General features: G+C 72.5%; 416 protein-coding genes, 6 tRNA genes, 7 pseudogenes and 1 riboswitch (1 of these 430 running past the window's edge). Of the genes and pseudogenes, 162 read left to right on the forward strand and 267 right to left on the reverse strand.

Annotated elements, in window-relative coordinates:
* Positions 1–142 precede the first annotated feature (142 nt).
* The 7 genes from ACIP9D_RS15040 to ACIP9D_RS15070 all read right to left on the reverse strand — a co-directional run bounded on the left by ACIP9D_RS15040 (position 143) and on the right by ACIP9D_RS15070 (position 7,556).
* Complete coding sequence (locus ACIP9D_RS15040; RefSeq protein WP_350871695.1) at positions 143–1,795, reverse strand: trypsin-like peptidase domain-containing protein; 1,653 nt, start codon at positions 1,793–1,795, stop codon at positions 143–145.
* Positions 1,796–1,857: 62 nt separating this feature from the next.
* Positions 1,858–3,414 carry a HAMP domain-containing sensor histidine kinase gene (locus ACIP9D_RS15045; protein WP_350871693.1) on the reverse strand — a complete coding sequence of 519 codons (1,557 nt, stop codon included), beginning with the start codon at positions 3,412–3,414 and terminating at the stop codon, positions 1,858–1,860.
* A complete protein-coding gene (locus tag ACIP9D_RS15050) occupies positions 3,411–4,112 on the reverse strand; it encodes a response regulator transcription factor (protein WP_350871692.1) in 702 nt (233 codons plus the stop codon). Before ACIP9D_RS15050 ends, ACIP9D_RS15045 begins: the two co-directional genes overlap by 4 nt.
* 144 nt (positions 4,113–4,256) lie before the next feature.
* The gene (locus ACIP9D_RS15055; protein WP_350871691.1) at positions 4,257–4,925 is read right to left on the reverse strand and encodes a PadR family transcriptional regulator; all 669 of its coding nucleotides are present in this window, start codon (positions 4,923–4,925) and stop codon (positions 4,257–4,259) included.
* Complete coding sequence (locus tag ACIP9D_RS15060; protein ID WP_350871689.1) at positions 4,922–5,755, reverse strand: DUF4097 family beta strand repeat-containing protein; 834 nt, start codon at positions 5,753–5,755, stop codon at positions 4,922–4,924. The genes ACIP9D_RS15055 and ACIP9D_RS15060 overlap by 4 nt, the downstream gene beginning before the upstream one ends.
* Before the next feature lie 92 nt (positions 5,756–5,847).
* On the reverse strand, positions 5,848–6,780 hold the full coding sequence (locus ACIP9D_RS15065) for a lysophospholipid acyltransferase family protein (protein WP_350871687.1): 933 nt from the start codon (positions 6,778–6,780) through the stop codon (positions 5,848–5,850).
* Positions 6,777–7,556 carry a GNAT family N-acyltransferase gene (locus tag ACIP9D_RS15070; protein WP_350871685.1) on the reverse strand — a complete coding sequence of 260 codons (780 nt, stop codon included), beginning with the start codon at positions 7,554–7,556 and terminating at the stop codon, positions 6,777–6,779. Before ACIP9D_RS15070 ends, ACIP9D_RS15065 begins: the two co-directional genes overlap by 4 nt.
* A 161-nt stretch (positions 7,557–7,717) precedes the next feature.
* Between ACIP9D_RS15070 and ACIP9D_RS15075 the strand changes: the two genes are divergently transcribed.
* From ACIP9D_RS15075 to ACIP9D_RS15105, 7 genes are all read left to right on the forward strand, one after another.
* On the forward strand, positions 7,718–8,380 hold the full coding sequence (locus tag ACIP9D_RS15075) for a hypothetical protein (RefSeq protein WP_350871683.1): 663 nt from the start codon (positions 7,718–7,720) through the stop codon (positions 8,378–8,380).
* Between the two features lie 149 nt (positions 8,381–8,529).
* On the forward strand, positions 8,530–9,465 hold the full coding sequence (locus ACIP9D_RS15080; RefSeq protein WP_350871682.1) for an ABC transporter ATP-binding protein: 936 nt from the start codon (positions 8,530–8,532) through the stop codon (positions 9,463–9,465).
* Complete coding sequence (locus ACIP9D_RS15085) at positions 9,462–10,286, forward strand: ABC transporter permease (protein ID WP_350871680.1); 825 nt, start codon at positions 9,462–9,464, stop codon at positions 10,284–10,286. Before ACIP9D_RS15080 ends, ACIP9D_RS15085 begins: the two co-directional genes overlap by 4 nt.
* Before the next feature lie 269 nt (positions 10,287–10,555).
* The gene (locus tag ACIP9D_RS15090) at positions 10,556–14,335 is read left to right on the forward strand and encodes a multifunctional oxoglutarate decarboxylase/oxoglutarate dehydrogenase thiamine pyrophosphate-binding subunit/dihydrolipoyllysine-residue succinyltransferase subunit (protein WP_350871679.1); all 3,780 of its coding nucleotides are present in this window, start codon (positions 10,556–10,558) and stop codon (positions 14,333–14,335) included.
* A 106-nt stretch (positions 14,336–14,441) separates the two neighbouring features.
* Positions 14,442–14,621 carry a DUF6104 family protein gene (locus ACIP9D_RS15095; RefSeq protein WP_350871677.1) on the forward strand — a complete coding sequence of 60 codons (180 nt, stop codon included), beginning with the start codon at positions 14,442–14,444 and terminating at the stop codon, positions 14,619–14,621.
* 156 nt (positions 14,622–14,777) lie between these two features.
* Complete coding sequence (gene pta, locus ACIP9D_RS15100) at positions 14,778–16,853, forward strand: phosphate acetyltransferase (RefSeq protein ID WP_350871675.1); 2,076 nt, start codon at positions 14,778–14,780, stop codon at positions 16,851–16,853.
* Positions 16,850–17,968 carry an acetate kinase gene (locus ACIP9D_RS15105; protein WP_350871674.1) on the forward strand — a complete coding sequence of 373 codons (1,119 nt, stop codon included), beginning with the start codon at positions 16,850–16,852 and terminating at the stop codon, positions 17,966–17,968. The genes pta and ACIP9D_RS15105 overlap by 4 nt, the downstream gene beginning before the upstream one ends.
* A 77-nt stretch (positions 17,969–18,045) precedes the next feature.
* On the opposite strand, the gene ACIP9D_RS15110 is transcribed toward ACIP9D_RS15105, so the two are convergent.
* The gene (locus ACIP9D_RS15110) at positions 18,046–18,219 is read right to left on the reverse strand and encodes a hypothetical protein (protein WP_350871672.1); all 174 of its coding nucleotides are present in this window, start codon (positions 18,217–18,219) and stop codon (positions 18,046–18,048) included.
* A 157-nt stretch (positions 18,220–18,376) separates the two neighbouring features.
* Here ACIP9D_RS15110 and ACIP9D_RS15115 point away from each other — a divergent pair, with 157 nt between their 5' ends.
* Together ACIP9D_RS15115 and ACIP9D_RS15120 are read left to right on the forward strand one after the other, a co-directional pair.
* Positions 18,377–19,270, forward strand: coding sequence for an alpha/beta hydrolase (locus ACIP9D_RS15115; RefSeq protein ID WP_350871670.1), 894 nt, complete (start codon positions 18,377–18,379; stop codon positions 19,268–19,270).
* A 224-nt stretch (positions 19,271–19,494) separates the two neighbouring features.
* Positions 19,495–20,457 (forward strand): chlorophyllase/cutinase-like alpha/beta fold protein, encoded by a 963-nt coding sequence (locus tag ACIP9D_RS15120; RefSeq protein ID WP_350871668.1) that lies wholly within the window; start codon positions 19,495–19,497, stop codon positions 20,455–20,457.
* Positions 20,458–20,658: 201 nt separating this feature from the next.
* Here ACIP9D_RS15120 and ACIP9D_RS15125 read toward each other — a convergent pair whose 3' ends face one another.
* The 3 genes from ACIP9D_RS15125 to ACIP9D_RS15135 form a co-directional block, all read right to left on the reverse strand.
* Positions 20,659–21,624, reverse strand: a complete 966-nt coding sequence (locus tag ACIP9D_RS15125) for a zinc-binding dehydrogenase (RefSeq protein ID WP_350871667.1) — start codon at positions 21,622–21,624, stop codon at positions 20,659–20,661.
* A gap of 131 nt (positions 21,625–21,755) precedes the next feature.
* Positions 21,756–22,934 carry an NADP-dependent malic enzyme gene (locus ACIP9D_RS15130; RefSeq protein ID WP_350871665.1) on the reverse strand — a complete coding sequence of 393 codons (1,179 nt, stop codon included), beginning with the start codon at positions 22,932–22,934 and terminating at the stop codon, positions 21,756–21,758.
* 141 nt (positions 22,935–23,075) lie between these two features.
* Positions 23,076–23,426 (reverse strand): S24 family peptidase, encoded by a 351-nt coding sequence (locus ACIP9D_RS15135; protein ID WP_350871664.1) that lies wholly within the window; start codon positions 23,424–23,426, stop codon positions 23,076–23,078.
* A gap of 82 nt (positions 23,427–23,508) precedes the next feature.
* Between ACIP9D_RS15135 and sodN the strand changes: the two genes are divergently transcribed.
* From sodN to ACIP9D_RS15150, 3 genes are all read left to right on the forward strand, one after another.
* Positions 23,509–23,913, forward strand: coding sequence for a superoxide dismutase, Ni (gene sodN / locus ACIP9D_RS15140; RefSeq protein WP_350871663.1), 405 nt, complete (start codon positions 23,509–23,511; stop codon positions 23,911–23,913).
* A 65-nt stretch (positions 23,914–23,978) separates the two neighbouring features.
* The gene (locus ACIP9D_RS15145) at positions 23,979–24,431 is read left to right on the forward strand and encodes a GNAT family N-acetyltransferase (protein ID WP_350872138.1); all 453 of its coding nucleotides are present in this window, start codon (positions 23,979–23,981) and stop codon (positions 24,429–24,431) included.
* Positions 24,432–24,463: 32 nt separating this feature from the next.
* A complete protein-coding gene (locus ACIP9D_RS15150; protein WP_350871661.1) occupies positions 24,464–24,868 on the forward strand; it encodes an ATP-binding protein in 405 nt (134 codons plus the stop codon).
* A 15-nt stretch (positions 24,869–24,883) separates the two neighbouring features.
* Here ACIP9D_RS15150 and ACIP9D_RS15155 read toward each other — a convergent pair whose 3' ends face one another.
* On the reverse strand, positions 24,884–25,303 hold the full coding sequence (locus ACIP9D_RS15155; protein ID WP_350871659.1) for a hypothetical protein: 420 nt from the start codon (positions 25,301–25,303) through the stop codon (positions 24,884–24,886).
* Positions 25,304–25,346: 43 nt separating this feature from the next.
* Between ACIP9D_RS15155 and ACIP9D_RS15160 the strand changes: the two genes are divergently transcribed.
* Positions 25,347–26,297, forward strand: coding sequence for a diacylglycerol kinase family protein (locus ACIP9D_RS15160; RefSeq protein WP_350871657.1), 951 nt, complete (start codon positions 25,347–25,349; stop codon positions 26,295–26,297).
* Between the two features lie 444 nt (positions 26,298–26,741).
* Entirely contained in the window at positions 26,742–26,999 is a 258-nt protein-coding gene (locus ACIP9D_RS15165) for a WhiB family transcriptional regulator (RefSeq protein WP_007072794.1), read from the forward strand.
* 134 nt (positions 27,000–27,133) lie between these two features.
* Here ACIP9D_RS15165 and ACIP9D_RS15170 read toward each other — a convergent pair whose 3' ends face one another.
* Genes ACIP9D_RS15170 through ACIP9D_RS15185 form a run of 4 tightly spaced genes read right to left on the reverse strand, consistent with a single transcriptional unit; the run spans position 27,134 to position 30,592 of the window.
* The gene (locus ACIP9D_RS15170; RefSeq protein WP_350872136.1) at positions 27,134–27,931 is read right to left on the reverse strand and encodes a CbiX/SirB N-terminal domain-containing protein; all 798 of its coding nucleotides are present in this window, start codon (positions 27,929–27,931) and stop codon (positions 27,134–27,136) included.
* Positions 27,932–27,963: 32 nt separating this feature from the next.
* A complete protein-coding gene (locus ACIP9D_RS15175) occupies positions 27,964–28,725 on the reverse strand; it encodes a phosphoadenylyl-sulfate reductase (RefSeq protein ID WP_350871656.1) in 762 nt (253 codons plus the stop codon).
* A complete protein-coding gene (locus tag ACIP9D_RS15180; RefSeq protein WP_350871654.1) occupies positions 28,722–28,883 on the reverse strand; it encodes a hypothetical protein in 162 nt (53 codons plus the stop codon). The genes ACIP9D_RS15175 and ACIP9D_RS15180 overlap by 4 nt, the downstream gene beginning before the upstream one ends.
* A complete protein-coding gene (locus ACIP9D_RS15185) occupies positions 28,880–30,592 on the reverse strand; it encodes a nitrite/sulfite reductase (protein ID WP_350871652.1) in 1,713 nt (570 codons plus the stop codon). The genes ACIP9D_RS15180 and ACIP9D_RS15185 overlap by 4 nt, the downstream gene beginning before the upstream one ends.
* A gap of 416 nt (positions 30,593–31,008) precedes the next feature.
* Between ACIP9D_RS15185 and ACIP9D_RS15190 the strand changes: the two genes are divergently transcribed.
* Positions 31,009–32,472, forward strand: a complete 1,464-nt coding sequence (locus ACIP9D_RS15190; protein ID WP_350872134.1) for a glycosyltransferase family 39 protein — start codon at positions 31,009–31,011, stop codon at positions 32,470–32,472.
* A 219-nt stretch (positions 32,473–32,691) separates the two neighbouring features.
* On the opposite strand, the gene ACIP9D_RS15195 is transcribed toward ACIP9D_RS15190, so the two are convergent.
* Positions 32,692–34,308, reverse strand: coding sequence for a histidine kinase N-terminal domain-containing protein (locus ACIP9D_RS15195; RefSeq protein WP_350871650.1), 1,617 nt, complete (start codon positions 34,306–34,308; stop codon positions 32,692–32,694).
* A gap of 25 nt (positions 34,309–34,333) precedes the next feature.
* Positions 34,334–35,365, reverse strand: coding sequence for an SIS domain-containing protein (locus tag ACIP9D_RS15200; protein WP_350872132.1), 1,032 nt, complete (start codon positions 35,363–35,365; stop codon positions 34,334–34,336).
* A 192-nt stretch (positions 35,366–35,557) separates the two neighbouring features.
* On the opposite strand from ACIP9D_RS15200, the gene ACIP9D_RS15205 reads away from it, so the two are divergent.
* Positions 35,558–37,408, forward strand: coding sequence for a tetratricopeptide repeat protein (locus ACIP9D_RS15205; RefSeq protein ID WP_350871648.1), 1,851 nt, complete (start codon positions 35,558–35,560; stop codon positions 37,406–37,408).
* Positions 37,409–37,497: 89 nt separating this feature from the next.
* On the opposite strand, the gene ACIP9D_RS15210 is transcribed toward ACIP9D_RS15205, so the two are convergent.
* A complete protein-coding gene (locus tag ACIP9D_RS15210; RefSeq protein WP_350871646.1) occupies positions 37,498–39,081 on the reverse strand; it encodes an MDR family MFS transporter in 1,584 nt (527 codons plus the stop codon).
* Between the two features lie 112 nt (positions 39,082–39,193).
* Here ACIP9D_RS15210 and ACIP9D_RS15215 point away from each other — a divergent pair, with 112 nt between their 5' ends.
* Positions 39,194–39,778: a helix-turn-helix domain-containing protein gene (locus tag ACIP9D_RS15215; protein ID WP_350871644.1), complete on the forward strand. Its 585-nt coding sequence runs from the start codon at positions 39,194–39,196 to the stop codon at positions 39,776–39,778.
* Between the two features lie 69 nt (positions 39,779–39,847).
* On the opposite strand, the gene ACIP9D_RS15220 is transcribed toward ACIP9D_RS15215, so the two are convergent.
* Both ACIP9D_RS15220 and ACIP9D_RS15225 read right to left on the reverse strand, forming a co-directional pair.
* Positions 39,848–40,354, reverse strand: coding sequence for a GNAT family N-acetyltransferase (locus ACIP9D_RS15220; protein WP_350871642.1), 507 nt, complete (start codon positions 40,352–40,354; stop codon positions 39,848–39,850).
* Complete coding sequence (locus ACIP9D_RS15225; RefSeq protein WP_350871641.1) at positions 40,351–40,572, reverse strand: biotin/lipoyl-binding carrier protein; 222 nt, start codon at positions 40,570–40,572, stop codon at positions 40,351–40,353. Before ACIP9D_RS15225 ends, ACIP9D_RS15220 begins: the two co-directional genes overlap by 4 nt.
* Before the next feature lie 220 nt (positions 40,573–40,792).
* On the opposite strand from ACIP9D_RS15225, the gene ACIP9D_RS15230 reads away from it, so the two are divergent.
* Complete coding sequence (locus ACIP9D_RS15230; protein ID WP_369700219.1) at positions 40,793–40,867, forward strand: 50S ribosomal protein bL37; 75 nt, start codon at positions 40,793–40,795, stop codon at positions 40,865–40,867.
* 120 nt (positions 40,868–40,987) lie between these two features.
* Here ACIP9D_RS15230 and rsrA read toward each other — a convergent pair whose 3' ends face one another.
* The 5 genes from rsrA to ACIP9D_RS15255 all read right to left on the reverse strand — a co-directional run bounded on the left by rsrA (position 40,988) and on the right by ACIP9D_RS15255 (position 44,502).
* Positions 40,988–41,275 (reverse strand): mycothiol system anti-sigma-R factor, encoded by a 288-nt coding sequence (rsrA, locus tag ACIP9D_RS15235; protein ID WP_350871639.1) that lies wholly within the window; start codon positions 41,273–41,275, stop codon positions 40,988–40,990.
* A gap of 1 nt (position 41,276) precedes the next feature.
* Positions 41,277–42,095 (reverse strand): sigma-70 family RNA polymerase sigma factor, encoded by an 819-nt coding sequence (locus ACIP9D_RS15240; protein ID WP_350871638.1) that lies wholly within the window; start codon positions 42,093–42,095, stop codon positions 41,277–41,279.
* Between the two features lie 348 nt (positions 42,096–42,443).
* On the reverse strand, positions 42,444–43,061 hold the full coding sequence (locus ACIP9D_RS15245) for an alpha/beta family hydrolase (protein WP_350871636.1): 618 nt from the start codon (positions 43,059–43,061) through the stop codon (positions 42,444–42,446).
* A gap of 142 nt (positions 43,062–43,203) precedes the next feature.
* Positions 43,204–43,596 (reverse strand): WhiB family transcriptional regulator, encoded by a 393-nt coding sequence (locus tag ACIP9D_RS15250; protein ID WP_350871635.1) that lies wholly within the window; start codon positions 43,594–43,596, stop codon positions 43,204–43,206.
* Positions 43,597–43,794: 198 nt separating this feature from the next.
* On the reverse strand, positions 43,795–44,502 hold the full coding sequence (locus tag ACIP9D_RS15255) for an SOS response-associated peptidase (RefSeq protein WP_350871633.1): 708 nt from the start codon (positions 44,500–44,502) through the stop codon (positions 43,795–43,797).
* 103 nt (positions 44,503–44,605) lie between these two features.
* Here ACIP9D_RS15255 and aroA point away from each other — a divergent pair, with 103 nt between their 5' ends.
* The 4 genes and pseudogenes from aroA (at position 44,606) to ACIP9D_RS15275 (ending at position 48,823) form a co-directional block, all read left to right on the forward strand.
* The gene (gene aroA, locus ACIP9D_RS15260; protein ID WP_350871631.1) at positions 44,606–45,907 is read left to right on the forward strand and encodes a 3-phosphoshikimate 1-carboxyvinyltransferase; all 1,302 of its coding nucleotides are present in this window, start codon (positions 44,606–44,608) and stop codon (positions 45,905–45,907) included.
* Positions 45,877–47,016, forward strand: a complete 1,140-nt coding sequence (gene rsgA, locus ACIP9D_RS15265) for a ribosome small subunit-dependent GTPase A (RefSeq protein ID WP_350871629.1) — start codon at positions 45,877–45,879, stop codon at positions 47,014–47,016. Before aroA ends, rsgA begins: the two co-directional genes overlap by 31 nt.
* A 28-nt stretch (positions 47,017–47,044) precedes the next feature.
* Positions 47,045–47,863: a histidinol-phosphatase gene (hisN, locus tag ACIP9D_RS15270; RefSeq protein ID WP_350871627.1), complete on the forward strand. Its 819-nt coding sequence runs from the start codon at positions 47,045–47,047 to the stop codon at positions 47,861–47,863.
* A 59-nt stretch (positions 47,864–47,922) separates the two neighbouring features.
* Positions 47,923–48,823, forward strand: a pseudogene (locus ACIP9D_RS15275) (hypothetical protein).
* On the opposite strand, the gene ACIP9D_RS15280 reads toward ACIP9D_RS15275, so the two are convergent.
* Positions 48,781–49,980: a glycosyltransferase gene (locus ACIP9D_RS15280; protein ID WP_350871626.1), complete on the reverse strand. Its 1,200-nt coding sequence runs from the start codon at positions 49,978–49,980 to the stop codon at positions 48,781–48,783. The pseudogene ACIP9D_RS15275 and the gene ACIP9D_RS15280 overlap by 43 nt on opposite strands.
* 233 nt (positions 49,981–50,213) lie before the next feature.
* Here ACIP9D_RS15280 and ACIP9D_RS15285 point away from each other — a divergent pair, with 233 nt between their 5' ends.
* The 3 genes from ACIP9D_RS15285 (at position 50,214) to ACIP9D_RS15295 (ending at position 52,681) form a co-directional block, all read left to right on the forward strand.
* Positions 50,214–51,212 carry an SDR family oxidoreductase gene (locus ACIP9D_RS15285; RefSeq protein ID WP_350871624.1) on the forward strand — a complete coding sequence of 333 codons (999 nt, stop codon included), beginning with the start codon at positions 50,214–50,216 and terminating at the stop codon, positions 51,210–51,212.
* The gene (locus ACIP9D_RS15290) at positions 51,212–52,003 is read left to right on the forward strand and encodes an ATP-binding protein (RefSeq protein WP_400450030.1); all 792 of its coding nucleotides are present in this window, start codon (positions 51,212–51,214) and stop codon (positions 52,001–52,003) included. The genes ACIP9D_RS15285 and ACIP9D_RS15290 overlap by 1 nt, the downstream gene beginning before the upstream one ends.
* A 105-nt stretch (positions 52,004–52,108) precedes the next feature.
* Positions 52,109–52,681 (forward strand): DUF5709 domain-containing protein, encoded by a 573-nt coding sequence (locus tag ACIP9D_RS15295; protein ID WP_350871620.1) that lies wholly within the window; start codon positions 52,109–52,111, stop codon positions 52,679–52,681.
* A gap of 6 nt (positions 52,682–52,687) precedes the next feature.
* Here ACIP9D_RS15295 and ACIP9D_RS15300 read toward each other — a convergent pair whose 3' ends face one another.
* Together ACIP9D_RS15300 and macS are read right to left on the reverse strand one after the other, a co-directional pair.
* A complete protein-coding gene (locus tag ACIP9D_RS15300) occupies positions 52,688–53,347 on the reverse strand; it encodes a response regulator transcription factor (RefSeq protein WP_350872131.1) in 660 nt (219 codons plus the stop codon).
* Positions 53,348–53,427: 80 nt separating this feature from the next.
* Positions 53,428–54,552: a MacS family sensor histidine kinase gene (gene macS, locus ACIP9D_RS15305; RefSeq protein ID WP_350871618.1), complete on the reverse strand. Its 1,125-nt coding sequence runs from the start codon at positions 54,550–54,552 to the stop codon at positions 53,428–53,430.
* Positions 54,553–54,672: 120 nt separating this feature from the next.
* Between macS and ACIP9D_RS15310 the strand changes: the two genes are divergently transcribed.
* On the forward strand, positions 54,673–55,125 hold the full coding sequence (locus tag ACIP9D_RS15310) for an ATP-binding protein (protein ID WP_350871617.1): 453 nt from the start codon (positions 54,673–54,675) through the stop codon (positions 55,123–55,125).
* A 72-nt stretch (positions 55,126–55,197) separates the two neighbouring features.
* Here the strand turns inward: ACIP9D_RS15310 and ACIP9D_RS15315 are convergent, their stop codons facing one another.
* Positions 55,198–56,136 (reverse strand): ribose-phosphate pyrophosphokinase, encoded by a 939-nt coding sequence (locus tag ACIP9D_RS15315; protein ID WP_350871615.1) that lies wholly within the window; start codon positions 56,134–56,136, stop codon positions 55,198–55,200.
* Positions 56,137–56,235: 99 nt separating this feature from the next.
* On the opposite strand from ACIP9D_RS15315, the gene glpK reads away from it, so the two are divergent.
* The 3 genes from glpK to ACIP9D_RS15330 all read left to right on the forward strand — a co-directional run bounded on the left by glpK (position 56,236) and on the right by ACIP9D_RS15330 (position 59,137).
* Complete coding sequence (gene glpK / locus ACIP9D_RS15320; protein ID WP_350871613.1) at positions 56,236–57,720, forward strand: glycerol kinase GlpK; 1,485 nt, start codon at positions 56,236–56,238, stop codon at positions 57,718–57,720.
* 3 nt (positions 57,721–57,723) lie between these two features.
* Positions 57,724–58,245: a pyridoxamine 5'-phosphate oxidase family protein gene (locus ACIP9D_RS15325; protein WP_350871612.1), complete on the forward strand. Its 522-nt coding sequence runs from the start codon at positions 57,724–57,726 to the stop codon at positions 58,243–58,245.
* Between the two features lie 169 nt (positions 58,246–58,414).
* Positions 58,415–59,137 (forward strand): GPR1/FUN34/YaaH family transporter, encoded by a 723-nt coding sequence (locus ACIP9D_RS15330; RefSeq protein WP_350871610.1) that lies wholly within the window; start codon positions 58,415–58,417, stop codon positions 59,135–59,137.
* A gap of 42 nt (positions 59,138–59,179) precedes the next feature.
* Here the strand turns inward: ACIP9D_RS15330 and ACIP9D_RS15335 are convergent, their stop codons facing one another.
* The gene (locus ACIP9D_RS15335; RefSeq protein WP_350871609.1) at positions 59,180–60,013 is read right to left on the reverse strand and encodes a phosphoribosylaminoimidazolesuccinocarboxamide synthase; all 834 of its coding nucleotides are present in this window, start codon (positions 60,011–60,013) and stop codon (positions 59,180–59,182) included.
* A gap of 168 nt (positions 60,014–60,181) precedes the next feature.
* Between ACIP9D_RS15335 and ACIP9D_RS15340 the strand changes: the two genes are divergently transcribed.
* Positions 60,182–61,519: an ABC transporter substrate-binding protein gene (locus tag ACIP9D_RS15340; protein ID WP_350871607.1), complete on the forward strand. Its 1,338-nt coding sequence runs from the start codon at positions 60,182–60,184 to the stop codon at positions 61,517–61,519.
* A gap of 40 nt (positions 61,520–61,559) precedes the next feature.
* Here ACIP9D_RS15340 and ACIP9D_RS15345 read toward each other — a convergent pair whose 3' ends face one another.
* The 8 genes from ACIP9D_RS15345 to ACIP9D_RS15380 form a co-directional block, all read right to left on the reverse strand.
* Entirely contained in the window at positions 61,560–61,808 is a 249-nt protein-coding gene (locus ACIP9D_RS15345; RefSeq protein ID WP_350871605.1) for a hypothetical protein, read from the reverse strand.
* Positions 61,809–61,963: 155 nt separating this feature from the next.
* On the reverse strand, positions 61,964–62,527 hold the full coding sequence (locus ACIP9D_RS15350) for a hypothetical protein (RefSeq protein ID WP_350871604.1): 564 nt from the start codon (positions 62,525–62,527) through the stop codon (positions 61,964–61,966).
* Positions 62,528–62,643: 116 nt separating this feature from the next.
* Positions 62,644–62,717 (reverse strand) — tRNA-Met (locus ACIP9D_RS15355).
* A gap of 465 nt (positions 62,718–63,182) precedes the next feature.
* A tRNA-Met gene (locus ACIP9D_RS15360) sits at positions 63,183–63,256 on the reverse strand.
* Between the two features lie 89 nt (positions 63,257–63,345).
* Entirely contained in the window at positions 63,346–64,263 is a 918-nt protein-coding gene (locus ACIP9D_RS15365; protein ID WP_350871603.1) for a hypothetical protein, read from the reverse strand.
* The gene (locus tag ACIP9D_RS15370) at positions 64,253–64,762 is read right to left on the reverse strand and encodes a SigE family RNA polymerase sigma factor (RefSeq protein WP_350871601.1); all 510 of its coding nucleotides are present in this window, start codon (positions 64,760–64,762) and stop codon (positions 64,253–64,255) included. Before ACIP9D_RS15370 ends, ACIP9D_RS15365 begins: the two co-directional genes overlap by 11 nt.
* A 191-nt stretch (positions 64,763–64,953) precedes the next feature.
* Positions 64,954–67,959 carry a UPF0182 family protein gene (locus ACIP9D_RS15375; protein WP_350871600.1) on the reverse strand — a complete coding sequence of 1,002 codons (3,006 nt, stop codon included), beginning with the start codon at positions 67,957–67,959 and terminating at the stop codon, positions 64,954–64,956.
* Positions 67,960–68,086: 127 nt separating this feature from the next.
* The gene (locus tag ACIP9D_RS15380) at positions 68,087–69,100 is read right to left on the reverse strand and encodes a PDZ domain-containing protein (RefSeq protein ID WP_350871598.1); all 1,014 of its coding nucleotides are present in this window, start codon (positions 69,098–69,100) and stop codon (positions 68,087–68,089) included.
* Between the two features lie 114 nt (positions 69,101–69,214).
* Between ACIP9D_RS15380 and ACIP9D_RS15385 the strand changes: the two genes are divergently transcribed.
* Positions 69,215–70,507, forward strand: a complete 1,293-nt coding sequence (locus ACIP9D_RS15385; protein WP_350871597.1) for a zinc-dependent metalloprotease — start codon at positions 69,215–69,217, stop codon at positions 70,505–70,507.
* Between the two features lie 203 nt (positions 70,508–70,710).
* Here the strand turns inward: ACIP9D_RS15385 and ACIP9D_RS15390 are convergent, their stop codons facing one another.
* Both ACIP9D_RS15390 and ACIP9D_RS15395 read right to left on the reverse strand, forming a co-directional pair.
* The gene (locus ACIP9D_RS15390) at positions 70,711–71,319 is read right to left on the reverse strand and encodes a hypothetical protein (protein ID WP_350871596.1); all 609 of its coding nucleotides are present in this window, start codon (positions 71,317–71,319) and stop codon (positions 70,711–70,713) included.
* A gap of 101 nt (positions 71,320–71,420) precedes the next feature.
* On the reverse strand, positions 71,421–71,954 hold the full coding sequence (locus tag ACIP9D_RS15395; RefSeq protein ID WP_350871595.1) for a M48 family metallopeptidase: 534 nt from the start codon (positions 71,952–71,954) through the stop codon (positions 71,421–71,423).
* A 523-nt stretch (positions 71,955–72,477) separates the two neighbouring features.
* Between ACIP9D_RS15395 and ACIP9D_RS15400 the strand changes: the two genes are divergently transcribed.
* From ACIP9D_RS15400 to ACIP9D_RS15410, 3 genes are all read left to right on the forward strand, one after another.
* Complete coding sequence (locus ACIP9D_RS15400; protein ID WP_012014940.1) at positions 72,478–72,645, forward strand: DUF5679 domain-containing protein; 168 nt, start codon at positions 72,478–72,480, stop codon at positions 72,643–72,645.
* Between the two features lie 204 nt (positions 72,646–72,849).
* Positions 72,850–73,902 (forward strand): TOMM precursor leader peptide-binding protein, encoded by a 1,053-nt coding sequence (locus ACIP9D_RS15405; RefSeq protein ID WP_350871594.1) that lies wholly within the window; start codon positions 72,850–72,852, stop codon positions 73,900–73,902.
* 146 nt (positions 73,903–74,048) lie between these two features.
* On the forward strand, positions 74,049–75,395 hold the full coding sequence (locus ACIP9D_RS15410) for an AarF/ABC1/UbiB kinase family protein (RefSeq protein WP_350871593.1): 1,347 nt from the start codon (positions 74,049–74,051) through the stop codon (positions 75,393–75,395).
* An 85-nt stretch (positions 75,396–75,480) separates the two neighbouring features.
* On the opposite strand, the gene ACIP9D_RS15415 is transcribed toward ACIP9D_RS15410, so the two are convergent.
* The 4 genes from ACIP9D_RS15415 to ACIP9D_RS15430 form a co-directional block, all read right to left on the reverse strand.
* Positions 75,481–75,717, reverse strand: a complete 237-nt coding sequence (locus ACIP9D_RS15415) for a hypothetical protein (RefSeq protein ID WP_350871591.1) — start codon at positions 75,715–75,717, stop codon at positions 75,481–75,483.
* 1 nt (position 75,718) lies between these two features.
* Entirely contained in the window at positions 75,719–76,084 is a 366-nt protein-coding gene (locus ACIP9D_RS15420) for a WhiB family transcriptional regulator (RefSeq protein ID WP_350871589.1), read from the reverse strand.
* Positions 76,085–76,212: 128 nt separating this feature from the next.
* Positions 76,213–76,467 (reverse strand): hypothetical protein, encoded by a 255-nt coding sequence (locus tag ACIP9D_RS15425; protein ID WP_350871588.1) that lies wholly within the window; start codon positions 76,465–76,467, stop codon positions 76,213–76,215.
* Positions 76,468–76,591: 124 nt separating this feature from the next.
* Complete coding sequence (locus ACIP9D_RS15430; RefSeq protein ID WP_350871586.1) at positions 76,592–78,754, reverse strand: ATP-dependent DNA helicase UvrD2; 2,163 nt, start codon at positions 78,752–78,754, stop codon at positions 76,592–76,594.
* Between the two features lie 93 nt (positions 78,755–78,847).
* Here ACIP9D_RS15430 and ACIP9D_RS15435 point away from each other — a divergent pair, with 93 nt between their 5' ends.
* Complete coding sequence (locus ACIP9D_RS15435; RefSeq protein ID WP_350871584.1) at positions 78,848–79,090, forward strand: mycoredoxin; 243 nt, start codon at positions 78,848–78,850, stop codon at positions 79,088–79,090.
* Positions 79,091–79,178: 88 nt separating this feature from the next.
* Here ACIP9D_RS15435 and ACIP9D_RS15440 read toward each other — a convergent pair whose 3' ends face one another.
* Positions 79,179–80,459, reverse strand: coding sequence for an MFS transporter (locus ACIP9D_RS15440; RefSeq protein WP_350871582.1), 1,281 nt, complete (start codon positions 80,457–80,459; stop codon positions 79,179–79,181).
* 225 nt (positions 80,460–80,684) lie between these two features.
* On the opposite strand from ACIP9D_RS15440, the gene ACIP9D_RS15445 reads away from it, so the two are divergent.
* From ACIP9D_RS15445 to ACIP9D_RS15455, 3 genes are all read left to right on the forward strand, one after another.
* Positions 80,685–81,665 (forward strand): helix-turn-helix transcriptional regulator, encoded by a 981-nt coding sequence (locus ACIP9D_RS15445; protein WP_350871581.1) that lies wholly within the window; start codon positions 80,685–80,687, stop codon positions 81,663–81,665.
* A 71-nt stretch (positions 81,666–81,736) separates the two neighbouring features.
* Positions 81,737–81,976, forward strand: a complete 240-nt coding sequence (locus tag ACIP9D_RS15450) for a DUF397 domain-containing protein (protein ID WP_350871579.1) — start codon at positions 81,737–81,739, stop codon at positions 81,974–81,976.
* Positions 81,977–82,190: 214 nt separating this feature from the next.
* On the forward strand, positions 82,191–82,466 hold the full coding sequence (locus ACIP9D_RS15455) for a hypothetical protein (protein WP_350871577.1): 276 nt from the start codon (positions 82,191–82,193) through the stop codon (positions 82,464–82,466).
* 100 nt (positions 82,467–82,566) lie between these two features.
* Here the strand turns inward: ACIP9D_RS15455 and nudC are convergent, their stop codons facing one another.
* The 11 genes and pseudogenes from nudC to ACIP9D_RS15510 form a co-directional block, all read right to left on the reverse strand.
* A complete protein-coding gene (gene nudC, locus ACIP9D_RS15460) occupies positions 82,567–83,550 on the reverse strand; it encodes an NAD(+) diphosphatase (protein ID WP_350871576.1) in 984 nt (327 codons plus the stop codon).
* 52 nt (positions 83,551–83,602) lie between these two features.
* Positions 83,603–84,958, reverse strand: coding sequence for a pitrilysin family protein (locus tag ACIP9D_RS15465; protein WP_350871575.1), 1,356 nt, complete (start codon positions 84,956–84,958; stop codon positions 83,603–83,605).
* A gap of 115 nt (positions 84,959–85,073) precedes the next feature.
* Positions 85,074–86,384, reverse strand: a complete 1,311-nt coding sequence (locus ACIP9D_RS15470; protein ID WP_350871573.1) for a pitrilysin family protein — start codon at positions 86,382–86,384, stop codon at positions 85,074–85,076.
* A 10-nt stretch (positions 86,385–86,394) separates the two neighbouring features.
* Positions 86,395–87,510 carry an LLM class flavin-dependent oxidoreductase gene (locus ACIP9D_RS15475; RefSeq protein ID WP_350871571.1) on the reverse strand — a complete coding sequence of 372 codons (1,116 nt, stop codon included), beginning with the start codon at positions 87,508–87,510 and terminating at the stop codon, positions 86,395–86,397.
* Positions 87,511–87,750: 240 nt separating this feature from the next.
* A complete protein-coding gene (locus ACIP9D_RS15480; RefSeq protein WP_350871570.1) occupies positions 87,751–87,954 on the reverse strand; it encodes a hypothetical protein in 204 nt (67 codons plus the stop codon).
* Between the two features lie 133 nt (positions 87,955–88,087).
* A pseudogene (locus ACIP9D_RS15485) lies at positions 88,088–89,435 on the reverse strand (DEAD/DEAH box helicase); the annotation flags it as partial.
* A gap of 205 nt (positions 89,436–89,640) precedes the next feature.
* Positions 89,641–89,844 (reverse strand): cold-shock protein, encoded by a 204-nt coding sequence (locus ACIP9D_RS15490; RefSeq protein ID WP_007464836.1) that lies wholly within the window; start codon positions 89,842–89,844, stop codon positions 89,641–89,643.
* 203 nt (positions 89,845–90,047) lie between these two features.
* Positions 90,048–93,632: a UvrD-helicase domain-containing protein gene (locus ACIP9D_RS15495; RefSeq protein WP_350871567.1), complete on the reverse strand. Its 3,585-nt coding sequence runs from the start codon at positions 93,630–93,632 to the stop codon at positions 90,048–90,050.
* 162 nt (positions 93,633–93,794) lie between these two features.
* Entirely contained in the window at positions 93,795–97,403 is a 3,609-nt protein-coding gene (locus ACIP9D_RS15500; protein ID WP_350871565.1) for an ATP-dependent DNA helicase, read from the reverse strand.
* A 93-nt stretch (positions 97,404–97,496) separates the two neighbouring features.
* The gene (locus ACIP9D_RS15505; protein WP_350871563.1) at positions 97,497–98,042 is read right to left on the reverse strand and encodes a TIGR00730 family Rossman fold protein; all 546 of its coding nucleotides are present in this window, start codon (positions 98,040–98,042) and stop codon (positions 97,497–97,499) included.
* A gap of 200 nt (positions 98,043–98,242) precedes the next feature.
* Positions 98,243–99,073, reverse strand: a pseudogene (locus ACIP9D_RS15510) (TIGR00730 family Rossman fold protein); the annotation flags it as partial.
* Between the two features lie 155 nt (positions 99,074–99,228).
* Between ACIP9D_RS15510 and ACIP9D_RS15515 the strand changes: the two are divergent.
* Entirely contained in the window at positions 99,229–99,402 is a 174-nt protein-coding gene (locus tag ACIP9D_RS15515; protein WP_350871561.1) for a hypothetical protein, read from the forward strand.
* 102 nt (positions 99,403–99,504) lie between these two features.
* Here ACIP9D_RS15515 and dapE read toward each other — a convergent pair whose 3' ends face one another.
* Positions 99,505–100,578, reverse strand: a complete 1,074-nt coding sequence (gene dapE / locus ACIP9D_RS15520) for a succinyl-diaminopimelate desuccinylase (RefSeq protein ID WP_350871560.1) — start codon at positions 100,576–100,578, stop codon at positions 99,505–99,507.
* 79 nt (positions 100,579–100,657) lie between these two features.
* On the opposite strand from dapE, the gene dapD reads away from it, so the two are divergent.
* Positions 100,658–101,617, forward strand: a complete 960-nt coding sequence (gene dapD, locus ACIP9D_RS15525) for a 2,3,4,5-tetrahydropyridine-2,6-dicarboxylate N-succinyltransferase (RefSeq protein WP_350871558.1) — start codon at positions 100,658–100,660, stop codon at positions 101,615–101,617.
* 54 nt (positions 101,618–101,671) lie between these two features.
* Here dapD and ACIP9D_RS15530 read toward each other — a convergent pair whose 3' ends face one another.
* Positions 101,672–105,007: a S8 family serine peptidase gene (locus ACIP9D_RS15530; protein WP_350871556.1), complete on the reverse strand. Its 3,336-nt coding sequence runs from the start codon at positions 105,005–105,007 to the stop codon at positions 101,672–101,674.
* Between the two features lie 140 nt (positions 105,008–105,147).
* On the opposite strand from ACIP9D_RS15530, the gene ACIP9D_RS15535 reads away from it, so the two are divergent.
* Together ACIP9D_RS15535 and ACIP9D_RS15540 are read left to right on the forward strand one after the other, a co-directional pair.
* Complete coding sequence (locus tag ACIP9D_RS15535; RefSeq protein ID WP_350871554.1) at positions 105,148–105,705, forward strand: sugar O-acetyltransferase; 558 nt, start codon at positions 105,148–105,150, stop codon at positions 105,703–105,705.
* A 261-nt stretch (positions 105,706–105,966) separates the two neighbouring features.
* Positions 105,967–108,606, forward strand: a complete 2,640-nt coding sequence (locus ACIP9D_RS15540; protein WP_350871553.1) for a hypothetical protein — start codon at positions 105,967–105,969, stop codon at positions 108,604–108,606.
* Here ACIP9D_RS15540 and ACIP9D_RS15545 read toward each other — a convergent pair.
* Genes ACIP9D_RS15545 through fdxA form a run of 5 tightly spaced genes read right to left on the reverse strand, consistent with a single transcriptional unit; the run spans position 108,583 to position 112,393 of the window.
* Entirely contained in the window at positions 108,583–109,230 is a 648-nt protein-coding gene (locus tag ACIP9D_RS15545) for a nucleoside/nucleotide kinase family protein (protein WP_350871551.1), read from the reverse strand. The two genes, ACIP9D_RS15540 and ACIP9D_RS15545, sit on opposite strands and share 24 nt — an antisense overlap.
* Positions 109,230–109,874 carry an SIMPL domain-containing protein gene (locus ACIP9D_RS15550; protein WP_350871550.1) on the reverse strand — a complete coding sequence of 215 codons (645 nt, stop codon included), beginning with the start codon at positions 109,872–109,874 and terminating at the stop codon, positions 109,230–109,232. Before ACIP9D_RS15550 ends, ACIP9D_RS15545 begins: the two co-directional genes overlap by 1 nt.
* Before the next feature lie 54 nt (positions 109,875–109,928).
* Positions 109,929–110,954, reverse strand: a complete 1,026-nt coding sequence (locus tag ACIP9D_RS15555) for a prephenate dehydrogenase/arogenate dehydrogenase family protein (protein ID WP_350871548.1) — start codon at positions 110,952–110,954, stop codon at positions 109,929–109,931.
* 9 nt (positions 110,955–110,963) lie between these two features.
* A complete protein-coding gene (gene dapC / locus ACIP9D_RS15560; RefSeq protein ID WP_350872129.1) occupies positions 110,964–112,070 on the reverse strand; it encodes a succinyldiaminopimelate transaminase in 1,107 nt (368 codons plus the stop codon).
* The gene (gene fdxA, locus ACIP9D_RS15565; protein WP_204941938.1) at positions 112,067–112,393 is read right to left on the reverse strand and encodes a ferredoxin; all 327 of its coding nucleotides are present in this window, start codon (positions 112,391–112,393) and stop codon (positions 112,067–112,069) included. Before fdxA ends, dapC begins: the two co-directional genes overlap by 4 nt.
* Before the next feature lie 80 nt (positions 112,394–112,473).
* Here fdxA and ACIP9D_RS15570 point away from each other — a divergent pair, with 80 nt between their 5' ends.
* A complete protein-coding gene (locus ACIP9D_RS15570) occupies positions 112,474–113,499 on the forward strand; it encodes a GNAT family N-acetyltransferase (protein ID WP_350871546.1) in 1,026 nt (341 codons plus the stop codon).
* A gap of 677 nt (positions 113,500–114,176) precedes the next feature.
* On the opposite strand, the gene ACIP9D_RS15575 is transcribed toward ACIP9D_RS15570, so the two are convergent.
* The 3 genes from ACIP9D_RS15575 to mshB all read right to left on the reverse strand — a co-directional run bounded on the left by ACIP9D_RS15575 (position 114,177) and on the right by mshB (position 116,119).
* Positions 114,177–114,641, reverse strand: a complete 465-nt coding sequence (locus ACIP9D_RS15575; RefSeq protein ID WP_350871545.1) for a hypothetical protein — start codon at positions 114,639–114,641, stop codon at positions 114,177–114,179.
* Positions 114,642–114,722: 81 nt separating this feature from the next.
* Complete coding sequence (locus ACIP9D_RS15580; protein WP_350871543.1) at positions 114,723–115,199, reverse strand: hypothetical protein; 477 nt, start codon at positions 115,197–115,199, stop codon at positions 114,723–114,725.
* On the reverse strand, positions 115,196–116,119 hold the full coding sequence (gene mshB, locus ACIP9D_RS15585; protein ID WP_350871541.1) for an N-acetyl-1-D-myo-inositol-2-amino-2-deoxy-alpha-D-glucopyranoside deacetylase: 924 nt from the start codon (positions 116,117–116,119) through the stop codon (positions 115,196–115,198). Before mshB ends, ACIP9D_RS15580 begins: the two co-directional genes overlap by 4 nt.
* Before the next feature lie 86 nt (positions 116,120–116,205).
* Between mshB and ACIP9D_RS15590 the strand changes: the two genes are divergently transcribed.
* A complete protein-coding gene (locus ACIP9D_RS15590) occupies positions 116,206–118,347 on the forward strand; it encodes a prolyl oligopeptidase family serine peptidase (protein ID WP_350871540.1) in 2,142 nt (713 codons plus the stop codon).
* A gap of 67 nt (positions 118,348–118,414) precedes the next feature.
* Here the strand turns inward: ACIP9D_RS15590 and ACIP9D_RS15595 are convergent, their stop codons facing one another.
* The 5 genes from ACIP9D_RS15595 to ACIP9D_RS15615 all read right to left on the reverse strand — a co-directional run bounded on the left by ACIP9D_RS15595 (position 118,415) and on the right by ACIP9D_RS15615 (position 124,444).
* Positions 118,415–120,157: an ABC transporter substrate-binding protein gene (locus ACIP9D_RS15595; RefSeq protein WP_350871538.1), complete on the reverse strand. Its 1,743-nt coding sequence runs from the start codon at positions 120,155–120,157 to the stop codon at positions 118,415–118,417.
* A gap of 154 nt (positions 120,158–120,311) precedes the next feature.
* Positions 120,312–121,298 carry an ABC transporter permease gene (locus ACIP9D_RS15600; protein WP_350871537.1) on the reverse strand — a complete coding sequence of 329 codons (987 nt, stop codon included), beginning with the start codon at positions 121,296–121,298 and terminating at the stop codon, positions 120,312–120,314.
* A 10-nt stretch (positions 121,299–121,308) separates the two neighbouring features.
* A complete protein-coding gene (locus tag ACIP9D_RS15605) occupies positions 121,309–122,316 on the reverse strand; it encodes an ABC transporter permease (RefSeq protein WP_350871535.1) in 1,008 nt (335 codons plus the stop codon).
* On the reverse strand, positions 122,313–123,389 hold the full coding sequence (locus tag ACIP9D_RS15610) for a dipeptide ABC transporter ATP-binding protein (RefSeq protein WP_350871533.1): 1,077 nt from the start codon (positions 123,387–123,389) through the stop codon (positions 122,313–122,315). Before ACIP9D_RS15610 ends, ACIP9D_RS15605 begins: the two co-directional genes overlap by 4 nt.
* Positions 123,386–124,444: an ABC transporter ATP-binding protein gene (locus ACIP9D_RS15615; protein WP_350872127.1), complete on the reverse strand. Its 1,059-nt coding sequence runs from the start codon at positions 124,442–124,444 to the stop codon at positions 123,386–123,388. Before ACIP9D_RS15615 ends, ACIP9D_RS15610 begins: the two co-directional genes overlap by 4 nt.
* 288 nt (positions 124,445–124,732) lie before the next feature.
* On the opposite strand from ACIP9D_RS15615, the gene ACIP9D_RS15620 reads away from it, so the two are divergent.
* The 6 genes from ACIP9D_RS15620 (at position 124,733) to ACIP9D_RS15645 (ending at position 132,278) form a co-directional block, all read left to right on the forward strand.
* Positions 124,733–125,281: a Uma2 family endonuclease gene (locus ACIP9D_RS15620; protein WP_350871532.1), complete on the forward strand. Its 549-nt coding sequence runs from the start codon at positions 124,733–124,735 to the stop codon at positions 125,279–125,281.
* 33 nt (positions 125,282–125,314) lie between these two features.
* On the forward strand, positions 125,315–126,751 hold the full coding sequence (locus ACIP9D_RS15625) for a TldD/PmbA family protein (protein ID WP_350871531.1): 1,437 nt from the start codon (positions 125,315–125,317) through the stop codon (positions 126,749–126,751).
* Positions 126,748–128,169: a metallopeptidase TldD-related protein gene (locus ACIP9D_RS15630; protein ID WP_350871529.1), complete on the forward strand. Its 1,422-nt coding sequence runs from the start codon at positions 126,748–126,750 to the stop codon at positions 128,167–128,169. The genes ACIP9D_RS15625 and ACIP9D_RS15630 overlap by 4 nt, the downstream gene beginning before the upstream one ends.
* Before the next feature lie 286 nt (positions 128,170–128,455).
* Positions 128,456–129,262: a hypothetical protein gene (locus ACIP9D_RS15635; protein ID WP_350871527.1), complete on the forward strand. Its 807-nt coding sequence runs from the start codon at positions 128,456–128,458 to the stop codon at positions 129,260–129,262.
* Between the two features lie 11 nt (positions 129,263–129,273).
* Positions 129,274–131,190 (forward strand): fumarate reductase/succinate dehydrogenase flavoprotein subunit, encoded by a 1,917-nt coding sequence (locus ACIP9D_RS15640; protein ID WP_350871524.1) that lies wholly within the window; start codon positions 129,274–129,276, stop codon positions 131,188–131,190.
* The gene (locus tag ACIP9D_RS15645) at positions 131,190–132,278 is read left to right on the forward strand and encodes a succinate dehydrogenase/fumarate reductase iron-sulfur subunit (RefSeq protein WP_350871522.1); all 1,089 of its coding nucleotides are present in this window, start codon (positions 131,190–131,192) and stop codon (positions 132,276–132,278) included. The genes ACIP9D_RS15640 and ACIP9D_RS15645 overlap by 1 nt, the downstream gene beginning before the upstream one ends.
* A 137-nt stretch (positions 132,279–132,415) precedes the next feature.
* On the opposite strand, the gene ACIP9D_RS15650 is transcribed toward ACIP9D_RS15645, so the two are convergent.
* Positions 132,416–132,856, reverse strand: a complete 441-nt coding sequence (locus ACIP9D_RS15650) for a (deoxy)nucleoside triphosphate pyrophosphohydrolase (protein WP_350871519.1) — start codon at positions 132,854–132,856, stop codon at positions 132,416–132,418.
* A 185-nt stretch (positions 132,857–133,041) separates the two neighbouring features.
* On the opposite strand from ACIP9D_RS15650, the gene ACIP9D_RS15655 reads away from it, so the two are divergent.
* On the forward strand, positions 133,042–133,347 hold the full coding sequence (locus tag ACIP9D_RS15655) for a 4a-hydroxytetrahydrobiopterin dehydratase (RefSeq protein WP_350871516.1): 306 nt from the start codon (positions 133,042–133,044) through the stop codon (positions 133,345–133,347).
* A 13-nt stretch (positions 133,348–133,360) separates the two neighbouring features.
* Here the strand turns inward: ACIP9D_RS15655 and ACIP9D_RS15660 are convergent, their stop codons facing one another.
* Entirely contained in the window at positions 133,361–133,780 is a 420-nt protein-coding gene (locus tag ACIP9D_RS15660; protein ID WP_350871513.1) for a VOC family protein, read from the reverse strand.
* 117 nt (positions 133,781–133,897) lie between these two features.
* Here ACIP9D_RS15660 and ACIP9D_RS15665 point away from each other — a divergent pair, with 117 nt between their 5' ends.
* From ACIP9D_RS15665 to ACIP9D_RS15680, 4 genes are all read left to right on the forward strand, one after another.
* Positions 133,898–134,782 carry a LysR family transcriptional regulator gene (locus ACIP9D_RS15665; protein ID WP_350871510.1) on the forward strand — a complete coding sequence of 295 codons (885 nt, stop codon included), beginning with the start codon at positions 133,898–133,900 and terminating at the stop codon, positions 134,780–134,782.
* A gap of 44 nt (positions 134,783–134,826) precedes the next feature.
* Positions 134,827–135,189, forward strand: a complete 363-nt coding sequence (locus ACIP9D_RS15670; protein WP_350871508.1) for a PH domain-containing protein — start codon at positions 134,827–134,829, stop codon at positions 135,187–135,189.
* Positions 135,190–135,270: 81 nt separating this feature from the next.
* Positions 135,271–135,420, forward strand: a complete 150-nt coding sequence (locus ACIP9D_RS15675) for a hypothetical protein (RefSeq protein WP_350871506.1) — start codon at positions 135,271–135,273, stop codon at positions 135,418–135,420.
* The gene (locus tag ACIP9D_RS15680) at positions 135,387–136,010 is read left to right on the forward strand and encodes a class I SAM-dependent methyltransferase (protein WP_350871503.1); all 624 of its coding nucleotides are present in this window, start codon (positions 135,387–135,389) and stop codon (positions 136,008–136,010) included. Before ACIP9D_RS15675 ends, ACIP9D_RS15680 begins: the two co-directional genes overlap by 34 nt.
* Before the next feature lie 312 nt (positions 136,011–136,322).
* Here ACIP9D_RS15680 and ACIP9D_RS15685 read toward each other — a convergent pair whose 3' ends face one another.
* The 5 genes from ACIP9D_RS15685 to ACIP9D_RS15705 all read right to left on the reverse strand — a co-directional run bounded on the left by ACIP9D_RS15685 (position 136,323) and on the right by ACIP9D_RS15705 (position 140,113).
* The gene (locus ACIP9D_RS15685) at positions 136,323–136,853 is read right to left on the reverse strand and encodes a GNAT family N-acetyltransferase (RefSeq protein WP_350871500.1); all 531 of its coding nucleotides are present in this window, start codon (positions 136,851–136,853) and stop codon (positions 136,323–136,325) included.
* A 65-nt stretch (positions 136,854–136,918) separates the two neighbouring features.
* Entirely contained in the window at positions 136,919–138,004 is a 1,086-nt protein-coding gene (gene ychF / locus ACIP9D_RS15690; RefSeq protein WP_350871498.1) for a redox-regulated ATPase YchF, read from the reverse strand.
* Between the two features lie 112 nt (positions 138,005–138,116).
* Complete coding sequence (locus ACIP9D_RS15695; RefSeq protein WP_350871495.1) at positions 138,117–138,851, reverse strand: peptidase E; 735 nt, start codon at positions 138,849–138,851, stop codon at positions 138,117–138,119.
* A gap of 108 nt (positions 138,852–138,959) precedes the next feature.
* Positions 138,960–139,478, reverse strand: coding sequence for a hypothetical protein (locus ACIP9D_RS15700; RefSeq protein ID WP_350871494.1), 519 nt, complete (start codon positions 139,476–139,478; stop codon positions 138,960–138,962).
* Between the two features lie 257 nt (positions 139,479–139,735).
* On the reverse strand, positions 139,736–140,113 hold the full coding sequence (locus ACIP9D_RS15705; RefSeq protein ID WP_350871491.1) for a helix-turn-helix domain-containing protein: 378 nt from the start codon (positions 140,111–140,113) through the stop codon (positions 139,736–139,738).
* 67 nt (positions 140,114–140,180) lie between these two features.
* Between ACIP9D_RS15705 and ACIP9D_RS15710 the strand changes: the two genes are divergently transcribed.
* From ACIP9D_RS15710 to valS, 8 genes are all read left to right on the forward strand, one after another.
* Positions 140,181–141,080 carry an LLM class flavin-dependent oxidoreductase gene (locus ACIP9D_RS15710; protein ID WP_350871489.1) on the forward strand — a complete coding sequence of 300 codons (900 nt, stop codon included), beginning with the start codon at positions 140,181–140,183 and terminating at the stop codon, positions 141,078–141,080.
* Positions 141,077–142,546: an FAD-binding oxidoreductase gene (locus ACIP9D_RS15715; protein WP_350871487.1), complete on the forward strand. Its 1,470-nt coding sequence runs from the start codon at positions 141,077–141,079 to the stop codon at positions 142,544–142,546. Before ACIP9D_RS15710 ends, ACIP9D_RS15715 begins: the two co-directional genes overlap by 4 nt.
* 64 nt (positions 142,547–142,610) lie before the next feature.
* Entirely contained in the window at positions 142,611–144,101 is a 1,491-nt protein-coding gene (locus ACIP9D_RS15720; protein ID WP_350871484.1) for an AlkA N-terminal domain-containing protein, read from the forward strand.
* Positions 144,098–144,610 carry a methylated-DNA--[protein]-cysteine S-methyltransferase gene (locus tag ACIP9D_RS15725; RefSeq protein WP_350871482.1) on the forward strand — a complete coding sequence of 171 codons (513 nt, stop codon included), beginning with the start codon at positions 144,098–144,100 and terminating at the stop codon, positions 144,608–144,610. Before ACIP9D_RS15720 ends, ACIP9D_RS15725 begins: the two co-directional genes overlap by 4 nt.
* A 37-nt stretch (positions 144,611–144,647) precedes the next feature.
* Positions 144,648–146,498 (forward strand): ABC transporter ATP-binding protein, encoded by a 1,851-nt coding sequence (locus ACIP9D_RS15730; RefSeq protein ID WP_350871480.1) that lies wholly within the window; start codon positions 144,648–144,650, stop codon positions 146,496–146,498.
* 119 nt (positions 146,499–146,617) lie between these two features.
* Complete coding sequence (locus ACIP9D_RS15735; protein ID WP_350872125.1) at positions 146,618–148,444, forward strand: ABC transporter ATP-binding protein; 1,827 nt, start codon at positions 146,618–146,620, stop codon at positions 148,442–148,444.
* Positions 148,445–148,564: 120 nt separating this feature from the next.
* Complete coding sequence (locus ACIP9D_RS15740) at positions 148,565–150,124, forward strand: trypsin-like serine protease (RefSeq protein ID WP_350871478.1); 1,560 nt, start codon at positions 148,565–148,567, stop codon at positions 150,122–150,124.
* Between the two features lie 76 nt (positions 150,125–150,200).
* Positions 150,201–152,765: a valine--tRNA ligase gene (valS, locus tag ACIP9D_RS15745; protein ID WP_350871476.1), complete on the forward strand. Its 2,565-nt coding sequence runs from the start codon at positions 150,201–150,203 to the stop codon at positions 152,763–152,765.
* Between the two features lie 15 nt (positions 152,766–152,780).
* Here the strand turns inward: valS and ACIP9D_RS15750 are convergent, their stop codons facing one another.
* The 6 genes from ACIP9D_RS15750 to ACIP9D_RS15775 form a co-directional block, all read right to left on the reverse strand.
* Complete coding sequence (locus tag ACIP9D_RS15750; RefSeq protein WP_350871473.1) at positions 152,781–153,428, reverse strand: hypothetical protein; 648 nt, start codon at positions 153,426–153,428, stop codon at positions 152,781–152,783.
* 56 nt (positions 153,429–153,484) lie between these two features.
* Positions 153,485–154,078, reverse strand: coding sequence for a hypothetical protein (locus ACIP9D_RS15755; protein WP_350871470.1), 594 nt, complete (start codon positions 154,076–154,078; stop codon positions 153,485–153,487).
* A gap of 321 nt (positions 154,079–154,399) precedes the next feature.
* Entirely contained in the window at positions 154,400–155,110 is a 711-nt protein-coding gene (locus tag ACIP9D_RS15760) for an ABC transporter permease (protein WP_350871468.1), read from the reverse strand.
* 3 nt (positions 155,111–155,113) lie between these two features.
* On the reverse strand, positions 155,114–156,088 hold the full coding sequence (locus ACIP9D_RS15765) for an ABC transporter ATP-binding protein (RefSeq protein ID WP_350871465.1): 975 nt from the start codon (positions 156,086–156,088) through the stop codon (positions 155,114–155,116).
* A complete protein-coding gene (locus ACIP9D_RS15770; RefSeq protein ID WP_350871463.1) occupies positions 156,085–156,975 on the reverse strand; it encodes an ABC transporter permease in 891 nt (296 codons plus the stop codon). The genes ACIP9D_RS15765 and ACIP9D_RS15770 overlap by 4 nt, the downstream gene beginning before the upstream one ends.
* Complete coding sequence (locus ACIP9D_RS15775; protein ID WP_350871461.1) at positions 156,968–157,882, reverse strand: ABC transporter ATP-binding protein; 915 nt, start codon at positions 157,880–157,882, stop codon at positions 156,968–156,970. The genes ACIP9D_RS15770 and ACIP9D_RS15775 overlap by 8 nt, the downstream gene beginning before the upstream one ends.
* A gap of 179 nt (positions 157,883–158,061) precedes the next feature.
* Here ACIP9D_RS15775 and ACIP9D_RS15780 point away from each other — a divergent pair, with 179 nt between their 5' ends.
* From ACIP9D_RS15780 to galT, 4 genes are all read left to right on the forward strand, one after another.
* On the forward strand, positions 158,062–158,631 hold the full coding sequence (locus ACIP9D_RS15780; protein WP_350871459.1) for a DM13 domain-containing protein: 570 nt from the start codon (positions 158,062–158,064) through the stop codon (positions 158,629–158,631).
* Positions 158,632–158,740: 109 nt separating this feature from the next.
* Positions 158,741–160,270 carry an adenylyl-sulfate kinase gene (gene cysC / locus ACIP9D_RS15785; RefSeq protein ID WP_350871457.1) on the forward strand — a complete coding sequence of 510 codons (1,530 nt, stop codon included), beginning with the start codon at positions 158,741–158,743 and terminating at the stop codon, positions 160,268–160,270.
* A 114-nt stretch (positions 160,271–160,384) separates the two neighbouring features.
* On the forward strand, positions 160,385–161,203 hold the full coding sequence (locus ACIP9D_RS15790; RefSeq protein WP_350871455.1) for a DeoR/GlpR family DNA-binding transcription regulator: 819 nt from the start codon (positions 160,385–160,387) through the stop codon (positions 161,201–161,203).
* Complete coding sequence (gene galT / locus ACIP9D_RS15795) at positions 161,200–162,276, forward strand: galactose-1-phosphate uridylyltransferase (RefSeq protein WP_350871452.1); 1,077 nt, start codon at positions 161,200–161,202, stop codon at positions 162,274–162,276. The genes ACIP9D_RS15790 and galT overlap by 4 nt, the downstream gene beginning before the upstream one ends.
* A gap of 276 nt (positions 162,277–162,552) precedes the next feature.
* Here galT and ACIP9D_RS15800 read toward each other — a convergent pair whose 3' ends face one another.
* A complete protein-coding gene (locus tag ACIP9D_RS15800) occupies positions 162,553–163,770 on the reverse strand; it encodes an NADP-dependent isocitrate dehydrogenase (RefSeq protein WP_350871451.1) in 1,218 nt (405 codons plus the stop codon).
* Between the two features lie 136 nt (positions 163,771–163,906).
* Between ACIP9D_RS15800 and ACIP9D_RS15805 the strand changes: the two genes are divergently transcribed.
* On the forward strand, positions 163,907–164,728 hold the full coding sequence (locus tag ACIP9D_RS15805; protein ID WP_350871448.1) for an MBL fold metallo-hydrolase: 822 nt from the start codon (positions 163,907–163,909) through the stop codon (positions 164,726–164,728).
* 147 nt (positions 164,729–164,875) lie between these two features.
* Here ACIP9D_RS15805 and mdh read toward each other — a convergent pair whose 3' ends face one another.
* Positions 164,876–165,826, reverse strand: coding sequence for a malate dehydrogenase (gene mdh / locus ACIP9D_RS15810; protein WP_350871446.1), 951 nt, complete (start codon positions 165,824–165,826; stop codon positions 164,876–164,878).
* 111 nt (positions 165,827–165,937) lie between these two features.
* Positions 165,938–166,798: a bifunctional methylenetetrahydrofolate dehydrogenase/methenyltetrahydrofolate cyclohydrolase gene (locus ACIP9D_RS15815; protein ID WP_350871444.1), complete on the reverse strand. Its 861-nt coding sequence runs from the start codon at positions 166,796–166,798 to the stop codon at positions 165,938–165,940.
* Between the two features lie 446 nt (positions 166,799–167,244).
* Here ACIP9D_RS15815 and ACIP9D_RS15820 point away from each other — a divergent pair, with 446 nt between their 5' ends.
* The 5 genes from ACIP9D_RS15820 (at position 167,245) to ACIP9D_RS15840 (ending at position 173,133) form a co-directional block, all read left to right on the forward strand.
* Entirely contained in the window at positions 167,245–168,849 is a 1,605-nt protein-coding gene (locus ACIP9D_RS15820) for an ABC transporter substrate-binding protein (RefSeq protein ID WP_350871442.1), read from the forward strand.
* Between the two features lie 195 nt (positions 168,850–169,044).
* Positions 169,045–169,983, forward strand: a complete 939-nt coding sequence (locus ACIP9D_RS15825) for an ABC transporter permease (protein ID WP_350871440.1) — start codon at positions 169,045–169,047, stop codon at positions 169,981–169,983.
* Between the two features lie 72 nt (positions 169,984–170,055).
* A complete protein-coding gene (locus ACIP9D_RS15830) occupies positions 170,056–171,012 on the forward strand; it encodes an ABC transporter permease (protein ID WP_350871438.1) in 957 nt (318 codons plus the stop codon).
* A gap of 65 nt (positions 171,013–171,077) precedes the next feature.
* Positions 171,078–172,115, forward strand: a complete 1,038-nt coding sequence (locus tag ACIP9D_RS15835; protein ID WP_350871436.1) for an ABC transporter ATP-binding protein — start codon at positions 171,078–171,080, stop codon at positions 172,113–172,115.
* On the forward strand, positions 172,099–173,133 hold the full coding sequence (locus ACIP9D_RS15840; RefSeq protein ID WP_350871433.1) for a dipeptide ABC transporter ATP-binding protein: 1,035 nt from the start codon (positions 172,099–172,101) through the stop codon (positions 173,131–173,133). Before ACIP9D_RS15835 ends, ACIP9D_RS15840 begins: the two co-directional genes overlap by 17 nt.
* A 117-nt stretch (positions 173,134–173,250) precedes the next feature.
* On the opposite strand, the gene purH is transcribed toward ACIP9D_RS15840, so the two are convergent.
* Positions 173,251–174,819 carry a bifunctional phosphoribosylaminoimidazolecarboxamide formyltransferase/IMP cyclohydrolase gene (gene purH, locus ACIP9D_RS15845; RefSeq protein WP_350871430.1) on the reverse strand — a complete coding sequence of 523 codons (1,569 nt, stop codon included), beginning with the start codon at positions 174,817–174,819 and terminating at the stop codon, positions 173,251–173,253.
* Positions 174,816–175,436 (reverse strand): phosphoribosylglycinamide formyltransferase, encoded by a 621-nt coding sequence (gene purN, locus ACIP9D_RS15850; RefSeq protein WP_350871427.1) that lies wholly within the window; start codon positions 175,434–175,436, stop codon positions 174,816–174,818. Before purN ends, purH begins: the two co-directional genes overlap by 4 nt.
* A gap of 196 nt (positions 175,437–175,632) precedes the next feature.
* Between purN and ACIP9D_RS15855 the strand changes: the two genes are divergently transcribed.
* Together ACIP9D_RS15855 and ACIP9D_RS15860 are read left to right on the forward strand one after the other, a co-directional pair.
* Positions 175,633–175,926: a CD225/dispanin family protein gene (locus ACIP9D_RS15855; RefSeq protein ID WP_350871424.1), complete on the forward strand. Its 294-nt coding sequence runs from the start codon at positions 175,633–175,635 to the stop codon at positions 175,924–175,926.
* 40 nt (positions 175,927–175,966) lie between these two features.
* Positions 175,967–176,578 (forward strand): hypothetical protein, encoded by a 612-nt coding sequence (locus ACIP9D_RS15860; RefSeq protein ID WP_350871421.1) that lies wholly within the window; start codon positions 175,967–175,969, stop codon positions 176,576–176,578.
* Positions 176,579–176,664: 86 nt separating this feature from the next.
* On the opposite strand, the gene ACIP9D_RS15865 is transcribed toward ACIP9D_RS15860, so the two are convergent.
* From ACIP9D_RS15865 to ACIP9D_RS15880, 4 genes are all read right to left on the reverse strand, one after another.
* Positions 176,665–177,954 carry a DUF6350 family protein gene (locus tag ACIP9D_RS15865; RefSeq protein WP_350871418.1) on the reverse strand — a complete coding sequence of 430 codons (1,290 nt, stop codon included), beginning with the start codon at positions 177,952–177,954 and terminating at the stop codon, positions 176,665–176,667.
* 374 nt (positions 177,955–178,328) lie between these two features.
* The gene (gene sucD / locus ACIP9D_RS15870; protein WP_350871415.1) at positions 178,329–179,216 is read right to left on the reverse strand and encodes a succinate--CoA ligase subunit alpha; all 888 of its coding nucleotides are present in this window, start codon (positions 179,214–179,216) and stop codon (positions 178,329–178,331) included.
* Between the two features lie 2 nt (positions 179,217–179,218).
* Positions 179,219–180,397 (reverse strand): ADP-forming succinate--CoA ligase subunit beta, encoded by a 1,179-nt coding sequence (gene sucC, locus ACIP9D_RS15875; RefSeq protein ID WP_350871412.1) that lies wholly within the window; start codon positions 180,395–180,397, stop codon positions 179,219–179,221.
* A gap of 532 nt (positions 180,398–180,929) precedes the next feature.
* Positions 180,930–181,334, reverse strand: a complete 405-nt coding sequence (locus ACIP9D_RS15880) for a cobalamin B12-binding domain-containing protein (protein ID WP_350871411.1) — start codon at positions 181,332–181,334, stop codon at positions 180,930–180,932.
* A gap of 539 nt (positions 181,335–181,873) precedes the next feature.
* Here ACIP9D_RS15880 and ACIP9D_RS15885 point away from each other — a divergent pair.
* Both ACIP9D_RS15885 and ACIP9D_RS15890 read left to right on the forward strand, forming a co-directional pair.
* The gene (locus ACIP9D_RS15885) at positions 181,874–182,584 is read left to right on the forward strand and encodes a M23 family metallopeptidase (RefSeq protein WP_350871410.1); all 711 of its coding nucleotides are present in this window, start codon (positions 181,874–181,876) and stop codon (positions 182,582–182,584) included.
* 274 nt (positions 182,585–182,858) lie between these two features.
* Positions 182,859–183,632 (forward strand): M23 family metallopeptidase, encoded by a 774-nt coding sequence (locus ACIP9D_RS15890; RefSeq protein WP_400450083.1) that lies wholly within the window; start codon positions 182,859–182,861, stop codon positions 183,630–183,632.
* A gap of 54 nt (positions 183,633–183,686) precedes the next feature.
* On the opposite strand, the gene pcrA is transcribed toward ACIP9D_RS15890, so the two are convergent.
* Positions 183,687–186,092, reverse strand: coding sequence for a DNA helicase PcrA (gene pcrA / locus ACIP9D_RS15895; RefSeq protein ID WP_350871408.1), 2,406 nt, complete (start codon positions 186,090–186,092; stop codon positions 183,687–183,689).
* A gap of 546 nt (positions 186,093–186,638) precedes the next feature.
* On the opposite strand from pcrA, the gene ACIP9D_RS15900 reads away from it, so the two are divergent.
* Positions 186,639–186,908 carry a chorismate mutase gene (locus ACIP9D_RS15900; protein WP_400450284.1) on the forward strand — a complete coding sequence of 90 codons (270 nt, stop codon included), beginning with the start codon at positions 186,639–186,641 and terminating at the stop codon, positions 186,906–186,908.
* 93 nt (positions 186,909–187,001) lie between these two features.
* On the opposite strand, the gene ACIP9D_RS15905 is transcribed toward ACIP9D_RS15900, so the two are convergent.
* The 5 genes from ACIP9D_RS15905 to ACIP9D_RS15925 form a co-directional block, all read right to left on the reverse strand.
* Positions 187,002–188,012, reverse strand: a complete 1,011-nt coding sequence (locus ACIP9D_RS15905; protein WP_350871406.1) for a dipeptide ABC transporter ATP-binding protein — start codon at positions 188,010–188,012, stop codon at positions 187,002–187,004.
* The gene (locus ACIP9D_RS15910) at positions 188,005–189,027 is read right to left on the reverse strand and encodes an ABC transporter ATP-binding protein (protein ID WP_350872120.1); all 1,023 of its coding nucleotides are present in this window, start codon (positions 189,025–189,027) and stop codon (positions 188,005–188,007) included. Before ACIP9D_RS15910 ends, ACIP9D_RS15905 begins: the two co-directional genes overlap by 8 nt.
* A 26-nt stretch (positions 189,028–189,053) precedes the next feature.
* On the reverse strand, positions 189,054–190,028 hold the full coding sequence (locus tag ACIP9D_RS15915) for an ABC transporter permease (RefSeq protein ID WP_350871404.1): 975 nt from the start codon (positions 190,026–190,028) through the stop codon (positions 189,054–189,056).
* A 72-nt stretch (positions 190,029–190,100) separates the two neighbouring features.
* Complete coding sequence (locus ACIP9D_RS15920; protein WP_350871403.1) at positions 190,101–191,027, reverse strand: ABC transporter permease; 927 nt, start codon at positions 191,025–191,027, stop codon at positions 190,101–190,103.
* 141 nt (positions 191,028–191,168) lie between these two features.
* Positions 191,169–192,806 carry an ABC transporter substrate-binding protein gene (locus ACIP9D_RS15925; protein WP_350871401.1) on the reverse strand — a complete coding sequence of 546 codons (1,638 nt, stop codon included), beginning with the start codon at positions 192,804–192,806 and terminating at the stop codon, positions 191,169–191,171.
* A 455-nt stretch (positions 192,807–193,261) separates the two neighbouring features.
* On the opposite strand from ACIP9D_RS15925, the gene ACIP9D_RS15930 reads away from it, so the two are divergent.
* Positions 193,262–193,972: a PIG-L deacetylase family protein gene (locus ACIP9D_RS15930; protein WP_400450287.1), complete on the forward strand. Its 711-nt coding sequence runs from the start codon at positions 193,262–193,264 to the stop codon at positions 193,970–193,972.
* A gap of 51 nt (positions 193,973–194,023) precedes the next feature.
* On the opposite strand, the gene ACIP9D_RS15935 is transcribed toward ACIP9D_RS15930, so the two are convergent.
* Both ACIP9D_RS15935 and ACIP9D_RS15940 read right to left on the reverse strand, forming a co-directional pair.
* Positions 194,024–194,710: a response regulator transcription factor gene (locus ACIP9D_RS15935; protein ID WP_350872119.1), complete on the reverse strand. Its 687-nt coding sequence runs from the start codon at positions 194,708–194,710 to the stop codon at positions 194,024–194,026.
* A 2-nt stretch (positions 194,711–194,712) separates the two neighbouring features.
* Positions 194,713–195,954: a PspC domain-containing protein gene (locus ACIP9D_RS15940; RefSeq protein ID WP_350872117.1), complete on the reverse strand. Its 1,242-nt coding sequence runs from the start codon at positions 195,952–195,954 to the stop codon at positions 194,713–194,715.
* Between the two features lie 220 nt (positions 195,955–196,174).
* Between ACIP9D_RS15940 and ACIP9D_RS15945 the strand changes: the two genes are divergently transcribed.
* The 3 genes and pseudogenes from ACIP9D_RS15945 to ACIP9D_RS15955 all read left to right on the forward strand — a co-directional run bounded on the left by ACIP9D_RS15945 (position 196,175) and on the right by ACIP9D_RS15955 (position 200,520).
* Positions 196,175–198,067 carry a PspC domain-containing protein gene (locus ACIP9D_RS15945; protein WP_350871397.1) on the forward strand — a complete coding sequence of 631 codons (1,893 nt, stop codon included), beginning with the start codon at positions 196,175–196,177 and terminating at the stop codon, positions 198,065–198,067.
* Positions 198,064–198,294 (forward strand): annotated as a pseudogene (locus ACIP9D_RS15950) (hypothetical protein); the annotation flags it as partial. The gene ACIP9D_RS15945 and the pseudogene ACIP9D_RS15950, both read left to right, overlap by 4 nt.
* Before the next feature lie 972 nt (positions 198,295–199,266).
* Positions 199,267–200,520 (forward strand): phosphatidylserine decarboxylase, encoded by a 1,254-nt coding sequence (locus tag ACIP9D_RS15955; RefSeq protein ID WP_350871395.1) that lies wholly within the window; start codon positions 199,267–199,269, stop codon positions 200,518–200,520.
* 63 nt (positions 200,521–200,583) lie between these two features.
* On the opposite strand, the gene ACIP9D_RS15960 is transcribed toward ACIP9D_RS15955, so the two are convergent.
* The 3 genes from ACIP9D_RS15960 to ACIP9D_RS15970 all read right to left on the reverse strand — a co-directional run bounded on the left by ACIP9D_RS15960 (position 200,584) and on the right by ACIP9D_RS15970 (position 203,856).
* The gene (locus ACIP9D_RS15960) at positions 200,584–201,507 is read right to left on the reverse strand and encodes a CDP-alcohol phosphatidyltransferase family protein (RefSeq protein WP_350871394.1); all 924 of its coding nucleotides are present in this window, start codon (positions 201,505–201,507) and stop codon (positions 200,584–200,586) included.
* Between the two features lie 344 nt (positions 201,508–201,851).
* Positions 201,852–202,754 (reverse strand): NUDIX domain-containing protein, encoded by a 903-nt coding sequence (locus tag ACIP9D_RS15965; protein WP_350871393.1) that lies wholly within the window; start codon positions 202,752–202,754, stop codon positions 201,852–201,854.
* A 151-nt stretch (positions 202,755–202,905) separates the two neighbouring features.
* Positions 202,906–203,856, reverse strand: a complete 951-nt coding sequence (locus ACIP9D_RS15970) for an NUDIX hydrolase (RefSeq protein ID WP_350871390.1) — start codon at positions 203,854–203,856, stop codon at positions 202,906–202,908.
* Positions 203,857–204,000: 144 nt separating this feature from the next.
* Between ACIP9D_RS15970 and ACIP9D_RS15975 the strand changes: the two are divergent.
* Positions 204,001–204,279, forward strand: a pseudogene (locus ACIP9D_RS15975) (PspC domain-containing protein); the annotation flags it as partial.
* A gap of 100 nt (positions 204,280–204,379) precedes the next feature.
* Here the strand turns inward: ACIP9D_RS15975 and guaA are convergent.
* Positions 204,380–205,936 carry a glutamine-hydrolyzing GMP synthase gene (gene guaA, locus ACIP9D_RS15980; protein ID WP_350871385.1) on the reverse strand — a complete coding sequence of 519 codons (1,557 nt, stop codon included), beginning with the start codon at positions 205,934–205,936 and terminating at the stop codon, positions 204,380–204,382.
* Positions 205,937–206,018: 82 nt separating this feature from the next.
* A complete protein-coding gene (locus ACIP9D_RS15985) occupies positions 206,019–207,716 on the reverse strand; it encodes a GMC family oxidoreductase (protein WP_350871383.1) in 1,698 nt (565 codons plus the stop codon).
* A gap of 145 nt (positions 207,717–207,861) precedes the next feature.
* Between ACIP9D_RS15985 and ACIP9D_RS15990 the strand changes: the two genes are divergently transcribed.
* Positions 207,862–208,986, forward strand: a complete 1,125-nt coding sequence (locus tag ACIP9D_RS15990) for an LCP family protein (RefSeq protein WP_350871381.1) — start codon at positions 207,862–207,864, stop codon at positions 208,984–208,986.
* Here the strand turns inward: ACIP9D_RS15990 and ACIP9D_RS15995 are convergent.
* From ACIP9D_RS15995 to guaB, 4 genes are all read right to left on the reverse strand, one after another.
* Positions 208,983–210,440 carry a M1 family metallopeptidase gene (locus ACIP9D_RS15995; RefSeq protein ID WP_350871379.1) on the reverse strand — a complete coding sequence of 486 codons (1,458 nt, stop codon included), beginning with the start codon at positions 210,438–210,440 and terminating at the stop codon, positions 208,983–208,985. The two genes, ACIP9D_RS15990 and ACIP9D_RS15995, sit on opposite strands and share 4 nt — an antisense overlap.
* Positions 210,441–210,590: 150 nt before the next feature.
* On the reverse strand, positions 210,591–212,015 hold the full coding sequence (locus ACIP9D_RS16000; RefSeq protein ID WP_350871377.1) for a M1 family metallopeptidase: 1,425 nt from the start codon (positions 212,013–212,015) through the stop codon (positions 210,591–210,593).
* Between the two features lie 156 nt (positions 212,016–212,171).
* Positions 212,172–213,290, reverse strand: coding sequence for a GuaB3 family IMP dehydrogenase-related protein (locus ACIP9D_RS16005; protein ID WP_350871375.1), 1,119 nt, complete (start codon positions 213,288–213,290; stop codon positions 212,172–212,174).
* 37 nt (positions 213,291–213,327) lie between these two features.
* Positions 213,328–214,890 (reverse strand): IMP dehydrogenase, encoded by a 1,563-nt coding sequence (gene guaB, locus ACIP9D_RS16010; protein ID WP_350871372.1) that lies wholly within the window; start codon positions 214,888–214,890, stop codon positions 213,328–213,330.
* A 183-nt stretch (positions 214,891–215,073) separates the two neighbouring features.
* On the opposite strand from guaB, the gene ACIP9D_RS16015 reads away from it, so the two are divergent.
* Positions 215,074–215,484 carry a DUF5319 domain-containing protein gene (locus ACIP9D_RS16015; RefSeq protein WP_350871370.1) on the forward strand — a complete coding sequence of 137 codons (411 nt, stop codon included), beginning with the start codon at positions 215,074–215,076 and terminating at the stop codon, positions 215,482–215,484.
* Between the two features lie 119 nt (positions 215,485–215,603).
* Here ACIP9D_RS16015 and ACIP9D_RS16020 read toward each other — a convergent pair whose 3' ends face one another.
* Positions 215,604–216,428, reverse strand: a complete 825-nt coding sequence (locus ACIP9D_RS16020; RefSeq protein WP_350871368.1) for a helix-turn-helix transcriptional regulator — start codon at positions 216,426–216,428, stop codon at positions 215,604–215,606.
* A gap of 250 nt (positions 216,429–216,678) precedes the next feature.
* Between ACIP9D_RS16020 and ACIP9D_RS16025 the strand changes: the two genes are divergently transcribed.
* A complete protein-coding gene (locus ACIP9D_RS16025) occupies positions 216,679–217,062 on the forward strand; it encodes a WhiB family transcriptional regulator (protein WP_350871366.1) in 384 nt (127 codons plus the stop codon).
* A gap of 72 nt (positions 217,063–217,134) precedes the next feature.
* Here the strand turns inward: ACIP9D_RS16025 and ACIP9D_RS16030 are convergent, their stop codons facing one another.
* The 3 genes from ACIP9D_RS16030 to groES all read right to left on the reverse strand — a co-directional run bounded on the left by ACIP9D_RS16030 (position 217,135) and on the right by groES (position 220,908).
* Complete coding sequence (locus tag ACIP9D_RS16030; protein WP_350871363.1) at positions 217,135–218,751, reverse strand: molybdopterin-dependent oxidoreductase; 1,617 nt, start codon at positions 218,749–218,751, stop codon at positions 217,135–217,137.
* Between the two features lie 125 nt (positions 218,752–218,876).
* Positions 218,877–220,523, reverse strand: a complete 1,647-nt coding sequence (groL, locus tag ACIP9D_RS16035) for a chaperonin GroEL (protein ID WP_350871361.1) — start codon at positions 220,521–220,523, stop codon at positions 218,877–218,879.
* 70 nt (positions 220,524–220,593) lie between these two features.
* Positions 220,594–220,908, reverse strand: coding sequence for a co-chaperone GroES (groES, locus tag ACIP9D_RS16040; protein ID WP_030330046.1), 315 nt, complete (start codon positions 220,906–220,908; stop codon positions 220,594–220,596).
* A gap of 337 nt (positions 220,909–221,245) precedes the next feature.
* Here groES and ACIP9D_RS16045 point away from each other — a divergent pair, with 337 nt between their 5' ends.
* From ACIP9D_RS16045 to ACIP9D_RS16080, 8 genes are all read left to right on the forward strand, one after another.
* On the forward strand, positions 221,246–221,503 hold the full coding sequence (locus ACIP9D_RS16045) for a helix-turn-helix domain-containing protein (protein WP_400450097.1): 258 nt from the start codon (positions 221,246–221,248) through the stop codon (positions 221,501–221,503).
* Between the two features lie 43 nt (positions 221,504–221,546).
* Positions 221,547–222,743 (forward strand): THUMP-like domain-containing protein, encoded by a 1,197-nt coding sequence (locus ACIP9D_RS16050; protein WP_350871355.1) that lies wholly within the window; start codon positions 221,547–221,549, stop codon positions 222,741–222,743.
* A 10-nt stretch (positions 222,744–222,753) separates the two neighbouring features.
* A complete protein-coding gene (gene ybaK / locus ACIP9D_RS16055) occupies positions 222,754–223,233 on the forward strand; it encodes a Cys-tRNA(Pro) deacylase (RefSeq protein ID WP_350871353.1) in 480 nt (159 codons plus the stop codon).
* 304 nt (positions 223,234–223,537) lie between these two features.
* Complete coding sequence (locus ACIP9D_RS16060; protein WP_350871350.1) at positions 223,538–224,635, forward strand: sugar ABC transporter substrate-binding protein; 1,098 nt, start codon at positions 223,538–223,540, stop codon at positions 224,633–224,635.
* 118 nt (positions 224,636–224,753) lie between these two features.
* Positions 224,754–225,581, forward strand: coding sequence for an ATP-binding cassette domain-containing protein (locus ACIP9D_RS16065; protein ID WP_350871348.1), 828 nt, complete (start codon positions 224,754–224,756; stop codon positions 225,579–225,581).
* A complete protein-coding gene (locus ACIP9D_RS16070) occupies positions 225,578–226,837 on the forward strand; it encodes an ABC transporter permease subunit (protein ID WP_350871345.1) in 1,260 nt (419 codons plus the stop codon). The genes ACIP9D_RS16065 and ACIP9D_RS16070 overlap by 4 nt, the downstream gene beginning before the upstream one ends.
* Positions 226,838–226,861: 24 nt before the next feature.
* Entirely contained in the window at positions 226,862–228,043 is a 1,182-nt protein-coding gene (locus tag ACIP9D_RS16075) for an ROK family protein (RefSeq protein WP_350871342.1), read from the forward strand.
* A gap of 131 nt (positions 228,044–228,174) precedes the next feature.
* Positions 228,175–228,471 carry a DUF1707 domain-containing protein gene (locus ACIP9D_RS16080; protein ID WP_350871339.1) on the forward strand — a complete coding sequence of 99 codons (297 nt, stop codon included), beginning with the start codon at positions 228,175–228,177 and terminating at the stop codon, positions 228,469–228,471.
* 48 nt (positions 228,472–228,519) lie between these two features.
* On the opposite strand, the pseudogene ACIP9D_RS16085 reads toward ACIP9D_RS16080, so the two are convergent.
* Positions 228,520–229,734 (reverse strand): annotated as a pseudogene (locus ACIP9D_RS16085) (MFS transporter); the annotation flags it as partial.
* Positions 229,731–230,393, reverse strand: coding sequence for a winged helix-turn-helix domain-containing protein (locus ACIP9D_RS16090; RefSeq protein ID WP_350871338.1), 663 nt, complete (start codon positions 230,391–230,393; stop codon positions 229,731–229,733). The pseudogene ACIP9D_RS16085 and the gene ACIP9D_RS16090, both read right to left, overlap by 4 nt.
* A gap of 173 nt (positions 230,394–230,566) precedes the next feature.
* Between ACIP9D_RS16090 and ACIP9D_RS16095 the strand changes: the two genes are divergently transcribed.
* Positions 230,567–231,307, forward strand: coding sequence for a DUF4142 domain-containing protein (locus ACIP9D_RS16095; protein ID WP_350871336.1), 741 nt, complete (start codon positions 230,567–230,569; stop codon positions 231,305–231,307).
* Positions 231,308–231,383: 76 nt separating this feature from the next.
* Here ACIP9D_RS16095 and ACIP9D_RS16100 read toward each other — a convergent pair whose 3' ends face one another.
* The 6 genes from ACIP9D_RS16100 to tsaB are packed head-to-tail and all read right to left on the reverse strand — an operon-like array spanning position 231,384 to position 237,403.
* Positions 231,384–233,198, reverse strand: coding sequence for an ABC transporter ATP-binding protein (locus tag ACIP9D_RS16100; protein WP_350871334.1), 1,815 nt, complete (start codon positions 233,196–233,198; stop codon positions 231,384–231,386).
* Positions 233,198–234,898 (reverse strand): ABC transporter ATP-binding protein, encoded by a 1,701-nt coding sequence (locus ACIP9D_RS16105; protein ID WP_350871332.1) that lies wholly within the window; start codon positions 234,896–234,898, stop codon positions 233,198–233,200. Before ACIP9D_RS16105 ends, ACIP9D_RS16100 begins: the two co-directional genes overlap by 1 nt.
* Positions 234,899–234,956: 58 nt before the next feature.
* Positions 234,957–235,211: a hypothetical protein gene (locus ACIP9D_RS16110; protein WP_350871330.1), complete on the reverse strand. Its 255-nt coding sequence runs from the start codon at positions 235,209–235,211 to the stop codon at positions 234,957–234,959.
* Between the two features lie 14 nt (positions 235,212–235,225).
* Positions 235,226–236,272, reverse strand: coding sequence for a tRNA (adenosine(37)-N6)-threonylcarbamoyltransferase complex transferase subunit TsaD (gene tsaD, locus ACIP9D_RS16115; RefSeq protein ID WP_350871328.1), 1,047 nt, complete (start codon positions 236,270–236,272; stop codon positions 235,226–235,228).
* Between the two features lie 4 nt (positions 236,273–236,276).
* Positions 236,277–236,729: a ribosomal protein S18-alanine N-acetyltransferase gene (rimI, locus tag ACIP9D_RS16120; protein ID WP_350871326.1), complete on the reverse strand. Its 453-nt coding sequence runs from the start codon at positions 236,727–236,729 to the stop codon at positions 236,277–236,279.
* A complete protein-coding gene (gene tsaB, locus ACIP9D_RS16125; RefSeq protein WP_350871325.1) occupies positions 236,726–237,403 on the reverse strand; it encodes a tRNA (adenosine(37)-N6)-threonylcarbamoyltransferase complex dimerization subunit type 1 TsaB in 678 nt (225 codons plus the stop codon). The genes rimI and tsaB overlap by 4 nt, the downstream gene beginning before the upstream one ends.
* Before the next feature lie 279 nt (positions 237,404–237,682).
* On the opposite strand from tsaB, the gene ACIP9D_RS16130 reads away from it, so the two are divergent.
* Positions 237,683–238,384, forward strand: a complete 702-nt coding sequence (locus tag ACIP9D_RS16130) for a helix-turn-helix transcriptional regulator (RefSeq protein ID WP_350871323.1) — start codon at positions 237,683–237,685, stop codon at positions 238,382–238,384.
* Here ACIP9D_RS16130 and ung read toward each other — a convergent pair.
* The 6 genes from ung to ACIP9D_RS16160 form a co-directional block, all read right to left on the reverse strand.
* The gene (ung, locus tag ACIP9D_RS16135) at positions 238,373–239,071 is read right to left on the reverse strand and encodes a uracil-DNA glycosylase (protein WP_350871321.1); all 699 of its coding nucleotides are present in this window, start codon (positions 239,069–239,071) and stop codon (positions 238,373–238,375) included. The genes ACIP9D_RS16130 and ung overlap by 12 nt on opposite strands.
* A 72-nt stretch (positions 239,072–239,143) precedes the next feature.
* Complete coding sequence (gene tsaE, locus ACIP9D_RS16140; protein ID WP_350871320.1) at positions 239,144–239,626, reverse strand: tRNA (adenosine(37)-N6)-threonylcarbamoyltransferase complex ATPase subunit type 1 TsaE; 483 nt, start codon at positions 239,624–239,626, stop codon at positions 239,144–239,146.
* A complete protein-coding gene (locus ACIP9D_RS16145; RefSeq protein WP_350871318.1) occupies positions 239,623–240,711 on the reverse strand; it encodes an alpha/beta hydrolase in 1,089 nt (362 codons plus the stop codon). The genes tsaE and ACIP9D_RS16145 overlap by 4 nt, the downstream gene beginning before the upstream one ends.
* A 55-nt stretch (positions 240,712–240,766) precedes the next feature.
* The gene (gene alr / locus ACIP9D_RS16150) at positions 240,767–241,885 is read right to left on the reverse strand and encodes an alanine racemase (protein WP_350871316.1); all 1,119 of its coding nucleotides are present in this window, start codon (positions 241,883–241,885) and stop codon (positions 240,767–240,769) included.
* Positions 241,886–241,974: 89 nt separating this feature from the next.
* Complete coding sequence (locus tag ACIP9D_RS16155; protein WP_350871315.1) at positions 241,975–243,444, reverse strand: NAD(P)H-hydrate dehydratase; 1,470 nt, start codon at positions 243,442–243,444, stop codon at positions 241,975–241,977.
* Positions 243,445–243,498: 54 nt separating this feature from the next.
* On the reverse strand, positions 243,499–243,867 hold the full coding sequence (locus ACIP9D_RS16160) for a holo-ACP synthase (RefSeq protein WP_350871314.1): 369 nt from the start codon (positions 243,865–243,867) through the stop codon (positions 243,499–243,501).
* Between the two features lie 174 nt (positions 243,868–244,041).
* Here ACIP9D_RS16160 and ACIP9D_RS16165 point away from each other — a divergent pair, with 174 nt between their 5' ends.
* Both ACIP9D_RS16165 and ACIP9D_RS16170 read left to right on the forward strand, forming a co-directional pair.
* Positions 244,042–244,338, forward strand: a complete 297-nt coding sequence (locus ACIP9D_RS16165; RefSeq protein WP_350871313.1) for a hypothetical protein — start codon at positions 244,042–244,044, stop codon at positions 244,336–244,338.
* Entirely contained in the window at positions 244,335–246,140 is a 1,806-nt protein-coding gene (locus tag ACIP9D_RS16170) for an alpha/beta hydrolase (protein WP_350871311.1), read from the forward strand. The genes ACIP9D_RS16165 and ACIP9D_RS16170 overlap by 4 nt, the downstream gene beginning before the upstream one ends.
* Positions 246,141–246,239: 99 nt before the next feature.
* On the opposite strand, the gene glmS is transcribed toward ACIP9D_RS16170, so the two are convergent.
* Entirely contained in the window at positions 246,240–248,153 is a 1,914-nt protein-coding gene (gene glmS, locus ACIP9D_RS16175) for a glutamine--fructose-6-phosphate transaminase (isomerizing) (RefSeq protein WP_350871308.1), read from the reverse strand.
* 255 nt (positions 248,154–248,408) lie between these two features.
* On the opposite strand from glmS, the gene ACIP9D_RS16180 reads away from it, so the two are divergent.
* The 3 genes from ACIP9D_RS16180 to ACIP9D_RS16190 all read left to right on the forward strand — a co-directional run bounded on the left by ACIP9D_RS16180 (position 248,409) and on the right by ACIP9D_RS16190 (position 251,217).
* A complete protein-coding gene (locus ACIP9D_RS16180; protein ID WP_350871306.1) occupies positions 248,409–249,167 on the forward strand; it encodes an MmpS family transport accessory protein in 759 nt (252 codons plus the stop codon).
* A 116-nt stretch (positions 249,168–249,283) separates the two neighbouring features.
* On the forward strand, positions 249,284–249,979 hold the full coding sequence (locus ACIP9D_RS16185) for an MmpS family transport accessory protein (protein ID WP_350871304.1): 696 nt from the start codon (positions 249,284–249,286) through the stop codon (positions 249,977–249,979).
* Positions 249,980–249,987: 8 nt separating this feature from the next.
* Complete coding sequence (locus ACIP9D_RS16190; protein WP_350871302.1) at positions 249,988–251,217, forward strand: pyridoxal phosphate-dependent aminotransferase; 1,230 nt, start codon at positions 249,988–249,990, stop codon at positions 251,215–251,217.
* A gap of 69 nt (positions 251,218–251,286) precedes the next feature.
* Here the strand turns inward: ACIP9D_RS16190 and ACIP9D_RS16195 are convergent, their stop codons facing one another.
* Positions 251,287–251,919, reverse strand: coding sequence for a PadR family transcriptional regulator (locus tag ACIP9D_RS16195; protein ID WP_350871300.1), 633 nt, complete (start codon positions 251,917–251,919; stop codon positions 251,287–251,289).
* Positions 251,920–252,012: 93 nt separating this feature from the next.
* On the opposite strand from ACIP9D_RS16195, the gene ACIP9D_RS16200 reads away from it, so the two are divergent.
* Together ACIP9D_RS16200 and ACIP9D_RS16205 are read left to right on the forward strand one after the other, a co-directional pair.
* A complete protein-coding gene (locus ACIP9D_RS16200) occupies positions 252,013–254,841 on the forward strand; it encodes an FtsX-like permease family protein (protein ID WP_350871299.1) in 2,829 nt (942 codons plus the stop codon).
* Between the two features lie 2 nt (positions 254,842–254,843).
* Positions 254,844–255,590, forward strand: a complete 747-nt coding sequence (locus ACIP9D_RS16205) for an ABC transporter ATP-binding protein (RefSeq protein WP_350871298.1) — start codon at positions 254,844–254,846, stop codon at positions 255,588–255,590.
* A gap of 39 nt (positions 255,591–255,629) precedes the next feature.
* On the opposite strand, the gene glmM is transcribed toward ACIP9D_RS16205, so the two are convergent.
* From glmM to ACIP9D_RS16235, 6 genes are all read right to left on the reverse strand, one after another.
* Complete coding sequence (gene glmM / locus ACIP9D_RS16210; protein ID WP_350871295.1) at positions 255,630–256,988, reverse strand: phosphoglucosamine mutase; 1,359 nt, start codon at positions 256,986–256,988, stop codon at positions 255,630–255,632.
* Between the two features lie 116 nt (positions 256,989–257,104).
* The gene (gene rpsI, locus ACIP9D_RS16215; RefSeq protein ID WP_350871293.1) at positions 257,105–257,569 is read right to left on the reverse strand and encodes a 30S ribosomal protein S9; all 465 of its coding nucleotides are present in this window, start codon (positions 257,567–257,569) and stop codon (positions 257,105–257,107) included.
* A 20-nt stretch (positions 257,570–257,589) separates the two neighbouring features.
* Entirely contained in the window at positions 257,590–258,033 is a 444-nt protein-coding gene (gene rplM, locus ACIP9D_RS16220; protein WP_350871291.1) for a 50S ribosomal protein L13, read from the reverse strand.
* Positions 258,034–258,245: 212 nt separating this feature from the next.
* Positions 258,246–258,539 (reverse strand): type II toxin-antitoxin system PemK/MazF family toxin, encoded by a 294-nt coding sequence (locus ACIP9D_RS16225; RefSeq protein WP_350871288.1) that lies wholly within the window; start codon positions 258,537–258,539, stop codon positions 258,246–258,248.
* Entirely contained in the window at positions 258,529–258,786 is a 258-nt protein-coding gene (locus ACIP9D_RS16230) for a DUF6364 family protein (protein ID WP_350871286.1), read from the reverse strand. Before ACIP9D_RS16230 ends, ACIP9D_RS16225 begins: the two co-directional genes overlap by 11 nt.
* A gap of 165 nt (positions 258,787–258,951) precedes the next feature.
* Positions 258,952–259,647: a methyltransferase domain-containing protein gene (locus tag ACIP9D_RS16235; protein WP_350871283.1), complete on the reverse strand. Its 696-nt coding sequence runs from the start codon at positions 259,645–259,647 to the stop codon at positions 258,952–258,954.
* A 147-nt stretch (positions 259,648–259,794) separates the two neighbouring features.
* On the opposite strand from ACIP9D_RS16235, the gene ACIP9D_RS16240 reads away from it, so the two are divergent.
* Complete coding sequence (locus ACIP9D_RS16240) at positions 259,795–260,049, forward strand: hypothetical protein (protein ID WP_350871282.1); 255 nt, start codon at positions 259,795–259,797, stop codon at positions 260,047–260,049.
* Complete coding sequence (locus ACIP9D_RS16245) at positions 260,049–261,137, forward strand: uroporphyrinogen-III synthase (protein ID WP_350871280.1); 1,089 nt, start codon at positions 260,049–260,051, stop codon at positions 261,135–261,137. Before ACIP9D_RS16240 ends, ACIP9D_RS16245 begins: the two co-directional genes overlap by 1 nt.
* Before the next feature lie 77 nt (positions 261,138–261,214).
* Here ACIP9D_RS16245 and ACIP9D_RS16250 read toward each other — a convergent pair whose 3' ends face one another.
* The 4 genes from ACIP9D_RS16250 to ACIP9D_RS16265 all read right to left on the reverse strand — a co-directional run bounded on the left by ACIP9D_RS16250 (position 261,215) and on the right by ACIP9D_RS16265 (position 265,797).
* Complete coding sequence (locus ACIP9D_RS16250; protein ID WP_350871277.1) at positions 261,215–261,838, reverse strand: ATP/GTP-binding protein; 624 nt, start codon at positions 261,836–261,838, stop codon at positions 261,215–261,217.
* Positions 261,819–262,181 (reverse strand): DUF742 domain-containing protein, encoded by a 363-nt coding sequence (locus tag ACIP9D_RS16255; protein ID WP_350871274.1) that lies wholly within the window; start codon positions 262,179–262,181, stop codon positions 261,819–261,821. The genes ACIP9D_RS16250 and ACIP9D_RS16255 overlap by 20 nt, the downstream gene beginning before the upstream one ends.
* An 86-nt stretch (positions 262,182–262,267) precedes the next feature.
* Positions 262,268–262,675, reverse strand: coding sequence for a roadblock/LC7 domain-containing protein (locus ACIP9D_RS16260; protein ID WP_007465177.1), 408 nt, complete (start codon positions 262,673–262,675; stop codon positions 262,268–262,270).
* A complete protein-coding gene (locus ACIP9D_RS16265) occupies positions 262,672–265,797 on the reverse strand; it encodes a sensor histidine kinase (RefSeq protein WP_350871271.1) in 3,126 nt (1,041 codons plus the stop codon). Before ACIP9D_RS16265 ends, ACIP9D_RS16260 begins: the two co-directional genes overlap by 4 nt.
* Before the next feature lie 446 nt (positions 265,798–266,243).
* On the opposite strand from ACIP9D_RS16265, the gene ACIP9D_RS16270 reads away from it, so the two are divergent.
* Positions 266,244–267,422, forward strand: coding sequence for an ABC transporter substrate-binding protein (locus tag ACIP9D_RS16270; RefSeq protein ID WP_350872115.1), 1,179 nt, complete (start codon positions 266,244–266,246; stop codon positions 267,420–267,422).
* A gap of 57 nt (positions 267,423–267,479) precedes the next feature.
* Here ACIP9D_RS16270 and ACIP9D_RS16275 read toward each other — a convergent pair whose 3' ends face one another.
* Positions 267,480–268,331: an ABC transporter permease gene (locus tag ACIP9D_RS16275; RefSeq protein WP_350871268.1), complete on the reverse strand. Its 852-nt coding sequence runs from the start codon at positions 268,329–268,331 to the stop codon at positions 267,480–267,482.
* Positions 268,332–268,428: 97 nt separating this feature from the next.
* Positions 268,429–269,463: an ABC transporter substrate-binding protein gene (locus ACIP9D_RS16280; RefSeq protein ID WP_350871267.1), complete on the reverse strand. Its 1,035-nt coding sequence runs from the start codon at positions 269,461–269,463 to the stop codon at positions 268,429–268,431.
* Positions 269,464–269,730: 267 nt separating this feature from the next.
* Here ACIP9D_RS16280 and ACIP9D_RS16285 point away from each other — a divergent pair, with 267 nt between their 5' ends.
* The 4 genes from ACIP9D_RS16285 (at position 269,731) to ACIP9D_RS16300 (ending at position 274,631) form a co-directional block, all read left to right on the forward strand.
* Positions 269,731–270,516 (forward strand): ABC transporter ATP-binding protein, encoded by a 786-nt coding sequence (locus ACIP9D_RS16285; RefSeq protein WP_350871264.1) that lies wholly within the window; start codon positions 269,731–269,733, stop codon positions 270,514–270,516.
* Between the two features lie 2 nt (positions 270,517–270,518).
* A complete protein-coding gene (locus ACIP9D_RS16290) occupies positions 270,519–271,469 on the forward strand; it encodes an LLM class F420-dependent oxidoreductase (protein ID WP_350872114.1) in 951 nt (316 codons plus the stop codon).
* On the forward strand, positions 271,466–271,783 hold the full coding sequence (locus tag ACIP9D_RS16295) for a cupin (RefSeq protein WP_350871262.1): 318 nt from the start codon (positions 271,466–271,468) through the stop codon (positions 271,781–271,783). The genes ACIP9D_RS16290 and ACIP9D_RS16295 overlap by 4 nt, the downstream gene beginning before the upstream one ends.
* A gap of 76 nt (positions 271,784–271,859) precedes the next feature.
* Positions 271,860–274,631, forward strand: coding sequence for a hypothetical protein (locus ACIP9D_RS16300; protein WP_350871260.1), 2,772 nt, complete (start codon positions 271,860–271,862; stop codon positions 274,629–274,631).
* 151 nt (positions 274,632–274,782) lie between these two features.
* Here ACIP9D_RS16300 and ACIP9D_RS16305 read toward each other — a convergent pair whose 3' ends face one another.
* The 10 genes from ACIP9D_RS16305 to thiE form a co-directional block, all read right to left on the reverse strand.
* Entirely contained in the window at positions 274,783–275,760 is a 978-nt protein-coding gene (locus tag ACIP9D_RS16305) for an ABC transporter permease subunit (RefSeq protein WP_350871257.1), read from the reverse strand.
* Complete coding sequence (locus ACIP9D_RS16310; protein WP_350871256.1) at positions 275,757–276,656, reverse strand: ABC transporter ATP-binding protein; 900 nt, start codon at positions 276,654–276,656, stop codon at positions 275,757–275,759. The genes ACIP9D_RS16305 and ACIP9D_RS16310 overlap by 4 nt, the downstream gene beginning before the upstream one ends.
* Positions 276,653–277,048, reverse strand: coding sequence for a GntR family transcriptional regulator (locus tag ACIP9D_RS16315; RefSeq protein WP_350871254.1), 396 nt, complete (start codon positions 277,046–277,048; stop codon positions 276,653–276,655). The genes ACIP9D_RS16310 and ACIP9D_RS16315 overlap by 4 nt, the downstream gene beginning before the upstream one ends.
* Before the next feature lie 337 nt (positions 277,049–277,385).
* Positions 277,386–278,978 (reverse strand): phosphomethylpyrimidine synthase ThiC, encoded by a 1,593-nt coding sequence (gene thiC, locus ACIP9D_RS16320; protein ID WP_350871253.1) that lies wholly within the window; start codon positions 278,976–278,978, stop codon positions 277,386–277,388.
* A 17-nt stretch (positions 278,979–278,995) separates the two neighbouring features.
* The gene (thiD, locus tag ACIP9D_RS16325; RefSeq protein ID WP_350871251.1) at positions 278,996–279,781 is read right to left on the reverse strand and encodes a bifunctional hydroxymethylpyrimidine kinase/phosphomethylpyrimidine kinase; all 786 of its coding nucleotides are present in this window, start codon (positions 279,779–279,781) and stop codon (positions 278,996–278,998) included.
* Positions 279,778–280,449 (reverse strand): thiamine phosphate synthase, encoded by a 672-nt coding sequence (locus tag ACIP9D_RS16330; RefSeq protein ID WP_350871249.1) that lies wholly within the window; start codon positions 280,447–280,449, stop codon positions 279,778–279,780. The genes thiD and ACIP9D_RS16330 overlap by 4 nt, the downstream gene beginning before the upstream one ends.
* A gap of 62 nt (positions 280,450–280,511) precedes the next feature.
* Positions 280,512–281,291 (reverse strand): thiazole synthase, encoded by a 780-nt coding sequence (locus ACIP9D_RS16335; protein ID WP_350871248.1) that lies wholly within the window; start codon positions 281,289–281,291, stop codon positions 280,512–280,514.
* Positions 281,288–281,488, reverse strand: a complete 201-nt coding sequence (gene thiS / locus ACIP9D_RS16340) for a sulfur carrier protein ThiS (protein ID WP_350871246.1) — start codon at positions 281,486–281,488, stop codon at positions 281,288–281,290. Before thiS ends, ACIP9D_RS16335 begins: the two co-directional genes overlap by 4 nt.
* Positions 281,479–282,645, reverse strand: a complete 1,167-nt coding sequence (gene thiO / locus ACIP9D_RS16345; protein ID WP_350871243.1) for a glycine oxidase ThiO — start codon at positions 282,643–282,645, stop codon at positions 281,479–281,481. The genes thiS and thiO overlap by 10 nt, the downstream gene beginning before the upstream one ends.
* Positions 282,639–283,265 (reverse strand): thiamine phosphate synthase, encoded by a 627-nt coding sequence (gene thiE, locus ACIP9D_RS16350; protein WP_350871241.1) that lies wholly within the window; start codon positions 283,263–283,265, stop codon positions 282,639–282,641. Before thiE ends, thiO begins: the two co-directional genes overlap by 7 nt.
* Positions 283,260–283,369: riboswitch (TPP riboswitch) on the reverse strand. (Overlaps the previous gene by 6 nt.)
* A 281-nt stretch (positions 283,370–283,650) precedes the next feature.
* Here thiE and ACIP9D_RS16355 point away from each other — a divergent pair.
* Both ACIP9D_RS16355 and ACIP9D_RS16360 read left to right on the forward strand, forming a co-directional pair.
* A complete protein-coding gene (locus ACIP9D_RS16355) occupies positions 283,651–289,488 on the forward strand; it encodes a ThuA domain-containing protein (RefSeq protein WP_350871238.1) in 5,838 nt (1,945 codons plus the stop codon).
* 71 nt (positions 289,489–289,559) lie between these two features.
* Positions 289,560–290,108: a hypothetical protein gene (locus ACIP9D_RS16360; RefSeq protein WP_350871236.1), complete on the forward strand. Its 549-nt coding sequence runs from the start codon at positions 289,560–289,562 to the stop codon at positions 290,106–290,108.
* Between the two features lie 158 nt (positions 290,109–290,266).
* On the opposite strand, the gene ACIP9D_RS16365 is transcribed toward ACIP9D_RS16360, so the two are convergent.
* The 3 genes from ACIP9D_RS16365 to ACIP9D_RS16375 are packed head-to-tail and all read right to left on the reverse strand — an operon-like array spanning position 290,267 to position 293,594.
* Complete coding sequence (locus tag ACIP9D_RS16365; RefSeq protein ID WP_350872112.1) at positions 290,267–291,211, reverse strand: aldo/keto reductase; 945 nt, start codon at positions 291,209–291,211, stop codon at positions 290,267–290,269.
* A 56-nt stretch (positions 291,212–291,267) separates the two neighbouring features.
* Positions 291,268–292,947: an ATP-binding cassette domain-containing protein gene (locus ACIP9D_RS16370; protein WP_350871234.1), complete on the reverse strand. Its 1,680-nt coding sequence runs from the start codon at positions 292,945–292,947 to the stop codon at positions 291,268–291,270.
* A 41-nt stretch (positions 292,948–292,988) separates the two neighbouring features.
* The gene (locus ACIP9D_RS16375; RefSeq protein ID WP_350871232.1) at positions 292,989–293,594 is read right to left on the reverse strand and encodes a methyltransferase; all 606 of its coding nucleotides are present in this window, start codon (positions 293,592–293,594) and stop codon (positions 292,989–292,991) included.
* Positions 293,595–293,744: 150 nt separating this feature from the next.
* On the opposite strand from ACIP9D_RS16375, the gene ACIP9D_RS16380 reads away from it, so the two are divergent.
* Positions 293,745–294,851, forward strand: coding sequence for a hypothetical protein (locus tag ACIP9D_RS16380; RefSeq protein ID WP_350871231.1), 1,107 nt, complete (start codon positions 293,745–293,747; stop codon positions 294,849–294,851).
* A gap of 78 nt (positions 294,852–294,929) precedes the next feature.
* Here the strand turns inward: ACIP9D_RS16380 and truA are convergent, their stop codons facing one another.
* The 57 genes from truA to ACIP9D_RS16665 form a co-directional block, all read right to left on the reverse strand.
* Positions 294,930–295,760, reverse strand: coding sequence for a tRNA pseudouridine(38-40) synthase TruA (gene truA / locus ACIP9D_RS16385; protein ID WP_350871229.1), 831 nt, complete (start codon positions 295,758–295,760; stop codon positions 294,930–294,932).
* Between the two features lie 74 nt (positions 295,761–295,834).
* Positions 295,835–296,401, reverse strand: coding sequence for a 50S ribosomal protein L17 (gene rplQ / locus ACIP9D_RS16390; protein WP_350871228.1), 567 nt, complete (start codon positions 296,399–296,401; stop codon positions 295,835–295,837).
* A 34-nt stretch (positions 296,402–296,435) separates the two neighbouring features.
* The gene (locus tag ACIP9D_RS16395) at positions 296,436–297,458 is read right to left on the reverse strand and encodes a DNA-directed RNA polymerase subunit alpha (RefSeq protein WP_120684293.1); all 1,023 of its coding nucleotides are present in this window, start codon (positions 297,456–297,458) and stop codon (positions 296,436–296,438) included.
* 98 nt (positions 297,459–297,556) lie between these two features.
* Entirely contained in the window at positions 297,557–298,183 is a 627-nt protein-coding gene (gene rpsD / locus ACIP9D_RS16400; protein ID WP_089018952.1) for a 30S ribosomal protein S4, read from the reverse strand.
* Positions 298,184–298,196: 13 nt separating this feature from the next.
* The gene (rpsK, locus tag ACIP9D_RS16405; RefSeq protein WP_030329919.1) at positions 298,197–298,604 is read right to left on the reverse strand and encodes a 30S ribosomal protein S11; all 408 of its coding nucleotides are present in this window, start codon (positions 298,602–298,604) and stop codon (positions 298,197–298,199) included.
* 18 nt (positions 298,605–298,622) lie between these two features.
* Positions 298,623–299,003 (reverse strand): 30S ribosomal protein S13, encoded by a 381-nt coding sequence (gene rpsM / locus ACIP9D_RS16410; protein ID WP_130340099.1) that lies wholly within the window; start codon positions 299,001–299,003, stop codon positions 298,623–298,625.
* Between the two features lie 260 nt (positions 299,004–299,263).
* Positions 299,264–299,377: a 50S ribosomal protein L36 gene (gene rpmJ / locus ACIP9D_RS16415; RefSeq protein WP_043965539.1), complete on the reverse strand. Its 114-nt coding sequence runs from the start codon at positions 299,375–299,377 to the stop codon at positions 299,264–299,266.
* Between the two features lie 91 nt (positions 299,378–299,468).
* On the reverse strand, positions 299,469–299,690 hold the full coding sequence (infA, locus tag ACIP9D_RS16420; RefSeq protein WP_007073013.1) for a translation initiation factor IF-1: 222 nt from the start codon (positions 299,688–299,690) through the stop codon (positions 299,469–299,471).
* Between the two features lie 230 nt (positions 299,691–299,920).
* Positions 299,921–300,523 carry a DUF1707 domain-containing protein gene (locus ACIP9D_RS16425; protein WP_350871225.1) on the reverse strand — a complete coding sequence of 201 codons (603 nt, stop codon included), beginning with the start codon at positions 300,521–300,523 and terminating at the stop codon, positions 299,921–299,923.
* A gap of 207 nt (positions 300,524–300,730) precedes the next feature.
* Entirely contained in the window at positions 300,731–301,582 is an 852-nt protein-coding gene (map, locus tag ACIP9D_RS16430) for a type I methionyl aminopeptidase (protein WP_350871224.1), read from the reverse strand.
* Between the two features lie 88 nt (positions 301,583–301,670).
* Positions 301,671–302,324, reverse strand: a complete 654-nt coding sequence (locus ACIP9D_RS16435; RefSeq protein ID WP_350871223.1) for an adenylate kinase — start codon at positions 302,322–302,324, stop codon at positions 301,671–301,673.
* Positions 302,325–303,653 (reverse strand): preprotein translocase subunit SecY, encoded by a 1,329-nt coding sequence (gene secY, locus ACIP9D_RS16440; protein WP_350871221.1) that lies wholly within the window; start codon positions 303,651–303,653, stop codon positions 302,325–302,327.
* 233 nt (positions 303,654–303,886) lie between these two features.
* Positions 303,887–304,330 (reverse strand): 50S ribosomal protein L15, encoded by a 444-nt coding sequence (rplO, locus tag ACIP9D_RS16445; RefSeq protein ID WP_350871219.1) that lies wholly within the window; start codon positions 304,328–304,330, stop codon positions 303,887–303,889.
* A complete protein-coding gene (gene rpmD, locus ACIP9D_RS16450) occupies positions 304,330–304,512 on the reverse strand; it encodes a 50S ribosomal protein L30 (RefSeq protein WP_350871217.1) in 183 nt (60 codons plus the stop codon). Before rpmD ends, rplO begins: the two co-directional genes overlap by 1 nt.
* Positions 304,512–305,126, reverse strand: coding sequence for a 30S ribosomal protein S5 (rpsE, locus tag ACIP9D_RS16455; protein WP_091102580.1), 615 nt, complete (start codon positions 305,124–305,126; stop codon positions 304,512–304,514). The genes rpmD and rpsE overlap by 1 nt, the downstream gene beginning before the upstream one ends.
* Before the next feature lie 33 nt (positions 305,127–305,159).
* The gene (gene rplR / locus ACIP9D_RS16460) at positions 305,160–305,537 is read right to left on the reverse strand and encodes a 50S ribosomal protein L18 (protein ID WP_231393072.1); all 378 of its coding nucleotides are present in this window, start codon (positions 305,535–305,537) and stop codon (positions 305,160–305,162) included.
* Positions 305,538–305,545: 8 nt separating this feature from the next.
* Entirely contained in the window at positions 305,546–306,088 is a 543-nt protein-coding gene (gene rplF / locus ACIP9D_RS16465; RefSeq protein WP_350871215.1) for a 50S ribosomal protein L6, read from the reverse strand.
* Between the two features lie 16 nt (positions 306,089–306,104).
* On the reverse strand, positions 306,105–306,512 hold the full coding sequence (rpsH, locus tag ACIP9D_RS16470) for a 30S ribosomal protein S8 (protein ID WP_067301438.1): 408 nt from the start codon (positions 306,510–306,512) through the stop codon (positions 306,105–306,107).
* Between the two features lie 95 nt (positions 306,513–306,607).
* Positions 306,608–306,793, reverse strand: coding sequence for a type Z 30S ribosomal protein S14 (locus tag ACIP9D_RS16475; RefSeq protein ID WP_007465272.1), 186 nt, complete (start codon positions 306,791–306,793; stop codon positions 306,608–306,610).
* Between the two features lies 1 nt (position 306,794).
* Positions 306,795–307,364, reverse strand: coding sequence for a 50S ribosomal protein L5 (gene rplE, locus ACIP9D_RS16480; RefSeq protein ID WP_350871213.1), 570 nt, complete (start codon positions 307,362–307,364; stop codon positions 306,795–306,797).
* Positions 307,364–307,684, reverse strand: coding sequence for a 50S ribosomal protein L24 (rplX, locus tag ACIP9D_RS16485; RefSeq protein ID WP_350871211.1), 321 nt, complete (start codon positions 307,682–307,684; stop codon positions 307,364–307,366). Before rplX ends, rplE begins: the two co-directional genes overlap by 1 nt.
* A complete protein-coding gene (rplN, locus tag ACIP9D_RS16490; protein ID WP_007073026.1) occupies positions 307,681–308,049 on the reverse strand; it encodes a 50S ribosomal protein L14 in 369 nt (122 codons plus the stop codon). Before rplN ends, rplX begins: the two co-directional genes overlap by 4 nt.
* 97 nt (positions 308,050–308,146) lie before the next feature.
* Positions 308,147–308,422 carry a 30S ribosomal protein S17 gene (rpsQ, locus tag ACIP9D_RS16495; protein WP_350871209.1) on the reverse strand — a complete coding sequence of 92 codons (276 nt, stop codon included), beginning with the start codon at positions 308,420–308,422 and terminating at the stop codon, positions 308,147–308,149.
* Positions 308,419–308,655, reverse strand: coding sequence for a 50S ribosomal protein L29 (gene rpmC, locus ACIP9D_RS16500; protein ID WP_007465283.1), 237 nt, complete (start codon positions 308,653–308,655; stop codon positions 308,419–308,421). Before rpmC ends, rpsQ begins: the two co-directional genes overlap by 4 nt.
* The gene (gene rplP / locus ACIP9D_RS16505) at positions 308,655–309,080 is read right to left on the reverse strand and encodes a 50S ribosomal protein L16 (protein WP_073834927.1); all 426 of its coding nucleotides are present in this window, start codon (positions 309,078–309,080) and stop codon (positions 308,655–308,657) included. Before rplP ends, rpmC begins: the two co-directional genes overlap by 1 nt.
* A gap of 3 nt (positions 309,081–309,083) precedes the next feature.
* Positions 309,084–309,956: a 30S ribosomal protein S3 gene (rpsC, locus tag ACIP9D_RS16510; RefSeq protein WP_350871207.1), complete on the reverse strand. Its 873-nt coding sequence runs from the start codon at positions 309,954–309,956 to the stop codon at positions 309,084–309,086.
* Positions 309,956–310,414 (reverse strand): 50S ribosomal protein L22, encoded by a 459-nt coding sequence (rplV, locus tag ACIP9D_RS16515; protein WP_350871204.1) that lies wholly within the window; start codon positions 310,412–310,414, stop codon positions 309,956–309,958. Before rplV ends, rpsC begins: the two co-directional genes overlap by 1 nt.
* 40 nt (positions 310,415–310,454) lie before the next feature.
* A complete protein-coding gene (rpsS, locus tag ACIP9D_RS16520) occupies positions 310,455–310,736 on the reverse strand; it encodes a 30S ribosomal protein S19 (protein WP_091125151.1) in 282 nt (93 codons plus the stop codon).
* Between the two features lie 12 nt (positions 310,737–310,748).
* A complete protein-coding gene (gene rplB, locus ACIP9D_RS16525) occupies positions 310,749–311,588 on the reverse strand; it encodes a 50S ribosomal protein L2 (RefSeq protein ID WP_148793471.1) in 840 nt (279 codons plus the stop codon).
* Between the two features lie 12 nt (positions 311,589–311,600).
* Positions 311,601–311,903 (reverse strand): 50S ribosomal protein L23, encoded by a 303-nt coding sequence (gene rplW, locus ACIP9D_RS16530; RefSeq protein ID WP_007465304.1) that lies wholly within the window; start codon positions 311,901–311,903, stop codon positions 311,601–311,603.
* On the reverse strand, positions 311,900–312,550 hold the full coding sequence (gene rplD, locus ACIP9D_RS16535) for a 50S ribosomal protein L4 (protein ID WP_350871200.1): 651 nt from the start codon (positions 312,548–312,550) through the stop codon (positions 311,900–311,902). The genes rplW and rplD overlap by 4 nt, the downstream gene beginning before the upstream one ends.
* Entirely contained in the window at positions 312,547–313,212 is a 666-nt protein-coding gene (gene rplC, locus ACIP9D_RS16540; protein ID WP_350871197.1) for a 50S ribosomal protein L3, read from the reverse strand. The genes rplD and rplC overlap by 4 nt, the downstream gene beginning before the upstream one ends.
* An 11-nt stretch (positions 313,213–313,223) precedes the next feature.
* Entirely contained in the window at positions 313,224–313,532 is a 309-nt protein-coding gene (gene rpsJ, locus ACIP9D_RS16545) for a 30S ribosomal protein S10 (protein WP_007073037.1), read from the reverse strand.
* A 347-nt stretch (positions 313,533–313,879) separates the two neighbouring features.
* Positions 313,880–315,073, reverse strand: coding sequence for an elongation factor Tu (gene tuf, locus ACIP9D_RS16550; protein ID WP_121653128.1), 1,194 nt, complete (start codon positions 315,071–315,073; stop codon positions 313,880–313,882).
* Positions 315,074–315,284: 211 nt separating this feature from the next.
* Positions 315,285–317,381: an elongation factor G gene (gene fusA / locus ACIP9D_RS16555; protein WP_350871194.1), complete on the reverse strand. Its 2,097-nt coding sequence runs from the start codon at positions 317,379–317,381 to the stop codon at positions 315,285–315,287.
* Positions 317,382–317,456: 75 nt separating this feature from the next.
* The gene (gene rpsG / locus ACIP9D_RS16560) at positions 317,457–317,927 is read right to left on the reverse strand and encodes a 30S ribosomal protein S7 (protein WP_091242043.1); all 471 of its coding nucleotides are present in this window, start codon (positions 317,925–317,927) and stop codon (positions 317,457–317,459) included.
* Between the two features lies 1 nt (position 317,928).
* Positions 317,929–318,303, reverse strand: coding sequence for a 30S ribosomal protein S12 (gene rpsL, locus ACIP9D_RS16565; RefSeq protein WP_007465318.1), 375 nt, complete (start codon positions 318,301–318,303; stop codon positions 317,929–317,931).
* Between the two features lie 710 nt (positions 318,304–319,013).
* Positions 319,014–319,394 (reverse strand): hypothetical protein, encoded by a 381-nt coding sequence (locus ACIP9D_RS16570; RefSeq protein WP_350872110.1) that lies wholly within the window; start codon positions 319,392–319,394, stop codon positions 319,014–319,016.
* Positions 319,395–320,084: 690 nt separating this feature from the next.
* Complete coding sequence (locus ACIP9D_RS16575; protein WP_350871191.1) at positions 320,085–320,453, reverse strand: hypothetical protein; 369 nt, start codon at positions 320,451–320,453, stop codon at positions 320,085–320,087.
* Positions 320,454–320,546: 93 nt separating this feature from the next.
* On the reverse strand, positions 320,547–324,434 hold the full coding sequence (locus tag ACIP9D_RS16580) for a DNA-directed RNA polymerase subunit beta' (RefSeq protein WP_350871188.1): 3,888 nt from the start codon (positions 324,432–324,434) through the stop codon (positions 320,547–320,549).
* Positions 324,435–324,523: 89 nt separating this feature from the next.
* Positions 324,524–327,955, reverse strand: a complete 3,432-nt coding sequence (locus tag ACIP9D_RS16585) for a DNA-directed RNA polymerase subunit beta (RefSeq protein WP_350871185.1) — start codon at positions 327,953–327,955, stop codon at positions 324,524–324,526.
* A gap of 571 nt (positions 327,956–328,526) precedes the next feature.
* Positions 328,527–328,910 carry a 50S ribosomal protein L7/L12 gene (rplL, locus tag ACIP9D_RS16590; protein ID WP_350871182.1) on the reverse strand — a complete coding sequence of 128 codons (384 nt, stop codon included), beginning with the start codon at positions 328,908–328,910 and terminating at the stop codon, positions 328,527–328,529.
* Positions 328,911–328,966: 56 nt separating this feature from the next.
* Positions 328,967–329,512 (reverse strand): 50S ribosomal protein L10, encoded by a 546-nt coding sequence (gene rplJ, locus ACIP9D_RS16595; protein WP_350871180.1) that lies wholly within the window; start codon positions 329,510–329,512, stop codon positions 328,967–328,969.
* A gap of 359 nt (positions 329,513–329,871) precedes the next feature.
* Positions 329,872–330,561 carry a hypothetical protein gene (locus tag ACIP9D_RS16600; RefSeq protein ID WP_350871177.1) on the reverse strand — a complete coding sequence of 230 codons (690 nt, stop codon included), beginning with the start codon at positions 330,559–330,561 and terminating at the stop codon, positions 329,872–329,874.
* Positions 330,558–331,373 carry an ATP-binding cassette domain-containing protein gene (locus ACIP9D_RS16605; protein ID WP_350871174.1) on the reverse strand — a complete coding sequence of 272 codons (816 nt, stop codon included), beginning with the start codon at positions 331,371–331,373 and terminating at the stop codon, positions 330,558–330,560. The genes ACIP9D_RS16600 and ACIP9D_RS16605 overlap by 4 nt, the downstream gene beginning before the upstream one ends.
* A 275-nt stretch (positions 331,374–331,648) precedes the next feature.
* Positions 331,649–332,365, reverse strand: a complete 717-nt coding sequence (gene rplA, locus ACIP9D_RS16610) for a 50S ribosomal protein L1 (protein WP_350875472.1) — start codon at positions 332,363–332,365, stop codon at positions 331,649–331,651.
* A gap of 83 nt (positions 332,366–332,448) precedes the next feature.
* A complete protein-coding gene (gene rplK, locus ACIP9D_RS16615; protein ID WP_350875474.1) occupies positions 332,449–332,880 on the reverse strand; it encodes a 50S ribosomal protein L11 in 432 nt (143 codons plus the stop codon).
* A 188-nt stretch (positions 332,881–333,068) separates the two neighbouring features.
* Entirely contained in the window at positions 333,069–333,791 is a 723-nt protein-coding gene (gene nusG / locus ACIP9D_RS16620) for a transcription termination/antitermination protein NusG (protein WP_350875476.1), read from the reverse strand.
* A gap of 39 nt (positions 333,792–333,830) precedes the next feature.
* Positions 333,831–334,223 (reverse strand): preprotein translocase subunit SecE, encoded by a 393-nt coding sequence (gene secE, locus ACIP9D_RS16625; RefSeq protein ID WP_350875478.1) that lies wholly within the window; start codon positions 334,221–334,223, stop codon positions 333,831–333,833.
* Positions 334,224–334,436: 213 nt separating this feature from the next.
* A tRNA-Trp gene (locus ACIP9D_RS16630) sits at positions 334,437–334,509 on the reverse strand.
* A 217-nt stretch (positions 334,510–334,726) separates the two neighbouring features.
* The gene (locus tag ACIP9D_RS16635; RefSeq protein WP_350875480.1) at positions 334,727–335,119 is read right to left on the reverse strand and encodes a MaoC family dehydratase; all 393 of its coding nucleotides are present in this window, start codon (positions 335,117–335,119) and stop codon (positions 334,727–334,729) included.
* 1 nt (position 335,120) lies between these two features.
* Complete coding sequence (locus ACIP9D_RS16640; RefSeq protein WP_350875482.1) at positions 335,121–335,567, reverse strand: MaoC family dehydratase N-terminal domain-containing protein; 447 nt, start codon at positions 335,565–335,567, stop codon at positions 335,121–335,123.
* 123 nt (positions 335,568–335,690) lie between these two features.
* Positions 335,691–335,858 (reverse strand): 50S ribosomal protein L33, encoded by a 168-nt coding sequence (gene rpmG / locus ACIP9D_RS16645; RefSeq protein ID WP_007073056.1) that lies wholly within the window; start codon positions 335,856–335,858, stop codon positions 335,691–335,693.
* A gap of 132 nt (positions 335,859–335,990) precedes the next feature.
* Positions 335,991–336,063 (reverse strand) — tRNA-Met (locus ACIP9D_RS16650).
* A gap of 24 nt (positions 336,064–336,087) precedes the next feature.
* Positions 336,088–336,160: transfer RNA gene (locus ACIP9D_RS16655), tRNA-Thr, on the reverse strand.
* A gap of 93 nt (positions 336,161–336,253) precedes the next feature.
* Positions 336,254–338,782, reverse strand: coding sequence for a bifunctional diguanylate cyclase/phosphodiesterase (locus tag ACIP9D_RS16660; RefSeq protein ID WP_350875483.1), 2,529 nt, complete (start codon positions 338,780–338,782; stop codon positions 336,254–336,256).
* Between the two features lie 53 nt (positions 338,783–338,835).
* A complete protein-coding gene (locus ACIP9D_RS16665) occupies positions 338,836–338,997 on the reverse strand; it encodes a hypothetical protein (protein WP_350875485.1) in 162 nt (53 codons plus the stop codon).
* A 900-nt stretch (positions 338,998–339,897) separates the two neighbouring features.
* Between ACIP9D_RS16665 and ACIP9D_RS16670 the strand changes: the two genes are divergently transcribed.
* Positions 339,898–340,824 carry a hypothetical protein gene (locus ACIP9D_RS16670; protein ID WP_350875487.1) on the forward strand — a complete coding sequence of 309 codons (927 nt, stop codon included), beginning with the start codon at positions 339,898–339,900 and terminating at the stop codon, positions 340,822–340,824.
* A gap of 250 nt (positions 340,825–341,074) precedes the next feature.
* On the opposite strand, the gene ACIP9D_RS16675 is transcribed toward ACIP9D_RS16670, so the two are convergent.
* Positions 341,075–341,158 (reverse strand) — tRNA-Tyr (locus tag ACIP9D_RS16675).
* Between the two features lie 149 nt (positions 341,159–341,307).
* On the opposite strand from ACIP9D_RS16675, the gene ACIP9D_RS16680 reads away from it, so the two are divergent.
* Together ACIP9D_RS16680 and ACIP9D_RS16685 are read left to right on the forward strand one after the other, a co-directional pair.
* A complete protein-coding gene (locus tag ACIP9D_RS16680) occupies positions 341,308–341,802 on the forward strand; it encodes a YajQ family cyclic di-GMP-binding protein (RefSeq protein WP_350875490.1) in 495 nt (164 codons plus the stop codon).
* A 268-nt stretch (positions 341,803–342,070) separates the two neighbouring features.
* Entirely contained in the window at positions 342,071–342,679 is a 609-nt protein-coding gene (locus ACIP9D_RS16685) for a class I SAM-dependent methyltransferase (protein WP_350875493.1), read from the forward strand.
* A gap of 40 nt (positions 342,680–342,719) precedes the next feature.
* Here ACIP9D_RS16685 and ACIP9D_RS16690 read toward each other — a convergent pair whose 3' ends face one another.
* The 8 genes from ACIP9D_RS16690 to ACIP9D_RS16725 form a co-directional block, all read right to left on the reverse strand.
* On the reverse strand, positions 342,720–343,979 hold the full coding sequence (locus ACIP9D_RS16690; protein WP_350875494.1) for an MFS transporter: 1,260 nt from the start codon (positions 343,977–343,979) through the stop codon (positions 342,720–342,722).
* Between the two features lie 144 nt (positions 343,980–344,123).
* The gene (htpX, locus tag ACIP9D_RS16695; protein ID WP_350875496.1) at positions 344,124–344,999 is read right to left on the reverse strand and encodes a zinc metalloprotease HtpX; all 876 of its coding nucleotides are present in this window, start codon (positions 344,997–344,999) and stop codon (positions 344,124–344,126) included.
* A gap of 116 nt (positions 345,000–345,115) precedes the next feature.
* Positions 345,116–346,600: a proton-conducting transporter membrane subunit gene (locus ACIP9D_RS16700; protein ID WP_350875498.1), complete on the reverse strand. Its 1,485-nt coding sequence runs from the start codon at positions 346,598–346,600 to the stop codon at positions 345,116–345,118.
* On the reverse strand, positions 346,597–348,105 hold the full coding sequence (locus ACIP9D_RS16705; protein WP_350875500.1) for an NADH-quinone oxidoreductase subunit M: 1,509 nt from the start codon (positions 348,103–348,105) through the stop codon (positions 346,597–346,599). Before ACIP9D_RS16705 ends, ACIP9D_RS16700 begins: the two co-directional genes overlap by 4 nt.
* Positions 348,102–350,078, reverse strand: a complete 1,977-nt coding sequence (locus tag ACIP9D_RS16710; protein WP_350875502.1) for an NADH-quinone oxidoreductase subunit L — start codon at positions 350,076–350,078, stop codon at positions 348,102–348,104. Before ACIP9D_RS16710 ends, ACIP9D_RS16705 begins: the two co-directional genes overlap by 4 nt.
* Positions 350,075–350,485, reverse strand: coding sequence for an NADH-quinone oxidoreductase subunit NuoK (gene nuoK / locus ACIP9D_RS16715; protein ID WP_350875504.1), 411 nt, complete (start codon positions 350,483–350,485; stop codon positions 350,075–350,077). Before nuoK ends, ACIP9D_RS16710 begins: the two co-directional genes overlap by 4 nt.
* Positions 350,482–350,985 (reverse strand): NADH-quinone oxidoreductase subunit J, encoded by a 504-nt coding sequence (locus tag ACIP9D_RS16720; RefSeq protein WP_350875506.1) that lies wholly within the window; start codon positions 350,983–350,985, stop codon positions 350,482–350,484. The genes nuoK and ACIP9D_RS16720 overlap by 4 nt, the downstream gene beginning before the upstream one ends.
* Complete coding sequence (locus ACIP9D_RS16725) at positions 350,982–351,611, reverse strand: NADH-quinone oxidoreductase subunit I (protein WP_350875813.1); 630 nt, start codon at positions 351,609–351,611, stop codon at positions 350,982–350,984. Before ACIP9D_RS16725 ends, ACIP9D_RS16720 begins: the two co-directional genes overlap by 4 nt.
* A 95-nt stretch (positions 351,612–351,706) precedes the next feature.
* Between ACIP9D_RS16725 and ACIP9D_RS16730 the strand changes: the two genes are divergently transcribed.
* A complete protein-coding gene (locus ACIP9D_RS16730) occupies positions 351,707–352,282 on the forward strand; it encodes a Uma2 family endonuclease (protein ID WP_350875507.1) in 576 nt (191 codons plus the stop codon).
* Here ACIP9D_RS16730 and ACIP9D_RS16735 read toward each other — a convergent pair.
* A complete protein-coding gene (locus ACIP9D_RS16735; RefSeq protein WP_350875509.1) occupies positions 352,263–352,694 on the reverse strand; it encodes an ester cyclase in 432 nt (143 codons plus the stop codon). The genes ACIP9D_RS16730 and ACIP9D_RS16735 overlap by 20 nt on opposite strands.
* A gap of 86 nt (positions 352,695–352,780) precedes the next feature.
* On the opposite strand from ACIP9D_RS16735, the gene ACIP9D_RS16740 reads away from it, so the two are divergent.
* Positions 352,781–353,806: a glutathione S-transferase C-terminal domain-containing protein gene (locus tag ACIP9D_RS16740; protein WP_350875511.1), complete on the forward strand. Its 1,026-nt coding sequence runs from the start codon at positions 352,781–352,783 to the stop codon at positions 353,804–353,806.
* Positions 353,807–353,836: 30 nt separating this feature from the next.
* Here ACIP9D_RS16740 and ACIP9D_RS16745 read toward each other — a convergent pair whose 3' ends face one another.
* A complete protein-coding gene (locus ACIP9D_RS16745) occupies positions 353,837–354,799 on the reverse strand; it encodes a complex I subunit 1 family protein (protein WP_350875513.1) in 963 nt (320 codons plus the stop codon).
* Positions 354,799–355,542: an NADH-quinone oxidoreductase subunit C gene (locus tag ACIP9D_RS16750; protein ID WP_350875515.1), complete on the reverse strand. Its 744-nt coding sequence runs from the start codon at positions 355,540–355,542 to the stop codon at positions 354,799–354,801. The genes ACIP9D_RS16745 and ACIP9D_RS16750 overlap by 1 nt, the downstream gene beginning before the upstream one ends.
* A 139-nt stretch (positions 355,543–355,681) precedes the next feature.
* Here ACIP9D_RS16750 and ACIP9D_RS16755 point away from each other — a divergent pair, with 139 nt between their 5' ends.
* A complete protein-coding gene (locus ACIP9D_RS16755) occupies positions 355,682–356,728 on the forward strand; it encodes a glucose 1-dehydrogenase (RefSeq protein WP_350875516.1) in 1,047 nt (348 codons plus the stop codon).
* 31 nt (positions 356,729–356,759) lie between these two features.
* Here the strand turns inward: ACIP9D_RS16755 and ACIP9D_RS16760 are convergent, their stop codons facing one another.
* The 3 genes from ACIP9D_RS16760 to ACIP9D_RS16770 all read right to left on the reverse strand — a co-directional run bounded on the left by ACIP9D_RS16760 (position 356,760) and on the right by ACIP9D_RS16770 (position 360,785).
* Complete coding sequence (locus ACIP9D_RS16760) at positions 356,760–358,076, reverse strand: DUF2252 domain-containing protein (protein WP_350875518.1); 1,317 nt, start codon at positions 358,074–358,076, stop codon at positions 356,760–356,762.
* A 120-nt stretch (positions 358,077–358,196) separates the two neighbouring features.
* Positions 358,197–360,128, reverse strand: coding sequence for a carboxypeptidase-like regulatory domain-containing protein (locus ACIP9D_RS16765; protein WP_350875519.1), 1,932 nt, complete (start codon positions 360,126–360,128; stop codon positions 358,197–358,199).
* A 78-nt stretch (positions 360,129–360,206) separates the two neighbouring features.
* On the reverse strand, positions 360,207–360,785 hold the full coding sequence (locus ACIP9D_RS16770; RefSeq protein ID WP_350875520.1) for an NADH-quinone oxidoreductase subunit B family protein: 579 nt from the start codon (positions 360,783–360,785) through the stop codon (positions 360,207–360,209).
* 145 nt (positions 360,786–360,930) lie between these two features.
* Here ACIP9D_RS16770 and ACIP9D_RS16775 point away from each other — a divergent pair, with 145 nt between their 5' ends.
* The gene (locus ACIP9D_RS16775; protein ID WP_350875521.1) at positions 360,931–361,491 is read left to right on the forward strand and encodes a SigE family RNA polymerase sigma factor; all 561 of its coding nucleotides are present in this window, start codon (positions 360,931–360,933) and stop codon (positions 361,489–361,491) included.
* Positions 361,484–362,689, forward strand: a complete 1,206-nt coding sequence (locus ACIP9D_RS16780; protein WP_350875522.1) for a hypothetical protein — start codon at positions 361,484–361,486, stop codon at positions 362,687–362,689. Before ACIP9D_RS16775 ends, ACIP9D_RS16780 begins: the two co-directional genes overlap by 8 nt.
* Here ACIP9D_RS16780 and ACIP9D_RS16785 read toward each other — a convergent pair.
* The 3 genes from ACIP9D_RS16785 to ACIP9D_RS16795 are packed head-to-tail and all read right to left on the reverse strand — an operon-like array spanning position 362,680 to position 365,990.
* Positions 362,680–364,206: an aminotransferase class V-fold PLP-dependent enzyme gene (locus ACIP9D_RS16785; protein WP_350875523.1), complete on the reverse strand. Its 1,527-nt coding sequence runs from the start codon at positions 364,204–364,206 to the stop codon at positions 362,680–362,682. The genes ACIP9D_RS16780 and ACIP9D_RS16785 overlap by 10 nt on opposite strands.
* Before the next feature lie 27 nt (positions 364,207–364,233).
* A complete protein-coding gene (locus ACIP9D_RS16790; RefSeq protein ID WP_350875524.1) occupies positions 364,234–365,643 on the reverse strand; it encodes an MFS transporter in 1,410 nt (469 codons plus the stop codon).
* Positions 365,644–365,675: 32 nt separating this feature from the next.
* Entirely contained in the window at positions 365,676–365,990 is a 315-nt protein-coding gene (locus ACIP9D_RS16795; RefSeq protein ID WP_350875525.1) for an MGMT family protein, read from the reverse strand.
* 13 nt (positions 365,991–366,003) lie between these two features.
* Between ACIP9D_RS16795 and proB the strand changes: the two genes are divergently transcribed.
* Both proB and ACIP9D_RS16805 read left to right on the forward strand, forming a co-directional pair.
* Complete coding sequence (proB, locus tag ACIP9D_RS16800; protein WP_350875526.1) at positions 366,004–367,161, forward strand: glutamate 5-kinase; 1,158 nt, start codon at positions 366,004–366,006, stop codon at positions 367,159–367,161.
* 43 nt (positions 367,162–367,204) lie between these two features.
* A complete protein-coding gene (locus ACIP9D_RS16805) occupies positions 367,205–368,446 on the forward strand; it encodes a glutamate-5-semialdehyde dehydrogenase (RefSeq protein WP_350875527.1) in 1,242 nt (413 codons plus the stop codon).
* A 25-nt stretch (positions 368,447–368,471) separates the two neighbouring features.
* On the opposite strand, the gene ACIP9D_RS16810 is transcribed toward ACIP9D_RS16805, so the two are convergent.
* The 6 genes from ACIP9D_RS16810 to ACIP9D_RS16835 form a co-directional block, all read right to left on the reverse strand.
* Complete coding sequence (locus ACIP9D_RS16810) at positions 368,472–369,350, reverse strand: prenyltransferase/squalene oxidase repeat-containing protein (protein WP_400450168.1); 879 nt, start codon at positions 369,348–369,350, stop codon at positions 368,472–368,474.
* 64 nt (positions 369,351–369,414) lie between these two features.
* Positions 369,415–370,596: an adenylyltransferase/sulfurtransferase MoeZ gene (gene moeZ / locus ACIP9D_RS16815; protein ID WP_350875530.1), complete on the reverse strand. Its 1,182-nt coding sequence runs from the start codon at positions 370,594–370,596 to the stop codon at positions 369,415–369,417.
* Between the two features lie 152 nt (positions 370,597–370,748).
* The gene (locus ACIP9D_RS16820) at positions 370,749–371,558 is read right to left on the reverse strand and encodes a DUF3152 domain-containing protein (RefSeq protein ID WP_350875532.1); all 810 of its coding nucleotides are present in this window, start codon (positions 371,556–371,558) and stop codon (positions 370,749–370,751) included.
* 132 nt (positions 371,559–371,690) lie between these two features.
* Positions 371,691–372,632, reverse strand: coding sequence for a DUF3152 domain-containing protein (locus ACIP9D_RS16825; protein WP_350875534.1), 942 nt, complete (start codon positions 372,630–372,632; stop codon positions 371,691–371,693).
* A 5-nt stretch (positions 372,633–372,637) separates the two neighbouring features.
* A complete protein-coding gene (locus tag ACIP9D_RS16830; RefSeq protein ID WP_350875536.1) occupies positions 372,638–373,612 on the reverse strand; it encodes an alpha/beta hydrolase in 975 nt (324 codons plus the stop codon).
* A 23-nt stretch (positions 373,613–373,635) separates the two neighbouring features.
* Complete coding sequence (locus ACIP9D_RS16835; protein ID WP_350875538.1) at positions 373,636–376,740, reverse strand: hypothetical protein; 3,105 nt, start codon at positions 376,738–376,740, stop codon at positions 373,636–373,638.
* Between the two features lie 148 nt (positions 376,741–376,888).
* Here ACIP9D_RS16835 and ACIP9D_RS16840 point away from each other — a divergent pair, with 148 nt between their 5' ends.
* Together ACIP9D_RS16840 and ACIP9D_RS16845 are read left to right on the forward strand one after the other, a co-directional pair.
* Positions 376,889–377,527, forward strand: coding sequence for a TetR/AcrR family transcriptional regulator (locus tag ACIP9D_RS16840; RefSeq protein WP_350875540.1), 639 nt, complete (start codon positions 376,889–376,891; stop codon positions 377,525–377,527).
* A 64-nt stretch (positions 377,528–377,591) separates the two neighbouring features.
* Positions 377,592–377,819 (forward strand): DUF3107 domain-containing protein, encoded by a 228-nt coding sequence (locus ACIP9D_RS16845; RefSeq protein WP_350875542.1) that lies wholly within the window; start codon positions 377,592–377,594, stop codon positions 377,817–377,819.
* 110 nt (positions 377,820–377,929) lie between these two features.
* Here the strand turns inward: ACIP9D_RS16845 and ACIP9D_RS16850 are convergent, their stop codons facing one another.
* The gene (locus tag ACIP9D_RS16850; RefSeq protein WP_350875544.1) at positions 377,930–378,583 is read right to left on the reverse strand and encodes a ferritin-like fold-containing protein; all 654 of its coding nucleotides are present in this window, start codon (positions 378,581–378,583) and stop codon (positions 377,930–377,932) included.
* 340 nt (positions 378,584–378,923) lie between these two features.
* On the opposite strand from ACIP9D_RS16850, the gene ACIP9D_RS16855 reads away from it, so the two are divergent.
* Together ACIP9D_RS16855 and ACIP9D_RS16860 are read left to right on the forward strand one after the other, a co-directional pair.
* Complete coding sequence (locus tag ACIP9D_RS16855) at positions 378,924–380,615, forward strand: DEAD/DEAH box helicase (protein ID WP_350875546.1); 1,692 nt, start codon at positions 378,924–378,926, stop codon at positions 380,613–380,615.
* Positions 380,616–380,748: 133 nt separating this feature from the next.
* The gene (locus tag ACIP9D_RS16860) at positions 380,749–381,912 is read left to right on the forward strand and encodes an SAM-dependent methyltransferase (protein WP_350875548.1); all 1,164 of its coding nucleotides are present in this window, start codon (positions 380,749–380,751) and stop codon (positions 381,910–381,912) included.
* Here the strand turns inward: ACIP9D_RS16860 and ACIP9D_RS16865 are convergent.
* Positions 381,909–382,358 (reverse strand): hypothetical protein, encoded by a 450-nt coding sequence (locus tag ACIP9D_RS16865; protein ID WP_350875550.1) that lies wholly within the window; start codon positions 382,356–382,358, stop codon positions 381,909–381,911. The two genes, ACIP9D_RS16860 and ACIP9D_RS16865, sit on opposite strands and share 4 nt — an antisense overlap.
* Positions 382,359–382,593: 235 nt before the next feature.
* Here ACIP9D_RS16865 and ACIP9D_RS16870 point away from each other — a divergent pair, with 235 nt between their 5' ends.
* Positions 382,594–383,010, forward strand: a complete 417-nt coding sequence (locus ACIP9D_RS16870; protein ID WP_350875552.1) for a helix-turn-helix domain-containing protein — start codon at positions 382,594–382,596, stop codon at positions 383,008–383,010.
* A 19-nt stretch (positions 383,011–383,029) separates the two neighbouring features.
* Here the strand turns inward: ACIP9D_RS16870 and ACIP9D_RS16875 are convergent, their stop codons facing one another.
* From ACIP9D_RS16875 to ACIP9D_RS16885, 3 genes are all read right to left on the reverse strand, one after another.
* Positions 383,030–383,950: a hypothetical protein gene (locus ACIP9D_RS16875; RefSeq protein ID WP_350875554.1), complete on the reverse strand. Its 921-nt coding sequence runs from the start codon at positions 383,948–383,950 to the stop codon at positions 383,030–383,032.
* 148 nt (positions 383,951–384,098) lie between these two features.
* A complete protein-coding gene (locus ACIP9D_RS16880) occupies positions 384,099–386,288 on the reverse strand; it encodes a DEAD/DEAH box helicase (RefSeq protein WP_350875556.1) in 2,190 nt (729 codons plus the stop codon).
* 57 nt (positions 386,289–386,345) lie between these two features.
* Positions 386,346–388,202 (reverse strand): BTAD domain-containing putative transcriptional regulator, encoded by a 1,857-nt coding sequence (locus ACIP9D_RS16885; protein WP_350875558.1) that lies wholly within the window; start codon positions 388,200–388,202, stop codon positions 386,346–386,348.
* Between the two features lie 164 nt (positions 388,203–388,366).
* On the opposite strand from ACIP9D_RS16885, the gene ACIP9D_RS16890 reads away from it, so the two are divergent.
* Positions 388,367–389,194 (forward strand): hypothetical protein, encoded by an 828-nt coding sequence (locus ACIP9D_RS16890; RefSeq protein ID WP_350875560.1) that lies wholly within the window; start codon positions 388,367–388,369, stop codon positions 389,192–389,194.
* A gap of 63 nt (positions 389,195–389,257) precedes the next feature.
* Here ACIP9D_RS16890 and ACIP9D_RS16895 read toward each other — a convergent pair whose 3' ends face one another.
* The 7 genes from ACIP9D_RS16895 to ACIP9D_RS16925 all read right to left on the reverse strand — a co-directional run bounded on the left by ACIP9D_RS16895 (position 389,258) and on the right by ACIP9D_RS16925 (position 396,255).
* Entirely contained in the window at positions 389,258–390,004 is a 747-nt protein-coding gene (locus ACIP9D_RS16895; protein ID WP_350875815.1) for an SDR family NAD(P)-dependent oxidoreductase, read from the reverse strand.
* Between the two features lie 118 nt (positions 390,005–390,122).
* Positions 390,123–391,247 carry a branched-chain amino acid ABC transporter permease gene (locus ACIP9D_RS16900; protein ID WP_350875562.1) on the reverse strand — a complete coding sequence of 375 codons (1,125 nt, stop codon included), beginning with the start codon at positions 391,245–391,247 and terminating at the stop codon, positions 390,123–390,125.
* Positions 391,244–392,134, reverse strand: a complete 891-nt coding sequence (locus tag ACIP9D_RS16905) for a branched-chain amino acid ABC transporter permease (protein ID WP_350875564.1) — start codon at positions 392,132–392,134, stop codon at positions 391,244–391,246. The genes ACIP9D_RS16900 and ACIP9D_RS16905 overlap by 4 nt, the downstream gene beginning before the upstream one ends.
* The gene (locus ACIP9D_RS16910; protein ID WP_350875566.1) at positions 392,134–392,904 is read right to left on the reverse strand and encodes an ABC transporter ATP-binding protein; all 771 of its coding nucleotides are present in this window, start codon (positions 392,902–392,904) and stop codon (positions 392,134–392,136) included. The genes ACIP9D_RS16905 and ACIP9D_RS16910 overlap by 1 nt, the downstream gene beginning before the upstream one ends.
* Entirely contained in the window at positions 392,904–393,647 is a 744-nt protein-coding gene (locus ACIP9D_RS16915; RefSeq protein ID WP_350875568.1) for an ABC transporter ATP-binding protein, read from the reverse strand. Before ACIP9D_RS16915 ends, ACIP9D_RS16910 begins: the two co-directional genes overlap by 1 nt.
* 4 nt (positions 393,648–393,651) lie before the next feature.
* On the reverse strand, positions 393,652–394,851 hold the full coding sequence (locus tag ACIP9D_RS16920; protein WP_350875570.1) for a substrate-binding domain-containing protein: 1,200 nt from the start codon (positions 394,849–394,851) through the stop codon (positions 393,652–393,654).
* 285 nt (positions 394,852–395,136) lie between these two features.
* Positions 395,137–396,255 carry a glycerophosphodiester phosphodiesterase gene (locus tag ACIP9D_RS16925; RefSeq protein ID WP_350875572.1) on the reverse strand — a complete coding sequence of 373 codons (1,119 nt, stop codon included), beginning with the start codon at positions 396,253–396,255 and terminating at the stop codon, positions 395,137–395,139.
* 143 nt (positions 396,256–396,398) lie between these two features.
* On the opposite strand from ACIP9D_RS16925, the gene ACIP9D_RS16930 reads away from it, so the two are divergent.
* Positions 396,399–397,733, forward strand: coding sequence for a potassium transporter TrkG (locus ACIP9D_RS16930; RefSeq protein ID WP_350875574.1), 1,335 nt, complete (start codon positions 396,399–396,401; stop codon positions 397,731–397,733).
* Positions 397,723–398,391 carry a potassium channel family protein gene (locus tag ACIP9D_RS16935; RefSeq protein WP_400450181.1) on the forward strand — a complete coding sequence of 223 codons (669 nt, stop codon included), beginning with the start codon at positions 397,723–397,725 and terminating at the stop codon, positions 398,389–398,391. The genes ACIP9D_RS16930 and ACIP9D_RS16935 overlap by 11 nt, the downstream gene beginning before the upstream one ends.
* Positions 398,392–398,419: 28 nt before the next feature.
* Here ACIP9D_RS16935 and ACIP9D_RS16940 read toward each other — a convergent pair whose 3' ends face one another.
* The 7 genes from ACIP9D_RS16940 to ACIP9D_RS16970 form a co-directional block, all read right to left on the reverse strand.
* Entirely contained in the window at positions 398,420–400,039 is a 1,620-nt protein-coding gene (locus tag ACIP9D_RS16940; RefSeq protein WP_350875576.1) for a serine/threonine-protein kinase, read from the reverse strand.
* Between the two features lie 71 nt (positions 400,040–400,110).
* Positions 400,111–401,667: a fused MFS/spermidine synthase gene (locus ACIP9D_RS16945; protein ID WP_350875578.1), complete on the reverse strand. Its 1,557-nt coding sequence runs from the start codon at positions 401,665–401,667 to the stop codon at positions 400,111–400,113.
* A gap of 36 nt (positions 401,668–401,703) precedes the next feature.
* Positions 401,704–402,720 (reverse strand): coiled-coil domain-containing protein, encoded by a 1,017-nt coding sequence (locus tag ACIP9D_RS16950; RefSeq protein WP_400450184.1) that lies wholly within the window; start codon positions 402,718–402,720, stop codon positions 401,704–401,706.
* Positions 402,721–402,913: 193 nt separating this feature from the next.
* The gene (locus ACIP9D_RS16955; protein ID WP_350875580.1) at positions 402,914–403,723 is read right to left on the reverse strand and encodes an inositol monophosphatase; all 810 of its coding nucleotides are present in this window, start codon (positions 403,721–403,723) and stop codon (positions 402,914–402,916) included.
* Positions 403,716–404,168, reverse strand: coding sequence for a response regulator (locus ACIP9D_RS16960; protein WP_350875582.1), 453 nt, complete (start codon positions 404,166–404,168; stop codon positions 403,716–403,718). Before ACIP9D_RS16960 ends, ACIP9D_RS16955 begins: the two co-directional genes overlap by 8 nt.
* Positions 404,165–405,931, reverse strand: a complete 1,767-nt coding sequence (locus ACIP9D_RS16965) for an ATP-binding protein (protein ID WP_350875584.1) — start codon at positions 405,929–405,931, stop codon at positions 404,165–404,167. The genes ACIP9D_RS16960 and ACIP9D_RS16965 overlap by 4 nt, the downstream gene beginning before the upstream one ends.
* Complete coding sequence (locus tag ACIP9D_RS16970; protein WP_350875586.1) at positions 405,928–407,124, reverse strand: fused response regulator/phosphatase; 1,197 nt, start codon at positions 407,122–407,124, stop codon at positions 405,928–405,930. The genes ACIP9D_RS16965 and ACIP9D_RS16970 overlap by 4 nt, the downstream gene beginning before the upstream one ends.
* Positions 407,125–407,430: 306 nt before the next feature.
* On the opposite strand from ACIP9D_RS16970, the gene ACIP9D_RS16975 reads away from it, so the two are divergent.
* Both ACIP9D_RS16975 and ACIP9D_RS16980 read left to right on the forward strand, forming a co-directional pair.
* Positions 407,431–409,851 carry a M28 family peptidase gene (locus tag ACIP9D_RS16975; protein WP_400450186.1) on the forward strand — a complete coding sequence of 807 codons (2,421 nt, stop codon included), beginning with the start codon at positions 407,431–407,433 and terminating at the stop codon, positions 409,849–409,851.
* Positions 409,852–409,963: 112 nt separating this feature from the next.
* Positions 409,964–410,905 carry a threonine/serine dehydratase gene (locus ACIP9D_RS16980; protein WP_350875588.1) on the forward strand — a complete coding sequence of 314 codons (942 nt, stop codon included), beginning with the start codon at positions 409,964–409,966 and terminating at the stop codon, positions 410,903–410,905.
* 6 nt (positions 410,906–410,911) lie between these two features.
* Here the strand turns inward: ACIP9D_RS16980 and ACIP9D_RS16985 are convergent, their stop codons facing one another.
* Positions 410,912–411,526 carry a TetR/AcrR family transcriptional regulator gene (locus ACIP9D_RS16985; RefSeq protein WP_350875591.1) on the reverse strand — a complete coding sequence of 205 codons (615 nt, stop codon included), beginning with the start codon at positions 411,524–411,526 and terminating at the stop codon, positions 410,912–410,914.
* 117 nt (positions 411,527–411,643) lie between these two features.
* On the opposite strand from ACIP9D_RS16985, the gene ACIP9D_RS16990 reads away from it, so the two are divergent.
* The 4 genes from ACIP9D_RS16990 to ACIP9D_RS17005 all read left to right on the forward strand — a co-directional run bounded on the left by ACIP9D_RS16990 (position 411,644) and on the right by ACIP9D_RS17005 (position 418,318).
* On the forward strand, positions 411,644–412,531 hold the full coding sequence (locus ACIP9D_RS16990) for an alpha/beta fold hydrolase (RefSeq protein ID WP_350875593.1): 888 nt from the start codon (positions 411,644–411,646) through the stop codon (positions 412,529–412,531).
* Positions 412,532–413,566: 1,035 nt separating this feature from the next.
* Complete coding sequence (gene hsdR / locus ACIP9D_RS16995) at positions 413,567–415,999, forward strand: EcoAI/FtnUII family type I restriction enzme subunit R (protein WP_350875595.1); 2,433 nt, start codon at positions 413,567–413,569, stop codon at positions 415,997–415,999.
* 1 nt (position 416,000) lies between these two features.
* Positions 416,001–417,458, forward strand: a complete 1,458-nt coding sequence (locus tag ACIP9D_RS17000; protein WP_350875597.1) for a class I SAM-dependent DNA methyltransferase — start codon at positions 416,001–416,003, stop codon at positions 417,456–417,458.
* Positions 417,455–418,318: a restriction endonuclease subunit S gene (locus tag ACIP9D_RS17005; protein ID WP_350875599.1), complete on the forward strand. Its 864-nt coding sequence runs from the start codon at positions 417,455–417,457 to the stop codon at positions 418,316–418,318. Before ACIP9D_RS17000 ends, ACIP9D_RS17005 begins: the two co-directional genes overlap by 4 nt.
* Before the next feature lie 702 nt (positions 418,319–419,020).
* Here ACIP9D_RS17005 and ACIP9D_RS17010 read toward each other — a convergent pair.
* Complete coding sequence (locus tag ACIP9D_RS17010) at positions 419,021–419,566, reverse strand: hypothetical protein (protein ID WP_350875601.1); 546 nt, start codon at positions 419,564–419,566, stop codon at positions 419,021–419,023.
* Positions 419,563–421,137: an RNA-directed DNA polymerase gene (locus ACIP9D_RS17015; protein ID WP_350875604.1), complete on the reverse strand. Its 1,575-nt coding sequence runs from the start codon at positions 421,135–421,137 to the stop codon at positions 419,563–419,565. The genes ACIP9D_RS17010 and ACIP9D_RS17015 overlap by 4 nt, the downstream gene beginning before the upstream one ends.
* Before the next feature lie 166 nt (positions 421,138–421,303).
* Here ACIP9D_RS17015 and ACIP9D_RS17020 point away from each other — a divergent pair, with 166 nt between their 5' ends.
* Entirely contained in the window at positions 421,304–421,867 is a 564-nt protein-coding gene (locus ACIP9D_RS17020) for an HD domain-containing protein (protein WP_350875606.1), read from the forward strand.
* Here ACIP9D_RS17020 and ACIP9D_RS17025 read toward each other — a convergent pair.
* Positions 421,855–422,325 carry an NUDIX domain-containing protein gene (locus ACIP9D_RS17025; protein WP_350875608.1) on the reverse strand — a complete coding sequence of 157 codons (471 nt, stop codon included), beginning with the start codon at positions 422,323–422,325 and terminating at the stop codon, positions 421,855–421,857. The genes ACIP9D_RS17020 and ACIP9D_RS17025 overlap by 13 nt on opposite strands.
* Positions 422,326–422,330: 5 nt before the next feature.
* The gene (locus ACIP9D_RS17030; protein WP_350875610.1) at positions 422,331–423,089 is read right to left on the reverse strand and encodes an XRE family transcriptional regulator; all 759 of its coding nucleotides are present in this window, start codon (positions 423,087–423,089) and stop codon (positions 422,331–422,333) included.
* A gap of 171 nt (positions 423,090–423,260) precedes the next feature.
* Here ACIP9D_RS17030 and ACIP9D_RS17035 point away from each other — a divergent pair, with 171 nt between their 5' ends.
* The 14 genes from ACIP9D_RS17035 (at position 423,261) to ACIP9D_RS17100 (ending at position 431,905) form a co-directional block, all read left to right on the forward strand.
* The gene (locus ACIP9D_RS17035) at positions 423,261–423,578 is read left to right on the forward strand and encodes a hypothetical protein (RefSeq protein ID WP_350875612.1); all 318 of its coding nucleotides are present in this window, start codon (positions 423,261–423,263) and stop codon (positions 423,576–423,578) included.
* A gap of 291 nt (positions 423,579–423,869) precedes the next feature.
* Positions 423,870–424,754 (forward strand): hypothetical protein, encoded by an 885-nt coding sequence (locus ACIP9D_RS17040; RefSeq protein WP_350875823.1) that lies wholly within the window; start codon positions 423,870–423,872, stop codon positions 424,752–424,754.
* A gap of 1 nt (position 424,755) precedes the next feature.
* Complete coding sequence (locus ACIP9D_RS17045; protein WP_350875613.1) at positions 424,756–424,905, forward strand: hypothetical protein; 150 nt, start codon at positions 424,756–424,758, stop codon at positions 424,903–424,905.
* An 86-nt stretch (positions 424,906–424,991) separates the two neighbouring features.
* Positions 424,992–425,858, forward strand: coding sequence for an FtsK/SpoIIIE domain-containing protein (locus ACIP9D_RS17050; protein WP_350875615.1), 867 nt, complete (start codon positions 424,992–424,994; stop codon positions 425,856–425,858).
* A complete protein-coding gene (locus ACIP9D_RS17055) occupies positions 425,855–426,064 on the forward strand; it encodes a hypothetical protein (protein WP_350875617.1) in 210 nt (69 codons plus the stop codon). The genes ACIP9D_RS17050 and ACIP9D_RS17055 overlap by 4 nt, the downstream gene beginning before the upstream one ends.
* 85 nt (positions 426,065–426,149) lie before the next feature.
* A complete protein-coding gene (locus tag ACIP9D_RS17060; protein WP_350875619.1) occupies positions 426,150–426,590 on the forward strand; it encodes a hypothetical protein in 441 nt (146 codons plus the stop codon).
* Positions 426,590–426,892, forward strand: coding sequence for a hypothetical protein (locus ACIP9D_RS17065; RefSeq protein WP_350875621.1), 303 nt, complete (start codon positions 426,590–426,592; stop codon positions 426,890–426,892). Before ACIP9D_RS17060 ends, ACIP9D_RS17065 begins: the two co-directional genes overlap by 1 nt.
* A gap of 5 nt (positions 426,893–426,897) precedes the next feature.
* On the forward strand, positions 426,898–427,299 hold the full coding sequence (locus ACIP9D_RS17070) for an RRQRL motif-containing zinc-binding protein (protein ID WP_350875825.1): 402 nt from the start codon (positions 426,898–426,900) through the stop codon (positions 427,297–427,299).
* Positions 427,296–427,586: a hypothetical protein gene (locus ACIP9D_RS17075; RefSeq protein ID WP_350875623.1), complete on the forward strand. Its 291-nt coding sequence runs from the start codon at positions 427,296–427,298 to the stop codon at positions 427,584–427,586. Before ACIP9D_RS17070 ends, ACIP9D_RS17075 begins: the two co-directional genes overlap by 4 nt.
* Positions 427,573–428,397, forward strand: coding sequence for a DUF2637 domain-containing protein (locus ACIP9D_RS17080; RefSeq protein WP_350875625.1), 825 nt, complete (start codon positions 427,573–427,575; stop codon positions 428,395–428,397). Before ACIP9D_RS17075 ends, ACIP9D_RS17080 begins: the two co-directional genes overlap by 14 nt.
* Entirely contained in the window at positions 428,394–428,657 is a 264-nt protein-coding gene (locus tag ACIP9D_RS17085) for a hypothetical protein (protein ID WP_350875626.1), read from the forward strand. The genes ACIP9D_RS17080 and ACIP9D_RS17085 overlap by 4 nt, the downstream gene beginning before the upstream one ends.
* A complete protein-coding gene (locus tag ACIP9D_RS17090; protein WP_350875628.1) occupies positions 428,657–430,447 on the forward strand; it encodes a replication initiator in 1,791 nt (596 codons plus the stop codon). Before ACIP9D_RS17085 ends, ACIP9D_RS17090 begins: the two co-directional genes overlap by 1 nt.
* Before the next feature lie 23 nt (positions 430,448–430,470).
* Positions 430,471–430,662: a helix-turn-helix domain-containing protein gene (locus ACIP9D_RS17095; protein ID WP_350875629.1), complete on the forward strand. Its 192-nt coding sequence runs from the start codon at positions 430,471–430,473 to the stop codon at positions 430,660–430,662.
* A gap of 1 nt (position 430,663) precedes the next feature.
* Entirely contained in the window at positions 430,664–431,905 is a 1,242-nt protein-coding gene (locus ACIP9D_RS17100; RefSeq protein ID WP_350875631.1) for a site-specific integrase, read from the forward strand.
* A 57-nt stretch (positions 431,906–431,962) separates the two neighbouring features.
* On the opposite strand, the gene ACIP9D_RS17105 is transcribed toward ACIP9D_RS17100, so the two are convergent.
* The 3 genes from ACIP9D_RS17105 to ACIP9D_RS17115 all read right to left on the reverse strand — a co-directional run bounded on the left by ACIP9D_RS17105 (position 431,963) and on the right by ACIP9D_RS17115 (position 433,578).
* Positions 431,963–432,217 carry a Smr/MutS family protein gene (locus ACIP9D_RS17105; RefSeq protein ID WP_007465523.1) on the reverse strand — a complete coding sequence of 85 codons (255 nt, stop codon included), beginning with the start codon at positions 432,215–432,217 and terminating at the stop codon, positions 431,963–431,965.
* A 130-nt stretch (positions 432,218–432,347) separates the two neighbouring features.
* On the reverse strand, positions 432,348–432,713 hold the full coding sequence (locus ACIP9D_RS17110; protein WP_350875633.1) for a tetratricopeptide repeat protein: 366 nt from the start codon (positions 432,711–432,713) through the stop codon (positions 432,348–432,350).
* Positions 432,714–432,816: 103 nt separating this feature from the next.
* Entirely contained in the window at positions 432,817–433,578 is a 762-nt protein-coding gene (locus ACIP9D_RS17115) for an ROK family protein (protein ID WP_350875635.1), read from the reverse strand.
* A 62-nt stretch (positions 433,579–433,640) separates the two neighbouring features.
* Here ACIP9D_RS17115 and ACIP9D_RS17120 point away from each other — a divergent pair, with 62 nt between their 5' ends.
* From ACIP9D_RS17120 to ACIP9D_RS17130, 3 genes and pseudogenes are all read left to right on the forward strand, one after another.
* Positions 433,641–435,278, forward strand: coding sequence for an ABC-F family ATP-binding cassette domain-containing protein (locus ACIP9D_RS17120; RefSeq protein ID WP_350875637.1), 1,638 nt, complete (start codon positions 433,641–433,643; stop codon positions 435,276–435,278).
* A 38-nt stretch (positions 435,279–435,316) separates the two neighbouring features.
* A pseudogene (locus tag ACIP9D_RS17125) lies at positions 435,317–435,562 on the forward strand (hypothetical protein); the annotation flags it as partial.
* Positions 435,563–435,905: 343 nt separating this feature from the next.
* Positions 435,906–436,631 (forward strand): methyltransferase domain-containing protein, encoded by a 726-nt coding sequence (locus ACIP9D_RS17130; protein ID WP_350875639.1) that lies wholly within the window; start codon positions 435,906–435,908, stop codon positions 436,629–436,631.
* A gap of 26 nt (positions 436,632–436,657) precedes the next feature.
* On the opposite strand, the gene ACIP9D_RS17135 is transcribed toward ACIP9D_RS17130, so the two are convergent.
* The gene (locus ACIP9D_RS17135) at positions 436,658–437,665 is read right to left on the reverse strand and encodes a LacI family DNA-binding transcriptional regulator (RefSeq protein ID WP_350875641.1); all 1,008 of its coding nucleotides are present in this window, start codon (positions 437,663–437,665) and stop codon (positions 436,658–436,660) included.
* Between the two features lie 146 nt (positions 437,666–437,811).
* On the opposite strand from ACIP9D_RS17135, the gene ACIP9D_RS17140 reads away from it, so the two are divergent.
* From ACIP9D_RS17140 to ACIP9D_RS17160, 5 genes are all read left to right on the forward strand, one after another.
* Positions 437,812–439,323 (forward strand): alpha-N-arabinofuranosidase, encoded by a 1,512-nt coding sequence (locus tag ACIP9D_RS17140; protein ID WP_350875643.1) that lies wholly within the window; start codon positions 437,812–437,814, stop codon positions 439,321–439,323.
* 40 nt (positions 439,324–439,363) lie between these two features.
* Positions 439,364–440,695, forward strand: a complete 1,332-nt coding sequence (locus ACIP9D_RS17145; protein WP_350875645.1) for an ABC transporter substrate-binding protein — start codon at positions 439,364–439,366, stop codon at positions 440,693–440,695.
* A gap of 6 nt (positions 440,696–440,701) precedes the next feature.
* Complete coding sequence (locus ACIP9D_RS17150; RefSeq protein WP_350875647.1) at positions 440,702–441,670, forward strand: sugar ABC transporter permease; 969 nt, start codon at positions 440,702–440,704, stop codon at positions 441,668–441,670.
* Positions 441,671–441,680: 10 nt separating this feature from the next.
* The gene (locus tag ACIP9D_RS17155; protein ID WP_350875649.1) at positions 441,681–442,538 is read left to right on the forward strand and encodes a carbohydrate ABC transporter permease; all 858 of its coding nucleotides are present in this window, start codon (positions 441,681–441,683) and stop codon (positions 442,536–442,538) included.
* 116 nt (positions 442,539–442,654) lie between these two features.
* Positions 442,655–443,557, forward strand: a complete 903-nt coding sequence (locus ACIP9D_RS17160; RefSeq protein WP_350875651.1) for a glycoside hydrolase family 43 protein — start codon at positions 442,655–442,657, stop codon at positions 443,555–443,557.
* Between the two features lie 88 nt (positions 443,558–443,645).
* Here the strand turns inward: ACIP9D_RS17160 and ACIP9D_RS17165 are convergent, their stop codons facing one another.
* Positions 443,646–445,142 carry an amino acid permease gene (locus ACIP9D_RS17165; protein ID WP_400450214.1) on the reverse strand — a complete coding sequence of 499 codons (1,497 nt, stop codon included), beginning with the start codon at positions 445,140–445,142 and terminating at the stop codon, positions 443,646–443,648.
* Between the two features lie 217 nt (positions 445,143–445,359).
* On the opposite strand from ACIP9D_RS17165, the gene ACIP9D_RS17170 reads away from it, so the two are divergent.
* Together ACIP9D_RS17170 and ACIP9D_RS17175 are read left to right on the forward strand one after the other, a co-directional pair.
* On the forward strand, positions 445,360–447,012 hold the full coding sequence (locus ACIP9D_RS17170) for a family 10 glycosylhydrolase (RefSeq protein WP_350875653.1): 1,653 nt from the start codon (positions 445,360–445,362) through the stop codon (positions 447,010–447,012).
* 187 nt (positions 447,013–447,199) lie between these two features.
* The gene (locus ACIP9D_RS17175; protein ID WP_350875655.1) at positions 447,200–447,739 is read left to right on the forward strand and encodes a phospholipase; all 540 of its coding nucleotides are present in this window, start codon (positions 447,200–447,202) and stop codon (positions 447,737–447,739) included.
* Between the two features lie 137 nt (positions 447,740–447,876).
* Here the strand turns inward: ACIP9D_RS17175 and ACIP9D_RS17180 are convergent, their stop codons facing one another.
* A protein-coding gene (locus ACIP9D_RS17180) for an ATP-binding protein (RefSeq protein ID WP_400450217.1) crosses the window boundary here: on the reverse strand, positions 447,877–450,673 show its 3' portion. It continues 47 nt past the right edge of the window; only the last 2,797 of its 2,844 coding nucleotides appear in the window; its start codon lies off the right edge, out of view — the gene reads right to left on this strand; it ends in the stop codon at positions 447,877–447,879.

Genomic DNA, 450,673 nt, shown 5'->3' on the forward strand with positions numbered 1-450,673 from the left:
GCTGCGTGGGCGGGTGACCGGCGATCTGCTCTCAGCCGCTGGCCGACGGCGGTGGGGGGGGGGGGGGGGGGGGGCCCCCCCCCCCCCCCCCCCCCCCCCCCCCCCCCCCCCCCGCCGGAGGGAGGAGGCAGGTTCGTGTCGGTTACGACGTCTCGGCGAGCGTCACGGTTGCCGTCGACTCGGCGCCGTTGCGCTTGTACTGCACCTCGACCCGGTCGCCCACCTTGCCGGCCTGCACGGCGCCGACCAGGTCGTCCGAGTCGTTGATCACCTTGTCGCCGAACCGGGTGATGACGTCACCCCGCTGCAGGCCGGCCTTCTCGGCCGGGCTGCCCTGGGTGACCGCGGCGACCAGCGCGCCGCCACCCTCGGCCATGTTCACGCTGACCCCGAGCGACGGGTGGCTGACCTTCTCGCCCCGCTGGAGCTTCCCCGCGACGTCCTTGGCCTTGTTGCTCGGGATGGCGAAACCGACGCCGATGTTGCCGGTGCTCTGCCCGGAGGTGGCGATCGCGGTGTTGATGCCGATCACCTCGCCCCGGGTGTTGACCAGCGCGCCGCCGGAGTTGCCCGGGTTGATCGGGGCGTCGGTCTGCAGCAGCCCGGCGATGGAGGACGCGGCCTGACGCGGGTCCTGCTGCTGGCCGCCCTCGCCGGCCTGGATGGTGCGCTCCCGGGCGCTGAGGATGCCGGCGGTGACCGAGCCCTGCAGGCCCAGCGGGCTGCCCAGCGCGAGTACCTGGTCGCCGACCTGCATCGCGTCGCTGTCGCCGAAGGTGGCCGGCTTCAGGCCGCTCACCCCGTTGGCCTTCACCACGGCGAGGTCGGTCTTCGGGTCGGTGCCCTTGATCTGCGCCTCGGCGGTCTTGCCGTCGGCGAAGACCACCCGGACGGTGTCACCGCTGGCCGAGGCGACCACGTGGTTGTTGGTGAGCACGTAGCCGTCGGCGCTGAGGATCACGCCGGAGCCCTCGCCGTTGTCGGTGGCGATGGAGACGACGCTGTCCTGTACCGAGGCGGCGATCCGCGGCAGGTCGGCACCGTTGATCACCGGGGCGGCGGAGTAGGTGCGGGTGATGCCGCCGCCGTCGCCATCGATGGCGAGCGCGAGCGCTCCACCGGCGACACCGGAGCCGAGCATCAGGGCGAACACCGCGACACCGGCGCCGGCGAACTTCGCCACCCGGCTCGGCCGCGGCCCGGCGGGGTTGGCGTGGGCGGCCGGCGCCCAGGGCGGAACGGGCTGACCGGGGTGCGGCGCGTGCGGCTGCCCGTACGCACCCGGCTGCCCCCCGCTGGCCCAGCCGGACTGCTGAGTCGGGTACCAGTGGCCGCCCGCCGGCTGCGGGTACCCGTGCGCGCCGGAAACCGGCTGACCGTGCGGGCCAGACACCGGCTGGCCGTGCGGGCCGGAAACCGGCTGGCCGGAGACCGGGTGGCCGGAGTGCGTCGGCGTGGTCGCCGGCGGCTGCCAACCACCGGCGGGGGCGGCCGGGTAGCCGGCGGGGGTCGTGGCGACCGGCACGGTCGGGTCGGCGCCCCGGTCGGTGTCGGGCGTGGCGGGGGCGTCCGCGCGGGTGGGCTCCGGGGTGGCGGAGGCGCCGGCGTCGGTCGCCGGGGTCTGGTCGGCGTTCCCGGCGACCGGGCCGGCGGAGGCCAGCTCGGTGGTCGGGTCGCTGCTCGCGGAGTCGGACTGCGCGCGCTCGACGCGTGGCAGCTCGGCGGTGGGGTGCGCCGGCTCGGCGTCGGTGGGGGCCGGCCGGTGCTGCTGCGGGTCAGACTCGTACTCGGTCATGGATCCACCTTCTCCCCTGGCACTGCGACCAGCCTGGAACGGGGCTGGAAGTTGGCTGAAAGTCACTCGCCACTCTCGTCGGCGTCCGGCAGCAGCGGCAGCCGGACCCGGAAGGTGGCCCCGCCGCCCGGGGTCTCCACCACCTCGACCGTGCCGTGGTGCGCGCCCACCAGGGCGGCCACGATGGCCAGGCCGAGGCCGGTGCCGGTGTTGCCGTCGGCCCGGCGGGTACGGGCCGCGTCGGCCCGATAGAACCGCTCGAAGACCCGCTCGGCCTGCTCCGGGGAGAGCCCGGGGCCGGTATCGGCCACCTCCAGCACGGCCAGGTTGCCGGGTTCGGCCCGCAGCCGCAGGGTGACCGAGGCATCCGGCGGGGTGTGGGTGAGGGCGTTGGTCATCAGGTTGCCGATCACCTGCCGCAGCCGGGCGTCGTCCCCGTAGACCACCAGCGGGCCGGAGCCGCGGGCCGTCTCCAGCTCGATCCGCCGCTCCGGCGCGACCACCCGGGCGGCCTGCACGGCTTCGCTGGCGAGCACCGGCAGCTCGACCGGGGCCAGGGTGATGGGCCGCTCCCGGTCCAGCCGGGCGAGCAGCAGCAGGTCCTCCACCAGGAGTCCCATCCGCGCCGCCTCGTCCTCGATCCGGCGCAGCAGCCCGGCGGTCTGCTCCGGCGCGCGGGCCGCTCCCTGCCGGTACAGCTCGGCGAAGCCGCGGATGGTGGTCAGCGGCGTACGCAGCTCGTGCGAGGCGTCCGCGACGAACTGCCGCATCCGCTCCTCCGACCGCCGGGCGCGCGCCTCGGAGGCCTGCGCGGAGACGGCCGCGTCCCGGGCGGCGACCTCGGCCGAGCGGGCGGCGGTCTCCGAGGCGGCCCGGGCGGTGAAGGCCGCCTCGATCTGGGTCAGCATCGCGTTCAGCGCACGGGACAGCCGACCCAGCTCCGAGGTGGGGCACTCCTGCCCCTCCTCCGGGTCGGGCACCCGCCGGCTCAGGTCTCCGCCGGCGATGGCGGCGGCGGTCCGTTCGATCTCCACCAGCGGTTTCAGGCTGGTACGCACGATCGCGGCGCCGATCGAGGCGAGCAGGATCAGCACCGACCCGCCGACCAGCAGGTCGATCCAGACCAGTCGCTGCACCGCCAGATCGACGTCGGTGAGGTTCTGGCCGATGGCAGCCCACTGCCCGTTGGGCAGCTCCGTGTAGAGGATCCGCCAGCGGATCGGACCGGACTTCGCCTGGACCGTGAACGGCTCACCGGCCAGTCTCTCGAACCCGGCGGCGTCGGAGGGCCAGCGCGGAAGGTCGTCCGAGTCAAACCGCTGGCTGTCGAAACGCGCGCCGACCACCCGGCCGGTGTCCCGGTCCGTCACCACCACCAGGTAGTCGGTGGGAATACCTATCTTCGCCGGCTGCTCGGAGACCAACGCGCTCTCGATGTTGCGGACCGAGCCCTTGATTTCGGCGTCCACCTGACCGACGAGGTAGCTGCGGAGGAAGAAGGTGGTGAGCGAGCTGATCACCAGCAGCGCCATGGCGACCAGGGCCAGCACCGCGGTGACCAGCTTCACCCGCAGCGGTACGCTCCGCAGTCGCCCCTTCGCCTGTGCGACCGCGTTCACGCCGCCGGCTTGCGCAGTACGTACCCGACTCCGCGCAGGGTGTGGATCAGCCGGGGCTGGGTGGTGTCCACCTTGCGCCGCAGGTAGGAGATGTACGACTCGACGATGTTGTCGTCGCCGCGGAAGTCGTAGTTCCAGACGTGGTCGAGGATCTGCGCCTTGGAGAGCACCCGGTTGGCGTTGAGCATCAGGTAGCGCAGCAGCTTGAACTCGGTCGGCGACAGCTGCACCCGCTGGCCGGCCCGGTAGACCTCGTGGGTCTCCTCGTCCAGCTCCAGGTCGGCGAAGGTGAGCCGGGAGGGCGCCGGTTCACCGCTGCTGGTGCGGCGCAGCACCGCCCGGATCCGGGCGGTCAGCTCCTCCAGGCTGAACGGCTTGGTGACGTAGTCGTCGCCACCCAGGGTCAGACCGCGGATCTTGTCGTCGGTGGCGTCCCGGGCGGTCAGGAAGACGACCGGGGTGCGGGTGCCACCCTCGCGGAGCATCCGGATGACCTCGAACCCGTCCAGGTCGGGCAGCATCACGTCGAGCACCACCAGGTCGGGCCGATGGTCCTTGGCGGCGTTGAGCGCCGCGCTGCCGCTGGTCGCGGTGGCCACGTCGAAGCCCGCGAACCGCAGGCTCGCGGAGAGCAGTTCGAGGATGTTGGGGTCGTCCTCGACGACGAGCAGTCGCGCCTCGGTCTGGGTAGCCGGCATGGCCCCCATCTTCCGCGCTCCGGCTGCGCCCGCGCTGGACGCTCCCTGGAAAAAGGCTGTGAGCCGCCGGGGTGCCCGATCCGGCCCGGTCACGCTCGTCGAGATCCTGCCGGATCACGCCGGCTGGGGCAACGGCCGGGCCGGTCAGCGCAGCAGCCGGCGGAGCCCCTCCAGCGCGCCGTCGATCAACCGGATCGCGGTACGCAGCTGCGAGTCGCTGAACCGGCGGGCCCGGACGAGCCGACCCACCTCGCTGGTGAAGGCGGCCAACCGCTGGTCGAACTCGGCGAGCAGGCCCGCCTCGGTGCTCATCCCCGGCCGGGGTTCCGGCCCGAACTGACCGGATCCGGGTTCCGCCGGGCCGAACGGCGGCCCGGCCGGGAAGGGCGGGATGTCCCACCGGTTCCGCCGAGTTTGCCGTGTCTGCCGGGCGGCCTCCCGCAGCTCGCGCTTGAGGTCGCGGACCGAACCGCGTACCTCGGTCTGGATCTCCCCCGCCAGGGTGGAGAGGTCCTGCACCGAGGCGGCGATGTCGGACTCCAGGGTGGCCAACTCGTCCGCCCGCTGGCGCAGCTCGCCCCGACCCGCGTCGGTGATCTCGTACGTCTTGCGGCCGCCGGCGGCGGTGTGGCTGACCAGCCCCTCCGCCTCCATCCGCTGCAACCGGGGATAGATCGTGCCGGCGCTGGGCGCGTAGAGGCCGAGGAAGCGGTCCTCCAGCAGCCGGATCAGCTCGTAGCCGTGCTTCGGCCCGTCGTCGAGGAGCTTGAGCAGGTAGAGCCGGAGCCGCCCGTGGCTGAAGACGGCCGTCATCGCAGCTCATCCTCCTCGTCGTCGCCCACCGGACGGGCGAGCAACGCGATGCTGCCGGACGTGGCGGATGCCCAGAGCTTACCTTCGCCGGCCCCGATGACCCCCTCGCTGCTGGTCACCGAGCCGATCGCCGACTCCGTACGCACCTGGGGGAAGCCGCTGGTGATCCGGCCGGCGGTGGTGTGCAGCCGGACGGCGAGGTCGCTGTCCTCGCGGACCCGGACGGTGATGCTGCCCGAGATGGTGTGCAGCCGGATCTCGCTGCGCCGGGGGTTGTCCAGGTCGCAGGTGATCGAGCCGGAAACGGTCTGGGCGCGGACCTGCCCGGCCGCGCTGTCGGCCAGGATCACCTCGCCCGAAACCGTCTGCATGCTGAGCTCGCCGGCCACACCGAGCGCCTCCACCGGCCCGGAGACGATCTTCGCCGAGGTTTCGCCGCGCAGCGCCATCAGGGTGATCTGGCCGGAGGTGACGTCGACGCGGGTCTGCCGGCGCAGACCCGAGACGACAAGCGAGCCGTCCATCAGGCGCAGGTCGGCCGCCACCTCGGCGGGGACCGCGATCGAGACGTCCACCCGGGGCCACCGGGCGAACGGCCCGATCCACCAGAGCAGGTCCGACCAGCGCCGGGCGCGCTCCTGCCGGACGGAGAGCCACCCGCCCTGGTGCTCGACCAGGACCGGCCGGCGCCCCACCCGGGTGATGTCGACCCGGGCCGGCCCGTCGGTGGCGACCACGTTCAGCCGCCCGCTGAACAGCCGCACGTCCAGCCGGCTGACCGGGCCGTCGAGTGTGAGCCGCTGCGGGCTGTCGACCGTCCAACCGGTCATGGCGTCCTCCCCTCGGGACACGCCGACGACGCGTCCGACGGGACGAACAGTAACGCGATACATCGCGACAGCACAAGACTGTCGCGATGTCGTCAGGCCGCCAGGTCGAGCTCCTGAGCCGGGCCTTCCGGCACGAGCACGCTCGGCAGCGGGACCGGCTCGCCGGTCAAGGGCGGCGGGGCCACAGGCATGGCGGGCACCAGGTGCACGGCCGACTCGGCAGCCCGGGCGAGCCGCCGACGGTCCGCGCCCCGGGCCGGGTGCAGCGCGGCGGCGACGGTCACGGTCACCTCCAGGTCCCGGGCCGCGACCACCCGGCGCACCGAGCGCAGCAGGGTCTCCTCGCCGAGGAACGCGGCGGCCGTGGTGTCGGCCCCGGTCGCCGCGCTGCGGTAGCCGATGCGCAACGGCACGACCGGCGCGCCGGCGTCGACCGCCGCCTGGAACATCGCCGGCCGGAAGCCGCCGCCGGGGCGGCAGTCGCGCGGGCCGTCTCCGGCGCACCAGGTCGTACCCTCCGGAAAGACCGCGACCGCCCGGCCGGCGCGCAGCGCGTCGGCGACCCGGCGCACGGTGACCGGCAGCTGCCGCGGCCGGGACTTGTCCACGAAGACCGTGCCCGCCGCCGCGGCCAACTGCCCGACCAGCGGCCAGGCGCGGACCTCCCGCTTCGCCACCATCCGGGCCGGCGCGACCGCCAGCACCGCGAGGATGTCCAGCCAGGACACGTGGTTGGCGACCAGCAGCGCCCGCCGCCGGGGCAACCGGCCGCGGACGACCAGGCGTACCCCGAAGGCTCGGGCGGTTCCCCGGGCCCAGGCCCGCACCGCGGCCTGGCCGTCCGAGGTGGGCAGCACCGGCAGCAGCGCGGCCAGCAGTGCCCCGAGCAGCAGCATCCCCGCCCCGGCGAACAGCCGGCCCAGCCGTACGGCCAGCGGGACCGACGGCACTTCGCCGGCCGCCGGCAGGCACTGCTCGTCACAGCCGGACGAGGGACGCCAGAGGTCGTACGGGACGGCGCTCATGCCTGCTCCCCCAGGAAGTGCCGCAGGTATCGCGGGTTCATCCGGTCCAGCGAGAAGAGCACATAGAAGTCCGCGCAGTCGAAGTCCGGGTCGTACGCCGGCTCGCCGCAGATCCACGCGCCGAGCCGCAGGTAGCCGCGGAGCAGCGGCGGCACCGCGGCCCGGCCGGCCGGCTCGGCGTCACCGGCCGTCGGGTCGACGGCGGCGGCCGGCTCGGCGAACCAGGGCCGCAGCGGGCGGACCCGCAGCGGCGGCGGCGCCAGGTGGCGGGCCTGTGCCTGGGCCCACACCTCGGCCACCGCCCGGCCGCCGTCGGTCACCGGCACCGAGGCGCAGCCGCCGAGCCAGCGCGAGCCGCGCAGGTGCAGGTAGCGGGTGATGCCGGCCCACATCAGGTTGATCACCGCACCGGTGCGGTGATCCGGGTGGACGCAGGAGCGGCCCGCCTCGACGAGGTCGTCGCGGAGCGGGTCGAGCGCCGCGAGGTCGAACTCGGCCTCGGCGTACCGGCGATCGGTGCGGCCCGGCGGCAGCAGCCGGTACGTGCCGACGACGTCGCCGGTGCTCTCCTGGCGGACGATGAGGTGGTCGCAGTACGGGTCGAACGGGTCCACGTCCAGCCCGTCGACGCCCGGGTGCAGGGTGGCGCCGAGCTCGGTGGCGAACACCTCGTGGCGCAGGCGTTGCGCTGCCGCGACCGTGGTCGGGTCGTCGGCGATCAGCAGGGTGTAGCCGCTGGTCGTCAGGGGTGCCCCAGCGGCGTGCAGAACGGCCATGGGATCTGTGTAGGGCCCCCGGGTTGCCAACCACACGGCGAGGAGTGTCGATCCGGTGAACGCCGGTCGGCGGCCCGTGTACGCAGGCCGGATCGGGTCGTGCGAGGCTGCCGGACGGGCCTCGGCGACGACGCCGGCCCCCGCTGACCCGGAGGTCGCCGATGCGCATCGAATCCCGCTACAACGGGCCGCCCGGCTCCGGCAACGGCGGCTGGAGCGCCGGTGTCTTCGCCGCCGCCGCGGGCGGCGCGGGGCCGGTCGAGGTGACGCTGCGCCGGCCGCCGCCGCTGGACACCCCGCTGGTCCTGGCCGACGGCGAGGTCCGCGACCCGGCCGGGTCGGTGGTCGCCGAGGTGCGCCCGACGGACCGGTTCGACGCGGTGGTGCCGCCGGTGGACCGCCGCACCGCGACCGACGCGTCGGCGGCCTACCCCGGGCTGGTCGACCACCCCTTCCCCGGCTGCTTCGTCTGCGGCCCCCGCCGGCCGGACGGGCTGCGGATCTTCCCCGGCCGGCTGCCGGACGGCCGGACCGCCGCGCCGTTGCGGGCACCCGAGCAGGTCAGCCTGGCCACGGTCTGGGCGGCGCTGGACTGCCCGGGCGGCTGGGCCGTGATCGCTCCCGGCCGGCCGTACGTGCTGGGCCGGATCGCCGCGCTGGTCGACGCACTGCCCGAGCCGGGCGACGAGTGCGTGGTGACCGGCGTGGCCGTCGAGGTCGAGGGCCGCAAGGCCCGGGTGCACACCAGCCTGTACGGCCCGGACGGCTCGCTGCTGGCCAGCGCCCGGGCGACCTGGGTGGCGTTGCCGCCCGGCGCGGCCTGACCGGCGGCGCGCCTGTCGTCCCTGAGGATGAGTGGGGTCCTGCCTGAGGCGGAGGCGAAAGTACCGACCGCGCCTGATTGACCTTGTTGCGCGCGCCCGCCACGCTGTGCAACGGCGTACCTCGACGCCACCCGCACGGGAGGAGAACGATGTCTGACGGGCAGCGAAGCCCCACCAGCGACGGTCAGATCGTGGTGTCCGGCCTGACGAAGCAGTACAAGAACGTCAGGGCGGTCAACAACCTGTCCTTCACTGTCGAGCCGGGTCGGGTGACCGGCTTCCTCGGCCCGAACGGCGCCGGCAAGACGACCACCCTGCGCATGCTGCTGAACCTGGTCACGCCGACCAGCGGCACGGCCACCATCAGCGGCGCCCGGTACGCCGACCTGGTCGAGCCGTTGCGGCACGTCGGCGCGGTGCTGGAGGCGTCCAGCGCGCACAAGGGCCGCACCGGCATCAACCACCTGCGGGTAATCTGCGCGGCGGCCGGGCTGCCGAAGCAGCGGGCCGACGAGGCGCTCGCCCTGGTCGGGCTGACCCCGGCCGCGAAGCGCAAGTTCAAGGGCTACTCGCTGGGCATGAAGCAGCGGCTCGGCATCGCCGCCGCGATGCTCGGCGACCCCCGGGTGCTGATCCTCGACGAGCCGGCCAATGGCCTGGACCCGGAGGGGATCCGGTGGATGCGCGGGTTCCTGAAGAACCTGGCCCACGAGGGGCGGACGGTGCTGGTCTCCAGCCACCTGCTGTCCGAGATGCAGCTGCTCGCCGACGACGTGGTGATCATCGCGGCCGGGCAGCTGGTCCGGCAGGGCCCCGTCGACCAGGTGATCGGTTCGATGGCGCAGGGTGGCCGGGTCCGGGTCCGCACCCCGCAGGCCGAGGCGCTCACCACCGCGCTCAAGGGCCAGTCGGCCATCGTCGACACCGACGAGCAGGGCACCCTGCTGGTCTCCGGGGTGGACGCTCCGGCGATCGGCCGGGCGGCTCTGGCCGCCGGGGTCGAGCTGCACGAACTCACCACGGAACGCCCCGACCTGGAAGGCGTCTTCCTGGAGCTGACGGCCGGAAAGGCGGGCATCCGATGAACCTGATCCGAGCCGAACTGACCAAGATCCGTACCACCAGCACCTGGTGGATCTTCGCGCTGATCTCGCTGCCGCTCTGGGCGCTCACCCTGCTGATCAACTGGCTCCAGGCCGACACGCTGACCAACGGGGATCTCGGCGAGGTGCCGCCCGACCAGGTCGACACCCTGGCGGCGGCGGCCCACCCGGACGCGCTGTCGGCGAACCTCTTCACCACCGGGCAGTTCTTCGGCCTGCTCATCGTGATGCTGCTCGGCATCATCGTGGTGACCAGCGAGTTCTTCCACCAGACGGTGACCACCACGTTCCTCACCTCGCCGCACCGCAGCGCGGTGATGGCCGCCAAGCTGGCCGCCGCGGCCCTGCTGGCGCTGCTCTTCTGGGTGGTCACCACCGGGCTCAACCTGATCGCCGGGGCGGCCGTCCTCAACGCCGTCGGCGTCGGCTCGCAGCTCGACAACGCCGCGGCCTGGGAGGCGATCGGCCTCAACGGCCTGGCGTACCTGCTCTGGGGGATCCTGGGCGTCGGCCTCGGCGTGCTGATCCGCAGCCAGATCGGCGCCACGGTCACCGGCATCCTGCTCTACCTCGGCGGCACGATCGGCGCGGCGATCGCCATCAGCATCCTGGCCACCCGGTTCGGCGACTGGATCAACGATCTTCAGCTGCTGGTGCCGTCGCTGGCGTCGTCGCTGATGGTCACCGGCGCCGAGATCCCGGGCAACCCGCCACGCTGGGCGGGCGCCGTCGTGCTGATCGGGTACGCGGTGGTCGCCGGGGTGGTCGGCAGCCTGACCCTGCGCCGGCGCGACATCTCCTGACCGGCGCGTTCCCGCTGGTCACGACGGCCCCGGGGTGGTGGTGGCACGCCACCGCCCCGGGGCCGCCGCCCATAGCAGGAGTCAATGGGACGCGCAGCGCTTACTGAACTTCTGGCATCTTCTGTGAAACGGACCACCCGACGGAGGCGGAAATGCCTGCGGGATCTGTACGGCGTAGCCTTGGAGCCGTCTCGTGCGGGCCCGGGAACCGGGGCCGCCGGGGATCCGCGTGACACCCAGAACCCGCGTGAAAGAGGCGATTAGCGGCCGTGTCGACCCAGCAGACATCGCAGGAGAACCCACTGGCGGGTTTCGGCCCGAACGAGTGGATCGTCGAGGACATGTACCAGCGCTACCTCGCCGACCCCAAGAGCGTCGACTCGGCCTGGCACGACTTCTTCGCCGACTACCGGCCGGCACCCGGCGCCGGCACTCCGCGACCGGACGGCCAGCCGGACACCGCCGCCGCGCCGGAGCCCGCGGAGCAGCAGGAGGCGGTGGCCACGGTCGCCCAGCCCGAGGCGCCGGCACCGGCCCGGCCCGAGCCCGCCAAGGCCGCCAAGGCCGCGCCGCCCGCCAAGGCCGCCGCGCCGGCCGCGCCGGCCAAGGCCGCTCCCGCCAAGCCGGCGGCACCGGCCAAGGCAGCGGCACCGGCCAAGGCGGCGGCCAAGCCGGCCACCGCACCGACCGCCACCGGCCCGCAGACCACCCCGCTGCGCGGCGTCGCCGCGAAGATCGTCCAGAACATGGACGCCTCGCTGAGCGTGCCCACCGCGACCAGCGTGCGCGCGGTCCCGGCCAAGCTGCTGGTCGACAACCGCATCGTGATCAACAACCACCTCGCCCGCGGGCGCGGTGGCAAGGTCAGCTTCACCCACCTCATCGGCTACGCGATGGTCCGGGCGCTGGTCCAGCACCCGGAGATGAACAACTCCTACGCGCAGGTCGACGGCAAGCCGGCGGTGGTCCGCCCGGAGCACGTCAACCTCGGCATCGCCATCGACCTGGTCAAGCCGGACGGCACCCGCAACCTGGTGGTCCCCTCCATCAAGGCCTGCGAGCAGATGGACTTCCGGCAGTTCTGGCAGGCGTACGAGGACGTGGTCCGCCGGGCCCGGCGCAACGAGCTGACCATGGAGGACTACGGCGGCACCACCATCTCGCTGACCAACCCCGGCGGTATCGGCACGGTGCACTCGATGCCGCGGCTCATGCAGGGGCAGAGCGCGATCATCGGCGTCGGCGCGATGGAGTACCCGGCGCCCTACCAGGGCATGTCCGAGGCCACCCTGGCCGAGCTGGCGGTCAGCAAGGTCATCACGCTGACCAGCACCTACGACCACCGGATCATCCAGGGCGCGCAGTCCGGCGAGTTCCTCAAGGTCATGCACGAGCTGATCCTGGGTGAGCACGGCTTCTACGACGAGATCTTCACCTCGCTGCGGATCCCGTACGAGCCGGTGCGCTGGGTGCGTGACGTCGCGGTCAACTCCGAGGGTCAGATCAACAAGACCGCCCGGGTGCACGAGCTGATCCACGCCTACCGGGTGCGCGGTCACCTGATGGCCGACACCGACCCGCTCGAGTTCACCATCCGCAAGCACCCCGACCTGGACGTGCTCCAGCACGGGCTGACCCTGTGGGACCTCGACCGCGAGTTCCCGGTCAACGGCTTCGCCGGCAAGCGGCGGATGAAGCTGCGCGAGATCCTCGGCGTGCTGCGCGACTCGTACTGCCGGCGGGTGGGCATCGAGTACATGCACATCCAGGACCCGGAGGAGCGGCGCTGGATCCAGGAGCGGATCGAGCGCAAGTACACCAAGCCCGCTCCGGACGAGCAGAAGCACGTGCTCAACCGGCTCAACGCCGCCGAGGCGTTCGAGACCTTCCTGCAGACCAAGTACGTCGGCCAGAAGCGCTTCTCGCTGGAGGGCGGCGAGTCGCTGATCCCGCTGCTCGGCGAGGTGCTGGAGTGCTCCGCCGAGGGCGGGCTCGACGAGGTCGTCATCGGGATGGCGCACCGGGGCCGGCTCAACGTGCTCGCGAACATCGTCGGCAAGCCGTACGAGAAGATCTTCTCTGAGTTCGAGGGGCACCTGGACCCGCGGTCGACGCAGGGCTCCGGCGACGTGAAGTACCACCTGGGCCAGAACGGCAAGTTCACCACCCCGGACGGCGGGCACTCGGTCAAGGTCTCCGTGGTGGCCAACCCGTCGCACCTGGAGGCGGTCGACCCGGTGCTGGAGGGCATCGTCCGGGCCAAGCAGGACCGCATCGACCTCAAGCTGGAGGGCTACACCGTGCTGCCGCTGGCGGTGCACGGTGACGCCGCCTTCGCCGGGCAGGGCGTGGTCGCCGAGACGCTCAACCTGTCGCAGCTGCGTGGCTACCGCACCGGCGGCACCGTGCACGTGGTGGTCAACAACCAGGTCGGCTTCACCACCGCCCCGGAATACTCGCGCTCCAGCCTCTACAGCACCGACGTGGCCCGGATGATCCAGGCGCCGATCTTCCACGTCAACGGCGACGACCCGGAGGCCGTGGTCCGGGTGGCCCGGCTGGCCTTCGAGTACCGGCAGGCGTTCAACAAGGACGTCGTGATCGACCTGGTCTGCTACCGCCGGCGCGGGCACAACGAGGGCGACGACCCGTCGATGTCCAACCCGCAGATGTACAAGATCATCGACTCGAAGCGCTCGGTGCGGAAGCTCTACACCGAGGAGCTGATCGGTCGCGGCGACATCACCGTGGAGGACGCGGAGGAGCTGCTGCGCGACTACCAGGCACAGCTGGAGCGGGTCTTCAAGGCCACCCGCGACGCCGCCTCCACGCCCCGGCAGCTCAGCCGGCCCCGCCGCGAGGAGGAGCCGGAGCCGCAGGTCGACACCGCCACCGACCCCGCGGTCGTCCGGGCCATCGGCGAGGCGCACGTCAACCTGCCGGAGGGCTTCACCCCGCACAAGCGGATCCAGCAGCTGCTGGACCGGCGGGCCAAGATGTCCGTCGAGGGCAACATCGACTGGGGCTACGGCGAGATCATCGCGTTCGGCTCGCTGCTGCACGACGGGGTCACCGTCCGCCTCGCCGGTCAGGACTCCCGGCGCGGCACCTTCGTGCAGCGGCACGCCTCGATCGTCGACGCCCGCACCGGCGACGACTACCTCCCGCTGAAGTCGCTCACCGCCGACGGCGAGCGGTCCCGATTCTTCGTCCACGACTCGCTGCTCAGCGAGTACGCGGCGATGGGCTTCGAGTACGGCTACTCGGTGGAGAACATCAACGCGCTGGTCGCCTGGGAGGCCCAGTTCGGTGACTTCGTCAACGGCTCCCAGTCGGTGATCGACGAGTTCATCTCCTCCGGCGAGGTCAAGTGGGGCCAGCGCTCCGCGGTGACCCTGCTGCTGCCGCACGGGCACGAGGGCCAGGGCCCGGACCACACCTCCGGCCGCCCGGAGCGGTTCCTCCAGCTCTGCGCCGAGGACAACATGCGGGTCTCCATCCCGACCACTCCGGCGAACTACTTCCACCTGCTGCGCCGCCAGGCCCTGTCGCCGAAGCGCAAGCCGCTGGTGGTGTTCACGCCGAAGTCGCTGCTGCGGCACAAGCTCTGCGTCTCCTCGGTCGAGGACTTCACCACCGGCACCTTCCAGCCGGTGCTGGCCGACACCGCGGCCCCGGCGCCGGAGCAGGTGAAGCGGGTGCTGCTCTGCTCGGGCAAGGTCTACTACGACCTGTTCCAGGCCCGGCAGGAGCGGGGGGTCACCGACACCGCGATCCTGCGGATCGAGCAGCTCTACCCGATGCCGGTGGAGGAGATCCGGGCCGCGCTGGCGCAGTACCCGAACGCCGAGGACTTCGCCTGGGTGCAGGAGGAGCCGGCCAACCAGGGCGCCTGGTCGTTCGTCGCGCTCAACCTGCTGGAGCACCTGGCGGACGTGCGGCTGCGCCGGATCTCCCGGCCGGCGGCGGCCGCCCCGGCGGTCGGCTCGGCCAAGATGCACGAGGTCGAGCAGAACGCGCTGATCGAGGCGGCCCTCCCCCGCCCGTGACCTGACCGCACCGCCGAGAGCCGGGGCAGGGCCGTCACCACGGTCCTGCCCCGGCTCCGTCGGTCCACCCGCCCGGCGGAGCCGGGCCGAACCCGAGGACGTACCGATGTACTTCACCGACCGTGGCATCGAGGAGCTGGTCGAGCGCCGGGGCGACGAGCAGGTCACCGTCGAGTGGCTCGCCGAGCGCCTGCGCGACTTCGTCGACCTCAACCCCGAGTTCGAGACCCCCATCGAACGCCTGGCCACCTACCTGGCCCGCCTGGACGACCCCGACGACGACTAACCCCTCCGGAGCCCACCCCGCCCCCGGGTCTTCCCCGTTGATCAAGAGGTCTGCGTCATCTTTGATCTCCAATCCGACGCGGATCTCTTGATCAACGGGGACGGGGTGGGGCGAAGGACCCGGGTGGTGGAGGGCGCGATCTTCTAGGGTGGGTGCGTGGCGCGCAGCGTGTATCTGACCAGCGTTGGGTCGGGCGGGGGGAAGTCGACCATCGCCCTCGGCCTGGCCGAGCTGCTCTCCCGCCAGGTCGGACGGATCGGGGTGTTCCGACCGCTGATCTCCGGCGCCGGCCCGGACCCGATCCTCGCCCTGCTCAGCGAGCGCTACCGGATCGACCTGCCGCCGGCCGACCTGGCCGGGGCGACCTACGCCGAGGCCACCACGCTGGTCGCCGACGGCCGCCGGGAAGAGCTGATCTCCCGCATCGTCGAGCGCTACCGGGCAATCGAGCGGCGCTGCCCCGCGGTGGTCGTGGTGGGCAGCGACTTCGACGACACCGGCGACCCGGCGCGCCCCCGAGAGCTGGCGTTCAACGCCCGGCTGGCCACCGAGTTCGGCAGCGTCGTGGTGCCCGTGGTGGACGGCTTCGGCCAGGATCCCGCGGCCGTCGCGGCGGCGGCCCGCGGCGCGTACCACGACCTGGCCGACCTGGGCGCGACAGTGCTCGCCGTGATGGCCAACCGGGTTTCCGGCCCGATGACGCTGCCGGACCTGCCCGTCCCGGCGTACGCCATCCCGGAGGTGCCGAGCGTGTCGGCGCCCACGGTGGCCGAGGTGGCGACGGCGCTGGACGCGACCCTGCTGGCCGGCGACGAGAGCGCCCTCGGCCGGGACGTGCTCGACTACGTGGTCGGCGCGGCCCACGTGCCGATCCTGCTCGACCACCTGACCCCGGGCGCGCTGATGATCACCCCGGGAGACCGGGCCGACCTGCTGGTCGCGGCGAGTGCCGCGCACGTGGCCGGGCAGGTCTCCCTGGCCGGGCTGGTGCTCACCCTCGGCGAACAACCGGACCCGCGGGTGATGCGGCTGGTGGAGGAGCTGAACACCGGCCTCGCGGTGCTCTCCGTGCGCACCGACAGCTACGACACGGTGGCCGCGTCCAGCCGGATCGAGGGTCGGCCCAGCGCGGCCAACCCACGGAAGGTCGAGGCCGCGCTCGGCGCCTTCGAACGCTGCGTGGACACCGACGACCTGGCCCGGCGGCTGAGCGTCAGCCGCTCGAACCGGGTGACCCCGTTGATGTTCGAGAACGAGCTGATCGACCGGGCCCGGGCCCGGCCCCGCCGCCTGGTGCTGCCCGAGGGGGCCGAGGAGCGCATCCTGCGCGCGGCGGAGATCCTGCTGCGCCGGGGTGTCGCCGAGCTGACCCTGCTCGGCCGGCCGGACGACATCGCCCGGCGGGCCCGGGAGCTCGGCGTCGACGTCGGCGACGCGCAGGTGGTGGACCCGGTCACCAGCGAGTGGCGGGACGGGTTCGCCGCCGAGTACGCCGGGTTGCGCGCGCACCGGGGAGTCACCGCTGAGCTGGCGCACGACATCGTGGCCCAGCCCAACTACTTTGGCACCATGATGGTGCACGCCGGGCACGCCGACGGCATGGTCTCCGGGGCGACGCACACCACGGCCGCCACCATCCGCCCGGCGTTCGAGATCATCCGTACGCTTCCCGACGTCTCGGTCGCCTCCAGCGTCTTCTTCATGCTGCTCGCCGACCGGGTGCTGGTCTACGGCGACTGCGCGGTCAACCGCGACCCGGACGCCGCCCAGCTCGCCGACATCGCGATCTCGTCGGCGGACACCGCGGCCCGGTTCGGCATCGAGCCGCGGGTGGCGATGCTCTCCTACTCGACGGGCAGCTCCGGTGCGGGCGCCGACGTGGAGAAGGTCGCGGCGGCCACCGCGCTGGTCCGGGAGCGCCGGCCCGAGCTGCTGGTGGAGGGGCCGATCCAGTACGACGCGGCGATCGATCCCGCGGTCGCCGCCACCAAGCTGCCGGGCAGCCCGGTCGCCGGTCGGGCGACGGTGTTCATCTTCCCCGACCTGAACACCGGCAACAACACGTACAAGGCGGTGCAGCGCTCCGCCGGGGCGGTCGCCGTCGGGCCGGTGATGCAGGGCCTGCGCCGACCGGTCAACGACCTGTCCCGGGGCGCCACCGTGCCGGACATCGTCAACACGGTGGCGATCACCGCGATCCAGGCCGCCGCCACGGACGGGGAGACCGGATGAGCCGGGTGCTGGTGCTCAACTGCGGGTCGTCATCGGTGAAGTACCGGCTCTACGACGGCGACGAGGTGCGGGACCGGGGCACCGTGGAGCGGATCGGCGAGCCCGGGGGCGGGCCGGTCGACCACGAGACCGCCGTCCGGCAGATCCTCGCCGGGCTCGACCTCACCGACCTGGCCGCGGTGGGCCACCGGGTGGTGCACGGCGGCAAGCGGTTCGGCGAGCCGGTGCTGATCGACGACGAGGTGCTGGCCGCGATCCACGACCTGGTCCCGCTGGCCCCGCTGCACAACCCGCCCAACCTGGCCGGCATCGAGGTGGCCCGGCAGGCGCTGCCCGGCGTGGGCCAGGTCGCGGTCTTCGACACCGCGTTCCATCGCACCCTGCCGGAGGCCGCCGCCACGTACGCGATCGAGCGCGACGTCGCCGAGCGGTACGGCATCCGCCGCTACGGCTTCCACGGCACCTCGCACGCGTTCGTCTCCCGCCGCACCGCGGAGCTGCTCGGCCGGCCGTACGGGGAGTTGAACACCATCACCCTGCACCTGGGCAACGGAGCCAGCGCCTGCGCGGTCTCCGGCGGTCGCAGCGTGGCCACCTCGATGGGCATGTCCCCGCTGGAGGGCCTGGTGATGGGCACCCGCAGCGGCGACCTGGACCCGACCGTCATCTTCCACCTGCGCCGCGAGGGCGGGTTCTCGGTGGACGACATCGACGACCTGCTCAACCACCGCAGCGGGCTGCTCGGGCTGGCCGGGGCGAACGACATGCGCGAGGTGCTGAAGCGCCGCTCGGCCGGCGACCCGGCGGCGGCGCTCGCCTTCGACGTCTACTGCCGGCGGATCACCGGCTATGTGGGGGCGTACTACGCGCTGCTCGGCCGGGTCGACGCGGTCACCTTCACCGCCGGCGTCGGCGAGCACGCCGCCCCGGTGCGCGCCGCCGCCCTGGCCGGCCTGGACCGGCTCGGCATCGTGGTGGACCCGGCGCGCAACGCCGGCGAGGGCGACCGGTTGATCTCACCTGCGGGCGCCGAGGTCGCGGTCTGCGTGATCGGGACCGACGAGGAGGCTGAGATCGCCCGCGCGGCCCGCGAGGTGACCGCCCGGGCGAGCTGACGAGGTCCGGTCGAACCCGGCCGCCGCGGCGGCCGGGCGTAGCCGGACCGCCGCAGCGGCTCCCGAGCCGGTCGGGTTCAGCCGACCGCGAGCCAGACGGCCAGGGCGAGCAGCACTACCGCGACCACGGCGGCGCCGATCACCATCGGCATCCGGTTGGCGGTGGCGGCGGGCGCGTCGGCCTCCGCGGGGTTGACGAACGCCCGGAACGCCTCGGTGTTGCCGCTCGGGTCGCTGTAGTTCTCAGACATGCAGGTGACCCTAGCGAAGCCTGTCGAGCCCGGCCGTCCCGCGTGGCCGTGGTCCACGGGTCGGACCGGGAGGTGGAGCGGTTCCGGCCGAGAAGGTGGGCGTACCGGAGCCGGACGGTGGGGACGCGACGGGCTACCGGCCACCTACCGTGGACGCATGGGGGCGAGGCGGCTGGCGGCCGTGCTGGTGACGGCGCTGCTCACCGGCTGCGCGCCGGCCACCGCCGCGACCGGCGGCACGGCCCCGGCGCGCCGGGCACCCGAGGGCACGTACGCCGTCGGCGTGCGCACGTTCACCCTCGATCCGCGCTCGGCGCGCCCCCTGCCGGTCACGGTCTGGTATCCGGCGGCGGGCGGCGCGGTGGCCGCCGGACAGTTCCCGGTGGTGGTCTACAGCCACGGGCTGGACAGCCTGCCGGAGCTGCACGCCGGGCTGACCAGCCGGTGGGCCGCCGCGGGCTTTGTGGTGGCCGCGCCGGCCTACCCGCACACCCGGCGGGGTGCGGCTTACTTCACCCGGGCCGACGTCCGCCACCAGCCGGCCGACGGCTGGCGGGTGATCCGGCACCTGGTCCGGCTCGCCGAGCACCCGGGCGACCCGCTCGCCGGGCACCTCGACGTGACCCGCTTCGCCGCGGCCGGCCACTCGGCCGGCGGCTTCACCACCGCCGGGATGTTCGCCGCCGGGCACTCCACCCGGCTGCGCGCTGGCGTGGTCATCGCGGGCGGCGGTCTCGCCGGCAGCTTCGCCGGACCGGCCGCGCCGCTGCTCTTCGTGCACGGCACCGCCGACCCGGTGGTGCCGATGGCGGTGGGCCGGGCCGCGTACGACCGCGCCTCCGGGCCGGCCGCGTTCCTCAGCCTGCTCGGGCAGGGCCACGGTGAGTACCTCACCCCCGGCCGCCCGGGCTTCGCCCAGGTCCTCGCCACCACCACCGACTTCCTGCGCTGGACCCTCTACGACGACCCGGCCGCCGCCCACCGCCTCCCCGCCGACGCCCACGCCCCCACCCTCACCACCTACACCTCCCGCCCACCCCCCAACCCCTAACCCACCCCCCAACCCCCAACCACCCCACCCCGCCCACCCCGCCCCGCCCACCCGCCCACCCCGCAGCGTGGATCATGCAGTTGTGGTGCCTCGCAAAGCGGGCTAGCCATACCTTTTCCGGCACCACAACTGCATGATCGACGGGGGTGGGCGGCGGTGCGGGGGCGGCGCCAGGGGGTGGGTTAGCTTCCCGGCGGTCGGGCGGGGCGGGCACAATCGGATTCATGTCTCGCCGCCACGCTCCCGCCCTGCTCGCCGCCACCCTGTTCACGGCCGGCCTGGTGGGTTGCTCCGGGGACGCCCCGGCCACCGAGAACCGCGTCCCGGCCGACCCGCCGCGCAGCGCCACGCCGGCTCCCCGGGTACCCGCCGGCACCGCACCGGCGAAGAGCTTCGCGGTCGGCGTACGACAGCTGAAGCTGGACCGCGACGGCCGGGCGCTGCCGGTGACCGTCTGGTATCCGGCGACCGGGCGCGCCGGTGGTACGCCGGAGCGCTCCGCGACCGCGGCCGACGGGAAGTTCCCGGTGGTGATGTTCAGCCACGGCCTGGGCGGCCGGCCGGCCGACTACGCCACGCTGCTCACCCGCTGGGCGGCGGCCGGGTTCGTGGTGGCCGCGCCGACCTTTCCGCACACCGCGCGGGGCGCCGACGGCAACGTGCTCGACGTGCTGAACCAGCCGGCCGACGTGTCGTACGTCCTGACCCAGGTGCTGGCGCTGGACGGCAAGGCGGGTGACCCGCTGCGGGGTCGGCTCGCCGGCGACCGGGTGGCGGCGGCCGGGCACTCGGCCGGCGGGGTGACCACCGTCGGCCTCTTCACCGGCGGGCGGGACGAGCGGCTGGACGCCGGCGTGGTGTTCGCCGGTACGTCCCTGGGCGTGGGCACCGCGTTCGCCGGGGCCGCCGCTCCGCAGCTCTTCGTGCACGGCGAGCGGGACGAGGTCGTCGAGTACGCGGCGGGCAAGGCGGTGTACGACGCGGTGCCGTGGCCGAAGGCGATGCTCAGCCTGACCAAGGGCGACCACGGGCGGGCGCTGCTGGCCGACGGCGCGTCGCTGCGCCTGGTCTCGGACACCACGGTCGAGTTCCTGCGCTGGTCGCTCTACGGCGACGCGGCGGCCAAGGGCCGGATCTCTTCCGACGCGGCCCGCGAAGGGCTGGCCACCTTCGACGACCACCTCTGACGACCGCCGCCCCGGCTCAAGATCCGCGCTCGTTCCCGGAAAGAGTGGCATCCCGACGCCGGGAGGCCACTTTTTCCCTGAAGTTGCGCGGATCTTGCGACGCGCGGCGCGCGGCGCGGCGCGGCGCGTGGCGCGGCGCGTGGCGCGGCGCGGCGCGTGGCGCGGCGCGGCGCGTGGCGCGGCGCGGCGCGTGGAGCGGCGTCAGGCGGTGTGGTCCAGGACGACCTTGCCGAAGGCCTCGCCGCTGTGCAGGCGGGCGAACGCCTCCTCGACCCCGCTGAACGGGATCACGCTGTCCACCACGGGACGCACCTGCCGGTCCGCGCAGAACGCGAGCAGGTCGTACAGCTCACCGGGGGTGCCCATCGAGGTGCCGAGGATCTCCAACTGCATGGCGAAGACCCGGCGCAGGTTGACCTTCGGCTCGTGCCCGGCGGTCGCCCCGGAGACCACGATCCGGGCCATCGGCGCGGCGGACTTCAGCGAGTGGTCGAAGGTGGCAGCCCCGACGGTCTCGATCACCACATCCACGCGCTCCGGCAGCCGGGCTCCCGGCTCGACCGCCGTCGCGCCCAGGGCGGCGGCGATCCGGTCCCGCTTTCCCGCGTCCCGGCTGGTCGCGTAGACCCGCTTGCCCATCGCCACGGCGAGCGCGACGGCCGCCGTGGCCACGCCCCCGCCGGCGCCCTGCACCAGCACGGCGTCGCCGTCCTCCACCCGCCCCTTCGTGGTGAGCATCCGCCAGGCGGTCAGCCAGGCGGTGGGCAGGCAGGCGGCGTCGGTCAGCGACAACCCGTCGGGCAGCGGTACCAGGTTGGGCCGCGGTACGGCCACCCGCTCGGCGAAGGTGCCGGGGAAGTGCTCGGAGAGGATGGAGACCCCGCGCGGGTCACCCGGGGTCGGCACCACCGGGTAGACGACCACCTCGTTGCCCTCCGGGTCCACCCCGACGGCGTCGCAGCCGAGGATCATCGGCAGCTGCGCCTCGGCGAGACCGACCCCGCGCAGCGACCAGAGGTCGTGGTGGTTGAGCGAGCTGGCCCGCACCTGCACGGTCACCCAGTCCTCGCCGGGATGGACCGGCTCGGGGCGCTCGCCCACGGCGAGCGCGGCGAGCGGGTTGGCGTCGTCGAAGCGGGAGACGAAGGCGGCACGCATGATCGGCACGGTAACAAGCCGATCGGCCGCACAGAAGGGCCCCGGTCACCGCGCGGCGCGGCGGCCGGGGCCGATCGGTCGGATCAGCGGCGGGCCGGGCAGGCCCCGGCACCGCCGGGTCAGGCGCGGGCGACGCCGGGTCAGGCGCGGGCTACGCCGTCGCGGCGGGCCGCCTCGGCCACCGCCTCGGCAACCGCCGGGGCGACCCGCGGGTCCAACGGCGACGGGACGATCGCCTCGGCGGTCAGCGCCTCGGCGACCACGCCGGCGATGGCGTCCGCGGCGGCCACCTTCATCGCGTCGGTGATCCGGGTGGCCCGGGCGTCCAGCGCCCCCCGGAAGACACCCGGGAAGGCCAGCACGTTGTTGATCTGATTCGGATAGTCGCTGCGCCCGGTGGCCACCACCGCGACGTGCCGGGCGGCCACCTCGGGGTGCACCTCGGGCGTGGGGTTGGCCAGCGCGAAGACGATGCCACCCGGGGCCATCCCGGCCACCGCCGCCTCCGGGATCTGCCCGCCCGAGACGCCGATCAGCACGTCCGCGCCGCGCAGCGCCTCGGTGATGTCGCCCGCGCGGTTGTCGGCGTTGGTCGTCGCGGCCAGCTCAGCCTTCGTACCGGTCAGGCCGGTGCGCTCCCGGCTCAGGATCCCCTTCGAGTCGCAGACCACCACCTGATCGGGGTTCACCCCGCCGGCGACCAGCATCTTGGTCACCGCGACACCGGCCGCGCCCGCCCCGCTGACCGCCACCCGCAGGTCGCCGAGCTTGCGGTTGAGCAGCGCCGCGGCGTTGCGCAGCGCGGCCAGCACCACGATCGCGGTGCCGTGCTGGTCGTCGTGGAAGACCGGGATGTCCAACGCCTCGTCGAGCCGGCGCTCCACCTCGAAGCAGCGCGGCGCGCTGATGTCCTCCAGGTTGATCCCGCCGAACGAGGGCGCCAGCGCCCGCACCGTCGCCACGATCTCGTCCACGTCCTGGGTGTCCAGGCAGACCGGCACCGCATCGACGCCGGCGAACTGCTTGAACAGCACCGCCTTGCCCTCCATCACGGGCAGCGCGGCGCGCGGCCCGATGTTGCCCAACCCGAGTACCGCCGAGCCGTCGGTGACCACCGCGACAGCGTGCGCGGCCCAGGTGTAGTCGGCGGCCAGGGCCGGATCGGCGGCGATCGCCTCACACACCCGGGCCACCCCGGGGGTGTACGCGAGCGAGAGGTCCTCCCGGTTGGTGAGCGGCACCGTCGAGGTGACGGCCATCTTGCCGCCCCGGTGCAGCCGGAACACGGGATCGGCGGGGTCCACGGTGGACGAAGACATTTGGTGACTCCAGGATCTGTCGAGCAGATGGGGCGGCCGACTCGGGCGCGAGGTGGGCGGCGAGCGGTGGCACGCGGTGCGGGGGGTCACCCGGGCACTTCCGAGCATAGTGTCGGCACTGCCCCTCGGATGTGAGCAGGGTCATAACGGCCGGGGCCGTACCCGTCCGGGGCGCGGCCAGTAGCGGGCCACCACCCGGCCGTGAACGTCGGCCACGCCGTACGCCCTGGAGTCGTCGGTGACCAGGTCGTTGTCGCCGCGCAGCCACCAGCCACCGTCCTGTTTACGCACGGCGCGCTTGACGACCAGCAACTCGGGGCGGCTGCGGAAGACCGCCACCACGACGTCGCCGGGGCGGACCCGACGGCCGCCCGGCCGCACCAGGACGGCGTCGCCGTGCCGCAGCGTGGGGGCCATGGACGGGCCGGTCACCAGCACGGCACTCAGCGGCCTGCGCAGCCGGGGCACCCGGGCGGTGTGATCTTCACGCATGGTTTCACCTCCACCCGGTCGGGGAGCCCGTCCAGGAGTAATGTCGGCTTGGATCATCGCAAACTTCCCATGGAGGATCCCGATGCGACTTCCACGCATCCTTACGCCCCGCGTAACCGCGAGCGCTCACTGCGATCTGCCCTGCGGCGTCTACGACCCGGCCCAGGCCCGGATCGAGGCCGAGTCGGTCAAAATGATCTGCGAGAAGTACCAGGCGAACACCGACCCGGAGTTCCGCACTCGCGCGGTCATCATCAAGGAGCAGCGCGCCGAGCTGGTCAAGCACCACCTCTGGGTGCTCTGGACCGACTACTTCAAGGCCACCCACTTCGAGAAGTACCCGCAGCTGCACCAGCTCTTCAACGAGGCCACGAAGCTCGCCGGTTCCGGCGGCGTCAAGGGCAGCCTCGACCCGGCCACCGCCGACCAGCTGCTGCAGAAGATCGACGACATCTCCAAGATCTTCTGGGAGACCAAGAAGGCGTGACCCTCGGTACCGAGGCACCGACGATCCGGCCGGCACGTCCCACGGACGTGCCGGCCGTCGTCGCGATGGTGCACGAGTTGGCGGCGTACGAGCGGGCGCCCGAGCAGTGTCACCTGACCGCCGAGCAGTTGGACGCCGCCCTGTTCGGCCCGGCGCCGGCGCTCTTCGGGCACGTGGCCGTCGACGCCGACGACCAGCCGGTCGGGTTCGCGCTCTGGTTCCTCAACTTCTCCACCTGGGCCGGCGTGCACGGCATCTACCTGGAGGACCTCTACGTCCGCCCGACGGCCCGGGGCACCGGCGCCGGCCGACTGCTGCTGGCCACCCTCGCCGCGATCTGCGTCGAGCGCGGTTACCGCCGGCTCGAGTGGTGGATGATCGACTGGAATCCGGCGGCGGGCTTCTACGCCGCGATCGGCGCCGACAAGATGGACGAGTGGGTCCCCTACCGGCTCAGCGGGGACGCGCTGCACGGGTTGGCCCGCCAGGCGGCGGCCCCCACCCACCCGTCCGCCTGACCGGGTAGAGTCCCCGACCGGGGGGATGAGTGGTGACTCAACTGACCGGCCAGTCGGCCACCGACGACGACATCGTGCACCTCACCGTGCCCGCCGACGGCGGCTACCTGGGGGTGCTCCGCACCGCCACCGCCGGTCTCGCGGCCCGGCTGCAGTTCGCCCTCGACGAGATCGAGGATCTGCGCATCGCCGTCGACGAGGCGTGCGCGATGCTGCTCGCCATCGCCACCCGGGACGCCGAGTTGGAGTGCCGCTTCTCGGTGACCGAGGACGCGCTGACCGTCGAGGTGACCGTGCCGACCGTCCGCGGCGCCACGCTCCCCGCCGAGTCGTCGTTCGCCTGGAAGGTGCTCACCGCGCTGACCACGGCGGCGTCCGCCACCGCCAGCGACGGGCGGGCGACCATCTCGCTGCTCACCCGCCGCTCCGGCTACTGACCGCCGCCCGGCCGGTTACCGGCCGGCGCTCGGCTCTCCGGGCGCGGCGAAGCCCAGCGCGCGGTTGGTGGGCGGGCTCAACAGCAGCGCGCTGACACCGAGGCCGAGCGCCATCAGCGGTACACCCAGCCAGCCCAGGCCGCCCTGGATCATGTACCAGCCGATCGGCAGCAGCATCAGCTGCAGCACGATCGCCGGGGCGCGCGCCCCGGCGCGGCACCGGGCCAGCGCCCCGCCGAGCGCCCAGAGCGCCGCCGCCGCGCCGACGGTGAAGACGGTCACCAGCAACGCCGAGGTGAGGCCGGCGGTGGTGTCGGCGGTCAGGTCGGCCCAGAGCAGCCAGACGGCGATCAGCCCGACGGCCACCGCCTCGGCGCGCAGCAGCCGCACCGCCCAGCGGAGCGTGACGGGAATCGGGTCCGAGTCGATGGTCACGCGCGCCACGATACCCGGGCTACCGGGGGGTACAGTGCCGCCCATGCGGGCCGTCCTGGTGGTCAATCCGAAGGCCACCACCACCAGCGAACGCAGCCGGGACGTGCTGGTCCGGGCGCTGCGCAGCGAAGTCGACCTCTCGGTGCGGTACACCCGCCGACGCGGGCACGCCACCGCGCTGGCCCGGGAGGCCGCCGAGGAGGGGGTGGACGTCGTCGTCACCCTCGGTGGCGACGGCACGGTGAACGAGGTGGTCAACGGGCTGATGGCCGCGGAGCCCGCGACCGTGCCCGGCGCCCTCACACCGGCCGAGCGGCTGCCGGCTCTCGCGACCGTGCCGGGCGGTTCGACAAACGTCTTCGCACGGGCGTTGGGCCTGCCCCGGGAGTGGCCGGAGGGCACCAGCATGATCCTGGAGGCGCTTCGGCTGGGCCGTTACCGGACGATCGGGCTGGGTCGCGCCGACGACCGCTACTTCACCTTCTGCGCCGGGTTCGGGGTGGACGCCGCGGTGATCCACCGGGTCGAGCAGGCCCGCCGCCGGGGCCGGGTGTCCAGCCCGAGCCTCTACCTGCGCGCCATCCTCAGCCAGTACTTCTTCGCCTCTGACCGCCGGCATCCGGCGGTCAGCCTGGAGCGGCCCGGTGAGCCGGCGGAGGACGAGCTCGCGACGGTCATCATCCAGAACACGGCACCGTGGACGTACCTGGGCGATCGGGAGATCAACCCGAACCCGGAGGCGTCCTTCGACCTCGGCCTGGACGTGCTGGCGTTGCGTCAGCTTCGGGTGCCGAGTACGACACGGACGGTGACCCAATTCCTGTCCACGCGCCCCGACCCGCGCGGCAAGCAGGTGCTGCGACTGCACGACGTAGCGGAGTTCACGCTGGTCTCCAGCCGTCCGCAGGCGTTCCAGCTAGACGGGGACTACCTGGGCGAGCGGGAGAAAGTTAGATTCGCATCCATTCCCGCCGCACTGAGAGTAATCTGCTAGGTCTCGGGTACCGCCGTTGGTTGACGCGGCCGCGATCCCGTCGACGCGACGGCCGCCACACCGAGAGGCAGGTGCCGGAAATGTCAGCAATGTCACGCGGACTGTACTATATTGATCCTCGACTGTGGTACGCCGGGTAACCAGAGCGCTCTGGAACCGGGACAAATGGGTTGTGGGCTTGCTCACCGCGCGGAGTTTTTCTGAGCGTCACCCTTGACATCGTGTGAGTTCGTGAAAGTATTCACAAGCGAACTTGAGTTACCGGGACATTGCCTGGATATGCTCGTCAGGTTGAGCAGTTCCAGCAGGTCCCCGGGGCCAACAGCCTGCTCACGCAATGCCGAATAGTCGGACGCGAACCGTAACGACCGGCATTGCGGATGCATATAGGAAAAGCACCGAAGCACGATTTGCCACCCATCCAGAATGAGGAGTGTTGCCGCCATGGACTGGCGTCACCATGCTGTCTGCCGCGACGAGGACCCGGAGCTGTTCTTCCCGATCGGGACGTCCGGTCCGGCTCTGCTGCAGGTCGAGCAGGCCAAGGCCGTCTGCCGGCGCTGCTCCGTGACCGACCAGTGCCTGCAGTGGGCGCTCGAGTCGGGTCAGGACGCCGGCGTCTGGGGCGGGATGAGCGAGGAGGAGCGGCGCGCTGTGAAGCGTCGCGGTGGCCTCCGGGTGCTGCGCGCTCACTCCGCCTGACCACCGACACAGCTGCACGCCCCGCCGGGTCCGACCCGGCGGGGCGTTCTGCTGTCCCGGCCCGGCCCGGCGCACTCCGTCAAGCCGGCGCGCCCGGCCCGGGCCAGCGCACCCGGCTAGGCCAGCACGCCTGGCTAAGCCAGCACGCCCGGCCGGGCCAGCCCGCTCGGCTGAAGCGGCCCGTTCGGCTGGGCCAGCGCGGCGTCGACCCGGCGCAGCACCAGGTCCGCCAACTCCGGAGCGTCGGTGAGCGGGGCGGCGACGGCGACCGCGCCGGCCGCGCCCGCCGACATCGTCACCGCGTCGTGGAAGAGGCCGGGGGCCAGGAAGTACGCCGACACGGCCACCCGGCGGGCACCGTCCGCGCGCAGCCGGGTGACCGCCGCACCGACCGCCGGCGGCGCCGCCGAGGCGTACGACACCCGGGTCGGCACGCCGTAGGCGAGGCCGAGGGCGGCGGCGACCCGTCCCACCGAGCCCCGCGCCCGGGGATCCCGGGTGCCCGCCGCGGCCAGCACCAGCGCGTCGAACCGACCCGGCTCCGCCTGCGCCAACCGCCGCCGCAGGCCGGACAGCAGGCCCGGGTCCACCGCCCCGTCGGCCGGTCCCAGCACATCGGTCACCCGTACCGCCAGGCCCGGTGCCGCCGCCCGGGCCTCGGCGACCGCCGCCGGAATGTCCACCCGACGGTGGTAGGCGGCGGTCAGCAGCAACGGGACCAGCACCACCCTCGGGTGCCCGGCGGCGGCCAGCGCCCGCAGCGCCTCGGCCGGGCCGGGGCCGGTGTGATCGAGCCAACTCGCCGAGACCGGGGTGCCCGGGCGGGCCGCCGACACCGCCCGGGCCAACGCCCTGGTCGCCGCGGCAGCCCGCGGATCACGGCTGCCGTGCGCGACCAGGACGACGGGGTCGGCGCACGGCCGCGCCGCCACCGCCCCGGTCGGTACCCGCCGGATCGGCCGGGTCAGACGTGCAGTCCGCACTCGGTCTTCTCGAACATCGCCCACCGGCCGGCCCGCGGGTCCTCCCCCGCCTTGGTCCGACGGGTGCACGGCCAGCAGCCGATCGAACCGTAGCCCTGCTTGAACAGCTCGTTGACCGGCACGTTCCACCGGGCGATGTAGCCGTCCACGTCGGCCTGTGACCAGGCCGCGATCGGGTTCACCTTGACCCTTCCGCGTCGCGCGTCGAACGTCACCACGGGCGTGTTCGCCCGGGTCGGCGACTCGTCCCGGCGCAGCCCGGCGGCCCACGCGTCGTAACCGGTCAGGGCCCGCTCCAGTGGCTCCACCTTGCGCAGCTGGCAGCAGTCGTCCGGGGACTTGTTGAACAACCGCGGCCCGTACTGGCCGTCCTGCTGGCCCACGGTGAGCCGGGGCCGGATCGACCGGACGTTCACCGGCAGCGTCCGGGCCACCTCGTCGCGTACCCGAAGCGTCTCGGGGAAGTGCAGGCCGGTGTCGAGGAAGACGACGTCCACCCCGGGCGCCACCCGGGAGACCAGGTGGGCCAGCACCGCGTCCGCCATCGAGCTGGTCACGCAGAACCGGTCGCCGAAGGTCTCGGCGGCCCAGCGGGCGATCTCCAGGGCCGGCGCGCCCTCCAGCTCCCGGCCGGCCCGCTCGGCCAACGCGCGCAGCTCCTCCGGAGACCGCCGGGCCGGGTCGGCGGGTGCCGTACCCACCGTCCCCACCAGACCGAGGTTCGCCGCCGACACGAGGCTCATCGGTTCCTCCCCCGGCTCAGCAGACCGGTGAACTTCACCGTGAAGACCCGCACGCAGGCGTGGCACTCCCAGGCGCCGTGGCCCGCCTCGCTCGGCCGCAGATCCTCCTCGCCGCAGTACGGGCAGTACAGGGGTGCCGCACGGTTCTCGCTGCTCATCGCAGTTCCTCCTCGTCGACTCTGATCACCCACTGGGCGAACGGCTCGCCCGCGTGCCGGCCGGCCAGATAGCGGCGGGCCAGCCGTTCCACGTACTCCGGAAGCTCCTCGGCGGTGGTCTTCAGGCCGCGCAGCTTGCGGCCGAAGCCCGAGGTCTGCCCGGCGGCCATGCCGAGGCCGCCGCCGAGGTGCACCTGGAAGCCCTCCACCTGGCGACCGTCCGGGCCGAGCACCAGCTGACCCTTGAGGCCGATGTCGGCCACCTGGGTGCGGGCGCAGGCGTTCGGGCAGCCGTTGAGGTGGATGGAGATGTCCGCGTCGAAGTCGCGCAACCGCTGCTCCAGGCGGGCCACCAGCTCCTCGCCGCGCGCCTTGGTCTCGACGATCGCGAGCTTGCAGAACTCGATGCCGGTGCAGGCCATGGTGCCGCGCCGCCAGGCCGACGGGCGGGCCTCCAGGCCGATCTCGCGCAGCGCGCCGACCAGCGACTCGGTCCGCTCCGGCGCGACGTCCAGCACCAGCAGCTTCTGGTACGGAGTCAGCCGGATCCGGTCGCTGCCGTGCGCCTGCACCACGTCGGCCAGCTTCGCGAGCTGCCCGCCGGAGACCCGGCCGACCACCGGGGCGGCGCCGACGTAGTTGCGCCCGTCCCGCTGCCGGTGCACGCCGATGTGGTCGATCGGCCGCTCGGGCAACTCCGGGGCGGGACCGTCGAGCAGCGTCCGGCCCAGGTACTCCTTCTCCAGCACCTCCCGGAACTTCTCCACGCCCCAGTCCGCGACCAGGAACTTCAGTCGGGCCCGGTTGCGCAGCCGGCGGTAGCCGTAGTCGCGGAAGATGCCGACCACACCGACCCAGACGTCCGGCACCTCGGCCAGCGGCACCCAGACACCCAGCCGCTGGGCAAGCATCGGGTTGGTGGAGAGACCGCCGCCGACCCAGAGGTCGAAGCCGGGGCCGTGCTCGGGGTGGTCCACACCGAGGAACGCGATGTCGTTCGCCTGGTAGGGGGTGTCCGCCTGCCAGGAGATGGTCGACTTGAACTTGCGCGGCAGGTTCGAGTACTCCGGGTCGCCCACGTAGCGGCGGACGATCTCGTCGATCGCCGGCGTCGGGTCGATCAGCTCCGTCTCGGCCACCCCGGCGACCGGGCTGCCCAGCACGATCCGGGGGCAGTCGCCGCAGGCCTCGGTGGTCTCCAGGCCGACCGCCTCCAGCCGGCGCCAGATCTCCGGTACGTCCTCGACCCGGATCCAGTGCAGCTGGATGTTCTGCCGGTCGGTGATGTCAGCGGTGTCCCGGGCGAACTCCCGCGAGATGTCGGCGATGGTCCGCAGCTGGGCCAGGGAGAGCTGGCCACCGTCCACCCGGACCCGGAGCATGAAGTACTCGTCCTCCAGCTCGTGCGGCTCGAGCACGGCGGTGCGCCCGCCGTCGATGCCCGCCTTGCGCTGGGTGTAGAGACCCCACCAGCGGAACCGGCCGCGCAGGTCCTGCGGATCGATGGAGGCGAAGCCCCGGTGGGCGTAGATGTTCTCGATCCGGGCCCGGACGTTGAGCGGGTTGTCGTCCTTCTTGATCCGCTCGTTGGGGTTGAGCGGCTCGCGGTGGCCGAGCGCCCACTGCCCCTCGCCCCGGGCGCGACGCGGTGCCCGGGTGGGACGCGTCGTCGGGTCGTCGGACCGGGCCGGAATGCTGCTGACCGCCATCGCGGCGTCCTCCGTTGTCTGCTGAGCCTCGGTGGGTACGCGGGCGCGGCGGCCGGCCCGTCAGAGCGGGCTCGGGACAACGGTGTCGAGAGGGCCGGCGCGGAGCGCGCCCGAGACAGATTTGTCGGGCGTCGTCAGTTGGCCGGACAGATGGCGCTGCGCACGCGGCCGTAGTCGACGTGGCGACGGGCCACGAAGCGACGTACGACGGCGGCGGTCATGCTCGCCATGCTGCCACACCCCATGGGTGCCGGCCAATGAGTGGGTGCCGGATCCCACATCACGGGCCGACGCCGGTACGCCTGCTCCCGCCCCGCCGCGCCGGAGCGTGTGCGAGGCTCGGCCCTGTGGGTGGATTGTCCGATAGGTCGCATCGGGCAACCCCGGCCGGAGGCGCAGCGGGCCGGTCCTCGGGGCTGCGGGGCGCGACGGTCTGGTTGGCGCCGGCGCTGCTGACCCTGCTGGTGACCGGGGTGGAGCTGGGTCGTGCCCAGCTATGGCGGGACGAGCTGGCCACCTGGAGCGCGGCCACCCGGTCGGTCGGCGACCTGGTCCGGCTGGCCGGCACCATCGACGCGGCGACCGGGCCGTACTACCTGCTCATGCACGGCTGGGTGGCGCTGGCCGGGGACTCGGTGGTCGCGCTGCGGGTGCCGTCGGTGCTGGCCATGACGGGAGCGGCGGCGTTCACCGCGCTGCTCGGCCAACGGCTCGCCGGGCCCCGGGCCGGCCTGCTCGCCGGCCTGCTCTTCGCGGTGCTGCCCGGCACCTCCCGGTACGCCCAGGAGGCCCGGCCGTACGCGCTGGCCACCCTCTTCGCCGTACTCGCCACCCTGCTGCTGGTCGACGCGCTGCGGCGCCCGGGCTGGGCCCGCTGGGTCGGGTACGCCGCCGCCCTCGCCGCGCTCGGGCTGACCCACCTGATCGCCCTCACCCTGCTCGCCGCGCACGTCGTCGCGGTGCTCGCCGCCCGCCGCGCCGGCCTCGCCCCCGCCGCCCCCGCCGGCCCGGCCGCCAGGCAGGGCGGGCCGGGCAGCGGGCGGGACGGGCGGTGGTGGTGGCTGGCGGCCGTGCTGCCGGCGCTGCTGCTGACCGCCCCGCTCGCGTTGGCTGCCCGCAGCCAACGGGGCAGGCAGCTGAACTGGGTGGACCTCGTCCGGCCGGCCGATCTGACCGGGCTACCGGGCGGGGTCGCGCAGAGCAGCGTGGTGGGCGGCCTGCTGGTCGGGCTCGCCGCGCTCGGCGCCGCCCGGCTCGGCTGGCGCGCCCTGCTACCCGGGTGCGCGGTGCTGCTACCGGTCCTGCTGCTCTTCGCCGCCGGGCTGGGCGTACCGATCTGGGTGCCCCGCTACCTGGTGTTCGTCGTACCGTTCGGCTGCGTGCTGGCCGCCGCGGCGCTGGCGGCGGTGCCGCTGCCCGGCGGGCTCGCCGTGCTGACCCTGGCCGGGCTGCTCGGCCTGCCGGACCAGGCCGCGCTGCGGCACACTCACGAATGGCCGCGCAGCGCCCCGGTCGACTACCGGGGGGTGGCCCGGGTCGTCGCCGCCGGGCAGCGCCCCGGCGACGCGGTCGTCTACTCACCCCGGGACAGCTGGCTCTTCCTCGACCTCGGGCTGGACTACCAGCTGCCCGACCGGCGTCCCCGGGACGCGCTGCTGGTCGAGGGGCAGGCCCGTCGGGGCAGCCTCTGGGCGACCGAGTGCGACCGGCCCGCCGAGTGCCTGGCCGGCGTGCCCCGGGTCTGGTTGGTGGTCGCCGGCCGGCACCCCGACCCGGTCGCCGCGGTGCCCGGCGCGAAGGGGGCCGCGCTGCGGGACGGCTTCGCCGTCGAGCAGGTCTGGCAACGCCCCGGTCTGACCGTCGCCCTGCTCACCCGCTGACCGGTCGGCGTCTTCGCCACCTCGGAGCACCTACGGACGCTGCGGCGTGTCGCGCTCCTTGGGCGCCCAGCTCGTTCAGCGAGATACCTCTGAGGCATCAATATGCCGCAGAGGTATCTCGCTCATGGGAAGACCCGCGGGCGCGGAGGCTGGCCACGCCGTCACACGACCAGGGGCACGCGCGGCTTCGAGGGCGACCGGCGGACTCAGCGGGTCCGGTCAGCTGCCGGCGCGGCCGTCCGGGGCGGCCCGCGCCAGCGGTACGACGATCATCGCCTCGGTGCCGCCGGAGCTGCCGTCGCGCAGCTCGATGGTGCCGCGCAGCTCCCCGGTGACCAGCGCCCGGACGATCTGCAGCCCGAGGTTTCCGCCCCGTTCGGCGTCGAAGCCGGCGGGCAGGCCGCGACCGTTGTCGGTCACCGAGACGTGCAGTTGCTTGCGGAAGCGGTGCGCCGCGACCACCACCTCCGGCCGCGCCGCAGGCGGCCCGTCGGAGGCCGGCCCGCCGAGCGCCGGCCCGCCGAGCGCCGGCTCGGTCGCCAGCGGCCCGCCCGCCGCCGGCACGTCGTCCGCGTCCGAGGGTGGGAAGCCGTGCTCGACGGCGTTGAGCAGCAGCTCGTTGAGGACCATCACCAGCGAGGTGGCGATCTCCGCGGGCAGCACCCCGAAGCTCCCCTTGCGGCGCATGCCGACGGAGACCTCGGTCGCGGCCACCTCGGTCGCCGCGCTGGCCACCCGGTCGACGATGCCGTCGAACTCGACCGCCTCGTCGCTCGACATGGAGAGCGTCTCGTGCACCAGCGCGATCGAGGCGACCCGGCGTACCGACTCCTCCAGCGCGACCCGGGCCTCCGGCATGGAGACCCGGCGGGCCTGCAGGCGCAGCAGCGCGGCGACCGTCTGGAGGTTGTTCTTCACCCGGTGGTGGATCTCCCGGATGGTGGCGTCCTTGGTGATCAGGGCGCGGTCGCGACGGCGTACCTCGGTGATGTCCCGGACCAGCACCAGCGCGCCGATCGGCACGCCGGCCGGCATCAGCGGCAGGGCCCGGGTGAGCATGGTGGCGCCGCGGGCGTCGATCTCCCGCCGGGGCGGGGCGTCACCGTGCAGCGCGGCCAGGATCGCGTTCGCCGCGTCGGTCCCCTCGAGCGGATCCCCGGCGAGCCGGCGGTGCAGCGCGGCCAGATCCTCGCCCACCAGGTGGGCGGCGTAGCCCAGCCGCCGGTACGCGGACTGGGCGTTCGGGCTGGCGTAGGTGACCTTGCCGTTCGCGTCCAGCCGGACCAGGCCGTCGCCGACCCGGGGGGCGGAGGTGGTCTCCCCCGGGTGCCGCGGCGGCGGGAAGGTGCCGTCGGCGATCATCTGGGCCAGGTCGTCGGCCGTGGTCAGGTAGTTCAGCTCCAGCTGGCTGGGGGTACGCGCGGTGGAGAGGTTGGTGTCCCGGCCGACCACCGCGATCACCTCGCTGGCCTCCCCGTCGGCCGCGCGCAGCCGGACCGGGATCGCCTCGTGCCGGGCCGGCACGTCGCCGTACCAGACCGGGTCGCCCTCCCGCCAGATCCGGCCCTGCCGGTACGCCACCTCCAGGTGCGCGACCTCCGGCCCGCCGACGATCCGGCCCACCTGGTCGTCCTGGTAGGCGGTCGGCGCGGTCGTCGGGCGGACCTGGGCGACGCAGAGGAACGTGCCGTCGGCGTCCACCGGCACCCAGAGCAACAGGTCGGCGAAGGACAGGTCGGAGAGGAGCTGCCAGTCTCCGGCTATCCGGTGCAGGTGGTCGATGTCCGCCGGACGGAGGTGGGTGTGCTCCTCGGCGAGGTCGCGCAGCGTGGACACGCTGACCAGCGTGCCACGCCGCGCCTCACATCGTCGCGGTGACCTTCTTGAGCCCGCGGGGCGCGTCCGGATCCTCGCCCCGGGTCAGCGCCAACGCCATCGCCAGCCGCTGCAACGGCAGGATGTCCAGCAGCGGGGCGTAGCGCTCGTCGACCTCGGGGACGGCGATCCGGGTGGCCCCCTCGACATCGGCCGAGCCGACCACCACCACGTCGGCACGGCGCTCGCCGAGCCGGGGCAGCACCTCGCCCATCGACCGACCGCCGGGCCCGGAGCCGACCACCGCGAGCACCGGCACGTCCGGGTCCGTCATGGCGAGCGGGCCGTGCAGCAGGTCGGCGCCGGAGAAGGCGAGCGCCGGCAGGTAGGAGGTCTCCATCAGCTTGAGCGCCGCCTCCCGGGCGGTCGGGTAGGCGTAGCCGCGGCCGGTGGTGACCAGTTGGGCCGCGAACCGGTAGCGGGGCGCCAGCTGCGCCGGGGTGGGGTCGGCCAGGGTACGGGCGGCCAACTCGGGCAGCGCGGCGAGCGCCTCGCGCTCGTCGACCGGCAACGCCCCGTCGCCGGCCCGGATCCCCTCGACGAGCATGAGCAGGGCGAGCAGTTCGGCCGTGTAGGTCTTGGTGGCCGCCACCGCCCGCTCGTGGCCGGCGGCGATGTCCACGCTCAGCTCGGCGGCGGCCGCCAGCGGCGACTCCGGCGCGTTGGTGACCGCGAGGGTGAGCGCGCCCGAGGCCCGGGCCACCCGCAGCACCTCGGTCAGGTCCGGTGAGCCCCCGCTCTGGCTGACCCCGACGACCAGCGCGTCGGAGAGGTCGGGCCGGGCGCCGTAGACGGTGACCGCGCTCGGCGAGGCGAGCCCGGCGGGCAGGCCGAGCCGGATCTCGGTGAGGTAGGCGGCGTAGAGCGCCGCGTGGTCGGAGGTGCCCCGGGCGGTGAAGACCACGTGCCGCGGCCGACGCTCGGCGATGACCGCCGCCACCCGGGCGATCTCTGCGGCGTGCTCGGTGGAGAGCAGCCGCTCGTATCCGGCCGGCTGCTCGTCGATGTCGGCGGCCATTCCGGCCCCTGCACGCGTCACGGAAGCTCCTCCCTGTGCGCGGTTGCCGCGCGTTTCCTGCTCAGTCTTGCACCTTTGGCTCGATCTCAGCAATCGAACGAACAGTAGTGCGCATTTGATCACCGAATCGGCCCGCCATCACCTAGGCTGGCTCGACTCGACCCCGCCCACCGCACCCGACGAGAGGACGACGTGCCCGAGGACGACCGCGCGCTCTCCGCGGCGGAGGAGCTCGCCCTGGCCCGGCTGGCGATCGACGAGGGCGATCTGGACCACGCCGCCGGGCACGTGGCCGGCGCGCTGGCGCAGGCGCCGACCCTGCCGGAGGTGCACGAGACGCTGGCCCGGCTCGCCACGGCCGCCGGCGGGGGCGTCGACCTCTTCCCACTGTCCCACCACACCTTCGTCGGCGCCGTGGTCGCCCGCGCCCACCTGCTCGCCGCCGCGGGGCACCCGGGCGAGGGGCTCGAGCTGCTCGTCGCGGCGACCGGCTACGCGCCGCAGACCGACTGGGCCGGAGTGCCCTGGGTGACCGCACCCGAACTGGCCGAACGGCTCGCGCCGGAGCACGCCGCGCAGTTGCTCATGCAGGTCTGCGCCGCGGTGCCCGATCCGGTGCCCCGTGCCGGCCGGCCGGCGGTGGCCGCCTACCTCACGTTGGCCCGCAACGCGGTCACCGTCCATCCCGAGCACGGTCTGCTGCTGGGCGCGGCGTCCGCGCTGGCCCGGCGGCTCGGTGAGGTCGCGCTGGCGATCCGCTGGGCCAGTCGGGGCGTACGCGCGCAGCCGTCCAAGATCGGCGAGGTCTGGCTCGGGTACGCGTACCGCAGCGCCGGGCGGACCCGGGAGGCGCTCGCAGCGCTCGGCCGGGCCGTCGGGCACGACCCCGACGACCTCGCCGTCTACGCCGACATCGCCGGCACCCTGGCCGACATCGGCAAGCTCGACGAGGCACTGGACTGGATCGAGCGGGCGCTGGCTCGCGACCCGTCCTTCGACTGCGCCGTGCACACCGCGCACCGGCTGCGCTACCAGCGCGACGGCGACGTGGCGCACCTGATCGCGCTCGCCGACTTCGTCCGGGACCACCCGGACGACACGCACGAGCACGGCGATCTGGCCGAGTCCTGCCGGAGCCGGCCCTGGCTCGGGCAGGTCACCCCGGCCGCCGGGCCGGTGGTCGACGCGTTGCGGCTGGCCGTCGCCGACGACCACGGGGGCGTCGGCGCGGCCGTACGCCTGCTGACCCTGGCCCCGCCGAGCGCGATGCGGACGGCCGAGGCGGCCGTGCCCGGGATGCGGATCGAGGTGGCCGGAGTGGTCGAGCCGGACGCCCGCGAGCCGCGGCGGGCCGGCACCCGGCAGCTCTGGCACTACCAGGGCACGGTGGCCGCTCCCGCGATTCCCGCCCCCTCCGCGGCGGCCGCCGACCGGGTCCGGCAGCTCGTGCACCCGGCCTGGCCGCATCCACCCGCCGCCTACGACGCCGCGGTCGGCCTGGCCACCCTCGATCTGACGGATCTGCTCGGGCTGCTCGTGCATCCGCCCGAGCCGCCGGCCACCGCGGTCGGCCGGGTGCTCGGCGGGCAGGACCCGACGCTCTGGGTCCGCTGCGTACAGGTGTGGGCCTGCCTCGGCCTGCTGCACCACCGCACCGACGAGCCGTGGGACGACTCCACCCGGCGCCGGGTGCTGCTGGACCTGGTCTGGGGTGTCGAGGACTGGATCACCGAGGCCGCGCTCTTCGCCCTGGTCACCGCCGCCTGGGTCGACCCGGCGGTACGCCCCGACGTGGCCAAGGTGGTGGCCGACCGGCTGGCCGACGCGGCGGCGGTGGCCCGGGTCCGCCCGATGCCCCTCGCCACCTCGCTGGCTCACCTGGCCCTGGCCACTCCGACGTTGGACGGCGCGACCGCCGCCCTCGCCACCGAACTGCTCGGCGCGCGGCCGACCCTCCCCCGCCCCCGCACTCCCCTGGCCCGCCTGTGGCACCGCCTCCTCACCCCCCTCCGCCGCCCCCGCACGCCCCCCACGCCCCAGTGATCAAGAGGTTCGCGTCACCGGAGGCCGGATTCCTGACGCGAACCTCTTGATCACCGAGGGCAGGCGGGGGCAGGCGGGGGTGGGGTGGGTTAGGCGAGGGGGGCCTTGGCTAGGGCGGTTTCGGCCTGCTCTTCGGGGGTGGTCTGTGGGGTTGGCTCGTTGCCGGTGCGCAGCGGGATCTCCTTGATGAACCAGGCGAGCACCGGCAGCGCGACGGTGAAGAGCACCGCCCAGAGGAAGACGTGCGAGATCGCGTCGGCGAGGCCGCCGAGCACCAGCTCGCGGGCCTGCGCGGGCAGCCGCTTGAGCTGCGCCAGGTCCAGCGCGCCGCCCTCCCCGCCGCCACTGAACGCGCCGCCCGCGGCCGAGCCGGCCAGCCGGTTGGCGAAGATCGCGCCGAAGAGCGAGATGCCGAACGAGCCGCCGATCGAGCGGAAGAAGGTGGCCGCGCCGCTCGCCGCGCCCAGGTCCTTCTGCTCCACGCTGTTCTGCGCGATCAGCATCGTGGTCTGCATGAGGAAGCCCATGCCGACGCCGAGGACGAACATGAAGACCGACGACTCGACCTTGCTGGTGTTCACGTCGAGCATGGTCAGCAGCCCCATGCCGGCGGCCATCACCACGCCGCCGATGATCGGGTACGCCCGGTAGCGACCGGTCCTGGTGATCGCCCGGCCGATCACCAGCGAGACCACCAGCATGCCGAACATCAACGGAAGCAGCAGCAGGCCGCTGTTGGTGGCGGAGGCGCCCTGCACCGTCTGCTGGTAGAGCGGCAGGAAGTTCATCGCGCCGAACATCGCGAAGCCGAGCAGGAAGCCGATCACCGAGATCAACGCGAAGTTCCGGTTGGCGAAGAGGCCCAGTGGCAGGATCGGCTCGGGTGCCCGCCGCTCGACGAGGCCGAAGGCGATCAGGGTGACCAGGGCGAGTGCGGCCAGGCCGATGATCTGACCGGAGGCCCAGTCGTACTCGTTGCCGCCCCAGGTGGTGATCAGCACGATCGCGGTGATGCCGACCGAGAGCAGCGCGGCGCCCAGCCAGTCGATCCGGTGCTCGGTGCGGTACTTCGGCAGGTGCATCGTCGTGATCAGCAGCACCAGCGCGACGCCGCCGAGGGGCAGGTTCACGTAGAACGCCCAGCGCCAGGAGAGGTGATCGGTGATGAACCCACCGACCAGCGGGCCGGCCACCATGGCGATGGCCATGATGCCGGCGATCATGCCCTGGTAGCGGCCCCGCTCACGGGGCGGGACCAGATCCCCGATGATCGCCATCACGCCGACCATCAGACCGCCGGCGCCGAGGCCCTGCACCGCCCGGAAGGCGATCAGCTGGACCATGCCGTCGGACGGACCGCCGAGGAACCCGGAGCCGGCCATGCCGCAGAGCGCGGAGCCGAGCAGGAAGAGACCGACCGAGGTGAGGAAGACCGACTTGCGACCGTAGAGGTCGCCGAGCTTGCCCCAGATCGGGGTGGAGACCGTGGTGCCGAGCACGTACGCGGTGACCACCCAGGTGAAGTGGCTCAGGCCGCCGAACTCGTTGACGATCCGTGGCAGCGCGGTGCTGACGATCATGTTGTCGAGCATCGCGAGCATCATCGCGATCATCAGGCCGAAGAGCACCACCCGGACGTTGGGTCGCGCGACAGCCTGGGTTGCCTGAGTCATGGGTAAGCTCCCCCCGAGGAGCGGCTTGCTTACTTGCCGCCCGGCTAGTTTCCTTACTAGCCGCACGGTAAGTTGGTGAGGCAACTATGGTCAAGCGAATTGGGTGGTACGGGTGAGGGAGAGCACAGGCGGCACGCGCGAGCGCATCAAGGCCGTCGCGCTTGAGCTCTTCACCGAGCAGGGGTACGAGAAGACCTCGCTGCGGGAGATCGCCGAGCGGCTGAACGTGACGAAGGCCGCGCTCTACTACCACTTCAAGAGCAAGGACGAAATCGTCACCAGCTTCGTCGACGACCGGCTGGAGCGGATCGAGGAGCTGGTCGCCTGGGCCGAGTCCCAGCCGGCCACCCGGGAGACCCGACGGACCCTGATCGCCCGCTACGCCGACGAGATGTTCGCCGGCGACCAGCCCTCCGTGATGCGCTTCTTCGAGCAGAACCAGACCGTGCTCAAGAGCCTCACCGCCGGGCAACAGATGCGCGGCCGGATGATGAAGCTGGCCAACCAGCTCTGCCGGGGCGACGACTCCCCCGGCGCACAGCTGCGTGCCACGCTCTCGCTCTTCGCCGTGCACAGCAGCTGGTTCGCCGTCCGGACGCCGCACATCACCGACGCCGAGCGGCGCAAGATCGCCCTGGAGGTGGCCGACGAGTTGCTCGCCTCGATCGGCACGCCGGCCGACGCCGAGCAGGGCTGAGCCAGCCGACCGACGACCACGACCGGGCCGACCCGACCGAACCCGGTTCAGATTCGGCCAGCGTCGGGATCAGGCGGCGGTCAGCTCCAGCCGCAGGCCGAGCAGCTCCACCCCGGGCACCGGCGCCCAGTCCTTCTCCGGAGCGCGCACGAAGCCGAGCCGCGCGTAGAGCTGGTGGGCCGTCTGGGCCATCCCGCTACGCACGCAGATCACCACGGCCGAGCAGCCCAGCTCGGTCGCCCGCGCGACGCAGGCCCGGGCCAGCGCCGCGCCGACACCCCGCCCCTGGGCGGCCGGGTCGACGGCGAGCATGCGGAACTCCGCCTCACCGGGGCGGGACAGCTCGGCGAACCGGCTGCCCGGCAGCACGAAGGTGACCGAGCCGAGCACCGCCCCGGTCTCGTCCACGGCGACCAGCACCTCGCCGTGCTCCGCCCGGGTCGCCACGTCGGCGAGCACCGTGCCGTAGCCGTGCTCGCCCTTGAGCTGCCCGTCCGCCTCGTACGCGGCCACGGTCAGCCGGGCGATCGCCGGGAAGTCGGCCGGGACCGCCGGGCGGACCAGCGGGCCGGTCAACCGATCACCGCGATCAGGTCGCCGTCCTGCACCACGTCGCCCTCGTTGACCGCGAGCTGCTGCACGACGCCTTCGGACTCGGCGACGACAGGGATCTCCATCTTCATCGACTCCAGGATCACCAGGGTGTCCCCCTCGGACACGGTGTCCCCGGCCGACGCGACGACCTTCCAGACGTTCGCCACCATCTCGGCGCGGATCTCCTCGGCCATCTGCACGGCCCTCCCTCTCGCGGTTACCTGCCGACGTATCCAATCATGCGACGACGGCCCGCGGGCGCGGAGCGACCGGCCGCATCCCGACGACGCCCCGGCGCGGTACGGCCGGCGGCGACCCAACTAGCATCAACGGGTCGGACCCCGGTGCCGGGCGGGCCGGTGCGTGCGCCGGCGCCGAGGTCGTGCGCAGCCGGATCCGACATTTCACGAGGAGGTCACCATGGCGAAGAAGGCCCGGAAGAAGAAGGCCCGCAAGAAGAGCGGCGCGAACCACGGCAAGCGCCCCAACTCCTGACCTCGCGCGGGCCACGCCCGTCGACGACAGTCAGCCCATCCGGCCGTGGCCGGATACGCCGGTGGCCCGGGTCGGATCGACCCGGGCCACCGGCGTGTGTCGGTCGTACGGCGACCGGCCTCAGTCGGCCAGTTCGCGCGACTCGCTGCTCTCGAAGACCACCAGCTCGGTCAGCCGCACGCGGAGCCGCTCGCGCAGCTCGTCGGGCGCGGTCTCGTTGCCGCAGCACCGCGCCACCAGCGCCTTGACCTCCTGCTCGAGGCCGTACTCGCGCAGGCAGTGCCCGCACTCGTCGAGGTGGTGGCGGATCAGCGTGCGCCGCTCGTCGGCGCACTCCAGGTCGAGATAGAGGTAGACCTCCGCGAGCACCTCGCGGCAGTCGGTCTCGTGCGGCTCTCCACAGCTCACGTCACACCTCCCGGCCGGCGGGAGCGGTCGAGCCCTTGGTGGAGGCGGAGAAACCGCGCTCCCTGGCGTACTGCTCCAACAGCTTGCGCAGATTACGCCGTCCGCGGTGCAGCCGCGACATCACCGTGCCGATCGGCGTGCCCATGATGTCGGCGACCTCCTTGTAGGAGAAGCCCTCGACGTCGGTCAGGTAGACGGCCATCCGGAACTCCTCCGGCAGCTGCTGGAGGGCCTCCTTGACGTCGCTGTCCGGCAGCCGGTCCAGCGCCTCGGTCTCGGCCGAGCGCAGCCCGCTGGAGGTGTGCGACTCGGCCTCGGCGAGCTGCCAGTCGGTGATCTCGTCGGTCGGCGCCTGCACCGGCTGCCGCTGCCGGCGCCGGTAGGAGTTGATGTAGGTGTTGGTCAGGATCCGGTAGAGCCAGGCCTTCAGGTTGGTGCCCTGCTCGAACTGGTGGAAGGCGGCGTACGCCTTCAGGTAGGTCTCCTGAACCAGATCCTCGGCATCCGCCGGGTTGCGTGTCATCCGCAGCCCGGCAGCGTAGAGCTGATCGACGAATGGCATCGCGTCCCGCTCGAAGCGGGCCCTGCGCTCGTCGGTCTTTTCGGTGGTCAACCGCACATCCCCTCGCGTCGGATGCTTTCCCGCCGAGGATACGCGTACGGACCTGCCCACAGATTCAGTTCCGGCCGGTGTGCTGGTGCTCACCGCACCGGTAGCACCCGGCTTCGCCGTGGCGGGCCACTCCGGGGCGGTGAGCAACTGGCGCAGTTGCCGCGCGTCCCGATCGTCCCGTTCCCGGCTCCGTGTCTCGGTCGGCACCCGGTCCCCCCTCCGCCAGAAAAGTCGTCCGGGGGTAGTAACGCCCGACGCCGGGCGGAGCATTCCGGACCGCCGTCCTTTTCCGCCGGCCACCCCTTTCCTGGCCCCGGCGTCGGCGGTGCCGGCGCTGGGACCAGGAAGGGCCTGGGAGGATGGTTCCGCCGCTCGAACCGGGCGCCGGCACCATCCGATGCAACGACCTTGCGCGGCCGCCGGAAACGGGCCGCCCGGCGCGGCGGGCCCCGCTGGTCCGCTTCGGCGAAGTCGCCACGCCAGCGCCGGCCGAACGGTGGGCCGCCCGGTCCGGCCCGGGTCGGGTCCCGGCACCCCGGGCCCCCGGCCGAGCGGTCAGGCCGCCGCCCAGCCCTGCCCGCGCAGCCAGTCCCGCACCACCGCCGCCGTGCCGATCGGGTCCTTCCGCAGGTCGTGCCCCTCACCGGGGCGGGTGACCACGGTCACCCCCGGGCCCGGGTCGGGCACCCCGAACGGATCCCGGTCACCGTTGACCACCAGGGTCGGCAGACCGGTCGACAACTCCGCCGCCCGGGAGCGCTCCGGGCGGCCCGGCGGGTGCAGCGGGAACGCCAGCGCGACGATCCCCGCCGCGCCGGTCGCAGCGGCCGTGCGGCAGGCAACCCGGGCCCCACTGGAACGCCCGCCGACGAGCAGCGTGGGTACATCGGCGTGCCGGTTCCGCAGCGCGGCCAGCACCGCCGTCCACGCCTCGTCCAGGTGCCCGGCGGGCGCGGGCGCGCGCCGACCGGCGACCCGGTACGGCTGGGTCACCCGCACCACCGCGACGCCGACGGCCACCGCCGCGTCCCGGACCGCGAGCAGGTCCGGCGCGTCCACCCCACCGCCCGCGCCGTGCCCGAGCACCAGCAGCGCGGTCACCGGCCCGGCCGGCAGATCGGTCTCGGTGCGGGCCGGCCCGCGCGGGGTGCCGATCTCATCGCTGCTGTGCACCGGCTCATTCTGCGCCCCGCCCGCCGGCGCACGGCCGGAACGCCGCCGAATGCGCATCGTCGCCAGATCAACAACCACCCGTGACCCGTCGGTCGCGACGCACCCGGCCGCGGCCCGGCCGGGCGGATCGTGAAGCCCTCGGTCAGCTCAGCGGGACGAGGGTGAGCAGCTGATCTCGCACCGGCGGGCCGGGCTCGTCGATGGCGTCCGGATCCGGCTGGACCTCGCCGCGCCAGGCGACCAGCATGGCCCGACGTTCGCGCGGCGTGGTGCCGCCCCACACGCCGTGGCAGTCACCGACCTCCAGCGCCCAGGCCAGACAGGAGCCCTGCACCTCGCAGCTGCGGCAGAGTGCGACCGCCGCGTCGGCGGGCTCGTTCGGCGCCGGAAAGAACGTCTCCGGATCGACCGACTGACAGGTTCCTCTGGTCCGCCACGCGTCGTCCTCGCGCCGCTCGCGCAGTGCGCGGAGCAGTCGCGGATCTCGTCGTGCGGCGGCCACCTCATGCGGGCGGGGCATACGCGCCCGTGTCATCCACCCACCTCCCCCGTGGGACCGGCAAGATCGATGGGCGTCGTCCGCCCCCTGCGAATCGACACTCACCACCGGCGCTGTGTTCTATCGCACTTATGCGCACGGTCACAAGGGGCTACCGCGAAGATGGCTGAACGGTCAGGCGACGTTTCACCCGGAACTCTGGCAAATCGGCACGCGTATATGCGCGCAACGTGATCAGAAGAGCGTCAGATCCTTCGCGGCGACGGCCGGCGTCACCGGCACCCGCTCGACCAGTTGCGGGCCGTCGTTGCGGACGTCGCCGACCGCCGGGCCGACCGGACGGACCTCCAGCCCGGCGAGCCAGTCGGGCGCCGGCGGTGCGAGCAGCGACTCCGCATCGTCGGTCGGCGCCAGCCACGGGGCCCAGCGGTCGTGCGGGAGCAGCACCGGCATCCGGTCGTGCACCTCGGCCAACTCGCCGACCGCGGCGGTGGTCAGCACGCTGACGGTGAGCAACGCCTGGTCGCCGGTGCCCCAGAGCGACCAGATGCCGGCGAAGGCGAGCACCGAGGAGTCCAGCGGCGTCATGTAGTAGGCCTGCCGGCCGCCCGCCGAGCGGACCCACTCGTACCAGCCGTCGGCCGGCACCAGGCAGCGGCGGCGGGCGAAGGCACCCGCGTACGCCCGGCTGGTGGCCACCGTCTCGGCACGCGCGTTGATCATGCGGGCGGCGCCGGCGGCGCTGCGCGCCCAGTGCGGCAGGAAGCCCCAGCGGCCGACGGAGAGGGCGCGGTGCCCCTCGCTCGACACCCGGACCAGCGGAACAGGGTCGGTGGGTGCGACGTTGTGGTCCGGCCCGAGCCGGCCCCCGGTCTCGTCGTACGCCTCGAAGAGCGCGCTCAGCTCACCCGCGCTCCGGGTCGTCGCGTACCTGCCGCACATGTCCCACACGCTAACCCGCCGGACGGGGTGTCCGGTGTCCCGCCAACCGGGAGTCGGGTCACCGGCCGGCGCCACCCCCGGCCCGACACGGCAGAATGTAACCGTGGGGAATCTGACCGCGACGCGGCCGCTTCAGCCGTGGACCGCACCGACCGCCTCCGACCCGGTCGCGGTCACGCTGCGCCTGCCCGGCTCCAAGTCGATGACCGCCCGCGCGCTGGTGCTCAGCGCGCTGGCCAGCGGCCCGTCGACGCTCGCCGGGCCGCTGCGCGCGCGGGACACCGAACTGATGGCCGCCGGCCTGCGCGCGATGGGCGCGCACATGTCGATCAGCGACGACGACCGTTGGCTGGTCCGGCCGCACCGGCTGGTCGGTCCGGCGCACGTCGACGTCGGCCTGGCCGGCACGGTGATGCGCTTCGTCCCGCCGGTGGCCGGCCTGGCCGACGGGCAGATCACCTTCGACGGCGACCCGCAGGCCCGGACCAGGCCGCTCGGGCCGCTGATCGGCGCGCTGCGCTCGCTCGGGGTCCGCATCGATGTCGCCGGCGCCGACAGCCTCCCGCTGACCGTGCTCGGCGCCGGTCGGGTCGTCGGCGGCGAGGTGGTGATCGACGCCTCCGCCTCCAGCCAGCTCGTCTCCGGCCTGCTGCTGGCCGCGCCCCGCTTCGACCGCGGGGTGGTGGTCCGGCACGTCGGCCCGCCGGTCCCGTCCGCACCGCACCTGCGGATGACCGTGCAGATGCTGCGGGCCGCCGGCGCGGCGGTCGACGACACCACGCCCGACGTCTGGGCCGTCGAGCCCGGTCCGCTCACCGGGCGCGGCTGGGAGATCGAACCGGACCTCTCCGGCGCGGTGCCCTTCTTCGCCGCCGCCCTGGTGACCGGTGGCGAGGTGACGCTCCAGGGTTGGCCGCACAGCAGCGCCCAGCCACTCGAGCGGCTCCGCACGCTGCTGCAGCAGATGGGCGGCGAGGTGACCCTCACCACCACCGGACTGACCGTACGGGGCACCGGCGCGGTGCACGGCATCGAGGCCGATCTCGCCGACGTCAGCGAGCTGACCCCGGCGCTGACCGCGCTGGCGATGCTGGCCGACTCGCCGTCCCGGTTCTCCGGGGTGGCGCACATCCGCGGCCACGAGACCGACCGCATCGCCGCGCTGGCGCGGGAGTTCGCCGCGCTCGGCGCCGACCTCACCGAGTCCCGTGACGGGTTGGAGATCCGGCCGCGCCCGCTGCGCGGCGGGACGTTCCGCACCTACGCCGACCACCGGATGGCGCACGCCGCCGCGGTGGCCGGGCTGGCCGTGCCCGGCATCGAGCTGGACGACGTGGCGTGTACCTCGAAGACGATGCCCGAGTTCCCGGCACTATGGTCAGCGATGGTGACCGGCAAGAGCTGACGCGACGGAGGGTGGTCCTGGCGACCAAACGGCGGGAGTACGACGAGGACGACGTGCGGGTCCGGCCCGGCAAGTCGTCGCGCCCGCGCACCCGGACCCGCCCGTTGCACGCCGACGCGGTGGACGGCTTCGTCATCGCCGTCGACCGCGGGCGCTACACCTGCGTGCTCGGCGACGCGCCCACCCCGACGGTGACCGCGATGCGCGCCCGCGAGCTGGGCCGCAAGTCGGTGGTGGTCGGCGACCGGGTGGGGCTGGTCGGGGACACCTCGGGAGCGGCCGGTGCGCTGGCCCGGATCGTCCGGATCGCGGAGCGACGCTCCGTGCTGCGCCGCACCGCGGAGGACGACGCGACGACCGCCGAGGGCCGGCTGGAGCGGGTGGTGGTGGCCAACGCCGACCAGTTGGTGATCGTCAGCGCGCTGGCCGACCCGCCGCCGCGCACCGGTTTCATCGACCGCTGCCTGGTGGCCGCGTACGACGCGGACGTCGAGCCGCTGCTCTGCCTCACCAAGGCCGACCTGGCCGGGCCGGAGGCGGTGCTCGACTACTACACCGAGCTGGAGCTGCCGTACGTGCTGATCCGCCCGGATTCGGACCTGGCCGCCCTGCGGGCGCTGCTCGCGGGGCGGATCTCGGTGCTGGTCGGGCACTCCGGGGTGGGCAAGTCGACGCTGGTCAACCGACTCGTTCCGGACGCGGCCCGGGCGGTCGGCACGGTCAGCGCGATCGGCCGGGGACGGCACACCTCGACCAGCGCGGTCGCGCTCTGGCTGCCGGCGACACCCGGCGGCGGCGACGACCCCGGCTGGATCATCGACACCCCGGGGGTCCGCAGCTTCGGGCTGGCCCACGTCTCCGCGGACAGCCTCCTGCACGGCTTCCCCGACCTGGTCGAGGGGACGGTGGACTGTCCGGCCAACTGTCCGCACACCACCGACGCGCCGGACTGCGGGCTGGACGCCTGGGTGGCGGCCGGCAAGGCCGACCCGCGCCGGCTGGCCTCGTACCGCCGGCTGCTCGCCTCCCGGGCCGGCGAGAGCGACCCGCGCGGCGACGCCGACCAGCGCGGACCCGGCGAGGGCGACCGCCGCGGGCCGGACGAGTGATCCGGCGGGCGTCGGCTAGGTTGCCAGCATGACCGGGTACGCCGCCGACCTCGACCTCGCCCATCGGCTCGCCGACGCCGCCGACGCGGTCTCGACGGCCCGCTTCCGCGCCCTGGACCTACGGGTGGAGTCGAAGCCGGACCTCACCCCGGTCTCCGACGCGGACACCGCGGTGGAGCGGGAGATCCGCGCGCTGCTGGCCGAGCACCGACCGGCCGACGGGCTGCTCGGCGAGGAGTACGGCGCGCAGCCGGCGACCGGGCCGGACGGCCGGCGCTGGGTGGTCGACCCGATCGACGGCACCAAGAACTTCGTCCGGGGGGTGCCGGTCTGGGCCACCCTGATCGCGCTGTTGGAGGGGGATCGCCCGGTACTCGGGCTGGTCTCCGCGCCGGCGCTGGGCCGCCGCTGGTGGGCCGCGAGCGGGTCGGGGGCGTGGGCCGGGCCGGACCAGGCCGGCGGCGAGCCGATCCGGGTCTCCGCGGTGCGGCGACTCGCCGACGCCAGCTTCTGCTACTCGTCCCTGACCGGATGGGAGGCGGCCGGGCGGCTGGACGCGATGCTCGGCCTGATGCGGGAGTGCTGGCGCAGCCGGGCGTACGGCGACTTCTACGGTTACATGCTGCTGGCCGAGGGAGCACTCGACGTGATGGTGGAGCCGGAGCTGTCGCTCTGGGACATCGCCGCGCTGGTGCCGATCGTGACCGAGGCGGGCGGCGTCGTCACCGACCTGACCGGCGCGTCCGCCCCGGTCGCGGGCCCGGACACCGAGCACAGCGCGCTGGCCAGCAACGGTGCGCTGCACGCCGACATCCTGGCTCGGCTGGCTCGACCAGCCGAGCGCTGACCCTCAGCAACCTCTATCCTCGCCAGGTGGTCTCCTCCGGCTGGTGCTTCCTTGCGGCGATGATCGTCGCTTACGGCGTCGCCAACCTGCTCCAGTCGGTCGCCGCCGCCCGCACCACGGTGCACCACACCTTCGATCCCGGCCTGCTGCTGCGCCTGGCCGGGCACCGGACGTACCTGGTCGGGCTGGGCTGTCAGGTCGGCGGCTTCGTGCTTGCCTTCCTGGCCCGCCGCGACCTGCCGCTCTTCCTGGTGCAGGCGAGTGTGGCGGCCGGTCTCGGGGTCACCGCCATCCTCGGCGTGCTGGTGCTGAAGTGGCGGCTACCGGCCGCCGAGGTGGTGCTGTTGGCGCTGCTCTTCGCCGGGATCAGCGCGCTGGTGCTGGCCGCCCGGCCGGCGCCGTCGAAGCAGCTCGGCCCGGCCGGGCTGATCGCCCTGCTGGCGGTGCTCGGCGTGATCGCGGTGCTCGGCTTCTTCGCGGTCCGGCTGCACGGGGCGCCCGGCTCGGTGGCGCTCGGTTCGCTGGCCGGGTTGGCGTTCTCCGCCGCCGCGGTGGCCGCGCGCCCGCTGGCCTCGGTGCCGTCGGCCGAGGCGTTCGCCCGCAACCCGCTGCTCTATCTGCTGATCGCGCACTCGATTGTCGGGCAGCTGCTGCTCGGCCTGGCGATGCAGCGCGGCTCCACCACCGCGGCGGTGGCGGCGATGGACGCGGCCGGCGCGGTGCCCGCGGCGATCGTCGGCCTGCTGCTGCTCAACGACAAGATCTGGCCCGGCCGGGAGTGGCTGGCCGGCGTCGGTTTCCTGGTCACCCTGGCCGCGGTGATCGGCCTGACCCGGTACGCCGAACCGCAGCACCACCACGCGGTGGCCCGCCGGCGCGACCAGGCCATGGTCGGCGCCGGTCGCCCCGGCTGACGCTCAGGCCTCGACGGGCTTGCGCCGGCCCACCACCCGTTCGTAGAGGCGCTCCAGCGCGCCTGCGGTCCGTTCCCAGCTGTAGCTGCACCGCACCCGGTCCACCGCGGCGTGCCCGTACGCGAACCGCCCGGCGTTGTCGGAGAGCAGCCGGCGCAGTGTGACGCCGAGGGCGCGTACGTCGCCCGGCGGGACCAGTCGCCCGGTCACCTCGTCCACCACCGCGTCGGCGATCCCGCCCATCGCGTAGCCCACCACCGGCACGCCACAGGCCATCGCCTCGAGCGACACCCGCCCGGCGGAGGAGTAGTGCGGGGTGCAGGCGACCACGTCGGCCGACCGGTACCAGGTGGCCATCTGGTCGTGCGGCACCGCACCGACCAGCTTCACCTGGTCGGCCACGCCGGCCTGATCGGCCAGCTCACGAAGCCGGCGGGCCTCGGCGTGGCCGGCCAACTGCTCGGCGGGCGGGCCGCCGGCGATCACCAGCTCCGCGTCGCCGACCAGCCGCATCGCCTGGATCAGGTCCTCCTGGCCGTGCCCCGCCGAGAGGCCGCCCACGGAGAGGATCCGGGCCCGCCGGTCGCGCGGGGCCGCCTCACCGTCGGGGTGGAACAGCTCGGTGTCCACCCCGGTGGGCACCATCGCCACCGCGGTGCGTTGCAGGCCCATCCGGGTGAGCTCGTCGACCTCGTCGTTGCACTGGGCCACTGCGATGTCCACCGCCCGGGTCAGGGCCCGCTCCAGCGGGATCCGCTCCCCCGGGCCGCCGTACTGCCGGCCGAGGTGGCGCAGCTGCTCGACGCCGAGCGAGTGGAAGGTCTGCACGACCGGGATGTCGGTCTCCCGGACGGCGTGCGCCGCGGCCAGCCCACCCACCCAGTAGTGCCCGTGCACCACGTCCGGACTCCAGTCACCGGCCCAGCGGTCGGTCAGCCAGCCGCCGAAGCCGGTCACGTACGGGATCAGCTCGGCGGTGGACAGCGGCGCGGCGGGGCCGACCGGAACCCGCTCCACCCGGTAGCCGTCGATCTCCAGGGTCTCCGACAGCCCCGGATCATCCCGGCGTTCGTAGAGCCGCACCTCGTGGCCTCGTCCGGCCAGTTCGGCAGCGACCCGTGCGATGTGCTGGTGCGTACCGACGGCAGGGCCTTCGGTCGTCCTGGTCGGGCCGGCGTGCGCGCAGACGAGACCGACGCGCATGGGTCACCTCCATGCGATCTTCTAGCAGTGGTCCTCCCGGTCAGAGGGTCCCATTAACCAGGGGCCCGTAAGCCGAAACCTGGCAGATCGGGAACAGCCCGGGCAGGTGCCCCGGACGCTTGCGCCACGACAAGCACTTCAGCCTCCCGGATCGCCGTCCGGTGATCACGGTTTGTGCTGATCCGACCTGCATCGGCGGCATGACCCGCCCCGGGCGGGGGTACCGGCGAAGAATGCCTCTCAGCCGCAGCCTCGACGAGGCCACCGTGGTGGTCACCGGCGCCTCCAGCGGGATCGGTACCGCCACCGCGTACGCCCTGGCCCGCCGGGGCGCGGCCGTCGTCCTGGCCGCCCGCAGCGAGTCGGCCCTGACCCGGGTCGCCCAGCGCTGCCGGGAACTGGGGGGCAGGGCGCTGGTCGTGCCGACCGACGTCACCGACGCGGCCTCGGTGGAGCAGCTGGCCGACCGCGCGGCGACCGAGTTCGGCCGGATCGACGGTTGGATCAACAACGCCGCGGTGGGCGTGGTCGGGCTCTTCGACGAGATCCCGGTCGCCGAGTTCCGTCGGGTGCTGGAGGTGAACCTGCTCGGCACCGTGCACGGTCTGCGGGCCGCGTTGCCGTACCTCGGCGCCGCCGGGGGCGGGGTGGTGGTCAACAACGCCTCGGTGCTGGCGGAGGTGGCGATGCCGTACCAGTCGGCGTACAACGCCACGAAGCACGCCATCCGCGGCCTGGCCGACACCGTCCGCCAGGAGCTGCGGGTCACCGGCCGGGGCAACATCTCGATCTGCACGGTGCTGCCGGCCACCATCGACACCCCGTTCTTCCGGCACACCGCGAACCACACCGGCCGAGAGCTGGTGCCGCCGCCGCCGATCTACCCGCCGGAGACGGTTGCCGCGACCATCGTCCGGCTGCTGCGCCGGCCGCGCCGGGAGGCGTACGCCGGTGGCGCGGCACGGCTGATCGGCCTCCAGTGGCGGCTCGCGCCGGCGCTCGCCGAACGCACCCTCGGCTGGTACGCGCACCGTACCCAGTTCGGGCCGGGCTCCCGCGCGGACAGCACCGGCAACGTGTTCCGGGCCGACGCGGAGGGTCGACGGGAGGGGGGCTGGTACGGCCGGCGACGGCAACTGGTCCGGATGACCGCCGCCTTCGGACTCGCCGCCGCCGGCACGGCGGTCGGCACGATGGCCGCACGTACCCGCCGCGCCCGGACGGACCGCTGATGAGCCGGGCCGAGCGGTCGAATGCGCGGGCGGTGGCGGACGTGCACAATGGGTCGATCATGCCGACGGACGTGCAGTTCCTTGTCGAGACGGACGAGTCCAGCGCGGTGCTCCGGCTGACCGGGGTGCTCGACCCGTCCGGCACCGGGCGTGTCCGCGACGCGCTGCTCACCCGGCTCTGTGAGCGTCCCGGCCCGGTGGTGGCCGACCTGACCGATCTGCGGTTCACCGACCCGGCCGCCCGGGCCGTCTTCGCGGACGTGCAGCGGGAGGTCGCCGACTGGCCCGCGGCGGGTCTGCTGGTCTGCGACCCCGCGGCGGCCGGCCATCCGGCGCTGGCCGGGGTGCCGGTCTGGTCGACCCTCGACGGGGCGATGGCGGCGCTGGCCGAGTCGCCGAAGGCCGCGGTGCTCAACACCGACCTCGCCCCGGTGCTCGGCGCCGCCCGGCAGGCCCGGGAGCTGGTCACCGACGGCTGTCGGCGGTGGGGCATGCCGGCCCTCGCCGAGCCGGGCAGCATCGCCATCACCGAGATGGTCAACAACGTGGTCGCGCACGCGCGCACCCCGATGACCGTGCGGCTCGCCCCCGACGGCCCCCTGCTGCACCTGGCCGTCCGCGATCACTCGTCGCGCCAGCCCACCTTCGCCGGGCTGGCTCCGTTGACCTCGACCGGCGGTCGCGGCCTGCTGCTGATCGACACGGTGGCGCGACGCTGGGGCAGCAGCCCGGTCCCGGACGGCAAGGTCGTCTGGTGCGTCCTGAACCCCGCCGACCAGCCTCCGCTCTGATCGGCGCCGCGCCCCCACCGCAGCGCGGGCGGTTTCTTACCCTTCGCGGCTTTCGCGGGACAACAGCACGGCATGAGCGGCGGGTCGAGCGGGTAGAGATCCGTCATGCGCGACGACGAGTACCCGACCCCCGTGTCCGACCCGGAGGCCAACGGCCTGCCGGGCACCGCCGATGACGACTCGACCGCCAACGACGACGTGCTGACCGGTCGTGAGGCGGACGGTCCGGACCCGGCCCAGCTCCCCGGCGACCGCACCCCGGTCGCGGTGGACCGGTTCGGGACCACCGCCGACGAGCAGCTCGACGGCGAGTCGCTGGACTACAAGCTCCAGCGGGAGAGCTACGAGCGTCCCGTCGACGACCCGCTGGCCGGAACGGTCGACCCGGACATCGCGGCCGAGGCGACCAGCGACGAGGCCGCGGCGCAGGCCCAGCTCGACGCGGACGTGATCGACCCGGGCCCCACCTCGGACCCGAACTCCCCGGTCTCGGTCTACGACCACGGCCAGCTCGGCACGGTCGCCGACGCGACGGTGGGCCGACTCGTGGAACCGGACGAGGGCGCGCACACGGACCAGGAGACCGACAACGTGGCGTACGACGCCGGGGCGGCCGGTGGCGGCGCGAGCGCCGAGGAGCTGGCCATCCACGAGACCCGACCGCCGCACTCGGTCTGACCGGGGTCAGCTGTCCAGGCCCCGCTCGATCGCGTAGCGGGTCAGCTCGACCCGGTTGTGCAGCTGCAGCTTGCCCAGTGTGTTCTGGACATGGTTCTGCACCGTACGGTGTGCGAGCCCGAGCCGCTGCGCGATCTGCTTGTAGGACATCCCCTTGGCGACCAGCCGGAGCACCTCGGTCTCCCGGTCGGTCAGCCGCGGCGCCAGGTCGCTCCCGGGCCCGGCGTCGGGACCACCCGACGCCGGGTTGGCCGCCAACCGCCGGTACTCGCCGAGGACCAGGCCGGCCAGGCCGGGGGTGAAGACCGGCTCGCCGGCCGCGGTGCGGCGCACCGCCTCCAGGAACTCCGCCGGCGCCGCGGACTTGACCAGGTAGCCGGTCGCCCCCGCCTTGACCGCGTCCAGCACACCCTGCTGCTCGCCGCTCGCTGACAGCATCAGCACCCGCACCCGCACCTGCGGCAACGCGGCCCGCAGCCCGTGGATCACCTCTACTCCGGAGATGTCCGGCAGTTGCAGGTCCAGCACCACCACGTCGGGCCGGGCGGCGGCCGCCACCCTGATCGCCTGCCGGCCCTCGCCGCTGGTGGCGACCACCAGGTGACCGGCCTCGGTCAGGTCGCGGGCCACCCCCTCCCGCCACATCGGGTGATCGTCGACCACCATCACCCGCACCGGGCCACCCGCATGGGCGTGCCCCGCCGGCCCGGGCGCTCCGCCGGCAGCTGCGGTGGCGTCCGGCCCGGTCACCGGTCGACCCTCGGCACCGTCAACTCCACCTCGGTGCCCGCGCCGGGCGTCGAGACGATGCGCGCCGTACCGCCCAGCTCGGCGATCCGGCCCCGGATGGACTGCGCCACCCCGAGTCGGCCCTGCGTCACGGCCTCGGCCAGCCGGCCGTCCGGGATGCCCGGCCCTTCGTCGCGAACCGACACGGTCACCGTCGTCCCCTCGTCCTCGATCAGCACCCAGGCCCGCCCGCCGGCGTGCCGTCGCACGTTCTCCAGCGCCGCCGCGGTCGCGGCCGCCAACTCGCGCGCCACCGGCCCGGGCAGCGGCACCGGGGTGGCCGGCGCGGAGACCGACACCGTCGCGGCGGCGTACCGCCCGAGCAGGGCGCGCAGGTCGACCGGACCGTCGTCGGTCACCCCGGCCGGGACGGCGCCGGCGATCAGCGCCCGCAACGCGGCCTCCTGCTCGCCGGCGAGCCGGGCCAGCTCCCCGGCCTCCCCCGGCAGGTGCGCACCGCGCCGCTGCACCAGGGCGAGCACCTGGAGCACCGAGTCGTGGATGTCCCGGGCCAGCCGCTCCCGCTCCCGGGTGGCCGCCTCCAGCTCCACGGCCCGGTGCAGCCGCTCCTCCGCGGTGACCGCCAGCCGCGCGACGTGCCCCACCACCACCCCCGCGAGCAGGATCAGGATGACACCGGTGAGCGAGGACTGGCTGACCCGCTCCCGGGTGGCCAGGTCCGCGCCGCCGATCACCAGGGCCGCGACGGTGCCCCGCCGCCGGCCGCCGGAGACGGCCCAGGCGAGCACCGGGCCGGCCAGCCAGGCCACCGCCAGGGTGGGCACCCCGGCGTGCAGCGCCGACCGGCCGATCACCCACGGGGTGGCCAGCATGATCGCCAGCACCACTCCGAGGTCGGCCAGGAGCAGCGGCCAGCCGCGCCAGGCCGGTCGGGCGTAGCCGAGCGCGGTCACCCCGGTCCAGACGATCATCGCCAGCACCAGGCCGGCGGCGGCGAGCGGGTGGGCGTACCGGTCGGCGTCGCGCACCGCCAGCAGGCAGACGTACGCGAGCGAGGCCACCCGGAACACCGCGATGGCACGCCAGAGCGGTACCTCGAACCCACCCGGCGACGACGGCATGGGCGCCACCATGCCACAGTGCGTCCGCCGGACGGGGGGCCGCCTGATGCAGATCAGGAAACCCTGACGTACGGTGGAAATGCCGCGAATAACTCCTAGATCCGCTGTCGGGACGGGGCCATGACGAACGCCGAGCCCAGCGCACCGCGTACGGTTGTGCCCATCGAACCTTCCCTCCTCATCGCCGACGCCTTCGAGCAGGCTCAGGTGACCGAGCTGCGTCACTCGGTCAGCTCCTGCGCGCAGGCTGCGGGGCTGCGCGGGCAGCGCCTCGACGACTTCGTGCTCGCGGTCAACGAGCTGATCACCAACGCGGTGCGGCACGGTGGCGGGAGCGGGTCGCTGCGGCTGTGGCAGCGTGGCGAGCGGCTGGTCTGCGAGGTCGCCGACCACGGGCACGGCATCAGCGCCCGGCGGCTGGGCGACCGGAGCCGCCCGGAGCCGGAGATCGCCGGGGGCTGGGGGCTCTGGCTGGCCCGGCAGCTCAGCGACACCATGGAGGTCGAGAGCGGCGAGACCGGCACCATCGTCCGGATCAGCGCCGCCGTCACCGCCCCGACCTCCTCCGCCTGACCCGACTGGTCGCCGCGCCGTCGGCGACAGCCGACCGCCGGCGCCGGACGGCCACCGCAGCAGCCGGGCCGCTCAGGCGAAGAGCGCGCTCACCGACTCACCGTTGTGGATCCGCCGCATCGCCTCGGCCAACGCCGGCGCCACCGAGAGCACCTGCAGCTTCGGCACCCGCTTCGCCACCGGAATCGGCACGGTGTTGGTGCAGACGATCTCCAACACGCCCTCCTGGTCGCTGAGCCGGCCGAGCGCGTCGCTGGAGAAGAGGCCGTGGGTACAGGCCAGCCGGATCGAGCGCACCTTCAGCTCGCGCAGATGCTCCATCAGCTCGACCACCGTGCTGCCCTTGGCGATCTCGTCGTCGAGCACGATGACGTCCCGGTCGGCCACGTCGCCGATCACCGCGCTGATCGTGACCTTGTCGTCGCTGAACCGCTGCTTCGCGCCGGCGGCCACCGGGGTGCCGAGCATCCGGGCGAAGGCCGCCGCCTCCTTCGCGTTTCCCAGGTCGGGCGAGACGACCACCGAATTGCTCAGGTCGTAGCGCCGGAAGTGCCGGGCCAGCTCGCGCAGCGCGTGCAGGTGGTCGACCGGCACGCTGAAGAAGCCGTGCACCTGCGGCGAGTGCAGCGTCATGGCCAGCACGCGGTCCGCCCCGGCCGAGGTGAGCAGGTCGGCGACGAGCCGGGCCCCGATCGAGATCCGCGGCGCGTCCTTCTTGTCCGACCGGGCGTACGCGTAGTGCGGCAGCACCACGGTGATCCGGCCGGCCGAGGCTCCCCGGGCCGCGTCGATCATGAGCAGCAGCTCGACCAGGTGCTCCTGCACCGGCGGCACCAGCGGTTGGATCAGGAAGACGTCCCGTTCCCGGCAGTTGGCCTGCAACTGCACTTCCAGGCAGTCGTTGGCGAAGCGGGACACCCGCACGGGGTGCAGGGGCACGCCCAGGTTGGTGCAGATCTCGGCGGCGAGGTCAGGGTGGGCGGTTCCGCTGAAGACGGCGATGTCACGCACGTCTGCAGATCGTACGGGCCGCCGCTCGGCCGTCTTGCCGACCCACGAGGAGAGTTCCGGCGGTCGCCGCGCCGCCGTCGGGGCGGGTACGGTGCTGCCGTGACCGGAGAGTACGTCGCCGCCATCGACCAGGGCACCACCTCCTCGCGGTGCATCGTCTTCGACCGGGCCGGGGCGATCGTCTCGGTGGCGCAGCGCGAACACCGGCAGATCTTCCCCCGCCCCGGGTGGGTCGAGCACGACGCCGAGGAGATCTGGGCGAACGTCGAGCAGGTGGTCCGTGCGGCGTTGCAGACCGCCGGCACCGACCCGGCCGGGCTGGCCGCGGTCGGCATCACCAACCAGCGGGAGACCACCGTGGTCTGGGACCGGGCCACTGGCCGCCCGGTGGCCAACGCGATCGTCTGGCAGGACACCCGGACCGGGCCGCAGCTGCGCGAGCTCGACCAGGCGTACGGCGAGGAGCTGTTCCGATCCCGCACCGGCCTGCCGCTGGCCACCTACTTCGCCGGCCCCAAGCTGCGCTGGCTGCTGGAGCACGTCGACGGGCTACGGGCCCGGGCCGAGGCCGGCGAAGTGCTCTTCGGCACGATGGACAGCTGGCTGATCTGGAAGCTGACCGGCCGGCACGTCACCGACGTGACCAACGCCAGCCGGACCATGCTGATGGACCTGACCACTCTGGACTGGGACGCCGAACTGCTCGACGCGATGGGCGTGCCGGCCGCGATGTTGCCGCGGATCTGCGGCTCCGCCGAGGTCTACGGCACGGCCACCGGGGTGCTCGCCGGGGTGCCGGTGGCCAGTGCGCTCGGCGACCAGCAGGCCGCGCTGTTCGGGCAGACCTGCTTCCAGCCCGGCGAGGCCAAGTGCACCTACGGCACCGGCAGCTTCCTGCTGCTGAACACCGGGGCGAGCCCGGTCGCCTCGTCGCACGGCCTGCTCACCACGGTCGCCTACCGCATCGCGGGACAGCCCGCCACGTACGCCCTGGAGGGGGCGATCGCGGTGACCGGGTCCCTGGTGCAGTGGCTGCGGGACAACCTCGGTCTGATCTCCACCGCGCCCGAGGTGGAGGAGTTGGCCCGCACCGTCGAGGACAACGGCGGCTGCTACGTGGTGCCCGCGTTCTCCGGGCTCTTCGCGCCGCACTGGCGCAGCGACGCGCGTGGCGTGATCGCCGGGCTCACCGGCTACATCACCAAGGGACACCTGGCCCGGGCGGCACTGGAGGCCACGGCCTGGCAGACCCGGGAAGTGGTCGACGCGATGAACGCCGACTCCGACGTGGCGCTGCGCCGGCTGCGGGTGGACGGTGGGATGACCGGCAACGAGCTGCTGATGCAGTTCCTCGCCGACGTGCTCGACGTGCCGGTGGTCCGCCCCCGGATCACCGAGACCACCTGCCTGGGCGCCGCGTACGCCGCCGGCCTGGCCGTCGGCTTCTGGCCCGACCTGGCCACCCTGCGCGCGCACTGGCGCTCCGACGCCGAGTGGGCCCCCGCGATGGATCCGGCGCTGCGCGATGCGGAGCTGCGCAACTGGCGCAAGGCCGTACAGCGCACCCTCGACTGGGCGGAGTGAGCCGTGCCGGTGACGAATCCCTGGTTGGCGGGTCCGAGCCCGACCGGACGGCTCGATCCGGAGCGGCTCGGTGAGCGCATCCTCAACCTGCTGTCGTCGCAGAACATGTGCGTGCTGGCCACCGCGGGCCCGGGCGGCCCGCTGGCCACGCCGGTGCGCTACTTCCACCTCGACTTCGCGCTGCTGTTCACCGCCGCGGCGGGCACGCCGAAGATGCGCAACATCGCCGCCGACCCCCGGGTGTCGATCGGGGTGTTCGCGCCGCTCGTCGGGCAGGCCAGCAGTCGGGGCGCGCAGGTGTTCGGGCGGGCCCGGGTGCTCGCCCCGGACGACGAGCTTTTCGCCCACTACTGGCCGGCCGTGCGCTGGCAGTCGGACCACGTCGAGCGCTCCCGCGACCTGGACGAGCCGCCCGACGGGCCGCTGGTGGTGGTCGAGGCCGACCGAATCGTCTACACCGAGCACTGGCTGCGGCGCGAGGGCTACGCGCCCCGGCAGTTCTGGCGGCGCCCGCCGGCGTCCTGACCGGCGGGCAGCGGCTCGGTCGGCAGGCCGCTGGCGCGGCCCGCTCACTCACACCCGGCGGTGACCGGTGAGCCCCCGGCACCGTACGGGTGTGGGACCGCGCGCACCGGGTAGCCGTTCGCCTACCGCTCGGCCGTCCGGGCGGCGCCGCCGGGAAGAGGAGGCTCAGATGGCACGCATGGCCAACACGCCGTCCCAGGACGGCGAGTTTGAATTCTGGCGAAACCACGCACAGATCTCGTTGCAGCCGGTTGCCCCGCCGTCGATCCTGGGCCTCTTCGGCTTCGCCGCCGCCACCTTCGTCGTGGCCACGAACCTGGCGGGCTGGTACGGCGACACGAACACACCGAGCTTCCTGTTTCCGTTCGCCGCGTTCACGGGTGGTCTCGCGCAGTTCCTGGCCGGGATGTGGGCCTACCGGGCCCGCGACGGCCTGGCCACCGCGATGCACGGGATGTGGGGCGCCTTCTGGCTCGCCTACGGGGTGCTCTTCCTGCTGGTGGCGCTCGGGGCGCTGACCCCGCCGACCCCCTTCGTGGCGCTCGGCTACTGGTTCATCGCCCTCGCGGCGATCACCTGGTCCGGCGCGGTGGCCGCGCTCGCGAAGAACCTCAGCCTCGCCCTGACCCTGATCGCGCTCGCCGCCGGTGCCACCGCTCAGGCGATCGGCCAGCTCGCCGACATCTCGGGCTGGCGCACACTCGGCGCCTACTTCTTCATCGCCTCGGCCGTGGTGGCCTGGTACACCGCGACGGCGATGATGCTGGAGGCCACCTATGGTCGGGCCGTTCTGCCGCTCGGCATGCTCCGCGCCCCGAGCCGGCCGGGAGCGCAGCCGCCGCAGGCCATCCAGTTCGTGTCGGGCGAGCCGGGCATCAAGATCGGGCAGTGACCGTCCGGGCGGGCGACGCCGCGGCGCGGCCCGCCCGCACGCTCACTCCCAGCGGTTGCCGGTGAGCGTCTCGTAGACGTCGACGTAGCGGGCCCGGGTCGCCTCGACCACCTCGGCCGGCATGTCCGGGGCCGGGGCCTGCTTGTTCCAGCCGCTGTCGGTGGCCCAGTTCCGCACGTACTGCTTGTCGTAGGAGAACTGCGTGCGGCCCGGCTGGTACGACCGGGCCGGCCAGAACCGCGACGAGTCCGAGGTGAGCAGCTCGTCGGCGAGGACCAGGGTGCCGTCCGGCGCCCAGCCCAGCTCGATCTTCGTGTCGGCGACCAGAATGCCCCGCTCGGCGGCCAGCTCGGCGCCGCGCCGGTAGATGTCGATGGTGATCTGCCGCAGCCGCTCGGCGGTGGCCTGGCCCACCTTGTCCACCACGTCGGTGAAGGTGATCGGCTCGTCGTGCTCGCCGGCGGGTGCCTTGCTCGACGGGGTGAAGATCGGCTCGGGCAGGATCGACGCCTCACCGAGCCCCCGCGGCAGCGGTACGCCGGAGACCGCCCCGGTGCGCTCGTACTCGCGCAGGCCGCCGCCGGTGAGGTAGCCGCGGGCGACGCACTCGACCGGGACCATCTCCAGCCGGCGGCAGCGGATCGCCCGGCCGGCGAACTCGGCCGGCACGTCGGTGGCCGAGATGACGTGGTTCGGCACCACGTCGGAGAGCTGCTCGAACCACCAGAGCGAGAGCGCGGTGAGCAGGCGCCCCTTGTCCGGGATCGGCGTCGGCAGCGCCACGTCGTAGATCGAGATCCGGTCCGAGGCGACCAGGATCAGGTCGTCGCCGTCGGCGTAGACGTCCCGGACCTTGCCCGAGTGCAGAAGTTCCACGCGGCCAAGTACACCATGTCGCCTGCGTACGCCCGGCAGGGGTGGCCGAGGCCATCGATGCGTACGTCTGTGCGACCCGGCCTGTGGCCGGACGGACGTTGACACCCTCGGGCGGTGCCTGCGTGAATGAGCCGACCGTCCGCCTTCGGCAGGTGACAGGAGTTGCGCGTGCCCGCTGCCCGACCGTCGCTTTCCGGCCCCGGCCCCGATCCGGGCCGGCGGCGGATGCTCGCCGCGCTGCTCGGGGCGCCGGTCCTCGCCACCGCCGGCGGACTCAGCGGGTGCAGCACCGGACCGGTCGCCACCGAGGCCCGCGACGAGCCGGTGGTGCTGTCGGTCTTCTGGTGGGGCAGCGCCAAGCGGGCAGAGCTGACCGAACGGGCGCTGCGCCTCTACAGCGAGCGCAACCCACGGGTCAGCTTCCGGGTCACCTGGCAGGGCGTCGACGGCTACTACGACCGGCTGGCCACCCAGGCCGTCGGCGGCAACCCGCCCGACCTCATCCAGCTGGACGACGGCGTGCTGAGCGAGTACACCCAGCGCGAGATCCTCCTCGACCTCAGCGACCACGTCGCCCAGAGCCGGCTCGACCTGACCGGCCTGCCCGACGGGCTGGTCCGCTACGGCCAGGTCGACGGCCGGACGATGGCCGTGGCCGCCGGGCAGACGGCCGCGGCGGTGGTCTTCAACCGGGACCTGCTGCGCGAACTACGGCTGCCCGAGCCCCGCACCGGGATGTCCTGGGCCCAGTACATCGGCTGGTCCGAGCAGGTCACCCGAGCCAGCCAGGGGCGCGTCGCCGGCACCATGGATCCGTCCGGCGACTACCGGGCGCTCTGGCTCTGGCTACGCGGGCAGAGCGCGGAGCTCTACCGCGGCCGGCAGCTGGGCTTCGGCGCCGGCGAGCTGGTCAGCTGGTTCGACCTGTGGCGGCGGGCGCGCGCCGGACGGGCCACCCCGGCCGCCGCGCTTGTCGAGCAGGCCGACAGCGGCGAGCCGGCCCGGCAGTTGGTGGTCTCCGGGCTCACCGCGGCGTCCTTCGCCTGGTCACACCAGCTGCCCGAGCTGCAACGCCTGACCAAGGCGGAGCTGGGGCTGGCCGGTTTCCCCGGCTCCCCCGCCGCCCAGTGGGCCCGGGCGTCGATGTACTGGGCGGTCTTCCGCGGCAGCCGGCACCCCGACGTGGCGGTCGATGTGATCAACTTTCTGACCAACAACGGCGAGGCGGGCGCCCTCCTCGGCCACGAGCGGGGGCTCAGCCCGAGCCAGGCCGTCCGACGCGCCGTCGAGGGCAGCCTCACCGACCGGGCCCAGCAGCGGGCGGCCGCCCTCGGCACCAGCCTCGGCACGGGCATCGGACCGGCCCCCGTCCCGCCGCCCAAGGGGCACGCCCGGGTCCGCACCCTGCTCGTCGCCGCCGCCGAGAGCGTCCGATCGGGTGGGGTCGGCGCCCGCGCGGCGGCGACCCGGTTCCTCGCCGAGGCCGACGCCGCGCTGACAGGATGACCGACGCCCGCCGCGGGTCAGCGCGGCGGACCGCCGAGGGTCAGCGCGGTGGACCGCCGCGGCGGTTGCGCATCATGCTCAGGAGCAGCAGCACGACCACCACGACCACCACGGCGCAGCAGAGCAGACCGATGAAGCCGAAGCCACCGCGCGACCGGCGCCGGGCCGCCTCCACCACCAGCTCACCGGTGCCGCTCGACGCCCACGCCGCCGCCGGTACGAACACCGCGAGCACCACCGTACTGAGGACCGCGCCGAGCCGGCCCCACCACTTACCGAAAGAAGACATGCCCACATCCTCGCCGAGAAACGCAAGCACGGCAGCACGGTGGACCGTAACGCGCGGGACGGCGGGCGGGTGACAACCCCGAAGCCCAGCGCCGAGGGATGACCGGCGCGAAACGGCCGAGGCCGGACCCTCCTGACGCCGCCCGGCCGGGCGCGTCAGCGGCACGCAGGGTCGTCGAAGTCGGCCTCGTCAGCACGGGTCATCTCGAACGAAGCCGTCGGTGAACCGGATCCGGCGAGCACGCCGTCGGCGGCGAACGTGGTGAAGGACGTCCGGATCCTGAGCAGGTCGGCGTCCCAGTCGCCGTCGAACTCGTTCAGTCGCGGCCCGGACCGCTGAACGTCCGGACGGGTGTGCAGCGAGAAGCGGGTCCCGAGATAGTTGCTCGGGTCCCCCCAGACCTCATACCTCTCGACCTCCGGCCCGTGGCAGACCTTGAAGGCGCCCCGAAGGTCCGGGCAGTCGCCGCAGCGGTCGGTCGCGCTGGGTTGGTCGTCGGCCAGGTGCAGGACGATCCGCCGGTCGTCGCCGGGTCCGTACGGCACGACGCCCTGCCAGTAGCCCGTCAGCGCCGGCTTGCCCGGCAGGGCCAGGGCCCACGGGTTCGCCGCCCAGTGGATCCCGTAGACGGCGCCGACGCCGACGACGATCAGCCCGCTGAACAGGGCGAAGAATCGCACGTGGTTGGGCTTGCGCCGCGATGATCGTCGGACGGCCATCCGAATCTCCTTCGGGTCGGCCCACACCGTACGCGCCACGATCGTCCGCCCGCCGTCCCACCATCGCCGGGAACGGAAGAACCCGGGCCCCATATCGGGACCCGGGTTCTCTTTCGTAGCGGGGACAGGATTTGAACCTGCGACCTCTGGGTTATGAGCCCAGCGAGCTACCGAGCTGCTCCACCCCGCGTCGGTAGCTCTACTCTACCCCACGCCGTTGACCGAGATCCGCAGGCCCACTGATTCGGCCGGATCGGGGTCCGGACGACCGCGATGCCGGACCGGCGGGTGCCCGGCGCCGCAGCGAGACGGCGCCACGGCCGACCGGGATGCCGGCCCCGAAGTCGGGCCTCCGGGCAGCGGGGCCCGGTCGACCGACCGTCGCCCGGAGTGCAGGTCCCGCGCCGTCCCGGTACGGGGGCGCTCCCCGCTGGAGCGCGTGGTGCTCAACACCAGCCGATACCGTGCGTCGACGCCGGTGTTAGGACCCGGTTGCGGTCCACTCTCGACGGCCGGAGGTCGGGTGGTCGACTGGAGTGCTGACGAACCCGCGACCGGTAGCCGCGGCTATTCAAGCGGGGGACCCGGTTCGGGACCAACAGCAACAGCCCGTCCCCGGTAACCGGGAACGGGCTGTTGAACGGTGTTTCTCTCGTAGCGGGGACAGGATTTGAACCTGCGACCTCTGGGTTATGAGCCCAGCGAGCTACCGAGCTGCTCCACCCCGCGTCGGCTGAGTAACCGTAGCGCACCGACCCGGGGCACCGCAAAACGACCTTCCGTCCCACCACCGCCGACCCGGTTGACCTGGGCCGCAGTCAGTCAAGCCATTCCTCGATCGCCCGCACCGCCCGGCGACTGTCGGCGTCGACCTGGGCGCGCTCGGCGGAGGTGTTCTCCCAGCCCTGCTCCCAGAGCACCGTCACCACGTCATCGATGCGCACCGCCCGGACCAACCGGACCTGGTCGTCGCCCGGTTCGCCCATGCCCTCCGGGTACGGCGCCCGCATCTCGAACAGCACCGACTCGTCCCCGTACTCCCCCGGGTCCAGCAGCCGCTGCCGCCAGGTCACCCCGGTCTCGTCGGGCCCCTGCCGGGGGCAGTCGCGGACGGCCTGCCGCAGCTCCCGCAGCACGTCGTCGGCGCGGCCCGGCCGGTAGATGGTGATGCTGTGCATGTAGCTGCCGTCCGCCACGTTCCCCTGTGGCGTGCTCGCCAGCTTGTAGGCCAGGTTGCGGGCGCGGCGCTGCACCACGGCGGACTCGCTGGGATAGCGGGCCGCGCAGAGCGTCGGCAGCAGCGGCGTCGCGAGCGCCGTCTCCAGGCCCGTCCGGTTCGCCGGCGCAAGGACGAAGAAGGCCCGGTCCGGGATCGAGGTGGGCTGGCGGCGGGTCGGCGCGACGCTGGTCGGTGCCGTCGACGGCGCACCACTCGGCGTGCTCGGCACCGGCGTCGAGGCCGACGGCGACGCGGACGGGCGGGGCGCCGGGCTGGTCGGCACCGGGCCGGGGGTGTCGGCGGGCGGCGGCAGCGGCGTGGGACCGTCCGCCGAGAACACCAGCCGACCGCCGGCGGCCACCCCGCCGAGCAGCAGCGCCACCGCGAGTGCGGTCCCGGCGACCCGTACGCGGGCCCGACGGTCGGCGCGCCGCCGGACCAGCTCGGGGTGGGTCAACTCCTGGCGGTCGGCGGTGGCGGTGAGCGACCGGTAGAGGTCGGAGAGTTCAGGTGACATCGTTCGCCTCCAGCTCCACGGTGGAGAGGTCGGGCAGTAGCGCGGCGAGCCGGGCGCGGCCCCGGGACAGCCAGGACTTCACGGTGCCGACGGCGACCCCGGTCTCCCGGGCGATCTCCTCCACCGGCATGTCGAATAGGTAGTGCAGGGCCAGCGCCTGCCGCTGGGCGGTCGGCAGCTGCCGCAGCGCGCGGACGAGCAGCACCCCGTCCTCGCTCGGCGGTGGCGCGGTAGCCGGCGGTCCGGTCCGGCTCAGCACCCCCCGCCAGCGGTGCAGGTGCCGCCACCGGTCGGTCGCCAGCCGGGCGACCACCAGTCGCAGCCACGCCTCCGGCGCCGGGTGGGCCGAAAGCGTCCCCCACTGCCGCCAGGCTCGGGCGTACGCCTCCTGCACGAGATCCTGCGCCTCGGTGTGGTCGCCGGTGACCGCGTAGCCGTAACGCAGCATCCGCCGGGCGGTGCTGCGGTAGAACTCGTCGAAGCTCTGCGCGTCCCTCACGACTGTTCCCCCTCGTCCGCACCCCGTTGCAGTGAGGACGGCGCACCGGTGCCCGAGGTTGCGGGCCGCTCGGCCCCGGTCGGAAGGGCGACAGACGGCCGTGCGGGCCCGGACATGGCGAAGCCCCCGCCGTCGGGACCGGGTGCGGTCCGACGGCGGGGGCTCCGAGAGCTACCCGGGGGCGCGGCGGGTCAGCCGCCCGACCCGGCGGGCGGGCTGCCGCTCGGCGACGCCGGCGGGCTGCCGCTGGGGGCCGGGCTGGTGCTCGCCGCTGGCGTGGCCCGACCCTGAGCCTGCTGGAAGGCGGTGAGCGCCTCGTCCAGCGCCTTGAGCGCCCGCCCGTACCGCTCGAAGTCACCGGACGCCTGGGCGGCCCGGACCTCGCTGATCGCCGCCTGCACCCGGTCCGCCGCGGCGGCCAGTTCGCCGGTCAGCGGCGGCGGGTTGTTGTCGCCTCCGGTGGGGGGCGACGGCGGAGTACCGCCGGTGGTCGGCGGCGGCGCGGTGCCCGGTGTGGCCTTCTTGCCCTGCTCGACGAGCTGCTTGATGCCGTCGGTGATGTTGTCGGCCAGCGCCACGAAGGAGCCGCCGTCACCGTAGGAGAGCAGCACCTTCTGCAGCAGCGGATACGCGTCCTGCTGGTTGCTCTTCACATAGACCGGCTCGACGTAGAGCATCCCGTCGCCGAACGGCAGCGAGAGCAGGTTGCCGTACTGCACCTGGGCCTGGTTCGAGGAGAGCAGGTTCAGTTGCTGCCGGATGTTGGCGTTGTTGGTCATCTGCTGGTGCACCTGCACCGGCCCGGAGATCCGGGTCTGGTCGGGCAGTTCCAGCACCTCCAGCTGTGGCTGCCCGTCGACGTACGAGCCGGTGATCAGCGCGGCCAGGTTCTGCCGGCCGTTCGGGGTGACCGCCGAGGTGAGCTGGAAGCGCGGCCCGTCCTGGCCCGGGAACTCGGTGAAGAGGTAGTACGGCGGCTGCGTCTGCCCACTGTCCGGCGCGTCCGGCACATTGGGGACCTGCCAGAAGTCCTGCGCCGAGTAGAAGTCACCCGGGTTGGTCACGTGGAACTTGGTGAGCAGGTTGCGCTGCACCTTGAACAGGTCGGCCGGGTAGCGGAAGTGCGCGGCCAGGTCGGCCGGGATGTCCTTCTTCGGCAGCACCAGGTCGCCGCCGAACGCCTTGTTCCAGGCCTTCAGCACCGGGTCGGTCTCGTCGAACTCGTAGAGCCGGACGGTGCCGTCGTAGGCGTCGACGGTGGCCTTGACCGAGTTGCGGATGTAGTTGACGTTCTCCCGGGCCAGTTGGAAGGTGCCCCGCCCGGTCAGCTCGTCGGTGGTCTCCTCGCGCAGGTTGACCCGCTCGGCGTACGGGTAGGTCGCCGCGGTGGTGTAGCCGTCGACGATCCACTGCACCCGACCGCCCACCACCGCCGGGTACGGGTCGCCGTCCAGCGTCAGGAACGGCGCGACCTTCTCCACCCGGTCCCGCGGGTTGCGTACGTAGAGCAGCTTCGAGTCCTCGTTGACCGCCCCGGAGAGCAGGAAGTTCGACTCCTGCTCCTTGATCGCGTAGAGCAGCCGGCGGGTGAACGAGCCGATCTCGACGCCACCGGTGCCGGTGTAGGTGTAGGACTCGCCGCCGCCCTCACCGACCGGACGGTCGAACTCGGCCTTCTTCTCCGGGTCCTGCTGGCCGACGATCGCGTAGTCGCCGTCCTCCATCCGCTCGCCGTAGTAGATCCGCGGCTGGGTGGCCGGGATCTGCTCGGTCTGCGAAGAGCACGCCTCCTGGGTCTTCTCGCCGAGGAAGCCGGAGACGAAGAACGGCTGGCCACCGCAGACCACCTGGTTGGCCGGAGCGGCCACCAGACCGTAACCGTGGGTGTACACCGTGTGCCGGTTGATCCAGGTGTTCTGCTGGTCGGTCAGCTCGCCGTAGTTGATCTCGCGGACACCGACCACGTAGTCGGAGGTCTTGCCGTTCACCCCGTACCGGTCGATGTCCAGCTTCGGACCGAAGTCGTAGAACCCACGCACCTGCTGGAGCTGGGTGTACGTCTCGCTGACCAGCTGCGGGTCGAGCAGCCGGACGTTCGGCACCACCGAGGTGTCGGTGGCCAGGCTGGCCGGCGGGGTGAGGTTGCTCGCCGCGTACGGCGTGGTCTTCGTGGCCTGCAGGCTGAACGCCGTCCGGGTCGCGTCGATGCTGCGCTGGATGAAGGGCGCCTCCTTCTCCTTGGCGCTCGGCTTCACCTCGAAGGTCTGCACGGCCCACGGGTAGATGCCGCCGATCGCGACCGCGGAGACGCCGAGCAGGGCGAGCGAGATGCCCGGCCAGACCAGGTTGCGCATCCAGGCGTTGGAGAAGACGAGGATCGCGATCGCCACCACGATGGAGATGTAGGCGAGGATCTCCTTCGCCGGCAGCAGCGCGTTGACGTCGGCGTAGCCGGCGCCGTAGAGCTTGGCGCCCTCGTTGTACTCGAGCAGCATGGCCCGCCGGTCCAGCACGTACGCGACCGCCTTGAGCAGGACGAAGACCGCGACCAGCGTGCTCAGGTGGGCCCGTGCGGCATTGGTCATCCGGTCGCCGACGCCCTGCAGCCGGACCCCGCCGAAGATGTAGTGCACGGCGAGCGCGCCGACCACGGCCAGCACCACCGCGGTGAAGGCGACGCCGAGCAGATAGCGCCAGAACGGCAGCTGGAAGACGTAGAAGCCGACGTCCACCCCGAACTCCGGGTCCTTCACCCCGAAGTCGCCGCCGTTGCGGAAGAGCAGCCACTGGTTCCACCGGCTCTGTGCGGAGAGACCGGCGAAGAGGCCGACGACGCCGGCGACGAGCGTGATCCAGAGGCCGAGTCGCGGGCCGAGCGCCATCCGGTAACGCTCCAGGGTGGCCTGCTCGACCGAGTGCGGACGCAGCCGCGGGCGCATCCGGTGGGCCAGCCAGAGGTTGCCGCCGACGACCACCGCCATGGCGAGGCCGACCGTGAGGAAGAGCAGCAACCGGGTGACGAGCACCCCGGTGAAGACCTCGGTGAAGTTGACCTCGTCGAACCAGAGCCAGTCCGTCCAGGCCTGCACACCCCAGCCGAGCAGGGTGAACAGCACGAACACCCCGACCAGGACGGCGATCGTGACGCGACCGCGCCTACTCATCCTCGGCAGGGGGCTGCCGCTACGCATGACCACTGTTGGCTCCGCACGCTCGATGTGATCGGCTCCGACCAGGCACCCAGAGTACGGGGTGTTCCTGAATGCGGCGGCCCACGGTCACACCGCATCGCCACCCATCGTGTCCGACCCCCTGCCGCAGGTCTCAGCAGCGGGTCGGCTGACCGCCGGCGCGCAGCGTCTCGAGGGCGGTGAGCGCCTCGTCCAGCGAGCCGACCCTGAGCAGGGGCAGGTCCGGCTGCGGGTTGCGAACGGCCTCGGCGCAGTTGTCCGCCGGCACCAGGAAGACCTTCGCCCCGGCGTGCTTCGCGCCGACCAGCTTCTGCGCGATCCCGCCGATCGGGCCGACCTTCCCCTCGTCGTCGATGGTGCCGGTGCCGGCGATCACTGCGCCGCCGGTCAGGTCCGCCGGGGTCAGCTTGTCCACGATGCCGAGCGCGAACATCAGGCCGGCGCTCGGCCCGCCGATGTCCTCCAGGGCGATGCTGAGGTTGAACGGGTGCGGCTGCTGTTGCTCGATCTCGACGCCGATCCGTGGCCGGCCGTCCTGTTCCCGGCTGGTGACCTGGGCGGTCGCCGGCGCACCGACGCGGGTGTAGCCGATGGTCAGCGCGCTGCCGGCCGGCTTGGCCCGGATCAGTTCGGTGAGCCGGGCGGCGACCGGCACCGGCTGGCCGTCGACCGACGTGAGCACGTCGCCGGGCTTGAGCACCCCTGCCGCCGGGCCGTCCGCGGCCACCGTCTTCACCACGACCTGCACCGGGAAGCCCAACTCCCGCAGCGCGGCGGTCTCCGCGCTGGTCTGCGAGGCGGCGAAGTCCTCGGCGTTGCGCTGCTCGACCTGCTCCTGCGACTCACCCGGCGGGTAGATCAGTTCCCGGGGCACCACCGCCTCGTCCTTGGAGAACCAGCCGGCGATGGCCGAGCGGAGCTTGACCGAGGGCTGCACGCCGACCGTGGTGAGCCGCAACTGCCCGGCCGAGGTGGAGGTCGCCCGGCCGCTGACCTGGATGACCTCCTTACCCTTCTCGGTGCCGAGAGTGTTCACCGTCGGCCCGGGGCCGAGCACCACGTACGGGATCGGCGCACCGAGCACACCGATGCTGAGCAGGGCGGTGAACAGGGCACCGAGCAGGACGGTCAGGCCGCGACGTCTCATGCGGCAGAGCGTACCGACCGGGCGGCGCCGCTCCGGCAACCCGCGGGAACGACTTCGCCCTCAGCGCAACGCCAGCGACACGACCTGGGGCGTGGCGCGCGTACCGTAGAGCTCGTGCCTGATATTCCGTTCGGTTTCGCGCTCCCGGGTGGGCAGCCACCAGACCCCAACGACCCGGCGCAGATGCAGCAGTTCATGTCGCAGTTGCAGCACCTGCTCTCCTCGCCGGGCAGCGGGCCGGTCAACTGGGACCTGGCCCGGCAGGTAGCGGCGAGCCAGCTCGCCGCCGCGGGCGACCCGGCGGTCTCGCCCTACGAGCGCAACGCGGTGGAAGAGGCGCTGCGCCTCGCCGACCTGTGGCTCGAACCGGCGTCCGCCCTGCCGTCCGGGATCCAGACCTCGGTGGCCTGGAACCGGAACGAGTGGATCTACAAGACGCTCGACGTCTGGCGGAAGCTCTGCGACCCGGTGGCCAGCCGGATGGTGGGCGCGATGGGCGACCTGGTACCGCCGGAGGCCCGGGCCCAGCTCGGCCCGATGCAGTCGATGGTGGCCACCCTCGGTGGCGCCCTCTTCGGCGGTCAGCTCGGCCAGGCCCTCGGCTCGCTCGCCGCCGAGGTGCTCTCCGCCGGCGACATCGGGCTGCCGCTCGGTCCGGCCGGCACCGCCGCGCTCATTCCGGCCAACATCCGGGCGTACGGCGAGGGCCTGGAGCTGCCGGAGGACGAGGTCCGCCTCTACGTCTCCCTGCGCGAGGCCGCCCACCAGCGGCTGTTCCAGCACGTGCCGTGGCTGCGCGGGCACGTGCTCAGCGCGGTGGAGATGTACGCCTCGGGCATCCGGGTCAACCGGGAGGCGATCGAGGAGGCGATGGGCCGGGTCGACCCGACCGATCCGGAGTCGATGCAGGCGATCGCCCTGGAGGGCATCTTCACCCCGGAGGACACTCCGGCCCAGAAGGCGTCGCTGGCCCGGCTGGAGACCGCGTTGGCGCTGGTCGAGGGGTGGGTCTGCCACGTGGTGGACAGCGCTGCCAGCGACCGGCTGCCCAACGTGGTGCGCCTGGCCGAGGCGTTCCGGCGTCGCCGCGCCGCGGGCGGTCCCGCCGAGCAGACGTTCGCCGCGCTGGTCGGCCTGGAACTGCGTCCGCGCCGGCTGCGCGAGGCGGCGGCGCTCTGGGCCGCGCTCACCGAGCACCGCGGCATCGCCGGCCGGGACGCGCTCTGGGGCCACCCGGATCTGCTCCCCTCCGAGGACGACTTCGCCGATCCGGTGGCCTTCGCGATGGCCCAGCTCGACCTCGGTGAGCTGGAGACCTTCGACTTCACCGCGCCCGGCGGCCCGGAGGAGCAGGCGCCGGGCGAGCCGGAGCGACCGGACGACACCGACGGCGACAGCCGCTCCTGACCCTCCCCCGACCGGCCGGCACCGCTTCCAGGCGGTGCCGGCCGGTTCGCTGTCCCACCGATCAGCCGGCTCCGCGGCTGATCCGCCAGCCAGTCGCCGTCGCGGCTGACCCGCCAGCCAGTCGCCGTCCGGGCAGACCCGCCGACCAGCCGCGAACCGGCGAGATCGGTCCGCCGACCGGCACCGGCTTGTTGTTCGGCGGGTCAGCCCGGTCGGCCGGCGCCGGAGAGCAGGGCGCGGGTGGTCTCCCAGCCCTCCACGGCCGGGTCGAGTGCGGCCAGGTCGACCGGGCCGCGCAGCCGGCGCCACGCCGGGGTGACCGCGAGGTCGCCGGGGCGCGGGGCGGCGGCGCGGACCGTCGCGGGCAGCGACCGGTCCAGGTCGATCACGGGCAACCAGTCGGGTACGGGCAGCCGCGCGGCGACGCCGAGCAGCCCGGGGCCGACTCCCTCGGCCGGCGCGACCGCGACCGGGCGGCTGGTCAGCGGGCGGAGCAGCTTGCCGATGGTGAGCCCGGGCAGGTCAGGCGCGTCGGCGGCGATCACGGCCGCCTGGTCGTACCCGGTCAGCGCCGCGAAGACGGCGTTCGGCGTGGGCTCCGGCACCTCGTAGACGGCCATGTCCGGCCAGGTCACCGCGTCGGCTAGCGACCGGTCGGCCGGGGTGACGGCGACCGCGGTGTCCACCTCGTTCAGCATGGCGAGCAGGTCGACGGTGTCCTCGGCGAGCGCGTGACGCCAACGCCCGGGCTCGATGCCGGGCGGCGCCCACGTCACCGGCCCGAGCAACGCCACCACCACCCGCCGCACCATCCCCCGACCCTAACCCTCTCCGTCGGACCACTGCCGCGCTCACCCTCCCGCGCTCGGCAACCCGGTCACCCCCACGATCAACCTGGGCCAGGCGCTGTGCGTCACTCGGCCAGGGCGGGGACGCAGGCCGCCGCGGCGACGCCCTCCAGGTAGCCGCGGGCCCGCTCCGCGCGGGGGTACTGGCCGACCAGGGCCCAGAACGCGGCGTTGTGACTGGGCACGATGAGATGGGCCAGCTCGTGCAGCAGCACGTAGTCGATCACCCAGTCGGGCATGTCCTGTACCCGGTGCGAGATCCGGATGCTCCGGTCCGCCGGGGTGCAGGAGCCCCAGCGGCCGTTCTGGTTGGTCACCCAGCGGACGCTCGCCGGCACGGCCTGCCGGCCGTATTCGGCGAGGTAGGCGTTGATCAGTCGGTTGGCCCGGCCGAGCAGCTCGGCATCGGAGCGGGCCAGCCGCCCTTCCCGGGCGGCGAGCCGGGCCAGCATCCGGTCGACCCACTCGCTCTCCTCGGCCCGGGAGAACTGGTCGGGAATCAGGACGACGACCCGCTCACCGTCCCGGTAGGCGGACACCGTACGTCGCCGGCGCTGGCTGCGCCGCACCTCGACGACCGGCTTGCGCGCCCCTGCCATCACAGACCCGCGCAGCCTCGATTTGCTGCCACGAGGGAAAGCTACTGCGTAGTGACCAGGGGTCGGAAGGGTCAACCCCGCGACACGCGCCCGGAAGATGGTGATTGGTCGCCAGGAGTCCCGAAAAAATTCTTGGCAGACCAACGCGAAGCGTCACCGTCACCCTTCGTGGCGGTCCAGTCGGCCGTCACCTGGGAGATCTTCGCTTCCTCCCCACGGTAGGTGATCACCCTGCCCGGGTGGCGCCCGGGGCCCCCGGAGGGGGCATCTGGGCCAGTTCGGTCGGCGTGTCCCCGCCAAACTGACTTATCCGACGTTATTCGCCGTGCACACTCTCGTCGTCGGCTTCCTCACAGTGTCGATGCACAGCTGACATGGAACTGCCCAGACCTGGGTAGGGTCCGCGGACCAGCGGTCACGTGCGTGACCGCGGAGATAGACCCAGCGCCGGCGCCCCGTGTGGCCCGCCGCCGGGTAACCCGCCGGGACGGCATCGGCCGGCGGACGAGACGAGGAGGGCACCGTGGCCGACCAGGCCCAGACCTACAACGGTTACTGCGTCAAGTGCAAGGAGAAGCGGGACTTCGAGGGGCGCGTCGAGGTCTCGAAGACCGGAATGAACATGGCCAAGGGCAAGTGTCCGGTGTGCGGCACAACAGTGAACCGCATCCTGGGCAAGGCCAAGGTCTGACCCGGAGCGCGGGTACGGGGGAGGGGTGGCCGTCGGCCACCCCTCCCCCGTAGTCGTCACGGTGGGCCTACTGTCGCCTCCCGGACAGCACACCCAGCGGGCTGTGGATAACCCGCGATGTCCTGTGGACAGCCCTGGACAGAGCCCTCCGCACCTGTGGACAACGATCGACCGAGCGCATTGACTCGGTCACGATTCGTTGTCATGACCCGTGTCGCGCTCCCCCGCCCCACCTTGCTGCCCGGCCTGACCCGGCTCTGGCGGGACCGGCACACGCTCCAGCTCGGCGTCGGTCCGGAGCGGGCCGTCCTGCTCGAGATCGCCAACCCGCGTGCCGCCCGGCTGCTGGACCTGCTCGACGGCACCCGCAGCGAACGCGGCGTGCTGGCGCACCCGGTCGCCACCGACGTGGGCATCGACGAGGTCCGTACCCTGCTCGACACCCTGCGCGCGGCGGGCCTGCTCGTGCCGCGGGACACCCTGCTGCCGCGCGACCTGGCCGGGCCGACCCGGGCCCGGCTCGGCGCCGAGGCCGGCGCGCTCGCCCTCGCCGCCGCGCGGCTGCCCGCCACCCCGGCCCAGGTGCTGCGCCGCCGGCAGGCCGCCCGGGTGCTGGTGACCGGCGCCGGTCGGCCCGGCGCGGCACTGGCGGTGGCGCTCGCCCAGGCCGGTGTGGGCCAGGTCACGCCGGAGCTCGCCGGCCCGGTCCAGCCGGCCGACCTGGTCGGCACCGGCATCCCCGCCGCCGATCTCGGGCGCCCGCTCGCCACCGCGGTACGGGAGGCGATCGACCGGGCCGCCCCCGGCACCGGCGGGCACCGGGGTCACCGCGGCCGGGCCGACCTGGCGGTGCAGCTCGGCACCGACCGGCCGGCGGCCCTGCTTGCCGCCGGGTACGCCCAGCGCCGCCTGGCACACCTGCTGGTCACGCTGCGGGAGGACGTGCCGGTGATCGGCCCCCTGGTCCGCCCTCCGGTCGGGCCCTGCCTGAACTGCGTCGACCTGCACCGCGCCGACCGTGACCCGGACTGGCCCCGGCTCGCCGCCCAGCTCACCGGCGACGGCCCGGCCCCGGCGTGCGCCACCGCCACCCTGCTCGCGGCCGTCGGATTCGCGGTCGCGGAGGCGCTGGCGCACCTCGACGGCGGGGTCCCGGAGACGACCGGTGGAGCCGTGGAGGTCGTCGGCGCCGGCCGGTTTCGCCGCCGGAGCTGGCCGCCGCACCCCGGCTGCGAATGCTCCCGCCGACGGCGCTGAAACCGGTCGCCGTGCTCCGGCCAAACCCGGGTACCGGCCGTCGCGGTGTCCGCCGACGCCCGGTGTCTGCCCGAGCGTCCGGACCAAACGGCAGTCGCCCGGCCGCTCAGCAGCCGCGGGCCGGCCAAGTCGGTAACAATGACCGGGTGACCGACATCCCACGCCGGGCCGTGTCCCGGACCGCCAAGCTCGCCGCACTGCCGCTCGGCTTCGCCGGCCGGACCGTCCTCGGCATGGGAAAGCGCGTCACCGGGCTCGCCTCCGACGTGATCTCCGCGGAGATCCAGCAGCGCACCGCGGAACAGCTCTTCAGCGTCCTCGGCCAGCTCAAGGGCGGCGCGATGAAGTTCGGTCAGGCGCTGTCGGTGTTCGAGGCGGCGCTGCCGGAAGAGATCGCCGCCCCCTACCGGCAGGCCCTGACCAAGCTCCAGGAGGCCGCCCCGCCGCTGCCGGTCGCCAGCGTGCACAAGGTGCTGACCGAGCAGCTCGGCCCCGACTGGCGGGACCGGTTCGTCGAGTTCAACGACACCCCGGCCGCGGCGGCGAGCATCGGGCAGGTGCACCGCGCGGTCTGGCGTGATCCGGGGTACGGCCCGGGGGGCGCGCCGCACCATCGGGACGTGGCAGTCAAGATCCAGTATCCGGGCGCCGGTGAAGCCCTGCTCGCCGACCTGAAGCAGCTCTCCCGGCTGGGCGGGATGTTCCGGGCGATCCAGCCCGGGCTGGACGTCAAGCCGCTCCTGGTGGAGCTGCGGGAGCGGATCACCGAGGAACTCGACTACGAGCTGGAGGCGGAGTCCCAGCGCGCGTTCGCGGCCGCGTACGCCGACGACCCGGAGATCTACATTCCGGCCGTGGTCTCCGCCGCGCCCCGGGTGCTGGTGACCGAGTGGGTGGAGGGGACGCCGCTCGCCGACATCATCCGGGAGGGCACCGAGGCCCAGCGGGACGAGGCGGGCCGGCTGATGGCCATCCTGCACCTCTCCGCGCCGCAGCGGGCCGGCCTGCTGCACGCCGACCCGCACCCGGGCAACTTCCGGCTGCTGCCGGACGGCCGGCTCGGGGTGATCGACTTCGGCGCGGTCGCCCGGATGCCGGAGGGCACGCCGGAGCCGATCGGTCGGATCGCCGCGCTGGCCCTGCGTAACGACGCCGAAGAGGTGGTCGCGGGCCTACGGGCGGAGGGCTTCATCGGCTCCACGGAAGAGATCGACGCCGAGGGGGTGCTCGACTTCATCCGTCCGATGCTGGAGCCCATCTCGGCCGAGGAGTTCCGGTTCACCCGCGCCTGGCTGCGGGGCGAGGCCGCCCGACTGGCCAGCCCCCGCTCCCCCACCTACCAGCTGAGCCGGCAGCTCAACCTGCCCCCGTCGTACCTGCTCATCCACCGGGTGACGCTGGGGTCGATCGGGGTGCTCTGCCAGCTGGAGGCGAAGGCGCCGTACCGGGGCATCCTGGAGCGCTGGCTGCCGGGCTTCGCGCCGGTCGGCTGAGCGCCGGCGCGCGATCGTGAGCTGGGACGCGCGAGGGGCGGGCGGCCGGAGAACCGGCCACCCGCCCCTCGCGGTTCGGTGGGTGTCAGAGAAGGCCCAGGTCGCGCGCCGCCTGCTTGCGGCTGTTCAGCGCGATGGTACGGGCGGATCGGGTTGCCTCAGTGCTCGTGGTGATACGACCGGCCTGAGGCCGGCGCATTCGAGCCCGGGACAACGCTTCGTGGAGTAGTTGCATCTCGATGGCTCCGTTCGGGACGTGCAGCATGGTGTTCTCGCTCGCTACCGGCGTGACGCCGGCGTAGTTGGGACGGATCGGGTTCATGTCAGGCCGCCAACCGGACCGCGTTACGCCCCTGGGACAGCCCACTGGCCGCCAGGCGCGCCTCGGCCTCGACCCGCAGCGCGGCGTCGCGGGCGACGTCCTCCTTGCGCGGACGGCCACGGGGCCGCTTGCGCGGAACGACCGCGCCACGCTCGAAGATCTCGCCGCCCCAGACGCCCCAGGGCTCGGCCCGCTCCACCGCACCGGCGAGGCACTCGACGCGCAGCGGGCAGTCCCCGCAGAGCGACTTGGCCAGCTCGAGCTCGGCAGGCGAGTCGGAGAACCACAGGTCGGGGTCGAACTTCCGGCAGGGCAGGTTCGCCTCCAGCTCGACGCTCACCTCGAGTGGGGCCAACGCCAGACTCATCGCCCGGTCACCTCTCTCTCACTTCGATCTTGTGGATCGCTACTTCCGACTACTTCGGGGCAAAAAACTGAGGCCGCGGATCCCGGTAAGCGGGTTCCGCGGCCTCGAGGTGAGCCGGTGGTCTGTGATCAGACCGGTCTACCTCGAGGTGGAACGCCGCGGACATCCATGCGCTTCTTGGCGACATTGATGCCCATGCCCGTGGAGCCACTGGTGCCCTCGACTCCGACCGGTGCGACGGTCAGGTTCAGCTCGGCCTGAACCTGGACCTGGTGCACCTGCGGAACCGACGGTCGTGCGGCGGCAAGGGCCACCCGGACAGCCGACAGCGGAGCGCAGGCAGCTGGCATCGCCGCCGGACGCTCATAGGTGAAGATCTCCACGGGTGCCACCTCCCTCACGTTCCTCGTATCGACTGGGTCTCGCCCCCCGTGAGCAGCCGGAATGGCGCTGCTCGCGAGGTGTGTCCTGAGGCTATTCCTCGCCACGGGGCGAGGGCAAACGAATTTACGACGAGATTTCGAAAGTTTTCTCCGGGCAGACGTCGTCGACCGTCGCGCCGCCCACGAGGGCCAACACCGACTCGCCGTAGAGCCCGAGTTTGCGGGGCCCGATTCCGGCGATGGCGATCAGTTCCTCCGCGCGCCGGGGCCGCCGCTCGGCGAGCGCGGTGAGCGTGGCGTCGGTGAAGACCACGTAGGCGGGGACCTTCTGCGCGCCGGCCACCCGCTGCCGCCAGTCGCACAGCCGCGCGTGCAACTCCTCGTCCAGGTCGGACGGGCAGGTCGCGCAGCGGCCGAGCTTGCGATCCGGGCCGGCGAGCAGGGTCGCGCCGCAGATCCGGCAGGAGACGATCTGGGTACGGCGGCGCTCCGGCCGGCCGGCGGGGCCCGTGCCGCGGGCCCGCTCGACGCCGCCGGAGCGGTCCAGCTGGGGCAGGAAGCGCGACGGCCGTCGGGCCCGCCCGCCCGGTGAACGCGCCGCGGCGTACGACATCCAGAGCCACTCCCGGGCTCTGGTGATGCCGACGTAGAGCAGGCGGCGCTCCTCCTCGACCTGCTCGACGGTCTTCGCGTAGGTGGTGGGCAGGGTGCCCTCGGAGAGCCCGACCAGGAAGACCGCGTCCCACTCCAACCCCTTGGCCGAGTGCAGCGAAGCGAGCGTCACCCCCTCCACCGTCGGTACGTGCTGCTGGCTGGCCCGGTGGTGCAGTTCGTCGGTGAAGCCGGCCAGGGTCACCGGGCGCTCCACCGACGCCGCCTCGCCGATCGGGAGCACCTCGGGCGTGGCCGCGTACTCCTCGGCGAGCTGCACCAGCGCGGCGAGCGCCTCCCAGCGTTCCCGGGCGGCGCCACCGGCCGGGGGCGTGTCCGGCGCCCAACCGACCGCGGCGAGGGCCTCAACCACGGCGGTCGGCAGCGGGGTCTCGCCCGGGATCGAGCGGGTGGCGGCGCGCAGCGCGATCATCGCCTGGCGCACCTCGGCGCGCTCGAAGAACCGCTCCGCCCCCTGCACCACGTACGGCACCTCGGCCTCGGTGAGCGCCTTTTCGTACGCCTCGGACTGGGCGTTGGTGCGGAACAGCACGGCGATCTCCCGGGCCGGGGTGCCGGCCTCGACGAGCGACCGGGCGCGCGCGGCCACCGCGCTCGCCTCGGCCGGCTCGTCGGTGAAGATGCGCAGCTCGGGCTCGGGGCCGGGCGGGCGCTGCCCGCTCAGCTCCAGCCGCAGTCGGGCCTCCGCGCCCCGGGCCTGGGAGATCACCGCGTTGGCCAGCCCGACCACCTGCGGGGTGGACCGGTAGTCGCGGACCAGCCGGACCACCACCGCGTTGCGGTGCCGGCGCGGGAAGTCGACCAGGTAGGACGAGGTGGCCCCGGTGAAGGAGTAGATGGTCTGGCTGGCGTCGCCGACCACGGTCAGGTCGTCCCGGCCACCGAGCCAGGCGTCCAACAGCCGCTGCTGCAGCGGGTTGACGTCTTGGTACTCGTCGACCACGAAGTGCCGGTACTGCGCGCGCACCTGCTCGGCGACGTCGGCGTGCTCCTCGATCCCCCAGACCGCGGCGCGCAGCATGTCCTCGAAGTCGATCACCCCGTTGCCGCGCTTGATCTTCTCGTACGCGGCGAACACCTCGGCGACCTTTGCCGGCTCGTGCGGGGTGTCGCGCAGCCCTTTCGCCGCCGCGACCACGTACTCCCCCGGCTCGACCAGGGACGACTTGGCCCACTCGATCTCGCCGGCCAGGTCGCGCGCGGCGGCCCGGTCGGTGCGCAGGCCGACCCGGGCGGCGGCGAGCGTCACCAGCCGGACCTTGCTGTCCAGCAGCTCGGGCATGGCCCGGCCGTCGAGCAGCCGGGGCGCGAAGTAGCGCACCTGCCGCAGCGCCGCCGCATGGAAGGTGCGTGCCTGGACGCCGGCAGCCCCGAGCTGGGTGAGCCGGTGCCGCATTTCGGCGGCGGCCCGGGCGGTGAAGGTGACCGCGAGCACATGCCGGGCGGAGATCTCCCCGCTGAGGGCCCGGTAGGCGATCCGGGAGGTGATGGCCCGGGTCTTACCGGTGCCGGCGCCGGCCAGGACGCAGACCGGGCCGGCGGGCGCGGTCACCGCGCTGCGCTGCTCGGGATCCAGCCCGGCGAGCACCCGCTCGGACGCTGAGTGAACCACCACAGCCAGGAATTCTCGCAGCCGCCCCGGACGTTGCAGCGATTAGCCTCGGCTTGATCGGCAAGCCACCGGGCGGAGCAGTTGGAGGATCTGACCATGCTGACGATGTATTCGACCTCGTGGTGCGGCTACTGCCACCGGCTGAAGTCGCAGCTCGACCGGGAGGGCATCGGGTACGAGGTGGTCGACATCGAGCAGAACCCGGAGGCCGCGGACTTCGTGATGGGCGTCAACGGCGGCAACCAGACCGTGCCGACCCTGCGCTTCGCCGACGGCAGCTCGCTCACCAACCCGTCGATCACGCAGGTCAAGCAGCACCTCGCCAGCATCGCCGCCTGACCCGCACCCCAACGCGAGGGTGGTCGTCCCCCCGGACGGCCACCCTTTCCGTGTCTGCCGGGCCCCGCCCGGAGCGTTGATCATGAAGTTATCGCCCGCGGCGCCGGCGTGTCGCGGCGAGAACCTCATGATCGACGGGCGTGGGAGGGCGGCGGGGGGCCGGGATGTGGGGAGTGGGTGGGGGTGGGGGTGGGGCGCTCAGGTGGCGGCCGCGCCAGAGGTAGCCCCCGGCGAGCAGGGTGGCCAGGCCGATCAGCAGGAAGAGCAGTCGGTAGTCGAGCACGCCGACCAGCAGCGCGCCGGCGCCGATCGAGACCGCCTGCGGTCCGCTGATCACCGCCTCCGCGGCGGCCGTGACCCGGCCGAGCAGGCGGGGCGGGGTCCGGCGCTGGACGAGCGTGTTCAGCCCGACCATGGTGAGCGGCAGCGAGACGCCGGCCAGCAGCACGGCCACTATCCCCAGCCGCAGATCGGGGTACGCCAGCATCGACGCGGCCGGCGCGAAGAAGGCGACGCCGACGGCGAGCGTGCCCACCTCGCCGAGGCGGCGGACCGCCCCGGCCGAGCAGAGCCCGCCGACCAGCCCGCCGATCCCCTGCACGGTGACCAGCACGCCGACGAACGCGGCGTCGCGGCGCAGCCCGTGGTCGACGTACGCGAAGATCAGCGACTCGGTGAAGCCCATCACCAGCGAGCCGAAGCCGTAGCCGAGCAGCGCTCGGCGCAACGCCGGCTCGCCGGCGAGGTGCCGCAGGCCGGCGCCGAGCTCGGCGGTCCAGCGCGGCCCGGCCCGGGGCGGCGCCGGCTGCGTCGTGCGCAGCGCGGCCACCACGACGGCGGCTGACAGGAATCCGACCATGCCGATCGCGGCCAACATCCCGCCGCCGACCGCCGCGTAGAGCCCGGCGCCGGCCAGCGGACCGATCAACCGCAGCCCCTGGCGCACGGTCTGCAGCACGCCGTTCGCCTCGGCGAGCAGCTCGACCGGCACCAGCTCACGGATCAGCCCGTTGAGTGCGGCGCTGAGGGTCAGGTAGGAGAGCCCGTAGAGGGCGGCCACCGCGTAGATGATCCACACGTCGGTCCGGTCCCGCACCAGGAACAGCGGCATCAACAGGACCGCGGTCACCAGGTTGGCCACCACGAAGAACGGCCGGCGCGGGTAGCGGTCGACGAACCAGCCGATCAGCGGCGCCAGGGTCATCGGCGCGATGATCGCGAAGATGGTGCCGCCGGCCATGCCGTTCGACCCGGTCAGGTCCTTCACCCAGATGGCGAGCGCGAGCAGGAGGATCGACTCCGCGGTCATGCTGGCCAGCAGCCCGCCGAAGAGCAGGCGGAACTCGGGTCGGCGCAGGACGGTGCGCATGGATCCTCCGGCTTGCGGTGGTGCGCCCGGGGGCGGGCGCGGTCGGGGTGGCGCGTGCCTCGCGGCCCGGTTCGTGCGAGGCCACAGAGTCCACGGTCCTCTTTTCTGCAAGACACGCCCTCGCCGGAACGTCCGACGCCGGTCGCGCCGTCCATACTGACGGTGGGGGGCGAATTTCATACAGTTACCGTCGCGTCTGCGGCGGCCGACGGGAAAGAGGTCGTCGTGCCTCCTGCCTCACCCAGCCCGATCCTGCGCCGTCGCAGGTTGGGCACCGAGCTGCGCCGGCTGCGCGAAGCCGCGGGCCTCACCGGGGACCAGGTCATCGAGCGGATCGGCTGGGCATCCGCGTCCAAATTGTCCCGGTTGGAGAACGGCCGCAGCCGGCCCGACCCGGAGGACGTGCGGGACCTGCTCGACCTCTACGGCGCCGACGAGGCGCTCCGCGGCGAACTGCTCGGCATCACCCAGGAGGCCGGCGACATCCGTGGCTGGCTGAAGAACTTTCCGGTGATGACCCAGCAGCAACGCAGCTGGGCCGAGCTCGAGGCGGGCTGTGCCGAGATCTCCGAGTACAACCCGGTGCTGGTGCCCGGGCTGTTGCAGACCCCCGGCTACGCCCGGGTGCGGATCGTCTCGGCCCGCCAGGTCGGGGCGGGCGCCGGCGACCCGGAGCCCACCGACGAGCCGGAGACCGAGGTGCAGGCCCGGCTGGCACGGCAGTCGTTGCTGACCCGGGCCCCCGACGCGCCGCGCTACACGGCGGTGCTGGAAGAGGCGGCGCTGGGCCACCGCGCCGGCCCGCCCGACGTGCTCCACGAGCAGTTGGTCCAGCTCTGCGAGCTGGCGCTGCTGCCCAACGTCACCCTGCACGTGCTGCTCCGCGACGCGCCGATCGGCGATTTCTACCTCCCACCGACCGCGTTCTCGCTCTATCGGTTCGCCGATCCCCTCGATCCGGAGACGGTCGCCATCGAAGGGGGGTTCACCGACGTCATGTCGACCGAGGCAAACGCCCTAAATCGCTATAAAGTGGTGTTCGAGTGGCTATGCACGGCGGCACTTCCCGCCTCGGACACCCTCTCCTGGCTGATCGAGGCGACGGGACGGCTGACCGAGGCGGGAGGCCCGTCCACAGTGGCGTACGGGCCGGCAACGGCGCCAGCCCAGCGCCGCCGCTATTCGGGGCGGCTGACGGAACGGTGATCCACGGGGGACCCTCCGTTTCGCGTGCGACACCACTCGTCCCATCGGAGCGGTTCGAATGGAGCAGAACCATGAACGAGATCCGCAACACGCCGTCCGTCACCGGCCAGACCCTGGCGGACGCCCCGTGGCGTAAGAGCACCCGCAGTCAGACCTCCAACTGCGTGGAGGTCGCGCCGCTCGGCAGCGGGCCGTCGGCTGTCGCGCTGCGGGACAGCAAGGACCAGGGCGGCCCGGTGCTGCTGTTCAACCGGGCCGGGTGGCTGGGCTTCATCACCGGTGCGAAGAAGGGACAGTTCGATCTGGACTGACCCACCGAGAGGCACGGGGCCGTCGGCACGATGCCGGCGGCCCCGTCGCATGTGGGCCCCGGTACCCCCGCTGATCAGGCATCCGCTGATCGGACGAGGCTCCACACCGATAGTCGTGTTTCAGTTGCCGAGATGAACACGCGGCGTAACATGGCCACAGAGTGACGTGGAACTTCCACACCGGCTCATCAGTCGCGGTTCATCGGAGACCCTCATGCGGTTCCTGATCGTTCGCACCGACATCCGCTCCGTCGCCGACGGAGACATCGCCGCCGCCTGGGCCGGCGGTCATCGGCTGCGGGACGAGACCACCGCGCCGGAGCCGCGCCGGCAGATCGTGCACGCCGAGGACCGGGACGCCGCGCTGATCCTGGCCCGGGCCCTCGCCACGGTGGGCGCGGTCCGCGCCGGACGGCAGCGGGTCAAGGTACTGCCACTGAACGAGCCCGGGTCCGGCCGCTGGCACCGACCGGATCGCACCGCCACCTGAGAGACGTCCGTCGTGGCCGGACCGGCTCCCCCGCCGTGTTCCTCGCCCACCGACCACGACGGCCCGTGTTCCCGGCCTGTGACCGCCGCGGCAACGACGGTCACAGGCCGGGACCGTGTCCAGCTCCGTCCGGCGGCTCCAGCCAGCCGTCCAACCAGCGGTGGATCAGGAACAACGCGATCGAGGACGGTGGCGGGAGCAGCAGCCGGGCACCGCCGCCGACGTCCACCGTCCGCCCGGCCAGCGCCGCGCCGATCTCCTGGCGGGAGAACCACCGGGCGTACGCGATCTCGGTGGGGTCGATCTGCACCGGATGCTCCGGATCGGCCGTGGCGAGAAAGCCCAGCATCAGCGAGCCCGGGAACGGCCACGCCTGGCTCCCCACGTACGTGATCCGCTCGACCCCGACGCCGACCTCCTCGCAGACCTCGCGCAGCACCGCGGCCTCGGCCGACTCGCCCGGCTCGACGTAACCGGCCAGGCAGGAGAAGCGGCGCTCGCCGGCGGTGCCCGGCCAGGCGGCGTTGTTGCCCAGCAGGCACCGCCCGTCCGGGCCGGGCATCCCGTCGTGCACCAGCACGATCATCGCCGGATCGGTACGCGGCCAGATCCGCACGCCGTTGCGGTCGATCCGTGACCAGCCGGCCTCGTCCATCTCGGTCGGCGCGCCGCTCGCCGACGAGTAGCCGTGCCGCAGGTGCCAGTTGAGCAGCGCCAGCGCGGTGGTGAAGAGGCCGGCGTCCCGGTCGCTGAGCAGGTGGCCCACGTCGCGCAGGCCGACGGCACGAGTGCCGGGCAGCGCCGGCAGCGGGACGTCCACGGCGAAGACCGGGACCCCGTCCGGCTCGATCCCGAGGAACATCGCGCTGGCCTCGCTGCCCGGTGGCAGCTCCCCCGCGCCCAGCAGCACCACCGGGGGCGGAGTTCCCTCGGTGCGGATCAGGGTGCGGCCCTCCGCGGTGGAGTCCAGCACCAGCACCCGACCCCGCAACCACGCCTCGGCCAACCAGGCCGGGTCGGTCCGGCGGTGCGCGGCCCGGTCCAGCGTGGAGCGGGCCAGCGGCGGCGCGATCTCCCCGCTCATGCCGACCCGTCCCTTCGACCGGCGCCGTCACGAGGCCCCGCCGCGCTACGCGTCATGACTCGGTCGCTGCACTCACTGAGGTCGTTTCGACCGCGGTCAGCGCGGCCAACGACGGAGCGATCCGCTCGGCGTCGCCGAGCACCACGGTGACCGCCCGCGCCGGGGCGAGGTAGCGGGCCGCCGCCTCGGCGACGTCGGTGACGGTGGCCTTCGCCAGCCGGGCCGCGTGCTCGGCCAGGAAGTCGAGCCGCAGCCCGTTGCCGGCGTACGCGCTGGTCAACGCGGCCAGGCCGGCCTGGGTGGACATGCCGAGCTGAAGCGTGCCGAGCGCGTACTGCCGGGCCTGCTCCAGCTCCTCCTCCTTCGGCGGCACCGAGGCCAGGCGGCCCAGCTCGTACGTCGTCTCCAGCAGCGCCGGTCCGGTCACCTCGGTCGCCACCTCGGCGGCGGCGACCAGCACCGACCCGGCCACCGAGTGCTCGACCAGCGAGTGCGGGCCGTACGTGTAGCCCTTGTCCTCGCGGATGTTCTCCACCCACCGGGAGGAGAAGTAGCCGCCGAAGATCAGGTTGGCCAGTTGCAGCGCCGCGTGGTCCGGGTGGGTGCGGGGCACCGCCGGCAGCGCCACCCGCAGCGACGACTGCACCGACCCCGGCCGGTCGACCAGCAGCAGCGGTCCCGGCTCCAGCGGCGGGGCGGGCGGCAGGTCGACCTCCCGGCCACCGCCGGTCCAGTCGCCCAGCGCCTTCTCGGCCGCGTCCAGCGCCCGCTCCGGCTGCACGTCGCCGACCAGCACCAGCACCGCCCCGGCCGGGTGCACCCGCTCGCCGTGCAGGCTGCGCAGCGCGGCCGGACGGACCGCCCGGACCTGCTCCGGCTCGGGCGTCTGGATCGCGTACGGATGCCGGCCGTAGACCCGCTTGAGCAGGGCCTCCCGGGCCAGGTGCGCGGGTTGGCTCTGGGCGACCTGGATCCGGTCGACCAGCCGGTCACGCTCGGTGCCCACCTCGTCCTTCGGATAGCTCGCCGAGGTCAGCACGGCGGCGAGGATCTCCAGCATCCGGTCCAGCCCGGTGACCAGGCTGGTGCCGGAGAGCATCAGCCGGTCCGGGTCGATGCCGGCGGCCAGCCCGCCGCCGACCTTTTGCAGCTCGGCGGCGATCTGCACGCTGGTCATCGCAGGCGTACCGGAGAGCAGGGTCTGCGCGAGCATCACGCCGCGGGCCAGATGGGCCCGCCCGAACGGCACCCACAACCGCAGTTCGACCAGCGGCACGGCCGGGCGGCGCACCGCGATCACGGTGAGGCCGTTGGCCAGCGTGCGCTCGGCCTGCTTCGGCAGCTTGAGCTTGCGGTTCGGGCCCAGCGGCGGCAGAGTCCGCGGCTTCGGCTCAACCGTTGCCGTCATCTGACCCTTCTTCGTTCGCGACTGCGGGGCTGGCAAACCCGGCTCACTCCTCGCGCTCACCGGGCCTCCTTCGTTCGCGACTGCGGGGCTCGCAAACCCGGCTCACTCCTCGCGCTCACCGGGCACCTCCCGGGATGACCTCGATGGACGCGCGCCGCTCCGGCCGCAGGGTGGCGGCCGCGGCGCGTACCTGTTCCTCGGTGACCTCGCCGACCAGCCGAGGCAGCTCGTTGAGCAGCCCGGGCTCGCCGCGTTGCTGTTCCAGCACCGCCATCCGCAACGCCCGGCCGAGCACCGCGTCGGTGTCGCGCAGCAGGTGGGTGCCCATCCGGGCCTGGGTGCGGGCCAGCTCGCCCTCGGCCAGCCCGTCGCTGGCCAGCCGGTCCAACTCCTCGTCGACGGTGCGCAGCACCTTGTCCACGTCGCCGCCGGGTGGCAGGTGCGCCTGGAGCAGCAGCGCCGTCGGGTCACGGACGTCGAACGGGTCGCCCATGAAACCCAGGTAGCCGCCGACGCTGGTGACCGCCCGGTCCCGCAGCACCAGCCGCTCCACCAGCCGGGACGCGTCGCCGTCGGTGAGCACCTCGGCCAGCACCACGTAGGGCAGGTAGCCGGCGAAGTCGGTGATCGGGTCCGGCACCCGCCAGGCGCCGGCCACCGCCGGCAGCGGCGCCAGCCGGTCGGTGTACGAGGTGCGCCGCTCAGCGGCGAGGTCGGGTTCGGTGAAGTCGGGGCGCTGCGGCGCGGGCCGGGCCGGCACGTCCCCGAAATGCCGCTCGATCAGCTCGGTCGCCTCGGCCACGTCGATGTCGCCGCTCACCGCCAGCACCGCGTTGCCGCTGGCGTAGTAGCGCCGGAAGAAGTCCGCCGCGTCGGCGACGGTGGCCGACTCCAGGTCGTCGAAGGAGCCGTAACCGTCGTGCGCGTTGGCGAAGGTGTCGAACATGACCGGAGGCAGGGTCAGCCAGGGGAAGCCGCCGTACGGCCGGTTGAGCACGTTGACCCGGATCTCCTCCTTGACCACGTCGACCTGGTTGCGCAGGTTCTCCTCGGTCAGCCGGGGGCCGCGCATCCGGTCGGCCTCCAGGAAGAGCGCCCGTTCCAGCGCGTTGCTCGGCAAGGTCTCGAAGTAGTCGGTGTAGTCGAGGTGGGTGGAGCCGTTGAAGGTGCCGCCGGCGCCCTGCACGTGCCGGAAGTGGGCCAGCTTCTCCAGGTTCTCCGAACCCTGGAACATCAGGTGCTCGAAGAGGTGGGCGAAGCCGGTGCGCCCCTCCGGTTCGGAGCGGATGCCGACGTCGTAGACCACGGCGACCCCGATGACCGGGGCGCTGCGGTCCGGGGTGAGGACCACCCGCAGGCCGTTGTCGAGGGTGAACCGCTCGACCGGGTACTTCGTCGCTGGAATTCTCGATCTCCGCGCCGCCACGGGATCGACCCTAGCGCGTCGGCACCGCCGCCACCGGCGACCTCCGGTGAGCAGCCGCGACCGGGGCCGTCACCAGGGGCAGCACCTCGGCGCCGACCCGCTCCGCCTCCTCCCGGTGCGGCCAACCGGAGAGCACGAACTCGTCGACGCCGAGCCCGGCGTACTCGTCGATCCGGGCGGCGACCTCGGCGTAGGTGCCGACCAGCGCGGTGCCGGCGCCCTCGCGGACCAGACCGACCCCGGCCCAGAGGTTCGGCGCGACGGTGAGCCCGTCGGCGCTCCCGCCGTTCAGCGCGGCCATCCGGGCCTGCCCGACCGAGTCCATCCGGCGGAACCGCGCCTGGGCGGCGGCGATCCGTTCCGGACTCATCCCGGCCAGCAGCCGGTCGGCCTCGGCCCACGCCTCGGCGGCGGTGGCCCGGGCGATGACGTGCAGCCGGATCCCGGTCCGCAACTGCCGGCCGTGCTCGGCGGCGAGCGCGCGGATCCGCGCCACCCGGGCGGCGATCGCGGTCGGCGGCTCGCCCCACATGAGGTACACCTCGGCGTGCCGGGCGGCCACCGCCTCGGCCGCCGGGGAGGCACCGCCGAAGTAGACCGGCGGCGGATCGGTCAGCGGGTTGGCCAGGCCGCCGCCGGCGATCTGGTAGTGCGCGCCGGCGAAGTCGAACGGCTCGCCGCGCCAGCAGCGGCGGAGCACGTCGAGGAACTCGCCGGTACGCGCGTAGCGGGCGTCGTGCGGAAGGAAGTCGCCGTACGCCCGCTGCTCGGCCGGGTCGCCGCCGGTGACCACGTTGATCGACAGTCGGCCGCCGGAGACCGCCTGGAACGCTTCGGCCTGCTGGGCGATCAGGGTGGGCAGCGCGAAGCCGGCCCGGACCGCGACGAGCATGCCGAGCCGCTCGGTGTGCTGGGCGACGGCGGCGCAGACGATCCACGGATCGGGGCAGCCCGCGCCCACCGGGGTGAGCACGGCCGCGAAGCCGCCCCGCTCGGCGGCCCGGGCGACCTCGGCCAGGTAGGCGACGGTCGCGGCGCGGTCGTGCCTGGCGGCGCCGGCCGTGACGGTCGCCGCGCCCACCTGGTCGCTGTCGCCGGAGGTGGGAAGGAACCAGTGGAAGATCATGCGCGTCGCCTCTCTCCAGCCGGCGCGATAGGAATGGTAATCCTATCGAGTCGGTAGGAAAGACCGACATAGCCGAGATCGAATCGTCCCGGCATCTGGATGACGGAGAAGAGACCTGGACCGACGGCCGGACAGCAGGGCGTGGTCGGACCGGTGCCCCGCCGGCCCGACCACACCACGCACGACCCGACCCGGCGTACCCCTGGGGGACGCGACGGCTCGACGGGCCTCGACGGCCGGTCAGCCGGCTCGCGTACCTGCCGGGGCGGTGCCCGGATCACCCGGGCCGTGCAGCTCCACCAGGCCGGCGGGAGCAGACCCGGCCGGGGTGGCGTGCCAGGGCGTGAAGGCCGCGACCATGGCGAGCAGCAGCCCGGCGACGGCGACCGCGAGCACCATGAGCAGCTCGCGCAGTGTCGCGCCGGAGTCCACGTCGCCCACCATGGTCACCCCTCCCGCGCCGGGCCCCCCGCCCGACGACGTCCCCAGGGCAGCTTCGACCAGGCCGGTACGACCGCGCAGTCGCCCACCCGACGCACCGGATGCTGATTACCGACTCAGCCAACCGGTGCGGCGGCGCGGGACGAGGTCGGCCGCGGGCGTCAGGCGATACGCGGGCGGCGCGGCCGACGGGACCGGCCCGAGGCTCGGTGTGCCGGCCGACCGACGTTCGAGGTGCCGTCTGTGCTCGTCGCGGTCGCGCCACGACCGCCCGAGGCGCGCTTGGCCGCGGGCGCCGGAGGCGCGGCGATGGTCACCGGCACGCCGGAGGGCTCCCGGGCACCGGTCACCCGCACCAGCGCGGCCTCGTCGGAGCGCACCTGGACCGACTCCGGGCGGATGCCGGCAGTGGCCATCAACCGGGACACGTCGCGGCGCTGCTCCGGCAGGACCAGGGTCACCACCGTGCCGGACTCCCCCGCCCGGGCGGTGCGGCCACCCCGGTGCAGGTAGTCCTTCGCCTCGGTCGGTGGGTCCACGTTGACCACCAGGTCCAGCCCGTCGACGTGAATGCCCCGGGCCGCCACGTCCGTGGCGACCAGAACGCTCACCTGCCCGTTGCGGAACTGCTCCAGGATCCGGGTGCGCTGCGGCTGCGACTTGCCGCCGTGCAGGGCCGCGGCGCGTACCCCCTTGGAGAGCAGCTGGCGGGCGAGCCGGTCGGCGCGGTGCTTGGTACCCATGAACAGGATGGTGCGGCCCTCACGGGCGGCGATGCGGGTCAGCGCGGCGGGCTTGTCCACCGCGTCGACGTGCAGCACGTGGTGGGTCATCGCGCTGACGGTGGCCGTGCCCGGGTCGACCGAGTGGGTCACCGGGTTGCTCAGGAAGCGACGGACCAGCCGGTCGACGCCGCCGTCCAGGGTGGCCGAGAAGAGCATCCGCTGCCCCTGCGGGGCAACCTGCTCCAGCAGCTTGGTGACCTGCGGCAGGAAGCCCATGTCGGCCATCTGGTCGGCCTCGTCGAGCACGGTGATCTCGACCTGGTCGAGACGGGCGTCGCCGCGGTTGATCAGGTCGTGCAGCCGACCGGGGGTGGCCACCACGACCTCGGCGCCGGCGCGCAGCGCGTCCGCCTGGCGCTGGAGCGAGAGGCCGCCCACCACGGTCGCGCAGCGCAGCCCGACGGCGCGGGCGTACGGGGCGAGCGCGGTGGTGACCTGCTGGGCCAGCTCACGTGTCGGCACCAGCACCAGCGCCAGTGGACGGCCCGGGCGGGCCCGGTGACCGGCGGTGCGGTGCAGCAGTGCGAGCCCGAAGGCGAGAGTCTTGCCGGAGCCGGTGCGGCCCCGGCCCAGCACGTCCCGGCCGGCGAGCGAGTCGGGCAGGGTGGCGGACTGGATCGGGAACGGCGCGGCGATGCCCTGGGCCGACAGTGCGGCGAGCAGGTTCGGCGCCAGGCCGGTATCAGCGAATGACGGCATGACGGTAGTCACAAGGGAGCCTTCCTCGAGGCGGCACGTGTCGAGGAAGGCGCCGAGCGGCGCTGCCACCGGCGCAGCCAAGCCGCGGGTGGTCACAAGCACGAACCGAAGGGGGTACGGGGGCCGGCCCGCCGCGTACAGCGACGGGCCGACCACCGTCACCAGGCCCGGACGGGCGCGGTGGATGGTGCAGTGGTGCCGACGATCAGAGCGGGCGGATGTTCTCCGCCTGCGGGCCCTTCTGGCCCTGGGTCACCTCGAACTCGACCCGCTGGTTCTCGTCCAGGCTCCGGTAGCCGGAGGACTGGATCGCCGAGAAGTGGGCGAAGACGTCGGCGCCGCCGCCGTCCGGGGTGATGAAGCCGAAGCCCTTGTCAGCGTTGAACCACTTGACGGTGCCAATTGCCATGTGTTTCGTCTCCTTGACGGAACGTCGAACCCGCACCTGTTGCGGGCCCGAGAGGAGCGCTCCACGCGGAACTGCGTGGACCGCCTGTCGCTTCTGGTCGCCCCGCCCGGAGAACTCCGGACACAACAAAGAGCGCCTGGGGCCACAATCCGCCAGGCGCACACAGAGTCTCTGGTAACCAAAACTGCAACCCGGACAACCTATCACGGCTGGACGCGATCGGCATCCTTTTCCCCAACTTCCGGCACGGCGGCGATCATCGCGGTGAGCCCGGCCACGTCGAGCAGGTCCGCCGGACGGACGGTGACCCCGTCCCGGACGTAGTGGAAGGCCGCACCTACCCGATCGACCGGCACCCCGGCCAGCTCCGCCCAGGCCAGCCGGTAGACCGCCAACTGCACCGCCGCCACCTCGGCCGCCGTGCCGGTGGGCTGGCCGCCGGTCTTCCAGTCCACCACGTCGAACCGTCCACCCGGGCGGGCGAAGACGGCGTCCATCCGGCCCCGGACCACCACTCCCGCGATGACCGTGGCGAACGGCACCTCCACCTCCACCGGCACCCGCTCGGCCCACTCGCTGGCCAGGAAGCGCTCCTGGAGCTCCGCGAGCGCCTCGTCCGGGGCGGCGTCCGCGTCCGCCGCGCCGGGCAACTCGTCCAGGTCGAGCAGCCGGTCGGCACCGAACCGCTGCTCCAGCCAGGTGTGGAAGGCGGTGCCCCGCCGGGCGTACGGGTTGGGTTCGCTGGGCACCGGGCGGCGCAGCGTTCGCGCCAGCGCGGCCGGGTCGCGTCGCAGCGCCACCAGTTGGGTGACGGTCAGGTGCCCGGGGAGCGCCACCTCGACCGCGCCGGAGGCCCGGGTCAGCTCGGCTCGCTCGGCCAGCAGCAGATCCGCCTCCTGCCGCCAACGCGCCACGTCCGGATCGTCCGCCACCGGATCCGACCCGACCTGGTCCGGCCCGGCCTGCTCCGGCCCGGCCTGCTCCGGCCCGGCCTGCTCCGGCCCGGCCTGCTCCGTCCCGGCCTGCTCCGGCCCGGCCTGCTCCGTCCCGGCCTGCTCCGACCTGACCTGCTCTGCGCCGGCCTGGTCCCGCCGGGCTGCCGTCGATCCGATCTCCGTCGGCCCGTCCGCCGGCTGCGGACCGGCCCTGCCCGAGTCGGTCCCGTCGGCCAGGAACCGGCGGACCAGCGCGGCGGCCTCGGTCAGCGCCGGGCGGCGCACGCCGAGCGGATCGGCCGGCCACTCCGCCCGGAGCACCACCTCGGTGGTCGGGTTGACGGCGTCCGGCGCCGGCTCCGGCGCCCAGGCGTCGACCAGGTGCCCCGGCCCGCCGTCCAGGCAGGCGTCGTACACCTCACGCAGGAAGACCGACGGGCCGCGCGGGCGCTTGGTCCCCTCCCCCCACCAGTACCCGGAGCAGAGCAGCAGCCGGCGCGGCCGGGTCACCGCGACGTACGCCAGCCGGCGCTCCTCCCGCTCGTCGTGCGCCCGCCAGTCGTCGGTGAAGTCGGCCAGCGCCCGGGCCACCCCGCGCTGGTCCTCCGCCTCGGCCAGCTCCAGCCGGGGCAGCCCGTCGGCGTCCCCGCGCAGCGGGAACGGCAGCACCCCCAGCCCGCCCAGCCAGTGGTCGGAGTTGCGTACCGGGCCGGGCCAGACGCCGCGGCTCTGCCCGGCGACCGCCACCACGTCCCACTCCAGCCCCTTGGCCGCGTGGGCGGTGAGCACCTGCACCGCGCCCTCGACCACCTCGACCTCGCCCGGGGTGAGGCCGCGCTCCTCGTCCTCGGCGGCGGCGAGGAAGGCCAGGAACGCCGAGAGCGTGGCCCCCGGCGTCTCGCCGGTGAACCGGGCGGCCACGTCGCCCAGCGCGTCGAGGTGGCCGCGGGCCAGGCCGGCGTCACCGGCGCCGTCCCGTCCGGCCCGGACCGCCACCTCCACGTCCAGCCCGATGGTCCGCTCGATGTCCGCGATCAGATCCGGCAGCGCCTGGTCCAGCCGGTAGCGCAGCAGGGCCAGCTCCCGGCCGTACGCGCGCAGCCTGAGGTAACCCTCCGCCGAGTACGCCTGCGCCGGGCCGAGGTCGGCCAGCGCCTCCACCAGCGTCGCCTCGTCCAGCAGATCCGGGGTGATCTCCGGCGTGCCGTCGCCGGCGAGCTGCCGACGCCCGACGGCGATCGCCCGGGCCCGGCGGTGCAGCGCCACCAGGTCACGCGGCCCGATCCGCCAGCGGGCACCGGTGAGCAGCCGCAGCAGCGCCGCGCCGTCGGTCGGATCGGCCAGCACGCGCAGCGTGCAGACCACGTCACGCACCTCCGGGGTGTCCAGCAGGCCACCCAGACCGACCACCTCGACGGGCAGGCCACGTTCGCGCAGCGCCGACTCGATCGCCGGGATCTGGCTGCGTACCCGGACCAGCACCGCGGTCGTCGGCCGCTGCGCCACCGGAATGTGCTCCGGCAGCGCGCCGGGCAGCCGGGCTGCGCCCCGCCAGGCGGCCAGCACGCTCTCCGCGATCCAGGCCGCCTCGTCCGCGTACGTCTCCAGCAGCGCGCAGTGCACGGTGCCGGCGGCGGCGCCGCGGGCGCTGCGGTGCGGGATCGGCTCCCGGACGCTCAGCGCGGCGCGCAGCTCGGGCACCCGCGCCCCGGCGGAGCGCAGCGGGGTGGCCAGCGCGTTCGCCACCCGGAGGATCTCCGGCCGGTTGCGCCAACTGGTGGTGAGGCCGAGCGCGGGAGCCGGCGTCCCGCCGGGGCCGGTGAACTCGGTGGGGAACCGCTCCAGGGTGCCGGCCGACGCGCCCCGCCAGCCGTAGATGGACTGACACGGGTCGCCGACCGCGGTCACCGGATGCCCGTTGCCGAAGAGCGCGGTGAGCAGCACCACCTGGGCGTGGCTGGTGTCCTGGTACTCGTCGAGCAGCACCACCCGGTAGCGGTCCCGCTCGACCGCGCCGACCCCCGGGTGGTCCCGGGCGACCCGAGCGGCCCGGGCCAGCTGGTCGGCGAAGTCCATCGCCTCGAAGTCCTCCTTGCGCCGGGCGTACGCCCGCACCAGCGGCAACAGGCGCAGCCGGGTCTGCTGGAGCGCGAGCGCCTTGCGCACGTCGGCGTAGATCCGCCCCGGGTGGGCCTGCACCTCGGCGAAGAACCGGCCGGTCCAGGCGGCCAGCTCGTCCGGGGCGACCAGGTGTTCGTCCAGCTCACCGGCGAGCGCCAGCACCGCGTCGGTGATCGTGCTCGGCATCCGGTCCACCTCGGACATGTCACCGTCGTAGTTGCGGACCAGCAGGTCGACCAGCTGCCAGCGGGACGCCTCGGTGAGCAGCCGGGTGGAGGGCTCGTAACCGGCGCGCAGGCCGTGCTCGGTGACGATCCGGCCGGCGTAGGAGTGGTAGGTGGCGATGGTCGGCTCACCCGCGAGCGGGTCGTCCAGCGGGTCCCGCCCGCGCCGCCCCAGCCGGCGGATCAGCTGGTCCAGCCGGGTGCGCACCCGGTGCGCCAGCTCGCCGGCCGCCTTGCGGGTGAAGGTGAGGCCGAGCACCTGCTCGGGCCGGACGTAGGAGTTGGCCACCAGCCAGACCACCCGGGCAGCCATCGTCTCGGTCTTGCCCGAGCCGGCGCCCGCGACCACCAGCAGCGGCTCCACGGGCGCGGCGATGATCGCGGCCTGCTCCCGGGTGGGCGCCGGCAGCCGCAGCAACCGGGCCAGCTCGACCGGGGTGTAGCGGGGACCGGCATCGGCCAGCCGGGGCGCGGGTGCCGCGGCGCCGAACAGGGCGGGCTGGGTCACGACGACACCTCAGTTCGCGACTGCGGGGCTCGCAAGCTCACTCCTCGCGCTCACGGGACTGGCCTTGGTTCGCGACTGCGGGGCTCGCAAGCTCACTCCTCGCGCTCACGGGACTGGCCTTGGTTCGCGACTGCGGGGCTCGCAGGGCGATCACGGGTCCGCCTACGGGTGTTCTGGGCGGCGCACGGTCGGCGGCTCGACGACCTGGCGTCCCTGCCCGGAGACCGGGCAGCTGGTCCGCACCGGGCAGACCCGGCACTTCGAGTTGGCGACCGCGGCGAAGGTCGAGGCGGCCATCGTATCGGCGGTACGCCGGACCAGCGCGGTCGCCCAGCCGGCCTCCGGTCCCTCGCCGGCCGGCGGCTGGCTCTGCTCCTTCGCGTCCTTCGCCGTCGTGCCGAGCTGCACCAGCGCGGCGCCGCCGGACTCGTCGCCGAACTCCTCGAACGCACCCGCCTCGACCGCCGCCTGGTAGGCGCCCAGCTGCGGATGCTCGGCCAGGTCGCTGCCGGTGACCGCGGTGGACTTGCCGGTCTTCAGGTCGATCACCACCAGCCGGCCGTCGGCGTCGACCTCCAGCCGGTCCACCCGGCCGGTCAGCTCGACCGGGCGGTGCGGATCGTCGAGCCGCACCGCGAACTCGTGCTCGATGGCGAGCAGCCGCCGCGGGTTGCTGGCCAGCCAGCGCAGCAGCTTGTCGACCATCGCCTCGGCGCGGGACCGCTCCGGGCCGGCCATCCAGCGGGCGGCCAGCTCGATCGCGTCGAACCGGGCGGCCACGTAGTCGAGCAGTGCCCCCCGGTCGGCGCTGGCGTCCTCGGCGAGCATCGCGGCGGCGTGCACGAGATTGCCCACCCCCTGGGCGGTGCTGGCCGGGGCGCTGCCGCCGTGCCGTTCCAGCAGCCAGCGCAGGCTGCACCGCAGCGCGCTCTCCATCGCCGACGGGGTCACCCGGACCGGCTCCCCCTCGTCGACCAGCGGGCGGTCGTCGGAGAGCCCGCGCAGCCCCCACCAGTCGTCCGGATGCGCGCCCGGCACCCCGGCGGCGGCCAGCCGGGCCAGTTCGGCCGCCGCGGCGCGCCGCCGGGCGTACGGGGCGGTGGGCTCGACCACGGCGGTACGCAGCTCCGCCACCAACGCCGGCAGGGTGAGCGCCCGGGGCGCCCGGGTGAGCGGCAGCCCGCCGGGCCGCGCCGGGCCGTCCTCGTCCGGGCCGCCGTCCTCCGGCCCGCCGTCGTCCGGACCGGTGGCCCGCGGTCGATCGCTCGGGCCATTCGCCAGGCGCCGGTCGCCCGGAGCGTCGCCCGGGGCCAGGATGCCCGGGCTGTCCGCGCGGCCCCGGTCGCCCGGACCGCCGCCCGGCGGCTGGTCGTCCGGGTCGTCCGTCGGACCGTCGTCGGGGCCGGAGCGCGGGCCCGGCGGAGTCGGGTCGTCGCCACCGGGCGGAGTCGGATCATCGCCGTCGGGCGGCGGGGCGGGCGGCTCGGTGGGGCCGAGCTCGTGCAGGAACCGGCTCGGCTGCTCCTCGTGGTCGTCACCGCCGACCGCGGCCGAGGCGACCGCGCTGACCAGCAGCCGCCGCCGGGCCCGGCTCACCGCGACGTGGAACAACCGCCGCTCCTCGTCGAGCAGCGCCGAGGTCTGGCCGACCACGGTGGCCGCCGCGCCGGCGCCGACGGCCCGGCCGGCGAGCACGTCGACCAGCCGTTCCGAGCCGAGCAGGCTGCCGCGCAGCCGCAGGTCGGGCCAGATCCCCTCCTGCACCCCGGCCACCGCGACCAGCTCCCACTCCAGGCCCTTCGCCGCGTGCGCGGTGAGCAGCCGGACCGCGTCGCCCCGGTCGGCGGTCGGCGCGAGGGTGTCGGCCGGCAGGTCCTGCCCGAGCACGTGGTCGAGGAAGACCTCGGTGCGCGCGCCGGGCAGCCGGTCTGTGAACCGGGCCGCCGCGTCGAAGAGCACCATCACGGCGTCGAGGTCCCGGTCGGCCGCCTCGGCCCGGCGCCGCCGGGCGACGTCTCCCTCGCCGGCCGCCGGCCGGCCTCGGCTGATCGCGCCGGCCCACCGCTCGGCGAGCCCGCTGGCCCGCCAGACCGCCCAGAGCACGTCCTCGGCGGTGGCGCCGGGCCGGGCCGCCGCCTCCCGGGCGGTGGCCAGCAGCCCGGCGACGGCCTGCGCCGGCTCGGCCCATCGCCGGTCGATGCCGGCCAGCTCGGCCGGGTCCTGCAACGCCTCGACGATCAGCTCGCCGGAGGGTCGCCGGTCGCCGCCGGCCAGCGCGAGGGCGCGCAGGCCCTGACGCAGCCGGCGCTCGGCCAGCGGGTCGGCGCCGCCCAACGGCGAGTGCAGCAGCGCGACGGCGGCCTCCTCGTCGAGCCGCTCGGGCTCCAGCGCGCAACGCAGCAGGAGCAGCAGCGGCGCGACCGCTGGCTGCAGGTGCAGCGGCAGGTCCTCGCCGTGCACCACCGTCGGCACCCCGGCCGCGTGCAGCGCCCGTCGTAGCGTGGGCAACTGGAGCGCGGTCGACCGGAGCAGCACCGCCATCTGCGCCCAGGGAACGCCGTCGAGCAGGTGCGCCGAGCGCAGCGTGTGGGCCAGCCAGGCGGCCTCGCTGGTCGCCGAGCGGAAGGTGTGCACCTCCACCGTGCCGGCCGGCGCGTCGGGCAGGGGCCGCAGCCGGCGGTGCGCGGCCGGGCCGCGCAACCGACGGGCGAGCCGCCCGGTCGCGGCCAGCAGGCCCGGGCCGGCCCGGTAGGAGGTGGTCAGCAGCACCCGCGCCGCCGGCGCGCCGGAGGCCGTCCGGAACCGGTGCGGGAAGGTGGTCACCCCGGCCGGGTCGGCGCCACGGAAGGCGTACGTGGAGGAATCCGGGTCGGCGAAGGCGACCAGCGACTTGCCCCCGCCGGCCACCACCGCCAGCAGCTCGAGCTGGGCCGGGTCGGTGTCGGCCAGTTCGTCGACGTAGACGTGGGCCAGCCGGCGCCGCTCGGCCGTCAGCAGCTCCTCGTCGTCGCGGAGCAGCCCGGTGGCGGCCCGCACCAGCTCGGCCGGGTCGTAGGCGATCGAGCCCCGGTTGCTGACATCGCGCAGGGCGAGCACCGCGACGTATTCCCGCAGGAAGCGCGCGGCGGCCGGCCAGTCGGCCCGACCGAGCTTCTCGCCGAGCCGGGCCAGCTCGACCGGGCCCACACCCCGCTCGGCGGCGCGCATCAGCAGGTCCCGCAGCTGGGCGGCGAAGGCCCGGGTGCGCAGCGCCGGCCGCAGGTCTTCCGGCCAGCCGACCGGGTCGTCCTCGGGCTCCTCGCCCACCACGTCGAGCAGCTCGCGGATGATCAGATCCTGTTCGGGGCCGGTGAGCAACCGGGGCGAGGGCTCACCCCGCTCGGCCGCCGCCCGGCGGAGCAACCCGAAGGCGTACGCCGGGAAGGTGCGCACCAGCGGCTCGCGGAGCACCCGGTGGCCGTCGCGGGCCACCCGGGCCTCGATCCGGTGGCGGAGCGCCGTGGCGCTCCGGCGGCCGAAGGTGAGCACCAGGATCGACTCGGGGTCGACCCCCTCGGCCACCCGAGCCGCCACCGCCTCGACGAGCGTGCTGGTCTTGCCGGTGCCCGGACCGCCCACGACGAGCATCGGCCCGTCGGTGTGCCCGACCACCTCGGCCTGCACCGCGTCGACCCGCACCCGGGCCGGACGAGCCTCCTCGGTCGACCTGGCGGGCCGACCGAGGCCCTCGGTCGACTCTCCAGGTCGACGCACCAACCGGTACGCCTGCATCAGCTCATCCCACCACGCCGGTACGACACCGCCCGACCGCCACCCCGCCAGGTGCCCCCGCCCCGTCCGGTACGGCTCCGTCGGCGGATCGGGTCAGGTCAGCTGGGCTTCGAGGACGTCGAGGGCGGCGGGTACGGAGTCCACGACGGTGAGCAGGTCCAACCCGGCCGGCTTGAGGAAGTGCTGGTCGGCGAGCGCGGCCAGCCAGTCGAGCAGCGGCTGGTAGAACCCGTCCGCGTCCACCAGCACCATCGGCTTGGCGTGCAGGGCCAGTGTGGCGGTTGTCCAGACCTCGAAGATCTCGTCGAGCGTGCCGAGCCCGCCGGGCAGCGTGAGGAACGCGTCCGACTTCTCGATCATCAGGGTCTTCCGGCTGGCCATCGAGTCGGTGATCACCAACTCGTCCGACTTCAGGTCGGCGACCTCCAGGTCGACCAGCGCCTGTGGGATCACGCCGACCGTGGGCCCGCCGGCCGCCCGGGCCCCGTCGACCAGGGCACCCATCATCCCGACACAGCCGCCGCCGCTGACCACGGTGTGCCCGCGACGGGCGATCTCCGCGCCGGTGTCGGCGGCCAGCTCCAGCCAGCGCCGGTCGAGGGTGCGCGAGGAGGCGCAGAAGACGCAGATCGCCGCCATCAGCCCGCCCCCGCCTCGTCGGCGTCGATCCGCTCGGCGACGCCGGCCGGACCGGTTCCGTTCGGCGCGGTGCCGGCCGATCCGACCGGACCCGGCGCCGACCCGGCATCGCCCCGGTCCGCGGCGACGTCCGGCCGGTCCGCCCCGGCCTCGCCCCGGTCCACGGCGGCGGCCCGCTGGTCGGCTGCGGCGTGCTGCGCGGCGGCCGCCCGCTGGTCGGCGCCGGTCCGGGCCACCGCCTCCTCGCGGACCGCCTCCTGCTCGGCGGAGAGCGCGGCCTCGGCCTCCACGATGTGCCGGACGGCGGCGTTGACGTCGTCGGTGAGGCAGATCAGCTCAAGATCGACGGGCCCGATCTTGCCGCCGACGGCCATGGTGTCGCGGAGCCAGTCGAGCAGCCCGCGCCAGTAGTCCACCCCCATCAGCACCACCGGGAACCGGGTGACCTTGCCGGTCTGCACCAGGGTGAGCGCCTCGAACAACTCGTCCATGGTGCCGAACCCACCGGGCAGCACGACGAAGGCCTGGGCGTACTTGACGAACATGGTCTTGCGGGCGAAGAAGTAGCGGAAGTCGATGGCGAGATCGACCCACTCGTTGATGCCCTGCTCGAAGGGGAGTTCGATGCCCAGCCCGACGGAGAGCCCGCCGGCCTCGCTGGCGCCCCGGTTGGCCGCCTCCATCACGCCCGGGCCGCCGCCGGTGATCACGGCGTAGCCGGCCCGGGCCAGGGCGCCGCCCAGCTCCTCGGCCAGCCGGCACTCGGCGCTCTCCGGCCCGCTGCGGGCCGAGCCGAAGACGCTGACGGCCGGGGGCAGGTCGGCGAGGGTGTCGAAGCCCTCGACGAACTCGGAGAGGATGCGCAGCGCGCGCCAGGCGTCCTTGGTCTTCCAGTCGCCTCGCCCCCGCGAGTCGAGCAGCCGCTGATCGGCGGTACTGCCCGGGATCGCCTGGCGACGCAGGGTGACCGCGCCCCGGTGTCGTTCCCGTTCCGGGGCCCGGCCCGCCTCCGGCCCGTTGCTCTGACTCATGCAAGCCACCGTAGTGGAGCGGCACCGGCCGGGTGCGCGGGGCGAGAACGCGGAGAAATAGTTCGCGATCTTGGGCAACTAATTGGCTCGCCCGTACGTCTTACTATTCACATACCGGGTATGCCCCGGCGCGCGCCTTCGGGGGAGGAGCCAGCGTGATCAGCAACAGCGAGATGATCCGGATCCGGCGGCAGATGCAGCGGCGGATCCGCGACGTGGTGGCCGAGCGCCGCCGCGCCCGCCAGATCGAGCCGGCCGGCGCCGAGCCGTCCGGCGACCCCACCGACGCCCGACCGTCCGCCGACGCGTCCTTCACCGCCTCGGTCTGACCACCCCGCCGGCGCTCCGCCGGCAGCAGCTTCGACCACGAGGTCTGCGTCACCGGATACCTCCCGGTGACGCAGGCCTCTCGGTCGTCGTACGGGGGCGGGTCAGGCGGGTGCGAGCCAGCGGTGCAGGGTGGCGGCCCCGTCGCGGATCTTGCTGATCTCGACGTGCTCGTCGGGGTGGTGCGCCAGGTTCGGGTCGCCCGGGCCGAAGTTCAGCGCCGGAATCCCCATCGCCGCGAACCGGGCCACGTCCGTCCAGCCCAGCTTGCCGATCGGCGCGGCGCCCACCGCCGCCAGGAACTCCTTCGCCGGGGCCGCCTCCAGGCCGGGCGGGGCACCGGCGGCGGCGTCGGTCACGGTCAGCTCGAAGCCCGCGAACACCTCCCGCAGGTGGGCCTCCGCGTCGGCCGGGGTGCGGTCCGGGGCGAACCGGTAGTTGACCTCGATCTCGCACCGGTCCGGGACCACGTTGCCGGCGACCCCGCCGTGGATCCGTACCGCGTTCATGCCTTCGCGGTAGTCGCAGCCGTCGATCTTCACCCGCCGCGCCTCGTACGTCTGGAGCCGGCGCAGCACCTCGCCGGCGGCGTGGATCGCGTTCACCCCGTGCCAGGAGCGCGCCGAGTGGGCCCGTACGCCGCTGGTGGACACGATCGCCCGCATGGTGCCCTGGCAACCGGCCTCGACGATGCCGTACGTCGGCTCCAGCAGCACCGCGAAGTCCGCCTCGAGCCACTGCGGGTGCGCCTGGGCGACCAGGTGCAGCCCGTTGTACTTCGACTCGATCTCTTCCGCCTCGTAGAAGAAGTACGTGACGTCGTAGCGCGGGTCGGGCAGCGTCACTGCGAGGTGCAGGGCGTACGCGACGCCCGACTTCATGTCCGAGGTGCCGCAGCCGTACATCAGGTCGCCGCGCATCGTGGACGGGAAGTTGTTGTTCAGCGGCACCGTGTCCAGGTGCCCGGCCAGCACCACCCGCTGTGTTCGGCCCAGGTCGGTACGCGCCATCACCGTGTTGCCATGCCGGTAGGTGCTCAGGTGCGGCACGCCCCGCAGCACCTCCTCCACGCAGTCGGCGATCGCCTTCTCGTTGAGAGACACGGACTCGATGTCGACGAGCACACGGGTGAGCGCCACCGGATCGGCGAGGACCTCGGGGGTAAGCGGGTTCTCCATGGTTCGCACGGTACCGTCAGACCCGGTGGGGGCGAGGAGCGAGCGTCCGCCGTCACAGCCGCGAACGAGAGGTGGAGCAGTGACGTCCGCACAATCGGCCTGGGGCATCGGCCTGGCCACCGTCACCGCCGACGATCAGGTGCTCGACACCTGGTACCCGACCGGAAAGCTGGGGCTCGGCGAGCTGCCGCTGGTCTCCGGCGAGGAGAAGGCGGACGTGCTCGACCTGCCGCCGGGGGCGATCGGCGAGCGAGGGTTGCCCGGCCTGCGCGCCGTCGAGGTGGTCACCGTGATCGGCTCGCTGGACGACCCGATCAAGGACGCCCCGGACGCGTACCTCCGGCTGCACCTGCTCTCCCACCGCCTGGTCCGGCCCAACGAGCTGAACCTGGACGGCATCTTCGGCAAGCTGGCGAACGTGGCCTGGACCTCCGCCGGGCCGTGCCCGCCGGAGCGGGTCGACGAGCTGCGGGTGATCGAGCGCACCGCGGGCCGCCACCTCGCCGTCTACGGGGTGGACAAGTTCCCCCGGATGACCGACTACGTGGTCCCCGCCGGCGTGCGGATCGCCGACGCGGACCGGGTCCGCCTCGGCGCCCACCTGGCCGCCGGCACCACCGTCATGCACGAGGGTTTCGTGAACTTCAACGCCGGCACGGTCGGCACCTCCATGGTCGAGGGTCGGATCGTGCAGGGCGTCCTGGTCGGTGACGGCTCCGACATCGGCGGCGGCGCCTCGATCATGGGCACGCTCTCCGGCGGCGGCACCGAGAAGGTGAGCATCGGCGAGCGGAGCCTGGTCGGTGCGAACGCGGGGGTCGGCATCTCGCTCGGTGACGACTGCGTGGTCGAGGCCGGTTGCTACATCACCGCCGCCTCGAAGATCACCCTGCCGGACGGCCGGGTGGTCAAGGGCCGCGAGCTCTCCGGGGTGGACGGCCTGCTCTTCTGGCGCAACTCGGTCACCGGCGCGCTGGAGGCGAAGCCGCGGACCGGCCGGGGCATCGAGCTGAACGCCGCGCTGCACGCCAACGACTGACGGCCGCCCGCCTCCGGGTCCGCGGGAACCCCGCGGACCCGGAGGGGGTATGCCCTAGCGCAACCGGTACGCCTGGAGCACGTGCTGGCTCACCGTGTTGCCCGCGGTGTCCCGGGCGGTCGCCCGCAGGGACGCGTACCCGGGGCCGGCCGGGTGCCGCACGGTGGCCGTCCAGCCGTCCCGACCTGGGTGCAGCCGAGCCCGCTGCCAGGTCGTCCCGCCGTCGTAGGAGACCTCGACGGTGAGCGCGGCGACCCGGGCCGACGGCGCTCCCGGCTGCCGCTCCACCTTGACCGGGATGGCGAAGCTCCGACCGGCCGGCGCGGTGTTCGCCACGTCGAGCGGAGGCGCGAAGCGGACCGCCATCGCGGGCAGCCGAGCGAAGTCCTCGCCGGGCACGTGCCGGGACCGGAACGTCCACGCGGCGCCGACCTCGGTGCTCAGGTCGGTGAAGCTGCGCTTGGCCACCGTCTCCAACCGGTAGTTGGCGGCACCCGCCGGCACCTCGAACTCCCCGTAGCCCGGGTCGGTGTTCTCGCCGACCAGCGCCCCGTTGCGGTAGAGGGCGGTCCGGGCGCTGTCCGCGATCGACCCACCGGCGTGACCCTCGGCGTCGCTGTGCAACGGCACGTCCAGCAGGATCAGGTCGCCCTGCCGGGTGATGCCCTGCCCGGGCCAGCGCGGCGCCGGGAAGGACGGCCCGTACGGCGCGCTGTTCCAGCTCTGCCGCAGGTGCCGGCCGGCCCGGTACTCCCGGGCGTCGTCGACCAGCACCGCCCGGGGCTCGAGCCAACCCTCCTCGGTCGGTACGCCGAAGGTCAGCTCCGAGTTCCAGCGGACTCCGCGGGTGTTGTAGTGCTCGACCCGCTGCCCGGGCACCGCCGTGGGCAGGACCGCCGCCCAGCCACCCACGTCCGGTTCGAGCTGCGGGAAGACCACCCGCTCGGCGTCCAGACCGGGGTAGCCGCCACGGAACTGTTGGGTGACCGTGGCGAGGTCACGGCTGCGGTAGTGCCGGTCGAAGCCGGTCGGCAGCCGCCCGGGGAAGCCCTCGCTGAGCGCGTAGAGATACGGGCTGCTCGCCACCGTCCGGTCGGCCCACTGGCTGCTCACCGTGCCCAGGAACCGCTCCGGCGATCCGGCCGGGCCGTGCTGTCCGCTGAAGAGCCCGGTGAAGTCCAGGCCCACCAGGCTGAAGCCGTACGAGCCGCCATCGGCGGCGAGGACGTTCGCCCCGACCTCGACCAGGACCGGCGTGGCCGACCGGTCCGGCACCGTGCTCCGGACCGGCTTCGCCTGGCGGGCGTCGATGGTGATCGACGTGTCCCGGTCGAGCACCAGCTCGGGGCGGGCCATCAGCGCCGTCCGCGGATTCTCCTCGTTCCCACCGGAGATGAAGGACAACGCCCCGTAGCGACCCTTCGGCACCCGCAGCTCGGCGGTGCCGTCCGGGTCGGACACGTCGTAGCTGACGTAGCTCTCCAGCCCGGCGAGGACGGTGAACGCGTCGCCGGTGGGGGCGCCGGCGTCGTCCAGGTGCCGGACGGTCAGCGTGTAGCTCTCCACCTCCCGGTGCACGGCGAGCGGAGTGACCGCCACCGTCGCCCCGGAGCGGGCGACGATCCGGCCGGTGTAGTAGCCGTCCGCGCCCGGGGTCCGGGTGTCCGCGGTGACCGTGGCGGTCGCCGTTCCACCGGCCGGCACGGTGACCCGGGTCGCGCTCAGGGCGAACATCCCGGTCGGGGCGGGCGAGCCGGTCGGCCCGCTGGCCTCGATGGTCAGGTCGAGGTCGAGTGGCGCCGATCCGTCGTTGCGCCAGGTCACCCCCCGGGTGATCGGGGTGTCGTCACCGTGCGGCCAGAGCGCCCGCCCGAACGAGACGCTCACCGGGTCGCTGGTGACGGTCTGGGTGATCGCCCGGGCCACGTCGACCCGACCGGCTCCCTGCTCGTACGTGCTCTGCTCCGGGTGCGGCTTCGCGGACGCCATCAGGGTGGCCTTGAGCTGCCCGGCCGCCCAGTCGGTGTGCTGCTGGGCGAGCAGCGCCACCGCACCGGCGACGTGCGGGGCGGCCATCGACGTGCCGGAGAGCGAAACGTAACCCTCGCCCACCGGGTCACCGATGAAGCCGTCCGCGGCCCGGGCCGCGACGATCTCGACCCCCGGGGCGGTGAGGTCGGGCTTGATTCCTTCGTCGCCGACCCGTGGGCCCCGGCTGGAGAAGTCGGCGAGGGCGTCGGCGCGGTCGACCGCGCCGACCGAGAGCGCGGCGTCGGCGGTGCTCGGCGAGCTGACCGGGGCGAAACCGCCGTCGTTGCCGGCGGAGACCACGAAGAGCGTGCCGGTCTGTGCGGTGAGCCGGTTGATCGCCTCCTCGAGCGGGTCGATCTCCGTGGTGTCCGACCCGCCGAGGCTCATGTTGATCACGTCAGCGCGCTGGTCCACGGCGGCCCACTGCATGCCGGCCAGGATCGCCGAGTCGGGGCAGCCCTGCGTCTCGCAGACCTTGCCGGAGAGCAGGGTCGCGTCCGGCGCGACCCCTCGGTAACGGCCGCCCGAGGCGGCGCCGCTGCCGGCGATGATCGAGGCGACGTGGGTGCCGTGTCCGACGAGGTCGCCCGGCGCGGACTCCTCGGTGAAGTTGTGCGCCTCGGCCACCCGACCGGCCAGGTCGGGGTGGCCGGTGTCGATCCCGGTGTCCAGCACCGCGACCCGGACGCCCTGGCCGGTGTACCCGGCCTGGTGGGCGGCGGGCGCGCCGATCTGCGGCACGCTGTGATCGAGGCTGATCCGCCGCCGGCCGTCGAGCCAGATCCGGTCGACACCCCCCGCCGCGTCGACCCGGCCGCCGGCCCGGCCGGTGACCGCCGCCCAGATTTCGCCGGCCCGGTCCTTGGCCGCGGTACCGGCGAGGCCACCGATCGCGGGCAGCTCGCGGGTGATCGTCACGCCGGCCGGCGCGGCGGCCCGCCGCTCGGCCCCGGACGATCGGGCGAGCAGCACCGGCAGGTTGTCACGCCGGGCGTCGTCGTAGCCGGCCGCGATCAGCCCGGTGACGTCGAAGAGCCGTCGGTCGACCCGGCCGGCGCGGATCAGCGGCAGGGCGTCCTGCGGTACGACGGAGAGTTGACCCCGCTCCCGCCCGGTCACGAAGCGGATGTGCGCACGCCCCTCGGCCGGGCGCACGCTGGCCGCCCCGGACGCGGTGACGGTCACCCGATCCCCGGTGAGCAGGGTGACTGTGGTCGGACGGCCGGTCGTCGGTGCCGCCGGCGGGGCGGCGTTCGTGGCGCCCGGCCCGGCCGGGGGCGCGGCCGTGGCGGCCACCGGTGTGCCGAGCACCAGCGTCAGCACCAGACCGATCCCGATGATTCTTCTGTTTCCTTGCAACGGATCCTCCTCGGTGGAGCGTCGTTACCAACGGGAGACACATTGACAACCGTCAGGATTGCATACCGGGTATGTGTTGAAAAGTCGGAAAGATGACTGAGTTGCCGGCGGATCGCCGGCCCGGCCGGCATGATCGGCCGGTGACGTCGATGAAGGAACGCATGCTCGCCGGCGAGCTGTACCTGGCCGACGATCCCGCGATCACCGCCGATCTGGACCGCGCCGCCCGGCTGATGGAACGCTTCAACACCAGCCCCGCCGGCGACCCGCAGGCCCGCCTCGCGGCGCTGCGCGACCTGCTCGGCGAGGTCGGCGAGGAGACCTGGGTACGTCCCCCGTTCTACTGCGACTACGGCGACCGGATCCGGATCGGACCGCGCTGCTTCGTCAACTTCAACGCGGTTTTCCTCGACGTCGCGCCGATCACGCTGGGCGCCGACGTCCAGGTCGGGCCGAACGTCCAACTGCTCACCCCGACCCACCCGGTCGAACCGGAGCCGCGACGGGCGAAGTGGGAGGCGGCCAAGCCGATCACCATCGGCGACAACGTGTGGCTCGGCGGCGGCGCGATCGTGCTCGCCGGCGTCACCGTCGGCGCGAACACCGTCGTCGGCGCGGGCGCGGTCGTGACCCGGGATCTACCACCGAACGTCGTCGCACTCGGCAACCCGGCCCGCCCGGCACGGTCGGTCGAATAACCCGATCAAGGTTTTCACCTGCGTAAACGGCTCCTTCGACCGATGGCGGGTCGACTCACCATCCAGCACACTGGGTAGTGACGTCGCCACCGGGAGGCGCCATGAGCGAGCGGCAGCGAGCGAATCATCGACTCAGCGCGCTGGTGCCTCATGCCGGCACGCAGCGCAGCGGAGTGCCGGCATGAGCGAGCGGCAGCGAGCGAATCATCGACTCAGCGCGCTGGTGCCTCATGCCGACACGCAGCGCAGCGGAGTGCCAGCATGAGCGGCCGGGTGCTGGAACTACGGGTGCACGGGGTGTCCAACACGCCCCCGGGCCAGACCCTCGGCCTGCCCCCGGAACCGGGCGGGGACCCGCCCTCACCGCGGCTGGTCGCCGGTGGCGCGGTGACCGGTTTCTACCGGGCCCCCGGCGGCGGATCGGACGACCCACTCGTGGTCGAGGCGTACAGCTGGGGGCAGTTGACCTCCGGCGGACGCACCGCGCGCGACGTGGAACGCGCACTGTGGACGCTGCTGCTGCCGTTCACCCTGGCCAACGTGGCGCTGCACGCCCGGCCTGGGATACCGGCGGACCCGGACCAGGAGCGCTGGGCCAGCCGCTCCGGCATCACCGCCTGGCTGATCCGGGTATTCTGCCTGACCCTGACCAGCACCGTGGTCGTCGCGGTGACCGGGATCGGCGTGGACCTGATCGGCTGGCAGTGCGTGGACGACGCCTGCCTGGGCCGGATCCCCGGACCGTGGGAGTTCCTCGCCCACGGCTGGTGGAGTGAGGGCGCGCACGCGCTCGCGGTGGGGCTGCTGGTCCCGCTCGGCCTGCTCGCGGTGCTCGGGATGGTCGCCTGGCGCACCTACCAGTACGAGGCGGAGATGCCGGCCGACCCGGCCGCCAACGCCTACCTGCGACCGCCGGTCGAGGCGCCCACCGACGCGTCGCCCCCGGTCGCCCAGCCGCCGCAGGAGCCGCCACCGGCGCCCGAACCGGCGCCCGAGGACCCGACGAACCCGTTGCAGGACCCGACCTTCTGGCTCGGGGAGGGGCAGTTGCGCCGGGGCGCCGTGCTGCACCTCTGCACCGGCACGGTGGTCGCGGTGGCGGTGCCGCTCGGCACCGTACTGGCGATGGACCCGCCGCGGGGCGTCCGTGCCGTCGTAGCCTGGCCCACCGTCGCAGTCTGCGCGGCGGTGCTGGTGATCGCCGTCGTGGGGCTCGGCCGGCCGTACCTGACCCGGCGGGCCGGCGACACCCCCCTCGGGCCGTGGAGCCTCGCGGTCGCCGTGCTCGCCGTCCTCGCCGTGGCCGGCACCGCCACGCTCCTGCTGCTGCCCGACGGGCCGGCCGGCACCCCGCTGCGCGAGCTGCGCCCGCCGCCCGGCTGCGCCCGGGACTCCGCCCTGCCGGGGTGCGACGCCGACCGCTCGCTGCCCGGGTACGACTGGATCATCGCGTGGCTGGCCACCGGGCAGCTGCTGCTGCTGATCGCCATCGGTGCGCTCGCCCGGTCCGGCCGTCGCGCGCTGGCCGCGCCCGGCGCGGCCGCGCTGCTGCTCACCGCCGGGGTGATCTGGATGGAGGGCTGGCTGCCCGGAGCGCCTCCGGTGCCCGGGGCGCCGCCGGTCTGGGTGCTCGCCCTGCCGGCCATCGCGCTCGCCGCGGTCGGTCTGGTGCTCCCCCGGACCCGCGCGGCGGTGGATGTCCAACCGCTGGCGCCCCACACCGACCTGGCCTGGGGTGGCCGGGGGCCCGCCGTGATCGCGGGCTTCGGGTGGTTGCTCTGCATCGCCAACTGCGCCGGGCTGATCTACTGGGTGACCGACCGGCTCGACGGCGCCGCGACCCCGACCGGACGGTCGGCCATCGTCCCGCCCACCCCGGTGCTGTGGGCGGGGCTCGCGTTCGCTGCCGCGCTCCTGGCGCTCGTGATCACCCTGCTCCGGGCCGGCATGCTCTTTCACCGGCTGCGCCGCCGGGAGTACGCCGAACTGGTGCCGCCCGGGCACTCCCTTTCCCTGCACGAGCTGCGCCGCTGCCGCGACGTCAGCGCCTACCGGGCACTGCACCGGCTGGTCGGGGAGCACGCCATCCGGCTGACCGGCTGCTACGCCGTCGCCGCCGCCGCGCTGATCACCCTGGGCTGCGCGGCGGCTCTCTCACACGCCCGGCCGCACCCCGCCGCGGCCACCGACGGCTCGGCCGTGCTGAAGGCGGTCTCCGACGCGGGCGACTCGATGCTCAGCTGGCTGCCGGTGCTGGTCGCCACGATCGGCGCGCTCGTCTACCGCAACGACACCGTGCGTCGCACCGTCGGAGTGGTCTGGGACGTCGGCACCTTCTGGCCGCGCACCGCCCACCCGCTCGCCCCGCCCAGCTACTCCGAGCGGGCGGTGCCCGAGTTGCAGACCCGGATCGCCGGGCTGCTCGCCCTGAACCGGCACGACCCGCGCCGGATGGACGGCATCATCCTCTCCGGGCACAGCCAGGGGACGGTGATCTGCGCCGCGGTGATCCTCCAGTTGCCGGCGAGGTGGCGCCGGCGGATCTGGTACTTCTCCTACGGCTGCCAGCTCACCCGGCTGTACGGGCGGGTCTTTCCCGCGTACTTCGGGCCGGACCGGCTGCCCACGGTGACGGAGGCGCTGACCAACCCGCCCGGCCGGACCGGCTGGACCAACTTCTGGCGCGACACCGACCCGCTCGGCTGGCCGGTCAACGCGGGCGAACGCGACTTCGCCGTCCGGGACCCGGAGGCGCTGCATCCCAGCGGCGGCGAGGTGGCCGACCCGCCGATCCGCAGCCACAGCGGCTACCCGGACGCGACCGAGTTCCAGTACGAACGGGCCCGGGTTGCCCGGCTGCTCAGACGGGCGGTGCCGTCACAGCGGCGGGGGGTCGGCTAGCCGCACCACCAGGTCCGCGCGGTCTGCGGTGTCGGAGACCAGCGCGGCGTTGGTCTCGTCGCTGCCCAGCGCCCAGGCCCGGGCCTGCTCGGCCGTCCGGCCGTACGCCTCGTGCCGGGCGGTCAGCCGGCGCAGCCGCAGCTCCGCGTCGAGATCGAGGAACCAGGCCTCGTGCAGCAGCGACCGCACCTCGTCCCAGGGGGTCTCCGGCACCAGCAGGTAGTTGCCCTCGGTCACCACCAGCCGCACCTCCGGCGGGACCTCAATCGCCCCGGCGATGGGCTCCTCCAGGTCGCGCCGGAACACCGGTGCGTAGACCGAGGTGGGTTCGAGCCGGTGCAGGCGACGCAGCAGCGAGACGAAGCCGTTGGCGTCGAAGGTGTCGGCTGCGCCCTTGCGATCGGCGCGGCCGAGCCGGTGCAGCTCGGACTGCGCGAGGTGGAAGCCGTCCATCGGCACCAGCCGGGCGACCGGGCCCAGCTCGCCGACGATCCGCTCGGCCAGCGTGGACTTGCCGGCGCCCGGGGCTCCGGCGATGCCGAGCAGCTGGCGCGGCCCGGCCTCGGCCAGGGTGCGCGCCCGGGCCACCAGCTCGTCGACGGGGAAGACCCGTGGCTCCGGCATCAGCCCAGGGCCGGCTCGGTGATCGAGAAGCGGGCCTGCACGGCCGCCTGCACCGGCTGCGGCTGCGGGTCCAGCTCCAGCTCCGGCCGGCCGCCGCCCTCCGCGCCGCCGGCAAACGCCATCCGGGCCATCATCGGCCGGTCGGCGGGACCGGTGTCCGCGAGCTCGATCAAGCCGGTGACCCGGGCGCCGAGCGCCTCGGCGTACTCCCGGGCCCGGGACAACGCGTCGGAGATCGCGGCGTGCCGGGCCTCCCGGTGCGCCGGACTGTCGGGGCGCAGGGACCACCAGGGGCCGGCCACCTCGACCTGCTCCTGGTCGGCCAGGCGCAGCATCAGCTCGCCGAGGGCGGTGAAGTCGGTGACGGTGACGGTGGTGGTGACGCCGCCGTGCCAGGCGACCACCCGCTCGGTGGCGCGCCGGGTCTCCGGCCACACCCGCAGGTCACCGGTCTCCCGGCGGGCGATCGCCGGACCAGCGCCGTCGAGCAGCACGCGGACGGCCGCAGCCCGTTCGGCCAGCCGGGTGAGGGTGGTCTCCCGGTCCCTGTCCCGCGCGGTCGCCGTCACCGAGAAGCGGGCCACCTCGGGCGCCACCTCCCGGTAGGCCTCACCGCGCACCGTCACCACCGGCCCGTCCGCCATGCCCTCACCCTAGTCGCGGCTGGACCGGCGCGCCGGCTCGCACGAGAGCCGCCGTCACGCCGTCCCGGTGGTCACCGGCCGGTGCCCGAGGTACGTCACGACATCGGCGCCGGGGCGGCACCCGGTCAGGTATCCCCCGGCCGACCCCAGCTCCAGCAGGTACGCCAGCTCGGCGGCGTGATCCCCGCCGGCCGGGAACTCCTCCCTGCCCGCCGGCAGGTCCCGATCGAGCAGGGCGGTGCGCAGGTCCTGCGCCCGCCGGTACTGCCCGACCAGCGCGTCCAGGTCGTCCCGGCGCAGCGCGTCGGCCAGTTCGTCGAGGAGGGCACTGACCCTGCCGAGCTGCCCGAGCAGCTGTTCCCGGTTGTTGAAGAGCATGTCGGCGGTCCGCCTGGCGGGGGTGCCGGCCACCCGGGTGCCGTCCCGGAAGCTCCCCGCGGCCAGCCCGAGCACCGCGTCGCGCAGCTCCGAGCCGGCCACCGCGCCGGCCAGGCTCCCAGCCAGCAGATGCGGGACGTGGGACGAGAGGGCGACCACCGAGTCGTGCACCGCCGGGGACATCGGCACCACGCGGGCCGCGAACACGTCCACGATGAGGCCGACCAACCTCCGGAACGGCTCGATGCCCTCGGCGGCGGGACAGAGGACCCAGGCGGCACCGTCGAAGAGCGCCGGCACCGCGGCGGTCAGCCCGGAGCGCTCGGTGCCCGCCATCGGGTGACCGGGGACGAACCGGTCGGTCAACCCGTGCTCCACGGCGAAGGCGGCGACCGAGCCCTTCGTGCTGCCGACGTCGGTGATCACGCAGTGGTCGTCGGTCTGCTTGGCCACCGCGAGCAGCGTCTCCGGCAGGCTCGGCAGCGGACCGCAGAGGAACACGACGTCCCGGTCCCGGACCGCCTCGCCCAGATCGTCGGGGAAGCGCACCCCCCGCTCGCGTCCCTCGGCCCGGGTGCGGGGATCGGGATCCCAACCGACGACGTCCGCGTAGACGCCGTGCAGGCGCAGCAGGATCGAGCCGCCGATGAGGCCGGTGCCCACCACGGCGACTCTCGGCTGCCGGCCCGACCCGTCCATCATGACGCCGCGCTAGTCGCGCAGCCGGCCGGCGACGGCCGCGACGTGCTCGTCGGACTCGGTCAGCGCGACCCGGACGTGCTGCCCGCCGGCCGGGCCGTAGAAGACGCCGGCGGCGACCAGGATGCCCCGGCGGGCCAGCCAGTCGACCGTCTGCCAGCAGTCCTCGCCCCGGGTCATCCACAGGTAGAGGCCCGCCTGCGAGTGCTCGACCGTGAAGCCGGCCCCGGTGAACGCGCGGTGCAGCGCCTCACGCCGGGCGCGGTAGCGCTCCCGCTGCTCGTCGGCGTGCCGCTCGTCCTGCAACGCGGCCACCATCGCCGCCTGCACCGGGGCGGGCACGATCATCCCGGCGTGCTTGCGCACCTTGAGCAACTCGGCGACGAGCGCCGGGTCACCCGCGACGAAGCCGGCCCGGTAGCCGGCCAGGTTGGAGCGCTTGGAGAGCGAGTGCAGCGCCAGCACGCCCTCGTACGACCCGCCGCAGACCTCGGGCGAGAGCACCGAGACCGGTTCGGCGGACCAGCCGAGGGGGAGGTAGCACTCGTCGCTGGCGACCACCGCGCCGCGCTCCCGGGCCCAGTCGACCACCTTGCGGAGGTGGGCGGCGGGCAATACCTGACCGGTCGGGTTGCCGGGCGAGTTGACCCAGACCAGCCGGACCCGCGACGTCGGGCCGACCGAGGTCAGCGAGTCGGTACGGACCGTGGTGGCACCGGCCAGCCGGGCCCCGTCCTCGTAGGTCGGGTAGCAGATCGACGGCACCACCACCACGTCACCGGGGCCGATGCCGAGCAGGGTGGGCAGCCAGGCGACCAGCTCCTTGGAGCCGATGCTCGGCAGCACACCGAGGCCGTCGATCCCGGCGCCGCAGGCCCGGGCCACCCAGGCGGCGATGGCCGAGCGCAGCGCCGGGGTGCCGGCGGTCAGCGGGTAGCCGGGTGCGTCGGACGCGTCAGCGAGCGCCTGCCGGATCACCTCGGGCACCGGATCGACCGGCGTACCCATGGAGAGGTTGATCAGGCCCGCCGGATGCGCCGCGGCCAGGGCGGCCGCGGCGTCCAGGGTGTCCCAGGTGAACTCGGGCAGCCGTGCCGAGACCGGCGCGGGCCGGTTCAGTGGCCCTCGCCGCGCGGTGCCTGCGCGGCGACGAAGGTCGCGTCCTTCTCCACCTTGCCGATCTTCGAGGCGCCCCCGGGCGAGCCCAGGTCCTCGAAGAACTCGTAGTTGGCGCCGGTGTAGTCCTTCCACTGCTCCGGGACGTCGTCCTCGTAGAAGATCGCCTCGACGGGGCAGACGGGCTCACAGGCACCACAGTCGACGCACTCGTCGGGGTGGATGTAGAGCATCCGGTTGCCCTCGTAAATGCAGTCGACCGGGCACTCCTCGATGCATGCCTTGTCGAGCACATCCACGCACGGCTCGGCGATGATGTAGGTCACCGGTCTTCTCCTCCGCAAGACGCGCCGCGATCTCCCGCGACGGTAAGAGCCTAGTATCTCGCCGGGGAGGGGGTCGATCGATGCTGGGTCAGCAGGATGTGGGACACCGGATCGTGGTCCGCCGGATTGTGGGGATTCGCGAGGGCCGGCCGCTCTTCTCGGACGCCCTCGGCGAGCTGGTCGAGCTGAACGAGACCCATCTCACCCTGGCGACCGCGCAGGGCCCGCTGCGGGTGGCGCGGGACGAGGTGCACCGGGCCAAGCGGGTGCCGCCGACCCGCCGTCCGACCGCAGCCGCCGTGGTCGAGCTGGAGCTGGCCGCCGACGAGGCGTGGCCGGCGCCGACCCGTGACCGGCTGGGCGGTTGGCTGCTGCGCGCCGCCGACGGCTGGACCGGCCGGGCCAACTCCGCGCTGCCGGTCGGCGACCCGGACCGCCCGCTGCCGGCTGCGGTGGACGCCGTCGAGCGCTGGTACACCGAGCGCGACCTGACCCCCATGATCAACACCCCGTTGCCGCTCGCCGCGCCGGTCGGGGCCGAACTGGACCGCCGAGGCTGGTCCAGCCGCCCGCCGGTGCTGGTGCAGACCGCTCCGCTCCCCCTCCCGGCCACCCCCGGCGCCCCGCCGGCCGCCCCGCCTGGGCCGGCCACGCCGGCGTCGTCGCAGGTGGGGGCGGTGGTGGAGTTGGCGGTGGTGGAGTTCGCGGTGGTGGAGTTGGCGGCAGCGCCGACGGAGGAGTGGCTGGCCGTCGCGGCCGGGCGCAAGGGCGGCCTCCCGGACGCCGCCCGGCACGTGCTCACCGCCGTGGACCAGATCCGCTTCGCCCACGCGTACGCCGACGGCGCGCTGGTCGGCATCGGCCGGGGCACCGTGACCGGGCCGGGGCGGTGGCTGGGGCTGAGCCTCATCGAGGTGCTGCCGCAGGCCCGCCGGCAGGGGCTCGCCGGCCGGGTGATCCGGGCGCTCGCCGACTGGGGCGCGGCGGCCGGAGCGACCCGCGCATTCCTCCAGGTCGAGCAGAGCAACACCGGGGCGGTCGCCCTCTACCAGGGGCTCGGCTTCACCACCCACCACACGTACCTGACCCGCGTCGCCCCACACTGACCCTGCCCTGCTGCGGCGAGCCAGCCCCCGGTCCCTGCCGGGCCGAAAGGGCCGAACCGGGCCGAGATCAACTCGGGATCACTGAACCCGGGCGGTCCCGCTCGCCGGATAGCCCGCCTCCAGAGAAGGCGAGTGGATCACCCCGCGCCGCCCGACGTCCCACCCACCGTGCGGCCGCCGCGTGCCGCGTGGCTACCGCCCGCCGCGCGGCTGACGCGTGCCGCGCGGCTGACGCGGCACGAGGTCGCCGTGGCGTTCACCAACGCCGATCCTCGGGCGAAAGATCCACTCCATGTCCCCGACATGGCGGTATCCGCACGCCCCCGTCACCGCCACATCGGCGAAACGGAGTCGATCACCCCGCCAAGCCCGCCCCGCGCGGGGCTGTCGGCCGGCGCGCGGCTGCCGCTGCCCGAGGTCGCCGTGGCGCACCCCAACGTCGGCCCTCCCGGCGAAAGATCCACTCCATGTCCCCGACATGGCGGTATCCCCACGCCCCCGTCACCGCCACATCGGCGAAACGGAGTCGATCACCCCGCCAAGCCCGCCCCGCGCGGGGCTGGACCGCCGCGCGGGGCCGAATTGCCGCGCGAGGCTGGAACCGCCGGGGGCGGGGACCGCCGCGCCGGGGCCGGGCCGGTGCGCGAGGCTGGGACCGGTGCGGGGAGGGCGCCGGGTCAGCGGCGGACGACCCGGCGGGGCTTGGCGGTCTTGACCTCGGCGTACCGCTTGAGGGTCTGCGAGCGGTGGTCGCGGCCGAGCGCGGTCAGCACCAGGTAGCCGATGAGCGTCCCGGCGATCGTGGCCGCCAGGTAGAGCCAGATCTGGGCGAAGAACGTGCCCGCGCCGCCCGAGAACGGATTGTTGCCGACCAGCAGCGGGCCGACCAGCACGGTCAGCAGCATCGCCACCAGCACGGCGGCCGCCACGTCGGCGACCCACGCGCCGAGCGGCCGGCGCCGGCCCCAGGCGAACGCGACCGCGGCCAGGATCAGCCCGATCACCACGAACATGCCCAGCGACACCCGGTCGGCAGCGGTGTCGTCACCGTCGAAGCCGAAGTGGATGATCAGCCGGGCGACCACGTTGACCGCGAAGAGTGCCGCCGCGAGCACTCCGACATCGCGCCACCGCTTGTCCATCGCACGACCTCCCGCCGTACCGCCCACCCCCGGGGCGGTTTCCTGGCAGGAATATCTACCACCTGTACCTGACTGTCGTCATCACCCGTGCGGTGCGGGTGGCGCGGACGCCCCGTGCGGCGGCGCCAGGATCTGCCGGAAGCCCATCACCGCGAAGGTCATCGCACCGGCCACGATCATGGCCAGGCCGACCCAGTTGTCGCCCGCGAGCAGCAGGTCACCCTCGGAGGTCCGCACCGCGGAGACCGCCATCAGCAGGAACCAGGGCACCGCGGGCAGCGCCACGGCCCACCGGCGGCCGACCGCCTCGTGGGCGAACCAGCTCAGCACGATGTTCGCGGCGATCGCCACGAGCACCGACACCCCGATCAGCTGCCCGGCGATCCGGGCGGTGGCGAGCAGCAACTCCACCACCCCGGTCAGCACGCCCGCCGCGACGGCGACCAGGCCGCCGGCCACCCGCAGACCGACGTCGACCACTCGTGCCGGCGGGCCCGCCGGCGGCGGGCTGGGCTCGTCCGGAACGACCGACATCGGGGCGGCGGCTGGCAGCGTCATCGCAGGCCGGCCGCCGCGACCGGGGCCCGGTCGGCGCCGACGTCGGTGAGCCCGGCGAAGAGGTCGTCCTCCCAGCCGTACCGCCCGCGGCCGGGCCCCTTCTCCCCCACCGCGAGCGTGTAGTACTCCACGCCCATGAACTCGCTGCCGAAGTTGCCGGCGATCGAGTAGAGCCAGGAGGTGTCCGGGATCTGGGTGGCGTGCGCGCGCATCGCCGCCTCCTTGGCGGCGTGCTGGTCGGTGGCGTCGATCCGGGCGGCGATCTGCTCGTCCGGGGTGCCGAAGGGCAGCTCGGTGAGGTCCTCGATGCCGGCGAACGGATTGTCGGACGACTCGGCGAAGTGGCTGATCCCGGCCTCCAGCACGCTGAGCGGCATCGCCGTCCAGTAGATCTTGGCCGGCGCGAAGCCCTCGACGGCGGCCACCTCGGCGGCCCGCATCGCCACCCGGTGCGCCTGGATGTGGTCCGGGTGCCCGTAGAAGCCGTTGTCGTCGTACGTGATCATGACCTGCGGGCGGAGCTCGCGCATGATCTCGACCAGGTGCCCGGCGGCCTCGTCGAGGTCGGCCTGCCAGAAGGCCCGCGGGTGCTCGTTGGTCGACAGCCCCATCATGCCCGAGTCGCGGTAGCGGCCGGCTCCGCCGAGGAAGCGGTGGTCGGTGACCCCGAGGGCGGCGCAGGCGCGGGCCAGCTCGGCGATCCGGTAGCCGCCGAGCTGGTCGGCCTCGGCGGCGGCGAGCTGCGCCAGCGCCGGGACGTGGATCTCGCCCTCCTCGCCGAGCGTGCAGGTCACCAGCGTCACGTGGGCACCGGTCGCGGCGTAGTGCGCCATGGTCGAACCGGTCCCGATGGACTCGTCGTCGGGGTGCGCGTGGACCAGCAGCAGCCGGCGGTCGGGCAGCGTCGTCACGCCCGTCACTCTAACCGGCGGTTCCGCCCGGCCGGCCTCGACGCGTCCACGCAGGTCGGCCACATCACCTCGGCGCCCGTCCTACGATCGGGCCTGTGGACTTTCCGGAGCTGGCCGCCCGCACCCGCCGGTTCAGCCACGGCGCGCCGCGCGCCATCTCCGTGGCGGACGACGGCTCCCGGGTGATCTTCCTGCGCTCGGCCGGACCCGAGGACCCGGCCGACGCGCTCTGGCTCCTGGACGTCGCCACCGGCGAGGAGCGGCTGGTCGCCGACCCGGCGACGCTGCTCGGCGCGGACGGCGACCCGGCCGCGCTCTCCCCGGGCGAGCGTGCGCTGCGGGAGCGGCTGCGGCTCAGCGCCGCCGGAATCGGCTCGTACGCGCTGGACGCCGCCGGCCGGGTGGCGGTCTTCGCGCTCGCCGGCCGGCTGTTCCGGGCCGACCTGGTGCACTGCGACGTGGTGGAGGTGACCGCGGTCGGTCCGGTCATCGACCCCCGGCCCGACCCGACGGGCGAGCGGCTGGCGTACGTCACCGACGCCGCCGACGGGGTCCGCCGAGGCGAGCTGCGGGTGGTCGACGCCGACGGCACCGACAGCCTGCTCGCCGGCGAGGACGCCGGGGTGACGTGGGGGCTGGCCGAGCACATCGCGGCGGAGGAGTTCGACCGGTTCCGCGGCTACTGGTGGGCGCCGGACGGCCGCTCGGTGCTCGCCGCCCGGGTGGACGAGTCCCGCCTGGACCGCTGGCACCTGCACGACCCCGCCGACCCGGCCAGCCCGCCGACCACCGTCGCGTACCCCCGCGCGGGCGGGCCGAACGCGGAGGTCAGCCTGCACCTGCTCGACCTCGACGACGGCTGGGTCGACGTGCACTGGGACCGGGAGACCTACCCGTACCTGACCGGGGTGAGCTGGGCCGAGGGCGGACCTCTGATCACCGTGCTGCGCCGCTCCCAGCAGCACGGCCTGGTGCTGGCGGTGGACCCCCGCACCGGCGAGACCCAGGTGCACGCCGAACTGGCCGACCCGAGGTGGGTCGAGCCGATCGCCGGCACCCCGGCGCACCTGCCGGACGGCCGGGTGCTGGTCGGGGGCGAGCTGGCCCACGACGGCTACGACGCGCGGTGCCTCTTCGCCGACGGCACGCTGCTCACCCCGCCCTCGCTCTACGTACGCCGGGTGGTGGGCCGCCTGCCCGCCGCCGCCGGCCCGGCCGACCTGCTGGTCGAGGCGAGCGACGGCGAGCCGAGCGAGCGGCACCTGTTCCGGGTGCGTACCTCGATCGGGGGCGGGGTGGACGCTCGCCGGTTGACCACCGATTCCGGCTGGCACAGCGCCGCGGTGGGCGGGAACGTGCTGGTGGTGGGGGTCGCCTCGCTGGACCACCCCGGGACGCGCTGGACGGTGTACCGGGGCGACGAGGAGGTCGCCGTGCTCACCTCGCACGCCGCCACCCCGCCGTACTCGCCGCTGCCGCTGCTGGAGCGGGTGACCGACCGGCGGCTGCCCAGCGCGGTGCTCTATCCGAACAACTACGTGACCGGCCGCCGGCTGCCGGTGCTGCTGGACGTCTACGGCGGCCCGGGCCACCAGGAGGTGCTCGCCGCCCGGGCGGCCTGGCTGGAGCGGCAGTGGTGGGCCGACGCCGGCTTCGCGGTGGTGGTCGTGGACAACCGGGGCACTCCCGGCGTCGCGCCGTCCTTCGAGAAGGCGATCCACCGGCGGATGGCCGACGTGGTCCTGACCGACCAGGTGGACGCGTTGACCGCGCTGGCCGGCAAGCACCCGGATCTCGACCTGGGCCGGGTGGCGGTGCGCGGCTGGTCGTTCGGGGGTTGGCTGGCCGGGCTGGCGCTGCTGCGTCACCCGGACCTGTTCCGTTGCGCCATCGCCGGCGCGCCGGTCACCGACTGGGCCCTCTACGACACCGCCTACACCGAGCGCTACCTGGGGATGCCCGAGGACGGCATGGACGTCTACGCCCACCACTCACTGGTCGAGCTGGCCGCCGAGCCGGTGACCGGCCCGGACCAGGCCCGGCCGCTGCTGCTGGTGCACGGCCTGGCCGACGACAACGTGGTGGCCGCGCACACGCTGCGGCTCTCGGCGGCGCTCCTCGCCTCCGGCCGGCCGCACTCGGTGCTGCCGCTGACCGGCGCGACGCACATGGCCGCCGGCGGCACCGCCGAGCGACTGCTCCGGCTGGAGCTGGACTTCCTCCGCGCCAACCTGTGAGGCCGGCGGAGACACGGCGGCCCCCGGTCGACGGCGCTGTCGACCGGGGGCCCGTCCGTGCCGTGCGTTACGGCTTGACGTGCGCGTTCACGAACGACGGGTAGCCGAAGACGCTGGAGATGAAGACCCCGCCGACCTTCGATCCGTGCACCGCGTAGGCCACGTCCACGAAGAGCGGCACCACCGGGGCGTGCTCCTTCATGATCCGCTCGTCGAGCTTGCCCCACTCCGGGCCCTGCTCGGCCGGGGGCATCGCCAGGATGCGGTCCATCTCGGCGTTGATCGCCGGGTCGTTGAAGAAGGCCGAGTTGCTGTTGCCCTCGGGCTTGATGGTGCGGCCGTCGTAGAGCACCGGCAGGATCGAGGCGCCGCTCGGCCAGTCCGCGGCCCAGTTACCGATGTAGAGATCCCAGGGGTTGTCCTTCTTCTTGACCTCGTCGAGCTTCGCGTCGTCCGGGATGTTCCGCAGCGTGATCTTGAAACCGGCCCGCTCCAGGTTGGCCTTGAGCTGGGTGCCCTCCTGCTGCTCGGTCGAGCTGTCGGCGACGCCGAGGACCAGCTCCGGGGTCTGACCGCCGAGCAGCTCCTTGGCCTTGTCGATGTCGCCGGTCGCGCCGGCCGGGTACGCCTCGTACGCCTTGTAGCCGATCGTCGACGGTGGCATCAGCGTGGTCAGCGGCGCGGCGACGGTCTGCCCGCCGAGCGCCTTGACCAGGCCCTCCCGGTCGATGGCGTAGTTGAGCGCCTGGCGGATCTTCAGGTCGGTGACCCGCTGGTTGTTGATCACGAGCTGGTTCGCGCTCGGGGTCGGCGAGAGGATGGTGCGGGACTTCAGCGCGGCGTCCCCGGCCACCCGGGCGACCAGCGAGGCGGGCACGTAGTTCCAGGAGAGCGCGCTCTGGTCGGCGCCGTTGTCGGCGATCACCCGGTTGGCGGCGGCGTCGGCGGTCGGGCCGAAGGTCCAGACGAACTGGTCCGGGTACTGGTGCCGGACCGGGTCGGTGTTCGGGTCCCAGTTCGGGTTCCGGTCCAGGGTGATCTGCACGCCGACCTGGTTCTTGGCGATCTTGTACGGCCCGGAGGAGAACGGCTGGGTGTCCAGGTTGACGCCGGTGTCCTTGTCCGCGGGCAGCGGCGCGGTGGTCGGCAGCGAGACCGCGAACGGCAGGTCACAGCGGGGCTTGGCGAACTCGAAGCGCAGCGTCTTGGCGTCCGGGGTGGTCAGTCCGGGCGGCAGCGACGTCTTGTTCTTCTTGAAGTCCCACTTGGTGTCGAACTGCGCGGTGTCGGCGAGCCACTCCTGGATGTAGGTCGGGCCGCCGGAGAGGTCCGGGTCGAACGAGCGGGCGATGCCGTACGCGATCTCCTTGGAGGTGATCGGCCGCCCGTCCTCGAACTTGACGCCGTCCTTGATCTTGAATTCCCAGACCTTGCAGTCGTTGTTGACGTTGGTGCCGGGCGTCTCGGCCAGGTCGCCGACGAGGACCAGGCCGCCCTTGCCGTCGTCCTTCCAGGTGGTCAGGTAGCGGGCGAAGAGCGGGTTCGCCATCAGGCCGGCGAACGAGTACGTCCGCTGCGGGTCCAGGTGGGAGATCGGCGTCTCCCGGATGATGGTGAAGGTGCCGCCCTTCTGCGCCCCGGCAACCTCGGCGGCCGGGCCCTGGGACTCCTTCGGGTCGGTCGCGATGACCCCGGTCTGCGTGCGGTTGGTGTCGACGCTGGTGCCCTCGCCCGTGTTCTTCGAGCACGCACCCAATGCCAGAACCAGTGCGATCGCGCCGCCTGTGGCGGCCGCTACGCGTGGTCGCATCTCGTACCTCCTCCACCTGTGTCGTGCGGTCCGCCGGAGGTGGAACCGCCGACGTCCCGAGGATCGTAAAGAAGAAAACCTTCGAGTTGTGTAACAGTTGTCGATAAATTTCACCGCTGGCGGGCCGGCCGACACGTCGCCGGCGGCGGCCCGGTCAGCGCAGCCGCACCCGGGGGTCGATGGCCGCGTAGAGCAGGTCGACCAGGACGTTCGCCAGCACGACGAAGACCGCCGCGATCAGCACGGTGGCCATGATGGTGGGCAGGTCGCCGGAGCGCACCGCGTCGACCGCCGTCCGGCCCAGCCCCTGGATGCCGAACGTGGTCTCGGTGATCACCGTCCCGCCGAGCGCTCCGCCGACGTCGAGGCCGGCGATGGTGACGACCGGGGTGATCGCCGCGCGCAGCGCGTGCCGCCCGTAGACCTTGGGTTTGGCCAGGCCCTTGGCCCGCGCGGTTCGGACGAAGTCCTCCGACAGGGTCTCCAGCATCTGGGCCCGGGAGAGCCGGGCGTAGATGGCGGAGAAGAGGAAGGCCAACGAGACCCAGGCGAGCACCAGCCCGCTGGCCCACTTCAGTGGATTCTCGAAGAGCGGGGTGTAGCTGGGCACCGGCAGCAACCGCAGGTTGTAGACGAAGACCAGCAGCAGCACCGCGCCGACGAAGTAGAGCTGCAACGAGGCGCCGGTGAGCGAGAAGCCGATGGCCAGCCGGTCCAGCCAGGTGCCCCGGCGCAGCGCGGAGATCATGCCCAGCCCGACGCCGAGCAGCAGCCAGAGGACGGCCGCCGGGATCACGATGCTCAGCGTCACCGGCAGCACCCGGCCGATCGTGTCCGAGACCGCCTCGTTGGTGACGTACGACCAGCCCAGGCAGGGCGCGTCGCAGCGGCCGCCCTGGGCGCTGCCCAGGTCCCGCCCGGTGACGATGCCCTTCATGTAGCCGGCGTACTGGCTGATCAGCGGGTCGCGCAGCCCCAGTTCCTCGCGGACCCGCTCCAGCCGCTCCGGGTTGCAGTTCTTCGGGCACATGCCGGTGACCGGGTCGCGCGGCAGAGCGAAGAACATCAGGAAGGTCAGCACGCTCACCGCGAAGAGGGTCAGCGTGGCGGAGAAGATCCGCTTGATCAGAAATCGCGCCATGGGGACACCCCTACCGGGACGACTTCGGGTCGAGCGCGTCGCGCAGCGCGTCGCCGAAGAGGTTGAAGGCGAACACGAGGGCGAAGATCGTGATGCCGGGGAAGAACACGTACGCCGGGTCGGTCTGCAGGTAGTCCAGGCTGTCGTAGATCATCCGACCGAAGCTCGGCGTCTCGTCGCTCAACCCGACGCCGATGAACGACAACGCGGCCTCGCTGGTGATGAACTGCGGCACGGCCAGGGAGAACGAGACCAGGATCGGCGCCCAGATGTTCGGCAGCAGCTGTCGGAAGAGCATGTGCCCGAGCCCGGCCCCGCTGGCCCGGGCGGCCTCGACGAACTCCCGCTCACGCAGCGCGATCACCTGGCCGCGGACCAGCCGGGCGGTGCTCGTCCAACCGAAGATCGCGAAGACGCCGATCAGCACCCCCACCCCGAACGCCGAGGAGACCTGCTCCCGCTCGCCGTAGAAACGCAGCACCAGGGTCGGCGTCAGGGCCAGCGCGATGACCAGGAACGGCATCGCCAGGGTCAGGTCGGTGATCCAGTTGATCACGGCGTCCAGCCAGCCACCGAGGTAGCCGGCGAGGGTGCCGAGCACGATGCCGATCGTCGCGGTGATCAACGCGGCGGCGAACGCGATGAAGAGCGAGGTACGCAGGCCGTAGATCAGTCGGATGAAGATGTCCCGCCCGAGTCCCGGCTCCAGACCGAACCAGTGCTCGCCGGTGACCCCGCCGGCGTAGCCCAGCGGCATGCCGAAGCCGTCCAGCAGATGCTGGAACTGCTGCCGCGGCCCGATGCCGTAGGCCATCTCGACCAGCGGCGCGGCGAGCGCCAGCAGCAGGAAGAAGATCAGCATTGCGCCGCTGACCATGGCGGTACGGTCCCGGCGCAGCCGGATCCAGGCGAGCTGGCCGGGGGAACGGCCGACGACGCCCGCGCGCTCGGGCGCCGCCGGGTCACCGCTCGACTCGATCTCGGCCAGCGCCACACCCTCCACCGGGGACAGGCTCACCTCGCCACCTCCTCGACACTCGCGCCCACCGACCCGTCGCCTCGCGGGCCGCCCGTGGCGTCCGGCCCGACCGGGCCCGACTCCGGGAAGTGACAGGCGGTGGCCTGGTTGCCACCGGAGCGAGGCACCAGCGCCGGCTCCTCGGTGGCGCAGATGTCCTGTGCCTTCCAGCACCGGGTGCGGAATCGGCAGCCCGACGGCGGATCGAGCGGCGTGGGCACGTCGCCGGCGAGCCGGATCCGGCCGGCCGGGCCGAGCTTCGTCACGTCCGGGATCGCCGAGAGCAATGCCCGGGTGTACGGATGTTGCGGGCGCTCGTAGATGTCGGTGCGGTCGCCGATCTCCACGATCCGGCCGAGGTACATCACCGCGACCCGCTGGGAGAAGTGCCGCACCACGGCCAGGTCGTGGGCGATGAAGACGAACGCCAACCCGAGGTCGCGTTGCAGCTCGCGGAGCAGGTTGATGACCTGGGCCTGGATCGAGACGTCCAGCGCGGAGACCGGCTCGTCGGCAACGATCAGCTTCGGCCGCAGCGCCAGCGCCCGGGCGATGCCTATCCGCTGCCGCTGCCCGCCGGAGAATTCGTGCGGATACCGGTTGTAGTGCTCCGGGTTGAGCCCGACGATCTCCAGCAGCTCGCGAACCCGGGCCTTCGTCCCGCCCGCCGGCTCGATGCCGTTGACCTGCAAGGGCATCGCGATGATCCGGCCGACCGTGTGCCGCGGGTTCAACGAGGCGTACGGGTCCTGGAAGATGATCTGAAGGTTCTGGCGCAGCGGACGCAGCTCGCGGCGGCCGGCGTGGGTGATGTCGCGCCCGTCGAACTCGATCGTCCCCGAGGTCGGCTCCAAAAGCCGGACCAGCATCCGCCCGGTGGTGGTCTTGCCACAGCCGGACTCGCCGACCAGGCCGAGCGTCTCGCCCGGTCGCACGTCGAAGTCCAGCCCGTCCACCGCGCGCACCAGGCTCCGGTTACGGAAGCCGCTGCGCACCGGGAAGTGCTTGCTCAGCCCGCGCACCCGCAGCAGCGGCTCCACCTCGGCCGCCGGCTGGTCGTCCGTCCCGTTCATCGGGCCACCCCCACGTCTGCGATGTCCGCGCGGTAGAGCCGGGTCCGCTCGTCGACACTGAGGTGGCAGGCGGCCAGATGGCCCTCCTCGCCGGTCGGACGCAGCTCGGGCACCTCGGTGCGGGACCGGTCGCCGTTGCGGTCGGCGTAGCGGCAGCGCGGGTGGAAGGCGCACCCGGAGGGGAGGTTGATCAGGCTCGGCGGGTTGCCCCGGATCGGCACCAGGTCCGCGTCCGCGTCGCCGTGCAGGGAGGGCACGCTGGAGAGCAACCCCCAGGTGTACGGATGCTGCGGCCGGCGCAGCACCTGCTCGACGCCGCCCTGCTCGACGGCCCGACCGCCGTACATCACCAGCACGTCGTCGGCGACCTGGCTGACCACGCCCAGGTCGTGCGTGATCAGGATGATCGCGGAGTGGAACTCGGCCTGCAGGTCGGCCAGCAGGTCCAGGATCTGCGCCTGCACGGTGACGTCCAGCGCGGTGGTCGGCTCGTCGGCGATGAGCAGGTCCGGGTCGTTGACCAGGGCCATCGCGATCATCGCGCGCTGACGCATGCCGCCGGAGAACTCGTGCGGGTACTGGTCGAAGCGGCGGGCCGGCTGCGGGATGCCGACCCGGCCGAGCATGTCCACCGCCCGCTGCTTGGCCTCCCGCTTGCCGGCCCGCGGGTGGTGCACCCGGTACGCCTCGGCGATCTGCCGCCCCACCGTGTAGTACGGGTGCAGCGCCGACAGCGGGTCCTGGAAGATCATCGCCATGTCCCGGCCGCGCAGCCGGCGTACCTCTTCCTCCGGCAGGCCGACCAGTTGCCGACCGCCGACGGAGATCTCGCCGCTGATGGCGGTCCGCTTGGCGTTGTGCAGGCCCAGGATGGCCAGCGACGTGACGCTCTTGCCCGAGCCGGACTCACCGACGATGCCGAGCGTCCGGCCGCGCTCCACCGCGAAGGACACCCCGTCCACCGCGCGAACCACGCCGTCCTCGGTGTCGAAGCGGACCCGCAGGTCGCTCACCCGCAGGTAGGGCCCGTCGGTGCCGCGCTGCTGCTCCGGCACGCTGGGGCGGCGCTCCGGTTGCCCGGACGACGCCGACTCCGGCCTGTCCACGACCGCCTCCCTCAGTGACGAAGAGAACTTACAGGAAAGCCCTGAGGGTGAAAATAAGCTACAAAGCCGGGAACTGTCAGCGGGCGTCAGCGTAACGAGTCGGCAACGGGCGTGAACAGCCCTCACCAGCACATCCACGTACGCAACTTGGTGTCCGACTCCCCGACCGCACGACAGGTGCGACCATGGATGCGGCGATCACGCGATGATTCCCGCCGGCTTGAGGTGGAGGTGACCATGACCGCGGCGGTGTTCGGCCATGACGGTCCGTGGACGGAAGAGGAGTACCTCGCCCTCGGCGAGACGCAGCAACGCGTCGAACTCTTCGACGGGAGCCTCCACGCGACCCCAGCCCCCACCCCACGTCACCAGAACATCTCCGGCGAACTACGTGCGGCGCTACGAACGCCGGTTCGCGAAGCCGGGCTGCACGTGCTGGAAGCGGTGAACGTCCGGCTCAGACCCGGCCGGATCCCGATTCCCGACCTCGTGATCACCGGACCGATCGACTTCGACGAACTCAACGTCGAGGCGGCCGACGTTCGGCTGGTGTGCGAGATCATTTCGCCGAGCAACGCGGCCACCGACAAGGTGCTCAAGATGCACTACTACGCGGCGGCGGGCATCGCGTGGTACCTGCTGGTCGAGCAGGAGAGCGGGACGCTGCACCTCTATCGCCGGCGGGGCAGCCACTACACCGAGCAGTCGGTGACCAGGCCGGGTGACGTGCTCGTGCTCACCGAGCCGGTGAAGGCCGCCATCCGCCCGGAGGAACTACTGCCCTGACGGATGTCGGGCGGCTCGCCTAGGGTCGGTCGCATGACCGAGTTCGACGCGGCGACCGCCGCGGTGCAGGCGGCCCTGGACGCCGGAGCCCGCTATGCCGACGCCCGGGTGATGCACCGGCGCTACGAGTCGATGTCGGCGCGCAACGGCGAGATCGAGGAGCTGACCCAGGACGAGAGCGTCGGCCTGGGCGTACGCGCGCTGGTCGGGTCGAGCTGGGGCTTCCACGCCGTACCCGAACTCTCCGACGCGGCGGCCCGCGACGCCGGACGGCGCGCGGCGCGGATCGCCGCCGCGAGCGCGCGGGTGCCCGGCCCGCCGATCGACCTGGTGCCGGCCGACCCGGCCACCGCGACCTGGGCCTCCGAGTGCGCGATCGACCCGCTCGACGTGCCCCTCTCGACCAAGGGTGACCTGCTGGTCGACGCGACCGCGGCGATGGCCGCGCACGGCGCCGACATCGCCGAGGGGCTCTACCAGATCTGGGACACCGCGAAGTGGTTCGTCTCCAGCGAGGGACACCGCGTCGACCAGCGGATCCGGGAGTGCGGCGGCGGCATCTCGGCGACCTCGATCGGCGACGGCGAGACCCAGCGTCGCTCCTACCCCAGCTACCGCGGCCAGTACGGCACCACCGGTTGGGAGCTGGTCGACTCGCTCGACCTGCCCGCGCACGCGGCGCGGATCGCCGAGGAGTCGCGCGCCCTGCTCACCGCCCCGCTCTGCCCGGCCGGCGAGACCGACCTGATCCTCGGCGGCGAGCAGCTCGCCCTGCAGATCCACGAGTCGGTCGGGCACGCCATCGAGCTGGACCGGATCCTCGGCTGGGAGGCCGCCTTCGCCGGCACGTCCTGGTTGGATCTGGCCCAACTCGGCACGCTGCGCTACGGCTCCGAGCTGATGAACGTCACCATCGACCCGACCATCCCCGGCGCGCTCGGCAGCTTCGGCTTCGACGACGAGGGCTCTCCCGCGGTGAAACGCGACGCGGTCCGCGACGGACGCTGGGTGGGCGTGCTCGCCGGCCGCGACTCGGCCGCCGTCGCCGGTCTGGACTACGGCGGCAGCGTACGGGCCGACGGCTGGGCCCGGCTGCCGATGGTGCGGATGACCAACGTCGGACTGGAGCCCGGCCCGCACACCCTGGAGGAGATCATCGCGGCCACCGACGACGGGGTGCTGATGGACATCAACCGCTCCTGGTCGATCGACGACAAGCGGCTCAACTTCCAGTTCGGCTGCGAGGTCGGCTGGGAGGTACGCAACGGCCGGCGCGGGCGGATGCTGCGCAACCCCACCTACACCGGCATCGGCCCGCTCTTCTGGCGGTCGATGGACATGCTCTCCGGCGAGACCGTCGCCTGGGGCACGCCCAACTGCGGCAAGGGCCAGCCCGGCCAGACCGGGCACACCGGCCACCCCGCCGCGCCGGCCCGCTTCCGCAACGTCCGGGTGGGGGTGCGGGCATGAGCGGCGGCGCGTCCGAGCTGGACCTCGCCGGGCAGGTCGTTGAGCTGGTCCGCCGCCTGGGCCGCCCGACTGCCCAGGCCGAGGCGGTGGCGACCCGGGCCGACCTGGCACTGACCCGCTTCGCCAACTCCTTCATCCACCAGAACGTCGCCGACTCGACCGTCGGCGTCCGGCTGCGGGTGCACCTCGACGGCCGGACCGCCGCCGGCAGCGGCAGCGTGGTGAGTCCGCAGGGGCTGCAAGCGCTGGTCGAACGGACGCTGGCCGCGGCCCGACTCTGCCCGCCCGACCCGGCCTGGCCGGGGCTCACCCCACCGTCGCCGGTGTCGGCCGGTGTCGCCGCCGACGAGGCGACCGTCCACGCCGAGCCGGACGAGCGGGCGGCCCGGGTCCGCGCCTTCGTGGACGCGGTGGGCGGCCTCGAAGCCGCCGGCTACTGCCGCACGTCGTACCGCTCCGGGGCCTTCGCCAACTCCGCCGGCCACTCGGCCCAGGGGCGCACCGCGGAGGCCGCGATGGACGGGATCGCGCGCACCGGCGGCTCGGACGGGGTGGCGCGCCGCTGCGCCGACCGGCTCGCCGACCTCGACGGGACCGCGCTCGGCGCCCGGGCCGCTGCCAAGGCGCGCGCCGCGGTCGATCCGGTCGAGCTGCCGCCGGGTCGCTACGAGGTGGTGCTCGAACCGGCCGCCGTCGCCGACCTGTTGCAGAACCTCGCCTGGTTCGGCTTCAACGGCAAGCGCCACGCCGAGCGGCAGTCCTTCGCCGAGCCGGGCGCGACCCAGTTCGACCCGTCGGTGACCCTGGTGGACGATCCGCTGCACGGCTCCAACCTGCCCTACGACCTGGAGGGCACGGCGCGGCGGGAGTTGCGCCTGGTCGACGCCGGGGTCACCCGGGCGGTGGCGCACGACCGGCGCAGCGGTGTCGAGGCCGGCGTCGCCTCCACCGGTCACGGCATGCTCGGCGCCACCACCTTCGGCCCGATCCCCCGCAACCTCCGGCTGCTCGCCCCGTCCGTGGCCGACGCAGGGCCATCGGCCGGTCCGCTCGGCCGAGCGGCGGAGTCCGAGGTCGCCGGCGCGGTGGCCGACGACGACACGGCCGCGCTGGTCGCCGGGGTCCGGCGCGGGCTGCTGGTCAGCGACTTCTGGTACACCCGGGTACTCGACCCGAAGAGCCTGGTGATCACCGGCCTGACCCGCAACGGGGTCTGGTTGATCGAGGACGGTGTGGTGACCCGGGCGGTCCGGGATCTGCGCTTCACCGAGTCCTACCCGCGAGCGCTCGGGCCGGGCGCGGTGCTCGGGCTCGGCCGGCACGCGATCCGCCAGCCCGACCGGATCGACGGCAACTGGTGGGAGGCACCCCCGGTGCGCCTCGCCGCGTGGAACTTCACCGGCGGCGCGTCCGGCTGACCGGGCTGCTGTCCGTGCCGTCCGCACCGACCGTCGACGATCTTTCTGGGCGCCCGGGCATCGATTGTGACGAGGGGCTTTCCAAGCGCCCGGACACACGGGACACTGCCTTGCGCGGACGGCCCGCGAAGATCGGCGTAACGTGTGTCACTTAGCTGCGCCGATACGTCCGGTGCGGTCGTTGGTGTGCGCATGACGTGGCAAGCGGGTGCGGGTTCGCCGGTCCGCGTGCCGACCGGAGGAAGATCCGCCCGCGCGTGCGGGCCCCGTCGAGGAGACGACTCGAATGACATCAACGGCAACGAAGCCGCGGGGAGCGCGGGCGCGCGCCGCCATCGCGGCGAAGACGTTGCGTACCGACCGCTGGTGGTTCGCTCCCCTGATCACCGTGGTCGGGCTCAGCGCCTGGGTCGCGTACGCGACCGTCCGGGTCTTCATGCACAAGTGGTACTGGGTCGAGGACTTCCACTACCTGACCCCGTTCTACTCCCCCTGCGTGACCGACCGCTGCGTGGAGGGAGCCGCGCACTTCGGACGGTTCCTGCCCGGCTGGTGGATCATCCCGGACGCGGCGTTGACCCTGCCGTTCCTGCTGCTGTTCCGGCTCACCTGCTACTACTACCGCAAGGCGTACTACCGGTCGTTCTGGCTCTCGCCGCCGGCCTGCGCGGTGCCGGACGGGCACGCGTCCTACAGCGGTGAGACCCGGGTCCCGCTGCTCGGCCAGAACCTGCACCGCTACTTCTTCTACGCCGCCGCGATCATCTCGCTGATCAACACCTGGGACGCGATCCTGGCCTTCCACTCGCCGAAGGGCTTCGGCTTCGGGCTGGGCAACCTCGTCCTGATCGCCAACGTGGTGATGCTCTGGGCGTACACCATCTCCTGCCACTCCTGTCGGCACATCATCGGCGGCCGGCTCAAGCACTTCTCCAAGCACCCCGTGCGCTACCGGGCCTGGACGAGCGTGTCCTGGCTGAACGTCCGGCACATGCAGCTCGCCTGGATCACGCTCGGCACCCTGGCGCTGACCGACTTCTACGTCATGGCGGTCGCGGCCGGCTGGTTCAACGACCTGCGGTTCATCAACTAGAGGGCCTGGACATGACCACTACCACTCGAATCGAACGACACCACTACGACGTCGTCGTGATCGGCGCCGGCGGCGCCGGCCTGCGCGCGGCGATCGAGGCCCGGCTCGCCGGCAAGAAGACCGCGATCATCTCGAAGTCGCTCTTCGGCAAGGCGCACACGGTGATGGCCGAGGGCGGCGCCGCCGCCGCGATGGGGAACGTGAACAGCCGGGACAACTGGCAGGTCCACTTCCGGGACACGATGCGCGGCGGCAAGTTCCTGAACAACTTCCGGATGGCCGAGCTGCACGCGAAGGAGTCACCGCAGCGGATCTGGGAGCTGGAGACGTACGGGGCGCTCTTCGACCGGACCAAGGACGGGAAGATCTCCCAGCGGAACTTCGGCGGTCACGAGTATCCGCGGCTGGCGCACGTCGGCGACCGGACCGGCCTGGAGCTGATCCGCACCCTCCAGCAGAAGATCGTCTCGCTTCAGCAGGAGGACAAGCGCGAGCTCGGCTCGTACGACGCCCGGATCCGGGTCTTCTCCGAGACCACCATCACCGAGCTGCTGCTCGACGGTGACCGCGTCGCCGGCGCGTTCGGTTACTACCGGGAGTCCGGCGAGTTCATCCTCTTCGAGGCGCCCTCGGTGGTGCTGGCCACCGGCGGCGTCGGGCGCTCCTACAAGGTCACTTCGAACTCCTGGGAGTACACCGGCGACGGTCACGCGCTCGCGCTGCGCGCCGGGGCGACGCTGATCAACATGGAGTTCCTCCAGTTCCACCCCACCGGCATGGTCTGGCCGCCCTCGGTCAAGGGCATCCTGGTCACCGAGTCGGTGCGCGGCGACGGCGGGGTGCTGAAGAACTCCGACGGCAAGCGGTTCATGTTCGATTACGTCCCCGACGTCTTCCGCAAGCAGTACGCGGAGACCGAGGAGGAGGCGGACCGCTGGTACACCGACCCGGACAACAACCGGCGCCCGCCGGAGCTGCTGCCCCGCGACGAGGTGGCCCGGGCGATCAACAGCGAGGTCAAGGCGGGTCGTGGCACGCCGGCCGGCGGCGTCTTCCTGGACATCGCCAGCCGCAAGTCGGCCGAGGAGATCCGCCGCCGGCTGCCCTCGATGTACCACCAGTTCAAGGAGCTGGCCGACGTCGACATCACCGCCGAGCCGATGGAGGTCGGCCCCACCTGCCACTACGTGATGGGTGGCGTCGAGGTGGACCCGGACAGCGGGGCGGCCTTCGGCCACGTGCAGGGGCTGTTCGCCGCCGGCGAGGTCTCCGGCGGCATGCACGGCTCCAACCGGCTGGGTGGAAACTCCCTGTCCGACCTGCTGGTCTTCGGCAAGCGCGCCGGCGGGCACGCGGCCTCGTACGCCGACGGCCTCGCCGCCCGACCCAAGGTGCCCGTGCAGGCGGTCGAGGCCGCGGTGGAGACCGCGCTGGCGCCGTTGCAGCGGGACACCGGGGAGAGCCCCTACACCCTCCAGCAGGACCTCCAGGCGGTGATGGGAGACCTGGTCGGAATCATCCGGCGCGAGGGTGAGCTGGCGGACGCCCTGGTCCGGCTGGCCGAACTTCGTGAGCGGGTGGCCAAGGTCAGCGCGGCCGGCGGGCGGCGCTACAACCCGGGCTGGCACCTCGCGCTGGATCTGCGCAACATGCTGGTGGTCTCCGAGTGCACCGCCAAGGCGGCGCTGGAGCGGCGGGAGTCGCGCGGCGGGCACACCCGGGAGGACTTCCCGGCGATGGACCCGCAGTGGCGCCAGGTGAACCTGGTCTGCTCGCTCGAGGGCGACACCGTCCGGCTGACCCGCAAGCCGCTGCCGACGATGCGCGGGGAGCTGATCAGCCTGTTCGACCGGGCCGAGCTGGCCAAGTACCTGACCGACGAGGAGCTCGCGGAGTTCGACGCCCTCGCTGAGGAGGCGGGCAACTGATGGGGACCAAGCGCCAATTCCGGATCTGGCGGGGCGACGAGAGCGGCGGCGACCTGCAGGACTACATGGTCGAGGTGAACGAGGGTGAGGTCGTCCTCGACGTCATCCACCGGCTCCAGGCCACCGACGCGCCCGACCTGGCGTGCCGGTGGAACTGCAAGGCGGGCAAGTGCGGCTCCTGCTCGATGGAGATCAACGGCAAGCCGCGGCTGAGCTGCATGACCCGGATGTCCACCTTCGAGGAGGACGAGACAGTCAGCGTCACCCCGTTGCGCACCTTCCCGGTCATCCGGGACCTGGTCACCGACGTCTCGTTCAACTACGAGAAGGCGCGGGAGACCCCGGCCTTCGCGCCGCCGCCGGACGTCGCCCCGGGCGACTACCGGATGCAGCAGGTCGACGTCGAGCGCTCGCAGGAGTTCCGCAAGTGCATCGAGTGCTTCCTCTGCCAGAACGTGTGCCACGTGATCCGGGACCACGAGGAGAACAAGCCAGCCTTCTCCGGACCGCGGTTCTTCATCCGGGCCTCCGAGCTGGACATGCACCCGCTGGACACCCGGACGGACCGCAAGGAGTACGCGCAGTCGGAAATGGGCCTCGGGTACTGCAACATCACCAAGTGCTGCACCGAGGTCTGCCCCGAGCACATCAAGATCACTGACAACGGGATCATCCCCATGAAGGAGCGGGTCGTCGACCGCAGGTACGATCCCCTTGTGTGGCTTGGTAGCAAGATCTTCCGACGGGGCGAGACGCCTCAGACCAGCGCGACCAGCGTGGGCACGGGCGTCTCGGCGACGTCCGCCAGCGCCTCGCCGACGTCCGCCGGCACCCACCTGCCCGGGGTGCACTCGCACGCGGGGGGCTCGCACGACCCGCAGGCCGAGGTGCAGGCGCAGAGCGGCGTGAACTGGCACCGCGAGGTGCCCCACCCGACTGCGCCGGCGGTGGACGACCGGGGCAAGCTGCCCCTCACGGAGCTCACCTTCGACCGGGCGGCCGCGCCGTCGCCGTTCGGCGACGACATCAGCTTCCCGCTGCCCCCGGAGCACCTGAACTTCGCCCACCCCGAGCAGGACAAGCACTAGACACCTCGACGATGACGGGGGCCGCGGCGCAAGCCGCCGGCCCCCGTCCCGTTTTCACCCGGTTGTCCGCGTCCGTCGCCTCGTGTCCGCTTCAATCGGTCCGGAGGCCCGCTTCGGCTTCGGTCGGCGGGGCCCGATCAGCGGGCGGCGAGCAGTGGCCGAAGCGCGGCGACGATCGGGGCGTCGGCCGGCAGCCAGGTCACCGAGTCCAGCTCGGCGGCCGAGAGCCAGCGCAGCGCCGAATGCTCCAGCGCCTGGGGCTGGTCGTCGTGGAGCAGCCGGGCGGCGTACACCTTGAGCACCGAGCGGCCGTGGGCCATCTTGACGTTGCGGCCCACCCGGTTGCCGATCTCCACGCGTACGGCCAGTTCCTCGGCGCACTCGCGGACCAGCGCGTCGGTCTCGGACTCCCCCGGCTCGACCTTGCCACCGGGGAACTCCCACATCCCAGCCACCTCGGGCGGCGCGGAGCGCGCGCACGCGAGCACGCGCCCGTCCTCGATGATCGCCGCGCCGACGATCACTTTGAGATCCCGTCGCGCGGCCTGTCCGCCGCCGTTAGCCCGTTCGGTCTGCACGGCCGTCCAGCGTGCCAGATCAATCGGCGGTTTGGGTACCGTAACCGGCCGCTTAAGCCAGGAGAACCCGGAAGTGTGGGCGTGGACACGCGCACCGGAGGGCGACAAGACTAGAGGCCACCGACAAGACACGGGATGGCGACGATTTGGCCACGAGCCGGCAACGGCGCCTGGGAGGTGCGGTGATGCGTGCGCTGTTCACTGGCCGAGCGAAGAAGGACTACCTCTCCGACGCGCTCACGCTGCTCTCCGGGTGGACCCGGGAGGGCGAGCAGATCCGACGGACCCTCGTGATCGACGACAGCCAACACGCCGCCCTGACCGAGCGGGTCAAGGTGGTGGCGGATGCCCTGCACCTGCGCCCGGACATCAGCCGCCGGGCTGACCATACCCAGATCCGGGTGGGGCACGGCAGCACCCCGCTCAGCGAGGGCGAGGTCCTGCTGGCCGCCCGCATCGAGGATGCCTACCGGGCGGTCACCGAGTCCTGAGGTGCCGGCCGGCTCAGCCGTCGGCGTCCTGCGGGTACCAGCGCAGCTCGACCGAGTTGCCGTCCGGGTCGCGGACGTAGATCGACGTGGCGGAGCCCCGGGCGCCGAACCGGCCGACCGGCCCCTCCAGCACGGTGAAGATCCCGGAGTCGATCACCTCGGCCCAGTCGAGCGGCGACACCACCAGGCAGAAGTGGTCGACGTTCGACTGACCTCGCTCCCGGTGGACCAGATCGATGATGGTGTCCGGGCTGATTCGCACCGAGGGGAACGGCACCCTGCCGTCCCGCCACTCGTCGACGCGGACCGGTGCCAGGCCGAGCAGGCCGCAGTAGAAGTCCAAGGCGCGCTCGACGTCGGCGACGTTGAGCACCAGATGGTCGAAGCCGGTCACCCGTACGCTGGTCGCCCCGTGGATGGTCGTGCTGCTCATGGTTCACCTCTCGGTTCGGGTCTGGCGGACGACTCAACGATCCGGCCTCGGGCGACGGAGACCAAGACGCGATCCGGCTACGATCGTTGCCCCTGGCTCAACGATGGGATGCACCCGATGCTGGAGCGGTACGAGGTCGAGGCTTTCCTGACCCTCGCCGAGGAGCTGCACTTCGGCCGGACCGCCACCCGGCTTCGGGTGACCACCGGGCGGGTCAGCCATGTGATCAAGCGGTTGGAGCGGCGGATCGGGGCACCGCTCTTCGCGCGGACCAGCCGGGTCGTCCAGCTCACCTCGATCGGCCGGCAACTCGCCGAGGATCTCCGGCCGCTGGTTGCCGGGATCGACGAGGCGCTCGCCCGGGCGGTGGACGCCGGCCGCGGGGTGACCGGCACGCTGCGGGTCGCGTTCCTCGGCGAATGGACGGCGCCGGTGCTGCTCAAGGCCGTCGCCCTGTTCAGCGAGCGCCATCCGGAGTGCGTCGTCGAGGTACGCGAGGTCCAGCTCTTCAACTCCCGGCCGAGCCTGCTGGACGGTTCGGTCGACGTGCTCATCGCCGCGTACCCCTTCGACGGCATGGCGACCGGGCCGGCGCTGATCAGCGAGGGCCGGGCCCTTGCCGTGCCGGCCGGGCACCCGCTGGCCGGCGCGGAGTCCGTCTCGCTGGAGGTGCTGGCCGAGCACCCGGTGGTGCAGTACCCGGCGGTGACCTCGGCGGAGTTCAAGCGGGACCGCACACCCGAGCACACCCCGGCCGGCCGGCCGGTGCCGAAGGGGCCGGCCGGCAACACCTTCTCCGAGATGTTGTCGCTGGTGGCACTGGGCCGGGGCGTGCTCCCGGTCGGCGAGCACACCCGGCGCTACTACCCGCGCCCCGACGTGGCGTACGTGCCGATCCACGACGCCCCGCCCATCCGGCGCGGCCCGGTGTGGCTGGAGACAAACACCACCGCGCGGGTCCGCGCGTTCGTCCGGGCCGCGGCCGACTCGGTCGTACGCTGACTCGCGCCGGCCCGCAGTGGCGTGCCCTGCCTACCGTGAGGCGCATGGCCAACGCGACCTATGACCGCAAGGAACAGTTCCAGCAGATCCAGAGCGGGCTGCTCGACTCGGAGCAGATCATCGCCGTCTACGACGCGGTCGGCGCCGGCACCGGCTTCATCGGCCTCACCGATCGCCGCGTGATCATCCAGGACCGCTCGTTCGTCGGCAAGCGGTACGCCATCACCAGCATTCCGTACTCGAAGATCACCAGCGTGAGCGTGGTCAGCAACAAGTCGTGGGGTGGTTCGTTCTTCTCCACCGGGTCGATCGCCATCCACGTCGGCACGCACACCTACGAGGTCGAATTCCGTGGTGCGCAGAAGAGCCACCACGTCCACAATGTGATCCTGCATCACATTTCCTGACCGCGGACGGGACCGGGCGCGGCGAACGAGAGGCGGCGACGTGGCGTTCGCTCACCGGCGGCGGGTCGCCGCCCGCCGCCGATGAGGCACGGCGAGTTCGAGGATCCGCGGCTGGTCACGGTCTACGACGCCGAGTGCCCGTGGGGCCGGGACGACGACTTCTTCCTCGCCGCGGTCGACGAGACACCCGCCGCCGGGTGCTCGACCTCGGCTGCGGGACGGGCCGGTTGACCGTCGCCATGGCGGCGGCCGGCCACTCCGTCACCGGCGTCGACCCGGCCCGCGCCTCGCTCGCCGCAGCCCGCGCCAAACCCGGTGCCGACCGGGTGACCTGGATCGAGGGCACCTCGCGCGCGCTGCCGAGCGGGGCCTTCGGCGTGGCCGTCCTGACCAGCCACGTGGCGCAGGTCTTCGTCGACCATGCCGAGTGGACGGCCACCCTCGCCGACCTGCGCCGCGCGTTGCTACCCGGCGGCCGGCTGATCTTCGACGCGCGCGACCCGGCCGAGCGGCGCTGGGAGCGCTGGAACCCGGTCGACTCCGCACGCCTGATCACCCTGCCGGACGGGCGCCAGGTCCGGGCCTGGACCGAGGTGACGGGCGTGGTGGAGAGCGCGGTCAGCTTCGTCCACCACTACGTCTTTCCGGACGGCGACGAACTGCTCAGCTCGGCCACCCTGCGCTTTCGCACCGAGCGGGAGCTGCGCGACTCGCTGCGGGCGGCCGGTTTCACCGTGGATCACGTCTACGGCGGCTGGGGCCGCGAGCCGGTCGGCGCGGGCGACGGCGAACTCGTGGTCCTGGCCCGCCTCTCCGCCTGAGGGCCAGGCCCTCCCGCGGCACTTCACGGACCGCTCGTCGGCCCCGACTGGAAGCCGCCCGCGCCGGACGCGGTTGGCAGCCGGGTGACCGTGACCTTCACCCCGACCGACACCGGCACGCAGGTCGACCTGGTGCACGACCAACTCGATGCGCACGGACCCGGCTGGGAAGGGTACGCGACGCCGTCGGGAGTGAGGGTGGCTGGCCGGGCGGCCTGCGCGAGTTCGCAGCGGTGCTCTGACCGACCAAACCGCGTCGGGCCGGCCCGGGCTACCTACCGGGCACGGCCCCTCGCCACGCCGGCGCGCTGTTCAGCCGGGTTTCCAGGACGGGTTAATCACCTGGTACATGACGTGGTCCTGCCACCGGCCCGCGATGTGGAGATACTCCGGCGCCATGCCGAACCGCACGAACCCGTTGCGTTCCAGCACCCGCTGCGATCTGACGTTGTGCAGCAGGGTCTCCGCCTGCACCCGGTGCAGCCCCAACTCCTCGAAGGCCACCCGCACGGTCTCGCGCACCGCCTTCGTCGCGACCCCTCGGCCATTGTGGCTGGCGCTCACCCAGTAGCCCATGACGCATGACTGGAAGGGGCCGCGCACGATGCCGCTGAGCGTGATGCGGCCGATCACGCGACCGGCGTCGTCGAGGATGACGTGGGGCAGCTTCGATCCCTGTTCGTGCTGCCGGAGGTCGGCTTCGATGACGGCGTGCTGGCCGTCCGCCGTGAAGTAGTCCTCACTCCGGATCGGATCCCACGGCGCGAGGAACTCACGGTTGACGCGGAGCACCTCGGCCACCGCCGGCGCATCATCCGAGGCGATCAGTCGAGTGATCTTCACCCGACCATCGTCCCAGGGGGCATGTCCCTTTCCTCGCCCGGCTGGACCGGAAGCAGGGGCCGGAGTCAGACGTTGAAGCGGAACTCCACCACGTCGCCGTCCTGCATGACGTACTCCTTGCCCTCGATCCGGACCTTGCCGGCGGCCTTGGCGGCGGCCATGCTGCCGGTCTCGACCAGGTCGGCGTAGGAGACCACCTCGGCCTTGATGAAGCCGCGCTGGAAGTCGGAGTGAATGACCCCCGCGGCCTCCGGCGCGGTGGCGCCGATCGGGACCGTCCAGGCCCGCGCCTCCTTGGGCCCGGCCGTGAGGTACGTCTGGAGCCCGAGCGTACGGAAGCCGACCCGGACGAGCTGGTTCAGGCCGGGCTCGTTCTGCCCGATCGACTCCAGCAGCTCCCGGGCCTCCTCCTCGGGCAGGTCCACCAGCTCCGACTCGATCTTCGCGTCCATGAAGATGGCCTCGGCCGGGGCGACCAGGGCCCGCAGCTCGTCGAGGAACTCGGCGTTGCCCAGCTCGGCCTCGTCGACGTTGAAGACGTAGAGGAACGGCTTGGTGGTGAGCAGGTGCAGCTCGCGCAGGTGCTCCAGCTCGATGCCCGCCTTGGCGGCGCCGGCGTAGAGGGTGACGCCGGTGTCGAGCAGCTCGACGGCCTTCTTCGCGGCGGTCACGGCGGCGGCCCGGTCCTTGCGGAGCTTGGCCTCCTTCTCCAGCCGTGGGACCGCCTTCTCCAGGGTCTGGATGTCGGCCAGGATCAGCTCGGTGTTGATCGTCTCGATGTCGTCGGCCGGGGAGACCTTGCCGTCGACGTGCACCACGTTCGGGTCGGAGAACGCCCGGACCACCTGGCAGATCGCCGAGGCGTCCCGGATGTTCGCCAGGAAGGCGTTGCCCCGGCCCTGCCCCTTGGAGGCGCCGCGCACCAGGCCGGCGATGTCGACGAACGACACCGGCGCGGGCAGCACCTTCTGCGAGCTGAAGATCTCGGCGAGCTTGCCCAGCCGGTCGTCGGGCAGCCCGACGACGCCGACGTTGGGCTCGATGGTGGCGAACGGGTAGTTCGCCGCGAGCACGTCGTTCTTGGTCAGCGCGTTGAACAGGGTGCTCTTGCCCACGTTGGGCAGGCCGACGATGCCGATGGTGAGACTCACGACGAGCCAGCTTACGCCGGTGCCGTCCGGGGCCGGGCAGGCGGTGCGGTGTCGCGTACCGGAATCGGCCGGCCGCCCGCGCCCGCCAGGCCCGCCCCGACCCGGGCGGTGTTCAGCCGAGCAGGCGCGGGGCGATGATCGCCTCCCGGACGGTGCCGTCCGTGCCGCGGCTGATTTCGTACGCCGAGACGCCCTCCCGGTCGGCGACGGCCTCGACGAGCTTGTCGCCCCGGTAGACCAGGCCGACGCCGTCGTCGGTGCAGTGCGCGAGCGGCAGCGTGCCCTCGCCGACGAGGCGGTGCATCAGCGGTCGCCGCTGTTCCTCGCTGTCGTAGTGCACCCCGTTGCCGTAGGGCAGCCAACCCAGCCCGTCGGTGAACCCGCGCAGGTCGGGGCCGAAGCTGTCGGTGGCCCCGCCGACGTGCCAGCAGATCGAGCCGGCGGAGACGCCGCCCAGCACCACCCCGGCCTGCCAGCACTCGTGCAGGATCTCGTCGAGGCCGTGCACCCGCCAGACGGCGACCAGGTTCGCCACGCTGCCGCCGCCGACCCAGATCACGTCCTGGGCGAGCAGGTGGGCGCGGATGTCCTCGACGTTCGGCATCGGGAAGAGAGCCAGGTGGGACAGCCGGAACCGGGTGCCGGCGAAGGCGCCGTAGACGGCGGTCAGGTTGGTGGGCTGGTCACCGACGGCCTGCCCCAGGTAGCAGATGCGCGGCTCCGGGCCGGCCTGTGCCAACTCGGCCCCGAGGTCGAAGATCGGGCCGGGCCGCAGGACCTGCGGGCCGCGGCCCCGGGCGAAGAAACCCATGCTGGTGGCGAGGATGGTCGGTTCGCTGGCGGGCATGGTCGTCCTTCCGTCGGGAGCACCGCCCATCCTGCCGGAGCCGGCGTCGCGGCGTCGGCCGGGCCCGGGGTGGCCCGACGCCGCGACGGCGAGCGCCCCGACCGCCGATCAGCTGCGGCGGAGCTGGCGGGGCACGACCGACCCGGCGGGCCGAGCGCTCGCCGTGGGCTCGTCGGCGGGCAGCTCGGCGGGTGGCAGGGCGCCCGGGGGCAGCTCGCGGGCGGCGGCGACCGGAAGCGTGAAACGGGCCTCGGCCTTGTCGCCGGCGGCACGCGACTCGCGGAGCATCCAGCGCACCTCGTCGGCCGTCCAGCCGAGCCCGCGCCGGCCCGCGATCTCCCGGACCACCCGCAGACCGGGCCGGGTGTCGTCGTCGTAGAAGCGCATGCACCAGTGATGTGCCCACATGCCGAGCGCCCGCAGCCCGTCGTTGTCGAGGGAACGGACCAGGCGGCCGCACGCGGTGTCGGGGAAGGGCCGGGCCGGGTCGGCGGCGCGATCGCGCTCGATCGCCCCGACGGCGGCCGGCGCCACCGCGCGCATCCGGCGGTAGAAGGTCTGGAGCACGGCCCGGTCGAGCGGTGGGTGCCCGCTCCGCGTCGCTTCGCGACCCGCCACGCTCGCCATCGCCGCACCCCTTCTTGAGTTGGTGGCCGGACGCTACCCGCCGGCACCGACACTTTCGGCACCGCCGGGCGCTCTCCGCCACGGTGACCCGTTGCGGCCCCTTTGCTCTGCCTCACTCCCGGAAACAGCGAGCGCCACGATCTGTTGCCTCGGCTGAAGCAGAGCAAAGGACGCGCCGAGGGATGGCCGCTCCCCCGCCGCACCGTCCTGACCTGCGATGTCGGCCGGAGGCCGGGCGGGTCAAGCGTGCCGTCCGGTCAGCCCTCGGCGGGATCGGGCAGCGCGGGCCCGGGCCGGCGGCGGTGGCTCCAGTCGATCAGCGGCTGGAGCAGCACCATCAGCTCCCGGCCGTCCGGGGAGGGCGCGTAGCGGATCTGGACCGGCGAGGTGGGGATCACCGTCCGCTCGATCAGCCCGTCGCCCTCCAGCTCCTTGAGCCGCTGGGCGAGCAGCCGGTCGGAGATCCCGCTCACCGCGGCCCGGTACTCGCCGAACCGGCGCGCCCCGCGAACGCCGGCCAGCAGGATGGCGCCGGTCCACCGCCGGCCGACCAGCTCCAGCGAGTCCTGGAAGACCCGGCAGCCGGTGTCGTCGATGTCCTGGTAACGCCGCAGGTCGAAAGGCTGAGGAGTCATCACTTACCAAAGATTAGTAGCTAACCTGCGGTTTGCCCAGTCGCCGGACCCACCGCACGCTTGACCCATGACCGATTACGGACACCCGATCAGCTTCGGCCTGAGCCTGGATCCGTCCGCCGACAAACTGGGCGAAACGCGATATCTGGCTCGAGCCGCCGCCGACGGCGGGTTGACCTACCTCGCCGTCCAGGACCATCCCTACCAACCCGGCTACCTCGACACCTGGACGATGATCAGCCATCTGGCGGCCGAGACGAGCCGGATCTCCTTCCTCACCGACGTCGCCGACCTGCAACTGCGCCCCCCGACCATGCTCGCCAAGGCCGGCGCGTCGCTCAGCGTCCTCACCGGCGGCCGGGTCGTCCTCGGCGTCGGCGGTGGCGCGAGCGCGGACGGCGTCGCCGCCATGGGTGGCGCCCGGCGCAGCGGCGCCGAGACCATCGCGTACACCGAGGAAGCGCTGCAGATCATGCGCACGGCGCTCGCCGGCGGCGCGGTCCGGTTCGACGGCGAGCAGCACACCGTCGAGGGGTACGCTGGCGGGCCGGTGCCGCCGTCCCCGGTCCCGCTCTGGCTCGGCGGTCAGCGGCCCCGCATGCTCGGCGTGGCCGGTCGGCAGGCCGACGGGTGGATCTCGCCACTCAACATCTACGTTCCGCCGGCCGAGGTGCCGAGCAAGCAGCAGGTCATCGACGACGCGGCGCGCACGGCCGGGCGCGACCCGGCGGCGGTACGCCGGATCTACAACGTCATCGGCGCGATCGGGCCGCAGAGTGGCGGCACCGGGCTCGTCGGCAGTGCCCAGCTCTGGGTCGACACCCTGACCCACTGGGCGGTCGACCTCGGCTTCGACACGTTCATCTTCTGGCCGATCATGTCGCACCGCGCACAACTGCGGGCGTTCACCGACCGGGTGGTTCCGGCCGTCCGCGAGCAGGTGCTCGAGATTCGAGGGCAACAGTGACCAGCAGGCTTTCCCGGCTTCCCGAGCCGCTGACCGGCAAGCTCGTGACCCCCGGGGACCGTCGGTACGCGTTGCTGCGCTCGACGTACACCACGCAGCACAGCCCGGCCGGCGTGCTGCTGCCGGAGACCACCGCCCAGGTGGCCGACGCGGTCCGCTACGCCCGCGAGCAGGGGCTGCCGGTCGCCGTCCGCAGCGGCGGGCACGGCCTGGCCGGCACCTCCTCCAACGACGGCGGCCTGGTCATCGACCTGTCCGCGATGAACCGGGTCGACGTGCTCGACGAACGGTCCCGGCTGGTCCGGGTCGAGGCGGGCGCCCGCTGGGCGACGGTGGCGAAGGCGCTGGCCCCGTACGGGTTGGTGATCAGCTCGGGCGACCACGGCAACGTGGGCGTCGGCGGCCTGGCCACCGGCGGTGGCGTCGGCTGGCTGGCCCGCCGGCACGGGCTGACCATTGACAACGTCCGGGCGGTGGAGGTGGTGCTCGCCGACGGGACGGTGGTCCGGGCGGACGCGGAGCACGAACCCGAGCTGTTCTGGGTGGTCCGCGGCGCGGGGGCCGGGGCCGGCATCGTGGTCGCGTTCGAGATCGAGGCGGCCGAGGTCAGCAACGTCGGGCTCGCCCAGATCGCCGTCGAGGCCACCGCCGACGGGGGCACCCTGCGGCGGTGGGCCGAGTACCTGTCGCAGGCGCCCCGGGAACTCACCACCGCCGCGGTGCTCTTCGCGAACGGGCGGTCGGCAGTCCTGTCGATCACGGCCGTGGTCGCCGCGGAGAGCCTGCGCCGGGCCCGGCCGCTGGTCGAACCGCTGCTCGAGATCGGCCGGCTGCTCGACCACCGGACCGACCTGGTGCCGTACCCGGCCCTGGTGCCGCTGGCCCACCTGCACCCGAACGTCGGCCAGCAGGCCAGCGACACCACCAACAGCCTGCTCACGATGGACGACGGCAGCGCCCGGGCGATCATGCGGGCCACGACCGGACCGCATCGGGCCCTGGTCCAGCTGCGGTCGATGGGCGGGGCGATCAACGATGTCGACCCCGACGCGACCGCGTACCCGCACCGGCACCAGGACACGCTCGCCGTCGGCTCGGTCTTCCCGCCGCAGGGTCGCGCGGCGCTGGACGCCGCCTGGCGGCGCGTCGCCGAGCGGGCCGACGGCGCGTACGTCAACTTCGAGGGCCGGCCGGACCGGGCGGCGTTCGACCGGATCTACCCGGGCGAGACCGGTCGCCGGGTGACCCAACTGTGGCGCCGGTACGACCCGGACGGCGTGTTCCGGCCGGCCCTGCTCAGCACGCGGGCCGGCGGCGCGGAACCGAGGATCCGGCCGAGCACCCGGGTAACCCAGCCGAGCGAGCGGGAAGCCGGGGCCCGGCCGAGCGTGCGGGACGCGGGCGGCGCCGACCGCCGGAAGCCGGCGGCCCGGCGCGGCGGGGGCAACCGGGGGCGGCGGCGCTGACCGGTAACGCCCGCGTCCGATTCCCGCCAGCGGGAGCCGGCGGAACCGGAGCATCATCGGTGACGTGGAGTTGGACTTCGAGCGGTGCTACCGGGCGGTCGACAGCCGTGACCAGCGATTCGACGGCTGGTTCTACACCGGCGTGACGTCGACCGGGATCTACTGCCGGCCGTCCTGCCCGGCGACCACGCCGAAGCGGCAGAACGTCCGGTTCTTTCCGTCCGCCGCGGCGGCGCAGGGGGCCGGGCTGCGGGCCTGCCGGCGCTGCCGCCCGGACGCGGCGCCCGGCTCGCCGCAGTGGGACGTCCGCGCCGACGTGGTCGGCCGGGCCATGCGGCTGATCGCCGACGGGGTGGTGGACCGCGACGGCATCCCCGGCCTGGCGTCCCGGCTCGGCTACACCGAGCGGCACCTGCACCGGATGCTGCGGGCCGAGATGGGTGCCGGGCCGCTCGCGTTGGCCCGGGCCCAGCGGGCGCAGACCGCCCGCATCCTGATCGAGACGACCGGCCTCGGCATGGCGGAGATCGCGTTCGCGGCCGGCTTCGGCAGCGTGCGGCAGTTCAACGACACCGTCCGCGAGGTGTACGGGGTCGCGCCGACCGAGCTGCGTCAGGCCCGTGGGCAGCGCTCCGCCCCCGTCGGCGCCGGCACCATCACGCTCCGGCTCGCGTACCGCCCGCCACTGCACGCCGGGGCGCTGCTCGACTTCCTCGCCCTGCGGGCGCTGCCCGGGGTGGAGGAGGTTCGCGACGGCACGTACCGCCGTGGGCTGCGGTTGCCGCGCGGCGCGGGCGAGGTGGCGCTGACCCCGGCGGACGGACACGTGTCCGCCACCCTGCGCCTCGCCGACCTGCGCGACCTGGCACCGGCGGTGGCCCGCTGCCGGCACCTGCTCGACCTGGACGCGGACCCCGTGGCGATCGACGCCACCCTCGCCGCGGACCCGGCGCTGGCCGCCGCGGTCGTGGCGGAGCCCGGCATCCGCGTTCCCCGCGCGGTGGACGGCTTCGAGATGGCGGTCCGGGCCGTCGTCGGCCAGCAGGTCTCGGTGACCTCCGCCCGCACCACCCTCACCCGCCTCCTCGCCCACCTGCCTGTTGATCATGAGGTGAACGGCGATGCGGATCTCCCTGGCCGCCGTGAACCTCATGATCGACAGGTGGTGGGGGGCGGCCTGCGGGGGTTTCCCGATGCGGAGGAGGTGCTGCGGGTCTCGGATGAGGGGTTCGGGATGCCGGCGGCCCGGCGGGAGACCATCCGGGGGCTGGCGCGGGCCGTCGCCGACGGGGAACTCGACCTCGCCCCGGGCGGCGACCGCGAGGAGACCGTGCGCCGACTGGCCGCACTGCCCGGCATCGGCCCCTGGACCGCGGGCTACGTCGCGATGCGCGCGCTCGGCGACCCGGACGTCCTGCTCCACACCGACCTGGCGGTCCGGCGCGGCGCGGCCGCGCTCCGCCTGCCCGACCAACCGACGACCCTCGACGCGTACGCCGACCGCTGGCGACCCTGGCGGTCCTACGCGCTGATCCGACTCTGGAGAGCGGCATGACCACTATCGACAGTGCGGTGCTGGCCACCCCGGCCGGCCCGCTCAGCATCCTGACCGGCCCGGACGGCGCGGTCCGGGCCGCCGGCTTCACCCCCGACCCGCTGGCGCTGCTGCCCCTGGTACACCCCACCCTGCGGGCGCCGCTACGGCAGCTGGCCGACCTCGGCCCGGTCAGCGCGGCAGTCCGGTCCTACCTGGACGGCGACCTCACGGCCATCGACGCGGTGCCGGTCGAGCAGCGCACCGGCGGCGATTTCATGGCGCACGCCTGGCGGGTGCTGCGCGAGGTGAAGCCCGGCGAGCCGGTCACCTACACCGGGTTCGCCGGGCTGGCCGGCCGGCCACCGGCGGTACGCGCCGCCGCGGCGGCCTGCGCCCGCAACGCGGTGGCCCTCTTCGTGCCGTGCCACCGGGTGCTGCGCACCGACGGGACGCTGGGCGGCTACCGCTGGGGTCTGGACGTGAAGAAGTGGCTTCTCGGTCATGAGCGGCCGTTGACGGCAAGCTGACACCAGATCGGTTCACATTTCCCGCTACCGTCGGGTAGTGCCTGCGGAGAGCGACGGCGTCCCGGCCGCCCGGGTCGCCGCGGGCCCCCACCCGGTGCACAACCTCTGGCGGCTGCGCCGCTACCTGCGCCCATATCGGGTCGAGTTCGGCTGGCTGCTGGCCGCCGGGCTGGCCGCCACCGCCGCGAGCATCGCCGTGCCGCTGGTGGTGCAGCGGGTCGTGGACGGCCCGGTGGCCCGGCACGACCCGCCCGGACTGCTCCGCCTCGGCTGCCTGGCCCTGATCCTCGGGCTGGCCGAGGCGGTGCTGATCTTCATCCGCCGCTGGGTGCAGTCCTCCTCGGCGGTCGGCATGGAGGCGGCGTTGCGCGCCGACGTCTACGCCCACCTGCAACGGCTGCCGGCCAGCTTCCACGACCGGTGGCAGTCCGGCCAGTTGCTCTCCCGGATCACCAGCGACCTGTCGGTGATCCGCCGCTTCCTCTCCTTCGGCCTCTTCTTCCTGGTGCTCAACCTGGTCACCTACGCGGTCGTGGTGGTGCTGCTGATCCGGCTGCATCCGGCGCTGGGCCTGCTGGTGGCCGTCAGCGCGGTGCCGCTGTTCCTGATCAGCCGCCGCTTCGCCCGGCACTACCACGCCGCGTCCCGGCGGATGCAGGACCAGCAGGGCGACGTGGCCACGCTGGTCGAGGAGACCGCGCAAGGGTTGCGCACCATGAAGGCGTACGGCCGGGGGCCGGAGCTGGCGGCCCGCTTCGGTGTCGCCGCCCGCGCGCTGCACGACACCGGGGTCGGCAAGGGCCGACTGCTGGCCCGTACCTCGGCGCTGCTCGACCTGGTGCCGAACCTGACCCTGGGGGTGGTGCTGGCCGCCGGGGCGTCCGCCGCCGCCCAGGGCGTGCTCACCATCGGCGAGCTGGTCGCCTTCGTCACCCTCCAGCTGATGCTGATCTGGCCGGTGCAGTCACTCGGCTGGATCATCGCCAACGGGCAGGAGGCGGTGACCGCCGCCGACCGGATCCAGGAGGTGCTGGACACCCCGCCGCAGATCGTGGACGCCCCCGGCGCGGTCGCGCTGGCCCGCCCGGCGGTACGCGGACAGCTCCGCTTCGAGCAGGTCTCGTTCCGTTACCCGGGCACCGCGGGGCCGGTGCTGCGCGACGTCGAGCTGACCGTCGAGCCGGGCGAGACACTGGCCGTGGTCGGCGCGACCGGCTGCGGCAAGAGCACTCTGCTCTCGCTGGTGGCCCGGTTGCACGACGTGACCGGCGGCCGGATCACCCTGGACGGGCACGACCTGCGCGAGCTGCGGCTGGACTCGCTGCGCCGGCTGGTCGGGGTGGCGTTCGAGGAGCCCACCCTCTTCTCCATGTCGGTCCGGGAGAACCTCACCCTCGGCCGCCCCGAGGCCGGCGAGGAGGAGGTCCGGGCCGCGCTCGCGCTCGCCCAGGCCGACTTCGCGTACGACCTGCCGTGGGGGTTGGGCACCCGGGTGGGCGAGCAGGGGCTCTCCCTCTCCGGCGGGCAGCGCCAGCGGTTGGCGCTGGCCCGGGCGGTGCTCGGCCGGCCGGCGCTGCTCGTCCTCGACGATCCGCTCTCCGCCCTCGACGTGCAGACCGAGGCGCTGGTCGAGGCGGCGCTGAAGCGGGTGCTGCGGGAGAGCACCGCGCTGCTGGTCGTGCACCGGCCGTCGACCATCGCGCTGGCCGACCGGGTGGCGCTGCTCGACGGGGGACGGATCACCGCGGTGGGCAGTCACTCCGAACTGCTCGCCACCGTCCCGGCGTACCGCGCGCTGCTCTCCGCCGAGCCGGCGCGAGGCGGGCCGACGACCTCCGGCCGGGGCGCCGGGGTCCCGTCGGACGGGCGCGGGCTGGTGCGGTCGTGACGACCAGGGCGTCCGGCCGGCGGCGACCGGCCCGGGACTCCGGCCGCCCACGGTGGCGGGGCGGCCGTCGCCCGCCGCCCGAGCCGGAGGTCGCCCCGGCCGGCGGCGAGCATCCGGAGCTGACCCGCTGGCGCGGGCAGGCCACCGACCCGGACGCGGATCGCAGCCGGGCCGAGGACGCCAGCCCGGAGGCGGTCGCCCGGTTGCGGGTCCGCAGCCGGGCGCTCCTGGCCGACCTGCTGCGCCCGCACCGTGGCCGGCTGACCTCGGCGGTGGCGTTGCTGCTGGCCCAGAACGGCGCCGCGATGGCCGGGCCGTACCTGGTCATGCTCGGCATCGACCGGGGCATCGGGCCGCTGCGGTCCGGTGACTACCGGCCGCTGGCCGCCGTCGCCGGGGCGTTCGCCGCGGCCGCGCTTGTGGAGTACGTGGCCCGCCGCGGCTTCCTCACCCTCTCCGCGCGGATCGGCCAGGCCGTCCTGCTGGATCTCCGCCGCCGGGTGTACGGGCACTTCCTGCGCCTGCCGGTGGCCTTCCACGAGCGGTACACCTCCGGCCGGATGGTCTCCCGGCTGACCAGCGACCTCGACTCGATCGCCGAACTGGTCGACGGCGGTATCGACAGCCTGGTGCTGGCCGCGCTCTCGATCCTGTCGGTGGCCGGCATCCTGCTCTGGCTGGACCTGCCGCTGGCCGCGGTGACCCTGCTCGCCTTCCCGTTCCTCTACCTGCTGTCCCGCTGGTTCGCCCGGGCCTCGGCCAGCGCCTACCGCCGCACCCGGGACTCGGTGGCCCTGGTCATCGTCCACTTCGTCGAGTCGATGCGGGGCATCCGCGCGGTGCAGGCGTACCGCCGCGAGCCCCGCAATCAGCGGATCTTCGTGGCACTCAGCGACGACTACCGACGGGCCAGCCTGCACGCGTTCCGGCTGATCGCCACCTACTCGCCCGGGATCAAGGTGATCGGCAACGTGACGGTGGCGGTGGTGCTCTGCTACGGCGGTTGGCGGGTGCTCGGCGGGCGGACCGAGATCGGCGTGCTCGCGGCATTCCTGCTCTACCTTCGGCGCTTCTTCGAGCCGATGCAGGAGCTGAGCCAGTTCTACAACTCGTTGCAGTCCGCCACGGCCGCCCTGGAGAAGCTGGCCGGGGTGCTCGACGAGCGGCCCGCGGTGGCCGAGCCGGCTCGGCCGACGCCGCTGTCCGCCGCCCGCGGCGAGCTGGCGTTCCGCGCGGTCTCCTTCGGCTACCGGCCGGACGCGCCGATCCTCGCCGACCTGGACCTGACCATCCCGGCCGGGCAGACCGTCGCGTTGATCGGACCGACCGGCGCCGGCAAGTCCACCATCGCCAAGCTGGTCGCCCGGTTCCACGACCCGGTCGCCGGCACGGTCAGCCTGGACGGCGTCGACCTGCGCGCGGTGGCCGACGCCGACCTGCGCCGGGCGGTGGTCCTGGTGACGCAGGAGACCCACCTGTTCAACGGCACCGTCGAGGAGAACATCCGGTTCGGCCGTCCGGACGCCGACGACGCGGCGGTGCGGGAGGCCGCCCGGGCGATCGGCGCGCACGACTTCATCGCCGCGCTCCCCGACGGGTACGCCACCCAGGTGCACCGCCGCGGCGGGCGGCTCTCCGCCGGGCAGCGGCAGCTGGTCGCGTTCGCCCGGGCGTTCCTGGCAGACCCGACCGTGCTCATCCTCGACGAGGCGACCTCGTCGCTCGACGTGCCCACCGAACGGCTGGTGCAGCAGGCGCTCGGCACCATCCTGCGGGACCGGACCGCCGTGGTGATCGCGCACCGGCTCTCCACGGTGGAGATCGCCGATCGGGTGCTGGTCCTCGACGGCGGGCGGATCGTCGAGGACGGCCCGCCGGAGCAGCTCGCGACGGCCGACGGCAGGTACGCCGCGCTGCACCGGCAGTGGCGACAATCGCTGCGCTGACTACAATCAGCCGGCACCGTACAGCCGCTCACGTCCCGGAGGCTCCGGGCCGGACCACAGCCTGGTCGACGCGGCGTCGGACTCACGGGGGAGGGTACGGGCGTGCACGCACGACGACGCATGACCATCGCAGGACTGGCCACCGCCGCCTGCCTGCTGGGCGCGACCGCGGTGGTGCTGGCGCCGCGGCTGGGCACGGACGGCACGCCGGTCGGCACCACGCCGGTCGCCGGGACCGCGCCGGCCGGCACGGACGCGACGCCGGCCGAACCGGGCTCGACCACCGGCCTCGGTGCGCGGGCCTCCCGGTCGGCGGGCCCGACCGGCGCGGCGGTCACCGCCCGACCGGCGGGGGCGGTCGCGAAGGACACCCCGGCCTCGATGTCGTACCTGCGGGACCGTTACCGGGTCAGCCCGGACGACGCGGCCCGCCGGCTGGCCCTCCAGGAGCAGTCCGCGCCGCTCGCCGCCCGGCTCGCCGAGGAGTTCCCTGACACGTACGCCGGGATGTGGCTGGACCAGGCTGACGGTGGCGTGCTCACCATCGCGGCGACCCGGACCGACCTGCTGCGCACCGCGGTCGCCGGGGTGCCGGACGCCACCCACGTCCGGGTGGTGCCGGTGCGTCACTCGCTGCGGCAGCTCACCGAGGCCGCGGCCCGGCTGGCCGGCACGCTCGACGCGACCGCCGGCACCGACGTGATCGTCGACGAGCAGGCCAACGGGGTCGTGGTGCTCACCGGCGACGTGGTCGACGCCGCCGACGCCCGGTTGACCGCGGCGCTCGGCGGGGCCGGGGTGCCGGCCAAGGCGCGGGCCCGACTCTCCGGCGCCGCGGTGCCGAAGGCCTGCGACCCGCGGTACTGCGCGAAGGCGCCGATGCGCGGCGGGATCCGCCTCGACGTGCCCCGTGACGACGGCACCGTCGGCGGCTGCACCAGCGGCTTCAACGTCCGGTCCCGCTCCGGCGAGTCGTTCGTGCTGACCGCCGGGCACTGCGTGGTCGGCGGCCGGCATCAGCAGGTGGACCGGACCTGGCACCAGTTCCTCGGCCCGAAGGTGCCGGTGGGCGTGGAGTCGACCAGCCCGGTGCTGGCCGAGAACGCCTTCCCCTACGACTACGCGGTGATCCCCTACCAGCCCGGTGCGCTGGACCGCTGGGCCTACCCCCGGCGGCCCGGCACCAACCCGGTCAGCCTGGTCAACTACTGGTGCGTGCCGGACAACCCGCGCTGCACCGACGAGCAGGGCAGCCGGGACGTGGCGGTCACCGGTTACGTCGCGGCGAACGCCATCCAGGTCGGCTGGATCGTCTGCGCGACCGGGTCGGCCTACACGCCGAAGGCGGGCGAGACGTACGTCGACTCGGGGGCCGGCGCGGGCTACATCCCGGGCACCCGGTGCGGGGAGATCACCGGCCGCGGCAGCGGCGGCATCGACGTACGGATCTGCGCCCGCCCCGGGGACAGCGGGGGGCCGCTCTTCACCGAGTCGGACGGCAAGGCGCTGGGCATCCTCTCCAACGGCGACCCGGGTCAGGGCCCCTGCACCAACCCGAACGAGCACAACTCGTACGCGCCGGTCTCCACCGTGCTCGACCGGGTGAACTCGCGCACCGGCGGGACGCTCGGCTTCCAGCTCTCCACCCTGGGCCCGCTGCTCAGCCCGATCGCGCCGTAGCACCCTCGGCGCGATTTCGTCGTGGCGCGCGGGTTAACCCGTGGTCCGGCCGTTGCGGGCTGCCTACGATCGCAGGATGACTGATACGGCGAGGACGGCCCGCGCCGGTGTCCCCGAGCGTCCGACCCTGGACGGGCTCGAGGAGAACTGGGCGCGCCGCTGGCAGGAGGAGGGCACGTACGCGTTCGACCGCTCGAAGCAGCGCTCGGACGTGTACGCGATCGACACCCCGCCGCCGACCGTATCGGGCGAGCTGCACATGGGGCACGTCTTCTCGTACACGCACACCGACACCGTCGCCCGCTTCCAGCGGATGCGCGGCAAGGCGGTGTTCTACCCGATGGGCTGGGACGACAACGGCCTGCCGACCGAGCGTCGGGTGCAGAACGTCTACGGGGTGCGCTGCGACCCGGCGCTGCCCTACGACCCGGTCTGGCGCCCGCCGGCCACCCCGGTCTCCGACGACGCCCGGAAGAACCCGACGCCGATCTCCCGGCGCAACTTCATCGAGCTCTGCGAGCGCCTCACGGTCGCCGACGAGCAGGTCTTCGAGGCGCTCTGGCGGCGGCTCGGGCTGTCGGTGGACTGGTCGCTGACGTACACCACGATCGGCCGGGCGGCCCGGGCCACCAGCCAGCGGGCGTTCCTGCGCAACCTTCTCCGCGGCGAGGCCTATCAGGCGGAGGCGCCGACGCTCTGGGACGTCGGCTTCGGCACCGCGGTGGCCCAGGCCGAGTTGGAGGACCGGGAACGGCCGGGCGCCTACCACCGGCTGCGGTTCACCGGCCCGGGCGGGCGCGAGGTGCTGATCGACACCACCCGCCCGGAGCTGCTGCCGGCGTGCGTGGCGCTGGTCTGCCATCCGGACGACGAGCGCTACGCCGACCTGGTCGGCGCGACCGTGCGCAGCCCGCTCTTCGGGGTCGAGGTGCCGGTGCGCGCGCATCCGCTCGCCGATCCGGCCAAGGGCACCGGCATCGCGATGGTCTGCACCTTCGGCGACCTGAACGACGTGACCTGGTGGCGGGAGCTGCGGCTGGACACCCGGGTGGTGATCGGGCGGGACGGCCGGCTGCTGCCGGAGCCGCCGGCCGGGGTGCCGGCGCAGCCGTACGCGGCGCTGGCCGGGCAGACCGTCAACGGCGCCCGCCGGGAGATCGTCGGCAGGTTGGCCGACGCGGGCGACCTGATCGGCGAGCCGCGGCCGATCACGCATCCGGTGAAGTTCTACGAGCGGGGCGACCGGCCACTGGAGATCGTCTCCACCCGGCAGTGGTATCTGCGCAACGGCGGGCGCGATCCGCAGCTGTGTGCGGAGCTGCTGGCCCGGGGGCGCGAGCTGCACTGGGTGCCGGAGCACATGCGGCACCGCTACGACCACTGGGTGAGCGGCCTGACCGGCGACTGGCTGGTCAGTCGGCAGCGCTTCTTCGGGGTGCCGGTGCCGGTGTGGTACCGGCTCGACGACGCTGGCGAGCCGGACCGGTCCCAGCCTCTCACGCCCGACGAGTCGGCGCTGCCGGTTGACCCGTCCACCGACCCGCCTTCCGGTTACGACGAGTCCCAGCGGGGGCAGCCCGGTGGCTTCGTCGGCGACCCGGACGTGCTCGACACCTGGGCCACGTCGTCGCTGACCCCGCAGATCGTGGGCGGCTGGGAGACCGACCCGGACCTCTTCGCCCGGGTCTTCCCGATGGACCTGCGTCCGCAGGGGCACGACATCATCCGGACCTGGCTCTTCGCCACCGTGGTCCGCTCCCACCTGGAGCACGGCGTGCTGCCCTGGCGGGACACCGAACTCTCCGGCTGGATCCTCGACCCGGACCGCAAGAAGATGTCGAAGTCCAAGGGGAACGTGGTCACCCCGCTGGCGCTGCTGGAGCAGCACAGCTCGGACGCGGTGCGGTACTGGGCGGCGAGCGGCAAGCCGGGGATGGACCTGGCCTTCGACCCGGCCCAGATCAAGATCGGTCGGCGGCTCGCCACCAAGCTGCTCAACGCGTCGAAGTTCGCGCTCGGGCTGGGCGCCGCCGACGCGTTGCGGGCCGTCGCGACGGAGCCGCTGGACCGGGCCATGCTCGCCGAACTCTCCGCGGTGGCCGCCACCGCGACGGCCGCCTTCGAGGGGTACGACCACACCGCCGCCCTGCTGGCCACCGAGTCGTTCTTCTGGCGGTTCTGTGACGACTACATCGAGCTGGTGAAGGAACGGGCGTACGGCACCGGGCCCGGGGCGCAGTCGGCCCGGGCGGCGCTGGCCACCGCCCTCTCGGTGCAGCTGCGCCTCTTCGCCCCGGTGCTGCCGTACATCACCGAGGAGGTCTGGTCCTGGTGGCGCTACGGCTCGGTGCACCGCGCGACGTGGCCGACCACCCACGAGGTGGACCGGGCAATCGAGGGAACGGGTGATCCGGAGCTGCTCCGGCTCGCCGGGGACGCGCTCAGCCAGGTGCGGCGGGCCAAGTCGGAGCGGAAGCTCTCGATGCGGGCGGAGGTGCCGCTGGCCGAGGCGCTCGGCCCGGCGGCGCTGCTGGAGAAGCTGATGTTGATCTCGGACGACCTGCGGGCCGCCGGGCGGATCGGCAAGCTCGACCTGCTGCCGGACCGCACCACCGAACTCGTCATCGCCTCGGCCTTCTGACCGCCGGGGCCGCCGTCACCAGCCCCGCAGGAAGCGGAGACCGAGCAGGAAGGCGACCACGGCGGGGCCGACCAGCAGGGTGATTGCCTGGAGCCGGTACGGCATCCGGTGCCGCGTCAGCTCGACCGCGTTGCCGAGCACGATCACCCCGGCGAGCATCAGGAAGGCACCCCACCAGCCGGTGGCGCCGAAGTCGACCAGGCCAGCCTGGATCAACTGGAAGGTGGCGCCGAGCAGTGCTCCGGCCAGCGCCAGCAGCGCCACCGCCCGGTGCAGCCCGCGCGCCAACGGGTGCGCCGGCCGCCAGTAGTAGGTGCCCGCGATGGCCAGGCAGGGCACCATGATCATTACCGGCCAGCCGCGGTTCATCACGCCGAACATCAGCAGCGCGCCGGTGGCGAAGACCAGGGCGCCGACGCAGGCGACGACGTAGCCCGCGAACGCCCGGCCCCCGCCCCGGGCGAGCAGCGGCCCGCCGCACGCGGCGATCAGGGCGCCGGGGATCAGCACGAACCCCGCCCACCAGTGGAAGTCACCGCTGCCCTGCGCGACCGTCGTGGTCGCCGCGGCGGCCAGCCCGGCCAGCGCCAGACTCACCAACCAGTGCCTCGTGCTGCCCGGGTAGGGCTCACGCGGCAGCACCCGCCCCGCTTCTGCACTCACCGCTCCAGCCTCTCCGACCGCGCCGGAGCGGTCCATCCGGCCAGCCCTACCATCCGTCACCCGGCAAGCACCATGCCGCCCGCTCGGCTCTGCTCAGCGCCATGGACGGCATATCCGCCAACGAGAACCGGGTAGCGGGGTCGCTGGGGGGATCCCGGAGGAAGGTCCGTCTCGGGGTCGAGGCAGTGGGTGGGCGGCCGCTCCGTCCCGTTCTGCGCCTGAGCGTCGACGATCTGATCCGGTCCGCTTCCACCGTCGATGATCTTCACGTAGTAGCCATGGTTCTTCACAGTGCCTTGGCCCTCAGGAACGATCGCGGTGAACACCGCGACGTTTCCGGTGACCTTCAGGCATGTCACGTCGGCTCGTCCCTGCCCGGCCAGCGTGCCGTCCGGCAGTTCGTGCCGGTACAGGAACTGGCCGTGCGTCGATCCGTCGGCGGCCGTCACCGCCTGAACGCCGAACCAGATCCGATGCCCAACCGTGCCGGGCTCGTCGTACACGAAATGACCGAGACCGGCGACGACCGACCACCCGGCTGCAACCCTGATCGACTCGGACCGCTGGGCCTGCGCGACGGAGGGCGACGCCGCCACCCCCGCTGCCGCAACCGCCGCCAACGCCATCGCGCGCAAACCAGACCTGAACATGTCGCTCCTTATGACCATCCCGTCGGCTGACGTGGTCCAGCATCACCGCACGACGATGCGAGCGAATCCCTCCACCGAGCCACCCGCGTCCCTCGCGGAGGGGAAGTGGTGCCGGATGCCCGGGTAGGGATGCGGGGGTGGCGCCAGGCGCCGCTCATGCGACTCCGCCAAAAACGGACGCCGGCAGGCATCACAGACAGTCATGCCTCAGCGTCATCACTATGACGCTGAGGCATGACGCTCATCGGGGTGTCGCCGCCGAGCGGCCGGTCGGGCTGGGCGCGCTGCGCCCGGCCGCCACCGGGTCCGGTCCCGGCCGGTTCAGCTCGTCTCGCCGGCCACGCTGAACGACCGCAGCCGGTCGATCGCGAGCACGGTGAAACCGACGCTCACCAGCCCGGTCATCACCGCCGCCACCGGCACCGAGACGTTGGTCTCCAGCAGCCCGGTCGGGGCCAGCCGGTCGGCGAGCGCGATCACGTACTGCTGGATGGAGAGCACCTTGGTGCCGCTGACGAAGTTGCCGAGCAGACCCTCCCAGATCAGCACGTAGACCAGGCCGAGCAGCACCGGCCGCCGGGTGAGCAGGCTGAGGGCCAGGAAGAGCGCCGAATAGGCCAGCGCGCCGAGGCACCCGGCGGCGGCGAGCGCCAGGCCGAGGCCCACCGAATGGGCCAGCACACCCGCGACGTAGAGCGGCACGGCGACGGTGGCCGCGGTGACGCCGGTCGCCACCGCCAGCTTGGGCAGCACGATCTGCCAGCGCGGCAGCGGCTTGGTGAGGATGTGCACCACCGTGCCGTCGTCGATCTCGGCCCCGAGCACGCCGGTGCCGACGATCAGCGCGACCACCGGCAGCACCACGGCCAGCCCGAGGCCGACCAGCACCGGAGGGCCCCACTCACCCGGGTCCACGCCCAGCGAACGGGAGAGCACGGCGAGCAGCACCAGCACCACCGGCAGCGGGAAGAGCAGCAGGAACCGGCGACGACCGAAGAGGCCTCGCGCGGTGATCCAGGAAACGGTCGACATGTCTCAGGCCTCCACCAGGTAGGAGAAGACGCTCTCCAGGGACTCGTCCTCGGGCAGCAGCTGCCGGACCCGGATGCCCTTCGCCAGAGCGATCTTCGGCAGCGCCCGGGTGAAGGCGCCGTAGTCGCCGGCCCGCACGGTCAGCCCCGTGCGCCCCAGCTCCACCCCGGTCACCGACGGCTCGGCCATCAGCGCGACGGCCAGCGCCCGGTCGTCGGTGGAGTGCACCGCGAAGACGTGCGGTCGGTTGGTCATCAGCCGGCGGATGGTCCGGAAGTCACCGGACGCGGCGAGCCGGCCGGCGACCATCACCTGGACGGTGCCGGAGACCTGCTCGACCTCCTCGAGGATGTGCGAGCTGAACAGGATCGTCCGGCCGGCGTCACCGAGGCGGTGCAGCAGCTCCATCATGTGCAGCCGCTGGCGCGGGTCCATTCCGTTGAACGGCTCGTCGAGCAGCAGCACCTGCGGGTCGTGCACCAGCGCCGCGGCCACCCGGGTGCGCTGCCGCATGCCCTTCGAGTAGGTGCCGATCCGCCGGTCCTGCGCGTCCTCCAGCTCGACCAGCGCGATCGCCCGGCGGGCCGCCTCCTGGGGATCCGGCAGCCGGTGCAGCTTGGCGCTGGCCAGCACGAACTCGTACGCGCTGAGGAAGGTGTGCACCGCCTCGCGCTCGCTGACCAGCCCCAGCCGGCGGTAGACGCCCGGGTTGCGCCAGGTCGGTTCGCCGTCCAGGGTGACCGCCCCGCGGGACGGGGTGAGGAAGCCGGCCATCATGTGCAGCAGGGTGGTCTTGCCCGCGCCGTTGGGCCCGAGCAGGCCGGTGACCCCGGGGCCGAGGCGCATGCTGACGTCGTTGACCGCGACCACGTTGCCGTACCAGCGGGAGACCCCCGTCAGCTCCAAGGTGCTCGTGGTCGGTGCGGGCGGTTCGCCGACCGCCGTGGGCCGGGCAGTGCCGGCGCTGATCGCGCTCATCGGGAGGCCACCTTCCGGTACCGGGCCAGCAGCAGGGTGACGCAGAGGGCGATGAGCAGCACGGCGACGATCGCGTAGACCGGGCCGAAACCGCCGATCATGGAGCTGGTGTCCGGGGCGTTCTCCCCGGTGATCAGCAGATCACCGAGGGACCAGATGCCGACCCCCTGCACCAGCGTGGACGGCGAGGCGAGACCGGCCAGCTCGTTGAGCGTCCGGGACGGCATGATCGACAGAGTGCCGACGATCGGTGTGGTCATCAGGAAGACCGCGACGATCCCACCGGCGGCGAACGCCCGCTTGCCGGTGAGCGAGGCGACCAGCAGCCCGACCGAGGCGAAGACCGCCGCCCAGAGGCCGGCGTAGAGCAGGCCCGGCAGCAGGTCGAGCAGCTCGTTCCAGACCCCGCTCATGCCGTCGTCGGTGGTGAACGCGGCCCCGAGGAACATCACCAGCTGCGGCCCGCCGAGCAGCAGCCAGAGCGCGGTCACCAGGGCCAGCAGCTTGGCCAGCGGATAGTCGGTGCGCGGCAGCGGTCGGGAGAAGTAGAGCGGCAGCACCCCGCTGCGCAGGTCCCGGGAGACCAGCTCGGGGGCGACCACCGCGACGAAGAAGATGACCAGCCAGCTCATCGCGTCGGCGAACTGGGCGTAGGTCATCACCACCTCGCCGATCTGGCTGCGGACCGCGGTGACACCGGCGGCGACCAGGGTGACGATGCCGACCACCAGCCACGGGAAGATCTTGGCCTTGGCGCTGCGGCCGAGGCCGAACGCCGTCCGCAGGCCGTGCAGGTAGAGCGCGCCGAAGACGTGCCGGCGGCCCAGCCGCGGGCCGGTGTAGCGCTGGTAGCCGATGTCGTGGATGACGCCGGTCGGCTCAGACATTGCTGGGCTCCCTCGTGGCGAAGAGCTCGGCCACCCGGTGCCGGCGCTGGTCCAGCCGGTGCAGCGGCAGGTCCAGCTCGGCGACCGCGCCGAGGATCAGGTCGTAGGTGCCCTCGTCGGCGAGCTCGACGAGCAGCAGCCGCCCGTCCCGGCGCACCGGCAGGTGCAGCGCGGAGAGCCGGCCGGCCAGCTCCTCGGTGCCCTCGCTGACCTCGACGGCGAGCACGTCGGTGGCCGAGGTCATCGCGGAGATGTGGTCGGCCCGCAGCAGCCGCCCGCCGTCGATGGCGACGAGCGTGTCGCAGATCCGCTCCACCTCGCCGAGCAGGTGCGAGCAGACCAGCACCGAGATGCCGAACTCCGTGCCGATCCGGTGCACCAGGGCCAGCATGGCGTCCCGGCCGGCCGGGTCGAGGCCGTTGGTCGGCTCGTCGAGCAGCAACAGGTCGGGGTCGTGCACCAGTGCCTGGGCCAGCTTCACCCGCTGCTTCATGCCGGTGGAGTAGCCGCCGACCGGGCGGTAGCGCTCCTCGTAGAGCCCGACGTGCCGCAGCGCCTCGGAGGCCCGCTCGCGGGCGACCGTGCGCGGCAGCCCGCTGATCCGCCCGAGGTGGGTGACCAGCTCGGAGGCGGTGAGGTCGGGCGGGAGCGCGTCGTGCTCGGGCATGTAGCCGACCCGGGCGCGGACCGCGGCCGAGTCTGCGGTCGGGTCCAGGCCCAGCACCTGCACTCGGCCGCTGGTCGGAGCGAGCAGGCCGAGCAGGATCTTGATCAACGTCGACTTGCCGGCGCCGTTCGCGCCGACCAGCCCGATGATCCCCGGCTCGACCGCGACGGTGAGGTCGGCCAGCGCGGTGACCCCTCCCCCGTACGTCTTGGTCAGCGACTCGGTCGCGATGAGTGTCACGCCGCCAGCCTAGGCAGCCGCCGCCCGTCCCGGTGCCCGGCGCGCCCCTGGTCCTCCCCCGATCCTGGGGGCGGTCGACCCCTAATGCGTCCCCCCTCGCCGGGCCCTTCAGGGCCGACGCCACCACCGGTAAGGCTTTCGTAACGCCGTGTCCGGGCCGGTGGCGACAGACTGTGCCCATGTCCGCTCGCCTGCTGCGCGCCCCCCTGACCTGGGTCACGCTCGCCGTGCTCCTCGTCGGGGCCACCCTCGGTCTCTGGTGGTTCCAGCCATGGAAGCTGGTCACCGACGCCGAGGTCGACGAGGCGCTGACCGTGGTCTCCACCGACGCGCCGACCACGCCGGCCGCCACTACCACCGGCACCCCGAGCACGCCCGCCGCGCCCGCCGCGTCGACGGTCGTGCGCGCCGGCACGTTCGTCACCCACGAGCACGACACCGCCGGCACCGCCCGGATCGTCCGGGACGCGGCCGGCCGGCACCGGTTGGAGCTCGTCGGTCTGTCCACCTCGAACGGCCCGGACCTCCGGGTCTGGCTCACCGACCAGCCGGTACGCGGCGGCACGGCGGGTTGGCGGGTCTTCGACGACGGCCGCTGGGTCGAGCTGGGCCGGCTCAAGGGCAACCGGGGCAATCAGGGTTACGAGATCCCCGCCGGCGTGGACCTGACCGGGTTGACCAGCGTCTCCATCTGGTGCAAGCGGTTCGCCGTCTCGTTCGGCGCGGCCGCGCTGGACCCGCCGGCCTGAGCCGACGGCGGTCGCCCCACTCCGCCCGCGCTCCGATCGTGGAGTGGCGCCCTCGACCGATCGCCGGTCGGCTGCGAAACTGTGTGCCGGCCGGCGAGTAGGGGGTGCGATGAGCAACGGGTGGGTGCTGCCCGACGAGGTGCTCCGGGACGCGCCGGCGTACACGCCGCGCCCCGGGGAGCTGGCCGACCTGGAGCTGCTGCTGACCGGGGCGTACACCCCGCTGGCCGGTTTCATGACCCGGGCCGACCTGGTCTCGGTCAGCCGCCGCGGCCGGCTCGCCGACGGCAACCCGTGGCAGGTGCCGGTGACCCTCCAGGTGCCGGCCGCGCTCGCCCAGTCGTTCGATCCGCGCGACCCGGAGCGCCGCGCGCTGGTGCTCACCGACGGCGAGGGCGCTCCGATGGCCGCGCTGGACGTGGCCGACACCTGGCTGGTCCGGGACGGGGTGGCCGGCGTCGGCGGGGTGGTACGCCGGCTCGGCGACGGCGCGCACGGGCCGTTCCAGCGGCTGCGCCGCAGCCCGGAGGAGGTGCGCGCGCTGCTGCCCCCGGGCCGGGTGCTCGGGGTGATCGCCGACCGGCCGCTGCACCGCCCGCAGCTCGCCCAGATCGCGCACGCCGTCCGTACCCTCGGCGCGCACCTGCTGATCCTGATTCCGATCGGCGAGGAGGGCTCCGCCGGGCTACCGCCCGAGGCGCTGGTACGCGCCGTCTTCGCCGCCCGGGACCGGATGCCACCGGCCACCCTGGTCGCCGTGCCGCTCTCCCGCCGCCCCGACGAGATCAGCGACGCGCTGCTGCGGGCCCGGGTGTCGGCCGCGTACGGCGTCACCCACCTGCTGTCGACCGGCGAGATGCTCTCCGGCGCCGGGCTGCGGGTGCTGGTGCCGCGTGAGCTGGCGTACGACAACCGGGACGGGCAGTGGCGCTGGCGGGAGGACATCCCGCCGCGTAACCGACGACTGGCGCTGACCCAGGCCGAGATCAACGATCTGCTGGACCGGGGTTTTCCGCTGCCCGAATGGCACACCCCGCCGGCGGTGGCCAAGGAGCTGGCCCGGGCCCGGCCGCCGCGCCGGCACCGCGGGCTGGTGGTCTTCATGACCGGGCTCTCCGGCTCGGGCAAGTCGACCATCGCCCGGGGGCTGTCCGACGCGCTACGTGAGAGCGGCGATCGGACGATCACCCTGCTCGACGGGGACGTGGTCCGCCGGGAGCTCTCCGCCGGGCTCGGGTTCGGCAAGGCCGACCGGGATCTGAACGTGCGCCGGATCGGTTGGGTGGCGGCCGAGATCGCCCGGCACCGCGGGGTGGCGATCTGCTGCCCGATCGCCCCGTACGCGGCGGCCCGGACGGCCGCCCGGGAGATGGCGCTCGCCGCCGGGGCGGGCTTCCAGCTGATACACGTCGCCACCCCGCTGGAGGTCTGTGAGCGGCGTGACCGCAAGGGGCTCTACGCGCGGGCGCGCGCCGGCCTGATCACCGGGATGACCGGCGTCGACGACCCCTACGAGGAGCCGACCGACGCCGACCTGGTGCTGGACACCAGCGAGCTGAGCATCGACCAAGCGGTCCAGGCGGTGCTGCACCACCTCACCGAGACCGGCTGGGTCGAGCCCAAGCTCCAGTCCGCCTGATCCCTGCGACCACCCCCGTTCCTTTCGCCGCTTCCGGGCACGCGCTAGTGTTCATTCTTGTTGGAACACGTTTGACCGCGTGAGAGTGCGTGGACGGTCCCGGAGGTGTGGCGGATGCTGGCGCAACAGCGACAGGCGGCCATCCTGGAACGGGTCCGGACGACCGGCGGGGTACGGGTCACCGAGCTGGCCGCCGAGTTCGGCGTCTCGGACATGACCATCCGGCGCGACCTGGAGACGCTGCACGAGCGCGGCCTGCTCGCCAAGGTGCACGGTGGGGCGACCGTCGCCGGCCCCGGCTCGACCGACGAGCCGGGATTCTCGGCGAAGTCGGTCCAGCAACCGGCCGAGAAGGCGGCGATCGCCCACCGGGCGGCGCAGCTGGTCCGGCCGGGTGCGGCCATCGCGCTCTCGGCCGGCACCACCACCGCCGAGCTGGCTCGCCGCCTGGTGGACGTGCCCGGGCTCACCGTGGTGACCAACTCGCTTCCGGTGGCGGAGATCCTGCACGCCGCGGGCCGGCCGGACCAGACGGTGGTGCTCACCGGCGGGGTGCGGACGCCGTCCGACGCGCTGGTCGGGCCGCTGGCCGTCGGGGCGATCCGGTCGCTGCACCTGGACCTGCTCTTCCTCGGCGTGCACGGGATCACCGAGCGGGCGGGGTTCACCACCCCGAACCTGATGGAGGCGGAGACCGACCGGGCGCTGGTGGCGGCGGCGGACCGACTCGTGGTGCTCGCCGACCACACCAAGTGGGGCACGGTGGGCATCTCCTCGATCGTCGAACTCTCCGCCGCGCACGTGCTGGTCACCGACGACCAGTTGGCGCCGGATGCGCGGCGGGTACTGGGCGACCGGGTGGGCGAACTGGTGATGGTGACGGGGGCGGGCCGGTCGACGGACGCGCCGACGAGTGGAGGGGCGGCGGAGTGAAGCGCACCGCGATCGAGCTGGCCGACGGCCGGGAACTGATCTACTTCGACGAGCGGGACGACGCCGTCCGCGACCAGCCGGACCGGCGTGACCTGCCACCCCCGCCACCCGCGTCGCAGCTGCGCTACGACCCGCTGACCGACGAGTGGGTGGCGGTCGCCGTGCACCGGCAGACCCGCATCTTCCTGCCCCCCGCCGACCAGTGCCCGCTCGACCCGTCGGAGGGCGACCGGCTCACCGAGATCCCGGCGCCCGACTACGACGTGGTGGTCTTCGAGAACCGCTTCCCGTCGCTGAGCGGCCGGGTGGCCGACGAGCCCGGGCAGGTCACCCCGTTCACCCCGCTGCGCCCGGGGCTCGGCCGCTGCGAGGTGGTCTGCTTCACCTCCGATCACAACGCCTCGTTCGCCAGCCTCTCCCCGCGCCGGGTGCGCACCGTGCTCGACGCGCTCGCCGACCGGACCGTGGCGCTGGGTGAGCTGCCCGGCGTGGAGCAGGTGTTCTGCTTCGAGAACCGCGGGGTCGAGATCGGGGTGACCCTGCACCACCCGCACGGCCAGATCTACGCGTACCCCTTCGTCACGCCCCGGACCCGGGCGCTGCTCGCCGCCGCGCGCCGGCACGCCGAGCGCACCGGCGGCGGGAACCTCTACGCCGACGTGCTCGCCGCCGAGCGGGCCGCCGGCGACCGGGTGGTGGCGAGCAACGAGCACTGGACGGCGTACGTGCCCGCGGCGGCCCGCTGGCCGTTCGAGGTGCACGTCGCCCCGCACCGGCCGGTGCCGGACATCCCGGCTCTGGACGACGCCGAGCGGGACGCCTTCGGGCCGCTCTACCTGGACCTGCTGCGCCGCTTCGACGGCCTCTTCGACATGCCCATGCCGTACATCGCGGCCTGGCACCAGGCGCCGGTGCGGATCGACCGCGAGCTGGGCCACCTGCACCTGCAGCTGTTCAGCATCCGGCGGGCGAAGGACAAGCTGAAGTACCTGGCCGGCTCGGAGTCGGGGATGGGCGTCTTCATCAACGACATCGCCCCGGAGCGCGCCGCCGAACTGCTCCGCGCCGCCTGATCCGTCCCGGCCCGGCCGGGAGGGTGGCGAACAGGGCGCGGGGGGCCCGGGACAGGGCCCCCCGCAGGGAAGGGACGGCTGGCTGTGCTCGACAGCCGGGAAGGCTGGCTGATCGGCACTCGTGCCGCGAGGCGACCGCGGTCAACCTTCCTGGACGCGACTGGCATCTCGTCCACCCTGGTCAACGAGGCGCGCCGGTTGAGGTGACGAAAGTTTCCGCAGACGACGGAGCCCGCCGGCGGGTGCCGGCGGGCTCCGTGCGGTTGCTGGCGAGGATCAGGCGGCGAGCTTGCGCGCCAGGTTCTCGTCGAGCGCGTTCATGAACTCGTCGGTGGTCAGCCACGGGGCGTCCCGCGAGATGAGCAGCGCGAGGTCCTTGGTCATCTGGCCGCCCTCGACGGTGTCGACGATGACCTGCTCCAGGGTGTTGGCGAACTCGGTGACCGCCGGGGTGCCGTCCAGCTTGCCCCGGTGGGCCAGGCCCCGGGTCCAGGCGTAGATCGACGCGATCGGGTTGGTCGAGGTCTTCTCGCCCTTCTGCCACTGCCGGTAGTGCCGGGTGACCGTGCCGTGCGCGGCCTCGGCCTCGACGGTACGGCCGTCCGGGGAGAGCAGGACGGAGGTCATCAGACCCAGCGAGCCGAAGCCCTGCGCGACGGTGTCGGACTGGACGTCACCGTCGTAGTTCTTGCAGGCCCAGACGTAGCCACCCTCCCACTTGAGCGCGGCGGCGACCATGTCGTCGATCAGCCGGTGCTCGTAGGTGATGCCGGCGGCGTCGAACTCGGCCTTGAACTCGTTCTCGAACACCTCGGCGAAGATGTCCTTGAACCGGCCGTCGTAGGCCTTGAGGATGGTGTTCTTGGTGGACAGGTAGACCGGGTAGTTGCGGTCCAGGCCGTACCGGAACGAGGCCCGGGCGAAGTCCCGGATCGACTCGTCGAAGTTGTACATGCCCATGGCGATGCCGCCGCCGGAGAAGTTGGCGACCTCCATCTCCATCGGCGCGGAGCCGTCGGCCGGGGTGTAGGTGACGGTCACCTTGCCGGGGCCGGGCACGACGAAGTCGGTGGCCTTGTACTGGTCACCGTGGGCGTGCCGGCCGATGATGATCGGCTTGGTCCAGCCGGGGACCAGCCGCGGCACGTTGGACATGATGATCGGCTCACGGAAGACGACGCCGCCGAGGATGTTGCGGATGGTGCCGTTCGGCGACCGCCACATCTTCTTCAGGCCGAACTCCTCGACCCGGGCCTCGTCCGGGGTGATGGTGGCGCACTTCACGCCGACGCCGTGCTCCTTGATGGCGTTGGCGGCGTCAATGGTGACCTGGTCGTCGGTCTCGTCGCGGTGCTGGATCGACAGGTCGTAGTAGTGCAGGTCGACGTCGAGGTAGGGCAGGATCAGCTGCTCCCGGATCTGCTTCCAGATGATCCGGGTCATCTCGTCGCCGTCGAGCTCCACGACCGGGTTGTTTACCTTGATCTTCGCCATCGGCCGGCGCTCCTCTCGGGGGACACGTGCTCAAGCAGTACGAGCGTACTGGAAACTCGCCGGCAGCCCCCAGCCGGCCTCGGTCGGCCGCGAAACGGGGCTGCACGGCGCAGTAGTTCCCTGGCATCCTCGCCCGATGCCACTGAGCCGCACCCTCGGGTCTATCACGGTGACCGCGCTGACCGACGGGGAGGGTCCCTTCTTCCAGCCCCGGGCGGCGGCGTTTCCGCACGCCACCGCGGCGCACTGGCGGGAGGCCGACCGGCGCGACCCCGGCTCGGTGACCGACGACGGGCAGTGGTGGCTGAAGTTCCGCAGCTTCGCGATCCGCGCCGGCGATGGGCCGGTCACCCTCATCGACGCCGGCATCGGCCCGGCGGACGCGCCCGCCGCGAGCTGGGCGCCGGTGCCCGGCCGGCTGCCCGCCGAGCTGGCCGCCGCCGGCATCGACCCGGCCGACGTCGACACGGTCGTGCTGACCCACCTGCACAGCGACCACATCGGCTGGGCGGTGACCGGCGCGCCCGGGCGGCCGTACTTCCCGAACGCGAGCTACCTGCTGCAGCGCGCCGAGCTGGACGCGGCGGAGAGCCTCAACCCGGGGCTGCCGGCCGGCCTGGTCGCGCCGTTGCGCGCCGCCGGCCAGCTCCGGGTGGTCGACGGCGAGACCGCCCTCACCCCGGCGGTACGACTGCTGCCCACTCCGGGGCACACGCCCGGCCACCAGTCCGTGCTGCTGGACGCGGCCGACGAGCGCCTGCTGTTCACCGGCGACCTGCTGGTGCACGCCGTGCAACTGGTCGACCCCGACCTGGCGTACGCCCACGAGGCGGACCCCACGACGGCCCGGAAGTCCCGGACAACCCTCATGGCCACCCTGACCCCCACCCCCACCCTCCTGGCCACCCCCCACCTGGCCACCCCCTTCACCCCCCTCACCCCCCTCAGCCCCCGTTGATCAAGAGCTTTGCGTCAGGAATTGCGTTCCCGGTGACGCAAACCTCTTGATCAACGGGGCGGGCGGGGGCTGTCGGGGGTGGGAGGGAGGGGAAAGGGAAAGGGCGCGCCGGCTTTGCCGGCGCGCCCTTTCCGTGGGTCGGGTGGATCACATGGTGGCTACGTCGGCCTGCTTGGCGCGGACGGCCTCGGCGGCCTCCTTGAGGCTCGCCAGCTCGTCGGCGTCCAGGTCGGTCTCGACGACCCGCTTCACGCCCTCGGCGCCGATCTGCGCCTCCACGCCCAGGTAGACCCCGGAGATGCCGTACTGGCCGTCGACCCAGGCGCAGACCGGCATGACCTCGCCGGAGTCCTCCGCGACCGCCTTCGCCATCTTGGCGGCGGCGGCCGACGGGGCGTAGTACGCCGAGCCGGTCTTGAGCAGCGCGACCACCTCGGCGCCACCGTTGCGGGTCTTGACGACCAGCTCCTCGATCTGCGCGTCGGGCATGGCCTCACGCAGCGGCTTGCCGTTGACCGTGCTCTTCGACGGCACCGGCACCATGGTGTCGCCGTGCGAGCCGAGGGTGAGGGTCTTCACCGACTTCACCGGTACGTTCAGCGCCTCGGCCACGAAGTTGGTGAACCGGGCGGTGTCGAGCATGCCGGCCTGGCCGAGCACCCGGTTCTTCGGGAACTGGGTCGCGAGCTGGGCCAGCGCGGTCATCTCGTCCAGCGGGTTGGAGACCACGATGACCACGGCGTTCGGGGCGTACTTGGCGACGTTCTCGGAGACCTGGCGGACGATCTTGGCGTTCGTCTCCAGCAGGTCCATCCGGCTCATGCCCGGCTTGCGCGGCAGACCGGCCGTGATCACGACGACGTCCGAACCCTCGATCGCCTCGTAGCCCTCGCCGTTCGGGCCGGTGGTGACGCCGACGACCTTCGTCTCGAAGCCCTCGATCGGGCGCGACTGGTTGAGGTCCAGCGCGAGACCCGCCGGCTTGCCCTCCACGATGTCGGTGATCACGACGGTGTCGAAGACGTCGTACTCGGCCAGGCGCTGTGCGGTGGTGGAGCCGTAGAAGCCGGCCCCGACGACAGTGACCTTCTTACCCATGGTCGTCCCACTCCCTGCTACCAGTCGGTTTTCCGGACCGTATCAGTCATCCTGGCACCGAACCGGCCAGGGGCGGACAGTTATGACCCTGACGGGCGTCGCGTCCGGACCTCAGCCCTGCTCGGCGCGCTCGACCACGTTGGTCAGCAGCATGGCCCGGGTCATCGGGCCGACGCCGCCCGGCATCGGAACGAGGCCGCCGGCCACCTCGGCCACCCCCGGGTCCACGTCTCCGGTGTAACGACCCTTGCCGTCCGGCCCGACCACCCGGGTGATGCCGACGTCGACCACCACGGCGCCCGGGGTGATCATGTCGGCGGTGAGCAGGCCGGGTACGCCGGCCGCCACGATCACGATCTCGGCGTCCCTGGTCTGTGCGGCGAGGTCGAGGGTGCCGGTGTGGCAGAGCGTCACCGTGGCGTTCTCGGTGCGCCGGGTGAGCAGCAGGCCGAGCGGGCGGCCGACGGTGTTGCCGCGGCCGACGACCGCCACCTTGGCGCCGCGCAGCGGCACGTCGTAGCGGCGCAGCAGCTCGACGATGCCGCGCGGGGTGCAGGGCAGCGGGCCCGGGTAGCCGAGCACCAGCCGGCCGAGGTTCACCGGGTGCAGGCCGTCGGCGTCCTTGGCCGGGTCGATCAGCTCCAGCACCCGCTGGGTGTCGAGGTGCGCCGGGAGCGGCAGCTGGACGATGTAGCCGTGGCAGGCCGGGTCGGCGTTCAACTCGGCGAGCACGTCCTCGACCTGCTGCTGGGTGGCGTCGGCCGGCAGCTCGCGGCGGATCGAGGCGATGCCCACCTCGGCGCAGTCCCGGTGCTTGCCGTTGACGTACGCCTGCGAGCCGGGGTCGGAACCGACCAGGACCGTGCCCAGTCCGGGGGTGATGCCGCGTTCGGCCAGGGCCTTCACCCGCGCTCGCAGCTCGTCCTTGATCTCCGCCGCGGTCGCCTTGCCGTCCAGAAGCGTCGCCGTCACGAACTGATCGTCTCACGTTGGACGTCGGTCTTTCGGATGACCCGGTTCCACGACGCGGCGGCAGCTCGGGCAGCCGTCGTCAGTAACGAAGCGTGACGTGTCGTTCATCACCCTCGGTGACGGTTTGTGGATCAAGCCACAGCCGTTACCGGACCGGTCGGCACGGAAGGCGACAACCGGGACGGGCGACCGGATACCGCCGATCAGCGCCCGGTCCGGCCCGAAGCACGCCGCCTCTCCCGCAGTAATCGCACTTCGGGTGCGTAAACGCCACCTCGCCCTAGCAGTCTCGCCGCCCGTCGGCAACGGGCCGCCACCTACACCGTTACCGAGTCGCAACCGGCTCGTTGCCGGAAGCACCCACCCCGACCTACCGTTGCCGATTGTTGCGCAGCGTCACCCAGCGTCGGGCCTGACTGCGCAGCGTGAGGAGATGAGGAGGCTCAATGCGAGTTCGTAGGCTCGCCGCCTGGACCGCCCTCCCGCTCGCGGTGACCCTGGGCCTCGCGGCCTGCGGCAGCGGCGGCGACGGTGGGTCCGGTAGCGGCGGTTCCGGTTCCGCGGTCAGTATCCAGATCGGGGAGCCCCAGCACCTGGTTCCGACCAACACCACCGAGACGTCCGGGTCCCAGGTGCTCGCCGGCCTGTTCAGCCCGCTCGTCGACTACGACGCCCAGAACAAGCCGTACGAGGTCGCGGCCGAGTCCGTGACGTCGACCGACAACAAGGTCTGGACGATCAAGCTCAAGGACGGCTTCACCTTCCACAACGGTGAGAAGGTCACGTCCGAGGACTACATCAACGCCTGGAACTACGGCGCGTACGCGCCCAACGGCCAGGGCGGCAGCTACTTCTTCGAGAAGATCGACGGCTACCAGGACCTGCAGGGCGACAAGCCGAAGGCCAAGGAGATGTCCGGCCTGAAGAAGGTCGACGACCTGACCTTCCAGGTGACGCTCTCCGCCCCGTACATCGACTTCAAGACGATGCTGGGCTACAACGCCTTCTACCCGCTGCCGGACGCCGCGTTCTCGGCCCCGGGCGTGCTCAAGGACTCCTACGAGCAGGCGCCGATCGGTCAGGGCCCGTTCAAGATGAAGGGCACCTGGCAGCACGACAGCAAGATCGACGTCGAGCGGTACGACGCCTACCCGGGTGAGAAGCCCAAGGTGAACGCCGTCGAGTTCCGGGTCTACCAGCAGCTCACCGCCGCGTACGCGGACGTGCTGGCGGACAACCTCGACGTGCTGCCGACGATCCCGACCGAGAGCCTGAGCACCGCGCCGACCGACCTGGGCGACCGTTACCAGACCAGCCCGATGTCGTCGTTCCAGTTCCTGGCGTTCCCGACGTTCGACAAGAACTTCAGCAACCCGGACGTGCGCAAGGCGATCTCGATGGCGATCGACCGGGACGAGATCACCAAGTCGATCTTCAAGAACTCGCAGCAGCCGGCTCGCTCGTTCGTCTCGCCGGTGCTGCCGGGCTACCGGGAGAACACCGCGGGCGCGGCGGGCGAGTTCAACCCGACCGAGGCCAAGAAGCTCTACCAGGCCGCCGGCGGCCCGTCGAAGATCGTCATCTCCTACAACGGGGACGGCGGCCACAAGGACTGGGTCGACGCGACCGCCAACCAGCTGAAGGCCAACCTGGGCGTGGACGTCGTCGGCTCGGCCGAGCCGAAGTTCGCCGACCTGCTCACCAAGGTCGAGAAGAAGCAGCCGGTCGGCATGTTCCGGCTGGGCTGGGTCATGGACTACCCGTCCATGGAGGACTACCTGGGCCCGCTGTACAGCACCAACGGCTCGTCGAACTACTACGGCTACAGCAACCCGGAGTTCGACCGCCTGGTGAAGGAGGGCTCCGCCGCTCCCACCCAGGAAGAGGCGATCAAGAAGTACCAGCAGGCCGAGGACATCCTGGCCAAGGACATGCCGGTCATCCCGCTCCGCTTCGGCGAGAACGTGTTCGGGCATTCGACCAAGGTCAGCCACGTCGAGATGGACCTGTTCCAGCGCGTCAACCTGGTCAAGATCGAAGCGACCAGCTGAGCTAGCTGACCGCGTCCGGGCCACTCGGGGAAACCCGGGTGGCCCGGGCACGCGCGGACCGGGAATCGCCGACCAACCGTCCGGCCGCTCTCCGCACGGCCCACCGGCCGGAGGGGCACCGGCGGCACGATTTCCGGTACGACCAGAGACGTCGTACTGCGAACCTTTCGCACTTTTCCAGAGAGACTGTCAAGTATGTTCCGCTACATCCTGCGGCGCCTCCTGCAGATGGTCCTCGCGTTCCTCGGGACCACCCTGATCGTCTATGCGCTGATGTTCGCCGGGCAAGGCGACCCGATCCAGGCTCTCGCCGGTGAGCGGCCGGTGACGGCGGCTCAGCGGGCATATCTGACGGAGAAGTACCACCTGGACGCGACCGGCGTGGGCGGCTTCTTCTACCGCTACTTCGACTACGTGCGCAGCCTGCTCCAGGGCGACCTGGGCCAGTCGCTCACCGGCCGGCAGATCGGCGACATCCTCCAGCAGGCCTGGCCGGTCACCGTGAAGCTTGCCCTCATCGCGCTCGCCGTGGCCGTCATCTTCGGCGTCACCTCCGGCGTGATCGCCGGAATCCGCCGGGCCAGCATCTTCGACAACTCGACGCTGGTGCTGACCCTGCTGGTGCTGGGCATCCCGACCATCGTGCTGGCGCCGCTCGCACAGTTCTTCCTCGGCGTGAAGTGGCAGCTCTTCCCGCCCACCGCCGGCTCGGAGCCGAGCTTCTACGCGCTGCTGCTGCCCGGCATCGTGCTCGGCTCGCTCTCGCTCGCCACCGCGCTGCGGCTGACCCGCACCTCGGTGGCCGAGAACCTGCGCGCCGACTACGTGCGGACCGCCCGGTCGAAGGGCCTGCTCAAGCGGCGCATCGTCAGCGTCCACGTACTGCGCAACTCGCTCATCCCGGTGGTGACCTTCCTCGGCGTCGAGCTGGGCAACCTGATGAGCGGCGCGATCATCACCGAGGGCGTCTTCAACATCCCCGGCGTGGGCTTCAACCTCTTCCGGGGCATCCGCACCGAGGACGGGCCGCTGGTGGTGGGCATCGTCAGCGTGCTCGTCGTGGTCTACCTGGTCTCGAACCTGGTGGTGGACGTCCTGTACGCCGTACTCGACCCGAGGATCCGCTATGAGTGAGCGCAGCGAACGAATCATCAGCGCAGCGTGCTTGGGCGCTCATGCCGGCACCGAGCGCAGCGAGGTGCAGGCATGAGTGATTTTGAAACTGTGGCGGCCACCGAGAACCAGGCCGCACGGCGTGGCCCCTCGGGTGAGCCCGGCACGCCCAACCAGGTCGGCGCGGCGCAGAAGCCGCGCAGCCTGGCCGGGGACGCCTGGCGCGACCTGCGCCGCAACCCGATCTTCTGGATCTCGCTGGTACTGGTGCTGCTCGTCACCCTGATGGCGCTCCTGCCCGGCGTGTTCACCGCGAACGACCCGCGCGACTGCCTGCTCTCCCGGCAGCACGCCGGGCCGTCCGGCGGGGCCATCTTCGGGTACGACTTCCAGGGCTGCGACACGTACTCCCGAGCGGTCTACGGCACCCGGGCGTCGCTGCTGGTCGGCGCGCTCTCGGCGCTGGGCACCGGCGTGATCGCGCTGGTCATCGGGATGCTGGCCGGTTACTTCGGCCGCTGGGTGGACGCGGTGCTCTCCCGGGTCATCGACGTCGTGCTCGGCATCCCGCTGCTGCTGGCCGCGATCGTGCTGCTCAAGCGGGTCGGCAGCGACAGCCCCACCGCCCGGATCACCGCGGTCATCTTCGTGCTGGCCGTCCTCGGCTGGACGACCGCCGCCCGGGTGGTGCGCTCCTCGGTGATCACCGCCAAGGAGCAGGACTACGTCGCCGCGGCCCGGATGCTCGGCGCCAACCACGGCCGGATCATGTGGCGGCACATCCTGCCGAACTCGCTGGCCCCGGCCATCGTGGTGCTGACCATCGCGCTCGGCTCGTTCATCGCCGCCGAGGCCACGCTCTCCTTCCTGGGCATCGGCCTCAAGGCGCCGACCATCTCGTGGGGCCAGGACATCGACACCGGCCGGATCCACATGCGGGAAGCGGCGACGCCGTTGATCGTCCCGTCGGCCTTCCTCGCACTGACCGTGCTCGCGTTCATCATGCTCGGCGACGCGATCCGTGACGCCTTCGACCCGAAGCTGCGGTGACCCGTGCGAGCGCGAGGAGTGAGCGAAGCGAGCCCCGCAGTTCGCGAGCGAAAGGCAGGCACAGCATGACCGACTCCATCGTCCAACCCACGCCCGCCTCCGCCACCCCGGAGGGCGGCCACCTGCTCGAGGTACGGGACCTGCACGTCGAGTTCCGCACCGGCGAGGGCGTGGCCAAGGTGATCAACGGCGTCTCGTACCACCTGGACGCCGGTGAGACGCTCGCCGTGCTCGGCGAGTCCGGCTCCGGCAAGTCGGTGACCGCTCAGGCGATCATGGGCATCCTGGACACCCCGCCGGCGCACATCCGCTCCGGGCAGATCCTCTACCAGGGCCGTGACCTGCTCACCCAGTCGGAGGAGCAGCGCCGGCAGGTACGCGGCAAAGAGATCGCGATCATCTTCCAGGACGCGCTCTCGGCGCTGAACCCGGTCTTCCCGGTCGGCTGGCAGATCGGCGAGACGCTGCGCCAGCGGGAGGGGATGTCCCGCGGCGACGCCCGCCGGCGGGCCATCGAGCTGATGGACCTGGTGAAGATCCCGGCTGCCGCCCGGCGGATCGGCGACTACCCGCACCAGTTCTCCGGCGGCATGCGGCAGCGCGTCATGATCGCGATGGCGCTGGCGCTCAACCCGAAGGTGCTGATCGCCGACGAGCCGACCACCGCGCTGGACGTCACCGTGCAGGCCCAGATCATGGACCTCCTGGCCGACCTGCGCCGGGACCTCGGCATGGCGATGATCCTGATCACCCACGACCTCGGCGTGGTGGCCGGCGTGGCGGACCGGATCGCGGTGATGTACGCCGGCCGGATCGTCGAGCACGCCGACGTCCGCTCGCTCTACCGCGCGCCGGCGCACCCGTACACCAAGGGGCTGCTGGAGTCGATCCCGCGCCTGGACGTCCGCGGCCAGGAGCTGTCGACGATCAAGGGGCTGCCGCCGAACCTGATGCGGATCCCCTCCGGCTGCCCGTTCCACCCCCGCTGCCCGTACGTCCAGCAGGTCTGCGTGGACGCGGTGCCGCACGACCTGGTCCTCGGCGACGGCCGGACCAGCGCATGCCACTTCGCGCAGGAGGTCCGTGATGACAGCGCCCGCTAGCTCCACCAAGGTCCGGGGCGAGACCATCCTCTCCGTCGACAACCTGGTCAAGCACTTCCCGATCTCGCAGGGCGTGCTGTTCAAGCGCCAGATCGGCGCGGTCAAGGCGGTGGACGGGGTGAGCTTCGAGCTGCGCCGGGGCGAGACCCTCGGCGTGGTGGGCGAATCGGGCTGCGGCAAGTCGACGCTGGCCCGACTGCTCATGCGGCTCGAGACGCCGACCTCGGGCGGGGCCACCCTGGAGGGCAAGGACCTGTTCAAGTCCTCCGGCGGCGAGCTGCGCCGGCTGCGGCGCAACATGCAGATGGTCATGCAGGATCCGTACACCTCGCTGAACCCGCGGATGACGGTCGGCGACATCATCGGCGAGCCGTTCGAGATCCACCCGGACGCGGCTCCGAAGGGCAGCAAGCGCAAGCGTGTGCAGGAGCTGCTGGACGTGGTCGGGCTGAACCCGGAGCACATCAACCGGTACCCGCACCAGTTCTCCGGCGGGCAGCGGCAGCGCATCGGCATCGCCCGGGCGCTCGCCCTGCGTCCGGAGGTGATCGTCTGCGACGAGCCGGTGTCGGCGCTGGACGTCTCCATCCAGGCGCAGGTGATCAACCTGCTGGAACAGCTCCAGGACGAGTTCGGCCTCTCCTACATCTTCATCGCGCACGACCTGTCGGTGGTCCGGCACATCGCGGACCGGGTCGCGGTGATGTACCTCGGTCGGATCGTGGAGATCGGCACCGAGGACGAGATCTACGAGCGGGCCACCCACCCGTACACCCAGGCGCTGCTCTCCGCCGTGCCGGTGCCGGACCCGGAGGCGCGTACCGACCGGAACATCATTCGGCTCACCGGTGACGTGCCGTCGCCGGCCGACCCGCCGAGCGGCTGCCGGTTCCGCACCCGCTGCTGGAAGGCGCAGGAGATCTGCGCCGTCGAGGACCCGCAGACCGTCCCGCGCGCCGCCGACCCGCACCCCTCGGCCTGCCACTTCGCCGAACTGCGCCCCACCGCGGCGGCCTGACCCCGCCCCCAGGCCCCCCAGCCTGGTCGATCATGCAGTTGTGGTGGGCGAAAGGCGCCGATCCGCGCCCTTCGTGAGGCACCACAACTGCATGATCGCCGGGGTCTGGCGCGCCGGTCAGTGGAAGAAGTGGCGGGTGCCGGTCAGGTACATCGTCACGCCGGCCTGCTTGGCGGCGGCGATGACCTCCTCGTCGCGGATCGAGCCGCCCGGCTGGACGATCGCCCGGACCCCTGCGTCGATGAGGATCTGCGGGCCGTCGGCGAACGGGAAGAACGCGTCCGAGGCGCAGACCGAGCCCCGGGCCCGCTCCGCCCCGGCCCGGCTGACCGCCAGCCGCGCCGAGTCGACCCGGTTGACCTGACCCATGCCGACCCCGACGGTCGCGCCATCGCTGGCCAGCAGGATCGCGTTGCTCTTCACCGCGCGGACCGCCCGCCAGGCGAAGGCCAGATCGTGCAGGGTCTGCTCGTCGGCCGGGTCGCCGGCGGCGAGCTGCCAGTTCGCCGGGTCGTCGCCGGGGGCGTCCACCCGGTCGGCCAGCTGCACCAGCACGCCACCGCTGATCTGCCGCCACTCCGCCGGCGGCGGGTTCCACGCCGGGGCGCGCAGCAGCCGGAGGTTCTTCTTGGCCTGGAGGATCTCGACCGCGCCGGCCTCGAACTCCGGCGCCACCACCACCTCGGTGAAGATCTCCGCCACCTGCCGGGCCAGCTCGGCCGAGACCGGCCGGTTGACCGCGATCACGCCGCCGTACGCGGAGACCGGGTCACAGGCGTGCGCCTTGCGGTGCGCCTCGGCGACGTCCGCGCCCACCGCGATGCCACACGGGTTCGCGTGCTTGATGATCGCGACGGCCGGCTGGTCGGCGAAGTCGTTCGCGGCCCGCCAGGCGGCGTCCGCGTCGACGTAGTTGTTGTAGGACATCTCCTTGCCGTGCAACTGCTCGGCCTGGGCCAGCCCGGCCGGCGCGTCCGGGTCGGTGTAGAGCGCCGCCGCCTGGTGCGGGTTCTCGCCGTAGCGCAGCGCCTGCTCCGCCCGCAGCGCCAGCCCGGCGAAGCCCGGCCACTCCGGCTCGGCCCCGAGCTGCACCGCGCACCAGTTCGCCACCGCCACGTCGTACTCGGCGATGTCGGCGAAGGCCCGCGCGGCCAGGGCGCGGCGCTGGGCCAGGGTGAAGCCGCCCGCGTCGAGGGCGGCCAGCAGCGCCGGGTACGCGGACGGGTCGGTCAGCACGGCGACCGACGCGTGGTTCTTGGCCGCGGCCCGGACCATCGCCGGCCCACCGATGTCGATCTGCTCCACGCACTCGTCGAGGCTGGCGCCGGAGGCGACCGTGGCCTGGAACGGGTAGAGGTTGCTGACCAGCAGGTCGAACGGGGCGACCCCCAGCTCGTCGAGCTGGTCGACGTGCGACTGCTTGCGCAGGTCGGCCAGGAGCCCCGCGTGCACCTTCGGGTGCAGGGTCTTGACCCGGCCGTCGAGGACCTCGGGGAAGCCGGTGACCGTCTCCACCGCGGTGACCGGCACACCGGCGCCGGCGATCGTCGCGGCGGTGCTCCCGGTCGACACGATCTCCACGCCGGCCGCGTGCAGGGCCTGGGCCAGCTCGACCAGGCCGCTCTTGTCGTAGACGCTGACCAGCGCCCGCCGGATCGGGCGGCGCTCGTCCTGAGTGGAGCTCACGGGGTCGTGACCTTTCTTCCGGTGATCGTCCAACCAGCGCGGACCAGGCGGCCGACCTGCTCGACGAGCTGGCGCCGCTCGGCCGACTTGATGCGCTCGGTGAGGGTCTCCTCGTCGTCGTCGTCGAGCACCGGCACGGCGACCTGCGCGACGATCGGGCCGGTGTCCATTCCGGCGTCGACGAAGAAGAGGGTGGCGCCGGTGACCTTCACGCCGTAGGCGAGGGCGTCGCGCGGGCCGTGGATGCCGGGAAACGCCGGCAGCAGGGTGTTGTGCGTGTTCAGGTAGCGGTCGCCGAAGGCGGCCAGGAAGTGCGGCCCGACCAGCTTGAGGAACCCGGCGGAGATGACCAGGTCGGGCGAGTGCGCGGCGACCTGCGCGGTGAGCGCGAGGTCCCACTCCTCCCGGGTCTCGTACGCCTTCAGCGGCACCACGAAGCTCGGCACCCCGGCCGCGGCGGCCCGGTCCAGCCCGGCGATGCCGTCCCGGTCGGCGCCCACCCCGACCACCCGGGCGCCGTACGCCGGGTCGGCGGTGGCGTCGAGCAGCGCCTGCAGGTTGCTCCCGGATCCGGAGATGAGGACGACGATGCGGGCGGCGGACGCGGGCTCGGTCACCGGATCACCCTATCGGGCAGGTCGGGACGGCCCACGTCCGGGCAGGTCGGGACGGGTTGCCGTCGATCGGTGCTCGCAGGTGACAGCCGGACTGGCGCGAAACCGGTACGCTGCCGGTCGCTCGGGACCGGCGCGCCCGGCCCGCACCCCGTCGATGATCCGACACGCGAGCTGTGTCGATGAATGAGGAGCCCCCATGCAGCCCGGATACCCTGCCCCCCAGCAGCCGATCAACAACAACATGACGATGTCGATCGTCGCCATCTTCCTCTTCTGGCCGCTGGCCATTCCGGCCATCATCAACGCGTCCAAGGTGAACCCGCTGCTCCAGCAGGGTGACTACGCCGGGGCGCAGGCCGCCGCGGCAGAGTCGAAGAAGTGGTCCAAGTGGGCCCTGATCATCGGCATCGCGTGGTATGTGATCGTGCTGGTGTGCTGCGCGCTGGGCGGTCTCGGCGCGATCATGAGTGGCGACAGCACCACATACTGACGGACCACGTACTGACGACACAGCCAAGGAGCCTCGTCGAATGCAGCCCGGTTACCCCGGTCAGGATCCCTACAACCAGCAGCCCAACCAGGATCCGACCGCGCCGCAGCAGCCCCACGACCCGTACGCCCCGCCGCCGGCGGCGCCGTACGGGCAGCAGCCTCCCGCCGGGCAGCCCTACGGCCAGCCGCAGGACCCGTACGCCGCGCCGCAGAACCCCTACGGTCAGCAGCCGCCGCACGGGCAGCAGCCGACCTCGGGTCAGCCGTACGGGCAGCCGCCCACCTCGGGACAGCCCTACGGCCAGCCGTACCAGGACCCGTACGCGCAGCAGCAGCCGTACGGCGGTGCGCCGACCTACCCGAACGCCGGCTACCCGCAGGCGCAGGGGCAGAACAACACCCTCGGCCTCGTGTCGATGATCCTCGGCATCGCGTCGATCCCGCTGGCCTGCTGCCTGTTCCTGGGCATCCCGGCCGGCATCGCCGCCGTGGTCACCGGCTACCTGGGTAAGCAGAAGGCGGACCAGGGCCTGGCCAACAACGCGGGCCAGGCCAAGGCCGGCCTGATCTGCGGTGCGGTCGGCGCCGGCCTGGGCATCCTGGTGCTGATCCTCAACCTCATCGGTATGAGCCTGCCCAACCAGCCCTGACCGTCCGAACCACGAAAGGGGCGTCCCGCGAGTCGCGGGGCGCCCCTTCGGTCTGTCTGCGCTTGTGCGGGCCGACCGGCCGCGGCTCAGCCGGCCGCGGGGCGGGCGAAGGCCCGGGCGGCGGCCGCGCCGAGCAGCGCGCCCGCCCCGACCACGGCGGTGGTCACCGCGGCGACCTGCCAGGCGACCGGACCCACCTCGGCCAACCGGCCACCCCCCAACGGGCCGGCCGAGGCCGCCGCGGCCACGCCCAGCAGCACCCCGGCCACCGGTCCGGCGATCGCCGCCGGGCCGAGCAGCGCCGCCCAGCCCACCGGCGCCCGCTCGTCCAGGGCCAGCCGCAGCAGCCGCCGGGCGAGCAGCCAACCGGCGGTCATCGCGGCCAGCACGGGCACCGCGAGCATGGCGGCGCCCAGCCCGTCCACCGGGCCACGGGGCAGGCCGGCCAGCAGCGGTACGGCCGGTAGGGCGCCCACCGAGACCTCGCTTGTCCGCACCGCGGTGTCGGTGCCGACGGCGAAGCCCGGGCCGAGCAGGTAGCTGGTGGACCAGACGGTGGCGTTGGGCGCGTAGGCGAGGCTGACCAGGGTGATCCCGGCCTGCCCGGCCACCCCCGTCCGGTAGGCCTCGATCATGTCGGCCGCGTCGCCCCCGCCGGTGGCCACGGCGAGTCCGGCCGCTCCGGCGCCCGCGCCGAGCAGCAGCAGACCGGCGACCAGGCCGGTGCGGATCCCCTCGCGCAGCGCCACCGGGGCGCGCTCGTCGAACAGCCTGGCCACGCCGCAGGTGCGCACCGCGCCGACCAGCGCGGCCAGCGTGCCGAGCAGGGCGAAGGTCAGCCCGGCGCGGAGCAGGGATACCGCCGGTCCGCCCGCCCCGACCAGCACCGCGGCGAGGACGCCGAGCAGCGCGTAGCCGATGCCGACGGCGCCGGCGGCGACGAGCGCCTGCCGCGGCGACCGACCGCCGCGCGCACCGATGGCCCGGCTGACGTGCACCCCGGCCCGGGTCAGCCGCCAGACCACCAACCCGGTCAGCGCCAGCGGGACGAGCCCGAGGGGACCGGCCTCGGTGTGCAGCGGGACGCCGTGCCCGAGCAGCCAGCCGGCCAGCCCGGCGCGCAGGGCGCCGGCGACCGAGCCGGCGTCCTCGCTGAGCTGCGCCAGGCCGAGCACGATCGCGACGGGAAGGTAGGAGGTGAGCGCGGCCCCGATGGCCGCCACCGCTGCGGCCACGGCGAGCGGCGCCCGACCGCGCGGCGCTCCGCCCGACCGTGGCGCCGGCACCCGCCGGCCCGGCGCGGCGCGACCACCCGACCGGTCGTCGGCGGTTGCCGTACCGGAGCGGCGGGGTTGATCAGGGGTGACGGAGGACATCGGGATCTACTCTGGCATGCCGCGCGCGCGGGAGCAGTCCGATAACCCCCCGGCACGGCGGCGAGTTCCGCTGTCCGCGCGCCGCCGGACCTCCGTGGGCCCTGCTGCCGGCCGGGCCCGCGCCGCCGTTCCGGGCGTGCTCGGCATCATGCTCGGTCCCGTCCGCCGCGGAGTCCTCGGCATCGTTCTCGGCCACCTGTCCATTCGGGACACCCACCCGCCCGGCCACTCGGGCACGTCGCCCTCGCGCTGGGCGCCGTGGGAGTTCGTCGTTCGAGAGCGCGCTCCCCGCCCGGGCCGGCAACGACCCGGGCGAGGGAACGACCGAGGGGGCCGACCGCGCCGGTCGACCCCCTCGGTACGCGACAGCCGGGTCAGCCGGCGGACATGATCTCCCGCATCAGGCGCGCGGTCTCGGTCGGCGTCTTGCCGACCTTCACACCGACCGCCTCCAGCGCCGCCTTCTTCGCCTCGGCGGTACCGGCCGAGCCGGAGATGATCGCGCCGGCGTGCCCCATGGTCTTGCCGGGCGGGGCGGTGAAGCCGGCGATGTAGCCGACGACCGGCTTGGTGACGTTCGCCTTGATGAACTCGGCGGCCCGCTCCTCGGCGTCGCCGCCGATCTCACCGATCATCACGATGGCGTCGGTCTCCGGGTCGGCCTCGAACGCGGCGAGCGCGTCGATGTGGGTGGTGCCGATGATCGGGTCACCGCCGATGCCGACGCAGGTCGAGAAGCCGATGTCCCGAAGCTCGTACATCATCTGGTAGGTCAGCGTGCCGCTCTTGCTGACCAGGCCGATCCGGCCGGTGCCGGTGATGTCGGCCGGGATGATGCCGGCGTTCGAGGCGCCCGGCGAGGCGATGCCGGGGCAGTTGGGCCCGACGATCCGGGTCCGCTCCCCCTTCGACACGTTGTACGCCCAGAACGCGGCGGTGTCGTGCACCGGCACGCCCTCGGTGATCACCACGGCGAGGTCGATGCCGGCGTCGATCGCCTCGACGACGGCGGCCTTGGTGAACTGCGGCGGAACGAAGATCACCGTGACGTCGGCCCCGGTCTCCTTCATCGCGTCCGCGACCGAGGCGAAGACCGGCAGCTCGGTGCCGTCGAAGTCGACGGTGGTGCCGGCCTTGCGCGGGTTCACGCCGCCGACCACGTTGGTGCCGGCGGCGAGCATCCGCCGGGTGTGCTTGGAACCCTCGGAACCGGTCATCCCCTGGACGATGACCTTAGAGTCCTTGGTCAGCCAGATAGCCATCTTCAGACCCCCGCAGCTGCCAGCTCGGCGGCCCGCTCGGCCGCGCCGTCCATGGTGTCGACCCGCTGCACCAGCGGGTTGTTCGCGCCGTCGAGAATCGCCCGACCGGCCTCGGCGTTGTTGCCGTCGAGCCGGACGACGAGCGGCTTGGTGACCTGCTCGCCGCGCTGCTCCAGCAGGGCGAGCGCCTGGATGATGCCGTTGGCGACCTCGTCGCAGGCGGTGATGCCACCGAAGACGTTGACGAAGACGCTGCGCACCGACGGGTCGGACAGGACGATCTCCAGCCCGTTCGCCATCACGGCCGCGCTGGCGCCGCCGCCGATGTCGAGGAAGTTGGCCGGCTTGACGCCGCCGTGCCGCTCACCGGCGTACGCGACCACGTCGAGGGTCGACATGACCAGACCCGCGCCGTTGCCGATGATGCCGACCTCGCCGTCGAGCTTGACGTAGTTGAGGTCCTTCTCCTTGGCGGCCTGCTCCAGCGGGTCCACCGCGGCCTGGTCGACCAGCGCCTCGTGGTCCGGGTGCCGGAACCCGGCGTTCTCGTCCAGGCTGATCTTGGCGTCGAGCAGCAGCAGCTTGCCCTCGCCCGTCTTGGCCAGCGGGTTGACCTCGACCAGGGTGGCGTCCTCGGCGACGAAGGCCTGCCACAGGCCCACCGCGATGTCGACGACCTGGTCGGCGACCTCGGCCGGGAAGCCGGCCGCGCTGACGATCTCGCGGGCCTTCGCCTCGTCGACGCCCTTGACGGCGTCGATCGGGGCCTTGACCACCTTGTCCGGGGTCTCGGCGGCGACCTGCTCGATGTCCATGCCGCCGGCCACGCTGGCGATGCAGAGGAAGGTGCGGTTCGCCCGGTCGAGCAGGTACGAGAAGTAGTACTCGTCGGCCACGTCCGCGGTCACCGTGATCATGACCTTGTGGACGGTGTGGCCCTTGATGTCCATGCCGAGGATGTCGGTGGCCCGGGCCACCGCCTCATCCGGGCCCTCGGCCAGCTTGACGCCGCCGGCCTTGCCCCGGCCGCCGACCTTTACCTGCGCCTTGACGACCACCCGACCGCCGAGGCGTTCGGCGATCGCGCGGGCCTCCTCCGGGGTAGTGGCGACGCCGCCGGCCAGCACGGGCAAGCCGTGCCGCTCGAACAGGTCCCGCCCCTGGTACTCGTACAGGTCCACGATTGCGCGTCCCGTCCCGTCTCCGCGGCGCGCCGTCGCGCCGCCACCAGCGTTCAGAAAACAGTTTGACGCCTGTCATCAGTTGAAACAGGCCATTGGCCGCAGCCTAGCGAGGTGGCCACCGGCGGCAACCGAGCGGGTGCGCGGTGTGCGGTAATGCACAGCCACCGTCGGACCCGGGCCGCCGCCGCCCGGCGCAGCCGCCTCGGACGCGCCTGCGCCGGGTTGTCCCCGGGCGGTGACGGCCCGGTCGCGTCAGCCGTCCGGGCGATGTTGGCGGGGGCGCGTAACCCCTCCGGCGGGGCCTCGTTGAGTCAGATGTCGGAGCGCTGGAAAGCGCGATGACGGGAGACGGCCGATGCCCTGTCGGTCGAGGGGTGGCGGCGGGGCATCGTGCATAGAGGGGCCGGACGTGTGAGGGGTGCGTCCGGCCCCTCCCCCGTCTCTCGATCCGACCGCGGCTCTCTCTCCGCCGCTGTCAGCCAGGAGAGCACCGCCGCTGTCAGCCAGGAAGGCCGGCGCGACGCCCGCCTCAGCTGACCGGCTGCGCCACGTTCTGCCGCACCCACTCCACGATCGACTGGGTGGTCGCCCCCGGCGTGAAGATCTTGGCGACCCCGAGCTTCTCGAGCTCGGGCAGGTCGGCGTCCGGGATGATGCCGCCGCCGAACACCACGATGTCCCGCGCGTCGCGCTCGGCGAGCAGCTCGAGGACCCGCCGGAACAGCGTCATGTGCGCACCGGAGAGCACGGAGAGGCCGACCGCGTCGGCGTCCTCCTGGATGGCGGTCTCGACGATCTGCTCCGGCGTCTGGTGCAGGCCGGTGTAGATGACTTCCATGCCGGCGTCGCGCAGGGCGCGCGCGACCACCTTCGCGCCCCGGTCGTGGCCGTCCAGGCCGGGCTTGGCGACGACGACCCGAATTCGAGAGCTCATCAGCGCACACCTTTCACCGGACTTCGCGGCAGTCACCTGAACGAACGGTAACCCGGCCGACCGGGGCCGGGAAATCCGGGCCGGGAACCCGGCCGGCGAGTCGGACCGGCGAGTCGGGCGGATCGTCGGCCTGGCGGCCGGGGCAGCCCCGCCGGCGGGTCGGGCCGGACATCCGGGGTCCGGGCTTCCCCGGTGACCTGCGGCTGAGCCGGGGCGGTGCGGCAACCACCCGGTCGGGAACGGGCGGCGCGGCCTTCGCCGTCAAGCGGGACGAGTCCGCCGTACCGGTCACGCTCGGCGACGAACGGACAGTAACCTGGGCACCGATCGGCGGCGCGAGGCGTGACAATCACGGACGCAAACGGACAGATCGACACGCCAATTCGGCGCTCCGGCTTGTGAGTCGCCTGGTGGTTGGCTAACGTGTCCACGGTTGTCATCAGGTCCATGGACGGGTGACGACGCGGTCAGCAGACGTTCACCCGAGCTTCTTCGGGTGTCCGCGGGCCGCATCGGAACCCCGACAACGGAGGGTGTGCGTGCGCCAGCGCCTGTCGTCTGAGCCCGATAGATATCGCGGTCGTCGCCGCGTACCCACGCCCCCGCGTAGCCGCTACGCGGCCGTCGTCACCACCGCCTTCGTCGGCGCCGGCGTCGTCGCGCTCGGCGCGGGCGCCCTGCCGGACGCCAAGAGCGTCAACCCGTCGGTCCTCGACGACCTGCGGCAGGCCTCGATCACCAGCCAGGACGCCGCGGCCCGTGCCGACGCCGCCGACCGCGCCTCTCGTGACAGCGGACGGTCCGACGAGGCCGGCGAGCCGGACGTCTGGCTGCTGCCCTTGCAGGGCTACGACTTCAACTCGCCCTACGGAATGCGCTGGGGCAAGCTGCACACCGGCGTCGACCTGGTCGCCCCCGAGGGCACCCCGTACGTCGCGATCCACGCCGGCACCGTCACCAAGGCCGGCTGGTTCGGCGGCTACGGCCACGCGGTGATCGTCCAGCACCCGGACGGCAGCGAGGCGATCTACGGCCACTCCTCCGCGGTCAGCGTCCAGGAGGGTCAGCAGGTCAAGGCCGGCGACCAGCTCGGCCTGGTGGGCAACACCGGCCACTCCTACGGCAGCCACCTGCACCTCGAGGTGCATGTCAAGGGCGAGCCGGTGGACCCGGTGCCGTGGCTCCAGGAGCGCGGAGTGGACATCAAGCTACAAGTCGAGGCAATCTACGGCGAGGTAGCCGCCTCCTGACGCTGCGTATCGACGGATAACCGCCCGGATCGATCGATCCGGGCGGTTTTTTCATGCCCGGGGCGGACCGATGTCGCCTGCGCCACAGCAGGAAGTGTGAGCGGCGCCACCACCGAACATGATCACTTAACGGGTCAGAACCCCCATAGTCGCCCAGAACAGGTCAGCGGCTGGTGTCGTGCCACCGGCCCGACCCGTCCCCCTTACCCGCCGGTACCCGGGCCCGCACCAGGATCTTCTCCGTCCGATCCCCTCGACACGTGAAGGTCCCCCCGTGCAGGAAGAAGACAGCACCACCCGGAACGAGCAGCCCGCCGGCGCCGACGTGACCCGGCACCGGATGCGCGTCGGGCGTCGTGCCCGGCTCCTCGTGGTCGGGGCGGTCGCCGCGCTCGGCATCGGCGTCGCCGGCGTCGCGGTCGCCACGACCGGCGACGACCACACCCCGGCGCCGGTCTCGCTCGACGCGCAGGCCCGTGCCGAGGCCGCCGCCCGCGCCGACCGCTCCGTCCGCGAGTCGAGCGCGGCGGCCACCCCGTCGGTCACGCCGAGCAGCCCGACGCCGAGCCCGTCCGCCGCCAGCCCCTCGGCCAAGCCGGCCACCGCCAAGCCCAAGCCGAAGCCGAAGAAGACCGCGAAGCCGAAGCCGGCCTGGGTCATCCCGATGAAGGGCGCCGAGATCACGTCCTGCTTCGGCCCCCGGTGGGGCACCCAGCACGCGGGCATCGACTTCGCCATGCCGGCCGGCACCCCGATCCACGCCGCCGCCGCGGGCACCGTGGTCAAGGCCGGCGACGCCGGCGACGGGTACGGCAACTCGGTCTTCATCGACCACGGCAACGGCTACCTGACCCACTACGCCCACCAGAGCCGGCTCGTGGTGAGCGTCGGCGACAAGGTCGGCGTCGGCGAGGTCATCGGCTACGAGGGCTCCACCGGCGACTCCACCGGCCCGCACCTGCACTTCGAGGTGCACCAGGGCCAGATGTGGAGCCAGATCGACCCGGCGCCGTTCCTGCGCGCCCGGGGCATCGACGTGCCCTGCTGACGTCACCACGGCACGCGGCCCGGCCCGGCATCCGCCGGGCCGGGCCGCGCCGGCTCAGAGCTTGTCGATGGGGGCGTGCCGGAGAACCAGCCACATGGTCTGGTCGCCGAAGTCGATCTGCGCGCGAGCGCCGGGGCCATGCCCCTCCACGGCGAGCACCCGGCCCAGCCCGTAGCGCTGGTGGTTGACCCGGTCGCCGGCGGCCACCTTCGGCCCCTGCGGCAACTCACTGGCGGTGGTCAACCGGCTGCCGTCGACACCGAGCCGCTTCGCCAACTGGGCCGCCTTCGGCGTACCCCCGTTGAAGGTCCCGCGCCCGCCGGACGTGCGGTCCGCGCGGCCACCGACGCCGCCGCCCCCGCCGGCCCACGAGGTGTACGACCCCTCGGTGCGCTCCCAGCGCACCAGCTCCGGCGGCAGCTCCTCGAGGAAGCGGGACGGCGGGTTGTAGGACGGCTGTCCCCACGCCGAGCGGGTCACCGCCCGGGAGAGGTAGAGGCGCTGCCGGGCCCGGGTGATCCCGACGTAGGCCAGCCGCCGCTCCTCCTCCAGCTCGCGGGTGTCGCCGAGCGAGCGCAGGTGCGGGAAGACGCCGTCCTCCAGACCGGTCAGGAAGACCACCGGGAACTCCAGCCCCTTGGCGGTGTGCAGCGTCATCAGCGTGACGACGCCCTGGTGGTCCGGGTCGTCGGCGGGGATCTGGTCGGCGTCGGCGACCAGGGCGACCTGCTCCAGGAAGCCGGCCAGGGTGGCCCGCTCTCCCTCGTCGCCGGTCGCCTCGATCCGCTCGGTGTACTCCCGAGCCACGCTGACCAGTTCCTGGAGGTTGTCGACCCGGCCGGCGTCCTGCGGGTCGAGGCTCTCTTCCAGCTCGGTCAGGTAGCCGGAGCGGGTGAGCAGCGCCTCCAGCACCTCCTCCGGGGTGCCGGTCTCGGCCAGCTCGCGGGCGCCGTCGAGCAGGGCGACGAACTCGGCGATGCCGTTCGCCGCCCGGGTCGAGATGCCCGGCGCCTCCTTGGCCCGGTGCAGCGCCGCGCCGAAGGAGATGCGGTCCCGACTGGCGAGCGCCTCGACGCACGCCTCGGCCCGCTCGCCGATCCCCCGGCGCGGGGTGTTCAGGATCCGGCGCAGGCTCACCGTGTCGTCGTCGTTGACCACCGCGCGCAGGTAGGCCAGCGCGTCGCGGACCTCCTTGCGCTCGTAGAAGCGCACCCCGCCGACCACCTTGTAGGGCAGGCCGATCCGGATGAACACCTCCTCGAAGACCCGGGACTGGGCGTTGGTGCGGTAGAAGACCGCCACGTCACCCGGGCGGGCCTCGTCGGCGTCGACCAGCCGGTCGATCTCGCGGGCCACCCAGTCCGCCTCGGCGTGCTCGGTGTCGGCCACGTAGCCGACGATCTGCTCGCCGGCGCCCGCGTCGCTCCAGAGCCGCTTGGGCTTGCGGGAGGTGTTGCGGTCGATCACCGCGTTGGCGGCGTTGAGGATGGTCTGGGTGGAGCGGTAGTTCTGCTCCAGCAGGATCGTCCGCGCGTCGGTGAAGTCCCGCTCGAACTCCAGGATGTTGCGGATGGTCGCGCCGCGGAACGCGTAGATCGACTGGTCCGCGTCGCCGACCACGCAGAGCTCGGCCGGTGCCAGCCCCTCGGTGCCGGAGACCAGCTCCTTGATCAGGGTGTACTGGGCGTGGTTGGTGTCCTGGTATTCGTCCACCAGCACGTGCCGGAAGCGCCGGCGGTAGGTCTCCGCGACGTGCGGGTGCGACTGGAGCAGGTGCACCGTGGTCATGATCAGATCGTCGAAGTCCAGCGCGTGCGCCTCCCGCAGTCGGCGCTGGTAGAGCGTGTAGGCCTCGGCGAGGGCCCGCTCGTTGGGGCCCTTGGCCCGGGCGGTGAACTCCTCGGGGTCGACCAGCTCGTTCTTCAGGTTGGAGACCTGGGCGGCCAGGCCGCGCGCCGGGTAGCGCTTCGGGTCGAGATCGAGCTCGCGGGTGACCAGCTGCATCAGCCGGCGGGAGTCGTCGGCGTCGTAGATGGAGAAGGTCGACTTCAGCCCGGCGTGCTCGTGCTCGGCGCGCAGGATCCGGACACAGGCCGAGTGGAAGGTCGACACCCACATCAGCCGGGCCCGCGGCCCGACCAGCGCGGCGACCCGCTCCTTCATCTCGCCGGCGGCCTTGTTGGTGAAGGTGATCGCGATGATCTCGCCGGGGTGCACGTCCCGCGCGGCGAGCAGGTAGGCGATCCGGTGGGTGAGCACCCGGGTCTTGCCGGAGCCCGCGCCCGCCACGATCAGCAGTGGTGTGCCGGCGTGGGTGACCGCATCGCCCTGCGGCCCGTTCAACCCGGTGAGCAGGGCCTGTGGATCGAGGCGGCTGGGCGTCGGCCCGGGCCGGTGCGGACGGGCCGACGCGCGCTCGGGCGCGGGCGGGGACGCGGGGATGTCGAAGAGAGGATGCATCGCACGGCGAGTCTATGCCGCCGGGCGGACACTTCCCGACCGCGCACGCCCGGGTGCGACCCAGCCGGCGCCGCCCGCCGGGCGGCGACCCGCTCGGGGTGACCTGGGGCCCGCTTCCCCGGGAATCCTTGCGCGCCGGCGCCCGGGATGGGCATACTCGACGGCGTGTTCGGTCAGCGCTACTACTTTTACTACGGCACCGGGAGTCCGGCAGCCGTAGGTCGCGCCTGATCACAGACCTGCGAAAAGCCCCGGGCTCCTGGAGCCCGGGGCTTTTTCGTCCCGGGATCCGGGCACCGGGCCCGACGTCCGAGGGGTACGGCGATGATGACAGACGTGGTGGAGCAGAACGGCGGCCCGGGCAAACCCGATGCGTCCGGCGACGCCGACGGGGGGCGATCCGCCGCGGTGACGCCCGGCGACGTGCCGGCCCGGTCGGCCGACGCGCCCGCCGAGGCTACGAACGGCACACCCGCCCAGGCGGCCGACCTGGCGGCGAACCTGGCCACCGGCGACACCGAGAACGGCCGACCCGACCCGCGGCCGGTGGACGCCGGCACGAAGGAGCCGGTCGCGGCGGCTCAGATCGTGGCCATCCGCGAGCGGATCGACCAGATCGACCAGGCGCTGATCGACCTGTGGCAGGAGCGGGCGAGCCTGTCCCAGCAGGTCGGCGCGACCCGGATGGCGTCCGGCGGTACCCGGCTGGTGCTCTCCCGCGAGCGGGAGATCCTGGAGCGGTTCCGGCAGGCGCTCGGCTCCGACGGCACCCAGCTCGCGCTGCTGCTGCTCCGCGCCGGTCGCGGCCCGCTCTGAGACGCCGGCGACGGCGCCCGGCGTCGACCGGGCCCGGATACGCGGAACCGCCTGCCGGCGTCGCGACGACGTCGGCAGGCGGTTCAGGGTGGCTCAGGCCTCGTGGGTGGCCACGATCTCCCGCTTCTCCGCGAAGTGGCAGGCGCTCGGGTGGTCCGAGCCCTGCCGGATCTGCAGCAGCGGCACCTGCTGGGCGCAGATGTCCTGCGCCTTCCAGCAACGCGTACGGAACCGGCAGCCCGAGGGCGGGCTGACCGGGGACGGCACGTCGCCGGTCAGGCGGATGATCGCCTTGTGCTCCCGGACGGTCGGGTCCGGCACCGGCACGGCCGAGAGCAGCGCCTGGGTGTACGGGTGGGTCGGCCGCTCGTAGATCTCGTCCTCGGTGCCGATCTCCACGATCTTGCCGAGGTACATGACCGCGACCCGCTCGGAGAGGTGGCGCACCACCGACAGGTCGTGGGCAATGAAGACGTACGACAGGCCGAACTCGCCCTGCAGCTTCTCCAGCAGGTTCATCACCTGCGCCTGGATGGAGACGTCCAGCGCCGACACCGGCTCGTCGCAGACGATGATCTCCGGACGCAGGGCGAGCGCCCGGGCGATGCCGATGCGCTGCCGCTGCCCGCCGGAGAACTGGTGCGGGTACCGGTTGATGTGCTCCGGGTTGAGGCCCACCAGGTCGAGCAGTTCCTTGACCTTGCCCCGTCGGCTGCCCCGCGGGGCCACCTCGGGGTGGATCTCGAACGGCTCGCCGACCAGGTCGCCGACCGTCATCCGCGGGTTCAGCGAGGTGTACGGGTCCTGCATGACCAGCTGGATCTGCCGGCGCAGTCGGCGCAGCGCCCCGCCGGAGAGCTTGGCGGTGTCCTGCCCCTTGTAGAGCACGCTGCCGCCGGTCGGCTTCTCCAGGTTCATCAGCACCCGGGCCAGCGTCGACTTGCCGCAGCCGGACTCGCCGACCACGCCGAGGGTCTCGCCCTGGCGCAGCTCGAAGGAGACGCCGTCGACGGCCTTGACCTGACCGATGGTCTTCTTGAACACCACACCGCGGGTGACCGGGTAGTGCTTGACCAGGTCACGGACCTCGAGAATGTTAGTCACGGTTCACCAGCTCCTCGGCGAAGTGGCAGGCGCTGGCCCGGCCGGCGCCGATCTGCAGCAGCGGCGGCACCTTCTCCCGGCAGACCGGCTGCGCCATGGGGCAGCGCGGGTTGAACGGGCAGCCCGGCGGGATGCTCATCAGGTTCGGCGGAAGGCCCTTGATCGTCCGGAGCTGCTGCCCCTTCTCGTCCAGCCGCGGGATCGAGTTGAGCAGGCCGAGGGTGTACGGGTGCGCCGGCTTGGCGTACAGGTCGTACACGTCGGCTTCCTCGACGATCCGGCCGGCGTACATGACCGCGATCCGGTCCGCGACGTCGGCGACCACGCCGAGGTCGTGGGTGATCAGGATCATGCCCATCTGCCGCTCACGCTGCAGTTCGGCGAGGAGGTCCATGATCTGGGCCTGCACGGTCACGTCGAGCGCGGTGGTCGGCTCGTCCGCGATCAGCACCTCCGGGTCGAGCGCCAGCGACATGGCGATCATCGCCCGCTGCCGCATACCGCCGGAGAACTGGTGCGGGTAGTTGCTGAACCGGCCCTTGGCGTTCGGGATCTTGACCTGGTCGAGCATCTCGATCGCGCGCTTCTTGGCCTCGGAACGGCCCATGCCGCGCCGGACCCGGAACTGCTCGGCGATCTGGAACCCGACGGTGAAGACCGGGTTCAGCGCGGAGAGCGCGTCCTGGAAGATCATCGCGATGCCCTCGCCGCGGATGCGGCGGCGCTCCTCGAAGGACATCTTGAGCATGTCCTTGCCGTGGAAGCGCACCTGACCGCCGGTGACGTGACCGGGCGGCGTGTCGAGGATGCCCATGATGGTCTGCGCGGTGACGCTCTTACCGGAGCCGGACTCGCCGAGCACGGCGAGGGTCTCCCCCGCGTCGACGTGGTACGTGACCCCGTTGATGACCTTGGCGACGCCGTCGCGGGTACGGAACTCCACCCGGAGGTCGTCGACCTCGAGCAGACGGCCGGCCGGGCGCCCGGCGGCACCCGCGGCGGACTGCTCGGACACGAGAATGTCGGACAACTGAATCTCCCCTAGCGGAGTTTCGGATCGAGTGCCTCGCGGACCGCCTCACCGAGCATCACGAAGCTCAGGACGGCGGCGACGAGGAACGCGGCGGGGAAGAAGAGCAGGTAGGGAGCCACCCGGATCAGGTCCTGCGCCTCGTTGATGATGATGCCCCACGAGACCACCGGCGACTTCAGCCCGACGCCCAGGAAGGAGAGCGTCGCCTCGGCGCCGATGAACGAGCCGACCATGATCGTGCCGTAGACCAGCAGCGGCGCCAGGCAGTTCGGCAGCAGGTGCTTGAGGATGATCCGGCCGGTGCCGGCGCCCAGTGCCCGGGCCGCGACGATGTAGTCGGCCTCCTTGGTGGCCAGCACCGAGGAGCGCATCAGTCGCATCACGACCGGCCAGCTCAGCACGACCAGCGACGCGATGACCAGGAACTTGATCTTCCACTCGCCGTTGCTGGTCCCCGACCCGTTGAACGTGGTCAGGATGACGATCGCGCCGAGCACGAACGGCAGGCCGAAGAAGACGTCGGCGATCCGGGACAGCAGGGCGTCCACCCAGCCGCCGCGGTAGCCGGCGATCATGCCCATGGTGCCGCCGATCAGCAGCGTCCCGAGCACCGAGAGCAGCGCCACCACGATGGAGGCGTTGGCGCCGTAGATGGTCCGGGCGAAGACGTCCTGGCCCTGGAGGTCGTAGCCGAACCAGGCGTGCCCGGAGGGCTTCTCCAGGCTCCGGCTCAGGTTTCCTGCGGTCGGGTCGGCCGAGGTGAAGAGCGACGGGAAGGTCGCCATCGCGATGAAGAGCAGGATGAACGCCGCCGAGATCCAGAAGAGCGGCTTGCGGCGGAGGTCCTGCCAGGCGTCGCCGAGCAGGCCGCGGGGCTTCTCCCGAGCACTGGCGGGCAGGCCGGCGTTGGTCGGGCCGCCGATCTCGGTGGGCTGGTGCGCCGGCGGGGTGGAGACGATCGAGGCGGTGCTCGGGTCGCTCATGCCGTCACCTCACTCTTCTCGGCGCCGGCCTGGGTCATCAGGCACGCCGCGTTGATGATTCGTTCGCTGCGCTCACTCATAGCGGATCCTCGGGTCAAGGGCGGCGTAGAGCAGGTCCACCAACAGGTTCATCAGGAGGTAGACGATCACCAGGATCACCACGATGGAGACCACGGTGGCGCTCTCCTTCGTGACGATCGACCGGTAGACGACCCGACCGATGCCGTTGATCTGGAAGATGCCCTCGGTGACGATGGCGCCGCCCATCAGGGCGCCGAGGTCGGTGCCGAGCAGGGTGACCACCGGGATCAGCGAGTTGCGCAGCAGGTGCACACCGACCACCCGGCGCATCGGCAGGCCCTTGGCGATGGCCGTGCGCACGTAGTCGGAGCGGCGGTTCTCGGAGATGCTGGTCCGGGCCACCCGGGCGATGTACGCCATCGAGGCGCTACCCAGCACGAAGCCGGGTACGAGCAACTCGGAGATCCGCATTTCGCTCGACACGGTGGGCTCGACGATGTTCCACTGCACACCCAGCACCCACTGGAGCACGAAGCCGATGACGAAGATCGGCAGCGCGATCAGGAAGAGGGTGGAGACCAGGACCAGGTTGTCCAGGAAGCCGTTACGCCGAAGGCCGGTCAGCACGCCGGCGGTGAGGCCGATGATCGCCTCGATCGCCAGGGCCACCACGGCCAGCTTCAGGGTGTTCGGATAGGCCGTGGCGATGATGTCGTTGATCGAACGACCGCCGAAGGTGGTACCGAAGTCACCCTGGAAGAGGTTCTTCATGTAGGTGGCGTACTGCACGTAGAGCGGCTGGTCCAGCTGGAACTTCTCGGTCATCACCGCGACGAATCCGGGCGGGCACGGGCGCTCGCCGCACTTGCCGGCGAACGGATCGCCGGGCACCGACCAGACGAGCCAGTAGATCAGGAAGGTCGTGCCGATGAAGACCGGGACGAGTTGGAGCAGCCGTCTCAACAGATAACGGCCCATGGGGTGGTCCTCCAGACAGGGGGCGCGTCGGCGAGGCGACACGCGTGACGACGTGTCGAGGGGTATTTTGCACCCCTCGCGGAACGGCCCCAGGTCGGGCTCACCTGGTAGGTGAGCCCGACCTGGGTCAGACCGTACGGATCAGAGCTCGACGGAGGTGATGTCGATCTCGCCGACGTTGGTCAGCTCCACCTTCTTGATCTTCTCCGAGTGGCCGGACTGCTGACCCTGGAAGTAGACCGGGATGGACGGAACGTCCTGGTCGATGATCGCGACCGCCTCGGCGAACTTGGCGTGCGACGCGTCCAGGCTCGGCGCGCCACTGGCCTCCTTGGCCAGCGCGTCAACCTGCGTGTTGCTGTACAGGCCGTCGTTCGAGGAGCCACCAGTCACGTAGAGCGGGTTGACCCAGTTCTCCACGTCCGGGTAGTCCTGCTGCCAGCCGGCACGGTACGGGCCCTTCATCTTGTGGGCGTTGATCTGCTCACGGAAGACGGCGAAGGTCGGGATGCCCTCGGCCCGGGCGTTGATGCCCAGGGTGTTCTTCACGCTCTGCGCGACGGCGTCCATCCACGGCTTGTGGCTGGCGTCCGCGTTGTAGTAGAAGACCATCTCGCCCGTGAAGCCACCGGCCTCGGCCAGCAGCGCCTTGGCCTGCGCCGCGTCGTAGACGCACGAGGTGCAGTTCTTCTCCTTGGCGCCCGGGGTCAGCGGGTTGGCCCAGCTGTCGGCCGGAACGCGGTTACCGAAGAAGATCTTCTCGGTGATCTCCTGCCGGTTGATCGACAGCGAGACCGCCTTGCGCAGCTTCGGGTTCTTGAAGCGCGGGTCGTACGTCGGGAAGGCGATGATGCCCGTGGACGGGGTGACGGACTGGATGGCCCGCTCGCCCAGGTCGGTCTTCCACTTGTCACCGGCGAGCGACGACTGCGGCACCTGCTGCTGGAAGTCCAGGTTGTTGGCCAGCAGGTCGTTGTAGGCCGCCGTGTCCTCCTGGTACAGCTTGACGTCGACGTCCTTGATCTTCATCTTGTCGCGCAGCGTGTAGTCGTCGAAGCGCGTCAGCTTGATCATGACGTCGTCTTCCCACGACACGAACTTCACCGGGCCGTTACCGATCGGCTTCTTGCCGAAGTCTTCCGGCTTCTGGGTGAAGAACACGTCCGGCAGCGGCACGAAGGCGCTGTAGCCGAGCTTGGTCGGGAAGACCGCGGTCGGCGCGGCGAGGGTGACCTCGAAGGTGTAGTCGTCGACGACCTTGAGGCCGGTCATCTCCTTGGCCTTCGGCTCCGGAGCCGTCTTCGGGCCGTCCTCGTCCGGGTCCGTGGACTGGACGTCGGCGAAGCCCGCGATGTCGGCGAAGAAGCTGGAGTTCTGCGCGCCGTTCGGCGAGTACGCAGCCCAGTTCCAGGCCTTGGTGAAGTTGGCGGCCTTCACCTCGGACCCGTCGTGGAACTTCAGGCCCTTCTTGATCTTGATGGTGTAGACCTTGGAGTCCGTGGTTTCGATCGACTCCGCGACGGCGTTCTGCGGAGCACCACCGTTGTTCGGGTACTCGACCAGACCGGTCCACAGGTAGTCGATGATCGCGCCACCACCGGTCTCGGTGGTGTTCGCCGGGACCAGGGGAACCTCCGGCTGGGTGCCGTCGATGACGATGGCGCCGTCCGCGCTGTTGCCGGCGTCGCCGCCGTTGTCGCTGCCCGAGCAGCCGGACGCGATGAGCGCGACAGCCGCGCCCAGCGCAACCGCGCTACTCGCCCGCTTCGAGACTCTCATTCCGAGGGGCCTCCTCTTTCTAACCTGGTTCCGTCGTGGGTTTCACGCACGTCTGGGGGGTGACGCCAACGGCGACCCGTTGGCCGGGTCGCCGAACACCACTGGGAAATCGGGACACCCCCGATGTACCGATCCGCCGGGCCACCCCGCCCGATCGGGATCGGCACTGCGCAGGCGTTTCTTCCACGAACCGCAGTCGACAGGCGGCGGGCGTGGTCGTCGGGCCGTACGGAGTGCCTCACACCGGGGGCGAGGTGCTGCCACTGTGACACTCACCGGCCACTTCCGTGAAGGTGCCGTTATCAAGACGTTAGTTGCCCGCCACGTTGCCGATACTTGAGAAAAGATCATGAAGTGGGCGTCTCGTGCCGCTCTGAGCAGGAAAGACATGGTCCTGCCGGAGTGCGGGCCGGCGCGTACGCTCAGGCCCTGTGAGCTTTCCCGCCTCCGCTCCCGTGCTCTCCGACGTCCGTCGAGCACTGGCTGTTTTTGCCCATCCGGACGATGTCGACTTCGGCTGTGCGGGCACAATCGCCGGCTGGGTGGATGAGGGTATCGAGGTCGCGTACCTCGTCGCCACCCGGGGGGATGCCGGCGGCTTCGACGACACCGAGCGGGCCCGGATGCCCCGGCTGCGGGAGACCGAACAGCGGGCCGCCGCCGCAGCCGTCGGCGTCCGGCAGGTCGAGTTCCTCGACGGCTATCCCGACGGGACGCTCGGCCCGACCCTGGACCTGCGTCGCGACATCACCGCGATGATCCGCCGGTTCCGCCCGGACCGGGTGCTGACCAGCTCGCCGCTACGCCGCTGGGAACAGCTCACCGGCCCCAGCCACCCGGACCACCTGGCCGTCGGCGAGGCCACCACCTGCGCGATCTATCCCGACGCGCGCAACCCGTTCGCCCACCCCGACCTGCTCGCCGAGGGACTGGAGCCCTGGGTGGTCCGGGAGGTCTGGTACGCCGGCGGCCCCGGGCCGGACCACGCCGTCGACGTGACCGACCGGTTCGACCGGAAGATCGCGGCGATGCGGGCGCACCGCTCGCAGACCGGGCACTTCGACGTGGCGACCTGGATCCGGGACCGGCTCACCACAGTGGCCGACAACGCCGGGCTGCCGCCCGGCCGGCTGGCCGAGGCCTTCACGGTGCTGCGCACCGAGTGACCTCGACCGGGACCGGGGACAGCGACGCAGGCGCCCCCGGCGTGGAGCCGATCAGACCAGTCGGCGGTCGGCCGCCCAACGGGAGAGCTCGTACCGGTTGGACATCTGGAGTTTGCGCAGCACGTTGGAGACGTGCGTCTCGACCGTCTTGATCGAGATGAACAGCTCCTTGGCGATCTCCTTGTAGGCGTACCCCCGGGCCAGCAGCCGGAGCACCTCGCGCTCACGGTTGGTGAGCTGGTCGAGCTCCGGATCGGCGACCGGAGTGTCCGGCCGGGACGCGAACGCGTCCAGCACGAAGCCGGCCAGCCGCGGGCTGAACACCGCGTCGCCGTCGGCCACCCGGCGGATCGCCGCGGTCAGCTCGTCCGGCGAGATCGTCTTGGTGACGTAACCGCGGGCCCCGGCCCGGATCAGCCCGATCACGTCCTCGGCCGCGTCCGAGACGCTCAGCGCCAGGAACTTGACCTGCGGGTGGGTACGCCGCATCGCGTCCAGCACCGCCCGCCCGCCCCCGTCGGGCATGTGCACGTCGAGCAGGACCACGTCCGGCAGGGTGGCCGCGATCCGGTTGACCGCCTCGGCGACCGTGCTCGCCTCGCCCACCACCTCGACGTGCGCCCCGAGTTCGGCGCGTACGCCGGCGCGGAACATGGCGTGGTCGTCCACGAGGAAGACCCGCAGCCGCTCGGCGCGGGCTTCCGCCCCCTCGACCGGTTCCATCGACTGCTCGGCCATCGTCATCTGTCCCTTTCCGCTGTGGACGAGTCCCGGGAGATCGGCAGCATCAACCGGACCTCCGTCCCGTCACCCGGCCCGGACCGGATCTCGGCCCGACCGCCGTGCCGCTTCATCCGCCCGATGATCGAGCCACGGACGCCGTGCCGGTGATCCTCCACCGTATCCGGATCGAAGCCCTTGCCCCGGTCCCGGACGAAGACGCTGACCTGATCGGGCTCCACCTCGGCGTAGAGCGAGACGGTCTGCACTCCGGCGTGCCGGGCGGCGTTCACCAGCGCCTCCCGGGCGGCGGCGACCAGCGCGCCGACCCGTTCGTCGGTCTCCCGGTCGCCGACCACCACCGCCTCCACCGTGATCGCGAAGGTGTCCTCGACCTCGGCCGCGGCCTGCTCCAGCGCGGCGGCGAACCGCTCGCTCGGCGACCCGGTGGGCTTGTAGAGCCAGTTGCGCAGCGAGCGCTCCTGCCCGCGGGCCAACCGCTGGACGGTCTTGACGTCGCTGGCGTTGCGCTGGATCAGGGCGAGGGTGTGCAGCACCTGGTCGTGCACCATGGCGGCCAACTCGGCCCGCTCCTGCTCACGGATCCGTCCCTCGCGCTCCGAGCGGAGCTGGTTGTACGTCCGCCAGAGCACCGGTGCCGCGACCACGCACACCCCGGCGAGGCCCACCAGCGCGAAGATCACGCCGTTGATCACCGCGTCGAAGTTCTGCGCCGGGGAGTAGACCGCGGCGACGCCGATGATGCCGACCGCGACCAGCACCCCGCCGCCGATGAAGCGCAGCACGAACGCGCGCCGGTCACTCTCCTCCACCACCGCGCCGAGCCAGGGCACCGGCATCGAATCGCCCCACTGGCGACGCCGCTCCGGCGCGGACTGGTGCCAGATCACGCCGGCGCCGACCGCGATGATCGCCACCAGCCAGCCGGCGGTGCCCGCCGCGCCGATCGAGTCGAAGACCATCACCTGCACCAGCAGGACGCCGAGCCCGATCGCCACGAACGGCAGCAGCTGGGCGACGTCACGCCGGGGCGGCACTCCCGAGTTGCCGGGCCGCAACGGCACCACGGCCCAGAACGCCGCGTAGAGCAGCAGGCCGAGCCCGCTCAGCCCGAGCAGGACCATGAAGGCGACCCGTACCCGCAGCACCGAGATGCCGAGATGATCGGCGATGCCGGCGGCCACCCCGGCGGCCATCCGGTGCTCCGGGGCGCGGTAGAGGCGCGGTGGCGGGCTCGCGATGCTGATCGGAAACTCCCTGGTCGCGGTGAGGTGACGCCGGTCGAGAGCGGCGGAGACGGTGCAGTGGCACCGGCCGTTTCCGGCGCCGGTTCGATGGTCACACGCTGCGCCCCGTGCCGACCACGGGGACGCCCCCGACATTCCGGCGCTCGGGATCTCAGGGTGGGGTCAGGGTCGGGTCCTGAGGTCGCTCGGGCGGGTGGGGCAGCAGGATCGAGGCATGACCGAGGAAGCTGCCCAGTCGCCCCGTCCCGGGGCGGCCTCGCCGGGCGGACCGCCACCACCTGCCCCGTCCACCGGCGGCGCGGGCCCCACCACGTTCGGCCCGCCGCCACCGACCGGCCCGCAGGAGCCCGCCGCCGCGACGTCGGCCGGGTCCGACCCGACCGCCGCCGGCTGGGGGGCCGGCCCGGGTCCGGGATCGGGACCGGCCTGGTACGGGCCGGAACCGACCGCGGCCGGCTTCGGGCCGGGCGGATCCGGTGGTACACCACCGCCCCCGCCCGGAGGCCCGGGTGGCGCCGCCGCCGGCCCACCGCCCGGCGGCGCCGGCTTCACCTCGCGCTACGGGCTGGTCCGGCCCCGGGACGGGCGTTACCTGGCCGGTGTCTGCGCGGCCATCGGCCGGGCCACCAACACCGACCCGGTGCTGTGGCGGGTGCTGCTCGCGGTGCTCGGCTTCTTCGGCGGGATCGGCATCCTGGTGTACGTCACGGCGTGGCTGATCATCCCAGGCGAGGGCGACACCGCCTCGCCGGTGGAGTCGATGCTCGGCCGGGGCCGGTCCAGCATGTCCCCGGTCACCGTGATCGTGCTCAGCATCCTGGTCGCGGTCAGCTTCGGCTACATCGTCACCGACGCCTTCCGGGCGGTCCTGCTCGGCGCGGCCATCCTGATCGGTGGCGCGCTGCTGCTCAACCGGGACAGCCGCGGCACACCGCCCGCCGCCGTGCCCGGCCCGCCGCCGCCCGCCGCGCCGCCCGGCCCGGTGCCACCGGTCAGCTACCCGGTGCCGGACCGGCCGGTCGCGCCGCCCACCGCCGACCTGGCCACCGCGACCGGCGCCCCGGCGCCCGGAGTCGGCCCGGCGACCGGTCACCAGCCGGCCGCCGCCGGCGGGACCGACCGCCCGTGGAGCGCTCCGCACGGGGGGAGCGCTCTGCCCGGTGCCACCTCGGTCTCCGGCGGAGCCCCGGTCGCCGCCGTCCCGCCGGTCTCCGGTCAGCCGGCCGACCGCACCGCCGAACTGCCCACCTGGCCGTCGGTGTCCGCCCCGGCGCCGCAGTGGCCGAGCAGTGCCGCCGCCACCTCGGGCCTGCCTCCGGCGACGCCCGCCGAGGCGGCGCCGATTGCGCCGGCAGGCCCCGGCTACCCGCCGACCGCGCCCCTGCCGCCGGCCGGCTACCGACCGCCGTTCGCCCCGCACGGCCCGTACGCCTCGCAGTCGGCCGGGTACAAGCCACCGAAGCCGCCCAAGCCACCGAAGCCGCCGAAGCGCCCGAAGGAGCGGTCCCCGCTCGGCGCGGTGACCTTCTCGCTGATCTTCCTCGCCCTGGGCATGGTCGTCGTCCTCGACCTGGTCAACGCCTTCGACGTGGGCGCGTCGGCGTACTTCGCCGCGGCGCTGGCCACCATCGGTCTCGGGCTGCTGGTGGGCACCTGGTTCGGCCGGGCCCGCTGGCTGATCGCGCTCGGCCTGGTGACCGCCGCCGCGCTCGGCGTGGGTACGGTCGCCGAGTCCTACGACCGGGTCCGCGGCGTGGACGGGGCGGTGACCTGGGCGCCGACCAGCTACCAGGACCTCGCCACCCGCTACGAGAACAGCTTCGGCGACGCGGTGCTCGACCTGCGCGCGGTCGACTTCGCCACGCGGACCACCGAGATCAGCGTGTCGATCAACTTCGGCAAGGCCACCGTCGTGGTGCCGCCGAACGTCGACGTGACGACGGTGGCCGACGTCAACGCCGGTGACGCGTCCGTCTTCGGCCGGCGTCACGCCGGACCGGCCGGGCGGTCCCGGGAGATCACCGACCTCGGCCCGGACGGGGCCGGCGGCGGCACGCTCCGCCTCTTCATCCACGTGAACGCCGGTAACCTGGAGGTGACCCGATGAAGGCCCACCGCACCGATCTGGTCTCGTTCGCCTTCGGGCTGGTCTTCCTGGCCCTCGCCGCCTGGTGGCTGCTCGCCCAGTTGCTCGGGCTGGCACTGCCACCGGTCGGCTGGTTCCTGGCCGGCGCGCTGATCCTGATCGGGGTGCTCGGCCTGGTCGGCGCGCTCCGCTCGGGCCGGTCCGGGGACCGGGATGCGGCAACCGCCACCACGCCGGCCCCGGCCGAACCCGTCACCGGTGCGGCCGGGCCCGCCCTCGGCGAGCCGGCCGCCGCCTTCGGTGAACCGGCGCCGACCTCGGGTGCGGCGGTGCCCGGCTCCGGCGCGGGGCTGCCGGCCTGGGACGCCCCGCCACCGGCCTGGGACACCGCGCCACCGGCCCGGACCGCCGAGCATCCGGCCCTGAACACGGGTTGGGCGGAGCCCGGCCTGAGCGGCGCCGGGCCCGGCCTGGGCGGCGCCGGGCGCGAGCCTGGTGACCAGGCGGTCGGCGGGATCCACCCGGCGTGGCTGCCCGACCAGCCGACCGGCAGCGGCAGCCCGGTCTCGGCGGTCGGCGAACCGACCGCCGGCGACAACCCGGTCCGACCGGCGGACGAGCCGACCGTCGGCGGAAGCCGGACGCCGGATCAGGCCGACGAACGGCCGACCGAGGCGGTCACCAGCACGCCGGGCGAGGTGGTCGAGGACCGGCCGGGCGGCGGGGCCGAGCCCCGGTCGGCGACCCCCGACGAGGACGGTCCCCGGCGCTGACGCCGGCGCCGCCCGTCCATCGGACGGCCGAGTCGACGGACTTCTGGCCGGGCACGCCCCAGGCGTGCCCGGCCAGCCACGATCGGCCCGAGGCGCCACGACCGCCCCGGCGGGCCGCGACCGCCCAGCCGGCCGGGCCGAGCCGGGCCGACAAACCGAGCCGGGCCGACAGACCAGGCCGGGCCGACAGAACCGGGCCGAGCCGACAGAACCGGGCCGAGCCGACAGACCAGGCCGAGCCGGCAGACCAGGCCGAGCCGGCAGCCCGGGCCGAGCCGACAGACCAGGCCGAGCCGAGCTGGCAGACCGGGCGGACGACGGCGGTGCGGCCGTCGCGCGTGGACGCCTATGCTGGCCGATGGAGAATCCGCCGTCGTCGGCCGGCCCGCGTCGCCGTGGCGGCCCCGTCGCGCTTCCCGTGTCTACCCCGTCAGGAGCCCGTCCGACATGACCCAGTCCCCCGCCGTGCGTCCCCCCGGCCGGCCCGGTCCGGTCCGCATCGGCGAGCGAGCCGCCCGTACCCTCGTCACCGAGCTCGCCCGGCTCAACCACCCGAAGGCCGCCCTGCTGGTCGGCGCGGGCCCGCAGTCCGCCGTGCTCGCCGCGGCGATCGAGGCGCTGCTGCCCGGTGACCGGCTCACCGTGGTGCCCGCCGAGGGGGCGTCCGCAGCCGCGCTGCGCGATCACGTCACCGCCCAGGGTCGGTGGGTCGCCGACCGGGTCCGGGTCGTCGATTCGCTCGCCGAGACCGACGCCGCCGAGGTGGTCATCGCCGCCGAGCCGTTGCTCGGCACGGTCGAGGAGACCCGTACCACGATCGAGGCCCTGACGAAGTACCTCAGCGACGGCGCGGTGCTCAGCGTGGCGACGGCCGCCGCCCCCGGTCGGACGGCCGGTGCGGCGGCCGAGCTGGAGCGGCAGGGCGCCCTCTACGGCGTCGGCACCGACCTGGTGCTGCGCAACTCCCCACCGGTGCGACTGTTCCGGCTCCGGCTCACCCCGGCCGGCCCCTCGGCGGCCGACCAGCTCGCGCCGGCGCACCGGCCGTCCAGCGTGCCGCTGACCCGGGCGATGCACATCGACTCCAACGGGGTGGCCGCGGCCGGCATCACCCTCGGCCTGGCCGCGCTGGCCCGGCTGACCCGGCCGAAGTCCAAGCTCTGGTTGCTGCCCGCGCTCGCCGCGGCCCCGGTCGCCGCGTTCTTCCGCGACCCGGAGCGCGACGTCCCCGAGGATCCGACGGCCGTGGTGGCCGCGGCGGACGGGCAGGTCCTGTCGGTGCAGCGGCTGCACGACGAGCGTTTCGGCGACGGCGAGTGGCTGCGCGTCGCGGTCTTCCTGTCGGTGCTGGACGTGCACGTCAACCGCGCGCCCGTCGCCGGCAAGGTGGTCGACTACTTCGTGGCCGACGGCGGGTTCGTCAACGCCATGAAGCCGGACGCCGAGCACAACGTGGCCGCGTACACGGTGCTGGACACCACGCACGGCACGGTGGTGGTGGCGCAGCGGACGGGGCTGATCGCCCGGCGGATCGTGCAGCGGGCGCCGATCGGCGCGCTGCTGGCCAAGGGCGAGCGCTTCGGGCTGATCCGGTTCGGTTCGCGTACCGACGTCTACCTGCCCGCCGAGGCGGCGGATCCGCTGGTCGGCCCGGGCGACAAGGTGGTCGGCGGGTCGAGCGTGATCGCCCGCTGGCGCTGAACCGCAGCGACGACGAAGGGGGCGCCGCGGCTGCGGCGCCCCCTTCTTCTCGAGGTACGGGGATCAGGCGGTGCGGCGCTGGCGCAACCAGAGCACCGGCCCGCTGACCAGGTAGCCCACCACGATCAGCGCGAAGGTGAGCCGGATGTCGACCAGGGCACCGATCACCGGCGCCAGCCAGAGCCACGCCGGCAGCTTCACCAGCCGGGCGAGCTTCGCGTACGGGAAGCTGGACACCATCGCGAAGGCGAGCAGCGCCACGCCGGCGACGAGCACCGGACCGGGCACCGGCAGGCCGATGGCGACGGTCACCGCGAGCACGGCGGCGGCCATCGTGGTGGGCACCCCGCAGAAGAACCGGCCGTCCTTCGGCGAGACGTTGAATCGGGCGAGCCGGATCGCGGCGCAGGCCCCGACGAGGGCGCAGGCGACGGCCGCGGCCGCCGTGGAGACGGAGCCGGCGAGCGAGGCGTAGACCACCACCGGCGCGGCGAGACCGAACGAGCACATGTCGGCCAACGAGTCCATCTGCGCACCGAACGGGCTGGCCACGCCGAACTTGCGGGCCAGCGCCCCGTCCAGGCCGTCGAACGCGACGCAGGCGATCAGGCAGATCGCGGCGACGCGCACGTCGCCCTGCATGGCCAGGAAGATGGCGAACATGCCCAGCGTCAGGCTGCTCAGCGTGCACGCGTTGACCAGGGCGAACTTCACCCGGCGGCTGGTGGTGCGCTCGCCGGGGAGCAGCGGGATGGGGCGCCCGTTGCTCTGGTCGTCGGGCTCGGCGACGGGCGCCAGGGCCGGGCTGACCGGGATGACCGACTCGACGCTCGGCCGGTTGAACCGGTTGAGACCGTAGCGTCGGCGGCGCCGGTCGGCGTAGCGGGGCTCGGTCAGCACACCCTCGGTGCCGCCGTGCAGGTCGCCGTCGCGGCGGCCCACCCGGACCAGCAGCACCTGCCGGGCAAAGGTGCTGCTGCGGCGCAACCGGCCCGCCCAGCGGGGCCCTGCGGGGCGCGGACTGTCAGTCGTACGACGCCGGCGCCATGGGGCTCTCGGCACGTTTCCTCCATCACCGGATCGGCTGTCCGCCGTTGGGGCGGGCGTCCGGCTGTCTCGTGCCGGACCTTCACTGGCCCGGCAGCCGTTGTGCGGAGTACACCATCGCATAAGGGAACGGAGCTTGGCGATAGCTGCCGGCGGTACTTATATCTGGCTTAAACCGCGCGAACCGCTGTCATATTCCCATCCCGGGCCTCATCGCCCGTTTCTCCATCATTCCCCGCTTCGACTGTACCGGAGTTGGCCAATGTCGGCTCGGCTGGCGGGTGCTATCGGCGCGGACGTCCCATTGACCAGGCAGCGATCTCGGTGAGTGGCAGCCCGGCCAGCTCCGCGGGGTCGAACCAGGCGGCCCGGGCGGTCGAGCCACCGGCCAGCTCGGTGACCCTCGGCTCGGTCGGCGCCTCCACCACCACCCGGTAGACCACCCGTACGCCGTGCCAGTCCAGCGGGCGGCCCTCCGGGCCGAGCGCTGCGGGGTTGTGCAGGTTGTCCACCGCGACCAGCTCGGTCACCCGGCCGAGCTGGCCGGACTCCTCGACCAGCTCACGCAGGAGCGCGGGCACCGGCTGCTCGCCGTGGTCCGTCCCGCCGCCGGGCAGGTGCCAACGGCCGGCCCCGGGGTAGCCGTCCGCGATCATCGTGAGCAGTACCCGCCCGGCCGGGTCGGTGACCAGCCCGTACGCCCCGAACCGGAGCCGGCGGTCGGCCGGCGGCGGCGGAAACGACGCCCGCCTCGCCCGCCCGGCCGGCAGCGGGGTGACCGGCAGGCCGAGCAGCTCGGCGGTGAACGGCATCAGCGGCACCTCGGCCGCCTCGTCCGGGGTCAGCCAGCGGGCCAGGTCGGTCGTGCCGCTGTGCTCGTCGCGCAGCGCTCCGTCGACCACCGTCAGGTCGAAGACGAGCCGGTCGGTGTGCATCGCCACGCCGGCCTCGGGGAAGGGGATCACGTCGGCGACCACCGCGCGCAGCCCGGCCACCTCGACGGTCAGCCCGGTCTCCTCGGTGACCTCACGGACCACCGCGTGCGCGGGATGTTCGGCGTGCTCCACGCCGCCGCCGGGCACCTGCCAGACGCCCGGGAAGTCGGCGCTGGCGGACCCCCGCACCAGCAGCACCCGCCCGTCGTCCCGGCAGACCCCGTACGCACCCACCCGCCGCCGCTGCTGCATCCCCGTGGCCCCCGCGTCCCCGTCCGGATCGTCCCGTCGATCATGAAGTTATCGCCGTCCATGTCGGCGTGTCCTGACAATAACTTCATGATCACCGCCGGGCCGGCGGGAGGGGGGTCAGGGGGCAGGGGGGTGGGGGTGGGGGTGGGGGTTAGGGGGTTAGGCGGGCGGCTTGGACGGCTTCGGCGGTTACCTCGGTGAGGCGGTCCGCCGGCAGCGCGCCCAGCTCGGCGGGAGCGAACCACCGGGCCTCGCTGGTGGAGCCGCCGACGTCGGCGACCCGAGGCGGGGCGGGCTGGTCGACCACCACCCGGTAGAAGGCCCGCACCCCGTGCCAGTCGATCGGGTAACCCTCCGGGCCGAGTGAGGCGGCGTCGCGGTGGCTGGCCACCCCGAGCAGCTCGACCAGCCGGCCGGCCTGCCCGGTCTCCTCGACCAGCTCCCGGATCAGCGCGGCGCCGGGCTGCTCGCCGTAGTCGGTGCCGCCGCCGGGCAGGTGCCAGCAGCCGGCGCCCGGGTAGCCGTCGGCGACCCGGGTGAGCAGCACCCGGCCCGCCGGGTCGGTGCAGACCGCGTACGCGGCGAAGCGCTGCGCCCGGTGCAGCCCGTCCGGGCCGGGCACCGCGTAGAAGGAGGGGAACTCCGGCGGCTCGTCGGGGACCACGTCGGCGGAGGAGGCGGGCAGCTCCAGGGCGCGCGCGGTGAACGAGCGCAGCGGCAGCGCGGCGGCCTCCTCGCGGGTGAACCACCGCACCAGGTCGGTCGGCCGGCCCACCCGGTCGAGCAGGGTGCCGCCCCGGACCGAGACCCGGTAGACGAGCCGGTCGGTGTGGATCGTGATGCCCCGCTCGGGCAGCGCCCGCATGTCGGCCAGCACGTCGTGCAGACCGGTGACGGCGACCGAGAGGCCGGTCTCCGCCGCGGTCTCGCGGACGACTGTGTGGTTCGGGTCCTCGCCGTGGTCGACCGCCCCGCCGGGCAGCGACCACGTGCCAGGAGTGCCGGAGCGCTCCGACGCGCGGACCAGTAGAACCCGGCCCTGGGGATCGGCACAGACTGCGTATGCCGCGATCCTGCGCAGCGGCGTGAGCGTGGTGGTCACGGGAGGAAATTCTCCCCGGGCCCGGTTACCGGGATCGAAAAGAGTCAGATTCCTGACTCAATGCTCCCGAGTCAGGGGCCGGTCAGGGTAGGGATCCGGGCGGTCACCGAGGACGCCCCGCCGCCCGGCGCGGAGGGTGGAGACATGACAGCCACCAGCCCTCCCCACGCTCCGTACAAGCAGCTCCGCCGACCGACCACCGACCGCATGGTGGCCGGCGTCGCGAGCGGTGTCGGCCGATACTTCGGCATCGACCCCACCCTGGTCCGGGTGATCTTCGCGGTCACCGGGCTGCTCACCGGCGGGCTCGCCCTGATCGCGTACCCGATCATGTGGTTCCTGATGCCCGAGGAGCCGGCCGGCGCGCCCGCCTGGCCGCACCCGACGGCCGCCGCGCCGCAGGGCCCGCCGCCCGCCGCCGGGCCCGCGTCCGAGCCCACCCGATTCGGGTACGCCCCGACGCCGACCTACCCGAACGTGCCGCCGACCGGACCCACGCCGCCGACCGCGGCCTGAGCCGGGGTCACTCCCACTCGATGGTGCCCGGCGGCTTGCTGGTCACGTCCAGCACCACCCGGTTGACCTCGGCCACCTCGTTGGTGATCCGGGTGGAGATCTTCGCGATCACGTCGTAGGGCAGCCGGGACCAGTCGGCGGTCATCGCGTCCTCGCTGGAGACCGGGCGCAGCACCACGGGATGTCCGTAGCTGCGCCCGTCCCCCTGCACCCCGACGCTGCGCACGTCGGCGAGGAGGACCACCGGGAACTGCCAGACGCCCCGGTCCAGGCCGGCGGCGGTCAGCTCCTCGCGGGCGATCAGGTCGGCGCGGCGGAGCAGGTCAAGGCGCTCCCGGTCGACCGCGCCGATGATCCGGATGGCCAGGCCGGGGCCCGGGAACGGGTGCCGCCAGACCATCGCCTCGGGCAGCCCCAACTCCAGGCCGAGCGCCCGGACCTCGTCCTTGAAGAGCGTGCGCAGCGGCTCGACCAGGGCGAACTTCAGGTCCTCCGGCAGGCCGCCGACGTTGTGGTGGCTCTTGATGTTGGCGGTGCCGGTGCCGCCGCCGGACTCGACGACGTCCGGGTAGAGGGTGCCCTGCACCAGGAACTCGACGTCGCCGTGCGAGGCGATCTCCCGGGCGGCGGCCTCGAAGACCCGGATGAACTCGCGTCCGATGATCTTCCGCTTCTGCTCCGGGTCCGTGACCCCGGCCAGCGCGCCGAGGAACCGGTCCGCGGCGTCGACCACCTTCAGCTTGATGCCGGTGGCCGCGACGTAGTCCTTCTCCACCTGCTCGGCCTCACCCGCGCGCAGCAGGCCGTGGTCGACGAAGACGCAGGTCAACTGGTCGCCGACGGCCTTGTGCACCAGCGCGGCGGCGACCGCGGAGTCGACCCCGCCGCTCAGGCCGCAGATGACCTCCTTGTCACCCACCTGCGCCCGGATCCGGGCCACCTGCTCGTCGATGATGTTCGCCGGCGTCCAGGTGGGCTCGATGCCGGCGATGTCGTAGAGGAACCGGGTGAGCATCTCCTGGCCGTGCGCGGTGTGCCCGACCTCCGGGTGGAACTGCACGCCGGCCCGGCGGCCGGTCAGGTCCTCGAACGCGGCGACCGGCGCGCCGGCGGACTCGGCGGTGACCGTGAAGCCGGCGGGGGCCTCGGTGACGCAGTCACCGTGGCTCATCCAGACCGGCAGGTCGGCCGGCAGATCGCGCAGCAGCACGCCGGGGTCGAGGAGGCGGGGGCGCAGCGGGGTGCCGCCGTACTCGCGGTTGCCGGTGCGGGCCACCGTGCCGCCGAGCGCCTGGGCCATCGCCTGGAAGCCGTAGCAGATGCCGAAGACCGGCACCCCGGCGTTGAACATGCCGGCGTCGATCTGCGGGGCGTCCGGCGCGTAGACGCTGGCCGGGCCGCCGGAGAGGATGATCGCGGCCGGGTCCTTGGCCAGCATCTCGGCGACCGGCATGGAGTGCGGCACGATCTCCGAATAGACCCTCGCCTCACGCACCCGGCGCGCGATGAGCTGGGCGTACTGGGCTCCGAAGTCCACCACGAGGACGGGGCGAGGCGTGCTCATGTGGGCAAAGCCTACCGACAGTCACCGGCGGGCCCGCTGCGCCCCGCCCGGCGGCGGGACAGATCACTCTTCCGCCGCCGGATCAGGGGCGCAGGGCGGCGGGAGCGTGGGCCGGCACGGCGGGGTGTCGCGGCGCGACCGGGTCCAGCCGGCGGTACGGGGCGCCGAGCGGAGGCCTCGGGTCCGCCTCGCCCTTGTTGGGCCAGAGCGACATCGCCCGCTCCGCCTGGGCGGTGATGGTCAGCGACGGGTTCACCCCGAGGTTGGCCGAGACCGCCGCCCCGTCCACCACGTGCAGCCCCGGATGCCCGTACACCCGGTGGTAGGGGTCGATCACCCCCTCGGCCGGGGTGGCCCCGATCACCGCCCCGCCGAGGATGTGCGCGGTCATCGGGATGTTGAAGGGCTCGGTCAGCGCGCCACCCGGCGTACCGCCGATCTCCTCGGCGAGCAGCCGGACCGCGTCGTTGCCGGCCGGAATCCAGGTCGGGTTCGGCGCGCCGTGCCCGGGGCCGCTGACCAGCCGCCGACCGAGCGGCCCACGCCGCCACCGGGTGGTCAGCGAGTTGTCGACCGACTGCATGACCAGGGCGATCACCGTCCGCTCCGACCAGCGGCGGACGGAGAGCAGCCGGGCCGCGGTGCCCGGCTGCCGCAGCAGTGTGCCGACCCAGCGCCGGACGCGGTGCGGGCCGCCGTCGACCAGCAGCGACTGGAGCAGTCCCATCGCGTTGGAGCCCCGCCCGTAGCGGACCGGCTCCACGTGGGTCTGCGGGTCGGGGTGGAACGAGCTGGTGATGGCCACCCCCTCGGTGAAGTCGAGCCGCTGTGTCCGGGCCCGCCGGCGGGGCACCGAGGCGCCGAGGATCGCCTCCGAGTTGGTCCGGGTCAGCTCGCCCAGCCGGGGCGAGAGCGCGGGAAGCGCGCCGGTCGCCTTCATCTGGTGCAGCAGCCGCTGGGTGCCGAGCGCGCCGGCGGCGAAGACCACCTGATCGGCCCGGAAAATTTGGCGGCGCCGGCGCAACCAGGCGCCGGTGCGAACGGTGTGCACCTCGTGACCGCCGTCCGGCGCGGGGCGGACGGCGGTCACCGTGGTCAGCGGGTGCACCCGCGCGCCGAGCCGCTCGGCCAACCAGAGGTAGTTCTTGACCAGGGTGTTCTTCGCCCCGTGCCGGCAACCGGTCATGCAGGATCCGCAGTGCGTGCAGCCGGTGCGCTCCGGGCCGGCCCCGCCGAAGTACGGGTCGGCGACCCGCTCGCCGGGCCGGCCGATGTGCACGCCGACCGGGGTGGCATGGAAGGTGTGGCCCACCCCCATCCGCTCGGCCACCGCCCGCATCGCCCGGTCCGCCCCGGTGTCGCGCGGATAGGTGGTGACGCCGAGCATCCGCTTGGCCTGGTCGTAGTGGCGGGCCAACTCGTCGCGCCAGTCGGTGATGTCCCGCCACTGCGGGTCGGTGTAGAACGCGGGCAGCGGCTCGTAGAGGGTGTTGGCGTAGACCAGCGACCCGCCGCCCACCCCGGTGCCGGAGAGCACCAGCACCCCACCGCCGGCCCGGCGGTCGGCCGCCCGGAGCAGGGTGATCCGCTGGATCCCGTAGCAGCCGAGCCGCGGCGCCCAGAGGAAGCGCCGGGCCCGCCACGAGGTCTGCGGGAACTCGTCGTCGGCGAAGCGCCGGCCGGCCTCCAGGACGCCGACCGAGTAGCCCTTCTCGGCCAGCCGCAGCGCGGTGACGCTGCCGCCGAACCCGGACCCGATGACCAGCACGTCGTACCGCATGCACGCATCATTACCGGTCAGTAGCTGTCGCGCCAGGGGCGGGATTCGCGCGATCATGCACAGCGGTCGACCGACCCGGTGCCCCGGGCCGCAACCGAACGGACCCGTCGGAGCGTTGTTCCAGTGCGGGCGGAAGGGGTCGGAGATGGTCCTCGGGTCAGGCGCACCACGGCGGCGCTGGCTGCTGGGGCTGGCGCTGCTCGTCGCCGTGGCGCTGGTCGCCGTCGGCGGGGTGGTGGTCACCCGACTGGTCGCCGACCGGAGCCCCGAGCGCGGTGCCGCGCCGGCCGGTTCGGCCAGCCCCACGACGGCCGCGCCGCCCACCGCGAGCCCGTCACCACCGCCGGGCGCCGACATCACCGGCCCGCTCAACCTGCTGCTGGTCGGGGTGGACACCCGGGTCAGCGTCCCCGGCTGGGAGCCGCACGCGGACGCCGTGCTGGTCCTGCACGTGCCGCGCGGACTCGACCGGGCGTACCTCTTCTCGCTCCCCCGCGACCTGGTGGTCGACATCCCGGCCTTCCCGAGGGCCGACTACCGCGGTGGGCGCACCAAGCTGACCCACGCGATGAGCTACGGCAGCCGGGTGCCGGGCCGCCCCAAGCGACCGGACCCGGCCCAGGGGTACGACCTGCTGCGCTCCACCGTGAGCGGCTACACCGGCCTGCGCATCGACGCCGGCGCGGTGGTCACCTTCAGCGGCTTCGACCGGCTGGTCGACAGCCTCGGTGGAGTGGACGTCTACGTCGACCAGCGGGTCGTCTCGCGGCACCGGCAACCCGACGGACAGCACCGCAAGGGCGCGCCGGGCGGCTACACCGGCCCGCAGATGGTCTACGAGAAGGGCACCCGGCACCTGACCGGCTGGCAGGCCCTGGACTACTCCCGGCAGCGCTACATTCCCGGCGGCGACTACAGCCGGCAGCGGCACCAGCAGCAGCTGATCCGGGCCCTGGCCCGGAAGATCCTGGACCAGGGGCTGGCCCGGGACCCGGACCGGGTGCAGCAGGTCGCCGACGCGCTCGGCGACACGTTGATCTTCGCCGGCGGCGGGCGGCGGCTGGTCGACCTCGCGTACGCCCTCGGCGGGCTGCCCGCGGACCGGTTCGTGCTGGTCGGTCTCCCCGGCGCGTCCGTCGGCTCCGGCGGCGGCTACCGGGGCGAGCAGCTCACCTCCGTGGGTCGGCGCTTCCTCACCGAGCTACGCGCCGGCCGCGCCGACGCCTACCTCGCCGAGCACCCGTCGCTGCGGGTCAAGACCCAGCCCTAGAGCGCCTTCGGCTCCTCGGGACGGGAGGTGCCGTAGAGCCAGGCCTCGAAGAGCGCGTCGAGCTTCTTGCCGGAGATGCGCTCGGCGAGCGTGATGAACTCGGCGGTGGTGCCGTTGGCGTTGCGCTTCTCGGCCGCCCAGGTCTTCAGGATCTGGAAGAAGGCCTTGTCCCCCACGGCCACCCGCAGCGCGTGCACGGTCATCCCGCCGCGCTGGTAGACCGACTGGCTGAACAGGTTCTCCACGCCCGGCTTGCCGGGCGGGGTCCGCCAGAGCGAGGCCGGTGAGCCGGAGTAGCGGGTGGCGAAGGCCGCCGCTGCCCGGCGGCCCTCGCTGTGCTCGGCCCAGAGCCACTCGGCGTACGTGGCCAGCCCCTCGTTGAGCCAGATGTCCTGCCACTTCGTCAGCGCCACGCTGTCGCCGAACCACTGGTGCGCCAGCTCGTGCGCCACCACCTCGGTGTTGCGACCCTGCCGGAAGAACCCCGCCGAGTAGACCGGCCGGGACTGCGTCTCCAGCGCGTACCGGATCCGGGCGTCGGAGATCACCACCCCGCCGTACGCGTCGAACGGGTACGGGCCGAAGACGGTCTCCAGGTAGTCCGCGACCTTGACGGTGTCGGCGATCGACTCGTCCGCCGCGCCCTCGGCCACGTCGACGTCGACGGCGCTGAACACCGGCCGTCCCTTGTGCTCACCCGTGGTCACCCGCAGCTTGCCGATCACCACGAAGCTCAGGTAGCTCGCCATCGGCGCCCGCTCGGACCACTTCCACGTGGTCCAACCGTCGTCGCGCGACTTCCCGGCCGGCACGCCGTTGCTGACCGCGGTCAGGCCGTCCGGGACGGTGATCTCGAAGTCGTAGCTGGCCTTGTCGGACGGGTGGTCGTTGACCGGGAACCAGGTGCTCGCCGACTCCGGCTGGCCGAGCGCGATCGCGCCGTCGCCGGTGTGCAGGAAGCCGCCCTCGCCGAGGACCTCGTTCGCCAGCGGCTCCGGCTTGCCCTCGTACGCGATCTCGGCGACGAAGCCGTTGCCCGCGATCAGGCCGTTCGCCGGGGTCACCACCAGCTCGTCGCCCTTGCGGGTGTGCTTGGCCGGCGCGCCGTCCACCTTCACCGAACGCACGGAGAGCCCGGCCAGGTCCAGGTTGAACGCGGAGAGGTCACTGGTCGCGGCGGCCTGCACGGTGGCGGTGCCGGTGAGCCGGTCCTTCGCCGGGTCGTACCGGACCTTCACCGTGTAGCGGCCGACGTCGTAGCCGCCGTTGCCGTAGCTCGGGAAGTACGGGTCGCCGGCGCCCGCCGCGCCCGGCTTGAACTGCCGGGGGGCGCCCGAGGAGGGGGCGGCCGCCGAGGGGCCCGACTCCGCCGGCGCCGAGTCGCACCCGGCCAGCAGTGCCCCGGTCAGCAGCAGACCGACGCCCGTTCGCAGCGCCCGCCGTCGCAGCCTCATCGCTCAGCCCTTTCGTGTGCCGACGGGAACCACGCCCGTCCGCCCTGTCGGCGCGCCCGTCGACCCGGCCCGCCGCGCGCCGACCGGGCGCGGCCCGGCGCGTCGCCCGTCCGTTCCGCGGCAGCCTACCGAGCGACCATCACAAGGTCATCACGGCAGGGCGGGTGCGGAGCCACCGACCAGCCATGCGTCGAAGAGGGACCGCAACTGCCGGCCGGAGACCCGTTCGGCGAGGACGATCAGGTCCTCGGTGGTGGCGTTGCCGTCGCGCCGCTCGGCCGTCCACGTCCGCAGGATGCGGAAGAACGCGTCGTCGCCGACCGTGCGGCGCAGCGCGTGCACGGCCAGCGCGCCACGCTTGTAGACGGCGTTGCCGAACATCGCCGCCCGGCCCGGGTCCACCGAGGGCTGCGACCATTCGGTGGTCGCGTACTGGGCCTCGAAGGCACGCTGGGCGGTCCGGCCGCCGTCGTGCTCCTCCCAGAGCCACTCGGCGTAGCTGGCGAAGCCCTCGTTGAGCCAGATGTCGCGCCAGTGGCTCAGCGACACGCTGTCGCCGAACCACTGGTGGGCCAGCTCGTGCGCCACCACCGCCGGATTGGGCCGGTCGTCGAGGAAGAACCCCGGGCCGTACACCGGCCGGGACTGCGTCTCCAGCGCGTAGCCGATCCGCGGGTCGGCGACCACGATCCCGCCGTACGACTCGAACGGGTACGGCCCGAACCGGCTGGCGAGGAAGTCGACGATCGCCCCGGTGCGGGCCAGCGACGCGGCGGCGGCACCGCCCGCCGGCTCACTCGACGGGACGGCGGTCACCATCGGGCGCCCGGCGTGCGTGCCCGTGGTGACCCGGTAGTCGCCGATCACCAGTGTGGTCAGGTAGCTGGCCATCGGCTTGCGCTCCGCCCACCGCCAGGTGGTCCAGCCGTCCGCGCTGCGCTTCGGCCCGGGCACCCCGTTGCTCAGTGCGGCGAGCCCGTCCGGGACGGTCACGGTGACGTCGTAGCTGGCCTTGTCTGACGGGTGGTCGTTGACCGGGAACCAGGTGGCCGCCGAGTCCGGCTGGCCGAGCGCGATCGCGCCGTCGTCGGTGTGCAGGAAGCCACCGGCGCCCAGCGCGCCGTCGGCGACCGGGGCGGGCACGCCGGCGTACTCGACCGCCACGGTGAACGGCTGGCCGCGCGGCAGCCCGTCGGGCGGGGTCACCACGAGCTCGCCGTCGTCGCGGCGGTGCTCGGCCCGGGCGCCGCCGACGGTGACCGCGCCGACGTCGAGCCCGGCCAGGTCCAGGTTGAACCGGGACAGGTCCTGGGTGGCCGTCGCCGAGATGGTGGCCCGGCCGGTCAGCCGGTCGGTCGCCGGGTCGTAGCGGACGTCGAGGCCGTAGTGGGTGACGTCGTAGCCGCCGTTGCCGCGCCCCGGCACGTACGGGTCGCCGGCGTCGGCGGCGCCGGGCCGGAACCCGCCCTCGTCGTCGCCCGTGCAACCAACCGTGACCAGCGCGATCGTGCAGGTCAGCGCGGCGACGACGGCGGCCGGCCCGCGACGGGCCGGGATCCGTCCGGTCAGGACCATGCACACTCCTCCTGCGACGATCGCCGATCAGGACGAGCCTAGCCAGGGCGACCGGGCGCGAGGCTCGGATCGCCGGATGCCGGGGTTTCCCCGGATAGGACGAAAGGCCGGACCCGCACCGTGGCGGGGCCGACCTTCCGTCGTATGAAGTACGTTTCAGCGGTCCAGGACCAGCCCGACCTTCTGGAACTCCTTGAGGTCGCGGTAGCCGCACTTGGCCATCGCCCGGCGCAGCCCACCGAAGAGGTTGAGCTGGCCGTCCGGCTCGTCGGCCGGGCCGAAGAGGAGCTGCTCCATGGAGCCGAGCGGCTCGCTGGCGGACTCGAACGCGCCGCGCGGCAGCGACGGGTGGCTGGCCGCCGAGTGCCACCAGGTGCCACCGGCGGGCGCCTCCTGGCAGAGCGAGAGCGGCTCGCCGAGCATCACCGCGTCCGCGCCGCAGCCGAGCGCCTTGGCGATGTCGCCGGAGGTCTGCATGTCGCCGTCGGCGATCAGGTGCACGTACCGTCCGCCGGTCTCGTCGAGGTAGTCACGGCGGGCAGCCGCCGCGTCGGCGATCGCGGTCGCCATCGGCACCCGGATGCCGAGCACCGACTCGGTGGTCGACCAGTCGTCCCCGCCGATGCCCACGATCACGCCGGCCGCGCCGGTACGCATCAGGTGCAGCGCGGTCTTGTAGTCGGTGCACCCGCCGACGATGACCGGCAGGTCGAGGTCGGCGATGAACTCCTTGAGGTTCAGCGGCTCGTCGGTGGTCGAGACGTGCTCGGCGGAGACGATGGTGCCCTGGATGACCAGGATGTCCACCCCGGCGTCCAGGATCACCGGGGCGAGCGCCAGGGTGTGCTGCGGGGAGACCCGCACCGCCACCGTGCCGCCACCGGCGCGCAGCTCGCGGACCCGCTCCGCGATCAGGTCGGGGCGGATCGGCTCGGCGTAGACCTCCTGCAGGCGCTTGGTGGCCCGGTCGTCCTCGTCGAGACCGGCCAGCTCTTCCAGCACCTTGGCCGGGTTCTCGTAGCGGGTCCAGAGCCCCTCGACGTTGAGCACGCCGAGACCACCGAGCTGGCCGAGCTGGACGGCGGAGGCGGGGCTCATGGTGGCGTCGGAGGGATGCCCGACGCACGGGATGCCGAACTGGTAGGCGTCGAGCTGCCAGGCGGTGGAGACGTCGTCGACGTCCCGGGTCCGGCGGCTCGGCACGATCGCGATGTCGTCCAGGTGGTAACCGCGCTGCGCGGTCTTGCCCAACCCGATCTCGACCACGTCACGCATGGGTCACTCCAGTTGTCTTCGGGGGTGGTGGGGGAAGTCAGCGGGTGTGGTAGTTGGGCGCCTCGGTGGTCATCTGGATGTCGTGCGGGTGGCTCTCCTTGAGCCCGGCCGCGGTGATCCGGATCAGCTGGCCGCGCGCGTGGAGCTGGGGGATGTTCTCCGCGCCCGCGTAGCCCATCGCCAGCCGCAGCCCGCCAACCAGCTGGTGGGCGACCCGGGAGAGCGGTCCGCGGTAGGGCACCTGACCCTCGACGCCCTCCGGGACGAGCTTCTCGTCGCTGAGCACGTCCTGCTGGAAGTAGCGGTCCTTGGAGTAGGACTTGGCCTGCCCGCGGGACTGCATCGCGCCGAGCGAGCCCATCCCCCGGTACGCCTTGAACTGCTTGCCGTTGACGAAGATCAGCTCGCCGGGGCTCTCCTCGCAGCCGGCCAGCAGGCTGCCGAGCATCACCGTGTCGGCGCCGGCGACCAGCGCCTTGGCGATGTCGCCCGAATACTGGATGCCGCCGTCGCCGATCACCGGCACGCCGGCCGGGCGGGCGGCCCGGGCCGCTTCCATGATCGCGGTGATCTGCGGTACGCCGACCCCGGCGACGATCCGGGTGGTGCAGATGGCACCCGGGCCGACCCCGACCTTCACACCGTCGGCGCCCGCCTCGACCAGCGCCCTGGCCCCGGCGTACGTGGCGATGTTGCCGCCGACGATGTCGACGCTGACGTCCTTCTTGAGCCGGCGGACCATGTCCAGCACGGCCCGCTGGTGGCCGTGCGCGGTGTCCACGATCAGCACGTCCACGCCCGCGTCGACCAGCGCCCGGGCCCGCTTGTACGAGTCCTCGCCGACACCGATCGCGGCGGCGACCCGGAGCCGGCCGGCGTCGTCCTTGGTGGCGTCCGGGTACTGCTCGCTCTTGGTGAAGTCCTTGACGGTGATCAGCCCGCGCAGCCGGCCGGAGCCGTCCACGATCGGCAGCTTCTCCACCTTGTGCTGGCGCAGCAGGGCCAGCGCCTCGTCCTTGCTGACCCCGACCGGCGCGGTGATCAGCGGGGCCTTGGTCATGATCTCGCGGACCGGGGTGGCCGGGTCGGAGACGAACCGCATGTCACGGTTGGTCACGATGCCCACCAGCTCGCCGTCCCGGTCGACCACCGGCACGCCGGAGATCCGGTAGCGGCCACAGAGCGCGTCGACGTCGCGCAGCGTGTCGTCGGGGCTGGCGGTCACCGGGTTGGTGATCATGCCGGACTCGGAGCGCTTGACCAGGTCGACCTGGAGCGCCTGGTCGTCCACGGAGAGGTTGCGGTGCAGCACGCCGATGCCACCCTGGCGGGCCATCGCGATCGCCATCCGCGCCTCGGTCACCGTGTCCATCGCGCTGGAGAGCAGCGGCACGGAGAGGGTGACGTTGCGGGTCAGCCGGGTGACCGTGTTGACCCGGCTGGGCACCACGTCCGACTCGCCGGGCTGGAGCAGCACGTCGTCGAAGGTGAGGCCGAGCGGCACCACCCGGGCCGAGCCGGCGGGCAGCTCCGGCAGGTGACCGCCCAGCTCGCCGTGGTCGGCGCCGGTCGGAAGATCGGTGCTGGGCGAAATTTCCACGATTGCTCTCCTGAGCTGCTCGGATCGGCTTCAGCGAGGTGGCGCGGGTAGGCACCGGAACGCGCCACGCGCGACGCGTCGTCTCATCGTACCCAGTGAGCTGGGCAAGGCCTCGTCGCGGCGGGCCGGCCGGCGCGCGCCCGGGGGCGGGCGTCGCGGCGGCGTTGGGTCTACGGTGAGGGGGTGCACGACGAGCCCATCGACCCGTTCAACGGCGACCCGGCCGATCCGGCCGCGGGCCTGCACGACCCCGGCGACGACGCACCGCTGGACCCGCTGACCGAGATCGAGCGGCAGGACGTGCTGGAGGACCTCGCCGACCTGGAGATCTACCAGGCGTTGTTGGCGCCGATCGGGGTCCGTGGGCTGGTCATCGAGTGCGAGGACTGCCGGGAGCCGCACTACTTCGACTGGGATCTGCTCCGGGGCAACCTGCGCCACCTGCTCAGCTCCGGTCGGCCGCGGGTGCACGAGCCGGCCTACGACCCCGACCCGGATCACTACGTCACCTGGGAGTACGCCCGGGGCTACGCCGACGGCGTGCACGACACCCTCACCGAGGGCGCCGACGAGGAGCCCAGCGCCGACGCCTGAGACCCGAGGCGGCACGGCGCACACGGTGGGCGGGATCACGCCACGGCACGACGTCGACCGGTGCGGCAGATCACTCCGCGATCCGGCCGACGGCACCCGCCGCCCCGGTGTGGGCCCCTTCAGGCCACCAGCCCGGCGCGGAAGCCGGCGGCCACCGCGTGCGCCCGGTCCCGCGCGCCCAGCTTGCGGAACAGTCGGCGGGCGTGCGTCTTGACGGTGTCCTCCGAGACGAACAGCTCGCGCCCGATCTCGGCGTTGCTCTTGCCCTCGGCCATGCCGAGCAGCACCTGGAGCTCACGCTCGGTCAGCCCGATGGCGGCCCGGGCGGCCCGGACGTTCGGCGCCGGCCGCTGGCCGTCCGGCGGTGTGCCCTCCGCCTCGCCGCCCGTCTCGGCTCCGTCGTCGCCGCGCTGCACCGGCACCACCGCCGGTGCGCCGTTGGGTCCCTCCGCCGGCCCGGCCGTCCAGCCGGGGCCGGACTCGCCCGGGGGCCGGCCGGGGGGCACGGAGCGGCCCGGGCCGCCGACCGAGGCGGTGTCCCGGGCCGGGTCGTTGACCCGGTGCCGGGCGGCCCGCCCGGGCGCGGAGAGCAGCAGCAGCGCCTTGGCGACCGCGCTGGTCAGGTCGTGGTCGGTGCCCTGGATCAGACCGCGGGCGCCGGCGTTGATGGTGGCCGCTGCCGCCTCGGACTCCTCCGCGCCGAAGAGCAGCACCGCGGCCTGCGGCGCGCGGGCCAGCACCCGGCGTACGAAGCCGGCGCTGTCGGGGCGGGTGAGCGCCGTGTCGGCGAGAACCACGTCGGGTTGCCGCTCGGCGAGGCGCAACATCACCTCGGGATCGGAGACCGCGGTACGGACGACCGCGGACAGTCCCAGCCGGGCCGCCGCAGAGGTCAGGTGCTGCGCCGCGAGCGGTGTCCGGACGCACACAAGAACGTTACGCACTGTGCTCTCCTCTCCGCCAACGAGCAGACCATGACGGGGTCGGCTGGGGAGGAGGTTCCCGGCAATCCTCCGAACTTTTACGACAGATGGCGCATTTGACGCAAGTCGTCGGAGGTTTTCGATCACAGAAGTGTGAGTCACGAAGCGGCCGGGTACCGGAGATCCAGGCCGGAAACGGTGCGCCTGCGCGGCCCGCCGCCCGAAACCGGCCAACAGAACCTCGCGGTGCCGCGCGGGAGGAGGGGTGCTGATGTCGAACGTACGTAGACTGCCCGGACCCATCGTCGATCTCTGGGACTGGCAGCGACTCGGCGCCTGCCGGGGGCGCGACAGTGCCCAGTTCTTCCACCCCGACGGCGAGCGGGGCTCCTCGCGGCTGCGCCGCGAGTCCGGCGCCAAGGCCGTCTGCCGTACCTGCCCGGTCCGGGCCGAGTGTGCCGCGCACGCGCTGTCGGTGCGCGAGCCGTACGGCGTCTGGGGTGGCTTCAGCGAGGCCGAGCGACTGCGCCTGCTCGCCGTCGGCTGGGAGGACCTGGCCGACCGCCGGCAGAGTCGGGTCGACGTCGCCCGGTTGGAGGCCCGGCTGGGCCGGCCGCACAAGTCGACCCTGCCGGCCCAGCGCAACGTCGCCTGAGCCCACCGCACACCGCCGATTCCGCGAACCGCGCCCCGGCCAGGGGCGCGGTTCGACGTGTGACCAGGCTGGTCAGCGGACGGTCACGGTGACCGTGTGCCAGCCGGTGGCGCCGTCCGGCGCGACGTCCTGCTCGCGCGCGGTCTGCGTCTCGCCCGTGGCGTCGGTGGCCCGGACCTGGAGCCGGTGCTCGCCGGGCGTGGCGTCCCAGCCCCACGACCACTGCACCCAGGTGTCCACCGAGACCGTGGGGGCCAGCGCCGCGTCCTGCCAGGGCCCGTCGTCGACGCGGACCTCGACCCGCCGGATCCCCCGCTGCTGCGCCCAGGCCACCCCGGCCACCACCACGCGGCCGGCGGTCAGCCGGTTGCGCGCCCGGGGCGCGTCGATCCGCGACTGGGTCTTGATCGGCCCCTGCGCCGACCACCCCCGCGGCACCCAGTACGCGTCGAAGTCGGCGAAGCTGGTCAGCTCCAGCTCGGTCACCCACTTGCAGGCCGACACGTAGCCGTAGAGGCCGGGCACCACCATCCGGACCGGGAAGCCGTGCTCGATCGGCAACGGCTCGCCGTTCATCCCCACCGCCAGCAGCGCGTCCCGCCCGTCGCGCAGCGCCGCCGTCGGGGTGCCGCAGGTCCAGCCGTCGACCGAGCGGCCGACCACCTGGTCCGCGCCCTCCTCCGGCTCGACCTCGTCGAGCAGGTCCCGGATCGGTACGCCCAACCAGCGGGCGTTGCCGATCAGGTCTCCGCCGACCTCGTTGGAGACGCAGGCGAGCGTCACGTACCGCTCCACCATCGGGCGGGCCAGCAGCTCGGCGAAGCTGATCGTGAGCGGGCGGCGGACCCGGCCGTGGATGCGCAGCTGCCAGGTCTCCGGGTCGACCTGCGGCACCACCAGGGCGGTGTCGATCCGGTAGAAGCCGGCGTTCGAGGTGACGTAGGGCGCGAGCTGGGTCAGCGAGAGATCCGCCCCGGCGGGTAGCGCGGGGGCGGGCGACGCCGGGGCGGGCAGCACCACCGCCTGCCGGGCGGCCGACACGCCGCGCCGGCCGGCCAGCCAGTGCCCGCCGAGGCCGGTCACGGCCGCCGCGCCGAGCAGCGCCCCGGTCCCGGTCAGGAACCGCCGCCGGGATCCCGGATCGGTGACCTCCAGCGGCGCCCCTGCGGCCGGCGGCGGCGCGGCGCCCACGGCCGCCGTCGCCGGCGCGGGGACCGCCGGGGCGGGCGTGGGCGGGGTCCAGGGCCACGGGTCCAGCTCCAGCGGGCCGGCGATGAAGGCCCACAGCACGACCGCCCCGAGCGCGGCGCCGAGCAGCGAGGGCAGCGCGTCGGCGGCGTCCGCGTCGACCCGGGTGAGGGCGGCGGCGACGCCGAGGGCGGCGAAGCCGGCGATCCCGGCGAGACCGACGGCGAGCCGGCGTACCGAGAGCACGCCGAGCAGCGTGGCGAAGGCGGCGAGCAGCAGCGCCGTCCCGGTCAGCAGGGCGAGCTTGTCGTACCGGCCGAAGAGGTCGATCGCGAACTGCTTGAGTGGCTCCGGCACGGTGTCCACCACCACGCCTCCGACCGCGACCAGCGGCGCCGATCGGGGGCCGGTGAGGACGGCGACGAGTTCGGCGACGCCGATCGCCACGGCGGCGGAGGTGATCCCGGCCAGGGCGGCGAACCGAGGGGTGGTGGTGCTCATCGGCCCAGTGTTTCCGATCGAGCGGGCCGGCCGGTAGGGACGTCAGCGTTCGGTAACCATCGGCACGAACGCGTCGGGGCACACCGCCGAGTGACGGTGTGCCCCGACCGGGCGTACGACGTGGGTCAGAAGCCCGGGCCGTGCTGGTGACCGTGGCCGTGCGAGTGGCCGTGGCCACCGGCGGCGGCCGGCTCCGGCTCGGCCGGCTTCTCCACCACGAGGCTCTCGGTGGTGAGCAGCAGGCCGGCGATGGAGGCGGCGTTGGTGACCGCGTTGCGGGTCACCTTCACCGGGTCCAGGATGCCGGACTTGACCAGGTCGACGTACTCGCCGGCGGCGGCGTCGAGGCCGTTGCCCCACTCCTTGCCGGCGACCTTCTGCACCACCACGTAGCCGTCGTGGCCGGCGTTCTGGGCGATCCAGCGCAGCGGCTCGACCAGCGCCTTGCGCACGATCGAGACGCCGACCTTCTCGTCACCGGTGAAGCCGAGGTCGTCGTCGAGCACCGGGAGGATCTGCGCCAGGGCGGCGCCGCCACCCGGGACGGTGCCCTCCTCGACCGCGGCCTTGGTCGCCGCGATCGCGTCCTCGATGCGGTGCTTGCGCTCCTTCATCTCGACCTCGGTCGCCGCGCCCGCCTTGATGACCGCGATGCCGCCGGAGAGCTTCGCCAGCCGCTCGGCCAGCTTCTCCCGGTCCCACTCGGAGTCGGAGGCCTCGATCTCCTTGCGGATCTGGGCCACCCGGTCGGCGACGTCGGCGCTCTGGCCGCCGCCGTCGACGATCGTGGTGTTCTCCTTGTCGACCACGATGCGCCGGGCGGTGCCGAGCACCTCCAGGCCGACCTGGTCGAGCTTGTAGCCCAGCTCCGGGGCGACCAGCTCGGCGCCGGTGGAGATCGCGATGTCCTGGAGCATCGCCTTGCGCCGGTCGCCGAAGCCCGGGGCCTTGACCGCGCAGACCTTGAGGGTCTTGCGGATCGAGTTGACCACCAGCGTGGAGAGCGCCTGGCCCTCCACGTCCTCGGCGATGATCAGCAGCGGCTTGCTGTTCTGGAGGACCTTCTCCAGCAGCGGCAGCAGCTCCTCGATCGCGGAGATCTTCTGCGTGGTGATCAGGATGTACGCGTCCTCGAGGACGGACTCCTGCCCCTCGACGTCGGTGACGAAGTTCGGCGAGATGAAGCCCTTGTCGAACTGGAGACCCTCGGTCACGTCCAGCTCGGTGGTGAGGGTGGAGCCCTCCTCGACGGTGATGACACCGTCGCGGCCGACCCGCTCCATCGCCTCGGCGATCAGCTCACCGATGGTGGAGTCCTGTGCGGAGATCGTCGCGACGTGCGCGATCGACTCCTTGTCGGCGACCTCGACGGCCCGGCCGAGCAGCGCGTCGGAGACCTTTGCGGCCGCCGCGTCGATGCCCCGCTTGAGGCCGGCCGGGTTGGCCCCGGCGGTCACGTTGCGCAGTCCCTCACGGACCATCGCCTGGGCCAGCACGGTCGCGGTGGTGGTCCCGTCGCCGGCGACGTCGTTGGTCTTCGTCGCCACCTCCTTGACCAGCTGCGCGCCGAGGTTCTCGTAGGGGTTGGTGAGCTCGATCTCCTTGGCGATGGTCACACCATCGTTGGTGATCGTCGGCGCACCGAATTTCTTGTCCAGGACGACGTTGCGCCCGCGCGGTCCGAGGGTGACCTTGACCGCGTCCGCGAGGGCGTTGACACCGTGCTCCAGCTGGTGCCGGGCGTCGTCCGAGAAGCTCAGGATCTTCGCCATGAATGTCCCTTCGAAGCGCCGTTGCCCCGGCCCGGCGAGCCGGACCGGGGCAACGACACTGATCGGTTGCTTACTTCTCGATGACCGCGAGGACGTCGCGGGCGGAGAGCACCAGGTACTCCTCGCCGGCGTACTTGACCTCGGTGCCGCCGTACTTCGAGTAGAGGACGGTGTCGCCGACCTGAACGTCAACCGGAACCCGGTTGCCGTTGTCGTCGACGCGCCCCGGGCCCACAGCGAGGACGGTGCCCTCCTGCGGCTTCTCCTTGGCGGTGTCGGGGATCACGATGCCCGACGCCGTGGTGGTCTCAGCCTCATTCGCCTGGACCACGATGCGGTCCTCGAGCGGCTTGATCGCAACCTTGGTCGCGGTAGTCACGGGCATACCCTCCTGGGGTACTGGTTTCTGTGCCGGCCGGCCTGAGCCGACCAGCGTCATCTGCCACATGCCACCGGGCGGGGCCGTCGTCGCGGGTGCCGGTCCGCCTGGCGTTCAGCGCCCGGGCCGAGTGGCCCGGAAGCTGGCACCCTCGGGGTGAGAGTGCTAATCGCAGGTTATTCCGTGGCTAGCACTCCGTCAAGGAGAGTGCCAACGCACCGCCCCTCGTGTCGCCACAGCTCCGCCACAGGTTCGCGCAACACGCCGGAGACGTCTCGCCCCTCGGTGACCGGCTCTCTACTCTCCGCACAGCCCGCATCGGATGCCGAGGAAAGGGAGCCGCGTGTCCCGGATACCGACCCTGACGTTCCTGCACGAACAGCTACGCCGGGCACGCCAGGCACGCGGGCTCAGCCAGGAGGAGCTGGGCAAGCGGGTCAACTACTCGTCGTCGTACGTGAGCGCGGTCGAGACGGGGCAGAGCCCGGTCAAGCCGGACTATCTCGCCGTCCGCGACAGCAAGGACCCGGCCGGGCCGGCGCTCACCTTCCCGCCGGCCAGTTGGCGGGCCTTCGTCGCCGCCACCCCCACCTCGCACTGACACCACCGTCCGGCCCGTCCGGCACGGCCCGGACAATGTGCGCGTGGACCTGGAACAGCTCGCCGCCCTGCGTACCGCCGAGGGGGCGGCCGCGCTCGACGCGGCGGCCCGGGTGGCCGGCGGCGACCCGCTGGCCGCGGCGTCCGCCCTGCGGTCGGCCGGCGTGCCGGCCGGGCTGGCCGCGGCGGCCCTGACCCAGGCCGAGCTGCGCCGCCGGGCTGCCGGCAAGTTCGGTCCGGCGGCGGCCGGGATGTTCCTCACCCGGGCCGGGCTGGAGCAGGCGACCCGCGGCCCGGTCGCGGCACGGCGCGCCGCGCGGCTGCGGGCGGCCGGCGTACGCACGCTGGCCGACCTGGGCAGCGGCCTGGGCGCGGACGCGCTCGCCGCCGCCCGCGCCGGCATCCGGGTGTACGCGGTGGAGGCCGACCCGCTGACCGCCGCGATGGCCGCCGCCAACGCCGAGGCGGCCGGGCTGGGCGAGCTGGTCAGCGTGGAGTGCGGCGACGCGACCGCCTTCGACGTCTCCCGGGTCGACGCGGTCTTCTGCGACCCGGCCCGGCGCGCCACCGGCACCGGCCGGCGGATCTTCGACCCGAAGGCCTACTCACCCCCGTGGGACTTCGTGACCGCGCTGGCCGAGCGGGTGCCGCGGACGGTGGTGAAGGTGGCGCCCGGGCTCGACCACGGGCTGATCCCGGCCGGCGCCGAGGCCGAGTGGGTCAGCGTCGACGGCGACCTGGTCGAGGCGGCGCTCTGGTGCGGCAGACTGGCCGAGGTCCCCCGCCGGGCCACGGTCCTGCGCGAGGCCCACCCGGGCGACGCCGACCAGCTCACCGGCTCGGGCGCCGACGAGGCGGCCGTCGGGCCGGTCCGGGGATATCTGCACGACCCGGACGGGGCTGTGGTCCGCGCCCACCTGGTCGCCGAGCTGGCCGACCGGCTCGGCGCGACCCTGGCCGACCCGACCATCGCCTACCTCTACGCGGACACCCCGGCGCGGAGCCCGTTCACCCGCTGCCTGGCGATCACCGACGTGCTGCCGTTCTCGCTGAAGCGGCTGCGCGCCCTGCTCCGCGAACGCGGCGTGGGCCGGGTCGAGATCCTCAAGCGGGGCTCGGCGCTCACCCCGGAACAGCTCCGGCGGGACCTGCGACTGGCCGGCGCCGCGGCCGCCAGCCTGGTGCTCACCCGGGTCGCCGGCGCGCCCACCGTGCTGGTGTGCCAGCCGGCCGGGGACTAGGTTGTCGACCGTGGCGGGACAGGGCACGCCGGCGACGGCACTGCTGACGAAGCGGAAGATCGCGCACAGCACCCATCCGTACGACGTGAGCCCGGACGCGCCGAACTACGGCGCGCTGGTCGCGGCGGCGCTCGGCGTACCGCCGGAGCGGGTGTTCAAGTCGCTGGTCACCGAGGTCGACGGCGGGCTCACCGTGGCGGTCGTGCCGGTCACCGGGGAACTCGACCTCAAGGCGCTGGCCGCTGCCGTCGGCGGCAAGCGGGCCGCGCTCGCGGACCGGGTGGTCGCCGAGCGGACGACCGGCTACGTGCGGGGCGGGATCAGCCCGCTCGGGCAGCGCAAGCGGCTGCCCACCGTGCTGGACGCCTCGGCGCTGGACTTCCCGACCATCTACGTCTCGGCCGGCCGGCGCGGTCTCCAGCTCGAACTCGCCCCGACCGACCTGGTCACGCTGACCGGCGCGCAGACCGCCCCGCTCGCCGCCCGCTGACCCTCCTGCCGCACCGACCATCCTCCACTGTGGAGCTTGGTGCGACCCCTTCGCCACGTAGGCCCGTAGCGCCTGTCATCACACGCCATCACGCGTGTGAATGGCGCTTTCCTACGTGGCCACAGTGGTCACTGGAGAGCGTTTTCTCGTGAGGTGACCTGGGAGTGACGAGCGCGTTGCTGAATTGTTACCGCCACCAACAAAAGTCGCCGCCCCGGCACTCTTGTGCCCCAACCACGCACCGGAATACGTTGCCGGGCACAACAAAAGAAACACCTTCCCCCACCCCGAAAGGACCCTGCACATGCGTAAGGGGCTCCTCACCTTCGCCGCCGTGGGCCTCCTGGCCACCGGCAGCATGGCCGCCTGCGGCGGCGACTCCGGTGGTAACGACCAGGCCGGCTCCGACAAGACCCCCAAGATCGGCGTGATCCTGCCGGACAGCAAGTCCTCCGCCCGCTGGGAGGGCGCGGACCGCAAGTTCCTGGAGGAGGCCTTCAAGGCCGCCGGTGTCCAGTACGACATCCAGAACGCCCAGGGCGACAAGACCCAGTTCCAGACCATCGCCGACCAGATGATCACCAACGGTGTCACCGCCCTGATGATCGTCAACCTGGACTCCGGCACCGGCAAGGCCGTGCTGGACAAGGCGAAGTCCCAGGGTGTCGCGACCATCGACTACGACCGGCTGACCCTCGGCGGCTCGGCCGAGTACTACGTCAGCTTCGACAACGAGGCCGTCGGCAAGCTGCAGGGCGAGGGCCTCGTCAAGTGCCTCACCGACAAGGGCGCCAAGAACCCGTCGATCGCGTATCTCAACGGCTCTCCGACCGACAACAACGCGACCCTGTTCAAGAACGGGTACGACTCGGTGCTCAAGCCGAAGTTCGACGCCAAGGAGTACACCCAGGTCGCGGACGACTCCGTGCCGGAGTGGGACAACGCGCAGGCCGCCACGATCTTCGAGCAGCAGCTCACCAAGGCCAGCGGCAAGATCGACGGCGTGCTCGCCGCGAACGACGGCCTCGGCAACGCGGCCATCTCCATCCTGAAGAAGAACAAGCTCAACGGGAAGGTCCCGGTCACCGGCCAGGACGCCACCACCGAGGGCCTGCAGAACATCCTCGCCGGCGACCAGTGCATGACCGTCTACAAGGCGATCAAGGAGGAGGCGAAGGCCGCCTCGGACCTGGCCATCGCGCTCGCCAAGGGTGAGAAGAAGGACACCGGCCAGACGGTCAAGGACCCGGAGGGCGGCCGGGACGTCGCGTCGGTGCTGCTGACCCCGAAGGCGATCTACAAGGAGAACGTCAAGGACGTCATCGCGGACGGCTTCGTCACCAAGGAAGAGGTCTGCACCGGCGCCTTCGCCAAGCTCTGCACCGAGGCCGGCATCAGCTGAGCTGACGCCGCACCCGCCGAGGCGCAGCCCGCCGCCCGGCACGGGAGTTACCCCTCCCGTGCCGGGCGGCACTCGCCGGACGGGCTCCGAGATCCCCTCCATCCAAAGGAGACACCCCGTGTCAGCAACACCACTGCTGGAGCTACGCGGGATCGACAAGAGCTTCGGTCCCGTCCAGGTCCTCCGCGACGTCGCCCTCACCGCACACCCTGGCGAGGTGACCGCGCTGGTCGGCGACAACGGCGCCGGCAAGTCGACCCTGGTCAAGTGCATCAGCGGCATCTACCCGACCGACGCCGGCGAGTTCCTCTTCGACGGCCAGCCGGTGAGCATCAACAGCCCCCGGGACGCGGCCGCGCTCGGCATCGAGGTCGTCTACCAGGACCTCGCCCTCTGCGACAACCTCGACATCGTGCAGAACATGTTCCTCGGTCGGGAGAAGCGCAGCGGCATCGTCCTCGACGAGCCGACCATGGAGCAGATGGCCGCGGAGACGCTGGCCGGCCTCTCCGTGCGCACCGTGAAGTCGCTGCGGCAGCACGTCTCCAGCCTCTCCGGCGGCCAACGCCAGACGGTGGCGATCGCCAAGGCGGTGCTCTGGAACAGCCGGCTGGTCATCCTGGACGAGCCGACCGCCGCGCTCGGCGTGGCGCAGACCGCGCAGGTCCTCGAACTGGTCCGCCGGCTCGCCGACAACGGCCTGGCCGTCGTGCTCATCTCGCACAACATGAACGACGTCTTCGCCGTCTCCGACCGGATCGCCGCGCTCTACCTCGGCCAGATGGTCGCCCAGGTCAAGACCACCGACATCACCCATTCGCAGGTGGTCGAGCTGATCACCGCCGGCCGCTCCGGCAACCTCGGTCTCGCCGCGGATCCGGCCTCCGTGGGCGGCAACGGCAACGGCGCGCAGCGGGCCGAATCGAGCACAGGAGGCACCCGATGACCACGACCGTCGTGCAGCAGGAAGGGCCGGCGGCCGTCACACCGGCGCCGACCGTCGGCGGCCACGCGCGCAACTACTGGAGCCGGGTACGCGGCGGCGACATCGGCGCTCTGCCGGCCGTGCTCGGGCTGCTCGTGCTCTGCACGGTCTTCTCGATCGCGCGGCCGCAGTTCCTCACCGCGGGCAACTTCGCCAACCTCTTCACCCAGGGGGCGGCGATCACGCTGATCGCGATGGGGCTGGTCTTCGTCCTGCTGCTCGGCGAGATCGACCTCTCCGCCGGCTACGCCAGCGGCGTCTGCGCGGCCGTGCTGGCCAACGTGGTGACCGTGCTCGGCTACCCCTGGTACGTGGCGGCGCTCGCCGCGATCTGCACCGGCGTGGTCATCGGCGCCACCCTCGGCTTCCTGGTCGCCAAGATCGGCATCCCGTCCTTCGTGGTCACCCTCGCCGGCTTCCTCGCCTTCCAGGGCATCGCGCTGATGCTCATGAAGGAGGGCAGCAACATCTCCGTCCGCGACGAGACGCTGGTGGCCATCTCGAACCGCAACCTTCCCCCGCTGCTCGGCTGGATCCTCGTTCTGGTGGCGGTCGTCGGCTACGCCGCCGTGCAGTTGCTCCGGCACCGCAACCGGGCGGCCCGTGGGCTGCTCACCGACCCGCTCGCGGTGGTGCTCGCCCGGATCGGTGGCCTGGCCCTGATCCTCGGACTGGCCGTCTTCATCCTCAACCTGGAGCGCAGCCGCAACGTCCTGATCACGTCGCTCAAGGGCGTGCCGATCGTGGTGCCGATCATCGCGCTGCTGCTCGTCGTCTGGACCTTCGTGCTCCAGCGCACCAGCTACGGCCGGCACGTCTACGCGGTCGGCGGCAACAAGGAGGCCGCCCGCCGGGCCGGTATCGACGTCGACCGGATCCGCATCTCGGTCTTCGTGATCTGCTCCACGATGGCGGCGGTCGGCGGCATCGTGGCGGCCAGCCGGGCCAACTCGGTGGACCCGAACACCGGCGGCAGCAGCGTCCTGCTCTACGCGGTCGGCGCGGCGGTCATCGGTGGCACCAGCCTCTTCGGCGGCAAGGGTCGGGTCCTCGACGCGGTGCTCGGTGGCGCGGTGATCGCCGTCATCGACAACGGCATGGGTCTGATGGGGTACAGCTCCGGCGTCAAGTACGTCCTCACCGGTGTCGTGCTGCTCCTTGCCGCGACCGTGGACGCCTTCTCCCGCCGCCGGTCGGTGACGACCGGCGCCCGCTGACCGCCGCAGCACCGGAACAACACCATGCGCGTGGGACCGAGTCAGGACGATATCCGTCGACAGAATCTCGGTGCGCTGCTGCGTCACGTGCACGTGCACGGGGCCACCACCCGGGCGGAGCTGACCACCGCACTCGGACTGAACCGCAGCACCATCGGCGCGCTGACCGCCGACCTGGCCGGCGCCGGGTTGGTCAGCGAGGGAACGCCGAAGGAGACCGGCCGGGCCGGGCGACCCTCACTGGTCGTCCGGCCCGAGTCGGCCCGGATCTACGCGTACGCGTACAGCATCGAGGTGGACCGGCTGCGGGCCGCGCGGGTCGGCCTCGGTGGCGCGGTGCTCGACCGCCGGGAGCTGGACCGGCCCCGGGGTCTGGTCGCCACGGACGCCGCGCCGCTGCTGGCCGGCGCGGCCAAGGAGATGCAGCAGTCGGTGCCCGCCGGGTCGATCTGCGTGGGCACCGGGGTGGCGGTCTGCGGCATGGTCCGCCGGGACGACGGCCTGATCCGGCTCGCCCCGACCACCGGCTGGGTGGACGAACCGATCGGCGCGGCGCTCGGCGCCGAGCTGGGCATCGACGCACCGATCACGGTGGGAAACGTGGCCGACGTGGCCGCGTTCGCCGAGTACGCCCGCGGGGCCGCCGCCGGCTGCGACAACGTCATCTACCTGTACGGGGACGTCGGCGTCGGGGCCGGCATCATCGCCGGCGGACGCCGGCTGACCGGGCACGGCGGGTACGGCGGCGAGGTCGGCCACATGAAGGTGGTCAGGGGCGGCGAGCCCTGCGAATGCGGCTCCCGGGGCTGCTGGGAGACCGAGATCGGCGAGCACGGGCTGCTCCGCAACGCCGGCCGCTCGGACGCCCGGGGCCGCGAGTCGCTGCTGGCCCTCTTCGACGCCGCGGACCGCGGGGACGCCCGGGCCAGCGCGGCGGTACGCCAGGCCGGCGACTGGCTCGGCTTCGGCGTGGCCAACCTGGTCAACATCTTCAACCCGGAGATGGTCATCTTCGGCGGCACCATGCGGGATCTCTACCTCGCCGCGGCGGCCCAGATGCGCAGCCGGCTCAACGCCAACGCGCTGCCCGCCTGCCTGGAGCACGTCCGGCTGCGTACCCCGAAGCTCGGCGACGACGCCGCCCTGATCGGCGCCGCCGAACTGGCCTTCGAGCGCCTCCTCGCCGATCCGCTGGACGTCGGCTGAGTGACCCGGCAGCGGGAGGGCGATCGGCCGCTCACCGGGCGGCGTCCGGAGCACCCGACCGGTGTCCCTGTCACCCGCACCGGCCGACCGGCGGAGCCCGCCGGGGCGCTGCGCTGCGTACCCTGTCCGACGTGGACGTCGAGCTGCGCGCCTCCGACGACGACCGGCATCGGGTCGTGACCGAGCTTCAGGGGCACACCGCCGCTGGACGGCTCACCCTGGACGAGTTCTCCGAGCGGGTGGGCGCCGTCTGGACCGCTCGGACGCTCGGCGACCTCGCCGCGCTGACCCGCGACCTACCCGGCCCGGCCGGCGCGCCCGCCACCGGCCCGGCCACCGGGCACGGACGCCGGGAGTTGCTGATCCTCTTCGCGGTCGCCGCGCTCACCCTGCTCCTGCTCTTCGTGTTCATGGCCGTCAGCCGCTGACCGGCGGTCCAGCTGCCGCCAGGTCCGGCCGGTGAACGGGGTCAGCGTCACCAACAGGTAGGCCCCGCCGAAGAGCAGGCAGGCGATCGGCAGCCCGGCCTGGTCGGCCGCCTGGCCGGCGAGCAGTCCGCCGAGCGGGATGCCCGCCCAGGAGATGGCGTGCGCCGGGCCGAGGACCCGGGCCCGCAACGGCTCCGGCACCCGCTCGTAGACCACCGCGCCGAGGATCGGGTTGACCGCGGCGATCGCCAGGCCGGCCACGAAGGAGACCAGGTAGACCGCCCAGAGCCGGTCGGTGACCGCCAGGACCAGGAAGCGCGGCGCACCGGCGAGCAGCAGGCCGACCGCGAACCCGGCGAAGCGGGGCACCCGCGGCGCCAGCGCGGTGAAGACCACGTTGCCGAGCACCGCGCCGACCGCGAACACCCCGGAGAGCACGCCGAGCGCCGCCGGCCCTCCGGTCGCCTCGTGGGCCCACACCGGCGCCAGCACCGAGAAGTACGCGGCGTCGGCCAGGTTGGTGGCGAAGAGCAGCAGGGTGATCGCGCCCATCAGCCGGTCCTGGCGCAGAAAGCGCAGCCCGGCCGCGAGCGAGCGCAGGTAGCCGGTCCGCGCGGGCTGCTGGCCGGGCTGACCGGCCTGTGCCGGAGCGGAGATCCCCGTGGTGAAGGCCTGGCTGGCAGCGGCCGGGGGTCGGCGGCGGACGGTGGCCGTCACCAGCGCGGCGGCGGCCAGGAAGCTCGCCGCGTCCAGCGCCAGCACCAGCGCGGCGTCGAGGGTGGCGATCAGCACGCCGGCCAGCGCGGCGCCGAGCAGGGTGGCCAGCCGGCCCAGCCCGTCGTGCAGGGCGGTGGCGCGGGTCAGGTCCATACCGGAGCCGGCCACCGTGTCCGGAAAGAGCACCCGCTTGGCGGTGTCCCCGAAGCCGCGGAGCAGCCCGACCGCGCCGATCAGCAGCAGCAGCGTGCCGAAATCGAGCCGGTCCAGCACGTGCAGCAGCGGCACGGCGACCAGCGCCAGCCCACTGGCCAGGTCGGCGACGATGCTCGCCCGGCGCGCACCGACCCGGTCCAGCAGCGGGCCGCCCAGGCCGCAGGCCAGCACGTACGGCAGCATCTCGACGAACGCCACCAGCCCGGTGCGGCCGGCGCTGCCGGTGGTGACCAGGGTGAACCAGGGCAGCGCCACCATGCTCATCCGCGAGCCGAGCAGCGACACGAACTCGGCGGTGAGCAGCCCGACCAGCGGACGCCGGCCGGTCATCGTCGCCCCTCGGGTCGGCCCACCGCCCCCGCGTCGTCGGACGGCACGGGTCGGAGCGTCTCCTCCGCCGGTGGGTCGTCGGCTGCCGCGGCCGGTGGTACGCCGAGGAACGGCATCAGCTGCGCCTGCACCACCACCGTCGCCGCGTCGGGTGGGGCGTCGACCCCCGGCTCGTCCCGCCGGTACGCGTCGAGCAGGGCACCGATCCGGCCGTGCAGCTCGGTCGCCTCGGCGGGGGTCAGCCGGAGCCGCCAGTCGCTCAGCGTCGGCGCTCCGGACCACTGGCTGGGCAGGGCGGGCAGTTCGCCGAGCCACCGGTCGATCCGGTCGGCGTACATCGCGGCGACGGCGCGCAGGTAGGTCTCGGCCGCCGCCGGGGCGGCGTGCCCGACCACGCCGTCCAGCACGGTGTTCCGGTGCGCGGCGCGCCACCAGCGCTCCCGACCCACCGCCCGCCCGGGCTCGTCGACCACGAACCCGTAGCGGGCGAGTTGACGCAGGTGGTAGCTGGTGGCCCCGGTGGACTGGCCGAGCCGGGTCGCGAGGCCGGTGGCGGTCGCCGGGCCGTGCTCGCGCAGCAGGTCGAGCAGGCGTACCCGCAGCGGGTGGGCGAGGCCGCGCAGGGCGGTCGGATCGGGGCGGATCTCGTCGGCGGACACGCTCGCAAAGCTATCTTTGCAAAGAATCCTTTGCAAGCGTCGACGACCAGAGGATTGGGGCGGCATTCGATGAACTGATCGCGCGATCAGTCCGTACCAGTGGGCGGACGGGCGGCCCGCGGGGTGGCCGCCCGGTCAACGTGTTCGGTCCGGACCGAGGAGGCACCGCAGACATGGCACCGCTCAGATCCGCCCGTCGCCGGTCGGGACATCGGGTTCACCGCGCGGCGGTGCTGCTCGTCGCGATCGTGGCCGGGCTCGGTGTGCTGCCCGGCGTGGCCGTCGCCGCGCCCGCCGGCGGGCAACAGCTCAACGCCGCCGACATGACGCTGCTCAACGGGGTGCGGTTGGCCGGGCTCTGGGAGATGCCCGCCGGCCAGATGGCCGCCGAGAAGGGCCAGTCCGCCAAGGTCCGGGAGATCGGGGCGGGCATCGCCGGCGAGCACCAGGAGCTGGACCAGCTCGTGGTCGACGCGGCCAACAAGCTGGGCGCGACCATCCCTTCCGAGCCGACCGCCGAGCAGAAGGGCTGGCTGTCGGAGATGCAGAACGCCTCCGGCGCCCGGTTCGACCAGATCTTCGTCACCCGGCTCCGGGTCGCTCACGGCAAGATCTTCCCGGTGATCGGCGCGGTCCGGGCCAGCACTCGGGACGCCACCGTGCGCAAGCTCTGCGACGACGCCAACCGGTTCGTGATGCACCACATGCAGATGCTGGAGAGCACCGGCCTGGTCCGCTGGCCCGAGCTGCCGCCGGCGGCCCTCCCCGCGCCCGGCAAGGACGGGCTGCTCGCGGCCGCCTCCGCGAACACCGGCCCCGGGGTCGGGGTCAGCAGCACGGTGGTCTGGCTGGTCTTCCTCGCCGCCCTCGGCACCGGCGGCCTGGCCACCTACCGCCTCCTGCGCCGCACCTGATCCCACCCCCGGACAGCCCTGTTGATCATGAAGTTATTGCCCGACAGCACGGCGTGTCGCGGCAATAACTTCATGATCAACGCGGGGTGGGGGTGGGGCCGTGCCAGGAGCGCCAGAGGGCGGCGTAGGAGCCGTCGGCGGCGACCAGCTCGTCGTGCGAGCCCAGCTCGGTGATCCGGCCGTCCTCGACCACCGCCACCCGGTCCGCGTCGTGAGCCGAGAAGAGCCGGTGCGCGATGGCGATCACCGTCCGCCCTTCGAGCACGGCCGCGAGGGACCGCTCCAGCGCCCGGGCGGCACGCGGGTCGATCAGCGAGGTGGCCTCGTCCAGCACCAGGGTGTGCGGGTCGGCCAGCACCAGCCGGGCCAGCGCGAGCTGCTGGGCCTGCGCCGGGCTGAGCGGGTACCCGCCGGAGCCGACCATCGTGTCCAGCCCGTTCGGCAGCGCGTCCGCCCAGTCCAGGGCCGCCACCGCGGCCAGCGCCGCCCGGACGTCCGCCTCGGTCGCGGCGGGCCGGACCATGGCGACGTTCTCGCGGAGCGTACCGATGAAGACGTGGTGTTCCTGGGTGACCAGGGCGACGTGCGAACGCAGCTCGGCCAGAGCCAGCGTGTCGAGCCGGCGACCGGCCACGGTGACCGAGCCGCTGCCCGGCGCGTGCACCCCGGCGAGCAGCCGGCCGAGCGTCGACTTGCCGGCGCCCGACGGGCCGACCATGGCCAGCTTCTCCCCCGGCTCGGGCGCCAGGGTCACCCCGTGCAGCACGTCGCGACCCGCCCGGTAGGCGTAGCGGACGTCCCGGGCGACCAGCTGCCGCTCCCGGTCGCCCGATCCGCGGTCAGCGTCGACAACGGCGGCGGCCGGCGGGGCAGGAGCCGCCGGGGCGGGAGCGGCAGCCGGCGCGGCGGCGGCGCCGGGTTCGGCCACGCCGAGGAGGCGGGCCATCGAGGCGCCGCCGACCTGCAACTCGTCCAGCCAGGAGAGCAGCCGGTCCACCGGGTCGACGAGCTGCTGCACGTAGAGCGTGGCGGCGGTGACCTGGCCGAGGCTCACCCAGCCCTTCAGGTAGAACCAGCCACCGATGATCAGGGTCGCCACCACCGGCACCACATAGCCGATCTCGGCCACCGGAAAGAAGATGGTCCGCAGATAGAGCGTGTAGCGCTCGGCGGCGTACGACCGGCGGATGTCGGCGTCGGTGCGGGCCCGGCGGCGCGCCTGCTGGCGCAGCGCCTCGGTGGTCCGCGACCCCTCGACGGCCTCGCTGATCCCGTCGGTGATGTCCGAGTAGGCCGCGTTCTCCCGCAGGTACCCGGCGGGCGCGCGGCGCAGGTACCAGCGGGTGCCGGCCCAGAGCACCGGCACCGCGATCAGGCAGGGCACCGCGAGCAGCGGGCCGACCAGGAGCAACGCGCCGATGATGAAGCCGGCGGTGACGACCGCGATCAGCGTCTCGGGCACCGCGAGGCGGACCGTCCGGGACAGCGCCGAGACGTCCCGGGAGGTGCGGGTGAGCAGATCCCCGGTGCCGGCCCGCTCCACAGTGGCCAGCGGCAGGGCGAGCACCCGGTCGACGAACTCCTCGCGCAGCTCGGCGAGCACCCGCTCACCGAGCCGCGCCGACGCCAGGTGGGCGAACCGCACCAGCACCGCCTGCACCAGCACGAAACCGGCGATCAGCAGGGCGATCCGGTCCACCGTCACCCGGGACGTGCCCCGGGAGATGCCCTCGACGAGGTCGCCGAGCAGGCGCGGGGCGACCAGGCCGGCCGCCGCGCCCAACGCGTGCAGGCCGAGCGCGGCGGCGAGGGCACGCGGATGGCGGCGGATCAGCGTACGCGCGTAGCGGCGCACCTGCGCCGCGTCGGCGACCGGCAGCGCGACGGCCATCAGTCCTCCCCTCGGCTGACCGTGCTCCGGTAGCGCGGCTCGGTGTCGTGCAGGACGGCGTGGCTGCCCTCGGCGACCACCTTGCCGTCCTCCACGAAGATCACCTGGTCGGCGTGCCCGAGCAGCAGCGGGCTGGTGGTGCAGACCAGGGTGGTGCGACCGTCGCGGGCGGCGCCGAGCCGCGCCGCGATCCGGGCCTCGGTGTGCGCGTCGACCGCGCTGGTGGGCTCGACGAGCAGCAGGGTCTCCGGGTCGGCGACCAGCGCCCGGGCCAGCCGCAGCCGCTGCTGCTGCCCGCCGGAGAACTCCCGACCGCGCTCGGCGACGGGGCTGTCCAGCCCGTCCGGCAGCGCGTCGACGATGTCGGTGGCGCTCGCCGCCCCCAGCGCCTCGTCGAGCGCCGCGTCGTCGGCCGCGCCGTGCGGGTCCAGCTCCGTGCGGAGCTGTCCGGTGAAGAGCCGCGCGTCGTTGTCGGCCACCAGGATCCGCTCCCGCACCGTCGCCAGCGCCAGCTCCCGCAGCGGTACGCCGTGCAGCGTCGCGTCCGAGTCGGTGTACCGGCCGAGCCGGTCGACGATCGCGACGGCGTCCTCGGGCGCGGTGGCGGCCAGCGCGGTGAACCGGCCCGGCGGCACCCGTACCCCGGACTCGACGTCGACCAGCTCACCCGGGCCGTCCGGCACCGTCGCCGAGCGGTCCGGGTCGACCAGCTCCGGGGTGAGCTGGAGCAGCCGGACCACCCGCCGGGCCGCCACGTGCCCACGGGTCAGCTTGTCCACCGCCTCGGTGAGCTGCCGCAGCGGGCTGACCAGGAACGCCGTGTAGCCGTAGAAGGCGACGAGCTGCCCGGCGCTGATCTGGCCGGCCAGCGCGAACCGGGCACCGAGCCAGGTGACCAGCACCAGGAACGCGCCGGGCAGCAGCACCTGCGCCGCCTCCAGCAGTGCCTGGACCCGGGCCACCCGTACGCCGTGCGTACGCAGCTCCTGCGACTCGTCGCGGTAGCGGGCCGAGAGCACCGGTTCGCCGCCGACGCCCCGCAGCACCCGCAGCCCGGAGACGATGTCGCCGGCCCGCGTGGTCAGGGCCCCCTCCGCGTCCCGGTACGCGTGCTGCTGCCGGTGCAGCGGCCGGATCAGCAGCCCGACCACCGCCATCAGCACCGGTACGCCCAGGACCACGACCAGGCCGAGCGGCATCGAGGCGTCCAGCAGGATCACCGCGACGGTCGCGATGGCGACCAGCGCGCCGGTGCCCCGGGCGGTGATGTCGATCGCGTGGCCGATCTGTTCGATGTCCGACGTGCCGATGCTCACCACCTCGCCGGTGGCGACCCGGCGGGGCAGGGCCGCACCGAGCCGGTTCGCGGTCGCCACGGTGAGCTGCACCGTCCGGTAGGCGGCGGCGAGCCAGTTCCGCACCGCGCACTGGTGGCGCAGGATCCCGGCGACCGCCTGGAGCACACCCAGGCCGAGGAGCACCAGACCCCAGGTGACCAGCGCGTCGGAGTCCCGGCGGCTGAGCCCGTCCACGGCCCGCCCGACGGCGGCCGGCATCAGCGCCTGGGCCACCATCCAGGTGACACCGAGCAGCAGCCCGGCGCTGAAGAGCAGCTTGTGCCGGGCCGCCAGCCAGATCAGGTAGCGGGTCGCCGACCGGGAATCGGGTACGCCGGGTTCCCCGGCCGGTGAGAAGCGCATGGCCCTTCGACGCTAGGCGGCCGACGGTTGCCGGCGCGAACCAATTACCGCCATCTGATCAGCGGTCGACCTGCGTGAAGTCCCACGAGTGGGGCGGCCGGGCGACCAGCATGGCGGGCGGGTCGGGTAGCGGCCGCGGGCTGTTGCGCCATTTCGAGATGACCACGACCCGGTGGTCGGTGGAGGAGTAGACCTCAGTGGACACGTGCAGCGGGTCGTGCTCGAAGTCGGGCAGCGCGGTGTCGCAGACCCAGGTGATGAGGTCCGCGACGGCGTACGACTCCGCGCGCGCCTCCCACATCCTGACGATCATGTCGGCCGCCCCCGTCACACGCTGACCGTGGTGAGCGGCAGCGCCGAGTCCGCCGGCAGGTCGAGCCGGCTCGGTGCGACGCCGGCGGCGACCAGGTGCGAGCCGAGCGCGGCCACCATCGCCCCGTTGTCGGTGCAGAGCTTGGGACGGGGCACCCGGACCCGGATGCCGTGCTTCTCGGCCCGCTGCTCGGCCATCGCGCGCAGCCGCGAGTTCGCCGCCACTCCCCCGCCGATGACCAGCGTCTCGATCCCGTTGCTGCGGCAGGCGTCCAGCGCCTTCCGGACCAGCACGTCGCAGACCGCCTCCTGGAAGGACGCGGCCACGTCCGCGACCGGCACCGGGTCGCCGGCCCGTTGCCGGGCCTCCACCCAGCGGGCCACCGCGGTCTTCAGGCCCGAGAACGAGAAGTCGTACCGGTGCGCGGCGAGGTCCTTGGCGGCGGTCAGCCCGCGTGGGAAGCCGATGGCCGCCGGGTCACCGGCCCGCGCCTCGCGGTCGATCGGCGGGCCGCCCGGGAACGGCAGCCCGAGCAGCCGGGCGACCTTGTCGAACGCCTCCCCGGCGGCGTCGTCGATGGTGGCGCCGAGCGGGGTGACGCCGCGGGCCAGGTCGTCGACGAGCAGCAGCGACGAGTGCCCGCCGGAGACGAGCAGCGCGATCGCCGGCTCGGGCAGCGGACCGTGCTCCAGGGTGTCCACCGCCACGTGCGCGGCCAGGTGGTTCACCCCGTAGACCGGCTTCTCGGCGGCGAGCGCGTACCCCTTGGCGGCGGCCACCCCGACCAGCAGCGCGCCGGCCAGGCCGGGGCCGGAGGTGACCGCGATCGCGTCGATGTCGGCGAGGGTGACGCCGGCCTCGGTCAGCGCCCGGTCCATGGTCGGCACGATCGCCTCCAGGTGGGCCCGGCTGGCCACCTCGGGCACCACGCCGCCGAATCGGGCGTGCTCCTCGACGCTGGAGGCGAGCGCGTCGGCGAGCAGAGTGTGCCCGCGGACGATGCCGACACCGGTCTCGTCGCACGAGGTCTCGATGCCGAGGATGAGCGGTTCGTCGGCCATGGGATCAGTCCTCGTCCCGCTGCATGACCAGCGCGTCGGTGTTGCTCGGTTGGTAGTAGCCGCGCCGCACCCCGATCGGCTCGAACCCGTACGTCGCGTAGAGCCGCTGGGCGGCGGCGTTGTCCACGGCGACCTCAAGCAGGGTGCTGCGCGCGCCGCGCCGGGTGGCCTCGGCGAGCAGCTCTTCCAGCAGGACCCGGCCGACGCCGCGCCGCTGGACGTCGCGGCGGACCGCGATGTTCTGCACCCACACCTCGTTCGGCGGGGCGCCGGCGAGCCCGGCGTAGCCGAGCACCGCGCCGTCGGCGTCGACGGCGACCCGGTAGTGGTGCCCGTTGGCCAGCTCGTTCCAGAACATCGCCGGCGACCACTGCTCGGCGCCGAAGAGGTCCGCCTCGATCGGCAGCACGTCGTCGATGTGCCACCACCGGAACCGCTCCAGGCGGATCGCGCTCACGGCAGCACCGGCTTGCGCGCGATCGTCGCCACCGCGTCCGGACGCCGCAGGTAGAGCGGGGTGAGCCGCTCGCTGGGCGCGCCGGCCCGGATCCGCTCGCCGGCGAGCAGCGCCAGCACGGTGGCGTCCGGATAGCGCGGCTCGACCCGGACCGGCAGGCCCAGCGCCTCGGCGTAACGGTGCGCCCCGTCGCCGACCGCGACGGTCGCCGCCAGCTCACGGGCGCGCGCGGCGGCCACCGCCGGCGTGGACACCTCGGGCCCCACGATCCGCTGGCCGGCGCCGTCGTAGACGGCCCAGTAGAGCTCCTTGCGGCGGGCGTCGCTGGCGGCCAGCACCGGCTCGCCGGCCGCCGCCGGGTGGCCGATGCCGTCCAGCGAGCAGACGCCGTACGTGGGGATGCCGAGCACCTGACCCATGGTGGCGGCGGTGACCAGGCCCACCCGCAGCCCGGTGAACGGCCCCGGGCCGAGCCCGGCGACGATGGCGCCCAGGTCGCCCGGGCGGGCGTCGGCGTCGGCCAGGACCGCGTCGACCTGGGGCGCGAGCAGTTCGCCGTGCGCCCGGGCATCGACCGTGCACCGGTGCGCCCGGGACGTCACACCGTCCGCCGAAACCTCCACCAGCGCCGCGGTCACCGCAGGGGTCGAGCTGTCCACCACGAGTACGAGCACGGTAAGCCAGCCTAGCCGCCCCCGCCGTCACGCCCGGTGACGCCCCGCCCCCCACCAACACCCGGCCCGCACCGCGCGCCGCCCGCGACCGAGCGCCGGCCCGCACCGCGCGCCGCCCGCGACCGAGCGCCGCCCGCACCCAGCGTCGGCCGACGACCGATCCGGGCGGCGCCGGCGATCGGGCTGCTCCCCCGCCTGTCCCGGCGAGCCTGATACCGCTGAGTCATCAATATGCCTCAGCGGTATCGCGCTCACTGCGACATGCCCGACCATGCCGGGATGCCAACCCGCCTCGTTCACCTCCTCGGCCGTACCGTCCGGCAGCAGCGCGAGTCGCGCGAACTCACCCAGCGCGAGCTGGCGAGCCTGGCCGGCGTCAGCCAGGCCACCGTGGCCCGAATCGAGCGCGGCGACCGGGCGGCGGGCCCGCCGCTGCTGGAGCGGCTGCTCGCCGCGATGGACGTGCAGCTCACCGTGGCGGTCGAGCCGCTCGACGCGCACGTGGACGCCACGCTGGCCGAGCTGGCCGCGCGCCCGCTGGCCGACCGGATCGACGAGCTGGGCCTGCACCGGCTGCTGGACAACCTCGGTGACCTGCCCCACGTGATCGTGGGCGGCACCGCCGCGCTGCTCCAGGGCGCCCCACTCCCGGTCGACGCGGTGGAGGTCGCGATCCGCTGGCGCGACTCGGCCCGCTTCACCCGCTGGCTCGAGGCCGCCTACGGGCAGCGATGGAACGCCCGGTGGGGTGAGTTCGGCGGCGTGCACCTGGAGCCCGAGGAGCAGGGCGAGCACCGCTGGCAGACCCGCCACGGCGAGATCCGGGCGAGCATGTGCGACGAGCTGCCCCACGCCTTCGAGGTGCGGCACGGCGAGCGGAGCTATTCGGTGGTGCCGCTGGTCGACCTGGAGGTCACCGATCCGCGCGCGGCCGAGCTGCTCCGGCGCCACCGCCGGCGGCGGGCCGGGTCAGCCGGCTGACTTCTCCCAGTCGATGGTGGGCAGGCCGGCGTCGGCGAGTGCCTTGTTGGCCGCGCTGAACGGCCGGCTGCCGAGGAAGCCGCGCGGGTTCATCGGGCTCGGGTGACCCGCCTCCAGCACCACGTGCTGCGGGTTGGTGACCAGCGCCGCCTTCTTGCGGGCGTAGCCGCCCCAGAGCAGGAAGACCACCCGGCCCGGCGACGCGTCGAGCGCCCGAATGGTGGCGTCGGTGAACTCCTCCCAGCCCGCGTTGGCGTGCGAGCCGGGGGTGGCCTGGCGGACGGTCAGCACCGAGTTGAGCAGCAGCACACCCTGGGCCGCCCAGCCGTCGAGGTTGCCGCTGCGCGGCTTCGGCACCCCGAGGTCCTCACCGAGCTCCTTGAAGACGTTGCGCAGCGACGGCGGGACGCTCACCCCCTCGCGGACGCTGAAGCTGAGCCCGTGCGCCTGCCCGGCCCGGTGGTAGGGGTCCTGCCCGAGAATCAGCACCCGGCACGCCTGCGGCGAGCAGAGCCGGTAGGCGGAGAAGAGGTCCGCCAAGGGTGGGAAGACGGTCCCGGTGGCGTATTCCCGGGCGACGAACTCGGCCAAGGCCGCGGTGCGGGCCGGATCGAGGTGCGGGGTGAGGGCGGACCGCCACTCCTCCGGCAGCAGTGCGAGCAGATCCAGGGCGGGTACCTCGGGCATCGGCAACCTTTCGCAGTCGGTCGGCCCTTCCTACCAGCCCGCTCCGACAGCGTGCCGGCGGACCGGCTCCGGTCAGCGCAGGGCGGCCAGGCGCTGGGCCCAGTCGCCGCCGACCGGGTCCAGCTCGACGATCCGGGTGTCGTCGTCGCGGCGGTCGATGCGGACCCGCAGATGCGCGTCGACCAACTGCTCGACCATGCCCTCGCCCCACTCGACCACGGTCACCGACTCGTCCACCGAGGCGTCCAGGTCCAGGTCGTCGATCTCGGCCCGCGGGTCGGCGGCCTCGCCCAGCCGGTACGCGTCGGCGTGCACCAGCGCCACCCGCCCGCCCCGGGCCCGGTCCGGCCGGTGCACCCGGGCGATCACGAAGGTCGGCGACGTGATGTCGCCGAGCACCCCGAGCCCCTTGCCGATGCCCTGGGTCAGCGCGGTCTTGCCGGCGCCCAGCGGCCCGGTCAGCAGGACCAGGTCGCCGGCGCGCAGCACACCGGCGAGGCGATGGCCGAACTCGTGCGTGTCGGCCAGGGTCGGCAGCTTCACGACCTGACTCACAGCCCCTCCAGGAAACTCGCCAACGCGGCGTTGACCTCGACCGCGTGTTCCAGCATGACCACGTGCCCACTATCGGAGATCTTGATGAACTCGGCGTGCGGCAGCCGCCGGACGATCTCCTCGGAATGGGTCACCGGGGTGATCATGTCCTTGTCGCCGACCACCACGAGCACCGGTGTGTCGGCGAGCGCGGCCAGCGCGGGATACCGGGAGTGCGTAGCGAGCGTCCGCAGGTAACGGGTGACCGTGTCCGCGGACGTGCGCGAGTTCATCGTCTCCACGTACGACACCAGCGCCGGGCTGGGCTTTCGGGTGCCGAAGCCGTACTTCCGGGTCAGCAGCCAGGCCACGTTCGACGTCGACTTGCGGGCCTTGTCGATGACCGTGCCGCCGTACCGGGTGGCGTTGCTCATCATGAACAGCACCGGCCCGCCGACCCGGCCCAGCAGCGCCGGGGCCACCAGCTTCGTCTCGGCGAGCAGCCCGCCCGAGGTGGCCATCAGCACGGTGCCGACCACGCGGTCGCCGAACATCTCCGGGAACAACTCGGCGAAGGCCATGATGGTCATCCCGCCCATCGAGTGGCCGACCAGCACCAGCGGCCCCTCGGGGGCGGTCCGGTCGATCACCCGGCGCAGGGTGTGGCCGAGCGCGGCGAGGTCGTACTCCCCGGTCTCCAGCCGACCGGAGCGGCCGTGCCCGGGCTGGTCGTAGGCGACCACCCGGTGCTCGCCCCGCTCGGTGAGCATCCGGCGCTGGAAGTGGAACGTCCCCATGTCCAGGCAGAAGCCGTGCACCAGCACGACCGTCGGGTTGCCGGGCACCGGGCGGGTCGGCTCGACCACCTCGACGTGGATGTCGGTGCCGTCCGGCAGCTCCAGCCGGAACGCCTCGTCGTACCGCAGCTGGTCGAAGGGTTCGAGCGCGCAGGGATCGGACGGGTCGGCCTTGAGCCGGCGGACCAGGGCCCGCTCGGTGGCGACGCCGGCGGCGAGCCCGGCGGCGGCCACGCCCACCGCGGCGCCGACCACCCCGGCGACCCGGCCGGTGGCCGTTCGCGGCCGAGGAATGCGGTACCGACTCACGGGGCTACCTTGGCTCGCGACTGCGGGGCTCGCAAACCCGGCTCACTCCTCGCGCTCACGGGCGCCCGCCGTCGTAGACCCGCGGCACCCGCGTGCCACCGAACCGGGTGACGATCTCGTAGTTGATGGTGCCCACCGCGTCGGCCCAGTCGTCGGCCGTCGGCTCACCGTCCGCGCCGCTGCCGAAGAGCGTCGCCACGTCGCCGGCGGCCACCGGGTCGTCGCCGCAGTCCAGCACGAACTGGTCCATGCAGACCCGGCCGGAGATGACCCGCCGGGCGCCGCCGAGCTGCACCGGTCCGCTGTTGGAGGCGTGCCGGGGCACCCCGTCGGCGTAGCCGAGTGGCACCACCGCCAGGTTCGACTCCCGGTCGGTGGTGTAAGTGTGCCCGTACGAGACGCCGGTGCCGGCCGGTACCCGCTTGGTGAGCATCACCCGGGCCCGGGCGGTCATCGCGGGGCGCAGCCCGAAGGTCTCCCCGGCGATCGGCGAGAGTCCGTAGACGGCCAGCCCGGGCCGGACCAGGTCGAAGTGGGTGTCCGGCCGGGTCAGGGTGGCCGCCGAGTTGGCCAGGTGCCGGTAGCGCGGGCGCAGCCCGGCCTGCTCGACCATGGCCAGCCCCTCGTGGAAGACAGCCAGCTGCCGGTCGGTGGTCGGATGGCCGGGCATGTCGGCGTAGACGAAGTGGCTCCACACCCCGACGACCTCGATGAGGCCGTCGGCCTGCGCCTTCGCGGCCGCGTCGAGCAGGGCCGGCCAGTCCGCGACGGTGGCGCCGCCGCGGGAGAGGCCAGTGTCAATCTTGAGGTGCAGCCGGGCGGGGCGCTCGGCCCGGCGGCTCGCGTCGAGCATCTCGTCGAGCTGAGGCAGGCTGGCGGCGGCCAGGTCGACCCCGGCGCTGACCCCCTCGTGCAGCGGCAGCCCGGGGGCGAGCAGCCAGGCCAGCACCGGGACGGTGATCCCGGCCCGGCGTAGCGTGAGCGCCTCGTCGAGGGTGCAGACGCCGAGCCAGTCCGCGCCGCCGTCGAGCGCGGCGCGGGCGGACGGGATGATGCCGTGGCCGTACCCGTCCGCCTTCACCACCGCCATCAGTTCGGCGGTGGTGCCGGACCGGAGTCGGCTCACGTTCTCACGGATCGCGTCCAGATCAACGCGCACCTCGGCCTGCCACATGGCCCCAGCCTACTTTCCGCCGTGATCACGCCGCCGGTCGACGCACGGCGACCGCGCGGAACCGGTCGGCGGGACCGTCGGCGGGACGGTCAGCCCAGCCGGGCGACGACCGGACGCAACGCGGTCGCCACGTCGGGTGCGGTCACCGGGCCGCCCCGGGCCGCCTCCCGGCCGGCCAGCCCGTGCAGGTACGCCGCCGCGGCGGCCGCCTTCGCCGCCGGCACCCCGCCGGCGAGCAGCGAGCCGAGCAGCCCGGCCAGCACGTCCCCGGTGCCCCCCGTGGCCAGCGCCGAGGTGCCGGTCGGGTTGACGTACGCCTGGCCGTTCGGGGTGCCGATCACCGTGCGGTCGCCCTTGAGCAGCACCACCGCGTTCATCCAGGCGGCGAGCCGCAGCGCGGCGGAGACCCGGTCCGCGCCCGGCTCCTCCCCGCTGAGCCGGGTGAACTCCCGGTCGTGCGGCGTGACCACGATCGGCGCGTCCCGACGGCGCAGCTGCTCGGCGAGCGAGCCGTCGACCAGCAGGGTGAGCGCGTCGGCGTCGAGCACCACCGGCACCGGCGCGGCGAGCACCGCGCGCAGCTCGCTCGCCGCGTCGTCGCCGGTACCCAGCCCCGAGCCGCAGACCCACGCCTGCACCCGGCCGGCGTCGGCGACCCGGCCGGTGGCGATCACCGACGGGTGCTGGTGCACCACCTCGGCCCGGGCGCCGCCGGCGTAGCGGACCATCCCGGTCGGCCCGGCCAGCGCACCTCCGACGGACAGCACCGCCGCGCCCGGATAGGTCGCCGAGCCGGTGGCAACCCCGACCACCCCCCGGCTGTACTTCTCCGAGGATGGGCCCAGGGTCGGCCACCAGTCGACGACGTCGGACCACTCCGTGACCCGCAGCGCCGGGCTGCCCCGCAGCCAGGGCTCCAGCCCGATGTCGACCAGCTCGACCTGGCCGGCCAGCGGCGCGGCGGGGCCCACCACCAGCGCCGGCTTCAAGGCCCCGAAGGTCACCGTCACGTCGGCCCGGACCGCGCTCGGCCGGCCGGCGGCGGTCACCGGCACGTGGCCGGTGTCCACCGCGACCCCGCTCGGCACGTCCACCGCCACCACCGTGGCCCGTTCGCCGTCCCGACCGCGGTGCCGTACCAGGCTGGCCGCCAACTGCTCCGCGGTCTCCCGCAGGCCACCGGTGCCGCCGATCCCGACGATCCCGTCCATCACCAGATCCACCACGGCCGGTGGCCGGTCGACCACCCGTCCGCCGGCGGCCCGCAGCGCGGCCAGCCCTTCGGCGTGCGCCCGCCCGGGGGTGACCAGCAGGGCCGACACGGCCGCGCCCCGCCGGGCCAGTTGCGCGCCGGCGAAGAGGGCGTCGCCGCCGTTGTCGCCGGAGCCGACCAGCAGCAGCACCCGGGAGCCGTACACCCCGCCCCGGTCGGCGAGCAGCAGCGCGCAGCGGCGCGCCAGCCCACCGGCCGCGCGCTGCATCAGCGTCCCGGGCGGGAGGGTGGCCATCAGGCCGGCCTCCGCCGCGCGTACGTCCGCCACCCGCCACACCGGTCTCATGCCGTCGGCCCTCGTCTCCACTCGCGGGCGTGCCGGTCGGCAGCCCGACCGATCTCAGTGTTCCGCGACCACCATCGCCGAGGCGATCCCGCCGTCGTGGGACAGCGAGAGGTGCCAGCGGCTCACCCCGCGCTCGATCGCCACCGCGGCCACCGTGCCGGAGACGGTCAGCCAGGGCCGCCCGTCCGGATCCGGCACGATCTCGCAGTCGTGCCAGCTCAGCCCTGCCGGCGCGCCGAGCGCCTTGGCCACCGCCTCCTTGGCGGCGAAGCGGGCGGCGAGCGACTCGGGCGAACGTGGATTGCCGGAGCGGGTGTAGCGCTCGGCCTCGGTGAAGAGCCGGTCGGCGAGCAGCGGCGTCCGGGCGAGCGCCCGAGCGAACCGGTCGACCAGGACGACGTCGATGCCGACAGCGACGATCACCAGCTCACCCTACCGGCGCGCGAGCCGGCACATTAGCGGCCGGCTTGGCCCCGGGCAACGCCTGTGGACGACCGACGTGTGCGCCAACCGCCCGCTGTCCACAGGGTGCCCGGGGCGGCCCGACGAACTTCTAACGTCACCGGTGTCGATGTCGATCCAAACGGGGGTGCGGGGATGACCGAGGAGCCGTTCACCGTCCAGCCGGAGGCGCTGCGCGACGTGGCCCGGGGGCTGGACGACGACGCCTACCGGCTGGCGCGCGGGCTGGCCGGGGCGCCGGGCCTGGTGGTACCCGCACCGCAGTGGCGGGCGGGCCCGGCGCTGGCCGGGCTGGAGTCGGCGGTGCACGGCTGGCTGGGCGGGCTGGGCGGCCGGGTGGCCGCGACCGGCGGAGCGGTGCGGGCGGCGGTGACGGCTTATCAGGCCGTCGACGACCGCGCGGCCCGTCGCCTCGGCACCCTGCCCCGGTGACCGCCCAGCTGCGGGCCGGCGATCCGGCCCGACTCGGAACGCCCGAGCCCGGAACCGCCAGGCCCGGGACGGCCGGGGTCGGCACGGCCGGGGTCGGCACGGCCGGGGTCGGCACGGCCGGGGTCGGCACGGCCGGGGTCGGCACGGCCGGGGTCGGCACGGCCGGGGTCGGGAACGCCCGGCCCGGGACGGCCGGGGTCGGCATGGCCGGGCCGGCGGTCGGCTACGACCAGCTCTGGGCGGCCGATCCCGGCGCGTGGCGGGCCGCGGGCGCGGCCTGGGCGGGGCTGACCGGCCTCGTCGACCGGCGGGCCGGCGAGTTGGGCGAGCGGGCGACGGCGCTGCGTGCCGGCTGGTCGGGCCCGGCGGCCACGGCGGCCGGCGGGCGGCTCACCGCGCTGCGCGGCGAGCTGACCTCGATCGCTCCCGCGCTGATCGAGGCCGACCAGGTGCTCGCCGACTACGCGGCCCGGCTCGCCGCCGCGAAGGGTCGGCTTGCCGCGGCGGTGGCACTGGCCGACGCGTCCGGGTTGCTGGTCGACCGGGACGGGCGGGTCGGCGCGGATCCGGCCCGGGTCCGACCTAGTGAGCGGGACGGCCCGGCCGGCGCCCGGGTCACCGCGGGGCTGCGCGGGGCGTTGGAGCTGGCCGGGGCCGCCGACCGGGCGGTGACCGCACGGCTGGGCGAGTTGACCACCGCCGTCGGGGCGGGGTGGCCGGCCACCCCGCCGTCCGGCCGGCCGGCCCCCGACGCGACTCCGGCGCAGGTCCGGGCGTGGTGGTCGGGGTTGACGCCGGCCGAGCGGCGTTGGCTGGTGGCGCACGAGCCGGCCCTGGTCGGCCGGCTGGACGGCGTGCCGGTGGCAGCCCGGGACCAGGCCAACCGGCTGCTGCTCGGCACCCACCGCGCGGAGTTGCTCGCCGAGCGGGGCCGCCTGCTCGCCCGGGTACCACCCGGGCCGGTCGAGACCATCCGACTACACGCGCTCGACGGGCGGCTGGCCGGCCTGGACGCGCTCGCCGACCGGCTGACCGGGTCCGCGGGGCCGCGCGCCTACCTGCTCGGGCTGGATCCGGCCGGCGAGGGCCGGGTGGTGGTGGCGCTGGGCGACCCCGACCAGGCCGACCGGGTGCTGACCTACGTGCCGGGCATGACCGCCGGCCTCGACGACGCACCCGGCGAGCTGGGCCGGGCCGCGCGGGTGCTGGAGCGGTGCGCCGCGCTCGACCCCGGCGAGCAGAGCGCCGCCGTGCTCTGGCTCGACTACGACGCACCGGACTTCCTGCACGAGGCGGTCTCCGCCGGCCAGGCTCGGGACGCCGGTCCGGCGCTGCACCTCTTCCAGGAGGGGCTACGGGCCACCCATGACGGCCCGCCGGCCCGGCAGACGGTGCTCGGGCACAGCTACGGGTCGCTGGTGGTGGGCACTGCCGCCCGGGATCACGGGCTGGCGGCCGACGCGCTGGTCTTCGTCGGCTCGCCGGGGGTCGGCGTCGCCCACGCCGCCGAGCTGCGCCTGCCACCCGAGCAGGTCTGGGCGAGCAGCGCACCGGACGACGCGATCCGGCTGGCCCGGCCGCCGGGCGAGCTGCTCCGGCCGCCCCTGCTCGACGTGTCGCCGCTGGCCGCCGCGCTCGGCCTGCCGGGGCGCGGTGAGCACGAACTCTGGTTCGGCCGGGACCCGGCCGCCGAGAGCTTCGGTGGCCAGGTCTTCCCCAGCGGCCGACACGGGCACACGGGTTACTGGGAACCCGGCAATCCGGCGCTGGACGGCATGGCCCGCATCGTGCTCGGCCGGTGACCCATGCGCGCTGCGGCCCACCGCCGCCCGCGCGGCGGCGACATGACAGAGCCCCGACCGCCGGGACACGGCGGCCGGGGCCCGGTCGTACGCCGTCGGCTACTCGACGGTCACCGACTTGGCGAGGTTGCGCGGCTGGTCGACGTCGTGACCACGGGCGGCGGCGATCTCGGCTGCCAGGATCTGCAACGGCACGGTGGTGACCAGCGGGGCGAGCAGCGTCGGCGTACGCGGCACGTAGATCAGGTGGTCGGCGTAGCGGACCACCGCCTCGTCGCCCTCCTCCGCGATCACGATGGTCCGGGCGCCGCGCGCCCGCACCTCCTGGATGTTGGAGACGACCTTGTCGTGCAGCATGCCCCGGCCGGCCGGGGAGGGCACCACGCAGACCACCGGAGTGCCCTTGTCGATCAGCGCGATCGGCCCGTGCTTCAGCTCACCGGCGGCGAAGCCCTCGGCGTGCATGTACGCCAGCTCCTTGAGCTTGAGCGCGCCCTCGAGCGCCACCGGGTAGCCGACGTGCCGGCCGATGAAGAGCACGGTCGGCTCGGACTTCAGCTCGCGGGCCAGCTCGCGTACCGGCTCGATCCGCTCCAGCAGGTCGCGGAGCTTGCCCGGCACGTCCTGAAGCTGGGCGACCACGGCGGCGACCTCGTCGGCGAACTTGATCCCGCGTACCTGGGCCAGGTGCAGGCCGATCAGGTAGCAGGCGACCAGCTGGGTGAGGAACGCCTTGGTGGAGGCGACCGCGATCTCCGGACCGCCGTGCGTGTAGAGCACCGCGTCGGACTCGCGCGGGATGGTGGAGCCGTTGGTGTTGCAGATGGCCAGCACCCGGGCCTTCTGCTCCTTGGCGTGCCGCAGCGCCATCAGGGTGTCCATCGTCTCGCCGGACTGCGAGATCACCACGATCAGCGTGGACCGGTCGAGCACCGGATCGCGGTAGCGGAACTCGCTGGCCAGCTCCACCTCGCAGGGAATCCGGGTCCAGTGCTCGATCGCGTACTTGGCGACCAGGCCGGAGTGGTACGCGGTGCCGCAGGCGACGATGAAGATCTTGTCCACGTCGCGCAGATCCTGGTCGCTGAGGCGGACCTCGTCGAGCATGATCTCGCCGGAGTCGGTGAGTCGGCCGAGCAGCGTGTCGGCGACGGCCTGCGGCTGCTCCTCGATCTCCTTGAGCATGAACCAGTCGTAGCCGCCCTTCTCGGCGGCGGACGAGTCCCAGTCGATGTGGAAGTCCTTGCCGCTGGCGGGCTGGCCGTCGAAGTCGGTGATCTCGATGGTGTCGCCGGTGATCAGCACGATCTGGTCCTGGCCCAGCTCGACCGCTTCCCGGGTGTGCTCGATGAACGCGGCCACGTCGGAGGCGAGGTAGTTCTCCCCGTCGCCCCGGCCCACCACCAGCGGCGAGTTGCGGCGGGCGCCGACCACCGCGCCGGGCACCGAGGCGTCGACGGCGAGCAGCGTGAAGGCGCCCTCCAGGCGCTGGCAGACCACCCGCATGCCGGCGGCGAGCAGCTGCGGGCCGTCCGGGTGGCCGGCCGCGCGCAGGTCGGCGAGCGCGGCGGAGAGCAGGTGCGCGGCGCACTCGGTGTCGGTGTCGCTGGTGAACTGGACGCCGTCGGCCTCCAGCTCGGTGCGGAGCCGCGCGAAGTTCTCGATGATGCCGTTGTGGATCACCGCGACCCGGCCGTCGGGGGCGACGTGCGGGTGAGCGTTGCGGTCGGTGGGACCGCCGTGGGTGGCCCACCGGGTGTGCCCGATGCCGGTGGTGCCGTCACCGATGCCGATCGGGCTGGCCGCGCAGGACGTGGGGTCGTCGGCGGCCCGTTCGGAGAGCACCTTCTCCAGGTTGGCCAGCTTGCCGGCCTTCTTCTCGGTCAGCAGCACGTCGTCACAGACGATCGCGACGCCCGCCGAGTCGTAGCCGCGGTACTCCAGCCGCCGCAGCCCGTCCAGCACGATGCCGAGCGCCGGCCGCGCGCCGGCGTAACCCACGATTCCACACATGGTCCGCAGCCTAACCCAGTTTCGCTCATCGCGCGTGCGCGAAAGTCCGGTAATCGAACACTGATTTTGAGCGAACGCCCGAGCCGGGCCGCCGAACGGCCCGGATCTCCGGCCCGAGGTGCGACAACGCGGGCGCTCATCGCTCCCCGCCTACCCGTACATTGAGGGCCGCAACCGGCGGGCCGGCGACAACCTCGCCGGCCGGCATCCCCTCCGCCGCCACCGCGGCCGCGTTTCATCCCCGGAGCAACGCAGATGTCCGAGGTGTCACCCTCCGGCGACCCGACCGGGCCGGCCCCGGGCCCGTGGGCGCCCCCCGACCCCGGCGTGGTGTCGGGTAACCCCGGCTACGGCCCGCCGCCAGCCGTCCCGACGCCGCCCGCGGGGGCCGTCCCGCCGGCCGGCTGGGCCGCGCCGGGCGCCATCGCACCCGGCCGTCAACCGCCGTACGGGAATCCGTGGCCGTACGCGCAGCCGTGGCCCTACGCGCAGCCGACCGCTCCCCCGGCCCGCTCCGGCAGCCGCTCGGGGGCCGTGGGCGCGGTCATCGGGGCGGCGGTCGTCCTGATCCTGGTCATCTGTGGCGCGCTCGGCGTCGTGGCCCTGCGGCGTTACGCGGAGGTGCCGGGCCCGTCCGGGCCGTTCGCCGACGAGCCCTACTCCGACCCGTACTACGACGCGGAGGACGGGGACGAGGAGGACGACGATGCGCCGTGGGCGAGCGAGCCCGCGCTGGCCCCGTCCGGCCGACCGGGCCCGGTCCAGGTGCGCTACGAGGTGACCGGCGACGGCCCGGTCGACCTGGAGTACTACGACGCCAACGGCGACTTCGTCCAGGATGCGCGTGTGGCGCTGCCCTGGCGGCTGACCCTTCGGGTGAACGACGCCGACCGGGTCATGGTGCTCGCCCACAACTCCGCCGACGAGGGACCGGTGACCTGCCGGATCACCGTCGACGGGAAGACCGTCGACGAGGTGTCGGCGCCCAAATGGGGAGCGAGCTGCTTCGGCTGAGCGGCGGCTCCACCGCGCCGAACGCCGCGCAACCACCCGGCGGGCCGAGGCCCCGCCGCCCATCCCCCGTCAGACAGCCACCGGTCAGGTATCCATCCCGCAGGAGTGAAGCAAGCATGTCCGAGGAGCTGCCCCCCGCCGAGCCGTCCTCGCCGGATCCGTCAGCACAACGGCCGTGGGCTGCGCTGGATCCGCGTGCGGCAGCCGCCGATCCGTGGGTTCCGGCCGCGCCGACCTACTCGGTGGCCGCCGACGCCGAGCCACCCGTCGTCGATCCGCCCACCGCCCCGGCCCGCCCTCGGGCCGGTGAGCGGCGGACCCGGCGGCTGTCGACCGGCCTCATCCTCGTGGTGGCGCTGCTGCTCTGTGGCGGCGTCGGGCTCGGCGGATACGCACTGCTCCGGCCGGGCGACCAGCCCCAGGCCGCACCACCCGCCGACGACCCCCGGCACGAGAACGACGACGCCCCGGGTGCCAGCACCGCCGCGCCGGAGCCGACGCCCTCGACCCGGCCCGCGACGACTCCCTCCACCGGTCCTGGTCGAAGCCGCGTGGTCTACGAGGTGACCGGGCAGGGGCGGGCCGACATCCTCTACTACGACGCGAACGGGGAGCGCGTCTGGCTGGACGCCGCGCGGCTTCCGTGGCGGGCGAGCATCCGCACCGACCGGCAGGACCGGGTGATGGTGCAGGCCAGCAGGACCAAGGACTCCGGTGAGCGGCCGATCGCCTGCTCGGTCACGGTGGACGGCGGCGAGCCGCTGACGGAGGAGACCACTGCCACCGGCTGGCGGGCCAGCTGCTTCCGCTGAGCGGGCCGATGAAGCCGGGGGCGCGGGGCCGTAGGCTGGCGGACGTGACGACGAGCACCGATGTCGACCCGCTGGTGGCCCGGATGCGGCCGTTCGGCACGACCATCTTCGCCGAGATGTCCGCGCTGGCCGTTCGCACCGGCGCGGTCAACCTGGGGCAGGGCTTCCCGGACACCGACGGCCCGCCGGAGATGCTCGCCGCGGCGGCCGACGCGCTGCGCTCGGGGCAGAACCAGTACCCGCCCGGACCGGGCATCCCGGCGCTGCGCGCGGCGGTGGCAGCGCACCAGCGCCGCTTCTGGGGGCTCGATTACGACCCGGACGGCGAGATCGTGGTGACCGCGGGAGCCACCGAGGCGGTCGCCGCCGCGATCCTCGCCCTCTGCGAGCCGGGCGACGAGGTGCTCTGCTTCGAGCCGTACTACGACTCGTACGCCGCTTCGATCGCCCTGGCCGGCGCGGTCCGCCGGCCGGTCACGCTGCGCCCCGCCGACGACGGCCGGTACGCCTTCGACCCGGCCGCGCTGCGCGCGGCGTTCGGGCCGCGGACCCGGCTGGTGCTGCTGAACTCCCCGCACAACCCGACCGGGAAGGTCTTCACCCCGGCCGAGCTGGCGCTGATCGCCGAGCTGTGCCAGGAGCACGACGTGTACGCGGTGACCGACGAGGTGTACGAGCACCTGGTCTTCACCGACGCCGCCAGCCCGCACGTGCCGCTGGCCACCCTGCCCGGCATGCGGGAGCGCACCCTGCGGATCTCCTCGGCCGGCAAGACGTTCTCCTGCACCGGCTGGAAGGTCGGCTGGGCGAGCGGGCCCGCCGCGCTGGTCGCCGCCGCGCTGCGGGTGAAGCAGTTCCTCACCTTCGTCAACGCCGCGCCGTTGCAGCCCGCGGTCGCGGTGGCGCTGGCCCTGCCGGACGACTACTTCACCGGGTTCCGAGCTGACCTCCAGACCCGCCGCGATCAGTTGGTCGGTGGCCTCGCCGACGCCGGCTTCGACGTGCTCACGCCGGAGGGGACGTACTTCGTCACCGCCGACGTCAGCGCCCTCGGCGGGCGCGACGGGGTGGAGTTCTGCCGCTCGCTGCCGGAGCGGTGCGGCGTGGTGGCGGTGCCGACCCAGGTCTTCTATGACGACACCGAGGCGGGCCGGCGGCTGGTCCGGTTCGCCTTCTGCAAACGCCCCGAGGTGCTCGCCGAGGCGGTCACCCGGCTGCGCGGGCTCTCGGCGAACTGACCAGGCCGCGCTGGCCGGGCGCGCACCCAGGACCCACGGGTCAGCCGGCCGTACGCCCCGGATCGCGGGTCAGCCGGCCGCCTGGGCCGGGCCGGTGCTGTCCGCCGCCGGGGGCGGCGAGGCGTCGGCGGCGGACGCCGTGATCTCCGACGGTGCGGCCGCCAGCGTGGCGAGCAGTGCCCCGCCGTCGGCCAGCAGCACCGCCTCGGCGTCATCGACGAAGGCGAGGTCGGCCTCGACGTGTCGGCTCGCCGCGGCGAGCAGCAGCCCGACCACCGGGTCGCCGGCCTTGCGACGCAGCCCGTCGAGGTTGCGCAACTCGCGCAGCAGGTGCCCGCGCTGGTTGCTCAGCACCGTGCGGACGGTCTGCGCGGAACCCGATCGGGCGGCAGCGGTGACCTTGAGGAAGAAGTCATCCCGGAAGCCGCCGCTGCGCGGGCTCGGCTCATTGAGCCAACGATCGAGCTCGGCCCGGCCGGCGGGGGTGATCTGGTAGACCACCCGGTCGGGTTTGACCTGCTGGGCCTGCCGCTCGGCGACCACCAGACAGTCCCGGGAGAGCCGGTCGAGGATCTGGTAGAGGTGGCCGATGTTGAGCGACCCCCACTGTGGACCGGTGGCGGCCTCGAAGGCGCCTTTCAGCTCGTAGCCGTAACTCGGGCCGCGTGCGAGCAGTGCCAGGACCGCGTGCTGGATCGCCACTGTCTTCTCCTTTACCGCTGGTCGACCGGACCAGGTCTTGCATTGTGACAATGTAACGCGCAGAGTGTGAGGTAGCACACGGGGAGGCGCGACATGCTGGGGTTCATCTGGGGGCAGCTGCGCGGCCGTGCTGGGCGGTCGGTGGCGCTGCTGGCGGGAGTGCTGGTGGCGACCACCGGCTTCGTCGTCCTGACCGGTGCAACCACCACCTCCCGCCTCGACGTCACCGGCGCGCTGGAGCGCAACACCCGGGCCGCCTACGACATCCTGGTTCGCCCCAAGGGGACGCGCACGCCGCTCGAGACCGAACGCGGGCTGGTCCAGCCCAACTATCTCTCCGGGCTCTTCGGCGGCATCACCCCGGCCCAGTACGAGCAGGTGAAGCAGATCCCCGGCATCGACGTGGCCGCTCCGATCGCGATGCTGGGCTACTCGACCTCGTCCGTGTCGGTCCGGTTCGACCTGACCGACGCGGTCGACCGCTCCCTGGATCAGCAGGTCATCCGGCTCGACCCCACCTTCACCGCCGAGCGCGGACTCTCCACCGCCCCCAGCAGCCCGCGCTACGTGTACGTGACCAAGCGCCCGCTGCTCTACCCCGAGGCGGGCACAGACCCGAACGACCCCCTGTTCCCGTACTCCGACGGCCGGACGTACCGGTACGACCCGCAGTGCGGGCAGGTCCCACGGGAGGTTCTTCCCGGTGGAGGGAGCGAGCCGATCTGCGACCCGCACCTGATCTCGCAGCCGGCGAACAGTGGGCTGGCCTCCGAACGGGAAAGCTGGAGCGTCGACACCGTCCGACTGCTGCCCGACGGGCGCTTCGAGGCGAACAGCTGGCTGCCCGACCGCGCCCAACGCGTCGTCACCGACGAACTGGTGGTCACCTACCGGGTGACGGTGCCGTTCCTGCTGGCCGCCGTCGACCCGGACGCGGAGCAACGCCTCGTCGGACTGGGCGGCGCGGTGACCGAGGGGCGGTCGCTCCGGCCGGACGACACGACCACCGAGACCTCCATCGGACCCGGCGCGGTCGAACGGTCGATCCCGGTCTTGAGCACCAGCCGTCCCTACCTCGACGTCACCGTGCGGTCCGCCCTCACCCGGCTGCCGCAGGCACGGCCCGCAGGGCTGCCGATCGACGAACTGGAGCGGGCGCTGACCCGCGCCACCGGAGTCGGGGCCGGGACCGAGGAGTACGCACTGACCGACGGATATCGCGACCTGCTCGCCGAGGGGATCTCCGAGACCGGCTGCTGCTCGGGCGACTTGCAGACGGTCATTCAGGCCGGTGCCCCGGAGTACGAGCGACTTCCCGACGGCACCCTCCGAGCCGTCGCGCGCCCGCCGTTCGATCACGCGCTCTACGGCGGCCAGAACAATCTCAACTTCCGCCCCCGTCCGTGGCTGGCCGACGACAACGGCTTCCGCCCGGTGACCGCGCTCCCTCAACCGCCAACGGGCGCGAACCTCCAGTTCCGGCTCTGGCGGACCGTCGGCATCTTCGACCCGGAGAAGCTGCGCGGGTTCAACGACCTGTCCCGGGTGCCGCTGGAGACGTACGAGCCGCCACGCACCGGCGGCGCGGACGAGCGCAGCCGCCAGGCGCTGGGCGACCGGCCGCTGGAGCCGAGCGGCAACCCGGCCGGCTACCTCTCCTCGCCACCGCTGCTGCTCACCAGCCTGGCCGCGGTGCCGAAGCTGCTGGCGGGCGACGCCACCCCCACCCGGACAGCGCCGACCAGCGCGATCCGGGTCCGGGTCGCCGACGTCGCCGGCTACACCGAACGGTCCGCCGAGCGGGTCCGGCTCATCGCCGAGCGGATCGCCGACACCACCGGGCTGGACGTCGATCTCACCTTCGGCTCGTCTCCCGCCCCGCAGACCGTGGAGCTGCCCGCGGGCTCGTTCGGCCGGCCCGACCTGCGGCTGACCGAGCCGTGGTCCGCCCTCGGGGTGGCCTCGGTCATCACCAAGGCCGTCGACCGCAAGAGCCTCGTGCTCTTCGGGCTGGTGCTGGTGGTCTGCGGGCTGTTCCTCGGCAACGCGGTCTCCGCCGCGGTCCGGGACCGGCGCCCGGAGTTGGCGGTGCTCGCCTGCCTGGGCTGGCCAGCCCGCCGGATCGCCGCGCTGGTCCTCGGCGAGGTGGCCGCGCTGGGGCTGGCCGCCGGCCTGCTGGCCCTCGGGCTGGCGTTCCCGCTGGCCGCCGCGCTGGACATCGGGATCGGTTGGCGTCAGGCGGCACTCGCCGTACCGGTGGCTCTGCTGCTGGCGCTGGTGGCGAGCCTCGCTCCGGCGCTGCGGGCCGCACGCGCCCATCCGGCCGCCGCCCTGCGGCCGCTGGTGGCCCCGGCCCGCTGGGTACGTCGGCCCCGCAGCCTGTTCGGGATGGCCCTGGTCAACCTGGTCCGCACCCCCGGGCGCACCCTGCTCGGGGCGGGCGCGCTGGCCATCGGGCTGACCGCGCTGACCCTGGTCAGCGCCGCCGCCTACGCCTTCCGTGGCGCGATCGTCGGCAGCCTGCTCGGCGACACCGTCTCGCTGAACGTACGGGGCGCGGACACCCTCGCCGCGGTCGTCACCGTCCTGCTCGGCGCGGGCGCCGTCGCCGACGTGCTGTACCTGAACGTCCGGGACCGCGCCGCGGAGTTGTCCACCCTGCGCGCCGTCGGCTGGACGGACGCCGCGCTGGGCCGCCTGGTCGGCTACGAGGGGCTCCTCATCGGCGCGCTCGGGGCGTTGACCGGAGCGGGACTCGGGCTCGCCGGGGCCGCCTGGCTGGTCGGTGGCCTGCCGGCGGCCCTGGTCCTGGTCGCCGCCGCGGTGGCGCTCGTCGGGGTGCTGGTCACCTGTCTCGCGGCGCTCGTGCCGGCCGCGTTGCTGCGCCGGCTCCCGACCGCACGGCTACTCGCAGAGGAGTGACGATGGAGGCAACGACGGGCAGCACGGTCCGGACCCTCGGGCTGACCCGGCGGTTCCGCGCCGGCGCCGAGCGGCTGACCGCGGTCGACGACGTCTCGCTGGAGATCACGGCCGGCTCGGTGGTGGCGCTGACCGGTCCCAGTGGCTCCGGCAAGTCCACCCTGCTGCACCTGATCGGCGCCATCGAACAGGCCGACAGCGGCACCGTCACGGTCGACGACGTACAGATCACGACGCTGCGCCGCGCCGCGCTGGCCCGCTACCGGCAGCGGGTCGGGTTCGTCTTCCAGCGCTACCACCTGCTGCCGGCGTTGACCGTGCTGGACAACGTGATCGCTCCGGTGCTGCCGCAGCGCGGCCGGGCCGACCACGCGACCCGGGCCCGTGAGCTGCTCGACGCCGTCGGCCTGGCCGGACGGGAGCGGGCGATGCCGTCGCAGCTCTCCGGTGGCGAGCAGCAGCGGGTCGCCATCGCCCGGGCGCTGATGGGCGCGCCCGGGCTGCTGCTGGCCGACGAGCCCACGGGCAACCTCGACTCGACCACCAGCGCCCAGATCCTCGACCTGCTGCTCGACCTGCGGGAGCGGCACGGCATGACGATCCTGCTGGCCACCCACGAGCGGTCGATCGCGGCCCGCTGCGACCGGTTGGTCCGGCTCGGCGACGGCAGCGTGGTCGAGGACCTCGACCTCACCGAGGGCGAGGATCCCGCCGACACCTACGACCGGGCCGCCCGCCTCCGCCTCTGACCGGCGGTCTCGGGGAGGCGCCGGCCGCGGCGCGGGCGGTCAGGCGTTCGCGGGGCTGGCGGCGCGGACCTGGTCGGCGATCCGCTCGGCGACCGACCGGGCGGTCGCCTCGGTGGCGGCCTCGACCATCACCCGGACCAGCGGCTCGGTGCCCGACGGACGCAGCAGCACCCGACCGGTCCCGCCCAGCTCGGCCTCGGCCCGCTCGACCTCGGCCCGGACGGCCGGCGCGGCGGCACCGACGGTACGGTCGCCGACCGGAACGTTGATCAGCACCTGCGGGAGCTTGGTCACCACGGCGGCCAGCTCGGCCAGGGACCGGCCGGTCGCCGCCATCCGCGACATCAGGTGCAGCCCGGTCAGCACGCCGTCGCCGGTGGTGGCGTACGCCGGCATCACGATGTGCCCACTCTGCTCGCCGCCGAGCGCCAGCCCGGAGGCGCGCAGCTCCTCCAGCACGTACCGGTCGCCGACCTTCGTCTCGATCAGCCGGATGCCCTCGGCGGACATCGCCAGCCGCAGCCCGAGGTTGCTCATCACCGTGGCGACCAGGGTGTCGTCGGTGAGCGTGCCGGCCTCCCGCATGGCCAGCGCGAGGACCGCCATGACCTGGTCACCGTCGACCTCGTCACCGTCGGCGGTCACCGCCACGCACCGGTCGGCGTCGCCGTCGTGCGCGATGCCCAGGTGCGCGCCGTGCTCGACGACCGCGGCGCGCAGCGCGTCGATGTGGTTAGAGCCGCACTCGTCGTTGATGTTGAGCCCGTCCGGCTCGGCGTGGATGGCGATCACCTCGGCGCCGGCCTCCCGGTACGCCACCGGGGCGACCTCGGCCGCCGCGCCGTTCGCGCAGTCCACCACGACCTTGATCCCGTCGAGCCGGTGCGGCACGGTGCCGACCAGGTGCTGGACGTAGTGGTCGGCGCCGTCGAGCAGGTCGTGCACCCGGCCGACGCCCGCGCCGACCGGCCGGTCCCAGGCGGTGGTGGCGTTCGCCTCGACCGCTGCCTCGATCTTCATCTCGAGTTCGTCGGGGAGCTTGTGCCCGCCGGCGGCGAAGAGCTTGATCCCGTTGTCCGGCATCGGGTTGTGCGACGCGGAGAGCATCACACCGAGGTCGGCCTTGGCCTCCGCGGTGAGGTAGGCCACCGCCGGCGTGGGCAGCACGCCGACCCGGATCACCGTGGCGCCGGCGCTGGTCAGCCCGGCCACGACCGCGGCCTCCAGCATCTCGCCGCTGGCCCGGGTGTCCCGGCCGACCACCGCGAGCGGCGGATGACTCCGGTCCGTCTCGGCGAGCGTGTGCGCGGCGGCGACCGCCACCGCGAGCGCCAACTCGGGCGTGAGATCCACGTTCGCCCGCCCGCGGACGCCGTCCGTGCCGAACAACCGACCCATACCCGCCAACCTCCGATGAACCTGCCGATGAGAGGAGAAAGCGGAACGGCCGGCCCACCTCCCGACGAGGGGAGGCGGACCGGCCGTCCGTCAGACGTACAAGGCGCTGGTGAAGATCAGCGCTTCGAGTACTGGGGAGCCTTGCGGGCCTTCTTGAGGCCGTACTTCTTGCTCTCCTTGACCCGGGCGTCCCGGGTCAGGAAGCCGGCCTTCTTCAGGGCCGGGCGGTCGTCGGGCTCGTTGACGATCAGGGCCCGGGCGATGGCCAGGCGGAGCGCGCCGGCCTGACCGGTGATGCCACCACCGCGCAGGTTGGCGATGACGTCGAACGACTCCGGCTTCTCGGCGGTGACCAGCGGGTCCTTGATCAGCTGCTGGTGCACCTTGCTCGGGAAGTAGGCCTCGAGGTCCCGGCCGTTGCAGGTGATCTTGCCGCTGCCCGGCACGATGCGGACCCGGACGATGGCTTCCTTGCGGCGACCCACGGTCTGGATCGGCCGGTCACCACGAGGCGCGCGGGCGACGGGCGCCGGCGCCTCGGTGGCCTCGGGGGCAACCTCGGTGGCGGTGATGTCGGTCATGCTGCTTCCTTCGCCCGCGCTCACTGCGCGATCTGCTTGATCTCGAACGGCACCGGCTGCTGAGCGCCGTGCGGGTGCTCGGCACCGGCGTAGACCTTCAGCTTCTTGATGAGCTGACGGCCGAGCTTGTTGTGCGGGAGCATCCCCTTCACGGCCAGCTCGATGGCCCGCTCGGGACGCTTGGTGAGCAGCTCCTCGTAGCCGACCTGCTTCAGACCACCCGGGTAACCGGAGTGCCGGTAAGCAATCTTGGTCTGGCGCTTGTTGCCGGTCAGCGCAACCTTGCCCGCGTTCACGATGACGACGAAGTCGCCCGTGTCGACGTGCGGCGCGAAAGTCGGCTTGTGCTTACCACGCAGCAACGTGGCGGCGTGGGTGGCCAGGCGGCCCAGCACGACATCAGAGGCGTCGATGACGTGCCACTGACGCTCGATCTCACCCGGCTTCGGGCTGTACGTACGCACAGGTCTACCTTGTCTCGTCGTCGGTCTGGGGTCGCGCGCCGAGGTCACCAGGCGCGCACGAACGACCAAGCGTACCTGATGTGGCACGCCTCTGGATGTCGTACAACAGCAGGCAACGATACCCGGCGCCCGGTCGGCTGGTCAAAACGGGGTCCCGGCCCGCGCGGCGCACGCGGACCGCACCGGTGACCGGCCGGCGCCGTGGAGCTGGCTCAGAGCTGTTGCAGTATACGCAGCGCCCGGCCGACCCGGACCATGGTCTCGGTGTCGGCCACGTCCACGCACTCGGTGAACCACTTCTTCATCGGCGAGGAGACCCGGTCGGGCATCACCACGTACCCGCCCATCGGCACGGCGAGCGGCGAGTCGCGCAGCAGCGCCTGCTCGACCACCTCGGCGACGATCACGATGGGCACGTCGGTGGAGTTGTAGACGTCCGAGCTGATCACCAGACCGAGCCGCTCCCGGGCCCCCTCGATCCGCCAGACCTCACCTCTACGCAGCACTCGGGCGCCCGCCGAAGAGCAGGTCGTCGACCATGCCCACCTCGCGGGCGTCGGCGAGCGCGGCGGACTCGAGATCCAGGCCGGCGCGGCCGACGGCGGCGGCGTGCGCGGTGAAGACCTCGCGCAGCGCCTTCTCCCGGGCCGCCTGGTCCATCCACGCCGAGAGCGACAGCCCCTCGCGCTTGGCGAACCGCCGGGCCTCCTCGATCGTGTCGTCGGAGAACGAAAGTGTCACCTTGGCTGTCATGCCCGGAAGGCTACCCCCGGTATGACCAGCGGTCATCCCGCGCGTCATCCGCCCCCGCTCGAGGCTCGCCAGAACGCCCATCCGGGCGTATTCCTCGCCAACCGCCGTCCCGCTCACGCCACCCGGCCACCGAACAGACTCACGCCACCCGGCCACCGGACAGACTCACGCCACCCGGCCACCGAACACGGCGAACCGCCACTCCTTGAAGAAGCAGTCCACGTCGACCAGGCCCGCCTCGGTCAGCCACCCGCACTGGGCGGCGACCGGCGCCGGCCGGTCATACGCCATCCGGGCACCGGCGGCCGCGATCTCCTCGTCGTCCGAACCAAGCGCGGTGATCCGCTCCAGCCAGACCTCGTGGTAGCGCCGGTCCAGGGCGGGGGTCGGGCCGGCCACCTGCTCGGCGTTGACGAAGACGCCACCCGGCAGCAGAGCGGCCGGCAGCCGCCGGTAGAGCGCCCGCTTGCCGGCGTCGTCGAGGTGATGGATGGCCAGCGCGCTGACCACCGCGTCGTACCGGCCCGCCGGCAACGGGTCGGCCAGGTCGGCGGGGACCGTGCGGTGCGCCACACCTCGCGCGCGCAACTGGTCGGCGGCGACCGCCAGCATCGCCGGCGCGGCGTCGACCAGGGTCAGCCGCACTCCCGGCACGGCCGCGGCGAGCAACAGCGACAGCAGCCCGGTGCCGGCACCCAGATCCAGCACCTCGGGGGTGCGCCCGGCCGCCAGCGCGGCCCGCAGCGGGGGCGCGGCCACCTCGACCGCGGTGCCGTAGAAGGCGTCGAAGCAGGGCACCAGCCGGCGCCGCGCCTCGTCGTAGCTGCCGGCGACGGCGTCGAAGGCGTCCGCGACGGTCATGGCATCCTCCCAGAATGTAGGAAAATCCTCCCACATTCTAAACCAGACTGAGCGGCCCGGCGACATCGAGCGGTGTGAGGTCCTCTTGACAGGACGGAAACAGCGCAGACCCGGGCCGGAAACCGCCCGGCGGCACGCTTTGCCGACATGACAGACGGTGCACGGTCGACAACTCGACCGGGGTGCTCGCCCCGGACGGCCGGGCCGCACCGCCCGTTCCGTGCCCGCCAGCCCGGCCCGCTGCCGCTCGCGAGCGCCGGCTGCGCCACCGCGCTCCCCGGGCCGCAGGCGTATGCCCGGTGCTCCGCCCGCCGCCTCGACCTGCCCGGGCTCGCCGCGCCCCGGCACGAGTCGCGCCGCCGGGACCGGCAGACCCAGGCGCGGCAGCGACAGGAGGGGTGATGCGGGAGGAACTTGCCGGCTTCACCATCGGCGTGACCGCCGACCGTCGGCGCGACGAGCTGGCCGGGCTGCTCCAGAGCCGGGGCGCCCGGGTGGTGCTCGCCCCGGCGTTGCGGATCGTGCCGCTGGCCGACGACACCCAACTGCGCGAGGCGACCCGTGCCTGCCTGGACCGCCCGCCGGACATCCTCATGGCGAACACCGGCATCGGCATACGCGGCTGGCTGGAGGCGGCCGAGGGGTGGGGCCTGGCCGACCCGCTGCGCTCGGTGCTGGCCGAGGCGTACGTGGTGGCCCGTGGGCCGAAGGCGCGCGGGGCGATCCGGGCCGCCGGCCTGCTCGACCAGTGGTCCCCCGACTCGGAGAGCTGCCACGAGGTGGTCGACCACCTACGCCGGCGCGGGGTGGCCGGGCAGGTGGTCGCGGTGCAGTTGCACGGTGAGCGGCAGCCGGAGTGCACGCTGGCCCTGGAGGCGGCCGGCGCCACGGTGATCGAGGTGCCGGTCTACCGGTGGGCCCCGCCGGCCGACCCGGCGCCGCTGCACCGGCTGATCGACCTGATCGCCGGCCGGCTGGTGGACGCGGTCACCTTCACCTCGGCGCCCGCGGTGGAGGCGCTGCTTCGGGCCGCCGGAGACCGCATCGACGCGGTGCTCGACGCCTTCCGCACCCACGTGCTGGCCACCTCGGTCGGGCCGGTCACCGCGGAACCGCTGCTGCGCCGCGGAGTGCCGGTCAGCGCGCCGGACCGGGCCCGGTTGGGCTCGCTGGTCCGCACGATCGTCGAGGAGCTGCCCCGGCGGACGATCACCTGCAAGGCGGCCGGGCACCTGCTCACCCTGCGCGGGCACGCCGCGGTGATCGACGGCGAGCTGCGCCCGCTCGCACCGGCCCCGATGGCGGTGCTGCGGGCGCTGGCCCAGTCTCCCGGGCGGGTGCTGTCCCGGACCGCGTTGCTGCGGACGCTGCCGCGCGGCGCCGACGAGCACGCGGTGGAGATGGCGGTGGCCCGGCTCCGCGCCGGCCTGCGGGCTCCCCGCGTGGTGCAGACCGTCGTCAAGCGCGGCTACCGGCTGCGCGTCGACTGACCGCCGCACCCCGACCCCGGCGGCTCAGCCGACCGGGGCCCGGGTGACGGCACAGCCGACCCGGTTCGGCTGACGGCTCAGCCGACCGGCGCGGGGTAGCCCCGGCCGTGCTCGGCCTGCAGCCGCGCCATGGCGTGCTCGACGACGGTGACCAGCACCTGCTTGACCGGATCGCGCCGCCGGGCGTCGGTCATGACCAACGGCACCTGGGGCGAGATGGCCAGCGCCTCGCGGATCTCCTCGACCTCGTACTGCGGGGCGTCGTCGAACCGGTTCAGCGCGACCACGTACGGCAGGTTGCGGTTCTCGAAGTAGTCCAGCGGCGCGAAGGCGTCGGTGATCCGGCGGGTGTCCACCAGCACCGCGGCGCCCACCGCACCCCGGATGATCTCGTCCCACATGAACCAGAAGCGGGTCTGGCCCGGCGTGCCGAAGAGATAGAGGATCAGGTCGTCGGCCATGGTGATCCGGCCGAAGTCCATCGCGACGGTGGTCGTCTCCTTGCCGGGCACCTTGGACGGATCGTCGATCCCGACGCCGGCAGCGGTCATCACCGCCTCGGTGGTCAGCGGAGTGATCTCGGAGATCGAGCCGACCAGGGTCGTCTTGCCGACGCCGAATCCACCCGCGATCACGATCTTCGCGGATACGATGCCGCGGCTCTGGCGCCCCCCGGCGGGGTCATAGCCTGCGAAGTCCACTTAGCACCCTTCCAAGCAGTTCCATCCGCTCCTCGAACCCTTCGGCGGGAGCAGCAGTGTGTAACGTCAGCAGGCCCTCGGTCACCAGGTCGGCGACCAGCACCCGGGCGACGCCGAGCGGCATCCGGGTGTACGCGGCAATCTCCGCCAACGACTGCGCCCGGCCCTCGCAGACGGTGGCGATGCGGTACTTGTCGTGCCCGGCGAAGCGGGACTCGGCGACCTGGGTGGGGGTGGCCATCAGAACCGCCTCCAAGGCGATGTCCTGCCGTGGTTCGGTACGGCCGCGGGTGACCGCGTACGGACGTACCAGCGCGCCACGTGGGTCACGCCGCTGGTCCATCCGCGATCACCTCCTCTCCGCCCCGGAGCCGCCCGGCCCCGGTCTCCCCGTCCCTGATCGATGCGCGGCCGACGCGCTCCGCGGCGCTACGAGCGCACCGCGTCCCGGGGCAGCGGCACCAGCGCGGCGCCGACCCGTTCGACCAGCAGCGCCATCTCGTAACCCACCTGCCCCACGTCGCAGCTGCGCGCGGCGAGCACCGCCATCGACGAGCCGTCGCTGATCGACATCAGGAAGAGGTAACCGCTGTCCATCTCGATGACGGTCTGCAGCACACCACCGGCGCTGAACATCCGGGCGGCACCCTCGGTCAGGCTCACCACGCCCGAGGTGATCGCGGCGAGCTGGTCCGCCCGGTCCCCCGGCAGATCCCGGGAGGAGGCGAGCAGCAGCCCGTCCGCGGACACCGCCACCACGTGGGCGATGCCCGCCACGCTGTCGGCGAAGTTGGTGAGCAGCCAACCCATGTCCTGCATGGCCGCTGGCCTGTTCATCGGTTCTCCTTGGTCGAGGTGCGGGTCTGGTCCGTTCCGGCCGTCCGGCCGCGCTGAACGCCGCGGTGGTAGGCCGACAACAGACCACGTACTTCATCCGGGGTGCGCCGGCTGCGCTCCCGGCCGCCGCGCGGCTCGATGCCGCCCGGCACGAGCTGCGCCTGCGGAACCCGCTTCGGCAGCCCGGAGCGGGTGGTGCCGGCGGCGGCGGGCTCGGCCGCCCGGCTGGCGCGTGACCAGCCCTCGTCGGCCGCGGTCCGCCAAGCGTCCGGATCGGTGCCGGACGCGGACGCCGGCGCCGCGGTGGGCGTGCTCGCCGGCGGAGTGTACGACGGTGGCGGCTCGTTCGCCGGTGCGGTGCCGCTGCCGGCCGGCGTCCGGGTGGGCAGCGGAGTGCTGGCCTTGGCCGCGGCCCGGCCGGCGCTCGGAGCGGCCGGCGAGGTGGCGGCAGATGCCGGAGAGGCCGACGCGGGGGCAGCCGGTGCGGGCGCAGCCGGTGACTCACTGCCCGACGCGCCGCCACCGGGCTCGTCGAAGCGGGGCCGGGCGAAGATGGCGGTGGCGTCGTCGCCGTGCGACCGGAACCAGACCGCCTCCATCTCCCGGAAGATCGGGGCCTCGCCCACCGGTTCGGGGCGGGCCTTGATCGGCGCCGCCACGGCCGGCGGCGCCGGCGGCATCGCGGGCGGGGCCGGCGGCATCACCGGCGGGGCCGGTGGCATCGCGGGCGGAGCGGGTGGAGCCGGCGGCATGGACGACGTGGCGGCGGGCGCGAGCGGCGGCGCGGGCGGCTCGGCTGCCGACCCGCGCCGCGGCAGCGGCGGCCGGGAGGGGGTCGGAGGATCGTTGAAGCCGTTGCCCGTCCCGAATCCCGGGCGGGCCGACGGCACGGCCGGCGGGACCGAGGGCGCCGGCACGGTCGGGTAGGCGTCGGTGAGGCCGCCGGCCGACACCGGCGAGGCGCTCTCCCGGGCGTCGACCGGGGCCTGCCACGGCGCCGGCGCCGGCGCGCTGGTGCGCCACTGGTCGGTCAGCGTCGCGGCCGACGTCAGGCCGGTACGCGGTTCGGCGACGGCGACCGGGGCGTGCGGCGCCTGCTCGACCGCCATCGGCTGGCGCGGCCGGGTGAGCACCTGTTCGCGACCCCGGTGCGACGGCAGCACCACGGTCGCGGCGGGCAGCGTCACCTGGGCGACGGTGCCACCCTCGACGTTGCGGCGCAGCTCGACCCGGATGCCGTAGCGGGACGCGAGCCGGCTGACCACCGCGAGACCCATCAGCCGGAACGCCGCGACGTCCACGCTCGGCGGGGCGGCCAACCGGCGGTTCAGCGAGTCCATCTGCTCGTCGCTGAGGCCGAGCCCACGGTCCTCGATCTGGATCAGCACGTAGTCGCGGATCCGGCGGCCGTCGGCCACCACCGTGGTGTTCGGCGGCGAGAAGCGGGTGGCGTTGTCGAGCAGCTCCGCGACGAGCCGGACCACGTCGTTGACCGCGTTCGCGGCGACGGAGATGTCGGTGTCCACGGTGCCGAACTCGATGCGGTTGTAGAGCTCCACCTCGGACTGCGCGGCCCGCAGCACGTCGACCAGCAGCGCGTCGTCACGGCGCGGCACGGCCGAGTCGGCGCCGGCCAGGACCAGCAGGTTCTCGTCGTTGCGACGCATCCGGGTGGCCAGGTGGTCGAGCTCGAAGAGCTGGGCCAGCCGCTTCGGGTCCTCCTCGCTGCGCTCGATCGCGTCCAGCTCGCCGATCATTCGGTCGACCAGGGTCTGACTACGCCGGGCCAGGTTGAGGAACATCGCCGAGACGCTGGTCCGCAGGGCGGCCTGCTCGGCGGCGACCCGGACGGCCTCCCGGTGCACGACGTTGAAGGCCAGCGCGACCTGGCCGACCTCGTCCCGGCTCTGCAGGTTGATCGGGTCGCGGACCTGCCGGACGATCTCGTCCACCCCGCCCTCGCCGACGCTGCCCATGTTCTGCAGCCGCTGCACCGCGTCGGGCAGGTCGTGGTTGGCCACCGATAGGGCGCCCTCGCGGAGCCGGCGCAGCGAGTGGTTGAGCGACCGCGCCAGCACCACCGCGAGCGACACCGCGATGAGCAGGGTCAGCAACACCAGCACCGACTCGACGACGGCCTGCCGGATGACGTCCGACCGGGTCTGGTCGGTCTGGGCGAAGAGCTGGTCCTGCAGCTGGATCTCGGCCCAGCGCATCAGGTCGTTGACCGCGCCGATGGCGGCGGTGGCGTCTCGCGCGGTGACCAGCGGACGCTGCCCGACCGAGCGGGTGATGTCCGACGCCACCCGGTCGGCGAGACCGACCGCGTCGCCGGAGACGGTGCTGTTGACCAGGGCGCGCTGCGCCGGGCCGGCGGCCAGCGAGAAGGCGAGCAGCGCCTCCTGCTGGCTGGTCTGGGTGGCGACGAACGAGGAGAACTGCTCCTCGTCGAGCTGACCGGCGCTGAGCGCGGTGAAGGCGACCGCCTCCTCCTCGGCCACCGCGGACTTCGCCCGGGCGAACGCGGCGACCGCCCGCCGGCTGTCCGCCAGGCTCTCGCCGCCGGGCAGCTGGGCGAGGCCGTCGCCGTAGGAGACCAGGTCGGCGAGGATGACGCCGTAACGCAGCACCGCCTCGGCCACGGCCATCTGCCGGCGGTCGAGCACCTCCTGCCGGGTGCCGGTCAGCGTCTCCAGGTGGTCGTCGATGGCGGCCAACCGCTCCCCGACCGCGGCCGGCACGTCGCTGATGCGGTCCCGCTCCTCGCGGTACGCGGCGATCCGCTGGTCGCTCTGGCGCACCCGCAGGTTGTACGCGTCCGCGGGCTGCTGCGGCACGGCCAGGTAGGCCGCGGCGGCCATCCGCTCGGCGTGCAGGTCCTGGGTGAGCGCGGAGACGTCGATGGAGAGCGCGGTCAGCGACCGGGCCTGGCTCGCCTCGTAGGCGCCCTCGCCGACCGAGATGAGGCGGACGGTGGCCAGCGCGATCACCGCGGCGACCGGCACCACCAGGATCAGCGCGAGCTTCGAGCGGATCCGGGCGTCCCGCAGGCGTGGCATTCGACGACGGGTCGGCCGATTGTCCGCACGTTTCGCGGGCAGGGTCGTCGGTCCGGTGCTCACGACATCGCCTCCGTCGTTTCTTCCACGCCTGACCCGTCGAAAAGTGCCGGGCCCGGTGGGCGGCGGCACACGCGGCACGGCCGCGATTTCATCAGAGAAGGATCTGTTTGGGAAGCCGCAGCGGGGCAGGAAACGGTCGGACGGCACGCATCCCGTGTTCCGGTCAACTGATACCTTCATTTCCGCAAGCCCGTGAACAGGGCATGTGACTCCAGAGTGGTCACTCGTGTATCGAAAGTGACCGTTTGCAAACATTGTGTGACCCCACCATGTGGGATGCCCGTCCCGAAACGGCCCACCGAGCCCGCGCTTGACCGCAGCGCCCGCCGTTGGCAAGGTTTTGCAGGCTTCGCGCACACCGTACGGCAGACTCTTCCCGTCCCTCCACGGAGGACGGATTAGCGGCGGTGACCGGGCAGCGCCCGCGCCCGCACCTGGAGGACGACTTGACCCCCATCCGCTCCGCGACCATCGCGGCGCTCGCATCCGTCGTGCTGGCCGGCACCCTCACCGGCTGCCAGTTCGGCGCGGAGGACGAGGCGGCGAGTCCGATCGTGATCGCCGCGGACCTCGAACTCTCCGGCGCCGCCGCCCCGGTCGGGAAGGCTTACCAGCGCGCCCTGGAACTGAAGGTCGAACAACTGAACTCCTCCGGCGCGTTGAACGGCCGGCGGATCGAACTGAAGGTGAAGGACAACCGTTCCGACGCCAGCGAATCACTACGCAACATCGGTGACTTCAGCAACGATTCCCGGGTCAGCGCCATCATCATGGGTGGCTGCAACGAATGCGCGATCGGCGCGGTGCGGACCATCAACGAGAAGAAGATCCCGACCATCGCGCTCGCCGGGTCCGGCGCGATAGCCAACCCGGTGGCGGATCGGCGGTACGTGTTCAAGCTCGGCCCGAACGCGGCCGACAGCGCCGCCGCCCTCACCACCGAACTGCGCCGCAAGGGTGTCCGGAACGTCGGGCTGCTGCACAGCGACGACGACTACGGCCGCGAGGGGCTGACCGCGCTCGACCGGGAGCTGGGCAAGGTCGGCATCAAGCTGCGCCAGGCGGCCGTACGGATCACCGACACCGAGATCAGCCAGCCGATCCGGACGCTCACCGCCCGCAAGCCCGACGCCCTGGTCGTCTGGACCCCGCCGGAGCAGGCCGCCCTGGCCGCCACCGGCGCGCAGCAGGCCGGCTTCAGCGGCTCGCTCTACTTCGACGCGGGCGCCGCCGGCGACCTCTTCCTCGGCTCGGCGGCCCGGGCCACCGAGCGCGCGACGCTGGTCTTCACCCAGACCATGGTGATCGACGACGTCATCGCCACCACGCCGGCCAAGGCGGCCCGCCGGCAGTGGTTCCAGGACTACACGGCTCGCTTCGGCGGCTACAACGGCGCCTCGTCGTTCGCCGCCGACGCGGTGCAGCTGATCGCCGACGCCGAGCTGCGCACCGGCAGCCCGGCCGACCGGGTCGACCGGGACGGCATCCGCGACGTGCTCGAAACCTCGCAGCTGGACGGCCTCTCCGGGCCGATCCGGATGACCCCGGACAACCACTCCGGCCTGATGCCGCAGGCGCTCACCACCCTGGTGGCGCGCAACGGGCGCTGGCGACTGGCGGGCTGAACGCGAAGGGCCGGCCTCCCGGATCAGGGGGCCGGCCCGCGCGTCGCGGCGACTGGGCTACCGGCTGCTGGTGGTCTCGCGGACCCACGGCAGCGCGAGGCGCTCGACCACCACGAGGGCGGTGTAGAGCAGGATGCTGACCAGCGCGACCAGCATGATCGCCGCCCAGGCGGTGGCGGTGTCGCCGATTCCCGCGTACTGCTGGATGACGTAGCCGAGACCGCCCTCACCGGCCTGGAACTCGCCGATCACCGCGCCGATCGCGGCCAGTGGCATGGCCACCTTGAGCCCGACGAAGATCTGCGGCAGCGCGGCCGGGAAGCGCACCTTGCGGAACGCCTGCCAGCGCGACGCGTTCCAGGATCGGACCAGCTCGGCGAGGTCGGCCGGGGTGGTGGTCAGCCCGGTCGCGGTGGAGAGCACGATCGGGAAGAAGCAGAGCAGGAAGACCATGGTGAGGATCGGCCGCTGACCCCAGCCGAGCGCCACCACGAGCAGCGGGCCCAGCGTGATCTTCGGTACCGCGTTCACCGCGACGAGCAGCGGGGTGAACATCCGCTCCACCGTCCGGGACGAGGCCAGTGTCAGCCCGATCAGGACGCCGGCCGCCGCGGAGAGCGCGAAGCCGATCAGGATCTCCAGCGTGGTGTCGCCGGTGTGCTCCAGCATCCGGGCCGGCTTGTCGACGAACGCGGTCAGCACGTCCGCCGGCGGCGGCAGCGCCGCCGGGTGCACCAGCTCCAACCGGGCGACCAGCCACCACACCGCGAGGGCGACCAGCAGACCGACCGTGGGCAGGGCGACGCCCGCGCCGGCGCGTACCCCGGCACCCCGGCGCGCGCCCGCCGCGGGCCCGGCGGTTGCCGGGGCGGCTTCGGCCACCGGCTCCGCCGACCGGACCTCGGTCATGGTGTCCTCCTTCGGTTCCGCCGGCCCACGGGCCGGCACGGAGCCGGGGCACGCCCCGCCGACGCCCGGCGGGACGCGCCCCGGATGACCGCGACGATCAGGCCTTCGGCGCGAGGCTGAAGTCGATGATCTGGTCGGGGGTGATGTTCTGCTTCAGGGCGCCGGCGCCCTGGAGGATGGCAATGCTCTTGGCCACCCGGCCACTGTCCAGGGTGCCCAGGACGGTGCCGGAGTTGCTCGACCGGACGTAGCCGGCCATCAGCTGCAGCTCGGCGGCGGCCGCGGTGGTGTTGGTGGCGTCCACGTGCTTCTTCAGGATCTCCGCCGCCTCCTGCGGGTTGGCCAGGCTGTACTCCAGGCCCTTCATCAGCGCGGCGGTGAACTTCTTGACCATCTCCGGCTTCTCCTTGGCGTTCTTCGCCGAGGTGATCAGCACGTTGCCGTAGAGGTCCTGCATCACGTTGCTGTACGGCAGCATGACGGCCTTCTTGCCCTTGGCCACCGACTCGATGGTCGGCTGGCCGACGACGAACTGCCCGATGCCGTCCACCTGGCCGGTGGCGAGCGTGCCGATCAGCGTCTGCGCCTCACCGTTGACCCAGGTCACCTTGCTCGCGTCCACGCCGGCCATCCGGGCGTACGTCGGGAAGAGGTTGCGGACCACCGAGCCGGGGGTGTCGGCGAGCTTCTTGCCCTCCAGGTCCTTCGGGGAGGCGATGCCCTTGCCGTCGAGGGTGGCGATGCCGGCCATGGTGCGCTGCTGGATCGCGGCCACCGCGATGAAGTCCTTGGCCTGGCCGTTACCGAGCTGGAGCAGCCCACCGGTCAGGTCGATCGGGCCGAAGTCGGCCTGGCCACCGACGACGGTCTGGATCACGCCGCCGGTGCCCTGACCGGCCTTGATCTCGACGTCGAAGCCCGCGTCCTTGAAGAAGCCCTTGTCCTTCGCCACCCAGGCGTAGGAGTCACGGCCGAACTGGCCGAAGGAGGTGAGGTAGGTCACCTTCTCCAGCGCTCCACCGTTCCCACCGGCAGCGTCGTCGGACGAGTCCGAGTCGCCGCTGCAGCCGGCGGCGAACGCGAGGGCGGTGGCCAGCGCGGCGGCGGCGACCGTACGGGTCAGCCTTCTCATCAGTGCACCATGTCCTTTCCGACCGGGGCCGACAGGCCGCCGGAGGGGTTGTCGCGGGGCGCCGGCGGAAGGGGGGCAGGCCGGCACGACCGTCGTGAGGGGACTCTTCGCGGGCACAGCGTACGAGAACCCCACCTTTGCGACGCCAGGCATGCCGGGTTGCGGAACGGAAACAAACTGACGTCCACCCCGGACGGTGCGATAGAGACACGAGCCGGATAACCTTCTCCGGATTCCTGACCGACCAATCAGGGGAGGCCGCCGGAGATGATCCGACTGTCCGGTGTGTCCCGTACCTTCGAAGGCCGGTCCGGCCGGGTCGAGGCGCTGCGGGGCATCGACCTCGACGTCGCCGAGAGCGAGTTCGTGGCCGTTCTCGGCCGCTCCGGCTGCGGCAAGTCCACCCTGCTCCGGCTCGTCGCGGGACTGCTACCGGTGACTGCCGGCGAGATCACCGTCGCCGGCACCCCGGTCGCCAAGCCCCGCCGGGACATCGCGATGCTGTTCCAGCGGCCGGCCCTGCTGCCGTGGCGCAGCGTTCTCGACAACGTGCTGTTGCCGGTCGAGATCTTCGGCTGGAGCCGGGCGAAGCACAAAGAGCGCGCCCGGCAACTGCTCGACCTGGCCGGGCTGGCCGGCTTCGAGAAGCGCCTGCCGCACGAGCTCTCCGGCGGCATGCAGCAGCGGGTCGCGCTGTGCCGGTCGCTGATCGGCGAGCCGCGCGTGATGCTGATGGACGAGCCGTTCTCCGCGCTGGACGCGCTCACCCGCGAGGAGCTCGCCGGTGAACTCCAGCGGGTGCACATGGAGAACGGCGCTACCGTCGTCTTCGTCACCCACTCGATCGACGAGGCGGTGCTGCTCGCCGACCGCGTCGTCGTGCTCAGTCCCCGACCCGGCCGGATCCGCAAGGTCGTCGAGGTGGACATCCCCCGGCCGCGCACCCTCGGCCGCAACGCGCACCTCGCCGATGTCGCCCGGGTCAGCGCCGACCTGCACGAGCTGCTGATGGAACGCGACCAGCCGGCGAGCACCGGCGCGGAGGGACGATGACCATGCGGGTGTCGGTCTTCACCGAGCCGCACCGGGGCGCCAGCTACGACGACCAGCTCCGCTTCGCCCGGCTGGTCGAGGCGGCCGGTTTCGAAGGCTTCCTCCGCGCCGACCACTACCAGTCGATGGGCGCCGACCCGGGGCTGCCCGGGCCGACCGACGCCTGGCTGACCCTGGCCGCGCTGGCCCGGGAGACCACCCGGATCCGGCTCGGCACGCTGGTCACCTCGGCCACCTTCCGGCTGCCCGGCCCACTCGCGGTGATGGTCGCCCAGGTCGACCAGATGAGCGGTGGCCGGATAGAGCTTGGCATCGGCGCCGGCTGGTTCGAGCGTGAACACCGCTCCTACGGCATCCCGTTCCCCCCGGTCGGCGAGCGCTTCGACCGGCTGGCCGAACAGCTCGAAGTCATCAGCGGGCTGTGGCGGACCCCGGTCGGCGGCTCCTACACCTTCATCGGCGACCACTACCGCCTGGTGGACGCCCCGGCGCTACCCAAGCCGATGCAGGTGCCCGGCCCACCGATCATCGTGGGTGGCCGCGGCCCGAAGCGGACCCCGGACCTGGCGGCCCGCTACGCCGACGAGTTCAACATGCCGTTCAAGTCCGTGGACGAGACCGCCGAGGCGTACGAGCGGGTGCGGGATGCCAGCGATCGGGTCGGCCGGGCCGAATCCGGGCGGGCCCCGCTGGTGCTCTCCGCCGGGATCGTGGTCGCGATCGGCCGGACCGACGCCGAGGCCGAGCGACGAGCCGCACCGCTGCACGTCGCCAGCGCGCTCCCGCCGGAGTCCCCGGTGATCGGCTCGCCCGCCGAACTGGTCGAGCGGATCGGCGAGTTCGCCGCGATCGGCGCCACCCGGGTGCACCTGCGCCTGATCGACCTCGCCGACCTGGACCACCTGGAACTCATCGGCAGCGAGGTGCTTCCGCAGTTGGACGGAGACCAATGACCGACGTGACGAACGTGACCGACGGACTCGAGCTCGGGCCGGTGGGCCAGGAGATCGTGTACGAGAACGACCGGGTCCGGGTCTGGCACATCCGGCTGGAGCCGGGCGAGCGCCAGCCCCTGCACCGGCACGATCACCCCTACCTGGTGGTGGCGATCGAGGGCGCCAAGAACGTGGTGCAGACGGTCGACGGCACCCGGATCGACGCGGACGAGCCGACCGGCGGAGTGGTCTACCGCGACCCGGGCGCGGTGCACATGCTGACCAATGTCGGGGATACGACGTACCTGGCCCGGCTGGTCGAACTCAAGTAGACCGACCGGTCAGGCGGGCGGTCGCGCGCGGCGCGCCGGTGGCGGTCCGGTGTACCGGGTGCGTAACGTGCCCGATATGGCCTATCGGACCTGGGGCAGACTGCTGCTCACCGCGCTCGGAGTGAGCGTGCTGGCCGGGGCCGGCCAGCTGGGCATCGCGTACGGCTTCGGCATCGTGCGGCTCACCGGCGGGTTCACCGGCGCGACCGTCAACCAGTGGCCGGCCCAGCTCGTCTGGGTGGGCTGGTTCGCGGCTAACGCCGCCGTGGCCGGCGCGGTGCTCACCGAGCGCCTCGCCCGCCGGGACGCGCTACCCGTCAGCACCGGCCGGCAATTGGCCGTCGGCGCGGCTGCCGCGCTCGGCGCCACCGCCATCGCCCCACTCTGCATGCAACCCGCGCGGGCCGCGGAGCTGGTCTCCGTCGACCCGGTCTTCGCGGTCGGCATCTGCGCCGTCCTCGGCGCGGTCGTCGGCGCCGGCGCGGCGATCGCGGTCCTGCTCAATCCGCCGCTGGGCTGGAACGCGGCGGCGGTCGCCGGCGCGATCTGGCTGTTCGCGCTGGTCTCCGCCCTGCCGTCGCTCGGCGTCGACGGCCCGCTGCGCGCCGTCCGGCTCGGCGTGCTCGAGCCGACCTGGCTGGCCACGGACTCGGCCCAGCGCCTGTCGCTGATCCTGCTGCCCCTCGTGGCGCTGCTCGCCGGCGCGGCGACCGCCGGGCTGGCCCGCTGGCGGGGCCAGGTACCGCTGATCAGCGCCGCGACCGGGGTGGCCGGTCCGGTGCTGGTGGCGTTCGCCTACCTGACCGCCGGTCCCGGAGATCCGGTGAACCGGTACCAGACCACGCCCTACTACGGCGCGCTGATCGCGGTGGCCGCCGGGGCGCTCGGCGCGACCGCGGCCGCCCTGCTGCGCTGGCCGGCACGCGCCCGGGCAACCGGTGCGCACGCCATCGAGCCGAGCGACATCCTCCGCCCGCTGCCCGCCGGGCCGGCGCTGCCGACCGCCGAGTCGACCGTCGCCGACCATCCGGCCGGCGAGCAGGCGGAGCCGGCCGGCGCGGACCTGGCCGGCCGGTCCGGCGGTACGGTCCCCGCCACCGGCGGCACCCCGAGCGGCGGGGACGCCTCGCCGCGGAGCACCCCCGCACACTGGGACTGGCCGGCGGCCGATCGGCCCGCGCCGACCTGGTCGGGGGCGGACCCCGAGGACGCTCGGCCCGGCGCCGACCTGCCCACGTCACGGCTGACGGTCGAGTCGACGCTGGGTCGACCCGTCACGCCGACGACGGAGCCCGCCGCCGGGCCCACCGTGGCCGAGGCCGGGCGGACCGCCGAGCCCACCAGGGCCGAGACCGGCCCGACCGCCGAGCCCACCGTGGCCGAGACCGGCCGGACCACCGAGCCCACCGTGGCCGAGGCCGCCCCGACCGCCGAGCCCACCGTGGCCGAGGCCACCCCGACCGCCGGTCCCATCGGACAGGTCCGGCCCGACGGCGCCACCCGGACGACCGTGGCCGACACCGACCGGACCGGTGAGGAGGCCGTCGACGCCGCCGGATCCATCGCCGGCGAACCCCACCGCGCCGCGGCGGCCGGCCAACCGGTCGAGGGCGGCGTCGCGTCGGGGCACGGGACGAGCGCGGCTTCGGTACCCGGCCCGGCCACCTCGGCCGACGCACCGAAACCGCCGAAGGCGCGGCGCGGCACCGCACGTCCCACCGGTGACCCGGTCACCACGTCATCGACGACCGCCACCGGGGCGGACCAGGGCACCGGCGACGCCCCGGCCGCGCCGGACCGGACGGTCGGCGACCCGACCGGAGCCGGCCGACCGGCCACCGGCGACCCGGCAGCCACCGTGGACCCGGCAGCCGCCGCTGCCGGCACGACGGCGGCACCGGCGCCGAAGCCCCGACGGACCCGCAAGCCCCGCTCCACCTCGACCGGTAAGTCCGGCGCGGTGGCGAAGCCGGTCAGCGGGAGCACCCCGCCGGACGCCGCCGTCCCACCGGCCGACGCGCCGGACACCGCCGGGACGCCTGCCGTGGACGAGCCGACCGGCGCCCCGGCGGTCCCGCCCCAGCCGACCGCCACGGCGGGCCAGCGTGACGAGGTGAACGGCGGCCCCGCCCGCCACGACGAGCCGAGCCCCGCTCCGACGTTCCGCGCGGAGCCCACTGGCGCTCCGGCGTCCCCGGTGGAGCCGGCGTCGAGCGCACCGGCCGGCCCGCGGGCGAGCGGCGACCCGGCCGGCACGTCCGAGAGCGAGCGGCCGAGCCCGCTCCCGCCGGCGTGGCAGGTCGCACCGGCCTGGCCGGTCCCGCCGCGATCCGCTCCGCCGAGCGCCGACCCCGCGGCACCGCCGGCTCGGGAGGAGCCCGCCGCGCCGGCCGCCCGAGCCCGGCACCGGGCCCCGCTGCCGGACCTCAACCGGGCCGCGGACTGGGAGGCCCTCGCCACCGCGCGCCGCGCCGGCCCGCAGTCGACCGGCCCGCAGTCGACCGGCTCGCGGTCGGGCGGCGCTTCGGACACCGCGCCGAGCGGGCCGTCGACCGGCCCCGAAACGGCCGAGGCCGAGCTGGCGGGTGAGCCGGCCGAGGGCACGACCACCGAGCCGACCGCGGCGGACCAGGCCGCCGGCCGGGGCCGGGGCCGGCTCGGGCTGTTCCGGCGCGGCCGCTCCCGCACCGACGCCGAAATCGCCACCGAGTCGGAACCGCTACCGGAGCAGGACGAGGAGTTCGTCGACTGGGTCGCCGGGCTGAGCAAGCCGGTGGCGGACAACGAACCCGAGCAGGAGAGCGGGCGACGGTCGCTGCGCTCCAGCGGCCGGCACCACCGGGACTGAACCGGACCGCCCGGGTGCCGCCGCGGCGACACCCGGGCGGGGATGCCCGGACTAGGTTCTGCCATCCACACAGCCTGAACGTCGACACGCCGCCCGGCCGACAAGCCGAACAGCGTGTCAACCAACACCGTGAACGGTTGTGGTCAGTGCACTAGATCACACGGCGCCGTACCCGCCACACCACCACACCGATCAGGACCGCCGCGACGGCGACGAACAGGGCTGCCTCGATGAGCTGGAACGTCCAGAACCGGTCGGCCGGGTGGTAGACCCCGAACTGCTGGATGCCCCGCGCGTGCAGGAACTGGTTGAGGTTGCTGCCGGCCCGGTTGGCGTCGCCCTCCAGCTCGTAGTACTCGGTCCAGCCCAGCCTGCGCCCGGTGGCGTCTGCGTAGCCGTGTTCGATCATCCAGTCGGCGAAGCTGGGCACGGGCCGGTGCCCCGCCTGGTCCTTCGAGCCGCCGACGGGGACCGGCTCCATGGTGGTGAGCGGGGTGGCGTACGCGGGACGGGCCAACAGCGCCACCGACATCCGGGCGGCGAGGAACGCCCCGAACGCGACGCCGAACGCGGGCAGGCTGCGCCGCAGGATCGCCCCGGCGGCGGTGGCGACGCCGAACGCGAACAGCGCGTACGCCACCGGAACAAGTCCCTCCAGGTCGAAGGCGTCGTACTGGAACCGCCCTTCCCACGCGTCGAATGGCTGACGGAACCAGGTGAGCACCACGGTGAACAGCGCGGTGAGCGTGACGGTGACGCCGGCCAGTGCCGCGAGCTTGGCGGCCAGCCAGCGCATCCGCGGCACGGCCTGCGTCCAGGCGAGCTGCCAGGTGCCGTCCTCCAGTTCGCGCGCGAGCAGCGGCGCACCGAGGAACGCACCGATGACGACGGGGACCAGATAGAAGCCCGCCAGGAGGTTCTCGACGTACCCGTACCCCTCGTCGAGCCGGCGGAAGGAGGCCGCGCAGCCCTCGTTGACACCGGCCTCTCCCGCACACCGGGCGGGACCGCCGGGGAAGAGGTCGTGGGCCTGCGTCCCGAGCACGAGCAGGGCAATGCCGAAAATGCCGACAAGCAGACCCAGGACGCAGACCTCGGTCCGGTGCTGGCGCCAGATCAACCACGTCATGCCGCCACTTCCGACGTGACCGCGGCGCTCGGCTCGGACGGCCGGCGCAGGTACGCCAGCACCAGGTCCTCCAGCGCGACCGGCCGGGCCTGCCAGCCGGGCGCGGCCGGGATTGCGCCGTCGCGTACCAGCAGGGTCGTGTGCCGGTCGCTGTGGACGGCCTCCACGACGGCGCCGGCCCGGTCGAGGTCGGTGGCCGTGCGCGGGCCGATGAGCAGCCGGTGCTCGGCGAGGAGGGTGTCGATGTCACCGGTGAGCGTGACCCGGCCGTGGTTGAGCACGACCAGGTGGTCGCAGACGCGCTCCAGCTCGTGCAGGACGTGGGAGGAGAACAGGACGGTCACCCCGCCTTCGGCCACCGCGCCCATGAGAACCTGCAAGAACTCGTGCCGGGCCAGCGGGTCGAGGCTGGCCACCGGCTCGTCGAGGACGAGCAGGTCCGGCCGCTTCGCCAGGGCCAGCGCCAACGCGACCTGGGCCTGCTGCCCGCCGGAGAGCGTACCGGCCCTGTGGTCGAGCGGGATGCCCAGCTTCGCCAGCCGGCGTTCGGCCAGCCCCTGGTCGAACCGCAGGTTGCAGGCCCGGCCGAAGCGGAGCATCTCGGCGACGGTGAAGCGCTTGTACAGCGGGTGGTCCTGGGCCAGGAAACCGACCCGGGACAGAGTTTGCGGGGTGCTGGCGGTGACGTCGTGGCCGAGGACCTCCACCGAGCCGGTGCTCGGTGCCAGCAACCCGACGACCAGGCGCAGCAGGGTGGTCTTGCCCGCGCCGTTCGGCCCGACCAGGGCGATCACGCCGCCGGCCGGCAGGGTCAGGGTGCAGTCGCGCAGCGCCCAGCCCTTCCGGTATCGCTTGCCCACACCGTCGGTGCGCAGCGCGAACTCGGTCTCTGTCACGCCACGTCCTCATTCCTGGTCTGCTGGTGGACGGAAGTAAAAAGCGCGTTGACCGCCTGCTCGTCGAGGCCGGCGGCGTAGGCGCGGCGCAACCAGGTCGCCAGGCCGCGGCGCAGCGACGTGTACGTCGATGCCGACATCGCGGCCGACTGCTGTTCGTTGACGAACGTGCCCTGGCCGGGCCGGCCGGTGACCAGGTTCTCCTGCTCCATCTGCCGGTACGCCTTGGCGACGGTGTTCGGATTGATCGCCAGGTGCTCAACCACCTCGCGGATGAGCGGGAGGCGGTCGCCGGGTTGGAGAAAGCCCAGCAGCACTGCCTGGCGGACCTGCTGGACGAGTTGCAGGTACGGCGGCACGCCGGAGTGGGTATCGAGCCGAAAGACGAACACGGCAGCCCCTTACTGCTTTACTAGGACCATAGTAAAGCAGTAACTTGACGGTCAAGAGAGCCACCGCGCCCGCACGACCGCGGCACCGGATCCTGGCGTACCTTGCCGCTGGCCACCGTGTCGAGCGGTGCCGGGAAGGTCGCCCGGTTCGTGATCTCGGTAGCCCGGGTGCGCGACATTCCGCCGAGCATGTCGGCGATGTCGGACGGCGCAACGAGTCTCACGCCCTGAGCCGTAGGCTCTGGACTGGGCCTGGGACCAGATGGAAGGCGCCCCGCCTGGGAGGCAACCGGCCGGATCGGTTCTGACCGGTTGCCCCGTCGCGCACTGACGGAACTCAGGCCTGCGGCAGGTAGACCCGACCGCCGCCGGAGACGAACTCCGCCGACTTGTCCCGCATGCCGCGCGCCGCGTACTCCTTGAGCTCCTGGGTGATCTTCATGGAGCAGAACTTCGGGCCGCACATCGAGCAGAAATGCGCGGTCTTGGCCGGCTCGGCGGGCAGCGTCGCGTCGTGGTACGCCCGTGCGGTCTCCGGGTCCAGCGCGAGGTTGAACTGGTCCTCCCAGCGGAACTCGAACCGGGCCTTGGAGAGCGCGTCGTCCCAGGCCTGCGCGCCCGGGTGGCCCTTGGCCAGGTCGGCCGCGTGCGCCGCGATCTTGTACGCGATCACGCCCGCCTTCACGTCGTCCCGGTCCGGCAGCCCCAGGTGCTCCTTCGGCGTGACGTAGCAGAGCATCGCGGTGCCGAACATCCCGATCATCGCCGCGCCGATCGCCGAGGTGATGTGGTCGTACGCGGGCGCGATGTCGGTGGTCAGCGGGCCGAGCGTGTAGAAGGGCGCCTCGTGGCACCACTCCTGCTGGAGGTCCACGTTCTCCTTGATCTTGTGCATCGGCACGTGCCCGGGGCCCTCGATCATCACCTGCACGTCGTGCTCCCAGGCGACCTTGGTCAGCTCGCCGAGGGTACGCAGCTCGGCGAACTGCGCCTCGTCGTTGGCGTCCGCGATGGACCCCGGACGCAGCCCGTCGCCGAGGGAGAAGGTCACGTCGTACCTGGCGAGCAGCGCACACAGCTCGGCGAAGTTGGTGTAGAGGAAGTTCTCCTCGTGGTGCGCCAGGCACCAGGCGGCCATGATCGAGCCGCCCCGGGAGACGATCCCTGTCACCCGGTCGACGGCCATCGGCACGTACGGCAGCAGCACCCCGGCGTGCACGGTCATGTAGTCGACGCCCTGCTCGGCCTGCTCGACGACGGTCTCCCGGAACACCTCCCAGCTCAGCTTGACCGGGTCGCCGCCGACCTTCTCCAGCGCCTGGTAGATCGGCACGGTGCCGATCGGGACGGGCGAGTTCCGCACGATCGCCTCGCGGGTCTCGTGGATCCGCTTGCCGGTGGAGAGGTCCATCACCGTGTCCGCGCCCCACCGGGTCGCCCAGGTCAGCTTCTCCACCTCCTCGGCGACGGACGAGCTGACCGCCGAGGTGCCGATGTTGGCGTTCACCTTCACCAGGAACGCCTTGCCGATGATCGCCGGCTCGCACTCCGGGTGGTTGACGTTGAGCGGCAGCACCGCCCGGCCGGCCGCGATCTCGTCCCGGACGAACTCCGGTGCGACGCCCTCCCGGATCGCCACGAACTCCATCTCCGGCGTGACGATCCCGGCCCGGGCGTAGCCGAGCTGCGTCGGACGCCGCCCGTCGACCCCGGCCAGCGGGGTGCCCGCGCCGCGTACCGGAGCGACATCGCCGCGCGCCGCGATCCACGGCCCCCGCAGCGGCGGCAGACCCACCTCCGGGTCGGAGCCCGGCCCCGAGGTGTCGTAGAGCCGCAGCGGCGGGTTGTCCCCGGTCAGCGCCACCTCGGCGAACGGCACCCGGAGATCCGGTCGGGACCCCTCCACGTACACCTTGCGTCGTGCCTGCATGACAGCCTCCCTGGTGATCAAGCGGTCCAGCCGAAGTGGTCCAACGGACCCCGCCCGGCGCCCAGCTCCCAGCCCCGCGCGCCGGTCAGCGCGCGGTGCACGTACTCCTTGGCGGCACCGACCGCCGCCGGCACCGGATCCCCCAGCGCCAGCCGGACGGCGATCGCCGCCGAGAACGAGCAGCCGGTGCCGTGGGTGTGCCGGGTCGCCACCCGGGGCGCGCGCAGCAGCGTGGTGACCCCGCCGCCGTGCAGCACGTCCACCACCTCGCCGCCGTCGAGGTCGCCGCCGGTGACCACCACGTGCTCCGGGCCGCCGGCGGTCAGCGCCTCCGCAGCGGCGACCATCCCGGCCAGGTCGTCCACCGGGCGTCCGGTGATCGCCGCGGCCTCCGCGCAGTTCGGCGTCGCCACCCGGGCGTACGGGAGCAGCCGCTCGACCGCGGCGACCACGCCGAGCCGGTGCCCGCTCGTGGCGACCAGCACCGGATCGACGACCAGGTGCGGCAGCCGACCGTCGCGGGCCGCGTCGGCCACCACGGCGGCGACGGCCGGGCTGCCGAGCATGCCGGTCTTCACCGCCCGCACGCCGAAATCGGCCAGCACGCTGTCGAGCTGCTCGGCGACGGTGCGCGGCGGCAGTGGCAGCACCGCGTCGACGCCCCTGGTGTTCTGCGCGGTGACCGCGGTGAGCACGCTCGTCCCGTACGCGCCGAGCGCGGCGAAGACCTTCAGGTCGGCCTGGATGCCGGCGCCACCGCCGGAGTCGGAGCCGGCGATGGTGAGCACTGTCGGTGGGGTCATCGTCGCCCTCCCGTGGTCGGTGTCGAGGGCTGCGGCCGACCGTGCGGCACCGGGGTGACCGCCTCGTCGAAGGCTTCCGTCAGCGTGGCGGCTGCCTCTGCGGGGTCGTCGACTCGCATGATCGCGCCGAGGACCGCCACTCCGGCGGCACCTGCCCTGACGCACGCGTGTACCTGGTCGGGAGTCTCGATGCCGCCGAGCGCGAGGACGGGTACCGGGCTCTGCCGGATCAGCGCGGCCAGCCCGTCCGGGAGCAGGGGCGGGCCGTAGCCGGGCTTGGTCCTGCTGGGATGCACGGGCGAGAGGGTGACGTAGTCCTCGGTGGAGAGACGGGCCAGCTCCGCACGGTCGTGGCAGGAGCGGCCGACCAGGCCGACGCTCGGCGGCGGGTAGCGGCCGGCGGCGGGCAGGTGGACGGCGTCACCGTCGAGCGGATCGGGACCGGCGACGATGAGCGTGCCGCCGACCTCGGCCAGGATCGCCCGCAGCTCGACGGCGAGGGCCGCCCGCTCGGCGCTGGGCAGGTCCTTCTCCCGCAGCACGACCCAGCGCACTCCCCCACCGACGGCCGCCGCGACGGCGCTGACCAACGGCCGCCGCGCGACCCGCCGATCGGTCAGCAGCACGACGCCGGTCGGCACCGCGCCGACCGGGAACTTGGCAGCCACCGACCCCGCCAGGGGCCCGCGTTCGCCAGGATCCAGAACGGGAGCGGTGTCGGGCTGCGGGTTCACAGGTCCGGCCGCCCGTCGTCCGGGGTGGACGCGAGCGCGTGGAAGCGGCGGGGGATGCGGCCCGCCCCGGCGGCCAGCCGGCCGGCCTCGACGGCGTGCCGCATCGCGGTGGCCATCGCCACCGGGTCGGCGGCCCGGGTGACGGCGCTGGCCAGCAGCACCGCGTCGCAGCCGAGTTCCATCGCCAGCGCCGCGTCGGAGGCGGTGCCGATGCCGGCGTCGAGGATCACCGGCACGCCGACGCCCTGGCGGATCAGCCGGATGTGGTGCGGGTTGCCGATGCCGAGCCCGGAGCCGATCGGCGCGCCGGCCGGCATCACGGCCGCGCAGCCCACGTCGGCCAGTCGCCGGGCCAGCACCGGGTCGTCCGAGGTGTACGGCAGGACGGTGAACCCGTCGGCCACCAGCTCCTCGGCCGCGCGCAGCAGCTCCACCCCGTCGGGGAGGAGCGTCCGCTCGTCGCCGATCACCTCCAGCTTGATCCAGTCGGTGTCGAACGCGTCCCGGGCCAGTCGGGCGACCTTGACCGCCTCGCCGGCCGTGTAGCAGCCCGCGGTGTTCGGCAGCAGCCGTACGCCGCACCGGTCCAGCAGCTCCAGCAGGCCACCGGCGCTGCCGGGCGCGGTGTCCACCCGGCGCAACGCCACCGTGACCAGCTCGGTGCCGGAGGCCCGGATGGCCTGCTCCAGCACCTGCAGGTTCGCCGCGCCGCCGGTGCCCAGGATGAGCCGCGAGGTGAAGGGCACGCCGCCGATCTCGAATGTCACCCCGCTCACCCGCCCTGGGCCGCGCTGAGCACCTCGACCCGGTCGCCGTCGCGCAGCACGGTCGCCGGCCAGCCGGTCCGCGGCACCACCTCGCCGTTCACCGCGACCGCGAGCCCGCGCTGCTGCGGGGTGACCTCGCGGACCAGGTCGGCCACCGTCGCGCCGCCGGGCAGCGTGCGACCGGCCCCGTTCACCGTCAGTTCCACCGGTCCCCCTTCATCGTCGAATCAGTTCCACCGACGGCGGCCGGGCCCGCGACGGCGAACCGGTCCGGTCGGAAGGGCGCGAGCAGCGGATCGGGCTCGCCGGTGCTGACCAGGTCGGCGATCAGGTCGGCGGTGACCGGGGTGAGCACGATCCCGTGCCGGTGGTGCCCGGTGGCGGCCAGCACGTCCGGCCGGCCGGGCAGCGGGCCGAGAATGGGCGCGTTGTCCGGCGTGCCGGGCCGCAGCCCGGCGACCGTCTCGACCAGGTCGTACTCGGCCAGTTCGGGGAGCAGCTCGACCGCGGCGCGGAGCAGGCGGAGCACCGCACCGGCGGAGACGTCGGTGTCCCGGCGCTCCTCGACCGTCGCCCCGACGACCACCTCGCCGCTGTCCCGGGGCACCAGGTAGACCTGCTCGCTGTCGGCGTACCCCCGGATGACGTGCCGGAAGCCCGGCGCCGCGCCGCCCGGCGCGCGGAGCCGGAGCACCTGTCCCTTCACCGGCCGGACCGGCAGCCCGGCCAGCGCGGCGGCGCCGCAGCCGGCCGCCACCACCGTGACGGGCGCGTCCAGGTCGGCCAGCCGGCGCACCGGCGCGGGCACCAGCACCGCACCGGCCCGCTCGGCGGCGGTACGCAGCGCGGGCACCAGCAGCCGCGGGTCGATCTGGTGGTCGGTGGGCGCGAGCGCCCCGCCGCGTACCCGGGTGGCCAGCGCCGGCTCGTGGTCGCGCAGCTCGCTGGGGCGCAGCGGGCTCACCGGCAGGCCGAGCCCCTGCTGGTACGCCCAGAGCCGGCGCGCCTCCGCCAGGTCGTCCCCGGTCAGCCCGACCATCAGGGTGCCCTCGGTCCGGTAACCGAGGTCGGCGCCGGTCGCCTCGGTCAGCTCGGCGGCGAACGCCGGCCAGCGGGCGGCGGACTCCACCAGCAACCCGGTCAGCTCCCGCTCACCGAAGTACGCCTCGGCGACCGGGGAGAGCATGCCGGCGGCGACCGCCGACGCCCCCGAGCCGGGGGCCGGGTCGTGCACGACCACCCGCAGCCCGCGGGCGGCGCACCGCCAGGCGATCGCCAGCCCGATCGGTCCCGCCCCCACGACCGCCACGTCCGGCCGGGCCCGGTCGTCGGATCGCGTCGACGGGGACCGGCCGGTCAGCACGTCAGGGCCCCGAGCAGCTGGGTGGTCGCGCGGGCCGGGTCGGCGGCGGCGGAGACCGCGCCGACCACCGCCACCCCGTACGCTCCGGCGGCCCGCAGCGCCGGAACGCCGGAGGCGGTCACCCCGCCGATGGCGATCACCGGCACGTCGACCGCCTCGGCCACCGCCCGCACCCCGGCCGCCCCGATCGGCGGCGGCAGGCCCTCCTTGGTGGTGGTGTGGTGGCAGGGGCCGACCCCCAGGTAGCTGGCGCCGGCGGTGACCGCCTCGGCGGCCGTGCCCGGTTCCCGGGCGGTGGCGCCGAGCACGGCGGCCGCGCCGAGCACCCGGCGGGCCGCCCCGACGGGCAGGTCGTCGGCGCCGACGTGCCCGCCGGCGGCGCCCACCGCCAGCGCCACGTGCAGCCGGTCGTTGACCAGGCACCTCGCCCCGTACGGCGCGCAGAGCGCCAGCACCCGGCGGGCCAGGTCGTACGCCTCGCGGTCGGTGGCGGAGTCCTCGACCCGGACCTGCACCACGAGTTCGGCACGGGCCGCCGACAGGGCGGCGCGGACCACGGTGAGTGGGTCCCGCCCGGGTCGGGTGTCGGTGATCAGATGCAGTCGCCCAAGGGACAGCACGGCAACACTCCTCCCTGCGCCGGCATTACCCGGATCAGGTTCAACGGTCGGGGGCTGTCAGCCCCCCTCTCAGCCCGGTACACCGGGCTCCCGTGGGTTACTTGCGTGTCACGGTACGACAGATCCGTCGGGCTGCCAAGGCGGGGGTCGGTGACGGATCCGACTGGGCGCTTCATGCGGTCCTGTTCGGAATGTCGCCCGCCGTTGCAGAACCGTTACCCGCTGGCATCTTGCCCGACATGCATCCAGCGGAATTAATTTGTTCAGCGATTCGACAAAATGCTGGCGTGGACGCCCTGGCACGGTGTCCGCACCGGCTCCATCTGGGACGGTCTTCGGCGAGCCGGCCCCCGCGATCCCTGTCCACCGCGACATAGGAGGCGGCGTGTCCCGATCTCGTCGTGCCCGTATACCCCTCACCGCAACCCTGCTCTCGTTCGCTCTGGCCGCGTCGACCCTTTTCGGCGCGCCCGCGCAGGCGGCACCGGCCGCCGCGCAGATCCCCCCGCGGGACGCGCAGGCCGCGACCCCGGTCACCCAGGTGCTGCCGAAGGCCGCGCAGGCGGCCGACGAACCCTTCTCCGTCCTGGTCTTCTCCAAGACCGCCGGTTTCCGGCACGACTCGATCCCGACCGGCATCGCCGCCATCCAGCAGCTCGGCGCGGCCAACGGATTCACCGTGGACAGCAGCGAGGACGGCGCCGCGTTCAGCGACGCCAACCTGGCGAAGTACCAGGCGGTGATCTGGCTCTCCACCACCGGCGACGTGCTCGACCCCGAGCAGCAGGCGGCGTTCGAGCGCTACATCCGCGCCGGCGGCGGCTACGTCGGCATCCACGCCGCCTCGGACACCGAGTACAGCTGGTCCTGGTACGGCGACCTGGTCGGCGCGTACTTCGCCAACCACCCGGCGAACCAGCAGGCCACGGTGAAGGTGGAGGACCACGCCCACCCGTCCACGGCCGAGCTGCCGGACCGCTGGTCCCGGTTCGACGAGTGGTACAACTACCAGACCAACCCGCGGCCGGACGTGCACGTGCTGGCCAGCCTGGACGAGAAGAGCTACACCCCGGGCGCCGGCGCGATGGGCGCCGACCACCCGATCGCCTGGTGCCAGGACTTCGACGGCGGCCGGTCCTGGTACACCGGGGGCGGGCACACCCGGGAGTCGTACGCCGAGCCCGAGTTCCTGGGCCACCTGCTCGGCGGCATCCGTACCGCCGCGGGCGCGGCGGACGCCGACTGCGGCGCCTCGAAGACCGCCAGCTTCGAGAAGGTCGCCCTGGACAGCAACACCAGCAACCCGATGGAGCTGGACATCGCGCCCGACGGGCGGGTCTTCTACATCGAGCGCGACGGCCGGGTGCAGATCGTCAAGCCGGACACCGGCAGCACCGTCACGGCCGTCGACCTGGACGTCTTCACCGGTAACGAGGACGGCCTGATCGGCATCCGGCTCGACCCGGACTTCGCCACCAACCACTGGGTCTACCTCTACTACGCCCCGAACGACGGCGTCGCGCGCAACCTGCTGTCCCGGTTCACCGTGACCGGCGACACCATCGACCCGGCCAGCGAGAAGCAGGTGCTGCGGGTCGACACCCAGCGCAACACCTGCTGCCACGCCGGCGGCAGCATGGCCTTCGACGGGGCCGGCAACCTCTACCTGGCCACCGGTGACAACACCAACCCGTTCGAGTCGAGCGCGTACACGCCGATCGACGAGCGGCCGGGCCGCCAGGACTACGACGCCCAGCGCACTTCGGGCAACACCAACGACCTGCGCGGCAAGGTGATCCGGATCCACCCGGAGGACGACGGTACGTACACCGTCCCGGCCGGAAACCTCTTCGCGCCGGGGACCGACAAGACCCGCCCCGAGATCTTCGCGATGGGCTTCCGTAACCCGTTCCGGATCGGCACCGACCCGAAGACCAACACGCTCTACGTCGCGGACTACGGGCCGGACGCCAACGCCGACAACCCGACCCGGGGCCCCCGCGGCCTGGTCGAGTGGAACATCGTGACCCCCGGCAACTACGGCTGGCCGTACTGCACCGGGACGAACGAGGCGTACAACGACTACACCTTCCCCTCCGGCCCGAGCGGCGCGAAGTTCGACTGCGCCGCGCCGGTGAACAACTCGCCCAACAACACCGGCCTGACCAACCTCCCGCCGGTCGTCCCGGCCACCGTCGACTACGGCTACGCCGGTGACGCCCGGTACCCGGAGATCGGCGGCGGTGGCGCCCCGATGGGCGGCCCGGTCTACCGCTACGACGCCGAGCTGAACTCCGAGCGCAAGTGGCCGGCGTACTACGACGGCAAGGCGCTGCTCGGCGAGTGGAACCAGTCGAAGATGTACACCATGCAGGTGACCGCCGACGGCAAGTCGCTGGTGGACATCAACCAGCTGCTCACCGGCATGAGCATGATCCGGCCGATGGACTTCGAGTTCGGCCCGGACGGTGCGCTCTACCTGATCGAGTGGGGCAGCGGATTCGGCGGCAACAACGACAACTCCGGCGTCTACCGGATCGACTACATCGCCGGGGACCGCGCGCCGATCGCGGTGGCGGCCGCCACGCCGACCTCCGGGCCGGCGCCGCTGACGGTGAACTTCTCCAGCGCCGGCTCCCGGGACCCGGACGGCGGCACGCTCACCTACGCCTGGGCCTTCGGGGACGGGCAGACCTCCACCGAGGCGAACCCGACGCACACCTACGCGGCGGCGGGCAGCTTCACCGCCCAGCTCACGGTGACCAACCCGAAGGGCCGCACCGCGGTGGCCAACGTGCCGGTCACCGTGGGCAACACCGCGCCGACGGTGACCATCGAGTTCCCGCCGGACGGCGGCTTCTTCGACTGGGGTGACCAGGTCCGCTACACGGTCAAGGTGACCGACCCGGAGGACGGGGAGATCGACTGCGACCGGGTCCAGCTCCAGGTGCTGCTCGGCCACGACGAACACGCCCACCCGCTGGAGCAGCACACCGGCTGCACCGGCACCGTCCAGACGTCGCTCGCCTCCGGGCACGGCGCCGAGGCGAACGTCTTCGCCGTCTTCGAGGCCACCTACACCGACGAGGGCGGCACCGGCGGGGCCGGACCGCTCACCGGCCGGGCGATCGAGCAGTTGCAGCCCAAGCGCAAGCAGGCCGAGTACTTCACCGCCACCGGCCGGGCGCCGGTGAGCACCGGCGGCGGCGACGCCGGCGTGCAGCGGGAGACCACCGGCGACACCGCCGGCGGGGGCCAGAACATCGGGTTCATCGAGGACGGCGACTGGTGGTCGCTCGCCCCGGCGGACCTGACCAACATCACCGACATCCGGTTCCGGGCCGCCTCGGCCGTCGCCGGTGGTCGGATCGAAGTCCGGGTCGGCGCGGCCGACGGACCGCTGGTCGCCTCGGCAACCGTGCCGGGCACCGGCGGATGGCAGACGTACACGGACGTGACCGCGCCGGTGACCGGTGCCGCGAGCGGCACGCTGTACTTCGTGGCCCGGGACCCGAACGGCGGCGCGGGGTCGCTGCTCAACGTCAACTGGATGGACTTCCTCGGCCGCGGCGTCACGGAGAACGGGCCACCGGTGGTCAGCGCCACCGCCACCCCGACCGCCGGCACCGCGCCGGTCACCGTCGCCTTCGACGGCACGGCCACCGACGCCGAGGGCGACACCCCGCTGACGTACGCCTGGGACTTCGGTGACGGCGGCACGGCGTCCACCCTGGACGCCAGTCACACCTACACCAGCCCGGGCACCTTCACGGCGACGCTCACGGTGACCGACAGCAAGGGCGCCAAGTCGTACGCCACGGTGCCGGTGCGGGTGGACGCGCCGAACACGTCCTGCTTCGGGGCGCGCTCGGACGACTTCACCGGCAACAGCCTCGACAAGAGCCGCTGGAGCGTGGTCCGGGAGAACCAGCTCTACTCGGTCTCGGAGGGCGCGCTGCGTCTGCCGACCGGGGTGGGCGACCTCTACGGGGCCCGCAACGACGCCACCAACCTGGTGCTCCAGCCGGCGCCGACCGGGGCCTGGCAGGCGACCACCCGGCTCACCCTTCCGGTGACGACCAACTACCAGCAGGCCGGCCTGCTGGTCTACGGCGACGACGAGAACTACGCCAAGCTGGACCTGCTCTTCTCGAGCAGCCGGCGGGTGGAGTTCATCCGGGAGACCGCCGGCGCGCCGCGCAACGAGGCCGCCGACAGCGCCGCCGCTCCGGCGGGTGACACGCTGCACCTGCGGCTGAGCAGCGACGGGACGAACCTGACCGCCGCCGTCTCGGCCGACGGGCAGACCTTCACCCCGGTCGGCCGGTCGGCCGCGCTCGCCGGCATCACCAACCCGCGGATCGGCCTCTTCGCGCTCAACGGCGGCACCGACGCGCCGGTGGTCGAGGCGGCGTTCGACTGGTTCCAGGTCTCGCCCGACGAGCCGGCCGGGCCGGTCGACCCGTCGGACGAGTTCACCGGCGACACGCTGGACAAGTGCCGGTGGGACGCGATCCTGCGGGAGGACGCGACGGGTTACCGGGTGACCGGTGGCGCGCTGCGGGTCGACGTGCCGAACGGTGACATCTACGGCACCGACAACACCGGGCCGGAGAACTTCATCCTGCAGACCGCGCCGGCCGGCGACTGGACCCTGGAGACGAAGGTCGACGGCAGCCTGCTGAACGAGCAGTACCAGCAGGCCGGTCTGATCGTGCACGCCGACGACGACAACTACCTGAAGTTCGACTACATCGCGGACAACCAGGCCGGCCAGCCGGTGACGCGGCGGATCGAGTTCCGCAGCGAGATCGGCGGGGCGGTGCAGAACCCGCAGCCGGAGGCGGCGAACCTGACCGGTTCGGTGTGGTACCTGCGACTGGCCCGCAGCGGTGACACCTTCACCGCGTCGTACTCGGCCGACGGGACGACCTGGACGGCGTTGACCACGCTCACCAACAGCGCAGTCGGCGCCACCCCCAAGGTCGGGCTCTTCACCCTCGGCGCCAACCAGACCGCCTCGAAGACCGCCGGGTTCGACTACTTCCGGCTCAGCACCGAGACGGCCGACGAGACGGCTCCGGTGACCACCGCGGCGGTCTCCGGCACCCCGACCGAGGGTTGGCACACCGGGCCGGTGACGGTCACGCTGACCGCCGCCGACGAGGCGGGTGGCAGCGGCCTGGCCGGCACGCAGTACCAGCTGGACGGGGCGACCGCCTGGACGGACTACACCGCGCCGGTGGCGGTCACCGGGGACGGCGAGCACGAGCTGCGGTTCCGCTCGACGGACCAGGCGGGCAACGTGGAGCCGACGAAGACCGTCAGCTTCAAGATCGACACCACCGCGCCGGTCACCTCGGCGTCGTTCGCTCCCGCGAACGACGCCGGCTGGCACGACGGGACCATCCCGGTCGTGTTGACCTCGACCGATGCCGGCTCCGGCGTCAAGTCGGTGGAGTGGTCGCTGGACGGTGGCGCGTGGACGCCGTACTCGGCGCCGGTCGAGGTGACCGGTGACGGGGAGCACGAGCTGCTCTTCCGGTCCGTCGACAAGGCCGGCAACGCCGAGACGCTCAAGTCGGCGGTGCTTCGGATCGACGGCACCAAGCCGACGCTGCTGGTGTCCGGCATCGCCGACGGCCAGCTCTACGGGGACAGCCAGGACGTCCGGGTGTCCTGGCAGGCGGTCGACCCGACCTCGGGCATCGCGAGCGTGGTCGGCGAGCTGGACGGCCGGCCGTACGTCAGCGGCACCCTGCAGGCCATGTACGAGCTGCCGCTCGGCCTGCACGAGCTGACCGTCACCGCGACCGACAAGGCGGGCAACCAGACCACCTCGGAGGTCCGGTTCTTCGTCACCACCTCGTTCCGGGACATGCAGAACCTGCTGGACCGGTTCAAGGCGACGGGGCGGCTCTCGGCCACTGCCCACAAGCAGCTGACCGCGAAGCTCGACGCCGCCCGTAAGGCCGAGGCGGCCGGCAACGACAAGAAGGCGGTCAAGCAGCTGACCGAGTTCCGGAGCCTCGCCACCGGCGCCACCCTGGTGCCGGAGGCCGAGATCCGGGACGTGCTGGTCCGGGACGCCGACGCCATGATCGTCCGGCTCGGCGGCGCGGCCAGCAAGGCCGGGGTGAAGGCGAACGACGGCGAGTCCGTCGACGGTGCCGGGCGGCTGGGTGGCGATGCCACCCGGCTCGCTCCGGGCCGCCGGCTCTGATCCGACGAGGCCCCTCCTCGACGCTCCGGCGTCGGGGAGGGGCCTCCCTCTTTCGCAGTGAGGAGACGTCCGTGACGCGTACCCGCAAGGCGTTCGCCGCCCTGCTCGTCGGACTGGTCCTGGCCCTGCTCTCGGCGGCCCCGGCCGCGGCACACACCGGGAAACTCAAGCTGACCGTGGCCGGCGACGGGGCGGGCGGGGTGACCGTGCAGGCCGTCCACGCCGACGGGCACCGGCTGGAGAAGCCGGTGCTGTTGACGCTCACCGGCACCGGCCCGGACGGACAACGGGTCGGCCCGGTGCAGCTGGAGCCGGCGCCCGAGGGGCAGGGCTTCTACAGCAGCGGTCCGCTGCTCTCCCCGGGCACCTGGAAGGTGACGGTGAGCGCCCCGCCGCCGAACAAGAGCACGGCGAGCGCCCACGTGCAGGCCCGGCCCGCCCAGTCGGCCGCGCCGGCTGCGGCGCCGGTCGCAGCGACCGCGCCGGCGGCCGACGCCCGTGCCACCGCTGGTGCGGGGGGTGCCTGGTGGTGGCCGGTCGGGCTGGCCGTCCTGGTGCTCGCCGCCCTGGCGGTGGCGGTGCCGATGCTGCTCACCCGCCGCCGCTCCGACGCGGGGTAATCGCACGGCGCGAGGTCCCGGGACGGCTTCGACGCTGCGCGCCAACCCGGGTGAGCGTGATGCCGCAGCGGCATAAATATGCCGCTGCGGTATCACGCTCGTATGCCATGGTCGGCCGTACCGGTGTTACCCGGTGGGCGAGCCGGGCCCGCGGACGGTCAGAGGACGGCGCGCAGCGCCGCGAGGTCCTCGTCGGTGGGCTGCCAGCTGCCCGCGCTGGCGTTGGCGAGCACCTGCTCGGGGGTGGTGGCACCGGCGATGACCGAGGTCACCGCCGGCTGGGCGGCCAGCCCGCCGATCGCCACCTGGAGCATGGTGAGCCCACGCTCGTCCGCGTACCGGCCGATCGCCTCGATGGTGTCCCAGTCCGCCGCGGCGAACCGCTCGGCGTACCGACCGCCGCCGGAGAGCCGGCTGCCCGCGGGCGGCTGCTCGTCGCGCTTGTACTTGCCGGTGAGCAGCCCGTTCGCCAGCGGGAAGAACGGCAGCAGCCCGAGGCCGAACCGCTCGCAGGCCGGCACGACCTCGGTCTCCACCGACCGCTCCAGGAAGCTGTAGTGGTTCTGCGCGCTGATGAAGCGGGACCGCCCGTTCGACGAGGCCACCCAATCGGCGTCCGCGATCTGCCAGCCGGCGAAGTTGGAGTTGCCCAGGTAGCGGACCTTGCCGGCGCGGACCAGGTCGTCCAGCGCGGCGAGGGTCTCGTCGATCGGGGTGTCCGGGTCCGGCTCGTGCATCTGGTAGAGGTCGATGTGATCGGTGCCGAGCCGGCGCAGCGAGGCCTCGACGGCCCGGGCGATGTAGCGCCGGGCCCCCCGGGCACCGAAGTCCGGCCCGTTCAGGCCGTGCATGTCCATGCCGAACTTGGTCGCCACCACCACGTCGTCCCGGCGGCCCTTGAGCGCCGCGCCGAGCAGCTCCTCCGAGCTGCCCTGCGGCTCACCGTAGATGTCAGCGGTGTCGAAGAAGTTGATGCCGGCGTCGAGCGCGGCGTCCACCACCGCCCGGGTGCCGTCGAAGTCGAGCTTGCGGCCGAAGTTGTTGCAGCCGATACCGACCACGGACACCACGAGCCCCGAGTCGCCCAGCCGGCGGTACGTCATCTCAGTCACGAGATCAACCCTATGCCCGCCCGGCTGGGCGCTGCCCGTGGACCACCTCACCCCACGTCCCACACCGGCTCGTCGGTCTCCACCACCTCGCCGTCCGAGCGGAACAGCACGAAGCGGTCGAAGGTGCGGGTGAACCAGCGGTCGTGGGTCACCGCGATCACCGTTCCCTCGAACGCGGTCAGGCCGGCCTCCAGGGCCTCGGCGCTGGCCAGGTCGAGGTTGTCGGTGGGCTCGTCGAGCAGCAGCAGGGTGGCCCCGGAGAGTTCCAGCAGCAGCACCAGGAACCGCGCCTGCTGGCCGCCGGAGAGGGTGCCGAACCGCTGGTCACCCTGCCCGGCCAGCTCGTACCGGCTGAGCGCCGCCATGGCCCCGTGCCGGTCCATGCCGGCCCGGTGGTCGTCGCCCCGCCAGAGCACCTCGACCAGGGTCTTCGCCATCAGCTCGGGGCGGTCGTGGGTCTGCGAGAAGTGCCCGGGGCGCACCCGGGCGCCGAGCCGGACCATCCCGTCGTGCGCCACCGGCGCCAGGGTCGGCCCGCTGTCGACCGGGCCGTTGGCGGGATCCGGGTCGGTGCCACCGCGGGCCAGCAGCCGCAGGAAGTGCGACTTGCCGGTGCCGTTCGCGCCGAGCACGGCGACCCGGTCGCCGTACCAGATCTCCAGGTCGAAGGGGTAGGTCAGGCCGTCGAGCTCCAGCTGCTCGCAGACGACCGCGCGCTTGCCGGTCCGCCCGCCGGTCAGCCGCATCCGGATGTCCTGGTCCTTCGGCGGTACGGGCGGCGGCCCGGCCTCCTCGAACTTGCGCAGCCGGGTCTGCGCCGCCTGGTAGCGCGACGCCATCCCGTCGTTGTACGCGGCCTTCTGCTTGTACATCAGCATCAGCTCGCGCAGCTTCTGGTGCTCCTCGTCCCAGCGTCGGCGCAGCTCGTCCAGGCGGGCGTGCCGGGCCACCCGCGCCTCGTGCCAGCTGGCGAAGCCGCCCGGGTGCACCCACGCGCTACCACCCTCGACGGCGACCACCCGGTCGGCGGTACGGGCCAGCAGCTCCCGGTCGTGTGAGACGTAGAGCACCGACTTCGCCGACTCCGCCAGCCGCCCCTCCAGCCACCGCTTGCCGGGGACGTCGAGGAAGTTGTCCGGCTCGTCGAGGAGCAGCACCTCGTCGGGGCCGCGCAGCAGCAGCTCGAGCGCGAAGCGCTTCTGCTGGCCACCGGAGAGGGTCCGCACCGGGCGCTCCCGGGCGGTCTCCCAGGGCAGGTCGAGCACGATGGTGGCGACGGTGTCGAAGAGCACCTCGGCGTCGTAGCCGCCGGCCTCACCCCAGGCGGCGAGCGCGTCCGCGTACGCCAGCTGCGCCTTGCCGGCGGCGGTGCCGTACTTGCCGTACGCCTCGGCCGCCCGCATGGCCGCCTCGGTGTCGGCGAGCCGGCGGCCGGCCTCGCGCAGCACCGGCGGGGCGAGCGAGAGGGCCAGGTCGGCGAGCGTGGACTCGTCCCCGATCATGCCGATGAACTGCCGCATCACGCCGAGCCCACCGGCGCGGGCGACGGCGCCGGCCTTCACCGGCAGGTCGCCGGAGACCATCCGGAGCAGGGTTGTCTTGCCCGCGCCGTTCGGCCCGACCAGCGCCACCTTCGCGCCCTCGCCGACCCGGAACGACACGTCAGCGAAGAGCTCCCGGCCGTCGGGGAGGATGTGCCCCACCGCTGCCACGTCCACGTATCCCACGCCGGGATCCTGCCTCAGCGCGGTGCGGGCGGTACATCCAATTACCGGGTGACCCGTAGCACCCGGTAGCCCTTCTGGCTGGCCTGCCGCTCCACCTGCCAGCCCTGCTCGACCAGCCAGCGGTGCAGCGAGTCACCGCCGAGGTGGCGGGCGACCACCAGCCAGGCGACCCCGTCGTCGGCGAGCCGGGGCAGCCAGCGCAGCAGCAGCTCGTGCAGCTCGTCCTTCCCGATCCGGATCGGCGGGTTCGACCAGAGCTGGGCGAACCGAAGTTCCGCCGGCACCTCGTCAGGGGCGCGCACCCGGACCCGGTCCGCGGCGCCGATCCGCTCCGCGTTGGCGGCGGTCAGTTCGCGGGCCCGCTCGTTGACGTCGACCGCCCAGACGGTGGCCGCGGGAGCGGTGGTGGCGAGCACGCAGCTGATCGGCCCGAAGCCGCAGCCGAGGTCGAGCAGGTCGCCGCCGGTCTCGGGGCTGGGCAGCTCGGCCTTGCGCAGCAGCACGGCGGTGCCCGGGTCGAGCCGGACCGCGGAGAAGACCCCGCTGGCCGAGGCGAGCGTGTAGTCGCGGTCGGCGACGGTGAACTCGACCTCGCGGGTGCGGGCGGCGGTCGTGGGTTCAGCGGTGAAGTAGTGGTCGCCGGTCACGCCGGCAATTCTCGCACCGGCCTGGTGGTCGACCCGCAATGACCCAGCCCGCCGACGGCGCGGATCGCGACGAGCATGCTTCACCACGACCCGAGCCGCAATTTCCCATTATTACCACCTAAAGGGACAATCGCTCCTACTCTGGGCGACATGGTGTATCGGTACGAGTCCGATGAGGACGATTTCGTGGAGTACCCGGAGCCCGGGTCCGACCTGTCCCCGCTCGGCGCCGGTCCGCCTCCGCCGGCCGGGCCCTCCCCGTCCCGCTTCCCCACCCCGTCGCTGCCCCAGGCGAACCGGCTCGCGCTGCCCGCGTCCGAACCGGCGCCGGTCCGCGACGAGCCCCCGGTGGCACCGCCCCGCGCGGAGGTCTACACCGCACCGCCGCCGGTCGAGCCGCCGGCCCCCGAGCGGGCCCGCAGCGGCGGGGGCGGCGGCCGACTCTGGCAGGTCCTGATCGGCGGCGCAGCCGTCCTCGTGCTGCTCGCGCTCTGCGGGCTCGGCGCCGCCGCCCTGCTGGTCGACCGCACACCGGAGCCGCAGAACACCCCGAGCCAGCAGGCCGGGGCCAATCCCTCGCCGGAGCCCGAGCAGCACCACCTCGACTCCCGGGACACCGACCAGGCGCCGCTGACCGCCAAGGAGGTCTTCGCCGGCAAGGAGCTGGTGGTCACCGACGGCGAGCCGGCCTACCCGGTGCTCAAGACGCACTCCAGCGGCAGCTGCGCGGTCGCGGCCACCGACGAGGTGGCCGACCTGCTGGTCCGGCTCGGTTGCAGCCAGGTCGTCCGGGCCACGCTCCGCTCACCCGGCGGTGAGTACCTGGTGACCACCGGGCTGTTCAACCTGACCGACCGGGCCAGCGCGGAGCGGGCGCGGGACCGGATCCGGCAACTGCTCGACGAGCGACAGGGCCGCTTCCGTGGCATGGCGGTCGACGACGACACCAAGGCCCTCACCACCGCCCCGGCCCGGGTCGGCTGGCAGGTCCGCGGTCACTACCTGGCGTACGCCCTGGTGGCCCGCGCCGACGGCGAGACGATCCGGTCCGGCGACACCGCCGTCCGCGAGATCCTCTTCGACATGATCGAGCTGCACCTCAACCGGGGCGTGTTGGAACGGCGCGCCGAGGGTGGCACCGCGAGCCAACCCACCGCAAGCCCCTCCGGCAGCCCCGCAAGCCCCTCGAACAGCACGGGCGGCCCCTCGGACAGCACGGGCGGTCAGGAGGGCGACGACGAGCTGCCCGGCGACTGAGCCGGCGGGCGAGACGTCAGCGGGTGCGCGGCCCTCGGGTCACGCACCCGCTGCTCGTCCTGCCGGGCGGGCCGGCTGTCAGGACTCGGCCGCGACCCGCAGCCGGCGGGTGAGATCGGCCCGGCGAGCGTACTCGGCGGGGTCGTCCGGGTAGCCGACCGCCACCAGGGTCAGCCCGTGCGCCGGCGCGACGGTCACCTCGCTGGACCGCTCCCGCCGGTCGAGCAGGCCGGCCGGCCAGTCGACCGGTCGGCGGCCGTCGCCGGCAACCAGCATGGCGCCGACCAGGCTGCGCACCATCGCCTGGCAGAACGCGTCCGCCTGCACGGTGGCGACCAGCACGCCGTCCGGCCCACGCCGCCAGTCGAGCCGGGTCACCTCGCGCAGCGTCGTCGCGTTCTCCTTGCGCCGGCAGTACGCGGCGAAGTCGTGCTCCCCCACCAGGCCGGCCGCGGCGGCGTTCAGCGCGTCCACGTCGAGCCGTTTCGGCCAGGCCAGGATCTCGTGCCGGCGCAACGGCTCGGCGCCGTACGGGGCATCGGTCACCCGGTACTCGTAGCGGCGAAAGGTGGCCGAGAACCGGGCGTCGAACTCGGCGGGCACCTCGGTCATCGCCCGGACCCGCACGTCGGTGGGGAGCAGCCGGGCCAGCCGGCGCAGCAGCGTGCCCTCCCGTTCCCGCCAGACCGCGCCCGGCAGGTCGAGGTGGCACACCTGCCCGGTCGCGTGCACCCCGGCGTCGGTGCGGCCGGCCACGGTGAGGCCGGTCGCCGTGCCGGCGCCGAGCACGAGGTCGAGCGTCTCGACGAGTACGCCGGCGACCGTACGCCGGGTCGGCTGGGCAGCCCAGCCGGAGAAGCCCGTCCCGTCGTACGCCACGTCCAGTCGCAGCCGGATCCGCTCGTCCACGTCGTGTCTCCCGTTCACGGCGTCGGGCCCGGCACCCCAGGAAGGGATGCCGGGCCCGACGATGCTGCCTGCGATCAGGCCTTGTTCTCGGTGCCCTCGGCGGCCTCGTCGCTGTCCTCGCGGGCGGCGGCGGTGTCACCGGACGCCGAGACCGGCGCCTCGGAGTCCTGGTCGGCCGGGGCCGACGACGGGGTCTCCTCGGCCGGGGCGAGCGCCTCGACCTTGTCCTGCTGGGCGGCCTTGCGGGCGGCGGTCTTCTTGTTCGCCTTCGGCTCGGCGACCTGAAGCTCTTCCACCAGCTCGATGACGGCCATCGGCGCGTTGTCACCCTTGCGCGGACCGGTCTTCACGATCCGGGTGTAACCACCGTTGCGGGTGGCGTACCGGGGCGCGATCTGGTCGAACAGGGCGTAGACCACGTCCTTGTCCTTGACGACGCCCAGCACCCGCCGACGGGACGCGAGGTCGCCGCGCTTGGCCTTGGTGATGAGCTGCTCGGCCAGCGGACGCAGCCGCCGGGCCTTCGTCTCGGTGGTCTTGATCTTGCCGTGCTGGAACAGCGCAGTGGCCAGGTTGGCCAGCATGAGCCGCTCGTGCGCGGGGCTGCCGCCGAGGCGGGGGCCCTTGGTGGGCGTGGGCATGCTTGGTGCTCCTCAGATGTGGCGGCAGCGCGGACTAGAGCTGCTCGGTCTCGCGGTAGTCGTCGGTGTCGTAGTCCGCCTCGCCGAAGGCGTCCACGACGTGCGCCGGGTCGAAGTTCGGAGCCGAGTCCTTCAGCCCGAGACCCATCCCGGCGAGCTTCATCTTGACCTCGTCGATCGACTTCTGGCCGAAGTTCCGAATGTCGAGAAGGTCGGCCTCCGTACGCCCGATGAGCTCACCAACGGTGTTGATGCCCTCGCGCTTGAGGCAGTTGTAGGAGCGGACGGTGAGGTCCAGCTCCTCGATCGGCAGGGCCAGATCCGCCGCCAGCTGGGCGTCCTGCGGGGACGGCCCGATGTCGATGCCCTCGGCGGTCTCGTCCAGCTCCCGGGCGAGCCCGAACAGCTCCACGAGCGTCGAGCCGGCGGAGGCCAGCGCGGTACGCGGGCCCATCGACGGCTTGGTCTCGACGTCGATGATCAGCCGGTCGAAGTCGGTACGCTGCTCGACCCGGGTCGCCTCGACGCGGTAGGTCACCTTCAGCACCGGCGAGTAGATCGAGTCGACCGGGATCCGGCCGATCTCGGCGCCGGCCTGCTTGTTCTGCGCCGCCGTCACGTAGCCGCGACCCCGCTCGACGGTCAGCTCCATGTCGAGCCGGCCCTTGCCGTTCAGGGTGGCGAGCTTCAGGTCCGGGTTGTGCACCGAGACGCCGGCCGGCGGCTGGATGTCACCGGCGGTCACGTCGCCCGGGCCCTGCTTGCGCAGGTACATGCTGACCGGCTCGTCGTGCTCGGAGCTGACGCAGAGCTCCTTGATGTTCATGACGAGCTCGACCACGTCCTCCTTGACACCGGGGATCGTGGTGAACTCGTGCAGCACACCGTCGATCTTGATCGAGGTGACCGCGGCACCCGGGATCGACGACAGCAGCGTACGCCGCAGCGAGTTGCCCAGGGTGTAGCCGAAGCCGGGCTCCAGCGGCTCGATGGTGAACCGGGAGCGGGTCTCGTTGATCGACTCTTCGGAGAGAGACGGTCGCTGGCTGATGAGCATTTCTTCTCTTCTCTTCCGGGACGCCCGCTATTTGACGCCCACGACACAAACTGTTCCGGTGGCCCGCCCGGTGAGGGGCGGGCCACCGCAACGAGCTCTTACTTGGAGTAGAGCTCGACGATCAGCTGCTCCTGGACCTGCGTGTCGATGACCTGCCGGGCCGGGAGGGAGTGCACCAGGATCTTCATCTGGCTGGGGATGGCCTCGAGCCAGGCCGGGACCGCCCGCGAGCCCGCCTGGGCCTGCGCGACGATGAACGGGGTCAGCTCCTTGCTCTTACCCCGCACCTCGATGATGTCGTGCTCCTTGACGCGGTACGACGGGATGTCGACCTTCTTGCCGTTCACCGTGAAGTGGCCGTGCTTGACCAGCTGGCGGGCCATGTCGCGCGAGTGCGCGTAGCCAGCCCGGTAAACGACGTTGTCGAGCCGCGACTCGAGGATCTGCAGGAGGACCTCACCGGTCTTCGCCTGCTTGCCCACGGCCTCCTCGTAGTAACCGCGGAACTGCTTCTCCAGCACGCCGTAGACACGACGGGCCTTCTGCTTCTCGCGGAGCTGGAGCAGGTACTCCGTCTCCTTGGTGCGGCCGCGGCCGTGCTGCCCGGGCGGGAACGGCCGGGACTCGAACGGGCACTTCGGGCCATCGCACTTGCTGCCCTTGAGGAACAGCTTCATCTTCTCCCGCCGGCAACGGCGGCAGTCAGCACCGGTGTAACGAGCCATCTCTCTCTACCTCTCAGACCCGACGACGCTTCGGCGGACGGCATCCGTTGTGCGGCTGCGGGGTGACGTCGGCGATCTGGCCGACCTCCAGCCCGACGGCCTGCAGCGAACGGATCGCGGTCTCCCGGCCGGAGCCGGGGCCCTTGACGAACACGTCGACCTTGCGCATGCCGTGCTCCATCGCCCGACGCGCGGCGGCCTCGGCGGCCAGCTGCGCGGCGAACGGAGTCGACTTGCGGGAGCCCTTGAAGCCCACCTGGCCGGCGGAGGCCCAGGAGATGACCGCACCGGTCGGGTCCGTGATGGACACGATGGTGTTGTTGAAGGTGCTCTTGATGTGCGCCTGCCCGTGGGCGACGTTCTTGCGTTCCTTGCGCCGGACCTTCTTGACGGCGGCTCCGGCACGAGCCTTCGGTGGCATAAGTCTGTGCGCTCCTAGTTACTTCTTGCCGGGCTTCTTCTTGCCGGCGACGGTCCGCTTCGGGCCCTTGCGGGTCCGCGCGTTGGTCTTGGTCCGCTGGCCACGAACGGGCAGGCCCCGGCGGTGCCGGATACCCGCGTAGCAGCCGATCTCGACCTTGCGGCGGATGTCAGCGGCGACCTCGCGGCGCAGGTCGCCTTCAACCTTGTAGTTGCCCTCGATGTGATTGCGGAGCTGGACCAGCTCTTCGTCAGTGAGGTCCCGGGCGCGCTTGTCCGGCGAGATGCCGGTAGCAGCGAGCGTCTCCAGGGCGCGGGTACGACCGACGCCGAAGATGTAGGTGAGCGCGATCTCCATCCGCTTTTCGCGGGGGAGGTCGACGCCGACTAGACGTGCCATGTGCGGGCGTGCTCCTCGTGATGTTGTGGCGGAGGTCTGCACCCGTCCCACCCCGCTCACGGCCTCCTCCTGCCTCCGGCGCGGTGTGCGCCGGCGACCGGGAGTCGGTCGCTGCCCGAGCGGGCCCCGGCCTCCGACCGGGGGTCAGCCACGAAGGAGTACGCGTACTGCGCTCGCGGCTGGGACGAGCATGTGTTGTGTGTTCCGGATCTGCCGCCCGGGCCGTCCTCACCGGTCGACGTGCCGACCGGCCGAGGGGCTCAGCCCTGGCGCTGCTTGTGGCGCGGGTCGCTGCAGATGACCATGACCCGGCCGTGCCGGCGGATCACCCGGCACTTGTTGCAGATCCTCTTGACGCTCGGCTTGACCTTCACGGTTGCCTTACTTCCCATCAGGCCCGGTGACGCGCCACGCGCGATCTCGGACGTCGAAGACGGACACGGGACGCCCCGGCCGTCGTCAGGACTACTTGTAGCGGTAGACGATGCGCCCGCGGGTCAGGTCGTACGGCGAGAGTTCGACGACGACCCGGTCCTCCGGCAGGATGCGGATGTAGTGCTGCCGCATCTTGCCGCTGATGTGAGCCAGCACCTTGTGGCCGTTCGCGAGCTCCACCCGGAACATGGCGTTCGGCAGGGGCTCGATGACCCGACCCTCGATCTCAATGGCTCCGTCTTTTTTCGGCATGTCCTCCGCTGTCCTGACGTCGGTTGCTCCGGACGGCTCACAACGTCTTACACGGGTCACCGACCGTCAAGATCAGGTAGCCCGCGCCAGCCGCGGCTCCAGCCCCATCGAAGCGCAGGATGGGCATGCCGGAGTGGACGCTGTGCGCCGATCTGAAAGTGTACGCCCGACGCCGCGCCGCCGCCAAACTGGCCACCTGCGGATTCGTCAAATCGGGCAAAAGTCGGCAATCACCCGACCGGGCCGGGCTCTCCCGGGTTCCTGTCCTGCTCCGGGCGCACCCGGGTCGTGTGCTGCCGCCCGTCGGGGCCGGCCGCGTCGATCTCCCGCCGCCGCGCCCGCTTCCGCTCGCGCCGGCGCTCCCGCTCGGACGCCCACCGCTGCGGCTCTCCCCCGGCGAGCCCGGTGAAGGTACGCACCAGCAACACCGCGCCCCACGGCCCGGCCACCCAGCCCGGCCAGAAGTAGAGCAGCTCCCGGGCGAACAGGGAGGAGACCGCCCAGACAGCCACCACGATCGGGACCACCTGGAGGTACGGCATCCAGACCTCGGCCAGCCAGCGGGCGGTGGGCGGCCGGACGGTGGGCCGCTCGACCGGCGCCGCAGCGGCGGGCGACGACTGCACCAGCTGGGACGCCTCCGGCGGCGCGACCGGCGGCAGATCCGTCAGCAGCGCGTCGAGTTCCGCGTACGTGCGGGCGGCGTAGGTCTGCCGCAACCGCTCGTCGTACTCGTGCAGATCCAACCGGCCCTCGTTGAGCGCGACCCGCAGCCGCTCGGCCACCGCCTCGCGGTCGGCGTCGCCCGCCCGCATCCCCCCGCGCCCCTCCATGGGGGCAAGCATGCCACCACCCCACCACCCACCGCCGTCCCCGCCGGCCGCACCCACCGCCGGCCCCCGCCCAGCGTCCGGCCCGCCCAGCGCCGGTGATCAAGAGATCCGCGTCACGATCCGGCCTCCGGATGACGCACAGCTCTTGATCACCGCGTTGAACGAGCCGGATGGGACCCGGTGCGAGGGGGTTGGGGGGGTTGGGGGTTAGGGGGTTGGGCTGTCGGCGGTCTGGCGGGCCGTCACCAGGTCGCCCAGGCGGGCCCGGCCGCCGTCGGCGGCGGTCAGCACCCAGACGCCGTCCGGGAGCAGCGCCATGGTGTGTTCGACGTGTACGGCCATCGACCCGTCCCGGGTCACCACCGTCCAACCGTCGGACAGCTCGACCGTGCGGGGCGAGCCCATCGTGATCATCGGCTCGATCGCCAGCGCCAGGCCCGGCACCAGGCGGGGGCCCTTGCCCGGCCGCCCGTGGTTGAGCACGTGCGGGTCCTGGTGCATCTCGGTGCCGATGCCGTGCCCGCCGTAGCCGTCGACGATGCCGTAGCGGCCGCCACGGCGGACCGCGTCCTCGACCGCGTGCGAGATGTCGGTGAGTCGGCCCCGCCCGCTGGCCGCCCCGCGGGCTGCCGCGGCGATCCCCGCCCACATCGCGTCCTCGGCCACCGCGGCCATCTTCAGCAGCCCCGGGTCGACCTCGCCGACCGCGACCGTGATCGCCGCGTCGCCGTGCCAACCGTCGAGCACCGCGCCGCAGTCGATCGAGATCATGTCGCCGTCCCGGAGCACCTGCTCGGCGGCGGGGATCGCGTGCACCACCTGCTCGTTGACCGACGAGCAGATCGACGCCGGATAGCCGTGGTAGCCCTTGAACGAGGGGACGGCGCCCGCCTCACGGATGGTCGACTCGGCGATGGCGTCCAGGTCGGCCGTGCTGACCCCCGGGGCCACCGCCTCGCGCATCCGACGCAGCGCGTCGGCGACCACCAGACCGGCGGCGCGCATCTTCTCGATCTGGTCGGGGGTCTTCAGCTGGATGTCCAGCTGGGGACGACGCATGGAGCGGTTACCTTTCGTTGCCGAACAGCGGGGCACGTCGCGCGTACCCCGCTGTTCGCACTCTATCCGCCGGCGGGCCGGCGGGACCTCAGCCGCCGTATGAGTGCAGGGCGTCGATGGCGCGGACGGTGACGTCCTCCACCGGGCCGGTGGCGTCGATCCCGACCAGCTTGTTCTGGGCGCCGTAGTAGTCGACCAGCGGCGCGGTCTTCTCGGCGTACTCGCGGAGCCGGGTGGCGATCGTCTCCGGCTTGTCGTCGTCGCGCTGGAACAGCTCCGCCCCGCACCGGTCGCAGATGCCCTCCCGGCTGGTGGCGTCGAACTCGACGTGCCAGATCTTCCCGCAGCCCCGGCAGGTACGCCGACCGGAGAGCCGCCGGATCACCTCGTCGTCGTCGACCACCAGCTCGAGCACGACGTCCAGCGCGGTGCCCAGGTCGGCGAGGAGCTTGTCCAGCGCGGCGGCCTGCGGCGTGGTCCGCGGGAAGCCGTCGAGCAGGAACCCCTCGCTGGCGTCCGGCTCGGCGAGCCGGTCCCGGACCATGTTGATGGTGACCTCGTCCGGTACCAGCTCGCCTGCGTCCATGTAGCGCTTGGCCTCGACGCCGAGCGGAGTGCCCTGGGAGACGTTCGACCGGAAGATGTCACCGGTCGAGATCTTCGGGACCGCCAGGTGCGCCGCGATGAACTCGGCCTGCGTGCCCTTGCCCGCGCCCGGCGGGCCAACCAGAACGAGTCTCATCTACCGCAGGAACCCTTCGTAGTTCCGCTGCATCAACTGGCTCTCGATCTGCTTGACGGTCTCCAGACCGACGCCGACCATGATCAGCACAGCGGTGCCGCCGAACGGGAAGTTCTGGTACTGCTGGTTGTCCAGCCAGATGAAGAAGAAGTTCGGCAGGATCGAGACGATGCCCAGGTAGAGCGCGCCCGGCAGGGTGATGCGGCTGAGGATGAAGTCCAGGTAGTCGGCCGTCGGCTTGCCGGGGCGGATGCCCGGCACGAACCCGCCGTACTTCTTCATGTTGTCCGCGACCTCGGTCGGGTTGAACGTGATCGAGACGTAGAAGTACGTGAAGAAGATGATCAGCAGGAAGTAGACCGAGATGTAGATCGGGCTGTCCGGCGCGACCAGGTTGTTCTGGATCCAGGCCTGGGTCTTGCCCGGGTTGGTCTGGTCGAAGAACTGCAGCGCCAACTGGGGCAGGTAGAGCAGCGACGAGCCGAAGATGACCGGGATGACACCCGCCTGGTTGACCTTCAGCGGGATGTAGGTCGAGGTACCGCCGTACATCCGCCGGCCGATCATCCGCTTGGCGTACTGGACCGGGATCCGGCGCTGCGCCTGCTCGATGAAGGTGACCGCGGTGATGACCACCAGGACCAGAGCGATGACGAGGAAGAACTTCCACCAGCCCTGGGTGTTCTTGATCTGCCAGCCCTCGCCGGGCAGCCGGGCCGCGATCGAGGTGAAGATCAGGACCGACATGCCGTTGCCGACGCCGCGGTCGGTGATCAGCTCGCCGAGCCACATGACCACACCGGTACCGGCGGTCATCGTCATGACCAGGATGGTCAGCGTCAGCCAGTCCGGGATGCCGGTGCCCTCAGGGATGATCGGGAACTGGTCGCAGCGGTTCTGGAAGAGCTGCCCGGAGCGGGCCAGCGCCACGAACGCCGAGGCCTGGAGGACACCGAGGCCGAGGGTCAGGTAGCGGGTGTACTGGGTGATCTTCGCCTGGCCGGACTGGCCCTCCTTGCGGAGCTGCTCGAGCCGCGGGATCACCACGGTCAACAGCTGCAGGATGATCGACGCGGTGATGTAGGGCATGATGCCCAGCGCGAAGACCGAGAGCTGGAGCAGAGCCCCGCCGGAGAACAGGTTGAGCAGGTTCAGCACACCGGTGGTGTCGCCCTGGAGTGTGTCGAGGCACTTCTGCACGTTGCCGTACGAAACACCCGGGCTGGGAAGCGTCGCGCCCAGTCGGTAGACCGCGATGATGCCGACTGTGAACAGCAGCTTCTTGCGCAGGTCAGGCGTACGGAACGCACTGAGAAAGGCGGACAGCAACTTCTTCCTCCTGCGCGAGGCGGGCCGCCGGTTGTCCCTGGCGGATCGGGGTGGGTGCCGGGCGAGTGCCCGATATCCATGGCTGGGAAGGGACTCTAACAGTCCGATCCCCGTCCGGGCAGATGTGCCCGGCTACATAAACCGCTTCCGATGTTACCGGGCGCATACGTCCCAGGTAGACCATGGCGCCCGCCAGTTGAGACCAACTGGACGGGCGCCATGGGTCGTTCGCCTTACAGCTCGGTGACGGAACCACCGGCGGCGGTGATCTTCTCCTTGGCCGACGCGCTGAACGCGTGCGCCGACACCTGGAGCGTCACTCCACCGAGGTCCCCGGTGCCGAGAACCTTCACCGGCTGGCCCTTGCGGACCGCGCCGGACTCGACCAGCTCCAGCGGGCCAACCTGGCCGCCGTTCGGGAAGAGCTCGGCGAGCCGGTCCAGGTTGACAACCTGGAACGTCACCTTGAACTTGTTCTTGAAGCCCTTCAGCTTCGGCAGCCGCATGTGGATGGGCATCTGCCCACCCTCGAACGCCGCCGAGATGTTCTTCCGGGCCTTGGAACCCTTGGTACCGCGACCGGCGGTCTTGCCCTTGGAGCCCTCACCGCGACCCACGCGGGTCTTCGCGGTCTTGGACCCCGGCGCCGGGCGCAGGTGGTGGACCTTGATCGTCATTACTCGACCTCCTCGACCTTCACGAGGTGGTTCACAGTGAAGATCATGCCGCGGATCTCGGGCCGGTCCTCCTTGACCACCACGTCGTTGATCCGCTTGAGACCGAGCGAACGCAGCGAGTCACGCTGGTTCTGCTTGGTCCCGATCTCGGACCGGAGCTGGGTGACCTTCAGGCGAGCCATCAGGAAGCCACCCCCGCCCGCGACGCCAGCATGGCGGCCGGCGCGACGTCCTCCACCGGCAGGCCACGGCGCGCGGCGACGGCCTCGGGGGACTCGAGCCCCTTCAGCGCCGCCACAGTGGCGTGCACGATGTTGATCGGGTTCGACGAACCAAGGCTCTTGGAGAGCACGTCGTGGATGCCCGCGCACTCCAGCACGGCACGCACCGGCCCACCGGCGATGACGCCCGTACCGGCGGAAGCCGGCTTGAGCAGCACCACGCCGGCGGCGTCCTCGCCCTGCACCGGGTGCGGGATCGACTGGCCGATCCGCGGCACCTTGAAGAAGTGCTTCTTGGCCTCCTCGACGCCCTTGGCGATCGCCGCGGGCACCTCCTTGGCCTTTCCGTAGCCCACGCCGACCGTGCCGTCGCCGTCGCCCACGATCACCAGGGCGGTGAAGCTGAAGCGACGACCACCCTTCACGACCTTGGCGACGCGGTTGATCGCGACGACCCGCTCGAGGTGCGGGGTCTTCTCGACGGGCGCGTTTCCGCGGCCGCCCTCACGGCGGTTGTCGCGGCGACCACCCTCGTTGCCACCGGACCCGCCGCCACGGCGCTGTTGACCTGGCATCAGCAGCCTTCCTTCTCTCTCGTGACGGGGTTGTTAGAACTCGAGCCCGGCTTCGCGGGCGGCATCGGCAAGCGCGGCGACTCGCCCCGCGTACCGGTTGCCACCGCGGTCGAAGACGACCTTGGAGACACCGGCGGCCTTGGCCCGCTCGGCGAGCAGGGCGCCCACCTTGCCGGCAAGGGCGCTCTTGTCGCCCTCGGCGCCGCGCAGCGACGCGTCCAGGGTCGACGCCGACGCCAGGGTGTGGCCCTTGGTGTCGTCGACGATCTGGGCGACCATGTGCCGCAGCGAACGGGTGACGACCAGGCGCGGACGCTCGGCCGTACCACTGACGTTCTTGCGGACCCGGAAGTGCCGACGCGCCCGCCCGACGGCGCGCTTGGCGGCGACGCCGCGGCGGCGCTTGAGCAGCGTGGCGGTCACTTCTTACCTGCCTTTCCAGCCTTGCGGCGGATGACCTCGCCCTGGTACTTCACGCCCTTGCCCTTGTAGGGCTCCGGCGGGCGGATCTTCCGGATGTTGGCGGCGACCTCACCGACCTGCTGCTTGTCGATGCCAGCAACGTGGAACAGGGTCGGCCGCTCCACCGTGAAGGTGATGCCGTCCGGCGCGGGCACCAGCACCGGGTGCGAGAAGCCGAGCGCGAACTCGAGGTCCTTGCCCTTGGCGGTGACCCGGTAACCAGTGCCGGCGATCTCCAGGCTCTTGCGGTAGCCCTCGGTGACGCCGACGATCATGTTGGCGACCAGGGTACGGCTGAGACCGTGCAGCTCCTTGGCCTTGCGCTCGTCGTTCGGGCGGTTGACGGTCAGCTGACCGTCCTCGCTCCGCTCAACGGTGATCGGCTCGGCCACGGTGTGCGAGAGCTCGCCCTTCGGGCCCTTGACCTTGACGGTCTGCCCGTCGATCGTGATGTCGACGCCGGCTGGTACCGGGATCGACTTACGTCCAATACGCGACATTTCTACCTGTCTCCCGTTACCAGACGAAGGCGAGGACTTCCCCGCCAACGCTCCGCTTGCGGGCCTGCCGGTCGGTGAGCAGCCCCTGGGACGTCGAAATGATCGCCACGCCCAGCCCACCGAGCACCCGGGGGAGCCCGTCCGACTTGGCGTACACCCGGAGACCGGGCTTGGACACGCGCTTGATGCCGGCCAGGCTCCGCTCGCGGTTCTGGCCGTACTTCAGCTCGACGACCAGTCGCTTGCCGACGGCACCCTCTTCGGGCTCCTCGACCAACCAGGTGGCGATGTAGCCCTCGGCCTTCAGGACCTCGGCGATGTTCGCCTTGATCTTGGAGTAGGGCATCGTCACCCGGTCGTGATACGCCTGGTTGGCGTTACGCAGACGCGTGAGCATGTCTGCGATCGGGTCGGTCATCGTCATGGATTTCGTCAACCTTTCTCGCCGGGGTTCCCGCGTTCGCCCGCAGGCCTACGGCGAAGAGACAGTGCAGCTGACGCGCGGAGCGCGCCGGGCTATTACCAGGAAGCCTTGGACACGCCGGGCAGCTCACCGCGGTGGGCCATCTCCCGGATGCACACCCGGCAGAGACCGAACTTGCGGTAGACCGCCTTCGGACGCCCGCACCGCTGGCAGCGGGTGTACGCGCGAACCGAGAACTTCGGCTTCGCGGCCGCCTTGATGATCAGCGCCTTCTTGGCCATCTCAGTTCTCCTTGAACGGGAAGCCCAGGAGCTTGAGCAGCGCCCGGCCCTCGTCGTCGGTCGTGGCGGTGGTGACCACCGTGATGTCCATGCCCCGCTGGCGATCGATCTTGTCCTGGTCGATCTCGTGGAACACCGACTGCTCGGTCAGACCGAACGTGTAGTTGCCGTGCCCGTCGAGCTTGCGCCCGTCCAGACCGCGGAAGTCACGGATACGCGGCAGCGCGATGGAGAGCAGCCGGTCCAGGAACTCCCACATCCGGTCGCCGCGGAGGGTGACCTTCGCGCCGATCGGCATGCCCTCGCGGAGCTTGAACTGCGCGATGGACTTGGTCGCCCGCCGCACCTGCGGCTTCTGGCCGGTGATCGTGGCCAGATCGCGGACGGCGCCGTCGATCAGCTTCGCGTCGCGGGCGGCCTCGCCGACACCCATGTTGACGACGATCTTGACCAGCCGCGGCACCTGCATCGGGTTCGCGTAGTCGTGCTGCTCGCGCAGCTTGGCCACGATCTCGTTGCGGTACCGCTCCTTGAGGCGCGGCATGGTCGTGGTTTCGGTAGCCGTGGTCATCACAGGTCCTTACCGGTGCTACGCGCGACACGAACCTTCTGGCCGTTCTCGTCGATCCGGTACCCGACGCGGGTCGGGTTGCCGTCGGAGTCCACGACCTGCACGTTCGAGACGTGGATCGGAGCCTCCTGGGTGACGATGCCACCGGTCTTGGCGCCACGCTGAGTGGTGCTGATGCGGGTGTGCTTCTTGACCCGGTTCACGCCCTCGACCAGGACCTTGTCCTGCCTCGGGTAGGCCGCGATGACCTTGCCCTTGGCACCCTTGTCCTTGCCGGCGATGACGACGACCGTGTCGCCCTTCTTGACCTTCACGGTCACAACACCTCCGGCGCGAGGGAAATGATCTTCATGAACCGCTTGTCCCGCAGCTCCCGCCCGACCGGGCCGAAGATACGAGTACCGCGCGGGTCCCCGCCGTCCTTGATGATGACGGCGGCGTTCTCGTCGAAGCGGATGTACGAGCCGTCCGGCCGCCGCTTCTCCTTGGCGGTGCGAACAACGACGGCCTTGACGACGTCGCCCTTCTTCACACCGGCACCGGGGATCGCGTCCTTGACGGTGGCCACGATGACGTCGCCGATGCTCGCGTAGCGCCGACCGGAGCCACCGAGAACCCGGATGCACAGGATCTCCCGGGCACCCGTGTTGTCGGCGACGCGCAGTCGCGACTCCTGCTGAATCACGTCTATCTCCTATGTCTGCCGGTTCTCCGGCCGCCGTAGCGGCCGGAGCCTGGCGGAACCCGCGCCCGACGCGACGCCGGGCGAGCTCGAGCCTTCGCTACTTGGCCTTTTCCAGGATCTCCACGACCCGCCAACGCTTGGTGGCGGAGAGCGGCCGGGTCTCCATGATCAGGACCCGGTCGCCGGTGCCGGCGCTGTTCTGCTCGTCGTGCACCTTGAGCTTGCTGGTCCGGCGCATGATCTTGCCGTACAGCGCGTGCTTGACCCGGTCCTCGACCTCGACGACGACGGTCTTGTCCATCTTGTCGCTGACCACCAGGCCCTCACGGACCTTGCGGCGCGAACGCGCGGCGGCGGTGGTGTTCTCGGTCATGATGCAGTCACCTCAGTCGGCGCGGCAGAGAGCCCCAGCTCGCGCTCACGCATGATCGTGTAGATCCGGGCGATCTCCCGACGGATGACCTGCAGCCGCCGGTTGTTGTCCAGCTGCCCGGTTGCGGCCTGCACGCGGAGGTTGAACAGCTCCGCCTTGGCCTCCCGCAGCTTCGTGACCAGCTCCTCCTCGGAGAGCTCACGCAGCTCGGTCGCCTTAACGCCCGCTGCCATCAGGATTCACCCACTTCGCGCGTAACAATGCGGCACTTCATCGGGAGCTTGTGGATCGCGCGACGCATCGCCTCTCGCGCGATCTGCTCGTTCGGGAAGGACATCTCGAAGAGAACCCGCCCCGGCTTCACGTTCGCGACCCACCACTCGGGCGAGCCCTTACCGGAACCCATCCGGGTCTCGGCGGGCTTCTTGGTGAGGGCCTGGTCCGGGAAGATCGTGATCCAGACCTTGCCACCACGCTTGATGTGACGGGTCATCGCGATACGCGCCGACTCGATCTGGCGGTTGGTCACGTACGCCGGCTCGAGAGCCTGGATCCCGAACTCGCCGAACACCACCCGGTTACCACCCTTGGACGCGCCGTGGCGGTCCGGGTGGTGCGGCTTGCGGAAGCCCTTCGGGGGCTTGCGCGGCATCAGCATCTGTCAGCCCTCCTGCTGCGTTTCTGCCGGAGCGGAAGCCGTGGCGGCGACAGCAGCGCTGTCGACCGGCTCGCCGCTCGGCGTCTCGGCCTGCTGCGCGATGGTGGTCGCGGCAGCCCGGCCGGCCTCGGTGCCACCAGCCGTCGTGCCGGACGAACCCGACCGGCCACGGCGCGGACGCTCGGGACGGTCGCCACGCTCGCCACGACGCGGGCGCGACGGACCGGCCTCGGCCGGAGCCTCCCGGCCCGGAACCGCGTCGCCCTTGTAGATCCAGACCTTCACGCCGATCCGGCCGAAGGTGGTACGGGCCTCGAAGAAGCCGTACTCGATGTTGGCCCGCAGCGTGTGCAGCGGAACCCGGCCCTCGCGGTAGAACTCGGTCCGGCTCATCTCGGCGCCGCCGAGGCGGCCCGAGACCTGAACCCGGATGCCCTTGCAGGCCGGGTTCTTCATCGCCGACTGCATCGCCTTGCGCATCGCCCGACGGAAGCTGACCCGGCTGGACAGCTGCTCGGCCACGCCCTGGGCGACCAGCTGCGCGTCCGACTCGGGGTTCTTCACCTCGATGATGTTCAGCTGCACCTGCTTGCCGGTGAGCTTCTCCAGCTCGCCGCGGATCCGGTCGGCCTCCGCACCCTTACGGCCGATGACGATGCCCGGCCGGGCGGTGTGGATGTCGACCCGGACCCGGTCGCGGGTGCGCTCGATGTCGACCTTGGAAATGCCGGCGCGCTCGAGGCCCTTGGACATCATCCGGCGGATCTTGACATCCTCGCCGATGTAGTCCTTGTAGAGCTTGTCCGCGAACCAGCGGGACTTCCAGTCGGTCGAGATGCCGAGCCGGAACCCAGTGGGGTGAACCTTCTGACCCATTACTCGGCGTCCTCCGTCTTGCTCTCCGTCTCGGCCGGTGCGGCCTGCGTCGCCGGGGCGGCCTTCTTCGCCGCGGCCTTCCTCGGCGCTGCCGGCGCGACCGCCTCGACCGCCACGGTGATGTGGCAGGTGCGCTTGCGGATCCGGTATGCCCGGCCCTGCGCCCGCGGCTGGAACCGCTTCATGGTCGGGCCCTCGTCCACGAACGCCTCGCTGACGAGCAGCGCGTCGGGGTCCAGCCGCTCGTTGTTCTCCGCGTTGGCGATCGCGCTCGCGAGCACCTTGTACACCTGCTCGCTCGCAGCCTGCGGCGCGAACTGCAGCACCGTGAGCGCCTCCTTCGCGGGCAGGCCGCGGACGAGGTTGACCACCCGGCGCGCCTTCATCGGCGAGATGCGCACGTGCCGCGCAACCGCCCGCGCGCCCGGAAGCACCGGAGCGTCGCCCTTTCCTGGCATCGCTGTAACCCCTTGATCCTCTATCCGTATGCCCGCGGCGTCAGCGCCGACGGCTCTTCCGGTCGTCCTTTTCGTGACCCTTGAACGTCCGGGTCAGCGCGAACTCGCCGAGCTTGTGCCCGACCATGGCCTCGGTCACGAACACCGGGACGTGCTTGCGGCCGTCGTGCACGGCGATCGTGTGCCCGAGCATCTCAGGGATGATCGTCGAGCGCCGCGACCAGGTCTTGATGACGTTCTTGGTGCCCTTGTCGTTCTGCGTCTCCACCTTCTTGATCAGGTGGTCGTCGACGAACGGGCCCTTCTTCAGGCTGCGAGGCATGTCTTATCTCCCTCAGCCGCGCTTACGCGTGGCGTAGCGGCGGCGGACGATCAGCCGGTCACTCGGCTGGCCCTTACGACGGGTGCGGCCCTCGGGCTTACCCTGCGGGTTGACCGGGTGGCGACCGCCGGAGGTCTTACCCTCACCACCACCGTGCGGGTGGTCGACCGGGTTCATCGCGACACCACGGACGGTCGGGCGCTTGCCCTTCCACCGCATCCGGCCGGCCTTGCCCCAGTTGATGTTCGACTGGTCGGCGTTGCCGATCTCGCCGATGCTGGCCCGGCAGCGCACGTCGACCCGCCGGATCTCACCGGACGGCATACGCAGGGTCGCGTACGCGCCCTCGCGGCCGAGCAGCTGGATGCCGACGCCGGCCGAGCGGGCCAGCTTGGCGCCGCCGCCCGGACGCAGCTCCACGTTGTGGATGGTGGTACCGACCGGGATGTTGCGCAGCGGCAGGTTGTTACCCGGCTTGATGTCCGCGCTCGGGCCCGACTCGACGGCGTCGCCCTGCTTCAGGTCCTTCGGCGCGATGATGTACCGCTTCTCGCCGTCGGCGTAGTGCAGCAGCGCGATCCGCGCGGTGCGGTTCGGGTCGTACTCGATGTGCGCGACCTTCGCCGGCACGCCGTCCTTGTCGACCCGCTTGAAGTCGATCAGACGGTACTGCCGCTTGTGGCCGCCACCGTGGTGGCGCGTGGTGATCCGGCCGTGGGCGTTGCGTCCGCCCTTCTTCGGCAGCGGAGCCAGCAGCGACTTCTCGGGCGTCGACCGGGTGATCTCGGCGAAGTCGGCAACGCTCGAGCCACGCCGGCCCGGCGTCGTCGGCTTGTACTTACGGATAGCCATTGTCTACACCCCTCAGCTGACCGGGCCGCCGAAGGCCTCGATACGGTCACCGTCAGCCAGCTTCACGATCGCCCGCTTGGTCGCCTTGCGCTGACCGAAGCCGGTCTTGGTGCGCTTGCGCTTACCCTGGCGGTTGAGCGTGTTGACCGTCAGGACGCGGACGTTGAAGATCTGCTGGATAGCGATCTTGATCTCGGTCTTGTTCGCGTCCGGGTGCACCAGGAAGGTGTACCAGTTCCGGTTCAGCTCGCTGTAGCTCTTCTCCGAGACGACCGGCGCCACGATGATGTCGCGCGGGTCGGCGATCGTGCTCACTTGCCACCCTCCTCGGTGGTCTCGGCGGGCACGCCCAGGAACTCGTCCAGGGCGTCCTTGGTGAAGACCACGTCGTCGGCCACCAGCACGTCGTACGTGTTGAGCTGGCCGGACTCGATCAGGTGCACCCGCGGCTCGTTGCGCAGCGACACCCAGTTCAGCTCGTCGGTGCTGCTCAGCACGACCAGGACCCGACGGGCCTCGGTGAGCTTGGCCAGCGTGGCCAGGGCCGCCTTGGTCGACGGCTTCTCGCCCGAGACGAACGCCTCGACGACGTGCACCTGCCCGGCGCGGGCCCGGTCGGAGAGGGCGCCACGCAGCGCGGCAGCCTTCATCTTCTTCGGGGTCCGCTGGCTGTAGTCGCGCGGCACGGGACCGTGCACCACGCCACCGCCGGCGAACTGCGGCGCGCGGATCGAGCCCTGCCGGGCGCGACCGGTGCCCTTCTGCTTGTACGGCTTCTTGCCGCCGCCGGCGACCTCGCCGCGGGTCTTGGTCTTGTGCGTGCCCTGTCGGGCCGCCGCGAGCTGGGCCACCACGACCTGGTGCATCAGCGCAACGTTGGCCTGCGCGTCGAAGATGTCGCCCGGCAGCTCGACGGAGCCGCTCTTGGTGCCTTCGACGGTGAGGACGTCAACGGTGGTCACTTGGCCACACCGCCCTTCTTCGCCTTGGTCTTGGCCGCCGTGCGGACCAGAACCACCGCGCCCTTGGGGCCGGGGATGGCACCACGGACGAGCAGGAGGTTGTTCTCGGTGTCGACCGCCTGGACGGTCAGGTTCTGGACGGTGTAGCGAACGCCACCCATCCGGCCCGCCATCCGGGTGCCCTTGAAGACACGACCCGGGGTGGCGCAGGCGCCGATCGAGCCGGGCGAGCGGTGCTTGCGCTCGACACCGTGGCTGGCGCGCAGACCGTGGAAGCCGTGCCGCTTCATCGGGCCGGCGTAACCCTTGCCCTTGGTGCGACCGGTCACGTCGATCGAGACGCCCGCCGGGAACTCCTCGACCGTGACCTCCTGGCCGAGCGAGTAGTCGGCGGCGTCGCTGGTGCGCAGCTCCACGATGTGCCGGCGCGGCGCGACGTCCGCCTTGGCGTAGTGCCCGCTGATCGGCTTCTTCACCTTGCGCGGGTCGATCGTGCCGTACGCCAGCTGGACCGCCGAGTAACCGTCCTTGTTGGCGTCACGAATCTGGCTGATGACGCACGGGCCGGCCTCCACCACGGTCACGGGCACAACGCGGTTGTTGTCCCAGACCTGGGTCATGCCGAGCTTTGCGCCCAGGATCCCCTTAACTTGCCTGTCCATTTGTCCGGTCCCTACAGCTTGATCTCGATGTCGACGCCAGCCGGCAGGTCGAGGCGCATGAGCGAGTCGACCGTCTTGGGGGTCGGGTCGATGATGTCGATCAGCCGCTTGTGCGTACGCATCTCGAAGTGCTCGCGCGAGTCCTTGTACTTGTGCGGCGAGCGGATGACGCAGAAACGGTTGATCTCCGTGGGCAGCGGCACCGGGCCAGCGACCTGCGCCCCGGTACGCGTCACCGTCTCGACGATCTTCCGAGCCGAGGAGTCGACGACCTCGTGGTCATAGGCCTTGAGCCGGATGCGGATCTTCTGTCCCGCCATGGTGGCTTCTGTTCCTTCTCTCGATGCCGCTGTGTTGCGGGCGCCTGTGCCGGCTGGCACAGGCCCACTTCGCCGACCCCCGCGGTCGGGCGTGTCGCGCCCTCGGGCCAGGCTCCGCCCCGAGCTCCGGAGCGGTCCGACCACGCGGTGGGTCAAGGCGTCGATCGCGCTACCGCGACCTGAACGCCGTGCGAGGGTGGTTGGCAGCGAGGCTGCCAACCACCCCACGCTCGACTGTCCTGCCGCCCGGAGGTTCGACGTAGCCGAACACGGGCAACGAACTGCCGTTACGCAACCTGACTAGTATGCCGCACGACCGGCGGCGGGTCTAATCGGGGTTACCTAGCTCACTTGATGATCTTGGTGACGAACCCGGCGCCGACGGTGCGGCCACCCTCGCGGATCGCGAACTTGAGGTTCTCCTCCATGGCGATGGGCTGGATCAGCTTCACCGTCATGGTGGTGTTGTCACCCGGCATGACCATCTCGGTGCCCTCGGGGAGCGTGACGACACCGGTGACGTCCGTGGTCCGGAAGTAGAACTGCGGACGGTAGTTCTGGAAGAACGGGGTGTGCCGGCCGCCCTCCTCCTTGGAGAGGATGTAGACGGTCGCCTCGAACTCCGTGTGCGGGGTCGTGGTGCCCGGCTTGACGACCACCATGCCGCGCTCGACGTCCTCGCGCTTGATGCCACGCAGCAGCAGACCGACGTTCTCGCCCGCGCGGGCCTCGTCGAGCAGCTTGCGGAACATCTCGATGCCGGTGCAGACCGTCTTCTGCGACTTCTCGCGGATACCGACGATCTCCACCTCCTCGTTCGGCTTGAGGATGCCGCGCTCCGCGCGACCGGTGACGACCGTGCCACGACCGGTGATCGTGAAGACGTCCTCGATCGGCATCAGGAACGGCTTCTCGGTCTCGCGCTCCGGCTGCGGGATCGCGGTGTCGACCGCGGTCATCAGGTCCAGGAGCTTGCCGGTCCACTCGGGGTCACCCTCGAGGGCCTTCAGCGCCGAGACCCGGACGACCGGCAGGTCGTCACCCGGGTACTCCTGCGAGGAGAGCAGCTCGCGGACCTCGAGCTCGACGAGCTCCAGGAGCTCCTCGTCGTCGACCATGTCGCTCTTGTTGAGCGCCACGACGATGTACGGCACACCGACCTGACGGGCCAGCAGCACGTGCTCGCGGGTCTGCGGCATCGGGCCGTCGGTCGCCGCCACCACCAGGATCGCGCCGTCCATCTGCGCGGCGCCGGTGATCATGTTCTTGATGTAGTCAGCGTGACCGGGGCAGTCGACGTGCGCGTAGTGCCGCGCCTCGGTCTGGTACTCGACGTGCGCGATCGAGATCGTGATGCCGCGGGCCTTCTCCTCCGGCGCCTTGTCGATCTCGTCGAACGGCGTGTACGGGTTCAGGTCCGGGTACTGGTCGTGCAGGACCTTGGTGATGGCCGCCGTCAGCGTCGTCTTACCGTGGTCGATGTGACCAATGGTGCCGATGTTGACGTGCGGCTTAGTCCGCTCGAACTTCGCCTTCGCCACTGGTGTCCTCCTGTGGACTTCTTGGTTCGTACGCCCGGCGCGCCGGTCGGCGCTTAGGACTCTGTCGACAGCCTTTCCGGCCTGGCGGCCGGAGAGCTTTGTGGGTTCTGCGGCGGTGAAGCCTACAGGCCCGGTCTCACACAACCCGACCGTGGTGGTCGCGGGCGGGAAGACCCTCCCGCGACCGTCCACGGACCATCAGCTCAGGTGATTACTCACCCGTCGCCTTGGCGATGATCTCCTTCGCCACGCTCTGCGGAACCTCGGCGTAGGAGTCGAACTGCATGCTGTAGCTAGCCCGGCCCTGGGTCTTCGACCGCAGGTCGCCGACGTAGCCGAACATCTCCGACAACGGCACCAGGGCCCGGACGATGCGGGCGCCGCTGCGCTCCTCCATCGCCTGGATGATGCCGCGGCGGGAGTTGAGGTCGCCGATGACGTCACCCATGTTCTCCTCAGGAGTGGTGACCTCAACAGCCATCATCGGCTCGAGCAGCGCGGGGTCGGCCTTGCGAGCCGCCTCCTTCATCACCATCGAGCCGGCGATCTTGAATGCCATTTCCGACGAGTCGACCTCGTGGTACTGACCGTCCAGCAGCGTCAGCTTGACACCCACCAGCGGGAAGCCGGCGAGAATGCCGTACTGCATCGCGTCCTGGGCGCCCGCGTCCACCGACGGGATGAACTCCCGGGGGATACGACCACCGGTGACGGCGTTGGCGAACTCGTAGGTCGGCGAGTCGTTGTCCAGCGGCAGCGGCTCGACGCTCACGATCACGCGGGCGTACTGGCCGGAACCACCGGTCTGCTTCTTGTGGGTGTACTCGATCTTCTCCACCTTGCGGCGGATCGTCTCGCGGTACGCCACCTGCGGCTTACCGATGTTCGCCTCGACGTTGAACTCGCGGCGCATCCGGTCGACCAGGATGTCCAGGTGCAGCTCGCCCATGCCGGAGATGACCGTCTGACCGGTCTCCTCGTCCAGCTTGACGCGGAAGGTCGGGTCCTCCTCGGCCAGCCGCTGGATGGCGGTGCTGAGCTTCTCCTGGTCGGCCTTGGTCTTCGGCTCGATGGCGACCTCGATGACCGGCTCCGGGAAGGTCATCGACTCCAGGATGACCGGGTTCGCCGGGTCGCACAGCGTGTCACCGGTGGTGGTCTGCTTGAGACCCTGCACCGCGATGATGTCGCCAGCCTGGGCCGAGCCGCGCTCTTCCCGCTTGTTGGCGTGCATCTGGTAGATCTTGCCGATGCGCTCCTTGCGGTCCTTGGTGGAGTTGACCACCTGGGTGCCGGTCTCGACCACGCCGGAGTAGACCCGGACGTAGGTCAGCTTGCCAAGGTGCTTGTCGGTCTGGATCTTGAAGGCCAGGCCGGAGAAGGGCTCCGACTTGGACGGCTTCCGCTGCATCGGGGTCTCGCCGTCGGTGGCCGTACCCTCGATCGCCGGAACGTCCAGCGGCGACGGCAGGAAGTCGACGACGGCGTCGAGCATGGGCTGCACGCCCTTGTTCTTGAACGCCGAGCCGCAGAGCACCGGGTTGGCCTTGCTGGCGATGGTGGCGCGCCGGATGGCGGCCTTGATCTCCTCGACGGAGATCTCCTCGCCCTCCAGGTACTTCTCCATCACCGCGTCGTCGACGTCGGCCAGGGTCTCCATCAGCTTCTCGCGCCACTCCGCCGCGGAGTCGGCCAGCTCGGCCGGGATCTCCTCGATGGCGTAGTCCTCACCCTTCTGGGTCTCCCCGCGCCAGGTGAGGGCGCGCATGCCGATCAGGTCGACGACACCGATGTGGTCGCCCTCGAGGCCGATCGGGATCTGGAGCACCAGCGGGGTGGCGTTGAGCCGGTCGATCATCATCTGCACGCAGCGGAAGAAGTCGGCACCGGTCCGGTCGAGCTTGTTGACGAAGCACATCCGGGGGACGTGGTACTTGTCAGCCTGCCGCCAGACGTTCTCCGTCTGCGGCTCCACGCCGGCGACGCCGTCGTAGACCGCGACCGCACCGTCCAGCACCCGCAGCGACCGCTCGACCTCGACCGTGAAGTCGACGTGACCGGGCGTGTCGATGATCTGGATCGTGTGGCCCTTCCACTCACACTTGGTGGCAGCGGAGGTGATGGTGATGCCACGCTCCTGCTCCTGCTCCATCCAGTCCATGACGGCAGCGCCCTCGTGGACCTCACCGATCTTGTACGTGATACCGGTGTAGAACAGGATCCGCTCGGTGGTCGTGGTCTTACCGGCATCGATGTGCGCCATGATGCCGATGTTGCGTACGTTGGCGAGCGCGTCTGCGGCGGCCACTTCAATCCCTACTTATCGTCGTCTCGACTCAACTGGTGGCGGTTCCGGCGCCGGTCCGGCGCCGGAACCAGGGTGTTACCAGCGGTAGTGCGCGAAGGCCTTGTTGGACTCGGCCATCTTGTGCGTGTCCTCGCGCCGCTTGACGGCGGCACCCAGACCGTTGCTCGCGTCCAGCAGCTCGTTCATCAGCCGCTCGATCATGGTCTTCTCGCGACGGGCCTTGGAGTACGTCACCAGCCAGCGCAGACCGAGGGTGGTCGCGCGGGCCGGACGGACCTCGACCGGCACCTGGTAGGTCGCGCCACCGACACGGCGGCTGCGCACCTCGAGGGTCGGCTTGACGTTGTCCATCGCCCGCTTCAGGGTGACGACCGGGTCGGTGCCGGACTTCTCGCGGCAGCCCTCCAGGGCGGCGTACACGATGCGCTCGGCGAGCTGACGCTTGCCGCGCATCAGGATCTTGTTCACCAGCTGGGTGACCAACGGCGAGTTGTACACCGGGTCAGCGACCAGCGGCTTCCGCGGAGCGGGTCCCTTACGCGGCATGTCAGCTCTTCTCCTTCTTCGCGCCGTAACGGCTGCGCGCCTGCTTGCGGTTACGGACACCCTGGGTGTCCAGCGAACCGCGAACGATCTTGTAACGCACGCCCGGGAGGTCCTTCACACGACCACCGCGGACGAGCACGATCGAGTGCTCCTGCAGGTTGTGCCCCACGCCCGGGATGTAGGCGGTCACCTCGATCTGGCTGCTGAGCTTGACACGAGCGACCTTGCGCAGCGCCGAGTTCGGCTTCTTGGGGGTGGTGGTGTACACGCGGGTGCACACGCCGCGCCGCTGAGGGGAACCCTTCAGCGCCGGGGTCTTGGTCTTGGTCGTCTTGGCCTGGCGGCCCTTTCGGACCAGCTGCTGGATCGTGGGCACCGGGTTTCTCCGCTCCCTTCGGCCGCGATGTCGCGACCGCGCCGTCTGCCGAAGCCGACCTGATGATCGGCTCTCCTACATTCCGACCAGGGCCCCGCAGGGAGGTCCCGGCACCCGCGGTCGGGCGTGTCGCCCAGCTCACGGTCCCGGTGCCGACGCTTGCGCGCGTACCGGGGTCTGTCACCGGCACGCGGGTCGCCCCGAGCCGGGTCTTTGGCTTGTGTCGTGCTGTCGCTCGATCTCCGGATCACCGGCTCCAGCGCACGCACGAGTTGCCCGGGCAGGCCCGGGCACAAGGGGAAAGGTTACCTACCACAGCCGCCCAGGTCAAAACGGAGTGGTCCGCCGAACCACGCCGCCGCGGCCGTCGGGATCTGTCCCGCCTGCGCACCCCTGATGGGCACCTACGGATACAAGTGTACCGGCTTCGCCGGAGTACGGCCCGTCGGCCCCGGGAGGTCAGTGCCACCCCACCGGCACCGGCAGCATCAATCCGGCCGCGCGACCTCCGGCACCATCCGCACGACTGGGCACCGGGCACCCCGGCGTCACAGCCGTCCCGGCGCGATTCGCCCCCCAGTGAGACGAGTCACCCCCGGGGCGCCGGCACGGTCGACTCCATGTCGCCGACGTGGGGCTGTCCCGGGGCCCAGGACACACCCATGTCGGCGACCCGGAGTCGATCAAGCTGCCGATCCTGGGCGGCGTTGTCAGGTCAGGGAGACGAGCAGGGCCAGGCCCAGGCCGAGCAGGCTGAGCAGCAGGCCGGCGCCGCCGCAGCTCACCCCGGCCACGGCCAGTCCCCGGCCGCTGAAGCGCACCGCCGGCGGCGGCGCCGGACGGCGGATCTGGCGCATGGCGAGCAGGCCGGCAACGATCGCGCCGGCCCCGGTGAGCGAGCCGAGCAGGGTGAACGCGCCGGCAGCCCAGACGCCGGTCCAGCTGGACCCGGTCACGCCGAAGCAGATGACCAGCACCGAGACCAGGATCGAGACGATGCCCACCACCAGCGCGCCCACCGCCAGCCCGGAGGTGACCGGCGGCACGTCGAGGTGCACCACGCCGTACGGGGTGCCGGGCACCGGCTCCACCCGCTTCGGCGGAAGGCGCTGGGCGTCCGTGGGCGGCGGTGGCAGCTGTGGGCCAGGCGACGAGGCGGGCGGCGCGCCCCAGCCGGCGGGGAGGGGCCCGTGCGCCGCGCCGTGGCCGGCCGGCACCAGCGATCCCCCGCCCGAAGGGCCCGATGCGGTACCCCAGCCGGGCGGTTGCTGCGCCTCCCACGGCGCGCCCGGGCCGGGCGGCACCGGCGAGGCCCCGCCGGTCGGGCTCGGGGTGGTACCCCAACCGGGCGGGTGCTGCGCACCCCACGCCGTCGGCGGACCCCAGCCGGCGGGCACCGGCGGCGGACCCCAGTCGGCCGCTGTCGGTGGCGCGCCCCAGCCCGGCGAATTCGGGGCACCCGGCGCCGACCCGGGGGCACCCCAGCCGGCTGCCGGCATGGGCGAGGTGTCTCCGCCGGGCGGTGGCGACGGCGGTGCGCCACCCGACGGCGGCGGTGTGAAGGCGGCTGGCGGCTCGCCCGCCCGGTCCGTGGAGTCCGCGGGGCCTGACGCGCCCGGGTCCGGGAGGTCGGACGGACGCGTGGGGTCACCCGATGGGGGCCGCGCCGGTTCCGTCACGGGCTTCTCCTCCTCGACAGGGCCGCCACCGACGCGGCGGACACCGGCCAGGCTACCGCCGGGGAACACGCCCACAGCCGCTGCGGGCCACTCCCCCGCCGGTCAGTCAACGTTCGCGGGATAGTCGTGCCCGAACGGCGCTTCGGCCAGCCGGACCACCGCGATCACCACCACGGCCACCAGGCTGACCGCGGCGAGCACCAGCCCGGCCCAGGCGAGCCGCTCCCCCCGTCGCAGCCAGGCCGCGCCGGTCAGGAAACCCCCCGAGGCGTACGCCTCGCGACGCGCCTGCCGGGCGAGCTGCAGCGCCACCGTGGCCGGCACCAGTCCGCCGATGAACAGGCCGGTCAGCGCGGCGATCAGGCCGAGCGCGAAGACGGCCCTGGCCTTCGTCGCGCGGACCGGGTCGGGGTCCAGCGGGTGGCGCGTCCCGTGCTCCGCGACGGGTGCCTGCCCGGGAGCGGTCGTCATACCCCCATCATGCCGAACCGGGCGGCGGCCGCGTACCGGTCCGGACGCGACGAGGCCCCCGGCAGGTGCCGGGGGCCTCGTCGTTAGTGCTGCTTAGCGGTACGACCCGAAGTCGAAGTCGTCCAGCGGAACCGCCTGCCCGCTGGCCGGCCCGAACCCGTAGTCGGTCTCCGGGTAGCCGGTCATCGAGTAGACCTTGGCCTTCGCCTCCTCGGTCGGCTCCACCCGGACGTTGCGGTACTTGCTGATGCCGGTACCGGCCGGGATGAGCTTACCGATGATCACGTTCTCCTTGAGGCCGACCAGCGAGTCGCTGCGCGAGTTGATCGCAGCGTCGGTCAGCACCCGGGTGGTCTCCTGGAAGGAGGCCGCCGAGAGCCAGGAGTCGGTGGCCAGCGAGGCCTTGGTGATACCCATCAGCACCGGACGACCGGCGGCGGGCTCGCCGCCCTCCGAGACGAGTCGGCGGTTCTCCGACTCGAACAGCGCCCGGTCGACCAGCACACCCGGCAGGAACTCGGTCGCGCCGGAGTCGATGACCGTCACCCGCTTGAGCATCTGGCGAATGATGATCTCGATGTGCTTGTCGTGGATGAGCACGCCCTGCGAGCGGTAGACCTCCTGGACCTCCTGGGTCAGGTGGACCTGGACCGCGCGCGGACCGAGGATGCGCAGCAGCTCGTGCGGGTCGATGGTGCCCTCGGTGAGCTTCTCGCCGACCTCGACGTGACCGCCGTCGTGGGTCCGCAGCCGGACCCGCTTGGAGATCTTGTCGTAGACGATCTCGTCGCTGCCGTCGTCCGGCACCACGATGATCTTCCGCGAGCGCTCGCCGTCCTCGATCCGGATCCGGCCGGGGGTGTCGGCGATGGGCGCCTTACCCTTCGGGACCCGGGCCTCGAAGATTTCCTGGACACGCGGCAGACCCTGGGTGATGTCCTCACCCGCGACACCACCGGTGTGGAAGGTACGCATCGTCAGCTGGGTACCCGGCTCACCGATCGACTGGGCGGCGATGATGCCGACCGCCTCGCCGACGTCCACGGTCTTGCCGGTCGGCAGCGAGCGGCCGTAGCACGCACCGCAGACGCCCAGCTTCGACTCGCAGGTGAGCACGCTGCGCACCCGGACCGTCTCCACCCCGGCGGCGACGATCTTGTCGACCCCGATGGAGTTGATGTCCTGACCCCGCTCGGCGACGACGGTGCCGTCCGGCCCCTTGATGTCGTCGGCCAGGGTACGGGCGTGCACGCTGGTCTCGGCGTGCTCGTGCACGACCAGCTTGCCGTCCACCCGCTCGCCGATCTGCATCGGGATCGCCCGGTCGGTGCCGCAGTCTTCCTCGCGGATGATGACGTCCTGCGACACGTCCACCAGACGACGGGTCAGGTAACCCGAGTCGGCGGTACGCAGCGCGGTGTCGGCGAGACCCTTACGGGCACCGTGCGTGGAGATGAAGTACTCCAGCACGGAGAGACCCTCCCGGTAGCTGGCCTTGATCGGCCGCGGGATGATCTCACCCTTCGGGTTGGCCACCAGACCACGGATCGCCGCGATCTGCCGGAGCTGGAGCAGGTTACCGCGAGCACCCGAGTTGATCATCTTCCACAGCGGGTTCTCCTGCGGCAGCGCGGTGTCCATCTCCTTGGCGACCTCGTTGGTCGCCCGGGTCCAGATCTGGATGAGCTCGCCGCGACGCTCCTCCGGGGTCATCAGACCACGCTGGTACTGCTTGTCGATCTGGTCGGCTTCCTTCTCGTACCGAGCCAGGATCTCCGCCTTGCGCGGCGGCGCGATGACGTCCTCCATGCCGATCGTCACGCCGGACCAGGTGGCCCAGTGGAAACCGGCCTCCTTGAGCCCGTCGAGGGTGGCGGCCAGCGCCACCTTCGGGAAGCGCTCGGCGAGGTCGTTGACGATCGCGGAGAGCTGACCCTTGCGGATCTCGTAGTTCACGAAGCGGTAGCCCGGGGGCAGCGTCTCGTTGAACAGGACCCGGCCGAGCGTGGTCTCCACGGTCAGCGTGTCGCCCTCGGTCCAGCCCTCCGGCGCGGTCCACGGCTCGGCGCCGGCACCGTTGTCGACGCCGACGACGTCCCGCAGCCGGATCTTCACCGGGGTCTGCAGGTGCAGCTCGCCGTTGTCGTACGCCATCCGCGCCTCGGCGTCCGAGCTGAACGCCCGGCCCTCGCCCTTCCCACCAGGGGTGAGGTGGGTGAGGTGGTAGAGACCGATGACCATGTCCTGGGTGGGCATGGTGACCGGCTTGCCGTCGGCCGGCTTGAGGATGTTGTTCGACGACAGCATCAGGATCCGCGCCTCGGCCTGCGCCTCGGCGGAGAGCGGCACGTGCACCGCCATCTGGTCACCGTCGAAGTCGGCGTTGAACGCGGTGCAGACCAGCGGGTGGATCTGGATCGCCTTGCCCTCGACCAGCTGCGGCTCGAAGGCCTGGATGCCCAGGCGGTGCAGGGTCGGCGCCCGGTTGAGCAGCACCGGGTGCTCGCCGATGACCTCCTCCAGCACGTCCCAGACGACCGGGCGCTGCCGCTCGACCATCCGCTTGGCGGACTTGATGTTCTGCGCGTGGTTGAGGTCGACCAGCCGCTTCATCACGAACGGCTTGAACAGCTCCAGCGCCATCTGCTTGGGCAGGCCGCACTGGTGCAGCTTGAGCTTCGGGCCGACCACGATGACCGAACGGCCGGAGTAGTCGACGCGCTTGCCCAGCAGGTTCTGCCGGAACCGGCCCTGCTTGCCCTTGAGCATGTCGGAGAGCGACTTCAGCGGACGGTTACCCGGACCGGTGACCGGCCGGCCGCGGCGGCCGTTGTCGAACAGCGCGTCGACGGCCTCCTGGAGCATCCGCTTCTCGTTGTTGACGATGATCTCGGGCGCGCCGAGGTCGATCAGGCGCTTGAGGCGGTTGTTCCGGTTGATCACCCGGCGGTACAGGTCGTTCAGGTCGGAGGTCGCGAAGCGGCCACCGTCCAGCTGCACCATCGGACGCAGGTCCGGCGGGATGACCGGCACGCAGTCGAGCACCATGCCGAGCGGCGAGTTGCGGGTGTTCAGGAACGCCGCCACGACCTTGAGCCGCTTGAGCGCCCGGATCTTCCGCTGCCCCTTGCCGGAGCGGATGGTCTCGCGAAGGCTCTCCGCCTCGGCGTCGAGGTCCATGTTCTGGACCAGCGCCTTGATCGCCTCGGCGCCCATGCTGCCGGTGAAGTACTCGCCGAACCGGTCCCGCAGCTCGCGGTAGAGCAGCTCGTCGGTGACCAGCTGCTTCGGCTCAAGCTTGCGGAAGGTGTCCAGCACCTCGTCCAGGCGGTCGATCTCGCGCTGGGCCCGGTCGCGGATCTGGCGCATCTCGCGCTCTCCGCCCTCCTTGACCTTGCGCCGGACGTCCGCCTTGGCACCCTCGGCCTCAAGCTCGGCCAGGTCGGCCTCGAGCTTGGCGGCCCGCTTCTCGATCTCCGAGTCGCGGCTGTTCTCGGCCTGCCGCTTCTCGGCCAGGATCTCGTTCTCGATCGTCGAGAGGTCACGGTGACGCGACTCGGCGTCCACGCTCGTCACGACGTACGAGGCGAAGTAGATGATCTTCTCGAGGTCCTTGGGGGCGAGGTCCAGCAGGTAGCCCAGCCGGCTCGGCACGCCCTTGAAGTACCAGATGTGGGTGACCGGAGCGGCCAGCTCGATGTGACCCATCCGCTCGCGGCGGACCTTGGACCGGGTCACCTCGACGCCGCAGCGCTCGCAGATGATGCCCTTGAACCGGACCCGCTTGTACTTACCGCAGTAGCACTCCCAGTCCCGCTGCGGACCGAAGATCTTCTCGCAGAAGAGCCCGTCCTTCTCCGGCTTCAGGGTGCGGTAGTTGATGGTCTCCGGCTTCTTGACCTCGCCGTGCGACCACTGACGGATGTCGTCGGCGGTCGCCAGCCCAATTCGCAACTCGTCGAAAAAGTTGACGTCGAGCACGTTATATATCCCTCACACGTCGCTTGTGCGCCAGCAGCTCATCGGGGTCGGGGTTCCGGGGGCGGTGACCCGCCCCCGGAACCTCGACGTCACACTTCCTCGACCGAGCTCGGCTCGCGCCGGGACAGGTCGATGCCCAGCTCCTCGGCGGCCCGGAACACCTCGTCGTCGGTCTCGCGCATCTCCAGGGCCACGCCGTCGCTGGAGAGCACCTCGACATTGAGGCACAGCGACTGCAGCTCCTTGAGGAGCACCTTGAACGACTCCGGGATGCCCGGCTCCGGGATGTTCTCGCCCTTGACGATGGCCTCGTAGACCTTCACCCGGCCGAGAACGTCGTCGGACTTGATCGTCAGCAGCTCCTGCAGGGCGTACGCGGCGCCGTACGCCTGCATCGCCCAGCACTCCATCTCACCGAAGCGCTGGCCACCGAACTGCGCCTTACCACCCAGCGGCTGCTGCGTGATCATCGAGTACGGACCGGTCGACCGAGCGTGGATCTTGTCGTCGACCAGGTGGTTGAGCTTCAGGATGTAGATGTAGCCGACCGCGATCGGGTCCGGCAGCGGCTCGCCGGAGCGACCGTCGAACAGCTGCGCCTTGCCGCTGGAGCCGATCAGCTGGTTGCCGTCCCGGTTGGGCAGGGTCGACGCGAGCAGACCGGAGATCTCCGCCTCGCGGGCACCGTCGAAGACCGGAGTGGCCACGTTGGTGTCCGGCTCGGACTCGTTGGCGCCGATCGAGTGGAGCTGACGCTTCCAGTCGGTGTCCTCGCCGTCGACCTTCCAGCCGGTCTTGGCCACCCACCCGAGGTGGGTCTCCAGGACCTGACCGATGTTCATCCGGCTCGGCACGCCGAGCGGGTTGAGCACGATGTCGACCGGGGTGCCGTCCTCAAGGAACGGCATGTCCTCGATCGGAAGGATCTTGGAGATGACGCCCTTGTTGCCGTGCCGGCCGGCGAGCTTGTCGCCGTCCTGGATCTTCCGCTTCTGGGCGACGTAGACCCGTACCAGCTCGTTGACACCCGGCGGCAGCTCGTCGCCGTCCTCGCGGGAGAAGGTACGCACGCCGATGACCGTGCCGGTCTCACCGTGCGGCACCTTCAGCGAGGTGTCCCGGACCTCGCGCGCCTTCTCGCCGAAGATCGCGCGGAGCAGCCGCTCCTCCGGGGTCAGCTCGGTCTCACCCTTGGGCGTGACCTTGCCGACCAGGATGTCGCCGGGGACGACCTCGGCGCCGATCCGGATGATGCCGCGCTCGTCGAGGTCGGCGAGCATTTCCTCGCTGACGTTCGGGATGTCGCGGGTGATCTCCTCCGGACCGAGCTTGGTGTCCCGGGCGTCGACCTCGTGCTCCTCGATGTGGATCGAGGTGAGCACGTCCTGCTGCACGAGGCGCTGCGACAGGATGATCGCGTCCTCGTAGTTGTGCCCCTCCCAGGTCATGAAGGCCACGAGCAGGTTGCGCCCGAGTGCCATCTCGCCCTCGTCGGTGCACGGACCGTCGGCGATGACCTGACCGGCCTCGACGCGGTCGCCCTCGAAGACCACCGGCTTCTGGTTGACGCAGGAGCCGGCGTTGGAGCGGCGGAACTTGTGCAGCAGGTAGGTCCGGCGGTGGCCGTCGTCCTGGTGCACGGTGATGTAGTCGGCGCAGAGGTCCTCGATGACCCCGCCGACCTCGGCGACGACCACGTCACCGGCGTCGACGGCGGCCCGGTACTCCATGCCGGTGCCGACCAGCGGCGACTCGGCCTTGACCAGCGGCACCGCCTGGCGCTGCATGTTCGCGCCCATCAGCGCCCGGTTGGCGTCGTCGTGCTCGAGGAACGGGATCATCGCGGTGGCGACCGAGGTCATCTGCCGCGGCGACACGTCCATGTAGTCCACGGCGCCCGGCGCGACGTCCTCGGTCTCGCCGCCCTTACGGCGGACCAGGACGCGATCCTCGGCGAACGTGCCGTCGGCCTTCAACGGCGCGTTGGCCTGGGCCTTGACGAACCGGTCCTCCTCGTCCGCGGTCAGGTAGTCGATCTGGTCGGTGACCCGACCCTCGACGACCTTCCGGTACGGCGTCTCGATGAAGCCGAACGGGTTGACCCGGGCGAAGGTGGAGAGCGCGCCGATCAGGCCGATGTTCGGGCCTTCCGGCGTCTCGATCGGGCACATCCGGCCGTAGTGGGACGGGTGCACGTCGCGGACCTCGAAGCCGGCCCGCTCCCGGGACAGACCACCCGGGCCGAGCGCGCTCAGCCGGCGCCGGTGGGTCAGACCCGCCAGCGGGTTGGTCTGGTCCATGAACTGGGACAGCTGCGACGTACCGAAGAACTCCTTGATCGCCGCCACCACCGGGCGGATGTTGATCAGGGTCTGCGGCGTGATCGCCTCGACGTCCTGCGTGGTCATCCGCTCGCGGACGACCCGCTCCATCCGGGACAGGCCGACCCGGACCTGGTTCTGGATCAGCTCGCCCACGGTACGCAGGCGCCGGTTGCCGAAGTGGTCGATGTCGTCGGCCTCGTAGCCCTCCTCACCGGCGTGCAGCCGGCAGAGGTACTCCACGGTGGCGACGATGTCGTCCTCGGTCAGCGTGCCGGTGGTGATCGGCACTTCCAGCTCGAGCTTCTTGTTGAACTTGTAACGACCGACCTTGGCGACGTCGTACCGCTTCGGGTTGAAGAAGAGGTTGTCGAGCAGGGTCTGGGCGTTCTCGCGCGTCGGCGGCTCGCCAGGGCGCAGCTTGCGGTAGATGTCTAGCAGCGCCTCATCGGCGCCGGCGATGTGGTCCTTCTCGAGCGTGGTCATCATCAGCTCGGACCAGCCGAACCGCTCGCGGATGCGCTCGGCCGACCATCCGATGGCCTTGAGCAGGACCGTGACGGCCTGCCGACGCTTGCGGTCGATGCGGACGCCGACCGTGTCGCGCTTGTCGATGTCGAACTCCAGCCAGGCACCCCGGCTCGGGATGACCTTGACGCTGGAGAGGTCGCGGTCGGAGGTCTTGTCCGGCTGCTTGTCGAAGTAGACGCCCGGGGACCGGACGAGCTGGCTGACCACCACGCGCTCGGTGCCGTTGATGATGAAGGTGCCCTTGGGCGTCATCATCGGGAAGTCACCCATGAACACCGTCTGGCTCTTGATCTCGCCGGTGGTGTTGTTGGTGAACTCCGCGGTCACGAACAGCGGGGCACAGTAGGTCAGGTCCTTCTCCTTGCACTCCTCGATCGAGGCCTTGACCTCGTCGAAGCGCGGAGCCGAGAAGGAAAGCGACATGGTGCCGGAGAAGTCCTCAATGGGACTGATCTCGTCGAGGATCTCCGCGAGACCCGAGCGTGCGTGCGGGTCGTCCGCCGACCGGCCCTGCCAAGCCTCGTTGCCGACGAGCCAGTCGAAGGACTCGTTCTGGATGGCAAGGAGGTTGGGGACCTCGAGGTGTTCGGTGATCCTGCCGAATGAAACTCGGCGGGGAGCGAAAGCGCTCGACGTACGACTGGTCTTCGCAGGGCGGGAAGCTGCCAAGATGCGTCCTTCCGAGGACCGGTGCTGCAGAACGGCTGGTACGCGTGCACTCCAATGACCCCACCAGAAATATCCGCAAACGGACATTTCCGCGCAGGGGTCAAGACGGAAGGCAGCGCAAACTAGCAGTGTAGCCGAGAGGCTAACCGCTGTCCAGCCCACCCCGCAGGTCATTGCGGAACGTGCCTCGGGACGCCGGAAAACCGGGTCAACCGGGCCGCTCGGAACGCAACGCCCTGCCGGGCCGCCTGGGTGCTGCGGCCGATGGTGCCAGTGCCGCATTACCCACGTGGTGGCCGTCGCAAGCGCGGAAGGTCTTGCTGGTGTCAGCGTGCCTGGCAGCCCGGGGCCGCGTCAAGGGCCGGCCACCGGGTCGCGACGTCTTTCCCGCCGGTCCACCACCGCGGCCCGCCGCCGCCGTACCGGCCCCAGGTCCCGGACGCCCTGCTCACGCGCGGTGTCGCCGGGGTCACCAACACAGCGGGCGGCGATCCGGTGTCGGATCGCCGCCCGCCGCGACGCGGTGTGTGCTCCGGCTCACTGAGCCGGACACGCGCAGGTGGAGCTCAGGTCACTTGAGGGTGACCTTGGCGCCCTCGCCCTCGAGCTTGGCCTTGGCCTTCTCGGCGGTCTCCTTGTTGGCCTTCTCCAGGACGGCCTTCGGAGCGGCCTCGACCAGGTCCTTGGCCTCCTTGAGGCCCAGGCCGGTCAGCTCGCGCACGACCTTGATGACCTGGATCTTCTTGCCACCGTCGGCGTCGAGGATGACGTCGAACTCGTCCTTCTCCGGCTCCGCCTCGGCGGCGGCCGGGGCGCCACCGGCGGCGGCCACGGCGACCGGGGCGGCCGCGGTGACCTCGAAGGTGGTCTCGAACTGCTTCACGAACTCGGAGAGCTCGATCAGCGTCATCTCCTTGAACGCGTCGAGCAGCTCGTCGGTGCTGAGCTTCGCCATGTCTGGCGTCCTTTCAACGTAAGTTACTAAGACTGAACTGGGTACGCCGGGAGGCCTCAGGCCGCCTCGGCGCCCTCCTTCTCGCGCTTGTCCTGCAGTGCCGCCGCCAGGCGGGCGGTCTTCGACAGCGGGGCCTGGAACAGGGCCGCGGCCTTGCTCAGGTTGCCCTTCATCGCGCCGGCCAGCTTGGCCAGCAGCACCTCACGGGACTCCAGGTCGGCGAGCTTCGTGACCTCGGCCGCGGAAATGGCCTTGCCCTCGAAGACGCCGCCCTTGATGACGAGCTTCGGGTTGGCCTTCGCGAAGTCGCGAAGCCCCTTCGCCGCCTCGACGACGTCGCCCGAAACGAAAGTCAGCGCGGTAGGACCGGAGAACAGCTCGTCGAGGCCGGAGATACCCGCGTCCGTCGCGGCACGCTTGGCCAGCGTGTTCTTCGCGACCGTGTAGGTGGTCTCCTTGCCGAGCGAGCGCCGGAGCTGGGTGAGCTGGGAAACCGTCAGACCGCGGTACTCGGTCAGCACGGTGGCACCCGCGCTGCGGAAGCTCTCGGTCAGCTCAGCGACGGCCGTGGCCTTGTCGGCCCGGATCGGCTTGTCCGCCATGTCCCTCCTCTCTCGTTGCTCGAGGCTGGTCGCCGTCGGAAGCGGTCGCTCTCGACGGCAGCTCAGGAAACGCGACAACGAAAAAGCCCCGGCGCAGGGCGCACGGGGCGAGGGCCGGCGGGTGGACACGGTCGGCGGACCATGTTTCCTGCCGAGTTACGCTTGCCGCCCTACGCGGGTCGCCCGTCGTCGCGGGACCTTCGACCGTGCCGAAGCACGGTGACCAGCGGTCTCTGGGTGGTTCCTCATCCATGACAACACGGATGACGGTTGAACAGTACGCGACCTCGCCACCAGCGCCAAATCGCCCCCTGTGCTCCCGGCCACACCCGGCCCGGCGCCCGGATCCCCCGATCCGGTCAGCCCCGGGCCCGGCGCCGCCACAGGTAGCCGCCGGCCGCGGCGCTGCTCCATGCCAGCGCCCAGGCGGTCAGCCCGAGCAGGGTGAGCGCGGCGGCGTCGCCGGCGGTGGTCCGGGCGGTGGCCATGATCGGCGGCGCCAGCCAGGGCGCCACCGAGCCGCTGAGGCCGAGCACCACCGCGCCGACGCCGCCGAGGGCGAGCACCGCGACGCCGTACCCGGCACTGCCGACCGACGCCCGGCTGGCCAGCGCACCGAGGGCCACCGCGGCGGGTACGGCCAGCAGGTGCGCCCACAACCCCAGGGCGACGCCGACCGGCACCGACCGGTCCCCCGGCTCGACCGGACCGGTGATCCCGCCGACGAGCCATGGGAAGACCAGCGCGACGGCCACCGCGGCCAGCGCCGCCAGGGTGGCGGCGAGCAGCCCGGCCAGCCGTTCCCGGGCGACACCGACCGCGACCTGGGCCATCCGGCGCTGCACGTCCGGCTCGACGTCCAGCAGGATCTTGGTCTGCCAGGCCAGTACGGGAAAGAGCACCACCGCCGAGACGCCGTACGCCTCGGCCGGCTGGGCCCGGCCGCCGCCGTAGAGGGTGCCGAGCGCGACCAGGCCGGCGAGCAGCGGCGCGAGCGCCCGGCCGGTGCGCAGGAAACCGGCCAACCGCAGCCGCACCAGGGCGATCATCGCGCCTCCCCGGCGGCTCGCTCGACCACCACATCGGCGGCGTCCCCGGTCGCCGCCGGCTCCGGCGGGATGCCGGGCCGGGCGTCGGGGCGTACCCGCAGCACCTGGTGGCCCTCGGCGCGCAACCGGGCGACGGTGCCGGCGACCCGCGCGGCGGGCACCGCGACCTCGACCACGGCGAGCGCCTCGTCCGCCGGTGGCGTCTCCTCGGTCACCGTGCCGTCGGCGACCATCCACCGGTGCGCGCCCGGCAGCCGGACCGTCTCGCCCCGGTGGTCGCTGACCAGGACCGAACCGCCGGCGGTCAGCACCTCGTCGACAAGCTCGGGCACCAGCTCACGGGTGGCGGCGTCCAGGCCCTCCCACGGCTCGTCGAGCACCAGCAGGCCGGGTGGGCGCAGCATCGCCTGGGCCAGGCCGACCTTCTGGGCGGTGCCCTTGGACAGCTCCGGCAGCCGGACCGCGCGGAACGGGGCCAGCCCGAGCCGGTCGGTCCAGGCCGCCACCGCCTCGTCGGCCGCCGCGCGGCCCAGCCCGGCCACCCGGGCCATTCCGCTCAGGTAGCGGTCCACGGTGAAGGGCTGGTCGGCCGGGAAGCGCTCCGGCACCCAACCCACCCGGGCGGGGCGCTCGGTGACCCGGCCCCGGCCCGGCCGGAGCACCCCGGCGGCCACCTGGAGCAGCGTCGACTTGCCCACCCCGTTGCGGCCCAGCACGACCGCCACCTCACCCGGACCGATCCGCACCCGCACGTCCCGCAGCACCCACGGCCCGCGCCGGTGGTACCGCAACCAGACGTTCTCCAGCCGCATGCGGTCGAGCCTGCCACACCTCAGACGCGCCGGGGCGGCCCCCCCCCCCGGGGGGGGGCCCCCGGGGGGGGGGGGGGGGGGGCGGGCCCGGGGGCCGCCCCCCCCCCCCGGGGTGACACCCCGGGGGGGGGGGGGGGCCGCCCGGGCCCCCCCGCCCCGCGGGTTGCACCCACACCCTCCCTTCCCCCCCCCCGGTGGGCACTCCCCACCCAAACCCGGGCGGGGGGGGCCCCCCCCCGCGGGGGGGCGCCGCCCCGGTGGAGCGGAGTGTCGGCTCAGGCCTCGGCCGAGCCCTCCTGCAGGTTCTTCACCACGTTCGGGTCGACCGGGACGCCCGGGCCCATGGTGGTGGTGAGGACGACCTTCTTGAGGTACTTGCCCTTCGCCGCGGACGGCTTGGCCCGCAGCACCTCGTCGAGCACCGCGGCGTAGTTGTCCACCAGCTGGCTCTCCGAGAAGGAGGCCTTGCCGATGATCAGGTGCAGGTTGGAGTGCTTGTCCACCCGGAAGGTGATCTTGCCACCCTTGATGTCCTGCACCGCCTTGGTGACGTCCATGGTCACCGTGCCGGTCTTCGGGTTCGGCATGAGACCGCGCGGGCCCAGGATCCGCGCGATCCGGCCGATCTTGGCCATCTGGTCCGGCGTGGCGATCGCCGCGTCGAAGTCGAGCCAACCACCCTGGATGCGGGCGACCAGCTCGTCGGTGCCCACCTCGTCCGCACCCGCCGCGGCGGCCTCTTCGGCCTTCGCGCCGGCGGCGAAGACGATCACGCGGGCGGTCTTACCGGTGCCGTGCGGCAGGTTGACCACGCCGCGGACCATCTGGTCCGCCTTGCGGGGGTCGACGCCGAGGCGCATGGCGACCTCGACCGTGGCGTCGAACTTGACGTTGGTGGTCTCCTTGGCCAGCTTCACGGCCTCGGCGGGGGTGTAGAGCTTCGACCGGTCGATGACGTCGGCGGCCTTGCGGTAGCTCTTGCTGCGCTGCATGTCTGCTTACTCCTGTGGTCTCTGGCGGGCCGCGGCGTCCGCGCGCCCTCCCACGATCCGTACGGGTCGGTGCTGAAGCGAGGTCAGTCGCTGACGGTGATGCCCATCGAGCGGGCGGTGCCGGCGATGATCTTCTCGGCCTGGTCGAGGTCGTTGGCGTTGAGGTCGGCCATCTTCTTCTCGGCGATCTCACGCAGCTGGGCCCGGCTGACCGAGCCGACCTTCTCGGCCTGCGGGACGCCCGAACCCTTCTGCACACCGGCGGCCTTGATCAGCAGCCGGGCGGCGGGCGGGGTCTTCAGGACGAAGGTGAAGGTCCGGTCCTCGTAGACGCTGATCTCGGCGGGGACGATGTCGCCCCGCTGGGACTCGGTCTGCGCGTTGTAGGACTTGCAGAACTCCATGATGTTCACGCCGTGCTGGCCGAGCGCGGGGCCGACCGGCGGCGCCGGCGTGGCCTGGCCCGCCGGCAGCTGAAGCGTGAACGTCTTGACGAGCTTCTTCTTCGGAGGCATGTCTCTTCCTGGGGCTTGGAGCTTGGGAAAATGCGGCTGACACCGCTCTCGGGGCGCGCACGGTCAGCGCGGTGCGACAGCGGCGACGTTCAAGAGTAGCGCAGGCCGGAACCCGCTCGTTCGCCGAGGTGCGGCGGGCGGACGTACGGCGACGCCGGCGGCGGGCTGAGCCCACCGCCGGCGGCCGGTCAGATCTTGGCGACCTGGTTGAAGTTCAGCTCGACCGGCGTCTCGCGGCCGAAGATCGACACCAGCACCTTGAGCTTCTGCTGGTCGGCGTTGATCTCGCTGATCGTCGCCGGCAGCGACGCGAAGGCGCCGTCGGTGACGGTGACCGAGTCGCCGACCTCGAAGTCGAGGACCTTGATCTCGGGCTTCGCCTTCTTCTGCTCGGTCTCCACCGCCGGGGCCAGCCACTTGAGGACCTCGTCCAGCGAGAGCGGCGCCGGCCGGTCGGCCCGGTCGGTCGCGCCGACGAAGCCGGTGACCCCCGGCGTATTGCGTACGCAGGAGTAGGACTCGGCGGTCAACTCCATCCGGACCAGGATGTAGCCCGGGAAGACCTTCGCCTGGACCTGCGACCGCTTGCCGTTCTTGACCTCGACTTCTTCCCGGGTCGGCACCTCGACCTGGTAGATGTAGTCCTCCATGTCGAGGCTGGTGATCCGGGTCTCGAGGTTGGTCTTGACCTTGTTCTCGTAGCCGGCGTAGGAGTGCACCACGTACCAGTCGCCCGGCGCGTAGCGCAGCTTCTGGCGCAGCTCGGCGACCGGGTCGTAGTCCTCGTCCGGCGCGGGCTCGGTGGTCGGGAATTCCGGCTCGCTGGCGGCCTCGACCGACTCGTCGTTCGCCGCCGTCGCCACCGTGGACTGCTCGTCCGCGGGTCCGGCGGTCTCGTCGTACTCAGGCACGCTCGCTCACTTCCGTCACTATCGGCTTGCGGCAGCCGGTCAGCTGGGGTTGCCGAAGACCCACAGCACGCCCTTGGCGAAGCCGAAGTCCAGGACACCCACGATCGTCAGCATCACCGCGACGAAGACGACCACCACCGCCGTGTAGGTCAGCAACTCCTTGCGGGTCGGCCAGATGACCTTACGCAGTTCGGCCACGACCTCGCGGAAGAACCGGGCGATGCGGCCGAACAGGCCCACCCGGTCGGTCTCCGCCCGGGTCTTCGGCCGGCTGTCGGCGGACTCGGCCCGGGCGCGCGACCGGGTCGCGGTGCCACCCCGGGAAACCGGCTCGTCCCCGTCGGTGGCGTCGTCGTCGGCCACGTCGTCGACGACATCGTCGTTCAGGCGGTCGTCGCCGGCGTCCTCGCCGCGCCGCTTGTTCTCGGCCACTTCGCCCTCCGTCGCGGGGTCTTGGTTCCGCACGCCGGGTGGCGTGCGCGGCGCTGGTCACGCCAGCCGGACCAAACCGTCCCGCGACGGGCCGCGGCCGGCGGATCGACCGGTGGGCCCGATGCCTCGGAACCACCCCGTCGAAGCCACCACCACGGGCCGGACGCCGCCGTCTCGGCGGCGCGACCCACGGGAACGGTCAGGCCTGAGGCGCAGGGGTGACAGGACTTGAACCTGCAGCCTGCGGTTTTGGAGACCGCTGCTCTGCCAATTGAGCTACACCCCTGTGCGGCAACGCTCGCCCCACCCGACACAGACGGCCGAGCAGGGGTCACTTGCCCCACGGCGGACCAGTGTACGGGTAGGCGCTCGACTTTCCCAACCGGTCCACCCCTCGCGCGTCGGCGAGCCGGCCGGCCGCTGCCCGCCGGGACGGTTCCGACGTCGCCCGACGAGCATTCGGCCGGCCGGCCGGGCGGCGAGCGCCCGGGCCGAGCGGTCGGTCAGCGGGCCGTCCGGATGGTGGCCCGAGCCTGCGAGAGCACCTTCTCCCCCAGGCAGGTGGCGGTCACGTCGAGCCGGGTGAGGCCGTCCTCGGTGACCTCACGTACGACCGCGGTCACCTCGATCTCGGTGCCGTGGTCGTCGTCGGGCACCACGACCGGGCGGGTGAACCGGACGCCGTACTCGACCACCGCGTCCGGGGCGCCGGCCCACTCCGTCACCGCGCGGCCGACCAGGGCCATGGTGAACATGCCGTGGGCGATCACCCCGGGCAGCCCCACCTTGGTGGCGAACCGGTCACTCCAGTGGATCGGGTTGAAGTCGCCGGACGCGCCCGCGTAGCGGACCAGGTCCGCGCGGGTCACCCGGAACGTCCTGGGTGGCAGCTCCATCTCAGGCCTCCCCGCGTACGACGAGCTTGGACCAGACGGCGACCACCGGCTCGCCGGCGGCGGTGGTGACGTCGGTGCGGGTGGTCAGGAAGCCGTGCCCACCCCGCGTGGTGATGTCCTCGATGGTGTTGACGCAGACCAGCTCGTCGCCGGCGACCACCGGCCGGGTGTACGCGAACCGCTGGTCGCCGTGCACCACCCGGCTGTAGTCGACGCCGAGCGCCGGATCCTCGATGATCTGCCGGTTGGCGGCCATGGTGATCACGAAGGGGAAGGTCGGCGGGGCCACCACGTCGGGGTGCCCGAGCGCGCGGGCGGCTTCCGGATCGTGGTGGGCCGGGTCCGTGGCGCCGATGGCGGTCGCGAACTCGCGGATCTTCTCTCGGCCCACCTGGTAGGGGGCGGTCGGCGGATAGCTCCGGCCGACGTAGGACGGGTCCAGGGACATGCCGCGAACCTACACGGAAACACGATCGCCGATCTGCGCGCCCGGTGGCGGCTGGTGCCGCACCGGTCGGTCAGATCGGCGATCGGAGGAGCTTCAGGGGTGGCCGGCGGTGCCGGCCGTAGGTCAGCGGGTCTCGCGGTGGACCGTGTGCCGACCGTCCCGGGGGCAGAACTTCTTCAGCTCGATGCGGTCCGGGTCGTTACGACGGTTCTTGCGCGTGATGTAGTTGCGCTCCTTGCACTCCACACACGCCAAAGTGATCTTCGGCCGGACATCGGTCGCCTTCGCCACGGCGGAGTGCCTTCCTCGCTACGGGTTACAACTACGGCGCATCAGCCTACGCGCTGATGACGCGGACATGCAAAGTGGGCGCCTACGGCGCCCATTCCCACCGACCAACCGGAAACGCCCGGAGGACGAGAGTAGCGGTGGCCGGACTTGAACCGGCGACACAGCGATTATGAGCCGCTTGCTCTGCCATCTGAGCTACACCGCCGCGGTGGGTCCAAGCTGACCCTCGAGCCCCCTTACGGAATCGAACCGTAGACCTTCTCCTTACCATGGAGACGCTCTGCCGACTGAGCTAAGGGGGCCTGCGCGATCTCCCCGTGGGGCGCGCAGAGGTAAGACTACACGGCCCGGGCCGGCAGGTGAAATCGGATCCCCCGCCGGGGAATATGCGCAGGTCAGGGCACGACACGCAGGCGCGGCAGCTCCGCGCCGGAGATCGTTTCCGGGTCGATCTGAGCGCCGAACCACGCCTCCAGGCGCTCGTACGGCAGCGGCCGGCTGAACAGGAAGCCCTGCCCGATCTCGCACCCGATGTCCTGGAGCAACTCCAGGGTCAGCTCGCTCTCCACGCCCTCGGCGACCACGGCCAACCCGAACTGCTGGGAGAGGGTGACCACCGCGTTGACGATCGCCAGATCGCCCGGGTCGGTCGCCATGCCCTCGACGAAGGAGCGGTCGACCTTCACCTCGTGCACCGGCAGCCGCCGTAGGTGGGCCAGGGACGAGTCGCCGGTGCCGAAGTCGTCCACCGAGAGGCGTACGCCCAGGTCGCGCAACCGGCGCAGGGTGGGGATCGGGCGGTCCGTGCCGTCGAGCACGCCGGCCTCGGTGATCTCCAGGGTCAGCCGTTGCGGGGGCACCCCGTACTCGGTGAGCAGCTCCTGGACCCGGTCCGGGAAGTGCTGGTCGGTGAGCGTCCGTGGCGAGAGGTTCACCGCGACCGAGAGCGGCTGGTCGGCCTGGGCCCAGTCCCGGCTGCGCCGCAGCCCCTCCCGGAGCACCACCTCGGTGAGCCGGTCGAGCTGCCCGGTGTGCTCGGCCACCGCGACGAAGTCCTCCGGGGCCACCGTCCCGTGGGTCGGGTGCTCCCACCGGGCCAGGCACTCCACCCCGACCAGCCGGCGGTCCCGCAGGGTGACCTTGGGCTGGAAGTAGACCTCCAGCTCGCCGTCGTCCAGCGCCCGGCGCAGGTCGCCGGCGAGGCCGAGGCGCCGCAGCGACCGGGACTCCAGGGCCGGGTTGAACAGCTGCACGCTGCCCGGGACCGACTTCGCCGCGGTCGCGGCCAGGTCGACCCGTTGCAGCAGGGTCGCCGCGTCACTGCCGTGATCCGGGTGTACGGCGACCCCGACCGCGGTGTCCACGTCCAGGGTGAGCGCGTCGAAGACCATCTCGTCGCGGATCTGCTCGCGCAGCTGGGCGGCCAGTTCCAGCGCCGCCTCGGCGCTCTCCAGCCGCATGGTCACCAGGAACTCGTCGCCCCCGGCCCGGCCGACCAGGGCCGACGACGGCGCCGAGGCGCGCAGCCGGTTGGCCACCTCCGCCAGGACCTTGTCGCCGGCGGCGTGACCCAGCGACTCGTTGACCTGCCGCAGCCCGTCGACGTCGAAGAGGAGCAGCGCCACCACCTCGCCGGGCGCCCGGATCTTGACCGACTCGTCGAGCGCGCCGGTGATCCGCCGCCGGTTGGGCAGCTTGGTGAGGCCGTCGTGGTAGGCGTCGTGCCGCAGCCGGTCGACCAGCCGGGAGTTCTCCAGGGCGACCGCGGCGTGCGCGGCCACCGTCTCGAAGAGAGGAACGTCGTTACGGACGAAGTAGTTGCTGTCGCCGAGCCGGTTCGCGATCTCGAGTGTGCCGATGATCGCTTGGCCGGACCGCAGAGGCAGCACGATCACGTCCTTGACCCGTTGCGCTGACAGATCTGCACGCAGGTCAGGGTCGGTGGTCATACCGCGGCCGACGGCGACCGTACGGCCCTCGGCCTGCGCGCGCGCTCGAAGCGAGGCGGGTGTCTTGGCGAAGTCGAGCAACCCCGGGTCAGCGTTGCGGGCGGTCAACAACACCTCGGGATGCCGCCCCTGGGCCGGCAGCCAGAGAGTGGCGTACTCCGCCTGCATCAGCGCTCGCACCCGGCCCAGCAACGCGTCGGGCAGAGTGCCGTTCTGCCCGCTCTCGGCCACCGCGCGACTCAGCTCGTACATGTCGGCCAGGGTGCGGTGCTGGCGAAAGAACTGGGCGTACGCCCGGTAGACCAGCGCCAAGGCGGCGATCAGTGCGGCCAGCAGCACGAGCGACCACCAGGTCGCGGCGATGAGGATCAGAACGACAATCCCACTCGCGATGTTGATGGCCGCGGCCAGCAGCGCGGGCGGATATTTCCGGATCGCTTCCCGGCCGGCCTGGCCGCCCTGCAGGAGGGTGTGCACGCCCGCCACCGAGGTGATGCTCACCAGGTTGACCATGCTGGCCGCGACGAACAGGATCAGCCAGGTGGCCGGACCGACACCGCGCACCGGCGGTAGCGCCTGCAGCACCAGGACCGCGAGGGACGAACCCGCAGCGGCCCGCGCGACGTTGAACCAGAACTTGGTGGCACCCAGGCGGTGTCGGAGGTGCGTGATGACGGCCGCGGCCGTGTAGATCGCGACGACGGTGAGCGGACGCACCAGGTAGAAGGCGAGAACCAGCGGGATCTCGGTGAGCGTCACGCCGATGGACTGGCGCCGGACGGTGAAGTTCAGTACCGGCAGACCGGCGGCGACCATGGCCACCAGCAGCGCCGCCGCCAGTGGCCATTCCCCGAAAGGCCGCACGGCGACAAGACCGACAACCGTCGAACAGACGACGGCCAACAACGCCATCGGCCCAGTGATCAGCCAGGCGCGCTCTGTGGACCGGGAGCCGGTGCGGCCTCGATCCGCCATGCCGTGCCCCCTCACCGGCCCCGGTACTTCACATCGTGCAGATGGTACTCAGGTCACGGGTTTACGGGAGTGTTCCAGATGACGTCCATGTTCCAGATGACGTCCATGGTGTGCGCGTTCCCGCTACCCCAGAAGTCGCCGACGAAGACGCCGGCAGCCAGCACAGCGAGCACCAGGAACGAGCCAAGCAGTCGGCCCCGCTTTCGACCAGACATGTTTGCTCCTGTCGGGGAAGTGTCACAGGGATGGTGGAGGTTCCACGATCGTGCCACACGGCGAGTAACCAGAAAAGCGGTGAGGACGCGGCTGGTCCACGCCGGTGACGAGGTTCCACCGTTCAGACCGCCGCCCCCACCGAGGCGGGCCAGATGGCGGGCCTAATGGCGAGGCACGGCGCTTCACTCAGCGCCTGATACGACCTTCAGCACATTTCGTCTCAGCGGCTCGGCCGACCATCGCGCCCGGCCAGCTCAATCACTCTCAGTCACGCGCGCCACTGGCTCCGTCATGCCCCACGAGCCAGACATTGACCACCATACCTGTTCTGTGCGAGTTCGCTAGTAGCTAAGTACGGGATAATTTGGATCATCCACACTCTTCGGTGGATGGCCGGATCAGTCCGACGCCGTACTGCCACGTGGCCCCACGGTGTTGGATGGCGCGCCCGGCCCTCTAGCTGACTCGACCGTTGCCGTCGTCGGCCCACCTCCGCTACGGCGAGGGAGAGGTCCCGGACCCCAGATGTGCGGAAGGTGGGTCAGCGGGTTGTCGCAGGCACCGTGGCGGCTCCCCCGGGGACGAGATCACCGTCGCGGCTGGCCTTGTCGGGCGTCTGCTTGACGAATGTGGCAAGACAGGTGGGTGGACCGGGCTGCTTCGCGTCGGCAGGGTCACCCTCGGCTCCACACGCCGCCAGCGCAACGACAGACCCCAGGACGATTCCTACCCGGACGATCGGCGCTAACCCGTGAGCACCAGCCGGCATAGCCACCCTGCGCGTGACGCGTAGCGAACGGCGAGGCTGTCGGCCATGTGACGGCGCCCTGGCGGAGCGGCGGGACGCGCCTACGCTGAGCGCACGTTCCGCCCGGCGACGCTCCGGAGGGAGCCGTCCCATGCCATCCATCCTCGCCACCGCTCTCCTCGCGGCCGCCTTGACGGCCGCACCCACCGCCACCGCGTCCGCCGCGCCCGGCTATCGCATGGTGGACCTCGGCACCCTCGGCGGCGACAGCAGCTACGCCAGCGCCATGAACGACCGCGGCGACGTGGTCGGCCGCGCCCAGGCTGCCGACGGCACCTACCGCGGGTTCCTCTGGCGCCACGGCCGGATGATCGATCTCGGCGCCTTCAACCCGATCGACGTCAACGACCGCGGCCAGGTCGTCGGCATCCACGACGCCAGCTCCGGCGGGTACGTCTGGCACCGCGGTGTCCTGCGGCCGCTGGGCGATCCGTCCGCCCTGCCCGTGGCGATCAACGATCGCGGCCAGGTCGTCGCCCGCACCGACGCAGGCCCCGTCCTGTGGACGAACGGCCGCGCCCGGCCCTTGCCCCTCGGCGAGGTGTCCGACGTCAACGAGCGCGGCCAGGTCTCCGGCGGGGTGTACGTGCCAGGCGGCATCCACGCCGCCCTGTGGCACAGCGGCCGGGTCACCGACCTCGGCGCCGGCCCCTTCAATCGCAGCAACACGTACGCCCTCAACGACCGCGGCTGGGTGATCGGCTGGCAGTTCTCGGCCGAGCAGTTCGAGCGCGGCATCCTCTGGCGGCACGGCCGCGCCCTGGACGTCGGGACCCTCGGCGGCAGCTTCACCCAGCTGCGGGCGATCAACAACCGTGGCGAGATCCTGGCCAGCTCTCAGGCCGCCGACGGAAGGGCCCGCCCAGCGCTGTGGCGGCGCGGCGTGCTGCACGACCTCAGCCTCGCCGGGGTCAGCACGGACGGCGAGGTCGTCGACCTCGATGACCGCGGCCGCATCGCCGCGTCGATCCGCCCGGTCTCGGGTGTCAGCCGCGCGGTCGTCTACCACCCGCGCTGACGGGGCCGGTTCCGGGCGGCAACCGGTCGCGGTCGGCCGCGGTGACGACCCGGCGCCGTGGACCATGCCGCGGATCATGGCCTCCGCCGCAGCGGACACGCACCGCCGGCGAGGCCGAATCGAGTTGTTCTCGGCGACACGTATGCGACACAGCCAGCGAGATCGAGCGGCGCCAGAGCGGGATTGAGTGAGCTTCACAAGAGAGGCCCCTGACCGGCGTTAGCGCTGGTCAGGGGCCTCTTTCTGCACCTGGTGGCGGGTAGAGGATTCGAACCTCTGTAGCTTTCGCGACGGATTTACAGTCCGCTCCCATTGGCCGCTCGGGCAACCCGCCAGGGCACCCCACCGCGTCGGAACGCGGCGGCGGAAGCAAGGATAGCGGCTCCACCCGGCGATGGCGCAACCGGGTACCGTCAGAGGGTCGTGCCGCTGGTCAGCGGGCGACGGCAGCCCAGAGACCGACCGGACAGCAGGAGCATGAGCATGGCAGCTAACCCGTCGTTCGACATCGTCAGCAAGGTCGAGCACCAGGAGGTCGACAACGCCCTCCGCCAGGCTGAGAAGGAGCTCGCGACGCGGTTCGACTTCCGGGGCACCGGCGCCGAGATCTCCTGGTCGGGCGATGAGGCGATCAGCCTCCAGGCCGAGACTGAGGAGCGGGTGCGGGCCGCACTGGACGTCTTCAAGGAGAAGTTGGTCAAGCGGAACATCTCGCTGAAGTCCCTCGACGCGGGCGACCCGCGGTCGTCGGGCAAGATTTTCAAGATCGACTGCAAGGTGATCCAGGGCATCGACTCCGATAAGGCCAAGGCGATCGGCAAGAAGATCCGCGACGAGGGCCCGAAGGGCGTCCAGGCACAGATCCAGGGCGACCAGCTGCGGGTCACCGGCAAGAAGCGGGACGACCTCCAGGCCGTCATCGCGCTGCTCAAGGGCGAGGACTTCGGCGTCGCCCTCCAGTTCACCAACTACCGGTAACGAGGCCCGGCTGGCCTGGCCATCGGGTCGGCCACGCCCTGTCACCTGGGTAGAGGCCGTCACCAGTGGTCGTCGTTGGTCGCCCCGATCGGCCTCCGACGGCCCGGTGACGGCTTGGCCAGGGACGTCCAGCGTTGGGCGCGGCGGTTGATCCTCGTGGCGGGCTCGGCGCTGCGTCAACGCACGACCAGCCACCGCAGGAACGACGTGCTTCCCGCGCTGGTACCGGGCCTACTCTGCCCCGCCCGAGAGCTCATATAGTCGGGCAGTGACCATGGAACAGGTCCGGCAGGCCTACGCGTCCGTCGCAGAGCTCTACATCGGGCTGTTCGGTACGAGCCAGCAGGTGCACGCGGACGACCTCGCCTTCATCGGGCGACACCTGACGGGCCGGCCGGGCACGGTGCTCGATCTGGGCTGCGGGCCTGGCCACCTCACCGATCACCTTCGATCGCTGGGCGCCGACGCGACGGGCATCGACCTGGTCCCCGAGTTCATCGCCCACGCGCGGGCAGCCCACCCGGGCGGCAGCTACCAACTCGGGTCGTTCGAAGAGCTCGCCGTTGCCGACCACTCCGTCGCCGGCATCCTGGCCTGGGGCTCGTTGATTCATCTACCGCCGGAGGGTCTCGACGGCGTGCTCGCCGAGCTCCGGCGGGTGATGGCCCCGGCCGGGAGGTTGGTGGTTGCCATCTTCGTCGGTGACGAGGTCGCGGCCTTCGACCACAAGGTCGTGACCGCCTATCGCTGGCCCGTCGACGAGTTCTCGGAGCGACTGGCGCGAGCTGGCTTCGCGGAAGTCGAGCGCCTGCAGCGGCCCAGCGAGGGCCCTCATCGACCGCACGCTGCCATCGCGGCGATCACGACCGAAGGGTGAGCTGAGCCGGCTCGCCGTGGCGTTCGGGCAGCGCGAACGGTCAGGCGGGAACGGGCTCCTCCAGGCGTACCGCTGTCGCCTCCGCCCGGGCGATCGGCCCGGCGGGCAGCGCGGCGACCGCGGCCCCGACGGCGACCGCCACCCCGGCGAAGAGGAACGCCCACGGCACGCCGCCGGAGTGGTCGACGATCAGCCCGGCCACCGCGCCGCCGGCCGCGCTCGCCGCGACCGACATGGTGACCACCCAGGTGTACGCCTCGTTCAGCATGCCGGCGGGCGCGATCCGGCCGACCAGCGTGTTCTCCAGGGTGAGCGCGGGCGCGATGGTGGCACCCCCGACGATCAGCGCGATGCCCAGGGCCAACGGGGTGGGCATCAACGCGAAGACGGCGAAGCTGCCGGCCACCGCGGCGAGCAGCCAGGCGAACTGCCGGGTCATCCGCGCCGCCGGCTTGCGTACCCCGAACCAGAACCCGCCGGCCGCGCTGCCGACGCCCCAGACGGCCAGCAGCAGACCGGCGAGGCTCTCCGGGTCGTCGGCGGCGTAGTTGCCGGCGAAGGCCGGCACGGTCACCCCGGCCGCGCCGAACGCGATGCCCAGGCTGGCGACGCAGACCAGCAGGGCCGGGAAGCCGGCGACCCGCAGCGGTCCGAGCCCTCGGGCGTGGTGCTCGCGGGCGTGCGGCTGCCATCCGCGCATCACCCGGCCGAGGGCCACCGCGATGGTGCCGACGAGGGTGAACACGGCCGCGCCCACCAGCGCGGCGGCGGCGTCGGCGACCAGCACGAAGCCGGCCACCAGGAGCGGGCCGAGCACGAAGACGATCTCGAAGAGCGAGGTCTCCGCCGCCAGCGCGGTGTTGCGCAGGTGGTACCGGCCGGAGGTGGGGGCGGTCAGCTCGTTCCAGGCGCCCCGGATCGCGGCGGTCAGCGGCGGGTACGTCGCACCGGCGACGCCGGCGGCGAGGTAGATCCCGGCCAGTCCGTCGGCGCCGGCGCGGCTCGCCAACAAAAGCCCGACCAGGGCCAACGGGTGGGCGACGGCGGTGGCGAGCAACACCGGGCTGGGGCCGACCCGGTCGGCGATCCGGCCGGCGACCGGGCTCAGGGCGGCGCCGGCGATGGCGTAGATCCCGCCGGCCACGGCGGCCAGCGAGTATCGCCCTGTCACCTGCTCGACCACCAGCAGCAGCGCCAGCGGGGTCATACCGATCCCGAGCCGCCCGATGATGCCGGTGATCAGCAGCATCGGCGCGCCGGGAATTCGCCAGACACCCAGATATTGGCGCAGCGCGGCCACCCGAACCTCCCGGCTGTAATGAGCGTAAGACGTTTCGACCCTAACGCCGTGGGTCGTACGGATGAAGCGGTTATCGGCCCCGACACAGTGCTCCGCCCGCACCCGGCGGACCGGATGCGGGCGGAGTGGGTGGGTTCTGTCGGGTCAGCGCTGGTACTGCACCGGGCTGACGGAGCCGGCCATCTGCTCCAGCCGAGCGACCCGGTCCTCCATCTTCGGGTGGGTGGAGAAGAGCGCCGCCACGCCGCCGCCCCGGAACGGGTTGGCGATCATCAGGTGCGCGGTGCTGGTGAGCTGACCCTGGGCCGGCAGGGGCCGGCGGCGGGCCACCGCGTCGATCTTGCGCAGCGCGCTGGCCAGCGCGAGCGGGTCGCGGGTCAGCTGGGCGCCGGAGGCGTCCGCCTGGAACTCGCGGCTCCGGCTGATCGCCAGCTGGATCACCGTGGCCGCGATCGGGCCCAGGATGATGGTCAGCAGCAGCACGGCCGGGTTCGGCGCGTCCTCGTCGTCCCCGCCGCCGAGCGGGATGAAGAAGGCGAGGTTGGCCAGCATGGTGATGATGCCGGCCAGGCCGGCCGCCACGCTGGAGATGAGGATGTCCCGGTTGTAGACGTGGGACAGCTCGTGCCCGATCACCCCGCGCAGCTCGCGGTAGTCGAGGATCTCGGTGATGCCCTGGGTGACGCAGACCGCCGCGTGCTGCGGGTTGCGGCCCGTGGCGAACGCGTTGGGCTGTGCGGTCGGGCTGACGTAGAGCCGCGGCATCGGCTGCCGGGCCTCCGTCGCCAACTCACGCACCATCCGGTACAGCTCGGGGAATTGCGCCTCGGTGACCGGTTGCGCCCGCATCGACCGCAGGGCGAGCTTGTCGGAGAAGAAGTAGCTGAATCCGTTCATCAGCAGGGAGATGACAACTGCGATGACCAGTCCGCCACTGCCGCCGAACCAGTAGCCCACCGCCAGGATCAGCGCGGTGAGCAGGCCGAGCAGCGCGGTGGTCTTGAGACGGTTGTGGTGCACGATCACTCCTTCGGTGCACGGATCGCCGGGACCCGTCGACCGGTACAACACACCGGTACCCGCCAACCATCCGTCGTATGGCTGAGAGATCGCTGGGAGCGTGCCCGATTGGCCGCTCAGCGGGCGGCGAGATCCAATACGAGCTGCGGAGCGAACCCGACCACCACTGCGGCCACAGTCGCCACGGCCAGCACGGCGGCCACCACCCGGGCGGGCGACGCCGCGACGGAGGTCACACCCGCCGACGCCGGGGGCGCGTAGAGGCGGGCGGCCAGCCGCAGGTAGTAGGCGAGGCCGACGACCGCGTTCACCGCCACCACCAGCGCGAGCCAGCCGGCCCCGCCGTCCAGCAGCGAGCGCACCACCGTCACCTTGGCGAAGAGGCCGGCCAGGCCGGGCGGCAACCCGGCCAGCCCGATCAGCGCCAGCGCCAGGCCGGCGCCGAGCCACGGGTGGCGGCGGGCCGCGCCACGCAGGTCGTCGAGGGTGCCGCCGTCGGCGTCCGCCGGGCGCAGAGCGGTCACCCCGGCGAACGCGGCGAGCTCCAGCAACACGAAGAAGACGGCGTACGCGACCGCGGCCGCGTACGCGCCGGCCCGCGCCTCGTCGGTGCGACCTGCGGCCAGCGCCAGCGCGCCCAGCGGGGCCAGGATGTAGCCGGCCTGGGCCACCGAGGACCAGGCGAGCAGCCGGACCGTGCGCCGCTGGCGCAGCGCCACCAGGTTGCCGACCGTCATCGTGAGCACCGCGAGCAGGGCGAGCACCGGGCCGGTCCGGTCGGCCGGCAGTGCCGTCCCGACCACCGCGAGCAGCGCCACCACGCCGCCCAGCTTCGACGCCGTCGACAGGTACGCGGCCACCGGCAGCGGCGCGCCGTCGTAGGTGGCCGGCGCCCAGGCGTGGAACGGCACGGCGGCGACCTTGAACGCCAACCCCAGCACCAGCAGCGCCACCGCCGCCGTGGTCAGCGGCAGGTCGAGCAGGTCCGGCCGCTCATCCAGCGCCGCGCCGAGCCGGCCCAGGTGCAGCCCGCCGGTGACCGCGTAGAGCAGCGCCGCGCCGAGCAGACTCAGCGCGGTGGCCACCACGCTGACGACGAAGAAGGTGACCGCCGCCTCGGCGCTGGCCACACTGCCCCGGCGCAGCCCGACCAGCACGTAGAGCGGCAGGGTCAACGTCTCCAACGCCACGATCAGGGTGATCAGGTCACCGGCCGCGCCGAGCACCACGCCGCCGGTCATCGAGCAGGCGAGCAGGAAGGCGTACTCCCCCACCGGCGCCCGGCCGGCCCGCAGGTGCCCGGCGGAGAGCCCGAGCACCCCCAGGGTGAGCAGCGCGAAGACCGCGCCGACCAGGGCCGCCCGGCCACCGAAGACGAAGGAGCAGTCACCGCCGACGCAGAACGTCCGCCGCTCCCCTCCGGCGCCGACCAGCGCCGCGCCGAGCGCGGTGGCGAGCGCGCCCGCGGCGGCCACCGCCAGCGTGGCCCGCGGCCGGGCCAGCATGAGGTCGGTGACGAGCACCAGCACGGCGGTGCCGGCGGCCAGGTAGGCCGGCAGCAGCGCCACGTTGTCCACGCTCTGCACCACGCTCTGGCTCACGGAAGCACCACCTTCACCAGGGCGTCGACCGGGGCCTCGGCGACCCCGAGCACCAGGGCCGGGGCCAGGCCGATGGCCAGCGCGAGCAGCACCAGCGGTACCCAGGCGGTCAGCTCCGCACCGGCCAGGCCGGGGGTGAGCCGGCCGACCGCCGGGCTCGGCCGGCCGTGGGTGACCTGGCGCAGCAGGCGCAGGAAGTACGCGGCGGTGAGCGCTCCGCCCACCGCGGCCAGGACGCCGAGGGTGGTCCAGAGCGCGCCGCCCACCTCGATCGCGGCGATCACCGCGAACGCCTCGCCCCAGAAACCGGCCAGGCCGGGCAGGCCCAGCGAGGCGATCGCGGCGAACCCGAGCAACCCGGCGAGCCGGGGGGCGGTCTCCCGCAGCCCGGAGAGGTCGGCGAGCGCGCCGGAATGGGTACGGTCCTTCACCGCCCCGGCCAGGAAGAAGAGCAGACCGGTGATCACCCCGTGCGCCACGTTGCCGATCAGCGCCGCCTGGATGCCGGTGGTGGTGAGGGTGGCGACGCCGAGCAGCACGAAGCCCATGTGCCCCACGCTGGAGTACGCGATCAGCCGCTTCAACTCGTCCTGGGCCAGGCAGACCAGCGAACCGATCAGGATCGCCGCCACGGCGAGCACGCCGAGCACCGGCGCGGCCCAGCGGGCGCCCTCCGGGGCCACCCCGACCGCCACCCGGATCAGCCCGTACGTGCCCATCTTGAGCAGCACCCCGGCGAGCACCACGCTGCCCACCGTGGGCGCCTGGGTGTGCGCGTCCGGCAGCCACGAGTGCAAGGGCCAGAGCGGACTCTTCACCGCGAAGGCCAACGCGAAGAGGGTGAACGCGGCGAGCTGGGTGCCTCGGGACAGCTCGGTGCCGCCGGTCAGCGCCACGATGTCGGCGGTGCCGGCGGCGGCGACCACCACGTAGACGCCGACCAGCAGCAGCACCGAGCCGAAGAGGGTGTAGAGCGCGAACTTGCGGGCGGCCCGCCGCCGGTCCTCGCCGCCCCAACCGGCGATCACCGCGTACATCGGCAGCAGGACGACCTCGAAGAAGAGGAAGAAGAGCACCAGATCCAGGGCGAGGAAGGTGCCCAGGATGCCGACCTCGACCACCAGCAGCAGCGCCACCAGCGCCCGGCCGCTGCCGCCGCCCGGCACCCGCCAGAGGCTGTAGCCGCAGCAGAGCAGGGTGAGCAGGGCGGTCAGCACCACCAGCGGATAGGAGATGCCGTCCACCCCGAGGTGGAAGCGCAGGTCCAGGCCGGGCACCCAGGGGAGGTCCAACTGGTGCCACGGGCGTACCGCCGGGGCGGTCGCGGACCAGGCGAACCAGCCCCGGTCGCCGACGGCCAGCGGGGCCGCCGCGAGCAGGGTGAGGCCGGCAGCCACCGTGCCGACCAGCCGAGCGGCCCGGTCGGCGGGCGTCGCGGCCACCGCGACCGCGCCGAGCGCCGGCACCGCCAGGACCGCGACCAGCAGGAACTCTCCGAAACTCATGACACGCCTCCGATCAGGGCGGCGGCCAGGCCGATCAGCAGCGCGCCGGCCAGCACGGCGGCGGCGGCCCGGGGCAGCGCCGCGCGGTGCAGCGCGGCCAGCCCGGCGCCGAGCCCGGAGGCGGCCCGTCCGCTCCCCTCGACCGCGCCGTCCACCACCACCTCGTCGCCGGCGCGCACCCAGCCGGCGAACGCCCGGGCGGGGCGTACCACCAGGGCGTGCTGGAGGTCGTCGAGCCGGAACGCGGCCGCGAAGACCGGCCGCAGCGGACCCAGCGCGGCCGCCGGGTCGGCGGCCCGGTCGCGCCGCCAGCGGGCCCAGGCCAGCCCGGCGCCGAGCACCAGCAGCGCCAGTGGCAGCAGCACGGCAGGAGTGAGATGGACCAGACCCTCCGCCGGGAGGAGATCCGACGGGCGCCCGGGGGTCGCCACCTCGGCCGGTTGCAGCCGGTCGGCGAACGGGCCGGCGAAACCGGCCAGGCCGAGCAGCGCGGCCGGCACCGCGAGCAGCAGCAGCGGCCAGCGCAGCGTGCCCGGCGGGTCGTGCGGGTGGACCAACGGCTCCCGGGTCTCGCCGAGGAAGGCGCGCAGCAGCAGTCGGGTGGCGTACCAGGCGGTGACCGCGACGCCGACCAGCCCGGCGAGCCAGACCAGCCAACCGAGCCAGGACGGGGTGGGGCCCTCGCCGTGCAGCGCGGCGGCCTGCGCCACCGCGACCACGCCGTCCTTGCTCCAGAAACCGGCGAGCGGTGGCAGCCCGGCCAGCGCGCCGAGGCCGACCACCGTGCACCAGAAGGTCAGCGGCATGCTGCGGCGCAGCCCGCCCATCTGGGACATCAGCGTGGTGCCGACCGCGTGGATCACCGCGCCGGCGGCGAGGAAGAGCAGCGCCTTGAACGCGGCGTGGGTGAGCAGGTGGAACAGCGCGGCCGCCGGGGAGCCGACGGCGAGCGCGCCGGTCATGTAGCCGATCTGGGAGACCGTCGACCAGGCGAGCACCCGTTTGATGTCGTCCTGCGCGGTGGCCGCGAACGCGCCGAGCAGCAGGGTGATCGAGCCGAGTACGCCGAGCACGGTCAGCGCGACGGGGGCCGCCACGAAGAGCGGGTAGAGGCGGGCGACGGCGTACACCCCGGCCGCGACCATGGTGGCGGCATGGATGAGGGCGCTGATCGGCGTCGGGCCGGCCATCGCGTCGGGCAGCCAGGTGTGCAGCGGGAACTGGGCGCTCTTGCCGGCCACCCCGGCGAGCAGCAGCAGACAGGCGGCGGTGAGGGCGCCCGGGGAGTAGTCGTGGGCCAGCACGTCGGCGATCCGGAAGCTGCCGGCGGAGACGCCGAGCAGCGCGATGCCGAGCAGGAAGCCGACGTCACCGACCCGGGTCACCAGGAACGCCTTCATCGCGGCGGCGGGCGCCTCCGGCAGCCTCCGGTCGTGCGCGATGAGCAGGTAGGAACAGAGGCCCATCACCTCCCACCCGACCAGCAGCATGATCAGGTCGCCGGCGACCACCACCAGCAGCATCGCGCCGGTGAAGAGGCTGATCTGGGCGGCGTAGGGCGGGTAGCGGTGGTCGACGTCCACGTCGTCGTGCGGGCCGCGCTTGAGGTAGCCGATCGAGTAGACCTGCACGGCGAGCGCGACCGCGGCGACCGCCACCGCGACGAGCGCCGCGGCACCGTCCAACCGCACCCCGAGGGTCACCGTCAACCCGCCGAGGTCGACCCAACCGGTGGCCGCCTCGACGGGCCCGTCCAGGGTGGCCAGCAGCGCGACCGCCAGAGCCAGCGCGCCGGCCGCGCCGGCCACCCCGAGGGTGATCGCCGCCCGCCGGGCTCGCTGCTCACCCCGCGCCGGGTCGCCACCGCCGTGAGCCGCCAGGCCGCGCGGCGACGGCGGCAGCAGCAGACCGAGCAACCCCGCCACCAGCGGTACGGCCGGCAGCAGCGCACCGAGCAGGGTGGTCGTGCTCACCGTTCCTCCCCTGCCTCGGCCGCCCCGGTGCCCGCGCCCCCGGCCGGCGGCGGCGCGCCGACGGCGGTGCGGACCGGAGTCGGCTCCTCGGCCGGGGTCGGCCCCTCGGCGAGCGGGATCTCGTCGACGGCGACGGTGGCCCGGAGCCGGTAGAGCTGGAGCACGATGGCCAGGCCCACGCCGACCTCGGCGGCGGCCAGCACGATCACGAAGAGCGCGAAGACCTGCCCGCTGTGCGGCAGCGCCGCCCGTACCGTGGCGTCGGCGGTGACCAGGATCAGGTTGACCGCGTTGAGCATCAGCTCGACGGCGATCAGCACCAGCACCGCGTTGCGGCGGCGCAGCACGCCGTAGACGCCGAGGCCGAAGAGGAGCGCCGCGGTGACGTACGGGATGACCGGCCTCACCGCGACCGCCCGATGTCCGGCCGGGAGAGCACCACCGCGCCGACCAGTGCGGCGAGCAGCAACACGGAGAGCACCTCGAAGGGCAGCACCCAGGTGCGGAAGAGTTGGCCGCCGAGCCGCTCGGCGGTGCCCGCCTCGGGCAGGTCCACCGCCGTCCAGCGGTAGGCGTCGACCAGCAGCGCGGCCAGGCCCAGCCCGGTGCCGCCGCCGGTCAGCGCGGCCGGCCAGCCGGGCCGGTCCAGATCGTCGGACGCACCGATCGGCGCCCGGGTGAGCATCACCGCGAAGAGCAGCAGCACCACCACCGCGCCGACGTAGATCAGCACCTGCACCCAGGCCACCAGCTCGGCGGTGAGGACCAGATAGTCGCCGGCCAGCGCACCGAGGCAGACGACCAGGTAGAGGCCGGCCCGGACCAGGTGTTTCGTGGTCACCACCAGCACACCCGAGCCGACCGCCACCGCGCCGAGGGCGAGCAGCAGCACGTCCGCACCGGTCATGGAGTCGCCTCGCCGGACGCGCCGGGCTCGGGGCGTACCGTCGGCGCGGCGGGCCGGGCGGCGGGGACGGCGGCCTTACGCGCGGCGCTGGTCTCCTCCTTGGCTGGCTCACCGTTCGGGTCGTGCGCCTGCGGCGGCGGCACGGTGGCCATCCACTGCCCCAGGTGGTCCTTGTCGTGCAGCAGGTCCTTGATGTCGTACTCGGCGTACTCGAACTCGGGTGACCAATAGAGCGCGTCGAACGGGCAGACCTCGATGCAGATGCCGCAGTACATGCAGAGCGAGAAGTCGATGTCGAACTTGTCGAGCACGTTGCGCTGACGAGGACGGGCGGCGCCGGGCACCGCCACCTCCTCCTTGTGCGAGTCGATGTAGATGCACCAGTCCGGACACTCGCGGGCGCAGAGCATGCACACCGTGCAGTTCTCCTCGAGCAACGCGATCACCCCACGGGAGCGGGGCGGCAGCTCGGGGGCGACGTCCGGGTACTGCTGGGTGGTGGAGCGCCGGGTCATCGTCTTCAGCGTGACCGCCAGCCCCTTGACCAGCCCCGCGCCGGGCAGGCCGCGGTCAGCGGCGCCGTCGTCCGGTGCGCTGTGTTCGCTGGGGTCGCTCATGTCGACCATCCTGCCCTGTACCCCCGGCGCGCGCGACCACCACCCGTCGGTCAACGGCGGTACCGTGGGCCTGGGGAGAACGACGCACCTGGAAGGACCCGCCCATGACCGCCGCGCTGCAGAGCGACTACCCGCCCGAGGGCGGGTGGACGACAGACGATCTGGATGCGCTGCCGGAGGACGGCCGTCGCCGGGAACTGCTCGACGGAGTGCTGCTGATGTCCCCCTCCCCCACCCGCACGCACCAGACCATCGCGATGCGTCTTGGTGTCGCGCTCGAAGCGGAGTGTCCCGACGCGTACGACGTCACCCAGGGGGTCGAGGTACGGATCAACCGCACCCGCTCCTTCATTCCCGACGTGCTGGTGACCACTTCCGCCGCGGCGGCGCGCGAACCGTCGAGGTACGAGCCGCACGAGGTGGTCCTCGCCGTCGAGATCGTCTCTCCGAGCACCCGCTCGATCGACCGGGTGTTGAAGCCGGCGCTCTACGCCCAGGCCGGCATCCCGTTCTACTGGCGGATCGAGCCGGAGGATGGCGCGCTGGAGGTCGTCACGTACCGGATCGACGCGGTGAACGAGGTCTACACCGAGACCGGGCGGTGGACGAAGTTCGTCGACACCGGCGAGCCGTTCCCGATCAACCTGCCGATCAGTCGGATCACGCCCCGGGCCCGGTGACGCCCCCTGCTGGCGGGAGCATCTCGACCCCCAGCTGTTGCAGGAGCTGGAACAGCTCGTTGCAGCTCCACACGTCGACGATCAGGCCGGCGTCGTCGAACCGCAGGAAGGTCGCCCCGGAGTAGCTGACCACCTGCCCGGTCGGCGGTACCGGCCCGAACTGCCCGGTCTGGGTGCCGGCGGCCCGCCAGTGCACGGCCACCCGACCGCCGCCGGTGACCACGTCCACGATCTTGTAGCGCAGATCCGGGAAAGCCGCCCGACGCTCCCGGTGCCAGGCCAGGGTCGCCTCCGGTCCGGTCCCGCCGAGCCCCGGGCAGCCCGGGCCGACCAGCTCGTACGCGGTCTCCTCCCGGCCGGCGTTCCACACGTCGGCGATGAAGCGTCGGGCTGTCGCTTCCACATCGGTCATCCGGGCAGCGTAGTCACCGGCGGCCCGGCCGGACGGCCGGAGATCCGCCATGATGGGACGCAGAGGCGGACGAGCGAGGAGACGACGTGGGCGACGAGACGGGCGGGAAGTACGTCGAGCCGGGCGGGGAGTTCACCCGGGACCAGCGCTACATCGCGACCCGGATCACCGCCGACGGGCGGGACGGGTTTCCGGTGACGCCGGGCAGATACCGGTTGGCGGTCAGCCGCGCCTGCCCGTGGGCGAACCGGTTGATCATCGTGCGCCGGTTGCTCGGCCTGGAGGACGCGCTCTCCATGGCGGTCGCCGGCCCCACCCACGACGCCCGGAGCTGGACGTTCGACCTCGACCCGGGCGGCCGGGATCCGGTGCTCGACATCGAGCGGCTGGCCGAGGCCTACTTCGCCCGGTTCCCCGGCTACGACCGGGGCATCACCGTGCCGGCGATCGTGGACGTGCCGACCGGGCAGGTGGTGACCAACGACTACGCGCAGATGAGCCTGGACCTCAGCACCGAGTGGACCGCCTACCACCGCGACGGCGCGCCGGAGCTCTACCCGGAGCGGCTGCGCGACGAGGTCGACGAGGTCAACGCGGTGGTGTTCCGGGACGTCAACAACGGCGTCTACCGGTGCGGGTTCGCCGGCAGCCAGGAGGCGTACGAGTCGGCGTACCGTCGGCTCTTCGAGCGGCTGGACTGGTTGACCGAGCGGCTGCAGGGCCAGCGGTATCTGCTCGGCGACAGCATCACCGAGGCCGACGTGCGGCTCTTCACCACGCTGGTCCGCTTCGACCCCGTCTACCACGGGCACTTCAAGTGCAACCGCAGCAAGCTCACCGAGATGCCGGTGCTCTGGGCGTACGCCCGGGACCTGTTCCAGACGCCCGGCTTCGGGGACACCATCGACTTCGACCACATCAAGCGGCACTACTACGAGGTGCACCGGGACATCAACCCGACGGGCGTCGTCCCGCTCGGGCCGGACCTGTCGAACTGGCTCACCGCGCACGGCCGGGAGTCGCTCGGCGGCCGCCCCTTCGGCGACGGCACCCCGCCTCCGCCGCCACCCACCTCCGAGCGGGTGGACCCAGCCCACACGCCCCTGCGCTGATCCGGGCGCAGGCCGCGCCGGGCGGGTGGGTCAGAGGGCCAGGCGGACGGCGGTGGTCAGGACCAGCTGGGCCAGCGAGGCGGGGACCAGGACCAGCCAGCAGAGGCGCTGAAGCTGGTCCTCGCGCAGTCGCGGGTACGACACCCGGAGCCAGATGATCAGGAATGCGACGGCGAAGACCTTGAGCAGGGTCCAGAGCCAGCCGAGCTGGGCGTCGGCGAACGGGCCCTGCCAGCCACCGAGGAAGAGCACGGTGGTGAGCGCGGCGATGACCACGATGCCGACGTACTCGGCGAGCAGGAAGAACGCGAAGCGCAGTCCGGTGTACTCGGTCATGTAGCCGAAGACCAGCTCGGAGTCGGCCACCGGCATGTCGAACGGTGGTCGGCGGATCTCGGCCAGCCCGGCGACGAAGAAGACGATCATGGCTGGCGCCTGCCAGAGCAGCCACCAGGGCCGCCACGCCTCGACGATGCCGGAGAGGCTGAGCGTGCCCGCGGCCATGGCCACCGAGGCGGCGGCCAGCACCAGCGGCAGCTCGTAGCCGAGCAGCTGGGCGGCGCCGCGGAGCCCGCCGAGCAGGCTGTACTTGTTGGCCGAGGCCCAGGCCGACATCAGCACGGCCAGCACCCCGACGCCGACCACCGCGAGCACGAAGAAGAGCCCGATGTCGAGCGGCTGGCCGACCAGGTCGTCCGGGCCGAGCGGAATGACCAGCAGCACGAGCAGGTACGGCAGCAGGGCGATCGCCGGGGCCAGCCGGAAGACCGCCCGATCCGCCTCGCGCGGGGTCACGTCCTCCTTCTGCACGAACTTGACCCCGTCGGCGATCAGCTGCGCCCAGCCGTGGAAACCGCCCGCGTACATCGGGCCGAGCCGGCCCTGCATGTGCGCCATCACCTTGTGCTCGGCCTGCCCGACCAGCAGCGGCAGGGTGAGGAAGGCGACCAGCACGCCGCCCACCCGGATCACCAGCTCCAGCCAGAGCGGCATCAGGCCGTACCTCCCTCGTCGGCGGGCCGCTCGACGTCGCCCGCCGCCGGCTGGCCGGGGCGCGCCGGACGGGCGCCCGGGGCCGGCCGGGCCGGCCGCTCCCGCGCCGGGCGGGCCGGGGTACCGCCGCGCGGTCCCTCCCCCACGTTGCCGGCACCCGCCGGGGTGGCTGTCGTGCCCCAATCGCCCGGCGCGGGCACGCCCGGCGGGCGGATCGGCCGCCGGCCGCCGCCGGCCTCCGACTCGCCCGGTTCCTTGGCGCCCGGCCAGGGCTTGGCCACCCGGGAGGCGAGTACGAACTCCTTGCGCAACGGGTGGCCCTCGAACTCCGGCGGCAGCAGCAGCGGGAGCAGCCCGTCGTGGCCGGCGAAGTCGATGCCGAACATCTCGTGTGTCTCCCGCTCGTGCCAGGCGGCGCCCGGGTAGACGTCGACCACCGAGGCCACGGCGGGCGCCTCCCGCGCCACCCGGGCCCGCAGCAGGACGCCGTGCCGGTGCCGGGTCGACCAGAGATGCGCCACCACGTCGAACCCGTCGGCCAGCTCGTCGACCGCGGAGAGCCAGTCGAAGTAGTCGCAGGCCAGCTCCGCGTCGTCGCGGGCGGTCCGCAGCGCCTCCCGCCAACTCGCCGCCGGCACGTCGACGGTGGCCCGGGCATGCCGTTGGCCGCCGGAGACCGACGGGGTGGCCTCGGCCGGCGCGAGCAGCGTCGCCATCCGGCGGCCGACCTCTTCCGGAGTCATGCCGCTGATCCTAGGGCGTGTCTCCCGGATCCCGTCGAGCCGAGACGAGGCCCGGACGACGCCCGGCTGTGTCGGCCCGCCCGTGGGCCATCTGCCGCTTTGCCGGCGGAAGCCGGGCCGGCAGGCCAAGATGAGACACGTGCGCGCCGTGACTGTGACCCCCGGGGTCGCCGACTCCCTGGAACTGGCCGACGACCATCCGGAGCCGGCGGCCGAGGAGGGCGGGGTCCTGGTCCAGGCCCTGGCCGTCGGGGTCTGCGGGACCGACCACGAGATCGTGGCGGGCGAGTACGGCGAGGCGCCGCCCGGCAGGTCGCGCCTGGTGATCGGGCACGAGTCGCTGGGCCGGGTGATGGAGGACCCGACCGGCAGCCTGCAACCGGGCGACCTGGTGGCCGGCATCGTGCGCTACCCCGACCCGGTGCCCTGCCCGAACTGTGCGGTCGGCGAGTGGGACATGTGCCGCAACGGTCAGTACACCGAGCACGGCATCAAGGCGCTGGACGGCTTCGCCCGGGACCGCTGGCGGGTGCCGCCCCGCTTCGCGGTACGGCTGGACCCGGCCCTCGCGCAGGTCGGGATGCTGCTCGAACCGACCAGCGTGGTGGCGAAGGCGTGGGACCACATCGAACGGATCGGGCACCGCGCCGAGTGGCAGCCGCGCAGCGTGCTGGTGACCGGCGCGGGGCCGATCGGCCTGCTCGCCGCGCTGCTCGCCAGTCAGCGCGGGCTGTCCGTGCACGTGCTGGACCTGGCCACCAGCGGACCCAAGCCGGAGCTGGTGCACGCGCTGGGTGCGACCTACCACTCGGTGCCGGTCAACGACCTCGACTTCGAGCCGGACGTGGTGCTCGAGTGCACCGGGGCGCCGAAGGTGGTGCTCGACGTGATGTGCAAGGCCGCGCCGACCGGCATCGTCTGCCTCACCGGCGTCTCCAGCGGCGGCCGGTCCATCGACTTCGACGCGGGCGCGCTCAACCGGACGCTGGTGCTGGAGAACAACGTGGTCTTCGGCTCGGTCAACGCCAACCGGCGGCACTGGGACCTGGCCGCCGAGGCGCTGGCCCGGGCCGACCAGTACTGGCTCAGCTCACTGATCAGCCGCCGGGTGCCGGCTTCGCGGTTCCGCGACGCGTACAGCCCCGCGCCCGACGACATCAAGGTGGTGCTGGACTTCGCCGCCTGACCCGCCAGCCGCCCAGCGGGTGGGTGGTGGGTCAGATGCCGGGCAGCCGGCCGTTGCGGAACAGGTCCACGAAGAGCTGGTGGTCCTGCCGGGCGCGGACGCCGTACGCGTGGGCGAACTCCACCAGGTGGGTGACGAAGCCCGGCTCGTCCTGGTCGACCACCGCCACGATCGCCTCCTCGGTGGAGTAGTCGACCAGGTCGTGGCTGGACTCGTCGTCGGCCACGGAGTGCATCCGGGCCACCGCCCGACCGAGGTCGGCGAGCACCCCGGCCAGTTCCTCGGGCTCGTTGACGTCCGCCCAGTCCAGGTCGGCGGCGTACGGGGAGACCTCGGCGACCAGCTGCCCGACCCCGTCCAGCTGGGTGAAGCCCAGCCACGGGTCGGCGTGCGCCTGGAGCGCCCGCTGCGACTCGGCCGTCCGGTGCCCCTGGTGCTGGAAGTAGCCGCGGACCGACTGGTCCGGGATGTGCCGGGCTACGGCCGGCACCTGGGCCTGCTTCATGTAGATGACGACGTCGTTCTCCAACGCCTGGGTGTGCCCCTCCAGCAGCAGGTTGTAGGACGGCAGCCCGGCCGACCCGATGCCCACGCCCTTGCGCAGCACCACGTCCTTGATCCGCGCCTCCACCGGACGCAGCCGCGCCGAGGACGCGGGCAGCGTGCCCAGGTAGCCCTGGAAGGCGGCGAGGACCTTCTCCCGGGTGGCCCCGTCGATCTCGAAGACCCCGTCGCCGACGGAGAACCGCCGCTCGTAGTTGTCGATCGTGGTCTGCGCGGCGAGCAGATCCACCCGGGTGTTGAGCCGGGCCTGCTGGAGCACCCGGCGCAGCACGCCGTCGGCGTTGTCCAACGTGATCGAGCCGATCGCGTCGTCGCCGCCGGCGGCGATCGCGCGCAGCTCGGTCAGGTAGGAGCGGGCGAAGCCGCTGACCAGCTCGCTGATCACCCGGTCGGAGAGCGCCTTGGCGTAGCCGAGCAGTGCCACGCTCGCCGCCAACCGCCGCAGGTCCCAGGTGAACGGCCCGACGTACGCCTCGTCGAAGTCGTTGACGTTGAACACCAGCTGGCCGGAGGCGTTCATGTAGGTGCCGAAGTTCTCCGCGTGCAGGTCACCGTGGATCCAGACCCGGCTGGTCCGCTCGTCGAGATAGCGCTCGTCGGCGAAGTCGCCGCGCTGGTCCGCGTAGAAGAGCGAGGCGCTGCCCCGGTAGAAGGCGAACGGCGACGCGGCCATCTTGCGGAACTTGCGGCGGAACGCGGCCGGGTCGAGTGACATCGACGCCCCGAACTCGCCGGTCAGCACGTCGATGATGTAGGCGGAACGCTCGTCCGCGGAGGTGCTCATGCTGCGCAGGCTAACCCCCACCGGCCAGCGGAGCGCTCGGCCGACCGAGCCGGGCGGCCGGTCGGTCCGGCGGGTGTGACCCACCGGACCGACCGCGCCGACCTGACGTACGGTCGAGGGTCAGCGACCGACCCGGGTCGGCGCCGCCATGATGGGCGCCAGCGGCGGGCCGCTCGCGGTCCCGATTCCGGACTGGGCGGCGGTGTACGGCCGCAGCCCGCAGGTCCGGCTCATGTTCGCCGCGATCGTGGTGGTGGCGCCCGCCGTCACGGCCACCTTGGTGCCGTAGCGACCGCCGGGGGCGTACCAGCAACCCTTCGTCAGGCTCCAGTACTCGACGTACACCTCCTGGGTGCGGTGTCCGCGCAGGGTGAACGTCCCGTCCCGGGCGATGTTGGCGTAGGAGGCGCTGGCGATGTCGCCGGTGCGGGCGTTGTACGTCCAGACGTAACCGGCGTCGACCGGGCTCGCGCCGTCGGTGACCTTGCCGGCGAGCGCGCCCCCGGTGGCCAGGCGGGCGTCGACCGTGGCCGTCGCGCCAGGGTTGACCTTGCTGAGGGTGGCGGCGAACCGGTCGGCGACGTCGCCGGACCACTGCCAGGCGTACCCGCTGGCGCTGTTCGGCGCGAACTCCACCGGCCAGCGGTACGGGCCCAGGTCGCCGAGGGTGTACTGGCCCTGGGCGTTGGAGCAGTTCGCGCCGAAGCTCGCCCCCTGCCCGGGGTGGAAGGCGAACGGGTAGGCGCAGACACCGGCGACCGCCGCGCCGGAGGCGTTGCGGATCGTGCCGGTGATCCTGCCCGGCGGGTCGACCCGGATCGGCGGGATGGTGACCGTCTCCTTCGCCCGCAGCGTGACGGGCAGCGCCTCCCGCTGGTCGCCACTGCCGCCGTTCGCGGTGACCCACTGGGCGCCGTAGCGGGTGGCGGGCGGGTCGTACGGGCCGATCGGCTGGAAGGCGTAGAGCTGCCAGGTGCCCAACTCGTCGGCCTCGAACGGGCCGGCCTCCAGGTGGCCGTCGTCGGCCGAGCAGTACTGCCGCATGTGGGCGGACTGCCCGCCCCACCTCGGCTGGACCAGGTGCGCGCAGATGCCACCGACCGGCTGCCCGCTCGCCGCGTCCAGCACGGTGGTGGCGACCGCCGCACCGGGCCGGAGCTGGTAGCTGACCCTGGTCACCTGACCGCGAACCACGTCGACGGTCGGTTTCGGATCCGCCGGGAAGTACGAAGCCCCGCCCGAGACGTCCAGCTCCCACGTGCCCGGCCGTACATCGAGCACGTCCACGATGCCGTTGACGCCGCAAACCGACTCGTCCCGGCCGCCGTGGACGTAGACGCACGGCCGGGGCACGGGCAGGGCGGTCACCGCGTCGGTCACCACGACCTTGACGGTTCCCAACGGCAGCAGCCACTCGTTCACGGTGAGGGTGTCGCCGTCGGCGACCGTGAAGACGGTGGCCTCCTCCCGGGTCTCCTTGCGCGGCACCCACTGCGCGCCGCGCTGGTTGTCGTAGACGGAGATCCGGTAGCCGCCGGGGGGCAGATTGCTCAGCTCGTAGGTCCCGGTGACCGAGGTGTAGGCGATGGCCTCGTAGGCGTCGCCCTCGCCGTGCACGGTGACGGTGGCCTGGACCGGGGTGCCGTACTGGTCGGTGATCCGGCCGCTGATGCTGCCGGCGCCGCGACCCATCGTGACGTCGCGCTCCACGACGCTGCCCGCCGGGATGCTGACCGGGTCGGCGTTCAGATAGTCGGGGGCGCCGTACCACCACTCGGTGCGGAACCCCTCGGCGTGCACGCGGATCTTGTAGTCGGGCGCCTCCCACGCGCCCGGGATGGTGTAGCGGCCCGACGCGTCGGAGCAGTGCTCGGCGGCGACCTCGGTGGCGGAGGTGTGCAGGGCGAGGCAGGCGTTCGCGACAGGGTTTCCGTCGGAATCGCGGACCACGCCGGTGTAGCCGAAGGTGTCGGCGGCTGCCGGAGCAGCGGAGAGAGTGACTATGGCGAGCGCCGCCAGGAGGGCGGCCCCCGTTGCCCGCATGGTTCTCATGCCAGCAACCTAGCGACAGTCGCCGACATCGAAGACATCCAGTCGGCTCGCAAGCCGCCGACGGTCGGTCGGTCCGGCTCAGGACCCCGGCGGACGGACCGGTGGGGCGGTGAGCGACTCGACCGAGCGCGGGGCCGCGCCGTCGCGGGGTGCGGCGTCCACCGGCGCGGCGAGCGCATCGGGCCGGGCCACGCCGCCGATGCCGGCCTGCTCGGCGGCGATCTTCTCCTGCAGCCGCAGGATGCCGTGCAGCAGCGCCTCCGGCCGGGGTGGGCAGCCAGGCACGTAGACGTCGACCGGGATGAGCTGGTCGACGCCCTTGGTGACCGAGTACGAGTCCCAGTAGGGTCCGCCGCAGTTGGAGCAGGCGCCGAACGAGATGACGTACTTCGGCTCGGGCATCTGGTCGTAGAGCCGCTTGATCGCCGGCGCCATCTTGTCGGTGACCGTTCCAGAGACGACCATCAGGTCAGCCTGCCGGGGACCGTGGGCGAACGGGATCACGCCGAGCCGGATGAAGTCGTGCCGGCCCATGCTGGTGGCGATGAACTCGATCGCGCAGCAGGCCAGACCGAAGTTGAACACCCAGAGCGAGTAGCGACGGCCCCAGTTCAGCACGAACCGGATCGGCTCGCCGAGCACTCCCGGCAGCTGCACGACCGCCTCCCTCCTGTCACCCAACCGACAGTCAATCACAGTCGCCGGGCGCAACCCGGGGGGCCGCTGACGACCTTGGCGGGAGACGGCTTGCCGGGAAGCCGCGTCGCGGCCAGGGGGTCCGCGATCGCCACGGGGAGGACGAGTGAGTGTGACGAGAGACGTACGGGCCGGTGGCGCCCCACCGGACCCCCACCCGGGCAGGACGTCCGACGGGCCGGAGCTGACCTTCGACGACTTCTACCACGCCCACTTCCGGGGCCTCGTCGTGCAGCTACGGGCCTACACGGGTGACGTCGGTCAGGCGCAGGACCTCGTACAGGAAGCGTTCTGCCGGGCCTTCGCCCGATGGGACCAGGTGTCCAGGTACGACGATCCGTTGGCCTGGACCCGGCGGGTGGCCTGGAACCTCGCCCACAACCGCTGGCGACGGCTGCGTACCGCCCGATCGTGGCTGGTGCGGCAGCGGGAGATTCACGTGGCCGGGCCGAACCCCGACCGGGTGGCGCTGGAGGTCGCCCTGGCGGCACTGCCCGCGAAGCAGCGCCGCGCGGTGATCCTGCACTACCTGGCGGACATGCCGATCGCCGAGATCGCCGCCCAGGAACGGGTGGCCGAGGGAACCGTCAAGTCGTGGCTGCACCGGGGCCGGGCCTCGCTCGCCGCGTCCCTGCGGGAGACGACCGAGGAGGCTCAGGATGTCTGAGCACGAGTCCATCGCGCTCGCCGAGCGCTTCGCCCGGTACCGCACCGAGGTGCTGGCCGAGATCGAGCCGCCCGGACCGGCGGCGGTCCGCCGCACCGTACGCCTGCGCCGGCGCCGGACCTTCGGCTCCGCCGTCGCGGCGGCTCTGGCGCTCACGGCCGGTCCGATACTCGGGTACGCGGCCCTGGACGGTCCGACGCCCCGGCCCGGACCGGTCGACCCCACCGCCAGCCCGACGCCCAGCCTGTCGGCGAGCGCGACCGTCAGCCCGTCGGCGTCGCCGGCGGCCAGCAGCGCCAGCCCGACCGGGGCGGCGCCGAACGGTCGGATCAGTCGGGCGCAACTGCTCGCCACGCCGGTGTCACTGCCGGCCTGGAGTTCACCGGCGGGGTGCCCGACCAAGGATGTGCGGATGGCCGCCGAACCGGTCAAGGACGACACCAACGCGCTCATCGCGATCGATCACGGCGACCTGGACGGCGACGGCGCGACGGAAACCGTCGCCCTGGTCCGTTGCGTGTTCGGCACCCGCGGGCCGGCCCAGGTGATCGCGTTCGACCGGGACGCGGCCGGTGAGGTCGTGACCCTCGGTCGGGTGATCAGCACCGGTCGGCCGGCCCCCGGATGGCTGACCGCCCTGGACGTACGCGCCGACGGCGAGGTCCGGGTCGAGCTGCTCGACATCGCACCCGGCGGCGGCTGGCCGGAGGAGTACTCCCAGCGCCAGTGGCGCGGCTACCGCTGGACCGGCGACGGGTTCGATCAGGTGTCCGGCCCGACCGGGTTCGGTCCGAACCCGAACTCCGCGGACCTCGGCCTCGTCGCCGGCGACCTGGTCCTGACCACCGCAACGGACGGATCCCGGTCGGGTTCGTTCACCGTCCGGGTCCGTAACGACGGCGATCGGACGGTACGGGACGCGGTGTTGCAACTGGAACTGCCGACAGCGCTGGAACTGACCGGCGACGGCTGGGCGGGCTGTGATCTGAACCGGGACGCCATCCTGCTCGTGTTCTGCCACCTGACCGACGTCGAGTCACGCCGCGAGGTGCGGCTCACCCTGGACGTGAAGGTGGCCGCCGGCGTCAGCCTGACCCCCGGTCAGGCCCCGCTGAGGGTCTGGCCGGAGGGACCGGGCGGACACAACATGTTGGAGACGGACAGCAGCGACAACCAGGTGACGATCGACTACCGCTGACCAGGCTCCGGTGTGGCGGCTGCGGACGCCACACTGGAACCGTTCCAGGCCGGTCGCTGGAGCAGCCCGACGAATTCGACAAGCAGCCGCTCCCGCAGCGCCTGTGGTGCGGCGTCGAGCAGCGCGTTCACCGGAGCCATCCGGCCCGGCACTCCCGCGCCGAGGCCCAGCCCCCCAGCGAGGCCGGCGACCAGGTCCGGGGTGAGCGTGTCCGGGGTCAGGGTGCCCGCGAGGGCGATCAGCTCCGGAGGCAGCTCGACCGGACCGGACGCCCGGGCCGCGGTCACCGCGGCGGCCAGGTCCGGGCCGAACTCGGCCACCCGGGGGGCCACCGAGGCGGTGACGGTGAGGTGCACGCTGGCCGGCAGGTCGGCGTACGACAGCTGCGGCTGGGTGTGCCAGCCTCGCCCGGCCAGCTCGTCGACCAGCACGAACAGGTCCAGGTCGGGATCGGTGCTGGTGAAGCAGACGACCGTGGACTCCGGCTCGGCCATCAGTCGAAGCCCGTCGACGGCGCGTACCGCGGTGGCCAGCCCGGCGACCGCGTCCCGGGTCAGCGACGCCAGCCGCAGGTAGCCGTCGTCGCCGAGGTGGCGCAGGGTGGCGTACGCGGCGGCGATCGGTCCGCCGGAGCGGGTCGAGGCGATGGTCGGGTTGACCATCGTGTACCCGGGCCAGTCGGCGTAGGCGAAGTACTGGGGCGCGCGCAGCGCCGGGTTGCGGTGCAGCAGCACCGAGACGCCCTTCGGGGCGTAGGCGTACTTGTGCAGGTCGACCGAGATCGAGGTGACCCCGGGGACGGCGAAGTCGAACGCCGGGACCGGCGTGCCGAGCCGGCGCAGGTAGGGCAGGGTCCAGCCGCCGAAGCAGGCGTCCACGTGACAGCGCACGCCGGCCGCCGCGGCGGCCGCGGCGATCTCACCGACCGGGTCGAGGACACCGTGCGCGTACGACGGGGCGGAGCAGGCCACCAGGACGGTCTCCGGCCCGATCGCGGCGGCCATCTCGGCCGGGTCGGGGCGCAGCGTCTCGGCGGAGACCGGCACCACGTCGAGCGTCACCCGCAGATAGTGCGCGGCCTTGGCGAAGGCGGCATGCCCGCTGGACGGGACCACGACGCGGGGCGCGGCGATCTCGGGGTGGGCGTCGCGGGCGGCCTTGACCGCCAGGATCAGCGACTCGGTGCCACCGCTGGTGACGCTGCCGACGACATCGGGGGCGGTGCTGCCCGGGCCGCCGCCGAGCAGCCGGCCGGCCGCGCCGACCAGGGCGTTCTCCATGGCGAGCAGGGACGGAAAGGCGGTCGGGTCGAGCCCGTTGACGTGTGCGCTCATCGCGTGCGCGGCGGCGGCCAGCTCGTCCAGACCGGGCACCGCCGGGTCGTAGACGTACGCGAAGAGCCGCCCCCCGTGCGTCGGCCGGTCCCCCGCTCTGAGCGTGTCGATCTCGCGCAGCACCTGCTCGGCGGGCACTCCCCGCTCCGGCAAGGCGCTCCCACCGTTCGCTTCGTCGATCATGGAGTTATGGTGCCCTTTCGGTACGGTTCAGCGGCTTTCGTCCCCCACCACAACTGCTTGATCGACGCGAGCGTCGGGCTGGGTGGCGGCGGCTAGGCGGGCGGGGGTCAGGTTGTAGGGACGAAGCAGGAGCAGGGCCGCGGCGACCAGGAGGGCTGGCAGGACGGTGAAGCCGAGCAGGATGCCGAGGCGGGCGGTGTCGGACTGGGCGGCGGCGGTGCCGGTGTCGGACGAGACGTAGCCGGTCAACTGGAGCACCAGGCCGTAGATGCCCGGGCCGAGCGCCAGCCCCAATGTCTCCCCGGCGGTCCAGATCCCGGTGAAGACCCCGGCCTGCCGCCGGCCGGTGCGCGCCTCGTCCCAGGCGATGCAGTCCGGCAGCATCGCGAGCGCGAAGACCTGCTGACCGGCGTACCCGACGCCGATCAACGCGACCACGAGGTAGACCGCCGCCGCCGGCAGCACCGGGGCGGCGATCAGCGCCAGCGCGCCCAGGGCGAAGAGCAGCGAGGCGGCGACCAGCGCGGCGAGCTTGCCCACCCGCGCGCCCACCCGGGTCCAGAGCGGCATCACCAGCAGCGCAGGCCCGACGAAGGAGGCGAAGAGCAGGGTCGCGCCGGTCTGCGGATCGCGCAGGATCTGATCGGCGAAGTAGTTGACCCCGGCGAGGACGGTGGCCACCCCGGCGGACTGCACCACGAAGCAGATCAGCAGCGCCCGGAACGGCCGGTTGCGGCCGGCCACCGCGAGCTGCGCGCGCAGACTCGGCTCGCTGTCCCGCACCGCGCCCGTCGGGGCGGCCCGGGTGCCGAGGAACGCGCCGACCGCGCCCAGGGCGATCAGCACCGCGACGAAGAGTCCCATCCAACGGTGCCCGGCCAGCCCCTCGCCACCCGCGGTCACCACCACCGGCGCCACCGCGCCGGAGATCAGGATGGCCAGCGCCAGCACCGCGATCCGCCACGTCATCAGCCGGGTGCGCTCGGCGTAGTCGTCGGTCAGCTCGGCTGGCATCGCCACGTACGGCACCTGGAAGAAGGCGAACGCGGTGGCGGTGGCGAGGAAGGCGACCGCCGCGTACGCGGCGCCGGCTCCGCCGGCACCGAACGGCGCGGCGAAGATGGCGGCGAAGAGCAGGGCGAGCGCGAGCCCGGCGAAGAGCAGGTACGGGCGGCGGGCCCCCCAGCGGGAGCGGGTGCGGTCGGAGATCCGGCCGGCCACCGGGTTGACCAGCACGTCCCACGCCTTCGGCAGGAGCACCAGCAGGGCGGCCAGACCGGCGGCCACGCCCAGCGTGTCGGTCAGATAGGGCAGCAACAGCAGCCCGGGCACGGTGCCGAAGGCGCCGGTGGCCAGCGAACCGAGCGCGTAACCGCCGTGCACCCGACGCGGCAGACCGCCCGGGACGGGAGCCGGCCCAGCCGGCGGCGCGTCCATGGCGCCGAATGTTACTCACGTTATGGCGGCGGTCACATCCCCTCTTCCGGCGACCAGCCGGCCGCCCCGATGTCCACCCCCTCACCGCGCAGCGGCGTCCCCTCGGCGCGCAGCCGGGCCCGGGCCTCCCGCTCGTGCCCCGGCGGCAGCCGGCCGGCGGAGGTGACCACCCGGTGCCAGGGGACCGAGCCGCCGTGCCGAGCCATGATGTTGCCGACCAACCGCGCCGAGGCGCGACCCGAACGCTCGGCCAACGCGTCGGCGACCGCGCCGTAGGACATCACCCGTCCCGGCGGGATCCGGTCGACCAGGTCGAGCACCGCCTCGACGTACTCGTCAGGTGTCACAATCGGCCACCATATGGGAACGCCGCCGGGCGCTGCCGCCCTGACCACGCAGAATGGGCGGGTGCGCGACGCTGTCACGGCGGCCCGGCGGGTCGTCGTCAAGATCGGATCCTCCTCGTTGACCACCGCGACCGGCGGGCTGGCCGACGAGCGGGTCGACGCGCTGGTCGACACCCTCGGCGGGCTCGCTGCCGACGGCCGGGAGGTGGTGCTGGTCTCCTCCGGCGCCATCGCGGCCGGCCTGGCCCCGCTGGGTCTGCCCCGGCGCCCGCGCGACCTGGCCACCCAGCAGGCCGCCGCCAGCGTCGGCCAGGGCAAGCTGATCGGCCGGTACGCGGCCAGCTTCGCCCGGCACGGACTGACCGTCGGGCAGGTGCTGCTGACCGTCGACGACGTGACCCGGCGCGCGCACTACCGCAACGCCTACCGCACCCTGCGCAAGCTGCTCGACCTGCGGGCGGTGCCGATCGTCAACGAGAACGACACGGTGGCCACCGAGGAGATCCGGTTCGGCGACAACGACCGGCTGGCCGCGCTGGTCGCCGCGCTCGTCCACGCCGACCTGCTGGTGCTCCTCTCCGACGTGGACGCGCTCTGGACCGGCGACCCGGCCCGGCCGGGCTCCACCCGGATCACCGAGGTCCGCGACGAGCAGGATCTCGCCGGCGTCACCATCGGCGGGGCCGGCCGCTCCGGGGTCGGCACCGGCGGCATGGTCACCAAGGTCGAGGCGGCCCGGATCGCGACCGGCTTCGGCATCCCGGTGGTGCTCACCGCGGCCCCGCTGGCCGGCCCGGCGCTGGCCGGCGAGCCGGTCGGCACGCTCTTCCACCCGCAGCGGCAACGCCCCGCCGCGCGGCTGTTCTGGCTCGCGCACGCCACCGCGCCCCGGGGCCGGCTGCACCTCGACCCGGGCGCGGTCGCCGCGGTGGTCGGGCGGCGCAAGTCGCTGCTGCCGGCCGGCATCACCGCGGTCGACGGGGCGTTCACCGCCGGCGACCCGGTGGACCTGGTCGACGCCGAAGGCGCGCCGGTGGCCCGGGGGCTGGTCAACTACGACGCGGGGGAGCTGCCCGGGCTGCTCGGTCGCTCCACGTCGGAACTCGCCGCGGCGCTCGGCCCGGCGTACGAACGGGAGGTCGTCCACCGCGACGACCTGGTGCTGCTGTGATCGGGGCCGCGGGTGCCCCGCCCAACACTGGAGGAGTGCCGGCGTGAGCGTGAGCGAACAGGCGCGACGGGCCCGCGAGGCGGCGAACGCGCTGGCCGTGGCGACCCGTACGACAAAGGACGCCGCCCTGGCCGCGATGGCCGACGCGTTGGTGGCGCGTACCCCGGAGATCCTGGCCGCGAACGCGGCGGACCTGGCGGCCGGCCGGGAGGCCGGGCTGACCGCGGCCGTGCTGGACCGGCTCGCCCTCGACGAGGGCCGGGTGGCCGGCATCGCCGACGCGCTGCGACAGATGGCGGCGCTGCCCGACCCGGTGGGTGAGGTGGTCCGCGGCTCGACCCTGCCCAACGGGCTGGAGCTGCGCCAGATCCGGGTGCCGTTCGGCGTGGTCGGCATCATCTACGAGGCCCGCCCCAACGTGACCGTCGACGCCGCCGGGATCTGCCTGAAGTCGGGCAACGCGGCACTGCTGCGCGGTTCGTCCTCCGCCGCGCACTCCAACGCCGCGCTCGTCGCGGTGCTGCGCGACGCGATCGCCGGCGCCGGGCTGCCGGCCGACGCGGTGCAGCTGCTCGACGCCACCTCTCGGGAGTCGGTCAAGGAGCTGATGCGCGCCCGCGGCCTGGTCGACGTGCTGATCCCGCGCGGCGGCGCGTCGCTGATCCGCACCGTGGTCGAGGAGTCCACCGTGCCGGTGATCGAGACCGGCGTCGGCAACTGCCACGTCTACGTGGACACCGCCGCCGACCTGGCCAAGGCCGTCGCGATCACGCTGAACGCCAAGACGCAGCGCCTCTCCACCTGCAACACCGCCGAGTCGCTGCTGGTGCACGCGGGGGTCGCCGACGCCTTCCTGCCCCCGATGCTTGCCGCCTTCGCCGAGGCGGGGGTGAGCGTGCACGGCGACGAGCGGGTCGCCGCGCACTCCGCGGCGGTCGTACCGGCCACCGACGAGGACTTCGCCACCGAGTACCTCTCCGCCGACATCTCGGTCGCCGTGGTCGACTCGCTCGACGCGGCGGTCGCGCACATCCGGCGCTACGGCACCGGCCACACCGAAGCGATCGTCACCGACTCGACCACCGCGGCCCGGGAGTTCGTGGCCCGGGTGGACGCGGCGGCCGTGATGGTCAACGCCTCCACCCGATTCACCGACGGCGGCGAGTTCGGCTTCGGCGCCGAGATCGGCATCTCCACCCAGAAGCTGCACGCCCGCGGCCCGATGGGGCTGCCCGAGCTGACCAGCACCAAGTACGTGGTGACCGGCGACGGCCACCTGCGCTAGCCCACGCCGGACGGACGCCCGAGGCTCAGCGGCAGCCGCGGATGGCGGCCAGGGTGGTGTGCACGTCGAACTGGTGCCCGTCGTCGCTCTCCCACCCACCGTCGCTGCGCTGTGTCTCGGCCAGCCGGCGGTGGGCCGCCAGCATCGTCGGGTGGGTGCCGTCGAGGTCCACCCGGCGCAGCGTCGCGGCCAGCCAGGCGGCGTCCGCCGCGGACATCCCGGGCAGCCGGCTGGCGAGCGCCACCAGGATCCGAGCCGACTCGTCGTAGCGATGCTGCCCGTGGAAGACGGCCGCGCTCAGCCACCCCGCCGGCAGGTACGACGGCCAACTGCCGTCCGGGCCCAGCTGCCCGGCGAGCGCTTCCGCCGCGCCGTGCACCACTCCGGCGTACGCCCCACCCACCCGGCTGTCGAGCGGGCCGCCGGCTCGGGCGTCCCGGCCGGCGACGGCGAGCCAGTAGCCGGCGTTCGCGGTCAGGAAGAAGCGGGCCTCCGGGTCGCCGGGCCGGGCCCAGGACGGGGCCACGCCGGCCAGCGACTCGTCCTCCTCCCATCCGCCGTCGGCGAGCTGCCGGGCGGCCAGCCAGTCCAGCGCCTTGCGGGCGGCGGGCCGGCCGAGCGCGCCGAGGTCGTCGAGCTCGGCCAGCCGGAAGCAGGTGGCGTCCACCGAGGCGATGTCGCCGTCCAGGGTCGCCGGCCACCCGCCGTCGGGCGACTGCCCGGCCTCGGCCATGTCGAGCAGCTCCGGCGGCGTCGGCGCGCCGGTACGGAGCCGGGAGAGGCGGGCACGCTCCACCGCATCTCCGTGAGCCACGACGAAGCCGATCGCGGCGTCCAAGTCGACCACGGCGGACACGCTACCGGCGCAAACGCGATTTCGCCTCGGTAGCTCGGCCGAGGTCACACCGCCCACCCCGGGTACGCGAAGGGGCCCTTCCGGTGCCGGAAGGACCCCTTCGACGTGACAGTCAGTACGCGGGCAGCGCCGGGTCGACCTGCTTGATCCAGGAGAGCACGCCGCCCTGGACGTGCACCGCGTCCCGGAACCCGGCCGCCTTGAGCGCGGCCAGCGCCTCCGCGGAGCGCACGCCGGACTTGCAGTGCAGCACGATCTGCCGGTCCTGCGGCAGCCGGGCGAGCGCATCGCCGGAGAGGATGTCGCCCTTCGGGATCAGCGTGGAGCCGGGGATCCGGACGATGTCGTACTCGGCCGGCTCCCGCACGTCGACCAGGAAGATGTCCTTGCCGGCGTCCTGCCACTCCTTGAGCTCCAGGGCGGTGATGGTCGCGTCGACCGTCGCCTCCTGCGCCTCGACCGAGACCGCCCCGCAGAAGTCCTCGTAGTCCTCGAGCAGGTCGGTGACGGTGGGGTTCTCGCCGCAGAGCGCGCAGCTCGGGTCCTTCCGAACCTTGATCTTGCGGTACGACATCTCCAGGGCGTCGTAGACCATCAGCCCGCCGACCAGCGGCTCACCGATCCCGGTGAGCAGCTTGATCGCCTCGGTGACCTGGATCGCGCCGATCGAGGCGCAGAGCACACCGAGCACGCCGCCCTCGGCGCAGGAGGGGACCATGCCGGGCGGCGGGGGCTCCGGGTAGAGGCAGCGGTAGCAGGGGCCGTGCTCGGCCCAGAAGACCGACGCCTGGCCGTCGAACCGGTAGATCGAGCCCCAGACGTACGGCTTGCCGAGCAGCACCGCCGCGTCGTTCACCATGTAACGGGTGGCGAAGTTGTCGGTGCCGTCGACGATCAGGTCGTACTGCGCGAAGATCTCCCGGACGTTCTCCCGGTCCAGCGCGGTATTGTGGATCTCCACGTTGACCAGCGGGTTGATCTCGCGGATGCTCGCGGCGGCCGACTCGGCCTTCGAGCGCCCGATGTCGGAGACACCGTGGATGATCTGGCGCTGGAGGTTGGACTCGTCGACGGTGTCGAAGTCGATGATGCCGAGGGTGCCGACCCCGGCCGCGGCGAGGTACATCAGGGCCGGCGAGCCCAGGCCGCCGGCGCCGACACAGAGCACCCGGGCGTTCTTCAGCCGCTTCTGCCCCTCGACCCCGACGTCCGGAATGATCAGGTGGCGTGAGTAGCGGCGGATCTCGTCTACGGTCAGCTCGGCGGCGGGCTCGACGAGCGGGGGCAACGACACGGTGGACTCCCCGGGATCGGCGGTCTGAACCGCGCCATTGTCGCTCGGGCGGGGCCCGGTCGGCCATGAGGGAGGACACCTAGCCCGGCATCCGGGACCGGGAATAAAGCCAACCACCGATGCCTGGGTCCAGCGCGGCGTGGACCGGCGGGTCAGGGCACGATCTCGCCCGCGTACCGGCGGCCGTCGAGGTAGGGCCAGGCGTTGGCGAGGCAGCCGTCCAGGCCGTACGTCTGCTGCTGCATGACCGGCGCCGGCCGGCCCGGTCCCGGGCAGGCCTCGTGCCCCTCGTCGAACTCGTGCCCGACCTCGTGGTTGATCACGTACGTCCGGTAGACCGAGAGGGGGGCGCCGTAGTCGGGCACGGCCTCCATCCAGCGAGCCAGATTGATGATCACCTGGCCGGGCAGCCGGCAGGAGGTGTAGCCCTCGGTGCTCAGCCCACCCTCGGCGCACATCCGCTCAGAGGTCACCGGGGTGGCCAGGTAGACGGTGAAGTCGGCGGCGGCCACCTCGGCGACCCGCTGCACCCGCAGCTCCCCCGAGGCGATCCAGCTGCGCGGGTCGCCCAGCGTCTCGTCCACGGTGGCCGCGAACGCGTCGGCGTCCTGACCGGTGCCCTGCTCGACGACGACCCGGTAGCGGCGCAGCGGGCCGTCCTCGCCCCGCACCTCGGTGCGGCCCTCGGCGACGCTGAACCGGCCCGCGCCTGCCGAGGGGACGACGTGCGGCGCGGCGTGCGCCCCAGCCCCCTGGGGGAGCTGGACCTGGCCGGCGGGGGCCGGCGGCGGGGCACCGGTCCGGGCGACGGCGACCCCGACGGCGGCCGCCAGGAGCAGCACCAGGGTGAGCAGCACGGCGCGACGGCGACGCCGGTACATCCGGACCAGCGCGGCACGCCGGTGCGGACTGGACGGGCGGCCGGTACGGCCAGGCGGGCCGTAAGGGGACGACGACGTCATGAATCCCAGCGTGCCAGATTAAACGGGCATTTCCTCGCTTTTAACGCCAATGCCGCCGCAATTGCGAAGCATCCTCTTCGCCATAACGGGCATGAATCGCCAAATAAACGACAAAGAGGGCAAGGGATCAGATCACAACGACGGGCCGGCGTAGCGGCGGCCGTTCCGGTATGGCCACGGGTTGGCCACACAACCGTTCAGGAAAAGGGTCTGCTGCATCATCACCGGCGCCGGCCGGCCGCTGCCGGGACAGCGCTCGTGACGGTGCCCCAACTGGTGCCCGACCTCGTGGTTGACCACGTACGTCCGGTACACCGACAACGGGATCCGCGCCCGGACGAAGTGCGGGACGGAGAGCCGCCAACGGTCCAGGTTGATGATCACCTTGCCCGGTGCCCGGCAGGAGGTGTACGGACGACCGTTGATCCGGATGTCGACGCCACCCCTGGCGCACATCTGCCCCGCCGTGCGAGCCGTCGCCAGGTAGACCGTGAAGTGCGCGTCGGCGTCACCCGGCACCTGACGCAACCGCAGCCGGCGGCTGTCCACCCAGCTGCCCGGCCCGGTCAGCGCGACCTGCACCGCCTGCCCGAACTCGGCGGCGTCCTCGCCGCTGCCCGACTCGATCGCGACGCGGTAGCGCTGCACCTGCCCGGCCTCACCCAGCACCGGCCCGGTGCGCTCGTCGTAGCCGAACCGCCCGGGGCCAGCCGACGGGAACGACCCGGACAGCTGGAACACCGGCCGTGGCGCGGTCGACGGCGACGGGGTGGGCGACGGCGGAGGGACCGGTGCCAGTGGCGCGGCCACCAGCGGCAACGCCTCCTCGCGAACCTCCCGGGCCGGTTCGACCTCCGGATGCTCGGCGACCACCGTGACCGCCGCCCCGACGGCCAGCAACGCCGAGGCGAGCAGCGCAAGCGACTGGAGCAGCCCGCCCCGGCGGCGCGGTGGCCGGGCACCGGAGCGCGATCCGCCCGGGCCGGCGGGGCGGGCCGGTGGCCCGTGACCGACCGGGCGACGGGCGGCCGGCGGGACCGGATCGGCCGCGCGGGGCGGCGGTGAGCTGGGCATCCGGCTCAGCCTGCCAGATCAGACCGGCGCGCGGACTCCTCCGTTTCGGCGAGCAGAGCCAGCACCGCGCGGGCCACCAGCCGGGGCACCTCGAGCTGCGCCACGTGGCCGACACCATCGAGCATGAGCAGCCGACTGTCCGGGATCACCCGGGCGGTCTGCGGCGCGACCCGGACGTCGACCAACCGGTCCTGCCGGCCCCCGACGACCAGCGTCGGCGCCCGCACCGCCCGAGCCAGCCGCCACAGCGACCCCGGTCCGGGCAGGTACGACCGCAGGAAGCTGGAGACCAGCCCACGGAACGTCCGGACGTACGCGGCCGCGTAGTGCTCGGCCTGGTAGCGGACCAGGATCTCCGCCACCGCCTCCTGCCGGCGCTGTTCGCAGATCCGGCTGACGTCGGACACACAGGCCTCCAGCACCTGCTGGGCCATCACCTCGGGGGCGAGCTGGGTCAGGTGCCGGGCGGCGAGGCGCTCCGCCCCGGGCAGGGCGAGCAGCGGCAGCATCCGCCCCTGCAACGAGCGTCGGAAGTCGAGGAAGGGCAGTGCCGGGGAGATCAGGGTCAGCGTCCGCACCAGATCGGGGCGGAGGCCCGCCACCTGCACGCAGATCGCCCCGCCGAGCGAGTTGCCGAACAGGTGCACCGGGCCACGGTCGGAGTGCTCGATCCACCGGACCACCCGCTCGGCGAAGGCGGGGATGGTGTAGCGCCGACCAGGCTCGCTGCGACCGAAGCCGGGCAGGTCGATGGCCTGGCCGTCCAGCCGATCGGCGAGCAGCCCGGCCAGGTCGGTCCAGTTCTGCGACGAACCGCCCAGGCCGTGCACGTAGAGGGCCGGCTCCGCGTCGGGGCCGGTGGCCGGGGTGTCTCGGACGTAGGTGACCACCCCGTCGAGGCGGACCGGCCGCCCCGGCCACGGCGGCGGAACCTGGTGATCGGGAAGGCGGGACTCCGGGCAGAGGCTGGCGCGCTTCATCGCTTCAGTCTCCCCCGGAATGCTCAAGCCAGCAGGGCCTCCAGTCGACGGTTGACCGCCGCCAGGGTGGCCCGGACGACCGCCTGGCGCGGATCGCCCGCCACCAGCGCCGAACCGGCGAGCTGCTCGACCCACCCGTCGCAGACCAGCAGCACGACCACCGTGGCCACCTCGCAGTTGCCGAACGGCACCACCGCGGCGTGCTCCACGAAACAGCGCCCGCCTTCGGCGTTGCCCGGCCCGCGCAGCAACTCGTCCACCGCCGCCGCGGCGGCCACCGCGCAGAGCCGCAGGACGTACCCGTCGACGGCCGGCCCGGTGGCGTAACCGGCGGCGCTCTCGTCGGCGGCGTTGAGGCGTACCTCGACGGTGGCGTCCAGCCCGAAGGTGCTGACCTGGACGTGGTCGATCACGACCCGGGGACCGGGCACCCCGCCGGTGTCCAGCGGTCGGGACGGCGCGCTCTCCGTGCTGGTCAGCTGCCCCCCGGAGTACGACGCCCCGATGGTCGCCGGGCTGCCGGTGGCCATGCCGACCTGCGCGGCGGCGCCGGGCGTCTCCTCCACCGTGGCCCGACCTCGCGGCGACCCGGGCTGCCGGCGGCGGCGCGGCGTCTCCGGCTCGGCGCGCGGTGGCCGGCCGGCCTCCACCGCGGCGGGAGCCTCCCCGGCCGACGGCGTGGCCTCGACGGTCTGTCCCTCAGCGGTCCGACGACCGGTCGGGCCGCCCGCCACCGCGCGGCCCTCGACTCCCTCAGCGGTCCGGCGACCGGCCGGGCCGCCCGCTGCCGCGCGGCCCTCGACGCGGCGTTCGGCCGCCCGGCCTTCGCCGCGCCGCTCATTCGTCTGCGGCGGAACGGGCGGCTCGGCACCGCGTCGGCGGACCGGCGGCGGTGGCTGCGGCGGAACTCCGGGCACGTCCTGCGGGGCGGCGGCGAGCCCCATCCGCTCCTGGAGCAGGCGGGCGACCTGCCGGCTCACCTCGGCCGGATCGGCGCCGTCGGACAGGTCGAGACGAAGGCTGTGGGCGCCCGCCGGGGTGCGTCGCAGCGAGGCGTCACGGACGCCGGCCACCTCGCGTACGGCGCCGAGGATCGCGTTGACGTCGAAGCCTTCGGGCCGCTCCTGAGGTGGGGCGGGCTCGTCGTCGCGACGCAGGTGGGTAGCGATGCGGGCGAGTTCCGGGGTCTCGGCGGGTGGCTCCACGGCTGGCGGCTCCGGCACGACGGGCACGTCCGGCTCGGCGGGGACGCGCTGCGGCAGCACCGCCGCCGTCGGGTCCGGCCGGCGCTCGTCGGCCGGCTCGGCCGCGGCTACCGGTTCGGGGGCGGATCGGCGGGCCGCATAGGGCGGTGCGCTCGTCGGGGCGGGCGCGTACGAAGGACGGTTGCGCCCGGCTGCGCTCGTGGCGGCGGCCCGGGCGGGGCCGGTCGGTGCCGGCGGTTCGCCGGGCAGGCTCGGTGTGCGGGGGCCGGCCCCCGGATCGCGGGGCGCGGCCGGCGGGGTGGCGTTCGGTGGGACCGACGGCTCGGCCGGGTCGCCGCCCTCCGGCCGGAGGCGGAACGGTCGGGCGGCGCGGAGTTCCGCGACGTCCGGGGCGTCGTCGGCGGGCACGTCGACGGCGGCCGGCGGAGTGCTCGTCGGTCCCGCACCAGCCGCCCAGGACGGCCGGTCGGGCGGCGCGGACCACACGCCACCCGGGCCACCCGCCCAGGACGGCCGCTGCACGGCCGCCGGCGGTGCGCTGGACGGCGCCGGTGGGGCGCTGCTCGGGGCGGGCGGGGCGCTGGACGGCGGGGCGGGCGGGGCGCTGCTCGGCGTCGTACCGCTCGGCGGGGCGGAGGCCCAGGACGGTCGCTCAGGCAGGGGTTCGGACGGCGGCCGCACGGTCGGGCGCTCAGTGGCCCAGGACGGCCGTTCCACGGCGGCGGGCGGCGCGCTCGCCGGCTCCGGCGGGGCGCTGCTCGGCGCGGCCGCCGGACGCCCACCGGCCCAGGCCGGCCGCTCCCCCGGCGTGCGCCGGTCGGCCTCGGCGGCGTAGCCGGGCTCCGGCTCGGGACGGGTGACCTCGTAGGGCCGGGCGGTCTCGGCGCGCACCGGCTCGTACGGCTGGCCGGGCTCGGCCCGCACCGGCTCGTACGGCTGCTGCGGCTCGGCGGCCCAGGCGGGCGCGCCCTCCTCGCGGGCCCGGCGGCCCGTCGGTTCCTCGCCCTCCCGGGCCCGACGCCCGGCCGGCTCGTCGTGCTCGTGGACCCGGCGCGCGGCCGGCTCCTCGCCCTCGTGGCCCGGACGCCGGGTCGGCTCGTCGCCCTGGCGCGACCACGGCGGAGCCCAGCCGGCCCCCCAGCTCGGCCGGTTCCAGCTCGGCCCGGACCAGTCCGGTTCGCCGGCTGGTGGCTCGGTGGCAGCGGGCGGCTCGGCGGCGGCCCGTGGCTGCGCCGGGCGGCGCTCCCCACCGGGCGGATAGGCGTCGCCCCAGCCGCGCGGCTCCGCCGCCTCGTCACCGGCGGAGCGCTCGGCGGTGGGCGCGTGGAAGCCCGGTGGCACCTCGAAACCGGAGGCGGACGTGCCGACCGGCGGAACCTGGACGGCGGGCGGCGCCGAGGTCGGCCGCCCGGTCTCGGCCCAGCGCGGCGGCCGGGGCAACTGCTGCTCGTCGGAGGAGTGCCGGGCGGGGCCGGTCTCCGGATCGCTGAGCCGGGGCGGCTGCTCGACCGCCGGTGCGGGACGCTGGGCGGGGACCACCAGCCGATCGGCGCCCGGCTCGCGGCGGTCGTCGCCGGGCAGCCCGGGCGGGGCGCTCACCGGCGTCGGCCGGCCGGTCGGGTGCTCGGCGACGTGTCCCACCCCGTTGGTGCGGTGCCCGTTGACGCGGGCCGGGGGCTCGGTGTCGCCGGGCAGCGGCGCGGGCAGATCGCCGTGGCGGGGCGAGGAGGCCGCCCAGCCGAAGGCCGGGTCGGGCTGCCAGCGCGGCGCGGCCTCCCGGGAGGACACACCCTCGCCGGAGCCGGACCAACCAGCCGCCTGGGGCGCCCATCCGCCGCCGGAACGGTTCGGATCGTCCTGCTGACCCGTCCCGTCGCCGTGCTCGCCGGGGGTGGCGGCACCGGGTTGCCCTGCTTCACTCACCGCGCGCTCCTTGGTTGCCCCCGCTGAGGCTACCGTGTGGTGACAGTGGCGATAAGTTACAGCGGCGGGCCAATTCCGCGACGGGTCATCGAGCCCGACCGGTTCGGGGTATAAGTGCCGGCTCGTACGGAGAAACTCGGAGGTTCCCATGTCCGCTGTGGGGAACGGTGCACAGACCGCCGGCCGGCCCACCCGCCTGCCCCGCTCCGCGCGCCGCAAGCAGCTGCTCGCTGCGGCGCAGGAGGTGTTCGTCGCGCAGGGCTATCACGCGGCGGCGATGGACGACATCGCCGAGCGGGCCGGGGTCTCCAAGCCCGTGCTTTACCAGCACTTTCCCGGCAAGATGGAGCTCTACCTGGCGCTGCTGGACACGCACTGCGACGCGATCGTGGCCAAGGTCCAGGACGCCATGAAGGGCACCAGCGACAACAAGGAGCGGGTCAGCGCGTCGGTGCGCGCCTACTTCGACTTCGTCGACCACGAGAGCGAGGCGTTCCGGCTGGTCTTCGAATCCGACCTGCGTAACGACCCGGCCGTGCGACAGCGCGTGGAGCGGGTCGAGCAGGGCTGCATCGCGGCGATCACCGACACCATCATCTCCGACACCGGGGTGAGCCGGGCCCACGCCGAGCTGCTCGCCTCCGGTCTGGTCGGCGCCGCCGAGACCGCCGCGCAGTTCTGGCTCGCCCGTGGCCGTCAGGTGCCGAAGGCCGAGGCCGAGGCGCTGGTGGCGGCGCTCTCCTGGCGTGGCATCGCCAGCTTCCCGCTGCAAGGTGAGTCAGCCTGACCGTCGCCGCCGTGATCGGATAGCCTTCCCACGGCGGCTATTTCGCCCCAGTTGAGGAGGCACAGTGGAGGTCAAGATCGGCGTGCAGTACGCGCCGCGCGAGCTGGTTCTGGAGAGCGCGCAGTCGCCGGCCGAGATCGAGCAGATCGTGACCGACGCCTTCGCCAACAACAGCGGCACGCTGTCCCTGACCGACGAGAAGGGCCGGCGGGTCATCGTGCCGGTCGACAAGGTCGCCTACGTCGAGATCGCCGAGGCGTCTCCCCGGGCGGTCGGGTTCACCGTCCGCTGAGCGTTCCCGGCGTCCGCGACGGGTGAGGTCGAGCCCGCCCGTCGCGGGGCCGGTGGCGTGGCCGGGCCGGCGGGCTCGGGTGCGGCCCGGGTGGCGGGCCACGGCCGGGGTCAGTTGTTCAGCCCGGCGGCGGCCATCCGCGCGGTGTGCGCGGCGGTCAGCTGCCGGAACAGGGCCGGCGCGTCCACCCGCTCCGCCTGCGCGATCAGCCCGGTGAGCGCGCCCCGGTCCGCGGCGGCGACCCGGTCGGCCTGCGAGAGCGCCTCGCCGACCAGCCGCCGGGCCCACATCGAGAGCCGGTCCGCCGTCCGCGGGTCGGCCTCGATCGCCTGCCGGATCTCACCGGCGGCGAACTCGGCGTACCGGGACTCGTGCAGCACGTCGAGCACCAACTGTCGGTCCGGTTCGTCCAGCGCGCCGGCAATCTCCCGAAGGAAGTCGTCGGTGATCGCATCGCCGACGTACGCCTTGGTGACCGCTTCCGCCCAGTCGCGCGGCTCCGTCGAGTCGTGGTAGCCCTGCAACGGCTCCACGTACGGCGCCATCGCCGCCTCGGGTGACATTCCGAGCGCGATCAGCCGGTCGGCGAGCCGCCGGTAGTTGCCGATCTCGGCGGCGGCCATCTCGCCGAGGGCGGCGCGGCGGCGCAGGTCGGGGGCGAGCCGCGCGTCGGCGGCCATCCGTTCGAAGGCGAGCAGCTCGCCGAGGGCGACCAGGCCGAGCAGGTCGGTGACGGCGGTGCCGGGGGTGGTCGGCGCGGACACGAGCGCAGGTTACCGTTCCGCGCCCTTCCGCGGGGCCCGCGACGGCGGCTCGTCCCTTCCGCCGGGAACCTTCCCGGCCGCTCCGATTGTCCCTGTGACCCGGGACACATATCATCGCCCCGGCCGTTCGGCCCGGACCTGGAATCAGGACGGCGTCCGGCCGGTTCAGGTAGTATGGAGCAGTTGCCGTGGGCGCCGATCTCATCGAAGTGAAGCCCGCGGCGCGCGTGCGGCCCGGTCCGGCTCGGCGATCCGCCCCCCGACCGTGTGGCCCGCGCCAAACCGAACGCGCCCTGCGGACACGATGGGGCGCACCACGAGAGGGCACCCCCACATCCACATGAGCGAGTTGACGCAAGGCATTCCGGGCGGCCAGGAGCTGGCCCCCACCGCTCCGGTACGACCGGAGGCACCGACCTTCGCCGAGCTGGGCGCGCGTCAGGAGACCGTCGACGCGCTGGCCGCGGCCGGCATCACCCGCGCGTTCGCCATTCAGGAGTACGCGCTGCCGATCGCGATGCGCGGCGTCGATCTGATCGGCCAGGCACCGACCGGCACCGGCAAGACGCTCGGCTTCGGCGTACCGCTGCTCGAGCGGGTCTTCGCGCCCAGCGAGGGCAGCGACGGCGTGCCCCAGGCGCTGGTCGTCGTCCCCACCCGTGAGCTGGGCCTCCAGGTCGCCAAGGACCTGGCCGCCGCGGGCCGCACCCGGGGCGTCCGGGTGCTGCCGATCTACGGCGGGGTGGCCTACGAGCCGCAGATCGAGGCGCTGCGCAAGGGCGTCGAGATCCTGGTCGGCACCCCGGGCCGGCTGATGGACCTGCAGAAGCAGAAGCACCTTCGGCTCGACCGGGTGCGCGCGCTGGTGCTCGACGAGGCCGACCGGATGCTCGACCTGGGCTTCCTCGACGACGTCGAGAAGATCCTGGCGATGCTTCCCGAGGACCGGCAGACCATGCTCTTCTCGGCGACCATGCCGGACCCGATCGTCACTCTCTCCCGGCGCTTCCTGCGCCGGCCGGTGACGATCCACGCCGGGCACACCGCCGAGACGGGTCCGTCGCCGCAGACCGAGCAGCTGGCCTACCGCACCCACTCGATGAACAAGGTCGAGATCGTGGCGCGCATCCTCCAGGCGGAGGGACGCGGCCTGACCATCATCTTCACCCGCACCAAGCGGGCCGCCGACCGGGTCGCCGAGGACCTCGACTTCCGTGGTTTCGCGGTGGCGGCCGTGCACGGCGACCTCGGACAGGGCGCGCGTGAGCGGGCGCTGCGGGCGTTCCGGGCCGGCAAGATCGACACGCTGGTCGCCACCGACGTGGCGGCCCGGGGCATCGACGTCAGCGGCGTCACGCACGTCATCAACTACGACTGCCCGGAAGACCAGGACACCTACACCCACCGGATCGGCCGTACCGGCCGGGCCGGGGCGAGCGGCGTCGCGGTGACCTTCGTCGACTGGGACGACATGCCGCGCTGGCGGATCATCGACAAGACGCTCGGCCTGGACATGCCGGAGCCGGCGGAGACCTACCACACCTCCGCGCACCTCTACACCGACCTGGACATCTCCCGCGACGTGACGGGCACCCTGCCCACCGCCGAGCGGACCCGGGCCGGGCTCTCGGCCGAGGTCGAGGAGGACCTCGGCGGTGGCCGGTCCCGGCGCGGTGAGGGCCGGGGTTCAGGCTCCCGTCGCGGCGAGAGCCGGGGCGAGGGTCGAGGCGAGGGCCGGGGCCGGGGCGAACGCCGCCGGGGTCGCGGCGAGGCGGCACCCGAGTCGGACGCCGCCGCACCCGCCGAGGCCGCCAGCGAGGAGGAGGGCACCCGCACCCCGCGCCGCCGGCGTCGCCGCCGGGCCGGCGAGGTGGTCGCGGGCGAGGCGACCGCGGTGATCACCGCCGAGGGCGGGGCCACCGAGCAGGCCGCGACCGGTGAGGGCGAGGCGTCGGCGAAGCCGCGCCGCCGCCGGCGCCGTCGCGGTGGTGGCTCCGGCGCCGGTACGCCGGCCGAGGCGACCGCCGACTGACACCCGCACGACGTACGGCATCCCCCGCACCGGCCCCGGTGCGGGGGATGTCCGTCTCCGGCCCCTACGGCAGCGCCCGCGCCGCACCGCCCGCACCCGCTGGGCGGGACCGACCGACCAGGATGATGGAGCAATGGCTGAACCGCTGGACGCCGCCCTGACCGAGGTCCGGGCGTTGCTGCTCGACCCCGCCCTGACCCGGGCGGTGGCCGCCGGACGCCGGCGCGGGCAGCGCCCCTCGGTGATCCGGGCCGAGTTGCGGCCGGTGACCCTCAAGGCCGGGCCCCGGCTACAGATCTCCACCTCCGACGGCGCCCGCCCGTACACCCGGAATGTCGCCCCCGGGTCGGACGCGGCTGCCGCGGTGGACGCGCTGCTGGCCGAGCCGTTCGGCAACTGGCACGTGGAGACCGCCGACGCGACGCTCCAACTGCGGGTCACCAAGTCCGGCGAGGCCCAGGTACACCGGGCCACGGCGACCCGGTCGGCCGCGACGCCCGGCGGGCACGACCGGGAGAAGGAATACCTGCTGGACCCGGGCGACCCGATCTTCGCGGAGATCGGCGGCTCGGCGGCGAAGCGCCGCCAGGTCGACGCGTTCCTCCGGGCGCTGGCCGCGACCCTGCCCGACGAGCTGACCGGCACGCTGCGGGTGGTGGACCTGGGCTGCGGCAACGCCTACCTGACCTTCGCCGCCTACCGCTATCTGACCGGGCGCGGGCTCGACGTCGAGCTGGTCGGGGTGGACGTCCGGGAGGACCAGCGGCAGCGCAACACCGAGCTGGCCGAGCGGCTGGGCTGGGCCGATCGGGTGCGCTTCGTGGCCGGCACGATCGCCGACGCGGTGGTCGAGCCGGCACCGGACCTGGTGCTTGCTCTGCACGCCTGCGACACGGCAACGGACGAGGCGCTGGCCCGGGCGGTGCGGTGGAATGCCCGCTGGGTGCTCGCCGCGCCGTGCTGTCACCACGACGTGGCCGCTCAGCTGCGGGCTCGTCCCGCGCCGGCGCCGTACGAGCTGCTGACCCGGCAGGGGATCCTGCGGGAGCGGTTCGCCGACGTGCTCACCGACGCGCTGCGGGCCGGGCTGCTCCGGCTGCACGGCTACCGGGCCGAGGTGGTGGAGTTCGTCGACTCCCGACACACCCCGCGCAACCTGCTGATCCGGGCCCGGCAGACCGGCACGGCGGCGACGGCCGAACAGCGCCGGGACTACCGGGAGCTGGTCGACCAGTGGCAGGTCAGCCCGCGTCTGGAGACCCTGCTCACCACGGACGCCCCGGTCGTCACGGGCTAGCGCCGCCGGTCGGCGCCCCGCTCGCGGCCCAGTGGACGTTCAGCGGACATCGCACGGTCCAGTGGGGACGGTCGCTCGCCCCGGTACGGTCCGCGCTCGCCCTCGGGTGAGGCGGTCGGGAACGGCACCACCTTGCCGGGACTCTCGGCGTTGCCGGCGGCGGTGAAGGCGTTCCAGGAGATGTCCACCAGCAGGCGCTTGAACTCCGCGTGCCGGACCGCGGCGCTGTGCTGCAACGCCATCCGCACCCCGAGCACGACGCCGACCAGGGTGGTGGTCGTGGCACCGGTGGCGGCCAGCACGTGCACACCGCTGGCGGCCCCACCGCGCAGCGCGAGCACCAGCAGCCAGATCCAGAAGCCGGCGGCGAACACGCCGGCCTTGGCGACGAAAAAGAGGCTGACCGCACCGGGCTGGTACGGCAACGGGCGGCTCGGCTCGACCATGGCGCTCCTCGGCGATGCTGCGGTGCTGGGCGACGGTGCCGGGACGGGCACCGAGCTTAGTTGACGGACGACAATCATCGCTGGACACGCTTCCAGCGCCTACTCATCCTCCGCCGAAAAAAGTCCCGTCCATGGGACAGTTTGTGCGGTCAGTCAATTGTTTCCACGCCGTCGGGTACTACGCTCGGATGCGTCATCGTCCCCGGTGCAGTGGTCGGGAGGGAAGCCCGCAGGGATGAGTTCTGCAGAGGTTTCGCCGCAGATGGCGTTCGCGCGGTTCGTGCGCCGGGCCATCGACGACGCCCGCGAGGAACGGGGCTGGACCGTCACCGACCTGGCCGCACACACCGGCGTCGGCCGCTCTACCGTCTTCCGGTGGCTCGCCGGTGACTGGCAGGACTACCCCGAGCTGGCCAAGGTCCGTGGCTTCTGTGCCGCGCTGGACCTGCCGGTGGCCGCGGCGTTCCGGGCGCTCGGCCTGCCCGACGCCGGTCCGGCCCCGCGCCGGCGCAGCGACGACGGGCCGGTCGAGGCCGACGTCCGGGTGATCCTGGACCGCCTCGCCGATCCGACCGTGCCGGCCGAGGAGAAGCACCACATCCGCGACCTGCTCCGCTACCTCGCCCGCCGCCCGATCCGCCGGGCCGGCTGACGCCCGCCGCGGGCCGTCGTCAGGGCACGGTGACGGTGAATTCGGCGGTACGGACCACGCCCGCCACCTGGAAGTCGAGGTAGAGCCGGTACCGGCCCGGCCCCGGCGTGGTCAGCCAGAACCGCACCGCCCCGTCGACCAGCGCCGGTTCGGGGTGCACGTGCAGATAGCCGAGATCCCCCTCGCGCAGCGCCACCAGGTGCCCGTACGCCCCGAGGTAGCGCTCCAGGGTCGGGGCGGTGCCGTCGGCGGTGATCCGGAAATTCAGTGCGACGTTCGCCCCGGCCTGCGGCGTGCCCTGGTAGTCGACGGTGAAACCGTCGACGGTCGTCGCGGTGGTCGCCGCCGGCAGCGGGCGCGGGTCGTAGCGGCCCGGCGCGGCCAGGTCGACGCCGAGGGTGAGCGCGGTCTGCGTGCCGTCGGCGGCGAGCGCGGTGAAGTCGGCGTACGCCCGCCAGGCACCGGGCTGCGGCAGGCTCAGCGGCACCGACCAGGTGCCGTCCGGCGCCATCGTCGGGTGCAGGTGCTGGTAGCCGGTCAGGTCCCGGCGCACCACGATGAGGTGCATCGGCTTGTCGTGCACGATGGCGAACCGGGTGACCGGCCGGCGCTGGGCGTCGCGGATCTGGAACCGCAGCGACGCCGCGCGACCCGGGGTGAACTCCGTGCTCACCGGGGCCAGGGTGTAGCCGGCCGCACCGATCGCGAGGCCGCCCGCGTCGGTGCTCGGGGCCTGGTCGGTGCCGCCGCTGTGGTCGTGCGGCGCGGTGCCCGGCGCGTGCGTGTGGTCGGTGCTGGTCGCCAGACCCGCCGCGGTCGCACCCCCGCCGTTGAGCCGGCCGAGGCCGAAACCGAGCAGCACGGCGAGCACCAGGCCGCCGACCACCAGCGCCAGTCGGAGCGTGCCGCGGTCGGGCGCGGCGGAAACTTCCTCAGGCACCGCTGCCCGACCCGTGACCGGCCTGCTCATCCATGGCGCCCACGGTACCGCCGGAGCCGCCGCGCCCTGGTCGGTGTGCCGGCGGCGTGGCGACGGTCGCAATCGGCCCGGGTCGGGAACTTTCCCGCCCGGCTTGCGGCGGCGGGGCTCAGCCGGCGATCGCCAGGGCGAGGGGCAGGACGTCCGGGGCACCGGCCCGACGCAGCGCCCGGGTGAGGAGCGTCATCGTCCAGCCCGAGTCGACCAGGTCGTCGACGAGCAGCACCGGCCCGTCCAGCCCGGCGAGCGCGTCGGCGAGGTCCGCCGGCACGGTGAAGGCGTCGTGCAGCGCGCGTACCCGCTGGGCGCTGTTGCCCCGGGCTCCGTGGGCGGACGGGGCAGCCGGCGGCAGTTGCCCGAGCAGCGGCAGCCGACCGACCGTGGCGATCTGCTCGGCGAGCGAGCCGACCAGGCGGGCCCGACGGCGCGACCCGGCCGCCACCACGGCCACCGGGCGGCGCGGCCACGGCGAGTCGCCGTGCGCCCACGCCTTGAGCACCTCGACCACCGCGGCGGAAACATCGTCGGGGACCGGGACGTCGGCCGACTCCGGGCCGACCAGATCGCGCAGCCGGCCACCCCAGCCCAGGTCGGAGAGGCGCCCCACCGCCCGGCCGGGCAGCGCCTGCTCCGCCGGGGCGATCCGCCCCTTGAGCGGTACGCCGACCGCGTCCAGCCCGGTGGGCCAGAGCTTCTTCGGCGGGATCTCCACCCCCGGCCGGCCGAGGAAGGTCTGCGCGGCGCTCTCAGCGGTCGTGGACACCTCGCTGGCGAAGAGCGGCCCGGCGCACCGGTCGCACCGGCCGCAGTCGGCCGCCTCGACGTCGTCCAGGCATTCGCGCAGGTATCGCATCCGGCAGCCGGGCGTGGTCGCGTACTCCCGCATGGCCTGCTGCTCGGCGGTGCGCGCGGCGGCGACCCGGCGCAACCGGGCCTCGTCGTAGACCCAGGGCTCGCCGGTGGCGAGCCAACCGCCGCGCACCCGACGGACCGCGCCGTCCACGTCGAGCACCTTGAGCATCAGCTCCAGCCGGGCCCGGCGCAGGTCGACCAGGGGCTCCAGGGCCTGGGTGGAGATCGGCCGCTCCGGGTGCAGCGCGGCGAGCACGGCGCGGACCTGCTCTTCCGGCGGGAAGGCGAGCGAGGCGAAGTAGCGCCAGATCGCCGCGTCCTCGGCGCCGGGCAGGAGCAGCACCTCGGCGTGCTCGACAGCCCGGCCGGCCCGGCCGACCTGCTGGTAGTAGGCGATGGGTGAGGGCGGTGCGCCGAGGTGCACCACGAACCCGAGATCGGGCTTGTCGAAGCCCATGCCCAGCGCGCTCGTGGCGACCAGCGCCTTGATCTTGTTGTCCAGCAGGTCCTGCTCGGCGGCCCGCCGGTCGGCGTCGTCGGCCTGCCCGGTGTAGGCGGCGACCGGGTAGCCGCGCGAGCGGAGGAACTCCGTGGTCTCCCCCGCCGCCGCCACGGTCAGCGTGTAGACGATGCCCGAGCCGGGCAGCCGGTCGAGGTGGTCGGCGAGCCAGGCCAGCCGGTGCGCCGGGCTGGGCAGGTCGAGGACACCCAGGCGCAACGACTCCCGGTCCAGCGTGCCCCGCAGCACCAGCGTGTCGCTGCCGTCACCCGTGCTGAGCTGCTCGGCGACGTCCGTGGTGACCCGGGTGTTGGCGGTGGCCGTGGTGGCCAGCACCGGCGTACCCGTCGGCAGGTTGCCGAGGAAGGTGCGCAGTCGCCGGTAGTCCGGGCGGAAGTCGTGCCCCCAGTCCGAGACGCAGTGCGCCTCGTCGACCACCAGCAGGCCGGTGGTGCCGGCCAGCTTCGGCAGCACCCCGTCGCGGAAATCCGGATTGTTGAGCCGTTCCGGGCTGATCAGCAGCACGTCCACCGCGCCGGCGTGGATCTCGGCGGTGACCTCGTCCCACTCGTCGAGGTTGGCGGAGTTGATGGTGCGGGCCCGGATGCCGGCCCGCGCGGCCGACTCCACCTGGTTGCGCATCAACGCCAGCAGCGGCGAGACGATCACCGTGGGACCGACCGCGCCGGCGGCGGCCCGGTAGGCATCGGCTTCGACGGCCGAGCCGGCGTCGGCGGCCCGGTCACGCTCCCGGAGCAGAGCGGTGGCCACGAAGTAGACCGCCGACTTGCCCCAGCCGGTGCGCTGCACGCAGAGCACCCGGCGCCGGTCGACCACCAGCGCCTCGATGGCCCGCCACTGGTCCTCGCGCAGCCGGGCGTGCTCGCCGGCCAGCCGCCGCAGCACCGCCTCGGCTCGCTCCCGTACCGCCGCCCGATCCTGGCTCATCCGGCATTTCTACCAGCGACGGGCGACGCCGCCACCGTCCGCCGCCGGAGGTCCTGGTCACGAGCCAGGTGGCGGGACCGTCCGGTCCGGGGTGGGAGCCGTCGTCGGGGGCAGGAAGAAGAGCAGGTCGCGGAAGGGCTCGGTGACGTTCGGCGGCAGCAGGCAGCGCCCGGCGAGCTCCTCCAGGGAGGAGTACGGGCCGCGCAACCAGCGGTCCACCACCATCTGCCGGCACTGCTCGGCCGTCAGGCCGGGCAGACCGGCGAGCACCTGCTCCGGGACGGCGTTGACGTCGATCAGGCCACCGTCGTCGAAGCTGCGGGGCAGATCCGGTCGACCGATCCGCAGTTCCCCGCGGGCCGCCGGGTAGTGGTAGAGCAGGTAGCGGGAGTGCTCCCGGCGGATGCGCCGCTCCTCCTCGGCGCGGTCCTTGGCGCTGCCCGGCCCGCCGGTGAGCGTCGCCCAGACGCCACGGCTCAGCAGGACCACGTGCACCGCCCCGATCAACCAGGTGAACACCACCAGACCGAGAAAGACCACCGACGTGGCCGCGGAAGGCTCGGCCTCGGGGTGTTCGATGTCGAGCAGCGACACCTCGAGGACCAGCACGGCCAGGTAGCCGATCCCGGCGAGGGCGAGTCGCCAGCTGCGCCGCCACGCGGCGTACAGCAGGATCACCAGCCAGGTGAGGCAGCCGAGGGAGAGCAGGACGAGGACGGTACCGATCACCGTGGCGGTCGCGCTCGCCCAGCGAGGCATCGGGGCTTTCGGCCACCGCCCATCGGCTGCGGGCGGCGGACCGGCGAACGACGAGGGCCCGACCGACGGTGGCAGGTACGCCGGGAAGGGCGCCGCACTGACCGGCGGCGGTGCCGCGGGCGGCGGCACGGCCGGCGGGACGACCGGCGTCGGGGGCGTCGGGGCGGCCGACAACCGCGCCGGCGGGGCGGAGGCGGCCGAGGCTGGCGGTTCGGTGGACGCGGTCGGCTCGCCGGGCGCGTTCGGCGCGGCGGACGCGGTCGGTTCGACGAAGGTGGTCAGCTCGGCAGGCGTATTCGGCTCGACGGGCGCCCTCGGCTCGACGTGCGGCGTCGCCGGATCGGTGGCCCGGCCGGCCGGCGGCAGGGGTACGGCGGCGGTCGGCATGAGCGTCGGATCGGACCGGAGGATGCGCCGGTGCAGGTCCTGGAGCGCGTCGCCCGGCTCGATGCCGAACTCCTCGCGGAGCAGGTCGCCATACTCCCGGTAGCCGGCGAGCGCCTCGGCCTGCCGGCCGCTGCGGTGCAGCGCCAGCATCAGCTGGTGCCGCAGCCGCTCCCGCAACGGGAACTCGACGACCAGCTCCACCAGCTCACCGACCAGCTCCCGGTGCCGGCCCAGCTCCAGCTCCAGCTCGGCGCGCGTCTCCAGGGCGGCGGCCCGCAGCTCCACCAGCCGGTGCCGGGCCGACTCGAAGAACGGGCCGGGCAGGCCGGCGAGCGGCTCGCCGCGCCACAGCTCCAGCGCCGACCGCAGCGCGGTGACCGCCTCGGCAACGCGGCCCTCGGAGCGCAGCCGCTGCGCTCGGCGCACCGCCCGCTCGAACGCCACCGCGTCGACCGACTCCGGCGTCACCCGCAACAGGTAGCCCGCCTCGCTCAGGGTGAGCACCTGACCGGGCGTACGCGGGGAGCGCTCCGGCTCCAGCACCCGGCGCAGCCCGGCGACGTACTTCTGCACGACGTTCGGCCCGTTGGCCGGCGGGTCATCCGGCCAGACCGCCTCGACGATCTGCCCGGTGGGCACCGGACGGCCCGCGGCGAGCAGGAGTACGGCCAGCACCGCGCGCTGCTTGCCCGGGCCGGTGTCGAGTTCCTGGTCGTCGTACCAGGCTCGCTGGGGACCGAGGATCTCGAAGCGCACCGTTCCTGACATGCGATCTTTCGCTCCTGACACCCCCCGTTGACGCCGGCGGCAGCCGCACGGCGGTCGGACCGCAGCATCGGCAGTCGGATCGCAGCATAGCGGCAGTGATTCGGCAGTGCCGGCCCGCAGCATCGTCAACGGCAACCGCCGGACATGCGAGAAAGAGAACCGCGATGACACAGCGCACCCGTACCGCCGGCCTCCTCCGTCGGGTCGTCTCCACCACCATCGCCGCCCTGGCCGCCACCGCGCTGCTCGCCGCCTGCACGCCGGATGACGGTGCCGAGCGGACGGCCGAGCCGGGGTCGTCGAGCGCCGCGCCCACGCCGAAGGCGGCGCTGCTCGCCGCCGTCCCGGACGGTACGGAGGGCACGTTCCGGTTCAGCGGCAAGGACTCGTCCAGCACGGTCTCCGGGCTGGTCGACCCGACGGCCAAGGGCGCGGAGTTCACCACCTCGATCAAGGACCCCGACCTGGGCTTCACCACCACCATGTCCTTCCGGCTGGTCGCCGACCAGACCTGGATGAAGGTGAAGTTCACCGGCACCAAGGGCCTCACCGGCCTGCCCAAGCTGCCGGACCGGTGGCTGCGGCTGGACCGGAGCCGGCTCACCGACGGCGAGAGCGCGCCGGTCTACGACGGCGTCGACGTGGGCAACGCCGGCCCGCTCGTCGAGGCGGCGACGGCCGTCGAGGAGCGGGGCACCGGCCGGTACGCCGGCACGATCGACCTCACCTCCGGCGAGGCGGCCAAGGCGCTCGAGGCCGAGGCGATGGCGGCGCTCGGCGACAAGGCCAAGGCCATCCCGTTCACCGCGGAGGTCGGCGCGGACGGCAACCTCGCCTCGCTCACCCTCCAGGTGCCGGCGGCGGGCAAGCAGAAGGCGTACGAGTACCTGGTGCGGTACCGCGACTACGGCACCGCGCCGAAGGTCACCGCCCCGACCGGCAAGGCCGCCCAGGACGCGCCGGCGGTGGCGTACGAGCTGCTGAACGGCTGATCACCGAACTGACAGCGAGCGGGAGGCGGCCACACGGGGGGCCGCCTCCCGCTCCTCGTCGGGTCAGCGGCCGAGTACGGACCCGCCGTTGACTCCCAGCACCTGGCCGGTGACGTAGCCGGCCGTCGGGCTGGCCAGGTAGCGGACCGCCTCGGCGATGTCGGCGGGCTCGCCGGCCCGCCCGACCAGGGTGGCCGCGACCCGCCGGGTGTGCCCCTCCGGGGTCATCCGGTCGCCGAAGAACTCGGTCTCCGCGACGTAGCCGGGGCTGACCACGTTGACCGTGATCTGCTCCGGGCCGAGCTGCGCCGCGAGGTCGTACGCCCAGCCGTGCAGCGCCGCCTTCGCCGCCGAGTACGGTCCGGCGCCGCCGCGCTGGGCGGCGATCGAGCTGACCAGGATCACCCGCCCGCCCGGGCGGCGCAGGGCTGGCAGCAGCGCCTCGGTGAGCAGCACGGCGGTGAGCACGTTGGCGTCCAGGTTGGCCCGCCAGTACGCGGCGGCGCCGGCCAGCGTGTCCGTGTCCCGGGCGAGGTATCCGCCGGCGTTGTTGACCACCACGTCGACCGTCCGACCGCCGAGCGCGGCGACCACCCGGTCGAGCTGTTCCGGATCGGTCAGGTCGGCGGTGACGGCGCTGACCGCCGCCGGCCGCCCGCACTCCGCACCGATCCGCTCGGCGGTGGCCGACAGCACGTCTGCCCGCCGCCCCACGATGAGCACGTCGTAGCCGTCACCGGCCAGCGTCCGCGCGACCGCCGCCCCGATCCCGGTCCCACCCCCGCTGACCACCGCAACCCGCTCGCCCATCCCCATGCCGCCTCCCCTACCCAGACACCCCGTCGATCATGAAGTTATCGCCCGCCTACACGGCGTGTCGCGACAATAACTTCATGATCGACGGGGTGGTCCGGGACGGGTCAGGGGGTTAGGGGCGGGGGGTGGGGCGTAGGGATTTGCGTAGGAGGGTGAGGCGGGGGGTGAGGCTGGCCAGGCCGCCGGGGAAGAAGTAGACGGCCAGGATGAAGATGGTGCCGAGCACGAAGAGCGGCTGGGAGAGCGGCCGGCTGAGCACCGCGGGCAGCGCGTCCACCGCGTCGGAGGTGCCGAACGCGGTGAGCCGGTGGTCCAGGTACATGTAGAGCACCCCGCCGAGCACCGGACCCCACCGGGTGCCCGGCCCACCGAGCACCACCATGACCAGCAGCGACAGGGTCAGCTCGGACGAGGTGATGTGTGGCGAGGCACCGCCGACGATCAGGCAGTAGACCACTCCCCCGGCCGAGGCGAGCCCGCCGGCCAGGGTGAACGCCACCAACTTGTAGCGGTAGGGGTCGAGCCCGAGCACCCCGATCCGCCGCTCGTCGTCACGCAGGCCGGCGAGCACCCGCCCGGTCGGCGAGCCGGAGACCCGGTGCACCACGAAGACCACCACGGCGAGGTAGGCCAGCGCCAGCCAGTACAGGTTGACCGTGTTGGTCACCCCGACCAGCCCCGCGGGCAGCCCGGAGACGTCCAGAGGCAGCCCCTCCTCGCCACCGGTGAAGCCACCGAAGTCCCGGGCCACCAGGATCGCCCCGACCTGGGCGAAGGCCAGCGTCACCATGGCGAACGCGATGCCGACCGTACGCAGCGCCACCGCGCCGAGCAGCGCGGCCAGGATCGTCCCGCCGGTGACGGTCAGCAGCGCCGCCTGCCAGAGCGGCAGCCCGGCCTTGGTGACGAGGATGTCGGTGCCGTACACGCCGGCGGCGAAGTAGAGCGCGTGCCCGAAGGAGAGCATCCCGGTCCGGCCGAAGAGCAGGTCGTACCCGGCGGCGAGGCCACCGAAGACCAGGCAGACGGCGAGCAGTTGCAGGGTGCCGGGTGAGTTCAGCGGCCCCTCGAAGATCCCCGGCAGGGGCAGCGTCGAGTACGGCACGATCGCCGCGACCAGCAGCGCGACAAGCGGCAGGAACGGGCGTACCCGATGCCAGCCCCCACGCCCGGGCGTCAGCTCGGCGGGCACCGCCGCCGGCGGGGCGGGAACCTCAGCACTCTTGACCTCGGTCATGCCGTTGCCACCTTTCCGGCGATGCCCTGGGGACGCAGCAGCAGCACCACGGCCAGCAGCCCGACCACGCAGACGTCGCCGAGGCCGGAGGGGCCGTAGTAGTTGACGAACTGTTGCAGCAGGCCGACCGCGGCCGCCGCGTACGCGGAGCCGACCACCGAGCCCATCCCGCCGATCACCACCACGATGAACGCGAAGATCAGCAGCGAGCTGCCCTGCCCGGGCGAGACGGTGCCGAAGTAGACCCCGCCGAGTGCCCCGGCCAGCGCCGCGGCGGCCCCGCCGATCGCGAAGACCAGGGTGAACGCCTTGCGGACGTCGATGCCGAGCGCCGTCACCATCTCCCGGTTCTCCACGCCGGCCCGGATCACCAGGCCGTAGCGGGTCCAGCGGAGGAAGGCGAGCAGCGCGCCGAGCACGAGCACCGCGGCGATGATCAGCAGCAGGCCGCCGTTGGGCACCTGTGCGCCGAGGATCCCGGTCACCTCGCGGGTCCAGTCCGGCCGCGGGAACGGCCGGGCGTCGGCGCCCCAGGTGGCCTGGAGCAGCGCCACCCCGGCCAGCGAGAGGCCGACGGTGACCAGCACCTGCTCGATGGTGCGCGAGTAGAGCGGCCGGATCAGCACCAGCTCGACCAGGACCGCGACGAGCGTGCCGGCGGCCACCCCGAAGGCGACCGCGAGCACGAAGCCGAACCCGTCCGACCCGGCACCGGGCAGGTTGCCCGCCGCCCACCAGGTCGCGTACGCGCCGACGCCGAGGAAGAGCCCGTGCGCGAAGTTGAGCACGTCGGCGAGGCCGAAGACCAGCGAGAGCCCGGAGGCCACCAGGAAGTAGAGCGCCGCCAGCCCGAGGCCGGTCAACGCCAGCAGGATCACGGTGCCCATCAGTGCGCGTCCTTCCCGGCCGCCGCGGCCCGGTCCGACCCGGCCGGGTGGTGTCCCTCGCCGCTGCCCACGCCCAGCAGGGACTTGGTCAGTGCCGTCTCCAGCAGCAGTTCCTGGGCGTCGCCGGTCCAGGCCACCTGGCCGGCGGCGAGCACCACCGCGTCCTTGGCGAGCCGCCGGACCACCGCGAGGTTCTGCTCGACCAGCAGCACCGGCACGGACTCCGCGACCCGTTCCAGCACCTCGGTCACCTCGGTCACCACCTTCGGCGCCAACCCCTTGGTCGGCTCGTCGATCAGCAGCAGCCGGTTGTCGTTGAGCAGCACCCGACCGATCGCGAGCATCTGCTGCTGCCCGCCGGAGAGCGAGCCGGCCCGTTGCCGTCCGCGCCGGTCCAGCTCGGGAAAGAGCGCGAAGACCTTGTCGTACGCCGGGGTGGTGCCCCGCCGTTCGGCGAGCCGCAGGTTCTCCGCCACGGTGAGGCCGGCGAAGACGCACCGGTCCTCCGGCACGTAGCCGAGCCCACCGCGGACCAGCCGGTAGGTGGGGCGGGTGAGCAGGCTCTGCGCGCCCATCCGGATCGTCCCGCGTACCTCACCGCTGCGGGGGGTGAGCCCGACGACCGCGCGCAGCGTGGTCGTCTTGCCGACGCCGTTGCGGCCGAGCAGGACAGTCACGCCGGTCGGGGCGACCGTGAAGGACACTCCCTGGAGGATGTGCAGCCCGGCGATGCGGACCGACAGGTTCTCCACGCTGAGAATGGGTTCCATCAGAGCGACTCCCCCAGGTAGGCCTCTTGCACGGTGGGGTTGGCCATCACCGTCTCCGGGGTGTCGCAGGCGAGCAGCGCACCGTGATGCATCACGGCGATCCGGTCGGCCAGCTCGAGGATCACGTCCATGTGGTGCTCCACCATGAGCACCGACCGGCCGCTGTCCCCGGTGAGCGACCGGATCACCGCGACCAGTTCGGGCACGTCCTCGGCGCTGACCCCGGCCATCGGCTCGTCCAGCAGCATCACCCGCGGCTCGCCGGCGAGCAGCAGGGCGATCTCCAGCTTGCGCTTCTCGCCATGGGCGAGGGTGCCGGCGAGCGCCGTACCCCGGTGGGCCAGGCCGACCCGGTCGAGCGCCGCGTCGGCGGCGGCGGCCACCTCCCGGTCGGCCGCCGCCCGCCGCCACAGCTTCATCGAGCCCCCGCGGTGCGCCTGCACGGCGAGCCGCACGTTCTCCCGCACGGTGAGCGAACCGAAGACCGAGGACGCCTGGAAGGTACGGCCGAGCCCGAGCCGGGCCCGCCGGTGCGGCGGCAGGGTGGTGATGTCCTGCCCGTCCAGGGTTATCCGGCCTTCCGTGGCCCGGCGCAGGCCGGTGATCAGGTTGAACAGTGAGGTCTTGCCGGCGCCGTTGGGCCCGATCACGCCCAGGAACTCCCCGGGTGCCAGGTCGAGGTAGACGGTGTCGACGATGGGGACCTCACCGATCCGCCAGGTCAGACCGCGGGTGGCGAGCATCAGGTCAGCCCTTCATCGCCACGACCGGCGGCGCGGTCTCGTCACCGGTGAGGCTCTTCTGGGCGGTGGCGGTGAACGCGGTGCCGCTGCCGGTCAGCTTGGCCTGGTACATCGGCTGGAGCAGGGCGTGGTCCTCGGCGCGGATGGTCATCTTGCCCTTGACCCCGTCGAAGCTCCAGCCCTCCAGCGCGGCGACCATCTTGTCGACGTCGTCGCCACCCTCCTGCGCCGCGCGGACCACCATCTGGGCGGCGGCGAAGCCGTCCGGGTGGAAGAGGTCGACGGTGCCGACCTTGGCCTTGAGCGCCTTGCTGGCCTCGGTGTCGCTGGCTCCGTCGAAGTAGTGCGACAGGAAGGAGATCTTGCTGCCGGCCGCGCCGAAGGTCGGCCAGGAGGCGCGGATGTCCAGGCCGGTGACGACCGTGGTGGAGGAGAGCACGCCCTGCTGGTCGAGGGTCTGCCACATCGCCGGTGCGGTGGTGCCGGCCCAGGCGACGAAGAGCAGGTCCGGCTTGGCGGCCTTGATCTGGCTGGCGAACGGGGTGAACTCGGTGGCGCTGGCCGGGGCGCGCACGCTGCTGACGGTCGCACCGGCGCCGCCGATGACGGCCTTCACGGCGGCCTCGTTCGCGTCACCGAAGGCGCCGTCCTGGGCGAAGACCACGACCTTCTTGCCGGTCGGGTCGCCGATGAACGACTTCGCGGTCACCACGTCCTGGTAGGACTGGCGGCCCGAGCGGAAGGTGTACTTGTTCGCGGCGGTGACCGCGTCCGTCGCGGCCGGCCCGGAGATGAAGAGGACCTTGTTCTGCGCCGCGATCGGGGCGACCTGGAGCGCCACGCCGGAGGCGGTGGAGCCAGCAATGATCTTGCTGCCCTTGCCGATGAGGTCCTTGGCCGCGGAGACCGCCTTCGCCGGGTCACCGGCGTCGTCGACCTCGGTGAGTTCGATCGTCCGGTCGCCGACCTTGTTGGTGCCCTTGGTGGCGTAGTCGAGGCCGGCCTTGAACCCCTCGATGTACTGCTTTCCATAGCTGGCCAGCGCACCCGACTGGGAGTACACCAGGCCAACCTTGACCGGGGCGGCGCTGTCGCCGCCGCCGGAGGCGGTGTCCTGCGGGCTGCCACAGGCCGTGGCGGCCAGCGCCGCGGCCATCATCGTGGCGGCGGAGAGGAACACCCGCCGCGTCGTCCGGACCGTCATTGCGACTCCACGTGAGGACTCGGAGGGAGGGAAACTCATTGTCGGCTCACGCTAGAAGTGACGTCACCCACGGGCCATGTGGCCGAAACACACAAGTAACCGGGGTGGGATGGCCGGCCGCTACAGCGAGCTGCCCATACCCGCCCCGACGCCGCACGGCGATGGGCGCGGCCTCCGTCTTCCCCGCGCCTCATGTGTCGACCCCGGCCATCGACCGCGATACCGGCCCGCACGGCGCTGGCCCGGCACCCGGGACGGGTGACGGGCCAGCGGTTTCGGGGTGGGTCAGGCGAGGCCGGCGCGGGCGGCGACGGCGGTGTCCGGCTGGTCGGTGAAGACGCCGTCCAGGCCGAGGCGGAAGAACAGCTCGTACTCGCTGGTGATGTCGCCCCGGGCGTTCGGGTCGTTGCCGATCCGGAAGTCCGTCGGCAGGAACTGGTTCTCCACCCGGAAGGTCCAGGCGTGCACGACCAGACCCTCGCGGTGCGCGTCCCGCACCACGTTGGTCGGGGCGAGCAGCTTGCCCCCGGCGTCCCGCGGCACGATCAGGTTCTTGTGCGCGCCGATCCCGTCGGCGTAACCGGCGATCCACTTCAGCCCGGCCGCGGTGGCCAGGTCCTGGTAGGTACGGGCGTCACCGGCGACGGTGAAGTCGTAGGGGCGGCCGGTGGCGTCGAGCAGCTGGGCCAGCCGGACGTCGGTCATCCGGGAGAGCTTGCGCAGGTTCGCCGTCTCGAAGGACTGGATGATGACCGGCGAGTTCTTCCGGGTCAGCTTGTTGGCCCGGAGCACCTTCAGCAGCGGCTCCTCCAGCGGCCGACCGATCGCGGCGAAGTAGCTCGGGTGCTTGGTCTCCGGGTAGATGCCGATGGTGCGGTTGCGCGCCCGTCCCTCGGTCCGGGCCAGGTCGATGACCTCCTGGAGGGTGGGCACCTGGAACTGGCCGTCGAACGCGGTGTTCGCGACCCGGACCTGCGGCAGCCGCTCCTTGGCGCGCAGCGTCTTCAGCTCGGCCAGGGTGAAGTCCTCGGTGAACCAGCCGGTCACCGACACCCCGTCGATCGTCTTGGTCGCCTTACGCGCGGCGAACTCCGGGTGCGCGGCCACGTCGGTGGTGCCGGAGATCTCGTTCTCGTGCCGGGCGACGAGCACGCCGTCGCGGGTCGAGACCAGGTCGGGCTCGACGAAGTCGGCGCCCATCCGGATCGCCAGGCGGTACGCCTCGAGGGTGTGCTCCGGGCGGTAGCCGCTCGCACCGCGGTGGCCGATCACGAGCGGCCGGTCGCTCGCCCGGGACTGCCCCCGGTCGGCGGACGGCTCGGCCGACGCGGCCATCGTCGGCACGGCCACGGCGGCGGCCAGCAGCCCGGCGGCCAGGCCGAGGGCGGAAAGGGTACGTCGCAACGCGGTCTCCTGTCGTCGTCGGTGGAACCGCCACAGCAGACCGCCCCGGGTTGACCGGAAGTTGGTCGATGCCCGGCCGGCAGGTGAAGTTCCGGATCGCGGATTCACTCACCCCGATACCGGCGGAAAAGGAAGATTGTCTGGTGCGCCGGTTCTTTCGACACCCCGTACGGCTGGTGCCGTTCGCCTTCCTGGTGCCGATCCTGATCGGCACCGGGCTGCTGTCGATGCGCGCGGCCACCGTCGACTACCAACCCGCGCCCTTTGTCACCGCGCTCTTCACGTCGACCTCGGCGATCTCGGTCACCGGGATGGCGATCAACGACACGCCGAACTACTGGTCGGTCTGGGGGCTGGTCCTCATCACCCTGCTGACCCAGCTCGGCGGCCTCGGCATCCTCACCGTCGCCGCGCTCGTCATCCTGCTGGTCAGCCGGCAGCTCGGGCTCCGCAACCGGCTGCTGGTGCAGGCCGAGACCCAGGAGTTCGGCGTCGGCGACGTGGCTCGGCTTCTGCGCCGGATCGCCGTGACCGTCTTCGCCTGCGAGGCGGCGATGGCCGCGCTGGTCGCCGGGCGGCTCTGGATCAGCTACGACTACACCCTCGGCCGCGCCCTCTGGTCCGGCACCTTCCACGCCGTGCAGGCGTTCAACAACGGTGGCTTCGCCCTCTACACCGACGGCCTGCTGGCCTTCTCCCAGGATCCCTGGGTGGCGCTGCCGCTGGCGTTCGGCGCGATCATCGGCGGGTTGGGCTTCCCGGCCCTCTTCGAGGCGGTACGCGAGTGGCGGACGCCGATCCGCTGGGCGGTGGCCACCAAGCTGACGATCTGGGGCAGCGTGGTCCTGGTGGGGTTCGGCTTCCTCTGGCTGCTCGTGGCCGAGTGGACCAACCCGCGGACCATCGGCCAGTACGACATGCCGGGCAAGGTGCTCGCGTCGTTCACCCAGATCGCGCTCAGCCGCACCGGCGGGTTCGAGGTCCTCGACATCACCGCGCTGCGGGAGGAGAGCTACCCGCTGCTGGTGGCGTTGATGTTCATCGGCGGTGGCAGCGCCAGCACCGCCGGCGGGATCAAGGTGTCCACCTTCTTCCTGCTCGCCTTCGTCATCTGGGCCGAGCTGCGCGGCGAACCGGACGTCTCGGTCGGGGACCGCCGGGTGGCCAACGCCAGCCAACGGCAGGCGCTGACCGTGGCGCTGCTGAGCGTCGCGCTGGTCGCCCTCGGCACGCTGGCGGTGATCCTGTTGACCCAGGGAACCCTTTTCTACCAGGCGCTCTTCGAGGTCACGTCGGCGTTCAGCACCACCGGCCTCAGCGTCGGGCTGGCCCAGCGGATGCCGGAGAGCGGGCAGGTCCTGCTGACCGTCCTGATGTTCATCGGCCGGGTCGGCCCGCTAACCCTCGGCTCGGCGATCGCCCTGAACACCCGGCGCCGGCTGTACCGATACCCGGAGGAGCAACCCATTGTCGGCTAGGCACGCGGACGACGGCGGTGTCGTGGTGATCGGGCTGGGCCGGTTCGGCTGCCACCTGGCCGGCTCACTGACCCGGCTGGGTCACGAGGTGTTGGCGATCGACCGGAATCCCGAGCAGGTGCAGCGCTGGTCGGCGCAGCTCGAGCGGGTGGTGCAGGCCGACTCGACCGAGGAGGACGCGCTACGCCAGCTCGGGGTCGCCTCCTTCGGGCGTGCCGTGGTCGCCATCGGCGCGTCGGTGGAGGCGAGCGTGCTCAGCGTCCTGGCGCTGGCCGAACTCGGGATCGAGCAGATCTGGGCCCGGGCCACCTCGACGAAGCACGCCAAGATCCTGTCGTCGGTCGGCGCCCGCCACGTGATCTTCCCCGAGGCGGAGACCGGCGAGCGGGTGGCTCACCTGATCGTCACCCGGATGCTGGACTTCATCGAGTTCGGCGACGACTTCGCCATCGCCAAGGTTCGCGTACCGGAGGTGCTGGCCGGCCGCCCGCTGTCGGAGATCCGGCCGATCGAGCGCTACGGGGTTCGGGTGCTCGGCGCCAAGCTGCCGGGCCAGCAGTTCCAGTACGCCTCGGACACCACGGTGCTGCAGGGCGGCAGCGCGCTCGTGGTGGAGGGGAGCATCGAACAGGTGCAGCGCTTCGCCCAGCTGAGCTGAAGTCGGCCGAAGGAGCGAGCGGGCCGACCTACTTACCGCCCTTGCCCGGCCCACCGCCGGGCCCCTTGCCCTTGCCGGGCTTCTCGGGCTTCTCGGGCTTCGCCTTGGTGCCACCGGCAGCACCCCGGGTCGAGGTGGCCGCCTTCGCCGGCGCCTTGGTCGGCACGGCCTTGGTGGCCGGTTTCGGTGCCGTCCCGGCCACCCCGGAGACCTGCACCCCGCAGCTCCGGTCACCCAGGCTGAACTGCACCGGCAACGGGTTCCCGCCGGTGTAGCGGCCGGTCAGGGTGAGCTTCTCGGCGGCGCCGGGCGCCAGCGCGATCCGCTCGGCCGGCGGCCGGACGACGACCGTGCGGCCCTGCTGGCTCGCCGTGGCGGGAGTCGCCCGGGTCACCGTCTGCTTTCCGGGGAAGGTGAAGCTCATCGCCCAGTCGCGCAGCTCCTGGTCGCCGGTGTTGGTGAGGGTCAGCTCGGCGGCGAAGTCCTTGCCGGAGTCGGCGCGCAGCGCGTACGCGACCTGGCAGGGCACCGGCTTCTCCGCCCCCATCCGCGCCTCGGTCGGCTGCTCCGTCCCGCCGCTGGCCGGGCTGCGCCCGGTCACCCCCCACAGTGCGGCGGTGACCGCGATCAGGCCGGCCGCGGCCACCCCGGCCTCCACCCGCCGGCGTCGGGCCACCGACCGCCGGTTGCGCGTACGCGAGAACGGCAGCGCGTCGGTCGCCGCCGACCAGGGCAGGATCGTGGTGCCGGCGTTCGCCAGCGTCACCGGGCCCACCGGCCCGCCGGCCGGCGAGACCGGCACTGCGGCGAGCAGCCCGGCCGCCTCGGCCAGGGTGCCGGCCAGCTCGGCGGTGCCCGGCCGGTCCTCGGGGCGCTTCGCCAGGCAGCGCCGCACCAGGTCGGCCACGTCGTCGGGGAGCCCGGGCACCGCCGGCATCGGCCCCGGGTCGGTGTACATGTGCGCCCGCAGCATCTCGGTGGTGGTGCTGGCCTGCCAGGGCAGCCGCCCGGTGAGCATCCGGTAAAGCAGCAGGCCCACGGCGTACACGTCGGTGGCCGGCGAGACCTGGCCGTTGTCCAGCCGCTCCGGCGCGAGGTAGGCGGGGGTGCCGAGCAGCGTGCCGTCCGCGCCCTTCTCGCTCTCCCCCACCAGAGCCGAGATGCCGAAGTCGACGACCTTGACCCCGGTCGGCGTCAGCATCACGTTGCCCGGGGTGACGTCCCGGTGCACCACGCCACGGGCGTGCGCGGTGGCCAGCGCGGAGGCGACCTCCGCGCCGATGGTCACCGCCTCCCGCCAGGGCAGCTGCGCCTCCCGGCCCAACCGGCTGGTCAGCGGGGCGCCGTCGACCAGCTCCATCACCACGTACGGCACGGTCAGCCCGACCTGCTGGGACTCGCCGTAGTCGTACACGTTGGTGATGTTGGGGTGGCAGAGCCGGGCGGCGGCCTGCGCCTCGATCCGGATCCGGTGCCGGAAGGCCCGGTCGGCGGCCAGCCGCGACGCGAGCACCTTGACCGCGACCTGGCGGCCGAGCACCTCGTCGTAGCCCCGCCACACCACGGACATGCCGCCCGCGCCGAGCTGCTCGATCAGCCGGTACCGCTCACCGAGCAGTTGCGCGCCGTTCCGGTCCCCACCGCCCATGGTCGGAGTTGTTGCCCGGTAGCGACCCGCCTACACCTGGCAGGCCGAATTCGGTTCGCGATGTCACCCGTTCAGGCGGTCGCCAGCAGCTGGTCCACCGGCGCGTAGTCGTCGGTCAGCACCAGCGCCTCGCCCACGAAGTCGGTCAGCTCCGCGCCGGAGATCAGGCTGGCCCGCACGTCCACCTCGACCAACCGGGCGCGGACCGCCTCCAGCGGCAGCGGCGCGTCCGAGGCGACGATCACGAAGTTGGAGCCCTGCTCCCCGGCCAACGCCTCCGGCGGCGCGATCAGCGCCACGTGCCGGAACTCGGTGGCGACCGTGGCCAGCTCGCTGCGGATGAAGCGCAGCGGCGGATAGTCGATGACGTTCTGCACGTAGACACCGCCCGGGCGGGCGACCCGACGGATGTCGGCCGCCATCTCCCGGGTGGCCAGGTGCCAGGGGACCACCAGGTGCCCGAACGCGTCGCCGACCACCAGGTCGCGGCTGTCCGCCGGCTGCCCGGCGACGAGCATCCGGGCGTCGCCGGTCACCGCCCGCAGGTCCGGCCCCTGGCGTACGCCGAGGTCGCGCTCGCCCAACTCGATGAGCCCGCCGTCGATCTCGAAGACCAGGTTGTCGGTGCCCGGCCGGGTGGCGGTCAGGTAACGCGGCACGGTGAACCCGCCACCGCCCAGGTGCAGCGCGTCCAGCCGCTGCCCGGCCGGCGCGACCACGTCGGCCACCGCGCCGAACCACTTGGTGTACGCGTACTCCAGGTGGCGCGGGTCGTCGAGGTCCACGTAGGAGTGCTGCGCCGAGTTGAGCAGCAGCGTCCGCCCGCTCGCCCGGTCGGGATCGGCCTCCACCTTCGCGCAGTGGTATGCGGTCTCGATGTCACACGGGTTCGGCGCGACCGTGGTCAGCCCGGCGCCGACCAGACCGAGCACCGCGAGCGCGGCCTTGGCCCGGGCCGGACCGGGCAGCTCGGTGCGCGACTGCCGGCGCAGGTACCAGCCGACGCCGAGGCCGGTGACCCCGAGCGCCACCGCCAGCGCCAGCAGGATCACCGTGCTGGGCAGCGCGGCGACCAGCACGAAGCCGGTGAGCAGGGTGGCGGTGATGCCGCCGAGGGTGCCGATGCCGGAGAGCCGGCCGACCACCTGGCCGGTGCGGCGCAGGTCGGCGAGCTGGAGCTTCACCACCAGCGGGGTCACCGCGGCGAGCAGCACCGCCGGGACGAAGACGGCCAGCGCGACGAGCAGCAGGATGGCGCTCGCCGCACCGCCCCGCAGCACCTCGCCGGCGTACCGGACCACCGGCAGGGTGATCGCGGTGGCGATGCCGGCCAGCACCAGCGCGGGGGCCAGCAGCGGACGGGGGTCACGCCGGTCGGCCAGCCAGCCACCGGACCAGGCGCCGTAGGCGATCGCGGCCAGCGCGATGCCGATCACCGAACTGGTGACCTGGAGGGTGACTCCGACGTACGGGCCGACCAGGCGCAGGGCGGCCGTCTCCAGCACCAGGACGGCGCCGCTGGCGAAGAAGACCAGGAACGCGGCGAGGCCTCCTGGCAGGGCCCGGACGGGATCGCCCGGTACGGGGGGCGCGGTCGGGGCCGCAACCTCGGACGGTGGGGAGCTCATCGTCGCGATGGTACGCAGCCGACCTGGCTTCGCGCGTCAGTACATCGAGAGATGAACATGGTTCGTGTGGCTCGCCGCCGGGCTGCCACTGCCGCTGTAGGCGCGCCAGCCGGTGCCGGGATGCCAGATCTGCCGGTACCAGATCACGTAGAGCACGCCCAGCCGGTTCGCGTTACGCACGTGCCAGGCGGCGAGGCTGTCGCCGTACTCCTTGTCGCCGCCGGTCGCGTTGCGGTCCTCGAAGCCGTTGGTGGCGGCGGCGAAGTCGCAGGCCCGCCCCTTGGGATGCTCGCCGCCGCCGCCGCTGCGGTGGCAGGAGACGTACCGCTTGTAACCGGCCGCCTTGGTCTGCTGCAGGGCGTTGAGGGTGCGCGGGGTGATGCAGCCGGAGGTGGTCGGGTCGTTCACCGAGCAGGACTCCGACGGCCAGGATCCGTCGGAGTTGCGCGGTGCCGGCTTCGCCGAGGTGGAGCTGCCGCCGCTGAACCCGCCGCTGACGCCCGAGCTGACCTCGGCCAGCGCCGCTTCGGCCTCCTTCTTCTTCTTCGCCATCACGGCGAGCTGCTTCTGCTGCTCACGCACCTCGGCGTCGATGGCGAGCTTGGCCTGCTGCGCCTGCTCGCGCGCCTCGGCGAACGAGCGCAGCCGCCTGCTGTCGCGCTGCGCCATCAGGTCGAGGTTGGCCGCCCGCTCCAGGAAGGCCTCCGGGGAGGCGCTGTTGAGCAGCATCGACGTCGGGGTGAGCCGCCCCACCCGGTAGGACTGGGCGGCCACCTCGCCGACCTGCGCGGTCAGCTCGGTCACCCGCGCCTCGAGAGTGCCCATCTCGGTGACCAGCTGCTTCTGCCGGCGCTTGGAGTTGTCCAGCTTCGCCTTGGCCTCGATGTGCGCCTTGGCGGTGGCCTCCAGGGCGTCCTGCAGCTTCTTGGTGCCGCCCTCGTTCGGCTCCGCGTAAGCGGGCACCGCGCCGCTGCCGAGCAGCAGCGCGACGGCGGCGAGCAGGGCGATCAGCGGGCCGCGGGCGCGACGCCGGCTGGGCATGGTCGTGGGCACGACTGCGTCCTTCCGTCGACCGCCGGCCCCCCGGTTGATCCTGCGCGGCGGCGGTCCCGCCGGCGCCGATCGGCGGCCTGCTGGCGGTGACCGCCGGTCACGATACCGGACCGGCCGCCGCTGATCCGCCCCCCGAACGCCGGTGGCGCGGATCCTCGACACACCGTGTCGGGCCGCTCGCCGAACGCGTCGGTCAGTCGACCAGCAGGGCCTCGCGCGCCTCGTCCCACACCCGCTCGTTCGCCGCGACCAGCAGGCCACGGCCGTCGTCGGCGGGGTGGTACTCGGTGCCGTCGAACCGCCGGGCGACCCCGCCCGCGGCGCGGACCAGCAGCGCGCCCGGCGCGTGGTCCCAGGGCAGGGTGCGCCAGAAGAGCGCGAACTGCTGCTCTCCGGTGAGGATGTCGAGGTACTCGCGGCCGGCGCAGTGCTGACCGGGGAGCAGCTCGCCGATGCGCGAGCCACCGGCGCGCACCCGGTCGCGGGCGGCCGGCGGCAGGAACCGGGTCACCGCCATCCCCCGCAGCGCGCTCGGCGTGGAATCCGTTCCGCTGTTCTGCACCAGCCGCCCGTCGAGGTACGTCCCGAGGCCGAGCCGGGCGGTCGCGAGCGTGTCGGCCAGCGGGTCGAGCACCCAGGCGGCGACCGTCTCGCCCTCGGTCAGGAGCGCGATCATCAGGGCGAAGGGCCGGCGGCCCGCGGCGAAGTTGGACGTCCCGTCGACCGGGTCGACCAGCCAGACCTCCCCGCCGCCACGCAGGTGCCGGAGCAGCCCCTGATCCTCGGCGACCGCCTCCTCGCCGACCACCACCGAACCGGGCCGGAGCCGGCGCAGGCCGGCCGAGATCAGCTCTTCGGCCCGCCGGTCCGCGACGGTGACGATCTCACCGGGCGCCTTCTCGGCGACGTCGGCGGCGTCGAGCTTGCGGAACAGCGGGACGACGACCTGGTCGGCGGTCTCCCGCAGCAGCGTGCCGACGTCGTCGAGGAGGGTGTCAGCCACGCGGCGGCAACTTGACCACGCTGACGAAGAACTCGTCGATCTGCCGGACCACCGAGATGAACCGCTCGAAGTCCACCGGCTTGGTCACGTAGGCGTTGGCGTGCAGCTGGTAGCTGCGCAGGATGTCCTCGTCCGCCTGGGAGGTGGTGAGCACCACGACCGGGATCCGGCGCAGGTCCTCGTCGTTCTTGATCTCCTCCAGCACCTCGCGGCCGTCCCGACGGGGCAGGTTGAGATCCAGCAGGATCAGGTCCGGGGTCACCGCTTCCGTGTACTGGCCCTCGCGGCGCAGGTAGGCCAGCGCCTCGGCGCCGTCGGTGACGACGGTCAGCCGGTTGCGCAGCTTGTGCTCCTCGAACGCCTCCTGGGTCATCAACACGTCGCCCGGATCGTCCTCGACCAGCAGGACCTCGATCGGGCTCTTGCCGTCTGCCGGCGCTGTCATCCCACTGTCTCCCTCATGCCACCCGTTCTACCGCCTTCCGGCGCCGCGTCCGTGCGGTCTGGCCGGTCTGCCCGCTCCGGTTCCTCCTGCCGCGTGCCGCCGGCCGGCGCCGCGGCGTCGGACGGCTGATCGGCGTCCGGCCCGTTCGGCGACGCCGTCGCGCCATCCCCCGTCGAGCCCTCGGCCGTGCCCGGCTCGCCGGCGGACGCCTCGATCTCCGCGGGCAGCGCGGGGAGGGTGAACCGGATCGCCGTCCCCTCCGGGACGTCGGTGTCCACCCAGACGCGGCCACCGTGGTACTCGACGATCTTCTTCGCGATGGCCAGCCCGATCCCGGTGCCCGGGTACGCGTCCTTGGAGTGCAGCCGCTGGAAGATGACGAAGATCTTGTCGGCGAACTCCGGCTCGATGCCGATGCCGTTGTCCTCGCAGCTGATCTCCCACTCGTCGCCGACCAGCCGGGCCGAGACGTGCACCCGCGCTGGCACGTCCGGCCGGCGGAACTTGATCGAGTTGCTGACCAGGTTGGCCAGCAGGTTGGTGAGCAGCGGCTCCTCACCCCGGATGACCGGCAGCTCCGACCAGGTCAGCTCGGCGTCCGCGTACTGCCGCGCCGCCTCGGTCTGGCCGGCCACGTCGCCCATCACCTTGTTCAGGTCGACCTCGGTGAAGCCGGCGGTGAGCCGACCGATCCGGGAGAACGCCAGCAGGTCGTTGATCAGGCGCTGCATCCGCTGGGCGCCGTCCACCGCGAACGCGATGTACTGGTCGGCCCGCTCGTCCAGCTGCCCGGCGTAGCGGCGCTGGAGCAGCTGGCAGAAGCTGGCCACCTTGCGCAGCGGCTCCTGCAGGTCGTGCGAGGCCACGTACGCGAACTGCTCCAGGTCACGGTTGGAACGGGTCAGCTCCTCAGCCTGCTTCTGGAGCTGGCTGTTGACCCACTCGATCCTCTCCCGGGCCTCCCGGACCTCGGCCAGGTCGGCGGCGATCTTCTGCCGCATCGCGTCCACGTCGTCGGCGAGCCGCAGGAACTCGGGTGGGCCGGCGCCGGCGATGCGGTGCTGGAAGTCGCCCTCGGCGACCTCCCGGACCTGCTCGGCGAGCCCGGTCAGCGGGCGTACCACCATCCGGTCCAGCGAGAGCACCAGCAACAGGCCGGCGACCACCACCACCAGCCCGGCGGCGATCAGCAGGACGACCAGCAGGTTGCCGGTCCGGCGGATGTTGTCGGCGTTCTGCTCGCGCGCGCTGAGGATGTCGCCCTGGAGTTCCTCGACGGCTGCGCGCACCCCGTCGAACTGCTGGCGGGACTGTTCGGTGATGAGCGCCTGACCGGCGGTGGTGCCGTTCTGCTCGGTCGTGGTGATCACCGGGACGGCGACCGCCTGTCGCCACTGTTCCGTCTGCTGCTCGACCCGCCCCAGTTCCTCCGCGATCTCCGGGTACCCGGCCAGCAGCTGCCGCATCGAGTCGACCAGATCCTGCTCCTGCTGCACCCCGGCGTCGTACGGACCGAGGTCGGCCCGGTCGCCGCTGACCGCGAAGCCCCGGACCGCGGTCTCCTGGTCCAGCAACGCGTTGAGCAGCTCCTGGGCCTGCACCCGGAGCGGGCCGGTGGTGTTCAGCAGCGCGTCGACGTGGGTGCGGTTGCGCGCGGCGACCGCGGCCTCGGCCGCGGCCAGCCCGACGAGGAGGACGCCGACGACGGCGAGCAGCGTGACCACCCGCTGGCGCAGGCTCCAGCGGGACGTACCGACCTTCACCGGCCACCACCTCGGCTGACCATCAGCATGGCGACGTCGTCGGCGAGCGGGCCGCCGTTGATCTGCTCGGCCCGCCCGACCAGCCAGGCCGGCAGCTCGGGCAGCGGCACCGACCGACTGGCCGGCTCCTCCAGCAGACGGTTGAGGCCGGGCACGTCGAGCCGCTCGTCGCTGTCGCCCACCCGCCCCTCGATCAGTCCGTCGGTGTACATCAACAGGGACCAGTCCTCAGTGTCGAACTTCAGGTCGTAGGCGACCGGCCGGCGGGGCCGGACGCCGAGCAGCCGGCCGCCGGGCGCCGGAACCGGCGCCACCCCGCCGCGGGAGAGCAGCAGCGGCGGCGGGTGCCCGGCAAGGCGTACGGTGGCCCGGTTGGCGTCCAGGTCGAGCCGGGCGGTCGCCACGGTCGCGAAGATCTCCTGGAGCCGGCGCTCGCTCATCAGCACCTGCTCCAGCGCGGGCAGCACCTCGTCGTCGGGGACCCCCGCGAGCACCAGGGCCCGCCAGGCGACCCGCAGCTCGACGCCGAGCGCCGCCTCGTCCACCCCGTGCCCGCAGACGTCGCCGACGATCAGGTCGACCCGGTCGGGCCGGGTCTGCACCACGTCGTAGAAGTCGCCGCCGATCAGCGCGGCGTGCCGGCCCGGCCGGTAGAAGGTGTGCACCGCCACCTGGTCGGTCGACATCAGCGGCTGGGGCAACAGACCCCGCTCCAGGCGCGCCGACTCGGCCTGGCGCAGCTCGACCTCGCGCAGCCGGCGGGCGTTCTCGTCGGCGCGCTTGCGCTCCACCGCGTAGCGCAGCGCCCGAGTCAGCAGGACGCCGTCCACCTGTCCCTTGACCAGGTAGTCCTGGGCGCCTTCGGCCACCGCGACGATGCCGAGGTGCTCGTCGGAGCGCCCGGTCAGCACGCAGACCGCCGCGCCGCTGGACATCTCCAGCACCTGGCGCAGCCCGTCCAGCCCCTGTGCGTCGGGCAGGCCGAGGTCGAGCAGCACGCAGTCGACGCCCATCACCCGCTGGCGGGCCTCGCTGAGACTGGTCGCCACCAGCAGGTCGATCATCGAATTGGTCTCGGCCAGCAGCTCGCCGACGAGGAAGGCGTCGCCCTCGTCGTCCTCCACCAGCAGCACCCGGAGCCGCTCGCCCGGCAGCGCCTGGGGGTGTCCGCCCTGGACAAGCGCCCGCGGCACGACTGAGGGACCGGTCAGGCCGGCCCCCCGGTGCGGCCGGGTCACCGCCGCGAGACGCGGGAGATCGCTGGTGATGTCGGGCTCCTTCCGAGTGCCCTGCTGATCCTGTATTAGACAACGGTCGCACACAACACGACGGGCTCGGCATCGGCGGGGATGGGGCGGATCACTGCCCGCTATGGGGCAAACCGGGCCCTCACGTCGGGCTCCCCGCGCGGGTGTGCGTCCCGGGCATCCCGTCGCGGGGCTGGTGGGGGCAGGATGGGGCCACCCAGGCCCCCACCGCCCCACCCCCGAGGAGTTCCCGTGGGCGCACCCCCCACCCCCGCCGCCGACCGCGCGCCAGCCCGGCCGGGTCCGCGCGTGCCCGCCGCCGATCGGGCGATGGCCCGACCCCGCCGGCGGCTGGCCGCCGCCGCGGCGGCGCTCGTCGCGCTGGTCGCCGTCGGCGCGGGCAGCCTGCTCGACCTGCGCACTCCGGCGCCTCGGCCGACCGGTGCGCCGACCGACGAGTTCAGCGCCGGCCGGGCGTACGAGAACGTCAAGATCATCGCGGACCGGACGCACCCGGCCGGGAGCCCGGCCAACGACCAGGTGCGCGCCCACGTCGAGCAGGTGCTGCGCGGGCTGGGCCTGGAGACGCAGGTGCAGGACACCGTGGCGCCGGAGGCCGGGCAGCTCAGCGGCGCCGCCGGCGGCGCCACCCTGGCCCGGGTCCGCAACGTGGTGGCGCAGCTTCCCGGCACCGATCCGACCGGCCGGGTCTTCCTGGTCGCCCACTACGACTCGGTGCAGACCGGCCCGGGCGGCAACGACGACGCCGCTGGCACCTCCACCATCCTGGAGGTGGCCCGCGCGCTGGCCACCGGCCCGCGACCGCGAAACGACATCGTCTTCGTGCTCACCGACGCCGAGGAGGCCTGCCTCTGCGGCGCGGCCGCGTTCGCGGCCAGCCACCCGCTCGCCGCCGACGGCGGCGTGGTGCTGAACCTGGAGGCGCGGGGCTCCACCGGCCCGGTGATCATGTTCGAGACGTCCCGGAACAACGCGAAGCTGGTCGACGTCTTCGCCCGGGCCGCGCCGCACCCGGTCGGCACCTCGTTCGCCGTGGAGATCTACCGGGCGCTGCCCAACGACACCGACTTCACCGCGTTCCTGGACAAGAACTTCGTCGGCCTGAACTCGGCGTACATCGACGGCGGGGCGATCTACCACACCCCGCTGGACACCCCGGCGGCGATGGACCGGGCCAGCCTCCAGCAGCACGGCGACAACGCGCTCGGCCTGGCCCGCGAGTTCGGCCGCACCGACCTGACCGACCTGCGTGCCGGCGGCGACGCCAGCTACTTCCCGGTGCCCGGCGGGCTGGTCCACTATCCGGGCTGGCTGACCCTTCCGCTGGCGCTGCTGGCGCTGGCCGCCGTGGTCGCCGTCGGCTGGCTGGCCCGCCGCCGCGGGCGCACCACCGGGGGCCGGTTGGCCGCCGGCTTCGGGCTGGCCCTGGTGCCGATCGTGGCCGCCCCGCTCGCCGCACAGCTGCTCTGGGCGGCGGTCACCGCGATCCGGCCCGGCTACGCCGAGCTGCTCGACCCGTACCGGCCGATCTGGTACCGGCTCGCCGTCCTGGCGCTCGCCGCCGCCGTCCTCTTCACCTGGTACGCGCTGACCCGCCGCTGGATCGGTCCGGCCGCGCTGGCCATCGGCGGGCTGGGCTGGCTGGCCGCGCTCGGGGTGCTGCTGGCCGTGGCGGTGCCGGGCGGGGCGTACCTGACCACCCTGCCGGCGCTGGCCGGCGCGCTCGCCGGGCTGATCGCGCTCAGCACCCGCGTCGACGGCCCGTGGCCGGTGGTCGCGGTGACCGTGGCCGGCGCGGTCGGCGTGGTGATCCTCCTCCCCACGGTGGTGCTGCTCTTCCCGGCGCTCGGCATGGCGATGGGCGGGGTCGCGGCCCTGGTCGCGGTGCTGCTGGGGCTGGCCGCGCTGCCGGTGGTGGATCTGCTGCACCCGCAGGCCGGCGGGCAGCGTGGCCTGGTCGCGGCCCGGGCCCGGCGGCTCGGCGCGCTGCCCGCGGTGGCCGCCGTGGTCGCGGCGCTGGTGCTGGCCGGCGTCGGCCTGCGGGTCGACCGGTTCGACGCGGCGCACCCCGCGCCCACCCACCTGATGTACGCCCTGGACGCCGGGACCGGCCAGGCCCGCTGGCTGAGCCACGAGGCCGAGCCGCAGCCGTGGACCGACCGGTACGTGGACGGGGTGCAGTCCGTCGCCGACGACTTCCCCGGTCTGGGCGACGGTGACCTGCGCACCGGGCCGGCGCCGGCGGCGAACCTGCCGGCGCCGAAGCTGGAGGTGCTCGCCGACAGCGGCCCCGGCGCCGAGCGCACCCTGCGGGTGCGGCTCACCCCGCAGCGCCCGGTCCGCCTGGCCACCCTGCACGTGGACGCGGCGACCGCGACCGTGCTGCGCGCCGAGGTTGCCGGCCGGGCCGTGCCGGTCGAGGCGCGGGCCGGCCGGTGGGGCTTCGGGGTGGTCTTCCACGCCCCACCCGCGGAGGGCATCGAGGTGACGCTCACCGTCACGCCGAAGGCGGAGCGGGTCGAGCTGCGCGCGATGGACGCCAGCGACGGGTTGGCCGAACTTCCCGGCTTCCAGCCCCGGCCGGCGGACGTCGGAATCGTCGGGTCGCACAGCTCGGAGATGCTCGCCGTCGCCCGGACCTACCCGGTCTGACGGAAGGCGACGGGTCGACAGGAGTGGCCAGCCGGCCTCGATAGGCTGATTCGTCGGCCGCACCGACGATGGTCGGCTGGCTCTCTGGTCCTGGCGAGGGGCGGTTCTGGCGATGGTGGACAGACGGGACGTCGAGGCGGCCGCCGCGCTGATCGGCGGCCGGGTACGGCAGACTCCCGTGCTCACCCTCGACGGCGGCGAACTGGGTGTGCCCGGGCGGCTCAGCTTCAAGCTGGAACTGCATCAGCACGCGGGCTCGTTCAAGCCGCGCGGCGCGTTCAACCGGATGCTCCAGGGGCCGCTGCCCGCAGCGGGCGTGCTGGCCGCGTCGGGTGGCAACCACGGTCTCGCCGTCGCCTACGCGGCCCGCGCCCTGGGCGTCCCGGCCGAGGTCTTCGTGCCGGTGACCGCGTCCCCGGTCAAGGTGGAGCGACTGGCCGGGTTGGGCGCCACGGTGCAGCAGGTCGGCCAGCACTACGCGGAGGCGCTCGCGGCGAGCACCCGACGGGCCGAGGAGACCGGTGCCCTCGTGGTGCACGCGTACGACCAGCCGGAGGTGGTCGCCGGCCAGGGCACCCTCGGCCGCGAACTGGAGCGGCAGGTCGACGGGATCGACACGGTGCTGGTGGCCGTCGGCGGTGGCGGCCTGGTCTCCGGCATCGCCACCTGGTTCGACGGCGGGGTGCGGGTGGTGGCCGTCGAACCGGAACAGATCCCCACCCTGCACACCGCGTTGAAGGCCGGTCGCCCGGTCGACGTCGAGGTGGGCGGCATCGCCACCGACTCGCTCGGCGCCCGCCGGATCGGCGAGATCGCCTTCGACACCGCCCGGCGGACGGGCGTGCAGTCCGTGCTGGTGCGCGACGAGGATCTGGTGCGCGCCCGCCGGCTGCTCTGGTCGGAGCTACGGGTCGCCGCCGAACTGGGCGGGGCCGCCGCGCTGGCCGCACTGCTCGGCGGGGCGTACGTGCCGGCGGCGGGCGAGCGGGTGGCCCTGATCGTCTGCGGCGGCAACACCGATCCGAGCGACCTGGCGACCGCCCGTCCACACTGACGGCCTTCAGCGTCGTGGGCCGCGATCGAACACCCGGTCGAGGTGATAGGTCAGGATCGCCAGGGCGGCTTCGCCGTCGCGCTGACCGCCGAGCACGCTGGAACCGAGGCCGTTGGTCAGGGCCAACAGGCCGGCGACCACCGTTTCCGCGTCGAGACCCGGGTCCACCTGTCCGTCCTCCTGCGCCGTGCGGAGATGACCGGCGAGGAAGCGTTCCAGCGCGTCCGGATATTTGGTGCCGTGCCGTGCCGCGAGGTCCGGCTCGGCGAGCACCAGCGTGTAGTACGCGGCATAGGTCCTCGTCAGCCGGCGGCTCTCCTCGTCGGTCGGCAGGATCGCGGTGAGGGTGCCGTAGATGACGCTGCGCGGGGTCGGCGGCGTGCCGAGCGCCCGGATGCGGTCCCGGACCCGAGCGGTGAGCTGTTCGCCGAGATAGGCGAGCGCGCCGAGCAGCAGCTCGTCCTTGCTGTGGAAGTAGTACTGCACGAGCCGCAGCGACACGCCGGCCTCAGCCGCCACCTCGCGCATGCTCGCCGCCTGCAGGCCCCGGGTGTTCGCGATGCGCAGCAGCGCCTCGCCGATCTGTCGGCGACGCACGTCGTGGTCCACGCGCTTGGGCACGGCGCTCCATTCGGTTCGGGGGTCGCGGTCGTACGCGGCCTGTCACTCGGCCTGTCACGCCGTCCGGTTTTGATGATACGCTTGTATCACTAAAGCCGACCGGGATCGGGGGCCGCCATGTCGACCGACCGCATCAGCGAGTTCACCAGCGACCGGGCGCGCCGCAGGTTCCTCGCCGCCTACACCCGCACCTTCGGCCGACTGTGGCCGGCTGACCACACCGCTCTCGACCTGCCCACCACCTTCGGCACGGCACGGGTCTACCGGACCGGCCGACCCGACGGGACACCGGTCGTGCTGCTGCCCGGCGCCGGCGGCAGTTCCCTCATGTGGCACCGCTACGTCGCCCGACTCGGCGCGGAACGCCCGGTGCTGGCCGTCGACCCCTGCGGCGAGCCGGGCGGGTCCACCCAGGACCGGCCGATCACCGCCGGAGCCGACCTGTCGCAGTGGCTCGGCGAGGTCCTCGCCGGCCTGGACGTCGACCGCGCGCATCTCGTCGGCTGCTCTTACGGCGGCTGGACGGCCCTGCAGCACGCCATCAACGCGCCGGACCAGGTCGCCAGCGTCACGCTGCTCGACCCGGCCGGGTTCGGCAAGGTCACCGGTCGCTTCCTCGCGTGGGTGATCGTCGGCGGTCTCGCCGGCCTCGCGCCCCGGCCGCTGCGTCGACGAGCGGCCCGCTGGCTGCACAACACCACCCTGCTCGACGACGACCTCATGCGTCTCGCCCTGGTGACCGCGGGCTTCCGCCGCCGGCTGCCCGTCCCACCGACCCTGACCGACGAGGAGCTGCGCGCCGTGGCCGCACCGACCCTCGTCCTGCTCGGCGAGCGCAGCCAGATGTACGACTCGGCGCTGGTCGCCGCCCGGATCCGCAGCCTGGTCCCCGCCGCCCGGGTCGAGATCATCCCCGGCGCGGGTCACGACCTGCCGATGTACCACCCCGAGCTGATCATCGACCGGACGACCGAGTTCCTCGCCCGCGCCGAGACCCCGGCCTGACTACTTCCAGCGGTATTGATCGTGGGCCGAGGCGTAGTCGATCAAACCGGACGAGACGTCCTGCGACCTGGGCCGAGACGCGTCATCGATGGTCATATGTGGTTACCGCTGGTTCACCTCAGACGGCCTGGAGACGGCCTGATCTTGCCCATCGCCAACGCACTGCTTCTCGCCCTGGACGCCACCGTCCCCACCGCGCCCTTCGGCATCGCAAGGACGTCACCTTTACCGGCACCAACTACGCATCGCTCTGGGCCTGCAGATGCTCGGCTACGCCCTCGTGCTGGCCGTAGTTCCGGCCATCAGCCGCACCCTCAGCCGCGCAGATCGATAACCCCGCCAGCTGAAGCACCTACGGCCCAAGGCCACACGGGACTGGCGAACCGGGCGCTCGCTTACGAGTTCTGTGCGGATCGTCCGGCGTCGTCTGTCCGCCTTCGCGACCTCGGGCAACAGTCCGCACCCTCTTGCCGGCGGGCGTCCTCGTCCGGGCCGGTTGCTGTCGCCGTTGCTGTCGCCAGCTGGCTAGTCACCCGATCCGAACTCCACTCCATGATCCGTGGATGCGCTGACGGTCCGAGTTGGCCGACCACCCGGTCGACTTCACGATCGACAAGTTTCGTCTGAGCTCTGCGCCCCACATCCGTCCGCGTCTTGAGCACGGTCGACGCCTCGGAGAAGTGTCCGCCGCCGTATTCACTGGCACGCCGCCGTCCAGCGCAGTTGTCTGTCAGCGTTGCTGTCGACAGCCTTCCCGCCGGCCTACTCCGTGGGTGAGGCCTCTGCCTGCGGGCAACGCGCGGGCCGCTCGGGCACGGGCCAGTAGTCGAGGTGCACCGCGCGGACTGGCGTCTCGGGGCCGATTGAGCCCCTGGCCCTCTAGCCGGAGTGGGCCAACATCACGGACAATCGAAGCTCCGTCCCTTCACGCTTCACCAGTAGACCGTGAGCAACCGCTCATTCCGGGCTCGGTGACCCATTGCGCGAGGACGGCTATTGCCATACGCCTTGGGGGCCCAGTTGCAAAAGCACCTCATGAATGAGCGAGATATCTGCACCAAGTTCATAACCCCCGCCTTGCGGAACGCCGGATGGGACGAGATGACCCAACTGCGCGAGGAGGTGCGCCTAACTAAGGGTCGAATACTGGTACGAGGCAAAGTTGTCGCAAGGGGCAAAGGCAAGCGCGCGGACTATGTCCTCTACTACCGCCCCAATATTCCGATTGCCGTAGTCGAGGCAAAGGACAGTAGGCACAGTGCGCTTGACGGCCTCCAACAGGCGTTAGAATATGCCAGCATATTGGACGTCCCCTTCGCCTTCTCCACCAACGGCGATGCATTCGTCTTCCATGATCGGACCGGCACGAGTTCGGAACTGGAGACAAACCTCGCTATGGACCAGTTCCCTTCCCCAGAGGAGCTCTGGGCCAAGTACCGCGCGTGGCGCCAGCTCGCGGACGAAGGCGAAGCACTCGCGCTCCAGGACTATTACTACGACGGAACAGCCAAGAGCCCTCGCTACTACCAGGTGGCCGCCATCAATGCGGCAACAGCCGCTATTGCAGCAGGCCAAAGTAGAATCCTCCTTGTCATGGCGACCGGGACTGGGAAGACATACACGGCATTCCAAATCATCTGGCGCCTGTGGAAGTCCGGGAGGAAGAAGCGAATCCTCTTCTTGGCGGACCGGAACATTCTCATTGACCAGACGATGGTAAATGATTTCCGGCCCTTCGGTCCCGCGATGGCGAAGCTAAGCACCGACACAAAGACCATCGGTCGTCGCGAGCCGTCCCAGAACCCGGCTGAGACGACGCGAAGTGGCCGACGAATCGACACCGCCTTCGAAATCTACCTCAGCTTGTATCAGGCGATCACGGGGCCGGGCGAGGAACAGAAGCTATACCGTGAGTTCTCACCGAACTTCTTTGACCTAATTGTGGTCGATGAGTGTCACCGAGGCAGCGCCGCGGAGGACTCAGCTTGGCGGGAGATCCTCGAATACTTCTCGTCTGCAACTCAGATCGGGCTTACCGCTACCCCCAAAGAAACAACATACGTCTCGAATATCGAGTACTTCGGCAAGCCCGTATATTCCTACTCCCTCAAACAGGGCATAAGCGACGGCTTCCTAGCGCCCTATAAGGTCGTGAAAGTAGACATCGACGTGGACGTTGAGGGCTACGAGCCAGGTGGCGGCCGACTGGACCGACACCTGAGGCCCATCGAAAACCGGACCTACGGCAGAGATGACTTCGACCGGAGTTTGGTGATTGACGAGAGAACCAAGCTTGTCACTAAGCGAATTAGCGAGTATCTCCGCGAAACTGGGGACCGATTCCAGAAGACCATAGTATTCTGCGTTGATGAGGAACATGCTGCGCGAATGCGACAGGCACTGATCAACGAAAACCGCGACCTGTGTTCTGTCAACCATCGGTATGTCATGCGTATCACGGGTGGCGATGTCGAAGGCAACGCTGAGCTTGGAAATTTCATCGACCCCGAGGCGAGCTACCCGGTAATCGTCACAACGTCACGGCTCTTGTCTACTGGAGTCGACGTTCAGACCTGCCGCGTAATCGCGCTAGATCGGCCGGTGGGGTCGATCACGGAGTTCAAGCAAATACTTGGACGTGGAACTCGTATACACGAGGACTCCGAGAAATACTACTTCACCATCCTGGACTTCCGCGGAGCGACCAGCCATTTCGCAGATCCGTCCTTCGATGGCGATCCGGTACAGGTCTATACAGCTGGTCCGCAGGATCCGGTCGCACCTCCGGATGATGTCGAATGCGACCCGGGTACGTCATCTGGCGCGCCAAATGACGACGAAGAGGAGGTGCTGGTTGATCCAGCCAACAAGCTGGCGGCGTCTGCTCCTGGCCGTGCCGAACCTCGAAAGCTATACGTGGAGGGCGTGGCGGTTGAGATCCATGCGGAGCGTGTAGAGTACCTTGATGCTCGTGGAGCACTAGTCACGGAATCGCTGCGCGACTTCGCCCGGAAGGCCTTGCTAAGGCACTTCGGGAATTTGGATGACTTTCTACAGCGGTGGCACGCAGCAGATCGGAAGCAGGCGCTCATCGATCAACTAGCAGACGAAGGGGTTCCGGTCATGCAAGTGGGTCGAGAACTGGGGAAGGATCTTGACCCATTCGATTTGATCTGCGAACTGGCTTTCGGGTGCCCACCCATTACTCGCCGAGACCGCGCCGCTATTGCCCGGCAAACGGACACATTCGCGAAGCACGGAGACGCCTGTCGCTCAGTGCTCGAGAAGCTGCTGGAGAAGTATGAGGATGAAGGCATATTGGATCTCGATGACCCTCGCATTCTTCAAATAGCACCTTTCAGCGCCTTGGGCACCCCGATGCAGTTGATTCGGGAGTTCGGCACTCGTAAGGATTTCGAGCAAGCAGTACGCGGGGTTCAGTCAGAGCTTTACCCGGAGGTTGCGTAGCATGTCAGTCCGAAACACGGTCAAGTCCATCCAAGACATTATGCGACAGGATGTCGGGGTCGACGGCGACGCGCAGCGTATCTCGCAACTTTGCTGGATGTTCTTCCTGAAGATCGTGGACGACCAGGACCTTCAGCTAGAGCTTCTCGACTCCGACTATACGTCGCCGATTCCACCGCCACTTCAATGGCGCAACTGGGCGGAAGATCCTGAGGGCATCACCGGCGATGACCTGCTCGAGTTCATCAACAATACTCTTTTCCCGCAACTTAAGACCTTGCCGGCATCTGGTCCAGCGGCGCATCGAGCACTGGTCGTAAGAAGCGTCTTCGAGGACGCGTACAACTACATGAAGTCGGGTTTCTTGATCCGACAGGTAGTTAACAAGATCAGCGCTGTGGACTTCAACAACTTGGCCGAGCGTCAGCACTTCGGGGACATCTATGAGCAGATTCTGAATGACCTGCAGAGCGCTGGCAATTCTGGCGAGTACTATACGCCACGCGCAGTGACATCGTTCATGGCCCAGCAGATTGACCCCAAGCCAGGAGAAATCCTGCTCGATCCGGCCTGCGGTACAGGCGGCTTCCTGACGTGTGCAATCCGGCACATGCGCGATCGTTACGTGAGAACGGTCGAGGATGAGCAGAAGATGCAGCAAAACCTACGCGCGGTGGAAAAGAAGCAGCTTCCCCATATGCTTTGTGTAACAAATCTGCTCCTGCATGAGGTTGAGAACCCGGAATTCGTGCGCCATGATAATGCTCTTGCGCGACCATATGTCAGTTACACTGCGCAGGATCGTGTCGATATCGTCCTGAGCAACCCGCCTTTCGGTGGCCGCGAGGAGGACGGAATCGAGTCGAACTTTCCGAAGCACCTTCAAACGAGAGAGACCGCGGATCTTTTCCTCGCCCTCGTTATTCGCCTTCTCAAGCCAGGCGGCCGAGCTGCGGTGGTGTTGCCTGACGGCTCCCTATTCGGCGAAGGGGTCAAGACGCGTCTGAAGGAACACCTTCTGGAGGAGTGCAACCTCCATACAATTGTCAGACTGCCCAACAGCGTCTTTCGGCCATATGCCACGATCGGCACAAACCTCCTGTTTTTCGAGAAGGGCGAGCCGACAAAGGAAGTTTGGTACTACGAGCATCGTGTGCCAGAGGGCCAAAAGGCTTATTCAATGACGAAGCCGATTCGTCTTGAACACCTTCAGCCCTGTGCGGAATGGTGGGGCGGATCCGATCGCGAAGGGCGATTGGAGAATGAGTTCGCCTGGCGTGTTAGCGTCGAGGACATCAGGACTCGCGGTTACAACCTCGACGTCAAGAATCCGCGGGCTGTCGACGCCGATCACGGCGACCCGAGCGATCTCTTGGCTTCCTTCGATCTGGCACGATCAAACGTCAAGGTCCTGACGGACCAGCTGAAGGCCGCCCTCAAGGAGGCGTTGCTGCGGTGAGTGGCATCAACGTTCTGTCTGTTCTCGACGAAGTCATTGAGGCGGACGAAGCTCTACCGAAGATTCGTCGTCTAGTACTGGACCTCGCTGTCCGTGGAAAACTCGTCGATTCTCTGCCTGCCGACGAGTCCGTCGACGCCCTGCTTCACCGAGTAAATGCTGAGAAGGTGCGGCTCGTTCGGGAAAAGATCGTTAGGAAGCCCGCCGCGCCTAACACGATCCATGACGGGGACAAGCCCTTTCTAATTCCGACAGGCTGGAAATGGGTCCGGTTCGGATCAATTGCCCATTTCTCGGCGGGCCGCACTCCGGCACGGCACGACCTTAGCTACTGGAACACGGGTGACCATAGCTGGGTAAGCATCGGTGACATGGTTGACGGCGGTCAGGTAAGTGCCACCAGGGAAACGGTGAGTGACAAAGCAAAGAACGAGGTGTTTGGGTCTGATCCTGCCTCGCCCGGAACCATCATCATGAGCTTCAAGCTGACAATCGGAAAGATCTCCAGGCTAACCGTTCCAGCGTTCCACAACGAAGCCATCGTTTCGATCCGCCCGTATATCGCGGAGTTGGACAGCTACCTGTTCAAGGTTCTCCCTCAGTTCGCTCGCCTTGGCACTACGAAGGGCGCGGTTAAGGGTGCGACGTTGAATCGAGAGTCAATCGCCAACATCCTGCTTCCTCTGCCCCCGTTGTCGGAGCAGGAACGGATTGTCCGTCGAATCGATGAGCTAATGGCGTTGTGCGACAGCCTGGACGATGAGTTGACAACGATGCGTGAGAGTCGGGCTCGACTCCTTGATGCTGTGCTGTACCAGGCCCTTCCCGCTAGCTTGGTTCCCGCGCAGGCAGCGCAATAGATTGAGGCAGGAGCGGCCCCGCATCTGGTAGTTCCCCATCCTTTGCCCCCCGATCCATCCCGTCTGCCGTCGACCCGCCCCCTTGGGGAGCGGGCCGCCGCCCGGCCCGCCACGTCAAGCGGACCTTGACACAGGTTCGGACGCTGGCGGGTCGGGCGGTGGTCTGCTCGGCTTGCCCGGGTCGATGGCAGACGGGATGGTTTCCCGCAACCACCCACTGACCGTGACCCGCCGACGCGGCCCTGGCCATCCTGGAGCCGGAGCGCCCCCGCCGGAGGCGCCCTAACCGCAACCCCTCGCGACCGCCGCCAGCTCGCCGACGCGCCCGGCGTGCCCTCCCCTACGCCGCGCGGGCTCGTGGCCGCGCGGCCCGGCCGGCTGCCGGCCTAGCCCTCACCGGTCAACGGTCTGTCGTTTTATGGCGGCCCACCGGGCTACCCGCTCTCCGCGCCAGCCGCCGGGCATCAGGCGCGACGGCCGCAGAGCGACAGCGGCAGCGGCCGGCGCGCGTCCAGGCGGCGGCGCGTGCGGCCCGTTACGGGCCGCCTTGAAGACGTACAGAAACTTTGAACCACATCGCCGGCAGCAGATCGCCGGCAGCCGGCAGCCGGCTTGGCGTGCTCCCGTAGGCAACCCCGACCAGGTGGCTGCATCACCACTCCCTCCGCGCCGTTGGCGCGGGAAGGCCGTCTAGCTAGTTGCTCACGGTCTGGGGTAGGCGTCCAGCGCAGTGACGAAGGCGCGGCAGGTCTCAAAACAGCTGGCGAGGGACTCGGGAGTGATCACCACCCTGCCGTCGCGGACGGGGACGCCGATGAGGCGCATCTTGCGCGGTTCCCCCTTCTCGATCTGGCGGGCGGTGAAGCGTCCCAGGCCGTGGGCGACCGCGTTGCGCACGGTGAAGCAGGCGTCCAACCTCGCCCACCCCTCTACGGCAGTGACATCGATGCTGTGGTCCCGTTTCAAGGACCCCTTGACTTCACCCCAACCGCCCGGTGGCCGGCCAGGTTGTTCGCCGAAGAGACGCCGAAGAAGGGTCTCGGCGTAGATTTCGACAATACTGACCAGTCGCAGCCAGCATGCGGCGCGGTCGGCGGCGGCGGTGTCGCTGACGATGCCGTCGCGGTAACGGCCCAGGGATCGGTCGGGCGCGCGACTGGTCGTTGTGGCAGCGTGTCTGACGTAGGTCGTGATTAACTCTTCCAGGGCGTCTTCGGTGATGTCGAGCATTACGAATTCCAGGCTCATGGCAGGGCCAGGATTGTCGCGTGTAGGCCGCCCTCTTCGCGGACCGCATCGTAGGTGTCCCCAGGGACGGCTCCACTTTGATGCAGTCGTTGCAGAGCCACCAGGTACCAGGAGGCTAGTGCCGACGGTTCCTCGTCGAGGCCGCGGGTGATCTCCTGCGCCTCGATTCGGTTTGCGGCCGCGAGGGCCAGGGCTGCTTCGGCGCGCACGGCGGGTTCGAAACGCTGCGCACGGTGGCCCGCAACCCAGGTGAAGAGCGGTTCCGAGTCGAGCAGGTCCAGTTCACCAATTGCTCGAAGTAGGCAGAGCCGTTGCCATCCGTTGAGGCTGACGTCTGTGGTGATGGCCTCGATGACCCGGGTCACCGCCGGCCGGTCGAGCGCTGCCATGGCGCGCAGGTAACGCAGCACGTATGGGGTCGCGGACGCCACGAATGCGACGATGCTCTCCGCCTTTGCCAACACCGAAAGTGCGCGTGGTTCCTCGGGGTCAGCCAGCCTGATCAGCGCACGACGGATGTAGCGAATATCGATCCGGTCGACTTCTCTCAGGTTCGTCCGTCCTTCGGCCTGGGCGCCGGCGTCAAGGTCGCGGGGTGTGACGGTCTCTCCGAGAAAACTGAGGGCCCACTCCGGATCGCTGTCGCGGGCCCCTTCCGTGTAGTCGGCCACGAAGTCTGCCGGTTCGTGCTGGACGCCGTCCCGCGGTAGGTGCGCGTCGACCTGACTAATTCCGGTCTCGTACCAGTAGTTCGTGATTGAAGGCGTGCGGGTCTTGGACTCGTTCAGCACAAGGCCATTGTCACGAGCCGCCGTCGCCAGATCGTCCAACGCGCGCTTGGCATCCTCGTACGTCTCGACCGCGATCCGGAAATCGTCGTTGAAACGCCAGGCTGCCCACTGCTTGCGGCGCAGTGCGCGCAGCACTCGGGCCGCATAAAGGTCGGAGAGATGATCCGAGGGCTCGAGCAACTGGGGGAGCCCGTAGCGTCGGCCGTGAACCTCGCCGAGCAGGTCCAGCAGGCACTCGACGGCGGCGTGGTCGCTCGTGCGAATGAGAAGCTCGCGAGCGAGAATGTCGTGGTCGATGTAGTCGTAGAACGAGGCGAGGTCCGCCTTCACGACATACTGAATTATCGCTTCGGCCGGCCAAGGCTTGGCGAAGGGCCAGTGATCTTCGTCGTCGTCCGGACGCGTGCCGCGTTCCTCCGCGTAGGTTACCGGCGCGGAGATGAACTCTCGGTAGCGCTCGGGTGAGCGGTCCATCTCGTGTCCAGCCTTGGCCATCAGCAAGTCCGTGAGCGCGCGGTAGCTAACCCGCTCGGCGAATCCCCAGATCGCAACCGGCCGGCTGCCCGTGACCGGCTTAGCCGCAGCGACTACTAGGCCGCGGCCCGTCGGCAGTCCGGCTTGTAGCTGGCCGTTCAGCCAGGAGGCAAAGGAAGCGGCATCATCTTTCAACCGATCGGCGCCGGGCGACGATGGGATTAGCGGCTCCGAGGCGTCGGCCTCCCGCCGCGCGGCCTCATCAAGACGCAGCCGCGAGAGTACATCCAAAGGGACGGGTCGCATAACGACATGAAATCATGCATCGTTCTCGCTTCCCGCCTGAGCATCTTGCCGGTCTCGGAGTCGCCGGTCGTGCCGACCAGGTACCACCGAACCTCCGGGCGAGCGTCACGGCGCTCCGGCCTGACGGGCGAGTGCAGCTCGCTCGATACCTCCGTAGGCTGATCGCATGTCTGCACTTCCCGACGTCGCGCGAGACATAGCGCGCAGCAAGCTGGCGGCACTACCTCGCCGGTGGAGTCACGTCCAGGCAGTCGCCGCCAAGGCCCGGACCGTCGCCGCCGCCGTTCCGGAGGATGACCGTGATGTGCTAGTGGCTGCGGCATGGCTCCACGACGTCGGCTACAGCTCCGATCTGGTCGACACCGGCTTCCACTCGCTCGATGGCGGCCGGTGGCTGAGGCGGGAGGGCTTCGACGAGCGAATTGCAGCCCTGGTGGCACACCACTCGTGCGCCTGGCTCGAAGCCGAGGAGCGCGGACTAGACGCGGTCTTAGCCGGTGAGTTCTCCCGCGAGGAGTCGGCGGTTGCTGACGCTCTCTGCTTCTCGGACATGACTACCGGACCTGACGGCCAGGACTTCGAGGTCTTGGAGAGGTTGGCGGAGATCCGGTCACGGTACGGGCCGGAACACCTCGTCACGCGCTTCATCACCCGGGCGGAACCCGAGATGGTTGCCGCTGCGCGGCGCACTCAGTCACGCCTTCACGCCCAGGTTCCTCAGCCGATGTAGGGCTCTCGGCGGTCCTCGAAGCCGTGCCGGATACGCATCTGGGTCGACGGGTGAATTTGAAGGTTTGGCAGCTCGACACGGCTCAGCCATCGCACGTCGGATGACTCGTCGCTCGTCGTCAGCGTGCCGCCGCGTGGCTCCGCTCGGAAGCAGATGGAGAACTGCTGACGCACCTCGCCGTTGGAGTACTCGACAACGTGGCCGGGGTCTGAGTAGACGCCGACGAGCCCGACTACCTCGACTTCGACACCGGTCTCTTCTCGGGTCTCCCGCACCGCTGTCTCCGCAACGGTCTCCCCGATCTCCTGGCCGCCCCCCGGAAGTGACCACAGCTCGTTATCAGTGCGATGAATCAACAGCACGCGACCGTGGGCATCCCGTACGAACACCGAGACGGCCACGACGATGCTGTTGGCCTTCGGCGCGTTCGGGTCGTGATAGTGCTCGGTCCTCGCCACGTGGCCTAGGTTGCCACCTCTTCATGCCCAAGTGGGTACGAGGACATCATGACGCGGTCGAAGCTGTCGGCGTAGGTGCTGAACATGTCGCCACCGGACAGCCTTCTTAGGTGCATAACGGGTGCATGCGGCGCCGGAAACCCGAGGACATGCATGTTGACCAACATCTCGTCATCAAAGCGGTAGATCGAGTTGTACAGGGTGGTGTCGTGGTACCTGACCTCGACGCCCTGCGTGCCTTCGAGGCGGTCGTAGTACTGCCTCACCTGCCGAATCTTGGCGGCCATGACACCCGGGGCACCCTCCTCGACGCTCTTCCGCTCAATCGCGGGCCGGTCGGGATCGCCTAGCAAGATCCTGATGGACACCCCGTCGAGTGCCTTCTGTCGCAGAATGTCGATCAGCCTCGGGTCCTGTTCGACGAGGAAAACCCCCGCGTACGCGAGGAGGTCGATCCTCTCCTCGGCCCTGTCGACCAGACGGCGCCACAGCTCGTAGGGCACCGACGACCTACGCGAGTAGACCTGGATGACCTCGCTCTGACCAAGCCGCGAGGCCTTCTCCGGAGTCACCGCGTCCGGCCAGAGGTACGACTCGCTCTCGCGAACAACGGCAGCAATGGCATGCCGGTGGCGCGGATAGGGCGTCCGGTCCTGCGTGATCCACCGCTCCACCGTCTTGGGATCAACCCCGATCTTCTCCGCGATGACAGCTGGCGTCATGCCGTTGCGAAGGATGGCGTCACGCAGTCGGTCGTTCGGCATGAAGGCCTCCAAGGGACGACTGGGACGCATTCATGATAACGAAGACGTCCCTAGTTGTCCACGACGTCGGGTGGCTTGTCCGGTCCATTGCGGAACCCTCGTTGGCAGAGGTCACGAGCAAGAGTCCACCGGGGACCTGCTCAATCCGACCCGAGAAACAGGAGGTCTGTTGTGAAGCTGTACGTGGACACCACGCGCAAGCAGGTGACGGCGTCGAAGGACCCGGAGCCGAAGAACGACCAGAACGGCAACCAGAAGTCCGAGAAGAACACGGGCCGGCTCATGTGGTCCACCCAGGTCTTCGTGCTCGACGAGAACGGCGGGGAGGTCATCACCATCACCACGGCGGGTGAGAAGCCGAGCGTGAAGGTGGGCGACTTCGTCGAGGTCGAGCAGTTGGAGGCCATTCCGTGGGCGACCAACGGGCGTAACGGCGTCGCGTTCCGGGCGGTGTCGCTGAAGCCGAAGACTGGCAACTCGGCGAAGTAGGTCTCTCGCACGTCGTGCTGTGTGAGCCACTGGTGTCCGTGGCTTGCGAAGCGGCCTACCGACTGGTCGCTGACCCAACTCCGATGCGGTCCGGGAGTGTTCCTGACTCCTACGTTCCCGGCCTGGTCTCCCCCATGGGGTGACGAAAGGAAATGGCCCGGGGTCGGTACTGACTCCTACGTCTGCCGACCCCGGTGCCGCCAACTCATCCGACCCAACTCGCGATTGGGAGGACTCGTCGTGTCCAAGTCTAGCCCCCGCCGCCCGTTCGGCGGAAAGTCAAGCGGAACGGTGACGGTCATCGAGGCCAAGGTTCACCGCTCCTCCGCACGCAACGCCCGGCTGGCGTTCATCCTCTCGGCGGTCATCGTCGGCGTCCTGTCCGCCGTGGTGGCCGCGTCCTACATGCACCCGATCCTGGCCCTCATCGTCGGCGCGCTCATCGGCGTGCCGGTCGGCGCGATCGTGTGGGTGCTGGTCCGCATCTGGCCGGTCCTGCGGCTGCTGTGGTGGTGGCTCCCGGAAATCGGGCTCACCGTCGGCGTGCTCACCTTCTGGGTGCAGCTCGCCAACCACACCCCGGCCGTCGTGACGCTGCTGGTCGTGGTCCTGGTCGTGGGTGTCCCGGCCGCCGTGCCGGTCATCCGCCACCAGCTGGTGGCCTGGGCGTGGTGCCTGATCGTCAGGCACCGGCTGCGCGTGTGCTTCGCGCAGTTCATCATCGCCAACCAGTCCGGTTCACTGCCATTGATCCTGTGGGCTCGTCCCACACCGGTCGGCGAGCGGGTCTGGGTGTACCTACGCCCCGGCCTGTCGGTCAAGGACCTGGAAGGCCGCCTCGACAAGATCGCCGTGACCTGTCACGCCTCGACCGTGCTCATCGAGCGCGCGTCGGAGCGCAACGCCGCGTATCTGCGTTTCGACATCAAGCGCCGTGAGGTGCTGACCGCCACCGTGGGCTCGCCGCTGGTCGACGTCATTGACCCGGGCACCCCGACGGTCGAGCAGGCACCGCTGACGGTGCCGACCGCCCTGGACCTGCCGGACGTCGACGTACCGACGATCACCCTCCCGGCCCAGGGCAAGCCGGCGAAGAAGCCGGCCACCACCGCCAACGGCAGCAAGCCCGCGGCTTCCTCGTCGGCCGATGCCGACGACGTCTCCGACTGGATCTGACATGACGCAGATCGAGTACGACGAGGTCACCGACGGCTTCTACTTCCACTGCTACGCCTGTGGCCGTGACGGCCGTTCGTGGGACCAGCGCCGTGACGCCGAGCTCGATGCCGACCGGCACGACGAGTTGCACAACGACGGCGTGATCTGACCCTTACCCAACCCGGTGCGCGAGGAGCCCTAGGGGCTCGTTCGTGTGGCTCCTCGCGCCCACTCATCGCCCGAAGGAGGGCAACCATGGCCACCACAGTCCCCACCCCCGCTGCCGCGGTGCCGGTGGGTCCTGGCCTGTCGATGTTCGACCCCATCTTCGTCGGGATCGACGAGTTCGGTCAGCCCGTCTACATCACCCTCGCCTACCGCAACCTCCTCGCCGGCGGCGAGCCCGGCGGCGGCAAGTCCGGCCTACTCAACTGCATCGCCGCCCACGCCGCCCTCTCCGTCGACAGCCGCCTGGTGCTGCTCGACGGCAAGCTCGTCGAGCTGGGCCAGTGGGAAGACTGCGCCGACGCGTTCATCGGCCCCGACATCACCGCCGCCCTGGCCGTCCTGCGACGGCTTCAGGTCGTGATGAACAACCGCTACGCCTGGCTACGCGCCCACGGGCGCCGCAAGCTCACCGCCCTGGACAACCTGACGGTCATCACCGTCCTCGTCGACGAGATCGCCTTCTACTCCGCCACCGTCGGCAACAAGCAGGAGCAGGAAGAGTTCGTCGCCCTCCTGCGCGACCTCGTCGCCCGGGGCCGCGCTGCCGGCATCCCGGTCGTCGCCGCCACCCAGCGGCCGTCCTTCGACATCATCCCCACCAGCCTGCGGGACCTGTTCGGCTACCGGGCCGCGTTCCGCTGCACCACACCCAACAGCTCGAACATCGTCCTGGGTCACGGCTGGGCAGAGCAGGGCTACTCCGCCACCGACATCTCGCCCACCAACCAGGGCGCGGCCTACCTCATCGCCGAAGGCGGCGTCCCCCGCCGCATCAAGGTCGCCTACCTCACCGACACCCAGATCTCGGGCATCGCCGACTACGCCGCCTGGATCCGCCGACCCGCCACCACCACGGCGGCCAGCACCCCCACCGAATGGGAGGCCGTCGCATGAGCACCCGAGAGCGCACCTACGCCCGCGCCAACAACCAGCGGGCCGCCCAATTCACCGAGATGTGGGTCATCGGCAGTCCCGAGGACTTGGCCGTGATGATCCACGCCGCCAGCCAAACCAACCGGCTCGTCTTCGTCTCCGCACCCCAACCGATGGGCGGAGACGACACCCGCCACCGCCGCTACCTGCGGCTCCGCACCCGATAGCCGGTCGACAGGACCAGACCAACGCCTGCAAGCAATCGCTGGTCCTGCCGACCTCCACCAACAGCCCCGAAAGGACGTGGCTGCCATGAAGGCTACCCAAAACCCACCCACCGGAGTCCAGGTCACAAACGCTGACCTGCTCCGGATGGCCGCCCTCTACCTACGCCGGCACGGCTGGCACCAGGGCACCTACTACGCACCCACCGCCGACACCACCCCCACCCCGCCGGCCTGCGCCGCCGGGGCCATCGGCATCGCCTGCGCCGGACACCGCGTCGAGCACTTCTCCCAGCTCGACCCCGACGCCCTGGCCGACTACCTCGCCACCCTCGGCGCGTTCGTCGACTACCTCGACGCCTACTACCCGCTGTTCCTCGTCGACGAGGACGGCTTCGGCATCGACGAGAACACCTCCCCCTACTCGTGGAACGACGACCCCGCCCGCACCGCCGAGCAGGTCATCACCGCCCTGGACGCAGCCGCTGACGAGTGGGACCGCCTCCACACCGAGGGAGGCGAGAACTGATGTTCACCGTCAAGGCGTCCTTGACGCGTTCCGCCCCTCGCCAGCGGCGTCGGGATGTCGTCGAGAACGACGCGTTCGCCGCGTTCGCTCGCCGCATCATCCGCGCCCACGGCCGCCGCGTCGCCGCCGGTGACGTGGAAGCCCTCGGCGACCTAGTCGCCCTCTCCGCGGCTATCGACGACGCCATCGGCGACGCCGTCATCGGCCTTCGGGCCTTCGGCTACTCCTGGTCGGAGATCGGCCAGCGACTCGGCATCTCCAAGCAGGCCGCCCAGCAGCGCTGGGGCGGTGAGAAGCCGTGACCGACCTGCGCAGCGTCGACCTCGACACCCTCACCGACCGGACCGGCATCCGGGTCGAGTTCTACGACCCGGCCGGCACCCGATACGGGTTCCCCACCTTCCCCTACCACTCCGCCCCTGGTGGGCTTGCCACCCGCCGGCAGCTCCGTGCCGCCGGCCTTCGTCCCGGCGGACACGACCCCGTGGCCCAGATCCTCTGGCGGCACCGCCGGCAGCGCCGGATCGCCTACCTCTACCGCCTCGATCTCGCCGCGCCCAAACGGACGGCCACGCCCGCTCAGCGGGCCGCCATCGCCAAGGCGCTTCGCGCCCGACGCACTTGCCGCGTCTGCGGCGAGGTGAAGCCCTACTACATCCCCCGCCGCTACGGCGAATGCCTCGACTGCCACGAAGGGAGCCAGTCGTGAGCTTCCACCTGTCCGACCCGTGCCTGTGGTGCATCGAGGGCAGCAGCCCCGGCGGCGTCCACGACGTGCTCGGCCCCGTCTACAAGCCCTGCCCGGTTTGCCTCGGCCGCTGCCTGCTCTGTGAGGGCGAGGGCCTGTTCCCGGCCGACTTCACCTGCCTGCCCTGCTTCCGCCAGAAGCTCACCGCCCGAGGGCTGGCCCCGATCATGTGCACCCACTGCTCCGGCGTGGTCGACCTCATCCCCACAGACATCCGCCCGGAGGTGACTCCCCATGTCGAGCACTGACCCGAGCACCTTCACCCAGGAATTCGCCGCCGAGTACGCCCGCAACGCGGTACCCACGATGCTCAAGGCGATCAACTCGATCAAGAAATACAACCGGTTCGTCCTGCTCGGTGCGCTGCTGACCAGCTACCTGCACCAAGCCCACTACCTGTGGACCCAGAACGCCGGCTACTTCGCCTACTTGGTGCCGCTGATCTTCGACGCCGCGATGGTGTCTATGCTGACCGTCGTCCGCACCTCCGGCATCGCCAAGGATGCCAAGCGCGGAGCCATGGTCGTCTTCGCCGCCTGCGGGCTGCTGTCGGCCACCATCAACTTCGCCTCCCCGGGCAGCCTCGGCCTACGCCTGGTCTTCGCCCTGGTCGTCGTCCTCGTCATCGGCGTCGAACTCGTCGCCGGACGCATCCGACCCGACTTCACCGCCATCCAGGCCGAAGCCGCGGCGCTGCTCGCCGCCGCCCGGGACCTGGCCGCCAACGACCAGACCGCCACCGACACCCCGGCCATCACGCCGGACAACCACGCGCCGGCTACCGCGCCGGTCGTCGACAACGCGCCGGCTCGGCCGGCTGTCATCGCCGCACCCGTCATTCCGGCACCGATCGTCCGGCCGGAAGTGCCGGCGCACCTGGTGCCCACCGCCCGATTCGTCATCGGCCGCCATGAGCAGAGCACCGGCCGACCCATCACCCCGGACGAGCTCGCCGGCCTGCTCGACGTCGGCCCGGACATCGCCCGGGAACTCCTGCGCACCCTCGGCGGCAACACTCCCGCCGTCAACGGCACCCCCGTGGCCGGTGGTGCCCGATGACCATCCACGTCGTCGACATCGAGCAGGTCACCCACACCTGCCCGGCCTTCCCCGACGAGCCGCACCCCTACGACACCCGACGCACGGTCATCCACGTCATCCCCGGCGGAGAATGCCGGACCCCGGTCACCATCCGCTGCGGCCAGGTGACCACCACCATTCCGTGCCACCGGCACGAACCGGCCGACCGCCAGTGCGGCGCCTGCCGGACCATCGTCACCCAACACAGCATCACCAACCGGCCCCAGGTGGCCGCCTGATGGCGTCGACGCTGGACCTCACACCCCGGACCACCACGGCCCGGGGTGCGGGCTCGAACGCCGACACCACCCCCGTCTACGCCTACACCGCCGCCGGCTCCGCCTTCATCCGTGCGACTCAGCCGGACTACTTCGGGTGGCTCGACCATGTCCGCGCCGCCGCCGGCTGCACCCGCCCCATCCGCCTCGCCGGCCAGCTGCTCACCGTCGACTCATCGACCGGCCGGGTCCTGGACCAGCGGCACACCGACTACATGCCCGACGCCGCGATCTACACCGCTTGTGGCAACCGCCGGGCCACCGTCTGCCCCGCCTGCGCCCGCACCTACCAACGCGACGCCTACCAGCTGCTCCGCGCCGGCCTCATCGGCGGCAAAGGCGTCCCGGAGACCGTGTCCCGCCACCCGGCCGTGTTCCCCACCTTCACCGCACCCTCGTTCGGCCCGGTCCACGTCCGGGTGGTCAAGCGGCACACCTGCCGGGACCGCAAGCGCTGCGACTGCCGGCCCGAGCCCTGCCACGCCCGCCGCGACACCGGCCTCTGCCAGCACGGACGGCCCGCCGTCTGCTGGGCACGACACGAACCGGACGACGCGGTGCTCGGGCAGCCGTTGTGCCTGGACTGCTACGACCACGACCACCAGGTCGTCTGGAACCTGTTCTCCGGCGAGTTGTGGCACCGCACCAAGCAAGCCGCGGAACGCTACCTAACGAAACTCGCCCGCCGCCGGGGCATCCCCGCGGTTGAAGTGGTCACCGCCTCCGGCAAGGTCCGCAAGGTTCCGCCGGTCCGGCTTTCCCACGGCAAAGCGGCCGAGTTCCAGGCACGCGGGGCGGTGCACTTTCACGCCCTGGTGCGCCTCGACGGCGTCGACCCCGCCGACCCGACGGCCATCGTTCCGCCGCCGGCCGGGTTCACCGTCGCCGACCTGGAAGACGCCATCCGGGCCGCCGCCGAGCAGGTCGCCTTCTGCACCCCCGGGCACCCGGACCGGCCGGACGGCTGGCCGATGGCATGGGGCGAGCAGGTCGACGTTCGCCCGATCAGCTTGACCGGCCGTGGTGAGGTCACTGACAGCATGGTCGCCGGCTACCTTGCCAAGTACGCCACCAAGAGCACCGAGGTAACCGGGCACCGCTCCGTCAGGCTCGACGCCGACAGCATCGGCGACTACGCCGACCCCGACGGCGACCACACCGCCCGCCTCATCGACGCCTGCTGGCGCATCGGCCGACCCACCGGCACACCCGTGCCGCTGTCCCAGCGGCCCCGCGACCACCGAGCCACGCACGGCTTCGTCGAGCGCTGGGAGTGCCCTGACTGCGGCACGCACACCCGCTACGCCGCCTGCCCCGTCTGCGTCGCCGACCGTCAAGCCAGCCTTGACGCCCAACCGGCCAGCAGACCCACGGCCAACCCCTACGCCCGGCTCCGGCGATGGGCTCACATGCTCGGCTTCGGCGGCCACTTCCTCACCAAAGCCCGCCGCTACTCCGTCACCTTCCAACTCCTGCGCGACACCCGCGTCACCTACCGCCGCAACGAGGAACACGACCAGGGCGCCGGCCACGCCGTCAAGGCCGTCGACCACCTCGACGACACCACCCTCATCGTCGGCACCCTCACCTTCGCCGGAGTCGGCTGGCACACCTCGGGTGACGCGCTGCTCGCCAACACCGCTGCCGCCCTCGCCCGCGAACGGCACACCACCGGCCGCGAAGAACTCGCCCACGAACTCGCCCACGAACTCGCCACCACCCCGGCCGGCACCGTGCCGGCCGCAGCCTGACCCCTCCACCCACGGGAGACGACATGACCGCCGCCCAACCGCTCAAGCTCTGGACCGTCGAAGACGTCTCGGCCTACCTCGGCGTCCCGGTCCAGACCCTCTACACCTGGCGTAAGCGCCGCATCGGTCCACCCGCCGGACGAGTCGGCCGCCACCTGCGCTACGACCCTGACACCGTCCGGGCCTGGTTCGCCGACCAGTCGAAGGCGGCCTGACATGGCCCACATCGTCGACCGCTGGTATCGCACCATCGTCGGCCCCGACGGGAAATCGCGACAGGAACCGAAGCCAGAATGCGGGCAGGGAATGCGCTACCGGGTCCGGTACATCGCGCCGGACGGCAAGGAAAAATCGCAGTCGTTCCCCGACAAGAAAAAGCGTGAGGCACAAGCGTTCCTCGCCAACGTCCAGGCCGACATCCTCAAGGGCACCTACGTCGACCCCGACGCCGGCCGCACCACCTTCAAGCAGTACGCCGACGATTGGCTCGCCGCAGCAACCACCGACGTCCTCACCCGCGACCGCATCGAATACGAACTCCGGCTGCACGCCTACCCGACCTTCGGCGATAGGCCGATCGCGTCCATTCAGCCGGCGACAATTCGGGAGTGGGCACGGAAGCTACAGGAGAAGGGGTTGGCGGTGAGTTACCGCCGGGTCCTCTTCACCGACGTGTCGATGATTTTTAACGCGGCGGTTGATGATCGGAAGATCCTGAACAACCCGTTTGCGGTCAAGAGCATTCGCCGGCCAAAGCCTGCCCCAACCAAGGTGGTGCCGTGGCCGGTTGCTCGCTTGGTGGCCTTCCGAGAGAACGTGCGGCCCCGGTACCGGATAGCGGTTGACCTGGGTGCGGGCTGCGGCCTGCGGCAAGGAGAGGTTTTCGCCGTCAGTCCCGAGGATCTCGACCCGGCCCGCCCGGTCTTGCAAGTTACCCGCCAGATCAAGTTGGTGCGCGGTCAACTGATCTTCGCACCGCCGAAGGGCGGTAAGTCGCGGGAGGTCCCGCTACCGCGTTCGGTAGCGACCAGGCTGGAGCGCCACGCCGAGGATTGCCCCCCGGTCGCAGTGACGCTGCCGTGGGGCACCTTGACCGGCGAACCCCGAACCGTCGAGCTGTACCTAACCACGCCCTCTGGGACCGCGCTGACCCGCTCGATATTCAACTCCGGCGTCTGGAAGCCCGCGATCCGCGCTACCGGCATCCCGGACGACCGGCACAACGGGATGCACGTGCTCCGGCACACCTACGCCTCGGTGCTCCTGGACGCCGGGGAGAGCATCAAGGCCCTCTCGGCTTACTTGGGCCACGCCGACCCTGGCTTCACCCTTCGGACCTACACCCACCTGTTGCCGACTAGCGAGGACCGAACCCGCCGGGCCATCGACAAGGCGCTAGGCGACGTCCAGGCCGTCGAGGACAGCCCGCAAGCCGGTGACGGCCTGGAAACGGCATGATCATGGTTCAACGGCCCTGTGAGCGACCGGACGCGCAGGTCAGGGGCTATGTCGCCGCTATTTCCAGCGGAAGTGCACGAAGAGGCGACCGAAGTTCTTGGAGTCCTTCTCGACCCGGTGGTAGAGCTGCTTGACGTCCTTCTGGTCGAGGAACCGCAGCACCCGCTTCTTGAGCTGGCCGGATCCCTTACCGGGGATGATCTCCACGAGGGTGGCCTTCTTCGCCACCGCCTCGTCCATGATCCCGCGCAGCGCGCGGTCGATGTCCTGCCCCTTGTTGAAGATCTCGTGCAGGTCGAGCTTGAGCTTCACGACGTGCCCACCTCCAGCTCAGCTCCCATGACGGCCCAATGGTAAGCCCGGACGGAACGCGACGGGGCAGCCCCGTGGGGCTGCCCCGTCCGCTCGTCCAACCGCCGGCCGCGCCGCGGCCGGCCGGTGCTCAGCGCCCGCCCACCCGGGTCTCCACCCGGCGCAGCGCGGTCGTGTAGTCGTCGTTGCCCGAGTGCATCGCCGCGGCGATCCGCAGGTGCCGCAGGGCGTCGGTGTGCCGGTTCAGCCGCTCCAACGTCCGGCCCAGCACGTGGTGGGCGTAGTGGTCGCTGGGGTCACGGTCGACCAGCGCGCGCAACTGCTCCTCGGCCCGGTTGAGCTGGGCGGACAGGAAGTACGCCCGGGCCAGCAGCTGCCGTACCGCGGCGTTGTCCGGCTCGGCCTCGACGATCGGCTCGAGCAGCCGGGCCGCTCCGGTCGGGTCTCCGGTTTCGAAGAACATGGTCGCCCGCCGGTACTCGGCCAGAAGATCCATTCGACCCACCCCCTCGTATCGCGCCGTCACTTCCCCGACGCTGACACAACACCGCCCGGATGGCGACTGTTCCCCGGGCGGATCCCGCCGGACGTGCGGGTCCCTAGGCGCGCCGGGCGGCGGAGAGATCCCAGGCCCGGACGCCGCCGATGATCCCGGCGGTGTTCGGCACCACCACCACGTCGTCACCCATCCGGGTCAGCTGTTCCGGACGGATCAGCCGGGAATTTCCCCCACCCATGTAGAGCCGGTCCCACCGGAACACCGGGCGGAGCCCGTCCACCACCCCGCGTACCCGCCTGGACCAGAACGCGTCGCCTAGCCGGCGGCGTTCCGGCTCGCCGACGTACGTGTCGTAGGTCATCCCCCAGCGCACCGGCGCCTGCGAGAGCTCCAGGTGCGGCGCGAGGATCCCGCCGTCGAAGAGCGCGCAGCCCAACCCGGTGCCGAGGGTGAGCACCAGCTCCAGCCCGGTGCCCGCCACCACCCCGGCGCCGTGCACCTCGGCGTCGTTGAGCGCCAGCACCGGCACCCCGAACGCCTCCGCGAGCGCGGTCCGCACGTCCCAGCCGGACCACTCGGCCAGCAGGTCGGGATCGACCCGGGTACGCGGCCCGGCCCGGGTGACGTAGTGCGGCGTGGCCACCACCACGCCGTGCCGGAGCATGCCGGGCAGCCCGACGGTCACCCGGTCCGCTGCGGGCAGCCGGGCCCCCAGGTCCAGCAGGGTCTTGACGAAGAGCGCGGGCGGCAGCGGGTACGGCGTGGGCACCCGCAGCGGCCGCGTCCGCATCGTGCCCGCCCCGTCGAGGACGGAGGCCTTGATGCCGCCTCCGCCGCAGTCGATCGCCAGTGTGGTCACCACCCCGCCGAGTCTGCCCCGTGCCGCCCGGCGATGTGCACCGGGCCGGATAGGCTCGCCTCCTCATGAGCGCCACGATGATCGTCAAGGACCTGGCCGCCGGGCACGGCGACCGCCCGCTCTTCACCGGGTTGGACCTGGTGGTCGCGCCCGGGGACGTGGTCGGCCTGGTCGGGCCGAACGGGGCGGGGAAGTCGACGCTGCTGCGTACCCTCGCCGGGCTGCTGCCGGTCGAGGCCGGCAGCGTCACCCTGAGCCCGCCCACGGCGAGCGTCGGGCACCTGCCGCAGGAGCCGGAGCGGCGACCGGGCGAGACGGTACGCGGCTTCCTGGCCCGGCGCACCGGGGTGACCGGCGCGCAGGCCGCCCTCGACGCCGCCACCGAGGCGCTCACCGCCGGCGCGGCGGGCGCCGACGACGGGTACGCCGACGCGCTGGAGCGCTGGCTCGCCCTCGGCGGCGCGGACCTGGACGAACGGGCCGAACAGGTCGCCGCGGAACTGGGTCTCACCGTCGACCTGGACCAGGAGATGACCGGGCTCTCCGGTGGCCAGGCGGCCCGGGCCGGGTTGGCCTCGCTGCTGCTCAGCCGCTACGACGTCTTCCTGCTCGACGAGCCCACCAACGACCTGGACCTGGCCGGGCTGGAGCGGTTGGAGGAGTTCGTGACCGGGCTGCGCGCCGGCACGGTGCTGGTCAGCCACGACCGGGAGTTCCTCACCCGGACGGTGACCCGGGTGCTGGAGCTCGACCTGGCGCAGCAGCAGATCCGGCACTACGGCGGCGGCTACGCGGCCTACCTGGAGGAGCGCGAGGTGGCCCGCCGGCACGCGCGGGCCGACTTCGAGGAGTACGCCGACACCCGGGCGGCGCTGGAGGCGCGGGCCCGGACCCAGCGCTCCTGGATGGAGAAGGGCGTCAAGAACGCCCGGCGCAAGGCCACCGACAACGACAAGATCGGCCGCAAGTTCCGCTCCGAGGCGAGCGAGAAGCAGGCGGCGAAGGCGAAGCAGACCGAGCGGCTGATCGAGCGGCTCGAGGTGGTCGAGGAGCCGCGCAAGGAGTGGGAGCTGCGGATGGAGATCGCCGCCGCGCCGCGCGCCGGCGCCGTCGTGGCCGCGCTGCGTGACGCGGTGGTACGCCGGGGAGCGTTCACCCTCGGGCCGGTGAACCTCCAGATCGACTGGGCGGACCGGGTGGCGGTCACCGGGGCGAACGGCTCCGGCAAGTCCACCCTGCTGGCCGCCCTGCTCGGCCGGCTGCCGCTGGACACCGGGCACGCCGCGCTCGGCCCCGGGGTGGTGGTCGGCGAGGTGGACCAGGCCCGCGGGCTCTTCCTCGGCGACGCGCCGCTGATCGACGCGTTCCGGGTCGCCGTACCGGAGCTGTCGCCGGCGGACGCGCGGACCCTGCTGGCCAAGTTCGGCCTGCGGGCCGGGCACGTGCTGCGGCCGGCCGCGACCCTCTCCCCCGGCGAGCGGACCCGGGCGGCCCTGGCGCTGCTCCAAGGGCGCGGGGTGAACCTGCTGGTGCTCGACGAGCCGACCAACCACCTCGATCTGCCCGCCATCGAGCAGTTGGAGTCGGCGCTGGCCAGCTACCCCGGCACGCTGCTGTTGATCACCCACGACCGGCGGATGCTGGACGCGGTGGCGACCAACCGGCGGCTGCGGGTCGACGCCGGACGGATCGCCGAAGACTGATCCGTGCCGATGGCGCGCCACGGGGTGAGAATGACCCCATGCTCAAGTGGGAGTACGCGCTGCTGATCCGCCGGCGGCAGGCGGCGACGAACGACCTCGGCTGGGAGGTCGTCTTCGTCTGGTACGGCCCGGACGGCTCGATGGTCGACGTCACCCCGTACGGGGACACCGCGCTGGCCCACCTGAACCGGGCCGGCGACCAGGGCTGGGAGTTGGTCGCGATGAGCGAGGACCCGTCCCTGCCCGGCAACCACGAACTGCACCGCTACCACCTGAAGCGACCCAAGCCGGCCGCCCCGCCGCCCCGGCAACGGATGCGGGCCGGCGGTCGGCCGCGCCGGACCATCACCGGCTGACCGGCCGGTCCCCGGCGCGTCTCGGTCCGCTCATCGGTGTCTCACCGGCTCGGCGCCGGCGGTGTCCTGGTGACCGTGATACCTCACAGGCATATTGATGCCGCAGAGGTATCGCGCTGACCGGGGCTACCGCACGCCTGACTCCCGCGCACGGCCCGACCGCGCGCACCGCCTGACCCCGCGCCGGCCGACCTCGCGCCGCCGTCGAATGTCCCTCCAGAGCAGGGCATATGCGGCGGGGATGCGGGTAACGGGCGGCGGGAGGTGACCCATGGTCGCGTTGGCACAGACCCCGCCGTCGGCGGACCGGCTGCGGGCGGTGGACGGGTTCCTCGCCGAGGCGTGGGCTGATCAGACCGGCCACGACGACCGGCTGCGCGGCCTCGCCGTCGAGGTGCGCTTCGACCGCGGCGTCGCGCACGTGACCGGCGAGGTGGCCGACCCGGCCGAGCTGCGGCTCGTCCGGGATCAGATCGGCCGGCTGGCCGGGGTGCTCGGCGTCTGGTGCCGGGTGCGGGTCGCCGGGCGGGATCCGGTGGTGGTCGACCTCGGCTGCGGGCCGAGCAAGCAGTGGCCGGGGAACCTGGGTCTGGACATCTTCCCCGCGACCGGGGTGGACGCGGTGGCCGACCTCTCCCGGTCGCTACCGCTGGCCGACGACGCGGTCGACGTGTTCTTCACGGTGCACATCCTGGAGCACCTGATCGACTTCCTGCCCCTGCTGGACGAGTGCCACCGGGTGCTGCGCCCGGGCGGCGTGCTGCACGTGATGAGCCCCTGGTGGGGGCACGTGAACGCGGTGGCCGACCCGACCCACGTCCGGCTGCTCGACGTACAGACCTTCAAGGGCATCTGCCTGCAGCGTCCGCCCGGCACGCCGCGCTGGTATCCGCTGCACGCCGGCTGTGACGGCGCCTCGATCTTCGCCGACCTCACCCCGGTCCCCCCGGACGCCGCCCCGCCCACCGCGTCGCACCTGGCCCGCTTCTTCGACTGAGCCGCGGCTTCCCCCAACAGGGGGGATCAGCGCGGGTGGGTGGATTCGCGCGGGGTCAGCCGGTAGGGGGCGGAGAGTTCGCGGGCCGGGGCGGAGGGGTCGCCGTCGAGGCGGTTGGCCAGCAGCTCGACCGCGAGCCGGGCGATCTGCTCCTTGTCCGGGGCGATGGTGGTCAAGGTCGGCACCGAGAACCGGCCGTCCTCGATGTCGTCGAAGCCGGCCACGGCGACGTCGTCGGGCACCCGCAGGCCCGCCTCGTGCAGCGCCCGCAGCGCGCCCAACGCGAGGGTGTCGTTGAAGCAGAAGACCGCGTCGGGGCGTACGCCCGAGGTGAGCAGGTGGCGCATGGCGGCCGCGCCGTCCGCGCGGTGCCAGGCCGGCGCGGGCGCGATCAGCGCCTCGTCGTAACCGAGGCCGGCCGCCTCGAGCGCGGCCGCGTAGCCGGTGAGCCGGAGCCGCGCGCTGGCCCCCTCCGGGGTGCGCTGTGACCCGATGGCGGCGATCCGGCGCCGGCCGAGGCCGATCAGGTGTTCGGTGATCTCGCGGGCGGCGGCCACGTTGTCGATCACGACGTGGTCGGCGGGGCCGTGGTCGACCCGCTCGCCGAGCAGCACCATCGGCGTGCCGTCCAGGTTGGCCAGGTCCTCCGCGGTCAGCGCCAGCGGACTGAAGATCAACCCGTCGATCAGGTGGTCGGTGATGCCGGAGGCGACCACCCGCTCCTGCTCGCGGCCGCCGCCGGTCTGGTCGATCAGCACCGTCCAGCCGAGCTCGGCGGCGGCGTTGACCACGTGCCGGGCCAGCTCGGCGAAGTACGGGATGTCCAGCTCCGGCACGGCCAGGGCGATCACCCCGGTGCGGCCCTTGCGCAGGTTGCGGGCGGAGAGGTTCGGCCGGTAGTTGAGGGCGGAGATCGCCTCCTCGACCCGGGCCCGGGTGTCCGGCCGGACGTGCACGTAACCGTTCACCACGTTGGAGACCGTCTTCACCGACACGCCGGCCCGCTCCGCCACGTCCTTGAGCCTGTGTCGCACTTCCGCAACCTCCCCGATGTAACCACCGGCACTCTACCGCGTAACTCGCTCTTTACAACGTTGCCTACAACGTTGTAGAAAGCAGGGAACCGGGTGTGCGGTGACCGTGGTCACCGGACACCAGAAATGACGAAAGGTGACATCCGGTGCGGACCGCACAGCTGACGATCGACCCGGCATTCGCAATCGGGCCGGCCGACCGGCGACTCTTCGGCTCCTTCGTCGAGCACATGGGCCGCTGCGTCTACGGGGGCATCTACGAGCCGGGCCACCCGGAGGCAAATGCCCTCGGGCTCCGACGTGACGTGCTGGAGCTGACCCGGGAGCTGGGCGTCTCCGTCGTCCGCTACCCCGGCGGCAACTTCGTCTCCGGCTACCGCTGGGAGGACGGCGTCGGCCCGGTCGGTGACCGACCCCGCCGGCTCGACCTGGCCTGGAAGACCGTCGAGACCAACGCGTTCGGCCTGCACGAGTTCATGACCTGGGCGGACGAGGCCGGGGTCGAGCCGATGATGGCGGTCAACCTGGGCACCCGGGGCGTGCAGGAGGCGCTGGACCTGCTGGAGTACAGCAACCACCCGGGCGGGACGCACCTCTCCGACCAGCGCCGCAAGAACGGCGCCGAGGATCCGTTCGGGGTGCGGCTCTGGTGCCTCGGCAACGAGCTGGACGGCCCCTGGCAGGTCGGGCACAAGACCGCCGACGAGTACGGCCGGCTGGCCGCCGAGGCGGCCCGGGCGATGAAGATGATCGACCCGTCGATCAGCCTGGTCGCCTGCGGCAGCTCCAACCGGCGGATGCCGACCTTCGCCTCCTGGGAGGCGACCGTGCTCGAGCACACCTACGAGCACGTCGACTACATCTCCGCGCACACCTACTACGACCCCTCCGACGGCGACCGGGCCAGCCTGCTCGCCTCCGCCGTCGACATGGACAATTTCATCACCGAGGTGGTCGCCACCGCCGACCACGTGGCGGCGAAGCAGCGGCACCGCCGCAAGCTGAAGATCTCCTTCGACGAGTGGAACGTCTGGTACGAGGCTCGCCTCCAGGCGGACCTGGACCGGCGCGGCTGGGTCGAGGCGCCGGCCCTGATCGAGGACGACTTCACCGCGGTCGACGCGGTGGTCGTCGGCGACCTGCTGATCACCCTGCTCCGGCACGCCGACCGGGTCGGCGTGGCCGCCCAGGCGCAGCTGGCGAACGTGATCGCCCCCATCCGGACCCGCAACGGCGGGCCGGCCTGGCGGCAGAGCATCTTCCACCCCTTCGCGCTGACCGCCCGGTACGCCCGTGGCACGGTGCTGCGTACCGAGCCGGTCTCGCCCCGTTACGAGACGAAGAAGTACGGCGACGTCCCGGTGCTGGACACCGTGGCCGTGCACGACGAGGAGACCGGCGAGCTGACCGTGTTCGCGGTCAACCGGGGCGACACGGACCTGGAGCTACAGCTCGACCTGCGCGGCGTGTCGGGACTATCTGGTCAATCCCACCTGACCCTCGCTGCCGGGGACGATCCGTCGGCGACCAACACCGAGGCCGAACCGGACAAGGTAACGCCTCGGGAACTGAACACCCCCACCCTCGACGCCGGCCGGTGCTCGGTGCGCCTGCCGGCCGTCTCCTGGAACGTGCTGCGCTTCGGAAACCGGCCCTGACCAGGCAAACTTTTCCCGTCCCCCCAAGGAGAGATACGGCATGATCCAGAACGAAATGAGCCGACGGCGACTGCTCGGGCTCGGCGTCGGGCTCGGCGCGGCGGCGACCCTGACCCTGGCCGGCTGCGGCGGCGGCGACGACTCCGGCGGCCCGGCGGCGGCCGGCAACGGCGGCAAGGACTACACCGGTCCGAAGGTGGACCTCAAGCTGTGGAACGGCTTCACCGGCGGCGACGGCGAGATCTTCAAGACGCTGGTGAACCAGTTCAACACCGAGCACCAGAACATCGCGGTGTCGGTCGCCACCTACCAGTGGGAGGACTACTACAACAAGCTCCCCGGTGCGGCCTCCAGCGGCAACGGGCCGGACGTCGCGGTCATGCACATGGACCAGCTCGCCACCTTCGCCGCCCGTGGCGTGATCACCGAGCTGGACGACGTGGCCAAGACCCTCGAGCTGACCGAGGCGGACTTCGCGCCCACGGTCTGGCAGGGCGGTCTCTACAACAACAAGCGGTACGGCATTCCGCTGGACATGCACCCGCTGGGCTTCTACTACAACAAGTCGGTGATGCAGAAGGCCGGGCTGGACCCGAACAAGCCGCCGACCACCCGCGACGACTTCACCGCCGCGCTCACCGAGCTGAAGAAGTCGGGCGTGCAGGGCTACTGGGTCAGCCCGTTCCAGTTCACCGGCGGCATGAGCTTCTACTCGCTGGTCTACCAGTTCGGCGGCAGCCTCTTCGACGCCGAGGTCGCCAAGGCCACCTTCAACTCCGACCCGGCGGTCGAGGCGTGCACCTGGATGGTCGACATGATCAAGCAGGGTCACTCGCCGTCCAACGTCGGCCAGGACGCCGAGTACCTGGCGCTGAAGAGCGGCAAGAACGCCTTCACCTTCAACGGCATCTGGCAGATCAACGACCTGAAGAAGAGCCCGGACGTCCAGTGGGGCGTGGCGCCCCTGCCGCAGATCGGCAGCAAGCCGGCGGCCTGGGCCAACTCGCACAACTTCACCATCGTCAAGCAGCGGGCCAACAACGCCAACAAGGTCTCCGCGTCGAAGGTCTTCATCAACTGGCTCAGCCAGCACTCCCTCGACTGGGCCAAGGGCGGCCAGGTGCCGGCCCGCAAGACCGTCCGGGACAGCGGCGAGTTCAAGGCGCTGACCGAGGTCAGCGCGCTCGCCCCCGAGCTGGAGTACGCGGCCTTCCCGCCGGCGACCCCGGGCCTGGGTGAGGTCCTCACCACCTTCTACAACTCGTTCAACGAGGCCGTGCTGGGCAAGAAGTCGCCCAAGCAGGCGCTCGACGACGGTGTGGCCAAGGCGAACAAGCAGCTCGAGGACAACCGCAAGAAGTACGGGAGCTGATTCCTTGTGGCGGACGTGATCGAGGTCGGGGCGGCGCGCGGTGACGCGCCGCCCCCGGCGGCCAGTGCTGCCCGCCGGGGCGCCAAGTCGGCGAACCGGGTCGGTCGGGCGACGCCGTATCTCTTCCTCACCCCGTACCTGGTGCTGTTCGCGGTGTTCGGCCTGCTGCCGATCCTGCTCGGCCTCTGGCTCAGCGTGCACCAGTGGGACTTCCAGCTGCCCAACCGGCCGTTCGTCGGGCTGGACAACTACAAGGAACTCTTCTCCAGCGACTCGGCTGTCTACGGCGACTGGTGGCAGAGCGTCCGGGCCACGGCGATCTTCACCGTCTTCGCGGTGCCGCTGCTGGTGGTCGTCCCGCTGGGGCTGGCCCTGCTGCTGAACCGCTCGTTCCCGGGCCGGACCTTCTTCCGGGCGGTCTACTTCGCGCCGTACGTGCTCGGCGTCGCGGTGATCGGCCTGCTCTGGCGGTTCCTGCTCGACGCGAACCTCGGCCTGGTCAACCGGGTGCTCGGCGTGCTCGGCCTGCCCGCCGACATTCCCTGGGTGACGGACGTGCCGTGGGCCTGGGTCTCCCTGGTCGGGGTCACCGTCTGGTGGACCTCCGGCTTCAACGCGGTGATCTACCTGGCCGGTCTCCAGGACATCCCGGCGGAGCTCTACGAGGCGGCGAAGGTCGACGGCGCGAGCACCTGGGAACGGTTCCGCCACGTCACGCTCCCCGGGCTGCGTCCGGTCCTGCTCTTCGTGATCACCACGACGGTGCTCGCCTCGGCGAACGTGTTCGGCCAGTCGTTCCTGATCACCCAGGGCGCTCCCGGCACGGAGACCCGCACCGTGGTCTGGTTCATCGTCGAGGAGGGGCTGCGGGACAACGACGCCGGCCGGTCCGCGGCGATGAGCATCGTGTTCGCGCTGATGCTGGCCGTGGTGAGCCTCGCCAACTTCCGCCTCTTCCGCTACCGGGAAGACTGAGGGGACCGCCATGACGACGCCTACGCGCAACGCCCGCGGCGCGGCGAGCACCCTGCGCCGGACCGCGCTCTACGCCATCCTGGTGGCGCTCACGCTGGTCTTCCTGATGCCGCTGGTGTGGATGGTCATCACCTCGCTGAAGACCTACGACGGGGCCCAGCAGATCCCGCCGACCTGGCTGCCCGACCCGCTCTCCGGGTACGGCTACCAGCAGATCCTGACCAACTCCGCCAACCCGGTGCTGCGCTGGTTCCTGAACAGCATGGTGGCGGCGACGCTGCACTCGCTGCTGGTGCTGGTGACCGCGTCGATGGCCGCGTACGCCCTGGCCCGGATGCGGTTCCGGGGTCGCGGGGTGAGCTTCGCGCTGATCGTCGGGACGCTCTTCATCCCGCCGACCTCGCTGATCATCCCGAACTTCCTCATCGTCGACTCGCTGAACTGGATCGACACCCTCGCCGTGGTCGTGGTGCCCGGCGCGGCCAGCGCGTTCGGGGTGTTCTTCCTGCGGCAGTTCTTCATCTCCTTGCCCAGGGAGCTGGAGGAGGCCGCGGTGCTGGACGGGGCGAACCAGTGGCAGATCTTCTACAAGGTGGTGCTGCCGCTCTCCAAGCCCGCGCTGGCAACCCTGGCGGTGCTCTCGTTCCTGACCAACTGGAACGACTTCCTCTGGCCGATCTTCGTGCTGTTCAGCCCGGAGAAACTGACCCTGCCGCCGGGTCTGGGCCTGCTGCAGGGCTCCTACGTGACCGACTACCCGGTGATCATGGCGGGGGCGGTGCTGGCCAGCGTGCCGGTGCTGATCCTCTTCGTGCTCGCGCAACGGCACATCATCCAGGGCGTCTCCCGCAGCGGCCTCAAGGGATGACGGCCGGATCACTCCGGCGAGGTGGTGCGGCGGCGGTTCTCGCCGCCGCACTGCTCGTCGCGGGCTGCGGCAGCGGCGACGAACCCACACCCACGAGTACGGGGAGCGACCCGAGCATGTTCACCAACCCGGTCATCCGGACCGACGCCCCCGACCCGCAGGCGATCCGGGTCGGTGACACCTGGTACCTGTTCCACACCAACGCCGACGGCCGGAACGTGCCGGTGCACACCTCGGCCGACCTGGTCGACTGGACGCCGGCCGGCGACGCCCTGCCGGCGCTGCCCGACTGGGCGGACGCCGGGAAGACCTGGGCCCCGGAGGCGATCCAGCTCGGGCCGGAGCAGTTCGTGCTCTACTACACCGTCGCGGGTCGGGAGTCCGGGCGGCAGTGCGTCGGGCGGGCGGTCGCGACGGCGCCGCAGGGCCCGTACCGCGACGACTCGGCCGGCCCGCTGATCTGCCAGGCCGAGTTGGGCGGGGCGATCGACGCCAGCCCGTACCGGGACACCGACGGCAGCCTCTGGCTGCTGTGGAAGAACGACGGCAACGCCATCGGGGTGGACACCTGGATCTTCTCCCAGCGCCTCTCGGACGACGGGCTGAGCCTGGTCGGTGAGCCGACGAAGCTGCTGAAGCAGACCGAGCCGTGGGAGGGCACCCTGATCGAGGGGCCGTTCTTCCACCGCCAGGACGGGACGCTCTACCTCTTCTTCGCCGCGAACGCCTACGACAAGGCCGAGTACGCCGAGGGCTACGCGGTCTGCGAGTCGCCCACCGGCCCGTGTGTGAAGGCCGCGGAGAACCCGATCCTGACCGGCAACGAGGCGGCGTCCGGCCCGGGGCACGCCTCGATGGTGGTCAAGGACGGCCGGACCTGGCTGCTCTACCACGCCTGGCCGCCCGGCCAGGAGGGCAGCACCGACCCGGGCCGGCAGACCTGGCTCGACGAGGTCGTCTGGCAGAACGGCAAGCCCGTGGTCAAGGGCCCCACCGCCACGCCCCAACCCCGCCCCTGACCCACACGGTGATCATGAGGTTCGCGGCGGATCCGAAGATCGGCAGCGCCGCGGACTTCATGATCACCGGGGGTGCGGTGGGGAGGGGTCAGTTGGGGGTGCGGGGGTGCGGGACGGCCTCGCGGGTGGCGAGGCGGTTGCGGCGGTAGCCGTAGCCGAAGTAGATCAGCGCGCCGAGCAGCATCCAGGCGCCGAACCGCAGCCAGGTCTCCACCGACAGGTTCAGCATCAGGTAGAGGCAGGCCAGCGCGGAGACGATCGGCAGCACCGGCGAGAGCGGCACCCGGAACGGCCGGTCCAGCTCGGGGCGGGTCCGGCGCAGGATCGGCACCGCCACCGAGACCAGCACGAACGCGCAGAGCGCGCCGATGCTCACCAGGTCGGCCAGCGCGGAGAGCGGCAGCAGCCCGGCGAGCAGCGCGACCCCGACCGTCATGATCGCCGAGATCCGGTACGGGGTGCCCCAGCGCGGGTGCACCTTGGCGATCGACGGCGGGATCAGCCCGTCCCGGGCGATGGCGAAGCCGATCCGCCCCATGGCCACCAGGTCGACCAGGATGACGCTGGTCAGGCCGGCGACCGCGGCGATCGAGACCAGGACCGCCGCCCACCCGGCACCGACCGCCTCGAAGGCCGACGCGATCGGGGCGGCCCGGTCGATGTCGGTGTACCGCACCATGCCGACCAGCACCAGCGAGACGCCGATGTAGAGCACGGTCGAGATGAGCAGCGTCCCGAGCAGCCCCAGCGGTAGATCGCGGCGCGGCTTCCTGGTCTCCTCGCCGAGGTTGGCCACCGCCTCGAAGCCGGTGTACGCGAAGAAGACCACCGCGGCCGCGCTGAGCACCCCGACGAATCCGAAGACCGAGGGTTCCAGGCCGAAGATGGCCTGGGTGAGCGGTTGCCGGATGCCGTCCTCCCCGCCCGAGGCCGGCTCGGCCGGCGGAATGAACGGGGTCAGGTTGGCTGCCTTGACGAAGAACAGCCCGGCGACCACCACGAAGACGCAGATGGCGACCTTCACCAGCACCAGCAGGTTGGTGATCCGGGCGGACTCCCGGATGCCGACGATGCCGACCACGCCGAGGACCAGCACGATGGCGACCGCCCCGAGGTTGACCACGCTGCCGTCCTCGGCGAACCACCTGGCGGGGAGGTCGAACAGCTCGGCCAGGTAGCCGGACCACCCGCGGGCCACCACCGCCGCGCCGAGGGCGAACTCCAGCAGCAGGTCCCAGCCGATGATCCAGGCGACGATCTCGCCCATCGTCGCGTACGCGTACGTGTAGGCGCTGCCGGCCGTCGGCACGCTGGAGGCCAGCTCGGCGTAGCAGAGCGCGGCGAGCAGGGCGACCACCCCGGCGATGGCGAACGAGATCACCACGGCCGGTCCGGCGCTGTCCCGGGCCTCGATCCCGGTCAGCGTGAAGATCCCGGTGCCGATCACGATGCCGATGCCGAACCCGGTCAGGTCGAGCGCGCCGAGCCGTCTCTTCAGGCCGGGACGGCCGTCGGAGCCGTCCGCCTCGCTCTGCGCGAGCACATCCCTGATCGGCTTGGTACGCAGCACGGACACCGCGCTCACCCCTCCCCACCGTGCGACCACCACCGCCGGCGGCCGGTGACCCGCGTTGCTACCCAGTACGCCTCGGCGCCAACCGCCAGTTTCTGCGCCAACCGGTCACCGGGTCTTGCGCGGAGCGCACCCGGTGTGAAAATTTCCTTCTAGCGGCAGATAGGCAGCGGCGAATCTTGCCGAGGCGGGCCGCCACCCGACCGGAGCCCCAACGAAGGGACACCGCATGAAGGCATCTCGGCTCGCGGCCGCCGGACTGGCCGCAACTCTGCTCGGCGCGCTCGTCGCCGCCCCGTCAGCCACCGCCGCACCCGATTCGGCGGCCGCCACCACCACCTGCGCCACCGACCCGGCCACCCCGAAGCGGCAGTTCCGCGCGCTGTGGATCGCCTCGGTGACCAACATCGACTGGCCCAGCAAGGCCTCGCAGGCCGCCCCCGACCAGGTCGCCCAGCAGAAGGCCGAGTATCTCGGCTGGCTCGACCTCGCCGAGCGCCTCAACCACAACGCGGTCGTCGTGCAGGTCCGCCCGACCGCCGACGCGTTCTGGCCGTCGGCGCACGAGCCCTGGTCGGAGTACCTGACCGGGGTCCGGGGCAAGGACCCGGGCTGGGACCCGCTGGCCTTCCTGGTCGAGGAGTCGCACAAGCGCAACCTCGAGTTCCACGCCTGGTTCAACCCGTACCGGGTCTCCATGCCGGCACCCGGCGGCGCCGGTGCCGACCTCGCCCAGCTCGCCCCCGGCCACCCCGCCCGGCAGCACCCCGAGTGGACCTTCGCCTACCCGCCGGCCGGAGTGGCCGGCAGCCGGCTCTACTACAACCCCGGCATTCCCGAGGTCCGCGAGTTCGTGCAGACCGCGATGATGGACGCGGTCACCCGGTACGACATCGACGGTGTCCACTTCGACGACTACTTCTACCCGTACCCGAGCGGCACCCACCAGGTGCCGGACGACGCCACCTTCGCGGCGTACAACCGGGGGTTCACCAACAAGGCCGACTGGCGGCGGGACAACATCAACCTGCTGATCCAGGAGATGAACGCCAAGATCAAGGCGGCCAAGCCGTGGGTGAAGTTCGGGGTCAGCCCGTTCGGCATCTGGCGCAACGCCAGCGCCGACCCGCTGGGCTCGGACACCACCGGCAGCCAGTCGTACGACATCATCTCCGCCGACACCCGCACCTGGGTCAAGCAGGAGTGGGTCGACTACATCGTCCCGCAGCTCTACTGGTACATCGGGCAGTACCCGGCTGCCGACTACGCCCGGCTGGTGCCGTGGTGGGCGGAGACCGTCCGGGGCACCCGGGTGCAGCTCTACATCGGGCAGGCCGACTACAAGAGCGGCGACCCGGCGTACGGCAGCTTCTGGATGAACCCGCGCGAGCTCTCCGACCACCTCACCCTGAACCGGTCGTACCCGGAGGTCCAGGGCAACGTGCACTTCTCGGCCGTCCAGGTGCGGGCCAACCGGCTCGGCGCCACCGACATCTACGCCGCCGAGCACTACTCCCGCCCGGCGCTGGTGCCGACCATGTCGCACCTGCCGGCGAAGCCGCTGCTCTTCCCGGTGGTCACCAAGGCCACCCGGCAGGCCGACGGGGTGCGGCTGAGCTGGCGACAGCCCGCCGACGGGGTGGGACCGTTCGGTGACGCCACCGGATACGCGATCTACCGGTTCGACGGCACGACGCTCGGCGGCGCCTGCGGCACCGCGGACGCCGCGCACCTGGTGGACACCGTCCGGGCCACGTCCGGCGCGGTGCAGTCCTGGGTGGACACCACCGCGGTGCCGGGCAAGCGCTACACCTACCGGCTGACCGCGCTCGACCGGCTCGCCAACGAGAGCCCGCTCAGCCCGCCGCGATTCGTCGGCTGAGCACCGACCGGATGCCCCCGGGGCGACGGCCAAGCGCCGCCCCGGGGGCATTCGTCTGTTTGGGCGCATGTCACCAATAGTTGGCACGGACCACAGATCCGTGCCCATCTATTGATCGAGACTGATCGGCACCGGTGATACCCACCGGTAACCCCCGTCCCACCCGCACACCCCCGCGGAGGTACACGTGCCCAGACGCCTCGCCACCCTCCTCGCCTCGGGCGCACTCGCGCTGCTCGTCGCCCTCGGACTAGCCTCCCCCGCCGCCGCCGTCACCCCGGCCCAGAAGCTCTCCGTCCTCTCCAGCTTCACCCAGACCAGCGCCAGCAGCTACAGCTCCTGGAACTCCGCCCGGCTCAACAAGGCCGCCTGGTCCGAGTACGCCTTCGACTGGTCGACCGACTACTGCTCGTCGAGCCCGGACAACCCGCTCGGGTTCACCTTCAACATGTCCTGCTACCGGCACGACTTCGGTTACCGCAACTACAAGGCGATGGGCCAGTTCTCGGCCAACAAGTCCCGCCTGGACAGCGCCTTCTACGAAGACCTCAAGCGGGTCTGCGCCACCTACAGCACCATCGTCCGGCCGGCCTGCTACAGCCTGGCCTGGACCTACTACCAGGCCGTCAGCATCTTCGGCTCGGTCGCCGCGGTCGACCCGGCCGACATCGAGCGCGCCGCCAAGATGAAGGCCGACGCCGAGCGTCGCGCCGGCCTGCGGGTCTGACCCGGGTGGGGGCCCGCGTCGCTGGAGAGCCGGCGGCGCGGGCCCTCCGCCGTGGCCGTCCGGGCCGGCGCCGGGCCGACCACCCTCACGCTCCTGTTGCCGGGAGTGAAGCAGAGCAACGGGGCACGACCGACGGCTCAGGCGCGTTCGGTCTGGCCGGCCGGGCGGCGCTCCGGCTCCGGCGCGGCCTGCCGGGGCGCCGGGCGCGCCCGCGTGGTGCGGAAACGTGTCGAGTCGGCCGCCAGGTCCGGATGCTCCACGTCCAGCGCCAGCGCGGCGGCCTCCTCCAGACCCAGCTCGACACCTTCGGAGTACGCGTCGTCGAAGGCGACGTCGCCGAGCGACCGGCGCAGCTCGGCCTGCCGGTCGGCCCAGTAGCCGTCGTAGATGCCCGGGGTGGACCGCAGGTTGGCTCGGGTCTCCTGCGCGGCGCCGAAGAGCCGGGCGGCGGTGAGCGGGTCGCCCCCGGCCGCGCAGCGCACCGCGATCGCGTTCAACGTGTCGCAGGCCCGGCCGTGGAAGCCGTGGCTCATCCGCGACCGGAGCGCCACCAGCAGGTGCTCGTGCGCCGCCACCAGGTCGTCGCGGCCCAGGGCGACCATGCCGAGCAGCATGTCGACCGAGCGCCGGCCCCGCTCGACCGGGCGGGCCGCCTCGACCGGGCGGGCCGCCCCGAGCAGCTCCGCCGCCTCGTCGAGCGCGCCCCGCCGCCAGAGCAGCTCGGCGAGGCTGTGCACGGCGAGCAGCGCGTCGCCGAGCACGTCCTGACTCTGCGCCCAGTCGATGACCTCCCGGCAGACCCGTTCCGCCTCGGCGAACTGTCCCATGTCGACCAGCGGCGCGGCCCGCCCGGCCAGCACCCGGGCCAGCAGGCCTGAGTCGCCGGCCTGTCGGGCCGCCGCCTCGGCCCGCTGCGAGTAGCGCAGCTCCTCGGCGAACTCACCGTCCGCGCCGGCGTGCAACGAGTGCATGTGGTACGCCGCCGCCAGCTCGGCCTCCGGGATCCGCTCGCCGGTCTCGGCGATCCGCCCGTAGAGCCGGAACAGCCAGAGCCGCCCCTCCCGGGCCAGCCCGCGCTCCCGCCACCACTGGTCCAGGCCACCGGCCAGCCGCAGGCCCGCGCCGGCGCTGCCACCGGTCGCGCACCACCGCAGCGCGGCCCGCAGCTCACCGGCGAGGGGGTCGAGCGCGTAGAGCGAGAGGGTGACCGGCCGGCCGTCCGGACCCAGGTGCGCCCGCTCCAGCGCGTGCGCGGACCAGGCCACGTGCCGGTTCCGGGCGGTCTGCTCCTCGCCGGCCTCGGCGAGCCGACGGGCCGCGTACGCCCGGATCGGGTCGAGCATCCGGTAGGTGCTGCCCGCGGCGTGCGGCTCGGCCAGCACCATCGACTTGTCCACCAGCACCGACAGCGGGTCGAGCGGGTCGTCGCCGAGCAGCCACTCGACCGTCGCCAGGTCCACCGGCCCGGCGAAGACGGACAGCCAGCGCAGCAGGCGGGCGGCCCGCGGCCCGAGGGTCCGGTACGACCAGGTGACGGTGGCCTGCATGGTGAGGTGCCGCTCGGTGGCGGAGCGCTGCACGGCCCGGCTGGCCGGCGTCGGCGGAGCGGCACCCGCCGCCGCGGCCACCAGGTCCACGGTGTCCTGCTGGTTGCCCATCCAGCCCCGGTCCACCGGCGGCGGCTCCGGATCCTCCCGGCCGGCGTCCAGGGTGCCGAGCATGTCGTCGAGGCGCTCGGCGAGCTGACCCACCGAGAGCACCCGCAGCCGGGCGGCAGCCAGCTCGATGGCGAGCGGCAACCCGTCGAGGCGCTGCACCACCCGGCGCAGGTCGGCCGACTCGGCCGGGTCCGGCTGCCGCCCGCCACGGGCCGCCGCCGTCCGATCCAGCAGCAGCGCCACCGCGTCGCTCTCCACCCCGTCGGCCGGGGGCTCGACCGAGAGGGGCGGGATCCGCCACACCACCTCGCCGGGCAGGCCGAAGGACTCCCGGCTGGTGGCCAGCACCCGCACTCCGCGCCCGCCGGCGAGGAGCCGGGAGATCACCTCGGCCGACGCGGCCGGCTGTGCGTCGCAGGTGTCCAGCAGGACCAGCATCCGGCGGGCCGCCGCGTACTCGACCAGGGTGTCCACCATCGGCCGGCCCGGCTCCGGGCGCAGGCCGAGCACGGCGGCGATCTCGAACGCCACCAGCCCCGGGTCGGTCACCGCGGCGATGTCCACGAACCAGACCCCGTCCGGGTACGCCTCGACCTCGCCGCAGGCCAACTCCACCGCGAGCCGGGTCTTACCGGCGCCACCCGCGCCGAGCACCGTGACCAGCCGATGCTCGGCCACCAGCCGGTTCAGCTCGGCCCGCTCGGCCTCCCTGCCGACGAACGAGGTGACCTGGGTGGGCAGATTGTGCGCCACCGCGTCGGCGGTACGCGGGCGCGGGAACTGCCGCTCCAGACCCGGCGCGACCAGCTGGAAGAGACGTTCCCGGTCGTCGAATCCCCGCAGCCGGTGAAGCCCCAGGTCGAGCAGGGAGGCGCCGGCCGGGAGCGGCTCGGCCCGCCGGGCGGTGGACGCCGAACAGAGCACCTGCCCACCGTGTGCGGCGGCGGCGATCCGGGCCGCCCGGTGCACCTCGGCGCTGGCGTACTCGCCGTCGCGCGGCTCGGCGTAACCGGTGTGCAGGCCCATCCGCACCCGGGGCGCGGAGTCCGGGGTGGGCCAGTCGTGGCTGGCCAGCGCCCGCTGCGCGGTCAGACAGGCGGTCAGCGCCTCGGCCGCGTCGGCGAAGGCCAGGAAGAACGAGTCGCCCTCGGTCAGCAGCTCCGCGCCGCCCGTGCCGGCCAGGGTCCGGCGCAGCAGCCGGCGGTGCTCGCGCAGCACCGGGCGGTACTCCGGACCGAGCAGTTGGGCCAGCCGGGTCGAGCCCTCGATGTCGGTG

The sequence above is a fragment of the Micromonospora sp. NPDC093243 genome (assembly GCF_044753725.1).
In the GTDB taxonomy this organism is placed as follows: domain Bacteria; phylum Actinomycetota; class Actinomycetes; order Mycobacteriales; family Micromonosporaceae; genus Micromonospora.

What these genes read in the sequence shown, in the direction of transcription:
- ACIP9D_RS17155 (WP_350875649.1), top strand. Translation starts at nt 441,681, where the DNA reads ATGACGACGCCTACGCGCAACGCCCGCGGCGCGGCGAGCACCCTGCGC.
- ACIP9D_RS17145 (WP_350875645.1), top strand. Translation starts at nt 439,364, where the DNA reads ATGATCCAGAACGAAATGAGCCGACGGCGACTGCTCGGGCTCGGCGTC.
- ACIP9D_RS15880 (WP_350871411.1), bottom strand. Translation starts at nt 181,334, where the DNA reads ATGAGCTCTCGAATTCGGGTCGTCGTCGCCAAGCCCGGCCTGGACGGC.
- ACIP9D_RS15060 (WP_350871689.1), bottom strand. Translation starts at nt 5,755, where the DNA reads ATGACCGGTTGGACGGTCGACAGCCCGCAGCGGCTCACACTCGACGGC.
- ACIP9D_RS15350 (WP_350871604.1), bottom strand. Translation starts at nt 62,527, where the DNA reads ATGGCCGTCCGACGATCATCGCGGCGCAAGCCCAACCACGTGCGATTC.
- ACIP9D_RS16230 (WP_350871286.1), bottom strand. Translation starts at nt 258,786, where the DNA reads ATGACAGCCAAGGTGACACTTTCGTTCTCCGACGACACGATCGAGGAG.
- rplQ (WP_350871228.1), bottom strand. Translation starts at nt 296,401, where the DNA reads ATGCCCACGCCCACCAAGGGCCCCCGCCTCGGCGGCAGCCCCGCGCAC.
- ACIP9D_RS17110 (WP_350875633.1), bottom strand. Translation starts at nt 432,713, where the DNA reads ATGGATCTTCTGGCCGAGTACCGGCGGGCGACCATGTTCTTCGAAACC.
- ACIP9D_RS16060 (WP_350871350.1), top strand. Translation starts at nt 223,538, where the DNA reads ATGCGTAAGGGGCTCCTCACCTTCGCCGCCGTGGGCCTCCTGGCCACC.
- ACIP9D_RS16285 (WP_350871264.1), top strand. Translation starts at nt 269,731, where the DNA reads ATGATCCGACTGTCCGGTGTGTCCCGTACCTTCGAAGGCCGGTCCGGC.
- rplB (WP_148793471.1), bottom strand. Translation starts at nt 311,588, where the DNA reads ATGGCTATCCGTAAGTACAAGCCGACGACGCCGGGCCGGCGTGGCTCG.
- ACIP9D_RS16260 (WP_007465177.1), bottom strand. Translation starts at nt 262,675, where the DNA reads ATGAACAGGCCAGCGGCCATGCAGGACATGGGTTGGCTGCTCACCAAC.
- ACIP9D_RS15055 (WP_350871691.1), bottom strand. Translation starts at nt 4,925, where the DNA reads ATGACGGCCGTCTTCAGCCACGGGCGGCTCCGGCTCTACCTGCTCAAG.
- ACIP9D_RS16130 (WP_350871323.1), top strand. Translation starts at nt 237,683, where the DNA reads ATGCCAACCCGCCTCGTTCACCTCCTCGGCCGTACCGTCCGGCAGCAG.
- ACIP9D_RS16915 (WP_350875568.1), bottom strand. Translation starts at nt 393,647, where the DNA reads ATGCTCGCCACCCGCGGTCTGACCTGGCGGATCGGTGAGGTCCCCATC.
- sucD (WP_350871415.1), bottom strand. Translation starts at nt 179,216, where the DNA reads ATGGCTATCTGGCTGACCAAGGACTCTAAGGTCATCGTCCAGGGGATG.
- ACIP9D_RS15105 (WP_350871674.1), top strand. Translation starts at nt 16,850, where the DNA reads ATGAGCCGGGTGCTGGTGCTCAACTGCGGGTCGTCATCGGTGAAGTAC.
- ACIP9D_RS15675 (WP_350871506.1), top strand. Translation starts at nt 135,271, where the DNA reads ATGAGGCACGGCGAGTTCGAGGATCCGCGGCTGGTCACGGTCTACGAC.
- hisN (WP_350871627.1), top strand. Translation starts at nt 47,045, where the DNA reads ATGACCGGGTACGCCGCCGACCTCGACCTCGCCCATCGGCTCGCCGAC.
- ACIP9D_RS15635 (WP_350871527.1), top strand. Translation starts at nt 128,456, where the DNA reads ATGACATCAACGGCAACGAAGCCGCGGGGAGCGCGGGCGCGCGCCGCC.
- ACIP9D_RS15295 (WP_350871620.1), top strand. Translation starts at nt 52,109, where the DNA reads ATGCGCGACGACGAGTACCCGACCCCCGTGTCCGACCCGGAGGCCAAC.
- ACIP9D_RS16185 (WP_350871304.1), top strand. Translation starts at nt 249,284, where the DNA reads ATGTCCGAGGAGCTGCCCCCCGCCGAGCCGTCCTCGCCGGATCCGTCA.
- ACIP9D_RS17170 (WP_350875653.1), top strand. Translation starts at nt 445,360, where the DNA reads ATGAAGGCATCTCGGCTCGCGGCCGCCGGACTGGCCGCAACTCTGCTC.
- ACIP9D_RS15575 (WP_350871545.1), bottom strand. Translation starts at nt 114,641, where the DNA reads ATGGACAAGCGGTGGCGCGATGTCGGAGTGCTCGCGGCGGCACTCTTC.
- ACIP9D_RS15145 (WP_350872138.1), top strand. Translation starts at nt 23,979, where the DNA reads ATGGTGCACGAGTTGGCGGCGTACGAGCGGGCGCCCGAGCAGTGTCAC.
- ACIP9D_RS15130 (WP_350871665.1), bottom strand. Translation starts at nt 22,934, where the DNA reads ATGTCTTCGTCCACCGTGGACCCCGCCGATCCCGTGTTCCGGCTGCAC.
- ACIP9D_RS15440 (WP_350871582.1), bottom strand. Translation starts at nt 80,459, where the DNA reads ATGCGCACCGTCCTGCGCCGACCCGAGTTCCGCCTGCTCTTCGGCGGG.
- ACIP9D_RS15800 (WP_350871451.1), bottom strand. Translation starts at nt 163,770, where the DNA reads ATGGCGAAGATCAAGGTAAACAACCCGGTCGTGGAGCTCGACGGCGAC.
- ACIP9D_RS16960 (WP_350875582.1), bottom strand. Translation starts at nt 404,168, where the DNA reads ATGACAGCGCCGGCAGACGGCAAGAGCCCGATCGAGGTCCTGCTGGTC.
- ACIP9D_RS16765 (WP_350875519.1), bottom strand. Translation starts at nt 360,128, where the DNA reads ATGAGAACCATGCGGGCAACGGGGGCCGCCCTCCTGGCGGCGCTCGCC.
- ACIP9D_RS16885 (WP_350875558.1), bottom strand. Translation starts at nt 388,202, where the DNA reads ATGTCAGGAACGGTGCGCTTCGAGATCCTCGGTCCCCAGCGAGCCTGG.
- ACIP9D_RS16600 (WP_350871177.1), bottom strand. Translation starts at nt 330,561, where the DNA reads ATGATCGCCCTGGTGCGGCTGCGGTTGGCCGGTTTCCTGCGCACCGGC.
- ACIP9D_RS16880 (WP_350875556.1), bottom strand. Translation starts at nt 386,288, where the DNA reads ATGAGCCAGGATCGGGCGGCGGTACGGGAGCGAGCCGAGGCGGTGCTG.
- ACIP9D_RS16840 (WP_350875540.1), top strand. Translation starts at nt 376,889, where the DNA reads ATGTCCGCTGTGGGGAACGGTGCACAGACCGCCGGCCGGCCCACCCGC.
- ACIP9D_RS17050 (WP_350875615.1), top strand. Translation starts at nt 424,992, where the DNA reads ATGGCCACCACAGTCCCCACCCCCGCTGCCGCGGTGCCGGTGGGTCCT.
- ACIP9D_RS15050 (WP_350871692.1), bottom strand. Translation starts at nt 4,112, where the DNA reads ATGCCGGCTACCCAGACCGAGGCGCGACTGCTCGTCGTCGAGGACGAC.
- ACIP9D_RS15390 (WP_350871596.1), bottom strand. Translation starts at nt 71,319, where the DNA reads ATGGTGCGGCGGGTGGTGGTGGCGTTGCTCGGGCCGGTGACGTGGGCG.
- ACIP9D_RS15345 (WP_350871605.1), bottom strand. Translation starts at nt 61,808, where the DNA reads ATGTCTTCTTTCGGTAAGTGGTGGGGCCGGCTCGGCGCGGTCCTCAGT.
- ACIP9D_RS15645 (WP_350871522.1), top strand. Translation starts at nt 131,190, where the DNA reads ATGGGGACCAAGCGCCAATTCCGGATCTGGCGGGGCGACGAGAGCGGC.
- ACIP9D_RS16575 (WP_350871191.1), bottom strand. Translation starts at nt 320,453, where the DNA reads ATGACGACCGCTCCCGGGCAGGCACCCGTCGCGGAGCACGGGACGCGC.
- ACIP9D_RS16730 (WP_350875507.1), top strand. Translation starts at nt 351,707, where the DNA reads ATGACCGCCGCGCTGCAGAGCGACTACCCGCCCGAGGGCGGGTGGACG.
- ACIP9D_RS16635 (WP_350875480.1), bottom strand. Translation starts at nt 335,119, where the DNA reads ATGGAGCTGCCACCCAGGACGTTCCGGGTGACCCGCGCGGACCTGGTC.
- ACIP9D_RS15580 (WP_350871543.1), bottom strand. Translation starts at nt 115,199, where the DNA reads ATGACGCTGCCAGCCGCCGCCCCGATGTCGGTCGTTCCGGACGAGCCC.
- ACIP9D_RS17095 (WP_350875629.1), top strand. Translation starts at nt 430,471, where the DNA reads ATGACCGCCGCCCAACCGCTCAAGCTCTGGACCGTCGAAGACGTCTCG.
- ACIP9D_RS15120 (WP_350871668.1), top strand. Translation starts at nt 19,495, where the DNA reads ATGTCTCGCCGCCACGCTCCCGCCCTGCTCGCCGCCACCCTGTTCACG.
- ACIP9D_RS15465 (WP_350871575.1), bottom strand. Translation starts at nt 84,958, where the DNA reads ATGACGGCAACGGTTGAGCCGAAGCCGCGGACTCTGCCGCCGCTGGGC.
- ACIP9D_RS15780 (WP_350871459.1), top strand. Translation starts at nt 158,062, where the DNA reads ATGTCCGCTCGCCTGCTGCGCGCCCCCCTGACCTGGGTCACGCTCGCC.
- ACIP9D_RS17030 (WP_350875610.1), bottom strand. Translation starts at nt 423,089, where the DNA reads ATGCCGAACGACCGACTGCGTGACGCCATCCTTCGCAACGGCATGACG.
- ACIP9D_RS15435 (WP_350871584.1), top strand. Translation starts at nt 78,848, where the DNA reads ATGCTGACGATGTATTCGACCTCGTGGTGCGGCTACTGCCACCGGCTG.
- ACIP9D_RS16670 (WP_350875487.1), top strand. Translation starts at nt 339,898, where the DNA reads ATGCCATCCATCCTCGCCACCGCTCTCCTCGCGGCCGCCTTGACGGCC.
- ACIP9D_RS16070 (WP_350871345.1), top strand. Translation starts at nt 225,578, where the DNA reads ATGACCACGACCGTCGTGCAGCAGGAAGGGCCGGCGGCCGTCACACCG.
- ACIP9D_RS17090 (WP_350875628.1), top strand. Translation starts at nt 428,657, where the DNA reads ATGGCGTCGACGCTGGACCTCACACCCCGGACCACCACGGCCCGGGGT.
- ACIP9D_RS16660 (WP_350875483.1), bottom strand. Translation starts at nt 338,782, where the DNA reads ATGGCGGATCGAGGCCGCACCGGCTCCCGGTCCACAGAGCGCGCCTGG.
- ACIP9D_RS15640 (WP_350871524.1), top strand. Translation starts at nt 129,274, where the DNA reads ATGACCACTACCACTCGAATCGAACGACACCACTACGACGTCGTCGTG.
- ACIP9D_RS16110 (WP_350871330.1), bottom strand. Translation starts at nt 235,211, where the DNA reads ATGATCGTCAGGATGTGGGAGGCGCGCGCGGAGTCGTACGCCGTCGCG.
- ACIP9D_RS17160 (WP_350875651.1), top strand. Translation starts at nt 442,655, where the DNA reads ATGTTCACCAACCCGGTCATCCGGACCGACGCCCCCGACCCGCAGGCG.
- ACIP9D_RS15450 (WP_350871579.1), top strand. Translation starts at nt 81,737, where the DNA reads ATGAACGAGATCCGCAACACGCCGTCCGTCACCGGCCAGACCCTGGCG.
- ACIP9D_RS15855 (WP_350871424.1), top strand. Translation starts at nt 175,633, where the DNA reads ATGCAGCCCGGATACCCTGCCCCCCAGCAGCCGATCAACAACAACATG.
- ACIP9D_RS15310 (WP_350871617.1), top strand. Translation starts at nt 54,673, where the DNA reads ATGACGAACGCCGAGCCCAGCGCACCGCGTACGGTTGTGCCCATCGAA.
- nudC (WP_350871576.1), bottom strand. Translation starts at nt 83,550, where the DNA reads ATGAGCGGGGAGATCGCGCCGCCGCTGGCCCGCTCCACGCTGGACCGG.
- ACIP9D_RS17100 (WP_350875631.1), top strand. Translation starts at nt 430,664, where the DNA reads ATGGCCCACATCGTCGACCGCTGGTATCGCACCATCGTCGGCCCCGAC.
- ACIP9D_RS16305 (WP_350871257.1), bottom strand. Translation starts at nt 275,760, where the DNA reads ATGACGTGGTTGATCTGGCGCCAGCACCGGACCGAGGTCTGCGTCCTG.
- ACIP9D_RS16295 (WP_350871262.1), top strand. Translation starts at nt 271,466, where the DNA reads ATGACCGACGTGACGAACGTGACCGACGGACTCGAGCTCGGGCCGGTG.
- ACIP9D_RS16395 (WP_120684293.1), bottom strand. Translation starts at nt 297,458, where the DNA reads ATGCTCATCAGCCAGCGACCGTCTCTCTCCGAAGAGTCGATCAACGAG.
- rplK (WP_350875474.1), bottom strand. Translation starts at nt 332,880, where the DNA reads ATGCCTCCGAAGAAGAAGCTCGTCAAGACGTTCACGCTTCAGCTGCCG.
- ung (WP_350871321.1), bottom strand. Translation starts at nt 239,071, where the DNA reads ATGCCCGAGGTACCCGCCCTGGATCTGCTCGCACTGCTGCCGGAGGAG.
- groL (WP_350871361.1), bottom strand. Translation starts at nt 220,523, where the DNA reads ATGGCGAAGATCCTGAGCTTCTCGGACGACGCCCGGCACCAGCTGGAG.
- ACIP9D_RS16025 (WP_350871366.1), top strand. Translation starts at nt 216,679, where the DNA reads ATGTCGAACGTACGTAGACTGCCCGGACCCATCGTCGATCTCTGGGAC.
- valS (WP_350871476.1), top strand. Translation starts at nt 150,201, where the DNA reads ATGACTGATACGGCGAGGACGGCCCGCGCCGGTGTCCCCGAGCGTCCG.
- ACIP9D_RS16240 (WP_350871282.1), top strand. Translation starts at nt 259,795, where the DNA reads ATGACAGACGGTGCACGGTCGACAACTCGACCGGGGTGCTCGCCCCGG.
- ACIP9D_RS15500 (WP_350871565.1), bottom strand. Translation starts at nt 97,403, where the DNA reads ATGCAGGCGTACCGGTTGGTGCGTCGACCTGGAGAGTCGACCGAGGGC.
- ACIP9D_RS15165 (WP_007072794.1), top strand. Translation starts at nt 26,742, where the DNA reads ATGGACTGGCGTCACCATGCTGTCTGCCGCGACGAGGACCCGGAGCTG.
- ACIP9D_RS15995 (WP_350871379.1), bottom strand. Translation starts at nt 210,440, where the DNA reads ATGAGGCTGCGACGGCGGGCGCTGCGAACGGGCGTCGGTCTGCTGCTG.
- ACIP9D_RS15550 (WP_350871550.1), bottom strand. Translation starts at nt 109,874, where the DNA reads ATGGCGGACGGGCCGGTGGTGACGGTGCGCGGTGAGGCCTACCGGGAG.
- ACIP9D_RS15945 (WP_350871397.1), top strand. Translation starts at nt 196,175, where the DNA reads ATGACCGAGGAAGCTGCCCAGTCGCCCCGTCCCGGGGCGGCCTCGCCG.
- ACIP9D_RS15250 (WP_350871635.1), bottom strand. Translation starts at nt 43,596, where the DNA reads ATGACACGGGCGCGTATGCCCCGCCCGCATGAGGTGGCCGCCGCACGA.
- thiC (WP_350871253.1), bottom strand. Translation starts at nt 278,978, where the DNA reads ATGCAGGCACGACGCAAGGTGTACGTGGAGGGGTCCCGACCGGATCTC.
- ACIP9D_RS16435 (WP_350871223.1), bottom strand. Translation starts at nt 302,324, where the DNA reads ATGAGACTCGTTCTGGTTGGCCCGCCGGGCGCGGGCAAGGGCACGCAG.
- ACIP9D_RS17120 (WP_350875637.1), top strand. Translation starts at nt 433,641, where the DNA reads ATGAGCGCCACGATGATCGTCAAGGACCTGGCCGCCGGGCACGGCGAC.
- ACIP9D_RS17065 (WP_350875621.1), top strand. Translation starts at nt 426,590, where the DNA reads ATGTTCACCGTCAAGGCGTCCTTGACGCGTTCCGCCCCTCGCCAGCGG.
- ACIP9D_RS15740 (WP_350871478.1), top strand. Translation starts at nt 148,565, where the DNA reads ATGACCATCGCAGGACTGGCCACCGCCGCCTGCCTGCTGGGCGCGACC.
- ACIP9D_RS17080 (WP_350875625.1), top strand. Translation starts at nt 427,573, where the DNA reads ATGTCGAGCACTGACCCGAGCACCTTCACCCAGGAATTCGCCGCCGAG.
- ACIP9D_RS15805 (WP_350871448.1), top strand. Translation starts at nt 163,907, where the DNA reads ATGCCACTGAGCCGCACCCTCGGGTCTATCACGGTGACCGCGCTGACC.
- ACIP9D_RS16290 (WP_350872114.1), top strand. Translation starts at nt 270,519, where the DNA reads ATGCGGGTGTCGGTCTTCACCGAGCCGCACCGGGGCGCCAGCTACGAC.
- ACIP9D_RS15825 (WP_350871440.1), top strand. Translation starts at nt 169,045, where the DNA reads ATGTTCCGCTACATCCTGCGGCGCCTCCTGCAGATGGTCCTCGCGTTC.
- ACIP9D_RS16890 (WP_350875560.1), top strand. Translation starts at nt 388,367, where the DNA reads ATGACACAGCGCACCCGTACCGCCGGCCTCCTCCGTCGGGTCGTCTCC.
- ACIP9D_RS16920 (WP_350875570.1), bottom strand. Translation starts at nt 394,851, where the DNA reads ATGACGGTCCGGACGACGCGGCGGGTGTTCCTCTCCGCCGCCACGATG.
- ACIP9D_RS15280 (WP_350871626.1), bottom strand. Translation starts at nt 49,980, where the DNA reads ATGCGCGTCGGTCTCGTCTGCGCGCACGCCGGCCCGACCAGGACGACC.
- ACIP9D_RS15415 (WP_350871591.1), bottom strand. Translation starts at nt 75,717, where the DNA reads ATGAACCCGATCCGTCCCAACTACGCCGGCGTCACGCCGGTAGCGAGC.
- ACIP9D_RS15835 (WP_350871436.1), top strand. Translation starts at nt 171,078, where the DNA reads ATGACCGACTCCATCGTCCAACCCACGCCCGCCTCCGCCACCCCGGAG.
- ACIP9D_RS16105 (WP_350871332.1), bottom strand. Translation starts at nt 234,898, where the DNA reads ATGCGCTTCTCACCGGCCGGGGAACCCGGCGTACCCGATTCCCGGTCG.
- glmS (WP_350871308.1), bottom strand. Translation starts at nt 248,153, where the DNA reads ATGTGTGGAATCGTGGGTTACGCCGGCGCGCGGCCGGCGCTCGGCATC.
- rpsJ (WP_007073037.1), bottom strand. Translation starts at nt 313,532, where the DNA reads ATGGCGGGACAGAAGATCCGCATCCGGCTCAAGGCCTATGACCACGAG.
- ACIP9D_RS16030 (WP_350871363.1), bottom strand. Translation starts at nt 218,751, where the DNA reads ATGAGCACCACCACCCCTCGGTTCGCCGCCCTGGCCGGGATCACCTCC.
- map (WP_350871224.1), bottom strand. Translation starts at nt 301,582, where the DNA reads ATGCGTCGTCCCCAGCTGGACATCCAGCTGAAGACCCCCGACCAGATC.
- ACIP9D_RS16005 (WP_350871375.1), bottom strand. Translation starts at nt 213,290, where the DNA reads ATGCGTGACGTGGTCGAGATCGGGTTGGGCAAGACCGCGCAGCGCGGT.
- ACIP9D_RS16605 (WP_350871174.1), bottom strand. Translation starts at nt 331,373, where the DNA reads ATGCGGCTGGAGAACGTCTGGTTGCGGTACCACCGGCGCGGGCCGTGG.
- ACIP9D_RS16870 (WP_350875552.1), top strand. Translation starts at nt 382,594, where the DNA reads ATGAGTTCTGCAGAGGTTTCGCCGCAGATGGCGTTCGCGCGGTTCGTG.
- rplA (WP_350875472.1), bottom strand. Translation starts at nt 332,365, where the DNA reads ATGCAGCGCAGCAAGAGCTACCGCAAGGCCGCCGACGTCATCGACCGG.
- ACIP9D_RS16750 (WP_350875515.1), bottom strand. Translation starts at nt 355,542, where the DNA reads ATGACTCCGGAAGAGGTCGGCCGCCGGATGGCGACGCTGCTCGCGCCG.
- glmM (WP_350871295.1), bottom strand. Translation starts at nt 256,988, where the DNA reads ATGGGTCGGTTGTTCGGCACGGACGGCGTCCGCGGGCGGGCGAACGTG.
- ACIP9D_RS15540 (WP_350871553.1), top strand. Translation starts at nt 105,967, where the DNA reads ATGAGCGGCCGGGTGCTGGAACTACGGGTGCACGGGGTGTCCAACACG.
- ACIP9D_RS15380 (WP_350871598.1), bottom strand. Translation starts at nt 69,100, where the DNA reads ATGAGACGTCGCGGCCTGACCGTCCTGCTCGGTGCCCTGTTCACCGCC.
- ACIP9D_RS15290 (WP_400450030.1), top strand. Translation starts at nt 51,212, where the DNA reads ATGAGCCGGGCCGAGCGGTCGAATGCGCGGGCGGTGGCGGACGTGCAC.
- rpsI (WP_350871293.1), bottom strand. Translation starts at nt 257,569, where the DNA reads ATGACCGACATCACCGCCACCGAGGTTGCCCCCGAGGCCACCGAGGCG.
- ACIP9D_RS16780 (WP_350875522.1), top strand. Translation starts at nt 361,484, where the DNA reads ATGTCTGAGCACGAGTCCATCGCGCTCGCCGAGCGCTTCGCCCGGTAC.
- ACIP9D_RS15160 (WP_350871657.1), top strand. Translation starts at nt 25,347, where the DNA reads ATGCGGGCCGTCCTGGTGGTCAATCCGAAGGCCACCACCACCAGCGAA.
- rpsG (WP_091242043.1), bottom strand. Translation starts at nt 317,927, where the DNA reads ATGCCGCGTAAGGGACCCGCTCCGCGGAAGCCGCTGGTCGCTGACCCG.
- rpsC (WP_350871207.1), bottom strand. Translation starts at nt 309,956, where the DNA reads ATGGGTCAGAAGGTTCACCCCACTGGGTTCCGGCTCGGCATCTCGACC.
- ACIP9D_RS15705 (WP_350871491.1), bottom strand. Translation starts at nt 140,113, where the DNA reads ATGACTCCTCAGCCTTTCGACCTGCGGCGTTACCAGGACATCGACGAC.
- ACIP9D_RS16905 (WP_350875564.1), bottom strand. Translation starts at nt 392,134, where the DNA reads ATGGGCACCGTGATCCTGCTGGCGTTGACCGGCCTCGGGCTGGCGGCG.
- ACIP9D_RS16180 (WP_350871306.1), top strand. Translation starts at nt 248,409, where the DNA reads ATGTCCGAGGTGTCACCCTCCGGCGACCCGACCGGGCCGGCCCCGGGC.
- ACIP9D_RS15570 (WP_350871546.1), top strand. Translation starts at nt 112,474, where the DNA reads ATGCTGGGTCAGCAGGATGTGGGACACCGGATCGTGGTCCGCCGGATT.
- ACIP9D_RS16245 (WP_350871280.1), top strand. Translation starts at nt 260,049, where the DNA reads ATGCGGGAGGAACTTGCCGGCTTCACCATCGGCGTGACCGCCGACCGT.
- ACIP9D_RS16860 (WP_350875548.1), top strand. Translation starts at nt 380,749, where the DNA reads ATGGCTGAACCGCTGGACGCCGCCCTGACCGAGGTCCGGGCGTTGCTG.
- ACIP9D_RS16280 (WP_350871267.1), bottom strand. Translation starts at nt 269,463, where the DNA reads ATGAGAAGGCTGACCCGTACGGTCGCCGCCGCCGCGCTGGCCACCGCC.
- ACIP9D_RS16865 (WP_350875550.1), bottom strand. Translation starts at nt 382,358, where the DNA reads ATGGTCGAGCCGAGCCGCCCGTTGCCGTACCAGCCCGGTGCGGTCAGC.
- ACIP9D_RS16380 (WP_350871231.1), top strand. Translation starts at nt 293,745, where the DNA reads ATGGTGTATCGGTACGAGTCCGATGAGGACGATTTCGTGGAGTACCCG.
- ACIP9D_RS16205 (WP_350871298.1), top strand. Translation starts at nt 254,844, where the DNA reads ATGGAGGCAACGACGGGCAGCACGGTCCGGACCCTCGGGCTGACCCGG.
- rplO (WP_350871219.1), bottom strand. Translation starts at nt 304,330, where the DNA reads ATGACGATCAAGGTCCACCACCTGCGCCCGGCGCCGGGGTCCAAGACC.
- ACIP9D_RS15175 (WP_350871656.1), bottom strand. Translation starts at nt 28,725, where the DNA reads ATGAGCCTCGTGTCGGCGGCGAACCTCGGTCTGGTGGGGACGGTGGGT.
- ACIP9D_RS15110 (WP_350871672.1), bottom strand. Translation starts at nt 18,219, where the DNA reads ATGTCTGAGAACTACAGCGACCCGAGCGGCAACACCGAGGCGTTCCGG.
- ACIP9D_RS15285 (WP_350871624.1), top strand. Translation starts at nt 50,214, where the DNA reads ATGCCTCTCAGCCGCAGCCTCGACGAGGCCACCGTGGTGGTCACCGGC.
- ACIP9D_RS17015 (WP_350875604.1), bottom strand. Translation starts at nt 421,137, where the DNA reads ATGCGACCCGTCCCTTTGGATGTACTCTCGCGGCTGCGTCTTGATGAG.
- ACIP9D_RS16720 (WP_350875506.1), bottom strand. Translation starts at nt 350,985, where the DNA reads ATGACCGGTGCGGACGTGCTGCTGCTCGCCCTCGGCGCGGTGGCGGTC.
- ACIP9D_RS15755 (WP_350871470.1), bottom strand. Translation starts at nt 154,078, where the DNA reads ATGTTCAGGTCTGGTTTGCGCGCGATGGCGTTGGCGGCGGTTGCGGCA.
- ACIP9D_RS15630 (WP_350871529.1), top strand. Translation starts at nt 126,748, where the DNA reads ATGAGCGGCGGCGCGTCCGAGCTGGACCTCGCCGGGCAGGTCGTTGAG.
- ACIP9D_RS15300 (WP_350872131.1), bottom strand. Translation starts at nt 53,347, where the DNA reads ATGGTGGTCGACGATCACCCGATGTGGCGGGAGGGGGTGGCCCGCGAC.
- ACIP9D_RS16365 (WP_350872112.1), bottom strand. Translation starts at nt 291,211, where the DNA reads ATGACGTACCGCCGGCTGGGCGACTCGGGGCTCGTGGTGTCCGTGGTC.
- ACIP9D_RS15395 (WP_350871595.1), bottom strand. Translation starts at nt 71,954, where the DNA reads ATGGCAGGGGCGCGCAAGCCGGTCGTCGAGGTGCGGCGCAGCCAGCGC.
- ACIP9D_RS15920 (WP_350871403.1), bottom strand. Translation starts at nt 191,027, where the DNA reads ATGGGCCGTTATCTGTTGAGACGGCTGCTCCAACTCGTCCCGGTCTTC.
- ACIP9D_RS15700 (WP_350871494.1), bottom strand. Translation starts at nt 139,478, where the DNA reads ATGGCGAGCGTGGCGGGTCGCGAAGCGACGCGGAGCGGGCACCCACCG.
- rsgA (WP_350871629.1), top strand. Translation starts at nt 45,877, where the DNA reads ATGGTCAGCGATGGTGACCGGCAAGAGCTGACGCGACGGAGGGTGGTC.
- cysC (WP_350871457.1), top strand. Translation starts at nt 158,741, where the DNA reads ATGAGCAACGGGTGGGTGCTGCCCGACGAGGTGCTCCGGGACGCGCCG.
- rplF (WP_350871215.1), bottom strand. Translation starts at nt 306,088, where the DNA reads ATGTCGCGTATTGGACGTAAGTCGATCCCGGTACCAGCCGGCGTCGAC.
- ACIP9D_RS16680 (WP_350875490.1), top strand. Translation starts at nt 341,308, where the DNA reads ATGGCAGCTAACCCGTCGTTCGACATCGTCAGCAAGGTCGAGCACCAG.
- rpsM (WP_130340099.1), bottom strand. Translation starts at nt 299,003, where the DNA reads ATGGCACGTCTAGTCGGCGTCGACCTCCCCCGCGAAAAGCGGATGGAG.
- ACIP9D_RS15505 (WP_350871563.1), bottom strand. Translation starts at nt 98,042, where the DNA reads ATGGCGGCGATCTGCGTCTTCTGCGCCTCCTCGCGCACCCTCGACCGG.
- ACIP9D_RS16785 (WP_350875523.1), bottom strand. Translation starts at nt 364,206, where the DNA reads ATGATCGACGAAGCGAACGGTGGGAGCGCCTTGCCGGAGCGGGGAGTG.
- ACIP9D_RS17010 (WP_350875601.1), bottom strand. Translation starts at nt 419,566, where the DNA reads ATGAGCCTGGAATTCGTAATGCTCGACATCACCGAAGACGCCCTGGAA.
- ACIP9D_RS15985 (WP_350871383.1), bottom strand. Translation starts at nt 207,716, where the DNA reads ATGCGGTACGACGTGCTGGTCATCGGGTCCGGGTTCGGCGGCAGCGTC.
- ACIP9D_RS15840 (WP_350871433.1), top strand. Translation starts at nt 172,099, where the DNA reads ATGACAGCGCCCGCTAGCTCCACCAAGGTCCGGGGCGAGACCATCCTC.
- ACIP9D_RS16990 (WP_350875593.1), top strand. Translation starts at nt 411,644, where the DNA reads ATGTCGACCGACCGCATCAGCGAGTTCACCAGCGACCGGGCGCGCCGC.
- ACIP9D_RS15085 (WP_350871680.1), top strand. Translation starts at nt 9,462, where the DNA reads ATGAACCTGATCCGAGCCGAACTGACCAAGATCCGTACCACCAGCACC.
- ACIP9D_RS15955 (WP_350871395.1), top strand. Translation starts at nt 199,267, where the DNA reads ATGACCCAGTCCCCCGCCGTGCGTCCCCCCGGCCGGCCCGGTCCGGTC.
- rplV (WP_350871204.1), bottom strand. Translation starts at nt 310,414, where the DNA reads ATGCCAGGAAAGGGCGACGCTCCGGTGCTTCCGGGCGCGCGGGCGGTT.
- ACIP9D_RS15475 (WP_350871571.1), bottom strand. Translation starts at nt 87,510, where the DNA reads ATGATCTTCCACTGGTTCCTTCCCACCTCCGGCGACAGCGACCAGGTG.
- rpsK (WP_030329919.1), bottom strand. Translation starts at nt 298,604, where the DNA reads ATGCCACCGAAGGCTCGTGCCGGAGCCGCCGTCAAGAAGGTCCGGCGC.
- ACIP9D_RS16300 (WP_350871260.1), top strand. Translation starts at nt 271,860, where the DNA reads ATGGCCTATCGGACCTGGGGCAGACTGCTGCTCACCGCGCTCGGAGTG.
- rpsH (WP_067301438.1), bottom strand. Translation starts at nt 306,512, where the DNA reads ATGACGATGACCGACCCGATCGCAGACATGCTCACGCGTCTGCGTAAC.
- ACIP9D_RS15665 (WP_350871510.1), top strand. Translation starts at nt 133,898, where the DNA reads ATGCTGGAGCGGTACGAGGTCGAGGCTTTCCTGACCCTCGCCGAGGAG.
- ACIP9D_RS15760 (WP_350871468.1), bottom strand. Translation starts at nt 155,110, where the DNA reads ATGTCGACCGTTTCCTGGATCACCGCGCGAGGCCTCTTCGGTCGTCGC.
- ACIP9D_RS16855 (WP_350875546.1), top strand. Translation starts at nt 378,924, where the DNA reads ATGAGCGAGTTGACGCAAGGCATTCCGGGCGGCCAGGAGCTGGCCCCC.
- rplL (WP_350871182.1), bottom strand. Translation starts at nt 328,910, where the DNA reads ATGGCGAAGCTCAGCACCGACGAGCTGCTCGACGCGTTCAAGGAGATG.
- ACIP9D_RS16895 (WP_350875815.1), bottom strand. Translation starts at nt 390,004, where the DNA reads ATGGGCGAGCGGGTTGCGGTGGTCAGCGGGGGTGGGACCGGGATCGGG.
- ACIP9D_RS15965 (WP_350871393.1), bottom strand. Translation starts at nt 202,754, where the DNA reads ATGCAGCAGCGGCGGCGGGTGGGTGCGTACGGGGTCTGCCGGGACGAC.
- ACIP9D_RS15770 (WP_350871463.1), bottom strand. Translation starts at nt 156,975, where the DNA reads ATGTCTGAGCCGACCGGCGTCATCCACGACATCGGCTACCAGCGCTAC.
- ACIP9D_RS16640 (WP_350875482.1), bottom strand. Translation starts at nt 335,567, where the DNA reads ATGTCCCTGGACCCGTCCTACGTCGGCCGGAGCTATCCGCCGACCGCC.
- ACIP9D_RS16945 (WP_350875578.1), bottom strand. Translation starts at nt 401,667, where the DNA reads ATGAGCTCCCCACCGTCCGAGGTTGCGGCCCCGACCGCGCCCCCCGTA.
- ACIP9D_RS15990 (WP_350871381.1), top strand. Translation starts at nt 207,862, where the DNA reads ATGGTCCTCGGGTCAGGCGCACCACGGCGGCGCTGGCTGCTGGGGCTG.
- ACIP9D_RS17130 (WP_350875639.1), top strand. Translation starts at nt 435,906, where the DNA reads ATGGTCGCGTTGGCACAGACCCCGCCGTCGGCGGACCGGCTGCGGGCG.
- ACIP9D_RS16275 (WP_350871268.1), bottom strand. Translation starts at nt 268,331, where the DNA reads ATGACCGAGGTCCGGTCGGCGGAGCCGGTGGCCGAAGCCGCCCCGGCA.
- ACIP9D_RS17060 (WP_350875619.1), top strand. Translation starts at nt 426,150, where the DNA reads ATGAAGGCTACCCAAAACCCACCCACCGGAGTCCAGGTCACAAACGCT.
- ACIP9D_RS15830 (WP_350871438.1), top strand. Translation starts at nt 170,056, where the DNA reads ATGAGTGATTTTGAAACTGTGGCGGCCACCGAGAACCAGGCCGCACGG.
- ACIP9D_RS16900 (WP_350875562.1), bottom strand. Translation starts at nt 391,247, where the DNA reads ATGACCGAGGTCAAGAGTGCTGAGGTTCCCGCCCCGCCGGCGGCGGTG.
- ACIP9D_RS15135 (WP_350871664.1), bottom strand. Translation starts at nt 23,426, where the DNA reads ATGCGTGAAGATCACACCGCCCGGGTGCCCCGGCTGCGCAGGCCGCTG.
- ACIP9D_RS15080 (WP_350871682.1), top strand. Translation starts at nt 8,530, where the DNA reads ATGTCTGACGGGCAGCGAAGCCCCACCAGCGACGGTCAGATCGTGGTG.
- ACIP9D_RS15610 (WP_350871533.1), bottom strand. Translation starts at nt 123,389, where the DNA reads ATGAACGGGACGGACGACCAGCCGGCGGCCGAGGTGGAGCCGCTGCTG.
- ACIP9D_RS15365 (WP_350871603.1), bottom strand. Translation starts at nt 64,263, where the DNA reads ATGTCACCTGAACTCTCCGACCTCTACCGGTCGCTCACCGCCACCGCC.
- ACIP9D_RS16100 (WP_350871334.1), bottom strand. Translation starts at nt 233,198, where the DNA reads ATGGCCGTCGCGCTGCCGGTCGCCGACGCGGCGCAGGTGCGCCGCTAC.
- ACIP9D_RS15405 (WP_350871594.1), top strand. Translation starts at nt 72,850, where the DNA reads ATGACCCGTGTCGCGCTCCCCCGCCCCACCTTGCTGCCCGGCCTGACC.
- ACIP9D_RS15695 (WP_350871495.1), bottom strand. Translation starts at nt 138,851, where the DNA reads ATGCCCGCCAGCGAACCGACCATCCTCGCCACCAGCATGGGTTTCTTC.
- dapE (WP_350871560.1), bottom strand. Translation starts at nt 100,578, where the DNA reads ATGGAGAACCCGCTTACCCCCGAGGTCCTCGCCGATCCGGTGGCGCTC.
- ACIP9D_RS16095 (WP_350871336.1), top strand. Translation starts at nt 230,567, where the DNA reads ATGGCACCGCTCAGATCCGCCCGTCGCCGGTCGGGACATCGGGTTCAC.
- ACIP9D_RS15555 (WP_350871548.1), bottom strand. Translation starts at nt 110,954, where the DNA reads ATGATGGACGGGTCGGGCCGGCAGCCGAGAGTCGCCGTGGTGGGCACC.
- hsdR (WP_350875595.1), top strand. Translation starts at nt 413,567, where the DNA reads ATGAATGAGCGAGATATCTGCACCAAGTTCATAACCCCCGCCTTGCGG.
- ACIP9D_RS15620 (WP_350871532.1), top strand. Translation starts at nt 124,733, where the DNA reads ATGACCGCGGCGGTGTTCGGCCATGACGGTCCGTGGACGGAAGAGGAG.
- ACIP9D_RS15480 (WP_350871570.1), bottom strand. Translation starts at nt 87,954, where the DNA reads ATGGTGGGCGACGTGGACTCCGGCGCGACACTGCGCGAGCTGCTCATG.
- ACIP9D_RS16735 (WP_350875509.1), bottom strand. Translation starts at nt 352,694, where the DNA reads ATGACCGATGTGGAAGCGACAGCCCGACGCTTCATCGCCGACGTGTGG.
- ACIP9D_RS15710 (WP_350871489.1), top strand. Translation starts at nt 140,181, where the DNA reads ATGACCGATTACGGACACCCGATCAGCTTCGGCCTGAGCCTGGATCCG.
- ACIP9D_RS17085 (WP_350875626.1), top strand. Translation starts at nt 428,394, where the DNA reads ATGACCATCCACGTCGTCGACATCGAGCAGGTCACCCACACCTGCCCG.
- rplC (WP_350871197.1), bottom strand. Translation starts at nt 313,212, where the DNA reads ATGGACAGGCAAGTTAAGGGGATCCTGGGCGCAAAGCTCGGCATGACC.
- ACIP9D_RS15040 (WP_350871695.1), bottom strand. Translation starts at nt 1,795, where the DNA reads ATGACCGAGTACGAGTCTGACCCGCAGCAGCACCGGCCGGCCCCCACC.
- ACIP9D_RS15915 (WP_350871404.1), bottom strand. Translation starts at nt 190,028, where the DNA reads ATGAGCGACCCGAGCACCGCCTCGATCGTCTCCACCCCGCCGGCGCAC.
- ACIP9D_RS15865 (WP_350871418.1), bottom strand. Translation starts at nt 177,954, where the DNA reads ATGTCCTCCGTCACCCCTGATCAACCCCGCCGCTCCGGTACGGCAACC.
- ACIP9D_RS16255 (WP_350871274.1), bottom strand. Translation starts at nt 262,181, where the DNA reads ATGGACCAGCGGCGTGACCCACGTGGCGCGCTGGTACGTCCGTACGCG.
- rpsS (WP_091125151.1), bottom strand. Translation starts at nt 310,736, where the DNA reads ATGCCTCGCAGCCTGAAGAAGGGCCCGTTCGTCGACGACCACCTGATC.
- ACIP9D_RS15065 (WP_350871687.1), bottom strand. Translation starts at nt 6,780, where the DNA reads ATGAGCGCCGTCCCGTACGACCTCTGGCGTCCCTCGTCCGGCTGTGAC.
- ACIP9D_RS15670 (WP_350871508.1), top strand. Translation starts at nt 134,827, where the DNA reads ATGGCCAACGCGACCTATGACCGCAAGGAACAGTTCCAGCAGATCCAG.
- ACIP9D_RS16830 (WP_350875536.1), bottom strand. Translation starts at nt 373,612, where the DNA reads ATGAAGCGCGCCAGCCTCTGCCCGGAGTCCCGCCTTCCCGATCACCAG.
- rplP (WP_073834927.1), bottom strand. Translation starts at nt 309,080, where the DNA reads ATGCTGATGCCGCGCAAGCCCCCGAAGGGCTTCCGCAAGCCGCACCAC.
- ACIP9D_RS15660 (WP_350871513.1), bottom strand. Translation starts at nt 133,780, where the DNA reads ATGAGCAGCACGACCATCCACGGGGCGACCAGCGTACGGGTGACCGGC.
- ACIP9D_RS15075 (WP_350871683.1), top strand. Translation starts at nt 7,718, where the DNA reads ATGCGCATCGAATCCCGCTACAACGGGCCGCCCGGCTCCGGCAACGGC.
- sodN (WP_350871663.1), top strand. Translation starts at nt 23,509, where the DNA reads ATGCGACTTCCACGCATCCTTACGCCCCGCGTAACCGCGAGCGCTCAC.
- ACIP9D_RS15115 (WP_350871670.1), top strand. Translation starts at nt 18,377, where the DNA reads ATGGGGGCGAGGCGGCTGGCGGCCGTGCTGGTGACGGCGCTGCTCACC.
- ACIP9D_RS16665 (WP_350875485.1), bottom strand. Translation starts at nt 338,997, where the DNA reads ATGTCTGGTCGAAAGCGGGGCCGACTGCTTGGCTCGTTCCTGGTGCTC.
- ACIP9D_RS15860 (WP_350871421.1), top strand. Translation starts at nt 175,967, where the DNA reads ATGCAGCCCGGTTACCCCGGTCAGGATCCCTACAACCAGCAGCCCAAC.
- rpsE (WP_091102580.1), bottom strand. Translation starts at nt 305,126, where the DNA reads ATGCCAGGTCAACAGCGCCGTGGCGGCGGGTCCGGTGGCAACGAGGGT.
- ACIP9D_RS15180 (WP_350871654.1), bottom strand. Translation starts at nt 28,883, where the DNA reads ATGAGCAGCGAGAACCGTGCGGCACCCCTGTACTGCCCGTACTGCGGC.
- ACIP9D_RS16000 (WP_350871377.1), bottom strand. Translation starts at nt 212,015, where the DNA reads ATGGTCCTGACCGGACGGATCCCGGCCCGTCGCGGGCCGGCCGCCGTC.
- ACIP9D_RS15200 (WP_350872132.1), bottom strand. Translation starts at nt 35,365, where the DNA reads ATGGCCGCCGACATCGACGAGCAGCCGGCCGGATACGAGCGGCTGCTC.
- ACIP9D_RS16980 (WP_350875588.1), top strand. Translation starts at nt 409,964, where the DNA reads ATGGTGGACAGACGGGACGTCGAGGCGGCCGCCGCGCTGATCGGCGGC.
- ACIP9D_RS16475 (WP_007465272.1), bottom strand. Translation starts at nt 306,793, where the DNA reads ATGGCCAAGAAGGCGCTGATCATCAAGGCGGCCGCGAAGCCGAAGTTC.
- ACIP9D_RS16910 (WP_350875566.1), bottom strand. Translation starts at nt 392,904, where the DNA reads ATGGAACCCATTCTCAGCGTGGAGAACCTGTCGGTCCGCATCGCCGGG.
- ACIP9D_RS17055 (WP_350875617.1), top strand. Translation starts at nt 425,855, where the DNA reads ATGAGCACCCGAGAGCGCACCTACGCCCGCGCCAACAACCAGCGGGCC.
- groES (WP_030330046.1), bottom strand. Translation starts at nt 220,908, where the DNA reads ATGCCCGTGACTACCGCGACCAAGGTTGCGATCAAGCCGCTCGAGGAC.
- proB (WP_350875526.1), top strand. Translation starts at nt 366,004, where the DNA reads ATGGGAACGCCGCCGGGCGCTGCCGCCCTGACCACGCAGAATGGGCGG.
- rplE (WP_350871213.1), bottom strand. Translation starts at nt 307,364, where the DNA reads ATGACCACGGCTACCGAAACCACGACCATGCCGCGCCTCAAGGAGCGG.
- ACIP9D_RS15600 (WP_350871537.1), bottom strand. Translation starts at nt 121,298, where the DNA reads ATGGCGCGATTTCTGATCAAGCGGATCTTCTCCGCCACGCTGACCCTC.
- ACIP9D_RS16165 (WP_350871313.1), top strand. Translation starts at nt 244,042, where the DNA reads ATGACCGAGGAGCCGTTCACCGTCCAGCCGGAGGCGCTGCGCGACGTG.
- ACIP9D_RS15725 (WP_350871482.1), top strand. Translation starts at nt 144,098, where the DNA reads ATGACCACTATCGACAGTGCGGTGCTGGCCACCCCGGCCGGCCCGCTC.
- ACIP9D_RS15820 (WP_350871442.1), top strand. Translation starts at nt 167,245, where the DNA reads ATGCGAGTTCGTAGGCTCGCCGCCTGGACCGCCCTCCCGCTCGCGGTG.
- ACIP9D_RS16790 (WP_350875524.1), bottom strand. Translation starts at nt 365,643, where the DNA reads ATGGACGCGCCGCCGGCTGGGCCGGCTCCCGTCCCGGGCGGTCTGCCG.
- guaA (WP_350871385.1), bottom strand. Translation starts at nt 205,936, where the DNA reads ATGAGCACGCCTCGCCCCGTCCTCGTGGTGGACTTCGGAGCCCAGTAC.
- ACIP9D_RS15210 (WP_350871646.1), bottom strand. Translation starts at nt 39,081, where the DNA reads ATGACTCAGGCAACCCAGGCTGTCGCGCGACCCAACGTCCGGGTGGTG.
- ACIP9D_RS15790 (WP_350871455.1), top strand. Translation starts at nt 160,385, where the DNA reads ATGCTGGCGCAACAGCGACAGGCGGCCATCCTGGAACGGGTCCGGACG.
- macS (WP_350871618.1), bottom strand. Translation starts at nt 54,552, where the DNA reads ATGCCGTCGTCGCCGGGTGGGTTCGAGGTACCGCTCTGGCGTGCCATC.
- ACIP9D_RS17000 (WP_350875597.1), top strand. Translation starts at nt 416,001, where the DNA reads ATGTCAGTCCGAAACACGGTCAAGTCCATCCAAGACATTATGCGACAG.
- ACIP9D_RS15765 (WP_350871465.1), bottom strand. Translation starts at nt 156,088, where the DNA reads ATGAGCGCGATCAGCGCCGGCACTGCCCGGCCCACGGCGGTCGGCGAA.
- ACIP9D_RS15095 (WP_350871677.1), top strand. Translation starts at nt 14,442, where the DNA reads ATGTACTTCACCGACCGTGGCATCGAGGAGCTGGTCGAGCGCCGGGGC.
- rpsD (WP_089018952.1), bottom strand. Translation starts at nt 298,183, where the DNA reads ATGGCTCGTTACACCGGTGCTGACTGCCGCCGTTGCCGGCGGGAGAAG.
- ACIP9D_RS15070 (WP_350871685.1), bottom strand. Translation starts at nt 7,556, where the DNA reads ATGGCCGTTCTGCACGCCGCTGGGGCACCCCTGACGACCAGCGGCTAC.
- alr (WP_350871316.1), bottom strand. Translation starts at nt 241,885, where the DNA reads ATGTGGCAGGCCGAGGTGCGCGTTGATCTGGACGCGATCCGTGAGAAC.
- ACIP9D_RS15925 (WP_350871401.1), bottom strand. Translation starts at nt 192,806, where the DNA reads ATGAGAGTCTCGAAGCGGGCGAGTAGCGCGGTTGCGCTGGGCGCGGCT.
- thiD (WP_350871251.1), bottom strand. Translation starts at nt 279,781, where the DNA reads ATGACCCCACCGACAGTGCTCACCATCGCCGGCTCCGACTCCGGCGGT.
- ACIP9D_RS15595 (WP_350871538.1), bottom strand. Translation starts at nt 120,157, where the DNA reads ATGCGACCACGCGTAGCGGCCGCCACAGGCGGCGCGATCGCACTGGTT.
- ACIP9D_RS16825 (WP_350875534.1), bottom strand. Translation starts at nt 372,632, where the DNA reads ATGCCCAGCTCACCGCCGCCCCGCGCGGCCGATCCGGTCCCGCCGGCC.
- ACIP9D_RS16820 (WP_350875532.1), bottom strand. Translation starts at nt 371,558, where the DNA reads ATGACGTCGTCGTCCCCTTACGGCCCGCCTGGCCGTACCGGCCGCCCG.
- ACIP9D_RS16075 (WP_350871342.1), top strand. Translation starts at nt 226,862, where the DNA reads ATGCGCGTGGGACCGAGTCAGGACGATATCCGTCGACAGAATCTCGGT.
- rpmC (WP_007465283.1), bottom strand. Translation starts at nt 308,655, where the DNA reads ATGGCAGCGGGCGTTAAGGCGACCGAGCTGCGTGAGCTCTCCGAGGAG.
- ACIP9D_RS17045 (WP_350875613.1), top strand. Translation starts at nt 424,756, where the DNA reads ATGACGCAGATCGAGTACGACGAGGTCACCGACGGCTTCTACTTCCAC.
- ACIP9D_RS15655 (WP_350871516.1), top strand. Translation starts at nt 133,042, where the DNA reads ATGCGTGCGCTGTTCACTGGCCGAGCGAAGAAGGACTACCTCTCCGAC.
- ACIP9D_RS15490 (WP_007464836.1), bottom strand. Translation starts at nt 89,844, where the DNA reads ATGGCAATTGGCACCGTCAAGTGGTTCAACGCTGACAAGGGCTTCGGC.
- rplJ (WP_350871180.1), bottom strand. Translation starts at nt 329,512, where the DNA reads ATGGCGGACAAGCCGATCCGGGCCGACAAGGCCACGGCCGTCGCTGAG.
- ACIP9D_RS15185 (WP_350871652.1), bottom strand. Translation starts at nt 30,592, where the DNA reads ATGGCGGTCAGCAGCATTCCGGCCCGGTCCGACGACCCGACGACGCGT.
- ACIP9D_RS16940 (WP_350875576.1), bottom strand. Translation starts at nt 400,039, where the DNA reads ATGGGCGGTGGGGACCGGAACGGCGCGCAACTGCTCGGTGAGCGGTAC.
- ACIP9D_RS15330 (WP_350871610.1), top strand. Translation starts at nt 58,415, where the DNA reads ATGGCACGCATGGCCAACACGCCGTCCCAGGACGGCGAGTTTGAATTC.
- ACIP9D_RS16725 (WP_350875813.1), bottom strand. Translation starts at nt 351,611, where the DNA reads ATGGTCGACATGAGCGACCCCAGCGAACACAGCGCACCGGACGACGGC.
- ACIP9D_RS16190 (WP_350871302.1), top strand. Translation starts at nt 249,988, where the DNA reads ATGAAGCCGGGGGCGCGGGGCCGTAGGCTGGCGGACGTGACGACGAGC.
- ACIP9D_RS16200 (WP_350871299.1), top strand. Translation starts at nt 252,013, where the DNA reads ATGCTGGGGTTCATCTGGGGGCAGCTGCGCGGCCGTGCTGGGCGGTCG.
- ACIP9D_RS17020 (WP_350875606.1), top strand. Translation starts at nt 421,304, where the DNA reads ATGTCTGCACTTCCCGACGTCGCGCGAGACATAGCGCGCAGCAAGCTG.
- pcrA (WP_350871408.1), bottom strand. Translation starts at nt 186,092, where the DNA reads ATGCATCCTCTCTTCGACATCCCCGCGTCCCCGCCCGCGCCCGAGCGC.
- ACIP9D_RS15455 (WP_350871577.1), top strand. Translation starts at nt 82,191, where the DNA reads ATGCGGTTCCTGATCGTTCGCACCGACATCCGCTCCGTCGCCGACGGA.
- ACIP9D_RS16705 (WP_350875500.1), bottom strand. Translation starts at nt 348,105, where the DNA reads ATGAGTTTCGGAGAGTTCCTGCTGGTCGCGGTCCTGGCGGTGCCGGCG.
- ACIP9D_RS15255 (WP_350871633.1), bottom strand. Translation starts at nt 44,502, where the DNA reads ATGTGCGGCAGGTACGCGACGACCCGGAGCGCGGGTGAGCTGAGCGCG.
- ACIP9D_RS15420 (WP_350871589.1), bottom strand. Translation starts at nt 76,084, where the DNA reads ATGAGTCTGGCGTTGGCCCCACTCGAGGTGAGCGTCGAGCTGGAGGCG.
- ACIP9D_RS16745 (WP_350875513.1), bottom strand. Translation starts at nt 354,799, where the DNA reads ATGCCGCTCTGGCTGGAGCTGGTGATCCGGGTGGGCGGCGTGCTGGTC.
- ACIP9D_RS16235 (WP_350871283.1), bottom strand. Translation starts at nt 259,647, where the DNA reads ATGACCGTCGCGGACGCCTTCGACGCCGTCGCCGGCAGCTACGACGAG.
- ACIP9D_RS16155 (WP_350871315.1), bottom strand. Translation starts at nt 243,444, where the DNA reads ATGAGACCGGTGTGGCGGGTGGCGGACGTACGCGCGGCGGAGGCCGGC.
- ACIP9D_RS15545 (WP_350871551.1), bottom strand. Translation starts at nt 109,230, where the DNA reads ATGCCGGAGCCACGGGTCTTCCCCGTCGACGAGCTGGTGGCCCGGGCG.
- mdh (WP_350871446.1), bottom strand. Translation starts at nt 165,826, where the DNA reads ATGGGTAAGAAGGTCACTGTCGTCGGGGCCGGCTTCTACGGCTCCACC.
- ACIP9D_RS16425 (WP_350871225.1), bottom strand. Translation starts at nt 300,523, where the DNA reads ATGGAGGGGCGCGGGGGGATGCGGGCGGGCGACGCCGACCGCGAGGCG.
- tsaD (WP_350871328.1), bottom strand. Translation starts at nt 236,272, where the DNA reads ATGGCCGACGAACCGCTCATCCTCGGCATCGAGACCTCGTGCGACGAG.
- rpmD (WP_350871217.1), bottom strand. Translation starts at nt 304,512, where the DNA reads ATGGCTCGCCTGAAGGTCACCCAGCTCCGGTCCGAGATCGGGACCAAG.
- rpsQ (WP_350871209.1), bottom strand. Translation starts at nt 308,422, where the DNA reads ATGACCGAGAACACCACCGCCGCCGCGCGTTCGCGCCGCAAGGTCCGT.
- ACIP9D_RS15935 (WP_350872119.1), bottom strand. Translation starts at nt 194,710, where the DNA reads ATGGCCGAGCAGTCGATGGAACCGGTCGAGGGGGCGGAAGCCCGCGCC.
- ACIP9D_RS16760 (WP_350875518.1), bottom strand. Translation starts at nt 358,076, where the DNA reads ATGAGCACCTCCGCGGACGAGCGTTCCGCCTACATCATCGACGTGCTG.
- infA (WP_007073013.1), bottom strand. Translation starts at nt 299,690, where the DNA reads ATGCCGAAAAAAGACGGAGCCATTGAGATCGAGGGTCGGGTCATCGAG.
- ACIP9D_RS15625 (WP_350871531.1), top strand. Translation starts at nt 125,315, where the DNA reads ATGACCGAGTTCGACGCGGCGACCGCCGCGGTGCAGGCGGCCCTGGAC.